The sequence below is a fragment of the Novosphingobium sp. BL-A-28-Hi1-0D genome, assembly GCF_055521755.1.
This window is the reverse complement of record NZ_CM145502.1, coordinates 2882295-3343667: the sequence shown is the minus strand read 5'-3', so window position 1 is coordinate 3343667 and position 461373 is coordinate 2882295. Positions and strand designations below refer to the sequence as shown.

Sequence of the window (461373 nt, the reverse complement as noted above, 5' to 3'; positions counted from 1 at the left end):
GGATGGTGAAGGCGGGCGAACAGGACTTCGGCGAGCGGCCGCAGAGCCTTGAGGCGATCGGCGAGGCGATCCTTGCCTGCCGCCGCTGCGAGATCGGTTGCAACGGCACGCGCGCCGTCATGGGCGAGGGGCCGTCCACCGCTCCGCTGATGATCGTGGGCGAGCAACCGGGCGATACCGAGGAAGAGCAGAGCCGCCCCTTCGTTGGCCCTGCAGGCCGCCTGCTGCGTTCACATCTTGAGGAAGCGGGCATCCCGGACGAGCGCACTTACGTGACCAACGCGGTCAAGCACTTCAAGTTTACCCCCACCGGCAAGCGTCGCCTGCACCAGAACCCGACGGCCAAGGAAATCGATGTCTGTCGCTGGTGGCTCGATGGCGAGCGGGCGCTGGTCCGGCCCCGGCTCGTTCTGGCGCTGGGAGCAAGTGCGGCGCGCAGTCTGCTGGGCAAGACGGTCAGCGTGCAGAAGGTGCGCGGGGAGGCGCACGTCTTGGATGACGGCAGCGAACTGTGGATCACCACCCATCCGAGCTATCTTCTACGTCTGGATGACAATGGCCGAACCGAAGAAGAAGCCAAATTCGCCAATGACTTGTGCAAAGTCGCTGCGCGTCTTTCGGAACTTTCCGGTAAAGGCTGATGCCCGAACCCGCGCTGACGCCGCCACGGCGCCACGTCACCCCGACAGAAGGCGGTCCGCCGCCGCCTGCGCCTTTCGTGGAACTGGGCCTTGCGACCTGCTTCTCCTTCCTGCGCGGCGCGTCCGAAGCTTCTGCACTGGTCGAGACGGCACGGGTGCTGGGCTATGACGCGCTGGGCATTGCCGATGCCAACACCATGGCGGGCGTGGTCCGGCTTCATACCGAGGCCGAAGCGGCATCGCTGCGCCCGGTGATCGGTTGCCGCATCGAGACGGTCGAGGGCCTGGCCTTCCTTGCCTACCCGCAGGATCGCGCGGCCTATGGCCGGTTGTGTCGCCTGATTTCGGCGGGGCGGATGTCCACCCTTGATGGCGAATGGCAGGCCAAGGGCGTGTGCGACATCGATCTGGCGTTGTTGGTGGCTCATGCCGAGGGAGTGCACCTGATCCTCGTTCCGCCACCCGTTCTGGATCAGGTATTTACCGTTCAAACTGAAAGTAATGTCTACACTTTTCCGGCAGGAGAGTCCCCGGCTTCTCCACCCGCTGTCCACAACCAGTCCCTGCCTTTTCCCGAACTTCTCCCCCACCTTGTCCACAGGCTGCCGACCATGCGGCATCTGGCTGCCAGCTACCTCTATGCAGGGGACGACATTGCCCGGATCGAGGGCCTCGACGCTATGGCGCGCAGCAATGGCCTTGGCCTGCTCGCCACCAACGAGGTTCTCTATGCCACGCCCGAGCGACGCCCGCTGCAGGACGTGATGACGGCAATCCGCCACAGGACCACGGTGGCGGCCGCCGGACACCTGCTAGAACCCAATGCCGAACGGCACCTGAAATCGCCCGAGGAAATGGTCCGCCTGTTCCGACGCTGGCCCCATGCCATTGCCGCATCGCGCGAAGTTGCCGATGCCTGTCGGTTCAGTCTCAAGGAGCTAAGCTACGAATACCCGGAGGAAATCTGCCCCGAAGGCCACGATCCGCAGTCATGGCTCGAAGTGCAGACCTGGCAGGGCGCGCAAGGACGCTATCCCGAGGGCGTGCCCGACAGCGTGGCCGACACGCTACGCCGGGAACTTGACCTCATAGGCAAGCTGAACCTCGCAACCTACTTCCTGACTATCAAGGATATCATTGATTTTGCACGTAATTGCGATCCGCCTATCCTGTGTCAGGGGCGCGGATCGGCGGCCAATTCGGCGGTCTGCTTCTGCCTTGGCATAACCGCCGTCGATCCCGCCAGGCACGCCCTGCTGTTCGACCGCTTCATTTCCGAAGAGCGCAAGGAGCCGCCCGACATCGACGTCGATTTCGAGCACGAGCGGCGCGAGGAGGTCATCCAGTACATCTACCGCCGCTATGGCCGGGCGAGGGCGGGTCTCTGCGCCACGGTGATCCACTATCGCCCGCGCATGGCGATCCGCGAGGTGGGCAAGGCGATGGGCCTGTCCGAGGACGTGACCGGCGCGCTCGCCCGCACCGTCTGGGGCAGCTGGGGCACCGAAGTGGGCGAGAGAAACGTCAACGAAAGCGACCTTGACGGCACCGATCCTTACCTCAGGCGTGTGATCAGCATTGCCCAACAAATGATTGGTATGCCACGCCATCTTTCCCAGCATGTCGGTGGTTTCATCCTCACTCAGGGCCCACTCACCGAAACCGTGCCGATCGGCAACGGCGCCATGGCCGATCGCAGTTTCATCGAATGGGACAAGGACGACATCGACGCGCTGGGCATCCTCAAGGTCGATGTGCTGGCGCTCGGCATGCTCACCTGCATCCGCAAGTGCCTCGACCTGCTGGGTGCCCACCATGGTCGCGACCTGACGCTGGCCACAGTCCCGCGCGAGGATCCGGCGGTCTACGACATGCTGTGCAAGGGCGATTCCCTCGGCGTGTTTCAGGTGGAAAGCCGCGCGCAGATGAACATGCTGCCGCGCCTGAGGCCGCGCTGCTTCTACGATCTCGTCATCGAAGTCGCCATCGTCCGCCCAGGTCCGATCCAGGGCGACATGGTCCACCCCTACCTCAAGCGACGGCGAGGCGAGGAGAAGGTGGAGATCCCCGCGCCCGGCCCGGAACACGGGCCGCCGGACGAGCTATCCTCGATCCTTGCTCGCACATTGGGCGTGCCGATCTTTCAGGAGCAGGCGATGAAGATCGCGCTCGATGCGGCAAAGTTCAGCAGCCTCGAAGCCAATCGCCTGCGCAAGGCCATGGCCACGTTCCGTTCGCGCGGGATGGTTCACGAGCTTGAGGACATGATGGTCGGCCGCATGGTCCAGCGCGGCTACGATCCCGATTTCGCCGCGCGCTGCTTCAACCAGATCAAGGGTTTCGGCGAATACGGCTTTCCCGAAAGTCACGCCGCCAGCTTCGCGCACCTCGTCTATGTCTCTTCATGGCTCAAGTGCCATTACCCGGCGGCCTTCGCCTGCGCCCTGCTCAATTCGCAACCGATGGGCTTCTATGCTCCAGCGCAGATCGTCGGCGATGCGGCGCGTCATGGCGTGGTCGTGCTTCCGGTGGATGTGAACCATTCCGAGTGGGACTGCACGCTGGAGCAGGAGGGACGCGCGCTCCGCCTCGGCCTCAGGCAGATTGACGGCTTCCCCGAACACGCCGCCGCCATGCTCGTCGCGGCGCGGGAGCAGAGCGGGGGCTTCACCGATGCCGCCAGCCTCAAGGAGCGGGCAGGGCTGTCACCTTCGCTGGTCGAGCGGCTTGCCGCAGCCGATGCGCTCGGCTCGCTCGGCCTTACGCGCAGGCAGGCGCTGTGGGATGCGCGCAGCCTTGTTGCGCCGAAGGAACTGCCGCTCTTTGCCGCCATGACGTCACGCTCCGAAGGAGAGGAGCGCAATCGTGCCGTTCTGCCCATGATGCCGCTGTCCGAGGAAGTCGTCGCCGATTACCAGACGCACCGCCTCTCGTTGAAAGCCCACCCGCTGGCGTTCCTGCGGCCCCTTCTGGGCGAGCGCGGCTTCGTGCGGGCAGTGGACCTCAGGAACCACAAGTATCGTGCCACGGTGCAGGTGGCGGGCGTGGTGCTGGTGCGTCAGCGCCCGGGCAGCGCCAAGGGTGTGTGCTTCATCACGCTCGAGGACGAGACCGGCGTGGTCAATCTGGTGATCTGGCCCGATCTGATGGAGAAGCAGCGCAAGGTCATCATGGGGTCGCGGCTGATGGAAGTGCGCGGGCGGGTGGAGTACGACGACGAGGTCATCCACGTCATCGCCACACACCTGACAGATGCCAGCGCGAGCCTCGATGCTCTGTCTGATGCGGACCGTCTGAACCCGCCCATCGCGCGGGCTGACGAATGCAATCGGCCCATTCCTGAGCGTGCAGGGCCGGGTGCCCGCACCCACCCGCGTGACGTGCGGATCATCCCCAAGTCACGCGATTTTCATTAGCTCCGGAGCCGTTCGATCCCCTGCGCCAGCGCGACGTAGAGCTTGCCCATGTCCGACGACAGTAACGTAACGCCCAGGGCGTTACCGTCACGTGTCGAAAGCAGCTGGCGCAGCATCGATTCGAAGTCGTGGATGTAGCGGTTCACGTGCTCGCGGAACTCGCTCTCCGCCTCGTAATGAGCCTGCACCGCCTTGGCCTCGGCGCTTTCCAGCAGCGACACGGCACGGCGCGTGAAGATGCCGCGATCCCCGCGCAGGTACGAGGCCCAGGCGGTTTCCGAGACATCGGTCGACAGTGCCTTGGCAATGTCGATGGCCGAGGAGTTCAGCGATTCGGTGATCAGCGCGGCGCGACGGGCAAAATCGTTGTCGACCTGCTCCTCGGCCTTCTCGCGCACCCGGTTGACGCGGGCCTCAAGATTGCCGGCCAGTTCATCGACCTTGGTCAACTGGTCGCGCATCTGGATCGCTGTGTCGCGGCTTGCGGCAGCGGCGGCATCGATCGCTTCCTCAAGCCGACCGACGAGTTCGGCAGCGCGGCCCTGCAGGACGCGGGCAATCGCCGCGCTGCTCTGTTCGCCAAGCTGCTCGGAAAGCGCTTCGATTTCGCCCGCAGTACTGGCGCGCAAGTCTTCGCCCGCCTTGCCGGCAGCCTGCGTCAGACGTTCGACCGCGCCCGAAAGTCGCGTTTCGATGTCTTGCGACAGCGCCTCGCTTTGCGCGCGCACCCCGGCCAGGACCTCGCGCAGGGCGACAAGCTGCTTCTCGCGCTCCGCCGCCTGCTCAAGCAGCGTCTTCTGGGCCTTCTGCAAGTCCTTGATCGTAGATGAAACTTCGCCCCGCGCTGTGCCAACCGTCTCCGACAACGCACGACCACCGTCGCCCGCCTCGCGCAAGGTGTCACGCAAGGTGAACACTCGGTCCTCGAGGCCTTTGAGCCCCGCTTCGGTGCTGCGCAGGGCTTCGGGGATCTGGGTGCGGGTGTGATCGCCGCCGGCCTGGATCAGTTCGAGCAGGCGCACGGCGGAATCGGTCAATTCCCCGATCTGCAGGTCGGTCCCGGCTAGCGCGTGACGCATCTCGGCAAGGCGGCCGGTGAGATCGCCCATCGCCTTGTCGACTTGCGCGGCGGTCTGCGCACCCTGTTCGCCTGAGTTGCGAAGAACCTCGGAAAAGGCACTGACCTTATTGCCGATTTCCTCAAATCGGGCAGCGAGCTTCTCAGCCTCCGCAGCCTGCATCCTGCGCTGGGCCTCGATCGCCTGATCCAGATCGGCAAGCTTGCTGGCAAGCGTTTCCGCCGCCGAGGCTGCCGCCCGCTCCATCGCCGCGCGACGTTCGCCCACGGCCTCGTCGATTTCGGCGAGACGCTGTTCGAGCGCGGACCGCTGTTCGGATGCACTGGCTTCAGCGGAGGCGCGGCGGCGGGCGAGTTGCTCGTCGAGATCTCGTGCCTGTGCCTCGAGCATCGCGGTGAGGGAGCGCGCTGCCTCCTCGAAACGTGCCAGACGTCCCGCAGAGTCTGCCAGGAGTCCCTCGTGTGCCTCGCCGAGTTGGAAAAGCGTTGCGCGCAAGGCTTCGGCCTGTGCCTCGCTGCGATCGTGCCAGGCGGCAAGGGCGGCTTCCTCAGCTTGTGCCGTAGCAGCGGACTGGTCAGCCGTACGCGCGGCAAGAGCGTCGAAACGGCTTTCAGCGAGACCGGCCAGGTCATCGGACGCCTTGGCGAAGCCCGCCAATGCGGCATCGACCCGTTCGCGGAACGAGGTGACCTGCCGTTCGCTGGCGAGGCCGAATTCGTTGAGCCGCTGGAAGCCTGAAACCAGTTCCTCAAGCTGTAGGTGTGCAGTCCGCCCCGCATTGCCGATGTTGTTGGTCACGTCCTTGGCAGCGTTGGCGATTACCGGCAACTGCCCGCGCAGCTTGTCCATGTTGTCGAGCGCGGCGGACGAGACTTCGGCAATCCGGTCGATCTGCGCGCCATTCGTGCCGACAAGCGAATCGAGTTGCGATGCGCTGCCGGAAAGCCGTTCCACCGCCATCCGGCCGAGTGCTTCGAGATCGCGGCTCTGGGCGGCAATGAAATCGCGCGCCAGGGCGAGTTCGGTGTTCATCGAGACGAGGCGCTGTTCCAGCAACGCGGATTCCTGCCCCAGAACGCGGGAGACATCGGTGAAGCGACCCGCTTCCCGGCGGCTCGTGCGCATCGTCAGAAGCCAGAGGACCAGCACCAGCAGCACAGGCACCGACCACTGCGTCACCCACCAGGCCCACTGATCGGGGGCGATCGGTTGCGTCTGCCTCAGGATCACCGCCCAGACGAAGAAACCCGTCCAGCTGGCGATGGCGACAAGTGAGGCCGATGCACCGATCCAGCTACGGTCTGGCGCGGCCTGCGCAACGTCATCAACATCAAGCATGTCATGGGCGGCAAGAGTTCGCGGAGCCAAGGACTCGGGATCGTGGGGCGCATGCGCCATGGTGGTCTCAGTGGTGTCCTGTTCGGCACCGTCGATCGGAATGATCCGTCTTCCCCCGTTCATACTCTGGCACATACCACGATTTGCGCAGAGGCATAAACCCCGCCTTAACGATTTGACCCGTAGCCCGGTCGCATGGCCTACGAAGGTGCCTCCCTCGACGCAAACCTCGCCGCTGCCGCCGGGCACGATCCCGATCTGGTGCGCGAATTGCGGGCCGCATTCATCGAAAGTGCCGAGCGGCAGGTCGATCTGCTGGGCCGTTCGCGCTGCGATGGCAACTGGCACGTGGCGGCGATGCGGCTGAAGGGCCTCGCCGCAAGCTTCCATGCCGATGGACTGCTCGGTCTTGCCGAGGAAGCGCTCGATACCGTTCCCGGTGATCCTGCCGTCCTGCGCCGCCTTCGTCAGATGCTGGACGACCTCGCCGTCGAACCCTGATCGCAGTCAGATTCGGTTAACGCCTGACAAGTCGCTTGCCCGCCTTGGCAGCGCGGCCTCCAATCCCTACCATGGCGCGTTAGGAGGCCAATTCTTGCGGGTCGCAGTTCTATCGTTGATTGAAGCCGCCGGTGCCGAACCGGGAGGTTTGCGCGGATATCTGCCGATCGGCGGACGCTCACTGCTGCGCCACCAGATCGGCCTTGCCCTTTCGCTCGGCGCCAGGCGCATCGTGGTCATGGCCGAAGGCATCAGCGGTGAACTCGTCGCGCTCCAGCACGTCGCTGAAGCGGGCGGCGCGCAGTTCCATGTCGTGGCCACGGCACGGGCGCTGGTTCCGCTTCTGCCGCCGGAGGACGATGTGATCGTGCTCGGCGACGGCCTGCTGGCGATGCCCGAGGCCTTGCGTGAACTGATCGAGGCAGGTCCTGTCGTTCTGACACTCCCGGTCGAAACCGGCCTGCCGCTGGGGTTCGAGCGGATCGACATCAACAGCGCCTTTGCCGCTGCGATGCGCTTCCCGGGCCGGATTGCTGCGGGCCTTGCCGATCTCCCGCCCGAGTGGAACGCCCAGTCCGCCCTGCTGCGTCTGGCAGTGCAGGGGCGTGTGGCCCAACGCGGCATACCCTCGGCCCTGCTTGACGATGGTCGCTGGAACATCGTGCGCTCCGAAGAGGAAGCCCACGTTGCCGAGCGGCAATGGCTGCGGCTCCACACGAGTCTTTCTGCGGATGGCGCAGGCGCAGGCTCGCCGGGTGAACTGCTCGCCATGGCCGTGGTGCGGCGTTTCGGACCGGCTCTGCTGCACGCGGGCACCCGTCCGGCTCTGGTGGGCCTTGCCGCGGGCATCGTCGGCCTGCTTGGTGGAGGCCTTGGCTGGCTTGGAAACTTTGCCATCGGCTTCGTGCTTCTTGGCCTTGCCTGGCTGATCGAGCGTGTCGCCAGCCTGCTTGGGCAGGTCGAGCGTGATTCGCTGCTGGCTTCGGGCCTTGCCCGGCGCAGCGTGGGCATCTTTCACCTGCTGATCGATCTGGGACTGGTGACGCTGGCGGGCTGGCGCAGCGAATTGCCAGCTTCTGTCGCCGTGCCCTTCGGACTCAATTTCTTCGCGCCGTTGCTGCTTGTCGGCGGCGCGCGGCTTGTCAGGCTGGCGCTGCCTGCCAGAAGTGCAAAAGGCTGGCTTTCCGACCGCCTCGTGCTCGGTTTCCTGCTTGCCCTGTACAGCGCCTTCCTGCCGTTCGACGTTGCGATCGGCCTGTCGGTTCTGGCGCTTCTCGGCTCGTGCCTGCTGGCCTTGCAATTTGCCGCAGACGTTCGTCCGGCCGGTTCACCTAACCCGCAGTTAACCAGTCGGCCTTAAGAGCGTCGCATGGAATTGACCGCATCCATCGGCAACGATCCCGCTGAGATCGAGGCACTCCTTCGCGACGATCTGACCCACGCGGATCAGGCGCTCGTTCACATGGGCCCGATCCTCAGGCATCTGCTCCAGAACGACGACAGTTCGATCTTCAGCGACGAAGTGATCGCGCGCGTACGCGGCATGCTTGCGGACATCGCCCGCCAACTGGTGCAGGCGCTGGGCGAGGCTGCCGGGCACGATGACGCCGCAAGCTGGGCACGCGAAGCAGGGCCGGGCCTTGCTGCGATGCTCTCGGGCAATCAGGCCCTGCTCAACCACCTGCACATGCTGGCGGTCGAATGGCAGTTGTCCGAGAAGCTGCAGGGCAGGCTCGGGCTCGATCCCGTGCTGACGCCACTGGTGCAGGACCTCATCGCCTCGCCCGATCCTGACGTGGCCGCGCGCGGGATGAACCTCCTTGCGGCACAGGCCCGCTTTGGCCAGTCCTTGCGGCGGATGCAGATTCCGCTGGCAGAACTCCCGGGCGATCTGCACCATCTCTCGCTGATGACCATGCAGGCCTACATTGCGGAGGATCCTTCAGGGATGTCGGCGGCGGGCACAGCCGAGGTGGCCTTGCGCAAGGCTCGTTCACAGTCGGTGTCACGGCTTGAACTGCTCGAACACCTGACCGCCCTGCTGTCGGCTGATCTTCCCCGTGTTCTGCAGATCGAGAATGCTGGCGTTGCCCTGTTCCTTTCGGCCCTGAGCTTCGGCGCGGGCCTGTCGCGCGAGACGGCGATCATGTGCACGACCGAGAGCCAGCTTGCGCGGCTCGCGCTGGCGCTCGCGGCATCGGGTGCCGGTCGCGACGCCATCGTTGCCGCTTTCGTTGCGCTCCACCCCGAAGTCGCCCTGCCCGACGGGATCGAGCGCCTTGAGCCCGATCGCGCCGCTGCGCTTCTCGCGCGTTCGTTGGCGGGGCAGGAACACTGAGATGACGGCTGCCGGGCCGATCCTTGCTCGCTGCGATGGCTCGGACCGCCTTGTCGAGGCGGACGAAACGCTTGCCGCGCTGCAGGTTCGGCTTGGCGGTGCCTTTCCGGGCGCCTTGGCGATCCCCGGCCTGTTGGCACTTGTGCGTCGGTCGCGCACTGCCCGTTTGCCGCTTTCACGCCAGCTGACGGTTGCCGACACCGAACAGCCCCTGTCCTTCCGTGCCTGTGCGACGCCCGATGATGAAGGCACGCGGATCGAGATCACCGACTGGCGCCTGTCCGCCGACGCCTGGGCCGGGCAGGATGGCGCAGGCACCGATCAGGCGCTGCTGCGCCAGCTGGCCGAGGCCCACGTCGTGCTTGATGCCGAACAGCGAGTTGTGTCCGGCATGGTCGAGGGTGCGGATCTCGGCGAGTTTGCCAGCGCATTGCGCCAAGGCTTCGGTTGCTACTGGACCGATCTTGTCGAGATCGAAGGCAGTGCCCATCGCCAGCCGCTGCACTGGCGCCTTCTCGATGGGGCACGGCTCCGGGTGCAGGGTTCGGTGCGGGACTGGAAGGCCTGCGTCCTGCCGCTGCGCAGCGGAGGTTTCGAGCTGCTGCTCGTCGCCGAGACCGTTCTTCCGTCCTCTGTGACCGCGCAAACCGACACGGCTGCTGTTGCCGATGACGCAGTACCTGACTGGAAGGGGCTGCTTGGTCGCAAGCTGGCTCCGGCGCTACGCCAGCCGATCAACCGGATCATCGCCAATGCCGAGACGATCCGAACCCGGCTCGCGGGGCCGCTTTCGGAACAATACGTCGCCTATGCCGGCGACATCGCCGAAGCCGGACGCCATCTTGCCTCGCTGGTGGAAGACCTCGCCGATCTCGAGACGGTCGAGGCTGATGGCTTCTCCCCCGAACCCGACCATATCGACCTTGCCGATTGCGCGAGGCGCGCGGCCGGCATCCTCGGCGTGCGAGCGCGCGAGCGTGGAATCACGCTGGCATTGCCCTTGGCCGAGGAGCACGTGCCTGCCATTGGCGAGTTCCGCCGTGTGTTGCAGGTTCTGCTAAACCTGATCGGCAATGCGGTCCGCTATACCCGCAGCGATACGACGGTCAGCATCGACTGCGGCATCGATGGCGCGCTGGCCTGGGTTTCGGTGAGCGACGAAGGCGAGGGGATTGCGCCCGAGCAGTCGGAAAAAGTGTTCGAGAAGTTCGAACGCCTTGGCCGCAGCGGCGATGGCGGAAGCGGCCTCGGCCTCTACATTTCGCGCAGGCTGGCGAGGGCAATGGGTGGCGAACTTGTCGTCGGCAACGGACTAGCAGGCGGTGCCCGCTTCGTGCTGTCATTGCCTGCCGATCTTGCCACGCAGGCGAGCGCTACGGGTTAGCGCCCGCGCTTTCCGGCGCGCCACAGCGCCACAACGCCGATCAGCGTCAACCCTGCGCCGATATAGGCCCACTGCTTCTGCGCGAGCATGAAGCTCGAGGACGGCCACATGATCAGCCCGAGCCCCTGGCCGACCCACAGTCCGCCAATGAGAAGGGCGGTGATGCCGAAAATCCTGAGAATTGTCGTCATCGCCGCCCGTCCAGTACCTGCGGTTCGATCAGCGGTCGCTCAGCGGCACGTAGTCGCGCTGCGTCGGGCCGGTGTAGATCTGGCGCGGCCATGCGGTTTCTCTTGAGAAACCGGCACAAAGCAAAGCGGCCGCGCCTTCCGACCTATCAGCGGTCGCTCAGCGGCACGTAGTCGCGCTGCGTCGGGCCAGTGTAGAGCTGGCGCGGACGCCCGATCTTCTGGCCTGGATCGCTGATCATTTCGTTCCACTGCGCAACCCAGCCCACGGTGCGGGCAAGCGCGAAGAGAACGGTGAACATCGTGGTCGGGAAGCCGATCGCGGAGAGGATGATGCCCGAGTAGAAGTCGACGTTCGGGAACAGCTTCTTTTCCGCGAAGTAGGGATCGCTCAGGGCGATCTCTTCAAGGCGAAGCGCAGTTTCGAACAGCGGGTCCTGTACGTTGAGCGCGGCGAACACTTCGCGCACGGTCGACTGCATCACCGTCGCGCGCGGATCGTAGTTCTTGTAGACGCGGTGACCGAAGCCCATCAGGCGGAACGGATCGTTCTTGTCCTTCGCGCGGTCGATGTAGTGCTGGATGCGATCGGGCGTGCCGATTTCCTTGAGCATGTTGAGCGCGGCTTCGTTCGCGCCGCCATGCGCGGGGCCCCACAGACAGGCGATACCGGCCGCGATGCAGGCAAACGGGTTGGCGCCCGAGGACCCTGCCAGACGGACGGTCGAGGTCGAGGCGTTCTGCTCGTGGTCGGCATGGAGGATGAAGATGCGGTCCATCGCCTTTTCGACGGCGGGGATCACTTCGTATTCCTCAGCCGGCACGCCGAAGGTCATCTTCAGGAAGTTGCCGGTGTAGGACAGCTTGTTGTCAGGATAGACGAAGGGCTGGCCGACCGAATACTTGTAGGCCATCGCAGCGATCGTCGGCATCTTGGCGATCAGGCGGTGCGAGCTGATCTTGCGGTGCGTCGGGTCGGCAATGTCGGTGCTGTCATGGTAGAATGCCGAAAGCGCGCCGACGACGCCGCACATGATCGCCATCGGGTGCGCATCGCGACGGAAGCCGCGATAGAACGTGGCGAGCTGCTCGTGCAGCATGGTGTGGCGGGTGATCGTGCGGCTGAAGTCGGCCAGTTCCTGGCTGCTCGGCAGTTCGCCGTTGAGCAGCAGGTAGCTCACTTCCATGAACGAGGAGTGTTCGGCAAGCTGACCGATCGGATAACCGCGGTGCAGCAGCACGCCTTCGTCACCATCGATGTAGGTGATCGCGCTGTCGCAGCTCGCCGTCGAGGTGAAGCCCGGGTCATAGGTAAACATGCCCGTCTGGCCATAGAGCTTGCGGATGTCGATGACGTCCGGACCAATGGTGCCGCTCTTGATCGGCATGTCCACGCTGTTGCCGCCTGCGGTCAAAGAAGCCTGGTTTTCGCTCACGCCTAAGCCCTCCTGTTCTTGTCTGTTTACAGATGCCTGCCCCGGATCAGGCCGCCTGGTCGCGGATGCGCGCCAGCGACTCGTCCTTGCCGAGCAGTGCCAATACGTCGAAAATTCCCGGCGAGGTAGTCTGTCCCGTCAGGCTTGCGCGCAACGGTTGGGCAATTTTGCCCAAGCCTATCCCAAGCTCCTCGGCCATTTGTTTCACCGTGGCCTCCAGATTCTCGGTTGTCCAGCCGTTTTCAGCCTCAAGCAGGCTCGCCACGCGGGTCAGGATTGCCCGTGCATCGTCGGTCAGAAGCGCGGCGGCTTTCTCGGCCATCGGCAGAGGTCGCTGCGCAAACAGGAACACCGCGCCGGCCGCCAGCTCGTTCAAGTCGGCGGCGCGCACCTTCAGCACCGGCATGGCGCGCGTCAGCAGGTCAAGACCCGCATTGCCTGAGAATCCGGGCTCCAGCCCAGTCAGCTTGGGCGCGACAAGCCCCGCAAGCCGCGCATCGTCAGCTTCGCGGATATAGTGCCCGTTGAGGTTCAGCAGCTTCTTGATGTCGAAGCGCGAGGCGCCCTTGTTGACATCGCCGATGTCGAACCACTCGACCGCCTGTTCGCGGCTGATGATTTCCTCGTCGCCATGGCCCCAGCCGAGCCGCAGGAGGTAGTTGAACACTGCTTCCGGCAGCAGGCCCATCTCGTCGCGATAGGCATCCACACCCAGCGCCCCGTGACGCTTCGAAAGCTTCGCCCCGTCAGCGCCGTGGATCAGCGGGATATGGGCATAGACCGGGTCGGGCCAACCGCCCTCGATGGCATCCATGGCCCGCACGATGACGAGCTGGCGGAAGGCGTTGTTGATGTGGTCATCGCCACGGATGACATGGGTCACGCCCATGTCGTGATCGTCGACCACCACGGCCAGCATGTAGGTCGGCGTGCCGTCAGAGCGCAGGACGATGAAATCGTCGAGCTCGCTGTTCTGGACGGTAATCGAACCCTGCACGCGATCCGGAATCGTCGTCTCGCCTTCGCGGGGAGACTTCATCCGCACGACATAGGACTGGTCCGCAGGCCACTGGTCGGGCGTCGCATCGCGCCATTCGCTGTCGATGCGGAACGGCCGACGCTCGGCCTGTGCCTTCTCGCGCCGCGCTGCCAGCTCTTCCTGCGTCAGGTAGCAGCGATAGGCATGGCCGGAATCGAGCAGCCTGTGTGCAACTTCGGCATGGCGTTCGGACCGGGCGAACTGGAACACCGGTTCCTCGTCCCCCCCCAGGCCCAGCCAGTTGAGCCCGTCGAAGATCGCTTCGATCGCTGCGTCGGTTGACCGCGCTCGGTCGGTATCCTCGATGCGCAGCAGGTACTTGCCGCCGTTGTGGCGAGCATAGAGCCAGTTGAACAGCGCGGTGCGCGCGCCGCCGATGTGCAGGAAGCCGGTGGGCGAGGGGGCAAAGCGGGTGACGACGCCCTTGGCGGTGGTCGATCCTGCAGAAACGGTGTCAGTGGCGCTTGCCATTGGCCGCGCTATCCTTCCTTTGAAATCCATGGCGTCTCCGGCGACACTTGGGCCAGCGGCGAACGATCCCGCCGCCGATCCGGTCGATGTACCGGGCCGACGCGCGCGGCATTGGGACATCCGCGCGCGATTGTCCAGCATGCTTGAGAGGGGGGCTGACGGGGCCGATGCATTCCTCGATGCCCGTCCGTTCGAACGCGGGCTCTGGCTGGTCGTTGCCTTCGCCGCAGGCATTGTCCTGTGGGTCAATCTGCCCGTGCCTGAGCAATGGATCGCGGCCTTGCTGGCCTGCGCCGCGCTCGGTATCCTCGCATTCCTCGCCATCGACGAAGTCCGCCATCCCCACCTGCGCCTTGCAGTCATCGGGGTCGCGATCATGGTTGCCGCCGGGGTGGCGACGATCTGGACGCGCTCTGCACTGGTCGGACAGCCGGGGATCGCAGCCCCGCGCGTTGTGACGCTTCAGGGCGAAGTGGTCGAGCGTCGCGAAGAACCCGCCAAGGCCCGGGCGCGCCTCGTCCTCAAGACACGACTGGCGGATTTTCCCGGCCCCGTCCGGGTCCGCGTCAATCTGCCTTATGACAAGGACGCACAAGGTCTTGTCGAGGGCGCGCAGGCGCGGGTGCGGGCACGCCTTATGCCCCCTGCCGCGCCGATGCTGCCTGGAGCCTACGATTTCGCCCGCGCCGCCTGGTTCGATGGATTGGCGGCCACGGGCAGCGTGATCGGCGAGGTTCGCGTCCTTGCCCCCTCGCACCGTGGCGCCACGCTGCGTGGCCTGCAGAAGAGTCTTGCCGACCATGTACGGTCCCGCCTTGGCGGATCGGCCGGGACCATTGCCGCCGCCTTCGCCAGCGGCGATCGCGGCGCCATCGCCGAGAGTGACGAGGACGCCATGCGCGACGCAGGCCTGACGCACCTGCTGTCTATCAGCGGCCTTCACGTCAGCGCGCTGGTCGGCGCGGTCTACTGGATCGTCGCGCGCCTGCTCGCGCTCGTACCATGGATAGCCCTGCGCATCCGCGTGCCGCTAGCAGCCGCCTTGGCCGGGGCGCTTGCGGGCCTCGCCTACACCTTGCTCACGGGAGCCGAAGTTCCGACGATCCGCTCCTGCATCGGGGCGCTGCTGGTCCTCGCTGCACTGGCGCTCGGACGTGACCCCCTTTCTCTGCGCATGGTCGCGGTTGGTGGACTTGTCGTGATGCTGTTCTGGCCCGAAGCCGTGCTCGGCCCCAGTTTCCAGATGAGCTTTGCCGCGGTGATCGCGATCATCGCCTTCCACTCAAGCGCGCCCGTGAAGGCCTTCCTGACCGGCGAACACCACGGCCCGCTCGTGCGCATGGCGCGCAGCCTGATTCTCCTGCTGGTCACCGGTTTGGTCATCGAACTCGCCCTGATGCCGATCGGCCTGTTCCACTTCCACCGCGCAGGTGTCTACGGTTCGCTGGCCAACGTCATCGCCATCCCGCTGACCACCTTTGTCACCATGCCGCTGATCGGTACCGCCCTGATGCTGGATCTTGGGGATGCGGGCGCCCCGGTCTGGTGGCTTGTCGGCAAGTCGCTCGACCTGCTGCTGGCGCTGGCGCACTTTGTCGCGGGACAGCCCGGCGCCGTCACGATGCTGCCGCCAGTTGCACCTTGGACCTTCATCCTCTTCCTGTCCGGGATGCTCTGGCTGGCACTTTGGACTGGGCGGGTCCGGCTGTGGGGCCTCGCTCCAACAGGCCTTGCGCTCGTTGCCATGGCCCTCACGCCGACGCCCGACATTCTTGTCACCGGCGATGGTCACCACGTCGGGATCACCGGTGCGGGGAACGACCTGATCGTACTGCGCATGGGGCGCGGCGAATACATGCGCGACAACCTGCTCGAACTGGCAGGAATGGAAGGCGAGTTGCGCCCGCTGGACGCGTGGCGCGAGGCTAGATGCAACGACGACTTTTGCGTCGCCCGATTGCTGCGCGGCGGGAGGCGCTTCACTCTCCTGATTACACGCAGCCGCAACTATATCGACGATCTTGCACTCGCCGCTGCATGCGAGCGCGCCGACATCGTTGTCGCCGACCGCCGCCTGCCGTTCTCCTGCCGACCAAGGATGCTTAAGGCCGACCGGACCTACCTCGCCACGACCGGCGGCCTGTCGATCAACCTGTCCAGCGGCCACATCCGCACTGTGGCTGAGACGCAAGGCCTGCAAGGCTGGTACCGTTGGCCCGAACCCCGCCCTGACCGAGGTAAGGGACCGGGGCCTGTCGTGGAGAAGTCAACAGGCCCCGGCTCATCAGGTCACGGCAGGACCCAGCGCACCGAGCCGCTGTAGCTCCCGCTCGTCGGCATGCCATCGCCACCGAGTGCCGGGACGAAACGGGCGCGAGCGCTTACCTTGGCGCAAGTTGCCGCATCGAGATCCGCCGAACCGCTCGATCCGGTGATCTCGCAACCCGTCACCTTGCCATCGGCTCCGATGGTCAGGCGGAACCGCGTGAGCCCCTCGCGCTCCTCGCGAATTGCGGCGCTGGGATAGTCGCGATCCGAAACCCACGATCCGGGCGAGCCCTTCGGGGCCGCTGAACGCAACGCAAAGCTTGCCGAGGGCGAGGGCTTTACGTCAGGCGGCGTAAGAGGTCCGATGTCGACAGGTGCGATCGGGGTAATGTCCACCGGACGGATGCCGATGCCGGGATCGACCGGGCCTAGCGAGATATCCGGCTTGGGCGCGACCAGCGGGCGGGTCTCCGGCTTGATCGCTGGCTTGATGTCAGGTGGCGGCGCGATCGGTGTCACCGTTACCTCGTCGTCCTTCCACTGCTGCGCGACCAGCCGGTCCTTGATGATATGAACCATGCCGCTCGCGAAGCCCGAAGCGATGGCCCAGATCGCTACCCCGTGGAGCAGGCCCACCGCGATGAAGGTCTGCGTCTGCCGGCGTCTCGTATTTTCAACTGCATAAGCCATTGGCAACACCTCTTCCGTTGCCGACGCCCCATCTGATGGCAGGCCGTCCCGGAAGGGGCGCCCCGTGCGGGGCATTCGGTAACAACGGAAACTACACCTGCGAAGCCGTGCGTGCCAGAAAAATCTCAACCAAATTGATTGATATTAGGCATAGCGGATTGGCAGAGTAAGAAAAGCCGCTCGCGAGTTACCCCGCGAACGGCCCTTTTCATTTCGAGAACGCTCGATCGCCGCGAACCGGCGGCGGACTGCGTCGTCAGTGATACCGCCGCAGCAACCCGGCCAGCTTGCCCTGCACGGCCACTTCGTCCGGCCGGTAGAACTGCGGATCATAGGCCGAGTTGGCCGGATCGAGCCGGATCATGCCCTTCTCGCGATGCAGATACTTCAGCGTCGCTTCCTCGCCCCGCACCAGCGCCACGACGATTTCGCCGTCGCGCGCGATGTCGGTCTTGCGGACAAGCGCATAGTCGCCGTCGAAAATCCCCGCCTCGACCATCGAGTCCCCTGAAACCTCGAGTGCGTAATGCTCACCTGCACCGAGCAGTGCAGCGGGAACGGGGAGAGTGGCGGTGGTTTCCAAGGCCTCGATCGGCACACCTGCCGCGATCTTGCCGTGGAGCGGCAGTTCGATCACGTCGTTCGCCGGAGCAGGTGCAACCTTTGCCGCCGGGCGCAGCGGTGTCACGACAGCGCTGGCTGCAACAGGTTCGCGCGCCAGAGCAGGCTTGCTCACCGCACTGTCAGGCTGGCGCAGCACTTCGAGCGCGCGGGCGCGATTGGGCAGACGGCGGATGAAGCCGCGTTCCTCAAGCGCCGAGATCAGGCGGTGGACGCCGGACTTTGACTTGAGATCGAGCGCCTCCTTCATTTCCTCGAACGAGGGGGAAATGCCGGATTCCTCCAAACGGACCTGAATGAAAGAGAGCAGTTCATGCTGCTTGCGCGTCAACATTGGCGGTTCTCCGCAGGTGAACGAATGCGGAACGGATAAGCAACCAATTACGACTCGTCAAGCAATTCCACCATTCTCGAGCAGGTAAACCGGAACATCCGTTCCTGCGGCTTTCGCCGCCGCTCCTGCTTCGCGCATGACCAGCGCGTTGGCGCGCGACAGCGGCGAGAGAGCGCCTGAATCCTGCAGCGAATCGAGGCTCACGCTTGCGCCGTCCCACCGCGCGCGCAGGAACTCCATCCGGCTTCCGCCCGCTGCCATCGGCGTCGCGAGGCGCGAGGGGATCGCGCGCGGCAGCGCATCGCGCGCGCCCAACCCTGCACGCAGCAGCGGCAACATGAACAGGAACGCGGTGACAAAGGCTGAAGCGGGATTTCCGGGCAGGCCGAGTATGATCTGGGATCCCCGCGTCGCCACCAGCAGGGGCTTGCCCGGCTTGATACCCACGCGCCAGAAATCGATCGACGCGCCCACCGACTCCAGCGCCGGACGGACCAGATCATGATCGCCGACCGATGCCCCGCCGCTGGTAACGATCACGTCGGCCTCCCGCTCGGCATCGAAAGCGCGGGCCAAGGCATTGAGATCATCGGCGACCGGGCCGCGATGGCGGACGTCGACCGGAAGCCCGCCGACCATTGCGCAGAGCATCGGGCCGTTGCTGGCGGGCAATTGGTGCAGTGCGGGCAGATGCCCCGGCGCGACGAGCTCGTCACCGCTGTCGATCACCGTGAGGCGCAGTCTGCGGCGGACCGGCAGGTGCGCGTGGCCTCCCGCGATGGCGAGCGCGATCTGAGCGGGGCCAATGCGCAGGCCCGCCTCGATCAGTACGGCGTCTTCAGCGAAGTCCATGCCGGCCGGGCGAACGTGGCGGATGGGCGGAACCGGTGGCTCGCCGGTGAGTCTCAGGAAATCGCCATCGCGCGCAGCATCTTCCTGCAACAGCACCATATCCGCGCCATAGGGCACGACAGCGCCAGTGCTGATCCGCACGGCTTCGCCTGTGCCCACCACGCCGCCAAACGGATGCCCCGCCGCGCTCTCCCCGATAACGCGCCACGGTCCCGGAAGTTCGGCGCTGCGCAAGGCATAGCCATCCATCGCCGAGACTGGCGCGGCAGGTTGGGTGCGTCGGGCGTGAAGGTCTGCCGCAAGATAGTGGCCAAGGCACTCGGTGACCGCCCGGTGCTCCACCCCCAGCGACGGCGCCAGCGCCAGCAGGCGCGCTTGCGCCTCGGCGAGGGGGAGGGGCGGTGTTCTCATGCGCCGGTGCTCATTCACCTGCGCGCCAGGTGCCGGATTTGCCGCCGCGCTTCTCGATCAACCGCACCGTTTCGATGACCATGCCCTTGTCCAGAGCCTTGGCCATGTCGTAGATCGTCAACAGGGCAAGGCTGACGGCCGTCAGAGCCTCCATCTCCACCCCGGTGCGCCCTGTGAGCGAGGCAGTGGCCGTGCATTCGATGCCGCCGTCGACCAGCGCGAAGTCCACGTTCACCGCATCGAGCGCCAGCGGATGGCACAGCGGAATGAGATCGCCAGTCCTCTTGGCTGCCAAGATTCCGGCGATGCGGGCGGGGCCGAGCACGTCTCCCTTCGGAGCATTGCCCGTCCGGATCGCTTCGAGCGTGGCATCGGACATCCGAATGAAGCCGCGGGCGATTGCGACGCGATGCGTTTCAGCCTTGCCGCCAACGTCGACCATCCGTGCAGTTCCGGCCGAATCGATATGCGTCAGGTCGTTCATCAAGGTCCTCGGCAGTCTTTGCACCTGGGCGAGGTCTACACCGTCCCGCGCGAAAACCGCAAATCCCTCTCAGGGGATGGCAATCAGCCGACGAGCAACGCTCGTGTCGCAGCTTCCACGTCCATCTGCCGCATCAGCGCTTCCCCCACGAGGAAGGTGCGCGCGCCGCACTGTTCCAGTCGCAGCAGGTCGGCGTGGGTGTTGATGCCGCTTTCGGCGACCAGCAGCGTGCCTTCCGGGGCGAGCGGGGCGAGGCGTTCGGTGGTGGAAAGGTCGGTGACGAAGCGCTTCAGGTCGCGGTTGTTCACCCCGATCAGGCGCGACTTCAGGCGGCTTGCGCGCTCCATTTCCTCTTCGTTGTGCACTTCGACCAGCGCGTCCATGCCCTGTTCGCGCGCGGCGGCTTCGATCTCGGCCATCTGGCTGTCCGAAAGGCAGGCGGCGATGATCAGGATCGCATCGGCCCCGATGGCGCGCGCCTCAAGGCACTGCCACGGATCGACCATGAAATCCTTGCGGATCACCGGCAGGGTGCAGGCGGCGCGGGCTTCGACCAGATAGTCCTCATGCCCTTGGAAATAGGGCGCGTCGGTGAGGACCGAGAGGCAGGCAGCGCCCCCGGCCTGATAGGCGCGAGCATGGTCAGCAGGCGCGAAATCGGCGCGGATCAGGCCCTTGGAGGGGCTGGCCTTCTTGATCTCGGCAATCAGGGCATAGCCGGTCTGCGCCCTGGCCCGCAGCGCCGCTTCGAACCCGCGCGGCGCGCTCTGCTCCGCAGCGTGCGCGGCAAGCTCGCTGGTGGTGACAGCGGCCTTGCGGGCAGCGACTTCAATGCGCTTGGTGTCGCAGATTTCGGTGAGCTTGTCGGTCATGGCGGGCGTGCCTTAGCGAGGTTGGGCGCGTTGGGGCAAGTGTGTCCTTCGGGCCTTCAATCGTGAGCCTGTCAAAAGACGCACCGTCGCAGCCCACCCCGTTCAACACGTTCAGTAAGTCTCGCGGCCCTCCCGATTGCGGGAGGGCTAGACGCAACGCTTGTTCTCCCCTCCCGCAGGCGGGAGGGGGCGGGGGTGGGCAAGAGCGCTACCTCAGCGCGGCGATCCAGCAATTGAGCAGCGCATTGGCGAGGCCCTTGTCGAGCGCTTCGGCGGCTTCTTCGATGCCCTCGTACCAGTCGCTCGCCTCGCCTGCGACGATCAGCGCGGCGGCGGCATTGAACAGCACGGCATCGCGGTATGGCCCTTCCTCACCCTGCAGCAGGGCGCGCAGGGCGGCGGCGTTATAGGTCGCATCGCCGCCGCGAATGGCGTCGACCGGAGCTTGCGGCAGACCGACATCGGCAGGCGAGACACGGCGCATCAGGACTTCCCCGCCGCGCACTTCGGCCAGTTCGTTGCCGCCCGCAAGGCTCAGCTCGTCAAGCCCCTCATCGCCCGAGATGACCATGCTGTGATCTGTGCCGAGGCGGCGGATCGCTTCGGCATAGATCGGCACGTAAGCGGGCCGCGCGATACCGACCAATTGCCGGCGCACGCCTGCCGGATTGGCCAGCGGCCCCATCAGGTTGAAGATGGTGCGGCGGCCCAGTGCCTTGCGGATCGGCATGATCCGACCCATCGACGGGTGATGACGCGCGGCAAAGAGGAAGCAGATGCCAAGGTCGGCCAGTGTCGCCTCAGCTGTCTCGCCCGCGCGGTCGAGGTTCAGCCCGAGCGCCTCCAGCGTATCGGCCGCTCCTGCCTTTGAACTTGCCGCGCGGTTGCCATGCTTGGCCACCGGCACACCGCAGGCTGCGACGACGAGGCTGACCGCCGTCGAGACATTGAGCGTGTGGTGCCCGTCGCCGCCGGTCCCGCAGACGTCGATTGCATTGGCAGGCGCGCTGACCGGGATCATCCGTGCCCGCATCGCCCGCGCCGCGCCCGCGATTTCGCTCGCTGTCTCACCCCGGTCCGACAGGGCGACGAGGAATTGCGCGATGCCTTCGTCGGTCACGGTGCCATCGAGGATCGCCGCGAACGCAGCTTCTGCTTCGGCTTCCTCCAGCGGATGGGTGACGTCAGGCAGGTTCATGCCGGGACCGGGTTGGTCTTCATGCCGCAGATCTTGAGGAAGTTCGCGACCATGGCGTGGCCGTGTTCCGTGGCAATGCTTTCCGGGTGGAACTGCACGCCGTGGATCGGCAGCGAGGTGTGGCGGAAGCCCATGATGTGCGTGTCATCCGACTGCGCGTTGACCGCGAGGCAATCGGGAATGTCGGTCACGATCAGCGAGTGATAGCGCGTGGCGATGAAGGGCGAGGGCAGGCCCTCGAACACGCCGGTGCCATCATGCGTGACCGGCGAGGTCTTCCCATGCATCAACCCGCCGCGCACGACCTTCCCGCCGAAATACTGCCCGATCGACTGGTGGCCAAGGCACACGCCCAGCAAAGGCAAGTTCGCATCCGCCGCCGCACCGACGAGATCGAGGCTAACCCCCGCCTCGTTCGGCGTACAGGGGCCGGGCGAAAGCAGGAACCCCTGCGCGCCGGTCTTGATGGCCTGATCGGCAGTGAGCGCATCATTGCGCACCACTTCAACCTCCGCGCCCATCTCCATCAGGTAATGAACGAGGTTCCAGGTGAAGCTGTCGTAGTTGTCGATGACGAGGATCATTCTAGTTTCCGCGCCTCTCTATGCGGCGGCGAACGCTTTCAGCAATTCGGCCAGGCTCAGTAAATACCGATTCCAAAACTGCTACTGTAAAGTCTTGTAGGTCCAAACAAGCGTCTCGATCCAAATTTTCAGACGCGTGAGCAGCGTCATTGCCGTCCTCGCGGATGCAATCAATCAAAGGAGCAAGACGACGATCCAGCATGGACTTGTCTAGAAGCCAATCGATTCGTAGCCGCAGATCCTTAAATGTCTTCCACGAAATATAGCCATTTTCTCCGATACGATGTTCATCATCCTGTGGCACGAGTGTTCGTGTTGTCAGGTCTACAGTCTTTCGGAACAAAGCCCCTGAACCATTCCAGGCACCTACGGACAAGCATAAAGTTGCTTCGTTAAATGCTCGTTCAATATGGTCAGGTGTGTATTCCGGGCAGCGACATGTATTTGCAAATGTAGGTTTCTGGATAACAACGCTGTTGAATAAAGCGTTTAAAAAAAATCCGCTTCCTTGCAAGGCAGATAGAGTGTCTTTGCGGTTGTAATTTACCTCGAAATTTACCGACGAAAAGCAAGATCGGCAACGACAGAAAAGTATGCTGCTCCAATCGTCACCTGGAACAAAACTGTCTTGCAGAACATCAAACGTTATTCTCTGAGTGCCACAACGTGGACAATCAGCCTGTAGCTCAAATTTTTTTCCTGCAACCGACATAGCTCGCTATTGCCCAAACTTCGCTTCACTTGCCACCCGCACCGCCTCGCGCGCAGCCGCAAACAGTGCGCCTGACTTCAGTTCGCACTCGCGCTGTTCGTATTCGGGGTTGCTGTCGGCGACGATCCCCGCGCCTGCCTGCGCGTGGAGGACGCCGTCCTTGACCACGCCTGTGCGCAGGACGATGCAGCTGTCGACCGAGCCGTCGGGCGCGAAGTAGCCTACGCCGCCTGCGTAGGCACCGCGGGTTTCGGGTTCGAGTTCGGCGATGATCTCGCAGGCGCGGACTTTGGGAGCGCCGCTGACGGTGCCTGCGGGGAAGCCTGCGAAAAGCGCGTCTACGCTGTCAGCCCGCGAGGTGTCGAGTTGGCCGACCACGTTCGAGACGATGTGCATCACGTGGCTGTAGCGCTCGACCGTGTAGCTTTCGGTGACCTTGACCGTACCCGCCTTGGCCACGCGGCCCACGTCGTTGCGGCCGAGATCTAGCAGCATCAGGTGCTCGGCGCGTTCCTTGGGATCGTCGAGCAGGCTGAGTTCGTTGGCACGGTCTTCTTCCGGAGTCTTGCCGCGTGGGCGGGTTCCGGCGATGGGGCGGATCGTCACTTCGCCATCGCGGATGCGGACGAGGATTTCCGGGCTCGATCCGGTCAGCGCGAAGCCCGGCATGTCGAGGAAATAGAGGAACGGCGAGGGGTTGATGCGGCGCAGAGCGCGGTAGAGCGCGATCGGCGGCAGCGGGAAGGGCGCGGTGAAGCGCTGGGCCAGCACGACCTGGAAGATGTCGCCTGCTTCGATGTAGTCCTTCGCCCGCGTCACCATCCGCGCATAGTTGGCGGCGGGCATGACCGGCTGCGGCGTCACGTCGACAGATTCGGCAAGACGCTCGTCGGCAGGCACCGGGTCGGCCAGTTTGCGCAAGGCGCTGTCGATGCGTTCGGCGGCAACCTCGATCAGGCGCGCAGGCTCGCCACCCTCGGCCCAGACCGGGGCGATGGCGAACAGTTCGTCGGACAGGCGGTCAAACACCAGCACCACGGTTGGCCGGGTGAACAGCATGTCGGGCAGGACGAGATCGCTCTGCGGTGCGCGCGGCAGCTTTTCGACAAGGCCGATGGTCTCGTACCCGAAGTAGCCGACCAGGCAGGCGAGTGCGGAGGGCAGCTCAGCAGGCACCTCGATCCGGCAAGCGCTGACAAGCGCACGCAGTTCCGTCAGGGCATTGCCCGGAAGCGGGGCGAAAGCTGCGGCATCATGCCGCCAGATGCGGTTGATCTCGGCCTTGTCACCGGTCGCGCGGAACACGAGATCGGGATCGAGGCCGAGCAGGCTGTAGCGCCCGCGCACTTCGCCGCCCTGCACGGATTCGAGCAGGAAATCGCCGCGCCCGCTCTCCATCAGCTTGAGCGCCGCGCCGACCGGGGTTTCGGTATCGACGATCAGCTTGCGCCAGATCAGCGCCGGCCGCCCGGCGGAGAGCTGGGCAAGCGCGGCCTGATGGTTCTCGGGCAGGGCGGTAGCGGGTACGGCCAAGGTCGTCATCGGCTTACTGGGCGTTCGCGCCGGTCAACTGGTTGCGGACCGCGCGGATGCCGGCTTCATTGCGCTCGACACCCACATCATTGCGGATGGCAATGCGCAGTTGGTCGGCAAATTCGCTACCTGCGTCCTGCGCGAACGAGCGGGCTGCCTGCTGGAAGATCGGATCGCCACGCTTGACCTGTCCAAGCACGATATCGCTCAGCGAAACCACGTACCAACCTGCATTGTTTTGAACCTGCAGACGCTTGTGGCTGCCCTTGGCCATGGCGAACATCAGGGCAAGCGGTTCGGGCACCTTGCCCTGCATCTGGGTCAGAGCCTGGCGAGGCAGGTCGACGGGCTGCGCCGGTGGCAGAGAGACCCCGGCAAGCTTCATCGCTTCGGCAACCGGTGTGCCCTTCTTTAATGCGGCGAGGATCTTGTCGGTAGCTGCCTTGGCCTTGGCAGAGCCTTGCTGCACAGCCCAGTCACGCGCGACAATGCCGCGGATCTGGTCGAGCGGAGCGGGCTTGGCGGGGGTGATCATGCCGACGTCATAGATCGCGAACTTTTCGCCCGGCTCGATTTCGGCAAGCTGCGCTTCGCCCTCGCGCTCCATCGCGAACGCCGCCTGGACCAGCGGAGCGATCTCGGGAGCGACCTTCTGACCAGCCTTCCCGAAAATGCCGCCATCGGCGGTGAGCGACTCCGTCGTCACCATTGTCAGGCCGAGCCTGTTGGCGATGTCGACAAGACCCGTCCCGTTGTCGATTTCCTGCTCGACTTGCGCGGCCATGTCGGAAAGTGCGGCACGGCGCTTCTCAAGCGTAAGGGCGGTAACGATTTCAGAGCGCGCCTGCTCGAGCGTCTTGCCCGCGTTGCGCTTGATCGCGTCAACCTTGACGACATGCCAGCCAAGGCCCGACTTTGCCGGAGCGGCAAGGGTGCCCGAAGCGGCCGCGAAGGCTGCATCGGCAACGGCGCGCGACGTCTGGTTGGCGAGAGCGTCGCGGGAAAGGTCGGCAAGCTTGCTCGCCACGAGGCCCTTGGTGCGGGCAGCGCTGTCGAGCGAGCCAGACTGCCCGACTTCTGCGGCAAGTGCCTTTGCGGCAGCTTCCGTCGGGACGATGACCTGCGTGACAGAGCGCTGTTCGGACGGGGCATACACCGCCGTGTTGAGCTTGTAGCGGGCCGCAATCTCCGCCTCGGCAGGGGCAGGGACGGACTTCAGGCTGGCTTGGTCGACAATGGCATACCGGATCTTGCGGTTTTCAGGCTGCAGGTATCGGCCCTCGTTTGCCTTGTAGAACGATGCAAGCGTTCCGGCGTCCGGCGGCGAGGCAGGCGCGAAGGCCAGCGAAGGTACCGAGACGATGGTGCCGATGCGCTTTTCGGTCAGCAATGCGGCGTAGCGCTGCACGGCCTCGTCCGCCATCTGCGCGCCGAAAGCGGCAGGAAGCAGCAACTGGCGGGCGACAAGGCCCTGGCCGATGTCTTGGCGGACCTGCTTGTCGGTAAGGCCCCGCTGCGCAAGCAGCTGTTCATAGGCGGACTGGCTGAACTTGCCATCGGGACCCTGGAACGCAGGAATCTTGATGATTTCGCTGTCGATCAGTCGGTCACCCGCGACGATGCCATGCTTGCGCGCCCATTCCGCCATGGCAAGGCGGTCAGTCATGCCGGTAAGCACAGTATCCATGCCGCCAGCAGCAAGAAAGTCCTTCATCGTCATGCCGGGCTGCTTCTGCCGTTCCTGCTCGAAAGCGTTGGTCAGCGCCTTGCCCAGTTCGGCAGTGCCGACGCGGGCCGAGCCGACCTTGGCAGCACGATCACCCCCGGCGATGCCGCCGAAGCCATTGCCGGTCACATCGGCGCTGGCGAAAGCCAGTGCGATCAGGCCGAGGAACACGAGCGCAAGGGCAACACCGATGCGCGATTTGAGGAACGAGCGGAAGAATCCGAGCATTTGCGGGTGTTCGTCTCTTGTCTGGGCGCAAATGCGCCCGCTGGGTCGATTTTGCTGTGCCTTAGGAGCCAAATGCGTTTCCCGCAATGGTCGCTTAGCCCTGTGTTCGTGTTACCTGGCAGGTTATCTGGGCGCCGACATAATGTGTGCGAACGCACCTCTGCCTTTCCCGGGTTATGCGATCAGGTGTTTTGCAGAATCGGCCCGGGTTTGATAGCGGCCGCTCGACTCAAGCGTGGCAAGACTGACGGGTCATGTCGCAAATATCGATTGCATCAGGAAATACTCAGGGGAACTGGCCGAACATGCCGCATCGTCCTTACATCGTGGGCAACTGGAAGATGAACGGGAGCCGCGCCATGCTGGCCGAGGCTCGCGCGATCGACCGCGCGGCCGGACGCTATCCCGACGTGCAGGTCGCGCTCGCGCCGCCGTTCACTCTGATCGGTGCGCTGCGTGAAGCCGTGAGCGCGATGGGCGTTGGCGGGCAGGATTGCCATGTCGCTGCCAAGGGCGCCCACACCGGTGACGTCTCGGCCCCGATGCTGGTCGATACCGGCGCGGACTTCGTGATCGTCGGCCACAGCGAACGCCGCAAGGACCATGGCGAGAGCGATGCGGTGGTCAAGGCCAAGGCCGAAGCGGCGCTGGCCGCGGGCCTCGGCATCATCGTCTGCGTCGGCGAGACTCTGGACGAGCGGGACGCCGGCAAGGCCGAGGTAGTCGTTTCGGGGCAGGTCGATGGCTCGATGCCCGAAGGCGATGCGGCGAACGATGCGATTGCGGCAGGCAAGGTCGCCGTGGCCTATGAGCCGGTCTGGGCAATCGGCACGGGCCGCGTGGCAGAAGTACCCGATGTCATCGCGATGCACGCAGCCATTCGCGCCCGTCTGCTGGCGCTTTATGGCGAGGCGGGAGAGAAGGTGCGCATTCTCTATGGCGGTTCGGTCAATGCCGGAAACGCTGCTGAGCTGCTCGCTGCCGAAGGCGTCAGCGGGGCGCTCGTCGGGGGCGCGAGCCTTACCGCCGATGCGTTCCTGCCGATCATCGCAGCAGCTGGTTCGGGCGAAGCCTGACCGCGTCAGGCCACCACACCGATCCTGCGGGTTGCGCCACGGCGCATGCGCGCCTACATGGCCGGAGTTCCTGCGCGGCTTCGCGCTGAAGGTAGAGATTCATGTCGCTGTTCATTTTCCTCACCGTGGTCCAGGCGATCGTCGCGGCCCTTCTTGTCGTGGTGATCCTTATCCAGAAGTCCGAAGGCGGCGGCCTCGGCGTCGGCGGCAGCCCGGCCGGCTTCATGTCGGCGCGCGGCGCGGCAGACTTCATGACCCGGCTTACGACGGTGCTGGCAACGGCATTCGTGGTGCTGAGCATCGCTCTCGCGGCTCTCGCCGTGGGCACGACATCGAGCCGTGAGATCGACACTTCGCTCGAGCGGACGGCTCCCGTGCAGAACGTCCCTGCAACTGATCCGCTTGCTCCGGCGCAGGGCGGCCAGCCTGCTCAAGCGCCCGCAGCTGCTCCCGCCGGGCAGCAGGCTCCTGCTCCGGCAACCGACCCGCTCAAGGGTGCCGCCGGGCAGTAAAGCTTTTATCGCAATGCGATCGGCCGACTCGCTTCCTTGAGGTCGCGGGGCGGTCTTCGTGTTGCGTTTGACCCATGGCTGTGGATTGCGGCAAAGATTACAGCCGCAACCGCTTGCCACCTTGCAACTTCTGACGCTAAGGCCCGACTCCCATGGCGCGGTACATTTTCATCACCGGCGGCGTGGTCTCCTCGCTCGGCAAAGGACTCATGGCGGCGAGCCTCGCGGCTCTCCTGCAGGCTCGTGGATTTCGCGTGCGAATCCGCAAGTTCGACCCTTATCTGAACGTCGATCCGGGCACGATGAGCCCCTATCAGCACGGCGAAGTCTACGTGACCGACGACGGCGCGGAGACCGACCTCGACCTTGGCCACTACGAGCGCTTCACCGGCGTTTCGGCGCGCCAGGCTGACAACATCACCTCGGGCCGCATCTATCGCGACATCATCGCCAAGGAGCGCCGCGGCGATTACCTCGGCGCTACTGTCCAGGTGATTCCGCACGTGACCGATGCGATCAAGGACTTCGCCCAGGCCGAGACCGAAGACCTCGATTTCGTGCTCTGCGAGATCGGTGGCACCGTCGGCGATATCGAAGGTCTGCCGTTCATCGAAGCCCTGCGCCAGATGCACAACGAACTGGACCGCGAGCAGACCTGCTTCGTCCACGTCACGCTGGTTCCCTACATCGCCGCTGCGGGCGAGCTGAAGACCAAGCCCACACAGCACTCGGTGCGCGAACTCACCGGCCTTGGCATCCAGCCCGACATCCTGCTGTGCCGCTGCGAAAAGCCGCTGCCCGAAGGCGAGCGCGCCAAGATCGCGCAATTCTGCAACGTGCGGAAGTCTGCCGTCATCCCGGCGCTCGATGCCTCCAGCATCTATGCTGTGCCGCTGCAGTACCATGCCGAAGGGCTCGACAACGAAGTCCTGCGGCACTTCGGCCTGACTGCGCCCGAGCCGGACCTCGCCCGCTGGGACGACATTGTCGACCGCCACCAGAACCCCGAAGGCGAAGTGACCATCGGTGTCGTCGGCAAGTACGTCGGCCTGCAGGATGCCTACAAGTCACTCAATGAAGCGCTGGTACACGGTGGCATGGCCAACCGCGTCAAGGTGCGCATCAAGTGGCTCGACGCAGAACTGTTCGAGAAGGACGACGCCGAAATCGCCGCCCACCTCGAACCGATGCACGGCATTCTCGTGCCGGGCGGCTTTGGCGAGCGCGGCACCGAAGGCAAGATCGCCTCGGTCCGCTTTGCCCGCGAACGCAAGGTACCGTTCTTCGGCATTTGCCTCGGCATGCAGATGGCCTGTATCGAAGGCGCGCGCAACACGGCCGGAATTGCCGATGCCTCGTCGACCGAATTCGGTCCGACCGATGAGCCCGTCGTCGGCATCATCACCGAATGGATGACCGCCGAGGGCCTCGAGAAGCGCTCCGAAGGCGGCGATCTGGGCGGGACCATGCGGCTTGGCGCCTATGAGGCCAAGCTTGCCGGCAACAGCCACGTCGCCAACATCTACGGCGCAACCGAGATCAGCGAACGCCACCGCCATCGCTACGAAGTAAACGTTGCCTACAAGGAGCGCCTCGAGAAGGGCGGACTGGTGTTCTCTGGCATGTCGCCCGATGGCCTCCTGCCCGAAATCGTCGAGCGTCCGGACCACCCGTGGTTCATCGGTGTGCAGTTCCACCCCGAGCTCAAGAGCCGCCCGTTCGAACCCCACCCCCTGTTCGCCGGCTTCATCGCCGCAGCAGTCAAGCAGGCGCGTCTGGTTTAAATCGCCTAAAAGGGGCTGGTCACGTAGGGGTTTCCCTGATTACTTGCGCGTCAGGTATCGAGGGGAGTTCCGATGGACGCGGCCAAGCTGGCTGAAGCACTGACGGCGCAGAGCCTGTTTGCCGATTGCGAGGAGGCCGAGCTTTCGGATATCATCGCGCGCGGGCAGGTCCGCTCGTGGAAGTCCGGCCAGGTGCTGATGAGCCAGGGCGAGGAAGGCAAGACGCTGTTCATCGTGCTCAAGGGCCTTGCCCGGGTCAGCATGGTTGCCGCCAATGGCCGCGAGATCATCCTTGATTATGCAGAGCCCGGCCACGTGCTAGGCGAGATCGCCTTTCTCGACGGCGGCGATCGTACCGCCACGGTCGAGGCAATCGATCCAGTCGAAGCGCTGGTGCTGTCGCGCGGCGCGTTTGCCGAGATCATCGACAAGCACAAGGGCCTCTCGCTACGCCTGCTCAAGGCGATGGCACGACGGCTCCGCCAGAACAACGCCGTGATCGAGGCCGACCGCGCCTATACCTCCGGCCCGAGGCTCGCGCGTTTCTTGCTGCGCCTGATGATGGGTGACAATTCGGACAAGGGCAACCAGCTCAAGATTGCGCTGAGCCAGGGCGAACTTGGCAACTTCGCCGGCATGTCACGCGAACAGATCAACCGCCAGCTCTCGGCCTGGGTCGATAACGGCATCGTTGCGCTCAAGGGCGGGCGCGTAACGATTCTCGACCGCGAAGCCCTGGTCGATGTGGCCGAGGCATGGTGATGCAGAAAGGGCGGGCCTTGCGACCCGCCCTTCCGATTTGAGAAGCCCGATCAGGCAGCGGCGGTGTTGTCGCCTTCGATGACCTTGAGCTGGTTCTGCGCGCCGATCAGTACCTTCTTGGGCTTCATCGCCTCGGGCACTTCACGAACGAGATCGATGGTCAGCAGGCCATCGGCAAGGTCGGCAGCTTCGACGCGGACGAAATCGGCCAGCTCGAAGCGACGCTCGAAGCCGCGGTTTGCGATGCCGACGTGGAGGTATTCGCGCTCCTGCGGTTCCGGGCGCTGGCCCTTCACGACCAGCAGGTTCTGCTGGGCGGTAATATCGATATCCTCGGCCTTGAACCCGGCAACCGCCAGCGTGATGCGATAGGCATCCTCGCCGCTGCGCTCGATGTTGAAGGGGGGATAGTTGTCACCGGCATTGGCGCGGGCCTGGCGTTCGAGCAGGTCGAACAGGCGGTCAAAGCCCACGGTGGTGCGGCGATAAGGGGTAAAGTCGAAACGGTTCATGGCAATATCCTCGTTCTGAGCAATCTGCACTTGCCTTCTGCGAAGCCCGGAACCCGGCGCCCGCATCGGCGGTTTTTGAGCCATGCCCGACTTGCGGCGCATGACACGAAAACCCATGTGTGTTAGCGAAAACCGCTTTTCAAGACCCTCATCGAGGAACCTCATGTCGAACACCCCCAAGGTCGAAGTCTACACCAAGTGGGGCTGCCCCTACTGCTCGCGTGCCAAGCAACTGCTCGATGGCAAGGGGGTCGCCTACGAGGAGTTCGACGTGACCATGGGCGGTCCGAAGAAGGCCGAAATGCTCGAGCGCGCGCCGGGCCACACCACTGTTCCCTCGATCTTCATCGACGGTATCCACGTCGGCGGTTCGGATGATCTTGCCGCGCTCAATGCGCAGGGCAAGCTGGACATGATGCTCGGCAAGTGAGCGCCACGGAGAGCAGGCCCGTAAAGGTCGCGTTGTTCCAGATGACCAGCGGGACCGACCCGCAGGCCAACGCAGACGCGATTGTCGAGGCAGCCAAGGCAGCCGCCTTCCAAGGCGCAGCCATGCTGTTCACGCCCGAGATGTGCGGGCTGCTCGACCGTGACCGGGCGAGGGCAACGCCCAACATCGTCCCCGAACAGGACAACCCCGTGCTCGCCGCTGCGGGCAAGGCCGCGCGCGAGCTTGGCCTGTGGATCGATCTCGGCTCGCTCGCCATACTGCGTGAGGACGGCAAGTGGGCCAACCGCGGCTTCGTGATCGACGCCGATGGCGCTATCGCTGCCCGCTACGACAAGATACACATGTTCGACGTCGACCTTGCCACGGGCGAGACCTGGCGGGAATCGGCGGCCTACACACCGGGAGAGCAAGTCGTGACGGTCGAGACGCCGGTCGGTCGCCTCGGCCTTGCGATCTGCTACGACGTGCGCTTCCCCGCGCTGTTCGAGGAACTCGGCCGCCAGCGCTGCGACGCGATCCGCATCCCCGCCGCCTTTACTGTACCCACCGGCAAGGCCCACTGGCACCTGATGCAGCGGGCCCGCGCGGTCGAGGCCAGCGCTTGGGTCATCTCTGCCGCGCAGGGTGGGCGTCATGAAGATGGCCGCGAGACTTACGGCCATTCGCTGGTCGTCGATCCGTGGGGCGAAGTGGCTTACGACGGCGGGGAAGGGGGCTCGCTTGGTTTCGCAACCATCGACCCTGCCCGAACGGGCGAGGTGCGCGCGCAGCTGCCATCCCTTGCCAACAAGCGCGAAATCCCTAGATCGGCGGCATGATTGTCTTTGATCTGCAGTGCGGGCCGAACGGGCACCGTTTCGAGGGCTGGTTCGGCTCCTCGCAGGACTATGAGAGTCAGCAGGCGCGTGGCCTGGTCTCGTGCCCGACCTGCGGTTCGCCCGAGGTGGTCAAAGCCGTGATGGCCCCCAATGTCGGCCGCAAGGGCAACCAGTTGTCAGTCCCGACGCGGACGACCAGCGAGCCGGTGCCCGCAGCACAGCCCATGGCCAACGCACCGCTTCCGCCAGAGGCGATCGCCATGCTCAAGGCCGTCGCCGCGATGCAGGCCGAGGCGATCAAGTCTTCCACCTGGGTGGGCGAGAAGTTCGCCGACGATGCCCGCGCCATGCACTACGGCGAAAAGGACCCGGCCGCGATCCATGGCCGCGCGACGCTCGACGAAGCGCGCGAACTGATGGAGGAAGGTATCCCGGTCGCCCCTTTGCTCGTCCCCGTGGTGCCGCCCGAAGAAGCCAACTGAATCTACCCCGCTGAATCGGCGTTGCCAGCCCGCGCGCCCCTGCCTAAAGGAAACGCGGGCGCCCGTAGCTCAGCAGGATAGAGCACCAGATTCCTAATCTGGGGGCCATGGGTTCGAATCCCGTCGGGCGCACCATTTTTCCTTCCCCACCCCTTCGTCATTCCCGCGCAGGCGGGAATTCAGCAGCAAACAACCCCGTCGCATCGCGACGACATTCCTCGCGCCATCTGGATTCCCGCCTTCGCGGGAATGACGAGAGAGGGGGGGGGCGACAACGTGTGTTGCGTACCACCTTGACAAAACGAACCATATAGGTTATACGCCCCGCCCACAGGTCAGGAGAGGGCAAAAGGCCATCCCGCTCCTCTCCCTTCGGAGGTCAGGCTTTTGCCGAAGCCTCCGGCGCGATCGGTGCGGCAGGTGCGCGTGGGTTCAATGCGGGGCGTTAAGCCCAGACCCACCGGGCAAAACCCTGTCGTTACCCAAGGACAGACAGGACAACCCAGGGCTGATAGCACGGCGCCGAACCCTGAGCGACGCTGCGGATGCGGAACCCGCCATGATTGTGCGACAGTGTCAGCACAAACGACAGGTTCTTTTCACGCAGCCGCTTGCCAAGAAGCCAAGGCAGCCCGCGAGCCGCTGCCAAAGCTTCGTCCTTTCACATATGTCCGCCCTCAGGCTGAGCCGACAAGGGGTCCGGAACCGCCCCCGGCCACTCGCAACCGGTCCCGCGCCCTTCCCGCGCGTGCCACGACGGCACCGCACCGGTCGCGCGATCTGTGCCTTCCCCCGGCGTTACCGTCCGCACTCGCCAGCGGATGAACTCACGCGCCACAAAACCGCATCATAACTGGTGCGTCCCCGCGAAGGCGGGGACCTCGGTGATGTTACAGACCCTCACAGCAAACCGCCCGAGGCTCCCGCCTGCGCGGGGGAGCAGGAAAGAAATTTGTTCGCGTCTCCGCGCGAAACCGATCGCCCTCTACTCGCTCTGCGTCTCTGCGAGAAACAAGCGGGCTGGTCACTCCTGCGCGACACCCACACCGCCGTAAGATGTCCCCGAGATGACACATCTTTGCCTTTGCGGCTTGAACTCGCTCAGGATTTATGATTCAGTCGCTTTATGCAATCGCGCCGCCCTCTTCTACCCAAGGACAGCCTCACCCAGGCGCTCGCGCTGGTTGCGCTGCTGGTGCTCGGGACCATCGGCATTGCAGGGCCCAGCGGGTTGCTGGCATGGGGCGAGAATGCGCGGGTGCTTGAGCAGCGACAGAAGGAAATCGCTGCGCTGACTGCAGATCGGGACCGGATGAAGAACCGGGTGGACCTGCTCGATCCGCGTCATGCCGATCCGGACCTGGTCGGTGAATTGCTGCACAGCAATCTCAACGTCACCCATCCCGATGATGTGGTAATCCAGCTCAAGAATTGATGGCTTCGCCCGCGCGCCTTCTCAGGGGCGCTTGCGAAACATCGCTTCGCAATACTCCCCTTCGATGCGGCGATTGTCCGGTCCATAGGTCAGGACCATCGGTTCGGCGCGGGTGAAGTGTAGCGAACGTGCCTCATAGTCCGATGCCGTCGGTGTATCGCAGAAGCGGAAGTGTGCGTTCCAGATCGTCAGCCAGCCGCCGGGATTTAGCCGTCGGTCGAGTTCGGCAATGGTGTTGGCAAAGCGGCTGAACGGCAGGATGTCCGCGCAACTGTCAGGCTCTGTGGCTTCCAGCTCGCCGTGGCGGAACACGGCCATGGCCAGGATCGCGTCGAACTTCATGTCGCCCAGGTCTGCCACGCCAGCGGCCTCGACATAGGAGATGCCGGGATCTGGATGGAGCGCAAGATGCGCGCGCGCGGTGCGGATCATCGCGGGGTTCGGATCAAGGCCGACGATGCGGGCGTTCGGGAACCAGCGCCGCAGACTGCGCACCTCGCTCCCGTCCGAGCAGCCGAACGAGAGGATGCGGGGATTGGCGATCGTCCACAGATGCGCGTCGAGTGCGGTAAAAATCTCCGGATAGCGATCTTCGAACGTCGTCGGCCAGGGTTGCAGCACGGCCTGCGCGTGGGTCCGCTTCATCCGGGCAATGGCGCGACGGTTTGGGTCAGCGAGTTCACGCATTCGCGACAATGCCAAGCGCACCGGCGGAACCGCAAGAAGACCGGTGCGTAGGGAAGACATCAAGGCTAAGCTGCGTGCCATCTCCCCGCTGAGTAATGCCGGGAAACACGTGGTAAAGCCAAAATGGGGTGGATGTAACTGCCGGTAATCAAATAGCAATCTATCGAGCGACCGGTTCAGAACTTTGGTTGGAAATGGGCTATGTGCGAAGTCAGTTTTCTTGTCTCAAAGCCATGATCACAAGACGCGGGGCGCCGTGACCGAAGAGGACATTTGCGAATCAGTCGAGGCGAATCCGGTCACGCCGGACTCTGCCGAAGCCGAGTCCAACTCCGTCTGGCGCTACGCGATGGCCACCCGGGCTCACGCCGTGATTGATGCGGCAGACTACTTTGCACTCATGCGCGAGGCGATGATGCGCGCCCGGCAACGCATCCTGCTGATCGGTTGGGACTTCGACACGCGCATCATCATCGGAGGTGGCCGACGCTGGTGGAACCTGCCGCGCAAGCGCATATCGCCAGCAAGACTCGGCGCTTTCGTGGTGTGGCTGTCCAATCGGCGCAAGCGGCTCGACGTTCGCGTGCTCAAGTGGAACTTCGGTGCGCTAAAGGCCTTTTTCCGAGGCTCGATGATGCTCGACCTGCTGCGCTGGTGGCGTCACCCGCGCATCGTGTTCAAGCTCGACAGCGCGCACCCGCTGGGTTGCAGCCATCACCAGAAGATCGCCGTAATCGATGACCGTTTCGCGGTCTGCGGCGGCATCGACATGGCGGGCGACCGCTGGGATACGCGCGAGCATCTTGACGACGATCCCCGGCGCAAAGGGCCAGGGGGCAAGGCCTACGGTCCCTGGCACGACTGCACGATGCTGATGGAAGGCGATGCAGCGGCCGTGCTCGGGGCGTTTGGTCGCAAGCGCTGGGAGCAGGCCGGCGGCAAGCCCTTTGCCGCTTGCAAGGCGCAGAGGTCTTCGCCCTGGCCGACCTCGATCGAAGCCGAGTTCCGCGACGTCGAGATCGGCATTTCACGCACCCGGTCGCACTACGCCGAGGCGCGCGAGGTTCGCGAAGTCGAGGCGCTGTTCATCGAGCACATCGAGCGGGCAAAGCGTTTCATTTATTTCGAGAACCAGTACTTCGCCTCGCGCAGCATTGCCGAGGCCATCGTCAGGCGGATGGAAGAGCCCGATCCTCCCGAGATCGTGCTGATCAATCCCGAAAGCTCGGATGGCTGGCTAGAGCAGACGGCGATGGACGGCGCGCGGGTCAGGCTGGTGCGGGCCATCGAGGAAGTCGACCATGCGGGCCGTTTCTCAGTGTGGCATCCTTACACGGCAGGCGGCACGCCGATCTATGTCCACTCGAAGCTGACCATCGTCGACGACGAGATCCTGCGCATCGGCTCGGCCAATCTCAACAATCGCTCGATGGGGCTCGACAGCGAGTGCGATGTGTTCATCGATTGCGCGCGTCCGGCCAACGGACATTGTGGAGAGGTGATCAATCGCCTGCGTGTTTCCTTGCTGGCAGAGCATTGCGGTATTGCGCCCGAGAGGGTAGCGGAACTGCTCGACCGGCACGGTTCGATGGCCGGGGCCATCGCTGCGGCTCCGCAGGGCGGCAAGAGGCTCGGGCGGTTCGTGCCGCGCGAACTCAGCGATGCGGAGAAGGCGCTGGCGGACAACGAGGTACTGGATCCCGAACGGCCGGAGGAAATGCTGTCCTTCTACCGCCGGGGTCTGTTCAGGAGCCGCTTCCTGCGGCGACCTGCTAGATGACGAGGATGACGTAATGAGCAGTGTGGTTGGGCCTGATGAGGACGATGATCTGGCCCGCGGCAAGCTGCCGGTGCCGGATGACGTGCAGGAAGCCATCCGCACGCTGATCCGCTGGTCAGGTGACGATCCGTCGCGCGAAGGGCTGCTCGATACGCCAAAGCGCGTCGCGCGGGCGTGGAAGGAATACTGCCTCGGCTATGGCGAGGACCCGGCGAGCCATCTGGCGCGCCAGTTCGAGGAAGTGGGCGGATACGACGAGATCGTGCTGCTGAAGGATATTCCGTTCCAGAGCCACTGCGAGCACCATATGGCGCCGATCATCGGCAAGGCCGCGATCGCCTACCTGCCGCGTCACAAGGTCGTCGGCATTTCGAAGCTTGCGCGCGTGCTCCACGCCTACGCCCGCCGCCTTCAGATCCAGGAGCGGCTAACCGCTGAAGTCGCGCAGTGCATCTGGGACAATCTGAAGCCGCACGGAGTGGCGGTAGTGATCGAGGCGAGCCACGCCTGCATGACCGCACGCGGCGTGCGCACGCCGGGCGTCGGGATGGTGACGAGCCGTCTGATGGGCACGTTCCTCGAGGACAACCGCAGCCGCAAGGAAGTGCTCAGCCTGATGGGCTACTGATCGCCCGCTTCAGCAAAGAAACATTACAAGTCAGCCGGTTGGTCGCACACAATTGCGACCTTATCTTGTAGGAGTCACCGGAGAAAAGCCGGGACGTTCGCAGGAGACAGGAACATGAAGACGCTCGCTTTTGCGGGGTTCGCGGCCGCGCTGGCCTTCAGCGCGCCAGCCGTGGCCATGGAGCATACCACCGTCATCGAGCATCCGGCCGGCCCGATCACCGCCGATTACGCCGGAGCAACGCGGGTCGAGATGAAGCAGATCGGAACCGTCGCCGGGGCAGGGCGCGCATCGTCCCTGCGCTGCCAGTGGTCCGTTTCGCTTTCGGTCGAACGACAGGCACAGGTGGGCGCAAACCTGCAAGCAAAGCGCTCGATGCTGCGCAATGACGTGATCACTGGGTCGTCGCCGGGTTGGTGCTCCGAACGGGGCAATGGCATCGACCGGGTGATCGAGGCACGGCGCGAAGACCTGCGCAGTGCAATGATGGCCATGGTCGCGCAGGATCGCGCAGTGATCCTCGTTGAAGCAGAAGGAGCCCACGCCAGTCAGCGCGAGGGCTGAGGAGAAATGATTACATGACCCGCATCCATTCGTCCCTCTGGCTGGCAGCACTCGGTGCCATCGCAACGGTGCAGGCGCCATTGGCCAATGCTCAATCGGTGGATGCGGGGGTAGAGGCGACGACGGACGAAGTCCGGCGCGGGCTGAGCTGGAGCGATGGGGAAATCTCCGCTTCGGCAGACGCCAGCGTCGGCTTTGCCGGGCTGGATGCCTCGGTGCGGATGGCCGCCCTGCGCAAGTCCGATCGCCACGCCAACGCCGACGTGGTTGCCGACCTCGCCATCGGCAAGGACTGGAGCGCCGGAGCGATTACTTTGCGGACCGAGGCCATCGGCCACGTCTTCGGCGGGGCGGATCAGGGCATGAACTACGGCGAGCTGGGCGTGGGCGCGCGCTATTCGATTGGCCCGCTGCAGGTCCGCGCCGATGCCTTCTATGCGCCCAAGCAGGATTCCATCGGCGGCGACAACCTCTACCTGCGCGGTTCGGCCAATGCCGGAATTCCGGGGATTCCGATCAGCGTGTCGGCCTCGCTCGGCTATACTACCGGCGACACGCGTGACTCGCGTTCGGCCCGTTTGCGCCCGGCGGGAGACTATGCCGACTGGAGGCTGGGGGTGGAGTACAACCAGTTCCCGTTCACGGTCGGTCTGGACTACGCCGGGACTGACATCGATACGACTGGGATCACGGTATCGCCCTATGCCGACCTCAAGCATGCCGGTGACCGGGTGCTGGGCAGGGTGCGACTGTCGTTCTGATGCGTACAAGGAAAAAGGCCCCCGTTTCCGGGGGCCTTTTGGTAGATCAGATGTTCTCGATCATGTGTTCGGCCGAGCTGACCTTGAAGTCACCGGGAGCTTCGACGAACAGTTGCTCGACGACGCCATCGTTGACGACCATCGAGAAACGCTGGCCGCGCTTGCCAAGTCCGAAGCCCGAACCGTCCATGGTCAGGCCGAGCGCTTCGGCGAGGTCGCCGTTGCCGTCAGCCAGCATGGTCACGTCAGGCGAGCCCGAAGCTGCGCCCCATGCCTTCATCACGAAGGGATCGTTGACGGCGGTGCAGGCGATTTCGTCGATGCCCTTGGCCTTGAGATCGGCGGCCTTTTCGACGTAGCCCGGCAGGTGCTTGGCCGAGCAGGTGGGCGTGAAGGCACCGGGGACGGAGAACAGCGCGACGCGCTTGCCCTTGAAGTATTCCGACGACTGCACGGCTTCGGGACCTTCGGCGGTCGCCTTGACGATCTTGACGTCAGGCAGCTTGTCACCAACAGCGATTGTCATCCCCATCTTCCTTTCGTTGCGCCGGGCGAGGGAGCCCGGACGAGTATGGCGCTCCGGATATAAGGGGCGCTTTGCGCTCTGCAACCGGGGGAACGCGATGCACCTCCGATTAGCGATATAAAGAAGTCTTTATATTAAGTTTGCAGGTTGCGGCGCAGCACGCTATGGGCGTGGCAGAGGCGCTGGCGGCCATGGGGTCGTCCTGCGTGTGATTTTTCAGGAGACTGCTTCGTGGCCAGCGTGCTTGACGCCAAGAACGATTACGTGATCGCCGATATCGGCCTTGCCGACTTTGGCCGCGCCGAGATCAAGATCGCCGAGACCGAAATGCCCGGCCTCATGGCGCTGCGCGAGGAATTCGGCGCTTCGCAGCCGCTCAAGGGTGCGCGCATCACCGGCTCGCTCCACATGACGATCCAGACCGCCGTGCTGATCGAGACGCTCGTTGCTCTCGGCGCTGAAGTGCGCTGGGCCACCTGCAACATCTTCTCGACGCAGGACCACGCTGCCGCTGCCATCGCCGCTGCCGGTATCCCGGTCTTCGCGATCAAGGGCGAGACGCTGGCCGAATACTGGGACTACGTCGGTTCGATCTTCGACTGGGGTGATGACATCACCGCCAACATGATCCTCGACGACGGTGGCGACGCCACGATGTTCGCGCTGTGGGGCGCTCGCGTCGAAGCGGGCGAGAAGCTGTTCGAGCCTTCGAACGCCGAAGAAATCGAATTCGTCCGCGCGCTCACCGCCTTCCTCAAGAAGAAGCCGGGCTACCTCACGCAGTCGGTCAAGAACATCAAGGGCGTTTCGGAAGAGACCACCACCGGCGTGCACCGCCTCTACCAAATCGCCAAGGACGGCAAGCTGCCTTTCCCGGCGATCAACGTGAACGATTCGGTCACCAAGTCGAAGTTCGACAACCTCTATGGCTGCAAGGAATCGCTGGTCGATGCGATCCGTCGCGCCACCGACGTCATGCTCGCCGGCAAGGTTGCCTGCGTTGCCGGCTTCGGCGACGTCGGCAAGGGTTCGGCTGCTTCGCTGCGCCAGGGCGGCGCCCGCGTCATGGTCACCGAAGTCGATCCGATCTGCGCGCTGCAGGCGGCGATGGAAGGCTATGAAGTCGTCACCATGGAAGAAGCGGTCAAGCGCTGCGACATCTTCGTGACGGCCACCGGCAACGAAGACGTGATCACCGCCGAGCACATGAAGGCGATGAAGCCGATGAGCATCGTCTGCAACATCGGCCACTTCGACAGCGAAATCCAGATCGCCGCTCTCGACAACTACAAGTGGACCGAAGTGAAGCCGGGCACCGACCTCGTCGAGTTCCCCGATGGCAAGCAGATCATCATCCTCGCCAAGGGCCGCTTGGTGAACCTCGGCTGCGCCACCGGCCACCCCAGCTTCGTGATGAGCGCCAGCTTCACCAACCAGACGCTCGCCCAGATCGAACTGTTCACCAAGGCCGAGAACTACAAGAACGACGTCTATGTGCTGCCCAAGCACCTCGACGAGAAGGTCGCTGCGCTCCACCTCGAAAAGCTCGGCGTGCAGCTGACCAAGCTGAGCAAGAAGCAGGCCGACTATATTGGCGTGCCGGAAGTGGGTCCGTTCAAGCCGGATCACTACCGCTACTGAGCATGTTGCTCAAAGCGTAGAGATTACGGGGCGGCGCGGGAAACCACGCCGCCCTTTCTCTTTGATGATCAGCGGGCAAAGCAAATCCCCGCATTGTAATTCAGCGGACCACGCCGTAGCGAAAGCAGGATGCCGCTGCTCAATCAGACAGTGCTGGTGCTGATCGGACTGCTGCTCGCCACGTGGACGGCGGGGGCGGGCTGGTTCGTGCTCGATGCGCGCCGACGCGCGCGCAAGGGCGAGGCGGTGCAGCGTCAGGCGCGCAGGCTGGCGCGGATGGTCGACGAATCTCCCGCGCTGCCTCTGCTGGTGAGGGCGGACGGCAAGATCGAAGGGCCGGTCAGGCTGGCGGGCTGGTTCGGTTTCGATGCGATGCCGGGGTATCTTTCAGAACTCGATGGCGACGGGTGCGGGCTCGACGAGATCCAGCTTTCGCAGTTGAGCGATGCGGTCCGGCGCGCGCAGAAGACCGGCGCCTCGTTCCGCATGGCATTGACGCCAAAGGGTGGGCAGCGCAGCCTTGCCGCGCACGGTCACTTGGCCGATCCGCAGGTTTCTCCCGGTGGCGCGGCATTGGTGTGGTTCTTCGATTTCTCGGAAAGTCAGGAAGAACTGGTTCGGCTGCGTGCCGATACCGCTGAGGCGCAGGCGGATTTCGCAGGCCTTTCGGGTCTGATAGAGGCCGCGCCGCTGCCGATGTGGTTCCGCGGGCCGGACTTGCGCCTGCGGCTCGTCAACAGCGCCTATGTCAAGGCCGTGGGCGCCGCCAGTGCCGAAGCGGTGATTGCGCAGGGCATTGAACTGATCGAACCGGTTGATGGCTTGAGCGCGGCGCAGGTTGCGCGGCAGGCGCAGTCGCGGCGGGTGCCGGTGGAGCGCTCTCTGCTTGCCACGATCCGCGGGCAACGCCGCGCGGTGCGGGTGACCGATCTCCCGCTGGGCGAGGACGGCATTGCCGGATACGCGGTCGATATAGAGGAAATGGAGGAGCTGATCCGCCAGTTCCGTCGCTTCCGCGAAGCCCAGCGCGAGATGCTTGATACGCTCTCGGCCGGCATCGCGCAGTTCGACGACAAGCGGAACCTCGTCTTCGCGAACCAGCCTTTCCTGCGCATCTTCGGCGTGCCCAAGGCGTGGGTCGTCGACACGCCGCCGTTCGACCGCGTGCTTGACCGGATGCGCGATGCAGGGCGGCTGCCCGAAGTGCGCGACTTTCCGGAATGGCGGCGCGAGCGGCAGGCATGGTTCCTGGCCCGCGAACCAATCGAGGAATCGTGGCACCTTTCGGGCGGCACGCATCTGCGCGTGGTCGGCCAGCCGATGCCCGATGGTGGGCTGCTGATGATCTTCGAGGATCGCACTGAACAGCTCCAGCTTTCTGCCACGCGCGATACGCTGCTGCGCACCCGCACAGCGACCTTCGACAACCTGTTCGAATCGCTCGCCGTCTTCGCGCCCGATGGCAAGCTGCAGCTGTGGAACCGCCGGTTCGCGGCGGACTGGGGGCTGGACGAGGCGTTCCTGACCACGCACCCGCGCGTCGATGTCCTGCTCAACAAGGTTGCGGCGCAGCTCAAGCGGCCTGCGCAAGTGGGCACAATCGCTCAGGTAATTCAGGCCGCCACGCTTGAGCGCAAGCAGCGCAGTGGCAGGCTGGCGCTGGCCGATGGACGGCACCTGGCGCTTGCCGGGGTGCCGCTGCCGGACGGCAACGGCATGCTGACCGTGCTCGATATCACCGACAGCCAGAAGGCCGAGGCCGCGCTGCGCGAACGCAATGCCGCGCTGGTCGAGGCAGACGCGGTCAAGACCCGCTTCATCGCCAATATGAGCTACGAATTCCGCACGCCGCTGACCTCGATCGGCGGTTTTGCCGAACTGCTGCAGAGCGGCATTGCGGGCGAACTGACCGAGCAGCAGGACGAGTATGTCGCGGCGATCCTTTCGTCGGTGGAGCGGCTTGGCCAGCAGATCGAGAACGTGCTCGACCTGTCACAGAGCGAGGCGGGGACTTTGCCGCTAGCGCACGAAACGGTCGAGATGTTCCCGCTGCTGACCGAAGTGGTCAGGGAGCGCGGCGAAAAGATTGCGGCGGCCGGATTGACGCTTGATCTGCGCGGGGATCGTTCGGCGGGCGTTGTGACCGGCGATGCGCGGCGGCTGCGGCGGGCTTTCGGACAGTTGATCGACAATGCCATTGCCGCCACGCCCGAAGGTGGTCGCATTCTCGTGGAGGCTTCGCGCAAGAAGGGTGGCGTGCTGCAGGTCGTCGTCTCCGACAACGGGCGCGGGATGGAACCTGCGGTTCTCGCGCGGGCGCTTGAAGGCCTGAGGGTCGGAGCCGATGGGAAGGCCGTGGAGCGGCGGCAGGGCTTGGGTCTTCCGCTGGTGCGCCAGCTGGTCGAGGCGCATGGCGGGACGCTGGAACTGATGTCCGAGCCGGGGCTTGGCACCAGCGCCATCGTGATGCTGCCATGATCGTCGATCTGCCAGACTTCGCAGCGTCGCAAGCGCTGGCCCGGCGCATCGCGGCGGACTTGCGCGCAGGCGACGTGGTGGCGCTGTCTGGCGGCTTGGGCGCAGGCAAGACGACGCTGGCGCGCGGCATCATCGCGGCATTGGGGCATGAGGGCGAAGTGCCAAGTCCCAGCTTTGCGATCATCGAGGTTTACGATCCGCCTGCCGTTCGCCTGCCACTGGTCCATGCGGATTTCTATCGGCTCGAGGACCCTTCAGAGGCGGACGAGATCGGTCTCGATGATTACCGCGAAGGTGCGGCGCTGCTCGCGGAATGGCCGGAACACGCAGGTGGCTTCGCGCATGAGCCGGGTTGTCTGTCGATCCAGCTGGAATCCACGGAAAATGGCAGGCGGGCCATTGTAACGCCCGGTCGCGATTGGCTAGAGCGGGGGGCATGGACCTGACCATTCCTCCGGGCGTCGACGCATTCCTGAACACAGCAGGCTGGGTTGGCGCGACGATCGAGCCCTTGCCGGGGGACGCATCGTTCCGCCGCTATTTCCGCATCCGCCGTTCGAGCGGGAACGCCATGCTGATGCATGCCCCGCCGCCGACCGAGGACCCGGAGCCGTTCCTGCGCACGGCCAAGTGGCTTGACGCCAATGGCATGCGCGCGCCGCACATCTATGCCGAGGATGCCGCGCAGGGGTTCGTCCTGCTTGAAGACTTCGGCGAAGTGCGCATGCGCGAATACCTCGACGCCTGGCCGCAGGACGAGGAAGAGGTCTATCGATATGCCATCGATGCCCTGCTGCAGCTGCGCAAGCTCCCGCCGGGGCCGTTCACCGGTTATACGCTGGCCGAGTACCAGCGCGAGGCCAAGCTGTTCATCGACTGGTACGTGCCAAGCCGCTCGCTCTATGTCGACGGGCGGAGCTGGAGCTCTGCTTGGGAGCAGGTGATGACCCAGCTCCTGCCGCGCCAGCGTCCGGGCGTGACGGTGCTGCGCGATTATCACGCCGAGAACGTGATGCTGCTGGGCGGCCTCGACAAGCAGGGTTTGCTTGACTTCCAGGATGCGCTCGCGGGCCATCCGGCGTACGATCTCGTCTCGCTGCTGCAGGACGCGCGGCGCGACGTTTCGCCCGAACTCGAGGCGCGGATGCTGGAATACTACCTGCAGCAATCGGGCGAGGGTGAGGAGTTTCTTGCCGATTACGCCCGCCTCGGTGCGCAGCGCAACGCCAAGATCGTCGGCATTTTCGTGCGCCTGTGGAAACGTGACGGCAAGCCGCGCTACCTCGATTACATTCCCCGCGTCTGGGCGCTGCTCGAGCGCGATCTGGCCCATCCGGCGCTGGCTCCGGTAGCCGAATGGTTCGATGCGAATATCCCGGCAGAGCTTCGCGCCGCTGGCGGAGGCACGTTCGAGGCATGAGCAAGCCCCTTGCAAGCGATGTCGCCATGGTGCTCTCGGCAGGGCTGGGCAAGCGGATGCGCCCGCTGACGGCCTCGCGCCCGAAGCCGCTGGTGCACGTGGCCGGAAAACCGCTGATCGATCACGCGCTCGACAAGCTTGAAGAGGCAGGCGTCGCAAGGGCGGTGGTCAACGTCCACTATCTCGCCGATGCGATGGAGGCCTACCTTGCGCGGCGTAGCTCGCCCGAAATCAGCATTTCTGATGAGCGGGATGTGCTGCTGGAAACCGGTGGCGGCATGGTCAAGGCCTTGCCCTTGCTCGGCACCGATCCGTTCTTCTGTCTGAACTCCGACAACATTTGGCTCGATGGCCCGCGCAACGTCTTTGCGCATCTTTCGGACCACTGGGATGCCGAGAAGATGGACGCGCTGCTGTTGCTGGTGCCGCACGCGCGCGCGTTCAACTATCGCGGCAAGGGCGATTTCCACATGGACGCGATGGGCCGCATCTCGCGCCGCCGCACCGGGCGCGTGGCGCCGTTCATCTACAGCGGCATCCAGATCGTCTCGCACCGTCTGCTTCGCGATGCACCCGAAGGGCCGTTCGGCACGATGACGCTGTGGCAGCGCGCGATGGATGAGGGGCGGCTCTATGGCCTTTCGCATCATGGCCTGTGGTACGAAGTGGGCGAGCCGCAGATGATTGCCCCGACCGAGGCCGCGCTCAAGCGCGATTGACATGGCAGACAGCTCCTCACGCCCGCGCGTATGGTCGATCGCGGCGCACCGGGGGTTTGCCGATGCGCTGGTTGCAGGGCTTATCCCGCGTTACCGCGAGGAACGCTTCGGCCTTGCGCGGCTGACGCTGCTGCTGCCGAGTCAGCGCGCGATACGCACCGTGACCGAGGCTTTCGTGCGGGCAAGCGGGCAGGGCCTGCTGCTGCCGCGCATGGCGGTGGTCGGCGATCTCGATCTGGACGAGACGCTGGGGCCATTGCTCGACCCGATCGGGGCGGGGGTGGATATTCCGGAGGCGGTCGATCCGATCTATCGGCTGCTAAAGCTTGGCGCGCTGCTGCGTGAAGCGCTTCCTGACGAAAGCCTTGGCGAAGCTGCGTTGCTGAGGCAGGCACGGGGGATTGCGCAAGGGATCGACCGGCTTCTGGTTGAAGGTGTGCAGCCTGAGAACATGCTAGCCGACGCCATACTCGGCATGTCGAGCGAGCTGTCGGAACACTGGCGTGAGAGCACCGCGCTGTTTGCCACAGCGTTCTTCAAGTGGAAGGATCATCTCGCCGACATAGGCAAACTTGACGCGCCGGAGCGCCGCAATCGCCTGCTCGCCCATGCGGCGCAAAGCTGGCGCGAGCGTCCGCCTGCGCATCCGGTGATTGCCGCTGGCGTGACCTCGGCGTCTCCCGCCGTAGTAAAGCTGCTCCGGGTGGTGGCGGACATGCCCGATGGCGGGGTGATCCTGCCCGACCTAGACCTCGCGCTGAGCCAGGACGTGTGGGACGCGCTTGGCGGTGCGGGCGGGCCTGATGGGGCTGTGTTCGAGCGTGGCGATGTGGTGACGCATCCGCAGTATCATCTGAAGCTCCTGCTCAATCGGATGGGCGTAGCGCGCGGCGAGGTGGAACCGTGGCACCGCTCCGGCCTTTCGCCCGCGCCGCCCGAGCGCAGCCGCGCGATTTCCAATCTGTTCCTCCCGCCCGAGGCAAGCGCGGCGTGGGTTTCGCTCGAAGCCAAGGACCGGCGTCTGTCCGGCGTGCGCGTGATGGAGAGCGCCAATCCCGAGGAGGAAGCGCAGGCGATTGCCGTGCTGGTGCGCGAGGCGCTGGCCGAACCCGAACGCCGCGTTGCGGTGATCACGCCCGACCGCAGCCTTGCCGCCCGCGTGGTTGCGCATCTCGGGCGGTGGAACATCGTGGCCGACGATACTGCGGGTCGGCCGCTGCCACAGACGGCGGCGGGGCGCGTGCTGTTGCAGATGGCCGAAGTTGTGGCCGAGCGCATGGCTCCGGTGCCGCTGCTGGCGCTGCTTGGCCATCCGCTGGTGCGGGCGGGCGAGGGGCGCGCGGCTTGGCTGGAGCGGGTGCGTCAGCTCGACCTTGCGCTGCGAGGGCCGCGCCCCGGCCCCGGTCTGGCAGCGGTTCGCGGCAAGGCGGAGGAGTTCGACAGGCGCCATCCCGGCCTTGCCGAGTGGTGGTCTGGCGTCGAGGATCTGCTGTTTCCGCTGATCGCGCTCGAAGGCAAGGTGCCGCTCGATGCCGCGCTGCTGGCGCTGGCCGAAGCGGGCGAGGCACTGTGCGGACAAGGTTTGTGGGCGCAGGCGGACGGGCGCTGCCTGTCGCAATTCGTCGAGCGTTGGCGCGAGGCGGCGACCGATGCCCCCGCGCTGGTCGCCTGCGACGAACTGCCCGCATTGCTGCGCGACGCGATGGAGGAAGTCTCGGTGCGTCCGCCCTATGGCGGTCATCCGCGACTTGCCATCTACGGCCTGCTCGAAGCGCGGATGAGCCGGGCGGATCTGGTGATCTGTGGCGGGCTGACCGAGGGGACGTGGCCGGGCAATCCCGCGCCCGATCCGCTGCTGGCCCCGCCAATCCTGCGCGCGCTGGGTGTTCCGGGAGCGGACTTCCGCATCGGCCTGTCCGCGCACGATCTTGCCGCCGCCTTGGGCGCGCCCGAAGTGGTCCTCAGCCATGCGCAGCGCGATGCGACCGGACCTGCCATCCCTTCGCGCTTCCTGCTGCGCATCCACGCGATGCTGGGCGACCAGTTGCGGCACGAGACACGCGCGGTTGAACTGGCGCGTGCGCTGGCCAATGCCGAACCGGCTCCACCGCATCCGCGCCCCCATCCGATGCCGAGCGCCGCGCAGCGCCGGGTGCCAATCGCGGTCACCGCGCTCGACCGGCTGCGCGGCGACCCCTACCAGTTCTACGCCTCGGCCATCCTCAACCTGCGCAGCCTTGATCCGGTCGATGCCGATCCGACGCCCGCGTGGAAGGGCACGGCGGTGCATGATGTGCTCAAGGCGTGGCACCTGGCCAGCGGTCAGCCCGGCGAACTCGTGCCGCTGGCTGAACGCATGTTCGATGAAATGAGCGCCCATCCGTTCATGCGCGCGATGTGGAAGCCGCGCCTGATCGACGCCCTGCACTGGATCGAGGAGGAAACCGACCGTCTGGCGGGCGAAGGCCGGACTGTTCTGGTGTTCGAGGAAAAGGGCGAGATCGAGGTCGATGGCATCAAAATCCATGGTCGTGCCGACAGGATCGACAGGCTGGCCGACGGCACGCTTGGTATCGTCGATTACAAGACCGGTATCCCGCCATCGGGACGGATGGTGCAGGAAGGCTATGCGCTGCAGCTGGGCCTGATCGGCATGATCGCGCGGGAAGGGGGTATTCCGGGCGTTTCCGGCGAACCTTCGCGCTTCGAATACTGGTCGCTCGGGCGCAACAAGCAGCGCACGTTCGGTTTCATCGATTCGCCCGTGCTTGAAGGTCGCAAGAAGGCGGGCATCCCGCTTGATGACTTCCTGCCCGAAACCGAGCGTTACCTGCGCGATGCGATTGCGCGCTGGCTGTTGGGCAGCGAACCATTCACTGCGCGTCTCAATCCCGATCTGCCGGGCTACACCGACTACGACCAGCTGATGCGCCTCGACGAGTGGCAGGGCCGCGAAGGGGAGGCGGACGGATGAGCAAGGTCTATCCGCTCAAGGACAATCAGGCTCACGCCGTCCACCCGCAGCGCACGGTATGGCTCTCGGCCTCGGCGGGGACGGGCAAGACGCAGGTGCTTTCCGCGCGCGTGCTGCGGTTGCTATTGCAGGACGGCGTGGAGCCGGAGCAGATCCTGTGCCTGACCTTCACCAAGGCGGGCGCGGCGGAAATGGCGACGCGCGTCAACGAAGTGCTCGCGGGATGGGTGCGCCTGCCCGAGATCGAACTGGCCGCGCAATTGAAGGCCATCGGCGCGCCGTTTGGCCCTCAAACCGTGGCCCGCGCCCGCAGCCGCTTTGCTGCCGTGCTCGATTGCCCCGGCGGTGGCCTGAGGATCGAGACGATCCATGCGTTCTGCCAGTGGCTGCTGGCCTCGTTCCCGGTCGAGGCGGGGCTGCGTCCCGGCACGCGTGCGATGGAAGACCGCGACCGTGCGCTGCTGGTGCGACAGGTGCTCGCCGACATGCTGGTCGAGGCGCAAGAGTGCGGCGACGAGGCGCTTATCGATAACCTCGCCACGCTCTCACGGCGGATGAGCGAGGATCAGGTGCAGAGCTTCCTGCTGCGCTGTGCCGGCGCGCTGGAGTTGTGGCAGGGACCGGGCGCTTGGCAGCCGCCCTTGCGCCCGCGCATCAATCGCGTGATCGGGTTGGGCGAGGACGAGGGGCCGGAGAGCCTCGCCGCGATGTGTGCGGATGAGGTGTTCGACCATCGGGCACTGCGGTCGTGTCTTGAAGTCCAGCTAGACTGGAACACCGCCAATGGTGCGAAGATGGCGGGTCCTGTGGCCGAGTGGCTGGCCGCTGCGGCTGACGTTCGTTCGCGCGAAATCGAGACGCTCGCCAAGGCATTGCTCAATGCCGAGGGTGAGCCGAAGTGGCTCAAGAACCTGCTCAAAGTCGATGGTTCCTATGGTGAGGCGGCGGCGCGCGTCATTGTCTGCATCGAGGCAGTCCGCGCACGCAAGGCGCAGCTCGATCTGGCCGAACTGCTCGACACCGCGCTCACCGTCGGCCGCCGCTTTGCGCTGGCATGGGACGAGGCCAAGGCGCGCGAAGGGTTCATTGATTTCGACGACCAGATCCGCACCGCCGCTGAACTTCTGACCAAGCGCACCAGCGCCGAATGGATCCGCTTCAAGCTCGACCGCAGGTTCGACCATATCCTTGTCGACGAGGCGCAGGATACCAACGCCTCGCAATGGGAGATCGTGCTCGAAGGGTTGGTATCGGACTTTTTCACCGGCGAAGGGCAGCGCGGTCCTGCGGTGCGCACGCTGTTTGTGGTGGGCGACTACAAGCAGGCGATCTTCGGCTTTCAGGGCACGAGCCCCGAAAACTTCGCGCAGGCGAGCCTTCGGGTGAAGGGCCAGCTGGCGCAAGTGGCCGAGGTTCTGGGTGATCCGGATCGCAAGTTGCTTGAGCTGGGTCTGGGCCAATCGTTCCGCACCGCACGGCCCGTCCTCGATTTCGTCGATGCCGCGATTGACCGCATCGGGTGGGACCGGCTCGGCCTTGATCGCAAGCCAGAACGCCATGTCGGGCTCGATATTCCCGGCACGGTGGGCCTGTGGAAGGTCGTCGGTGACGATGCGCCCGAAGAGGGCGATGAAGGCGAGGGCGACGAAGGCAGCGAGGGTTGGCTCTCGCGGCCCGACCGCAAGCTGGCCGACCAGATTGCGTTGCAGGTGAAGGGCTGGCTCGACAGCGGTTTCCCGCTCGGCAAGGGCAAGCCGCGAAATGCCGATGCGGGCGACGTGATGATCCTCGTGCGCAAGCGCAAGGAACTGGCGGGTCTGATCGTGGCGCGCCTTCATGCGCGGGGCGTGCCGGTGGCGGGTGTGGACCGGCTGCGGCTCGGCGCGCCGCTGGCGGTGAAGGATCTCGTCGCCGCACTGCGTTTTGCCGCGCAACCGCTGGATGATCTGAACCTGGCGTCACTGCTGGTCTCGCCGCTGATCGGATGGTCGCAGGAAGAGTTGCTCGAACACGGCTATCGCAAGCAGGGCGTGCGACTGTGGGACTGGCTGCGGCAGACCGAGGGACCTGCCACGTTCGCCACGATGGAGCGGCTGCGCAGCCTGCTTGCCCGCGCCGATTACGATCCGCCGCAAGTCCTGCTGCACTGGCTGCTGGTCGGGCCGTGGGACGGGCGGCGCAGGCTGGTGGCGCGATTGGGGCGCGAGGCGAACGATCCGATCGACGAACTGCTCAACGCCGCATTGGCCTTTTCCAGCGCCAACGTACCGAGCCTGATTGCTTTCCTGCAGTGGTTCGATGCGGGCGAGGGTGAGTTGAAGCGCGAGGCTGGCAAGGCCGAAGGGCTCGTACGGGTTATGACCGTGCATGGCTCGAAGGGTTTGCAGGCACCCATAGTGATCCTTGCTGACTCTGCCGATGATCCGGACCTTTCGCCGCCGCGTGGGCTGGAGCTGCTGGAGGACGTGCTGGGCGCGGTGCGCAAGGTGCCGCTGCCATCGCTGCGCAAGGAAGAGAAGGCTCCGGCCGTGCTGGAGGCCGAAGCAGAGGCCAAGCGGGCGGAGCGCGAGGAGCATTGGCGGCTGCTCTATGTCGCCATGACCCGCGCCGAGGAAGCCCTGTTCATCGCCGGGGCCAAGGGCAAGAAGCGCAAGAAGACGCCGGGCGAACTGCCCGAAGACAGCTGGTATGCGCAGCTTGAGCCGCTGTTTGGCGACGACTGGCGCGAGGATGCGCTGTGGGGCGGGATCAAGCAGATTGGCGGGCCGCCGGCGCTGAAGGACGTGGCGGCGGTGCAACCGGTGACGCAGCGGGTGGCGCTGCCCGAGTTGCTGTTGACCCCGGTCGGCCCCGAGCCGCGCCCGCCGCGTCCGCTGGCTCCTTCGTCATTGGGCGAAAACGATGCGCCCGATCCGCCTGCGCCTGCTGGACCGCACGCGATCCTTGCGGCGCGGCGCGGCACGCTGCTGCACCGGTTGATCGAGCGCCTGCCCGAGCTGCCGGTCGACCACCGCGAGGCGGCGGGGCTGGCCTGGCTTGCGCGCACTGCGCCTGACTTCGATGAGGACGAGCGTCGAGCGATGGTGCGTTCGGCATTGACGGTGCTCTCGCATCCCGATTGGGCCGAGGTGTTCGGGCCGGATTCGCTGGCCGAGGTGCCACTGGCGGCGGTTGTCGGCGGGCGTGTAGTGAGCGGGACAGTCGACAGGCTGGTGATCGGCGAGGCGCGCATCCGCATTGTCGATTTCAAAACGGCCCGTCGTCCTCCCGGCTCGCTGGCCGAGATTCCCGGCGCCTATATCCGGCAGATGGCGGCTTACGTTGCCGCGCTGGAGGCGATCCATCCCGGGCTGCCGGTAGAGGCGGCTTTGCTCTACACCCACACCCCCGAACTGTTCGTGCTGCCCGCCGATCTGGTCGAGGCGCAAAAGCTGCGCCTTGGCGGGGTTCAGGAATCCTTTTCCGGCTGATCTGTTGCGCTGCGGCTTGCAGTGCCTAGATTGCCTTCAATCAACAGGAGTTCATTGTCATGTCGACCAAGGCCGTTTCCGACGCCACTTTTGCCACCGAAGTGCTGGGCAGCTCCAAGCCCGTGCTTGTCGATTTCTGGGCGGACTGGTGCGGCCCGTGCAAGATGATCGCCCCTGCGCTCGAGGAAATCTCGGAAGAGCTGGCCGACAAGGTCGAGATCGCCAAGGTCGACATCATGGAAAACACCGACACCGCCAGCCAGTTCGGCGTGCAGTCGATCCCGCTGCTGATCCTGTTCAAGGACGGCAAGCCGGTCGCCCAGAAGCTGGGTGCTGCGCCGAAGAGCCAGCTCAAGGGCTGGCTGGAAAGCGTTCTCTGATCGCTTCGCGCTGACCATCACTCCTTGCGTCCCCGCGAAAGCGGGGACCTCGGTTATGTCACGGAAGGTCAATTTAAAGCGACTGAGGCCCCCGCCTTCGCGGGGGCGCAGTTTTTTGGGGCTCAGGCGGGCATTCTCGCCAGACGCTGGGCCATCTCTTCGAACAGCTTTGGGCTTGCCGCGCCGATCAATCCCGGCTCGAGATGCCGGTCAACGCGATAGGCTGAGCCATCGGGCCGCGCCGCCTTGCCGCCCGCTTCGTTGAGGAACAGCACGCCTGCGGCGTGGTCCCACGCCAGCGTCTTTTCGAACAGCGACACATCGTTCTGGCCAAGGCCGATGCGCGGGTACTGCTCGGCCGCGCAGCGCGGGATATCGACAAGCGTGTAGTGCGGGGCGATGTGTTCCAGCAGCGCTGCTCGCTTGGACTTGTCGACGAAGACCAGCGAGATCGCGGCAATCGGCCTGTCCTCACCACTGCCTTGCGCGGTCAGCCGCTCACCATTGACCCAAGCGCCCTGTCCGCGATGCGCGGTGCACAGGCGGCCTGACAGAGGATCATAGATCCAGCCCGCCACCGTCTCGCCGCCTTGGGCAAGTGCAAGCAGGATGCCGAAGGGCGGCTTGCCGACGGCATAGTTGTTGGTCCCGTCGAGCGGATCGATGATCCAGCACAGCTTGTCGGAAAGCCGCTCGAAAATCGCCGGATCAGCGTGTGCTGCCTCTTCGCCGACGATGGCCGCTTCGGGCAGGATCTTGGCCAATCCTTCGGCCAGCATGACCTCGCTTTCGGTATCGGCGATGGTAACGACATCGTCCGCGGCCTTGTTCGAGACTTCCTCGGTGCCGAGCCGTTGATAATGCTTGAGCAGCGTCTTCTCCGCCGTATCGCGCATCAGCGCGGCAACGGCCTCGTCAAGAGCGCGGCTCAAGACCGATAGTCCGCGTTGATCGAGATGTATCCGTGGGTCAGGTCGCAGGTCCAGACCGTGGCCGCGCCATCACCCAGGCCCAGATCGACCTCGATGGAAATCTCGCGGCCCTTGAGGTGCGCAGCGACCGGGGCTTCGTCGTAGTCGGCGAGCGGCTGCCCGTCGCGCGCTGCCCAGGTGCCGCCAAAGCCGATGGAGAGCCGATCACGGTCAGCCGGTTCGCCTGCCTTTCCAACGGCCATGACGACGCGGCCCCAATTGGCGTCCTCGCCTGCGATGGCGGTCTTGACCAGTGGCGAGTTGGCGATGGCTAGGCCGACCTTGCGCGCGCTTTCGTCCGAGACGGCACCGGTAACGCTGACGGCGATGAACTTCTGCGCACCTTCGCCATCCTTGACGACGAGGTGCGAGAGCTGGCGGCAGATGTCTTCCAGAGCCGCAGCGAATGCATCGGCGCCGGGGCTGTCGAAGCCGGTCAACTCGGCATTTCCGGCCTTGCCGGTGGCGAAGGCGAGGACGGTGTCGCTGGTCGAGGTATCGCTGTCGACGGTGATGCAGGAGAACGTCCGGCGGTTTGCGGCCGAGAGGCATTCCTGCAGGAACGCGGGGCTGACGGCTGCATCGGTGAAGACGTAGCCAAGCATCGTCGCCATGTCGGGCGCGATCATGCCGCTGCCCTTGATGATCGCGCTGAAGGTCACGCGCACGTCGCCGATCATTGCCGAGGCGGTCGCGCCCTTGGCGAAAGTGTCGGTCGTGCCGATGGTGCGGGCGGCAGCTTCCCAGGTGCAGACTTCCGCCTGCATTGCGGCTTCGATCCCCGCGCGCGCCTTGTCCTTTGGCAGCGGCACGCCGATCACGCCGGTAGAGGAGACGAACACTTCCTCCCGCGCGCAGCCGAGGTGACCGGCCACTTGCGCCATGATCTGCTCCACCGCCTCGCGCCCGCGATAGCCGGTGAAGGCGTTGGAATTGCCGGCATTGACCACGAGCGCGCGGGCGCTGCCTTGGGCGATGTTCTGCCGTCCGAGTTCGACCTCCGACGAGCAGCAGACATTGCGCGTGAACACGCCTGCGATTGCAGTGCCCTCGTCCATTTCGACGTAAGTAAGGTCGCAGCGGCCCCAGTCCTTGTACCCGGCACGCGCCACGCGCGGCGTTACGCCCGCGATGGCGGGAAGGGCGGGGAAGGGCGTGGCGAGCGGGGAAATGGCGTCTGACATGGCATGAGCGCCTAGCGCGCGGGTGCCTGCGGTTCAACACCGTGTTGGTCGGTCGGGGCAGTTCGAAGCAAAAGGGTTCGTTTTCAAGATGGACGAACCGCGACGGAATGCCTATCTGTTGCGGCAATGCGCATGTTGCTTGCTCTTCTTGCCCTGATCACGGGCCTTTCCCTGCCTGAGGTGGCGCTTGCCGTCTCGCGCACGGAAGTTGCCGAAGCAGGCATGTCGGCAGGTTCTGCCACGGCGGTCGAACAGCGCCAGCAGCGCTGTGTCGGCCGTGGTGGCGCTGTCCCGCAGAAGCGCACAAATGCCCGCCGCAAGACGGTGTGGCTTCCCGCCCCGGCACTTATTCGGCCCTGCGGCATTGAATTGACCGACCGCGCGCGCGAATAGCGCGACGCGTCGGTATATCCTTTCCGGCAAGTCCGTTGCCTGCAGAGGCGCATCCCGCATGCGCCCGAACCCCTACACTACAGTTTCGACAGGAAATTCCGCATGTTCGGCTCAATCGCCAAGGCACTCTTCGGCTCGTCCAACGACCGTTACGTCAAGTCGCTCGACAAGATCGTCCGCCAGATCGCGGCGTTCGAGCCGCACCTTCAGGGCCTGTCAGACGATGAACTGGCGGCGCAGACGCCCAAGTTCCGGCAGATGCTGGACGAGGGCAAGACGCTCGACGATATCCTGCCCGAAGCCTTTGCCACCGTGCGCGAGGCATCCGTCCGTACGCTGGGCCTGCGCCACTTTGATGTGCAGATGATCGGTGGCATCGTGCTCCATCGCGGCGAGATTGCCGAAATGCGCACCGGTGAAGGCAAGACGCTGGTGGCGACGCTCGCGGTCTATCTGAATGCGCTTGAGGGCAAGGGCGTCCATGTCGTCACCGTCAACGACTACCTCGCCCGCCGCGACGCCGAGACGATGGGCGTGCTCTACAAGTTCCTCGGGCTGACCGTGGGCGTGATCGTGCCGAACCTCAACGAGGAGCAGCGGCGCGAGGCGTACAATTCGGACATTACCTACGCGACCAACAACGAGCTTGGCTTCGACTACCTGCGCGACAACATGAAGCATACGCGCGATCAGATGGTCCACCGTCCGTTCAATTTCGCGATCGTCGACGAAGTGGACTCGATCCTGATCGACGAGGCGCGCACGCCGCTGATCATTTCCGGGCCGACTGACGACAAGAGCGATCTCTATCTCTCGGTGGACGCGGTGGTGAAGACCATCGATCCCTCGCTATACGAGGCCGACGAGAAGACCAAGAACATCACGCTGACCGAAGAAGGCGTTGAATGGGTCGAGCGCGCGCTGGAGACGGCAGGGCTGCTCGAAGGGTCGAACCTCTACGACGTCGAGAACACGATGGTCGTCCACCACCTCGACCAGGCACTCAAGGCTAATGTCATGTTCAAGCGTGACATCGACTACATCGTTAAGGACGACAAGATCGTCATCATCGACGAGTTCACCGGCCGCATGATGGACGGGCGTCGCTGGTCGAACGGTCTGCATCAGGCAGTGGAAGCCAAGGAAGGCGTGCGGATCGAGCCCGAGAACCAGACGATGGCCTCGATCACCTTCCAGAACTACTTCCGAATGTACCCGAAGATCTCGGGCATGACGGGTACTGCTGCAACCGAGGCTCCGGAATTCTTCGACATCTACAAGATGAACGTCGTCACCATCCCGACCAACGTGCCGGTGCTGCGGCGTGACGAGGAAGACGAGTTCTACAAGAACACGATGGACAAGTTCGGCGCCATCGCCAAGCTGATCCGCGAGAAGTACGAGAACGGGCAGCCGGTGCTGGTCGGCACGGTCTCTATCGAGAAGTCGGAACTGCTCTCCGAGTTCCTGACCAAGGAAGGCGTGAAGCACAACGTCCTCAATGCCCGCTTCCACGAGATGGAAGCGCACATCGTGGCGCAGGCCGGGCGGCTTGGCGCGGTGACGATCGCAACCAACATGGCAGGGCGCGGCACCGACATCCAGTTGGGCGGCAACGTAGAATTCCGCATCGAGGACGAACTGCGCGATCTCCCCGAGGGGCCGGAGCGCGACGCAGGCATTGCCCGCATCCGCGCCGAAGTCGCCGAGGAAAAGGCCAAGGTTCTTGCCGCCGGTGGCCTTTGCGTGATCGGCACCGAGCGTCACGAAAGCCGCCGCATCGACAACCAGCTGCGCGGCCGCTCTGGCCGTCAGGGCGACCCGGGCATGAGCAAGTTCTACCTCTGCCTCGAGGACGACCTGTTGCGCATCTTCGGCCCGGACACGCTGTTTGCCAAGATGATGAACAACAACCTGGCCGACGGCGAGGCGATCGGTTCGAAGTGGCTGTCGAAGGCGATCGAGACCGCGCAGAAGAAGGTCGAGGCGCGCAACTACGATATCCGCAAGCAGGTCGTCGAATACGACGACGTGATGAACGACCAGCGCAAGGTCATCTACGAGCAGCGGGCCGACATCATGGATGCCGAGGCGGTGGGCGACGTGGTGACCGACATGCGCCATGACACCGTGAACGCGATCGTCGGCGATGCCTGCCCTCCGGGTTCCTACCCCGAACAGTGGGATGTGGAGGCACTTTCAGCACGCGTACGCGACGTTCTGGGCATCGAGATTCCACTCGAAGCGTGGATGCAGGAAGAGGCGATCGAGCCTGACACGATCGAGGAGCGGGTGCAGACGCTTGCCGACGAGCACATGGACCGCAAGGTCACCGAGGTGGACGCCATGGCATGGCGCAGCCTCGAGAAGTCGATCCTGCTTGAACGGCTCGACCACCACTGGAAGGAGCACCTCGCCACGCTCGACGCGTTGCGCCAGGTCGTGTTCCTGCGCGCCTATGCGCAAAAGACGCCGATCAACGAATACAAGCAGGAAGCCTTCGGCCTGTTCGAGAAGATGCTCGATGCGATCCGCGAGGATGTCACGCGCATCCTGATGACCAGCGAAATCCGTTTGCGTCCTGCAGAGGATTTCCAGCTTCCGGAACTTCCCGACTTCCTCACCAGCCACATTGATCCGTTTACGGGCGAGAATGACGCGCTGCCAATGGCTCCGGCCCCTGCGATGTTCGGCGCGCTGCCCCCGCAGGCGGGCGGAACGCTTACCGCAGCGGCTGCCGGAACCGATCCCTTTGCAGGTCAGGGAATCAGCCGGAATGCGCCATGCCCTTGTGGCTCAGGCCAGAAGTACAAGCACTGCCATGGCATTGCTGCTTAACGCTTTCGGCCGCTGTAAACGAAATGGCGATCCTTCGGGGTCGCCATTTTTTATCCAAAACCAAGCATTTGCGTGTTTGCACCTTGTGCAAAATGTGGTTGATCGAGTTTGCAGCAGAAACATTTGCTGCTAACATGAACGCAACATAAACAGAAAAGTCTTCGGGCCGCGTCGTTGATTTTCCGACGGGGGCACTTGCAAATGAGGTTCATGAATTCGCGGAAGCGTGGCTTGCTGTCGGGGGCAGCGGGTCTGGCGACGCTTGCATTTGCACCGTTTCCGCAGGTGGCCTTGGCGCAAGTGGCTGGCCCGCCATCGCGCGATGAGCTTCGCGGCATTACCGGGCAGGCGCCTGCGGCTCCCTCACAATTGTCGATCAAGGGCGGCATCGAACGTTCGCCCTGTCCGCTCGACGATCCGCAATATGCGGACATCAAGGTTACCATCAGCGAGGTGACCTTCAACAACCTGAAGGAAGTCGCGCCCGAAGAACTGGGCGAGACGTGGAAGCCCCTGGTCGGCTCGGCTCAACCGATTTCGGTGCTGTGCGAGATACGCGATGCAGCAGGCACGATGCTGCGCAACAAGGGCTATCTTGCTGCGGTTCAGGTGCCGACCCAGAAGATCGAGAATGGCCAGATCCGCATGGAGGTGATCTATGCGCGGATCGCTGCTGTCCGCGCCCGCGGCGAAACGCGCGGGGCCGAGCGCAAGCTCGAGCAGTATCTTTCGGCTCTCACTGGCGACGAGGTGTTCAACCAGCGCCGCGCCGAACGCTATCTGCTGCTCGCCCGCGATTTGCCGGGGTACAACGTACAGCTCACGCTCAAGCCTGCCGGTACGGGCGCGGGTGATCTGGTGGCGGAAGTCAGCGTGCTGCGTGAGCCTTATGCGGTCGACCTCACCTTGCAGAACCTCTCCTCCGAAGCCACCGGCCGGTTCGGCGGCCAGATCCGTGCCCAGTTCTTCGGCCTCACCGGCATGGGCGATGCGACCACGCTTTCCTATTACGCCACGTCCGATTTCAGCGAGCAGCACATCCTGCAGGGCTCGCACGAATTCCGCCCGGGTTCTAAGGGCCTGATCGTCGGTGGCCAGCTCACTTACGCGTGGACCAAGCCGGATGTTGCAGGCCTGCCGGCCAATGTCTCGCTCGACGCACGCACGCTCTATGCCAGCCTTTATGCGCGCTATCCGCTGCAGCGCTCGCTTTCGCGCAACATCTGGCTGAGTGGTGGTTTCGACCTGGTCAATCAGGACGTCGACCTGATCGGCCCACTGACGCGGGACAAGATTCGCGTTGCGTGGAGCAGGCTCGATCTCGATGCGGTCGATACCAATCACGCCGTGCCGAAATGGCGCGTCTCGTCTTCGCTCGAGCTGCGACAGGGCCTGTCGATCCTTGACGCAACCAAGCCATGCACCGGGCCCGGTTGCGCCACGCAAACCCCGGCGAGCCGGGCCGATGGGGCGCCGAGTGCAACCGTCGTGCGCTGGCAGAGCGAATACGAGCGGGCTGTGGGCCGCATCTCGTTCCTGTTGGCTCCCCGCGCGCAGTATGCGTTCAAACCGCTCTACAGCTTCGAGGAATTCTCGGCGGGCAATTTTACCGTCGGGCGTGGCTTTGATCCGGGCGAACTGATCGGCGACAATGCCGTCGGCGCTACCGCCGAGCTTCGCGGGCCGCGTTTGCCCTTCGGCAGCAGCCGCAGCATCCGCATCCAGCCCTTCGTCTTTGCCGATGCAGCATGGGTCTGGAACAAGGGTGTGCCAGGTTCCGAACGGCTCACGTCGGCCGGTGGCGGCATCCGCTCCGATATCGGCTCGCGTTTCCGTCTTGAGGCCACACTGGCCGTACCGCTCGAGAAGGTCGGCCTGCAGGCCAAGCGTTCCGATCCCCGTTTTCTCGTGACCCTGACCACACGGCTCCTGCCGTGGAGGAGCTTCTGATGCGCGCCATGCTTCCCGTCACCCGCCAGAAGTTGCTTTCGGCATCCGGACTCGCGCTGGCGACCGCTCTGGTGGCGTCAGCGCCTGCACTGCGCGCCCAGTCGTTCCAGGCAACGCCGACATCCACGTTCGGTTCGGTCACCATCAACACGACGCCGACGACGACAGCGATCACGGTCTCCAGTCCGAGCGCTGTGATCAACTGGACTCCGACCGACACCACAGCGACCGGCGGGCCGATCATCTTCCAGACATCCGGCACAACGGCGACATTCACGAACAACCCGGCCGCAAACTCCGATTTTGCGGTTCTCAACCGTATCATTCCTTCGGGCTCGACCCGACCGATCCAGTTCGACGGTACCGTTGTGTCTCGCTTGCAGACGGCTGCGGGCGGTCAGGTCCCGGGCGGGACGGTGTTCTTCTACAGCCCTGGCGGCATCCTGATCGGCGCATCGTCGGTATTCGACGTGGGCAACCTTGTCCTGACCACGTCGGACCTGAACTTCGACAGCGCCGGCAATTTCGACAGCAGCGGCTCTTATGTGTTCCAGCCGGCAACGGTCGCAGGCTCGCAGATCATTGTGAATGCCGGTGCCCAGCTTGGCGCGACGGTGGATGGCTCGTACATCGCAATGGTCGCGCCTTCGGTGACGAACAACGGCACGATAACCGTCAATGGCTCTGCCGCGCTGGTAGCGGCCGATGCGGCCACGATCACCTTCTCACCCAGCGGGCTGTTCGACATCCAGGTCGATTCCGGCACCAGCGCTACGGGAACGGTCGCGGCAAACAATGGTACAATCACGGGGCCAGCAGCCTCGGGCGGCACTTTCCTGCATCGCATCTACATGGTCGCCGTTCCCAAGAACGATGCGATCACCATGGCGATCAATGCTGGCAGCACGCTGGGCTTCGATATCGCCGGGGCGGCGGATGTCAGCGGCAATACGATCATTCTCTCGGCCGGACACAACGTCAATGGTGGCAATCCTGCCTTTGCTCCGTCTGCAGGCGGGGGGACGGGCCTCGTCTCGATCACTGGAGGCGATGCAGACATCACCTCCAACTTCGTCGCCAGCGCAACCGGCGGAGTGGTCTTCGGGTCGACGTCGAGTGCGGGTCTTGATTTTGCATCGAACGTTTCGATCGAAGGAACTGGTGGCAACAACTCGATATTCTCGAACACTGGCGGCAGCGTTAACGTCGCCGGTGACCTGAGCATCTCCGGGGACGCTTTCGGCGCTATTACCTCACCGGATGTCACGGCGCGCAGTGCGGAAATCTATGCCACCGATGGCGGTGCAATCACCATCGGCGGGAACGTGCTGATCACCGCAAACGCCTTTGGTGGCGCGGCCGTTGCGCCCGGCGCAACGGGCGGGCAGGCAACCGGATCGTTTGCCAAGATCCAGTCCAACAACGGCGGACAGATCACGATCTCAGGTAACGCCACGCTTCAGGCCAATGCGCTTGGCGGACAGGCGCAGACGACTGGCGCAGGTGGTGGAGGTGCCACTGCTGGCACTGCTTGGGTGCTGAGCACGGGCACCGGAGGCTCAAGCGTCCAGATCGCCGGTACCGTCGATCTTTCTGCAGCGGCGACGGGGGCCAACGGCCTTGGCTGCGTTACCTGTACACTTGATGGAGGCAGCGCTCAGGGCGGCCTTACGGCAATCCGGGCGAACGGCGATTCAACGATCAGCATCGGTGCAGCAGCCCAACTGACCGCTAGCGCTCTGGCAGGAAGCTCCGCAACCGGGGCCGGTGGCAACGCTGCGGGTGGTCAGGTCAGCATCTTCACGCTTGGTACCTCGTCACTCTCGCTGCATTCCACCACCGGTTCCGCCAATGCCGTTGGCGGTGATGGCGCGACAGCGGGCGGCTCGGCACTCGGCGGCAACGTATCCCTGTCGACCAACGCCACGTCTGGGACGGGTATCACCATCAACGGACAAGCTCGGTTCGATGCCTTGGCATTTGCCAGCAACGGCATTGGTGCGAGTGGCGCATCTGGCAGCGCCAATGGCGGTTCGGTCAACATTTTTGCCAATACGACCGACATCAGCATTACCGGAAGTCTGGATGTATCGGCAGGGGCATTCGGGGCAACGGGCGCCGGATCGACCTTGGCGGTCACGGGCGGTTTTGTCACTGCTGAAGCCCGCAACGGCGCAACTCTCTCGGCCACGACAGGCATCTCGCTTACAGCAAATGCAAACGGCACGCCCGCGGGCGGGACTACGGCTGCCGGCGCGGCGACCGGGGGCACTGTCGATATCTTCGCCAACGGCGGCACGGTGCAGACGGCAGGTCTGTTCATGACCGCCAACGGCAGCGGGGGTGCTCAATTCGGTTCGGCAGCTTCAGGAGCCGGGAACGGTGGTCTGGCGCATGTGCGTGTGTCCGCTGGCGGGCAACTCCTTGCAAGCGGGGATATCGATGTCGCCGCAACCGGGCGGGGCGGTGATGGAACTGATGGGTCCGGTGCGGCCGGCAATGGCAACGGTGGCATCGCTCGCATCACGATGACCGGTGGCCAGCTTTCAGGCAACGCGGCACTCTCATTGGTGGCCGAAGGCTATGGCGGCAATGGCACCGTTGCAGGATCCGGGCAGGGTGGCAGTGTCAATATCGCAATCTCGGATGCCGCGTTCACGAGCAATGGCATTGCCTACATCGGAGCGATTGGATCGGGCGGGGATCAGACCAGTTTCACGCCGGGCAGTAGCGCCGGTAGCGCAACGGGTGGGTCAATCCTGTTTACTTCGAACCGCAGCACGGTTCACCTCAGCCAGACGGGCGATGCAACCTTCGAAGTGACCGGATTTGCCGGTTCGGGCGAGACCCCGGCCAGTGGCACCGGTGGTGGCATCCAGTTTTCAGCGAACAGCTCGACTGTCGATGCTTTCAACAGTCTGAACCTGTTTGCAGAAGGCGTGGGCAGCCTCGGCATCGCCGGCGGCAATGGCGGAGACGGTGTAGGCGGCGACGTTTCGCTGCTTGCAGGATCGGCGGTTTCAGCCGTCACGCAGATTTCGGCGCCGACGCTGCAGATAAGCGCAACGGGACGTGGCGGAGACGGCGCAATTGCGTTGACGCTTGGTCAAGTCAGCGGCAGCGGCGGCAATGCCCAAGGTGGTCACATCACGCTCTTGTCGGCCCCGGATGGCGGAGTTTTTTCTTCCGGACAGTTGCTGGCGTCTGCTGCTGCTGTCGCCGGTAGCGGGGCCGATGGCATTTCTGGCACGCCGACCGGCGGGCAGGGTGGTGTCGGCGGGACAGCGACGGGGGGGCGGATCAATATAGGTTCGGCTACTCCGGCAGGCGGAACTGGGGCAGGAGGCTACCAGTTCGATTTCGCTTCCATGAGCGTACTCGCGCAGGGCGGCAATGGCGGTAATGGCGGTTCAGGTCCTACCCAAGGTGCTGGCGGCAGCGGCGGTGCGGCCACCGGCGGTTCCGCGACAGTGTTCCTCGACCTGGCGGGCAGCACCTTCTCCGCCACCGGCGACGTCAACTTCCTGGCCGATGCCAATGGCGGCAATGGCGGGACGTGCGGCATAACCTGCACCGCTGCGGGTGGGAATGCGCAAGGCGGGGCGCTCAATCTTGGGACCGGCCTCGGTTCTACCGGACGCGACATAACCATTGGCGGCACGCTCACCATGAGCGCGCTGGGCTTTGGTGGCGGCTCCTATGGCGTGACGGGCGGTTCCGCGACTGGCGGAACCGTTCTCGTGCGGCTCGATTCCGGCATGAGCTTCAGCGCGAGCCAGGTCGAGCTCTACGCCAGCGCAAGGGGCGGCGACGAGTTCACCAACCAGACCGGGGGCAGTGCCCAGGGCGGTTCCGCATCGTTCATTGCCTCGGGCACCAGCACGGCAACCGTTTCCGGCACGATCAACATCTACAGCGACGGTAACGGAGGTAGCGGACGTGACATCGGTGCGAGCGGCGGCGAGGGCACCGGCGGCACCAGCAGGCTCTACAGCGGGGGCGGGGCAATCACCGTCACTGGCGGCACAGCTATCGAGGCCAGCGGTTTTGGCGGGGCCGGGAGCTTCGACAGCACCAGCGGGAGCGGGGGTGCTGGTACGGGTGGCACGGCGCTGCTCACGGTGGGAACGCCCACGGCGCTTGGCAACAATGGCAACATCAATGTCGGTGGGTTCACGTTTGTTACCTCCGAAGGCACCGGGGGCGATGGCTGGCAGGGTGGCATTGGTACTGGCGGCTTCGTAGGTATCTCGGCGCGTCAGGGCACGCTCACGCTCGATACCGTTTTCGCGACTGGTGACGGTTTCGGCGGATATGGTCTGCTGGGTGGAAGCGGCGGCTCGGCGACCGGTGGCACGCTGGAGGTATTTGCCAACAATGCTCTGGAAGGCGCTAGCCAGGTTACCATCACCAGTCTGACCGCCGATGCGTCAGCCTCTGGCGGATTCGGAGGTAATGCAGGTGTCCCGGGCGGGACCGGCGGCGTCGGCGGTGCGGCCGAGGGCGGCTCGGTGATCGTGGCCGGCTCGGCCGGGAGTGGCCGGATGCAAGTTGGCAGCGTGAATGCGCTCGCGAATGGGACAGGTGGTGGTGGCGGACTGGGTGGGATCGGCGGTGCCGGAGGCAATGGCACTGGAGGTGCCGTGCAGATTGGTACGGTCAGCGGGCTCGATACCGGCTCCTTGAACACCGGTTCCGGCACTTACGCAAATGTCCTTGCCTTTGCGGCAGGCATTGGTGGTGATGGCGGCAGCGGAGACGCCTCTACCGGAACAGGCGGCGCAGGCGGCAACGCTTTGGCCGGAGGCACCACGCTGCTCGTCCGGGGAAGCCAGACGACGATCACTGGTACCGGTAGTTTTGCCGCGCACGCAGTGGGTGGCAATGGCGGGGCGGGGGCCACGCTCGGCGCAGGCGGCAATGCCTCGGTCGGCAACGTTACCAGCGTCGATCAACTGGCAGGTGCGGCGCTTGTCATCACGAGCCGCTTCCAGCAGCCGACACAGCGTGGTTCACTCACGGCGGGGGATCTGAGCTTCAGCGCGACTGCCACGGGCGGCACCGGGTCAGTGGCCGGTACCTCGACGATGATCGGCGATGCGGTCGACGTCCAATTGATCAACGGCGACTTCACCGGCACGAACCTGTCGCTTCAGGCGACGGCTGACGCCGTTACGCCAGGCTCGCTCGCTGAGTTCATTGCGATGACCGGCTCTTCGGCCAACCTGACCGGCGGCTTGTTGTTCACGACACCTGGCGCGTTCTCGCTCACCCTCGACCAGTCTGCACTGAACGCCGACCACGTGTCGATCAGCGCGGGTAACTGGGTGTTCGCCGCAAGTGCACCCGCAACGGTGGGCACACTGAGCGGAGCGTCCTCGCTCAGCCTTTCGTCGGGCCAGGATCTGGTTGGCTACGCGAACCTCAGCACGCAAGGATCGCTCACGCTGCTGGCGGGCGGTCGGATCGATTTTGGTGCCCTGTTCGCGCTGGGCGCGATCGACGTCACCGCTGGCAATTCGCTGACACTTGGTGATGTGAACTCGGGCGACTCGATCGACCTGACGTCGCAGGCCGTTGCCGCGACCGGCAACCTGACCGCAGCAACGTCCATTTCCGTGACGTCGGCAAGCAATGTGACGACAGGCAATCTCGCCGCCGGATCGGGTACGCCATCGGGAGCCAACGGCGACCTCTACTCCATCGGCATTCGCTCTGGCGGAAATGTTGTGACCGGCGCTGTCTTCGCCGCTTCCGACCTCGGCATTGCTGCTGCGGGCAATTTGACTACGGGCTTCGTCAGGGCCTTCGATAACCTTCTGCTGGCTGAAGGCAGCGTCAGCGTCGATAGCCTTTCGATTGTGAACCGGACGCTGATCGCCAACAGTTCGATGGCAGTTCTCGGCCAGACGCCCGCCGGGTTCGATAAGGAGCTGGTCTTTGCGGCCGTACCTGTCGCAACAGCCGGGGCCGTAGCGATTGCCAATCAGTCGACGTTCGGCACCTTGCGGATTGCGGCGGGGACCACGGTTACTGCAGGCAATCTGTTCGCTGGTGGCAGCATTGGCGTGACCAGCACCGGCAACATGAACTTCGGCAATGTGCAGGCGCAGAGCAACCGGCTTGAGCTGATTTCGCGCAGCGGTTCGATCACGGCCAACAACCTGTTTTCCCAATCGGATGTCCTCGCCAGCGGCGCTGCAGGGCTTTCGCTCGCGCAGGTGCGTGGGCGGGACCTTGCGTTGCTGTCGAACGGCAATGTTTCGGTCCAGCTTGCGCTTGCCGGAATCGTGACCAACGCCACGACAAACCAGATCACCAATGCGACCGGACGCCTGCTGATCGCCAATTCCTCAATGCTGCCGGTAACTTCGGCCCTGCCCGGATCGATCAACTACAATGCGCTTTTCGCAGCAACGCCGGTTCGCACGGGCGGCACTGCAACAATCTCGCAAGCAGCGGTGGCTGGGCGCATCTCTGCTGCGACGGCGGGCAACTTTACCGGCGGCGGCATGGCAGGTTTCAGCGGAATCGAGGTCGAATCCGGCGGCCTTGTTACCGTAAGCCAGCGCTGGGGTGGGCCGCAGGTTACTATTGTCTCGGCAGACATCGCCATCATCGACAATGGACCCAATACAACCGGACCGACCGGACCGACCGGCCCGCAAATCTTGTCCGGCATCCGCACCACGGAGACCGGTTTTGTGGACCTGATCTCAAACTCGAGCAGCACCGCGCTGATCGGTGACGGGCTGACGGGGAGCGGTTATTCGCTGAGCAATTCCGAAATCGGTCTGATCTCGACGGGCGAACTGACAATCGCTGCCGTGGACCAGTCAGCCAACGCCACGGACATGCTGATCGGCAACGTCTCGCTGACAGCGGGCGGGACGATCGGATCGACCATTGCTGCCGGCACTGCAGGCAAGATCATCTTCGCATCGGGCAATCTGCAGACCCAGACGCCGGGTGGCGCGATCCGTGTTGTGGGGACGGTCAACGGGACAGGATTTGCGCAATCCAACATCCTCGAATTCACGACCGGCAGGTTCGAACTCGATGCGGCGACAGGGGCGATCAACCTCACTTCGGCCAGCCAGCAGACGACCGGTGCGCCGCTCGGCGGCGTGATCGAGATCAACGCGGCGAATATCCATGTCGCAGCAGGGAGCATCCTCGAAAAGCTGTCGGCCGATCCTCTCTATGCAGGGCGGATCGAGGAACTGAATGCCCCCGCTGCCGTGCAACGCCCCGAAGGTGTGTTGCGCGCGCTCGGGCTGGATCTATTGCCTACAGGGACCCTATACATCCAGAATACCGGGACGGCGCTCAATCCGGCAGGTTTCCTGGCGAACTTCGATCTGGTCGACGTGACGGCCCCGACCAACGCGACCCCCGGCACGATCTCGATCGTGGTCAACGGAGCCTTCCAGACGCCGACAGGCATCGTCTCCGGCTTTGCCGCACACGATCTGGTGGTCAACGATCCGGACGCGAACTTCGCACCCTACACGGCCGATAGCCAGATCAACGGATGTCTGCTCAGCGCGACAGTCTGTTCGGTCATGCCGGAAGGGCCGGACACGATCGGCCAGATTTCGGGTCAGATCGAGATCATCTCGAACCAGACGCTCGGCTCTACGCCGACCTTTGTCGAGGAACCGGCGGCTCCTGCCAGCGAAGAGGGCAGTGACGATGAGGCTCCACCGCCTCAGCAGGAAGAGGCAAGCGAGGGTGAACAGGCAGCGTCCAGTCCGATCGCGCCACCACCACAGCTTATCGACAGCAGACCGCTCGAACCGCAGACGCAGGTCGAGCAACCCGTGGCAGGCAGCGGCAACCCCGCTCTGATCGGCTCGGTGGTCAACGAGAACAGCGCGGAAGGAGACGACCAGTGAACGCGCGGAACAACGGATCGATGAACACGCTGCGGCGTGGACTCCTGCTTGGCCGTGTCTCGCTTCTGGCGGGCATGATCGCCACGGCCATACCCACATTCGCTGCCGAAGGGCAGCAACCCCTGTCCATTCGCAATTCCTTCCGTGTCGGCAGTTCGGGTGTGACCTGTACCGCCCAGAACGCGCCGCTCGACAAGCGGCTCGGCGGCATATTCGACCGGAGTTACCGGCTGAGCTGCCGCGATGCCTCGGGCGCAGTGGGCACGCTGATTGCGGTACGTCGCGATGTCGCGATGGGAAGCGAGCCGACTGGCTTGCCGGGGGTTACCCTAGCCTGTGGTGGCGACGGCGCAGTGATGATCGAGGCTCTGGGCCGGGTTGTGGCGGTCAATTGCCGCGATCAGGCAGCCAACGTCGACTACAAGCGCTACGCGGTAAAGCGGGGTGGAACGACCTACTTCGTAGAAGGGCTGGCCGGATACGATCCCGCGCTTCGTCTGGCGCTTGCCAGCGTCATTGCCGATGCTCCGGTTGCGGGCGAGATCCGCGTGGCTACGACCGAAGTCAGCGATCCGGCAGCTTTTGCCCGTGTCCAGGCGGGCCAGCTCGACCGGCTCGGCGCGCGGGACGAAGGCTATTTGCGCAACAATGGCGGGCGCTTTGCCGAATCGTCCGAGTTCTTCGAGGCGCTTGCCAACCGCGATCGCAACTCGGGTTCTGCGGGTTTGGCAGAAGCGCTGGCAAACCAGGCTCTTCAGCAATCGAACCTTGGCAACTTCACCACGGCAGACCGGCTGCTCGCGCAAGCCGGATCTGCCATGGCGCGTGGTGACGGGGTTACCCAGCGGTTGATCCGCAACTACCGGGCGATCAACCGCCTGAACCAGCGCAAGCCTGCGGCAGCGCTCAAGGAGCTCTCGACGCCGGTCAATGCCATCGGCGATGTCTTTGACCGAGGCAGCCTCGAAGCCGGTTTGATCAACATGCCACTGGCCGAACAGATCAACCGCGAAAGTTCGGCGCTCAAGCGGCTTGGCGCGGTCGACCCGGGGCTGAGTGATACAGAGCGGGCCGAGATACTCGATGCGCAGGCCGATGCGCTCAAGGCTACAGCGACGCGCCTGCAGGGGCGTTACGACGAAGCGATCAAGGGCTTCGAAGGCGCCGGACGGCGGCTTGAGGCCGTTCGTGGTGGCCGCGTTGCTTCTGCGGGGTGGCTGCGTTCGGAGATCCAGATCGAGCTGGCGCTTCTTGCCGAAGCACAGGGTCGCAAGGCAGACAGTGGCGCGGCATTTGACCGTGCCATTGCGCTGATCGGGGCCTCCTTCCCGCAATCGCCTGCGCTTCTGGCAGCGCAGGCGCGCAAGGCCGCATGGCTCGGTCGTTCCGGAGACGAGGCCGGAGCGCTAGCGCTCTATGGCAAGGTCGTTGAGGACAGTCTGGTAGTGCCCGATGCGGGTACGACGCTGCGTGATCTGCTGGGGCCGTACTTCGGACTGCTTGCGAAGAGCGGTGGGGTCGAAAGCGCGAAGGCGACCTTTGCCGCATCGCAGGTGCTGCAGCGACCCGGCGTCGCGCAGACGCAGGCGGTGCTGGCCCGTCAGATGTCTGAAGGCAATGACGAGGCAGCGGCCCTGTTCCGCCTCTCGCTTGCCCGCACACGCGATATTGCCCGCACCGAGGCGCTCGTCGAGCAGCTCTCGACCGTTGCAACTCCCGACGCCCAGCAGGCCGCAGCACTGCAATCGGCGCAGGATAACCTAGCGTCGCTGCGCCGCGATCAGACCGCGCTGGTGAGCAAGTTGGCAGCCTTCCCGCGCTACAACGTGCTGGCGCCGCGCAGCGTGGAATTGGTCGAGCTGCAATCGGCCCTGAAGGGTGGGGAGTCCTATTACAAGCTGATGGTCGTGGGCGAGCGGGTCTATGGTCTGTTTGTCACCAAGGGTGCTGCGCGCGTGGTGGACCTTAGCCTTTCGCCTGCCGACATGGCAAAGCAGGTCAAGGAGATCCGCGATACCATCGTCAAGGTCGAGAATGGTCAGCAGGTCAACTATCCGTTCGATCTCGATAAGTCGCGCGCGCTCTACAAGACGCTGTTCGGACAGGTGGAAGACATGCTTCCCACCACGCGGCACCTGATCTTCGAGCCCGATGGCGCAATGCTGCAACTGCCGCCGACGGTGCTGGTGACCGGCGATAAAGGCGTCGCCGAATACAAGAAGCGGATGGAGAGCCCCGACGGCGATCCGTTCGACTTTACCGGCGTGGAATGGCTCGGCCGAGGGCGCGAGGTAACGATCGCGGTGAGCCCGCGCGGGTTCCTGGACATCCGCAAGCTTGCTGCGTCCGGTGCACCTCGGAACTATCTGGGTCTGGGACACAACGCCAAGCCAGCCGCACGCCCGGTCACTGCGGTGGCCGATGAATGCGACTGGCCGCTGGCGACATGGCAGAACCCGATCTCGGCTGACGAACTGCTATTTGCGCAAAAGAAGCTGAGCCTCGGGGGCAGCGCCGTGAAGACCGATGCGGCCTTCAGCGACAGCGCGCTGCTTTCCGAAGCCGATCTCGACCAATACCGTGTGCTGCACTTTGCCACGCATGGTCTGGTGACTGCACCGCGTGCCGATTGTCCAGCGCGACCCGCGTTGGTGACCAGCTTCGGTGACATGGGCTCCGACGGGTTGCTGACCTTCCGCGAGATCTTCGACCTCAAGCTCAATGCTGATCTCGTGATCCTTTCGGCCTGCGACACGGCGGGCATGGCAACGGTCGCTGCAAGCCGCGAGGCTGGCGTGACGACAGGTGGCAACTATGCGCTCGACGGGTTGGTCCGAGCCTTTGTTGGCGCGGGGGCTCGCACGGTCATCGCCAGTCACTGGCCCGTGCCGGACGACTTCGATGCGACCAAGCGCCTGATCGGCGGCGTGATCGATTCCATGCCGGGTCAGGAACTCGCCAACGCGCTGGAGAGCGCGCAGGAAAAGCTGATGGATGACCCGAACACTTCGCATCCGTTCTACTGGGCGGCGTTCATCATCGTGGGCGATGGCGCGAAGCCGCTGGTCAGCGGGAAGGCACCGATGACGTCGGTCGAGGTGCCTCCTGCTTCAGCTGTGGCTGCAAGGCGGTAGGGGGCTGAAAAATCCGGTCAGGTTACCGTTCTCCATTTGCGTTAACGCAGCGCGACTGGAGAGCGGCGATGTGGCTTGATCGGAACATTCAGACTGAGACGGTTCTGCACTCCGGCGGGCTAGAGCCCGCGCTCCTGCAGGCAAGTTACCGGCGGGGCGTGTTTCGGGCCAAGGTTAATGTCCGCTCGATTTCATGCGACACCGCGCAGGTCGACTGCATGGAGAATCCGCGTCTCGGAACGATGGTATGGCTCACCTTTCCGGGCCTCGAATCACGCGCTGCGATTGTCGAGGAAAGTGGTGGGTTCCGTGTGACACTGCGACTGGCAGAGCCCCTGCATCCGGCCGTTCTTGATGCATTGCTGGGTGGTCGCCTGCGGACCTGGCACTGAAGGCGCACCCTTGTTGGAAGGCTTGCGTCTGTTCAGCGACCGGCAACTTGATCTGGCTGACAAGGACACGACCGTGAGCGGGCGTCTGCCATTGGCTTGATGCAAGCCGCAGCAGGTATCGCTAGCATGGTCGGCGCAACGAGGTGCAGACCATGAGCCAGCGGGATACTACCGACTCATTCAGCGTTAAACGCGGATTCAGCCTCGATCGCCGTCAGATGATTGGTGCCCTGCTCGCTGGGGTTGTCTTTCCCGGAACGCCGCTGATGGCGGGTCCCGGCGGCAAGGGAGGTGGCGGGCCTGCCAGCGCCTTTGCAGAAATGGAGCGACTGGCGACCCTGGAGGCACGCGGGGCGACGGTTTCCTTAACGCCCGGCGATAGCTGGAACGGCCTCGCCGGTTCAGGCTTTGCGCAAGTGCCACAGGACCCAGCGCGCACCACGGCGAAGCCAGCCATGCGACTGCTGGTGCCGCCAGGGCAAGTCTATGTGGATCGTATGGTCGTTGGCGTTGCCGCCGGGGCGAACGATCGCGGCGACTGCCTCACCAATCTAGGCCTTGCGGGCGTGGAAGTGTTTTTCGAGGGCCGCATGGCGCGTATCGAGCGTCCGACCATGTGGCACTATCGTGATGCTGGGGGCGTGATACGTTCGGCCTTCGGTTGGTGGGCTGAACTCGTTCATGATGGGCGCCACATTGTCGAGAGCGCCGACGGTGGCGCGGAAGTCTGGTTCAGGGCCATCCCGCGCGATCCGACGATGCAGGTCCGTGTCATTGGGCCCTACCGGTTCCACCCCCGGGCGAAGATGCATGATCTCGAACTGATCGTGGCACCATCGCGTCCGGCAATTGCGGGGAGACGGTTTCCGACCCTGCAGGCGGCGGCGGAGCACATCCGTCAGCGCGGCGCCAACTTTGCACGCATCACTATCGTCGAGCGTGGGCTACACGAATGGGATGGACTGGCTGCAGGTTACCATACCTGGGGTTATACGGTCGTCGACGCGACGGTCCCGGTCGTGATTGGCAAGGCTCAGCCGAAGACTGGAGTGAGAAACTACGACGCAGTCAACACGATGCGCCCTCGACTGGAGCCGATCTGCTTTCGCGGTGCAAACCTGACGCTCGATTTCCGCAACGTCTTTCAACTCTATCACGAGAGGCCGACCAACCGGCAGCACTGGCTGGATGGCTGCACAATGACCAACAGCGATCCGGCCGGGCGTGCGGCGCTGTGGCGCAAGGGGTCGCGACCTATTGCTCAGGTGGTGCGTGATTGGCCCTGGTTTACCGACGTGACGGCGACGAACCTCCACAACGCAATGGTCCAGTGCTCGCTCGCGCGCAATTGCACGCTTCAGCGCGGCGCTTTTGACATGTTCACCGAAAGTCTGTGTGTCTATGGCAACCGTGTCAGCGAATGGGACACGACCGAGGACTGGACCGTCTATCGCCCCGCGCTCGAAATCACCTACGCAGGCCAGGGCGCTGCGACGCTTGCTTGTTCCGGCACCAACCTTGCAGCATCACGGGTGTTCACCGCGATGGTCGATGGCGTGACGGTGGGGACTTTCGCCACCGGTAATGGCGATGCAGTTCACTTTGCAGGGACGAATTACGATTTCGCCGGCGTGGCTCGATGGCTCAACAGTCTGCCCGACTGGTCGGCTCGAGTTGTCGACAACACTCATCTTGCCGCGTCCAACCAAGCTTTGGGCACCATCGGACCTTGGGGCCCGTTGCCGGTCGGAGGCAAATCGCTGAAGCTCTTCAGCTACTTCGACTTGCATGCCGACTTCTACCAGAAGAACGCCACCGGAGTGGTCAAGGAAAACGTGGTGATCATGGACAACGTCGCCACGCAAATCGTGGCCCAGGACCTGTTCTTCACGGGCAGCGGAGGCTGTTCGGATTTCTTTGCGGTCAATAACGTCTTCGTGAACAAGAACCGTAGCGGGCCAACCGACAATCACGCCCACATCGCCAGCCAGTTGACCAACCCGCAGAGTCACGTGGTGATAGCGTTCAATTCCCTGACCCGACAGAATATCGTGATCCGCGGCGATCTCGGCAACACCACGCTCGATGCCTATTGCCTGATCGCGGATAATGCAGTGCGTGAAGTGAGTTGGAGAGGCAAGCCAAGAGGCGACGGCGCCATACGCGGAAACGCCCCACCGGACGATGGGGCGAAGTGAAGCGCAATGCGCTGTTCTAATGGAAAGAAATGGCTCCCTGAGTAGGATTCGAACCTACGACCAAGTGATTAACAGTCACCTACTCTACCGCTGAGCTATCAGGGAGCAGCCTCGGTCTCCCGGGGCAGGACCGCGCTAATAACAGGCGATTCCGGTTTGGCAAGCACCTGTTTTCAATTTTCTCTCAGACCATGAACTGTTCGGCGAAGATGCGGTCCTCGAGGCTCTGCCCACGGTCGAACATCAGGGTCAGGCGATGCTCGGGCCAGGCTTTGACGCGCACCTCGCGCACGTCGCGCACCTCCTTCTGATCGGCCACGACGAGGACCGGCCGCTTCACCGATTCGAGTGCCTTGAACACGATCTCGTAAGTGTCGGGCAGAATCGCGCCGCGCCAGCGACGAGGGCGGAAAGGACTGATCGGGGTGAGCGCCAGCATGTTGGAGGACAGCGGCAGGATCGGGCCGTTGGCAGAGAGGTTGTAGGCGGTGGAACCAGCAGGCGTAGCCACGAGCACGCCGTCACAGGCGAGTTCGGGCATGCGCACCTTGCCATTGACGCTGACCTCAAGCTTGGCGGTCTGGCGGGTTTCGCGAAGGATCGACACTTCGTTGATCGCGCAGACCGAGTGTTCCTCGCCGGTGTTGGTGATCGCGGTCATCCGCAGGGGCGAGACCGAGATTCGCGTGGCCTTGGCAAGGCGCTCCTCGATACTGCGGCTCGACCTGTACTTGTTCATCAGGAAGCCGACTGTACCGAGATTGAGGCCGAAGGCGGGAACGACATGGTCGATATCGAGCATGGTATGCAGCGTCTGCAGCATGAAGCCGTCACCGCCGATCACCACGGCCGCGTCTGCCTCTTCGAGCGGCACCCAGTCGCGACTCTTCAGCAGCGTCTCGTACGCGTCCTGAGCGCGCTCGCTGGGAGAGGCCAGCAGGGCGAGGCGGGCGAAATCCGGCATTTGTCTTCAAGCCCCCGTCGAACGCAGCAGAAAAAGTCCTGACGGGGAGATATGGGGCGGACCGGATTGGCGCAATGCACAAAAGCATGGCAAACGCAGCGCGGCGCACAGGCGGAACGCTTTGGCAAGGATAGCCCGCTAAAGATGCGACGATGCCAAGGCCCACGCGACTTTCCAGCGCCGACGATGTGCGCGACAGCCTTACCGGGCTTCCCGGCATCGCGGGAGCGGCATCGTGGTTCGAGGGGCATCAGCGCGGCTATGTCCACGCCATGCTGCTCGGCTTGCACCGGTTCCGCACTGTGAACCTTGCCTATGGTCATTCAGGTGGCGACAGCGTGTTAGCGGAAATCGCTCGCCGCATTGCCGACTTTGCTGCCGAGGAACTGGAAGCCAATGCGCTGGTCGCACGGGTCGGCGGGGGCGAATTCCTTGTGGCCAGCAGTGGGACGATCAGCCGCGATCGTTGGCAGTGGCTGGCTGAAGCGCTGACCCGCCGGATATCGCGCAGCCTGCCGATGAGCGGCGATGTGCTGCGTCTGGTACCGCGCACGGCGTTGCTGCGCGGGCTTCCTGGTGAGGGCGGGGCGGCGTTGATCGATCGTTTGGATCAGGCGCTGGGCTCGCTGCAGCAGCAGGCCGGGCGGCGTCTCCTTTGGGCGGACGGATCGCACCGTGCTCGGGGGCGCAGTGCTGCGCGGCTTGAGGCGGACTTGATCGGAGCGATGGCGCGGGATGAGATCGGTCTGGTGTTTCAACCGCAATATGCCGTCGCAGATGGATCGCTTGCAGGCGTTGAGGCCCTGGCGCGGTGGGATCATCCCCAGCTGGGCCGGATGGGCGCGGAGACGCTGTTCGCAATAGCCGAGCGTGGCGATCACGTCGCGCAGTTATCGCGCCATATTGCCAGAAAGGCGCTGGCCATTGCGGCGGCTTGGCCGGAAGGGCTTGCCGTTTCGCTGAATGTTACCGCGGAAGATCTGGCCGATGACAGTTTCTCTGCAGACTTCTCGGAACTGCTTAGGTCGATCGGTTTCGCGCCTGCGCGCTTGACGCTTGAGGTGACCGAGCACGCACTCGTGGCCGATTTCGCGCGCTCGTCCGAGGCTTTGGCTGAACTTGCCAGTCTTGGCGTGAGAATAGCACTCGATGATTTCGGTACGGGATATGCGAACTTCCGCACGCTGAAGGCCTTGCCGCTCGATACGATCAAGCTCGATGCCTCGCTGGTGCGTGATGTGGACAGCGATGCGCGGGACCGGGCGATCTTTACCGCCATTGTCGCCATGGCGCGTGCGCTCGGGCTCAAGCTGGTGTGCGAGGGTGTAGAACGCGAGAGCCAGCTTGCGGTGCTCGTCGAGGAAGGGTGCGATACCTTTCAGGGGTTTCTGCGATCCGGGCCGGTTGGCGCGGACGAGATCACTGCGCTGATCTGATCCGACTGAGCAGACGGCCTAAGCCACCTTCTTCGCCCGCCTCGCGATTGCCGAAAGACCCTTGGTCAGCTGGACCAGACCGTTGAGGCGACCTTCTGCCGTGCCCCACGCGCGGGTGATGACCAGCTTGTTGTCGGGACGCAGCTTGGCGACGCCGTTGAGGCGCTCGACGTAGCCGATCAGGCCCATGGGATCGGGGAACGTGTCCTTGTGGAAGCTCACCAGCGCGCCCTTGGGGCCGACGTCGATCTTGGCGATGTTGGCGGCTATGGCCTGCCGCTTGACCTCGATCAGGCGCAGCAGGTTCTGGGTCGGGCCGGGGAGCGGACCGAACCGGTCGATCATTTCGGCGGCCAGAGCCTCGACCGCGTCCGGACCTTCGGCATCGTTCATGCGGCGGTATAGCGCCATGCGCACGGCGAGATCGGGTACGTAGTCCTCGGGGATCATGATCGGCGCGTCGAGCGTGATCTGCGGGCTCAGCGCCTCGCGTTCACGCGCAAGGCCGATGTCGCCCGCCTTGGCGGCAAGGATCGCGTCTTCCAGCATGGACTGGTAGAGTTCGAAGCCGACTTCCTTGATATGGCCCGACTGTTCGTCGCCGAGCAGGTTGCCAGCCCCACGAATGTCGAGATCGTGGCTGGCAAGCTGGAAACCGGCGCCGAGGCTGTCGAGATCGCCGAGCACCTTGAGGCGCTTTTCGGCGACTTCGGACAGGGCCATTGTCTCAGGGTAGGTCAGGTATGCGTAGGCGCGGATCTTTGCGCGACCGACGCGACCGCGCAGCTGGTAGAGCTGGGCAAGGCCGAAGCGGTCGGCGCGGTGGATGACGATGGTGTTGGCCGAGGGAATGTCGATGCCGCTTTCGATGATCGTGGTCGACAGCAGGACTTCGTACTTCTTTTCGTAGAACGCACCCATGCGGTCCTCGACCTCGGTCGGACTCATCTGGCCGTGCGCGGTGACGAAGCGGACTTCGGGGACGTTGAGCCGCAGCCACTCTTCCAGTTCCGGCATGTCGGCGATTCGGGGCACGACGATGAAGCTCTGCCCGCCGCGCTGGTGTTCGCGCAGCAGCGCCTCGCGCATGACCATGTCATCCCACGGCATGACGTAGGTGCGGGTGGCGAGGCGGTCGACCGGCGGGGTTTGGATCGTGGACAGCTCGCGCAGGCCTGACATGGCCATCTGCAGCGTGCGGGGGATGGGCGTGGCGGTGAGAGTGAGGACGTGGACGTCCGCCTTCAGTTCCTTCAGCTTCTCCTTGTGGGTGACGCCGAAGCGCTGTTCCTCATCGACGATGACGAGGCCGAGGCGCTTGAATTCTACCGACTTGGCGAGCAGCGCGTGGGTGCCGACGACAATGTCGATCGTGCCAGCGGCAAGGCCGACCTTGGTCTCTGCCGCTTCCTTGGCTGGGACGAGGCGCGAGAGGCGGCCGATCTGGAGCGGGAAGCCGTTGAAGCGCTCGACGAAATTCGAGTAGTGCTGGCGCGCGAGTAGCGTGGTCGGCGCGATGACGGCCACCTGAACGCCCTGCATGGCCGCGACGAAGGCGGCACGAAGAGCGACCTCGGTCTTGCCGAAGCCGACATCGCCGCAGACGAGGCGGTCCATCGGCTTGCCTTCGACCATGTCGGACAGGACATCGCCGATGGCGCGTTCCTGATCCTCGGTTTCCTCCCACGGGAAGCGATCGACAAAGGGGCCGTAGCTGGCGGGATCGACAGGGAGGATTTCGCCCTGCCGCAGCGCGCGGTGGGCGGCGGTGGCCATGAGTTGGCCGGCCATCTCCAGAATACGCTCGCGCATCCGCGCCTTGCGGCGCTGCCACGCCTCGCCACCAAGCTTGTCGAGTGCGACGCCGTCGGCGTCAGAGCCATAGCGCGAGAGGACGTCTAGGTTCTCGACCGGGATGTAGAGCTTGTCGCCGCCTGCGTATTCAAGCTGGACGCAATCGTGCGGGGAATCGCCGACACCTATGGCTTCCAGGCCAAGATAGCGACCAATGCCGTGGTCCATGTGGACGACGAGATCGCCGGGGGTGAGGGCGGATAGCTCGGCCAGGAAGGCGTCCGCGTCCTTGCGCTTCTTCTTGCGGCGGACGAGGCGGTCACCAAGGATGTCCTGCTCGGTCAGCAGTTCCAGATCGTCGTTGGCGAAGCCCTGTTCGAGCGGCAGGACCACGGCGGCGGGCTTACCGCTGGCGGCGAGGCCTAGCGCTTCCTGCCAGGTTTCGGCCATCTGTGGGGTAAACTTGCCCGCCTCAGCCAGCAACGAGGCGAGGCGTGAGCGCGAACCGGTGGTATAAGCCGCGATGATCGGCTTCTTGCCGCGAACGCCGAGGGCCGAGATGTACTTGGCGGCCGCTTCGTAAATGTTGGTGCCGCCAGAGGTGGCGGCGGCGCGTTCGGGCGTGAAATCGTGGCTGGAGGCGAAGCCGAAATCGACGACCTGCCTGGACTCTGGCTCGGCAAACAGCGTGGTGCGGTGGACGGGCCAGCCTGCCAGCGCGCGGTCCAGTTCGTCGCGCGAGAGGTAGAGCGCGGTTTCTGACAGGGGGCGATAGCTGCCGGGGGCCTTGGACGAGCTGTCGAGACGCGACTGGTGGTAGTCGGAAATGTCGGCAACGCGCTGTTCGGCGGCCTTGATCGCGGTCGTGTCAATCAGGACGAGATCGCCTTCGCCCAGATGGTCGAACAGGGTGACGAGGCGGTCTTCGAACAGCGGGAGCCAGTGCTCCATGCCGGCAAGGCGGCGGCCGTCGGTGATCGCCTGATAGAGCGGGTCGCCGGTGGCGTTGGCGCCAAACAGTTCGCGGTAGCGGCTGCGGAAGCGCTTGATGCTGTCTTCATCGAGCAGGGCTTCGCTGGCGGGGAGCAGGAGGTGCGTTTCGACGGGCTGGACCGAGCGCTGCGTGTTCGGATCGAACAGGCGCAGGGTTTCGAGCTCATCGCCGAAGAAATCGAGCCTGAGGCCATGGTCAAGGCCAGACGGGAAGATGTCGAAGACCGAGCCGCGCACCGCGTATTCGCCTGCGTCGACCACGGTATCGGTGCGCGAATAGCCCTGCCGCTGGAGCAATCCGATCAGGCTCTCGCGGCCGATCTCGGCGCCGGGCGTCAGGAGCCGGGTGGATTCGCGGAGGCGGAACGGGGTGAGCACTCGCTGGAGCGCGGCGTTGATAGTGGTGACGAGCAGCTGCGGGCCGGATCGCTTGTGCTGCAGCTTTTGCAAGGCGGCGAGACGGCGGGCGCTGACGGAAAGCGCGGGCGAGGCGCGGTCGAACGGCAGGCAGTCCCACGCGGGGAAGTCGATGACCTCAAGGTCCGGCGCGAAGAACGCGGCGCTATCGGCAATCGCGCGCATCGCTGCTTCATCAGGCGCAATGAACACGGCACGGCCCTTGGCGGCGCGGGCGAGGTCAGCCAGCACGAGCGGCTGCGCGCCGCGCGCAACGGACGAAAGCGTGAGCGGCGTCTTTGCCGAGAGGATCCGGGCGAGGTCTGACATGGCGGGTCTAACGCGCGAGACGCGAAATCAGCGCGGGATCTCGACGTAGTCCAGCTTGCGCATGGCGTCCATCATCGGGCCCGCGTACTTCTCGGGCACGGGCTGGGTGCCGAGCGCCCAGGCCATGATCTCGACGTCGTCTTCCTCGATCAGATCTTCGAACCATGCGACCTGCTCGGGCGTCCACGAGGCGTGGTAGCGATCGAAATAGCAGCCGATCATGTAGTCCGCCTCGCGCGTACCACGGTGCCAGGCGCGGAAGTGGATGCGGCGAAGGCTTTCGGGCGGCGTGGCGGCAGGCTCGGTCATGGCTTGCCGTTAGGCCGAACGCGCGAGCGAAACAAGGGCCGTAGGGCCTAGGCCAAAGGGCATCCCGGCGCGGTTCTTCCCCCTGCGCCGGGATGCCCTTTGGATAGTTCAACCCCGCAGCGCGGCGAGAATATCGTCGGGTTGGCGGCCAATCAGGTCCTTCGCCAGTTCCTTGATCAGGGCGTGTTGCGTCGCCTTGCCAAACTGGTGACGCAAATCGCCCAAAGCCCGGGGCGGGGCGATCAGCACGAGATGTTCGATCTTGTGCCCCTGCACCTGCCGGTTCAGCCAGTCGGCCACGGCGGCGCAGTGCGCGGCTTCGTTCTGTTGGTGAGGTGAAGCGTGGCTTCCGCCGCTGCTGTGGTTCTGCTCGACCAGTTCGGGCGTTTCGAGGCTCACGAGTTCGGGCGCGGCCTCCGTTCCGGCATTGCGGTAAAGCTCCCATGCCTTGCCATCTACAATGGCAATCACGGCTGCGTGGGGGATCAGCATCGGTTGGGCTCCTGTTCTCGTTGTTGTCGCAGATGACCCAAGCACCTGAAGGGCCGCACAACCATGCGTTGGATCAAAAATGCCCGTGAATTTCGCCATGTGCGGCATTGGCGAATGTAACGGTTGCGGCCTATGTCCGTTCCACGATGCGTCCCGATCTGCTCAATCCCCTGTTTGCCGAAAGCTCCAGCCTGAAGGGCGTGGGCCCCGGTCTTGCGCGGCCGCTGGACAAGCTGGGTCTGACGCGGGTGCGCGATATTGCCTATCACCTGCCGGACCGCTGGGTTCTGCGAAGGGCAGTGGCGAACCTCGACGAAGCGGGGCTGGGGGAGCAAATCGTGCTGCCACTGACACCGCGCGATTATCGGCAGGCGGCGGGGCGCGGGCCATTTCGTGTCATGGCCGAGGATGCTGCGGGCAACTATGTGGCGCTGACCTTCTTCGGGCGCGCCGCATATACGGCCAAGAAGCAGCTGCCGCTCGGTGAGAAGCGATGGGTGGCAGGGCGTCTCGACCAGTTCGGGCAGACCTGGCAGATCGTTCATCCTGACCATGTCAGCGAAGACAGCGCCGGCATGCTCGGCCAGTTGAACGAGCCGGTCTATCCGCTTTCGGAAGGGTTGACGCAGGGTCGGGTGCAGGCGCTGGTGGGGCAGGCGTTGGCGCATCTGCCGATGCTGCCGGAATGGATCGAGCCGGGGCTGCTGGCGAAGATGGATTGGCCGGCCTGGCATGAGGCACTGCCCGCCGCACACAAGGTGGAGAACAAGGCGGCGAAGGATCGCCTCGCCTATGACGAACTGCTCGCCAACAGCCTCGCCCTGATGCTGGTGCGCGAAAGCAACCGTGCCAAGAAGGGCACCCCGCTGCATGGTGACGGGCGCCTGCGCGCCAAGCTCAAGCTGCCGTTTGAACTGACCGGCGCGCAGAAGCGCTCGATTGCAGAGATCGAAAGCGACGTGGCGCAAGGGGCTCCGATGCTGCGGCTGCTGCAGGGCGATGTCGGTTCGGGCAAGACGGCTGTGGCGCTGAACGCCATGCTGATCGCGGTCGAAGCGGGCGGACAGGCTGCCTTGTTGGCGCCGACCGAAATCCTTGCGAGGCAGCATGCCGAGACGCTTACTCGAATGGCTGCAGGGACTGGCGTGAACATCACGCTGCTGACCGGGCGTGACAAGGGCAAGGCGCGTGAATCGATCCTGATGGGGCTGCTCGATGGCAGCATCGACATCTGCGTCGGCACCCATGCCATCTTTCAGGATGCCGTCGCCTATCGCAATCTGGCGCTGGTGGTGATCGACGAGCAGCATCGCTTCGGCGTCGGCCAGCGGCTGATGCTGACCCAGAAAGCCAAGCGCACGCCGCATTGTCTGGCGATGACTGCAACGCCGATCCCGCGCACGCTGACTTTGGCGCAGTATGGCGAGATGGACGTCTCGCGGCTCGACGAGATGCCGCCGGGCAGGCAGGCCATCGACACGCGGGTGATTTCGACCGAGCGGATCGCGGATGTGGTCGAGGGCGTTGCCCGACACATCGCCAAGGGCGCGCAGGCATACTGGGTGTGCCCGATGGTGCGCGAGCTCGAGACCGAGGACATTGCGGCTGCCGAAGCGCGCTATGCTGCGCTGAAGGAGAGGTTCGGCGATACAGTCGTCATGGTCCACGGCCAGTTGCGTCCCGAGATCAAGGACGCAGCGATGGAACGCTTTGCGCGGGGCGAGGCGCAATTGCTGGTGGCGACTACGGTAATCGAAGTGGGCGTGGACGTGCCGAACGCCACGTTGATGGTGATCGAGCAGGCCGAACGCTTTGGCCTTGCTCAGTTGCACCAGTTGCGCGGACGCGTAGGGCGCGGAAGCCAGCAGTCGACCTGCCTATTGCTGCGCGGTGAGGCGCTGTCAGAGACGGGGCGCGAGCGTCTGGCGCTGATGCGCGAAACGCAGGACGGCTTCAGACTGGCGGAGGAGGACTTGCGGCTGCGCGGCGGCGGCGAGCTGCTCGGTACTCGGCAATCGGGTGATACGCCGTTCAAGGTTGCCGATTTCGAGCAGATCGCGCGGCTTTTGCCCCTGGCGCATGATGACGCACGATTGCTTATGGAGCGCGATGGCGGTTTGGCTTCGCCTCGCGGGGAAGCGGCGCGTGTGCTGCTCTATCTGTTTGAGCGCGACTGGGGCGTCCAGCTGTTGCGAGGGGGATAGCGTGACGGGTTTGGGCGACGCGAAAAAGGGGTAAACGCGCCGCCCGCTCCCTGAACTTTTGTTACTTGCCTGCAGGCTTGGTCGCTGCCGCGTCAGCGCTCTTGCCAGCGCTCTTGGTGGCATCGGCAAATGCCTGCGCGGTCATGCCGATCATCAGCCCCGAAGCGCCCTTGGCGACCGAGGTTTTGGGAAGCTTGACCCGCATGGTGCCGGCATCGAGCACGAAATCGGTGGCAGTCACTTCGGTGACCTTGCCAAGCTGGGTCGTGCCATCGGATGCATAGACCGGGGCATCGGCAACGATTGCGGCTTCAAGCTCAGCCTTGGCGTTGGCCTTTGCCTTTTCGGCTGCGGCATCAAGCTCTACCTTGGTCATGCCCAGAACCGGACCCTTGGGACCCGAACCCAACGCGGTCAGAGCGAGAGTGGCCGAGTTCTTGCCGGTATCGATGACGAAGTTGGGTGCATTGACGCTCTTGATCTTGCCGACTTCAGCGCCGTTCACGTCATAAACAGTAGCGCCGACAGTGGGCGTGGCTGCAGTTGCGGGTGACTCTGCGGTTGCAGTCGTTTCGGTTCCTGCGGCTGCTTCTTGTGCGCTTGCGGCAGTGGCTAGGGGAATGGATGCGACGAGAAGGGCTGCGGTGATATTGCGGATTCTCACTAGGGATTTCCTGTCCAGTTGTCGGAATAACATCGCCAATTTCGGCTCAGTTGTTCCGATCGGAAACCCGCTTTGCGATCCTGCGACGCGGAAATGAGGGCGAATTGAAGGACTTGTGCCGTAGCTGCGACGAGGCGATGAGGGCTGGTCAAACGAAAAGAGCGGCCCGAAGGCCGCCCTTTTAGTCATCTTGAAGGATGAAGTGGTCGGGGAAAGAGGATTCGAACCTCCGGCCCCTGCCTCCCGAAGACAGTGCTCTACCAGGCTGAGCTATTCCCCGACCGATCTGCAAACCGGTTACCCGGCTGCAAGGCAGGCGCGCCCTATACGGGGCACATCCGGGGCTGGCAAGCGGGTAGGAACAAGTTTTTTAAGCCGTGGGCTTTTGCTCCGGCGAGTGCGGGGCGATAGAAGCAGAACCATGTTGAAACGCGCCGATTCCGCCCGTCACTATGAGTGGCAGTACCTCGATCTCATGCGCGAGATCTGGGAGAGCGGAGACGAGCGCGTCGATCGCACGGGCGTCGGCACGCGCTCGGTGTTCGGCGCGCAGTTGCGCTTCGATCTGTCCGACGGGCGGATGCCATTGCTGACGACAAAACGCGTCTACTGGAAGACCGCGACCCGGGAGTTTCTGTGGTTTCTTACCGGCGATACCAACATCCGTGAACTCTGCGCGCAAGGGGTAGAGATCTGGACCGACTGGCCGCTAGACCGCTATCGCAAGGCGACTGGTGATAGCATTTCTCGGGCCGACTTCTCTGCTCGGATCGTCGCCGATGCAGCTTTTGCGCGCGAATGGGGCGACCTTGGGCCGGTCTATGGCAAGCAGTGGGTTGACTGGCCGGTTTACGAACCGGCGGGCGAGGGGCTGTTCCGGCAGCGTCCGCAGGGCGTGAACCAGGTTGCCGATCTCGTGCATTCGCTCCGCCACAATCCCGGAAGCCGACGCCATATCGTCGAAGGATGGAACGTGGCCGAGCTTGACGCGATGGCCTTGCCGCCGTGTCACAAGACCTATCAATTCCATGTCAGCAGCAACCGCCTCAACGGGTTGCTCTACCAGCGCAGCTGCGACGTGGCATTGGGTTTGCCGTTCAACCTGTGGGGAGCGGCGCTGTTCCTGCGCCTGCTAGCGCAGCAGTGCGATCTAGAGCCGGGCGAGCTGGTGTGGATGGGCGGTGATACACATCTCTATCTCAACCATGCAGAGCTCGTCGAAGCTCAGTTGGCGCGGGAACCGGAGGGCGATCCACGCCTTGCCATTGTGCGCCGACCCGATACGATCTTTGGATACCGGATCGAGGATTTCGAGGTGTCCGGATATGCGCCGCAGGGCCATCTTTCTGCCCCTGTAGCGGTCTGACCTTGCGATTGACTCGAAAAGACGTGTGAAATAAAATAACACACGTCTATAACTTTGCATCTATCGCGCTTTTGCAAGTGCAAAGCGCGATTCGATGCGGGAGAGTCGAAAATGCAGGCGTTCACAGGATGAGCGGCGGAACGAACGGTGGTGCGCGCGGCAACTTGCCGCCGCTCTCGCTCCACGTGCCGGAACCGAAGTTCCGCCCAGGAGACGAGGTGGATTACTCTCATCTGGTCATCCCTCCCGCTGGCGCTCAGCCCCGACCTGACGAGCAGTGCGCGGCTTCAGAAACACAGGCGTTGTGCTTCGATCTGGTGCGTGTGCTGGGTGAGGATCATCGTGCGGTCGGGCCGTGGGATCCGAAGCTGGATGCCGAGACACTGCGCCGCATGCTCCGCACGATGGCGCTGACCCGTGCGTTTGACGACCGGATGTATCGCGGGCAGCGGCAGGGCAAGACCAGCTTCTATATGAAGTGCACGGGTGAGGAAGCCACTTCGGTCGCACCGGCGATGGCGCTGGCGGACGACGATATGGTCTTCCCAAGCTACCGCCAGCAGGGCATCCTGATCTCGCGTGGCTATCCGATCGTCGAAATGATCAACCAGATCTATTCGAACCGCGCGGACAAGCTGAAGGGCCGCCAGTTGCCGATCATGTACTCCGCGCGCGAAGCATCGTTCTTCACGATCAGCGGAAACCTTGCGACGCAGTATCCGCAAGCCGTGGGCTGGGCCATGGCAAGCGCGATCAAGGGGGACACCCGGATCGCTGCCACGTGGATTGGTGAAGGATCCACGGCCGAGGGCGACTTCCACTCCGCGATGACCTTTGCGACCGTCTATAACGCACCGGTCATCTTCAACGTCGTCAACAACCAGTGGGCGATTTCGAGCTTTTCGGGTTTCGCGGGGGCCGAGCGCACGACCTTTGCCGCGCGAGCTATCGGGTATGGCATGGCGGGGCTGCGGGTGGACGGGAACGATCCGCTCGCGGTCTATGCCGCGACGAAATGGGCGGCTGACCGTGCCCGCTCGAACGCGGGGCCGACGCTGATCGAGCACTTCACCTATCGCGCCGAGGGTCATTCGACCTCGGACGATCCCGGCCAATATCGCTCGGCGCACGAGCGTGAGGAATGGCCGCTCGGGGATCCGATCAATCGCCTCAAGCATCATCTGATCGTGCTTGGCGAGTGGTCCGAAGAGCAGCACGCCGCGATGGACCGCGAACTGATGGAGCAGGTCAAGGCGGCGACCAAGGAGGCCGAGAAAAACGGCATCCTGGGCCACGGTCTGCACCACCCCTTCCACACCATGTTCGAGGACGTGTTCGAGGAACTGCCCTGGCATCTCAAGGAACAGAGCGAGCAGGCGATCCATGAGCGTCGCGTGAAATGGCCAGAGTGGTCGGAAGCGTGGAAGGAAGCATGACCTACGAAGAATCACCGGTCAGTCTCGCCGAGGCTCCGACCCGCCGCCTCAACATGATCGAGGCGATCAACGATGCGCTCGACATCATGATGGAGCGCGATCCCAATGTTGTCGTCATGGGCGAGGATGTCGGCTATTTCGGCGGGGTTTTCCGTGCCACTGCTGGCCTGCAAAAGAAGCATGGCAAGACCCGCGTGTTCGACACGCCGATCAGCGAGTGCGGGATCATCGGCGTGGCCGTGGGCATGGGCGCCTATGGCCTCAGGCCTGTCCCTGAAATCCAGTTCGCCGACTATATCTATCCGGGACTGGATCAACTGGTCTCGGAAGCGGCGCGCCTGCGCTATCGTTCTGCAGGTGAGTTCACTGCGCCGATGACGGTGCGTTCACCCTTCGGCGGCGGGATTTTTGGTGGGCAGACCCACAGCCAGAGCCCGGAAGCGCTGTTCACCCACGTCTCGGGCATCAAGACGGTGATCCCGTCCACCCCGCACGATGCCAAGGGCCTGCTGATCGCAGCCATCGAGGACAATGACCCGGTCATTTTCTTCGAACCCAAGCGCATCTACAACGGCCCTTTCAACGGCTATTATGACAAGCCGGTCGAGCCTTGGGCCAAGCATGCCGACAGCGTGGTGCCGGAAGGGTACTATTCAATTCCCTTGGGCAAGGCGCGCATCGTGCGGCCGGGCAATGCCTTCACCGTGCTGGCCTATGGCACGATGGTTCACGTCGCTGCTGCGGTCTGTGCCGAGAAGGGCGTGGACGCCGAGATTATCGACCTGCGCACGCTCGTTCCGCTGGATATCGAGACTGTGGAGAACTCGGTGGAAAAGACCGGCAAGTGTCTGATCGTCCATGAAGCGACACGCACCTGCGGCTTTGGTGCTGAGCTTTCCGCGCTGGTGCAGGAGCGTTGCTTCTACCACCTCGAAGCCCCGATTGAGCGCGTGACCGGGTTCGACACACCCTATCCGCACAGCCTCGAATGGGCATACTTCCCCGGCCCGGTCCGCATCGGCGAGGCCATCGACCGCCTGACGAAAGCCTGAGTCCCATGGGAACCTACACATTCCGCCTGCCCGATATCGGTGAAGGCATTGCCGAGGCCGAAATCGTTGCCTGGCACGTGGCTGTCGGCGACATGGTCGAGGAAGACGGCCGCCTTGCCGACATGATGACCGACAAGGCGACCGTCGAGATGGAAAGCCCGGTTTCGGGCAGGATCGTCTCGATCGCCGGAGAGGTCGGCGACGTGGTTGCGATCGGCTCGGCACTTGTCGTGATTGAGACGGACGGGGAAGGGGAGGCAGAGGCGCCTGCGCATTCACAGTCCACCTCTCCTGCTCCGACGGCTAAAGTCGTGGAAGAGCGGATCGAGGTAGAAACGCCCGACGCGGCAGATGTGGAGAGGGTAGAGGCTGCAGCGCCGTCTCCGCCGTCTCCGCCGTCTCCGCCGCCTCCACCCGCGCCGACGCCCAAGCAAGTCCCAGCCAAGCCGGTCGCACAGTCAGTTACGCGTGACGCCGGAGCCAAGGTCCTTGCCAGCCCAGCAGTGCGCCAGCGCGCGCGCGAGCTGGGCATCGACTTGTCCGAAGTGCGCCCGTCCGAGGAAGGCCGCGTGCGCCATGCCGATCTCGACCAGTTCCTCGCCTATAACGCGATGGGGGGATACCGCTCGGCAGGCGCAGAGCGGGGCGACGAAATCATCAAAGTCATCGGCATGCGCCGCCGCATTGCCGAGAACATGGCGGCATCCAAACGACACATTCCGCATTTCTCCTATGTCGAGGAATGCGATGTGACGGCGCTCGAAGCCATGCGCGAGCAGTTGAACGCCAATCGGGGGGACAAGCCGAAGCTTACCTTGTTGCCTCTGCTGATCACCGCGATCTGCCGCACACTGCCGCAATTCCCGATGATCAACGCGCGTTATGATGACGAGGCGGGCGTGGTCACCCGCTATGGTGCGGTGCATCTTGGCATGGCGGCGCAGACGCCCGCGGGGCTGATGGTTCCGGTGATCCGCAACGCACAGAGCCTCAACCTGTGGCAACTTGCGCGCGAAATTGTGCGCCTTGCTGAGGCGGCGCGCAGCGGCAGCGCAAAGTCGGAAGAGCTTTCTGGTTCGACGCTGACCATTACCTCGCTCGGCCCCCTGGGCGGCGTGGCGACGACGCCGGTGATCAATCGCCCCGAAGTTGCCATCATCGGCCCCAACCGTATTATCGAGCGCCCGATGTTCGTGCCGGACGGCATGGGTGGCGAGCGGATCGAGAAGCGCAAGCTGATGAACATCTCGATGAGCTGCGACCACCGGGTGGTTGATGGGCACGATGCGGCCAGCTGCGTCCAGGCTATCAGGAAGTTGATCGAAACGCCGGTGCTGCTGCTGACCGATTGATGTGGTAGATCTGCGGATCGGAGGTGGCCATGCCGACAACTGATCCGCGCATTGATGATCACATTGCGAAGGCGGGCGCATTTGCGCGGCCGATCCTCGAGCGATTTCGCGCGCTGGTGCACCGGGAGGTTCCCGAGTGCGTCGAAGCAATCAAGTGGGGCATGCCGCACTTTACGCTTGGTGGTAAGAACCTAGCAGGCATGGCTGCGTTCAAGGCGCATGTTTCGGTGTTTTTCCATCACGATGAGCAGCCGGGCGGCACCGGACCATTCCGCAAGATCGCGTCACTTGACGAGTTCCCCGACGAGGGAATCGTGGCCGAGAGGCTGAAGGCTGCGGTTGCGCGTCTTTCCGCGCCAAAGACTGCCAGGCCTCGGGCGGGGATAAAGCCCGTTCCTGAAATGCCGGACGCGTTTCGGGCTGCCCTTGAAGCTGCTGCCTTGGGTGAGCGCTTTGCAGCGATGCCACCCGGCCAGCGCCGCGAGTACATCGAATGGATCGGCGAGGCGAAGACCGAAGTTACACGCGGCAACCGCGTTGCGCAGGCGGTGGAATGGATCGGCGAGGGCAAGAGCCGCAACTGGAAGTACCAGAAATGCTGAGCGACATTTGGTCGGCAAAAGGAAAATGCAGGCAGGCAGAAAATGACGTTCAAAGAGCGTTGACAGCCTGCAAACTCTGCCATAGAGGCGGCGCTCCCAAGGGTGAGCGGGTGTAGCTCAGTTGGTTAGAGTATCGGCCTGTCACGCCGAGGGTCGCGGGTTCAAGTCCCGTCACTCGCGCCATTGGGAAGATGATAAAGGCGCCTTCGGGCGCCTTTTTCTTTGCCTATCTGCCGGGTGCCAAGCTGTGGAAAAATTCCCGCTTTCAAGCCCGTTGACACACCGCCAGACCTGCCATAGAGGCGCGGCTCCCAAGGGGTACGCGGGTGTAGCTCAGTTGGTTAGAGTATCGGCCTGTCACGCCGAGGGTCGCGGGTTCAAGTCCCGTCACTCGCGCCACCTTGGGAATTTCCAACAGCAGTAGCGGTTAGAATGCGGCGGGGCTTAAGCCCCCCGTTTCAGCCCCAGCGTCCGGTTTCCATCCAGATAAGAAACCGCCGCAGCGGTAACAGCCACACGGTGCCAAGCACGATGTAGGCGAGTGTCTGCAGCAGCACGTGCCACGTCCCGATCACGTCCGACAGTGCGGCTACGCCAAGGGCATATATCGTGAGCGCGGCGACGAGGCCGAGGATTCCTACGGGTTTGCGCCAGGTCGGCTTGTAATCCTGATTCACGCGTCACGCTCCCATGGGCCGTAGATTCGTGTTGGCGTTACCACGGCGTGGAGCGGAACGTCATGCGGCTCGCGGGGCAGGTCGTCGACCCGCTGGCAATCCCATGCGAGCCCAATGGGCAGCGTTGCCGGATTCGCTTCAAGCCAGCGATCATAGTGCCCGCCGCCTTGGCCCAACCGTCCGCCATCTGCGCTGAAGCCAACGAGTGGCACGAACAGCACCTCGGGGACGACTTCGGCAGCGTCGCTGGCAGGCTGTACGATCCCTTTCCACGGACCGGGTTCAAGCAATTCGTCAACCCACGGCGAGGCCCATTCGCGGAACATCATCGGTGATGTACGATCTGCAAACCATGGCAATGCAACCTTGTGCCCGGCTTCGTGGAGCACTTGCGCGTAGGCAGTAGCAGGGGCTTCGGCGGGACCGGCGAGATAGAGACCGATTGTTGCACCTGCCGGTACCATTGCCAGCACAGGCGAGGGCGGCCGGCGAAACATCAGGGCTTTCACGCGCGGATCAAGCGACGCCACATGGGCATTGCGCTGCGCCCTGAGTTGCTCGCGCAGCGCGGTCTTGGCTTCCACGGGGTGCTCCGGATCAGTATTAGAGGGGGTGACGGGCCCACCATGGGTCGTTAGCTCGGAAAATCCTCTGACGCCTCGACGTCAGGTGGGGACCGCTTACTCAGGACCAGGGTCCCATGCAGGGGCAGCCCCCTTGGATTGCTTATAGCCTCAGGGATGTTCATGCGGCTCGTACCGGGCAGATCCCGTCACTGCCTAGTTAAGCGCTCACAGGCCCTTGCTCAAGGGCACCGGCAAGTTTTTCAATACGCTCGGCCAGTTGGAGCACGCGATCGACGAGGCGCCTCTCGGTCTCAGGGTCTGCGATGACTTCGACGGGGGCAGCCGCAGGAGCGGGGGCAGGGGACGGAGCAGGTGCCTGCTTGTGCGCCTCGTGAAGCTCATCAGCCAGCATCAGCGCGGCAAAAAGCAGCATGCGCGGCTCATTCTGTCCGCCGCCAATCTTGCGGGCGCGCTCGTCGATCATGCGGCCGAGCATCTCGATGTGCTCTTCCTCGCCATCGGCGCATGATACGCCGAAAAGACGTCCACCGATCGGAAGGCTGACATTGCTCATTTGGGCAGGCCTGCCAGCAGAAGATCAAGCTGTCGCAATTCCTGCGCTACAGTATCCTTGAGTCTGCGATGGCGGACCTTGAGAAGCGCCAGCTCCTCTCCTCCCGCGTCGCCCCGCGTTCCCTGTTGTGCAACCGCGTTCTCGACTTGCACGAGCACCTGCTCAAGCCTGTCCAGCGCGGCGTCCAGTGCTTCCGTCGCCATGGTCGAGCACGCTACCACATTGCCGCTCGTGCGCAACAGTCTGGCAGGAAAGGTCGCGGAAACTGCTGGCCAAAACCGGGACTTGTGCGTCTGCAGCAAAGAAGCGCCCCCCGCAGCCTTGACCCTTGGCCCTATGGTGACCAAAGAGGCCCCGCTCCGAATCACCGGATTCATGCGGTCAATGCCGTTCGGCCGCACGCAGGGAAGGGCTTTTTTCAGCATGACACGCGATTCAACCGCGCTGGCTTCCATGGCCAACGCGATCCGTGCGCTTGCCATGGACGCGGTTCAGGCAGCCAATTCCGGTCACCCCGGCATGCCCATGGGCATGGCCGACGTGGCGACCGTGCTGTGGACCCAGTTCCTGAAGCACGATCCTGCGGCACCTAACTGGTCCGACCGTGACCGCTTCATCCTCTCGGCCGGTCACGGCTCGATGCTGATCTATGCGCTGCTCCACCTGACGGGGTACGAAAGCCCGACGATGGAGGACATCCGCAACTTCCGTCAGCTGAACAGTGTCTGCGCCGGGCACCCGGAGAACTTCCTCATCCCCGGCGTTGAGCTGACCACCGGTCCTCTCGGGCAAGGCCTTGCCATGGCCGTGGGCTTCGCGATGGCCGAACGCCACCTCAACGCGCAGTTCGGCAGCGAACTGGTCGATCACAACACCTGGGTAATCGCCGGTGACGGCTGCCTGATGGAAGGCATCAACCACGAAGCGGTGGGCCTTGCCGGCACGCTGAAGCTCGGCCGCTTGAACGTGCTGTGGGACGACAACAAGATCACCATCGATGGCGACACTTCGCTTTCGACCACTGAAGACATTCTCGGTCGCTACGCAGCCTCGGGTTGGCACGTCGCCTCCTGCGACGGGCACGACTTCGCCGACATCGCGCGCGCACTGTCGGAAGCGCAGGCCGATCCTCGCCCTTCGCTGGTCGCCTGCCGCACGATCATCGGCAAGGGCGCGCCCAACAAGCAGGGCGGGCACAACGTCCACGGCGCGCCGCTGGGTGCCGACGAAATCGCTGCCGCGCGCGAATACCTTGGCTGGACCTCGGCTCCGTTCGAGCTTCCGGCAGACATTCTCGCCAACTGGCGCTCGTCGGCTGAACTGGGCAAGGCCGCTCGCGCTGAGTGGGAAGCCCGCGCTGCCGCGAACCCGCAGGCCGCAGAACTTGCTCGCCGTATGGCGGGTGATCTCCCGGCTGAGACCGGCTTTGACGCCTACGTACAGTCGCTGATCGCCAATCCGCCCAAAGTCGCCACGCGCAAGTCGAGCGAAATGGCGCTCGAAGCCTTCACCGCGAATGTGCCGGAAATGGTTGGCGGTTCGGCTGACTTGACCGGCTCGAACAACACCAAGACCAAGTCGACCGCGCCGTTTACGCCGGAAAGCTACGACGGGCGCTACGTCTATTACGGCATCCGCGAATTCGGCATGGCCGCTGCGATGAATGGTATGGCGCTGCACGGCGGGATCATTCCCTACGGCGGCACGTTCCTGGTGTTCTCGGACTATTGCCGCAATGCCGTGCGCATGTCGGCGCTGCAGCACGTCCGGGCGATCTACGTGTTCACCCACGATTCCATTGGCCTTGGCGAAGACGGTCCGACCCACCAACCGGTCGAGCATGTCATGTCGCTGCGCATGATCCCGAACCTGCTGGTGTTCCGTCCGGCCGACGCCATCGAGACGGCCGAGGCCTGGTCGCTGGCCTTGGCGAACAAGCACCGTCCTTCGGTGCTCGCGCTGACTCGCCAGAACCTGCCGCCGGTCCGCTTCGATGCCGAGATGAAGAGCGCAAAGGGCGCCTATCGCCTCGTTTCCTCAACTGCTGCGCGCAAGGTCGTGCTGTTGGCTTCAGGTTCGGAAGTCGAGATCGCGATGAAGACGGCCGCTGCGCTTGAGGAAAAGGGCATCGGCACCGACGTCGTTTCCTTCCCCTGCTGGGAACTGTTCGACGAGCAGGATGCCGCTTACAAGGCCGACCTGCTCCCCGCCGATGCGCTCAAGGTCTCGATCGAGGCTGGCGTGACGCTTGGCTGGCAGAAGTACGTTGGCGATGGCCTGACCATCGGCATCGACAGCTTCGGCGCATCGGCTCCGGCCGAAGTGCTGTTCGACCACTTTGGCCTCACGGCTGAAAAGATTGTCCCGCAGGTTCTCGCGCGGGTTTCGTAAATTCAACAGGAGAAAGCTGACATGGCGATCAAGGTTGCGATCAACGGTTTCGGACGCATCGGGCGCAATGTGGCCCGCGCCATTCTTGAACGGCCCGATTGCGGGCTCGAACTGGTTTCGATCAACGATCTGGCTGATGCCAAGGCGAACGCCCTGCTGTTCAAGCGCGACAGCGTGCACGGTGCGTTCTCGGGCGAAGTCTCGGTCGATGGCAATGACCTGATCGTCAACGGCCAGCGCATCCAGGTAACGGCCGAGCGCGATCCCGCGAACCTGCCGCACGCCGCCAACGGCATCGACATCGCGCTGGAATGCACCGGCTTCTTCACCAACCGCGATGGCGGCCAGAAGCACATCGACGCAGGTGCCAAGCGCGTTCTGATCTCGGCTCCTGCCAAGAACGTTGACCTCACGGTCGTCTATGGCGTGAACCACGACAAGCTGACCGCCGATCACAAGATCGTGTCGAACGCCTCTTGCACCACCAACTGCCTCGCGCCGATGGCCAAGGTGCTGCACGAAGCCATCGGTATCGAGCGTGGCCTGATGACCACGATCCACTCGTACACCAACGACCAGAAGATCCTCGATCAGATCCACAGCGATCCGCGTCGTGCCCGCGCCGCTGCGATGAACATGATCCCGACAAGCACCGGCGCGGCCGTTGCCGTGGGTGAAGTTCTGCCCGACCTCAAGGGCAAGCTCGACGGCTCGTCGATCCGCGTGCCGACCCCGAACGTCTCGGTCGTCGACCTGACCTTCACGCCCAAGCGCGACACCACTCTCGAGGAAGTGAACGGCGTCCTCAAGGCTGCTGCCGAAGGCGCGCTCAAGGGCGTGCTCGGCTACACCGAAGAGCCGCTGGTCTCGATCGACTTCAACCATGATTCGCACTCGTCGACCATCGACAGCCTCGAAACCGCCGTTCTCGAAGGCAAGCTGGTCCGCGTGCTTTCGTGGTACGACAATGAGTGGGGCTTCTCGAACCGCATGCTCGACACTGCGGGCGCGATGGCGAAGTTCCTTTAAGGATAAGCTGACATGAGCGGGCGTCTCGGTGGCATTGCACGGCATGATAGGCCGCGCGGGGCCATTGAGACGCTCGATCACGTTTCGGTGACCCGCGAACTTGGCGTTCGCGGCGATCTGCGTGGGGCAATCCGTCCCGGTAAATCTGGACGCAGGCAGGTCTCGCTGATTGAGGCCGAAAGCTGGGAAGCGGCAATCGCCGAACTGTGGCCCACACCGGATCATGACTTGCCATGGCACGTGCGCCGGGCAAACCTGCTGGTGCAGGGCATCCGTCTCCCGCGCGAGCCGGGCAAGGTCATCGCCATCGGCAAAAGCCTGCGGATCGAGACTACCTGCGAATGCGACCCATGCCACCGCATGGATGAAATCCACCCCGGCCTCAAACGCGCGCTCATGCCAGACTGGCGTGGCGGTGTGCTCGGCCGTGTGATCAGCGATGGCGAGATTGCCATCGGCGACGAAGTGAGGATCGAGGAATGAGCTTCAAGACGCTTGACGATATCGGCGACCTGACCGGCAAGACCGTGCTGGTGCGCGAAGACCTCAACGTGCCGATGGCCGATGGCGTCGTCACTGACGACACCCGCCTGCGCGCCACGATCGCCACACTCAACGAGCTTTCGGACAAAGGTGCCAAGGTCCTCGTCCTTGCCCACTTCGGCCGTCCGAAGGGGCAACCTTCCGAAGAATTCTCTCTGAAGAAGCTCGCTGCTCCGCTCTCGCATGTGCTGGGCCGTCCGGTCAGCTACATCGACTGGGAAGGCGACAAGGCTGCGGTTGCGGCTCTTGCACCCGGCGCAATCGCCGTTCTCGAGAACACCCGCTTTTTCGGCGGCGAAGAGAAGAACGATCCGGCGGTGATCGAGCGCTTCGCCGGCCTTGGTGACATTTACGTCAATGATGCATTCTCCGCCGCTCACCGTGCCCACGCCTCGACAGAAGGACTTGCCCACGTGCTGCCGGCCTATGCAGGTCGCGCAATGGAGGCCGAACTCAAGGCGCTGCAAAAGGCGCTTGGTGAGCCTGAGCGTCCGGTGGCCGCAGTTGTCGGCGGAGCAAAGGTCTCGACCAAGCTCGAAGTCCTCAAGCACCTCGTCAGCAAGGTCGACCATCTGATCATCGGTGGCGGTATGGCCAACACCTTCCTCGCCGCCCGCGGTGTGAACGTCGGCAAGTCGCTGTGCGAGCATGACCTGACCGGCACCGCCGAGGAAATCCTCGACAACGCCGACAAGGCGGGCTGCACGGTCCACCTGCCGTATGACGTCGTCGTTTCAAAGGAATTTGCCGCCAATCCGCCGTCGCTTCGCACCTGCAATGTGCACGAAGTTGCGGCCGACGAGATGATCCTCGACGTCGGTCCGGCAGCAGTCGAAGCACTGGCCGATGCGCTCAAAACCTGCCGCACGCTGGTCTGGAATGGTCCAATGGGCGCATTCGAGACCGAGCCGTTCGATACTGCCACGGTCGCTTTGGCTCGGACCGCAGCTGCGCTGACCAAGGAAGGTTCGCTGGTTTCCGTGGCTGGTGGCGGCGATACCGTAGCTGCGCTCAACCACGCAGGTGTCGCAGCCGATTTCTCCTACGTCTCGACTGCAGGCGGTGCCTTCCTTGAATGGATGGAAGGCAAGGTGCTTCCCGGCGTGGCCGCACTCGAAGCGTAAAAAATTGAGGAGCGCGTGTTGCACTGCGGCACGCGCTCCTTTATGGCGCGTATCCGCATAGGAATGCGCCAGTCCCGACGCTCGCTTCAAACGCTGAGCGTCTTTTTAAGGCGCATTTGCGCATAGGTATGCGGAGCCGGAAATCGGGGCTTTCCGCCAGAACAGGACGGGCTGATGAACACGACCGAAATGACCGCCAAGATGGCCTCCGGAAATGGCTTCATTGCCGCTCTCGACCAGTCGGGCGGATCGACGCCAAAGGCGCTGGCGGGCTATGGCGTGACCGAAGATGCATGGACCACCGAAGAGGAAATGTTCGGCCTGATCCACGAGATGCGCGCCCGCATCATCCGTTCCGACGTTTTTCATGGCGACAAGGTGATCGGCGCGATCCTGTTCGAGCGCACCATGGACGGTACCGTCGATGGCAAACCGGTTCCGCAGGCACTGATCGAGAAGGGCGTCGTACCCTTCATCAAGATCGACAAGGGCCTGGAAGACGAAGTCAACGGTGTCCAGCTGATGAAGCCGATGCCAACGCTCGACGAACTGCTGACCCGTTCGAAGGCCATGGGCGTCTATGGCACCAAGGAACGCTCGGTGATCAACTCGGCCAACCGCGAAGGCATTGCCGCCGTGGTAGCTCAGCAGTTCGAAGTCGGCCGCCAAGTGCTCAGCCACGGCATGATGCCGATCATCGAGCCGGAAGTGAACATCAAGAGCGAGACACGCGCCGAGTGTGACGCGATCCTGCTCGAGGAAATTCTCAAGAACCTCGATGCGCTCCCTGAAGGCACGCAGGTCATGCTCAAGCTTTCGCTGCCGATCGTGCCCTGCACGTTCGATCCGCTGGTCGCGCACCCCAAGGTGCTGCGCGTGGTCGCGCTTTCGGGTGGTTACAAGCGCCCCGAGGCTTGCGTCGAACTCGCCAAGAACACCGGCATCATCGCCAGCTTCAGCCGCGCCCTGCTCGAAGACCTGCGTCATCAGATGACCGACGCGGAATTCGACGCAGCGCTGGGCGCCGCGATCGACGAAATTTACACCGGCTCGACGCAGAAGACCCTCGTCGCCGCGTAAGCATTACCGTTTGAGAGGACGGAAAGGCCGCCCCGTCACCGGCACAGCCGGGGCGGGGCGTTTTCATTGGGCCACGCTGAAGTGGAAGCGGTAGTCCGAAGGCTTCAGCTGCGTATCGGTCATCCGACCCGGTTCGACCGAATCGAGCATAAGCCCGTCTGAAGGCTCGCCCAAGGTGAACCTGCGGGTCTCGAAGGTTCCTCCGCGCATGACCGTTGCTTCGACGATCACGCGTCCGGCCCAGACGCAGCGAGCGTTCATCGGGCAGCGGCTGTCCTCGATCAGGGCGTCGGGGCGAACCTTGGCGCTGCCGACCAGCGTCGTTTCGCCGATCATGGCGAAGCCGTCGGTGCGTTCGGCCTTTGGGATCACGGCGCATGAAGCGAGCGAGATAGCGGGGATCAGGGCAAGAAGTGTTTTGGTCATTCGACGACAATGCGGTTGGCGCATGAACCGTTCCGGAACCGACGTTGCAGCTTGGCCTGTGAAGCGATAAGGCGCGCGCCATGGCCAAGCTATCCTCAGAACTCTACCTGATCTCCCCGCTCGACGTGGGCGGTACTTTTCCTGACAGACTTGCACGGGCGCTTGACGCCGGCCCGGTTGCCGCGTTCCAGTTCCGGGTGAAGGGCATCGACGAGCATGCCGCAGCAACACTTGCCGAGCCTCTGCAGCGCATCTGTGCTGATCGGGACGTTGCCTTCATCATCAACGATTCCACCAGTCTGGCCAAGCGCCTCGGAGCTGACGGGGTTCATCTGGGGCAGGACGATGGCGACGTTAAGGATGCGCGCGACCGCCTCGGGCGGAATGCCCAGATCGGTGTTACCTGCCACGACAGTCGCCACATGGCGATGGATGCGGGCGATGCGGGTGCCGATTACGTGGCCTTCGGCGCGTTCTTTCCATCGAGCACAAAGGAGACCAAGCACGTCGCCGGGCTGGACCTGCTTGAGTGGTGGCAGTCGATCTTCGAACTGCCCTGTGTCGCGATCGGCGGCATCACGCCTGCCAATTGCGGCCCATTGGTCCAGGCAGGCGCGGACTTCCTCGCTGTCAGCAATGCCGTGTGGAATGGTGACGAAGCGGCCAACGTCGCGGCCTTCTTCGATGCAATCCGTGCCAATCCCCGAGTGACCGTAGAGGATTGAGGGAACGAGCGGACGGGGCCGGGGTTCTCTCACGGAAACCATAATGGAATCCCAATGCCCCGTTTTTCCGCTGCCGCGCTTGCCGTCCTTGCGCTGACCGCCTGTAATTCCCGGAAGCCCGATCCCGCCCCGACCGAAACCGTTGCAGCGGCTCCCGCTTTCGTCGTGCCAATGGCTTCGACCGATCCGGCACCGGGGCAACCTGCTGCGCCTGAAGACGCCGCCCGTCCGGTGATGCAAGCGCAGGTCGTGCTCGAACGCCTCGGCTTTTCTCCCGGTGTGATCGACGGCAAGACGGGCCTGTCTACTACCAACGCCGTCAGCGGTTTCCAGAAGGCGAGCGATCTGCCTGTTTCAGGCAAGTTCGATGCGCCGACGATGCAGGCGCTTGGCCGATGGTCGAACATTACCGCAACGCGCATCGTCACCATCCCCGATGACTTCGCCAAGGGTCCATTCGTCCCGCTACCCAAGGATCCTGCGCAACAGGCCAAGCTTCCCGAAATGGCCTACACCTCGCTCGAGGAGAAGCTGGCGGAACGCTTCCATACCACGCCCGAAGTTCTGCACGGGCTCAATCCACAGATTGCAAACGGCGCCTTCGCGGCGGGTCAACAGATACGAGTGCCTAATACCGGTGGCGATCGCATCGATCCGTCAAAGGTTGACAACAAGGGCTGGCTTGCGACGCTAGCCACGCTCGGGGTGAGTGACGCCCAGCCCGAAGCGGCGCGGATCGCTGTAAGCAAGTCCAATGGCACGCTCATGGCCTATGACAAGGCCGACAAACTGGTTGCTGTGTTCACGGTTACGACCGGTTCGGAAAAGGACCCGCTTCCGCTCGGCGACTGGAAGATCAACGGAACCTCGTTCAATCCCGAGTTTTCGTACGATGCCAGCCTGTTCTGGGACGTTCCCGACAGCAAGGGCGAGCATCTCCTTCCTCCTGGTCCGAACGGTCCGGTTGGCGTGGTATGGATCGACCTGTCCAAGGAGCATTATGGCATCCACGGCACGCCCGAGCCGCAGACCATCGGCCGCGCCGAGAGCCATGGCTGCGTGCGCCTGACGAACTGGGATGCCGCACGGCTTGCGCAGATGGTCTCAGGTTCGACGAAGGTTTCGTTTGTAAGCTGATGCGGCTTCCCATGCGCGGCTGCCCGTGCAAGACAGAAGACCGGTCGCAGCGCATGGAGCACGAATGAGCGGGATTGCCCCAAGGGAACTGACACTTCGCGGCGTGGTGCTGGGCGCGATACTCACGGTCGTGTTCACTGCCGCAAACGTTTACCTAGGCCTGCGTATCGGCCTGACGTTTGCAACATCCATTCCCGCAGCCGTGATATCGATGGCCGTGCTGCGTGCCTTTTCCGGGACAACGATCCAGGAAAACAACATCGTCCAGACTATCGCCAGCTCTGCGGGCACGCTTTCGGCTATCGTCTTCGTCCTGCCCGGCCTTGTCATGGTGGGATGGTGGGCGGACTTCCCCTACTGGGAGTCTGTCGCGGTAATCGCAGTCGGCGGCATCCTCGGCGTCATGTACTCGGTCCCGCTGCGCCGCGCGCTGGTGACGGGCTCGGACCTGCCATACCCTGAAGGCGTTGCCGCAGCAGAAGTGCTCAAGGTTGGCGCGGGCGTTGGTGGAGCCGAAGAGAACCGCAAGGGGCTTGCCGCTGTCACCGCCGGTGGCCTGCTTGCCGCGCTCTACCCGCTGCTCGCCAAGATGAAGCTCGCAGTCGAGGAAGTAGGCGGCGCGTTCAAGGTCGGCTCGGGCGGATCGATGATGTTCGGCGGCCTCTCGCTGGCGCTGGTCGGCGTGGGGCACCTCGTAGGTCTTGCCGTTGGCATCGCCATGCTCGTGGGAATCGTCATCAGCTTCGGCGTCCTCCTCCCGCAACTCACGGCAGGGGGAATTCCAGCTGGGACCGAACTCGCCGACTTCATCGGTACCGTTTTCCGCCAGAAGATCCGCTTCATCGGCGCAGGCACCATCGGCATCGCCGCGATCTGGACTCTGCTGCGTGTGATCGGACCCATCGTGCGTGGCATCACCGCTGCCATCGCCGCCAACCGGGCCCGCAGCGGAGCCGGTATGTCTGGCCTTGAGTTGTCCGAGCGCGATATTCCCATCGGCATCGTCGGCGGCACGATCATCCTCGCGATGGTCCCGATTGCCCTGCTGCTTGCCGACTTCGCTGTCGGCGGCCCGGTCGCTGGAGCGCTAGGCCTGACCCTCACGGCCTCGGTGATTTACGTGCTGGTTGCAGGCATCGTCATCGCTTCGGTGTGCGGCTATATGGCCGGCCTGATCGGCGCATCGAACAGCCCGATCTCGGGCGTCGGCATTCTCGCCGCGCTCGGCATCTCGCTCCTGCTTCTCGCTCTGTTCGGTCAAGGCGGCAGCGAGGCGGACACCAAGGCGCTGGTTGCCTTCGCACTCTTTGTCACGGCCATCGTCTTCGGCGTGGCGACGATCTCGAACGACAACCTGCAAGACCTCAAGACCGGCCAACTCGTCGGGGCGACGCCATGGCGACAGCAGGTCGCCCTGATCCTCGGCGTGCTGTTCGGCGCACTGGTGATTCCGCCAATTCTCGACCTGCTCAACTCCACCTTCGGCTTCCAGGGCGCGCCGGGGGCAGGGGAGAACGCGCTGTCCGCCCCCCAAGCCTCGCTCATATCCGCCATCGCGCAAGGCGTGCTTGGCGGCAGTCTCGACTGGAACCTCGTTGGCCTTGGCGCTGCCATCGGCGCAGGCGTCGTCTTCGTCGACGAACTGCTCAAGCGCGCAGGCCGCGGCTCTCTTCCGCCGCTGGCTGTCGGCATGGGGATGTACCTGCCCACGCAGGTGACCATGATGGTCATTGTCGGCGCAGTCCTCGGCCACCTCTACAACAAGTGGGCCGCGCGCCAGTCAGCGCCGGAGTTTGCCGAACGGATGGGTGTGCTCACCGCAACCGGCCTGATCGTCGGCGACAGCCTGTTCAATATCGCCTACGCCGCCATCGTCGCCGCGACGGACAATCCCGATGCACTCGCCATTGCCGACGGCTTCCCTGCCGCGCTCCCGGTTGGCGTCATCGCCTTTGCCGGGATCATCGCCTACGCCTACTGGCGCATGCGGAGAGACAGTGTGACCGCGGTCTAGGTCGTAAGGGAGAGAGGACCCGCGTGGACGCAGCGCAGCCCCGTCGGCGCGTCGTCGGTCCCCAGTTCGCGCAGGATCTCCTCGCCATCCATCACGAACCGCCGCCCCGAAAAGACGCCACTGGTCAGCGTGAGCCGGTCTGCCAGGCGCAGATAGCTCCCCCGCGAACCATCGGGCGCGACATAGGACGAGTCGGCAATTGTCTCAAAGCCCAGTTCAGGCTTGGCGACTGGAGTTACCGTGGCGTCCCCCGGAATCTCGCACGTCCAGTCACCCTTGGGTAGGACCATGAGCTTGCCTCCAGGCACGGCCTGCGCCACGCTGGCCAAGCCAAGTACTCCGACGACAAGAATGATCACGCGCTTCATGGGCTTCGCGCTAGCACGCCGTGCCCGCATCAGGCAATCATGCTTGAAGCTTCACGCCCGAACCGCTAAGGGCCGCGCTTCCCTACTCACGGTAAGGCTCTTTCCATCATGAAGATCAGCGGCGTGGACATCCGTCCGGGCAATATCCTGGAATACGAAAAGGGCATCTGGAAGGTCGCCAAGACCCAGCATACCCAGCCCGGCAAGGGCGGCGCCTTCATGCAGGTCGAGATGAAGAACCTCATCGACGGCCGCAAGACCAACGTCCGCTTCCGCAGCGCCGACACTGTCGAGCGCGTCCGTCTCGACACCAAGGACTTCCAGTTCCTCTATGCCGAGGGCGACGATCTGGTGTTCATGGACGTCGAAACCTACGACCAGATCACGCTGCCGTCCGATCTTCTCGGCGATGCCGCCGCGTTCCTGCAGGATGGCATGACCGTCCTCCTCGAAATGTACGACGAGCGCCCGATTTCGGTGCAGCTGCCCGACCAGGTCGAAGCGACCATCGTCGAGGCCGACGCCGTGGTTAAGGGCCAGACCGCTTCGTCCAGCTACAAGCCCGCCATTCTCGACAACGGCGTGCGCGTGATGGTTCCGCCGCACATCGGCAGCGGCACCCGCATCATCGTCGACGTCTACGAGCGTACGTACGTCGGCAAGGTGGGCTGATCGATGGCAGCCATTTCCGGCCTGATGCGCGTGATGGAGCGTGCGGCGCGCAAGGCGGGTGGCCGCCTGCGCCGCGACTTCGGGGAGATCGAGCATCTTCAGGTCAGCAAGAAGGGCCCGGCAGACTTCGTCTCGAAGGCAGACCAGCACGCCGAACGCACCTTGTGGGACGAACTGCGTGCGGCACGTCCGGGCTGGGGCTTCCTTATGGAAGAAGGCGGCGAGATCGCTGGCGAACCGGGCAAGCCCCGCTTCATTATCGACCCGCTCGACGGTACGACCAACTTCCTCCACGGCATCCCGCACTTCGCGATCTCGATCGCCGTGCAGGAACCGACGCTGGACGGAAAGGGCTGGGGTGAAGTCACCGCAGCGCTGGTCTATCAGCCGATCACCGACGAAAGCTTCTGGGCCGAAAAATCGCAGGGCGCCTGGTTGCAGGACCGTCGCCTGCGCGTCTCGGCGCGTCGCCACATGGACGAAGCGCTGATCGCCACCGGCATTCCGTTTGCCGGCCGCGGTGACATCAACGAGTGGGCCAGGATCTACGCCGAACTGGGCCCGCGTATCGCCGGGATACGGCGCTTTGGTGTCGCCTCGCTCGATCTCGCATGGGTCGCTGCCGGTCGCTTCGATGGCTTCTGGGAATCAGGACTCTATCCCTGGGATACGGCTGCCGGTTGCCTGCTGGTCCGTGAGGCGGGCGGCTTCGTGTCCGACTACAAGGGCCGCTCGCAGCCGATCTGTGACGAGACGATCCTTGCCGGTAACGATGCGCTGCACTCGAAGCTGCACAAGCTTCTTGCCGGAGCGCTTCGCGGCGCTTGACCTTTTGACAGGGCACTGGCTAAGGCCGGTGCCCTGAAGTGCCCCTGTGGCGGAATGGTAGACGCGAACGACTCAAAATCGTTTGTAGCAATACGTGCCCGTTCGAGTCGGGCCAGGGGCACCATTCTCTTTTGATCTCAGTCGATGCTTTCGGACCCGGACCGGGCAGCCGACTGCTCGGCCAGTGCGCTGATCTGCTGCTGCGTTGGCAGGATCGGCTCTTGCGCCATCCGTTTCAGCCGCTCTTCTTCCAGCTTGCGCAGATAGGCGGCGCGCTGCTCGGGCGTCATGCGGGCAAGCGCTCTCTGATCAACTTCGATGATGATTGGCGCTGGTTGCACCATCATTCCGGCCGGAATGTAGCTGCTGTCACCGCCACCGCCGCCATCCATCGGTGCGCCGAAAGGTCCATTGAAGCCCCCACCGCCGCCTGATTTGCGCTTGTCTGATCTCTTGTCAGTCAGTTTGGCCTTGGCAGCCCGCGTCTCGGCTGCGTTGTGTCTGGCAACTTTCTGGCTCTTTGCCATGGCCTGCTGCGCATCGCCATCGGCAAACACGGCCACGACCGTGGACAAGGCCACGGTGACGACCGCGAAGTGGCGGTACATCTTGGGATCTATGCCAAGGAAATGATTGGTCGGCGCAGCCATGGATAAGGGACATACCTGATCCTCCGTTAAGGATGATCCCAGACACCATGGTTAGCAAACCGCTACCGGCAACCGCTGCCATTTCGGCGGGACATGGCTTGCGTTCCATCTATGTTCTGGTAGTTGGCGGACATGGCCAAACCCAAACGTCGCTTCGTCTGCCAGGCCTGTGGCAGCGTCACCAATCGCTGGCAGGGTCAGTGCGCCGATTGCAGTGAGTGGAACACGCTCGCCGAAGAAGCGCCCGAAACGATCTTCTCGTCCAAGCACGATCTGTCGAGCGGTGGCCGCCGCGTTGCCTTCGTGCCCCTCGATGCGCCCATCGCCCTGCCGGTTCGCCGGTCGACCGGAATCGCCGAATTTGACCGTGCGTTGGGCGGTGGTCTGGTGCCGGGCTGCGCGATCCTGATGGGTGGCGATCCGGGTATCGGCAAGTCCACGCTCCTGCTGCAGGCATCGGCCAAGGTCGCGATGGCAGGCGGCGATGCGATCTACATCAGCGGCGAAGAAGCGTCGGATCAGGTGCGCCTGCGGGCTGACCGGTTGGGCCTTGGCAAGGCGCCGATCCAGCTCGCGGCTGCTACTTCGGTGCGCGACATCCTGACGACCCTCGGCTCGATGAACCCGCCGTCGCTGCTGGTGATCGATTCGATCCAGACCATGCATTCCGACCAGATCGAAGGCGCACCGGGCACGGTCAGTCAGGTGCGTGGCTGCGCGTTCGAACTGATCCGCTACGCCAAGGAGAACGGCGTCGCTCTGGTTCTGGTCGGCCACGTTACAAAGGACGGTTCCATCGCCGGCCCCCGTGTGCTCGAACACATGGTTGATGTGGTGATGAGCTTCGAGGGGGAACGCAGCCACCAGTACCGCATCCTGCGTGCCTTGAAGAACCGCTTCGGTGCTGTGGATGAAATCGGCGTCTTCGCCATGGCAGGGGCGGGGCTGGAGGAAGTCGGCAACCCTTCGATGCTGTTCCTTTCGGGGCGTGAGGACCAGGTAGCGGGCAGCGCAGTGTTCCCCGCGCTTGAAGGCACACGTCCCGTTCTGGTCGAGATCCAGGCCCTCACTGTCCGCCTGGCGAGCGGTGCAACGCCTCGCCGTGCGGTCGTCGGTTGGGACAGTGGTCGCCTCGCGATGCTTCTTGCCGTACTAGAAGCCCGATGCGGGCTCAGTTTCTCGACTGCTGAAGTCTATCTCAATGTCGCGGGCGGATACCGGCTGACCGATCCGGCGGCCGATCTTGCGGTCGCTGCGGCCTTGATCTCGGCCTTGTCCGATCGCCCGCTGCCACAATCATCGATCTGGTTCGGTGAAGTTTCTCTCGCTGGTGAAGTTCGCCCGGTTGCCCACACGCCTGTGCGCCTGCGTGAGGCTGCAAAACTTGGCTTTACGCTCGGTTGCGGGCCGGAGGCGGGGGCTGAAAAGGTGGATGGCTTGCGCTATTCCCCGCTCAAGCTCCTGCCAAATCTGATTGACCGGGTGATGGGCGGCTCATAGGTTTTCAGGGATATGACCGGCCTTGATTATGTAGTCCTCATCCTCGTCGGCATCGGTGCCGTCGGCGGTTTCATGCGCGGCTTCGTCGAGGAGGTCCTGTCGCTGGCCGCGTGGTGCCTTGCCTTGCTGGCGGTTCACTACTTTCACGAACCGCTCACGCTGTGGCTGGCCGATCACTTGCCGACGGAGACGGGCGCAGGCGTTCTTGCGTTCTTCCTGCTGCTGCTCTTGCCTTATCTCGGCACCCGGATGATCGCGCGCCGCATGGGAAGCACAAGCCGCGAATCCGTGATCGGCCCGATAGACCGCTTGCTCGGCTTCGGCTTCGGTGCGGTGAAGGGCTTCATCATCGTCGTGCTGGGCTATTCCATAGTGGTCTTCGGATACGATCTGGTCTGGGGTGAGGATGGGCGGCCCGATTGGATCGTGGAATCCCGCACCTATCCGTTCCTGAACGCCGCCAGCGAGGAATTGCTGACCCTTATCTCGGAACGGCGCGAGGCTGCGGCAGAGCAGGCGAAGGAAGTGGCCAAGCGCAAGGCTCGCCAGCAAGTTCTGGGTGAGTGAGATGAACACGCGCGGGCTCTACACGCCCGAAATCCTGGCTGGCGCCATGGGGCTTTCCGAGTTTCCGTGGGATGAAACCTTGCCGCTGCGAGGTTCAGCGCGATCCCGCAGTTGCGGCAGCGCAATCGAGCTAGGGTTGTCCATTGATGCTGCCGGATCGATCGATCGCCTTGCCTTGCGCCCTCACGCCTGCGCGGTGGGGCAGGCAGCCGCCAACATCTTCGCCCGGAGCGCTCGAGGTCGGACCCGCGCCGATATCGCACTAGCCCGTGACTCTCTCGCGCGATGGCTGGCGGGTGAGGGGAGCGAGCCTGACTGGCCGGGAGTTGGTCTGCTGGCACCGGCTCTTGGCTATCCCGCCCGTCACGCCGCAATCCTGCTGGCTTGGGACGCTGCGCTCGAAGCGCTTCCAGCTCAGGTGTCTGCCTGAAGCAATGCAGGGCTTGCCGCAGGCGCGGCCCCTTCGCTACAGCACCAGCCAACAAATACGTGTCGGGGGAATTCTGCGTGTCGTCCACCATTGCCAACGGGCAGCTTCCTGAGCCGAGCGCTTCGGAAATCCGCCTCGTCATTGCCGCAAGCTCTGCCGGTACCGTGTTCGAATGGTACGATTTTTTCATATACGGCACGCTCGCCGCAATCATCGGCAAAACCTTCTTCCCGTCCGACAATGCAACGCTGCAACTCCTGCTCGTCTGGGCCGGCTTCGCAGTCGGCTTCGGCTTCCGCCCTCTCGGTGCCGTCCTGTTCGGCTATCTGGGTGACAAACTGGGCCGCAAGTACACCTTCCTCGTCACAGTCACCCTCATGGGGATTGCCACGGCAGGCGTCGGCCTGATCCCATCGGCGGACAGCATCGGCCTGGCGGCCCCCGCCATCGTCATCTTTCTGCGCGTTCTTCAAGGACTTGCGCTTGGTGGTGAGTATGGCGGAGCGGCGGTCTATGTCGCCGAACATGCCCCCGGCGGCAGGCGCGGCTATTACACCAGCTATATCCAGGCGAGCGTGGTCGGCGGCTTCGTCCTCAGCCTGATCGTGGTGCTTTCAAGCAAGGGGTTGATGAGCGAAGCGGTGTGGAATGCTTGGGGATGGCGCGTGCCGTTCCTCGTCAGTCTCGCCCTGCTCGGCGTGTCGCTGTGGATGCGGCTCAAGCTGTCGGAAAGCCCTGTTTTCAAGGCGATGAAGGAGCAGGGCGAGCTTGCTGGCAATCCCTTTGTCGAGAGCTTTACCTATCCCGGCAACAAGCGCCGGATATTCATCGCTTTGTTCGGAATCGCCGCTGGACTGACCGTGATCTGGTACACGGCGATGTTCTCCAGCCTCGGATTCCTCAAGTCCGCCATGCGGATGGATGATACGACGGCTGAGGTCATCGTCGGTATTGGTGGTGCCATCGGCATGGTGTTCTATCTGATCGCTGGCGCTCTCTCGGACCGCATCGGACGCAAGAAGCCGATTGTCATCGGGTATGCTCTGACTCTCCTGCTGCTGTTCCCGACGTTCTGGCTGCTGGGCTCGGCGGCGAATCCGGAGCTTGCAGGTGCTGCGCAGAGGAACCCGGTGGTCGTTTCCGGTTCTGACTGTGATTACAGTCCCTTCGCTGCCGAACAGACCAGCAGATGCGGCAAACTGCTCGCCGATCTCTCGGCGTCGGGAATTTCCTACTCTCTGAGGCAGACGGGCAACTTCACCGCAACTGTCGGAGGCAGAGCGCTAACTCTCGAGAGCTATCCATGGACTGGCAAGGCCGCTGAACGCGCCAAGGCCCTGCAGGCGGAACTCTCCACTTACGGCTACGATTTTGCCAAGGTGAAGCCTTCGACCGGACGCCTCGCCCTGGTCCTCGTCGCCCTTGTCCTCCTGATGGCAATGTCGGGCGCGACGTATGGGCCGGTGGCGGCGCTCCTTTCGGAAATGTTCCCTCCGCGTATCCGCTATAGCTCGATGTCGATCCCCTATCATCTTGGGACAGGGTACTTCGGGGGTTTCCTGCCGCTGATTTCGAGCTACATCGTGGCGCGGACCGGCGATCCCTATGCCGGGCTATGGTACACCTGGGTCATTGTTCTGGTTGCATTTCTCGTCTCGCTATGGGGATTGAAGCCGGGGCTTCCGACCGATTTCACGGACGACTGACATCACCCCGCTACCCCCTGCCTCCCTGCGCCTCGGCTTCGACGCTGACGCACTTGCCGCGAACTGGCGCACGCTTGATGACCTGTCCTGCAAGGCTGCAGCGGGGGCTGCGGTCAAGGCCGATGCCTATGGCGTAGGTGCCGCGCGGGTCATGCCGGTACTCTCGGCAGCGGGATGTCGCGACTTCTTTGTGGCGCACTGGTCCGAAGTCCCTGAAATTCTTGAGCTTGTTCCTCCTGAACAGATCGCGGTCCTCCATGGCCCGGCCAGTGCTGCCGAAGCGGACTTCGCCCGGGCGACGGGGGTGCGCCCCGTGCTCAACAGTCTGCATCAGGTTCGCGTCTGGCAGGAGAGCGGCGGCGGTGCCTGCCACCTGATGGTGGACACCGGGATGAACCGACTCGGGCTGTCACTCGCTGACCTGTCCGACCCCGCTCTGGCCTCCCTCGATGTAGACATCTGCATGAGCCACCTTGCCAGCGCTGACGAGGACGTTGCCCAGAACGAAGACCAACGCAGGCGGTTCGAGGCGGTGAGGGCGCAGGTTCCCGCGCGTCGCTATAGCCTTGCAAACAGCGCGGGGATTGCGCTGGGCGAGTCTTTCCATGCCGACCTGACGCGGCCCGGCATTGCTCTGTACGGCGGCGTGGCGCGCTCCGAACTTGCGGGCAAGATCGCTCAGGTCGTCAGGCCCGAGGCAGCGGTGCTTCAGGTCCGCGAACTGCAACCGGGCGACAAGGTTGGCTATAACGCGTTGTTTACGGCCAGTTCGCCGATCCGCGTCGGGGTATTGGCGATCGGTTATGCCGATGGGTACTTGCGCTGCTGGTCGTGCATCGGGAGTTTCCACTGGCAGGGCCGCAAGGCGCGCGTGCTTGGGCGCGTGTCGATGGACCTGACGATCGTCGACCTTTCGGACATGCCGGACTGCAAGGAGGGTGACTGGCTGGTCGCAGATTACGACCTGCCGTCTGCTGCCAATCAGAGCGGTCTTTCGCAGTACGAACTGCTCACGCTGATGGGAAAACGCTTTTCGCGCCAAAGCGGTAATTGATTGGACTGGTCAAGATTTGTTGCGCCGCACATGCTGCACATGCTAAAAGCTTTTTAACGTCGCAGCGGGGGGTCCACCATGGCCAGTGATTCCAAGAATGGCGGCACGGTTATAATCAAGAAATACGCCAACCGTCGCCTCTACAATACCAGCACTTCCAGCTATATCACGCTCGACCATCTTGCCCAGATGGTGAAGGATAACGTGGACTTTCAGGTGATTGACGCCAAGACCGGCGCGGATCTGACCCATGCGATCCTGACGCAGATCATCATGGAAGAAGAGTCGGCGGGTGAGCAGATGCTGCCGACCAATTTCCTGCGCCAGCTGATCTCGATGTACGGCAATTCGATGCAGGCTTTCCTGCCGGGCTACCTCGAAGCATCGATGGAGCACTTCCGCGAGAACCAGGCCAAGATGCGCAAGGCGATTGAGGAAAGCATTGGGGCCAACCCGCTTGCCCAGATTGCCCAGCGCAATATGGAAATGTTCAAGGCTGCCGCTGCGGCTTTCGTTCCGGGTGCTGCGGCAAAGGATGAAGCGGCCCCTGCCGCCGAGGCCGATGACCTCGATGGTCTGCGCAAGCAGATGGCCGAGATGCAGAAGAAGCTCGACCAGCTTTCCAAGTAACCCCCTTTTCCTTCTCGCAAGGCCGCGCCGGGCATTGCGAGAAGGCGTTTTGCGCTTTAACGCGCAAGCCCATGAACCAGCCCGCAATAAAGCACGCGCTCAATGTGAAGCGCGCCGACGACTTCGCCCAGTGGTATCAGGCCGTGATCGCCGAGGCCGAGCTTGCCGAGGAATCCGGCGTGCGCGGCTGTATGGTGATCCGCCCATGGGGCTACGGCATCTGGGAACGCATCCAGAAGCTGATGGATGCCGAGATCAAGGAAGCTGGCGTCGAGAACTGCTACTTCCCGCTGTTCATCCCGCTGTCTTACTTCGCCAAGGAAGCTGAGCACGTTGAAGGCTTCGCCAAGGAAATGGCAGTCGTCACGCATCACCGCCTGATTGCTGACGGCAAGGGCGGGTTGACGCCGGATCCCGAAGCAAAGCTGGAGGAACCGTTGGTCGTCCGCCCGACGTCCGAGACGGTGATCGGCGCGGCGATGGCACGCTGGGTCCAGTCCTGGCGCGATCTGCCGCTGATGGTGAACCAGTGGGCCAACGTCGTGCGCTGGGAAATGCGCACGCGGATGTTCCTGCGCACCAGCGAGTTCCTCTGGCAGGAAGGCCACACAGCCCACGCCGATGAGGCGGACGCGATGAAGGAAACGCTTCGCGCGCTTGAAATGTATCGCGCGTTTGCCGAAGGGCCACTGGCCATGCCAGTCATCGCCGGACCCAAGCCTGAGAACGAGCGTTTCCCCGGCGCGGTCGAGACGTTCTCGATCGAGGCGATGATGCAGGACGGCAAGGCGCTGCAGGCTGGTACCTCGCACTACCTCGGAACCACCTTCGCGCAGGCAGCCGGCATCCGCTATCAGGACAAGGAAGGCCAGCAGGCGCTGGCGCACACCACGTCGTGGGGCGTTTCGACGCGTCTGATCGGTGGCGTGATCATGACGCACGGCGATGACGATGGTTTGCGCGTGCCGCCGCAGGTTGCGCCGCAGCAGATCGTTATCCTGCCGATGCTGCGCGACAACGATGGCGACGAGGCGCTGCTCGCCTATTGCGAAGAGATCCGCAAGACTCTAGCCAAGCAGTCTGCGTTCGGCGAACGCGTGCGCGTGCTGCTCGACAAGCGCCCCGGCAAGGCCACGCAGAAGCGCTGGGCCTGGGTGAAGCGCGGCGTGCCGCTGATCCTTGAAATCGGCGGGCGTGATGCAGAGGGCGGCATGGTTTCGGCGCTGCGCCGCGACAAGCTTTGGCGCGAGGATGCGAAGCCCAACTTTGTCGGGCAAGCCAAGGATGACTTCATCGCTTCGGCGTCGGCGGAACTGGAAGCGATCCAGACCTCGCTTTACGAGGAAGCTCGTGCGCGCCGTGATGCGCAGATCGTGCGCGATGTGACCGATCTTGAGGGGCTGAAGGCCTACTTTGCTGAGGGCAACAAGTATCCGGGCTGGGTCGAGATGGGCTGGAGCAAGCCCACCGGCGAGGCACTGGACAAGGTTGTCGAGCAGTTGAAGGCGCTGAAGCTGACGATCCGCAACACGCCGCTCGATGCGGCGAAGCCCGATGGGGTCTGTCCGTTTACGGGTGAGCCTGCGGTCGAGAAGATCCTGATCGCACGGTCTTACTGATTCTAGATATTGTTCGCGCGGAGACGCGGAGAAGGGGAGAAAGAGCGAGAGACGATGAAGCCTGCGGCGCAGCCGTCTTCAGTTTCTCCATCTTTCTCCGCGCGTCTCCGCGCGCAATGTATTCCGCGCGAATAGCACCTTGGGAGATCCACCCTTTTTGACGGGTGGGCTTGGCGTGGTGCTTTGGGCCGGTAAGGTCTGCGTCCATGAGAAACGCTCTGGTCCTGATCCCGCTGCTTGTCTCCACCGCTGCTGTCGCGGCACCCGAGGAAGCGATTTCCGAGGCGCGGTTGCGGGCCGATGTCGAGAAACTGGTCCGCTTTGGCACGCGGCATACGCTGTCTTCGCAGACCGACCCAAAGCGTGGGATCGGCGCTGCGCGCAAGTGGGCGGAAGGGGAGTTTCGCAAGACGGCTGCAGCTTGCGGGGGCTGCCTCGAGATCGTGCTTCCTGAAACGGTGGTGAGTGGTGACCGGGTGCCGGTGCCGACGCGGCTCGTCAACGTGGTGGCGATCCAGCGCGGGAGCGAGCGGCCGAATGAAGTCGTGATTGTGCAGGGCCACATAGACAGCCGCGTTTCGGACCCTCTCGATGCGGTCAAGGATGCACCCGGCGCGAACGATGACGGTTCCGGTACGGCGTTGGTGCTGGAAGCAGCGCGGGTACTGTCGAAGGAAAAGTTTCCGACGACCATCATCTATGCTGCTCTGTCAGGCGAGGAGCAAGGCCTGTTCGGTGGCAAGTTGCTGGCCGACTACGCCGCGCAGCAGGGCTGGACGGTGAAGGCCGTGCTCAACAACGATATCGTTGGCGGTTCAACCGGGGCGGATGGATACAAGGACGATGCGCACGTGCGCTTATTGTCCGAAGGGCCGCGCGCCGATGCGACCGATGCCTTGCGGGCACAGATGCGCAGGTATGGTGGGGAAAACGACAGTCCTTCGCGCAATATCTCGCGTTGGGTGGCCAAGCTTGCCGAGAAGGATGGCAAGGGGCTGGCGGTACGGCAGATCTGGCGGGCCGACAGACTGGGCCGGGGCGGAGACCAGTTGCCATTCTCGGACAAGGGCTATCCGGCGGTGCGCTTTACCGTGGCGGTCGAGGACTATGAACACCAGCATCAGGATTTGCGGATCGAAGGCGGGGTGAAGTTTGGTGATACCGTAGACGAGATGGATTTTCCCTATCTTGCCAAGGTGACCCGCCTGAATGTTCAGGCGCTTTCGAAGCTGGCGCGGACGCCGATGCCGCCAGCGCCGGTGGTGAAGGGGGCGGTGCAGCCGAGTACGGATGTGGAATGGCAGGCGGTGCCGGGCGCGGTTCGCTATGTGCTGTGGCAGCGGCGGACGGATGCGCCAATGTGGGAAACGCGGCTGCTCGAGACGGCAGAGGTCAAGGCCAGCCTACCGGGCGTTCGCGCCGATGACTGGCTCTTCGGGGTGAGCGCGGTGGCGGTGGACGGAAGCGAGAGTCCCGTTGCTTCGGCGGTTCCAGGTGGCCAGTTCGGTCCGCTGGCCAAGCCATGAGCGCTTGCCATCCCGTGGCTTAGCGACCACATGCCCGGGATGGCTAAATTCAAGTTTCCGCAAGGTCTCCCGACGCGCCAGCAGGTGCTCGATTTCATCGCCCAGTCCGACGAGCCTGCGGGCAAGCGCGAGATTTCCAAGGCTTTCGGGCTTAAGGGGGCGGAGAAGATCGCGCTCAAGGCGCTGCTCAAGGACATGGCCGAGGAAGGCCTGATCGACGGCAACCGTAGCGCATTCCACGCGATGGGCGGCGTGCCCAAGGTGACCGTGTTGCGCATCGTCGAGATCGACGAGGGCGAGCCGGTGGCCATTCCTGACAGCTGGAGCCCGGAAGATGCCAGCCCTCCGCCGCGGCTGCGAGTGGTGGAACCGCGCGGGAAGCAGCGCGATCGCAATGCTGCGCTGCGCGTGGGTGATCGCGTGCTGGCGCGGACCGAGGAGGCGGGCAAGGGCTGGATCGCCCATCCGATGAAGAAGCTGCAGGGCGGCGAAGAGCAGATGATGGGTGTCGTCGAACTTGACGGCACCGGCAAGGGCTGGCTCGCTCCGGTGGACAAGCGGGTTCGCAATGCCGTTCCGATTTCCCACCTTGGTGGGGCCGAAGAAGGGCAACTGGTTCTCGCCGAACCTGCCGGTCGGTCACCGCGTTCGGGAATGCGTGTCGTGGCGGTGCTGGGCGATCCGCTGGCGCCGCGTGCGTTCAGCCTGATCGCGATCCACAAGCATGGCATTCCCTTCGTATTCCCTGAAGGCGCGATTGCCGAGGCGGAACTGGCGGCTAAGTTGCCGGTCAGCGAGGAGAAGCGCGAGGATCTGCGTCATTTGCCGATCGTTGCCATCGATCCTGCCGACGCACGCGACCATGACGATGCGATCTGGGCAGAGCAGGACGGGGAAGGGGGCTTCCGTGCGGTCGTGGCGATTGCGGACGTCAGCTATTATGTGCGGCCGGGCGGGCAGACGGATCGCGAGGCGAGGAAGCGCGGCAATTCGGTCTATTTCCCCGACCGCGTCGTGCCGATGCTACCCGAAGTGCTTTCGGCGGAGGTCTGCTCGCTGAAGATGGGGGCGGACCGGGCGGCGATGGCTTGCCACCTGTCGATCGACAGTTCGGGTCATATCCGCGAATGGCGGTTTACCCGCGCCGTGGTGCGGATCGCTGAAGTGATTGCCTATGAGGAAGCGCAGCGGCGGATCGATGCCGGCGAGACCGAGGCGCATCTGCAGAACTTGTGGGCTGCGTGGCGACTGCTGGAGAAGGCGCGCAATGCGCGGGATCCGCTGAACCTCGAACTGCCAGAGCGGCGCGTGGTGCTCGATGCTCAGGGCAAGATTGCCGAGATCGCGATTCGCGAGCGGCTCGATGCGCACCGCGTGGTCGAAGACTTCATGATTGCGGCAAACGTGGCGGCGGCCAAGGCGCTGGAGGCCAAAGTTGCCCCGGTGGTCTATCGTATCCACGAGCCGCCGAGCCGGGAGAAGCTGGTAGCGTTGAAGGACTACCTCGCCACGTTCGAGCGCAAGTTCACGCTGGGTCAAGTGGTTACGCCATCGCTGTTCAACCGGATGCTCAAGGACATTTCGGACGAGGCGGAGAAGGCGCTGATCATGGAGGCGGTTCTGCGCAGCCAGACGCAGGCCTATTACGGGCCGCGCAATGCGGGGCACTTCGGGTTGGCTCTAGGGTCCTACGCGCATTTCACCTCGCCGATCCGGCGCTATTCCGACTTGCTGGTGCATCGCGCGCTGGTTGATGCCTATGGGTTGGAGCAGCCGCGCCCGAAGGCGGACCTGCCGCCTACCTCCGGGCTTTCGGACCGGGATCGCGGTGATCTGGCGCGCGTGTCGGAAGCGATCAGCAACGCCGAGCGGCGAGCGATGGAGGCCGAGCGCGATACGATCGACCGTTATGTGGCGGCCTGGCTCTCGGGCAAGGTGGGCGAGGTGTTCGATACGCGCATTACCGGCGTGCAGAAGTTCGGCCTGTTCGCCACGATCATCGGGCTGGGCGGGGACGGGTTGGTGCCGGTCTCGACGCTGGGGGCCGAGCGGTTCAACTATGACGAGAAGGCGCAGCGGCTGATCGGGGAGCTGAGCGGTGAGGAGTTTGCCATGGGGCAGATCCTCAAGCTGCGGCTCGCCGAAGCGAATCCGCTGACCGGGGCGCTCAAGTTCGAGCCGGTGGATGTGGCCGAAGGTGTGCAGCGGATCGAGCGGCGTGGCGAAAAGCTGGGGCACAAGCCAAAGCGGCAGGGCAACTACGTGCCGGGCAAGCGCGGGCGGCCGTCCAACATCCGCCACCAGGGGCGCAGGAAGAAGTGATCAGCTGAAGCGGTCGACTTCCTCGTCCGGCAGGGCGCCGGGGACAATCATCAGCGGGCAGGGGAGCTGGCCTGCAATCCCTGCGAAGTGAGTGACCAGCGGGCCGGGGTTGTTGCCGCCCGAAGCGCCGAGGACCAGTGCCGAGATCTCCGGATGTTCGGCGAGGTATTCGCGCACGACCTTCGGGCCATCGCCCTCGCGGACGGCGATGACCGGGGTCAGCCCGGATTCGCTGGCGAGACTCCCGGCGGCTGTCATTGCGAGAACCTCGGCCCGGTCGCGCGCTTCTTCCTCGATCGTGGCCTGCACGCCGCCGAACGCGACGAACTCCTGTTGCGGCACGAGCGCGAGGATATGGACGGCGCCGCCTGTGCGGACGGCACGGCGCGCGGCGAAGCGCAAGGCTGCCTTGGCCTCGTCGGTCTCGTCCATGATCACCAGATAGATGCGTTGCGACATGACCTTTGTCCTCTCGAAACCCTCGTATCGGCAAATTCGTATGCGGTGCAAGCGGCAAGCCACTTGACCCGACGCGCCATGCTGGTGAAATGGGCCTGACAAAAGATGCAGGAGAGGTTTCCGCTACGGCACCTCTGCTTCGCGCCATCAGGACACGGAAAAACGCCCATGCCCATCGCCATCAAGATGCCCGCACTCTCGCCCACGATGGAAGAGGGAACTCTGTCAAAGTGGCTGGTGAAAGTGGGCGACAAGGTTTCCTCCGGCGACATCATGGCCGAGATCGAGACCGATAAGGCGACGATGGAGTTCGAGGCGGTTGACGAGGGCACTATCGTTTCGATCGACGTGGCCGAAGGCTCGGAAGGCGTGAAGGTCGGCACCGTGATCGCGATGATTGCGGGCGAGGACGACGATGCGAGCGCGCCTGCCCCGAAGGCGGCGGCCCCGGCACCCGCGCCAACTCCGGCTCCCGCACCAGAACCTGCGCCTTCAGCCGCCCCTGCGCCGGTGGTTGCTGCTCCTCCGGCTGCCAAGGGTGATCGCATCGTCGCCAGTCCGCTCGCCAAGCGCATTGCAGCAGACAAGGGCATCGACCTTTCGGGCGTTGCAGGCTCCGGCCCGAACGGCCGAATCGTCAAGGCCGACGTCGAGGATGCAAAGCCCGGCGCTGCTCCTGCGGCTGCCATTGCTGCCCCTGCAGCCGCACCTGCCGCTGCGCCAGTCGCCGCATCGGCACCGGCTGCAGTTCCAGACTTCGGCATCCCCTATGAAGCGGCCAAGCTCAACAATGTTCGCAAGACAATCGCGCGCCGCCTGACCGAGGCGAAGCAGACGATCCCGCACATCTATCTGACGGTCGACATCCAGCTCGATGCGCTGCTCAAGCTGCGCGGGCAACTGAACAAGGCGCTCGAGGCGCAGGGCGTGAAGCTTTCGGTGAACGACCTGATCATCAAGGCGCTGGCCAAGGCGCTGGTGCAGGTGCCCAAGTGCAATGTCAGCTTTGCCGGCGATGAGTTGCGCAGCTTCAAGCGTGCCGACATTTCGGTGGCCGTTGCTGCGCCTTCGGGCCTGATCACGCCGATCATCGTCGATGCGGGAGCCAAGTCGGTCTCGGCCATCGCCACCGAGATGAAGGCGCTGGCGAACAAGGCGCGCGAGGGCAAGCTGCAGCCGCACGAGTATCAGGGCGGCACGGCTTCGCTTTCAAACCTCGGCATGTTCGGGATCAAGAGCTTCGATGCCGTGATCAACCCGCCCCAGGCGATGATCATGGCGGTCGGCGCGGGCGAGCAGCGTCCCTATGTGATTGATGGGGCACTCGGCATCGCCACCGTGATGTCGGCGACCGGCAGCTTCGACCATCGCGCCATCGACGGCGCGGACGGTGCCGAACTGATGCAAGCGTTCAAGAACCTGATCGAGAACCCGCTGGGCCTGGTGGCCTGATATCGCTGGCCTGATCCTAGTTGCAGGGGTGAAGAGATGGCCGATCCGCTACCATCAGGCGAACCGGCCATCCGCATCACGGCAATGCCAGCTGATGCCAATCCTGCCGGCGATATCTTTGGCGGGTGGCTGATGGCGCAGATGGACATGGCAGCAGGCATCGTTGCGGCGCGCAGGGCCAAGGGCCGTGCCGCCACGATTGCCGTCGAAGGCATGACATTTCATCACCCGGTGCACGTGGGCGACGAAGTTTCCGTCTATGCGCACCTGAGCAAAGCCGGGCGCACGTCGATGACGATCGACGTGGAAACCTGGCGGCGGGCACGGACTGGCGAGGATCGCCAGAAAGTGACTCAGGCACGATTTTTCTTCGTCGCCATCGACGACGATCGCAAACCGCGGCCTTTGCCGCAGACAGACTGACAGGAGCATTTGCGTGGCTGACCAATATGACGTCATCGTCCTCGGATCGGGCCCCGGCGGCTATGTCGCGGCGATCCGCTGCGCGCAGCTCGGGCTCAAGACGGCCATTGTCGAGCGTGAGAACCTGGGTGGCATCTGCCTCAACTGGGGCTGCATCCCGACCAAGGCGCTGCTGCGCTCTGCCGAAGTGCTCAACCACATGAAGCACGCAGCGGCCTATGGTCTTGCGGCTGACAACATCCGCGCTGATCTCGACGCGGTGGTCAAGCGTTCGCGCGGCGTTGCCAAGCAGCTCAATCAGGGCGTCACGCACCTGATGAAGAAGAACAAGATCACCGTGCACATGGGCAACGGTGTCCTGAAGTCTGCGACCTCGGTCGAGGTTGCGGGCGACAAGGGCAAGGAAGTCATTTCCGCCAAGCACGTGATCGTCGCCACGGGCGCCCGCGCACGTGATCTTCCTTTCGCCAAGGCCGATGGCGAGCGGGTGTGGACCTATCGTCATGCGATGACGCCCAAGGAAATGCCGAGCAAGCTGCTGGTCATCGGATCGGGCGCCATCGGCATCGAATTTGCCAGCTTCTACAACGATATGGGCGCCGAAGTTACGGTAGTTGAAATGATGGACCGCGTGGTGCCCGTCGAAGACGCCGACGTTTCGGCCTTCCTCGAGAAGGCGCTGACCAAGCAGGGCATGAAGATCATGACCGGCGCAGGCGTTGAAAGCCTTGCCGTGTCTGGCTCTGGGGTGAAGGCGAAGATCAAGGGCAAGGATGGCAAGGTTGTCGAGGCCGACTACAGCCATGTGATCGTGGCCGTGGGCATCGTGCCGAACACCGAGAACATCGGCATCGAGGCACTGGGTGTGAAGGCAGAACGCGGAATCATCGCGATCGACGGTTATGGCCGCACCAACGTAAAGGGCCTGTGGGCCATCGGCGACGTGACGCCGGGGCCCTGGCTCGCGCACAAGGCAAGCCATGAAGGCGTGATTGCAGCCGAAGCCATCGCGGCAGAACTCGGCAACAAGGACGTCCACCCGCACCCGATGGATCGTGGCAATATCCCCGGCTGCACCTACTGCCATCCGCAGATCGCCAGCGTGGGCCTGACCGAGGCCAAGGCGAAGGAAGCGGGCTATGAACTGAAGGTCGGCACCTTCCCGTTCATCGGCAACGGCAAGGCCATCGCGCTTGGCGAGCCCGAAGGCTTCGTGAAGACCGTGTTCGACGCCAAGACCGGCGAACTGCTCGGCGCGCACATGATCGGCGCGGAAGTGACCGAAATGATCCAGGGCTATGTTGTGGGCAAGACGCTCGAGACGACCGAGGCCGAACTCATGCACACGGTCTTCCCGCACCCGACGATCAGCGAATCGATGCACGAAAGCGTGCTTGCGGCTTACGGGCGGGCGATCCACATCTGAGGGCTCCCGACGGGCTTGAAGGCAAAAAGAAAGGCGCGGACAGGAGAACCTGCCCGCGCCTTTTTGCATTCAAGGTTCAACGCCCGGTCAGTTCGCCGCAGGCGTGGCTACCGGTCCAGCCTGAGCAGGGGCTGCGACCGGCGTCGATACCAGCATACCGGACATTACTCGCGCAGCCGATTCAGGAATCATGAAATTCAACGGTTCCGCAGTCCGGGCGCGCAATTGCTGACCGTTCACAATCGTTGCAGATCGGCCGGTGACAAAGGCTGAGAATACGCCGACGGCAACCGCTGTACCAACCGTCGCGCCAGTATTGCCCTCACCTTCCTGACGATGGTTGCCGGTGAGTGAGACGCGCTTTCCGCCCATCTCAAGCCAATCAAAAGATACTTCCATCTTGCCCGATTTGCCGAAGGCGCCCTTGTTGGTCATCCAGGTGACAGTACCTTCGCCCATGGTTCCCTTGGGGATCATCACGTAGCCGTCCTGCATCACATCAAACACGGTGGAGATCCGGAACTTGTAGCCTTCCTTTAGCTTTTTGCCCTTGGTCGTCAGCGTATCGTTCGGAGTTACAACAACCTCCGAATTCGGGGGCAGGACGATTTGACGCATAGCCGGTGCTGCCGGTGCAACAGGAGCTGATACTGCAGCCGTTGTCGTAGCGACAGGTGCGGAAGTCGCATCTTGCGCAGATGCGATCGATGGTGCGGCCGCAGTTACTGCGGCCACCACAAATGTAGTTCGAAGCATTATTGAAATTTCCCTTCCTGTTGCCCCGGACGGAGTTCCACACGACTTGTCGAAAAACAAGCACAGAATTCGACAAGTTGCGTCGAGCAAGGAACAACTTCCACCTCCCGCGCTTTCTGTCGGCAAGGAGAGGTTCATTGGAATTCGAAATTGAAGAGCCCTTCAATCCGAACCCGTGGCAAGCAGCATGGCACCGCCAAGTAGCGTCACCGAGGAAACAGATTTATCGAGACGAGATGTGCGTCAAGGCCATCGAGATTCCGGAGTCCGAGGAGCCGTGATCCAAGGGATGTGCTGGCGGACAGGGTGGGATTCGAACCCACGGTGAGCTTGCACCCACGGCGGTTTTCAAGACCGCTGCCTTAAACCACTCGGCCACCTGTCCGCGTATCACCAGAGTGCGGTGATCGGCTCGCCGTTAGCGAGTTCTGCATCGGTCGCAAAGGGGATTCCCATCGTTGCCCATCCATGCAACATCGTTTCCATGCAATTTCTTGAACGAATGAGAGGGTTTCGGGCTGCGAGCGTAGCCGCTTTTGCCTTGCTGGTGGCGGGACCTGCGGTGGGTCAGGTCGATGCCGAGGAGGCCGGATTCCAGGGGTACCTGCAATTGCTGGCGGCGCGGGCGCGGGCCGAGGGTGTCCGCGAATCGACCATTGCGCAGATGACGCAGGGCCTGACGCTTAACCAGCGGGTGATCCAGCTGGATCGGGCGCAGCCTGGTTCTTCATCCGGCACAATCCCCTCGTTCGAGCCTTATCGCCGCCAACACGTGGATGCGGCGCGGATTGCACGGGGACGGCGGACTTATGCGTCCGTAGCCGGGCAGATCGGGGCGATCGAGCAGCGCTATGGGGTGCCGGGGCCGATCATGCTGGCGATATGGGGGCACGAGACCGACTACGGCGGATATACCGGGAGTTTCGATCTGCCGCGCGCTCTGGCCACGCTTGCCTACGAAGGGCGCCGCCGGGAGCTGTTTGCGGACGAATTCGTGGCGGCCATGAAGATGGTCGACCGGGGCGTACCCCGCTCGAAGCTCGTTGGCAGCTGGGCGGGTGCATTCGGCAATCCGCAGTTCCTGCCGTCGGTCTACCTCCGCGTGGCGCAGGACGGCGATGGCGACGGATTTGCCGATATCTGGTCAAGCCGGACCGACACGCTGGCCTCTATCGCCAACTATTTCCGCGATGCGGGCTGGCGACCGGGGCAACCGTGGGGCGTAGCAGTGAGCGTACCTGCTGACCTCGATCGCGCAAGCCTTGGCACGACATTGAAAAGTCCGCGGTGTCCACGCGTGTTTGACAGGCATACCGGATGGAAGACCATGGCCGAGTGGCGCGCACTGGGTATCGTGCCGCAATCGGGATCCTGGCTTGCAGACAATGTCATGGCGAGTTTGCTCGAGCCCGATGGGCGCGGACGAACTGCCTATCTGCTAACCGGAAATTATAGGGTTATCCTCGATTACAACTGCTCGAACTTTTACGCTCTGTCCGTAGGACTTCTTGCAGATGAGATCAGCCGTTAGTCGATCAGTGAGCCGCATCGCGATTGCTGCGACATTGCTCCTTGCGATTCAAGGCCCGGGGGTTGCCCGTGAAGCCCCGCCTGCGCAGGCAACTTCGCGCGGACCAGCGGGAGATTACCCGATGGTGCTGGGCGCGCCGTTCACGGTCGATGGCGTGACCTACACTCCTGTCGATGTGATGAACTATGATTCGGTCGGCTATGCGCAGGTTGGTGAAGGCGACGGGGTGAGTGGCGCGCATCGCACCTTGCCTTTGCCGAGCTATGTCGAAGTGACATCGCTGGAAACGGGCCGGACGATCCTCGTTCGGTTGACGCAGCGTGGGCCGATGACGGGGAGCGATCTTGTGTCGCTTTCGACCGGGGCTTGGGCCCAACTGGGAGCAACGCCGGGCGCACGGGTGCCCGTGCGTGTGCGCCGGGTCAATCCGCCCGAAGCCGAGCGCACGCTGTTGCGCAGTGGCGGCCAGGCTCCGGCGCGGATGGATACGCCGCCGGGATTGCTGGTTGCGCTCAAGCGCAAGCTGGGGATTGCGGTGGTGCCGCCTGCCGTATCGGAAGTTGCGACTCCTGCGCCGGCAAAGGTCGAGCCGAAGCCGCTTGCCAAGGATGAAGCCAAACCTGTTGCCAAACCGGCCGCACCGCCCAAGCCTGCAGAGCCGGTCAAGGCACCCGCTACAGCTTCCAGCAAGGCGCTCTACGTTCAGGTCGGCGCATACTCGACGCGTGCCCGCGCAGAGGCGTCGGCTAAGGCGGTGGGCGGATCGGTTACAGCGTCGGGCAAATTGTGGCGCGTGCGGGTTGGCCCCCATAAGGACCGTGGACAAGCTGATGCGGCGCTGGCGAAGGTTCGCGCTGGCGGCTATGCCGACGCAAGGGTCGTGACCGCGCCTTGACCTGATGGCGCTGGGCGGCCTGATTTGTCCGGGGACTGTTCTTGCGCCTGAAGTTCGTGACGATTGCAATGGTTGTGGCGCTGGCGGGAATGCCGGTTCAGGCCGCTGCGCCCGAGGCACCTGCACACCAGACGGGGGTGGTCGATCCGCTCGCCAGCATGCCTCGTATCGATGCGCCGATAGCGTTGATGGTCGATGTCGGTTCTGGACGGGTGCTGTTCTCACGCGATCCGCACCGGCGCTTCGTACCTGCTTCGATCACCAAGATCATGACGAGCTATGTGGCATTCGACCTGATCGCCAAGGGCAAGCTGCGGCTCGACCAGCGCATCCCGATCCGGCGCGAAACTTTCCGCAAGTGGCGCAATGTCGGCAGCACAATGTTTCTGCCCGCCGAAGCGCAGCCGACGGTGGCTGAGTTGATCGAGGGGATCGTCACCGTATCCGCCAACGACGCCTGCGTGGTGCTGGCAGAGGGGGCAACCGGATCGGTCTCGGCGTTTACCGCGCTGATGAATGGAGCGGCTGCGGATCTCGGCATGCGCGACAGCCACTTCAACACGCCAAACGGGTGGATGGACGAGGGGCAGACATATGTGACCGCTGCTGATCTCGCCACGTTGAGCGGGGCGTTGATGACGCGCTTCCCCGATCTCTATCGTCGCTTTTATGGCCATTCCCAGATGACCTGGGGCGGGATCACCCAGCCCAACCACAATCCACTCTATGGTCACGTCGAAGGGGCTGACGGAGTGAAGACCGGGTTCACCAACGAGGCCGGATACGGATTTGTCGGTTCGGCCGAGCGCAGGGGACGGCGTATGGTCATGGTGCTCGGTGGATACGACCGGCCGATAGACCGGACCAACCAGTCGCGCGCCTTCATCGAATGGGGCTTCGCGGCCTGGGACGCCAAGCGACTTTTCGCGAAAGGAACGAGCGTTGGCACTGCGGCGGTGCAGGGCGGGAACGAGCGCACGGTGCCGCTGGTTGCTCCGCGCGAATTGACGGTGACCATGCCGCGTGGCGCGGCTACGAAGTACACGCTTTCCGTGCGCTACAAGGGGCCGCTCAAGGCCCCGATTGCCAAGGGCGAGACGGTGGCGAGCCTGCTGGTCCGCGTGCCGGGCGAGCCTGTGCATGTGCTGCCGCTGGTGGCTGGCGTCGATGTCGGACGCGGTGGCGCCTTCTCTCGCCTTCGCGACGGGGCGCTGGGGCTGGTGGGCCTGTGACCGGGCGGTTCATCGCGCTGGAGGGTGGCGAAGGCGTCGGGAAATCGACGCAAGGCAGGCTTCTGGCCGAAGCACTTCGCTCTCGCGGACTCGATGTCGTGACCACGCGCGAACCTGGCGGAACAGCAGGCGCCGAGGCGATCCGGTCTATGCTGCTCAGCACCGAAGGCGATGGCTGGGGGGCGCGAGCCGAGGTTTTACTGTTTGCAGCGGCGCGAGCAGATCACGTCGAGAAGCTGATCCGTCCTTCCGTGGCGCGCGGTGCCTGGGTGGTCTGTGACAGGTTCGTTGACAGCAGCCGAGCCTATCAAGGTGGCGGTGGAGGGCTTTCGGACGCGGATGTAATGGACTTGCATCGGATCGGCAGCGAGGGACTGTTGCCCGATCTCACGGTGCTACTTGCGGTGCGTCCGGAAGTTTCGGCGGAGCGGCTTGCCCTGCGCGATGGCGGACAGGCTGACCGGATCGGCGGGCGCGGTGCAGACTATCACGCGAGAGTGGCGGCTGCGTTCAGGGAATTTGCTCAGGCTGAGCCCCATCGTTTTGCCCTGATCGATGCCGAAGGTTCGCCTTCGGAAGTTCATGCGCGCGTGATGTCAGCTCTGGTGGAGCGTTTCCTGTGAGCGATCCGCATCTGATCGGACACGATGCGGCATGGCGCATCTGGCGCTCGGCCATCGCGGGCGCGCGCATGCATCATGGCTGGATTCTTGCCGGACGCGAGGGTTTGGGCAAGGCGGGCTTTGCCCGAAGCGCGGCGGCAGAGCTTGTGGCCGAGCCGGGCGTGCCGCAGCCACCGGTGGAATCGCATCCCGATATCCTCACCCTGTCACCGCTGCCCGCCAATGATGACGAGGCCAAGAAGCGCGACGACGGGAAGCCTTATCTTCTCAAGCGCAACATCTCGGTCGATCAGGTGCGAGAGATCCAGCGCAGGCTTACCACGCGCCCGACTCTTGGGCGGCGCCGCGCTGTGATCATCGATTCAGCTGACTTGCTTGAGAAAGGTGCGGTCAACGCTCTGCTAAAGAGCCTTGAGGAACCGCCGGTCGGTACGTTCTTTCTGCTTGTCGTACACGCTTTGGGACGATTGCTGCCGACGGTTCGATCACGGTGCACGGTCGTGCGGTTCCATCCATTGGCCGATGCGGATGTTGCGCGCGCGCTCGATGTGGCAGCACCGGGGTTGGATAGCGAGACGCGTCGGGCGGCGCTGGCAGTCGCAGGTGGATCGCCCGGGGCCGCGCTGGCCTTTGCCGAGCAGGATCTAGGCAAAGCGCAGGCGCTTTATGCGCGTATCATCGAGCATGGCGACCATGACCTGTCGTTGCGCGGTGCGCTGTCGAGCGCGATCGGTGCACGGCCTGACCGTGAACGCCTTGCTGCCGCGATCGAGGCAGCGCGGATGACCGTGGTCGGGGCTTTGCCGAGAGTGGATGATGCTGGCAGGCTGCGTCTGGCCGAAGCCCATGCCCGATTGGTCAGGCTTGCGGGCGAGGCACCGATCTACAACTTCGATCCTGGTATGCTGATGATGGAAATCGGCTCCTTGCTGGCATCGGCTGCGCCGACTAGGGAAGGGGCGCGATAGGCGTCCGGATTCCCAGGACACCAGACAGTTCGAGAAAGCGACCGGCCCGATGGGCGAACCCTTCTATATTACCACCGCCATTTCCTATCCCAACGGCAAGCCACACATCGGCCATGCTTATGAAGCGATTGCCGCCGACGTTATCGCCCGGTTTCAGCGGGCGATGGGCCGTGACGTGCGGTTTCAGACCGGCACGGATGAGCACGGGCTGAAGATGGCGCAGAAGGCGCGCGAGATGGGCGTGTCGCCGCGCGAGCTTTCGGATGAAATGTCATCGTATTTCATCAAGATGTGCGATGAACTTAACGTGTCGTACGATGTGTTTATCCGCACCACCGAAGAGCGCCATCACGCTTCGACACAGGAGCTTTGGCGGCGGATGGAAGCGAGTGGTGATCTCTATCTCGATCGCTACGAAGGCTGGTACTCGATCCGAGATGAGGCCTTCTACGACGAGAGCGAACTGGTTGTCGGGGAAGGGGGCGAGAAGCTCTCGCCTCAGGGAACGCCGGTTGAATGGACCGTCGAGGAAAGCTGGTTCTTCCGCCTTTCCAGGTACGCCGAGCCGCTGCTGAAGCTCTATAACGAGAACCCCGAGTTCATTCAGCCTGACAGCCGCCGCAACGAGGTGATGCGCTTTGTCGAAGGTGGCCTGCGCGACCTGTCGGTTTCCCGGACCAGCTTCGACTGGGGCGTGAAGGTGCCGGGCAGCGACGGGCACGTGATGTACGTGTGGGTCGATGCCCTGACCAACTACATCACCGGCCTTGGATTTCCCGATGAAAGCGGAGACTTTGCAAGGTATTGGCCTGCGAACCTCCACTTGATCGGCAAGGATATCGTACGGTTCCACACGGTGTATTGGCCAGCATTCCTGATGAGCGCGAAGATCGAACTTCCGCGCCAGGTTTTCGGCCATGGCTTCCTGCTCAACCGCGGACTGAAGGAGTCGAAGTCGCTTGGCAATGTGACCGACCCTCTCGATCTGGCCGAACGCTTCGGTGTGGATCCACTGCGCTACTTCCTGATGCGCGAGGTGGCATTCGGGCAGGATGGTTCCTATTCGCCCGAAGCCATCGTCACGCGCTGCAATGCCGAACTGGCGAACAGCTATGGGAATCTGGTCCAACGTACGCTCTCCATGATTTTCAAGAACATGGATGGCGAACTTCAGAAGTTCGAGACTGTCGAGGCCGATGACACCCTGCTGGCGACCGTGTTCGATGCCTGCCGTGAGGAATTGCCGCGCGAGTTTGGTGCGTTGAACTTCTCGGCCGGGATTGACGCGTGGATGCGCGCTGTCTTTGCCTGCAATGCCTATGTCGACGAGCAGGCGCCCTGGTCGCTTCGGAAGACCGATCCCGATCGGATGAAGGCAGTGCTGCTGACGCTGTTCATGGCCATCCGCGATCTGACTATCGCGATCGCGCCGGTCGTGCCGTCTTCGGCGGCCCGAGTGCTGGACCAGATCGGCATTCCGGCGGACGCGCGCGGGTTTGCAGCCTTGACCGATGCCGACTGGTATCTGGCTCGGGTGGCAACCGGTGAGCGGCTGACGCAGCCAGTGCCAGCATTCCCCAGGCTTGAACTGCCTGCGGAGGATGCCTCGGCATGATGCTGATCGATTCCCATTGCCATCTCAATTACAAGGGTCTGGTCGAGGATCAGGCGAAGGTTCTTGATCGCGCAAGGGAAAGCGGCGTTCGCGGTTTCCTCAATATCTCGACCCGAGAGCGTGAGTGGGCAGACATTGTCGCCACTGCCGAGCGCGAGACCGATGTCTGGGCGAGCATCGGCATCCATCCGCATGAGGCTGATGCCCACGCCGATCTGGGTGAGAGCGCGCTGCTCGCAGCGGCCGCGCATTCCCGCGTGATCGGCATCGGCGAGACCGGACTGGACTACTATTACGATCACTCCGACCGGCAAGTGCAGCAGGACCTGTTCCGCGTCCACATCCGCGTGGCGCGCGATACTGGCCTGCCGCTGATCGTCCACACCCGCGATGCCGAAGAGGACACAATCCGGATAATCGAAGAGGAAATGGGGAAGGGGTGCTTCCCCGCCTTGATCCACTGCTTCACCGCCTCGGCTCCGTTTGCGACAAGAATGTTGGAACTTGGACTCTCGATTTCACTCTCTGGCATTGTTACATTCAAGAATGCCAAGGATTTGCAGGCGATAGCTGCCAAACTTCCTGAAGATCGCCTGCTGGTAGAGACTGATGCGCCGTTCCTTGCGCCGGTGCCGCATCGCGGCAAGACGTGTGAACCGGCATATGTGGCCGATACTTGCGCGTTCGTGGCGGGTTTGCGCGGTACGAGCGTTGAATCGCTGGCAGACACGACTGGCGCCAACTTCTTCCGCCTGTTCAGCAAGGCGCGCCTGTGAAGCTGACGATTCTCGGCTCCGGCACGTCGACCGGTGTCCCGCGCATCGGCAACGACTGGGGCGATTGCGACCCCAGCGAGCCCAAGAACCGACGAACAAGGGTGGCGATTGTCGTCGAAGGCGAAGACCGCAGCCGTCTGCTGGTCGATACGCCGACGGATCTGCGCCATCAGTTTCTTGCGTGCAATATCGATCGCGTCGACGGTGTGCTGTGGACGCATGACCATGCCGACCACTGCCACGGCATCGATGACCTGCGTCCGTTGCGCTACGGTCGTGGCGGACCGATCCCGGGATATGCAGCTTCGGAAACAGTGCGGCGGCTGCGCCAGCGCTTCGGCTATGTCTTTGCCGGGCAGCATGGTTATCACACGATCTGCGAACTCGACAATCTGGACCGCGTTCGCATGATCTGCGGCATCGGGATCGCCCATTGCCAGATGCCGCACGGTCCTGCGCAGTCGACAGCATATCGCTTTGATCAAGGCGGAAAAACAATCGGTTATGCGACGGACTTCAGTGAGATCACAGCCGAGATGATCGATCTGTTCTACAAGGTCGATGTCCTGGTGGTGGACTGCCTGCGCCGCCAGCCACATCCGACGCACTCGCACCTGGGAATGGCGCTGGAACTGATCGAAGCTACGCGTTCGGGGCGCGGCATCCTGACGCATCTCGACAAATCGATGGACTACCGGACTCTCTGCGGTGAAACGCCCGATCACGTTGAGCCTGCTTATGACGGGATGGAAATCGTGCTTTAGGAGTGCGGCATGACCAACGACGACGTTGTCCGGCTTATTGGCATCGCCATGGCGCTCGTGCTGGTCGTGGCCAACTTGCGTGGGCAGCGCATTGGACTGTCTGATGGTCTGAGAATGGCAGCCTTGTGGGGCTTCTTGATCCTGACGGTGACGCTCGTGTTCTCGGTGCTTGGATGGTGAAGGACCGCAAGCGCGCAGCACGTAATTTACATAATACTTATTATCAAATCTATGTGGGCAGTGACTCCAGCATCGACCAAATCCCCCTCACGCTCTCATGGACAAGATGACGAAGGAACACGAAATGTCACCGAATCTCTCTCGCTTGCTCGGCATCATGGCGCGGTTGCGCGATCCTGAGCGCGGCTGCGAATGGGATTGCGCACAGACGTTCGCGACGATTGCGCCTTACACGATCGAGGAAGCCTACGAGGTCGACGATGCCATCGCACGCAACGATATGGCGGCACTGAAGGAAGAACTCGGCGATCTGCTCTTCCAAGTCGTGTTCCACGCGCGCATGGCCGAGGAACTTGGCCTCTTCAGTTTCGACGATGTGGCAGCGGCAATTGCGGACAAGATGGAAGCGCGCCACCCCCACGTGTTTGGCGATGAAGCGGACGAAGGCCAATCGCGCGAGGAGCGATGGGAGACGGCAAAAGCCACAGAGCGCGCGTCCAAGGGTGCACAGAGCACCATGGACGGTGTCGCTCTGGCGCTGCCAGCCTTGATGCGCGCCGAGAAGATCCAGAAGCGTGCTGTGCGACAGGGCTTCGACTGGCCCGACGTGCGAGGCGCGACCGAGAAGCTCATTGAAGAAATTCGTGAACTTGAAGCTGCTACATCAGAGGCTGAGCGCATCGACGAGGCCGGCGATCTGTTGTTCGCAGCGGTGAACGTCGTGCGCAAGTATGGCGTTGCACCCGAGGACGCACTGCGGAATGCCAACGCCAAATTCGAGCGGCGTTTTCGTGGCATGGAAAAACTTGCCGCCGGACGCTTCGCTGCTCTGTCACTAGACGAGCAGGAAGCGCTTTGGCAGGCGGTCAAGCGGTCAGAGAGGTAAACCGCCCAAGCTCTCGCGGGGTCAGTCGAACCTTGATGCGCATTGCTGGCGTGTCATCGGCGTTGATCTGCGCTTCCTCAATAATGTCGCCATGGGCATGAAGCCATGCGAGGCGTTGGCCATCCGACAGGGGAATTGTAAGTTCAAGCGTCTGAGCGCCGCCCGTCAGAATTTCGCCAAGCTTGTCCAGCAGCGCATCCACGCCCGTTCCGGTAAGCGCAGATAGTGGAACGACCGGGACCTCGGATACCTTGGCCGCGATGAGATCGCGCCGCATGGCCTTCTCTTCGTCCGAGAGCAGGTCCCACTTGTTCCAGGCCTCGATGACAGGAATGAGGGGCCCCCCTTCCCCGTTCACACCGAGGTCCGCAAGGATCTGCTCGACTTCGGCCTTCTGATCAGCCGTCGCCGGATTGGCGACATCGCGAACGTGGACGATCACGTCGGCGGCCGTCACTTCCTCGAGCGTAGCGCGGAAAGCGGCTACGAGTTGGGTCGGCAGTTCGGAGATGAACCCGACCGTGTCGGACAGGATGGCCTTTTCGACGCCCGGAAGACGGATTGCGCGCATCGTCGGGTCGAGCGTGGCGAAGAGCAAGTCTTCGGCCATGACGTCGGCCCCAGTCAGGCGATTGAACAGGGTGGACTTGCCCGCGTTGGTATATCCGACCAGCGCAATCACCGGCCACGGCGCCCGCTGTCGCCGCTCGCGATGAAGGCCTCGTGTGCGGCGAACCTGTTCGAGTTCCTTGCGCAGACGCGCCATGCGCCCGCGGATCTGGCGTCGGTCGGCCTCGATCTGGGTTTCACCGGGGCCACCGAGAAAGCCAAAGCCACCGCGCTGGCGCTCGAGGTGTGTCCATGAGCGGACCAGGCGGCCGGCCTGGTAATCGAGGTGCGCGAGTTCTACCTGCAAGCGGCCTTCAGCCGTTGCGGCACGCTCGCCGAAGATTTCGAGGATCAACCCGGTCCGGTCGATGACCTTGCGCTTGAGCTTGTCCTCAAGGTTGCGTTGCTGGATTGCCGAGAGCGCGCCGTCAACAATGACCAGTTCCGCGTCCGATTGGTTGCAGGCAACGCCGATGCGCTCGACCTGCCCTTCGCCGAACAGCGTCGCAGGCTTGACCGCACGGATTGGAAGAATGAAGGCATCGACCACTTCGATGCCGATTGCGCGCGCCAGCCCCTGCCCTTCTTCGAGCCGGGCTTCGGCGTCGATGCCCAGCCCCCCTCCCCGCTGCTTTATGTCGGGGAGGACGACTACGGCGCGCGCGCCACGGGTGACTTCACCGGCAACTTCGCCGGTGTTGTTGCCAAATTCAAAGGTGCTCAGGAATCCTCGCCATCCCAGTCGCCGGTAAGATCAACGTGACCGGCAGGCTGAATTGTAGAAACGGCATGCTTGTAAGCGAGCTGGACGTAGCCTTCGCGCTCGAGCAGCATGCAGAAGAGATCGTAGGACGCGACCTTGCCCTGAAGCATGACGCCGTTCACGAGGAACATCGTGACCTGGACGCCGGAATCGCGGACGCTGGACAGGAAAACTTCCTGAAGAAGGCGGGCCTTCTTGCCGTTTTCTTCACCACCCGACTGGAAGTGCGCAACCGAAAGCTGCTGTCCGGGCATGATCGTGGAGATCGCGTGCTTGTAGACCAGCTGCGACTGGCCATCGCGGCGCAGCAGGATCGAGAAGTTGTCGAACCACGTGACGATGCCCTGCAGCTTGACGCCCTTCACAAGAAACATCGTGACGGGAATCTTGTTCTTGCGCAGGTGGTTCAGGAAAAGGTCCTGGAGATTCTGCCCTTTTCCGCCCGTGGGGCCGGATACCGGCGCCGGAGTGTCTGCAACTGGGGCAGGTTCGGCCTTGGGCCGAGGGCGGGCGGAAAGCGTCTTGCCGGTCATTTCACGTGACTCCGTTTTATATTGGCTCGACCCGGTAACGGGTCTTCGCGATCTGGCCTTCGTGCAGCAACACTCGGGCCGGGTTCATTGACTAGTTTATGTCCCCGCGCCCCATCCGTAAACATGGGAAAATGCACAGGGTTCCGATTTAATGCGTATTCACAATCCTGAAGTCGGCATCACTCCTCTTCTTCGTCATCCCGTCGCTCTGCCATTCCGAGGAGCTTGAGCTTGCGATGAAGGGCCGAGCGCTCCATCCCGATGAAGCTGGCCGTCTTTGAAATATTGCCCGAAAAGCGCCGTATCTGAACCTTCAGATACTCGCGCTCGAAGTTCTCGCGGGCTTCCCGCAGTGGCACGCCCATCAGCGCTGACCCACCCGTTTCTCCGCCGATCGGTGTGCTCACGATTTCGGAGGGCAGCATGTCGGAGTCGATCCGTGCCAGCCTGTCACGCGGGGCAAGAATCACCGTGCGCTCCACCACGTTGCGCAGCTGGCGCACGTTGCCCGGCCAGTCGTAGCTCTGCAGCGCGGCCATGGCTTCTGGCGAAATCGCGGGTGGCGCTACGCCCTGTTCGTTGGCGTAACGGGTGAAGAAGTGGTCGACCAGAGCCGGAATGTCGTCGCGACGATCGGTCAGAGAGGGGATCGCAACTGGGACGACATTGAGCCGATAATAGAGGTCTTCACGGAAGCGGCGCTCGGCGATTTCCTTCTCTAGCGGGCGGGACGACGACGATACGACGCGTACATCGACCCGCAACTGACGATGACCGCCCACGCGGGCGAAGGATTGCTCGGTCAGCACCCGCAGGATGCGGGCCTGACTGGATGCGGGCATGTCCGAGACTTCGTCCAGGAACAACGTGCCGCCATCTGCCATCTCGAGAAGGCCCGCACGCACGAGCTTGCCGTCCACTTCTTCGCCAAACAGTTCCTGTTCGAAACGCTCTGGCGTGATGCGAGCCGAATTGACCGTGATGAACGGGCTTTGCGCACGCGGGCTCCACGAGTGGAGCAGGCGCGCCGCGACTTCCTTGCCTGATCCTGCGGGCCCGGTGATCAACAGACGACTGCCGGTATTGGCAACGCGCTTGAGCGTGGCGCGGACCTGGTTGATCGCCGAGCTGTTGCCGGTGAACTCCTCCGCCATGGCAAAGCCCTGGCGCAACTGCGCGTTCTCGCGGCGCAGCCGTTCCGTTTCGGTTGCCCGCTCGACCAGCAGCAGCAGGCGTTCTGCCTCGAAAGGCTTCTCGAGGAAGTCCATTGCGCCACGGCTGATCGCCGAGACAGCCGTGTCGATGTTGCCGTGACCGGAGAAGATGATCACGGGCAGTTCCGGCTCGCGCTTCTTGATCTCGTCGAGAACTTCGAGGCCGTCCATCGGGCTGCCGTGTAGCCACACGTCGAGTAGCACGAGGCTTGGGCGCCGCTCGTCGATGGCCGCGAGTGCCGACGTGCTGTCTGCGGCGAGGCGGCAGCCGTAGCCTTCGTCGGAGAGCACGCCTGCGACCAGTTCGCGGATATCGCGTTCGTCGTCTACGATGAGGATGTCGAGTGCCATGGCGGGGGTCCTGTCAGTCCTGTTCGGCGTGAGCGTCTGAAGTTGAAAGCGGATCGCGGGCGAAGCGCATGGTCACGCGGGTGCCGCCGCCCGGTTCGGGCGTGAAGGCCATTTCGCCGCCGTGTTCCTCCACGATCTTGTGGACGATGGCGAGGCCGAGGCCAGTGCCCTTCTCGCGCGTGGTCATGTAAGGCTCGAGGATGCGGTCTCTCTCGGCCGGCAGGCCGATTCCGTTGTCGGTCACACTTACCGTCACCGTCTCGTGATCGCCTGCGAGCGTGACCGCCACCCGGCCGCGATAGTCGACGTCCTCGCTCTTGGCACGGGTTTCGATCGCTTCGACCGCGTTCTTGAGAACGTTCGTCATGACCTGGCCGAACTGGTGCCGATCGCACTGGATCGGCATCGAGGTTGCATCGCACGCGAAGCTGAAATCGATGGAGGTATGAGCCACTTCCTGAAGGAACAGCGACTGGCGGACCAGGTCGCTGGCATCCTCTGCACGAAACACGGGCTTGGGCAGGCGTGCGAACGAGGAGAACTCGTCGACCATCTTTCGCAGATCACCCACTTGCCGGATGATCGTGCTGGTGAGTTCCTCGAACAATTCGGGATCGTTCTCGATCTGGCGGCCATAACGGCGACGCAGTCGTTCCGTCGCGAGCTGGATCGGGGTGAGCGGATTCTTGATCTCGTGGGCGATGCGGCGGGCAACGTCCGACCAGGCCGCGCGTCGCTGGTCGAGCAATTGGCGGGTAATGTCCTCGAACGTGATCACATGGCCGTTGCTGTCCTGCACCACACGGACGGCCAGCGTCCGCAAGTCACCACGGACCGGGTACTGGATGACATTGGTGGGCTGCCCTGATGCAACGAGTTGCGCAAGCACAGGGGAGACCTCGCCCAGGGGGCGGCCGATCGGGCTTGAGGGCCCATCGGCGAGCAGCACACGCTGGGCCGAGGAGTTGATGAGTTGTACGGCGCCATCACGCCCGATGGAGACGATGCCGGCAGTAATCGATTCGAGTACCGCCTCGATGAATGCGCGACGCACTTCGAGCTGCGCATTCGCGGTGACGAGTGCTTGAGTCTGCCCTTCGAGCTGCCGGGTCATACGATTGAACGCGCGGGCAAGGAGGCCGACTTCATCGGTGCCGCTACTTTGCGCCACCCGCATCGCGAAATTGCCACTGCCGATGGTGCGCGCCGCGGACACAAGTTCGGCCAGCGGCGCAACCTGCCGGTCCGCAAAGCGCAACGCGGCCCACACCGCCACACCGACGAGCGCAAGACTGACGCCGAACAAGGCAAGATTGAAGCGCAACTGTAGCGCCCTCGCCCGGGTCGTCAGCATGTCGTAGGCCTTGAGCACGGTTTGCGCGCGTTCCCACTGCTCGAGGGCGAGCGCATTGGATGTCCGCGCGGCGAAGAGGTAGATTCCCCTGTTCTTGTCGATGGGGGTCACCGCCTCGATACGTTCAGCCGATGCGCGCACAACGACAGCCTCGCCTGCATCAAGCCGCTTGAGGTCGGCGAGCGTCACGCGCTGCTGGCGATCGGTCTTTTCCGGATCGACGATCGCAGCGGTGCGCAAAGTTCCGTCAGGCGTGCGTTCCAGAATGGCGGATTCGTTGAGTTGTCGGCTCAGGACCTGGAATGAATAGCCTTCCGCAAACTCGGTGGATGTGATCGGGGCCTGATCCAGGTAGTCGCGGATGTCACCCGCCATGGTGACAGTCTCGTTTCCGACGTCGCGCAGCTTGTCCTCATAATAACCACGCGCGAGCTTGTTGGCGTTTTCCAGCATGCCGCGGGAGTTATCCGAGAACCAGAATTCGACGCCGGACTGAAACAGCAGAGATGCGAAGACCACGACAAGCAGGGTCGGGATCGCGGCAATCAGGGAAAACAGCCAGACCAGACGTACGTGAAGCCGCCCGCTGGAGCCCAGGACGCTCTTGGCAGCGCGCCGGATGGCGAGGCGACGACCGGCCAGAACGAGAAGTGCCATTGCCGGAACCAGCGTGCCGATCAGCAAGCTGGACGTAAGCCGCGACGGAAGGATCTGTCCTTCGGTGCTCGATGCGGTCACCGTCAGCCAACTGACGGCCAGCATTAGAGCGAGAATGGTGGAGGCTGCGACCTCAAGCAGGAAAAACACGTTGGCGCGGCGCAGGCTTACAAGAACGCGCCTGTACCAGCGCGGCATTCGGCGGACCGTGACTCTCTCTTCCTGCGGCATCGTTGCATGGTCACAACACTACTGTTGCAAAAATGCAAGAGGAAACCGACGGGCTACATCAGCCCTGCGGCAAGGCATCAATCGCGGGCGGCGTACTCCTCTGGCGCTATGCCGAGATCGGAAAGCCGCTTGCGCAAGGTATTGCGGTTGATGCCGAGTATTTGCGCTGCACGCAGCTGGTTTCCGCCTGTCTGCGCAAGGACCGAAACGAACAGCGGGTGTTCGAACGCTGCCAGCGCAGCGTCATAGACCTCGCCTTGTGGTGGTGCGTTGGTGGAGAGCCAGTGGCTGACGGCGGTGGCCATGTCGCTCGGGCTTGCAGGGCTCGCGGATTCGGGTGCAAGGCGCGATTGCGCGCCACTTTCCGTATGCACAAGAAGCGGTTCGATGGAGGCGGCATCGATAACTTCTTCGCGCGCGAGCAGCGCCAGACGATATATGAAGTTCCGCAATTCACGGACATTGCCACGCCAGGGCTGCTGCGCAAGCAAGTCCGCACCGGCCTGCGTCAACTGCCTGCGGGGTAAGCCCTCGGCAGCGGCGCTGGCGAGGAAGTGGCGTGAAAGCGCTTCGATATCGTCCGCACGCTCCCGCAACGGCGGAAGCTCGATCGGGACCACCGCGAGGCGATAGTAGAGGTCTTCACGGAAGGTGCCATTGGCGATCATCGGCAGGAGATCGCGGTTCGTCGCTGCCACGATGCGGCAGTCGAGCGTGATCTCGTCGCGCCCGCCGACGCGGCGGATGCGGCCAGATTGCAACGCTCGCAGCAGCCGCGTCTGCGCCTGCATCGGCATGTCGCCGATTTCATCGAGGAACAGCGTGCCGCCGCTCGCCTGTTCGAACTTGCCGATCGAGCGGACGACTGCACCGGTAAACGCGCCACGCTCGTGGCCGAACAGTTCGCTCTCGATAAGCTCGGCGGGAATAGCGGCGGTGTTGACTGCGACGAAGGGGCCAGCGCGGCGATTGCCCAACTGGTGGATCGCTTCGGCAACGAGTTCCTTGCCAGTCCCGGATTCGCCGAGGATCAGCACGGTCAGATCATTGCGCAGTACGCGGGTGATCATGCGATAGACCGCCTGCATCGCCGCGCTTCGACCGACCAGTGGCAGGCCTTGCGTCACGTCCTGCGGTACGTCGATTTCCGCTGCTTCCGCCTTCCCGATGGCTTGCGTCACCGTGCGGACAAGTTCTTCGAGATCGAACGGCTTGGGGAAGTACTCGAACGCGCCAGTCTCGCTGGCCCGCACGGCAGTGTCGAGCGTGTTTTGTGCCGAAAGGATGATGATCGGCATCGAAGGATGGGCATCGCGCACAGGACCGAGCGATTCGATCCCGTCACCGTCGGTCAGCATCACATCGGTCAGCAGCAGGCGATAGTCGTTCTGCGCAAGGAAACGGTCTCGGCCAGCCACGGAGTCGCAGCGGTCGATGGCAAAGCCCTCCGCTTCGAGAGCAGCGGTGATCACCAAGGCGATCGAGGCGTCATCCTCGACAAGCAGTACGCGTTTCGTCATCTGGGCACCGTCCCGGCAACGGGGAGATGAATGCGGAAGTGGGTCAGGCCCTTGGCTTCATCGCGGTCATGGGTGATGCGGCCATTCATCTCGCGGACGAGCTTCTGCACGAGCGCAAGACCAAGCCCCTGGCCGCTCTTCTTGCCCGTCACGAACGGCTCGAAGATGTGGTCGCGCAAGGTCGGATCGATGCCGGGACCGTTGTCGGAAACACGCAGTTCGATCGGCAGACGCAGCGGCTTGCCGCCAGGTCCAGCGTGAAGCTGGATGCCGCTGGCAAAGCGGGTGCGTACCGCGATCCCCGGATTGAGCTGGTTCTGGCACGCCTCGCGTGCGTTGCTGAGCAGGTTCAGCAGAACCTGCACGAGCGAATCCGGATTGGCCATGACCGGCGGGAGCGAGGGATCGAACTCTTCCTCGATGGCGACATCGGACGGATGTCCCGCAGCAAGCACGGCCTGTGCCCGCCTGACGGCTTCATGCAGATTGCAGGGCTGGACTGGCTCGGCACTGCGGCGCGAGAGCGACTGCATCTGGTCGATCAGCTTGGCTATGCGGTCGACCTCTGCAGTGATCAGGCCGGTCATCGCCCGGTCGTGCTCATTGAGCTTGCGGTCGAGCAACTGGGCAGCACCGCGGATCCCGGCAAGCGGATTCTTGATTTCATGGGCCAGGACCTCAGGCGCGCGCAGGGCAACGCCCTCCCCGCCCCCTGCTCCATGCCCGTCGCCCGAAAGCGCCTCGACCCCGACACCCTCGTGAAGCATCAGCAATTGCCAGCCCGGACAGTGGGTCACTGGGCTAGTCATCACGTCAAAGCGGCGAGAGGGTTGCCCCATGATGCGCACGCCAACTCCGCGTGCAAACAGGTGGGCCTCCCCATCGGCAAGACGGCCCAAGATCAGCGGTTCCTCGAACTCGAAAAGCTCCGCGACCGACTTGCCGACAAGCCGCCGGTAGCTCTGCCCCATGAGTTGCTCCGCAGCCGGGTTGACCGAAGCAACGATGAGATCAGGGTCAAGCTGCAACAAGGCGAGCGGCAGGCTGGCGACAACGCGCTTGGGATCGGGCTTCTGCCCGGGCTCCGTCCGCCGCCAGTCCGGAAGAGCAATCATGCCGCCTCGCGCTGACCCGTCGATCCGGAGGCGAGCTGGTGCTCGATGGCCCGGCCGTAGAATTCGGCAAGGTTGGATAGGACGACCTTGGGGTCGTCGATAAAGTTTACCTTGTTGCGGAAGTCGGCCGATCCGTGGAGACCCTTGGTGTACCAACCGATGTGCTTGCGGGCCATGTTGACCCCCGTGACGGTTCCGTAGTGTTCCTGCATTGCCTCGTAGTGTTCCACGATCAGCGCGTACTGTTCGGGTAGAGTTGGATCTTCCATGCGCTCGCCCGTAGCCAGCCAGTGCATGATCTGGCCGAGCAGCCACGGCCGCCCGTATGACCCACGCCCGATCATCACCCCGTCGGCACCACTTTGCTCGACCGCCGTGGCAACGTCCTCGATGCCGCATATGTCGCCGTTGACGATCACCGGGATCGTGACCGCGTCCTTGACCCGGCGCACGAAGCCCCAGTCGGCATTGCCCTTGTACATCTGGTTGCGGGTTCGGCCGTGGACGGTAATCATCTTCGCACCGATATCTTCGGCGATGCGCGCAAGTTCCGGGGCATTGAGACTGTCGTGACACCAGCCCATGCGCATCTTGACCGTGACGGGCACCTTGACCGCGTTGACCGTCGCCTCGATCAGCCGGGTCGCCAGTGGAATGTCACGCATCAGGGCCGAACCCGCGTCGCCGTTCACCACCTTGCGCACCGGACAGCCCATGTTGATGTCGATGATCGCGGCGCCTTGCTGTTCGACCAGCTTGGCCGCTTCCGCCATCTGCGCCGGATCGCAGCCGACGAGCTGCATCGAGACAGGCTCCTCCATCGGATGCCACGCAGCCTTCTGGATCGACTGTCTTGTTTCGCGAATAGCCGCTGGGCTGGCGATCATCTCGGTGACGTTGAGCCCCGAACCGAACCGGCGGACGATCGTGCGGAAAGGCAGGTCCGATACGCCCGTCATAGGCGCGAGCACGACGGGACAATCGACCTCGACGGAGCCGACGTGAATGGGCTTCAGCACGGGAGGAGCGGGCACTTCGGACATCGGGATCAATCTGCCTAAAAAACAGGCAGCGCTTAGTCGATTGAAGGTGAAACGGCAAGTCGCTTGGTCTGCGCTGTTGCTCCTGCCCCCACGTCGCTGGTAGAGGCCCGGCGGATGACCGAACCCCTCCCTCTTTCCATCAGATCGACCGCTGCCGTTGTCGTCGCTGCAGGCAAAGGTCTGCGAACAGGCGGAACGGTGCCGAAGCAGTTCGTTCAATGGCGAGGAAAGCCGTTGGTGCGCCACTCTGTCGAAGCATTGGTGGAAGCAGGTGTCCGCCCCATCATGGTTGCGATTCCCGAAGGTTGGGAAGAAATTGCGGCGAATTCACTGAATGGTCTGGCGGGTGTTCGCTTTGTCCTCGGTGGCGAGACCCGGCAGGCTTCGGTCCGACTTGCGCTCGAAGCACTGGAGGCTGACGCTCCCGCGCAAGTCTTGATCCATGACGCTGCCCGGCCCTTGCTGTCACAAGCGGTGATCGGCGGACTGATGGAAGCCTTGCTGCGCGGCGTTGCCGCCATTCCCGTTCTTCCAGTCGTCGACAGCATGATCCGTGGCGCCGGCGATGCCATGTCCGGAAAGGTCGAACGCGAAGAGCTTTATCGCGTCCAGACTCCGCAGGCCTTTAACTTCAGCGCAATCCTCGATGCTCACCGCCGCTGGCAAGGCGAGTTGGATGCAGGCGATGATGCCCAAGTGGCGGTCGCAGCTGGGCACGAAGTCCTGCTTGCACCCGGTGATGAAGCCCTGCGCAAGGTTACGTTTGCCGCCGATCTCGAGGAGCAGGACATGATACGCGCGCCCCGCACTGGCATGGGTTTTGATGTTCACCGGCTTGTCGAGGGTGAGGAACTTTGGCTCTGCGGGGTTAAAGTGCCGTACGCAAAAGGCCTTTCCGGGCATTCAGACGCCGACGTAGCAATTCACGCGTTGGTCGATGCACTGCTTGGCGCAGTCGCTTTGGGCGATATTGGCGATCATTTCCCGCCATCCGATCCTCAGTGGAAGGGTGCTTCGTCTGACCGTTTTCTGGCGCATGCCGCTCATCTTGCGCGCGAAGCAGGTTACGAGATCGCCAATGTGGATGTGACGATCATCTGCGAGGCACCGAAGATCGGACCGCATAAATCCGCCATGCGTGAAGCGCTTGCCCGGATTCTCGGGATTGACTTGGCCGCCGTCTCGGTGAAGGCGACCACCACGGAACGCTTGGGCCTGACCGGCCGAGGCGAAGGTATCGCGGCACAGGCCGTGGCAACAGTCGTTGCCCGCTGAACGCAGCAGGAGCAGACGAATCATGATGTCATATCGTAGAGCCGCTGCAGCACTGGCATTCATGGCCATGGCCCAGGGACAGGTCGCCCATGCAGCGACGGACGTTGCACCATGCCTGAGCGAGAGCGAGGTGACGGCCCTCGTCGGATACGCACTGCCCTCGGTAATTGACGGCACCATAAAGAGCTGCAAGCCACATCTGTCCTCAAACGGATACTTCGCGACGCGCGGCAGCGAGTTCCTGGGCCGCTATGCTGCGCGGAAGAACGATAACTGGCCGATGGCCAAGACGGCGTTCCTCAAGCTCGGCTCGAGCAAGGACCCGAAAATGGCCGAGATGATGAAGAACCTGCCCGACAATGCGGTGCAGCCTTTCGTCGAGGCAATGGTCAGCGAACTGGTGAGCGGCGAAATCAAGCCCGATCAGTGCACGGCAATCGAGCGTGGCGTCCGCCTGCTTTCGCCGCTGCCCCCGGAAAACACGGCTGAACTCGTCACTTTCGTTCTCGTGCTGGCTGACAAGCCGAAGCCCGGTAAGGCATCGTCCTTCCCGATCTGCAAGCCGGCAGCCTGAGATCATGCCCATGGACAGTCTGCTTCCCGCCGAAATCGGTGATCTCGCGCGCCGGGTCATTGAAGAAAATGCCGCAATCGGCCGCAAGGTAGCTGTTGCGGAAAGCTGTACCGGCGGCCTTGTCGCTGCGGCGTTGACCGAAGTGCCGGGCAGTTCGGCCGTCCTCGATCGCGGCTTCGTCACATATTCGAACGAGGCAAAGAATCAGCTGCTCGGGGTGTCGGAAGACCTTATCGACACGTTCGGTGCCGTGTCGATCGCGGTAGCGTGGTCTATGGCGCAAGGTGCGCTGAAGAAGTCCGGCGCCGATGTGGCGGTGGCCATTACCGGCGTTGCCGGACCCGATGGCGGAACAGAGCAGAAGCCCGTCGGCACCGTCGTGTTTGCTTGCGCCAAGCGGGGCGAGGACCCCGAGGCGACAAATGCCGAACTCAAGTTGTTCGATACGGCCAGCACCCGGGCCGAAGTGCGCTTTCAGGCGACGCTGACCGCGCTGGAGCTGTTGCTGCCGTAGAGCTGTTCCGCACGCTTCTCGAACGCGGCGACCATCCTGCGGAACGCTGCGTCGAGATACTGGCCTGCAAGCCTCTCGAAGATGGCGCTGCGGAAGGTGAAATCGACACAGAACTCTATCGTGCAGCCCCCATCCGGATTGCTGCGAAAGGTCCAGTCGTTCTCGAGCCGCTTGAGCGGGCCTTCGATATACTCGACCTTGATCGAACGGGGCCGTTCCTTGAGCACGCGCGACGTGAATTTTTCACGCAAGGCGCTGAAGCCGACCAGCATGTCAGCGATCATCTCGTGTTCGCTGTCGGACTTGATACGCGTTGCCACGACCCAGGGCAGGAACTCGCCATAACGGCGCACGTCAGCAACGAGGTCGAACATCTGTTCGGCCGACCATTGCAGCGTGCGGGTTTCGGTTATGCGGGGCAAGCTCAGGCCTGTACTTCGGCTTTCTGGGCGAGCTTGGCCAGTTGCGTATCGCGTGCTGCGCGCATCTGCCGGAAATCGTCGCCAGCGTGATAGCTCGACCGGGTCAGCGGGCTGGCCGCGACCTGCAGGAAGCCCTTGGCGCGAGCGATGGAGCCATACGCCTCAAAAGCCTTGGGCGTGACGAAGTCGATCACCTTGGCATGCTTGGGAGTAGGTTGGAGATACTGCCCCATGGTCAGGAAGTCGATCTGCGCCGAGCGCATGTCGTCCATGACCTGATGAACCTCGAGCCGCTCTTCGCCCAGGCCGAGCATGATGCCGGACTTGGTAAAGATGCGCGGATCGTGGCGCTTGACCTGCTCCAGCAGGCGCAGCGAGGCGTAGTAACGCGCGCCGGGGCGAATGGTCGGATAGAGCCGCGGTACGGTCTCCAGGTTGTGATTATAGACGTCCGGCCCGGCTTCGACGATCGACTCGACCGCAGCTTCCATCTTGTTGCGGAAGTCCGGCGTGAGAATCTCGATGGTGGTGTTGGGCGTAAGTTCGCGCAGGGCCTTGATCACCTTTACGAAATGACCTGCCCCGCCATCCGGCAGGTCGTCCCGATCGACCGATGTGATGACGATGTGCTCAAGCCCCATCTTCGCGGCTGCGGTAGCCACGTTGAGCGGTTCCATCGGGTCAACCATGCGGGGCATGCCGGTTTTAACGTTGCAGAACGCACAGGCGCGCGTGCAGACGTCGCCCAGAATCATCACCGTTGCGTGCTTCTTGGTCCAGCATTCACCGATGTTGGGACAGGCAGCTTCTTCGCATACCGTGTTGAGGCCAAGCTCGCGCATAAGGGCGCGAGTCTCGCCGTAGCCCTTGCTGGTTGGCGCTTTTACGCGGATCCAGTCAGGCTTGCGTTGGCGTTCGGGGCGGAGGTTCTGGGCCGGCTCGTTCATGGCGACCAGATAAGCCGTTACGCCAGCACTTGAAAGACCCAATCTATGCGGCCATTAGCCCCAGTCATGACCCAGCCCTCACCTGAACTCGACCGCCTGCTCGCCGGCTACCGCCGCTTCCGCGAACATGGCTGGACCCCAAAGCTGGAACGCTGGCGCGAACTGCGCGAGGGGCAGGAGCCGCAGGTGATGATCATTGCCTGTTCGGACAGCCGCGTGGACCCTGCACAGATATTCGACGTCGATCCGGGCGAGATCTTCGTCGTCCGCAACGTGGCGGCGATGGTGCCTCCGTTCGAGACCAATCCCGGGCACCATGGCGTTTCGGCCGCACTCGAATTTGCGGTGCAGGTGCTCGAGGTCAAGGAAGTCGTGGTCATGGGCCATGGCATGTGTGGTGGCTGCAAGGCTGCGCTGACGCAGAGCCTCAAGGGGACTGAGCCTGGCGAAGGTGGATTCGTTGCCGACTGGATCGCGCTTCTGGATGACGTTCGCGAGGAAGTCGTCGCGAACCACGGCACCGAAGGCCGTGAGGCAGAGCGCGCGATGGAGCAGGCGGGCGTTCGTGCCAGCCTCACTAACCTGCGCACGTTCCCCTGCATCCGCCGCAAGGAAGCCAGCGGCGAACTGCGGCTTAGAGGTGCGTTCTTCGCAATTTCCGACGGGATCCTGCACGTGCTAGACGAAGCAAGCGGAGAGTTCTCGCCGGCTGCCTGAACCCGGCAAAGGCCCGAAGGCAAATGAAAAGGGCGACCCTCGCGGGCCGCCCTTTTCTTTTTCAGGTCGTTGACGGTCAGCGATCACTGGGCCTGCGTATTTGCAAAGGCGAGCCACAGACGACCAAGGGCTGCGCGGGTCCCGCCGACCTGCGCGAAAGTCGCCTTGGCATCAGCGAACTTGTCCTGGTCGAGCTGGGCGATCCCGAGGCGGGTCAGCGCACGATCCTTGTCAATGCCGCCCTTCTCGAGCGCCATCTTGTAGAACTCCTCAGCCTTCGCTGCATCGTCATACGACAGATAGGCGTCGGCCATGGCCATCGGGCTCTTGCCGTCCTTGGCAGCGCGGGCTTCCTTGTCGAGCGCCGGGAGCGAGGCCTTGTCGGGCGCGATACGGCCCTTTGCCTGGCTCGTAGCGTCAGCCACGAACGGATCGTTCGCCTTCAGGATTCCAGCCTGAACGCCCATGTTCGCAACCTTGAGCACTTCGCCGGGAAGACGACGCGGGTCAGCCGCTTCGATGTATTCGACGTATTCACGTTCGACATACTTCGCATCGTTCTGGAACCCGCCCGAACGCAGCAGCAGTCGGCCAAGATCAAGCGATTCCTGGTTGGTGAACTGGCTGAACTCGCGCACCAGCTGTCCGGCACCGAGCCAGTTGAGCGGGGTCGGATCGTTTTCGACCATCAGGGTCGACCATTCGATCGCCTGCGGCCCAAGCTTGTTCTTGTAAGCGATCAAGTTCGCGCGCTTGAACCAGCCTTCAGGCACCGGCTGCGCAGCAGCCTTGCGCGCGCTTACAGCCATCTTCAACGCATCGAGTGCCTGAACGTTCTGGCCCTGCTGCGCATAGGAATCGGCCAGCAGTTCGGCAGCAGTGTCATCCTTGTAGTTCGCCTGAACGACCGGCGTCAGCGCCTTCACGGCGGTGGCGTAGTCCTTGTTCGAATATGCGAAGTTGCCGAGGTAGAACTGGTACTCGGTAACGTTGGCGGCCGGAACCTGTCCGCTGTCGAGCATGTTCTGGATGCCGCGCTGGCGCATCGCAACATCGTTCAGCACGCCGCCGACGCTGACCGCCCAGCCACCGGCTGCCATGCGGTCGAGCGGAGTCTTGATGGCAGCTTCCGCCGCTGCAAGCTCAGCCGGGGCATTGGCCAGAACCGCCTTTTGCGCAGCGGCGTCGGCACCCTTCTTTTTGGCTTCGTCCAGCGCCGTCATCGTCTTCTGCATCGGCCCGGCGGCGGCCACGAATTCCTTGGAGTAGCTGACCTTCTCAGCCTTGGGTTCCTTGTCCTTGGCGAAAGCCGCGGTCGACGTGACCGACAGTGCGCCGGCCGAAAGCGCGAGGGCCATCGCCGTCTTGCCAATCAGTCCGAAAGTAGCACGCATAGAAATCGTCTCCTGTTCGACCGGATGCGTCCGCGGGAGCGACCCTGCCCCGACACCTTCGCACCCCGGTGTCCTCTCACCTCTGGTCGATCCCGCTAGTGGCGCGGAATTGGGCCCTTGGCAACGGTTTGTGCGCTATCCTTTTCACGGTGAACCACGATTGAATGGCACCTTGTCCCAATATTCATGCACTTGGTCGCAGGTGTGGAAAACCATAGAGGTTTCCGGGCGATTGGCCCCCTCTTGCTGGCTATCGAACGGCAATTGTCCTAGGGCCGGACTCCACCCTTTGTCTCTATAACGAAAAGCTGTTCCCGTGAGCGACGACACCACGATCATCGACCCCCCTGCCCCCTCGCCCGAAGGTGAGTTCCAGCGGATCGACATCGTCGACGAGATGAAGACAAGCTATCTCGATTACGCGATGAGCGTGATCGTCAGCCGCGCGCTCCCCGACGTGCGCGATGGCTTGAAGCCGGTCCATCGTCGCATCCTGTGGACCAGCCACGAGAACGGGTTCGTCTCCACCAAGGCCTATCGCAAGTCCGCGCGTATCGTCGGCGATTGCATGGGCAAGTATCACCCGCACGGCGACAGCGCGATCTACGACGCACTGGCGCGAATGACGCAGGATTGGTCGATGCGGCTTCCGCTGATCGACGGTCAGGGCAACTTCGGATCGATGGACCCCGATCCGCCGGCGTCCATGCGCTACACCGAAGCGCGCCTTGCCAAGGTCGCGGATTCGCTGCTGGCCGATATCGAGAAGGACACGGTCGACTTCATCCCGAACTACGACGGTTCGGAGCATGAACCCCAGGTCCTGCCTGCCCGTTTCCCCAACCTGCTGGTCAATGGTGCGGGCGGCATCGCTGTCGGCATGGCCACGAACATTCCGCCGCACAACCTTGGCGAAGTGATCGATGCGTGCCTCGCCTACATCGAAAACCCGCTGATCACGATCGACGAACTGATCCAGATCATTCCGGGGCCGGACTTCCCGACAGCGCCGCTGATCCTGGGTCTTTCCGGCGCACGCAAGGCCTATCACGAAGGCCGCGGCTCGATCATCATGCGGGCACGCCACCAGATCGAGGAAACGCGCGGTGACCGCCGCTCGATCGTGCTGACCAGCATTCCCTATCAGGTCGGCAAGTCCGGTCTGGTGGAAAAGATCGCTGAAGCCGCCAAGGACAAGCGGATCGAGGGCATCTCGGATATCCGCGATGAGTCCAACCGCGAAGGCGTGCGCGTCGTTATCGATCTCAAGCGCGATGCGACGCCTGAAGTCGTATTGAACCAGATCTGGCGCAATACGCCTGCGCAATCGAGCTTCCCCGCCAACATGCTGGCGATCCGTGGTGGTCGGCCGGAAGTGCTCAACCTCAAGGACATCATCGAGGCCTTCGTCCGCTTCCGCGAGGAAGTGATCACCCGCCGCACCAAGTTCGAGCTCAACAAGGCGCGCGACCGGGCCCATATCCTGCTCGGCCTTGTCATCGCAGTCACCAACCTCGACGAAGTCGTGCGCATCATTCGCGGCTCTTCTAACCCGTCGATTGCCCGCGAAGCGTTACTTTCGCGCGAATGGCCGATGGGTGAGATCGCGCCATACATCAGGCTGGTCGAGGCCATTGAGGACATGGGTTCGGTCGACTCCGCAACCTATCGTCTGTCCGAAGTGCAGGTGCGCGCAATCCTCGACCTGCGCCTGCATCGCCTCACAGCGCTCGGCCGTGACGAGATTGGCGAGGAACTCGAAGGCCTGGCTCGCACGATTGCAGAGCTGCTCGAGATCCTGTCCGACCGCGTGAAGCTCTATGGCGTGATGCGCGACGAACTGGCTGCGGTGCGACAGGCCTTTGCCACGCCGCGCCTCTCGGAAATTGCGCCAGCCGCCGATGGTATCGAGGACGAGGATCTGATCGAGCGCGAGGACATGGTCGTGACCATTACCCTCGATGGCTACATCAAGCGTACCCCGCTCTCCACATTCCGCGCGCAGAACCGTGGTGGCAAGGGCCGCTCGGGCATGGCGACGAAGGACGAAGATGCCGTGGCGACAATGTTCGTCACCAGCACTCATACGCCCGTGCTGTTCTTCTCGACGGCGGGCAAGGTCTATCGTCTGAAGGTGTGGCGCCTGCCCGAAGGTGGACCGACCACGCGCGGCCGGCCGGTCATCAACTTGTTGCCGGCGCTCGATCAGGGCGAGACCATCGCCACCGTACTGCCGCTGCCCGAGGACGAAGCAGAGTGGGGCAAGCTCTCGGTGGTATTCGCTACGGCAAAGGGCAATGTCCGTCGCAACTCGATGGACGCCTTCGCCAACATCCCGTCGAACGGCAAGTTCGCGATGAAGTTCGAAGAGGACAGCGAAGATCGCCTGATCGGCGTCGCGCTGCTCGAAGCCAGCGACGACGTTCTGCTGGCGACCCGCTCGGGCAAGGCCATCCGCTTCGCAGGCGACGAAGTGCGCGAGTTTACCAGCCGCACCTCGACTGGTGTGCGCGGCATGACGCTCAAGGGCGACGACGAGGTGATTTCGCTCTCGATCCTGCACCGCGTTGGAGCGAGTCCGGAAGAACGTGAAGATTACCTGCGCTTCGCGCCTTGGAAGGGCGAAAAGGAAGGCGAGCCTTCGACTCCTGCCGAGCGGATGGCAGAACTCGCCTCGCGCGAGCAGTTCATCCTCACGGTTTGTGCAAACGGCTATGGCAAGCTCTCCTCTGCCTATGAATACCGGCGGACCGGCCGCGGCGGTCAGGGCATCACCAATATCGACAACATCGCCCGCAACGGCCCTGTGGTAGCGAGCTTCCCGGCAACGCAGGCAGATCAGCTCATGCTGGTGACCGATCAGGCCAAGCTCATCCGTCTGCCGCTGACGACACTGCGCGTGATCGGTCGTGGCTCGGCAGGCGTCCGCTTGTTCAACGTTTCCGGCGACGAACACGTGGTCAGCGCCGTGCGCCTTGCGGAAGAAGAGGGTTCCGAGGACGAGACGGTCGATACGGCTGAAGGCGAAGGCACCGTCAGCGAATGAGCGATGTTCTGTTCATTGCCTACAAGGTGCTGACGGCGCCGCAGATGGCGCAGTTGGAAACCGATGGCGTGTTCAGCGGCGCGCCGATCGATCTTGCGGATGGCTACATTCACCTTTCGACCGAAGCGCAACTGACCGAGACTGTCGACAAGCACTTTGCCGGGCAGACTGATCTGCACGTCGTGGCAGTCGATCTCGCCGTGCTTGGTGATGCGGTGAAATGGGAGCCATCGCGAGGCGGTCAGCTGTTCCCGCACATTTACGCAGACTTGCCGCTGAACGCCGCCATTGCCTATGGTCCGCTTGAACGGGATCTGAACGGCCGCATCAGGTTGCCTGTGGCGAGTTGAACTCACCTCTCGCACGGAGAGTAGAGATCACGCCGATGCAGATTAGGAACTGGCCGAAATAGTACAGTGGCCAGATCAGCAGTTCCGGAACCGGGCTACCTGCCAGTGGCCCCATGCGTGCAAAGATCAGCAGGTCTGAAACGACGAACATCATCGCGCCGAGGCCGACGCGGTAGCGGGGAAAGCTGCTGAACCATGCTGCTGCCGCCATACCGGACAGGCTCAGCGCATAGATCGCAACTTGGGTCTGACCTGTTAGCTGCAACGATATCAGCGGAACAGCCAGCAGCGTTACGATCGCCGCGGCCTTCTGGCTTGGACTTGGGCGCTCCCGACGGAAGCGGAGGTAGAGCGAGATTGCCGCCAAATGACCGAGCAGGAACGCCACGGCTCCCAAAGCAAAATTCAATTCCAGAACCACGTCGCCAATCGCGCCGAGTGCCATGACCAGCGCGATCAAGTGCGCATTGCGAGAAGGGTGGTGCGCCCAGGCATAGGCGGCGAGCAAAGCCACGCCAGCGCTCTTCCACGCGATCAGCCACAGGCCGGGAACATGACTCTTCGATGCGAGCCAGTAGCTTGTGCCTGCGACAAGGCTGGCCAAGAGCCATGGGCGCTTTTCTATCAATCCACGTTCTGCCACGCGTCCCCTTCCCTCCTGCACTGCGGACGGTCTTGCCGCAGCGGCGCGGCAATGCCAAGGGCTGCGACATGACCCATCAGGTACACATCATCGGCGGCGGCATGGCCGGCAGCGAAGCGGCCTGGCAACTGGCCCGACGCGGCATTCAAGTACGTCTCTCCGAAATGCGCGGCAGTGGCGACACGACGCCGGCACACAACAGCGACGGCCTGGCCGAGCTCGTCTGCTCAAATTCTTTCCGCTCGGACGATGATGAGAAGAACGCTGTCGGTCTGCTGCACTACGAGATGCGGCAGTGCGACAGCCTGCTGATGGCCGCCGCTGCCAAGGCGCGTGTCCCCGCCGGATCTGCTCTCGCAGTGGATCGGGATGTCTTTTCCGCTGAAGTCGAAGCAGCCCTGCGTGCCCAACCAACGCTCGAGATCGTGCGGGAGCGCGTGGACGCTCTTCCGACCGAGGGGCTGACCATCGTCGCCACCGGACCGCTGACCGCGCCCTCGTTGGCCAACAGCATCGGCTCGGCGACCGGGGCCGACAGTCTCGCCTTCTTCGATGCGATTGCGCCGATCGTCTATCGGGACTCGATCAACATGGACGTTGCCTGGATGGCCTCGCGCTGGGACAAGGGGGCGGAAGCCTCGCTGGCCATGGGTGGCGACGGGCGGGACTACATCAACTGCCCCATGAACAAGGAGCAGTACCTTGCATTTCGCGAGGAACTGCTGGCGGGCGACAAGACAGAGTTCAAGGAGTGGGAAGCGAACACGCCCTACTTCGACGGCTGCATGCCCGTGGAAGTGATGGCCGCACGGGGTGTCGAAACACTGCGGTTCGGACCGATGAAGCCGGTCGGCCTCGACAACCCGCACTGGGCAACGCCAGAGCATCCCAACGGTCGCTGGCCCTATGCGGTCGTCCAACTGCGTCAGGACAACAAGCTCGGCACCTTGTGGAACATGGTCGGCTTCCAGACCAAACTCAAGCATGCCGAGCAGGTCCGCGTGTTCCGGACGATTCCGGGGCTAGAGAACGCGGAGTTCGCGCGCCTGGGCGGCCTGCACCGCAACACCTTCCTCAATTCGCCAACGCTGCTCGATCGCCAGCTGCGACTGAAGTCCGCGCCCCACATCCGCTTCGCCGGGCAGATCACCGGTTGCGAGGGCTATGTCGAGAGCGGTTCAGTGGGTATGCTGGCAGGGCTCATGGCCGCAGCACAGATCGCGGGCCGGCAATGGTCGCCCCCGCCGCGCACCACTGCCCTCGGCGCATTGCTCGCCCACATCACAGGCGATGCCGAAGCTGAGAGCTATCAGCCGATGAACGTGAACTTCGGCCTTTTCCCGCCACTGCACGATGTGAAGAAGAAGGCACGCAAGGAAGCCTATACCGAGCGAGCAAAGGCAGACATGGCCGCCTGGATCACGTCCCTGCCCTGACGCGGCTTAATTGCACGAGCACTTCTGCTTCGGCTTGGGCTTGTCCTTCGGGCGGGTCGTCGCAAACTCCTGACGCGTCAGGAAGAGATCGCTGTTGCCATCGGCTGCCTTGAACTTGTCGACCGTGGCGAATGCCCACTCCTCGAAGGTCAGCAGGTTGTTGCCGTCCTTGTCGAGCTTGCGAAAGGCCTTCGCGCGCTGGCTCAGCATTTCGGTGCGGCTGATCCGGTTGTCACGATCCTTGTCGACCAGATTGAACCGCCGCGTTTCCTTGCCAACCACCGTTGCCGCCGGCGGCTCGGCCCCCATCAGGCCATCGACATCGGCACTGGGCAGATCCTCCGGTTCGCCAGCTGAAGCGTCCTCGATATCAAGCGCAGGCAACGCCTCGCCCGATACGGATTGTGCCCTTCCCTGCCACCAGAATATCCCCGCAGCGACAAGCATCAGCGCCGCCAGACCGCCAAGCAAACCACGCACCATCGCCACCGCCTCCGCGCACTTGGTCTAGCCGTGCCTTCGAGCGTGAGCAGCCTGAGATGGTGCCAGTTTGGCGTGAAGTCAGCGACCGAGGAGCCCGGCCCACATGACCCGTCCCAGATCGCGCAACGGCGTTGGCGTGCCACCGTGCGCTTCACGGCGAGCCATTGCGCGCAACACCGCTAGCGGCCGCATCGCGCGGGGCAGCGCTGAGGAAAACCCTGATGCAGTCGACGGATCGACGAACTGGCGAGCCGCTTCCCTTACGGAATCAGCATCATCGACCCCGAGCAGACGTGCGAGCGCGACAAGCGACTCCACGCGGGCCTTCGCGAGTTCGGTCCCGCCGTCCTCCGCAACCACAAGCGCTTCCCATCCATCAACAAGACAGACGAGCTCGCGATGCATCTCGTTCCAGGCTTTCAGGTTACCCAGAACCGGCTCACTGACCGGCCAGGCGGAAGAGGGCTCGCCAAGCCGATCACGCCACCATGAAAGCCTGAGCTGAATCATTAAAGGTTCACGACCCGGTCGCGCGGTTTCAGCCAGTCGCCTTTCAAACAGGAAGAGTGCCAGCCACGCTGGCCGCGCAGTGCTGGGCGCGTAGACCAGCGCCAGACGCTGTGCCGGATCAAGCATTTCGGGGGCTTCCGATGGTTTATCCTGCATTACCGCGACACCTGTATCATTCCCCTAATCTTTAACGGCCCGTCAACCAGATGGCTTCAAGATGAACTTACCACGACGAACTAATGAACGAGTCGCGCCGATCAGGCTTCGGACGCCACTGGCAAGGTGAAAAGACGCTAGCAGGATGCTTAAAGCATTTCGATCTTTGGTCAGGTTGCGTGACTTCTTCAAGCGCCTTGCCCGCCACACCAGCGGCAATGCAACGCTGCTTGTAGCGATTGGCATGCCGGCTTTCATCGGTGGTGCCGGTCTCGCTGTCGATACCGCGCAATGGTATATGTGGAAGCGTGAATTGCAGTTTGCAGTGGACCAGGCAGCCCTTGCAGGTGCCTGGGCGAGAACGCAAAGCGCCACCCGGCCCAATTACAGCGCCCGCGCGCTTCAAGAGTTCAATGCGAACCTCTCTATCACAAAGGACCTGACCGTCGCCCCGCCCACGGTGACGTTGTCGAACTACGCTGGTGGCAGCAACAACAGCGTCACGGTTAGCGCATCTGTCAGAGACACCCTTCCCTTCTCGAGTTTCCTGACCGGCAAGGGCACGACTGTGACCGCCTATGCGCAGGCTGCTTACACCGCAGGCAGTTCGTTCACCTCGTGCCTGATCGCACTTGACGAAGATGACAGCGGCGCCGTGACGATCGGTGGTACTTCGGTACTGAAGGCCAAGTGCGGCATTGCAGCGCTGTCCACGTCGGACTCCTCGGTCCTTGTCGACGGCAACCCCGACATCGATGCAGGCTGGGTACTTTCGCGCGGTGGCATCGACGACTGGTTCAATCTTCATACCGACGACGAGGTTCATGATTACCTCGAAGGGCTCTTCGATCCCTTTGCCAGTGTTTCGGCGCCAAATCCCACGGAAAGCCAGGTTGCGAGGTCCTATTACTGCGTCAAGGGAACAACGACCACACGCGCAGACCGCAACAAGAAAACCTCGGTGACCTATACCTACTGGAGAGGCGCCACATGGCAGACCGCGACCACGCAGGTCAACGATAACAAGAACGCCAAAAAGGCCTACAGCACGGAGTCGAATGACAGCTACGTCATCGTTGAAGAGACGGTGATTGCGGGCACCACCTATCAGACGACGGTTGCGTGGACCCAGACAAACAATGGCTCGGGTAACAACATAGTCTGGGAAAAGATGGAGACAGTCGTCGCCACAACCTACTCGAACATTAGCAAGACGACGACCGCCGACCTCGCTTCGGTCCAGCCCGGAACCTACACCGGCGGGATCAAGGTTTCCTGCGCGACCTCGTTTGCTCCGGGTGTCTACATCATTGACGGCGGCGGGGTCGAAATCAGCGGCCAGTATTCGGTCGTTGGCAGTGGCGTCATGTTCGTGCTCAAGAACGGTGCCTACATCAAGATCAACGGCGGTTCGAATATCAACCTGACCGCAATTCAAGCTTCGGATCTGGTCAACCGCGGGGTTCCGACGGATCAGGCCAACGCGCTGGCGGGCATGCTGGTCTTCGAAGATCGCGCTTCTACAGGTACTGACCGCAGCAAGATTAACGGCGATGCCGCAACGGTACTGAACGGTACGATCTATCTTCCGAATAGCGGCATTGATTTCACCGGTACGGCAAAGGTTACAAGCCAGTGCCTGATGATCGCTGCAAATACAATCACGATTACCGGCACCGCGAACATGACCTCGTTCTGCCCGCCAGGAATGTCTGAGGATACGATCGTTGCGCGTGAAGTGAGCAAGGTGAAACTGGTGGTATGAGCTTTCTCGTGCCCTCTCTGCGTTTGATCCTGGCGGATATCCGGGGGGCAATGGCGGTCGAAACCGCCATTATCACGCCGCTGATGGTGTTGATGAGTCTCGGGGCCTATCAGGTCAGCAGCCTGGTTGCGCGGCAAAGCGAACTGCAAAGTGCAATGACCGTGGCCGAGTCGATCGCGCTTGCGACCGATCCCGACACGACAGATGAACTGACGACGCTCAAGAACGTCGTAGCAACCACGACAGGGCTGACTGCAGACCAAATTACCGTGGCTGCAGCCTATCGTTGCAACTCATCGGCGGAATATGTCGTTCTTGAAAGCACTTGTGCAACTGGCGACAACGTCTCGCGTTACGTGCAGGTGACGGTGAGAGACGATTATGTCCCGATCTGGACCGAATTCGGCGTCGGATCGACAATCGCGCTGCGGGTGAACCGCTATATCCTCTATGGGCAGAAGACCAAGGCATGAAGACCTTCAGAACTGCCCATTTCCTGCGGCATATCCTGCGCCAGACAGAAGGCTCGGTTATCACCGAGTTTGCACTGCTCGCACCTACGATCATGGCGCTAATGCTCGGCGTTTTCCAGATCGGTATCGGCATGCAGAACTATAATGCGATGCGTTCAATCGGATCGGACGTGATGCGCTACGCGGTCGTGAATTACCAGACCGGCAACGAACTGTCGAACGATCAGATTCGCTACCATATGCGCTCGATTGCCATCAAAAACCCGTACAACCTCGTTAGCTCCAGACTGGCACTGAGTGTGACGAGCGTTGCGACGCCGCGCATTACAGGCACAATCGAGAAGTCGGTTACGATGACCTATAGCGTCCCGACTGTGCTTTCCTTCATCGGTGTAGATGAATTTCCGATCACTTACAGACAGCCGCTGATATTGGTCCAAGCGACATAGATATTGCCCCGCTATATCTACGTTGCTTGGGCGATCGTTAGAATATTAACCATAATTGGCGTTCAAAACGTGCCTGTCTCACTGAATTTATCTCCATTTTTACGATAAGTGTTTTCCTCATTCTTAGGGGTTTTCACTTAAGGGTTGGCCTATGTCGTCAGACCTGCGCCTTGCTGCTGCCAGAAACTCGCGTTGGTCGCGCGCGCGCGCAGTTGCGGCCTGCCTGCGCGCACTGGCAAGGGAATCGTCCGGCAATGCCCTGATGATTCTGGCTTTCTCGATCGTGCCACTGCTGGCCCTTGTGGGCTCGAGCATCGACATGGGCCGGGCCTATCTGGTTGAATCACGCCTCCAGCAGGCCTGCGACGCAGGCGTTCTGGGTGCCCGAAAGGAGCTTGGCGCAATCACCAACTTCGATCCGGATGTCGACGGAGCGGCTGTCCTCACCAAGGGTAACCGCTTCTTCAACGCAAACTTTGCAGATGGCATCTACAATTCGGTCGATCGCAACTTCGAAATGACACTCGAAGAGGACCAGTCCGTCGGCGGAACGGCGTCGGTGATCCTGCCCACCGAAATCATGCAGTTCTTCGGAAAGGAACAGATCGATATCTCGGTGAACTGCCGGGCCGAGCTGAGCATTCCCAACACCGACATCATGATGGCGCTCGACGTCACCGGTTCGATGGCGGAGAGCAATCCCGACGATACCTCGCCGAAGATTTCAGTGCTGAAGTCCGTCGTGAAGGACTTCTACGCCACCATGGAAGCGACCCGACAACCGCAGAGCCGTATCCGCTACGGCTTCGTGCCCTACTCCACCAACGTCAATGTCGGTGCCCTGCTCAAGGACGAATGGGTCGTTTCCCAGTGGAGCTATCCCTCCAGGACGCTCGTCGGCACCAGCTCTTCCGGCGGACTCTACGGGTATTACAGCGCTGTTTCCCCGGTATCTGGCACGTACTACACTACCAAATCTACTTTCGCTGCCACGCCAGACGGCACGGGCGGTTACACCTGCAGCCGACCGTCCAACACATTGACGTCATCGACGGCGCTTGTGTCCACCGTCACCGAGACAGTCACGAATCCCGATGGAACCAAGACGACGTACACCTACAATCGCACACGCAATGGCGACACGTACTCGGTCAGCCGTTCGGGTACGACCTGCACGCTCTCGACCACGACGTTTGCCAACTACGTTGACACGTACAAGTACATCACCGAGCCGACACTCGCGAGCGGGAGTTCATGGCTCTACAAGGACGTCGTGCGCGATACGAGCGATTGGCGCACGGCATCGAACGGCTGCATCGAAGAGCGTTCTACCTACGAGATCGGCGACTACGACAATGTCGACCTCGACCGCGCACTGGACCTCGACATAGACCGCGTTCCCACTCTTGGCGACACGGACACCCAATGGCGTCCGATGTACCCCAACATGATCTACGAGCGTTCGCGACTCTGGAATGGCACGGGCAGCTTTACCACCGCTGAAGTAACGACCAACAGCGAGTTCATTTCGCCGGGCCCCGCAGGCTTCGCAGCCTGCCCTGCCGCCGCTCGCAAGCTGCAGGTTTGGGCGAAGGCCGACTATGATGCCTATATCGACAGCCTGGTCGCTGCTGGAAGCACCTATCACGATATCGGGATGATCTGGGCCGCCCGCCTGCTTTCGCCGACCGGTCTGTTCGCCAGCGAGAATGCCGATGTCTCGTCCAGACAAAGGACCAGCCGACACCTGATCTTCCTCACCGATGGGCAGACCTCCTCGCTGGATATCAGCTACAGCTCCTACGGCGTGGAGCCGATTTCGCAGCGGCGCTGGTCCCCCTCGTCGCCGCTGTCACTGACAGAAACGATCGAGAAGCGCTTCTCGTTTGTCTGTGAAGAAGCGAAAAAGAAGAACGTCACCGTCTGGTTTGTCGCTTTCGGGACCGACCTCAATCCGATCATGACCCAGTGTGCCGGAGCCGGCCACTACTTCAAGGCAAGCAATTCGGCAGAACTGCAATCCTCCTTTCGCAAGATTGCCAAGTCCATCGGTGACCTGAGGCTCGCGATATGACCTTGAGGACCGCTATCTCTATCCTGCTGGCTGATCGGAAAGGCGCAACTGCAGTCGAGTTTGCGCTCATCTCCCCGCTGCTCGTGTTGCTCCTCATGGGGCTCTTCGACATGGGTTTCTCGGTTTATGCCAACACGATGCTGCAAGGCGCGCTCCAGCGCGCCGCGCGCAGTTCCACGGTGGAAGGTGCTGCAGGGACGCTTGCTTCCATCGACAACGCGGTAGCAACCGAAATCCATCCCGTGGTTCCCGATGCCAATCTCGTGTTCTCCCGGAAGGCCTATGCCAACTTCACGGACGTGGGCCTTCCCGAAGACTTCACGGACAGCAATGGCAACGGCGCTTGTGATGCCGGGGAGCCTTACGAAGACGCAAATGGAAGTGGAACGTGGGACCGCGACCGAGGGGCTGCCGGTCTCGGCGGTGCACGCGATGCCGTCCTCTACACCGTCACCATGACGTACACGCGCAAGTTCCCGATGGCATCGTTGATCGGCATGTCTGAAACGGTGACGAACAGTGCCAGTACCGTGCTGCGGAACCAGCCCTACGACATGCAGAAGAGCCTTGCCAAACTGGGGAACTGCGCATGATGTCCTGGCGGAAAGTGCTCGCGCATCTGAAGCGGAGCCAGTCTGGCGTAGCAGCCGTCGAGATGGCGTTGGGTGCGCCACTTGTCTTGACGCTTGGCCTTTGGGGCGCCGAACTTGGCAATCTGGCCATCACGCACATGCGCATAAGCCAGCTTGCGATGCAGCTCGCCGACAACGGATCGCGCATCGGCGACGTCTCGATGCTGGAAGATCTCAAGATCTATGAGAGTGACATCAACGATCTTCTGGTTGGTGCAAAGATCCAGTCCGGCAAACTTGACCTGTTCGAGCACGGACGTGTGGTCATCAGCAGCCTCGAAGTCGTGCCAGGAACCGAAGACACCCAGTACATCCATTGGCAGCGCTGCAAGGGCAAACGCAACTTCCAGTCGTCATACGGTGGCGAAGGCGCGGGCCTTGATGGTTCCCTTGAGGGCATGGGACCTGCGGGCGAGGAAGTCAGCGCAGCTCCTGGAGATGCCGTGATCTTCGTCGAGATCGAGTACGCCTACCAGCCCCTGGTGAGCGCCCGGTTTGTTCCCGATGCTGTCATCCGCACGACTGCGACCTTCAATGTCCGTGATGACCGCGATCTCACGCAAATCTATCAGCGCAATTCAGCCACACCAGATACCATCGCAAGCTGCAACGTCTTCACCGGCTACGCCACCTGACAAAAAAGGGCGCCGGATCCCTCCGACGCCCTCTTTGCCCAGATAACCCTTCGCGATCAGCGATAGCATACCTTGCGGATTGTCGCGGCGATCTTGCTGGCGTCAATCAGCGCCAGCTTCTCAAGGTTGGCGGCGTAGGGCAGCGGCACGTCCTCGTCACATACACGAAGTACAGGCGCGTCGAGGTGGTCGAAGCCTTCTTCCATGCAGATGGCGATGATTTCGGAGGCGATGGAGCAGACCGGGAAGCCCTCTTCTGCGACGACCAGGCGGTTGGTCTTGGCGAGCGAGGCCAGGACGGTTTCCTTGTCGAGCGGCCGCAGCGTGCGCAGGTCGATCACTTCGGCGTCGATGCCTTCGGCGGCGAGCTGTTCTGCCGCTTCGAGCGCGAAGCCGACGCCGATCGAGTAGGACACGATGGTCACGTCCTTGCCCGGACGGACGATGCGCGCCTTGCCGATGGGCAGGACAAAATCGTCAATCGCGGGAACGTCGAAGGTGCGGCCGTAGACCAGTTCGTTCTCGAGGAACACGACCGGGTCCTCGCTGCGGATCGCGGCACGGAGCAGGCCCTTGGCATCGGCGCTGTCATAAGGCGCGATGACGACGAGGCCGGGCACGCTGGCATACCACGGACCGTAGTTCTGCGAGTGCTGCGCGCCGACACGGCTGGCGGCACCGTTGGGACCACGGAACACGATGGGGCAGCGCATCTGGCCGCCGGACATGTAGTTGGTCTTGGCGGCCGAGTTGATGATGTGGTCGATCGCCTGCATGGCGAAGTTGAACGTCATGAACTCGATCACAGGACGCAGGCCGCCCATGGCTGCGCCCGCGCCGATGCCGGCAAAGCCATACTCGGTGATCGGCGTATCGATCACGCGCTGCGGGCCGAACTCTTCGAGCAGGCCTTGCGTGACCTTGTAGGCGCCCTGATACTCGGCAACTTCCTCGCCCATGACGAAGACGCGGTCGTCGGCACGCATTTCCTCGGCCATGGCGTCGCGCAGCGCTTCGCGAACCGTGGTCGGGACCATGGTGGTGCCAGCTGGCAGTTCCGGATCGGCGGCAGGCTTGGCGTCAGACTTGGGAGCGATCGACGCAGCGGCCTTGGCCTTGGCGTCGAGCCCGGCAGGAGAAGCTTCGGCAACAGGCGCGGCCGCCGGTGCCGGTGCGGGTGCCGGGGTTGCAGCGTCGTCATCGCCCTTGATCGTGGCGATCACGGTGCCGACCTTCACGCCTTCGGTCCCTTCGGCGACGAGGATCTCGCCAATGGTGCCTTCGTCGATGGCTTCGAATTCCATCGTTGCCTTATCGGTCTCGATTTCGGCGAGGATATCGCCGGACTTCACTTCGTCGCCGGCCTTGACCAGCCACTTGGCGAGCGTGCCCTCCTCCATCGTCGGGGAGAGCGCGGGCATCTTCAGTTCGATGGCCATCTCAATAGGTCTCCACCAGCACATCGGTATAAAGTTCGGCCACCTCGGGCTCGGGCGAAGTTTCGGCGAAGTCCGCTGCCTCGGCAACGACCTGGCGAATGCGCTTGTCGATGTCCTTGATCTTGTCCTCGGTCACGCCGCGCTTGAGCAGTTCAGCCTTCGCGCCCTCGATCGGATCGTGATTGTCGCGCATCTCCTGCACTTCCTCGCGGCTGCGATACTTGGCAGGGTCGGACATCGAGTGGCCGCGATAGCGATAGGTCTTGAGCTCCATCAGCACCGGGCCGTTGCCAGCACGGACATATTCGAGCGCAACTTCGGCAGCCTGACGGACTTCGAGCACGTCCATGCCGTTGACGTCCATGCCGGGAATGCGGAACGCCGTGCCGCGACGGTAGAAGTGCGTCTCGGCCGAGCCGCGCTTTACCGCGGTGCCCATGGCATAGCCGTTGTTCTCGACCACGAAGATGATCGGCAGCTTCCAGAGCGCGGCCATGTTGAAGGTTTCGTAGACCTGGCCCTGGTTCGAGGCGCCATCGCCAAAGTAGGCCATGCAGACGCCGCCGTCGTTCCGGTACTTGTGAGCAAAGGCAAGCCCTGCCCCCAACGGTACCTGCGCGCCAACGATGCCGTGGCCGCCGTAAAACTTGTGCTCGGTGCTGAACATGTGCATCGAGCCGCCCTTGCCGCGACTGATGCCCGCACCGCGCCCGGTCAGTTCGGCCATGATCACCTTGGGATCGATGCCATAGGCCAGCATGTGGCCGTGGTCACGATAGCCGGTGATCACGCTGTCGTGGCCTTCCTGTAGGGCCGACTGCAACCCGACCGCGACCGCTTCCTGACCAATGTAGAGATGGCAGAAGCCGCCGATCAGACCGAGGCCGTAGAGCTGACCCGCCTTCTCCTCGAAGCGGCGAATCAGCACCATCTGCTCGTAGAACTTCAGGAGTTCTTCATCGCTCGCGTCATAGCGCTTGTTGTTGGCGTGCGCCTGCTGAAGGCTTCGCAATGCGAATGCGGCTTCCTCGGCAACGTCGGAAGCGATGATCGGCTCGGCTGCGGGAGCGGGTCTTGCGGCGCGCTTCGCAGCAGGCTTTACGGCAGATGCTGTGGCTCTGGGCCTCGGGGACTTTGCCAAGTCTGGGTTTCCTTTTCTGGCAGCCTCGGGTTCCGTAGGGTCGGAACGCTGTGAGAGCCTATACCTGACCGCGCTCCGTTCGCAACGCCGTTCGCTCAAGACGAACCTTTTGCGGATACCTATGCAAATTGCGCGAACCAATCTGGTTTCCAGTTCGCGGTCGCAACCAAGTTCCATCGCGCACCAACGAAAAAGGCCCGCACAATGGCGGGCCTTTTCGGCATTTTATGATGGCGCACCCGGAACGATTCGAACGTCCGACCCTCAGATTCGTAGTCTGATGCTCTATCCAGCTGAGCTACGGGTGCTCACCATCATGTGCGAAACGCACCTCGGTGCATTTCCTTCCCGAATCACTCCCGAAAGGGAATGGCGCACCCGGAACGATTCGAACGTCCGACCCTCAGATTCGTAGTCTGATGCTCTATCCAGCTGAGCTACGGGTGCTTGGGAGACGCGCCTTTAGGGGGCTGTTTCAGCTTTGGCAAGCCCTTCAAGCATAGGAATGATGGCATGCGCCAAAGGCACGTCGAGGGGAGGCATCGGCAGCTGCAGGAGTTCGTCGCGCCCCACCCACCGGATCTCCGAACCTGCCTCGAGAGCTTGGGCAGCACCTGACCATTTCAGTGTGCCGTAAAGCAGCAGGAGAATTGGCCGCTTGTCATGCACAAGTGCCTCACTTGCAAAGGAAACCGGAAAGAGATCAGCGGGTTCAACGACGATCCCAAGCTCCTCGTCGATTTCCCTTACAGTTGCCGATTCACACGTCTCGCCAAGTTCGACCTTGCCACCGGGAAACTCCCACAGCCCGCCGTGCGCCTTGTTTTGGGGGCGTTGCTGCATGAGGACCCTGCCCGACGAATCCAGCAATGCCAACGCCACCACGATCCGCACTGTCGATGAATTTTCCATGTCCGCGCGAACCATCAACTCTTTCTTAGGGAACCCACCGTAAAACCATAGATGCCGCAGTCTTTGGGAACGAACATGAAGACCTTTCTTCGAAAATTCTTCCGCAACGATCGCGGTGCCACAGCCATTGAATACGGCTTGCTGATCTCGTTGATCGGTCTTGCCGCAACCTTTGGCATGAAGTCGTTCGGAGACGCGATGTACAACATGTACCTCAACGTCGACAACAGCACCTCCGACAAGGTGCAGAGCAATTAACGGCTTCTTAGGTTTTGATGCGTACCACTACGAATGCTCGCTCCGGGGACAAAATGGAGTGAGACGGGAAGAAGAAGACCAACACTCTAGGAGACCGACCATGAAGCTTTTCCGTGACCTGTTCGCCAACGAAGACGGCGCCACCGCAATCGAATACGGCCTGATCGCCGCTCTCGTCGCCGTTGCCGCGATCGGCGCGATGACCTCGCTCGGTGGCTCGCTCGGCAACACCTTCAACGGCGTTGCAGGCAAGATGCAGAACAGCCCGGCCAACGCCTAAGGCTAAGTTCTGAACGAACGCGAAGGCGGGTGCGAAAGCACCCGCCTTTTTGCTGTCTGCACCAGTGATGCAATGATGCACGGGCGCCAGTGGCGCGCAGGGCATCAGTAAACGACGAGCTTGACCTTCTGACCGGGCGACAGGCGGCTCGTTGAAGACAGGCCATTGAGAACCAGGAAGCGTTCCAGAGACTTGTCGGTGAATGCCATGCGCTGCGACAGCGTCGACACAGTGTCGCCTGACTTTACAGTGACGACCGACAGCTTGCGCGGTTTCACGGCAGAAGCCTCTGTTGAATTGATCCGGCGAATCGACCTGAACATCGAATCAAACTGCGAAGCCAGACCAGCCTGGCTGATTGTTGCGAAGTGATAGGCCTGTTGCGGTCCGAACTCATAGGCATACACCACGATATCGACCTGGCCGTTTCCGCTGTTGGCGCGCGCTGTGCCGTAAACGGCAGGAAGCCCGTTGACCGTGGTACGCTCGATCATAGTGGGAGCGAGTTGCTGCTCACTGGAAAGTCCGGCAAACACAGACCGGACATAGCTTTCCAGATTGCCACTGTAGCTTGCGCTGGCGAACTCGCCCTTCCCGCTCTGCCCCGAGATGGAAACCGCCCGTGTTCCATTGACGAGATAGAAGCCGTTTGGTGCCTGAAATGCGAGGCGAAGAACCGGATGGGTGAATTTCGAACCGTCAACAATGCCCTGTGCGGGATCATCGCCATAAGTCAGGCCGTTGATCCCCGACAGAAATGCATCACGATTCGTTCTGCCTGTCGTCGATCCTGCACGAGCAAGAGCTGCGCGAACGCGTGACGCGGGATCGGGATGCGTGCTGGCCCATTCGGGAACCTGATTCGACGTTCCTTTCACGCTGGCATCCAGAGCGTTCTGATTCGCCAGACTCTGCAATACGGTCGACATTGCTCTTGGATCGTAACCTGCCCTCTGGAGGTAGGTGATGCCAAGGTTGTCTGCTTCGGTTTCCTGCCCGCGCGAATACTTGAGAGTGAGCAACTGGCTGCCAGTGGAGAAGATCTGCTGACCAATCTGGCCCAGCGCACCGTTGCCCAGCAGCGCTCCCGACAGGATGGTCCCAAGCGCGCCCAGCAGGGAATTGCGGGTGGCGGCACTCTGGCGCTTGGCTGCGTGTCGAGCGGCGACGTGGCCCACTTCATGCCCGAGAACACCGGCAAGTTCTGCCTCGTTGTTCATGAGGGCCGCCAGCTGCCGCGTGACGTAGACATATCCTCCGGGAATGGCGAAAGCGTTGTTCACAGGCGAATTGAGCAGAGTGACGGTGAAGTCTCCCCGCGCGTTGCTCAGGCCCGATTGCGTGGCAATCGTCTTGCCGACCGATTCGACATAGGTCGCCTGCGGTCCGGTCAGCGCTCCGCCGAACTCCTGCAGCAGTTGCGGATGAGCTTCGGAACCCTGCTTCTTGTCAGCCGCGCTGATCGCCTGCACCGAACCTTGCGCATTTGCCGGACTGCCGGTCTGGCTGACGCAAGCAGGCAGAGCGGAAAGCGCGAGGACCGAGACGGTCAGGAATGTGGCACGTGAACGACGGGCAAAAGGCATCTGCGTCTCCCGGTAACTGCGATGATTGGCGCGATCTGCCGATCACGCTCCAGAATGGCTGGTGGGATATTCCACCAGCGAAACTGTCTTGTCGCAAATCCGGTTCCCGAGCGCCAGACGGCGCGCGGTCTCAGGCACCGATACGGAGGAAACGTTCTGCCCGGAGATTTCGCAGTTCGTCGGCAGGCTTACCGGTCAAGGCGTCGAGTTCCTCGGCGATTGCCTTGCCCAGCGCTGCGCATGCGGCTGCAGGGTCGCGATGGGCACCGCCTACCGGTTCGCGCACGATGCGGTCGATAACGCCGAGAGACAGCAAGTCCTGCGCCGTGACCTTCATGGCCTCGGCAGCGTCGGCAGCCTTTTCCGCCGTGCGCCAAAGGATTGAAGCGCAACCCTCGGGCGAAATCACCGAATAGACGGCATGCTCGAACATCAGGACGCGTTCGGCACTTGCAAGCGCCACTGCGCCACCCGAACCACCTTCACCGACGATGCTGGCGACCATCGGCACGCCCAGTGCAAGACAGGCCTCTGTCGAACGTGCAATTGCCTCGGCCTGCCCGCGCTCCTCGGCTTCGACGCCGGGAAACGCGCCCGAGGTATCGACCAGGGTCACGACCGGAAGTCCGAATCGGCTGGCCATCTCCATCAGACGGATCGCCTTGCGATACCCTTCAGGCTTGCCCATGCCGAAGTTGTGGCGGATGCGGCTCTGGGTGTCGTTGCCCTTCTCATGCCCTATCAGCATCACGCGGCGACCGTTCAGCCTGGCGAAGCCACCGACGATGGCCTGATCCTCGCCATAAAGGCGATCGCCCCCCAAAGGCATGAAATCCGTGAAGATCTTCTCCACGTAGTCCTTGAAGTGGGGGCGCGCGGGATGGCGGGCGACCTGCGTCTTCTGCCATGGCGTCAGGGCCCGATAGGTGCTGGCAAGCAGTTCGGCCGACTTGTTTTCCAGCCGACGGATTTCGGACGAAATGTCGATGTCGCCACCTTGCGCGGTCTCGCGCAGTTCGGCGATGCGGGCTTCCAGCGCGGCGACCGGCTTTTCGAACTCAAGATAGGAGATCATGGCTTTTCCGCTAGGCGCGAGAACCGTTCCGGTCAACTCCGAGCGAGCGGATGACGCTCGTTGACGAGCGTCACGAGGCGCGCTGCATCGACGTGCGTGTAGATCTGGGTCGTGGCAATGTCCGCGTGACCCAGCAGAGTCTGCAGCACGCGCAGATCGGCGCCGCCTTCGAGCAGGTGCGTGGCAAAGGCGTGCCTGAGCACGTGGGGACTGACCTTTTCCGGATCGAGCCCGGCACGAAGCGCCAGGTCACGCAAGAGCTGGAACAGCCTCACTCGCGACAGATGTCCGCCTCGCGGCGAAGGGAATACGAACCGCCCGCCCTTCCCCCTTGCCGCGAGCCAGTCGGCAAGAGCGCGCGTTGCGCGGGCGGAGACCGGCACCATGCGCTGTGTCCCTCCCTTGCCGGTGATGGTGAGGAAGGGAGCATCGCGCGGGACCGCGCTGAGCGGCAGCGACACCAGTTCGGTGGCGCGAAGGCCCGAGCCGTAGAGCAGTTCCAGTAGCGCCAGCATGCGCAGGCCCTCCGGCGTGCCCGAGCTGGCGTCCTGCTCTGCGATGGCGAAGAGATCGGCGATTTCCTGATGCCCGAGCAGGCGCGGCAAGGGACGGCGCGCCCTTGGTCTTGGCAGGGCCGGCGAAGGGTCGTCGCTTCGCGCACCTTCGTCGACGAGAAAGCCGTAGAACTGGCGCAGGGCCGACGCCTTGCGCGCCAAGGATGAGGGGGCGAGTTCGGCCCATGCTGTCGCAAGACGCCCGATATCGTCGCGCGTGGCTGAGGCCAGAGGCCCGATGGCCTCCGCGGCGCCTGCGAGGTCACGCCGGTAGGCGGCAAGTGTGTTGGCAGCAGCACCCCTTTGCGCTGCGAGCATCGCCAGGAAGCTCTCAACCGCAGGTTCCGCCTTTGCCTTCACGACATCAGACGCGCGCTACGGCCTCGGCCGCGATCATCCGGGCTTCGGCATCGAGCCCGACCCGATGCAGAGCAGATACGATATGGAAGAGGTGGACCGGGGTCATCCGGTCCCAGCCATTTCCCTGCATGCCAAAAGCGGCGAGCAGAGCGACAAGGCCCTGATTGTTCGAAGCGGCAGCAGCGTCGATCGCCCGGGTCCACCGCGTCTGCCGGTTGAAGTCCACTTCGAGCTTGCCGGCAAAATCGCGGGCCGCAGCGGGATCGACACGTTCCAGGCCCATCATGCCGGCCAGCAGGAACCGTGACCGAATTGCCCCATCCGAATCGTCATCATCGGCAAAGGCATTCAGGCCTTCGTTGCCGACCCTGGTGGCACGGCCCGGATTGGCCAGCACCAGCAGGCCCCAGGCCTCGCTGCCGACGGGACAGTATGGTGCCCATTTCAGCGCATTGCGATCGAGCCCTGCCGTGAGCATCGATGAAATCAGCGAAGCCGCGCTGTCGGATAGCCCCTCGTTCGGCAGGATACGCGCTGCGGCATGCGAGGTGAGGACCAGGCCGGAATAGGCCTTGTCGGGGTCGCTGCCGTCGCCCCACAAGGCGCGAATTGCGTCCAGCCTGTCATCCTCTGCAGCGGCAACATAGGCCGTACGCAGCTTTTCTGCCCGCAGGGTCCAATCATCCGCCGCAGTCTCCCCGCCGTCGACGTCCCGCTGCGCGTAAAGCTGACTGTAGAGATCTATCATCGCCTCGCTCGACAGCACGCCACGCGCACCGGCAACATCTGCCGATGCGGCGCGCGAAGCCAGTGGCAGCATGGGCGCGCGCGAGGCCAGCAAGGCGTACTGTGCGCCAGCCTTTGCACGAAGGCTTTCCGGCGGCTCAAGCCCGGTGGCAAAGGACATGCCGATGCTCCACGGTGTCAGCGCATCGACCTCGTCCCATTCGATCTTCACCGCGCGGCGCGCATTCGTTGCCGCCCCCGCGAACTTCTGCGCGAGCAGGATGTCGATCTTCGTCCCGTTCCCCCGGCGCAAAGCCTTGTCGAGCTGGGCCATCGAGGTGGATCCTTCATCGCTGAACGATGAGCAAATCGCACGGACAAGGTCCCAGTCCCACCCGGCGCGTCCGGCCGCGGTCAGCGCCGTGATCGGGCAAAGACCAACCGGATCGGCGGTGGCAATGAAGCTCGCCATGGCTGCGTCTTCGAGGCTGCGCGTGAAGTTGCCACTATCCACCGACTGGACCATTGCACGCGCCGCATCAGCCTCGCCCATGCGCAGCAGCAACTGCGCGCGCATTGCTGCCCAGTCTGCCCCGTTCATGCCAACCGGTGTGGCAAGGCGGCTGGCCAGAGCACGCCGCGCCAGGATGTGACCCCAGCGAGAGACGAAGCGCCCGCGCATCCTGGTGACGATGCCTTCAACGAACTGCCCGTTGAGATAGTGCGTCGACACGGCCGGGAAGCCACCGTCGCGCTCGTCGATCACGCCCACCACATCGAGGCTGCGTCGGCCTGCAGGCGGAATATCCGACTTGGGCCGCGCGGAATCTATCAGCTTGGCCAGCAGTGCCGGATCGAGCGAATCAAGCAGGGCCTGGTCGCTGATGCCGCCACTCGACACCGGTACGGCCTCGCCCACGGGCAAAGGCTGGACGACCGGCGATGCTGTCGCGCTCGGCGCAGCAGGTTGCGATGCCGCGGGACGAGCCGCTGCCGTTGGTGTCGAACTGCGTGCAGGTGCTGGCGTTGCCGGGCGGGGTTGCGCAGGCCTCGATTGGGCTGGCGGATTATCGAAACCCGGCGGCAGCAGCGATTCCTGCGCCAGCAGCGTACCCGACAGCGAAGCGAGCGCGGCAACGCCGGCAAACAGCAGCGCTCGACTCTTCGTCGTGCCCTTCACTGCCCGCTACCTCCGCCCGAGATCGGACCTTGCGGACTGGATACCGGCTGTTCGATCCACTGCATCGGCTGCGTTCCACCCCTGATCCATGCCACTGCAAGAACTGCGGCCACCACGATTCCCGCAGCCACGACGATCTTCTTCATTCAGACACCCGGTTAGCAACCATGCAGGCGATACTTGCAACGGGCACTAGCGCAAGTATAGGCGGCGCGGCAATGGAACATGACGCGCACCCGCTCAGCTCGTCCGAAATCAGCCGTATTGCGCGGCGGATAGAGCGTCCACTGGTGCTTGTCGGCATGATGGGGGTTGGCAAGACGACGGTGGGACGCAGGCTCGCCGCAATGCTCCACCTCCCCTTCCTCGATGCCGACGAAGAGATCGAGCGCGCGGCGCACATGCCGATTCCGGAAATCTTCTCGACTTATGGCGAGCCCTATTTCCGCGATGGCGAACGCAGGGTCATCGTCCGGCTCATCGGCACGGGCAAGCACACCGATCGCAAGGTCCTGTCCACCGGAGGGGGAGCGTTCTGCGATCCTGCCACCCGCGCACTGATCCTCGAAAAGGGCATCGCCATCTGGCTCGACAGTGACGTCGACACCCTGGTCGAGCGAGTTGGCCGCAAGGACAACCGCCCGCTGCTCAAGACTGGCGACCCGCGCGAAATCCTCTCCCGCCTGAAATCCGAACGCGAACCGTTCTACTCGCAGGCCCCCATCCACATCACCAGCGGGGCCCAGCCCCATCATGTGACGGCGGACAAGATCCTCAAGGCAATTGACAAATGGCTGTGATACCCGTCGCCATCGCTGGCGCCCCTTATGAAGTGCGGATCGAAGCCGGCCTTCTCGCCCGCGCAGGAGAGCATTGCCGCCCCCTTATCCGAAAGGACCGCGTCGCCATCGTCACCGACGAGAACGTGGCAACCAGTTGGCGGGATACGGTAGCCGCATCGTTCGACAAAGTCGGCCTGCGCAGCGAATGGCTCGTGCTACCCGCTGGCGAAACGACCAAGAGCTGGGAACAGCTTTCCCGCGTGGTCGACTGGCTGCTCGCGCAGGAGATCGAACGCAAGGACAACGTCGTGGCTCTGGGCGGTGGAGTCATCGGCGATCTTACCGGCTTTGCCGCCTCCATGGTCAAGCGTGGTTGCGGCTTCATCCAGATCCCGACCACGCTCCTCGCGCAGGTCGATTCCAGCGTCGGCGGCAAGACCGCGATCAACACACCGGCAGGCAAGAATCTCGTCGGGGCATTCCATCAGCCTTCACTCGTACTTGCCGACCCGCTCGCTCTCGACACGCTCCCGTTGCGTGACACCCGCGCGGGCTATGCCGAAGTCGTAAAATACGGCCTGATCGACGATGCGCCGTTCTTCGAATGGTGCGAAGCCAATGGCGCAAAGCTTCTTGGGGGCGACAGCGAAGCCCGTGAATACGCCATTGCCCGAAGTGTCGCGGCCAAGGCGCGCATCGTCGCTGCTGACGAAAAGGAGACCGCTGGCATCAGGGCTCTGCTCAATCTCGGCCACACCTTCGGCCACGCGCTCGAGGCTGAAACGGGCTTTTCCGACCGGCTCCTGCATGGCGAAGGCGTTGCGTTGGGAATGGCTCTGGCAGCGCGCTTCTCGGCGCGGCAAGCGTTGATGACGGGACAGGATGCGCAACGCATAGTTGCCCACCTTTCTGCCGTTGGCCTGCCTGCAAAGCTGACAGACCTCGGACTCGCCTGCACCGGTCGCCGCCTTGCCGACCACATGCTTCACGACAAGAAGATGGACGCAGGCACCCTGCCCTTCCTGCTGATGCGCGGGATCGGCGAGACATTTCTGGCCAAGGATGTCCACCTTGATGACATAGCCCTGTTCCTCGACGAGGAACTTGCTCGCTAAGCTGGCACAAGGTCGACCACGGCAAAGCCCGGAAGCATAGCCTGGCGCAACAGCGTCCGATGGCAACCGTGGGCTTCCCGCTCGTAACACAGCAGGGCGACGCGCTTCTCGCCTGCCAGTTCCGCCAGTTTCGCTCCGGCAACTATGGCCTCGGGCAATTCAAGCTGGCCTTCATAGATCCGCTCAAGCGTGACGTGATCGTTGCGCCGGGCGGCCGCGCGTCCTTCAGCGGGCGTCCCGAGCGCCTTGAAATGCACATACTCGATCCCCGCCTCGCGTGCATTTGTCGCCAGGGACGTTTTCGAGAAGCCCGGACGGCGTGAAAGGGGCAAGGCCCGAACATCGGCAAGAACTTCGACGCCCGCATCACGCAAGGCATCCATCACTGACGCGACAGTCGCCTGTTCATAGCCGATGGTCCAGATGGTGCGGGCAGTCATCACACACCCTAGGTGGGACCACTGCCCGCAATAACAAGGGGTTACCTGCCCTTGAACGCCGGCTTGCGCTTTTCGAGGAAGGCAAGCCCGCCCTCGGCCGCATCGTCACTGTCGCCAGCCTTCCACTGTCCTTCGGCTTCTACCTGCAGTGCCGTTGCGAGATCGACTTCAAGCGCGCGGGCGATGGTCTGGCGCATCGTTCCCAGCGAGATTGATGGGCCTGCCGCAAGGCGTGTTGCCAATGCCAGCGCTTCGTCCTGAAGTGCCGCATCGTCGACAACCTTGTAAATCATGCCCCAGCTTTCGGCCTTCTCCGCACCGATCTTCTCGCCCAGCATCATCATTTCGGTCGCGCGCGCCTTGCCGACTAGACGCGTCAGCATCCACGAAGAACCACCGTCCGGCACCAGCCCGATGTTGACGAAGGCCTGAAGGAAATAGGCGCTCCGCCCGGCGATCACGAAGTCACCTGCCAGCGCGATCGAGCAGCCGATGCCTGCCGCTGGCCCGTTCACCGCCGTGACGACAGGTACCGAAAGACGCGACAAGGTCAGCATAAGTGGATTGTAGGATGTCGTAAGCGACGAATAGGCCGCACGTCCGCCCGAGATCGAGCGCTCCCCGCGCGTCGCAAGATCGGCGCCCGAGCAGAAGGCACGGCCTTCGCCGGTGATCAGGACCGCCCGCGCACCGTCGAGATCATTCAACGCCTCGCCGATCTCGTTTGCCATGTTCGGGGGACAGGCGTTGAGCCTTTCCGGCCGGTTGAGCACGATCTTGAGGACATCGCCGATACGTTCGACGCGAATGGTTTCGTAATCCATGTGGGCACCTTCTCCTTCGGCATCCGCGAATCCAGCTTTGTCCCGGAGCATTAACGCTTCGGCGGAACGAATCCACCAAATTAATTGCCCGGTTAAAGCATGGGATCCGGCATAGCAGGCACGGGAGTTACGTTGCGGTTGCCCAACAGCCTATCCGCATATTGATCAGGTCGGATAGGCCTGCGCGAAGGCAGCTGCTGCTCCGAAAAGACCCGGCTGCGGGTGGGTAATCAGCTTGACCGGGATGGCAGCCATCAGCGCCTCGAAGCGTCCCTTTGCGCGGAACCGATCGGAAAAGCCCGATCGAACCAGCGTGTCCTTGATCCGCAGACCCAGCCCGCCAGCCATGACGACGCCGGTCGAGCCATGCGCCAGAGCAAGGTCTCCGGCCACGCTGCCGAGCGAGAGGCAGAAGCGGTCGACGGCGGCGGCGGCGAGGCTGTCAGCGCCCGACGTGCCCAGTTCCCACAGCTCGCGATCGGTGCGCGGGGTGTAGGGCCTGCCTTCAAGCAGGGCGAGAGCCTCGTAGATGTCCACGATACCGGGGCCCGCCACGACACGCTCGACCGAGACGCGGCGGTGCCGCTTGCGCAGGCCCGCAAGGATTGCGTCCTCGATCGTGTCGAGTGGTGCGAAGTCGATATGCCCGCCTTCGGTCGGCTGCACCCGGTAGCTTGCACCATCGCGCCAGAGCTGGGCCACGCCAAGTCCCGTGCCCGGCCCGACGACACTGATCACCCCACTTTCGGGCAGATCGGTTTCCGGACCTGACAGATGGAGGAAGTGGCTGTCATCGGCTTGCGCCACAGCGTGGGCCACGGCGGCGAAGTCATTGACCACGACATAGCGTTCAGCCCCCAGCTTTTCGGGAATCAGGGCTGGCCGGATGATCCACGGGTTGTTGGTGAACTTGATGATCTCGCCACCAACGGGACCTGCGACAGCTATGGCTGCAGCCGTGGGCAAGGCAGTGCCGATCGAACGCCCGAAGTCCTCCCACGCAAGCTGGAAGGAGCCGTGCTCGGCGGTCTTCAGCGTCACCGCCTCGCCAAGAGACAGCACCCGCCCACCTGCGACTTCGGCAATCGCGAAGCGCGCGTGGGTTCCGCCAATATCGACGGCAACTACCTGCATCCTCTTCCCCCTCGGTCCGTACTTCGCGCCTGTCAGAGTCCGGCCGCTGCAAGCATGGCCGATCCGCCCCGCTCTGCCTCGTCCGAATGCAGCCGCATCAGCGCGAACAGTTCCCGTCCTACGCCAAGACCTGCGGGCGGTGCTACTGCCTCTTCGCGAGCGTTCCATTCCTCGGCAGGCACCAGCGCGGTCAGCTCGCCGGTATTGGCACAGACCCGCACGACGTCGCCATCGCGCAGCCTGGCCAGTGGTCCGCCGGTCTTGGCCTCGGGCGATACGTGGATTGCGGCGGGGACCTTGCCCGACGCGCCGGACATGCGGCCATCGGTGACCAGCGCGACCTTGAAGCCGCGATCCTGCAGCACGCCCAGCGGCGGGGTCAGCTTGTGGAGTTCGGGCATGCCGTTGGAGGCCGGTCCCTGGAAGCGGACCACGACGACGACGTCCCTTTCAAGCTCGCCCGCCTTGAACGCGGCGAGCACGTCATTCTGTTCGCTGAAAACCCGGCACGGAGCCTCGATCGTCCAGCGCGAGGGATCGACGGCGCTGACCTTGATCGTGCCGCGGCCGAGGTTGCCCTTGAGCAGACGGAAGCCGCCCTCCGGCTGGAACGGCGCGGAAACCGGCTTGAGCAGGCTTTCATCAAGCGAAGCTTGCGGCGCCGGGGTCCACTTGAGCGCATCGCCGTCCATGACCGGCTCCTGCGCACCTTCTTCGAGCGACTTGCCGTAGACGGTCATGATGTCGGCATGGGCAAGGCCTGCGCCGATCAGCTCGCGGATGACATAGGGCATGCCGCCAGCAGCCGCGAAGGCGTTCACGTCGCCCGCGCCGTTGGGATAGACGCTGGCGATCAGCGGGACGGCGCGGCTGAGTTCGTCCATGTCGTCCCAGTCGATCTGGATGCCGGCAGCGCGGGCGATGGCAGGCAGATGGATGACGTGGTTGGTGGAACCACCCGTCGCCAAAAGGCCTGCGATGGCGTTGACGATGGCCTTTTCATCGACGCAGAGGCCGAGCGGGCGGTAGTCATCGCCATTCCAGCCGATCTGGGTGATGCGATGGACGGCGGCGCGGGTCAGTTCCTGGCGAAGCTTGAGGCCGGGCTGTACGAAGCTGGAACCCGGCATGTGAAGGCCCATCATCTCCATCATCATCTGGTTGGAGTTGGCTGTGCCATAGAACGTGCAGGTGCCCGGTGAATGGTAGCTGGCGCTCTCGCTTTCAAGCAGTTCGTCGCGCCCGACCTTGCCCTCGGCGTAGAGCTGGCGGATGCGGACCTTTTCCTTGTTGGGGAGGCCGCTCGGCATCGGGCCGGCGGGGACGAGGATCGTCGGCAGGTGGCCGAAGCGAAGCGAGCCGATCAGCAGGCCCGGCACGATCTTGTCGCAGATGCCGAGCAGCAGCGCGCCTTCGAACATGGCGTGGCTGAGGCCGACCACCGCCGCCATGGCAATGTTGTCGCGGCTGAACAGCGACAGTTCCATCGAGTCCTGTCCCTGCGTGACGCCATCGCACATCGCGGGCACGCCACCCGCAACCTGCGCCGTCGCGCCGACCTCGCGGGCGAAAATCTTGATCTGCTCGGGGTAGCGGCCATAGGGCTGATGCGCCGAGAGCATGTCGTTGTAGGCGGTGACGATACCGATGTTCATCGCCTTGCCGCTCTTGATCAGCGGCTTGTCCTCACCCGAGGCGGCAAAGCCGTGGGCAAGATTGCCACAGGAAAGCTGCGGGCGATTGAGGCCCTGCTCGCGCGAGCGTTCGATCAGATCGAGATAGGCCGATCGCGTCGGGCGCGAGCGTTCGATGATGCGTTGGGTGACGCGCTCGACGATAGGGTTCAAGGGCATCATTCGCTCCAGTAGATGGTAACGGCCGGGCCAAAGCCACGCAGGAATTGTGTCACGGGATAACGGTCATCGCCTGCGAGAGCGCTTTGGAGCAGCGCCTTCTTCGAGGAACCGGTCACGACGAGGATAATCTCCTTCGTCGCCTTCAAGGCTTTCTCGTTCAGCGTGAGGCGGTCGAACGGCGCCTCGGGCGGCAAGGGGATCGGCGTGGTTGCGATCACGGCGGGGCCAGGCCGCACATGCGCCTGCATTTCGGGGAAAAGCGAGGCGACGTGGCCATCCTCGCCCATGCCGAGCCAGACAAGGTCGAACGGTGCAACTGCTGCGCCTTCCTCGAGCCGTTCGAACCGCGCGCCGGAAGTGCCGAGCGCTGCGTGGATCTTGCCGAAGTTGCTGGCGGGATGATCGTCGGGCACGCGGCGGTCGTCGGTAAGGGCAATCGTAACGCTGGACCAGTCGAGCGGGCGGTCCTTCAGCAGCGCCAGCACCTTGATCGGCGTGGAGCCGCCGGTGAAGGCGATGCGCTTGTGCCCCGGAGCCGAAACCACGCGCGCGATGTGATCGGCAACGGCCGCAGCGTCGCCGGGTTCGGCCCAATTCACAGATGCAGGCACCAGATCAGTCATTCCAGCTGCGTCCATCCCGTTCGGTCAGGGCGATACCGGCATTCGGTCCCCACGAGCCGGCGGCATAGGGCTTGGCTTCCATGCCGGTGTCAGCCCAGACCTTGCGGATAGCGTCGACCCATTTCCACTGCGCTTCTACTTCGTCACGGCGCACGAACAGCGTCTGCTCGCCCTCGATCAGGTCGAGGAGCAGGCGTTCATAGGCGATGCGGCGGCGAGCCTTGGCAAAGGCCATGGTCAGCGACAGGTCGAGATTCACTTCGCGCAGCACGATCCCGCCGCGATCCAGCCCCGGCTCCTTGGCCATTACCTGAAGCCGGACGTATTCCTCTGGCTGAAGGCGGATGACGAGGCGATTGGCGCGCAGGCGTCCACCACGCTCGGCGAAGACATTGTGCGGCACCTGCTTGAACTCGACGACGATCTCGCTGCGACGCTCGCCCAGGCGCTTGCCGGTGCGCAGGTAGAACGGCACACCGGTCCAGCGCCAGTTGTCGACATGGGCCTTGATCGCGACGAAAGTCTCGGTGTCCGAAGCCTCGCCAAGGTCCTCCAGATAGCCGGTAACCGAAGTGCCCTTCACCGCGCCGGTGCGATACTGCCCGCGCACCATTTCCTCGGCCTTGACCGGGCGAAGCGCACGCAGGACCTTGACCTTCTCGTCGCGGATCGAGGTCGCGTCGAGATTGGCGGGCGGCTCCATCGCGGTCAGCGCCAGCAACTGCAACATGTGGTTCTGCACCATGTCGCGCAGCGCACCGGTATCGTCGTAGAAGCCCTTGCGTCCTTCGAGGCCGACTGTCTCGCTCACCGTGATCTGGACATGGTCGATGCCGCCTGCGTTCCACAACGGTTCGAACATCATGTTGGCAAAGCGCAGCGCCATCAGATTCTGGACCGTTTCCTTGCCGAGGTAATGGTCGATCCGGAAGATCTGTTCCTCGGCGAAAGCCGCTGCCACCGCATCGTTGATCCGTGTGGATGAGGCGAGATCGTTGCCCAGCGGCTTTTCCAGGCCGATGCGCACGTTGGCATGGGCCAGCCCTGCCCGCTTCAGGCCTTCGATAGTCGGCTCGAACAGGAACGGCGCGGTCGAGAGGAAGATCGACAGCCCACACGAAGTGTCGCCCAGCTTTTCCGCAAGTGCCCCGAACCCATCGACATTCGAGGCATCGAGCGTCTGATATTCGAGCCGATCGAGGAAGCTTGCCAGCTTCTCCTCGTCGCGGCGATCCTCCGGCAGGAATTCAGCCAGAGCCGCGCGGGCAAACTCGCGAAACTCGGCATCGTCATGCTCGGAGCGCGCCGTGCCGACAATCCGCAGGTCGGGACGGATCAGCCCGTCCTCATGCAGTGCGTAGAGCGAAGGCAGCAGCATGCGCCGCGAAAGGTCCCCGGTCGCGCCAAACAGCAGCAGGGCCGAGCAACTGGTTTCGATCATCGACGCTAATCTCCCTTGGCAATGCGGCCCGCCGAAATCGGCGTTCGGCCCGTGCCTCGCACACGGCCCTAGACCCTTAGTCAGTCCGGTTCAGCACGCATATGTATGCAGGATAGCTATGCGCTGGCACCTCATCACTGACATTGCACCGCAGCACCCGCTTGGGCAACCATCAGGGCCGGAACAACCAGTCCAGCGCCTCGGGAAGGCGCTGAGCCCAGGCATTCTCATCATGCGGCGCCCCCGGGTAAAACCGGCTTGCGAAATCCGTGCCCTCTACCCACCCAGAGGCAGCAAAGGCCGCGTCAACGTCGCGCTGGTACGGCGCATAGAACTGGTCAAGCGTCGCATCGCCGTGGTCCATCCAAACCTTGCGTCCCGCCGGGGGACCAAGCATGGCGGTATACCAGTCTCGCCAGACTTTCGCCGCTTGCGGATCGAATCCCGCGACCTTGTCCGGTATCGCCGCTGGCCAGTGCGAACTCATGCAAGCCGCCCGACCGAATGTCTCCGGCCGCGCCAAGATGGCGTAGCAGCTCATCAAGCCGCCCATGCTGGAGCCGACGATGGCTGTATCAACGGGCCCGGTCCGGGTCCGGAACGAACGATCCACCCAGGGCTTTAGAACGTCTGCCAGCCAAGCCAGATAAGCGTGCGAGATCACCGGCCCGCTTGCCATCAGGTCCATCTTCGCACGCAGTTCTGGAGGAGCGGCATCATACGCGGGCCTGGGAAGATATTCCCGAAACCGGTCTGTGCCCGGCGCCCAGATTCCTACGATGATGCGTGGCTCGATGCCCTTGCCAATCAGGCCGAGCATCGCCTTGTCGGCTGCCCAGATCTTGCCGAAGTTCGAATTGCGCAGGTCGAAGAGGTTGTGCCCGTCGTGCATGTAGAGGACCGGATAGCGCCGGTCCGAATTGTCGTACCCCGGAGGCAGCCAGAGGGTCAGTCGCTGCGCCGGAATTCCCGCTGCTGCAACATCTCGATACTCCAGAAAACGCCCCTGTTCCTGCGCGGCTGCCGGAATAGCCAGCACCGCGCAGAGCAGCACGACGATTCCGGACAGCAGGCGCAGCATCAGGTCACTTGCCCGGATGCAGCCGGACGGCAAGCCCACCGCCCGGCGCCAGCCATGCCGGGAAGACGTCACCCTTCTTCACCTTGAGCGTGGCGTAGGCAATGCGGTGACGGGCCTCGGTCTCGTATGTCGCACCCTCGCCGTCCTTCCAGACTGTCGCGGTGTAGGTCTTGCCCGGATCGAGGAAATCGAGGGTCAGTGAAACGTCCCGCGCCGTCGCATCATTGACGCCGCCGACATACCAGTCCTCGCTATTGCGGTCCTTGCGCGCAAAGATCGCGTAGTCGCCCACTTCGCCGGCGATCAGGTGGCTTTCCGACCAGTCGGCGGGCACCTGCTTGATGAAGGCCAGTTCCTTGGGATGCGCCTCGAGGCTCTCGACGAAGTCCGCCGCCATCTGGATCGGGGAATAGATCGCGAGGTAAAGCCCGAGTTGCTTGGCCAGCGTCGATGCCAGCGGCACGTGGTTGGCGCCTTCAAGGCTGAGGATGCCGGGCGTGTAGTCCATGGGGCCGGAGAGCATCCGGGTATAGACGAGCGTGGGTTCGTGATCCGGTCCGTTGGCGAACTGGCCCCAGGCATTGTATTCCATGCCACGCGCGCCTTCGCGGTCTATCCAGTTGGGATAGGTACGGCGCAGGCCGGTGTCCTTTACCGGTTCGTGGGCGTTGACGACGATGTGGTACTTGGCGGCCGTTTCGACGACCTTGAGGTGATGCTGCACCTGACGCTGGCCGTCATGGTATTCCATCCGGTAGGTGTCCGGCGTGTCACCCGGCGCAAGAATGCCACCTGCGTCGGCGACGTACCCAGTCTTTACCGCGCGCACGCCGAGCTTGTCATAGAGCTTCATCGCGTCTTCGAGCTGTGCTTCGTAGTTCGCGATGTTGCCGCCGGTTTCATGATGGCCGATCAGCATGACGCCCTTCTTCGCGCCGTACTTGGTCACCGCCTCGATATCGAAATCGGGCGTTGCCTGCGTGTAGCTGAAGTCCTTGCCGTTGCCGAACCAGGTGCCGTTCCAGCCCTTGTCCCAACCCTCGACCAGCACCCCGCCGAAACCGTGCTTGGCAGCAAAGTCGATGTACTGCCTGGTCCGCTCCGTCGTCGCGCCGTGCTTGGGACCCTCGGCCCAGCTCCAGTCGCCACGGATCATGCCCCACCAGATGCCGATGTACTTCATCGGCTTGAAGTACGAGACATCGCCGATCTTGTTCGGCTCGTTGAGGTTCAGTTCGAGGTCGTTCTCGACGATACCCTTCGCACTGTCGGCAACGCGCATCGTGCGCCACGGCGTGTTGAATGGAAGGGTCCGCGTAACCTTGGGCCCATTCGGTGAAGGCGAGAGCGTGGCGCGGAACGAGGTGCCGGTCTGACGCTTGAACCACATGGCCGAATAATCGACCAGCGCGGCTTCATGAAACGAGAGATGCGTTCCATCATCCAGCTTCATGGTGATCGGCGTATGCGCGGTCGAAACCCCGTCGATCGGGGTCTTCTGATAGACCTGCTCGTAGCGGTTCCACTCACCGCCCGGAATCCACCAGGCCGTACCGTTCTGCGCGACGTTGAACTCGGTCAGTTCGTCGGCGATCTTCATCACCTTCATCGCGGGCTGCTGAGGGATTTCGTAGCGGAAGCCAAAGCCGTCGTTGAACAGGCGGAAGCGGACGTTCATGCGGCGGCCGCCCCAGTCGGGCACCTGCTCGAACTTCACCAGCAGTTCGTTGTGGTTGTCACTGACATAGCGACGCTCGCCCCAAGGCTGTTCCCATGTCTCCTTGCCCGAACCGGTCTCGCTGCCGATGATCTTCTGCCCGCGCTGCATCGTCGGGCCATCACTGGTAATGAAGCCGAGCATCGAGGAGCCGAGCAGCAGTTTGCCCTTGCGGGTCAGGCTATAGAGCGGGTGGCCATCGTTGTCGGTGGTCACCGAGAGCACGAGGCTGCCGTCGGGCGAGGATGCGGTTACGGTCTCGGCCAGAGCGGGCGAAGCCAGGGCGCACGAAAGGGTCAGCGCCAGCGGCGCTGCAACGTTCAGAAGGTTACGCATCAGATCCTCTCTTCGATCAGCAGCGCGCCGAATGGCGGTAGCTGCCCCGCGCTGGCGCCGTTTACCGACGCGATTTCCTTGCCATCCCGCACCAGCCCTTGCGGCCAGACCACCGGGACGGAGGACAGGTTGAATAGTCCTGCAATCGATTGCTCACCCGAAACGCGCCGAATGGCAAGTAGGCATTCGTCTGCATGGAGCACTTCGAACGAGCCGAGCCGCAGGGCTTCGTTGTCTCGCCGCAAATTCAGCAGTTTCGTGGTCAGGTTGAGCAGGGACGAAGGATCGGCTTCCTGACGGTCGACCGCGCGCGCAAGGTTTTCCTCGCCTACCGGAAGCCAAGGGGCGCCCGAGGTGAAACCGCCCTCGCCCGACTGGACCATCCACGGCATCGGCGTGCGTGCGCCGTCGCGTGACAGCGTCAGCGGCCAGTTGGCGATGGCTTCGGGGTCCTGCAGCTGCTCGAACGGAATATCGACCTGCGTCAGGCCCAGTTCCTCGCCCTGATAGACGATGATGTTGCCGCGTAGCGAGGCGAAGAGCATGGCCTTGAGCCGCGCGAATGCATCGCGCTGGTCGGGCTGGCACCAGCGGGACAATGCGCGCGGCGCGTCATGGTTCTCGAAGGCCCAGCTTGGCCAGCCGATGCCCGGCGTATCCGGCCACTTCGCCACGGCCTGTTCGACGAACCTGGGCGTCAGCTTGTCGGCGTAGAGGAAGTCGAAGCCATAGGCGCTGTTGAGGTGGTCCTCGCCTGCGGTGAAGGCCTTCATCTCCGTCTCGGCAAGATCGCCGCCGACTTCGGCGACGGTGAACACCGCGCCATATTCGTCGCAGAGCTTCCGCGAGCGCTGGATGAACTTCAGGATATCCGGGTGCGACTGGTTGTAGATCTTGAGCTGGTAATCGAACGGGCGCGTCTTGCGGCGGCCATCATCGGGCGCGGGCGGATTGTCGCGCAGAGTCGGGTCATGCATCAGGAAGTTGAGTGCATCGAGGCGGAAGCCGTCCACCCCGCGGTCCAGCCAGAAGCGCATCACGCCAAGCAGCGCCTCCTGCACGTCGGGATTGTGCGCATTGACCTGCGGCTGGGTGGAGAGGAAGTTGTGCAGATAATACTGCCGGCGCCGCGCGTCCCACGTCCACGCCGGGCCACCGAACACCGACTGCCAGTTCGATGGCGGCGAACCGTCGGGCTTGGGGTCTGCCCAGACATACCAGTCGGCCTTGTCGTTCAGCTGGTCCTGCCGGCTCTCCGCGAACCACGGATGCAGGTCCGAGGTGTGGGCATAGACCTGATCGATCGTGACCTTGAGACCGAGTTCATGCGCCCGCTTCACCATGGCATCGAAATCCGCGAGCGTCCCGAAGATCGGGTCGACATCGCAGTAGTCGGCCACGTCGTAGCCGAAGTCGCGCATGGGCGACTTGAAGAAGGGCGAAACCCAGATCGCATCGACGCCGAGCCGAGCGACGTGTTCAAGGCGCGCTGTGATGCCCGGCAGGTCGCCGATGCCGTCGCCATTGGAATCGCAGAAGCTGCGGGGATAGATCTGGTAGATTGCAGCACCCCGCCACCACGGCGCTGCGGCCTCTGGCTTGGGGCTGGCAAGGACGGCTTCTGAAGTCTTCATCGAACGGTGTTTTCCGGGGAGGGAGCAACGCGGCAGACCATGCTGCCAAATGCGGGAAGTTCAACGGTAACGCTGCCGGGTGCAGAAACCTGCGCGGGGCAGCGGCCGTAAAGGCTTTCAAGGCTTGTTGCAGACGCCCCGATCACGCTTTGTGCGACGATCGGCTTGTCCGATGTGTTGAAGGCAATGAAGTACTCGGTACCGCCAACGGGATCGAAGCGGGAGACCGAAAACAGTCCGGGAACTTCCGAATACGTCCGCGTAACCTGCCGTCCGCGGGCAAGTGCCGGATGTTCCTGGCGAAGTTTTGCGAGGGCCGAAATCAGGCGATAGAACGGATGGGCAGGATCGAAGTTGGCGACCGCAGTCGTCGACTTCGATCCAAGCAGCGCGTTATCGTTGTAGCTCGGGACCTTGCTTGCGAGCATGTCCTCGCGGGCGTCCTGATCGTTGCCGTCACCGACAAAGCCCTGCTCGTCGCCGTAGTAGATCACCGGCGATCCGCGCATGGTCAGCAGCATGACGTGGGCCAGTTCGACGCGCTTGGACAGTTCCTCGTCAGAAATGCCCGGCATGTCCTTGCGGATCAGCGTGGAGAACCGCCCCATGTCGTGATTGCCGAGGAAGGTCGGCATGGCCAACGCCGCTTCCTCGCCACCCTGATAGAGCACGTCTCCATCAAAGGTGTCGGCCAGTACCTCGGTGCCCTTCCCCTGTCCCAGCACCGCGCGAACGGCCCCCTGGAATGCGAAGTCGAGCACCGCCGGGTAGCCATCGCGGCGGGTGTAGCGGGCGATGGTGCCGGGGTCCGGTCCTTCGTGCGCAACTTCGCCGAAGATGGTGAAGTTGGGTATGCCAGCCTGTTTCGCCGTGTCGAGCATGGCCGGGATGAAGGCCTGCCAGAAGCCGGGATCGACATGCTTGGCCGTGTCGATGCGGTAACCGTCGATGCCGAACTGCCTGATCCAGTCAGCGTAGATATCGATCATTCCGGCGCGAACGCGCGGATGCTCGGTGAACAGGTCATCAAGCCCGGCAAAATCGCCGAAGCGGCTGTTCTCGCCGCGAAACGTGCTGTCGCCGCGGTTGTGGTAGTAAATCGGATCGTTGAGCCAGTCGGGCACCTTCACGTGGGCCTCGGCTGGCGGCACAAAGGGTTCGTAGGCGGCGCCGGGATCGGTCAGCCTGGCGAAGTTCGCTTCGCGCGCATCCTCGTCTCCGGCAAAGCCCGGATTGATCGCCTGCCCGTTCAGGCCGCCCTTGCGCGAGTACGGCCAGTTGGCGCGGTCGCGGTAGGTGTACTGGCCACCCTTATACTGGATCACGTCCGCCGTGTGGTTGGCGATGATGTCCATGTAGACTTTCAGCCCACGCGCGTGGGCCGCATCGACCAGCGCCTTGAATTCGGCGTTGGTCCCGAAATGCGGATCGACACGCGTGAAGTCGGTAACCCAATAGCCATGGTATCCGGCGCTCTCGCGCCCCGGTCCGCCCTGCACCGGCTTGTTCTTGAACACGGGCCCCACCCAGATCGCGGTAGCGCCGAGACCCTGCAGGTAATCGAGCCGCGCGGTCAGACCCTTGAGATCGCCTCCGTGGTAGAAGCCCTTGGCGGAAGCGTCGAAGCCGGTCTTGTAGCGATCGCCCTTCAGGCCACCGCGATCGTTGGCCTTGTCGCCGTTCTCGAACCGGTCGGGCAGCAGGAAGTAGATAGTCTCCCCTGCAGCCGGGCGAGCGCGCACTTCGGACAGGGGCGTATCCGACAACGCGGGCTGAGCCACGAGCAGCGAAAGCAGGGAAAGACCGATGACCTTACGCATGCGCCGGGACCTGTCCGCAAACATGGGCCACGTATTCGGCGTGTGAGGGCATTCGGGCAACGTCCTTTTGGTAAGCGCCGCGCACGGTATCGAGGAAGGCTTTCAGGCTTTCGGGTGCAACCTGATCGGCAAGCGGATGCCAGCGCTCGGGGCTCACACCCTGCCCGATCATGACCTGAACCCAACCGGGCACATCGAAGAGTTCGTCGTGTTCGCGCACGATGCGTCCCGACGCGCGGAACATGGCAAGACGTTCGCCCAACGCCTCGGGCAGTTGTCCGTCTGCTTCCATCTTCCGCAGAGAGTCCCAGAAGGGTTCGCCGTATCTGCCATTGGCAACGTAGTGCAGGATCACGAAATCGCGGATACGCTCGATTTCGAAAGTCGCCAGACGATTGTAGGCATCGCGATCTGCATCCTGCACCGGACCGTTCGGCAGGAAATCGACGAGGCGGCTGATCGCGGTCTGGATCAGGTGGATCGAGGTGGACTCGAGCGGTTCGATGAACCCTGAAGAGAGGCCAACCGCCACCACATTGCGTTCCCAGAACTTCGCTCGGCGCCCGGCCTTGAAGCGGATCGTGCGCGGATCGGCCAGTTGCTCGCCATCGAGGCGACCAATGAGCCGCGTCGTGGCTTCGTCTTCGCTCATTACGTCGGAGCAGAAGACGTGGCCGTTTCCGGTGCGATGCTGGAGCGGGATGCGCCAGCACCAGCCTGCCGGCTGCGCGATGGAGCGGGTATAGGGGACAAGTGGCTCGGCTCTGGCGCAGGGCACCGCCACTGCGCGATCGCACTTCAGCCAATGGCTCCAATCGACGTATTCAACGCCCATCTCGTGACCGAGGAGAAGGCTGCGAAAGCCGGAGCAATCGACGAAGAGATCGCCCTCGACCACGTCGCCACGGTCGAGCCGGAGGGCCGCAAGATCACCATTTCCAGCATCGCGATCGAAGCTGACGATGCGCCCCTCGATCCGGCAGACACCATGTCCTTCAGCATAACGTCTCAGAAAGGCGGCATAAAGCGAGGCATCGAAGTGGTAGGCATAGGGCATAGGCGGCATGGCGCTGCCCTGTGGCCGATCAATGTGTGCAAACTTGTTGGCATCACCTGCAACGGCGTTGAGCACGTATTCGCCCAAGGGGCCAGCAAGCCCTTCGGCCCGACCGCGCAGCCAGTAATGATGGAATGGCAAAACGCCCAGGCTGCGGCCGGTGAGGCCGAAGCCATGGACATAGCGATCGTCAAAGCCGCCCCAGCCTTCAAAGGCTATGCCCAGCTTCCAGGTGCCCTGTGTCTCGCGGAGAAACTCGCTTTCATCCAAGCCGAGCATCTGATTGAAAAGGCGAACCATGGGAATGGTTGCCTCCCCGACCCCGACCGTTCCGATCTCTTCGGATTCGACAAGGGTAATGTCCCAATGGGGTGAGGCAAGCCGGGCAAGTGCCGCCGCAGTCATCCAGCCGGCAGTGCCGCCTCCAGCGATAACGATCCTGCGCCGTTGTTGTCCCGACATGCCTAAACTCCCGCAGCCATTCTTCACCAGAGTGCCTTCTGCGGGCACGTTATTGCAACGCTTCTGATCACAAGGGGTGGAGGGGGCGGATGAGGCCGCCCCCTCCGGAGGGATCAGAACTTGTAGTTGAACCCGGCCATGAAGCGGCGGCCATAGGTCTGGTAGTTGCGGATCTGGAGCGGAGCCCCGTTGTCCACCGAGACGAACGGCTCGTCGGTCAGGTTCTGGCCCTGGACGAACAGCGACAAGCCGTGCAGCGGGCTCGTGTCCTTGAAGTCATAGCCGACCTGAGCGTCGACAATGGTTTCCTTCAGAGCACGGCGCAGTTCACGCTCGCCACCGAAGCCGACGAAGATGCCCTGGAACGATGAGCGGTGACGAGCCGAGACGCGAGCGTTGAAGCCTGCCTTCTCGAAGAACAGCGTGCCCGAAGCAACCCAGCGCGAATAGTCCGGCAGATCCATCGCGTTTGCATTCGGACCCGGCTTGATCGAGGTCTTGGTGTAGCCCACGCCACCGGTAAAGCCAAAGCCTTCGAGTGCCGGGGTGATGACCTCGAATGGAAGGGTGCCGGCGAGTTCGACGCCATAGAGCTTGCCACCGGTACCGTTGACTGCGGTGTTGATGGTGCCGACGTAGTTGGTGATCGGAACCGGCGCGACAATCGGCAGGCCGGTGTAGTCGTAGGGGACAACGTCCTTGTAGATGTAGTTGTCGAGCTTCTTGTAGAACATCTGCAGGCCGATGTAGCCCTTGCGGCCGAAATACTTCTCGAAGTTCAGGTCGGCAGCCCAGGCCCGATATGGACGCAGTTGCGGGTTGCCGCCGTTACCGGTGATCACGCCGCTGTTGATGTTGTAGCTGTAATCGAGGCTGACCTTCATGTCCTCGAAGCGTGGACGCTGGATTTCGCGGGCGGCGGCAAAGCGGACCACCCAGTCACCCGGAATGCGGAAGTTCAGGTTGAGGCTCGGCAGGAAGTCCCAGTAGCGCGCGCCACGGACCGTCGGTACCAGCGAGGCAGCGGCAAGGTTCACGAAGCCACGCGACTTCTGCTCGGTGTTCTGCGCAAGCAGACCCACGTTGCCGTCCATCTCGACGTCGCCGAGCGAGGCCTTGAGATCGCCCTTGATGTAGATCGACATCACGCGCTCGGTGACCGAGTAGGCCTTGGCGGGCACGTCCTTCGATGCGTTGAGCGTCTTAACGTAGACGCCGTCCTCGAGCATCTTGAACGGATCGTAGCCGATGATCGGGCCTGCGCCGATGAAGCTGAGATCCGTCGCGCCCGTGCGGTACTTCTCGGGAACGACCAGCGACTTCACGCCGCCTGCAAGGTTGAGGAAGTACTCCTCGGGTGTCTTGCCCTTGGTGCGGTCGACGTAGGCCGTACCGACGGTGACCTTCGACAGGAAGCTGTCCTCGAGCTCCTTGCCGACTTCGACCTGGAAGCTCTTGATCTCGTCGTTGATGATACGGTCGTTGTAGTAGCCTTCCTGCGAGCCCTTGGGCGCTCCGCCGCCCCAGCCAAGCGGGTCGGTCAGCAGGATGGTGTTGTAGTTTCCGTAATCGAGCGTGTGGCTGGTAAAGCTGGTGCCAGTCGGTCCGCTGACGAAGGTGAGCGTGTCGGTCGCGCCATTACCACCGCCCGGGCCAGTGCCTGCGTTGGTTTCAAGGCTCAGCTCGCTGCGGTCGGTCTTCGAATAGCCGAAGTCGAACGAGGCAGACCAACCGTCCTCACCGGCCCAAGCTGCGTTGAAGCCACCCGAGAAGATGTCGGAATTACGCTGGTAGCCGTGGTTGTTGACCACCGCCTCGACGCCCGAGAACGTGCCATTGGTGATGAGGTTGCCGTTGGTCTCGATGCCTGTGGGCGAAAGCTGCGCGCCGCTCCATGCAAGCGGGAATTCGATCCCGCGCTTGATCTGCTTGTCCTTGAAGTTGCCGTAGAAGGCATCGACCGTAAGGGTCAGTTCGTCGACCGGCTTGAACTGCACGGTGCCCTGGACGCCGAGGCGCTTGAGCTGGGTCGAAACGCCGAACGGCTTCATGCCGCCGATGATCTTGGTGCTGTTCGGGCCGTCGGCATAACCCCAGGCTTCGAATTCCTGTGCCTGGTAGGGCTCGTCGGTGTAGGCCGCCGAAAGGGCGACGCCGAGGCGGTCTTCCATGAACTGGCCGACGTAGGTCGCCGTGGCGCGGTAACCGAACTCGTTGCTGTCCTTGTTGACCTTGCCGAGATCGGCGTAGGTGCCACGGCCACCGAACGAGAGCAGGCCCTTGCCGAATTCCAGCGGACGGATCGTCTTGATGTCGACAGTGCCAACGAGGCCCTGATGGACGAGATTGGCCTGCGGCGTCTTGTAGACGTCCACCCGGCTGACGATTTCCGAAGGGAACTGGTCGAACTCGACGTTGCGCTGCTCGCCCGTCGAAGTTTGCGGACGGCCGTTGAGGGTGGTCGAGGACAGGTCTGCGCTCGAACCGCGAATGGCGATCGAGTTGGCGCGACCGAACAGGCGCTGGGTGGTCAGGCCCGGCAGGCGGGCGATTGATTCACCGATCGAAGCATCCGGCAGGCGGCCGATGTCTTCGGCCGAAACCGATTCCACGATGACAGGCGAGGTCTTCTTGACGTTGACCGCAGTGGCGAGCGCGGCGCGGAAGCCGGTCACGACGATGGCCTGTTCCTGACCTTCGGGAGCGGCGTCGGTGGCCTGGGCCTGATCCTGCGCGGCGTCCTGCGCCATCGCCGGGTTCGCCGCGAGTGCGACAGTGATGGCGGCGAGCGATACGCCCGCGACAGCGGTTAGATTGCGAAATGCCATGTTGAAATTCACTCCCCCAAGCCGGACCCAGAATAGGGCTGCCCGGCCCTGAACCTTGATCGATTGAAACCTGATCTGATCGGACGGTGCCGCTGATCCCGGCCTTCCGCTCCGTTTCGGTTTAATGGCGTGATGAAGAATGACGAATATGGCATACGTATACTATGCGTTGATTGGTTTCAGATGATGGTTTTCCGTCACTACCCAATGCTCCATCAAAACCATGGAATTTCCAGCATTTCCCGCACTTCTGGAGCACGTTGGACCGGTGCCATTGCATGAGCCGCAGTTCACGCATACAGTCCTCGACGACCGACCACGGGACCACACCGGGCGGTGGGAGAGACGGGGATATGGGGCGAAAGCCATCCAACAAACCAACCAGTTTCGACATTGCTTATCTGGCAGGCGTATCGCAGCCGACGGTCAGTCGTGCGCTGCGCGGAAGCAAGTCTGTCAGTCTGGCAACCCGTCAGAAGATCGAGGCGATTGCGCGGCAACTCAACTATACCGTCGACAAGAACGCCTCGTCGCTCCGCTCGCAGCGGTCAAACACCCTGGCGCTGTTGTTCTTCGAGGACCCGACGCCCGACGAATCCAACATCAACCCGTTCTTCCTGGCCATGCTGGGATCGATCACCCGCCATTGCGCCAACCGCGGACTGGACCTGCTGATTTCGTTCCAGAAGCTCGATGATGACTGGCACAAGCGCTATCAGGACAGCCATCGCGCCGACGGGCTGATCCTGCTGGGTTACGGCGACTACACCGCCTACGAGCCGCGCCTGCGGCAGCTGATCAAGTCCGGCACGCATTTCGTGCGCTGGGGTTCGGTCGATCAGGGAACCATCGGCGCCACGGTCGGATCGGACAACTTTGGTGCGGGAAGACTGGCCGGTGAGCACCTTCTGGCGCGCGGGCGCAAGCGGATCGCGTTTCTGGGCCAGGCAGATTCGCATTATCCCGAATTCGAGCAGCGCTATGCGGGGCTTGCCAAGGCGATCTCGACCGCAGGTCTCGCAGCGGATCGCTCGCTCGTGGTTGATGCGGTTTCGTCGGAGGAAGTGGGCTACCGGGCGGCGCGGGAATTGCTGGCGAAGGGCGCGCCATTCGATGCCATCTTTGCGGCGAGCGACCTGATCGCGATCGGCGCGATGCGTGCCCTGGCCGAAGCCGGACTTTCCGTACCGGGCGATGTTGCGGTCGTTGGCTTCGACGACATTCCAGCGGCGGCCTTCACGTCTCCGCCGCTGACGACGCTCATGCAGGACATCCGCCTGGCCGGTGAAGCCTTGGTCGAAAGCGTACTCGCGCAGGTCGAGGGACGCCCGCCCAATCCGCGTGTTCTTCCGGCAAGACTGGTGGTCCGGGCCAGCAGCGGCGGCTGATTCTCATCGCGCATTTGTTTGGTATTCGTATGCGCATCGATTGCAGCAAGCCCGGTATTCTGCGACTTCGGCGCACCTGAACCAGTCCCAAGGCCGCGTCAGACGGCCCTGCCCCGCAGCCTCGACTGCGATCACGGAGAGCCGATGACTGCACAACTAGCGCAAGCGGCAAGACAGAAGCCTCGGCAGGGATTCTGGGGTCTGTGGAATGTGAGCTTCGGCTACTTCGGCATCCAGATCGCATTCGCCCTGCAGAACGCCAACGTCAGCCGCATCTTCCAGTCACTGGGCAGCGACGTCGACGATCTGGCTTTCCTGTGGATCGCAGGACCAGTCACCGGGCTGATCGTGCAGCCGTTGATCGGGTATCATTCCGACCGCACCTGGGGATGGCTCGGTCGGAGACGTCCCTATTTTCTGGCAGGTGCGGTGCTGGCCGCACTCGCACTGATCGGGTTGCCGAATACCGGACTGCTGCTACTGGCCGCCGCGTTCCTGTGGATGCTCGACGCATCGCTCAACGTGGCGATGGAGCCGTTCCGCGCTTTTGCGGGAGACATGACGCCCGACGACCAGCGCGCGCAGGCCTTTGCCTTCCAGACATGTTTCATCGGTGCAGGCGCGGTTCTGGGGAGCCTTGCACCTGCCCTGTTCAATTGGCTCGGCATTGCCAATGTCGCGCCTGAAGGGGTGATTCCGCCGTCGGTGCGATACAGCTTCTATCTCGGTGCTGCGGCAATGGTGCTGAGCGTTGGCTGGACGGTATTGCGCGTGCGAGAATACTCGCCCGACGAAATGGCGGCGTTCGAAGGGGCAACCTTCGAGGCAGGTACTGCGCAGCATGAGCCGCTGGTCTATCCTCGCAGTGGCCCCTTGTGGGTCATCGCGGGCATCGTGCTGCTGGCACTGGTGGCCTCGCTGGGACTCGACAAGCAGCTTTACGTTCTTGGTTCCGGGCTGACAGCTTTCGGCCTGATGCAGATCGGTGTGCGGGCGACTTCGGCCAAGGGCGCGCTGGCGCATATCGTTAGCGATCTGGCACAGATGCCGGTCCAGATGCGTCAACTGGCGTTCGCGCAGTTCTTTACCTGGATCGGCTTCTTCATCGTGTGGATATACACGACGCCGGTCGTTACCGCTCAAGCCTTCGGGACGACCGATACTGCCAGCGCCGCCTTCAACGAAGGGGCAGACTGGGTTGGCGTCATGTTCGCATTCTACAACGGGGTTGCTGCACTTGCTGCATTTTTGCTGCCGGTGCTGGCGCGACGCATTGGCAATGCAGCGACGCACGCCGTCGGACTCTTGTGCGGAGCAGCGGGCTTTGTCGGCTTGCTGCTGATCCGAGATCCGGCCCTGCTGCTGCTGCCGATGGTCGGCATGGGCATTGCCTGGGCTTCGGTCCTGTCGATGCCTTATGTGATCCTCACGCGCGTGCTGCCGCCGCGAAAGTTTGGGATCTATATCGGCATCTTCAATTTCTTCATCGTGATTCCGCAACTGGTGGTAGCAACACTGATGGGTGGCGTGATGCGCAGCTTCTTCCCCGGCGAGCCTCGCTGGACGATGCTTGTGGCAAGTCTGATGATGGCGGCTGCGGCTGCCGCCATGTTCCTGGTCAAGGAAAACGCGAGGGTTTCGGGCGAATGAGCGACACAGGTCTGATCGGTGCGGTAGAGGCAGGTGGCACCAAGTTCGTGCTGGCACTCGCCACGCAAGAGGGTGAGATACTTGCCCGCACGCGCATGCCGACAAACACGCCGGTCGAAACCTGGCCTGCCATGCGGGCGTTCTTCGAAGCGGCGAGCGCAGAGCACGGCCCGATCGCGGCCTTCGGCGTAGCCAGCTTCGGTCCGATCGACATCGATCCCACGTCGGGTGCCTATGGCACATTCACGACCACGCCCAAGGCCGGATGGGCAGGCGCAAGGTTCCACGATGCGCTCTCCGGCTTCGGTGCTCCGATCAAGGTCGATACCGACGTGAACGGCGCCGCAATCGGCGAATGGATGGCAGGCGCTGGTCAAGGCTGCCGCACCCTGGCCTACACGACGATCGGGACAGGCGTTGGCACGGGCGTCGTGCGTGAAGGGCGCTCGTTGATGGGTATCTCGCATTTCGAGAGTGGCCACATCGTGCCGCCCCGCGATCTTGCGCGCGATCCCTTCCCCGGCATCTGCCCCTATCACGGCGACTGCATCGAAGGCCTTGCCTGCGGCCCGGCCATCGAACGTCGCTGGGGGCGCAGCCTTGACCAGCTCGGGCCTGACGAGGTGACCATCGTGGCGGACTACATCGCCCATCTGGCCAGCACGCTGGTCCTGCTGCACATGCCTGACCGCCTGATCTTCGGTGGCGGCGTGATGAAGGCGCCCGGTCTGGTCGAAGCCGTGCGCGGGGCGACTGCTGCAAAGCTCAACGGGTATGTGCAGCACCCGCGGCTCGACGCAGGACTTGAAAGCTACATCGTCACGCCGGGTCTTGGCGACGACGCCGGGATCACCGGCGCCATCGAACTCGGACGTCAGGCGCTGGCGTCGAAGTAGCGCACGGACAACACGCCTTCGCCGCGCAGGGCCCAAGCCTCGCCGGCGAGGCGATGTTGCAAGGTAAGGCTGTCTGCCCCGCTCGAGGCAAGCACCTCGATACTGCCGCTGTCGAGCCAAACACGGATCGGGGCATCTGCGGCGACAGACATGTCACTCGTGCGGTTCAGTTGCGAGGTCATGGGATCGGTGCGGACGACGGACAAGCGGCCATGATCAAGCGTGACTGCGAGGCTCCGACCAAAGTCGTCAGTCAGGGTGAGCTGCAGGTTTCCAACCCCCGGCAGCTCCAGCAGCGAAGCAGCCGGAACGGGACGGCACCCCTCCCCCATTGCAAAGCGCTCGGGCGGGGAGAACCTCGCTGCGCAGGCAGGCTCGATTTCCTGCACAAGACGCAAGCCGCTTTCCTGCTGACGCAAGGACAAGCGGCGGGGAAGGCTCATTGCGCCACGCCAGCCTTGCAACGGCAGGTGCTTCTGCACCGCGTGATTGCCCATCCATCCGATCCACGTCGGACGCCCCTTGGCATCGCGCGGTTCGGTCCACCCGATGGCGGCGTAGAACTCGTCGCCGTAGTCGGCCACCAGCCATCCGCTTTCCGGCGTGAAGCGCTGGCCGTCGAACCTGCCGATGCGATAGAGCGCGCCAGATCCCGGTGCGCCTGAGAGCACGTCGACCTTGAACAACCAGCGCGTTTCGCTGCTGCCCTCGATCGGCAGCTCGACGAGGAACGGGCATTCCCACAAGTGGCCCGGAGCACCGTCGCGCGGGATTTCCGAAAGTTCGGTCCAGCGTTTCAGGTCGGGTGAGCCGTAGAGCAGAGCGCGGTTCTCGTCCGAGAGGACCACGGCCATGATCCATTGACCGCTCGCTTCGTGCCAGAAGACGCTCGGATCACGGAAGTCGGCCATCTGTCGGTCGAGCACGGGATTGCCGACGAACTTATCGAAGGTACGCCCGCGATCAGTGCTCGATGCAAGGCACTGGAACTGATGCAGGCGGTCGGTGCGCGCACCGGTATAGACAGCGACCATGGCATTCCTGCCGAAACCCGCCGTGTCATCGCGATCGATGACGGCCGAACCGGAGAAAATCATCGTCTGGTCGGTTTCGGCCAGCGCGACCGGGAGTTCCTGCCAGCTCGCCAGATCTGTGCTGACCGCATGGCCCCACGACATATGCCCCCATTCCTCACCGAACGGGTTGTACTGGTAGAACATGTGCCATTCGCCGTCCTGCCAGACGAGGCCATTGGGATCGCTCAGCCAATTGGCGGCAGGGGCATAGTGGTAGCGGGGGCGCATGTCAGGCTTTCATCAGGATCGCGGAGCTGCGGGGATGACGTCGAAGGCGATGGTCATGCGCTCGCCGTCGGCAAATGGCGCGGTGCCGTGCCACATTGTTGACGGGAACAGCGCCAATCGCCCCGGCCTGGGCTCGATCGCGCCATAGGGATCAAGCGGCAGGTTCAATTCCGGAGGAGGTGCGCCGAACTGGAGATGGCCCGAAGGTGGTGGACCAAGATCGGCAGCATTGGGGACCGTCACATAAAGTGCAGAACTGATCCAGCCCATGGGATGGGTGTGCATCGCGTGGAAGCCGCCCGGACGCAGCTTCACTGACCAGCTTCCTGCAAACAGAAACCGACCGCGCGGTGCGGCAAGCAGGGGGTGCGCGGGATCGGCTGCGGGAAGTTCTGCTATGTAGCGCTGCACCGCGTTCTCGATGCGTAGCCGCGCCGCTGCAATTACAGGGTTGATCCGCAGCAATAGCGGCCGCTCTGTCTGCGTTCCGCCACGAACGGACTGCTCGTGCCATGGCTGTTGCATGGTGTGAAGCCGACGCAGGGTTACCGCCAGTTCGCCCAATTCAGCGGGCGTGAAGTCGAGGTCAAAGCTGCGCACGTCGCGCATTGCGCCATCAAGCCAGTCGACCCGCTTGTCTCCCAGCAGCCGCCAGGCGAGCGAGAGATACGACCAGAATGCGCGCATCGCTGGTTTGCCGAAATGCTTCAGACAGACATCGCGCGCGCGCTCAATCTGGCCGCCGCGCAGGAAATGGCGAACCTTCGCGATATCCAGCCCGACGTCCGTGACATGCTCGACGGAATCGAACAGTGTTGGGTCATCCGCTGCCTCACCGCTTTCGCTGGCGATGAACAGTTTGCCGAGCAAGGACGCCTGTCGTTCACCGAGACGCTCTTCGGCATCAGCAATCACTGCCCTCGCCGCGTCCCACAGCTTTGCCGTGGACAGCACGTGGAACCATGCCATCCGCAGGCCGAAGTTTTCGGGATCGCGGGCAATTGCTGCGGGAAGGCTGCGAGCAAAATCGGGATCACCGGCCGTGGCCCGCATTCCGCTCAGGCAGCGATGGCCGTCGATCCAACCCGGATTGGCGGCAAGTACCGCTTCGAGCAGGGCTTCGCCCTCGCCTTGTCGGCCTTCAGCCGCAAGCGCGGTTGCACGGCTGCGCTGAAGGTCGATCCGCTGTGGTTGCAGCTGGGCCGCGCGGGCATAGAGATCGGCGGCATCGAGCCCGGCCTCGAACGATATCTGCGCGAGACCGAGGGCAACGTTGGGGTCATTGGGCGCAGCTTTGGCGGCCATGAGGATCGCGTTCAGAGCGCCGCTCATGTCCTGCGCCTCTCGCGCGGCAATAGCGCTTTGGAACAGGCTCTGCGCGTCACTCATGCGGCGCAATTGGCCGCTATGAACTGCTCGTGTGTCGGTTGCTGCAAGGCCGCGTGGTGCATCGCCGCGCGCAACTTGCCAAGCCATTCGCGACCGTCGATGCCGCGGTAATCCGCCAGCGGATCGGTGCGCTCGGGGATGTTGCCCTGCCCGATGTGCACGGCGAGCCACGAAGGCGCGCCGAACAGGTCGGCGTCACGCTGCACAAGTCGTCCGTATCGCCGGAAATGCTCGATCTTGGTGTGGAGCGTGTCAGGAATGTCCATGGCCGCACAGTACCGCCACAGTTCGGAATCGTCGCGATCAGTCAGCTTGTAGTGGAGGATGAGGAAGTCGCGGATGCGCTCGTACTCGCCCACCGCGATGCGGTTGTATTCCTCGATCACCAGCGGATCGAAAGTGCGATCCGGGAAGAGCGCCAGCAGTTTGGAGATGCCGGCCTGGATCAGGTGGATCGAGGTCGACTCCAGCGGCTCCATGAACCCGCTGGAAAGCCCGACGGCAATGACGTTCTTCTCCCAGAACGTCTTGCGCCGCCCCGTGACGAAGCGCAGCGGACGCGGATCGGCCAAGGCCTTGCCATCGAGGCGCGAGAGCAGCTTCTCGGCGGCTTCGTCCTCGGACAGGAACTGGCTGCAGAAGACATAGCCGTTGCCGGTGCGATGCTGCAGCGGAATGCGCCACTGCCAGCCCGCCTCGCGCGCGGTCGAGCGGGTGTAGGGCGTAAGCGGCCCTGCATTCTCGCACGGGACTGCCATGGCGCGGTCACAGGGGAGCCAGTGCGTCCAGTCCTCGTACCCGGCCTTGAGCGCGCCCTCGATGAGAAGGCCGCGAAAGCCCGAGCAATCGACGAAGAGCTCACCTTCGACCTTGCGACCGTCGTCAAGCGTCACGCCGGTGACGAAGCCGGTCTCGGCGTTCTGCTCGACGCTGGCGACCTTGCCCTCGATCCGTGTCACTCCCTTGGCTTCGGAGTACTCGCGAAGGAACCGTGCGTAGAGCCCGGCGTCGAAGTGATAGGCGTAGTCGAAGGTCGACAGCACGTTGCGCTGATCCGGCATCGGCGGCGCAAAGCGGTTTTCCTTTGCCAGCGCCCAGGCCATCGAATGCTCGTCCAGCGGCGCCGTCTCGCCTGCTTCGCGCGCGCGCAGCCAGTAGTGGTGCAGGTTGACGATATCGAAGGCGCGGCCATGCGGACCGAAGGGGTGGAAGTAGCTGTTGCCCAGGCTTCCCCAGTCGACGAATTCGATGCCGAGCTTGAACGAGCCCTTGGTCTTGCGGACGAACTCGCGCTCGTCGATCTGCAGGGTTTCGTTGAAGGTGCGGATCGGCGGGATTGTCGCCTCGCCCACTCCGACCGTACCGATCTCGTCGGACTCAACCAGCGTTATGCTGCAGTTGTGCCGCAAGGCCTGTGCCAGCGCGGCGGCGCTCATCCAGCCTGCGGTGCCTCCGCCGATCACGGCGACGGAGCGGATCATGAGGTCTGGGTTGCTCATTCGGTCTTGCCTCTCCTTGGCGTCCCTTCGCCTCTTATCACCAATCGCTCTCGCGGCGATATTGGAACGGAAGGGCGGAAACGCACAAGCGCCCCGCCCCTCCCTCATGCGACCCGAAGTGGACGGGAGGAGGCGTCTGGTCCTCCTCCCGCCAACATCAGAAGTTGTAGCGAACCGAGGCCGAAACGGTGCGTCCCAGTGCCGGGGCGCCGCCGATCACGGTGGGGTTCACCGAGGCATCGGCGATGCCGCCGTTGCCGCGCAGGTCGAAGGTGTCGAACACGTTGTACACCTGAAGGCCGAGTTCGAGGTTCTTCACCGGATAGACGCGGAGCGACGGGTTGAAGATCGCCTTGCCCGGGTACTCGAAACCGCCATCGTCGATCGCGCTGGTCTGACCGGTCATCGCCAGGCCGACCGTGACGAGATCGCCGAAGTCGTAGTTGGCCGAAGCGGTGTAGATCAGGTCTGGCAGGTTCGGCGAACGCGAGTAGGAGGTTGCCCCCGCCGACTGGCGCTTTGCCTTCGAGTAGGTGGCGTTGCCGACGAAGCTGAAGCCACCGTTGCGGTAGGTCGCGAAGAACTCCGCGCCGGTCGACTTGAACTTGGCGTCGATTACGCAACCGCCGGCACCGCCGGGGCAACGCGTTGCCGAGAGTTCGTAGGTCGACTGCTTGAAGTTGCCCTTGAGCAGCGTCATTTCCATGGTGAACTGGCCGCCAAGCAGATCGCCACGGCTCTTGATGCCGAGTTCGTGCTGGGTGACGAAGTCCACCGAAGGCGTCACGCCATCGGCCGAACAACCGTTGCTGCCGATGTCGCTGGCGCGGCACAGGGCACCGTCGTTGCGAATCTTGCCACCGAGGGTCTGGCGGTCGCTGTTGAAGCGGCCACCACGCGACGTGCGGGCGAAGATCGTCAGGTTCGAGGTCGCCTTGAACAGGGCACCGACAGTCCAGGAGGTGTAGCTGCGGGTGTAGTTCAGGTTCTCGCGGACCCCATCGGCCGTGATCGCCGGGATGGTGACGCCGCCGCTGTTGATCGGGAACTCGCTGCCGCCGCCGATGGCATAGCCGGTCGACTTGATGCGCTCGAAGCGGACCGAACCGTCCAGACCGAACTGGTCATGGTCGAAATCGAGCGAGAGGTACGGCGCGGTGTTGGCATACGACAAGTCGTAGTCACGAGCGCAGCAGTTGCCCCAGTTGTTGTTGTAGCCCGAGGTGCCAGCCTGCGTCAGCTTGTTGCCCGCGCTGTCGAACAGGTCGAGCTGCGAAGGGTTGTCGCCGTTGAGTTCGCGCAGCGACTTGTTGACGTGCCAGTCCATCGCGATCTTCTGGTTCATGTAGAACAGACCGGCGCGCGTGGTCAGCTTGCCCGATGCGACATCGAACTTGCCGGCCACCGTGAGGTCATTGGCGAAGCTGCCGATGTCACGGATGTTGGTGCGGACGTTGACGTTGTTGTCCAGGTAGCGGTCGGTGAACAGCTGCCCGGCCTTGGGACCGCTGGCATAGCGGATCGCAGCAACCGTGCTGCCGTTTACGTTCGAGCCGAGCACCGACGAAGTCAGCGCGGTATTCAGGAACGGCGAGGCGAACGCGCCGCTCATGTTGGTGTAGCGCATGTTGTTGTCGACGGTGAAGCCACCATCGAATTCGTAGTGGAACTGGCTGCCGAAGGACTGCGCCTTGGTGGTGATGCCGTCCATCTTCACGCGCTCGAGGTTGCCCTCGCGGTTGTAGATCAGGAAGTCCTGATTGTAGATCGAGTAGTTCGACGCGTCACGACCGTCGAAGCCCGGATAGGGACGGATGTTCGTGACCTTCTTGCCGGTGATGGTGGCGAGCGCAGGAGCACCGGTGTAGTTCGGTTCCTGCGTGTCGGCGACCTTGAACAGCAGGCGGAAGTAGCCGCGACCTTCGTTGAATTCCTTGGTCAGGTTGCCCTTGACCTGGAAGGATTCCGACACGGTGTAGTCAGCCTTGAGCGGACCGCGGCCGGTCTTCACGAAACCGCCGACGTGGAAGTACATCGTGTCGTTGATCGGGCCGCCATAGCGGAAATCGGCGCGGGTCTCGTCGTAGCCGAGACCACGGTTGATCGAGACGAAGCCGCCTTCCTGCTTGCCGGTGTGGCTGATGTAGTTGATCACAGCGCCCGGAGCCTGCGAGGCGAACGTACCGGCCGAACCGCCACGAACGCCTTCGATGTTCTGCACCGAACCGTCGAAGCGGGTCCAGTAGTCGTTGTTGCCGAACTGGATGTCGCCGAACAGGACGGTGGGCAGGCCGTCTTCCTGGATCTGCACGAACGGCGAGCCACCGGTGGCGACCGGAAGGCCGCGAACGGCGATGTTGGAGTTACCGCCAGGACCAGCAGTACCGGCAACCTGGATACCCGGGATGGCGCGGAAGACTTCTGCTTCAGAGGTCGGACGGATCGCCTGAATCGTTTCCGAGGAGATCGAGCTGACCGAGACAGCGCTGTTGAGCTGGGTCTTGTCGCGGCCCGAGGCGGTCACGACGATGGCGTCAAGGCCAACCGCTTCCGGAGCGGTTTCGGCTGCATCAGCCTGCGCGGCATCCTGCGCAAATGCCGGCGAGGCCAGCATCGCGCTGGAAAGCGCGACAACAGATGCGCACGCAAAAAGGGGTGTAAACTTCATATTTCCTCCCACCAAGAAGCTCCTGCAGCGTCTGCAGGAATCAGTCATCGTCTCGATAAACACGGTAACAATCGTTTGCAACGACAATCGCAATCGATTGCAGCAATTCGTTTGATCGTGTCGTTCGTGCAACACAAAGCCGGTCGCACCAGAGTCGACGCGCACCTAGACGATTGACAGTGATGTCGGTAGCGTCGCATCAAAAGCATCAGGGGCGTTGCGCATGTTCGCGCACAGGAGCGCTTGCGCAGGACATCCAGATTCCATGGACGACGTAAAAAAACCGGCCAAAATCAAGAATATTGCTGAACTTGCCAGGATCGCTGGCGTTTCAGCCGGGACAGTTTCCCGCGCGCTGGCAGACAAGTCACTCGTCAACAAGGAAACCCGCGAACGCATTCAGGCGCTCGCGCGGGAACATGGCTTCAGGCCAAACCAGATGGCACGCCGGTTGCGCACGCAGCAAACCGGGGTCATCGGAGTGGTGATTCCACTCGGCCACGAACGCCGCCAGCATATCTCCGACCCTTTCTTCATGACGCTTTTCGGCTACCTGGCAGACGAACTGACCGAGAGCGGGCACGACCTTATGCTCTCTCGCGTCATTCCCGGCGACGACGAGTGGCTGGACCGCATTGTCGATTCGGGAATGCTCGATGGCGCTCTGGTCATCGGCCAGTCCAACCAGTTCGACGTGATCGAACGTGTTGCGCAGCATTATCGTCCCTTGGTGGTATGGGGCAGCCATCGCGAAGGTCAGGCACAGTGCACTGTCGGGGTGGACAATGCTGCGGGCGGAACACTCGCGGCACGTCGGCTGCTGGCACGCGGAGCAAAGCGGCTCGCCTTTTTCGGCGATACGAACGGTCCGGAAATCGCAGAGCGGCTGCTGGGAGCGCAGCAGGCCTTGTCCAGCGCTCCTGACGCAAGCTTGCGTGCCTTCCCGACGCATCTCGCCAGCGACGAGATGGCCAACCAGATCGCCAGCCATCTCGACGAACTGGATGGTCGGATCGATGGTATCGTCTGTGCATCGGACATCATCGCGATGACCACGATCCGGCTGCTGCACGAGCGGGGTGTTTCCGTGCCGGAGCAGGTTGCCGTAACCGGGTTCGACGACTTGCCACTGGCCACGCGAATGGTGCCGCAGTTGACGACTGTCCGTCAGGACATCTCGGCGGGTGCACGCGCAATGGTCGATACGCTGCGCCGTCGCATCGCCGGCGAGTACGCGCCCTCCACGATCATGCAACCTGAACTGATCCAGCGCGAAAGCGCCTGATCCGCTGCCGTCCGATCAGGCAACTGTCACCCTGTCGCCCTCGAAGTTCAGCTTGAACCGGGGTGCGGGCGTTCCCCCGAAGTTGCTGCGCAGCAATTCCGGATTATCGGCCGTGTTCCGACCTTCCATCCCCCAGTAGTCAACAAAGCTCCACACTTCGGCCTCGCCCGTCACCCACCAGCTGTAGGACTGCTTGGGCTCGGAATCCGGATTGGCCGCAACGAGCCCGCTGCCGTTGATCGGACGCCACGGCCCTTCGATACGATCCGCAACCATGCCGTAGAGGCCATTGGGTCCTGCAACGGCGCCGGGAGCAAAGGTGTGCGTCTGCGTCGACCAGAACAGGTAATAGCGACCGTCGCGGACGAGGACGTGCGGACGTTCCAGTTCGTTGTTGACCCCAATGGCCTCGATGAGCGGATCGCCCAGTTGCCACTCGCCCTCGTGCAACGTTGCAATTCCAATGTTGCCGTTGAAAGGGTCGTCCGACCATGCGGCGCTGCCGGTGAACAGCAGGTGTGCCCTGCCCGTCGCCGGATCGCGCAGCCATGCCGGGTCGCGGAAGCCCTTGATCAAGCCCGGCGCACCGGTGTTCTGTCGGTCCAGCACATAGCGGACGCCATCAGCCACCACGATTTCGCGCGGAGCCTGCCACTGGCCGGGGCCCTCATTGTCGAGGCGACCTTCGCTCAAGAAAAGTCGCTGCTCGAAACTCTGCGTCCCCTCACCTCTCCGCCCTGCGGCGGTGAAGAAATGCTGCACGGTTAAGCCGTCGTCCATCAGCACGGCGCAGCCCGCCCATTCGCGGCTGCCGGGCGTGAGCCCATCGGGAAAGGCATCGCCATGATCGCGCCATCCATCGGAGCCGAAGGAGATCAAGCGGATGCGAGCATGGCCGTGCCGCTCGATCGGATCGGCAAAGACCGGCGAGGAGAGGAAGAACCACCAGTTGCGGCCCAGGTGCTCGACAGTACGGCCATCTTCGTGCGCGAGAGGCCAGCAGTCCCACAAGTCGAGATGGTCGAACAGGCGGATTACGTCATTCTTGCCGATAAGGGGAATACGCGGACAATCGCCATAGCCGCTTGGCTCCCACCGGCTCGCACCGAATGAAGCAATCGATTGAATCGACGAAGAAATATCGGACATCAGGAGCTTTCCGGAATTCGTGGTCAGGCGCGCTTGCGCAGATGGAAGATGGTGACGGTCTCGGCCTTGCCCGGTGGAAGCGGCAGCCCTGAGGCGGCGAGCCAATCGGCCGGGAATGGTTGAGGCGCTGCCTTCATGGCTTCGAACAGTGGCGTGGTGTGCGCGGCATGGCCGCCCTCGCCGCCTGCAATGCGCAGAAGGCTGACATCCCAAGTACCTGAACGTGCGCAGAAAGGCAGCGGTAGCGGCTGCGGGCGGCGATCGGACGGCGGCTCTGCTCGGATCACTAAAAGGAGCAGTTCGTCCTCGCGCCCCTGCGCCTGCCAGCGCAGCCCGTCGCTCCCCTCACCCAGCCAGACCCTGCCTTCATGAAGCAGTCCGCGCCATTGCTTGTGAAAAGCAATCCAGTCCGCGAGTTCGGTCCGTTCAGTTTCTGCCAGCGTGCGCGGGTCCATTTCGACGCCGAGGTGACCGGTCATTGCCATGGCCGCGCGGAACGCGAGCGAATGGCGGCGGCCGGTGGCATGTGCGGGACTGGCCGCGATGTGCGAGCCCATCACTTCGGGTGGCAAAAACGAGAGAAATCCGCGTTGTACGCCGATGCGGCTTACGGCATCAATGTTGTCGCTGGTCCAGTAGCGGTGGCAATAGTCGGCCATGCCAGCATCGTTTCGCCCGCCGCCACCGGCACAGGACTCTATCTCAACTCCCGGGTGCGAACGGCGAACTCTCGCGAGCAGATCGTAGACTCCCCGCACCTGAGAGGCACCTCCGGCAGGCGCAAGATCGCGATTGTGGTCCCACTTGAGATAGGTGATCGGAAGCTCTGTCAGGAGCGCATCGAGGCATCCGAACAGGTAGTCGCGCACGTCTTCCCGGCGCATGTCGAGCACCAACTGATTCCGCGCCGTCGGGCGGTCCTGTCCCGGCAAAGACAGAGCCCAATCGGGATGGGAGCGGTAGAGGTCGCTGTCAGGATTGATCATCTCCGGCTCGACCCAGAGTCCGAATTCCATGCCGAGGGCATTGACCCGTTCAGCCAGAGGCTTGAGGCCCCCCGGATACTTGCGCGGATCGGTCGTCCAGTCGCCAAGCCCTGCGGTGTCGTCATCGCGGTTGCGGAACCAGCCATCGTCGAGGATGAAGCGTTCGACGCCGACCGATGCTGCGGCCTCGGCAAGCGCTATGATGCGTTCCTCGTCATGATCGAAGTAGCACGCTTCCCACGAATTCAGATGCACCGGACGTGGGCGCATTTCACCACCGGGCCAGCGCAAGCGAACGCGGACGGCTTTGTGGAATGCTGATGCAGCGCCGTTGCGACCGGTGTTTGAAACAGCGACGATCGCGTCTGGCGCAGTCCAGCCTTCGCCTGGATCCAGCACCACCTCTCCCGGCTGCAGCAACGCGCCCGCAGAAAGCGTCCAGAAGCCTTCGTCGTCGCGTTCCACCGCGATGCGATTGTCGCCGGTCCATGCGAGTTGCAGGGCACGGACTTGACCCGCGTGGAAGGTTGCGCCTTCGTCGAGAATGAACAGGCCACCCGGTCCACCATGACCGGAAATGCCGCGACGCACTTCCCGGACCCAGGCCTGCTGCGGCATAGGTTCGCGGCATTCGACCAGTTCGGCGTTGTGACGGCCTCGCCACGAGATGATTTCCCGTGCGGAGCCGCAGATCGGCAGGAGTGCGCTCGCGAGCCAATCGACGGCGAACGGAACCGCGCCGATGTTGCGAACGGTGCTGTGGCATACGTATGCTGCGCCGACGACTTCGAAGACCTGCTCGAGTTCCACGCCAGCATTGGCGTCGATCGAGCGGACCGTCAGCTTACCGTCGGCTTCCGAGACAGCCACCGAAGAGAAGGCGACGGGCAATGCTGCCCCGTTGCGACTTAGGCGCAAGACCTCCGGGCCGAACCATCCCAGACCCGAGACCGGCGCTACGCAAAGCGGCTCGTCATGATCAAGCGAATATGATGCAGGGCCGCGCGTGTCGGCAAGGGCTGGCAGACCCTCTGTGGATACTGCAGTACCGAAATGCCGCCAAACCGGCGGGGCACCTTCACACAGTTCCCAGACGACCGAGCCTGCGCCCGCATTCAAGGCGATCATGGAGCCCATTACGCCGCCAGTGCCGCCTGCGGCATGGCACTGACCCTGCCCTCACGCACCCAGAGTACGGAAAACCCGGCGAGCACGAGCGAGGCACCGCAGAACATCAGCATGTTGCGCGGATCGCCTCCAAGCGCGAGCTTGTACGCGTCGAAGCCGATCGAAACGAACCCGAGGTCAAGCCTGCTCATGACCACGGCGAAGAGCAGCATCGGGATGACGATCATCATGTTGAATATCCCCATGTAGACGCCGGTACGCTGCGGGGGGATCGAGTTGGTCAGGATCGCGTAGGGGTTGCCCATTATGCTGCCCCAGGCAAGGCCGATCCCGATGGCCGGCAGGAACAGCAATGCCTTGTCGGTGACATTGGGAAGGATGAACATGCCAACGCCGCCTGCGAACAGACACAGGGCGTGAAGTGGCCCCGGACCGATACGCTTGACCAGCGGGACCATGGCGAAGGCCGTCACGAATGAGATGGCGTTGTAGAAAGCAGCAACTTCGCCGTTGGTCAGTACAGCGGAATGGAAGGCGCTGCTGTGGACGTCTGTAGAAGCATAGACCGTGCGGCTGATCGAATAGACCGCGTAGGTCCAGTAGCCCGACATGCCGACCCACTGGAACAGGCTCATCAGGCCGAGCTTGCGCATGGCGACGGGCATGTCCGCAATGGCCTCGCCGATCTCGCGCAGCGTGGCCCATGCGCCCTTGGGCTGAGCGTCGATATGGGCGCGTTCCTCTTGGCTGAGCGGCAATTCCGGCACGCGCAGGACGGACCACAGGATGGTGCTGAGCGAGAGAACCGCTCCGACCATGAAGACGATGCGAACCGTATAGGGGATGCCGTGACTATCGACCCAGTCCTGGTTCATTCCGAGGCCGACCAGCAGCGACGGCGTGAGAAATGCCAGCATTTGCGCGAGGCCCGTGAATGCGCTCTGCGACAGGAAGCCCGCTTGCCGCTGATCCGGGTTCAAGCGGTCAGAGACGTAGGCGCGGTATGGTTCCATGGTGATGTTGTTGCCAGCATCGAGAATCCACAGCAGCGACATCGCCATGAGGATCGAGCTGGACAGGGGCATGAAGAACAGGCCGAATGCGCAGAGCACCGCGCCGATAAGGAAGTAGGGCGTGCGACGCCCCCACTTGCTGTTCGTGCGATCGCTCATCGCACCGATGATCGGTTGCACCAGCAGGCCGGTGATCGGGCCAGCGAGCTGGAGCATCGGCAGCTGGGATTCGTCGGCGCCGAGGTAGCTGTAGATTGGCCCCATGTTCCCCTGCTGCAGACCGAAGCTGAACTGAAGACCGAGGAAGCCGAGGTTCATCTCCAGTATCCGCGCCAATGGCAGATGCGGCCTCATGTTCTTAGCAGTTTCCACGTCCGGCTCTCCCCCGGGCCTTATTGAGCCCTTGATCGCTCATGCCATAGGTTGACCCCCAAGACAACAATCGATTGCATATAGTTGGACTGAGCGCTTTTGACGACGCATGGCACTCGACCGATGAAACCTTGATGCGCCGATCACTGAAGAAATATCCTAATAATGACAATGCACTTGCACCTGAAGAACGCAAATTGCGCTTGCGCCCTGAAGGATCGCGAAAAACTCGCCGTTTAATCAGCGGCGAGGAACCGCCAAGAAACAAGGGAACGCTCGGAAATGCACAACCATTTGCAAAACCAAGACGTGGCAGATCTCGATCACGATGGCGAAGGCCTTGCCTCCGATCTCCGGCGTTTCGAGCGCTTGCAGGTAGGACGACGCAGGGCGCTCGCACTGTTCGGTTCAGCTGGCGGCAGCGCCTTGCTGTTCGGCTGTGGCGGAAGCGATGGAACCGGAACAACAGCGAGCACCACAGTATCAACTTCAACCGCGACAGCCACAGCTACAGCCACCGCAACTCCGACCCCCACCGCAACAGCGACATCCGGAACCTGCACAGCACCCTCAAGCGAGACTAACGGTCCGTATCCCGCAGATGGGACCAATACCTCCTCTGGCCTTACCTCGAACGCCCTGACAGCATCCGGCGTTGTTCGTAGCGACATCCGCTCGAGCTTTGTCGGTTCTTCCACGGCGACGGCGGCAGGCGTAACGATGACGTTCGCGATCACCGTCGTCGATGTGAACAATGGTTGCGCACCACTCTCAGGCTACGCGATCTACATCTGGCACTGCGACAAGGACGGCAATTATTCGCTCTACAACTTGCCAAACGAAAGCTACTTGCGCGGTGTGCAAGTCACCGACGCAAACGGACAAATCACGTTTACGACCATCGTGCCGGGTTGCTACAACGGCCGATACCCTCATATCCATTTCGAGGTTTTCTCTAGCCTCGCGACGGCGACCAGCGGCAGCTATGCGCGGCTCATTTCCCAGTTTGCCATTCCTGCTGCCGTCTGCGCTTCGGTCTATGCAACATCAGCATACGCCACGAGCCAGACCAATTATAACAATGGCAACAACTCAACCTCGACGGACAATATCTTCAGCGATGCAACGAGTGCACAACTCGCCGTCATGACGCCAACGATGACCGGGTCCGTCTCGGGAGGTTACACCGCAACAACGACGATCGGAATAGCGACCTGAAGGATCAGAACTGCATCTCGCTGACTGGCGTGGCCGCAAGCAGAGCCTCCGCACGCTCACGCATGCGGCCAGAAAACTGGCCATGGGTCACGATGTAGAGGCGGTCGGCCAGGATTGCATCCGCAACCATCTCGCCAACGTCATCTGGGTCCATCCAGTCATTGCCGACGACGCGTTGTGCCAATGCCTGTTCGGATGCGCCGAAACCGCTACCTTCCCGCAAATGCGCGGGGCGGTTGCGGGCGGCCTCATGGATGTTCGAGCGAACGAAGCCGGGGCACAGGACGCTACTGCCGATGCCTTTCGCTGCAAGATCCGCGCGCATGTTCTCGGACAGATTGAGCACCGCGGCTTTGCTGGCGGCATATATGGCGAGATGACCGGGCATCGTGACAGTTGCCGCAAGCGAGGCGGTATTGACGACGTGACCGCCGCGACCATGGGCGATCATCTGCGGCAAGATCGCCTGCAAGCCGTTGACCACACCGCCAAGGTTTACCCCAAGCCCGAAATCCCAATCGGCGTAAGTTGCAGAAAGTACAGGACCCTCGACGCCGACGCCGGCATTGTTGACAAGAATGTCAACGCCGCCGAGTTCAAGGTCCATGCGCCGTGCGGCTTCGGCATATGCATCTCGATCGGTGACATCCAGTTCGATGGCGATCACGCTTTCGCCAAACCCCTCGTCTGCCATGGTCTTGAGCGCGCTGGAGATATGATCGGCGCGCATGTCGGCCATGATCACGAAGGCGTCTCGCCGCGCGAGAGCCTTGACGATGCCGAGACCGATACCCGAGGCGCCACCGGTGACGAAGGCATTGCGCCCTGCGAAGGAATCAATCGCCATGGTCCTGCTCCCGCTGACCGGTGCCTTCACTCGCCCGGATTTATCAGCACCTTGCACTGATGGGTGCGCCTGCGCAGGCTCTCGAATACGTCCGGCGTTGCATCGAGCGAAATCGTGTCGGTTACGAGCAGGCGAGGCTCGACCGCGCCGCGGTCTAGCGCATCAAGGGCGGCTTCGTATTCCTGCCGGGTGAAGAAGGCCGACGTGACAAGTTTTACCTGCTTTGAAAGCATGGCGAAGCTGTTGAAGGTATCGGGGCGCGTACACAGACCGAGCAGGACGATAGTCCCATCATTGCGCACCTGATCGACGCCTTGCGCGATGAGACCAGGCACGCCGACGCATTCGAACACGACATCGGCCTTGCCGCCCAGCGCGCGTTCTGCGCTACCAACGGGATCAGCAGGCTCGACCACGAAATCGTGGGCACCCATCTGGAGAGCGCGGTCACGCTGCCATTCGGCGAGGTCCTGCAAGACCACTCGACCTGCCCCGAGACGGCGCGCCCAGAAGGCGACGGCGAGGCCGATCGGGCCAGCGCCGAGAACGAGCACCCTGTCGCCGATGCGCATGCGGCTGAGCGCAACGCCATGGAGAGCGACGGCCAGAGGCTCGACGATCGCGCCGTCGGCAAGGCTGGCGCTTGAGGGCAAGCGGACGCACTGGTTCGGACGGGTCAGCGCGTATTCCGCATAGCCGCCGCCCTGCAGACCGAACCTTTCGCACCACTGGACTTCGCCGATCCGGCAGGCATGGCACTGGCCGCAGCTCTGGAGGGGGATGACCGAGACGAGGTCACCGGTCCTCAGCCCTTCCACGCCCTTGCCCAACGCCACGACTTCACCCGCAAACTCGTGGCCGAGGATCGAGCCCTCCCCCTGCCCGTAAGCCGGGTCTTCGGTCATGTGCAGGTCCGAGCCGCAGATACCGCAGCGACCGACCTTGACGACGACGTCGCCTTCCCCCGGCGTGGGGTCGGGGATCGTCTCGACGGCCAGCGGCTTGTGCAAGCCCTGCATCACGGCGGCGCGCATGGATTTCGTCCTTAGTTGTACTTGCCGAGCATCATGCCACCATCGATTACGACATGGCTGCCGGTCATGTAGTCCGATGCGTCGGAAGCGAGCAGGAGGGCGAGCGGCTTCAACTGCTCGGTTTCCGCGACGGAACCCAGCGGCACGATGGCATCCCATGCAGCGCGGGCAACGGGGTCCTTCTTGAGCCAGCCACCGCCGATGTTGGTGACGAAAGGCCCCGGCGCGATGGCGTTGATGCGAATCTTGAACTCGGCCAGTTCGAGGCCGAGCGCGCGAACCATGTGCAGGACGCCTGCCTTGGCAGGCATGTAGGGCAGGCCGACGATCGGCTCGGTCACGAGTCCGGCGTTTGAGGCGGTGGTGATGATCGAACCGCCGGTCCGACCGTTGGCGCGACCATCCTTCTTCATGATGCGGACAGCATTGCTGACGGTATAGAACACGCCGTTGAGGTTGACCTGGATCGAGCGGTCCCAGCGGTTGTGATCGTAAGTATCGACCTGACCATCGGGGTTGCGGTGACCGGCGGGGTTCCAGAATCCTGCGCCGGTATCGATCCCGGCATTGGCGAAGCAGATGTCGAGGCCGCCATAAGCTGCATCGTGGGCATCGAAGGCGGCGGCGACGTCATCCCAGTTCGACACGTCGAGGCGGGCCGCTCGTACTTCATAGCCCATCTCACGCAGGCGGGAGGCTTCTCGTTCGGCACCTTCAGCGTCGACATCGGTGAGCGAGACCGCAGCTCCTGCCTCTGCCATCGCTTCGGCATAGGCAAGGCCGATGCCTGAAGCGGCTCCGGTTACCAGTGCGCTGCGTCCCTTGATGTCAAACCTGTCGAGCGTTGCCATGGGTATCCTCTTGTTCTGATTGTTGTTCGCGGTCGATCAGGCGCTGCAGCATGCGCCTTGCGCGGACACCGCCGCCATCGCCGCCGAGGATCAACGGTCGCAGCGACCAGAAGTCCTCGCCCCGCATCAGGCGGTGGCTGTCGCGGATGATCGGCATGTCTTCCTGCTCGAACGCGAATTCGAGCGCGCCACGCATGGCGGCGGTGAATTCGGCATCACCAAGCTTGTAGTCGCGCGCCGTGGCCCAGAAGTAGTGGGTGGTGTCGGGCGTCTCGGGTGTGAAGGCATGTAGCGAGGGCAGCAGCGTGCAAGCCTCGCGCGGGGTGCCGGGATCGCCCGCGCGGAAATCGAAATAGAGTACTGCAGGCGCGTGCCATCGCACGAGGCCGTAGAAATCCTGCTTGCGGCCTTCGGTGCCCATGACCGCAGAGATGCCGACCGAGAGGTAATCGTTCAGTTGGACGTATTCGGCGAACACGTTCTCGCCATCCTGCCAGAACTTGCGGTCGCCTTCTGTAAAAGCTCCGGCGACGAGCGCGGGGTGGACGAAGTTGGCGTGGCTGAGGTCGAGGATATTGTCGCTGTAGAGTTCGTAATCGCCTTCGGCGACGGTGCTGCCGCGCACGGCTTCCCATTTCGGGTCCGAAAGCCACGAAAAGTCTGGGATCAGGGTCGGATCGGCCTGTGCCGGATCACCCATCCAGATCCACAGCAAGGCATGCCGCTCGACCAGCGGATAGACCCTCAACTGGGCATCGGGAAGCTGGCCGCCGGGATGTGGATTGTGGACGCAACGGCCGCCACCATCGAAGCGCAGGCCGTGGTATGGGCACATCAAGGCCCCCTCCACTACCGTGCCATGCCCCAGCGGAGCGAAGCGGTGCGGACAGCGGCCGCTTATTGCGTTGGCAACGCCATCTGCATCGCGAAACAGGGCGACGGGCTCTTCAAGAAACGTGCGTTGCTGCGGCTCTGCGCCGAGCTGGTCCGCCCAGCTTGCGACGTACCACGCGTTGCGCAGGTATTTGCCAACCGGCTCCGCGGGGAGCCTCGGGACCGCTGCCTTCTCCCCGCTCATGTCCGCGCCGTCAGAGATAGAGAGCGGGGTTGATCGCGATGCCGTGTTCGCGGCAATACGTCTCGTAGTGGTTCATGAACCACCACACGTCGAGCGTTTCGACATGATTGCCGTGCTCGTCGAAGAACTCGTTGGCGCCCTGCATGTGGAACAGCGCCTTCATGCCGTTGGGATCGTCGGTGACGAGGGTATGGGCCGTGCCGGGGGTTTCGGTAATGAAATCGCCCGGACGGCAGACCCAGTCGTATTCAAGGTAACGGAACGAGCCTTCGAGGCCGATGGCCCAGACCTTGCCGCGATGCTTGTGCGTGCCGATGACGCCCGGCCCTTTGATCCACAGCACGTTGACATAGACGTTCTCGCGCACGTCGAATGCAAGGTGGCGGATTGCGGCGTTGTCGCCGAAAGGAACCCAGGGGCTCTCGGCTTCCGAAGATCCGACATAGGTGCCTTCGACACCTTTGGCACGGATCAGGTCGCCGTAGAGCTCTGGGACGTTGACGATCTTGTAGGCGCCCGAAGGCGGCGCGGTCATGGTGCCCATGGTGGCCTCAGAGATAGAGCTTGGGATTGATGGCGATGCCGTTCTCGCGGCAGTAGGTCTCGTAGTGGTTGATGAACCACCAGACATCGGTGGTATCCACCAGCACCGCGTTCTCGTCGTAGAATTCGATCGGACCCTGCATCCACCCGAACAGCTTGCAACCCTCGGGATGATCGGTGACGAGCGTGTGGCTCTCTCCCGGCGTTTCGAGGATCAGTCCGCCGGGCGTGGCAACCCAATCGTACTCCAGATAGCGCACGCTGCCTTCGAGACAGACCATCGTGATCGTGCCGCGATGGAAGTGGGTGCCGATGACGCCCGGCCCCTTCACCCACAGGATGTTCGAGAACAGGTTCTGGCGCACGTCGAAAGCCAGATGCTTGATCGCGGCGTTGTCGCCGAAGGGAACCCAGGGGCTGTCGACATCGGTCTGGGCGTCGATGTAGCGGCCGCCGGGGCTGAGGCGCTTGACCAGGTCTCTGTGCGCGAAGGGAACGTCGACGATCTCGGCCTTGTCGGAGGGCGGCGCCGTCATCACGGTGGCGGTGCTCATATGCGGGTTCCTCTCAGCGGATCAGGGTGTCGACGTAGTCCGCGCCGATGCCGACAGCATCGTAATGCTCACGCGCGGCCTTGATGTAGTCGAACACGTCGTAGTGGCCGACGGTGTTGCCCTCTTCATCGAGCCACATCAGCGGGCCGGAGACGACGAAGAAGACCTTCATCGGATCCTCGTGTTCATAGCAGACGAGCGTGTGGCTCTCGCCCGGCGTTTCATAGACGAAATCGCCTGCCGTTGCGGTCCATTCATGCTCGAGATAGGCCCACTTGCCGCTGATAGTGTAGGCCCAGATCGGGTGCGGGTGATAATGGCGGTTCACAAGACCCGCCGCCTTGCTCATCAGGACATCGGCCCACATGTTCTTCGAAGGGCTGATCCAGACAGGCTTGGAAAAGACGGTTTCGGAGATCGGAACCCAATAGCGCTCGTCACCCTCGGCAATCTTGGGCAGATAGACTTCAGGCAGGCTTCCTTCCCGGAAGACCTTCTCGACAGGCTTGATGCCTTTCCAGAATTCTGCATGCGGCGCTTCAGGCATTTTCACTCTCCGTGATGATAAACGCGGGCGAAGCCAAAGGGGCTCTGGCCCCGCCCGCGCAATCTTTCAGCTTATCAGAACTCGACGCCGAGACGCGCGAACCATTCACGCGGACGGCTGTAGGTACCGTAGAACTGACCACCGGCGATCTGGGCCTGGCCGGTGACCAGGTAGCGCTCGTCGGTGATGTTGGTCATGCCCACGGTCAGGTCCCAATGGTTGCCCGACTTGTAGGTGATGTTGCCGTTGACAATGTCGGTCGGGCCACGCTGCAGCAGGAAGGCGCGTTCGGTATCGTTCCAAAGCGACGTGGTGTGGGTCCAGTCGGCAATGACGACCAGCTTTGCGTCTCCGCCCATCGACAGTTCGTAGCGCGGGCTGATGTTGAACTTCCACCGTGGCGTCTTGGGAAGATCGGCACCCGGGAACACGCCAGCCTGGAACGGATTGGCAGCAACCTGGGCTCCTGCCAGAACTGCAGTGTAGTACGAGTCCGTGTAACCCACCGAAGCGTTGATCAGGAAGCCGTCCGTCGGAGCCGCGACGACCTCGACTTCGAAGCCCTTGATGCGCGCATCACCGGCGTTCTGAATGGTCGGCGAGACGCCCTGCTGGAAGTTCAGCTGGATGCCCTTGTAGTCGGTCAGGAACGCGGCTGCGTTGACCTGCAGACGACGGTCGAGGAACATCGACTTCACGCCCACTTCCCAGGTCGTTGCCTTTTCCTCGTTGAAGTCAGGCGCGGTGGGCAGCGGGTTGGACAGCCGCGTCGTCCAGCCACCGGTCTTGTAGCCCTTCGACCAGCTCGCATAAAGCATGGCGTCTTCGGTCGGGTGATACTGAAGACCGATCTTGGGCGAGAAGTCGTTGAACGACTTCCGCTGGGTTCCGGCGACGTAATAGCGCAGCGGCTGTCCCTGGTTGGGGAAACCGGCAGCGATACGGCAAGCGTCGGTGATCGGATTGATCGATGCGCACGGTGGCACGCCGATCTGGTTTAGGATCTTGTAGGTCAGGCCGTTGGCATCCGACTGGAAGCCTTCGAAGCTCTTGTTTTCCTTGGTGTAACGGCCACCGATGGTGATGCCGAACTGTTCGGTCGGACGGTAGTCGATCTGGCCGAAGAAGGCGTAGTTCTTCGTCGAGAGATCGTTGGGACCGTCAACCTGCAGCAGACCTTCAGCAAAGGTCACATAGTCATGAAGGTCGCCCGCTTCCTTGAAGAAGTATGCGCCCAGCACGTAGTTGAGCTTCTTGTCCATGGCCGAACCGTTGAGCTGCAGTTCTTGGCTGAACTGCCACTGGTTCATCGTGAAGCTGGTGTGCAGGAAGTTGAGCGGCGAACCATCGAGGTCCATACCCGCATTCCAGTGCAGTTCGCGATAGGCGGTGATCGACTTGATCATCATCGTGTCCGAAAGATCGAACTCGATCGTGCCGGAACCGCCGTAGGTCTTCAGCTTGGAGTAGTTGTTGCCGTTGGCATAGGACACGTCGATGTCGTTCGACACGAAGCGGTTGTCGTAGGGCAGGCGGTTGTTGTTGGGATTGTTGTCAGCATTGACGCCAAACACGGTCGGGTTGTCGAAGATGCCGTTCAGACCACCGATGCCGCCGAGGTAGGCAAACGAAGGCGGACCACCGCCGCAATCGCCAACTACAACGCCCTGGATTGCGCAGTTGTAGGTACCGGCAAACACGGCCGGCGTCGTGCTGATCAGGGTGTTGGCCAGCTGCGACTGGTCGATGTTGCTGTAGTCACCCGAAACGGTGATGCGCATGTTCGACTTGTTGTCGTAACGAAGCTTGCCGCGCAGGTTCCAGCTGTTGTCGCCACCTTCGCTGCCGTAGCCGATGTTGTGATAGCCAGCCGCCTTGTAATTGGTGATCGGCGTGGAATCGAAGTTGTTCGCTCCCGGGAAGGCAACGCGCTTGACGTAACCGTCACGGTTCTTGGTCGCAAAGCTGACCGATGCGGCAAGACCGTCGGTCAGCGGCAGATCGACCGTTCCACGGGTCTGGACTAGGCCGAAGCGGCCGGTGGTGACATCGCCCTTGAAGCGGAACTCGTCGCCCGGATCGTGCGTGACGATAGAGATCGCGCCACCGATCGTGTTACGACCGAACAGCGTGCCCTGAGGCCCCTTGAGCACTTCGATGCGCTCGACGTCCGGAAGGTCCTGGTTCGCGCCGACCGAACGGGCGAGATAGACGCCGTCGAGGTAGACGCCGACGCCCGGATCGATGTTGAACGCAAAGTCGTTTGCGCCGATGCCGCGAATGTAGGCCGACAGCACCGCCGACGAACCCGAAAACGGCGTGCCGGCGTCAAGCGTGACGTTCGGCGAGATGTTGGAAAGCGATGCGACGCTTCCGACTGCGCGCTCCTGCAGGGCATCTGCACTGAACGCGGAAATGGCGATTGGCACGTCCTGAACGTTTTCCGCACGCTTCTGCGCGGTAACGACGATCTGGGCAATGCCGCCGCCGGTGTCCTCGGCCTGAGCCTGGGCCTGATCTTGAGCAAACGCTGGCGAGGCCAGAACCGTCGCCATTGCTGCTATGGAAACCGATGCAATTCTCATGGTTTTCCTCTCCCTGTTGTTGGTGTGGGCATTCCCGCACCCGGCTGACCGGGTACGGCATCACGCCAGCTTGGTACGCGCTGGCGACATTTCACGCTTGCACTGTGGCGCAAGGCGATCAGGACTGTTGCGCAAGAACCTCATGTGCGCCCCAGCCAGTGATTTCATGGCAATGGGGCCCGCCCGAGCCTCCAGTCGCGCGGTGCAGCACCGAACTGCTGGCGGAAACAGCGGGTGAAGTAAGCGCTGTCGTTGAAGCCCAGTTCGAATGCGACTTCCGTTATGCTTGCGTCAGGGCGAGCAACGAGACGGTCGGCAGCCCGGCGGAGGCGTTGCTCCAGAATATAGGCTGTCGGTGTTGTCCCCATGGCGGCGAAGACGTTCTGCACCGTGCGGACGGAAACATTGCAGGCATCCGCAATCGAGGCGGTCCGAAGTGCCGGATCGCCAAGATTTGCCGCAACCGTAGCAAGGACACGGCGGCGCATCTCGGCATCACCATTCGCTGATGCTGGACGCTGCGATCCGCGCATGGCCATGGCGGCAAGATCATAGAACACCGCATTGACGCCGACTTCCCACTCAGGATCTTCGGCCGCGCTTTCCCCTTGCTGCCACAGCGACAGCAGGAAATCGTGGAACACGCGGCCACCGGGCGTTGCGCCACACATGCGCTGCAGCAATGCGTCATCCACCCCGGGAAAGCGCTCCGCCAGAGGAGCGCGGGGAAACTCGACCACGAGCATTTCGTGACCAGTCAGCTTGATCGAATAGGGCGTATGCGGGCTGGCCAGAACGAAGTCGCCAGGCTCCAACGCGCATTCAGCCTGCTTTTGCGTGTGCTGGCTGGTGCCCCGGCATTGCAGGTGCAAAATCAAGCGCTCTTCGTTCTGCGGCAGTGGCGTGCGGCCGACGCCCGAATGGGTGGAGTCGGTGCGAATCATCGCAAGTTCTCCGACCCGCCACGCAAGCATCTTTCCGGCAAAATCCTCGCCGGGCACATTGACGAACGTGCCGGTGAAGACCCGGTCGGCGATCTCGTTCCAGTAACGGGCACGCTCCTGCGGTGCCACGTCCCTGGTATGAAACCTGAGAAGTTCGCCCATGGTGCTTCCCTCCCTCGTCAGGCCCCGAAGGCCATTGCCGGAGCCGCGCGTCTTGCAACGACGCGCGGTGCGGATTCGATCAAGCCAAGTGTTAACAGCCCGGCCAGAATGGTGCAGCCGAACATCAGCCAAAGTGGTGCGGCCAGACCGTAAACGTCAGCGAGACTGCCAGCGATGAACGGCGAGAGCACGCCGCCGAGGACTTCGCCTGTTCCCATGACGACGCCCGTCAGCGTTGCGGTAAGCCGGGGATCGACGGATTCCGAAGGGATCGTCGCCATGAACATCGGAAACAGGCCATTGAGCCCCCAACCGAAGAAGAAGATCGCGGCCAGAACCCAAGTCGATCCCTCGTAGTACAGTCCGCCAAGCGGCAGGATCACGCCGAGGAACGAGAAGAAGATCATGACCGGACGCCGCCCGATGGCGTCGGAAATGGCGGGAACGACGAAGCTGCCGAGACCGGCCGAGATGCCGAGAGTCGCCATGAGCCACCCCATCGTTTCAGGAGTAAACCCGCGCGCCTTGGTCAGATAGAGCGGCATGAACGCCCAGCAGACGACGAGGTAGGAGACCAAGAGGATCGAGATCAGCGCGCAAAGGATCACATTGCGGTGGGCAAACGCTTTACGGAGGGTCACGCGGGGTGAGGCGTCGTCATGAGCCTCCACGGGCGGTTCGCGCAGGGTGAACCAGATCAGTGCTGCAGTGACGAGGCCGGGCACGGCCGCCAGATAGAAGCCCGTTCGCCAACCCGCTGCCACGGCGACCGGCACCAGCAGGATCGGCGCCAGACCGGACCCAAGAAGGTTCGACCCGAGGTTCTGTGCGACACCCATCGCAAGGCCGCGCCGTTCGGGGGCCACTTCGGAAACGATCATCGAATGGCTGACCGGCATCACGCCACCCTCGGCAGCGCCCATCAGCAGTCGTGCGCCCAGCAACATGAGGAATGACGATGCCGCACCCGAAATGAACGAACACAGGCAAAACGCGATGGTTGCGACCACGACGACCGGCTTGCGTGAGCCGAGCTTGTCTGAGATGCGCCCGACGAGCAGCCCGGACAGCGCCCAGGTAAGCGACAGCGCCGAGCTGAACATGCCGACCTGCGTGTTGCTCAATTGAAGGTCAGGCTGGACGAACGGCATGAGAAAATTGAGCGCGTTGCGGTCAAAGAACAGGATGCCGAAGTTCAGGCTCAGCAGCGCCGTCACCCACACCTGGTATCCGCCGCTTCTGGTTGTGCCTGTAGTCATCCCGTGTGTCCCCTCGCTCTTGTTCTGTTTGCCTGGCTTCAGATGAAAGGCCGGATCGGATCAGCGCCATCCCAATTCTGCGATGCGCGCCACATTGCCGTGAAGTGTGCATCCATCCCGCGCGTTGCCGGAATCAGCTCCAGAAAGCCGGGCGCCGCGGCATCGCCACCTTCGAGGTAGGCCACGCTTCCTCCGGTCGGGACTGCGGCCTTGAATGCAAGGTCGTATCCGCGCGCTGTGTAGGCAACGAGGTCAGCCTCGACGTCGGCACAAGCGATGCCGAAGTGGTGGAAGCCGTATCCGCGCTGCTCGACGGTCTCGCGGTAGACCGAAGGGTTGTCGTCAAGCGGCTGGATCAGTTCAATCTGCATGTGCCCGGCAAAGCCCATGGCGATGGTGACGTCGGCGGTCGATGGCGCGCCCCGGTAGAACTGGTCCGAGCTGAGGAAGTTATCGAGCAGAAAGAACGGCCCCGCCCCGCAATCGCGCTGGAAGTGCGCGATGGAGGCGCGGATGTCCTCGACCACGAAGGCCGTCTGCATCACGCCACCAAACGGCTGGCCGAAGCCGAGCAACTGCGTCATCGATTTCCTCTCCTGCGCCCCGCCTCTTGCGGGCAGCGGCGCGTGTGACGGCTCAAAGCGTTATTGCGACTTTCCCGAACAATCCTGCCGAGGACTGATAGGCGTAGGCATCCAGCGCGTTCTCCATGGCGAACGCGCGGTCGACGACAGGCTTTATTCCGTGCGCATCTATGAAGGCGTTGAGCCGCTGCGCCATGCCCTTCGAGCCCACGAAGATTCCGCGGATCGAGGCACCCTTGAACATCAGCCCGTGCGGGTTCGTATCCCCCTCACGCGTCAGCACGCCGATCAGCGCGATCTCTCCGGCAAAGCCGACCGCGGCAATGGATTGCTTGAGCGTACCTGCCCCGCCGACTTCCACGACCTTGTCGACGCCGCCACCGGCAAGGCGTGCAGCTTCTGCACCCCACTCCGGCGTGGTGCGATAGTTGATGACGTAATCCGCTCCCATCGTCTTGACGCGCTCAAGTTTCTCGTCAGACGAGGACGTGGCGATCACCGTGGCGCCAGCGGCCTTGGCAATCTGCAGGGCGAGCAACGAGACGCCGCCCGTTCCAAGCACCAGCACCGTATCCCCAGCCTTGACCGGGCGGGGACCTTCCATCAGCGCGTTCCATGCGGTCACGCCAGCGCATGGCAGGCAAGCGGCTTCGACGTAATCCAGCGTTTCGGCAAGCCGAACGACCCCGTGTGCCGGAAGGACCAAGTATTCCTGCAACATTCCCGGAGCAGGAGGAGCGCCCAACGCCACGCCCATACCGGGGTTGGGTGGGCCATCCATCCAGTCCTGAAAGAAGATACCGGCAACGCAATCGCCAACGGCAAGCGAGGTTACACCCGTACCAACGGCTGCAATTTCACCTGCGCCGTCCGAAAGAGGCACGGTGTCGTTCTGCACGACACCACCCATGTAAAACCCGAGCGGAATGATCTGGTCGCGGAAGTTAAGCGAGCAGGCTCGTACGCGTACGAGCACTTCGCCCGGTCCGGGTTGTGGCGTCTCGGTCTCGACCAGCTTGAGATCACTGAGCGAGGTCGAGCCTGCGGAAATGATCCACTGGCGCATCGGCATTTTCTCCCTGTGGGTTGATCATCACCGATTCAGCGTCAACAATTAATCAGTTGGGCAAACAGATTTCATTTGGTGAAACTTAATTGGGGTTCGCTTCAAGTGCCCCACCGATTGCCCGCGCCGTGGCCTTGAGTGCATCAAGATGGCGTTGGACCACGGCCTCGTCCGCTCCCCGCCGGCCGGGCCAGGTCACGTTGATCGTCGCGATGGGAGCGCCCCCGACAAGGATCGGCACGGCCATGGAGCGTCTCCCATCCCGCAGGATCAACTGTTTCGACCTGTCCGGCCAAGGCAGCAGGGGGTCACGTGTTGCATACCCCCGCTGCCGGACTTGCTGCAGCATAAGCCGCAGTTCGGCCTCGCTTCCTTCTGGAGGGTTGGCGGGCCGCAGTCGATCGATGATCGAATCCCGCTCTGCGTCGCCGCACGCGGCCAGATAGGCGCGGCCCGTCGCGGTATGAATATAGGACAGCTTGACGCCCACCGGCCCGAGGATCGCCGAATCAAGCCGGAAGAGCGGGCTGTTCGTTTCCAGAATCTCCATGTGATCGAGTCGTGGCGCAGCAAGTACCGATGGCCATGCGACCTTGGTCGACAGAGCCTTCATATGGGGCGACGCAACTTCGGCAATGTGCGCTGGCGAGGTCACGGAGGCGCGCTCGATGCGGTCGACGTGCGGCAGGTAGGCGCCGTCCGCCAAGCGCTGCCAGACCAGGCCTTTCTGCCCCAATGTCACCAGCATGCGCAGCAAGGTTGCCTTGGGCAACCCTGTGGCCTGATGCAGCTCATGGAGACTAGCCGCCTTCCTCGTCTGCACCTCGATCAGTACGTCGAGCCCGCGCTCCAACGCACGCACGGTCTTCACCTTGCGTTCCAGCATCCATCCTGCTCCGGCAAATTCTACGTTTCACCTTATGCAACGCAAAATCACGAAACCCCCGTGCAAAGTCAACCGCGCTGACGCAGCAATAGGCGACGGAGAGGAAAACCACACGATGACCAAGCCAAGCGTCATGTTCATCTGCACTCAGGACACGAAGGAAGAGGAAGCCCGGTTTACCCGCGCCGCACTTGAGGCGGCGGGCGTCGACGTGGTGCACCTCGACCCGAGCGTGCGCCGCACTGTTGGCAGCGCCGAGATTTCACCCGAGATGGTCGCACAAGGTGCAGGCATGACCATCGAGCAGGTCCGTGCGCTCGGTCACGAAGGCAAGTGCCAGGATGCGATGATCCGTGGCGCAATCGCCGCCGCGCACGAATGGGATGCGAAGAACCCGGTTTCAGGCATACTTGCGGTCGGCGGCTCGATGGGCTCGGCGCTGGCCGGTGCCCTGATGCAGAGCTTTCCCTATGGCCTGCCCAAACTGATCGTCTCGACCATGGCTTCTGGCTTCACCAAGCCGTACATGGGCGTCAAGGACATCGCGATGATGAACGCGGTGACGGACATTTCCGGCATCAACACCATCAGCCGCGACGTTTTCCGCAACGCCGCCAACGCGGTAGCCGGAATGGCGAAGGGCTATGAGCGCGACAAGGGTCCTGACAAGCCGCTGGTCCTGATCACCACCCTCGGCACCACCGAAATGAGCGTGAAGCGCATTCGTCAGGCACTGGAAAGTGATGGCTGCGAAGTCATGGTATTCCATTCCTCGGGCGCGGGTGGTCCCACCCTGGACGGTCTTGCCACCGACAAGGACGTGTCCCTCGTACTGGACCTTTCGCAGACCGAAATCCTCGACCACATCTTCGGTGGGCTTGCCGATTCCGGGCCTGACCGTGGAAAGGCAGCGCTTCGCAAGGGCATCCCGACGATCATCGCCCCGGGCAATGCCGACTTCATCATCGGCGGCCCGATCGACATCTCGCAGGTGCAGTTCCCCGGCCGCCGCTATCACGAGCACAACCCGCAGCTGACCGCCGTGCGCACCGGTGTCGAGGACCTGAAGAAGCTCGCCGACCACCTCGCCGCCAACGTGCGCGAAGCCAAGGGCCCGGTCCGTGTGTTCACGCCGCTCGGTGGTTTCTCCAGCCATGACAGCAGCGCAGGCCATTTGCAGGACCTTTCGGTTCCCGGTCCCTTCGCAGAGTATCTCGCACAGGTCATGCCCGAGAACGTGCCGGTCACAGCCATCGATTCCCACTTCAACGACGAGGCCTTTTCGAGCGCGGTGATTGCCGCCGCGCGTGAGATGCTGGCTGCAAAGAACTGATCTGCAAATGACCGACGATCTTCCCCTCACCCACGAAGACATTGCCGAGATCGCCGCGATCCTCGAGAATTCGGGCTATCGCGAACTCGACCTCGCCACCCGCCGGTTCCGATTGCGCGTGGCGAAAGGTGATGGCGCGCAAGGCGGCACGACGCAGGAGTGGCAGTGGTCGGGGACGGCTGCGGACGTTGCGCCAGCTGCCGTAGCGGCCATCGCAGATCCGGACGCGATCTGCTCCCCCTTGCCCGGCACGTTCTATCACGCACCCCAACCCGGTGCGCCTCCCTTCATCCAGCCCGGTGACGAGGTGGGGCCGGAGACCGTGATCGGTATCGTCGAGACGATGAAGCTGATGAACCCGGTCCACGCGGGTCGCAGCGGAACCGTGGGCGTGGTGCTGGTTCCCGATGGCACGCTCATCGCCAAGGGCGAAGCGCTGGTGCGGCTGACCTGACATGATCCGCAAACTGTTCATCGCCAACCGCGGGGAGATCGCCCTGCGCGTGATCCGCACTGCGCGAAGCATGGGAATCGAGACCGTGCTCGGCGCTTCGGAAGCCGATGCGACCTCGCTGCCGGCGAAGCTGGCCGACCATGTCGAGATTGTCGGCCCCGGTCCTTCCTCACAAGGCTACCTCGCCATTGACCGTGTGGTTGCTGCGGCGGCGCGGACAGGTTGCGATGCGGTTCATCCGGGATACGGCTTCCTTTCAGAGAACGCTGAGTTTGCGCGCGCCGTACTCGCAGCAGGAATGCGTTTCGTGGGGCCCGAGATCGCCACGCTCGAAGGCATGGGTGACAAGCTTGCTGCGCGCGCTCTCGCGGTCGAGGCTGGCCTTCCGGTCCTGCCGGGAGGTGAAGCGGCAACAAGGGCAGACGTTCACGCTCGTGCAGCGCAGACCGGCTATCCACTCCTCCTCAAGGCCGTCGCTGGCGGCGGTGGCAAGGGTATGCGCCGGGTCGACCGACAAGAGGACCTCGACACCGCACTCGACATGGCACAGGCCGAAGCACAGGCCGCATTCGGCAATGCCGCCGTCTATGTCGAACGGTTCGTTGCCATGGGCCGTCACGTGGAGGTCCAGCTGCTCGGTGATGGCACCAGCGCGATCCATCTCGGCACGCGAGATTGTTCGATTCAGCGCCGCTTCCAGAAACTTGTCGAAGAAGCCCCTGCCCCTGCGATGCCTCTGGAAGCGCGCGAAGCGATTGAACAAGCTGCGGTTCGCCTTGCCCGGCACCTCAACTATCGCGGGGCAGGCACGGCAGAGTTCCTCGTCGACGCGACCGACTTCTCGTTCTACTTCCTAGAACTCAACGCCCGCATTCAGGTCGAGCACCCGGTCACTGAGGCCATCACCGGTGTCGATCTGGTCGAACAGCAACTGCTTGTTGCGATGGGCAAGCCGCTTACCCTGACGCAAGCCATGGTGCGTCCAACCGGCCATGCCATCGAAGTGCGCATCAACGCGGAAGACCCGGATGCCGATTTCCGTCCTTCCCCCGGTCGCGCCGCGCGTGCTGCCTGGCCAGCAGGCGACGGCGTGCGGATCGACACCCACATCGGCGTCGGTGGCGAGGTGCCACCCTTCTACGATTCCCTGATCGGCAAGCTCATCGTCCATGGTGACACGCGCGAGCAGGCTGTCGAGCGCCTCGGCAAGGCGCTGCAAGCGCTGCACATCGAAGGCATGCCGACCACGGCCTCACTCCATCGCCGCATCGTTGCCGATCCGCGCTTTATCGCAGGTGGCGTCGACACCGGCTTCCTCACGGGACTTGCCCAATGACCGAGATCCGTCTCGTCGACGTCACCATGCGCGACGGCAACCAGAGCCTGTGGGGTGCAACCGGCCTCAACACCGCGCACATGCTGCAGGCGGCCGCTTTGACCGAGGCTTGCGGCTTCCGCGCCATAGATTTCACCTCATCGAGCCACATGGCGGTGGCTGTGCGCTATTTCCGGAACAACCCGTGGGAGCGCCTGCGACGGATGGCGGCGGCGATGCCGACGACGCCCTTGCAGTTCATCACCACTGGCCTGCGTTTCATTGCGTGGCAGCAAGCCGATCCCCAGTTCATGCGCCTCGTCTATCGCGCCTTGCAGGTGAACGGCGTTGGCCGCTTCGTCCTGCTCGATCCGATGCACGAAGTACCGGCCGTGATCGAGGCTGCAAAGCTGGTGAAGGAGGAGGGCAACGCCGAAGTCATGGCCGCGCTCACCTTCACGCTTTCGGAAATCCATACCGACCAGTTCTACGCCGATTTTGCCAAGGCCGTCGGGCAAAGCCCGAACATCGATCTGTTCTACATCAAGGACCCGGCCGGCCTGCTCTCGGTCGACCGCGCCCGGACGCTCGTGCCTGCGGTAAAGGCGGTGATCGGCAATCGGCCGCTGGAAATCCACGCGCACACCACTGTCGGCCTTGGCATGATGGCCAGCCTCGAGGCGGCAAAGCTCGGCATTTCGGCGATCCACGTTGGCGTCGGCCCAGGCGGCGATGGCTCATCCCTGCCCGAAGCCAACCGCATGGTCGCCAATCTCGAGGAAGCCGGGTTCGATGTCGGGATCGACAAGGCCGCACTCAAGCGGCTGACAACCTACTGGCAGCGTGTCGCTCTGGCCGAAGGCTTGCCTCCCGGCCGCCCGCAGAACTTCGACGCCAGCTTCCTGCGCCACCAGATCGCAGGCGGCGTGATGACCACCATCGCCCGCCAGCTTGAAGAACTCGGCCTGTCGGACCGGATGGACGCGGTGATCGAGGAAACCGGGCAGGTCCGCGCAGACCTCGGTTATCCGATCATGGTCACGCCATTCCCGCAGATGGTCATGACCCAGGCCCTGTTCAACGTGATCGGCGACCGCCGCTATGCTCAGGTCTCCGATCAGGTGATCCGCTATTGCATGGGCAAGTTCGGCAAGCCCACCTCGCCGGTCGATCCGAATGTGCTGGCAACGATCATGGATCGTCCGCGCTCGCGCGAACTGGAAAACGAGCCGACTTTCCCGGCGCTGGGCGATCTGCGTCGCCAGTTCGGTACCAACCTGCCCGACGAGGAGTTCCTCCTCCGCGCCGTCATGCCCGCCGAGCAGGTCGATGCCATGCTCGCGGCAGGCCGTTCCCGCGCGACATACTCGCCCGAAGCCGCACCGATCCTTTCGCTTTTGCGCAAGCTCGCCGCCGATCCCAAGGCGCGCGACATCGTGATCGAGCGCGAAGGCTTCCGCCTTGCCCTCCATGCCGGAGCATCGCTTTGACTTTCAGTTCAGATTTTCAAGCCCGTCTGCGCGACGCTGCGGGCTATATCTTCGACATGGACGGCACGATCGCCCTGGGCGATTCAAAGAGCGGCGGTCATCGCGCCCTGCCCCATGCGATTGCCGTGCTCGAAGCGCTCAAGGCGAGCGGCAAGCCCTTCGTGGTCTTCACCAACGGCACTGCCAAGCCGCCTGCAGCTTATGCCAATTCGTTGCGCAATGCGGGCTTTCCGGTCGAGAATGGGCAGATGCTGACACCATCGTCCTCTGCGGCAGTGTGGCTGGGCAAGGTGGGCCTTGGCAAAGTCCGCGTGCTGGGCAATCCGGGCTGCGCCGCGCCGCTGATCGATGCCGGGCTCGATGTCGTCGGCCCGTCGGAAGAGGCCGAGGGCGTTCAGGCCGTCTACACCGGCTGGTTCCGCGAGTTCGATTTCAACGCGCTGGAAGCCGCCTGCCACTCGCTGTGGAACGGCGCGCGACTCGTTACGGCGAGCAATGTGCCGTTCTTCGCCACGGAAAACGGCCGCGCCATCGGTGCCAGCTTCCCGATCAATGCGATGCTCACCGCGATGACGCGCAAGCGCCCGCGCATTCTTGGAAAGCCTTCGAAGGTCGCCTTCAATACGGCCATGAAGATCATGGGCCTGCCACAGTCGGCAGCAAAGGACGTCGTTGTCGTGGGCGACGATCCGGCGCTGGAAATGCGCATGGCCAATGCGGTTGGTGCACATTCCATAGGGCTTGCCACCGGCATCATGGGCAAGGACGCGAACCTGCCCGAGAAGGATCGCCCGTCCGTTCTGCTCAAGGACCTGCAGCCCCTGCTCGACGTGCTTTGAGGCTAATGACCTAGCGACGCTTGCGCGCCGTGGGCGCGTGAAAATCCGGATGCTTGTCTGCGATCCATTGCAGGAAACGGGCGATCTGCGGCGCGCTCTTCACTTGCGCGATGTCTTCGCCGAACCTGCCCAGTTCCGCATTGCTGAACACCGCATGCAGCGTGCGGTGACAGATCGGATGCACGGCCTCCGTAACCCGCCCTCCCCGGCTTTTCGGCACCGGGTGGTGAAACTCCACGCGCCGGCCGAGCGAACGTCCGCAAAGCCAGCAGCCTCGTCCGATCTCTTCCATCAGTCCGTCATGGCAGGCTCTGACGGCGGCTTGCCGGAGCGCCAGAGGTAAAGTCCTGCGCCGACAATCACCAAGGCCCCCGCCGCCGAGACGATGTCGGGACGCTCGCCAAAGAGCAGCCAGCCAAAGCTGCCCGCCATCAGCAACTGAACATAGGTCATCGGCGCGATGGCCGCGGGTCCGGCCTTGGTTGTCGCGATATAGATGAAAGCATGTGCAAGGCTGGCGGTCACCGCGATGATCGCGCATTTGCCAAGGACCGAGAGCGGCAGCGCGGGAACCTCGAAGAAATGCACACCGCTGAAGTGACCGGCGGTTGTCCCGAGACACAGGAACACCGCGCCGATCACGGCCACGTTGAACTGCATGGAAAGTGCCGTGCCCGTTCCTGCAACCTTGCGATTAGCCACCATGAGCAGCGCCATGCCGGTCGCCGCGATCACCGGAAGCATGGCCACCGGACCCAGCAACGCGAGATTGGGACGAAGGATCACTAGAACGCCCGAAAACGCGACGATCGTCGCAATCCAGGTTTCGCGGCGCATCGGCTCTGACAGGAGGACCGCTGCCAGGATCGCGGTGATCATCGGGCTCGTGAACGAAATCGCGGTCGCTTCGCCGATCGGCATCAGGTGGACCGCGCTGAAGAACGCCATGGCCGACATTGCGACGCTGAAACCGCGAAGGACCTGCCAGCGCAATCGCGGAAACTTGAAGCCATCCGTCCCTTCGCGAACGAGCAGAATGATGCCGAGGCCGATGGCTCCGAACACATAGCGAAGGGCACCGATTGCCGTTCCCGGCCACGCGCCCGCCATGCTCTTCACCAGCACGTCGCCTACGGAAAGCAGGGCAAATCCGCAGAGGGCATATATCAGCCCAGATCTCTGACTGTTCTGCAAAAGCTTGCTTCCCGGGACCCGACGGCACTGATTCCTGCCGCACACCAATGCTCTAGCCGTCAAGCGCCCCGCCCTCCACACAGAAGTGCATCACTTTACCGGGAGTTAACCATGTGCCCCTACGAATACGGACTTGCGGGGCACCGGGGGCCCTTTTGCGCAAGGACGGAAACGGGGCCACATGACCAAGCTGATCATCCAGATTCCCTGCCTCAATGAGGCTGACAGTCTGCCGGATACTCTTGTCGCCTTGCCCCGACGCATTCCCGGGATCGACCAGATCGAAATCCTGATCATCGACGACGGCAGTACAGATGGCACCGCAGACGTCGCCCGCCGCTTCGGCGCGCACCACGTCGTGCGCCATCGCCGCAATCGTGGCCTTGCCGCAGCCTACCAGAGCGGCCTTGATGCCGCGCTGGCCGCCGGTGCCGACATCATCGTCAACACCGATGCCGACGGGCAATACGCAGGCGAGGACATCGCCAAGCTGGTCGCGCCTATCGTCGCCAACGAGGCAGACCTCGTCATCGGCGACCGGGGCGTTGGCCGGAACGAGCATTTCGGCCCACTCAAGCGCCTGCTGCAGCGGCTTGGCAGTGCGGTCGTGCGCAACCTTTCCGGTACCGAAGTGACCGACGCGGTCAGCGGATTCCGTGCAATAAGCCGGTCCGCCGCACAGCGCATCACCATCACCACCGAGTTCAGCTATACCACCGACATGCTGATCCAGGCAGGCCGCAAGCGGTTCAAGATCGTCAGCGTACCAATCCGCACCAACGCGACCGAGCGCCCTTCACGCCTGTTCAAGTCGATCCCGCAGTTCATCGCGCGTCAGCTCATGACGATGGGCCGCGCTTATGCGACCTACAACCCGCTGCGCACTTTTGCGTTGATCGGCGGGGGGATAGCTCTGATCGGCATGCTCCCGGTGCTGCGCTTTCTGGTCCTCTGGGCCATCGGTGACGGGGCCGGACACGTGCAATCGCTGGTCCTCGGCGGCGCACTGATCGTACTCGGAACTCTCACCGGACTCTTGGGCGTGCTGGCCGAACTCATCGGGGCAAACCGCAAACTCCTCGAGGCAGCATTGGGGCATATCCGCAGGCTTGAACAGGATATAGCCACGCTCAAGGACCGCACCCCACCGAGCGCCGGCTGGAACGAAAAGGACATCTCCAGCAAGGAAGCGGCATGACCTCCGTTGCCTCAACTGGCGTCGAGTCCAGGGCATTCCGGCAGCCCGGCGACCGCTCGCAACTCATCGCGTTTGGTGCCTTGCTTGTGGTCCTGGCCCTGCAGTTCCCGCTGGTGCTGTACCGCGCGGTGAACTGGGATGAGTTCTGGCACTACAGCCTGACCGTTCTGGCGGCGCAGGGCCAACTCGATCAACCATTGCAGACATTCTTTACCCGCGCCTTCATGTGGGTGCCTGGCCTGTCGGGCAACGCTGTCGACCATGTCATCCTGATCCGCCTGTTCATGCTCGGCTGCGAACTGGCGACGCTGGCGTGTATCAGCGCCATAGCGACCCGGTTCAGTGATCGGACCACCGGGCTGCTTTGCGCCCTGACCTATCTGGCAGCCGGATACGTGCTGCAGCATGGCACGTCGTTCCGGTTCGATCCTCAGGCGACGGCACTGCTGATGGCCAGCCTCTGGGTGCTGACCTGTTCTCCGCCGAACCCGCGCTGGCTCGTGCTCGCGGGCGTGATGGGGGGATTTGCCGGCCTGATCACGATCAAGGCCGTGCTCTATGCCCCGGCCTTTGCGGGCATTTTCTGGCTGCGCTGGGCCGAAGGCGGTCGTGACCGTGCCTACCTCAAGGCGGTTGCTGCCATGGTCGTTGCGGCCGGACTGACTTTCGCGATCGCCTATTCGATCCATGCCCAGGGGATTGTCGAAGCGAGTGGCCGCGGGGCGAAGGACATAGTCGGTGCCTCGGCGGAGAAAATGTTCAGCCTGACCAGCCACCCTTATTGGCGGCACAATCTCAAGGGCGCGGTCCTGGCGCCGGCAACGACGTTGCTGGTGCTGGCCGTTCCTTTCGCATTGCTGCGCCGGGACCGTCCAGCAGCTGAAAGGATCGCGCTTGCCGGGCTCTGGTTCCCCCTCACCACGCTCGGATTTTATCATAACACCGCACCTTACTATCACGTGTTCATGCTTGCCCCTGTGGCTGCATCGGCCAGCGCGATCATTCCGCTGGTGACGCGTCGCTACGGCACACTGTTTCTGGCCATTTGCCTCGTTGCAGGTGCGGCAATGACTATGGCTCGCGAAGAATTCGGCACGCTCGACAAGCAGCGCCAGCTCGTTGCGGCCGCGAACCAGATCTTCGGCAAGCCCGTCAGCTACTTCGACAGCTGCGCCATGCTGGGGCAATTCTCCAAGGCGAACGGCTTCATGACCCCGTGGGGCACGGAGCGCTACCTGCGTGGCGAACTGCCAAGCCTCGAACAGATCCAGCGCGAGCGCGTCGTGCCGCTGGTGGTGAACGACGACAAGATGTTCGCCGATGCATTCGAAACTGACGGCCCGGTTGCGGATTTCCTGCCCGCCGATCTTGCGATGCTGCGGCAGACCTATCGCCACTTCTGGGGGCCGTACTGGATCGCGGGGTTTGACATCGCGAAGTCGGAGCAGCCCGGCACCATCACGGTTCGGGTTCCGGGCCCCTATACCGTAAGCGCCGGTGGCAGCGTGGTGGTGGATGGCACCGAGTACCGCAGCGGACAGATTCTCGACCTCGCGCGCGGGAAGCACACGGTCCATGCAACCGCTGCCTCGACAACGCTGACCTGGGGCCGTGCGTTGCACCAGCCTGCACAGCCTGCACCCACCGAACCCTACTTTACGTCATTCTGATCCGATGAACACGGCCATCACATCAGGCAATGCGGTTGACCGCATCACGCGCCTGCGGGCTCGCGCCCAGGCGGGAATGCGTGCCTTCTACGGCCCGTTGCTCGTGGCTGCCGCGCTGCTCTTCGTGTTTGGTGGATGGTATTCGTTCCGGCAACTCGATGTCACGCCGGACAACTTGCGACTGATCCCACTGGCGTTGCTCATGGCCACCGGCCCGATCACGCTCCTCTACAGTGGCGTCGGTCTCTTCCTGATGTCCCGTTCGGTCGGGACAGCAATGACGCTTCCGCGCGCGGTGACCCTGTCGACATACGCCAACCTTGCCGAGGCACTGCCACTGCCCGGCGGCGCGATCGTACGCACCGGCGCGCTTGTTGCATCGGGTGCAGGGCTGAAGACGAGTTCGATCCTCGTTGTGCTCTCGGCAGTCCTGTGGATCGCGATCGCCTGCCTGGGCTGCGGGCTTGCGCTGTACGGTCACGGGCATCCGGCCGCCCTTCCGCTTTCGGTCATCGGATTTTGTGGAAGCGGTCTTGCGACTGGCTGGCTGGTTGCCCGCGCCGGATGGAGAAACGCACTGCTGACGCTCGGCCACCGCGTCGCCGGCATGTTCTTCGTCGGCGCCAGACTGCATCTTGCGTTTCTGGTCCTCGGACAGGCGCTGCCGATGGCCGATGCCCTGCCCTTTGCCCTTGCGAACGTTGCGGGGTCGGCTGCTTCGATTGCCCCTGCGGGTCTCGGCATCAGCGAGCTGCTGGCTGCAGGCGTTGCCAGCACCGTAGCCGTGGCACCAGCGGCCGCATTTCTGGCAGTAGGCATTGACCGGCTCGTCGCCCTCGCTTCGAGCGGGCTCTATGCCCTTGCCAACATGGCAATTTCTGGCAGGCATGGCGCAAGGCCGTGAGCGAACAAACAGAGCGCTTTCTCGTCTGGGGAACCTTCGACACCGGCAAGCCGCGGGTGCGCATGCTGCTCGCCGTTCTGGCCGAGCTGCAACCTGGGCTTACCGTCGGTCATCGCAAGGTGTGGGAAGGCATCGAGGACAAGAGCCAGATTGGCGGAGCTTCGCGCTGGCTCTCGATCCTGCTGACACTTCTGGTTGCCTATCCGGCCCTGATCGCAAGCTATCTGCGTGCGCCCAAGCATGAAGTGGTGCTGGTGCCCTACCCCGGCCTGCTGGATGTCCTGATCCTCTGGCCTTTCGCCAAGCTGCGCGGAAGCCGCATCTGCTGGGACATGTTCATCTCTGCTTATGACACGATCGTCGTGGATCGGGCCATGGTGTCCCGGCGCGGTCCCATCGCCAGAATGATCCATGCGGTCGAATGGCTTGCCACGCGCGCTGCCGACCTTGTCCTGCTCGATACGTCGGAGCACGCAAGGCATGTCGCGGAAATCTTCGGCCTTGCACGGCACAAGGTCCGCTCCGTCTGGGTCGGGGTGGAAGACGAAACGTTTCAGAGGGCCGGGCCACCCCGGACTGCCGGGCCGGTACACGTCCTGTTCTATGGCCAGTTCATTCCACTGCACGGATTGGACACGATCATCGCCGCCATCGCGAAACTGGAAAGCTCCAGCAAGACGCGTGATCTGCACTTCACCATCGTAGGGACGGGGCAGGAGGCGGCTCGCATCGACGCGAAGCTGAGCGCGCTGAACCTGGCCAATGTCGAACGCATCCAGTGGGTCGATTACGCGAGGCTCCCCGCCCTGATCGCCTCGTCAGACATCTGCCTTGGCGTCTTTGCCAGCGGCGGCAAGGCTGCGCGGGTCATACCCAACAAGGTCTTTCAGATCCTCGCGGTCGGTCGGCCGCTCGTCACCATGGACAGTCCGGCGATCCGTGAGATCGTGGAACCGGGCGACGCCGTCCGGCTCGTCCGTCCCGGCGATGCGGATGACCTTGCCGAAGGAATAGAAGCGCTGGCCGAAGCCCTGCGTTCTGATGATGGTCATCGACGCATTTCTGCGGCACTTGAAGACTTGCCGCTTGCCGATGTCGCCCTCGTCCGTCAGCAACTTATCAGCGCAACGGAGACGCTATGACCGTTCAAGCCACCCTGACCGCTTCGCCAGTCACGGCAGACTTCGACAGGCAATATGGAGCGTACCTGCCGGGGCGTTGGGTGCCTGCGCCGCGCTTTGTCCTGCGACGCGACCGCATTCTTGCGCTGGCGGCGCGGCTGCGCCCCGGCAAGCTGGTGGAAGTCGGCTGTGGCGCAGGTTCGCTGCTTTGCGACATGGTACGACGAGGCCACGATTGCACCGGGATTGAAACTTCCGTCCAGGCGCTGGCCATCGCGTCCGAAATGACGGCAGGAAACGACAGTGTTTCCGTGCGCGCCAACGCGGCGAGCACCTGGGACAGGCAGTTCGACCTGCTGATGTCGTTCGACGTGCTCGAACACATCGAAGACGATGCCTCGGCGCTTTCCCATTGGGTGAGCTGGCTCAAGCCAGGCGCCGCTGCGATCCTGTCGGTTCCCGGGCATCGCAAGATGTGGAGCCCGCGCGACGCCTGGGCGGGACATTTCCGCCGGTATGATCGCAAGGATTTCACCGATCTGGTCGAGCAGGCCGGACTGCGGATCGAACGGGTCGAATGCTACGGCTTCCCGCTGTCCAATCTGACCCACTGGCTCGGCAATCTGAGCGTGAAAGGGCAGGATTTTGCCGGTGGCGCAAATGACACCGCCGGGGCGACTGCGGCAAGCGGAACAGACCGCTCGACACATGTCAGGCTATTCGGGATCCAGCGATCGCTGATTGGCCGTGCGGCCATGTCGCTGGCATGCCTGGTGCAGAAGCTGTTTCTGCGTACCGATCTCGGCGACGGGTACATCATTGTTGCCCGAAAGCCCTGAAGTCTTTCGGCATTAGGAAATCCTCAAAGTTTCAGGGCTATTCACCATCTCTGAAGACGGATTGCTGACCAGACCGGTTGCATCGTGATCCGGAAGCTGACGGGATACGGCGAATGAGCGCTTTCGGGCGAAAGAACGGTATTGCAGGCAGCAGCGGCGGGGGGCGTCCCTCGTTCGGTGTGGCCCGGCCCATGCGCAGCGGCGAGGCGGCCGCGCCCGTGCCGACGGCGCCCGCTGCCGTGCCCATGCCGATGCCGATGGGCGGGGACCAGTTCCCGCCGCTTCCGCCGCTCGATCCGGTCGATGCTCCGGTTAATGCCGCGTCCCTGAAGGCTGACGCCCTCACCCGTCTGGCCGACCGCGCCAACGGCGTGAACGAAGGCAACTATCAGGCAGAGGGCTTCGAAGCTTCGGTCCACAAGATCAAGGAACAGGTGCTGCCGCGTCTGCTCGAACGCGTCGATCCCGAGGCAGCGGCAACGCTGACCAAGGACGAGCTTTCGGAAGAATTCCGTCCGATCATCCTTGAAGTGCTGGCCGAACTGAAGGTCACGCTGAACCGGCGCGAGCAGTTTGCGCTGGAAAAGGTGCTGATCGACGAACTGCTCGGCTTCGGGCCGCTGGAAGAGTTGCTCAACGACCCGGATGTGTCGGACATCATGGTCAACGGCCCGGAGCAGACCTACATCGAAAAGAAGGGCAAGCTCCAGCTCGCCCCGATCCGCTTCCGCGACGAAAGCCACCTGTTCCAGATTGCCCAGCGCATCGTCAACCAGGTCGGCCGCCGTGTTGACCAGACCACGCCGCTGGCCGACGCCCGCCTCAAGGACGGCAGCCGCGTCAACGTGATCGTGCCGCCGCTTTCGTTGCGCGGCACCGCGATCTCGATTCGTAAGTTCTCCGAAAAGCCGATCACGCTCGACATGCTGCGCGATTTCGGTTCGATGTCGGACAAGATGTGCACCGCGCTCAAGATCGCCGGCGCCTGCCGTATGAACATCGTCATCTCGGGCGGTACCGGTTCGGGCAAGACGACCATGCTAAACGCCCTGTCGAAGATGATCGATCCGGGCGAGCGCGTGCTGACGATCGAAGACGCTGCCGAACTTCGCCTGCAACAGCCGCACTGGCTGCCGCTGGAAACGCGTCCGCCGAACCTTGAAGGTCAGGGTGCGATCACCATCGGCGACCTTGTGAAGAACGCTCTGCGTATGCGTCCTGACCGCATCATCCTTGGCGAAATTCGTGGCGCGGAGTGCTTCGACCTTCTCGCGGCGATGAACACCGGCCACGACGGCTCGATGTGCACGCTTCACGCCAACAGCCCGCGTGAATGCCTTGGCCGTATGGAAAACATGATCCTGATGGGCGACATCAAGATACCGAAGGAAGCAATCAGCCGCCAGATCGCGGAATCGGTCGACATCATCGTGCAGGTCAAGCGCCTGCGCGACGGTTCGCGCCGCACGACCAACATCACCGAGGTGATCGGGATGGAAGGCGACGTGATCGTGACACAGGAACTGTTCAAGTTCGAGTATCTGGACGAGACCGAAGAAGGCAAGATCATCGGCGAGTTCCGCCCCTCGGGCCTGCGTCCCTATACGCTCGAAAAAGCGCGCCAGTTCGGCTTCGACCAGGCCTACCTGGAAGCCTGCCTCTGATGCTGGATCAGGCCGCGAACCACTCTCTCGCGGCCAGACCCAGAAAGACGCAGGCAGCAACGAACGCGACGAGGTAGATCCCCGTCCAGGGCATGAAGCCGACCGCGTCCAGATTGATCCGCCTCATCCGGCGACGCTCTGCCCAGACGGACGAGAGCGCAATAGCCAGCGCAATGCCCCCGGCGCTCGCGTGAAATTGCCAGATATGATCAAACCAGTCTTCCATCACGGGCGAGATGGCGAACGAAGGGGTTGATCGCAAGGCCCTTTGGCCTATGGCCCCTGCCATGTCGTCACCCAACGCCCTGCGCCAGCCATCCCGCGATCGCCCGATGTTCGCGCTTGCGCTGCGACTGCTGGCGACAGTCCTGTTCTCGGTCATGCTGCTACTGGTGAAGCTGACGGGAGAACGCGGCATACCGCTCCCCGAGACGCTGTTCTGGCGGCAGGCCTTGCCGGCCATCGCCATCTTCGGGTGGCTCGTCTCACGAGGCCAGTTGCATCGTCTGGCAACGAGAAGGCCCTGGGTTCACGCTCGCCGTGCGCTCATTGGCGGGACGGGCATGTTCCTGACACTTGGCGTTGTTCGCTTGCTGCCTCTTGCGGAGGCGACCGTGCTCGGGTTCACCACGCCAATGTTCGCGGTGATCCTTTCTGCCTTGATGTTGAAGGAGAAGGTTGGGCCGTGGCGCTGGGGCGCGGTGCTGATGGGGCTGCTGGGCGTGCTGATAATCGCAGGGCCGGACACGTCGAACCTCCCGCCGTTCGGTGTCGCGGTCGGCATTGGCGCGGCGATGATGGTGGCGCTGGTGACGGTCCAGGTGCGGGACCTTGGCCGGACCGAGGAACCGCTGACGGTGGTCTTCTACTTCTCTGCGCTGAGTGCACCGGTTCTCGCCCTTGGCCTGATCGGCAACGACTTCGATCACGATGCGACAGGATGGCTGATGCTGGCCGGCATCGGCCTGACCGGCCTTTTCGCGCAAATCGCAATGACGGCATCTCTGCGCTATGGCTCCGTGGCGAGCGTGATGGTCGTCGATTATATCCAGCTGGCCTGGGCCACGTTCTGGGGATGGCTGATATTCAACCACCTGCCGCCAACCTCCACATGGCTCGGCGCGCCGATCATTATCGGGGCCAGTCTGCTGATCGCCTGGCGCGAGCATGTCCGCTCACGCACGCCAATACCTGCCCCTACGAACGCGTGATGGAACCGCCTCGGGCGACCGGCGTTTAGCTCTCGTCCAGTCCATGACGCGCAAGGCCGCGTCAAAGGCCAGTTCGAAAGGTGAAAGCCATGCTTCGCAAGATCGTATTCGCCACCATGATGGGTGGCCTTCTGATGGGTGCAACTGCCTGCAACACCGTGCGCGGTGCGGGCGATGACCTCAAGTCGGCAGCGAACACCACGGAAGAAGCGATCAACTGATCGCTTGTGCCGTTAAAGTTCAAAGGGCCGCTCCGGGAGACCGGGGCGGCCCTTTTCACATCAATCTTCCTTCCAGACCAGCTTTGGCTTGCGCGCGGCCAGCGTCTCGTCGAGGCGACGGCGCGGAGCGAGGTGCGGGGCGGATTTGAGCATCTCGTCCCCTGCCCTTGCCCGTTCTGCCAATGAGCGCATCGCGCCGACGAACTGGTCAATCCCGGCCTTGCTCTCAGTCTCGGTCGGCTCGACCAGCATCGCGCCGTGGACAACCAGTGGGAAATAGACCGTCATCGGGTGATAGCCCTCGTCGATCAGCCCCTTGGCGAGGTCATTGGTGGAGAAGCCCTCGGCAAAGCCATCATCCGAGAACAGCGCCTCGTGCATGCAGGGCCCCGAAGCCCCGAACGGTGCATCGAGCACGTCGTCTAGGCTGCGCAGGATGTAGTTGGCGTTGAGCACGGCATCGCCCGAAACCTGGCGCAAGCCATCCGCGCCGTGGCTCAGGATATAGGCGAGTGCGCGGGTGTACATGCCCATCTGGCCGTGGAAAGCACACATCCGGCCGAAGGCCTGCGGGTGCTCTTCGTGCGCCTGCTCTTCCTCGATCAGCTTGATCGAACCATCGGCCTGTCGCGCCGTGAAAGGCAGCGGGCCGAACGGCGAAAGCGCTTCGGACAGCACCACCGGCCCCGAACCCGGACCACCACCGCCGTGCGGTGTCGAGAAGGTCTTGTGCAGATTGATGTGCATCGCATCGACGCCAAGATCGCCCGGGCGCACCCGGCCGACAATCGCGTTGAAGTTCGCGCCATCGCAATAGACATAACCGCCCACGCCATGGACTGCATCGGCGATGATCTTCAGGTCGCGCTCGAATAGGCCGCAGGTGTTGGGGTTGGTGATCATCACGCCCGCTACATCGGGTCCGAGCCGCGCGATCAACGCAGCGGTATCGACACGGCCTTCAGGCGTGGCGGGGATGTTCTCGACCTTGAACCCGGCGAATGCTGCCGTAGCCGGATTGGTGCCGTGGGCGCTTTCGGGGACAAGGATCACGTTGCGGGGATCACCCTTGGCTTCCAGCGCAGCGCGAATGCAGAGCAGGCCGCAGAGCTCGCCGTGGGCACCCGCCTTGGGGGTCATCGCCACGCCGTGCATGCCGGTGAGTTCGATCAGCCAGTGCGCGAGTTCGTTGATCACGCCCAGCGCACCCTGAACTGTCTGGACCGGCTGAAGCGGATGGACATCGGCGAAACCGGGCATCCGCGCGACCTTCTCGTCGAGCCGCGGGTTGTGCTTCATCGTGCAGGAACCCAGCGGAAACAGGCCGAGGTCGATCGCGTAGTTCTGGCGTGAAAGGCGGGTGTAATGGCGCACCGTTTCCGGTTCGGACAGGCCCGGCAGGTTCGGCCGTTCTGCGCGAGCCAAGGGGCCAAGCGCCGAAAGGTCGATGCCGTCGGTCTCCGGGAAATCGACGCCCGAACGATCGGCATCGCCCAGCTCGAACAGCAGCGCTTCCTCGAGCTGCAGCGCGCGGTTGCCGGTGAACGTGCGGATGCCGCTTTCAGGAGCATTCTCGCCCATCGAAGGACGCCATCCAGTGGGATTGATCGCGTTCATGCCAGCACCTCCTTGAGCGCCGAGACCAGCGCTGCGATGTCCTCATCCGTCGTGCATTCGGTGGCGGCGACGACCATGCCCTTCGCAAGGGTCGCTTCCTGCGGATAGAGCCGCCCGAGCGAGACGCCGCCCAGCACCTGACGGTCAGCCAGATCGCGCACGACCTGCCGCGCGTCCTTGGGCACGGTGATCGCGAACTCGTTGAAGTAGTGGGTGTTCACCACTTCGACGCCGGGAACCTGCGCCAGAGCTGCAGAGGCCTTTCGCGCAGCCAGATGGCTGAACTTTGCCATGTCCGACAGTCCCGATCCGCCAAGCAGCGTCATATGGATCGAGAACGCCAGAGCGCAGAGGCCCGAGTTGGTGCAGATGTTGCTCGTCGCCTTCTCGCGGCGGATGTGCTGTTCGCGGGTGGAGAGCGTCAGCACGAAGCCGCGCTTGCCATCGGCGTCCACCGTTTCGCCGCACAGACGGCCGGGGATCTGGCGCAGATACTTCTCGCGGCAACCGAACAGGCCAAGGTAGGGTCCGCCGAACTGGAGACCGACGCCGAGCGACTGGCCCTCGCCCACGACGATGTCAGCGCCAAGGCTGCCGGGGCTTTGCAACACGCCGAGCGCGACCGGCTCGGTCACCACCGCAATCAGAAGCGCGCCCGCGCCTTGAGCAGCGGCGGCAATCTTCGCCAGATCGGGAATGCGTCCGAGGATGTCGGGGTACTGCACGACGACGCACGACGTATCAGCATCGATCTTCGTGATCAGCGCATCGTCATCTGGCGTGGCTTCCAGAACCGGAGCGCTGGTGTCGAGCACATCACCGGTGAACTTCGCCATCGTCCGCGCGGTTTCGACATAGTGCGGATGCACGCCGCCCGAGAGCACGGCCTTGCCCCGCTTGGTGATGCGGCCCGCCATGGCAATGGCTTCCCAGCACGCGGTCGAGCCGTCGTAGAGCGAGGCGTTGGCCACGTCGGTGCCGAACAGGCGGGCGACCTGCGTCTGGAATTCGAACAGGACCTGCAGCGTGCCTTGTGCGATTTCCGGCTGATAGGGCGTGTAAGCCGTCAGGAACTCGCCGCGCTGGATCATGTGATCGACCGTGGCCGGCACATGATGGCGATATGCGCCCGCGCCGAGGAAGAACGGCACCGATCCGGCGGTCGTGTTGTTCGCCGAAAGCCGCGCCATGTGGCGCTCTACAGCCATCTCGCTGGCGTGGTTCGGCAGCCCCGCAATGGGGGCGGACAGGCGGGCTTCGGCGGGCACGTCGGCGAACAGTTCGTCGATCGAGCCTGCGCCGATGACCGAGAGCATCGCGCTCCGGTCAGCGTCGGTCAGGGGAAGATAGCGCATGGGATCAGAGCTCCGCGACGTAGGCCTGGTACGAGGCCTCATCCATCAGGCCATCGAGTTCGGCGGCGTCGGAAAGGGTCATCTTCCACAGCCAGCCCTCACCCTCGGGGTCGGAATTCACCAGCTCCGGCTGATCTTCCAGCGCGCCATTGGCGACCGTGACTTTGCCCGAAACCGGCGCATAGACGTCCGACGCAGCCTTGACGCTGTCGACCACCGAGGCGCTGTCGCCCTTGCCGACTTCGCTGCCTTCGCCCGGCAACTCGACGAAGGTGATGTCGCCCAACTGGCTCTGGGCATAGTCGGTGATCCCGACCGTCGCCTCATCGCCCTCGACCGCGATCCATTCGTGGTCCTTGGTGAAATAGCGGGTCATCAGGCGGCTCCTTTGCGATGGTAGCGATGGGGGACGAAAGGCATGGGCACGACGCTGGCTGCGAGCTTGCGTCCGCGAACGTCGATGGAAAGCGGGGTTCCGGGAGTAGCGAGATCGACCGGCACATAGGCCATGGCGATGGGCCGCTCGAGGCTGGGCGAGAAACCGCCCGAAGTGACGAAGCCGACTTCGGCATCGCCCGACAGTACCTTGGCCCCTTCGCGCGCAGCCATGCGGCCTTCGATGGCGAGGCCGACGCGGCGCGTGGGCGCGCCACTGGCGATCAGCGGCAGGACCTTGTCCGCGCCGATAAAGCCGCCTTCGTTGCGGCGCCGCCTGTTGATGCCGAAAAGCAGGTCGGCGCTGACCGGATCGACCGTCTCGGTCATGTCGTGACCGTAAAGCGGCAGCCCGGCCTCAAGCCGCAGGCTGTCGCGCGCGCCAAGGCCGATGGGCTTCACTTGCGCCTGTCCGCAAATCAAGTCGGCCAGTTCGGCCGCGTTTTCCGCCGGAACCGCGATCTCGAAGCCATCTTCGCCAGTATAGCCCGAGCGGCTGATCCAGGCATCGACGCCGCCCAACTTGAATTGACCGCCGCGCATGAAGGTCAGTGCCGCAAGCGAATATTCACCGGTCACCAGCGGCTCAAGTGCTTCGAACGCCTTCGGACCCTGCAGGGCAAACAGGGCGCTGTCATCAAGGTGGTTGAGCGTTACGGCGTCAGGGAGATGCTCGCGCAAGTGGGCGATATCGTCCCACTTGGTCGCGCCATTGACGACGAGGTAGAAGCCTGTGCCCCAGCGCGTGACCATCAGGTCATCGAGTATGCCGCCCTCTGCGTTCAGCAGCAGCGAGTAGCGCACGCCGCCCACGGGCAGGGTCGAAAGGTCGATAGGCAGCACGGCTTCAAGCGCCGCCTCGGCGCCATCGCCCGAAACGTAAAGCTGGCCCATGTGCGAAACGTCGAAGAAACCGGCGCTTTCGCGGGTCCAGAGGTGTTCGGCGATGATCCCTTCGAACTGGACCGGCATCCAGTAACCCGCGAAATCGACCATTCGGCCACCGCGCGCACGGTGCCACTGGTCGAGCGGCAGGGTCAGCGGGCCAGCAGGTTCGCTGTCCGCTTCTTCACTTCCGTGAATTTCGCCTGAGTTATTGTATGTGTCGCTCACAAATATCATTCCCGTGCAGTTCAGACGCCATGCGGCGCCCCCTCTGTCACGGAAACCTGAGAGCTTTCCCCCGCCCGCCTCTCCAGACGGGTTTGGTTGGGGTTACCCCTTCGGCGGCCCTTCCCTTTCCGGGAAGTGACTCTTTCCAGAGTGTCGCTGTCGACCAACGCGGTCCATTTGCCTGAGAGATTCCGGGGCGGTTGCTCCTTCGGCGTCTCTCGATCCTGAACGAATCGAGAGAACTCTCCCGCGCGATCAGCGACGCTTCCTCATCGCTGCAGTGCAGCGTGAAGTCAACCGGACTGAGACAAGCTTATCCCCGGCGCAGGATGCGCCGCATCTCGTCGTGTTGGTACACCAACCGCCCATGCTGCTTCGTACCGGCCAGCTTCAGGATCACTTTCGCCACGTCACTGGCCTTGGCGGAGCGATATTTGCGCAACGCGCCCTGCATCAAAAGATCGATCAGCGGGCTGAGCATCATCCCAATCTTTTCCGCTAGTCTTGGCGTACCATCACGCTTGCCGCGCAGCAGCCCCGGCCGGATGATGTCGAGCCGCTCGAAATGCAGCTTGGCCAGCTTGTCCTCGACCTCGCCCTTGACCGAAAGATAGAAGTTCTTCGACGAGAACTGTGCGCCAATCGAAGACACGACGATCAATTGTCGTGCGCCTGCCGCCTTGGCCGCCGCCGCGCATTCGAGCACGAGGTCATGGTCCACGGCACGAAAGGCCTGGCGGTCGCCTCCCACGGCCTTGATCGTGGTGCCAAGCGCAATGACCACGGCATGTGGGCGTCCGGCGGCTATGGCATCAGGCCAATGGTCGGTATCGGACAGCAGCATCTCCATGCGCGCGCCCGGCGGCAAAGGGACTTCGCGACGCGCAACAGCGACGAGATGGATGTCGGAGTGCCCGACAGCCTCGGCCATCACCGCACGACCGATCAATCCCGTCGCTCCCACGAGCACTACGCGGGTCTGCTCAGACATTGCGCAATCCCTCCGGTGCCTGGCCGAACAGCCTGGCATAACTGTCGATCGCATAACGGTCGGTCATGCCCGAGATGAAATCGGCGATGTGCCGCGTCCGCGAAGGTTCCGTTTCAGGCAGCGAAGCCCGCCAGCTGTCAGGCATTTGTGCGGGGTCCTCGGCATAGGCCTTGAACAGCGCCGCAATCACCCCGCGCGCGCGATCTGCGGTCTGGCACTGCTCCTCGTGCAGGTAGAGCCGGTCATACATGAATTGCTTCAGCGCCCGCTCTTCCTCACTCATCGCAGGTGAGAAGGTCGCCAGCGGACGCCCCGCCGCGCGCACGTCCTCGACACTTACGACGCCCGTTTCCGCAATGTTGGCCTGTGCCGTGGCAATCACATCGTTGACCATGCGCCCGATCTGCCCGCGCACCAGTTCGCGCAACAGGCGGTCCTGCGGTGCATCGGGAAACCGACGCTCGATCACGCGCCATTGCTCTGCCAGCGAGGGCAGTTCGAGCAACTGGTCGAGGCAGAGAAACCCAGCCCTCAACCCATCGTCGATATCATGATTGTCGTAGGCTATATCGTCCGAGATCGCCGCAACCTGTGCCTCGAGCGAGGCAAAGGACTTCAGATCAAGCGGAAACGCGGCGTCCAGCTCTTCGAGCGCCCAGGTCGGCTTGAGGATCGGACCGTTGTGCTTGGCCAGACCCTCCAGCGTCTCCCACGAGAGGTTCAGGCCCTCGTGCCCGCAATAGGGGCTTTCGAGCCGCATCAGCACGCGCAAGGTATTGGCGTTGTGGTCAAAGCCACCGGCACCGGCCATCGCCTCTTCCAGAGCATCCTCTCCGGCATGACCGAAAGGCGGATGACCGATATCGTGCGCAAGGCACAGCGCCTCGGTCAGGTCCTCGTCCAGCCCCAGCGCGCGGGCGATCACCCGGCCGATCTGGGCCACTTCAAGGCTATGCGTCAGCCGCACCCGGTAATGGTCACCATCAGGCGCGATGAACACCTGCGTCTTGTGGCGCAGGCGGCGGAACGCGATCGAGTGGATGATGCGGTCGCGGTCCCGCTGGAACGCGCTGCGCGGCCCGCGAGAGGCCTTGTCGTCCAGCCCGAACTCGCGCCCACGCGTGCGCGCAGGATCGCTGGCGTAAGATGCGCGGCCCTCGATCACGCTGCGTTCAACCGAGGATCCAGTCGACCGCCGCCTGCGCGTGGATGCGGGTGCCATCGAAGATCGGCAGCACGTTGGCATTCACGTCGATCACCATGTCGAGCTCGGTGCAGGCCAGCACCGCGGCCTGCGCGCCCCGCTGGCCCATGTTGGTCAGCATCGTCTTGAACGTCCGCTCTGCCGCGCGCGATGCCTTGCCTTGCATCAGCTCGTCATAGATGATCGCGTCCATCGCCTCGACTTCCTCGACCACCGGGGGAAGCAGGCTGACGCCGTGGGCGATCAGGCGCTTGCGATAGAAGCTCTCCATCACGACGTTGCGTGTGCCCAGCAGCGTGGCGTTGGTGACGCCAGCATCCTTCATCTTTGCGCCCACAGCGTCAGCGATGTGGATCACCGGCACCGAAACCGCCTCGGCCACCTTGTCATAGACCTTGTGCATCGAATTGGCGCCGATCAGCAGCGCCGTGGCCCCCGCCTGCTCGAGCCTGCGGGCACTGTCGGCAAGCACGTCTGCCGCGTGGGCCCACTGCTCGGGCGTGGAAAGGCGGATAAGGTCGGTAAAGTCGAGGCTTTCGATCAGCAGCGGCGCGCTTGCCACCTTGGTGGTGCGCGCCTGCACCAGCTGGTTGATGTCTTCGTAGTAGGTGCGGGTCGAAACCCAGCTCATGCCACCGATAAGGCCGATCTTGCGCAAAACGATAACTCCCCGGGCTTGGATGACAGGCCCCTGCTTGCACCGGCCTTACGAAAGGCCGCGCGGGAGGTCCAGACCGCTAACGCTTCTTCTCTGGCGCCAGACCGCTTGCACAGAGCGCTGCAGCGCTTGTTGTTACGCCGAGCAGTTCGGCATCACCGAGACGTTTCACTGTCGCAACATAGTCGGCAAGCCCGCGCTTCGGCCCCTGCAGCGACTGCAGCCGCCTCAACTGACCAATGCTCAACCGGTCGGTCATCCGCTCCGCCATGCACGAAGCGTTGGAATCGGAAAGGCCCGCATCGACCAGAGCCGAGCGGACCTTTCCATAAGCCAGTTTCGAAGGTGCGCAGGCCGCCACCGTCAAGGCAATCGCTATGACGGTGATGGCGTTGCGCATCAGTGTGCCAGCGCCTTGACGATGTCCTCGACCATCTTCTTGGCATCGGCCAGAAGCATCATTGTCTGGTCCATGTAGAACACGTCGTTGTCGACGCCTGCATAGCCCACGCCGCCCATCGAGCGCTTGACGAAGAAGATCGTCTTGGCCTTGTCGACGTCGAAAACTGGCATGCCGTAGATCGGCGAGGATTTATCGGTCTTCGCCGCAGGGTTTACCACGTCGTTCGCGCCGATGATGAAGGCCACGTCAGCCTGCGCGAACTCGCTGTTGATGTCTTCCAGCTCGAACACTTCGTCATAGGGCACGTTGGCTTCGGCCAGCAGCACGTTCATGTGCCCGGGCATGCGGCCTGCGACCGGATGGATGGCGTACTTGACGTTGACGCCTGCCTTCTTGAGCACGTCGCCCATCTCGCGCAGCGCGTGCTGCGCCTGCGACACGGCCATGCCGTAGCCCGGGATGATGATGACGTTCTCGGCTTCCTTCATCATGTAGGCCGCGTCTTCGGCAGAGCCGCGCTTCCACGGACGCTGTTCCTTGGCAGCACCGCCACCGGCAGAGGCTTCTGCACCGAAGCCGCCCGCGATCACGGCAAGGAACCCGCGGTTCATCGCCTTGCACATGATGTACGAGAGGATCGCACCCGAGGAACCGACCAGCGCGCCGGTCACGATCATGGCGGTGTTGTGCAGCGTGAAGCCCATCGCCGCCGCGGCCCAGCCCGAATACGAGTTGAGCATCGAGACGACCACCGGCATGTCCGCGCCGCCGATCGGAATGATCAGCAGGAAGCCGATGATGAACGAGAGCACCGTGATCGTGGCGATCACCCAGGCCGACTGGTCCTGCGTGAAATATGCCACCAGCCCGATGATTGCGATCAGCGTGCCGAGATTCATAACATGGCGCCCCGGCAGCAGGATCGGCGATCCGCTCATCTTGCCCGCAAGCTTGAGGAACGCGATGACCGAGCCAGAGAACGTGATCGCACCGATGGCGATGCCGAGGCCAAGCTCGATGCGGCTGACCGGGTTGATCTGACCATCAGGCAGCATGATCCCGAAGGCGTCCGGGTTCAGGTAGGCCGCAAGGCCCACCAACACTGCGGCAAGGCCGACCAGCGAGTGGAACGCGGCGACCAGCTGCGGCATGTCGGTCATCGCGATCTTGCGCGCGATGACGAAGCCGATGCCGCCGCCAATGGCCAGCGCCACGATGATCTCGGGAAGGCTGGCGATCGAGTGGGTGAGCAGCGTGGTGGCGACCGCGATGGTCATGCCGATCATGCCATAGCGATTGCCCGCACGGCTCGTCGCGGGGCTGGAAAGCCCGCGCAGCGCGAGGATGAACAGGACGCCCGAGACCAGATAGGCCAGCGCGACCCAAGGAGAGACAGCGACGTGTTCCATCACTTCTTCTCCTTCTTCTTGTACATCGCCAGCATGCGCGCGGTAACGGCGAACCCGCCGAAGATGTTGACCGAAGCCAGCACCACCGCGCCCAGCCCCAGCCACTTGGCAGACGGGCTACCCGCAGCAGCCGATGCGACCAGCGCGCCAACCACGATGACCGACGAAATCGCATTGGTCACCGCCATAAGCGGCGTATGCAGGGCCGGCGTGACCGACCAGACGACGTAGTACCCGACAAAGCAGGCGAGCACGAAAATGCTCAGGATCGATATGAAGTCCATGTAAGGCCCCCTCAGCCGAGCAGACGTTCGTTGACCACCTTGCCGCCCTGCGTCAGGCGGATGGCGTTGCCGATTTCCTCGTCAAGAACAGGCTTGCCCTGCTCCTTGTCCCAGAAGGCCGAGAGGAAATTGTACAGGTTGCGGCTGAACAGGGCCGAGGCATCGGCCGGCAGGTGCGCGGGCGTGTTCGAATAGCCGACGATCTTGACGCCGTGCTTCTCGACCACCTGATCGGGCACCGAACCTTCGACGTTGCCGCCCTGCGCCACGGCAAGGTCGAAAATGACCGAACCGGGCTTCATAGTGGCGATCTGCGCATCGGAGATCAGGCGCGGCGCGGCGCGGCCCGGAATCAGCGCGGTGGTGATGACGATGTCCTGCTTGGCGATGTGCGCGCTGACCAGTTCGGCCTGGGCCTTCTGGTATTCCTCGCTCATTTCCGTGGCATAGCCACCGGCGCCTTCACCTTCGATGCCAGCCACGTTCTCCACGAAGATCGGCTTGGCGCCGAGCGACTGGATCTGCTCCTTGGTGGCCGAACGCACGTCGGTCGCCGAAACCTGCGCGCCGAGACGGCGTGCGGTGGCGATGGCCTGAAGCCCGGCAACGCCCACGCCCATGACGAAGGCCTTGGCAGCAGAGACAGTGCCTGCCGCCGTCATCATCATCGGGAAGGCGCGGCCATAGAGGTTCGCGGCCACCAGCACAGCCTTGTAGCCGGCAAGGTTGGACTGCGAGGACAGAATATCCATGGACTGCGCACGCGTGATGCGCGGCATGAATTCCATGGCGAGGGCTTCATAACCCGCGGCTGCATAGGCATCGACGCGCGCGCGCTTCCCGAACGGGTCGAGGCCCGCAACGATCCACGCACCAGCGTTAGCGCCCGCCAGCAATTCCGGTTCCGGCCCCTGCACGCCGAGCACGATGTCCGCGCCCTGCACCACATTGTCCGCAACTTCGGCACCTGCCGCGCGATACTCGTCGTCGGAGATCGAGGCCGTAATGCCCGCCCCGCTCTCCACGGCGACCTTCGCGCCCAGAGCAATGAACTTCTTCACGGTCTCCGGCGATGCCGAAACCCTGGTCTCCCCTGTCGCCCGTTCCCGAAGGACGGCGATCTTCATTGCCCCCGCCACGGCGCTTTTACTGGATCACCAGGATGATCACGAAGACCAGCGCGCAGATTGCAGGCGTGGCCCACTTCACCAGATTCACGAAACCGCTGTAGGTCGCCTTGGCGGCCTTGATGTCATTTGCAGGAGCCATTTTCTTCCCCAAATCCATGCGCCACGGTGGCGCGACGCGCATGCTCTAGCGATGGGCAGCCCGCTGCTCAAGTGCGGAGCGTACCATCGCGCTTAATCGCCTCTTTACCCAATCGGGCTACTGCTTTGCTCCTGACGCAAATGCGGGGGAGTCAAAGTACTAGGTCATGCACGAGCCCGAACAGCGCCTTCTCATGCTGATCGACGACGAACCTGCCCAGTGCCGCCTTATTTCGGCCCTGGCATCGCGGGAGGGTTGGCGCACGATCATCGCCCGCGACTCGGAAAGCGCGATCGCCACGCTCGGCACGCGCCAGGGGATGCAACTCGGCGCGATCATTCTCGACCAGTGGGTTCCGGGTGACGACGCCTGCGCCCTCATCGCCGAACTCAAGGCCCGCCGCCCTGCGCTTCCGATCCTGATGCTCACCACCAGCGCCTCGCCGCTGCTGGCGGTTGAAGCCATGCGTGCAGGCGCAACCGACTATCTGATCAAGCCCGTTGCGCCAGAACGCCTGTTGCAGGCCCTGCGCAGCGCCACCTCGCGTGAAACAGACGCGAGCGAGTTGCAGCCGCTGACCGAGAAGTTCGGCGCTCCGCTCGACTTCGATTCGATGATCGGCGCCGCGCCCGCCTTCCGTGCCGCGCTGGCCGTGGCGGCGAAGGCCGCGCGCACCCATGGGCACGTGCTGATCGAAGGCGAGAGCGGCACTGGCAAGGAAATGCTCGTTCGCGCCATGCACGCGGCGAGCCCGCGCAGCCGTACGGCGCTGCGCACGATCAATATCGGCGGCATGCCTGCCAACCAACTCGAGTCTGCCCTGTTCGGCCATGAAAAGGGCGCGTTCGCCGGAGCCTTCGAGCGCCACGTCGGCCTTCTGCAGCACGCCGATGGCGGCACGCTCGTCATCGACGAGGTCGACCGGCTGCCCGACAACGTGCAGGACCGGCTCGTCCGTTTCCTCGAACGCAGCGACGTCCAGCCCATCGGCGCGCGTCATTCCTTCCGTGTCGACGTTCGAATAATTGCCTGCGCCAACAGCGGCCTGCGCGATCTGGTGGAGACTGGAGATTTCCGCGCCGAACTTCACACGCTGCTGTCACAGACCCAGGTTACGCTCCCGTCGCTACGCGAACGTTCGGCAGACATACCGGCGCTGGCCCGCCATTTCCTCACGCGCATCGGCGAACAGCCCGGCCTCAGGCCGCTTGGCATCACGGATGGCGCCCTCGCGCTCCTCTCGGCCTACGACTGGCCGGGCAACGTTCGCCAGCTGCAGGCCACGCTATTCCGCGCAGCGGTGTTTTGCGATGGCGAGGCCCTGACCGCACAGGACTTCCCCAGCCTTTCGAACATGATCGGCGAAAGCAGCAGGCGCGCTCCTGCCGTGACGGACGGCGCAGGCATCACGCTCTTCGCGCCCGACGGCAACCTTCGCCCGTTGGAAGATATCGAGGCCGACGTGATCCGCCTCGCCATCGGCCACTATCGCGGCCGAATGACAGAAGTAGCCCGCCGTCTGGGCATCGGTCGCTCCACCCTTTACCGCAAGCTTTCGGAACTGGGCATCGACAACGCCGCCTGATTGGCGCTAGCCTTGCTCCATGCAACCCAATTCCGAATTTGCAGGACGCACCGCACTTGTCACCGGCGCTGCCTCGGGCATCGGCGCTGCAACGGCGCGCTGGCTCGATGTGCGCGGTATCCAGGAACTGGTGCTGGTCGATCTTGACCGTCCGGCGCTCGACCAGCTTGGCCTGTCCTGCAAGATCCGCCCGCTTGGCGGCGACGTCTCGGACCCCGCTTTGTGGAAACTGCTGGAGCGCGAGCTTACCCACCTCGATTATGCCGTCCTGAATGCAGGGATCGCCACTAACGGCGACATCACCGATCTCGACATCGCCAGCTGGCGCAAGACCATGGCGGTCAACCTTGACGGCATGTTCCTGTCGTTGCGCACGGCCCTGCGAGCCATGAAGAAGGCGTCAAGCGGCTCGGTCGTGATGACCGCCTCGGTCTCAGGCATCAAGGCGGCTGCATGTACGGCAGCCTATTCGGCGTCGAAGGCGGCAACCATCCAGCTTGCCAAGGTCGCCGCAGCGGAGGCCGCGAAGTACGGCGTACGCGTCAACGCGATTGCTCCGGGCGGCGTCGACACGGGAATATGGGACCGCGCCGAGTGGTTTGCGCCGCTGGTAGAGCAACACGGCGGTCGCGCCGAAGCACTCGCGGCCATGGCCAAGGACGCAACGCCGCTAGGACGGTTTGCCAGCGCCGATGAGGTCGCGGCTCAGATCGGATTTCTCCTTTCCGACGCTGCCGCCACGATCACTGGCACATGCCTCGTAACCGACGGTGGCGTCTCGCTCTAGGCCAACTGGCTGAAGTCGGTCAGCGCCGCGTCACGTAGGCCACGCCAGACATGGAAGGCTTGCACGGTCTCGGCCACATCGTGAACGCGCACCATCTGGCACCCGGCATCCATCGCCTTGAGCGCGAGCATGACCGATCCCGGCATCCGCTGATGTGCGAGCGCTTCGTTGGAAAGCGCCCCGATCATCCGCTTGCGGCTAGCCCCGAACAGGATCGGTTGGCCCAGCGCATGGAACAGCGGCAGCGCATTGATCAGCGCGAGGTTCTCGGCCAGCGACTTGCCAAAGCCGATGCCCGGATCGAGCAGGATCCTGTCACGCGCAATCCCCGCCGCCATCGCCGCATCGCGCCGTTCACGCAGGGCGTCGAATACGTCGAGCACGACATCGCCATAGTCCCCATCCGCATGGAGATCGCCATCGGCGCCCGGCGCATGCATCAGAACCACCGGCGCGCCCGACCGGGCAACGATCTCCGCCGTTCTCGGATCGTGCCTCATGGCCGAAACGTCGTTGACGATATGCGCTCCCGCCGCGAGCGCAGCTTCGATCACGCTCGATCTACGGCTGTCGATCGAAATCGCCGCGCCTGCCGCAGCCAATTGCTCGATCACCGGGGCGACGCGCTTGACCTCGTCCCCTTCCCACACTGCCGCCGCGCCTGGACGGGTGGATTCCCCGCCGACGTCGATCAGGCCAGCCCCTGCCGAGAGCATGGCATGGGCATGCTCAAGCGCCGCATCGGGCTTGTCGAGAAACTTGCCGCCATCGGAAAAGCTGTCGGGCGTGACATTGAGGATGCCCATGATCTGCGGCTGATCGAGCCGCAACATCCGCTGGCCACATGCGATGGGCGCATGTGTGCGCTTCAGGTTTTCCCATTGGTCTGTTGCTTCTGTCGACAGAGCATCGGGCAAACCTGCAATGCTCGTCTGAACATCAGCCGTCCCGAAGCGGCGCCGTGAAACCACCTTCCCGCCATCGCGCACGATCAGCGCAAAGCGGCTGGCGTAGACCAGCCCTCCGCCGAGCCGGATCACCTCACCCTCCTCCGACTGCGGACTGTCAGCGAGGGCAATAGGCCGAATGTAAACCTTCATAGCTGCGTCCCCGCGAAGGCGGGGACCTCGTGCGGTCTTGCACGACAGGCTCCGCCAGAACACCAAGGCCCCCGCCTACGCGGGGGCACGCAGGTTATTCAAGCTGTCAGTCTTCCACCGCCAGCAGATACAATTGGCGCAGCGCATCGATGGGCTTGACCTCGCCTTCATGCTCCACATGCCAGAACGTCCAGCCGTTGCACGAAGGCGCGCCCTGCAGCTTGGCGCCAAGGCCGTGGATCGAGCCAATCTCGGCATCCGCCTGCAGCGAACCATCGGCGCGGACGGTCGCGGTGAAGCGCCCCTTCTTTGCTGTCAGGCGCGTACCCGGCGTAAGATAGCCACTTTCCACCAGCGCGCCGAACGCAACCTTGGGCGCGGAGCGCTTAGACTGCATTGTGACAAGCGAGGACTCATCCAGCGGCAGTGCCAGCTCGATGCGCTCCAGAGCGACCTCGATGTAGTCGTCCTCGCGCTCGCAGCCGATCCAGTCACGGCCTAGGCGCTTGGCCACAGCACCTGTCGTGCCGGTGCCGAAGAATGGATCGAGCACCACGTCGCCCTTGTTCGTCGTCGCCAGCATCACGCGATAGAGCAGCGCCTCGGGCTTCTGCGTGGGGTGCGCCTTGGTGCCGTTGCGGCGGAGGCGTTCGGGGCCGGAGCAGATCGGCAGCACCCAGTCCGAACGCATCTGCAGCTCGTCGTTCAGCGTCTTCATCGCGCGATAGTTGAAGGTGTACTTCGACTTCTCGCTCTTCGACGCCCAGATCAGCGTCTCGTGCGCATTGGTAAAGCGCGTGCCCTTGAAGTTGGGCATCGGGTTGGCCTTGCGCCAGATGATGTCGTTGAGGATCCAGAAGCCCAGGTCCTGCAGGATCGTGCCGACGCGGAAGATGTTGTGGTAGCTGCCGATCACCCAGATCGAGCCATCGGGCTTGAGCAACCGGCGGGCCTCGGTCAGCCACTCGCGGGTGAACTGGTCATAGACGGCGAAGCTGGAGAACTTGTCCCAGTCGTTGGTCACTGCATCGACATGGCTGCCATCGGGCCGCGCGAGATCGCCACCCAGCTGCAGGTTGTAGGGCGGATCGGCAAAGATCATGTCGATCGAGGCATCGGGCAGCTTGCGCATTTCCGAAATGCAGTCACCACGCAGGATCTGGTTCACCGGCAACGCAACATCCGCCTTCAGCACCTTCGCCGGTGCCGCGCGCAGAGCCTTCGCCCGTTCCTTGACTGCAACTGCCATATCTAGTCCCTGACCCCTTGTGGATAAGGGCACCGTTTGAGTCATCACGGACTCGCCGTCAAGCCGCGACTCGCCAGATTCCGGCGAGTCGCGCGGGGTTCGGGATGAGAACGAAACGAGTCTATTTCGACATGTTGAGTCTCGTGATGCCACCCGGACTCAACATCTAGTGGTGTGCCTGTACGGACTCACCGGCAAATTTTTTCGTCAAAGCAGCTGCAATTGCGCCACCGGAGCGAAACTGCGCCGGTGCAGCGGGGTCGGCCCATGCTCGCGCAGTGCCGCCAGATGCTCGGGCGTACCGTAACCCGCATTGCGCTCCCATCCGTAATGCGGATGCGCCAGCGCAGCTTCGCGCATGATCCGGTCGCGATGCTCCTTGGCGATGATCGAGGCCGCCGAGATGCACGGCTCCAGCGCATCCCCTCCAACGATCGGTCGCGCGGGCCAGCACCACTCCGGTCGTCGGCCGTGCGGTGTCAGGTTTCCATCCACCAGCACCTCGCCCACACCCTCGTCTTTCGCGAACTGTTCGCACAGCGCCTGCACGGCAAGCGTCATTGCCAGCATCGTCGCGCCGAAGATGTTGAGCCGGTCGATCTCCTCGGGCTCGACCACGCCCACCGCCCAGCGGCAGCGCCGCTTGATCTTCTCTTCCAGCTCCGCCCGGCGCGCCGCGCTCAGTTTCTTGGAGTCATCCAGCCCCGAAGGTCGCGGCTTGCACAGCACCACCGCCGCCGCCACCACCGGCCCGGCCAAAGGCCCGCGCCCCGCCTCGTCCACGCCGATGGTGACCATGGACGAAAAGGAGGTGGCACAACTGGCGTTCACAGGCATTGTGGGCTGCATGACGAATCCGATCCTGCGCTCGCTATCGCCTCTCGCCCTGCTCCTCGCAAGCTGTTCCGCCCAAGGAGCCGATCCGGACGAGGCGGGGCTAGCGGTGACCGACGTCGCCACTTTCGACGAGCCCTGGGCGATGACCTTCCTGCCCGGCACCAATCAGGCGCTGATCACCGAAAAGAAGGGCAAGCTCAAGCTCTGGACCGAAGGCACCGAAAAGACCATCGACGTCTCGGGCACACCCACGGTCGACTATGGCGGACAGGGTGGCTTCGGCGATGTCGTCGCCGCGCCCGATTTTGCGCAGAGCGGCATGGTCTATCTCAGCTGGGCCGAAGCGGGCCAGAACGACACGCGCGGCGCGGTCGTTGCACGGGCCAGACTGGTCATGGGCGATGCCCCCCGCCTCGAAGGCCTAAGCGTGATCTGGCGGCAGTTTCCCAAGGTCACCGGGCGCGGCCACTATTCGCACCGCATCGCTTTCTCGCCCGACGGCAAATACCTGTTCATCTCCTCGGGCGAGCGGCAGAAATTCACCCCTGCCCAAGACCTGAACGCAAACCTCGGCAAGGTCATCCGCCTGCTGCCTGACGGCACCCCTGCCCCCGGCAACCCGTTCGAAAGCAAGGGCGGCGTTTCGGCGCAGGTCTGGTCCTACGGCCACCGCAACCTGCTCGGCCTCACCTTCTCGCCCGATGGCCGTTTGTGGGACATCGAGCACGGTCCTGCTGGCGGTGACGAGATCAACCACGTCGAACCGGCCAAGAACTACGGCTGGCCGCTGGTGTCGGACGGCGATCACTACGACGGCAAGCCGATCCCCCGCAACAAGACCCGCCCCGACCTCGCCCAGCCCGCCATCAGCTGGAACCCTGTCATCGCGCCGGGCGACATGATCTTCTACACCGGCAAGGCCTTCCCCAAGTGGCAAGGCCAGGCCCTGATCGCTGCATTAGGTGCAGGCGGCATCGTCCGCGTGAAGATCGACGGCGAGAAAGCCACCGAACTCGAACGCATAGACCTCGGCAACCGCATCCGCGAGATCGAGCAAGCGCCGGACGGGACTGTGTACGTGTTGGAGGATGGTGAGGGAGCGAAGTTGCGGCATGTGGTGCCGAAGTCCTAGAACCCCCGCGACCACCGCACCGCAAACCCGCCATCATCTGCCGCACCGGCAAAATGCCCCGGCTCCTTGCGGAAGAACACGCTGGCCGAGGCATCGCCGCCCCACAACGCTGTCGCCCACATCAGTTCGGCATCAAGCTCGCGGCCTCTTGGCGCCAACGACAGGGGCGTCCGGGAGAACTCTGCGCGTTGCGTGGCATAGTCCCACACCACTGGCAGGTTCAGTTGCAGCCCGCCCCTCTCGATCCGCATCGGCTGGGCGAGCCGGAACGCCAACCTGTCGCCATCGCGAAACACATCGCGGTGGGAGACATCGAAAGACCACGACGAAGAGACCAGTCTTGACCCCGAAAGCACCACGGCCCCGGTGTCCAGACGCGAAAGACCGAGGTTGCCCGACGCTCCGATCGTGATGTTTCGTGCCGGTCTCCAATCGATGGCGGTTGACACTGTCGCGGTTGTTGCACCGCCTCCTCCCAGCGCATCGGCAAACCGCGCACCAAGCACCGTGTTGTCTTCCCGCATCAGGTCGAGGCCGAAGCGCCAGCCAAAGGCGCGCTGCGCTCCACCGTCGATCATCAAACCGACCCGGCGCAGCCAGTCCGTCCGACGCTCGCGCAAGGGATCGTTGCGCAACAGGACGCTGCGCTCACCGGAAATCGTCAGACCCACACTGCCAAGGCCCAGGCCATCCAGTCGATACCGCGTGGCCAGTGCGGTCTCGGGACGTGCAAGAACGCCATCGTTCATGCCCGCCACGACGAACGGCAGGTTATCGCGCCCTTGCAGCTGCGAAACCAGATTGTCCGCAGCTATCCTCCATCCGACCGCAAGATCGAGCGACCGGCCAAGACGCGCGACGGCGGACGTCGCCAGAACCCGCGCGCGTTCCCCCTCGACCGCTGCCAATCGCAATGGCACCACACCGAAACGACGGTCCACGGAGAATGCCATCGACACTCCCGGTGCCCCGATGGTGACTGGACGTTGCTCCCCTGCAAGCGCCTCATAAAGCGGCAGGCGCTGGCGTGAAACCCGAAGGCCCATAGCAAGATCAAGACTGTAGGCCCGGCCGTAGCTATCCAGCATCACCGTGCCGAGCGATGCCCCGGTCAGTGCATCGCCCATCGCCCCGCTGCTCGTGCCAGAAAGGCTGTCGAGCGACACCGCCACCTGCGTGCCCGCAAGCCCTGTCGATCCCTGCGGCGAAAAGGTCCGCGCAATGTCGAGAATGCCGCGCCCATATGTCGCATCCGTCCCCGCCGGCCCTGCATCGCGCGCGGTGCGCAGCAGCAGGTCCACGATCTGCGTTCCGGTCAGGTTCGGAAAGGCCTGAGCCAGCAAAGCCACCGCGCCCGAAACCTGCGGCGCGGCAAAGCTCGTCCCGTTGACGACGGTCACGAACGTCCCTTGCGCATTGGTCGTCGTCTTGATCGTGCTGCCCTCATAGACGCAGCAGATTTCCTCGCCCTGTGCCATCAGCACCGATGCCGCAGACGCGCCCGCCTTGTTGCTGAAGTCCGAGGCAAGACCGCTCGAATTAACCGAGCCAACCACGATCACATTGCTGCTGCCCGCCTGCAGCACCGACACGGCAAAAGGATCGGGATTGTTGGGATCGACCGCCGGGTCCGTACTCTTGCCCTCGTTCCCTGCCGAAACGATCACGACCACGCCCGCCGATGCTGCCCTGCCCACGGCAGCCCGCAAGGTCGCGTTGCCTGGATCGCCGCCCAGCGAAAGATTGATCACCCGCGCTCCCGCGCCCACCGCCGCGTCGATGCCTGCAGCGATGTTCTCGTCCGAGAATGTGCAGCCATCGCTCCCGGTGCAGCTGCCCGGCGTATCGGCCCGCAACATCTGCACCGTCGCGTTCCACGCGATGCCCATCATCCCCGAATTGTTGCGCGCAGCGGCAGCCGTCAGGGCAACCTGCGTGCCATGGTCGTCATCCGCATTAAACAGCCCCCGCGTGCCTGCCACGTCGCGCGAGGCCGACGAGATGCGCCCGGCGAACTCGGTATTGGCGGTATTGATGCCGGAATCGACGATTGCAATGGTCGTCCCCGCGCCGTTCGCCCCGGCCTGCCAGGCCGTTACCGCTCCGTGAAGCGAAGGTCCGTCTGACCGCCGGAACTCGGCCGTATCGAAACTGGTCGCACTGGGCGTTGGCGTCGGCACCGGTGCGGGGGTCGGAGTTGGAGTTGGAGTTGGAGTGGGCGCAGGCACTGGTGTCGGCGTACTCGAAACACCTCCACCGCCCCCACACCCTGTCAGCACAACGGAAAGCGACACTATCGCGGCATGACCAACCCAGCGAATTCTCGACATCACCGCACCTTGGCTTCGGTAGCTTTGCTCAAGTCTTGCTGATAACCCCGCCATCGTAAATGCCGAATGACACAAGTCCGGACTGGAATACGCAAATGCCCTTCGACCCCCAAATCGTCGATTGCTGGATCTTCGATCTCGACAACACGCTTTACCCGCCCTCCACCCGCCTGTTCGATCAGATCGACCTGCGCATGGGCCTGTTCATCCAGCAACTGCTCGGCTGTGACGAGATCGAGGCGCGGCGCGTCCAGAAGCTCTACTTCCACGATCACGGCACCACGCTGTCGGGCCTGATGCACTACCACTCGACCGACCCGCACGAGTTCCTCGGCTTCGTCCACGATATCGACATGGCACCCCTGGCTGCCGCCCCGCGCCTTTCCGAAAGGCTCGCCGCCCTGCCCGGCCGCAAGATACTCTTCACCAACGGCGACGATGCCTATGCTGCCAAGGTGCTGGCCGCGCTGGATCTTTCAGACAGCTTCGATGGCATGTGGGACATCCATGCAATGGCCTACAAACCCAAGCCCGAGCCTTCGGCCTACACCAGCATGGTCGAAGCCTTCGGCATCACGCCCGAAGCCTCCGTGTTCGTCGAAGACATGGCCCGCAACCTCGCCCCCGCCAAGGCGCTCGGCATGCAGACGGTCTGGCTCGACCTTGCGACGGACTGGGGCGATCGCGCCAAGGACGACGCCGCGATTGACGTGGTCACCGACGACGTGGTCGCGTGGCTCGATCATACGATTGCAAGCCTTGCCGATCAGGCATCGCTGGGCTAGTCGCCACGCAATTTTGTTCCATACCGATCCCGCACGGAGAAACGCCATGACTGAACAGCTGCAGGCTGCCATCGAAGCCGCCTGGGAAGACCGCGCCAATGTCACCCCGGCCAGCGATGTCGTGCGCGAGGTGGTCGAGGCCGCGCTCGAACTGCTCGACAGCGGCAAGGCCCGCGCCGCAGAGAAGGTGGACGGAGAATGGCGCGTCAACCAGTGGCTCAAGAAGGCCGTGCTGCTCTCGTTCCGTCTGAACGACAATGCCGTGATCGAGGCCGGTTCGGGCGGCGCTCCTGCCTTCGACAAGGTGCCTTCGAAATTCGCCGGCTGGGACGATGCCCGGTTCCGCGATGCAGGTTTCCGGGTCGTCCCCGGTGCCGTCGCACGCAAGGGCGCGCACATCGCCAAGGGCGTCGTCCTGATGCCGAGCTTCGTCAACATCGGCGCCTTCGTCGATGAAGGTACGATGGTCGATACCTGGGCCACCGTCGGCTCCTGCGCCCAAATCGGCAAGAACGTCCACATCTCGGGCGGTGCCGGCATTGGCGGCGTGCTCGAACCGCTGCAGGCAGGCCCGGTCATCATTGAGGACGGCGCTTTCATCGGCGCGCGTTCGGAAGTGGCCGAGGGCGTGATCGTCGGCGAAGGCGCAGTGCTGTCGATGGGCGTGTACCTCGGCGCTTCGACCAAGATCGTCGACCGCGCGACCGGCGAGGTCCACATCGGTCGCGTGCCGCCCTACGCCGTAGTCGTCCCGGGTGCGATGCCCGGCAAGCCGCTGCCAGACGGCACCCCCGGCCCCTCGCTTTACTGCGCTGTGATCGTCAAGACGGTCGACGCGCAGACCCGCAGCAAGACCGGAATCAACGAACTGCTGCGCGACTGATCGAGACCTGAGAACATCTGATCCGGTCCTGTCCATCTGGGCAGGACCGGAACGAGGCGCGTCCCTGCGCGTAGAGTCGGCAAGCACGGTTCTACCGAAGGAGAAACGCCATGGAACGTCACGGCGAAGAGACGCATATCACCACCGAGGAAGCTCGTGGTGGCACCGGCCTCAACGTGATGCGCTGGGTCCTGCTGATCAGCCTGCTCTTGGCGATCGGCGCATTGACGATGATCTGGGTGACAGGGGCACTTACCACGCCCCAATAGAAGTCTGCCCACTGAAGCCTTGTGGATGGATATGACGGTCGGCTGGAAACTCGATGCCCAATGCCGCGAGGATCTGCTGGCCGTCTATCCGCCGCGCTATGCCCGTACCGTCGCCGATCACGTCACCCTGTCGGTATCCGGCACGGAAGCTCCGCAGCCTGTCGAGGAAGCATTCATCATCGGCCATGCAGACGATGGATCGGGCGTGGAAGCCTTCATTGTCGCCATTGCAGGATCGACTGCGCGCCCGGACGGCGGAACCTGGCACGTCACCTGGTCGCTCGCCGAAGGGCGTGCCGCGCGGGAAAGCAATGACGTGATCGCCCAGGGAGATTGGACCTCTGTCCCGGCCACCGCCCTTTCCCTTCATCCTGCGCTCTGGTGATTGACACGCCCCGGCCCGGCGGCAATCGTCCGGCAATGTCCGCCGCTCAAGACCTCATCGCCCAGCTAGACCTGTCGCCCCATCCCGAGGGTGGCTGGTATCGCGAAACATGGCGCGCTCCTGCCGCTGCGGGTGCACGCCCTTCCAGCACGGCCATCCTCTTTCTGCTCGGCACTGGCGATCGCTCCCACTGGCATACGGTTGACGCGGACGAAATCTGGATCTGGCAAGGCGGAGATCCCGTTGCCCTGCAAATCTCGCCAGACGCCGGCACAGCTTCCCGGACCATCATTCTGGGCCCTGAGAGCAGCCACAGCTTGCAGGCAGTCGTCCCGACAGGCCAATGGCAGGCAGCATCCCCTGTCGAGGGGCCGCACGGCTACGCTCTCGTGTCCTGCGTTGTCGCCCCCGGCTTTGATTTCTCGGGCTTCGTTCTGGCCCCACCGGGGTGGGAGCCTGGCGCATGACCCGCTCGGTCCTGCGCTGGGTGCTTGCCCTGTTCTACTTTGCGGCGGGCGTAATCCATATCGTCGCACCTGCCCCCTTCCTCACAATCATGCCCGCGTGGGTGCCTGCTCCCGAAGCCACCGTGCTGTGGACCGGCATCGCCGAACTTCTCGGGGCCATCGGTCTCGCCCAGCCCTTTTCCGCCCCGTTGCGCCGCGCCGCCGCTGTCGGGCTCGCCGCCTATGCGGTCTGCGTCTTCCCCGCAAATATCCACCATTTCGCGCTCGATATGGCCAAGGTCGATCACGGTGCGGGTCTTGCCTATCACGTGCCTCGCATGTTCGCGCAGCCGCTGCTGGTGTGGCTGGCATTGTGGACAGGCGGCGTCACCGATTGGCCATGGAAAAAGCGAGCCAGCTGACCCCATGCTCCTGTCCGATCCTGCAACGCTTGCCGCCTGCGTCGCGGCCGTCATCCTCGTCGGCATGGCCAAAGGCGGCTTCTCGGGCCTCGGCGCGCTCGGCACGCCGGTTGCCGCACTGGTCCTACCTCCGTCGACAGCCGCAGCAATCCTCCTGCCCATCCTGATCGTGCAGGACGTTGTCAGCGTGTGGTCGTTCCGCCATGCCTGGGACCGCTGGATCGTCGCCTGGATGCTGCCCGGCGCGTTCCTTGGTGTCGCGGCAGGATGGGCCATCGCGGCGAGCATTGACGAAAAGGCGCTGATGGGCGTGCTCGGCGGCATCACCCTGCTGTTCGGCGCCTACCGCCTCTGGGTCGAACGCGGCAACCGTGTCGTAGCAGCGTCCACTTCACCCGGTTGGGTCGGAGCGCTTTTCGGTGTGGCGACGGGATTCACCAGCCAGGTCGCCCACGCTGGTGGCCCTCCGTTCCAGATGTGGGTCACGCCGCGCAAGCTGCCGCACCTCACATATGCCGGAACCAACGCGATCCTCTTTGCCGCGATTAACTGTCTCAAGGTGCCGAGCTACATTCTGCTGGGTGCATTCACCCACGAAGTCGTGATAACGGCCGCACTGCTTGTCCCGCTGGCGATCGCCACCACGCTGGTCTCGGTTCGCGTGGTCAAGGTCCTGCGCCCGGAACGTTTCTACACGATAATCTATCTGCTCATGGTCCTGCTCGGCGGAAAGCTGATCCTCGATTCCCTGTAGGACTGGTCAATCCCTGCGCGACCTGCCACGGCAATCAGCAAAGGAGATGATCATGAGCGACGACGATTACGTCTATGACGAAGACAGCGGCGAATGGATGCCCGCATCCGAACTGGCCGCCAAGCGCACTGCCGAGAGCACTGTCGAAGTCCGCGATGCGGTTGGCAACATCCTCGCCGATGGCGATCAGGTGACGCTGATCAAGGATCTCGAGGTCAAGGGCGCTGGCCAGACGCTCAAGCAGGGCACGCTTATCAAGTCGATCCGCCTGACCGGCGATCCACAGGAGATCGACTGCAAGTACCCCGGCATCAAAGGCCTTGTCCTGCGCGCAGAGTTTGTCCGCAAGCGCTGATTCCCGCACATCGATTGTGCACTGCCAGACGCCAATCCGACTCAAACATCAGCGCATGACTACGTATGTTTGGGCAGGCCGGAATCCGGCACAGCAAATCATCATATTGAATCTAAACCGAAAGAGTGACGATTGCAAAACATGCAACCAGGGCTCCGGCAAATACAATTGCGGCGCTGCACACGATTTGTATGCTGCAACGCAACAAGATAAGGGTGCTGCTGAAGGCAATCTTTCCTTATCTTCCAGGAGACATTGCCATGTTCAAGACTATCCTAGCCGCCGCCGCTGCCGTGCTCGTCGCCACCCCCGTGTTCGCTGCCGAACCTGAAACCGGCTCGTTCACCTATCAGGGCGTGAAGTACGACTACACCGCCGAACAGCAGGGCGACGTCAAGGTTCTCAAGGGTGCTGCCTATGCCGGCAAGGTGCCTTTCGAACTGAAGGTCACCAAGCGCTCGGTCACCGGCCGCTTCAACGGTCGCCCGGTCGCCTTCGACGTCAAGGACGTCAAGAAGATCACGAGCAAGGCCGCTGCCAGCAACGATTGACTGCCCCGCAACACGGGACTGCCCACCAATCTGGCTCGTAAGGGCCAGTTGGCGAGCAGCGCCTCACCCGTGAACCGCGCCAGCTTCGCGCTGAACCGGTAGTCTCGAAAAGGGCGCTTCCCTCGCGGAGGCGCCCTTTTTCGCGTCGCTAACGCTGCAATAAGGATTTCCACTTAAACTCCTTGGCGGACATTGAGGGAGGACAGGATGTTTGCCATTGCACGCGCCGTTGCGCGCCGCCCGTTGCCAGCGCTCTGCGTGGTCGGGGTAATCGGATTTCTTGCATTCGGGCAGACGCCCGAGAAAAAGCCCACTGACCCGTGGGGTTCTGCCCCTGCGGCGGCCGAAGCTGACGCCACGGCGAAGGACTCTGTGCTGGCCAAGGCCGTCGACAGCGCTGCCGACTACGTCGAAAAGGCCGACAGCACCGGGACGGTAGCCAAAGTCCGCGGCACGGTGGAAACTACCGCCAGCGGCCTGGACAACTCCGCAAACGAAGTGGCCAAAGCCACCGGGAACTGATCCGCGAGCTCCGGCTTTCCTCTGCATGACGGGGGAACGTCGGAGACTACGCGATGGAGCCGAACAGGATTGCAGCGCTGTTGCTCGTCGCAGGCGGCGCGATTGGTCTGGCCTGCGCCAACCTTGTGCCAACCCGTGCGGTATCGGCTCCTGCATCGTATCCTTCGGCCTCGGCCGACGACTATCCCGAGATTACCGCTGTCTCGTACGAGAACATCCCCGTCCCGGTCGCGCCAATCATCCGCCGCGGGCCCATGCAGCTTGCATCGTGGGAGAAGCCCTGGCTCGAACCGCCACCGCTCCCGCCTGAAACAGCTTACCCTCGTGCCGAAGACGACGATGCGAACACAGACCTGTCGCCTGCGGACGACCTCGATCAGTATGAAGACGCTGAACTGGTCGACGAGCCTGTGGAAATGGCGATCACCCTCGCGGGCCACCCATGACGCGCACATCGAGCCCGCTTCCGACAGCCTTGGCATCATGCGTCGCGATGACTTCCTCAAGTCTGGTCGCAATCGCGTCATCATCAGCGCTACCATCCACAGGGTAACGCGCGATCACCATGCCATCGGCAACGCTGGTCACGCAGATGTAGCGAATGGTCGAGCGGGCAGCCAGCTCGTCAAGATCCACGCCGTCGGCAAGCCGCCACGATTTGCCCCCATGCGACCGGATCGGACGCAGGCAATGCCGACAGATCGAATGCAGGGCACCATCTTCCTCGCGCGACCTTTGCGCGACCGGCAAATGAATGCGCGTGTACCAGCATTGCGTCAGCGTATTCGATGTGGCGGGGCGGATGAGCATGCCACCACCATGACCGTTCATGGTTGGTAACCCGTCAAATGCGCCTTACGCAAAAGAACGAGGGGCCTAGGTCAGGCCAGCGTAACGAAAATCTCCGCCACCAGCACCCACAGCCCACCCGACTGCCGCCATTTGGCCGCAAATGTTCCGGACGCAAGTTCGGTTTCCGTTCCCTCGATAATGCCACGCCAGCGCCCATGCTCCATGGCAATCGGCTCGACGGGAGAGGCAACGACCGTTTCGGTGCTGCGGGTGTAGATGGTTCGTGGCCGAGCGCTAAATTCGCGCTTCCAGGCCTGAAGCTGGGCCTTGCGCCCGGCAATCACCGCACTGTCCGTACCGGTGACAAGGACCGCATGGGGGCTGAGGATCTGCCCGATAACGGGAAGGTCCGCCTCTGCCAGCGCGCGGTTGAAAGCGGCGCGGCGGAGGCGGACCTGAAGTTCGGCGTCAGTGACTTTTGTCATTCCAGTGCAATGGCAGATGCCATGCGATCTGGAAACCGTTCAGCCGACTGAAGCCTTGCAATCCGTACCGATCAATCAGGCCGAAGCGAGATTGACAGCCGAAGCCTTGCCATTGCGGCCGGTTTCGACTTCGTAGCTAAGGCGCTGGTCCTTATCGAGGCTCGACATGCCGGCAGCCTGAACGGCCGAGATGTGAACGAAGCTGTCCGCGCCGCCGTTGTCAGGCTGGATGAAGCCATAGCCCTTTTCGGTGTTGAAAAACTTTACGGTGCCTACTGGCATGGGATGTCCTTTCAGGAACGATTGTTGCCCGGCAGCGAAAGTGCAGCCGGGCCGTGCGTCAAAATCGTCAATTGAAAGGAAATCGTCGTCGAAGGCCTCGCCTTGGCCGAAGCGCCAGCGTGGTAGTCAATACCGAAGTCCGTCGCAAAATTCGACGTCAGCGGTGCTCTTGTAGCACCCCGGTCCTGCTTTGGCGAACGTAATCGGATGGTGGCCCTCGTGGCGTCCCGAAGCTATGGCACCTGCATGAGCGAAGAGCCCCCCGAAACGCCGCACATTCTGGTTGATGGCGATGCCTGCCCGGTGAAGGAAGAAATCTACAAGGTCGCCTACCGCCGCAACGTTGCGGTGACGGTCGTCAGCAATTCCCCGTTCCGCGTCCCCGTCCATCCGCTCGTCCGCCGCGTCGTCGTCAGCGACGGGTTTGACGCAGCCGATGACTGGATTGCCGAGGCAGCCGGTCCAAAGACCGTCGTCATCACCGCCGACATCCTGCTCGCAGACCGCAGCCTCAAGGCAGGAGCAACGGTCCTTTCTCCTGCAGGCAAGCCCTTCACCACCAGTTCCATCGGCAGCCAGATTGCAACCCGGGCGATCATGGCCGACCTGCGCGCCGGAGGAGACATCATCGGCGGCCCCGCCCCTTTTTCGAAGACAGACCGCTCCCGCTTCCTCTCTGCTCTGGACGAAGCGCTGGCCCGCCTCGCACGTTAAAGTTCGCTATTGCTCTCCAATGCGCCTAGCCCGGACGCCGGGCTACCGCCCGAATGGAGAACGATAATGGCGAAGAGCCAGAAAAAGTCGAACCGCGAGGCTCGCAAACCCAAGGCCGAAAAGCCCAAGAAACTCAACGCCTCCAACCCGTCGCAAAAGCCCGGCGTGGTCGCAGGCCTCGACAACATCAGGAACACCTGACGGACAGGTGGGCTCCATAGGGAGCCCACCGTTCCCTCTACTCAGCGGCAGCGCACGTTGCTGCGGTTGTCGCGGTTGTTGCGATTGCCACTGTCAATGGCAGCACCGATCGCCGCCCCGCCTATTGCACCGATGATCGCGCCGAGCGGCTTGCTGTCGCCCTCTGCGATGAGCGCACCAGCGGCCGCGCCACCCAGACCGCCGATGATCAACCCGGTCGAACCGTCCGAGCGACGGCAATAGTACCGTCCGTCGCGCCCTCGATAGACCCGGTCATCGTAGGAAAGCTGGCGCTCGCGATAGCGCCCGTTCTCGCGGTAGTACCGATCCGCCTCATACCGGCCATAGCGCGGGTCAGGGTTGTTGTAGTCGTACCGCCCATAGCGGTCGGAATACCCGCGATCGTAATAGCCCCACTCGTCCGAACCGTCGGCATATCCCGGCCGGTCATAATAGCCATTGCTCGTGCAAGCCCCGGTCAGCGTCGCCGCTGCCAGAGCCGAAATCATGAGGGCCTTTTTCATTGCGCGTTCCCATGTGCTGAAAGGCACGATGAGCCGCGCCATGTCATGATGGCAATCGTCTCGCGCGGGGGATGTTCCCGCCTGCTCTGCGAGCGCAGCGACCTTGCTCGTCCGCAGGGTGTGCAATAACATTGCGCCCGATGGCATTCTTGTCTTTCCGCACCCGCCTCCGCGCGTTCCAGACCATGCGCTGCGATCCCCCAGACCCGGGCTTCATCGCCGATCTCGAATTCCTGGAGAATCGCGATCTTGATCTCTCGGTGCGGCTGGGTGCGATGCTCGGATTCAACGCCTTGCTTATCACCATCGGCACTCATCCGATTTCGGCCAGCCCTGGCGCACCCCTCTCGCTTGATGCGCCCAGCCAGCCCGGCTTCGTTCTGGCGAACCTTGCCGCGCTGATGCCGCTCGTGATCTCATGCGCGCTGGCCCTGCGCGCGATGCTTCTAGGCGAAGAGTTCGACGCCGATGGGCTGGAAGGAGATACGGCGCTCCGCCAGCGCCTCTTTGCCACCTTCGTGCGTTCGATCGATGCCCAGGCGCGGCTGCTCTATCACGCCGTACGCTGGACACTTGCAGGCGGCGTGCTCAACCTGGTGCTGTGGGCGGCGATCCTCTACGCCAAGATGCACTGAAGCCGGATCGCACGAGGCGATCCGGCTTCAGGGGGGTGATGACCGGCGCAGACAACCGCGCCGGCATAATCAATCGTGCTCACGCCCGCCTGCGCCGATGTAGAGCTCGCGGCCCATCTCGTCGTACTTCGCGCTCATGGCCTTCATGCCAGCTTCGGCCTCGGCCTCGTCGGCAGCAACGAACGTCTCGATCGGCTGGTTCTGTTTGGCGGCGAATTCGCGCACTTCCTGGCTGATCTTCATCGAGCAGAACTTCGGCCCGCACATCGAGCAGAAATGCGCGGACTTGGCGCCTTCGGCCGGAAGTGTCTGATCGTGGTACTGCTCGGCGGTATCGGGATCGAGCGAGAGGTTGAACTGATCGCGCCAGCGGAACTCGAAGCGCGCCTTGCTCAGCGCATCATCGCGCACCTGCGCTGCCGGGTGCCCCTTGGCAAGGTCGGCCGCATGGGCCGCCAGCTTGTAGGTCACCACGCCGACCTTCACGTCATCGCGATCGGGCAAGCCAAGGTGCTCCTTGGGCGTGACGTAGCAAAGCATCGCCGTGCCGTACCAGCCGATCTGCGCCGCACCGATGCCGCTGGTGATGTGGTCGTAGCCCGGCGCGATGTCGGTCACGAGCGGCCCGAGCGTGTAGAACGGTGCTTCGCCGCAGGCCTCGAGCTGCTTGGTCATGTTCTCCTTGATCTTGTGCATCGGCACGTGGCCGGGGCCTTCGATCATCACCTGGACGTCCTGTGCCCACGCCCGCTTGGTCAGCTCGCCCAGCGTGTAGAGTTCGGCGAATTGCGCTTCGTCGTTGGCGTCGTAGATCGAGCCGGGACGCAGGCCATCGCCCAGCGAATAGGCCACGTCATAGGCCTTCATGATCTCGGTGATCTCGTCGAACCGTTCATAGAGGAACGATTCCTTGTGATGCGCCAGGCACCACTTGGCCATGATCGACCCGCCACGGCTGACGATCCCGGTCATGCGCTTGGCGGCAAGCGGAATGTAGGGCAGCCGCACGCCCGCATGGATCGTGAAGTAGTCCACGCCCTGCTCGGCCTGTTCGATCAGCGTATCGCGGAACACTTCCCAGGTCAGGTCTTCGGCCACGCCGCCAACCTTTTCCAGCGCCTGATAGATCGGCACCGTGCCGATCGGCACCGGCGAGTTGCGCAGGATCCATTCGCGCGTGTCGTGGATGTTGCGACCCGTCGATAGGTCCATCACGGTGTCAGCGCCCCAGCGGATCGACCAGACCATCTTGTCGACTTCGCTGGCAACGTCCGATGCCACCGCCGAGTTGCCGATATTGGCGTTGATCTTCACCAGGAAATTGCGCCCGATCGCCATCGGCTCGCTCTCGGGGTGGTTGATGTTCGAAGGAATGATCGCGCGGCCGCGCGCCACTTCGTCGCGCACGAACTCGGGCGTCACGTAATCGGGGATCGAGGCGCCCCAGTCCTGTCCGTCACGGATCAGCGCTTCCTTGGCCTGCTTGCGACCAAGGTTCTCGCGGATCGCAACGTATTCCATCTCGGGCGTGATGATACCCTTGCGCGCATAATGCATCTGGCTGACGTTCTGTCCGGACTTGGCGCGCAGCGGACGCTTCACCACGTTGGGGAACGCAGGCACCCCGGCAGAGCGATCCGGACCCTTCAAGCCATTGTCTTCGGGCTTCGTTTCGCGCCCGTCGTATTCCTCCACGTCACCGCGCGCCAGGATCCAGTCACGGCGCAGCTTGGGCAGACCCGCGGCAATGTCGATTGCCACGCGCGTATCGGTGTAGGGACCCGACGTGTCATAGACCCGCACCGGCGGCTCGCCGCTCGAAGGCTCGAGCGAAATCTCGCGCATCGCCACGCGCACGTCCGGGAAGCGCAGGCTTTCGACATGGATCTTGCGGCTGCCACGGATCGGCCCGGTGGTAACGCCGATTTCCAGCTTGGAGTTGATGTCGGCCATTGAAGCGCTCCTCTGGTGGACGGTCCGGGAGCGCGTGTGCCGTAGCCGAGGCCTGCGGCACTGCCCTTCCCTCCGCCCGTGCTAACGGGTTCAGGTTCGACGGGTCGGGCTGCGTGACCAGCCCCTCTCAGCCACACTGGCTCCCCGGGGTATGACGTTCTTTTAGAGCGGTATTCGGCAATGGGCAACCGGCTACGACATCCGCTTCCCGTTCTTCGACAATCCCGCGCTCACCGCTGATGCCGACAACCGCCCTCCGCCGCTGTTCAAGCGCATCATGAAGCCTGAAGTGCCCGACCTCTTCTACGTCGGCCTCGCCCAACCGCTGCCGACGTTGGTCAACTTCGCCGAACAACAGTCCAAGCTCGTCGCCGCCTACCTCGCAGGGACATATGCTCCATCGCCGTCCACCGAAATGCACCGCGTGATCGCAAAGGAGGAAGCCTACTATACCGGCCAATACTACGCCGCCCGCAGCCACACGATCCAGCTCGATTTCGATCACTACAAGCGTGCTCTGGCAAAGGAACTCGCCAAGGGAGCCAAGCGCGCCAGGGCAAAGGCAGGCGCTGCCCGGTCCCAGCCACGCTGATCACCTCGCAACCGCACCTGGCACATCGAGGTCCGCTCTTCTGCGCCCCTTTGCATCCCACGCGAGGCAAGGTCGGCTAAGCGACGACAGCAGAGCGCCAGCTGGTGTGAAGTCTCCAGCCGCTTCCCTCGGCCAGATCTCATCTTCCGTCCCACCCATCGTGGTTCCGCTTGCACCCGCTGGCGGTGAAGTCATCGCAAAGAGATGATTGTTCGCAATTCTGATGTGCTCATTCGGCGCCCCTCTCCAGGTCACACTTGGTGCGACGTTATTGGCAAACAGGCAGTAATCGTCGATCTCCATCCCGTCTTCTGTCCTGAAGGCCCAGGCCTGCGTCATCGAGTTGTGGGCGAATACGAGATGGGACTTCCGCCCGGATCGCGCGATCTGGCTCGCGATGTAGTCCTTGCGACTATACTGACCGAAGACCTTCTTGGCTGCGAAGCTGTTGTTGACGAACACGAAATCCCGGGCCTGTGCGGGTGATGAAACAAAGAAGCATTGCCCCACAAACTCACGCACGACGTTGTCGGTGACGATGACATTTTCCTCGATGCCCTCGAAGAGATGCTGCCAGAAGTCCGCATGCAGATCGAGCATGGTAACAACTTGCAGAGTGACGCCTTTCACGTTCGTCGGCCCGAATGCGGTCCCTTTCATACCGTTCAACGAACACATCGTCGCCCTGCGGGTGTTGTTCTGAAGCGAGGCGGCAAAGCCGGGAATCCCGTTGAGCCAGTCCACCACCGCCGAACAAGGTGTGATGCGACCAGCAGCCTTGGTGACCTCAAACGTGCTCACCACCGCATCGTTGACGCGGGCCGTAAAAGTCCGCGTGGCCGCATCCGAGTAATCGGAAAGTTCGATCGTCGCGGATGCCGCTTCGCCGCTGTAGGAAACGGTGAAAGCAGGTACGTCCTTTGCCCAAACCGCGCATTGATCGAAATTCTCGACCAGATTGCCGATCACACACCGCGCATCGGTGAAGGCATCGCCAAGTCCGTCGGATAGCCTACACCCACGCGCCAGGCTCGCGCCAACTGCCATGTTCGGCAGACTGCTGATGTCACACTCGGTAAACCAGGGATTGTTGCGGGCGACGCCATAAGGCTTGGGTCCAAGCGTTTCCGGATTGCAGTATGCCGACCCGCCGCTCACCATGATCGTCATGCCATCGAACCAGTGCTGGTTACCCCGGCCCTCCTGGTGGATGATCTCCATATCGCGATGGTCGATGGTGATGTTGCGTCCGCGGAAGTGCAATCCGTCGTAACCCGTTCGCGGCGCGCCGGGAACGTACGATGTAGCCTTGATCGTGACAGGAACGCTCGCCTCGATCGTCGCATAGCCCCTGGCGCTGGTGTAGCGTGTTCCTATGGCCTCCAGCGTGTAATCGTCACGCTGTTCTACCAGCAGGATGCGTGGCCGGTGAGCCCCCTTGCTGGCGGCGTAAGCAAGCGCGTTCCGGATGGAACTGTACCGCGATCCCGCGATCTCCGGTTGCGACGGAGCAATCGTCACCTCAAGATCATGCAAATTCTGCGATGGCATGAACAGGTAGGGGCCCATGACCCGGTTCTGCATTGTCGCGTCGCGTGGAATGGCCTCGAAGAACAGATTGGCATCACCATGCCTGCCATCGTGCTTCAACCGTACCCACCACCCCAGATACTTGACCGGTCGGCCATTCGCATCGTCGAACGTTTGGTACGAAGGCTGACCGATCTCGACCTTGTTGCCTTCATAATGAACGATGACCGACCGGATTCCGAGATTCTCCAGCATCGAGCCGCCATCATTGGCAAATGCGGATACGCCGACCAGCACGCTGTCCGTATAAGCCTGGTTCGGCGGAACAATCAGGCGCATGGCTGGCTTGGCAGTCAGCCGTACCGGATCTGTCGGCGCGGACGCAAAACCCGATCCGGCAGTGCCGGTCCAGCCCTGTGCAGGCCAGAGCCCGTCGATGCTCGCTGCAGACTGCGTTGCAATCGCCTGCGGTTGCTGCGTCGGTGTCGGAGTAGGCAGCAGGACCGGAGTGTTGCCGCTCGTACCGCCGCCGCCACATGCGGACAGCATCACGGTCATCGAAACCCCGGTCAGAAACGACCTCCGACTGAAATTCTTGTCAACCGTGGGAAGTGAACGACTATGAACAAGGCGATCAAACACAAATTGCAATCCCGCAACACCCTGAAAACACAAGGCGAATGCAGTGATTTGCTGACGGTTTGATAGATCGTTTTTGCTCTAAGTATATGTCTTATAAAGTAATATTTGGGATCACAGCGGGATGCGGAGAAATTTCTTTCAGATCGCTTAATACCGCGAGACGTTCGCAGTTATTTTTACAAGGAAAGTTTCAGTGCCGTAAGCATACGGAGATTTCTGCAGTGACCCGCGCCTGAACGCCCCTTGTGCTCACCGCAGCGCTTCCGTCATAAAAATGACAGGCAGTAGAAATCCCCCACGCCGCCGCATCGGTACGAAGCGAATCATTCGCTGCCGCGACCACGGAATCCTCTAGGAAACGCCTGCAGCCCCAATGCCGCCGCACTGAAACGCGTCCAGGGTCAGGAGCCACGACGCCGTCTCGCGCAAGAGACATCCGATGAACCAAAGGCTCACCAACATTACCCCCGATAACGCCGCCTTTGCCAGAGCGGTACGTTGCTCCTACTCCGCCGCCTCCGCCAGCGGCGCATCCCGCCGTACCCCATCATAGACGAACTCCTGCCCGTCCAGATCGATCGCCGGAAACGCCTCGCGCTCCAGCCAGTAGTTCTGGTTGTGCCGCCAGACGTCGTTGGACCCGCGCCGTGGCAGCTTGTCCATGTCGCGCATCAAGTAGCCGGGATTGAAGTTGTCCTCCTCGATCCACGGCAGCACCTCCATGCCGGCGTCCTCGTCGCGGAAAGCCACTTCCACCTTCTTCGCACCGCGCGCATCCATGTGGTTGAGCAGGTGACAGACGAAATCGGCCATCATGTCCACGCGCAGGGTCCAGCTTGCCCGGAAGTAGCCGAAGACCCAGGCCATGTTGGGAACGCCGGTGAACATCATGCCGCGATAGGTCACCGTCTCGCCCCAGTTGACCGCCTGGCCGTCCACTTCGAACGGAATGTCGCCCAGAACCTTCAGCCGGAATCCGGTGCAGGCCATGATGATGTCCGCCTCGATCAGTTCGCCCGAACTCGTCAGCACGCCCTTGTCGGTGAACCGGTCGATCGTGTCGGTCACCACCGAGGCGTTCCCCGCCACGACATGCTTGAACAAATCGCCGTCCGGCAGTTGCGCAAGCCGCTGCTGCCACACGCGATAGCGCGGGGTGAAGTGCGGTTCGAACTGGAAATCCTCGCCAACATAGCCGCGGATCAGCGCGCGCAGGTCCTCGGCCATGGCCTCGGGCTCTTCCCGGCTGCGGCGGTCCATTTCGTAGAAGTTGTGGATGTAGTCCTGCCGAACCACCCGGTGGATGGTGGGCTCGTCGATCCCGATCGTGCGCAGCCGCTCGGCCAGTTCGCTGACGTTGGGTGCGCAGTAGAACCATGTGGGCGAGCGTTGCAGCATCGTCACCTTGGCGCCCTGATCGCACAGCGCCGGGACCACCGTCGCCGCCGTCGCCCCCGATCCGATCACCAGAACGCGCTTGCCCGCAACGTCGGTCGCCGGGTCCCATAGCTGGGCGTGGACGAACAGGCCCTTGAAGTCCTGCGTACCCTGCCACTCCTTGGGAATGTAGGGCACCTGATGGTCGTAGTAGCCCTGGCACATCCACAGGAACCCGGCGGTGAAGGTGACTGTCGCGCCGTCCTTCGTCCGCGCCTCGAGCGTCCAGCGTTTCGTCCTGCTGTCAAACTTTGCGCTCGTGATCGTGTGGCCATAGCGGATGTGCCGGTCGATCCCGCCTTCCTCGATCACCTCGCCCATGTAGTCGAGGATCGCCTGCCCGCTGGCGATCGGCGTGCCGACCCAGGGCTTGAAGCGATAGCCAAAGGTATAGAGGTCGGAGTCCGAACGCACGCCGGGATACTTGTGCGTTTCCCACGTGCCGCCAAAGGTGTCCTTGGCCTCGATGATCGCATAAGTCTTGCCCGGACACTGCTCCTGCAGGTGCCATGCCGAGCCTATCCCGGATATGCCTGCGCCGACGATCAAAACGTCAAAGTCGCCGCCCGATGCTGCCTGTTCGCTCATCATGCCTCTCCATGGTCTGACGCCATATGCGGCCGTTTTCGGCTCGTCCTGGAAAGTGACATTGATCGGTATCAACTTGCAACCGGGTGCGCCCTTTCATGAGGCGTTCGGTCAAGAAAATGAAACGCTTGGGGCATGCGTGCTCAACTGCCAGCCTGCCACTCCCGCACCGCATCCAGCGGCCATGCCAGCATCAGCACGTTGAGCGCCAGATTGTCGCGGATCATCGCCAGCGTGAACAACTCAAAGGCAATCGCCACTGCCACCGTCACCATCGCCGGCGCCCTGCTCGCAAATACGAAGCCCAGCGCCATGAAGGCCATGTCGCAGAACGAGTTCAGCACGCTGTCGCCCGAATAGCCCCACGAGATCGTCACCGCGCGGTAGCGGTCGATGATGATTGGCGAGTTCTCGAGAATCTCCCACGATCCTTCGACCAGCACCGCCAGCGCCAGCGCCCATGTCGGCGAGATCGCCTTGAACCCCGCCCGCTGCCACAACAGATGCGCCGCGCCATAGAACAGGAAGCCGTGGATCACGTGGCTGAAGCTGTACCAGTCGGAGATCTGCTGGCTGTTCTCGGCCGATTCGACCACGCCCTGCCACAGCCGGATCGTCCCGCACGGGCAGATCGGCGGACGGTGCATCCCCAGCAGGATCACCACGATCCCCAGCGCCACGCCCAGCGCCGCAATCGCGCCTGCCCTGCCCGGTCGTAGTGAGACCCCAGCCGCCATCCTGAAACTCCCCCTCAAGTCCATGCCCTTTCTGACGGGTGAACCTGACAGTCACAAGCCCATGGTTGCACCGGCAACTGCATGGCCCTAAGCGCTTGTCCCATGAAAGTGCGGCACTGTGACATCGCGATCCTTGGTGGCGGCCTTGCAGGCGGCCTCGTCGCACTGGCGCTGCGCCGCGCTCATCCCGAACTCTCGCTGCTGCTGGTCGAACAGGGCGAGGAGATCGGCGGCAACCATGTCTGGTCGTTCTTCGGCACCGATGTCGGCAAGGCCGGGCGCGAATTGCTCGACGGCATGGTCATCGCCGCCTGGCCGGAATACACCGTCCACTTCCCCCGCTTCGAACGTCGGCTGAAGACCAGCTACTACTCGATCAATTCCGCCCGGTTCGACAGGATCGTGCGCGAACGCCTCGGCGATGATGCGATTCTCACGGGCGTACGCGCGCTCGCCTGCAGTTCCACCAACGTTACCCTTTCCAACGGCACCCGGATCGAGGCTGGCGCGGTGATCGACGCGCGCGGCTTGCGCAGCGTCTCGGACCTCACCGGCGGCTGGCAGAAGTTCGTCGGCCGCCGCTTCCGCCTCTCCGCCCCGCACGGTCTCGACGCCCCCATCGTCAAGGACGCCACGGTCGAGCAGATCGACGGCTATCGCTTCGTCTATTCGCTCCCCTTCGCAGCCGACGAGATCTTCGTCGAGGACACCTACTATTCCGATGGCCCCGCCCTTGATGCCGACGCTATCCGCGCCCGCATCGATGCCTATGTCGCCGCCAAGGGCTGGCTGGTCGCCGAAGTGCTCGAGGAAGAACAAGGCGTCCTTCCGGTCGTCGCGGGCGGCGATTTTGCCGCGTTCTGGCGCGCCAGCGGCGGCCCTGTCGCCCGCGCAGGCGTGCGCGCCGGGCTGTTCCAGGCCGTCACCAGCTATTCGCTGCCCGAGGCCGTGAAGTACGCGCTCGCCCTCGCCCGCCAGCAGGATCTTTCCGGCGAAGCCCTCGCCCGGTTCAGCGAAGACTGGTCGCGCAAGCACTGGGCCCACTCTGCCTACCTTCGCCAGCTTTCCGCCCTGCTGTTTGCAGGCGCTGAGCCGGACAAGCGCTACCGCGTGCTCGAACGCTTCTACAGCCTCAGTCACGGGCTGATCGAGCGGTTCTACGCCGGCAAGAGCACTGTTTTCGACAAGGCCCGCATCCTTGCTGGCAAGCCACCGCTGCCAATTACCCGCGCGCTGGGCGTATTGACCGGGCTGGGCGCCCGCCCCCAACCCCTCTCGCATTCAGGAAACTCACGATGAAGCGCGCTTGCGTAATCGGCTCCGGCTTCGGCGGTCTTGCCCTCGCCATCCGCCTCCAATCGGGCGGCATCCAAACCACCGTGATCGAAGCGCGCGACAAGCCCGGCGGCCGCGCGTATCACTGGGTCAAGGACGGCTTCACCTTCGACGCGGGCCCCACCGTTGTCACCGATCCCGCCTGCTTCGAAGAACTCTGGGCGCTCTCAGGCCACCACATGGCCGAAGACGTCGAACTCATGCCGGTAACGCCGTTCTACCGCCTCAACTGGCCCGACGGCACCAACTTCGACTATTCGAACGACGAAGCCCAGCTCCGCGCCGAGATCGCCAAGCTCAATCCGGCCGACGTCGCCGGGTATGACGAGTTTCTGCGATATTCCGCCGGCGTCTATGAGGAAGGCTACGTCAAGCTCGGCTCGGTGCCGTTCCTCGATTTCGCCAGCATGATCAAGGCCGCCCCAGCCCTTGCCCGCTATCAGGCATGGCGCTCGGTCTATTCGATGGTCTCAAGCTACGTGAAGGACGAGCGCCTGCGCCAGGCGTTCAGCTTCCATACCCTGCTCGTCGGCGGCAATCCGATGAACACCAGCGCGATCTACGCCCTGATCCACAAGCTGGAAAAGGACGGCGGCGTCTGGTGGACCAAGGGCGGCACCAACAAGCTGATCGAAGGCATGCTGACCCACTTCCAGCGCCTCGGCGGTGAAGTGCGGATCGGCGATCCGGTCACCCACATCGAAACGCTCGGCACGCGGGTAACCGGCGTCACCACCAAAAGCGGCTGGTCGGCCAAGTTCGATGCGGTCGCCTCGAACGGTGACATCATCCATTCCTACCGCGATCTGATGCCTGACAATCCACATGCACAACGCCGTGCAAAGTCTCTTGCTAAAAAGAAATTTTCGCCCGGCCTGTTCGTCGTGCATTTCGGCGTGGAGGGCACCTGGCCCGGCATCCCGCACCACATGATCCTGTTCGGCCCGCGCTACAAGGGCCTGCTGGATGACATCTACAAGCACGGCGTCCTGCCGGAAGACTTCTCGATCTATCTCCACCACCCGACCGTGACCGACCCGTCCGTGGCGCCTGAAGGCATGAGCACGTTCTACGCGCTCGTCCCCGTCGCCAACATGGGCAAGCTCCCGGTCGATTGGGACGAGATCGGCCCGATCCTCGAAAAGCGGGTGCTGGACGAAGTCGGCCGTCGCCTGATCCCGGACATCCATTCGCGTATCGTAACGAAGTTCCACTACGCCCCGGATGACTTCAAGGCCGATCTCTCGGCCCACCTCGGCAGCGCCTTCAGCCTCGAACCGCTGCTCACGCAGAGCGCTTGGTTCCGCGCACACAACCGTGACGATACGATTTCGAACATGTATCTGGTCGGCGCCGGCACCCATCCCGGCGCTGGCCTGCCCGGCGTGGTCGGTTCGGCCAAGGCCACCGCGAAGCTGATGCTGGAGGATCTTGCTTGACCGGCCGCTCCCCGTTGAAGCGCCTCGCCGTCTATTGCGGCTCCGCCTCGCCTGCCGATACCCGTTACGTAACCCTCGCCCGTGAGATCGGCGCCGAACTCGCCCGGCGCGGCATCGGCGTCGTCTATGGCGGCGGCAAGCTCGGCCTCATGGGCGCGGTCGCCTATGGTGCGCTCGATGCCGGTGGCGAAGTCATCGGGGTAATCCCCGAGGCGCTGGTCAACAGCGAAGTCGCCAACCCGGACTGCACCGAACTCCACGTCGTCCCCGGCATGCACGAACGCAAGAAGGCCTTCACCGACCTCTCCGACGGCTTCCTCACCATCCCCGGCGGCGTCGGCACGATGGACGAGCTGTGGGAAGCGGTCAGCTGGGCACAGCTGGGCTATCACGCCAAGCCGGTGGGCCTGCTCAACGCCTTCGGCTTCTACGATCACCTGCTGGCCTTCAACCGCCACATGATCGACGTCGGCTTCATCCGTGAGGCCCATGCCGGGATCATCATTGCCGAGCCCGACCTCGATCTGCTGCTGGCCCGGATGGAAGCCCACGTCCCGCACAAGCCGATCTTCGCGATGAAGGCGGACGATCTGTAACGGCATGCTCGATCGCAAGGCTCTCGTTAGTAACGCCCGCACATCGATCCTGAAGGGCTCGAAGAGCTTCGCCCTCGCCAGCCACCTGTTCGACCGCAAAACGCGCGAACGCGTCTGGCTGCTCTACGCCTGGTGCCGCCGCTGTGACGACATCGTCGACGCGCAAGACCACGGCGGCGCGCTCGGCGATCAGGCTGGAGCACACGAACGGCTTGCTCTGGTGCGCGAGAAGACCGCACTCGCCTTCGCAGGCAAAGCCAGCGGAGACCCGGCATTCGACGCCTTGGGCCTCGTCGCCCGCGAAACCGGCCTTACGCTCGACATGGCCCGCGCCGTGATTGACGGCTTCGCCCTCGACGCCGCCGAATGGCAGCCGCACAGCGAAGCCGATCTGATGCGCTACTGCTGGCACGTCGCAGGGGCCGTCGGCGTGATGATGGCCGTGGTCATGGGCGTCTCGCCCGATGACGAGGACACGCTCGACCGCGCCTGCGACCTCGGCCTCGCCTTCCAGCTCGCCAACATCGCCCGCGATATCGAGGAGGATGACGCCGCCGACCGTTGCTACATCCCGCTTGACTGGCTCTCCGAGGAAGACATCCCGCCCGGCGAGCAAATGAAACCGCACTACCGCCCCGCGCTCACTCGCCTGATCGCACGCATGTGCGAAACCGCCGAGATCCATGAGTGCTCCGCCCGCATCGGCGCGTCCCGGCTCAAGGGCCGCCAGCGCTGGGCCATCCTCGCTGCCGCTGGCATCTACGGCGAAATCGCCCGCGAAGTCGCCCGCCTTGGCGAGCACGCCTGGGACCACCGCACCGTCGTTAGTAACGCCCGCAAACTCGGCTTCGTCAGCAAGGCCGCATGGGCCGCGATGCGCCCGGTCCCGCGTTCCTGCATAGCCAAGGCGAGCATGCGCCGCTTCAACCGCGCAGACCTGATCGCGCTCGCCGCGCGCCAGCCTGCGGGTCATCCCTCCAACGCATAAGTCATATCGCTCTGCAGGTCCCTTGCTTCCCGCGCTGACTGTGGCACTCTCGCGCCAGGACAGGAGCAAAACCCGCCGTGGAAGCTGCAAGCTCTATCGTTACGTCACAGGATGACGCCCCCCCGGAAACCAGCCCGCTCGTCTACCGAACCCGCCTGCCGGTGCGCATCTGGCATTGGGTCAACGCCATCACGATCTTCGTCATGCTGATGAGCGGGGCGACGATCTTCAACGCCCATCCGCGGCTCTATTGGGGCAAGTACGGTGCCACCTTCGAAACCCCATGGTTCGAAATCGGGCGCCAAGGCCAGCAGGGTTTCCTTCGCCTCGGGAGCTTGCAGATCGACACCACCGGCTTCCTCGGCCTGACCGAGCATTCGACAAAGGCGTTTCCTCCGCTGGTCACGATTCCCAATTATTACAGCTTGGCCGAAGGTCGCCAATGGCACTTCTTCTTCGCGTGGGTGCTCGTTCTCTCAATCATCGCTTTTGTCATTTATGGAATTATTTCCAAACATTTGACACGTGATCTTGCGCTTTCACGTGAAGAACGCCAGCTGTCGCATCTGTGGCATGACATCAAGGAGCACGCCCGCCTGCGTTTTCCGACCGGCGAAGCGGCAAAGGCCTACAACCCCTTGCAGAAGATCGCCTACATCGGCGTAATCTTCTTGCTGATCCCGCTGGTCGTGCTCACGGGCATGACGATGTCGCCCACGCTCAACGCGGCGTTCCCGTGGTTGCTCGACATTTTCGGCGGCAGGCAATCGGCGCGTTCGATACATTATCTATGTGCATCAGGCTTTTTGGCCTTCATCTTCATCCATCTTCTGATGGTATTGCTGGCAGGCCCGTTCAACGAACTACGCTCGATCATCACCGGCTGGTATCGCCTGCCCGCAGCCCGAAAGGACCAGGCATGACCATCATCACCCGCCGCACCGCGCTTGTCGGGGCAAGCGGCCTGCTGCTGGCCGGTTGCGAGAAGATCACGACTTCGCCCACCGTACGCAAGGTGCTGACACTGGGCGAAAAGGCCACCCTTTCAGGGCAACGCCTGGTGACAGACCGCAACGCCCTCGCGCCTGAGTTCACCCGCTCAGATATCTCGCCAAAGTTCCGCATGAACGGCAACCGCATGCCTGCCTCGGCGGAATATCAGGCGCTCATGGCCAATGGCTTCGCCGACTGGAAGCTCGAGATCGGGGGCAAGGTTGCCCGCCCGTTCAGCCTCACCCTCGCGCAACTCAAGGCTGCCCCGCTGCGCACGCAGATCACGCGCCACGATTGCGTCGAAGGGTGGAGCGCCATCGGTGAATGGACCGGCGTCCCCCTCGCCCTGCTCCTGCGGCAGGCACAGGTTTCCTCATCAGCTCAATACATTGTCTTCCATTGTGCAGACGACTTCTCAGGTAATCCCTATTACGAAAGCATCGACCTGATCGATGCTCTCCACCCGCAAACGATCCTCGCCCACACCATGAATGGCCAGCCCCTGCCCGTAGGCCACGGCGCCCCGATCCGCCTGCGAGTCGAACGCGCACTCGGCTACAAGCAGGCCAAGTACGTGATGAAGATTGAGGCGGTCGAAACTTTGGCCGGCATCTACGGCGGCGGTGGCGGTTACTGGGAGGACCACTCCGGCTACCAGTGGTTCGCCGGCATCTAGACCTTCACCACGCCCCGCTCGATCAGGCTCCGCGCGCAATCGAGGATCGAATCCTCCACCGGACGCATCGTCCACCCAAGCCGCGCCTGCGCATGGGCGGAACTGGCCCCGCGCACATTCCCGAGTTCTCCGGTCACCTGCCGGATCACAGGATTGAACAGCGCCACAGTTCTGACCAGCCAGTCGGGCAACCGCCGTGTCGGCACCTTGCGAGCCTGTAGCCCCATGTTTGCCTTAAGCACTTGCGCCACATCGATAATCTTGAGGAACGGCCCCGACGCAATGAAGCGTTCGCCCGCCAGGCCCGGTGTCGTCAGCGCACGGAAATGAAGGTCCGCAACGTCACGCACGTCAACCAGCCCAAAGCCAATGTCCGGACACCCCGGCAACGCACCCGACAGAAGCTGGTTAACCACTTCAATCGACGGCGAAAAATCGCTCGACCAGACCGGCCCTAGCACCGCCGCCGGATTGACCGAGACGAATTCCATCGCCCCGCCCTCAGCCGCCACCCACTCCCGCGCTGCGCGTTCGGCAATGGTCTTGGACTTCACGTAAGCGTAAACGTCTGATCCGTTTAGATTTGTCCAGTCCTTCTCGGTGAACTCGAACGTCCCCTTACCATGGCCATAGGCAATCGCGGCGACCGAGGAAGTCTGGACGAAGCGCGTCACCCCGGCGTCGCGAGCGTAACGTAACGCGCGCAGCACACCTTCTCGTGCCGGAACAATGAGTTCGTCCTCATGCTTGGGTGCAGTCGTGGTGAAAGGCGAGGCCACGTGAGCGACATGGCTGCACCCTGCCATCGCCTCGGCCCACCCGGCATCGGTGGTCAGGTCGGCGGCGAAAAAGCGCAGGGTTTCAGCGGTTCCACCGAGCAGAGGCCGCAGTTCGGCTTCGCGCTTAGCCGAGCGGACGGTGGCGTGGACGGTCCAGCCCTCAGCCAGAAGCTGCCGGATCAGGTACCCGGCGATGTAACCGCTGCCACCAGTAACGAGGACCTTGCCTGCCATTATTCACGCCTCCCACCCGTTCATTATCGGAGAAGGATAGCGTGAGTAACGAGCGGCACCAAACGCCTTCGTCAGTATGGCTCCGGCAGGGCGTTTGCCTGCGGGAGTTGGGGGGGAGTCAGGGGGAAGTTGCCGGTTTGCCTCGGAGAGTTGGAAACCGGCAATTTTTCCCGATTATCGCATCAGAACAAGCTCTTCGGCCATCGACGGGTGCAATGCGACCGTCGCATCGAAGTCTGCCTTGGTCAGCCCCGCCTTCACCGCAATCGCCGCCGCCTGCAGGATCTCAGGGCTGTCAGGGCCGATCATATGGATGCCCAACACCTTCTCGGTCGAAGCATCGACGATCATCTTGTAAAGCCCGCGCTCGGGCCGGTGGCCGAAGATGTTCTTCATCGGGCGGAAGTCGGACGAGTAGACCTTGATGTTGCTGCCAAATGCCTGACGCGCTTGGCTTTCCGTCAGGCCAACGCCCGCGAGAGGCGGCTGCGAGAACACCGCGCTCGGGATGCAATCGTAGCTGACCGAGGTGTCCTTGCCGCCGAAAACGCGGTCGGCAAAAGCCTGTCCCTCGCGGATGGCGATGGGCGTAAGTTGTACGCGGTTCGTTACGTCACCGACGGCGTAGATGCTGTCGCACGCGGTCTTGCCGTGATCGTCGACCGGGATCTCGCCCGCAGAACCTAATGAAATCCCTGCATTTTCAAGCCCCAGGCCTTCCGTCTTGGGCCGCCGCCCCGTCGCCACCAGCACCACATCGGCATGGAGCGGATCCGGCTGCTTGCCAAGGAAGACGTCCAACGAACCATCGTCCCGCTTCTCGACGCGGTCGAACGGGCAGTTGAACTTGTATTCGATCCCGCGCGCCATCGTGATTTGCAGCAGGCGATCGCGCAGGGATTCATCGTAGCCCCGCAGGATCGTCTCGCTGCGGTTGACCACCGTTACGTGACAGCCCAGCGCGTTGAAAATCCCTGCAAATTCCATCGCGATATAGCCCGCACCGGAGATGACCACGCGCTTGGGCAGGCTTTCGAGATGGAACACCTCGTTCGACGTGATGCAATGCTCGCTGCCCGGAAATTCGGGCATGACCGGCCAGGCGCCAGTGGCGATGAGGATATACTTCGCGCTGATCTCACGCCCCGAGGCAAGGCGTACAAGGTTCGGCCCGGCAACGGTGGCGCGCTCGAGGAAGCGCTCTACCTTGTTGTTTTCCAACGTGTTCGTGTAGGCGCTATTGAGCCTGTCGACATCCTTGAGGACCGCGTCACGTAACGTCGGCCAGTCGAAGGTCATCTTCTCGACCGTCCAGCCATAGTTGGCCGCGTCCTGCAGTTCTTCGGCAAAGTGCGAACCATAGACCAGCAGCTTCTTGGGAACGCAGCCCCGGATCACGCAGGTCCCGCCGACCCGGTACTCCTCGGCCACGGCTACCCGCGCCCCATGGCTCGCCGCAATGCGGCTGGCCCGCACGCCGCCTGACCCTGCGCCAATCACGAAGAGATCGTAGTCGAAGTCCTGCCCGGAAACCTGCCCAGATACCTGCTCAGCCATATGCGCTCCTTGTCTCAGGCGAGCATATGGCCTCTGGTCCGCGCCAAGACCAGAGGCATTCCCTGCAATAGTCCGTTACGCGAAAGGTTCAGCCACCGATGCCCGCCGCCGCGAGCAGTGCCTCGGTCGAAGGGTCGAAGCCCTCGCCGCCGCCAGCCTCGATCTGCTTGGCGATGGCCTTGCCGAGTTCCACGCCGAACTGGTCGAACGGGTTGATACCGAGCATCGCCGCCGAGACGAACGTGCGGTGTTCGTGAAAGGCGATCAAAGCGCCGAGCGTGGCGGGATTCAGATCCTCGCACAGGATCGTCGCCGATGGACGGTCGCCCGGATAGGCCCGCGCGCCATCGTCGGACGCCTTGCCCGCCATCAGCGCTGCCCCTTGCGCAAAGCAGTTCGACAACAGGATTTCGTGATGAGCCGGGTCAAGATCGTGCCCCTGCGTCTTCACCGCAAGGAAATCGACCGGGATCAGGTGCGTGCCCTGGTGCAACAGCTGGAATACCGCGTGCTGGGCATCGGTGCCGACCCCGCCCCAGGTCACCGGAGCGCTGGCACGGGTCAGCGGCGAGCCATCGGCCAGCACGCGCTTGCCGTTGGATTCCATCTCGAGCTGCTGGAGATAGTCGGGCAGCAGCTTCAAACGCTCGTCATAGGCGAAGACCGCGCGCGACTGGCAACCGCGCACTTGTGTGTAATAGAGATCGGCAAAGGCGGCGCGGACGATGACGTTCTCGGCAAAGTCCACGTCGATGAAGTGACGGTCGATCGCGGCGGCACCATCGAGAAACTCGGCAAAGCCCTGCCAGCCCAGCGCCATGGCGACGGGAAAGCCGATCGACGACCACAGCGAATAGCGCCCGCCAACGGTTTCCGAAAACGGCAGAATGCGGGTTTCATCGACGCCCCATTCCACCGCCTTGTCTGGCGCGGCAGTGAGCGCGATGACCTGGCCGTAGGGATCGGTCACCCCGCCTTCACGCAGCCATTCGAGTGCGGAATGGGCGTTGGTCAGGGTTTCAGTCGTAGTGAAAGTCTTGGAGGCGAGCGCGATCAGCGTGGTCTTCGGATCGCAGGCTTTCATCGCCGCTTCAAGCGCGCAGCCGTCGATGTTCGAGACGACATGGACGGCGACTTTCGCTCCGTCGCGGGTCAGTGCGTCGATGGCGAGCGCGGGGCCGAGCGCCGAGCCGCCGATGCCGATGTGGATCAGGCTCTTCACCTCACCCAGCGCGCCTTCGTGGATTGCCTCGACCAGCATCTGCATGCGGGCGTGGAGCGCTTCGGCTTCCTCAACGCTGGTGTCCTTGCCAATGCCTCGCTCGGCGGTGTGCTCGGCCGCGCGGCCTTCGGTGTTGTTGATCTTTTCGCCCGAGATCAGCGCATCACGGCGCCCTTCCAAGTCCATCGCTGCCGCCACAGCGCCCAGCAAGGCGTCGACTTCAGGTGAAAGGTGCGTCTTGGACCAGTCGAAGATCACCGGGCCGCCGGGCAACTCTAGCGTGGTGGAATAGCGCGAAAGACGCGAACTGTCGGCGAACAGCTCTTTCAGGGTCGGCTTGGGCAGGCCTTCGAGTGCGGTCCAATACTGCTTTGCCTCGCTTGCGGACATGTCCAACCTCTTCCTTTCGCAACTGCGTAATCGCTCTAATGCCCGCCCGAGCGCGTCTCGCCAAGCGCGCTGTTCATCGACCGGCAAGCTGCGCAGACGTATTTCAGCCACTGTATTAGACAAACAACACACTTGACGAAGGGGCCTGCTGGCAACATGACCGCGACGATGAACGACACGCCCGACGCCAGCAGCCCGACGCCAGCGGATCAAGCCGCCCCCGCTTCTTCCGCAAGGAAGGAAAAGAAGGAAGACAGCTTCCCGGTCTTCCTGATCAAGCTGGTGCTGATCGTGGCAATCTTTCGCAGCTTCATCTTCTCGCCGTTCAACATCCCGTCGGAATCGATGCTGCCGCGGCTTGAGAACGGCGACTACCTGCTCGCCGCAAAATGGCCGTTCGGCTACAGCAGCTACTCGCTGCCGTTCAGCGCACCGCTGTTGCCAAAGCGCATTTTCGCCAGCCAGCCCGAGCGCGGCGACGTGGTGATCTTCAAGGCACCGCCGGGCAACGATATCGACTATATCAAGCGCGTGATCGGCCTGCCGGGTGACACGGTGCAGATGATCGGCGGCGTGCTCCACCTGAATGGCAAGGCCGTACCCAAGGTTAAGGTCGAGGATTTCGTCATCCCCGTCAGCCCGAACACCGATTGCCTTTCGATCGAGTTCGCGGTGACCGAGGCCGATGGCAGCCAGACCTGCCATTACCCGCAGTACCGCGAAACGCTGCCCTCGGGCAAAAGCTACAATGTCCTTGATATGGGCCAGCGGGCGGTTGACGATACCGCGCCGGTGATCGTGCCCGAAGGCCATCTCTTCCTGATGGGCGACAACCGCGACAACTCTATGGACAGCCGCTTCCCGGCGATGGAAGGCGGCGGCATCGGCCTCGTGCCCCAGGACAACCTCGTCGGCCGTGCCACGATCATGATGTGGTCGACCGATGGCAGCGCCAACTGGTTCCTGCCGTGGACCTGGTTCACCGCCGCACGCTGGAACCGGATCGGGGGCACGTTCTGAGCGCGCTTTCGGCAGAAGCCATCGCGTTCCTGACGCAGATTACGGGCAGCGCCCCATCACGGCCCGATCTTTGGGCCGAGGCACTGACTCACGGTTCGATGGGCGAATCGCGCGATTACCAGCGGCTCGAGTTTCTGGGTGACCGGGTGCTCGGCCTCGTCATCGCCGACTGGCTGCACGAAAAGAGCGACGCGGCCGAGGGCAAGCTCTCGCAGCGGCTCAACGCGCTTGTCAGTCGCGAGACCTGTGCCGACGTCGCCCGCGCCATCGCCATCCCGGCGCACATTCGCCTCGGCAAGCAGGCGCGTGACGATGGCGGAGCGCAGAGCGACAACATCCTCGGCGACGTGATGGAAGCGCTGATCGGCGCCCTGTTCGTCGAGCGCGGCTTTGAGGCGGCGCGCGATTTCGTGCGCAAGGTGTGGGAGCGGCCGATGGCTTCGGGCACCGGCCAGCGCAAGCATCCCAAGGCCGCACTGCAGGAATGGGCGGCGGGCAACCGGCGCAAGCCCCCGATCTATACCCTCGTCGCGCGCGAGGGTCCCGACCATGCGGCCAAGTTCACCGTCTCGGTCGAGGTCAAGGGCGTGGGCGATGCCAGGGCGACCGGATCGAGCAAGCAGGAAGCCGAAACCGCAGCGGCGCGCGCGTTCATGCAGGCCTATGGCTGACGCAAATCTGGCGGCCGGGGCATATTTCGCTTAAAGCTGGCCGCAACTCTTCAGAAGAATTGGAATAATGACCGAAAAATGTGGCCTCGTGGCCGTCCTTGGCGCACCGAACGCCGGCAAGTCGACCCTCGTCAACGCGCTCGTCGGGCAGAAGGTGGCAATCGTCTCGCCCAAGGCGCAGACAACGCGTGCGCGCCTGATGGGCATCGCGCTGGAAGACGTGGGCGAGGACAAGGCGCAGATAATCCTCGCCGACACTCCCGGCCTGTTCGAGCCCAAGCGTCGGCTGGACCGCGCCATGGTCAGTGCCGCTTGGGACGGTGCGCACGAAGCGGACGCGATCCTGCTGGTGGTCGATGCCCGCAAGAAGAAGCGCGACTATCTCGAGCCGATCCTCGAAACGCTGAAGGAGCGGCCCGAGCGCAAGCTGCTGGTGCTCAACAAGGTCGACTCGACGCCCAAGGAACCGCTGCTGGTCATGGCTGAGGCCCTGACGCAGGAGGCCGCATTCGACGAAGTGTTCTTCGTCTCGGCCCTCACCGGCGATGGCGTGCCCGAACTCAAGCAGCGCCTTGCCGCTCTCATGCCGGAAAGCGCATGGCACTATCCCGAGGATCAGGTGTCCGATGCCAGCGAGCGGCTGATGGCGGCGGAAATCACCCGCGAACAGCTCTATCGCCAGCTTCATGACGAACTGCCCTATGACAGCACGGTGCGCCCGGAAAAATACATCCAGCGCAAGGACGGCTCGGTCGAGATCCACCAACAGATCGTGATCACCCGCGAAACGCAGCGGGCCATCGTGCTCGGCAAGGGCGGTGCGCGGATCAAGGCTATCGGCGAGGCGGCCCGCAAGGAACTGGCGCAATTGCTCGAAACCAAGGTGCACCTGTTCCTCCACGTGAAGGTGGACGAGCGCTGGGCCGATGCCAAGGAAATCTACGAGGAAATCGGGCTGGAATGGGTGAAGTGAGGTTGCGCGCGGCACTGCTCGTTCTGGCCACACTGCTGGCCACGCCTGCACTGGCCAAGCCTGCGCCCGTACCCGAAGGCGCGCGTTACGTGGCGCTCGGCAGTTCCTTTGCCGCTGGGCCTGGCGTCGGTCCGAATACGCCGGGCACGCCGCCGCGCTGCGGGCGCGGAACGTTGAACTATCCGAACCTGCTCGCGGCAAAGCTCAAGCTTGCGCTGGTCGACGCGACCTGTAGCGGCGCGACAACCGAGCACGTGCTAGGCCCTTGGAACGAGGTCCCACCGCAGATCGAAAGCGTGACTGCAGACGCGCGGCTGGTGACGATCACCATCGGCGGGAACGATGTGAACTTCGTCGGCAATATCTTCGCCGCCGCCTGCGAGAAGATGGCGACGCCCGACCCGCGTTGCCAGAAGTGGCGCGAGATCAGCGAGGCTGAATGGAAGGGCGACGAGGAGCGCATGCGCAAGATCGTGCGTGAGGTTCGCCTGCGCGCACCCGATGCGCGGATCGTGTTCGTCGATTACATCACCGTCCTGCCGCTCAAGGGCGCTTGCGCCGCTGTTCCGATCTCTGAAGAGCGGATGGCCTACAGCCGGGGGGTGGCAAAGCGGCTGGCAAAACTGACTGCCAAGATCGCGCGGACGGAGAAGGCCGAGGTATTCCGCTTCTCCGCACTTTCGAAGACCCACGCTCCATGCTCGGACGAACCGTGGAGCAATGGCCTGACAGCGCCGCAGGGCGACGGCATCCCGGTTCACCCCAATCGGGCAGGTCACGAGGCTGCGGCGACCGCCCTCGCCAAGTATCTATCGTAATCTCAGAAACATAAACTTCTGACGGGCGCTTGCGCGCCACGCTCCGTCGCAAGGGCGGCCCAGTTCGCGCGCGCGCGCGGAACCCGACATCAAAGGTTCAAGTTGCGCCCCTAGTCGGGTCGCGAAGGGTCCGGGCGGTTCGCCCGTTAACATCCCGGGTGCCATGATGGACGGAGCGCGGGAATGAGCGATAGCGGCGGCGTGTTGACAGTGGGCGCCGTGCGCCCGGCCACCGACCAGACTCTCCGGCCATTTCAACCCCTCCCCGTTCCGGCTTCGATTAGCCGGACGCTGATGGAGGCGCTGGCCTTTCTGTTCCTGTTCCTCGCCACCCGCAGCTTCCTGTTCGGGAACCCTGTCGTCCACATCGACGAACAGTTCTACCTGTTCGTGGCCGAGAGGATGCGCGAGGGGGCCGTGCCCTATGCCGACATCTGGGATCGCAAGCCGATCGGCCTGTTCCTGATCTATGAAGCGCTGGCCGCCCTGCCTTTCGACCCGGTCATCGCCTACCAGATGGGATCGGCACTTTCAGCCACGCTGACGGCGCTGGTGATCAGCCGCCTCGCCCGCGAGATCGCCTCGCCCACAGCCGCATCGCAGGCGGGCGCGGCCTATCTCCTGTTCATGCCGATCTTCAATGCCGGGATGGGACAGGCTCCGGTGTTCTACAACCTGCCGGTCGCGCTGGCGGCGCTGGTCGTGGTCGAAGCGTTCAAGCGACAAGAGGCGCCGGGGCTGGTCTGGCGCGGCTGCGTGGCCATGCTGCTGCTCGGCCTTGCCATCCAGATCAAGTACACCGTGATCTTCGAGGGCGCTGCCTTTGGCCTGATGCTGCTATCGCGCGGATTTGCCGACGTCTGGACCTATCGCAAGCTCGGTGCGGCCGCAGCCTTGTGGATCGGCGTGGCCCTCCTGCCGACGGTCGCGGCGCTCCTCTGGTACGTGGGGATCGGGCAGGCCGATGCCTTCGTCTATGCCAACTTCGTCTCGGTGTTCGAGCGCGGGTCGGACGGCTGGAAATCGTACTGGCGGCTGACCAAGGAAGTCGCCGTGATGATCCCGTTCTGGCTGGCGATCTTCCGTGCGCCGCGCAAGTTCGATACCTCGGGCGGAACCCACCCCGCATCGCTGCGCGTGATCCGGCTGTGGGCCATTGCCGCCTGCATCGGCTTCCTGATCTTCGGCACCTGGTACGACCACTACGTTTCGCCGCTGCTGGTGCCGCTGTCAGTCCTTGCCGCACCGGCGCTGGCACGGGTCCGCGATGGCGAGCGCTGGTACGGCAGGCTCTTGCTGGGGTTCGGCGCCATCGCCGGTCTCGCAGTGATGATCTACCAATACAACCAGCACGGTTCGACGCGCCAGTACGAGGCGATGAACGCCGCCATCGCGCAGGAAATGCGCGGCGGCTGCCTGTTCATCTACGAAGGCGAGATGGCATTCTACCGCACGACCCACAGTTGCCTGCCGACGACGCGCATCTTCCCCAACCACCTCAACACGTATGTCGAAGCTCCGGCAATCGGCGTGGATGCAACGGCGGAAACGGCACGAGTGCTTGCCTCGCGGCCGACGGTGATCGTGATGCGGGGCAAGAAGTTCAACCTCTACCTGCCCAACATGGACACGCGCCGCATGATCAAGGCCGCCCTGGCCCGCGACTACGAGCGTTACGCGGCGGTCCCGCTCGGCAACAAGGAATACTGGCTCTACCGGCTGCGCAAGCCCGCAACCGGTAGAGCCCCGCTCCTTAATCCTCGGCCTTAGTCGCCTTCTTGGCCGGAGCCTTCTTTGCGGCAGGCTTCTTGGCTGCGGCCTTCTTTGGCGCGGCTTTCTTTGCCGGAGCCTTCTTCTTGCCCTTCGCGGGCGCCTTTGCGGCACGCTCATCGATCAGGACGATGGCTTCTTCGAGCGTCAGCGCCTCGGGCTGCTTGTCCTTGGGCAGGGTGGCGTTGGTGGTGCCATCGGTGACGTAGGGACCATAACGGCCAGCCATGAGCTTGATCTCGCCGCCCGATGTGGGATGCGCGCCGAAAACCTTGAGCGGTTCTGCTGCGGTGCGACTGCCGCGCGCGCCTGCCCCCGCCGCTGCAGCAGCAAGGTGCATGACGGCGGCGTTCATGCCGGTTTCGAACACTTCCGCAGTCGAGCGCAGTCGCGCGTATTTGCCGTCATGGGCAAGGTAAGGACCGTAGCGGCCAATGCTGGCGGTGATCGGCTTGCCGCTTTCAGGGTGCGTTCCAACCTCGCGTGGAAGCGAAAGCAGTTTGAGCGCCCATTCGAGATCGAGTTCGGCAATGTCCTTGGGGATCGAGGCGCGCTTGGCTTCCTTGCCTTCGCCCAGCTGGATGTAGGGGCCGAACCGCCCCGCTTTGCGCACGACCTCGAGGCCCGTCACCGGGTCCTTGCCGAGGACGCCATCTTCCGCGCCATCGCGCTCTGCCCCACCGGGCTGGGCGAACTTGCGGGTGTACTTGCACTCGGGATAGTTCGAGCAGGCGACGAACGCGCCGTAACGGCCACCGCGCAGCGACAGGCGGCCAGCCTCGCACTTGGGGCACAGGCGCGGATCGCTGCCATCCTCGCGCGGCGGGAACAGGTAGTCGGAGAGGAACTCGTCAAGTTCGGCAGTGACTTCGCTTGGCTTCTTCTCCATCACCTCGTCGGACTTGGGCTTGAAGTCGCGCCAGAACGCGGCGAGCACCTTCTTCCATTCGGCGCGCCCGCCCGAAACGTCGTCGAGCTCCTCCTCCATCCCGGCGGTGAACTGATAGGCGACGTAACGCGAGAAGAAGCGTTCGAGAAACGATGTGAGAAGTCGGCCCGATTCTTCTGCAAAGAAACGGTTTTTCTCGGTTCGAACGTAACTCCGATCCTTGAGCACCTGCAAGGTCGAGGCATACGTCGAAGGACGGCCAATGCCGAGTTCCTCAAGCCGCTTGACCAGGCTCGCTTCCGAATAGCGCGGCGGCGGCTGGGTGAAGTGCTGCGTCGCATCGACGCCGCGCTTGGCCGGCGTATCGCCGGTCTTCATGTCCGGCAGCAGGCTTGCATCCTCGTCGTCGCCATCGGCCTTCTGGTCACGTCCTTCCTCATAGACGGCAAGAAAGCCGGGGAACTTCACGACTTGCCCTGTGGCGCGTAGCTCGTGCTTGCCAGTGCCATCACGCAGGGTCACGCTGGTGCGCTCGATGTTCGCAGACGCCATCTGGCTTGCCATCGCGCGCTTGTAGATCAGGTCATAGAGCCGCGCTTCGTCCGCCGAACCATAACGGTCCTTGCTGAAATCCGTAGGCCGGATAGCTTCATGCGCTTCCTGAGCATTCTTCGCCTTCGTCTCGTAATGACGCGGTTTTTCCGGAAGATAGTGCCCGTCATAGCGGTCCGAAATCGCTTTGCGCGCGGCCGAAATGGCGCTCGGATCCATCTGCACGCCATCGGTACGCATGTAGGTGATCGCGCCTGCCTCATAGAGCGTCTGCGCCACGCGCATGGTATGGCTGGCCGAGAAGCCGAGCTTGCGCGCCGCTTCCTGCTGCAGCGTCGAAGTGGTGAACGGCGGATAGGGATTGCGGCGGGTCGGCTTGGTCTCGACCTCCTCGACACGGAAGGTGCCCGCTTCGACCACGGCCTTGGCCTTCATCGCCGCGCCTTCATCACCCAGCGTCAGCTTGTCGAGCTTCTGGCCATCGAACTTTACCAGGCGCGCGGCAAACTCAGTGCCGCCCTGTTCAAGCCGGGCAATGACCGACCAGTATTCCTGGGCCCGGAACGCCTCGATCTCGCGCTCACGCTCGACGATCAGGCGCAGCGCGACCGACTGCACGCGCCCTGCCGACTTGGCTCCCGGAAGCTTGCGCCAGAGGACCGGCGAGAGGGTGAAGCCGAACAGGTAATCGAGCGCGCGGCGGGCGAGATAGGCATCGATCAGGTCCTGATCCAGCTCGCGCGGACGCTTCATCGCGTCGGTCACCGTCTGCTTGGTGATCGCGTTGAAGGTGACGCGCTCAACTTCCTTAGGAAGTGCCTTACGTTTCTTGAGCAACTCCCTGACATGCCAGGAAATTGCCTCACCTTCGCGATCAGGGTCAGTCGCGAGAATCAGACGATCGGCGTCCTTGGCCGCATCGGTGATCGCCTTCACGCGGGACTGCTTGTCGCCGTACAGTTCCCAGTCCATCGCGAAGTCCTCGTCCGGGCGGACAGAGCCGTCCTTCACGGGCAGGTCGCGGATGTGACCATAGGAGGCGAGCACCTTGTAGCCGGGGCCAAGATACTTCTCGATGGTCTTGGCCTTGGCCGGAGATTCTACGATGACAAGCTGCATGATCTGAAAAAGCAGTCCTTACGTGTACGTGTGCGCGAGGGTGGGGACTACCGGACAGGTTCGTCAAGCGGCAGCGTGGGCAGTCATTCAGGATTGGAGGCTGACGCGCCCTCCTGCATGACGCTGCAAGTGCCCTGCAAGTTCCATCTCCAGCAAGGCCATCTGCACCGCACCCGCGCTCGCACCGCTTTGCCGGATCAGTTCGTCGACGCCGATCGGCGCAAGCGTGAGCAATCCGGCAATGTCCGCCGGGTTTTCCTCGATCTCCGGTGCCCAGGAATGCTGGCCCTCGCGGAAGCTGGACCGGGACTGGCCTTCGAAGCCGAGCAGCAGTTCGATCACGTCCTCAGGCGACTGCACGAGGATCGCCCCGTCGCGGATCAGCTGGTTGCAGCCGTGCGAGCGACTGTCGAGCGGGGAGCCGGGAATGGCCATAACCTCGCGCCCTGCCTCAGCGGCAAGCCGCGCAGTGATCAGCGAGCCTGACTTGGGCGCGGCCTCTACCACCAGAGTCCCGGTCGCCAGACCTGCAATGATGCGGTTGCGATGCGGGAAGTGGCGGGCGAGCGGTTCTGTGCCCGGTGGCATTTCGGCGATGAGCAGGCCTTCGCAAGCCACCTGCTCCTGCAGCTCGGCATTCTCGGGCGGGTAGCTGATGTCGATGCCGCTGGCGATCACGCCTACTGTGCCTCCGCCCTCAGCCATGCCCGCCAATGCACCGCGATGGGCGGCTGCATCGATCCCACGCGCCAGACCGGAAATGACCGCATAGCCCCTGGCGCTCAGCGCCGTCGCGAAATCGCGCGAGAGCTTCACCGCCGCTGCCGAAGCATTGCGGGCACCCACCACCGCTACCGAAGGCCGCGACAGCAGGCTGACGTCGCCCCGCACGGTCAGGATCGGCGGCGGGCTTTCCAGCGCGGCAAGGAGCGCCGGATAGTCCGGTCCGTCATGAAACAGATAGCGCGCGCCAGCCTTGCGGACTGCGGCAATCTCGCTCTCGATCCGCTCGACCGTCGCAGGGCGATAGGGCGCACCGCCTCGGGCGGCGAGATCAGGCAGTGCTTCGAGCGCTGCCTCCGCCGTGCCGAAGCGTCGCAGCAACTGATTGTAGCTGACCGGGCCGATGTTGGGCGAGCGCAGCAGCCGGATACGGGCGAAAGCCTCCCCCCGCGAAAGCGTGGCCTGCGCCGCCTCGCTCACTTCTTGCTGCCGACCCTGGGTTCGGTCCCGGCGCGCAGACGGCCGATGTTCTCGCGATGGAGGAAAACGACCAAGAGGGCGAGGAGAGCGAGAACCGGCACGTAGGCGGTGTAACCCAGCAGAAGCGCGGCAATCGGAGCCGCGACGGCGGCACTCATGCCGCCCAGCGACGAGATACGGCTGGCGAACAGCACACCCAGCCAGACGACCGCGTAGGCAAGGCCGATGGGCCAGGCGAGGCCGAGCGAGATTCCCATCATCGTGGCAACGCCCTTCCCGCCCTTGAACCTGAGCCAGACCGGGAAGCAGTGGCCGAGCACCGCGGCGAGCGCAGCAAGCGGCTCAGCCGAGGGCCAGAAGTGCCGGGCGATCAGCACGGCCGCGATTCCCTTGCCCATGTCCAACAGCAGCGTGGCCGCAGCGACGCCCTTCTTGCCGGTGCGCAGGACATTGGTTGCGCCGATGTTGCCCGAACCGATCGCACGCAGATCGCCTCCTCCGGTCAACCGGGTTAGGATCAGGCCAAAGGGCACGGAGCCGAGCAGATAGCCGACGAGCAGGGGCAATAGCGTTTCCACAGAACGCTCATATCCTCACACGGCACAAAAGCGAAAGAGGCCACTTCCCATTTTGCTGCCATTCCCGATACAAGCACCGGCAATGACCGACAGCCACCCGTCCGATCCTGCCGCCCCGCTTCTGCTGTTCGATTCGGGCGTGGGCGGACTTTCGGTCCTGTGCAAGGTGCGCGCAGTGCTGCCGCAGGCGCCGGTGATCTATGTCGCCGACAATGCCGGGCTTCCCTATGGCGACAAGACCGAGGCCCAGATCGCGGCGCGTGTTTCCGGGCTACTGGGACGACTGACCGAACGGCTGCGCCCGCGCCTCGTCTGCATCGCCTGCAACACCGCCTCGACCATTGCGCTGGCATCCGTGCGCGAAGTCCTCGAAGTGCCAATCGTCGGCACGGTTCCGGCAATCAAGCCTGCCGCTGCAATGACCAGGACCGGTGTGATCGGCCTCCTCGGCACGGCTGCGACGATCCGGCAGAGCTACGTCGACCGGCTCGAGGCCGAGTTCGCCTCAGGCAAGACCCTGCTCCGCCACGGCGCGCCCGAACTCGTCGCCGCCGCCGAGGCCAAGCTGCGCGGTGAAGCGATGGACCCTGCCGTCTATGCCCGCGCGGCACGGGCCCTGCGCGACATGCCGGGCGGTGAGCGCATCGATACCGTGGTCCTTGCCTGCACCCACTTTCCGCTGATCCAGGATGAACTGGCCGAGGCGTTTGGTCCTGGCGTCGCCTTCATCGACGGGTCGGACGGGATCGCCCGGCGCATCGCCCACCTCACGCAAGGCCAGCCCTGGCGGCGCGAGCAGCCCGACCTTGCACTTTTCACCCGTGGGGGCGCGGAGATCGACCAGTTGCGACCGGCACTGGCCGAGCACGGGCTGGACCGGGTAGAGGTATTCTGACGATGAAGATGCTAACGGTGGAGATGGTAACGGGGGCCTTCGCGTGAGTCGCTTTTCCAAGGTCTTGATCGTCCTGCTGCTGGTGCTGGGTCTTGCCTACTACTGGCTGCTGGTGAATGCCGGTCCCTCGAACGTTCCGGCGCGAAAGTTCGATCTGGCCGTGCTGAGGCAGGCAGCGGAAGCGATTCCGGGCGACAAGCCGACCGGGATCACCTTCGCGCCCGTCGCCACGCGCTATGTTCCCGGTGCGGCGCTTGCGGCGGGGACCGGTTTGCGGACCGTGACATCCGGGGTCTTCGCGTGGAAGCTGACAACGCCGGGCGGCGGGATCGTGATCGATCCGGGCCTGTCGCGCACAGATGCGCTGGCGATGGGCTTCCGGCACTATGACGACAATGCCCGCAAGCTGGTCGATCGCTGGATGGACCAGGCGGAACTGATCCTGCTGACACACGCCCACATCGACCACGTCGGGTCTTTCCTCGATCATCCGCGTTTCGAGGAGATCGTCGACAAGGCCGTGATCACGCCGGGAATGCTCGGCAATATCAACTCGCTTTGGCGCGAGAATGCCCGGCTGATCAGCGAACCGCGCGAGCTCAAGCCGATCGAGGCCGTGGCGCCCGGCGTCGTGCTGATCCAGACACCGGGGCACACGCCGGCTTCGGAGATGATCTACGTGCGGCTGGCATCGGGCCGCGAGTACATCTTTGCAGGCGACACCGCTTCGCTCTCGGCCAATGCCGAGATCCCGACTCCGCGCTCCCGCCTGCTGGCGGACTGGATGGCACCTGAAGACCGGCCTGCCGTGATCGGCTGGCTGAAGGGCCTGAAGGCCTTGAAAGAGCAGCACAAGAACCTCGTGATCCTGCCATCGCACGATGTCGACTGGACCATCTTCAACGCGCCGAAGAACGGCCTGACCCCCGCCCCCGAACTCATTCCTGCCCGAAAGGCCGAATAGCTCCGACTTTCGGGCAGTTACCCCAAATCCTGCTGGCAAAGCGAAAACAACAGGCGTAGAAGCCGCCCATTCGCCGGAGGGCCCAACGGGATCGGGCTCCCAAGGACGGAAACGTCCTTGTTGCAGGAAGGAGCGGCGGGGTGAATTACGATCAGGTTTTCGATTCTGCCATCGAGCGCTTGCACTCCGAAGGCCGCTACCGCGTTTTCATCGACATCCTGCGCAACAAGGGGGCCTACCCCAACGCGCGCTGTTTTGCAGGGCATAACGGGCCCAAGCCGATCACGGTGTGGTGCTCGAACGATTACCTTGCGATGGGCCAGCACCCCAAGGTCATCGCCGCCATGGAAGAGGCACTGCACAACGTCGGCGCAGGCTCGGGCGGCACGCGCAACATCGGCGGCAACACGCACTACCATATCCAGCTTGAGGAAGAGCTGGCCGACCTGCACGGCAAGGAAGGCGCGCTCCTGTTCACCAGCGGTTACGTCTCCAACGACGCCACGCTGTCCACGCTCGCCAAGATCCTGCCCGGCTGCGTGATCTTTTCGGACGAGCTGAACCACGCCTCGATGATTGCGGGCATCCGCAATTCGGGCGCGGAAAAGAAGGTGTTCCGCCACAACGACGTCGAGCATCTTGAAGAACTGCTCGCCGAGACCGATCCGAACGTGCCGAAGCTGATCGCGTTCGAAAGCGTCTATTCGATGGACGGCGACGTCGCCCCGATCCACGCGTTCTGCGACCTCGCCGAGAAGTACAACGCGCTGACCTACATCGACGAGGTTCACGCAGTGGGCATGTACGGCCCGCGCGGCGGTGGCATCACCGATCGTGATGAGGCGGCTCACCGCATCGACATCATTGAAGGCACGCTGGGCAAGGCGTTCGGCGTGATGGGCGGCTACATCGCGGCAGATCGCAAGATCATCGACGTGATCCGCTCCTACGCCCCCGGCTTCATCTTCACCACCTCGCTCTCGCCGGTGCTGGTCGCAGGCGTTCTTGCCTCGGTCCGCCACCTCAAGGCATCGAGCGAGGAGCGTGAGGGCCAGCAGGCGGCGGCCGCCTACCTCAAGAAGGCCTTTGCCGACGCAGGGCTGCCAGTCATGCCCTCGACCACGCACATCGTGCCGCTGATGGTCGGCGACCCGGTCCGCGCCAAGAAGATCGCCGACATCCTGCTCGCCGAATACGGCGTCTATGTGCAGCCGATCAACTTCCCGACCGTCCCGCGCGGCACAGAGCGTCTGCGCTTCACTCCCGGCCCCTCGCACACCCAACCGATGATGGACGAGTTGACCGAGGCGCTGGTGGAAATCTGGCAGCGCATGGAGCTGGAATTGCAGAAGGCGGCGTAATCCCGCTGACAGCAGCGAATAGGCCCTCCCCTCACCGGGAGGGCTTTTTCGTTGGCCTTGCCTTTCGCTGCACAAGCGCTAGCCTTAACCGGACAGTTAAATCGGGAGAGTTCATGCCTGTGCAGTCCTACGACGAGGTTGTCCTTGGCCGCCGTTCCATCCGTGGCTATCTCGACAAGCCGGTCCCTCAGGCACTGATCGAGGACATCCTTGCTCTGGCCATGCGTTCTCCTTCATCGATGAACACGCAGCCCTGGCACTTCCACGTCATCACCGGCGAGCCACTCGACCGCATCCGCAAGGGTAACACCGAGCGCATCCTTGCGGGCGAACCCGACAGCCGCGAGTTCCGGCGAGGCGAGCCGTTTGGCGGGGTCCACCGGGAGCGGCAGGTTGAAGTCGCCAAGCAGCTGTTCGGCGCCATGGGCATCGCCCGCGACGACGCGCCTGCCCGTCAGGACTGGGTCCTGCGCGGCTTCCGCCAGTTCGACGCCCCGGTCTGCGTAATCGTGACCTATGACCGCGAGCTCGCTGGCAGCGACGACACGGCATTCGACTGCGGCGCCGTAACAACTGCACTCGTCAACGCGGCATGGTCGCGCGGGCTTGGCTGCGTGATCAACTCGCAAGGAATCATGCAATCTCCGGTCGTGCGCGAACACGCCGGCATCCCTGACGATCAGGTAATCATGAAGGCCGTAGCTCTCGGATGGCCCGACCCGGACTTCCCCGCCAACGCCGTCATCAGCACCCGCAAGAGTGTGAACGAGGCGGCACGGTTCGTGGGATTCTAAAAGCCCTACGAGAAAGGCCCCACCTTCCGCCAGGGCCTTCTCCAATTCAGTCAGCCGCAGCAAAAATCAGCGCAGCGAAACCACGTTGTCCGAAACGCGCGGATCGCGGCGGTCGCCACGGTACTGGCTTGCCATCGGCTCGTCCGAGACTTCGAACACTTCGGTAGCGCCAAAGCCGTTGAAAGCGGTCTTCATCGCCGCGCCATAGGCGCCGAGCATGCCGATCTCGATGTAGTCGCCCACCTTCACGTCCACCGGCAGTTCGAACGGACCTTCCATGTGGTCCATGTCATCGCAGGTCGGGCCGTAGAAGCTGAACGGCTCCAGTTCGATCTCGGTCTCGACGTCATTGGCAACCTCGTCGCGCAGCACGCGCACCGGGAAGCGCCAGCCGACGTGGGCCGCATCGAACAGCGCGCCATAGGCACCGTCGTTGATGTACAGTTCAGTGCCGCGGCGGCGTTCGACGCGCACGATCATCGAGTTGTATTCGGCGCACAGGGCACGGCCCGGCTCGCACCACAGTTCGGCCGAGTACGAAACCGGCAGCGATTCATAGGTGCGATCGATCACGCCGAAGTAGTCTTCGAGCGGCGGCGGTTCCATGCCTGGGTAAATCGACGGGAAGCCGCCACCCACATCGATGATGTCGACGAGGACCGAAGCATCGACGATGGCGGCACGCACGCGCTCGAGCGCCTGGACATAGGCGTGCGGGCTCATCGACTGGCTGCCAACGTGGAAGCATACGCCAAGCGAGTCCGCCACCTGACGGGTCGCCTGCAGCAGTTCTGCCGCATTGGCCAGATCGCATCCGAACTTCGACGCGAGGCTCAGCTCCGAATACTCCGAAGAGACGCGCAGGCGCACACACAGCGTCAGGTCTTCGGGCACGTTACCATCGGCGTCGGCTGTTGCCGCCTTGATCTTCTCCAGCTCCTCGATCGAATCGAGGCTGAACACGCGCACGCCATAGGTGTGATAGGCTTCGCGGATCGCTGACGGTGCCTTCACCGGGTGCATGAAGCACAGCACCGCCTCAGGCAGCGTTTCACGCACCAGACGCACTTCGGCAATCGAAGCGACGTCGTAATGCGTAACGCCCGAATCCCACAGGATGCGGATCAGGTCTGCCGACGGATTCGCCTTCACCGCATAGAGCGACTTGCCCGGAAACTTCTCGACGAAGAATCGGGCAGCGCGCGCTGCGGCGTGCGGACGGTTCAAAATGGCGGGTTGTTCAGGCGCGGAGGCGCGAACTACAGCCAGTGCGTCAGGATGATGGTGCAACTCAAGGGACCCCCAAACGGAACGTTGAACGAAGCTGCCTTGCGGTTTGGAAGTCCCCATGGGGCAGCGAGAGGGGGGTAATAAGGCCCTGTGTCTGAATCTCAAGTGAAAATAACGCCGGTCAAAACAACTGTCAGGAAAATGAAACAATTCCAAAGGGTCTCAAAGATTTCAGCACTTTAGTGCATCGGCAAGTGCAGCCCACGCGGGCAAGGAAAGCGGGTCGTTTGCGCCGTTAGCCGCCGTGGGATGCGATGCGAATCGTGCAACGGTCATTTCAGCCGCCGGATCGACCCAAACGGTCTGCCCGTGGATGCCCCTGCCGGAGAAGCAACCGCGGTTGTTGTTGCTGATCCACCACTGGCTGCCATAGCTCCAGCCGGGCAGTTGCGGATAGCGATTGCGGTCGAAATGCGCGGGGTCCCCGCCGTGGGTTGCGCGCTGCGCCACGCTCTCGGGAATGACGCCAAGCCCGCCCAGCCGCATCGCCTCGCCAAAGCGCGCCAAGTCCTCAAGCCGCAGGTTCAGGCCGCCACCAGCAAAGGCGGTGCCTGCCTGATCGACAATGAGATCGGCATCGCCCAGCATGCCCAGCGGCTGCCACAGCCGTTCGCTCAGCACATCGGCGAAATGCTTGCCCTCGATCCGCGAGATCATCCACGCCAGAACCTCTGTGTTCGGCGTACGGTAGGTGAAGCCCACACCATGCTTCCCAGCCTTGCCGATGGTCGGCAGGTACGAGCACAAGTCGATCGGCCCTGCATAGTCATCCGGCCTCGGCGTCAGGCCCAGAGCGGCACTGTAAGCACCGATACCCGAGTTGGGATCGGCATAGTCCTCCGAGAAATCGAGCGCCGTGGTCATGTCGAGCACCTGCCGCACGGTCGCGTCGCCAAAGCCGCTGCCGATCAGCTCCGGCAGGTAGTCCGACGCCAGCGCAGCCGGGTCCAGCCTGCCCTCCTCGACAAGCATTTCGGCAATCGTGCCGACGAAGCTCTTGGTGACCGAGAACGCAATGTGCCGCGTCTCCGGCCGGGTCACGCCGAACCAGCGCTCGAACACCACCTTGCCGCGATGGAGGACGAGGATGCCGTCGGTAAAGGCCTGCGTCAGCGATTGCTCGAGCGTGACGGGCGCATCCGCATTCAGCGGCACGAACGAAACCTGCCCAAGATCATCGCGCAGATCCCGCTCGAACGGCACGCCCTGCCCCGATGCCGCAACCCGGCGCGAGGGCACGAACTGGCGCATGTTGGAGTAGGACCAGCGGATCATCGGAAAACGCATGTGATCCGCGCGCGAGGCGAGCAGCAGGCGGTCGGCAGGCGGCGGGTTGCCTTCCATCCAGCCCATGCGCACCGGATCGCTGGTCATCCCATCGAGCACTTCCCCCGCCATTGCACTCTCCCGCCTACATCGTTGTCAGCAGGTAGCATGCATCAGGAAAGACGGTCGCGGAAGTCCTCGTAAGTGAAACCCTTCACCTTCTCGAGGCGGTCGCTCTCGCTATCCCACAGCCAGATCGAAGGCAGCGGCACGCCGTTGAAGGTCGTCGTCTTGACCATCGAATAATGCGCCTGATCGAGGAAGGCAAAGCGCGTGCCCGGCTCGGCCAGACCCGGCTTGCGATAATCGCCGATGACGTCCCCTGCCAGGCACGAAGGCCCGCCCAGACGGACCGGAGCCTCGCCCTCCCCGCCATCCTCGTACTCGTCAATCGGCTGTTCGCCCAGCATGGCCGGGCGATAGGGCGCTTCGATCACGTCGGGCATGTGACATGTCGCGGAGATATCGGTGATGCCAAGTTGCATCCCGTTCCAGTGCGTATCGAGCACGGTGCCCACAAGAATGCCGGCATCCAGCGCCACGGCCTCGCCCGGCTCCAGATAGATCTCGCAGCCGGTGCGCGCCTTCACGTCGCGCAGGAACGCCACCAGATCATCGCGCTGGTAATCGGCTCGGGTGATGTGATGTCCGCCGCCGAAATTCAGCCACTTGAGCTGCCCGAAGTACGGAGCGATGCGGGCTTCGAGTGCTTGCCAGGTGCGCTGGAGCGGCTCGAAGTCCTGTTCGCACAGCGTATGGAAGTGCAAGCCTGAAACACCTTCAAGATGCTCCGCCGTAAGTTGGTCCACCGGAAACCCGAGACGCGAATGCGGCGCGCAAGGGTCATAGCGCGGCACCTCGCCCTCGGCATGGAGCGGATTGATACGGAGGCCGATGTCGAACGCCTCGCCCGCAGCCCGCGCCGCCGCAATCTCACCGGCAAACCGCGAATGCTGTCCCGGAGAATTGAAGATCACATGGTCGGAAAGCCGCAGGATTTCAGGCAGATCCTGCGCCTTGTAAGCCGCACAATAGGTCGCGATCTCGCCCGAATAGTGCCCGGCTGCCAGCTTGGCTTCCCACAAGCCGGACGTGCAAACCCCGTCGAGATACTCCCCGACAATCGGCGCGACCTTCCACATCGAAAACGCCTTGAGGGCCGCCAGCACCTTGATCCCGGCCCGGTCCCGCACGTCGGCCAGCACCGCCAGATTGGCTCGCAGCTTTGCAGAATCGACGACAAAGGCAGGGCTATCCACCCGCCCAAGATCAAACTGCGCAAAAGCGCCCGGATCGCCCGCTCTGGTTTCCATATTGATACCTCGTTTGGTTCACGCAGAGACGCGGAGAAAGAAGAAGAGGCGCAGAGAGTTAGTCAGGTTTGTAATCGTTGACCACTCTTCGGATGCCGTCCTTCAGGGTAGCCTCGGAGAAATTGAGAAGCAGCCCGACGGGCTGCTTCAGCAATCTCAGATAAGTCAGCAACTGCTTCGCGTGAGCCTTGCTCAATTGCTCCACAGCCTTGATCTCAAGCACCAATCTTTCGTCTATCAGCATGTCGATCTTGAACGCGGGATCGTATGTAACTCCATCGAAGATGGCTTTCACCTGCACCTGCCGCTCGACCTTGATCCCCTGCTGCCGCAACCGCCCCGTCAACACGGATTCATAGACGGCTTCATACAATCCGGGGCCAAGCTCCCTGTGAATGGCAATAGCCTCCGCAAGGACGATCGAGCACAACTCGTCAATCGAAAGCACGGCCCCCTCCGCGTCTCTATTCTCTTCTCCGCGTCTCTGCGTGAAACAGAAAGATCAAAACGCCAGCGGCCCCGCCAGTTCCTTCACCTGCCACGGCAGGCCGTGCTTGTTCAGCATGTCCATGTAGGGATCGGGATCGAACTGTTCCATGTTGAACACGCCCTCACCGCTCCACACGCCCTGCACCATCATGGCAGCGCCGATCATGGCCGGGACGCCGGTGGTGTAGCTCACCGCCTGGTTGCCGGTCTCACGATAGGCGTCCTCGTGGTCGCAGATGTTGTAGATGTAGAAGGTCTTCTCCTCGCCATCCTTCAGGCCGGTGGCAATGTCGCCGATGTTGGTCTTGCCCTTGGTCGTCGGACCAAGCGAGGCAGGTTCCGGCAGCACGGCTTTCAGGAACTGCAGGGGGATGATTTCCTGTCCGTTGTAGATCACCGGGTCGATCCGGGTCATGCCCACGTTCTGCAGCACGGTGAGGTGCGTGATATAGGCGTCGCCGAAGGTCATCCAGAAACGAATGCGCTCGATCTCGGGCAGGTGATGCGCGAGGCTTTCGAGTTCCTCGTGGTACATCAGGTACATGTTCTTCGGGCCGACTTCCTCGAAGTCGAACTGCTGGCGGATGGTCAGCGCGGGCGTCTCCACCCACTCACCGTTCAGGTAATGGCGCGCAGGCGCAGTCACTTCGCGGATGTTGATTTCCGGGTTGAAGTTGGTGGCAAAGTGCTGCCCATGATCGCCGCCGTTGCAATCGAGGATGTCGAGCGTGCGGATCGTGTCGAGCTTGTGCTTGCGCAGCCAGGTGGCGAAAACGCTGGTCACGCCCGGATCGAAGCCCGAACCCAGCAGTGCCATCAGGCCCGCTTGCTTGAACTTGTCCTGATAGGCCCACTGCCACGAATATTCGAACTTGGCCTCGTCGATCGGCTCGTAGTTCGCAGTGTCCATGTAGTTGACGCCCGCGGCAAGGCAGGCATCCATGATGTTGAGGTCCTGATAGGGCAGCGCGAGGTTGACCACGAGGACCGGCTTGACCTCATTGATCAGAGCGGTGGTCGCAGCCACATCGTCGGCGTCGATCTGGAAGGTGTCGATAGTTACGCCGGTGCGCTCCTTCACCGAAGCGGCAATCGCGTCGCACTTGGACTTGGTCCGGCTTGCGAGCGCAATGCCGGTGAAGATGTCGGAATTCATCGCCATCTTGTGGACTGCGACCGAGCCGACGCCGCCTGCGCCGATGACGAGAACTTTTGCCATGATAACTCCAAGTGTCTTTTTGCGCCCCGCTGCGATGCTGCGCAGGACATTCATGGGCAGCGCCTTTAGAGTAGTGGCATGACAAACCCAAGTCCTTCTGTCGCCAAGCGCCTGCCCACACGGGAAGGCGTGCTGCGCGCGGCAGACAAGATCGCACAGTTGCTGCCGCAAACACCCGTTCTCCCGCTGGAACTGCCCAATGGCGCGATGGTCTGGTGCAAGGCCGAAAGCCTGCAGCCCGTTGGCGCCTTCAAGATTCGCGGCGCTTGGCACCGCCTGACCGAGCTAGACGAAGACGAGCGGGCCCGAGGCGTCGTCGCGGTATCGAGCGGCAATCATGCGCAAGGAGTCGCCTGGGCGGCGCGCAGGCTGGGCATAGCCGCGAAGATCGTCATGCCGAACGACGCGCCTGCGGTGAAGCTTGCCGCGACCCGTGCGCTGGGTGCCGAAGTGGTACTCTACGATCGCCCCGGGGGAGAAGACCGCGACGAAGTGGCTCTTCGCCTGACGTCCGCAAGCGGCGCAACGCTCGTCCACGCCTATGGCGATCCGTGGGTGATCGAAGGACAGGGCAGCACCGGCATCGAACTGGCAGCGCAAATGGAATGCCTTGCCGGTGGCCCGCCCACCCGCGTCGTCACCCCATGCGGCGGCGGCGGACTCGCGTCGGGCCTCGCACTGGCGCTGCCCGACGCGCGGATCGTGCCGATAGAACCCGAAGGCTGGGACGATGTGGCTCGCAGCCTTGCATCGGGCGCAATCCAGCGGGTGGCCGCCGATGCGCCCAAGACTGCCTGCGATGCCCTGCAGACGCCTGCGACCTTTCCCATCAACTTTGCCGTCATGGCATCGCGCGGTTTGCAGGGCCTCAGCGTTTCCGAGGCCGAAGTTCGTGCTGCGCAACGCTATGCTTTTGCCAAATTGCGGCTGGTAGTGGAACCGGGCGGCGCGGCAGGACTGGCCGCAATTCTTGCCGGAAAGGTTGCCACTGACGGCGACACTGCAGTGATCCTGTCGGGCGGCAATGTCGATCCTGCAGCCTTTGCTGCGGTGATTTCAGAGGGTTGAGCGCGCGTCTTACAGCTTGCGGACAATCCGCGGTCAACTGCCACACAGACGCAATGGTCACGTTCTAGCCGCACTCCCGAACAGTCTTCTTCGGGGATCTTGCCAATGCTGGAACGTGCCCGTTCCCATCCGATCACACGCTCCGTTGTCCGCCGGGGCTCCGGCATGGCCAACCGCGTGCTCGACCATGCCTTTGCGCTCGCGTTCCGTGGTCTTGTCTATGCGCAGATTTGGGAAGACCCCGACGTCGATATGACGGCGCTGCAGATCCGGCCCGACAGCCGCATCATCGCCATCGCCAGCGGCGGCTGCAACGTCCTGTCCTATCTCACGGCAAATCCCGAAGCGATCACGGCGGTCGATCTCAACACCGCCCACATAGCGCTCAACAAGCTCAAGCTCGCCTCGGCACAGCACCTGCCCGATCACGCGCACTTCCGCCGCTTCTTTGCCGAAGCCGACAGCGCCGCCAACATCGCCGCCTATCGCACCTACGTTCTGCCACACCTCGACGAAACGACGCGCCGCTATTGGGAAGGTCGTGACCTGTCCGGCCGCCGTCGTATCAGTGGCTTCACCAGCAACATCTACAAGCGCGGGCTGCTCGGCAACTTCATCGGCGTCGCACACCTCCTCGCCCGCCTCTACAAGATCGATCTTTCAGCGATCCTCGCCGCGCGCGACATTGCCGAGCAGCGCCGAGTGTTCGAGCGCGAAATGGCTCCGGTATTCGACAAGCGCTTCGTGCGCTGGCTGACCGACCAGCCCGCCTCGCTGTTCGGCCTCGGCATCCCGCCTGCCCAGTTCGAAGCCCTTGCCGGGAACGAGCCGATGGCCGAAGTCCTGCGCCGCCGTCTGGAAAAGCTCGCCTGCGATTTTCCGGTAGAGGACAACTACTTTGCCTGGCAGGCCTTCGGACGTGGTTATGGCCGAGGCGACCGCTCCCCGCTGCCGCCCTATCTGCAAGCCGCTAACTGGCAAACCGTGCGCGAGCGGGCAAACCGCATTGACGTGCGCCACGCCAACCTGACCGAGCACCTCACCGCCCAGCCCGCTGCCTCGCTCGATCGTTATGTCCTGCTCGATGCACAGGACTGGATGACCGACGACCAGTTGAATGCGCTGTGGACGCAGATCACCCGAACCGCCCGTCCCGGCGCACGCGTCCTGTTCCGCACTGCCGCCGAACCGAGCCTCTTGCCCGGTCGCGTGAACGAGGCACTGCTCTCCCGTTGGCGTTATGACGAGGCCCTGTCTGCGGATTGCACTGCGCAGGATCGCTCGTCGATCTACGGCGGCGTCCACCTTTACGAACTGGCCTGAAAATGGCTTCTGCCGCCTCACACTCTGCACATGGTGCGCTGATGGATGCCGTCTATCGCCACCAGAAGCACATCTACGACGCAACCCGGAAGTATTACCTGTTCGGACGCGATGGCCTGATTGCAGGCTTGGACGCGGCCCCGGGCAAGGCTGTGCTGGAAGTGGGCTGCGGAACGGGACGCAACCTCGCCTGCATTGCCCGCCAATGGCCGGGTGCGCACCTGTATGGCCTGGACATTTCCGATGAGATGCTCACTGTCGCGCATAAGCGGCTCGCAGGCAGCTGCGCCCTTGCGCACGGCGATGCGACGGATTTCGATGCCGCGGCCCTGTTCGGAAGGGCCACGTTCGATCGCGTGGTCATTTCCTATGCTCTGTCGATGATCCCGCAGTGGCAGCAGACCCTGGATCATGCCGCCAACCTGCTTGCCCCCGGCGGCTCGCTCCACATCGTGGATTTCGGCGACTTCGACGGCCTCCCGCGTCCGCTTGGCCAGCTGATGCGCGGTTGGCTCGCGCGGTTCCATGTCACGCCCCGTGCCGATCTTGCCGCCTTCGCGGCACGGATCGCAGCCGAGCGCCAGCTTGGCCAGCGCACCTTGCGGGGACGCTACGGCTACTTCCGCCGGATCACGCTGCGACGATAAGTTGCAATTGACAATCCAAGAGACACCTTTCACTCTCCCGCAAATCTCGGGGGAGATCTGAAATGATGGCGCAAATCCTGACGCCCGCAGCCGTACTCGTGCTGTGGTCCATCGTCATGCTGTTCTGGATGGCAGGAACGCGGCTGCCGGCACTCAAGCAACTCGGCGGACTTGGCAGGGCCAAGCCTGGCGGGCGCGGACAGGATCTTGACGGTGTCCTGCCTGACGAAGTCAACTGGAAGGCACACAATTACGCGCACCTGATGGAGCAGCCGACGCTGTTCTACGCCACGGTGACAATCCTTGCGATCATGGGGGCTGGCCGTCTCGATGTGGCGCTGGCGTGGTCCTATGTCGGCCTGCGCATCGTGCATTCGATCTGGCAGTCGACGGTGAACCGTGTGCCCGTGCGCTTCACGTTGTTCCTGCTGTCGACAGTGTGCCTCACGATGCTGGCGCTACGGGCACTGGGAGCCACGCTCGGCCAGGTCTGAGTTTCAAAAAAGAAGGGGGAGAATGCCATGACGATTGCCAAGATCCTGCAACCCGCCGTCGCCCTGATGGCGTGGACCATGGTCATGTGGCTGTGGATGTATGCCACGCGCATCCCGGCGATGAACGCTGCCAAGCTCGATCCTGACAGCCTGGCCCGCGATCCGTCGAAGACGCTTGACGATATCCTGCCGGCGAGCATCCAGTGGAAGGCGCACAACTACAACCACCTCCACGAAGCGCCGACGCTGTTCTACGCGGTCTGCCTCGTGCTGGCCGTCGCGGGCATGGGGAACGGGACGAGCGCAACGGTGGCCTGGGCCTATGTCGGCCTGCGCGTCATCCACTCGCTGGTACAGGCGACCGTGAACAAGGTCATGGTTCGCTTCATCCTGTTCTCGCTGTCGAGCGTCGCGCTTATGGCGCTGATCTACCACGCCGCTCGCGTGGTCTTCGCCGCCTGATCGCTGCATACAGACACCTTGCGCCCCCGCGAAGGCGGGGGCCTCGGTGTTGTTACCAAACGCTGACTCAATCCCGCGTAAACAGGCTCGCCAGTTCGACATGCGTCGACCAGCGAAACTGCCCGACCGGCCTCAGCTCGGCCAGCCTGTAGCCGCCGGCGATCAGCTTCACTGCATCGCGAGCCCAGCTCGCCGGGTTGCAGCTAATGTAAACCACGCGCGCAACCTTGCTCAGCCCGATCTGTTCCACCTGCTCCTGTGCCCCGGCGCGCGGAGGATCGAGCAGGACGCCTGCGAAACGATCCAGTTCCTCCACTCGCAGCGGATTGCGGAACAGATCGCGGTGCAACGCATGGACCGGCCGCCCGTTCATCCGCGCCGCAGCCTGACAAGCCATGAAGGAATCGCGCGCAGCCTCGACTGCCAGTACCTTGGTCTGCGGCCCTGCCAGTGCGAAAGCGAACGTGCCAAGGCCCGAAAACAGGTCCGCGACCGTCGCGGCTCCAGCCAGCCACTCCCGCGACGCGCCGACCAGTTCAGCCTCACCATCAAGAGTCGCTTGCAGGAAAGCCCCCGGCGGCAACGAAACCGGCGTCTGCCCGCGCGTCACGGTTACCGGCTCAGGCTCCCACAAACCTTCAGGCCCATAGCCTGAATCGAGCGTCAGCCGAGCCAGGCCGTTTTCGCGAGCAAAATCGAGCAGGGCTTCGGTTTTGGCGAGCCCTTCGGCCGCTATGCCCTTCAGGCTCACCGAAACGCCCTGATCTGCCAGCGCCATCTCGATGTCGACGTTGAGCTTGCGCTCCCCCCAGCCTTCCAGCAGCCGACGCAGCGGCTGGACCAGCGCAAACAGCGGCGGCGCGAGCACGTGACACTCGCGCATGTCGACGATCTTGTGCGAGCCCTGCTCGCGAAAGCCGATGACAATCCGCTTGCCGATGGCCTGCGCATGAAGCGTGGCGCGGCGCCGCGAATGGGGCGGGGAAACGTGCGCAGGCTTGGCGGGAACCTCGGCAATGTCCTGCCCCTTGGCCGCACCGACCACGCGGTCGAACACGTAATCGGTCAGCGCACTTTCTGACAGGTGCTGCAACTGGCACCCGCCGCAGGCCGGGAAGTGGCGGCAGGGCGGATCGACATGGTTCGGCCCATGCACCAGCGTGCCATCGGCCTGCAGCATGTCGCCCGGAGCGGCCAGCGTGGCGTACCTGCCATCGGCGGTCGCGCCTTCTCCCTTGGCGGCAACGCGCACGATCAGACCGGCATCACTCATTCAAGACATTCCTTCAACGCCGCTTGCACGGCATGGGCCAGCTCACCGGCCGTAAACGCAGCCCCGCACAGGCGGGCCGCTTCGGCGTGGAGCCATAGGCCTTCTTCCGCCGCGCGCAAGGCTTGCCCCAAGTCTTGGCCCAAGGTTTGGCCCAAGGTTTGGCCCAAGGTTTGGCCCAAGGTTTGGCCCAAGGTTTGGCAATGCGTGGCAAGCCGACTGGCAATGGTCCCGGCCAGCACGTCCCCGGTCCCCGCAACCGAAAGCCACGAAGACGCGCGGGGGGCGACGACCGCGCTTCCATCGGGCGCGGCAATCACCGTATCCGGCCCCTTCAGCACGACCACTGCGCCTGAAACCCGGGCCAGAGCCAACGCCCGCTCCCACCGCAATCCTTCGCCAGAAAGCCCGAAGGCCCGCTCCAGCGCCGCCATCTCGCCCTCGTGAGGCGTCAGAACGGTCGGCGAAGATCCCAGCATTGCCGGGCGCAGCAGTACCAGCGCATCGGCGTCGATCACGCTCGGCAGCCCTGCGTGAAGCACCCTCGTCAGCAACCGAGCCGCCTGATCGGACCGCCCAAGCCCCGGTCCCACCAGCAGCGCAGCAACGCGCGGATCGCCGAGCATTGCCGCAACGTCGCCGGTCACCACCAACTCCGGCGGAACGTTCGAGGGCGCTTCTGGCGCGACGAGCTTCACGTACCCCGCCCCCGCCCTCAACGCCGCGGTCGCCGCCAGCAGGCTCGCACCGGGCATCTCTCCTGCCACGATCCCCAGCATCCCCCGCCGATACTTGTGCGCATCGGCCGCAGGTGCCGCCACCCTTGGTCTGGCCAAAACCCACGCCGCCCCCGGCACCGCAGCCACACCGATATCGACCAACCTCAACGCACCCATCGACACACAAGCGGGCATGGCAAAGTGCGCATACTTCCACGCCCCCAGCGCCACGGTCATTGTGCACTCCGGAAGACCGGCAATGAGTGCGGCACCGCTGTCGCTCTCGATGCCGCTCGGCAGGTCTATCGCAATGCAATGCCGGTGCCGCCCGGCCAACGCGCAGAGCATGCCGAACAGATCGTCCGGCAGAGCCCGCGTCAGCCCGCTGCCGAACAGACAATCGACGAAGACATCACCCGACGGCACGCCATCCGCCCCGACAATCGCGCCGCGATACAACGCCTTGGCATTGCATGCCGCATCGGTCGCAGGCGCCCGCGCCTCGACCACCTGCACCGTATTGCCATGTTCGCGAAGGTATTCGGCGATGACCCAGCCATCGCCACCATTGTTGCCCGGCCCGCACAGAACCGTGACCGAGCCGCCGCCAGCGATCCGCCGCACCCACTCGGCAGCGCCGCGCCCTGCCACCTGCATCAGCGCGTCGACGCTCGTGCCCGCCGCAATCAGCGCCTCCTCCGCCTCGCGCATCTGCGCCACGGTAAGGACTTGCGAAAGCACGGCGTCACGGCTGCGGGGCATCGTCCTTCATCCTTGCCGGAAAGCGATAGCGATCCCCCGCCACCGAAACTTCGAGCACGCCTTGCGACGACCACTGCGCGGTCGCCTCATCGGCACCATCAGCCGATACCACGCCGCGCCCGTCGTCGACCATCTCGAACCGGCGGAAGCCCCCGGCCTTGTGCCGCACGGTCAGGAAACGCTTGTCGCCCACGCGCGAGTCCTCGACGAAGCATTCGGGCAGGAACTTTGCCGAACCACCCACCGCACAATCGATCACGCGGCCCTTCGGCGCGTCCTCGGCCTTCGAACAGGCCGCCAGCGCCACACACAACAGCAACGCTGGCAGGCCCGCTCGCATCAGTCGATGCCAAGCTGCTTGAGATCGCGCACCGCGCCACGCGCCGCGCTGGTGGTCATCGCGGCGTATGCCTTGAGCGCGGTCGAAACCACGCGCGGACGCTCCTGCGCAGGCTTCCAGCCCTTGGCGTCCTGCGCCGCACGACGGTGTGAAAGTTCCTCGTCGCTCACCGCGAGGTGGATGGTGCGATTGGGAATGTCGATCTCGATCACGTCGCCGTTCTCGACCAGCCCGATCTCGCCGCCTTCTGCCGCTTCGGGCGAGGCATGGCCAATCGACAGGCCCGAGGTGCCGCCCGAGAAGCGCCCGTCCGTCAACAGAGCGCAAGCCGCGCCCAGCCCCTTCGACTTGAGGTAGCTCGTTGGATAGAGCATTTCCTGCATGCCCGGACCGCCCTTGGGCCCTTCATAGCGGATCACCACCACGTCACCGGCTACGACCTGCCCGGTGAGGATCGCGGTCACCGCCGCATCCTGGCTTTCATAGACCTTGGCTGGGCCGGTGAACTTGAGGATCTTGTCGTCCACGCCTGCCGTCTTCACGATGCAGCCATCGCGCGCGATGTTGCCGTAAAGCACGGCAAGCCCGCCGTCCTTGCTGAAGGCGTGCTCTGCCGAACGGATCACGCCGGTCTCGCGGTCGAGGTCCAGTTCCTTCCAGCGTCGGTCCTGCGAGAACGCGACCTGCGTAGGCACGCCGCCCGGTGCCGCCTTGAAGAATTCCTGCACGCTTGGCGAAGTCGTCCGCTTGATGTCCCAGCGATCCAGCGCCTCGGCCAGCGTGCGGCTGTGCACGGTCGGCAGGTGCGTGTGGATCAAACCTGCACGATCCAGCTCGCCAAGGATCGCATAGATCCCGCCCGCGCGGTGGACATCTTCCATGTGCACGTCCGACTTAGCCGGAGCGACCTTGGACAGGCACGGCACGCGGCGGCTCAGTCGGTCGATGTCGGACATCGTGAAGTTCACGCCCGCTTCGTGCGCAGCGGCCAGCAGGTGCAGCACGGTGTTGGTCGACCCGCCCATTGCAATATCGAGGCACACCGCGTTCTCGAAGGCATCGAAGCTGGCGATCGAGCGCGGCAGGACGCTGGCATCGTCCTCCTCGTAATAGCGCTTGCACAGATCCACCGCGAGGCGCCCCGCTTCGAGGAACAGGCGCTTGCGATCGGCATGGGTTGCCAGAGTCGAGCCATTGCCCGGAAGCGACAGGCCCAGTGCCTCGGTCAGGCAGTTCATCGAGTTTGCGGTGAACATTCCCGAGCAAGAACCGCAGGTCGGACAGGCCGAACGCTCGATCGCGGTCACTTCCTCGTCGGTGTACTTCTCATCCGCAGCGGCAACCATCGCGTCTACCAGATCGAGCGCGTGCTCCTTGCCATTGAGAATCACCTTGCCGGCTTCCATCGGCCCGCCTGAGACGAACACCACCGGAATGTTGATCCGCATTGCCGCCATCAGCATGCCCGGCGTGATCTTGTCGCAGTTGGAGATGCAGACCATCGCGTCGGCGCAGTGCGCGTTGACCATGTACTCGACGCTGTCGGCGATCAGGTCGCGGCTCGGCAGCGAATAGAGCATGCCGTCGTGGCCCATGGCGATGCCGTCATCGACGGCGATGGTGTTGAATTCCTTGGCAACCCCGCCTGCCGCCTCGATCTCGCGCGCGACCATCTGGCCGAGGTCCTTGAGGTGGACATGGCCCGGCACGAACTGCGTGAACGAGTTCACCACGGCAATGATCGGCTTGCCGAAATCCTCGTCCTTCATCCCCGTTGCGCGCCACAATCCGCGCGCGCCGGCCATGTTGCGGCCGTGGGTGGTGGTGCGTGAACGATACGGGGGCATGGTGTGAACTCCGGTCAGGGAATCAGTTTTTGTGGGCGACTTGGGATCGTTCCCTAGCCCACGGAATCGGCCGCTGTCGAAAGTATTAATTACAACTATGCCAGTAATCCCGACGCCCGAAACGCCCGGAAAACCTAGCTGATTGCAACGGCAACCTGATTGGCGATCCGCGCCAGCCGCTCGGCCCACTCGGCCTGCCCGTCCGGGTGCCCGATCAAGTCCTGACGCACCTCGATGCCGAGGTAGGGCCGACCATCGGCTTCGGCATGGCGGTTCATCGTCGCATTCAGCAGCCTGCCCGAATAAGGCAACTGGTCCCCTACGCACAGGCCCTCTGCCTCAAGCAGCGCAATGGCAATCCGCGCCGCCCGGTCATCCTCGTTGTACAGCACGCCCACGTGCCACGGCCGGGGCTCGTCGCTCGAAGCCAATTGCGGCGTAAAGCTGTGCAATGAAACGATAAGTGACTGCGGGACGTCCGCCAGCAATTCCGCCAGCGCATCGTGATAGGGTCGGAAGAAGCGCGCCAGTCGCGCCTCATGGCCTGCATGGTCGAGCGCATTGCCGGGAATTGCGTGCCCGTCGCTCGCAATCGGCACCACGGTCGGCAGATGCTCGTCACGGTTGAAGTCACAGACCAGACGGCTGACCCCGCCCTGAAACGCCGCAATGCCCGGCCGCTGCGCCATCAGCGCGCCCACTTCAGCCACGCCAATGTCCACCGCAATGTGCTGGCTCAACAATTTCGGCGCGATGCCCAGATCAATGTCATCGGGAACGAGGTTCGAGGCATGATCGGAAACGACCAGAATGCCCCCGAACCGCGGGACACCAATGATCCGATAGGCCTCGCTCACCGCAACGGTCCAGCCAAAGTCCACCACCCGGCAGGCATGGCCGCCTGCGCTGCATCACGCTCCTCCACGCTGTCATAGAGGGCAAAACAGGTTGCCCCCGAACCTGACATACGCGTCAGCCAAGCACCCGTTTGCGCCAGAGCTTCCAGCACTTCACCTATTTCTGACACAAGCGTCAGCGCCGGAGCTTCAAGGTCGTTGCGCCCGAAAAGCGCTATTTCCCTGAGGTTGGCGCCCTCCATCGGCCCGCGATCGACCCCGTCCCAGGCCTTGAACACCGGCCCTGTCGCCAGTGGAATGCACGGATTGACCAGCAGCACCGGGGTTCCCGCCAGATCGTTGGCAATCGGCTCAAGTTCGGTCCCGGTCCCCCGCCCGATGCAGGCCACGCTCTCGACGCAAGCCGGAACATCGGCACCAAGCTCTGCTGCACGTGCATGCCAATCCTCCGGCAAACCATGGCTGTCCCGAACCATCCGGAAGATCGCCCCGGCATCCGCCGACCCACCGCCAAGCCCCGCCGCCACCGGCAGGTTCTTCTCCAGCGTCACCGCCCAGCCCGGCCCATGCGGCAAGGATTGCAAGGCCTTGGCCACGATGTTCCCAAACGGATCGTCCAACGCCCCACCGAACTCGCCGACAACGCGCAGCGAGTCCGCCGACGCTGGCGAAACGCTCAGCTCATCCCCCGCATCCACGAAGGCAAACAGCGTCTCCAGCTCATGATACCCGTCATCACGTCGCCGCCGCACATGCAGCGCAAGGTTGATCTTGGCGTAGGCTGTCTCTCGCAAGGTCATACCCTTCCCTGAAACGGAAGAAGCGCCGGAGCAAGCCCCGGCGCCTCCTGATATCGTTGCCCGTTCAAGTTACATATTCGGATAGTTCGGCCCGCCGCCACCTTCGGGAGTCACCCATTCGATGTTCTGGGTCATGTCCTTGATATCGCAGGTCTTGCAGTGGACACAGTTCTGCGCGTTGATCTGGAGGCGCGGGTTGCCTTCTTCCACGCCCACGTACTCATAGACCCCCGCCGGGCAATAGCGCTGCTCAGGCCCTGCGTAGAGCGGCAGGTTGATCCGCGTCGGCACCGTCGGGTCCTTCAGCACGAGATGGCTCGGCTGGTCTTCCTCGTGGTTGGTGTAGGAGAACGAGACGCTGGTCAGACGGTCGAAGGTGATCACGCCATCGGGCTTGGGGTACGCGATCGGCTTGAACAGGTCGGCGCGCTGCGTGGCCTCGGCGTCCTTGTGGTGCTTCATCGGCTTCCAGATGCCGAAGCCGCCGATTGTGCGCAGCCACATGTCCGCGCCCGCCAGCACCGTGCCCAGCTCGCCGCCGAACTTGGCGACCAGCGGCTGCGCGTTCTGGACCTTCTTGAGCTCCTTGGCGATCCAGCTTTCACGGACGGCCGTGTCATACTCGACCATGTCGTCCTTCTCGCGGCCCGCAGCGATGGCCGCCGCGATCGACTCCGCCGCCAGCATCCCGCTCTTCATCGCGGTGTGGCTGCCCTTGATGCGCGGCACGTTGACGAAGCCCGCCGAGCAGCCGATCAGCGCGCCACCGGGGAACGACAGGCGCGGCACCGACTGCCAGCCACCCTCGTTGATCGCACGCGCGCCGTAGGACACGCGGCGGCCGCCTTCCAGAATCGCGCGGATTTCCGGATGCTGCTTCCAGCGCTGGAATTCCTCGAACGGATAGACATAGGGGTTGGCGTAATCGAGCGCGGTGACGAAGCCCAGTGCCACCTGGTTGTTGGCCTGGTGGTAGAGGAACCCGCCGCCCCACGAATTCGATTCCGAAAGCGGCCAGCCTTGCGTGTGGATCACGCGGCCCGGAACGTGCTTTTCGGGATCGATGTCCCACAGTTCCTTGATGCCGATGCCATAGACCTGCGGCTGGCAATCGCGCTCGAGATCGAAGTGCGCCTTAAGCCGCTTGGTCAGGTGCCCGCGCGCGCCTTCGGCAAACAGCGTGTACTTGGCGTGGAGTTCCATGCCGGGCTGGTAGTCGGGCTTCTTGGAGCCGTCCTTGGCAATGCCCATGTCGCCGGTGGCAACGCCCATCACCGCGCCGTTCTCATCGAACAGCACTTCCGCTGCCGGGAAGCCGGGGAAGATCTCGACGCCCAGTTCCATCGCCTGCTCGGAAAGCCAGCGGCACAAGTTGCCAAGGCTGCCGGTGTAGTTGCCCTCGTTCGACATGAACGGAGGCATCGGCCAGTGCGGGACGGACATCTTGCCCTTCTTCGACAGGACCCAGTGCCAGTTGTCCGTCACCGGCACTTCGGCCATCGGGCAGCCCTGCGTGCGCCATTCGGGCAGCAGCTCGTCCAGCGCCTTGGGATCGACGACCGCGCCCGAGAGAATGTGCGCGCCGATCTCCGAGCCCTTTTCGAGCACGCAGACCGAGATTTCCGGGTTGACCTGCTTCAACCGGATCGAGGCCGCCAGCCCCGCAGGTCCGCCGCCGACGATAACGACGTCATACGGCATCGATTCCCGTTCGCTCATGCCCCGATAACTCCCGACTTTATGCCAATTGCGCGTTTGAATTCGCATTGTGCCTTGAAAGAGCCTACCGGCAAGGTCAAGACCACAAATCGGACTGCGAGGAAGCACAGGTTGCCTGATAGCGCCAACATGCATGACACTGGCCTCGGCACTGACATGGGCCCTGCCCTTACGGCAGCGCTGGCGTGGTGGCGCGATGCCGGCGTCGATCACGCATTCATAGATGATCCGCAGGATTGGCTGGCACAGGCCCGGCAGGAGTCCCCTCCCCCCGCCCCTGCACCGATGAAACCCTTGCGCGAACTCGCCGCAGAACGCAGCGATTCGCCGGTCATCGTGAAAGTCGCGGATCGCAGCGGATGGCCGCAGGACCTTGCCGCATTTGCCGACTGGTGGCTCACCGAACCCGCCCTCGCGCCTGCAGGCCTCAAGCGTCTGGTGCCCACAGGGCCTGCCAATGCTTCGCTGATGATCCTCGTACCGATGCCCTCGGCTGACGATGGCGATGCTCTGCTGACGGGACGCGCAGGCAAGTTGCTTGATGCGATGCTCGGCGCGATGGGCATAGACCGGGCGCAGACTTACCTCGCCTCCGCCCTTCCAGCCCACCTGCCGATGCCCGATTGGGAGACCCTGCGCGCCGCCGGGCTGGGCGAGGTGCTGCTGCATCACATCGCTCTCGCGCGGCCTAGGCGGCTGCTGATCCTGGGCGGATCCGGCATTTCAGCGCTTCTCGGCCACGACCCGCCGAATTTGGCTCAAAGTTTACGGGCAATTAATCAAGAAGGGCCACCACTCCCTGCGCTGCCGGCGTGGGATCTCGAAGCCATGCTGCAACGCCCTGCCCTCAAGGCAGGTTTGTGGAGCCGCTGGCTCGAATGGACGGGGACCGAAACGATTTGAAGCTGGCTCACGCCACCAAGTACACGCTGCTGGCTTTTGCGACTTCGGTTGCAGCGCTCTCGGCTGTGCCCGCGCAGGCGAACAGCGCAGCGGTCGACTATTTTCGCGGCCGCGCCGATCGCACCGCCGTACCCTCGCTGCTCAGCCAGGATGACCGGAGCTACTACAAGAGCCTGTTTTCCGCGATCGAGCGTGAGGACTGGACGCAAGTGCAGGCCCTCTTCGCCCAGCGCACAGACGGACCGCTGCACACGGTTGCCCGCGCGCAATACATTCTCGCGGCCACTTCGCCCAAGGCCGAACTCGCGCCGATCACCGACGTCCTGAACAAGGCGCCAGACCTGCCATGGGCTGAACAGCTTGGCCGTCTCGCCCTCAAGCGCGGCGCAACCGAGCTACCCAGCCTGCCGCAAGCGCAGCGCCTCATGGCTCTGCCCAACGTCTCGAAGCGTATCCGTCCCCGCTCGATCGATGACGGCACGATGCCCGCCAGCGTCGCCGCTGCAATTCAGGACCGCATCAAGTTCGACGATCCCGTCGGCGCCCGCGTGCTGCTGGATGGCGTCGACGCCACGCTCTCGTCCGACGCCCGGGCCGAATGGCGCCAGAAGATCGGCTGGGCCTTCTATATCGAGAACGACGACGCCACCGCACGCGCCATCGCGCTGACCGCCGCCGAAGGAACGGGGCCTTGGGTCTCCGAAGCCTACTGGACTGCGGGCCTTGCCAGCTGGCGCCTGGGCGATTGCGTCGCGGCGGCCGACGCGTTCGAGAAGACCGCAGGCTTGGCGCAGAACGACGAACTGGCCTCTGCCGCGCATTACTGGGCAAGCCGCGCGTGGCTGCGCTGCCGCAAGCCCGAGAAGGTATCCGCGTCGCTGCGCAATGCCGCCCGCTTCCGCGAGACGCTCTACGGCATGATGGCCTCCGAAGCGCTCGGCCTGCGCGAAAGCGCGCCGCCGGTCGCCCCCGATTTCTCGCTGGCTGACTGGCAGCAGCTGCGCGACGTGCCCAACATCCGCACCGCCGTGCAGCTTGCCGAGATTGGCGAGGACGGCCTTGCCGACGAAGTACTGCGCCATCAGGCCCGCATCGGCGCGCCCGGCCAATACGCCCCGCTCTCGCGCCTCGCCCGCGATCTCGGCCTGCCCTCCACCCAACTGTGGATGGCCTACAACGCCCCGTCGGGCGCCCGTCCGGATGAGGCCGCGCGCTTCCCGGCGCCGAAGTGGACCCCGGCCACCGGCTGGAAGGTCGACCCTGCGCTGCTCTTCGCGCACTCGCTGCAGGAGTCGAACTTCCGCACCGCCGTGACCAGCCCGGCAGGTGCGAAGGGACTCATGCAGGTCCGACCCGGCACTGCCAAGGACATGGCCCGCGTAGAGCCACTGATGGCAGGGCGCGATCGGCAGCTCGACCTGCCCGACGTCAACCTCGCTTTCGGCCAGCAATACCTTCAGCAATTGCGCGATTCCGATGCGACGCAGGGCCTCCTGCCCAAGGTCATGGCGGCGTACAATGCCGGACCTCTGCCCATCGCGCGCTGGAACACCGAAATCCGCGGCGGCAGCGACCCGCTGCTGTGGATGGAATCCATCCCTTACTGGGAAACGCGCGGCTACGTTTCCATCGTGATGCGCAACTACTGGATGTATGAGAAGCAGGCTGGTGGCCCGTCCGAAAGTCGCCTCGGTCTCGTCCAGGGCATGTGGCCGAAGTTCCCCGGCCTGACTGGTGCAGAAAACATAAGGCCGGAAAACATAAGGATCGCATCGCGTGGCAATTGATACTTCGCGCGAATTCAAGCCGATCAACATCGCCCTGCTCACCGTTTCCGATACGCGCGGCCCGGCCGAGGACACCTCGGGCGATATCCTCGCCGAACGCATCAAGGCCAAGGGCCACAAGCTCGCCGCCCGCGCCATCGAAAAGGACGACGCTGACCGCATCGTCAGCCGCCTCAACAACTGGATCGATGACCGCACGGTCGATGCCGTGGTCATCACCGGCGGCACCGGTCTGACGGGGCGCGACGTCACCCCCGAAGCGCTCGACCGGGTGAAGACCCGCGACATTCCCGGCTTCGGCGAACTGTTCCGCTGGCTCTCCTTCAAGACCATCGGCACCAGCACGATCCAGTCCCGCGCCTGCGCCGTCGTCGCGCGCGGCACCTACATCTTCGCCCTGCCTGGATCGAACGGCGCGGTGAAGGACGGCTGGGACGGAATTCTCGACGAACAACTCGACAGCCGCAACCGCCCCTGCAACTTCGTCGAACTCATGCCGAGGCTGCTGGAAAAGTAGGCTTTTCCCAAGCACTACTTGCATTTTTGTTCCACTTATGTTCCAAACTCGCCATGGCAGTCCATGGCAGAGGCGCGCAATCCGCACATGTCCCCACCCGCTTCGGCCTCGCCACGCGCGAGGCTGACGGCGACTGGCTCGACGCGCGCGAGGAGATTGACGGCCCCGGCCCCAAGCTGCGCACCACGGTAACCGAGGAACACCCCCGCTCGATCCTGACCTTCAACCGCTCGCCCGACATTCCGTTCGACCGTTCGGTAAATGCCTATCGCGGCTGCGAGCATGGCTGCGTCTATTGCTACGCCCGCCCCACCCACGCTTACCACGACCTGTCACCCGGCCTCGATTTCGAAACGAAGCTCTTCGCCAAACCCGATGCGGCGAGGCTCCTGCGCGAAACCCTCGCCAAGCCCGGATACAAACCCGCGCCCATCGCTATGGGCACCAACACAGATCCCTACCAGCCCATCGAAGGCCGCTACCGCATCACGCGAGAGGTGCTGGAACTCTGCCTCGAACTGCGCCACCCGGTCACGATCACCACCAAATCGGCCCGCGTGCTCGACGACCTCGATCTTCTGACAGATCTTGCCCGCCACCGCCTCACCGCCGTCGGAATCTCGGTCACCAGTCTCGACCCGCGCCTGTCCGGCCTGCTCGAACCGCGCGCTTCCTCACCTGTCAAGCGACTGGAGGCATTGGAGAAACTGGTCGCGGCAGGCGTGCCTACGCACGTCTCGGTTGCCCCGGTCATCCCTGCGATCACCGACGAATTCATGGAAGGCATCCTCGAAGAAGCGGCCAGACGCGGCGTGCGCTCGGCCAGCTGGATCATGCTGCGTCTGCCCCACGAAGTCGCCCCGCTGTTCCGCGAATGGCTCGACACCCACTTCCCCGACCGCGCGTCGAAAGTCATGGCCATCGTCCAGGCAGTGCGCGGCGGGAAGGACAATGACGCGCAATTCTGCACCCGCATGAAGCCGAACGGCATCTGGGCCGACCTCATCCGCACCCGCTTCCGCGTAGCATGCCGCAAACACGCCATCGGCAAGGCCCACGTCGATCTCGACTGCTCGCAGTTTCGCAAGCCCAGCCCGAACGGACAGTTGGACCTGTTCTGATCTCCCCTCCTGTCAAACCTCACCTTGAAACATCGTCGTCGCCCCGGGCTTGACCCGGGGCTAGGCTTTGCTTCTGCGCTTCCTGTGAACCAAGGAAGCGGGATCCCGGGTCAAGCCCGGGATGACGATGAAGGGTGGTGCGAGAATACCTTGACAAAAAGAACCATATAGGTTATACGCCCCACCCACAGGTCAGGAGAGGGCAAAAGGCCAACCCGCTCCTCTCCCTTCGGAGGTTAGGCGTTGCCGAAGCCTCCGGCGCGATCGGTGCGGCAGGTACGTGCGGGTTCAATGTGGGGCGTTAAGCCCAGACCCACCGGGCAAACCCTGTCGTTACCCAAGGACAGACAGGACAACCCAGGGCTGATAGCACGGCGCCGAACCCTGAGCGACGCTGCGGATGCGGAACCCGCCATGATTGTGCGACAGTGTCAGCACAAACGACAGGTTCTTTTCACGCAGCCGCTTGCCAAGAAGCCAAGGCAGCCCGCGAGCCGCTGCCAAAGCTTCGTCCTTTCACATATGTCCGCCCTCAGGCTGAGCCGACAAGGGGTCCGGAACCGCCCCCCGGCCACTCGCAACCGGTCCCGCGCCCTTCCCGCGCGTGCCACAACGGCACCGCACCGGTCGCGCGATCTGTGCTTTCCCACCGGCGTTACCGTCCGCACTCGCCAGCGGATGCTTTGCTTTATCGCGTATCCGCGATGCCCACCCCCAGCCCCTCCCGCTTGCGGGAGGGGCGAGACACGCAGCGCTTACATCCAGCCCTCCCGCAGGCGGGAGGGCCGCGAGACTTGACGAACGCAGTGAAGTTAGTCGCAGCGGGGTGGGCATCCGACGCCACCCCCCGCGAAACGCTATGCCCCCCGAAACCGGATCAACCGACTATCCGCCACCGCCGCCGTCCGATGCGGCAGGGCATCGCGCGCATAGGCCTCGTCCTTCACCATCGCGAAGAACGCTCCTGCATCGGGGTAGCCCATGACAAACGCCTCGTCCCACTCCCCTTGCGGACCGGTGACGACGCATTCCATCGGCGCGTGCCAGACCATCGCCGCGCCGGAATCCTTCACCAGCGCCTGAAACGCATCCTTGTAGATCGCGTAAGCTTCGCGCCCGGTCAGGCCCTTGCCATGGTTGGGATGACCTTCGGGGTACTCGGCCAGTTCGCGGAACCTGATCAGGTTGAGCATGTGCAGCGGCGTATCGCGTGGCAGCGACTTGAACACATCGAAGTTCTCGCGGCTCGGATCGATATAAACCTCGGACATGCTCAAGCCACCTTGTCCCATGCGAAAGTGCGGAACTGATCGCGCAGGTCCTTCTTGCTGATCTTGCCGGTGCCGGTGTGCGGGATCTGGTCCACGAACACGACCGCGTCAGGCACCCACCACTTGGCGACATGACTGGCCAGGAACCCACGGATATCGTCCTGCGACACCTCTACGCCCGGTTTCTTTACCACGACCAGCAAGGGCCGCTCGTCCCACTTGGGATGATACACGCCGATCGCGGCCGCCTCTGCCACCGCCGGATGCCCGATCGCCGCGTTCTCCAGCTCGACCGAGCTGATCCATTCCCCGCCCGACTTGATCACGTCCTTGGTCCGGTCGGTCAGTTGCAAGGTGCCATCGCCATGGATCACGCCAACGTCACCCGTATCGAACCACTGGCCCGCCACCACTGCATCGGCCTCGGCCTTGAAATAGCGCTTGATCACCCAGGGCCCGCGCACCTGCAATGCCCCCGCCGTCACGCCATCGCGCGGCAGGACCTTGTCCGGATCATCGAGATCGACGCAGCGGATCTCCACCCCGAACGGCGGACGCCCCTGCATCGCCTTGACCGTCACCTGCTCGTCGAAGTCCAACTCGTCCCAGTTCCACGTCTCGGCCCCGGTGGTGCCGATGGGCGAGGTTTCGGTCATGCCCCAGGCATGGGCGACGCGGCAGCCTGCGCGCATGAAACGCTCGATCATTGCGCGCGGCATGGCAGAGCCGCCGGTGACGATGGTCTGCAGGCTCGCCGGAATCTCACCGCCGTTGTGCGCGTCGACATGCTGGAGCAAAGCCAGCCAGACCGTCGGCACGCCGGCCGAGCAGGTCACCTTCTCGCGGTTCATCAGCTCGCACAGCACCGCGCCATCGTTCACCGCCGAATAGACGAACTTCGCCCCCGCCGCCGCGCCCGCCCATGGCAGGCCCCAGCTTGCAGCGTGGAACATCGGCACGATCGGCAACATGACCGAGCGACAATCCATGCCAAACACCGGCGGGCTGATCGCGCTCAGCGCATGCAACATGGTCGAGCGGTGCTCGTAGAGCACGCCCTTGGGATTGCCGGTGGTGCCGCTGGTGTAGCAGAGCATGCACGGATCGCGCTCGTCCCCGTCATGCCATTCGGCCTGCCCGTCTTCGGACCCGATCCACTCCTCGAAGTGCAGCGCAGGCTCGCTGCTGTCGAAGCAGATATAATGCTCGACCGTCGGCCAACGCGGCTTCATCCGCTCCACGATCGGCGCCCACTGCTTGTCGAACAGCATCACCCGATCTTCGGCGTGATTGACGATGTAATCGAGCTGATCGTCGAACAGCCGCGGGTTGAGAGTGTGAAGAATACCGCCGACGCCTACTGCGCCGTACCACGAGACGAGATGCCGGTGATGGTTCATCGCCAGCGTGGCGATCCGGTCGCCCGGCTGCACGCCCAGTTTGCGCAAGGCCTGCGTCATCCGCAGCGCGTCGTGGCGGATGCCCGCCCAGTTTGTCCGGGTCTCGCTGCCATCGGCCCAGCGGCTGACGATTTCGCGCTCCGAATGCTCGCGCGCGGCGTGGTCTATCAGATGTGTGACCCGCAGCTTCCAGTCCTGCATCGCGCCCAGTTGCTGCATCGCTCTCTCCGTTCGTTTTCTTATTCGACGAGCCGCAGATGCCTTTCCGGTCTTGCGGTCAGCGCCACATTGGCAAGTCCATCTATGGGAATCAATCGTTCGATTAAGTCGCTGTCCAGTTTAAAATCATTGCCGAGCCTGACGAGTGGCTCCTTCGGCCCGCCGGTGCGCAGCCGCGCCAGGACTTCGCCCTTGCCGCCGGGTTCGCGCGGCAGCAGCATCGCAAGTTCGGAAATCGCCTCAGGCTTGCTGACGTCGAGCTTCAACTGCATCCGCGAGGCACTCGTCACCGATGCCAGCGGACGCGCCCCGCGCACCGTCACGCGCGGCGCTTCGTCGGGATTGGGCCGGTCCAGCTCGACGTTGAGCAGTACGCAAGTGCCATCGCGCGCCCACTGCTGGAACGGCTCGACCAGGCTCTCCTCGAAGCACGAAGCCGAAAACAGGCCCGAACTGTCGGAGAAATCGGCCATGACAAAGTCCTTGCCCTTCTTCGTCTTGCGCTTCTGCACGTTCTCCACCAACGCCGCCATGACCGCGCCCGAGCGCCCGCCCGGCTCGCCGGTCCCGGTCATCAGGCTGCCATAGGACCGCGCGCCGTTTGCTGACGCGACCGCGCGATATTCCTCCACCGGATGCGCAGCGAAGTAGAAACCGAAGTTCTCGCGCTCCGCCGCCATCTGGTCGGCTCGGCTCCATGGCTTGGTCTCGGCAAGACGCGTTGCAGGTGCGGCATGATCATCGCCGCCGAACAACCCGCCCTGCCCGGACGTGCGCGAACGCGCCGCCTCGTCAGCCACTGCCATCAGCAGTTCGGCATTGGCAATCACCTTGGCACGGTTAGGCTCAAGGCAATCGAGCGCGCCCCCCGCCGCCAGCGCTTCCAGCTGACGCCGGTTCATCGATCCTGCCGGAATGCGCTTGAACAGGTCGTCGAGCGAAGCAAAAGGCCCGTTCGCTTCGCGCTCCTCGACGATCTGCTCCATCGCCTTCTCGCCCACATTGCGCAGGCCCGCCAGCGCATAGCGCACGGCAAAGCCGTCCTGCGTCCGTTCGACGGTAAACTCGGCCTCGGAATGGTTGATGTCCGGCCCGGCTAGCGCCACACCGTTGCGCCGCATGTCGTCGACGAAGACCGAGAGCTTTTCCGACTGGTGCATGTCGAAGCACATCGATGCGGCATAGAACTCGTGCGGATAGTGCGTCTTCAGCCACGCCGTCTGGTAGGCCAGAAGCGCATAAGCGGCAGCGTGGCTCTTGTTGAAGCCGTAGCCTGCGAACTTGTCGATCAAGTCGAACAGCTCGTTGGCCTTGGCCGCCGGAATGTCGGACACGGTCTTGCAGCCATCGACGAAGCGCTGGCGCTGCGCGTCCATCTCCGCCTGCACCTTCTTGCCCATCGCGCGGCGCAGAAGGTCGGCATCGCCCAGCGAATAACCCGCGAGGATCTGCGCGGCCTGCATGACCTGTTCCTGATAGACGAAGATCCCGTACGTCTCCGACAGGATGCCCGCGAGCTTCTCGTGCGGGTACTCGATGCTTTCGAGCCCGTTCTTGCGCCGTCCGAACAGCGGAATGTTGTCCATCGGACCCGGACGATAGAGCGAGACGAGCGCGATGATGTCGCCGAAGTTGGTCGGCTTCACCGCCGCCAGCGTGCGCCGCATCCCTTCGGATTCCAGCTGGAACACGCCAACCGTGTCGCCCGATTGCAGCAGCTTGTAGGTCTGCTCGTCATCCCAGGCGAGCGCGGACAGATCGATCTCGATCCCGCGCTTGGCCATCAGGTCCACCGCCTTGCGCAGGACCGAGAGCGTCTTCAGGCCGAGGAAGTCGAACTTGACCAGCCCCGCATCCTCGACATGCTTCATGTCGAACTGCGTGACCGGCATGTCCGAACGCGGATCGCGGTAGAGCGGCACGAGTTGCGCCAGCGGCCGGTCGCCGATCACCACGCCCGCTGCGTGGGTGGAACTGTTGCGCGGCAGGCCTTCAAGCTGCATCGCAAGGTCGATCAGGCGCTTGACCTCGGGATCGCGGTCATACTCGCGCTTGAGTTCGAGCACGCCATTCAGTGCGCGCGGCAGCGGCCAGGGGTCGGTCGGATGGTTGGGCACCATCTTGCACAGGCGGTCGGTCTGCCCATAGCTCATCTGCAGGATGCGCCCGGTATCGCGCAGCACGGCGCGGGCCTTCAGCTTGCCGAAGGTGATGATCTGCGCGACGTGGTCCAGCCCGTACTTGCGCTGGACATAGCGGATAACCTCGCCACGCCGGGTTTCGCAGAAGTCGATATCGAAGTCCGGCATCGAAACGCGTTCCGGATTGAGGAAGCGTTCGAACAGCAGGCCCAGCTTGATCGGATCGAGGTCGGTGATGGTCAGCGCCCAGGCCACCAGCGAACCTGCACCCGATCCACGGCCCGGCCCGACCGGAATGCCCTGCTCTTTGGCCCACTTGATAAAGTCGGCCACGATCAGGAAGTAGCCGCCAAAACCCATGCGGTTGATGATGCCGACTTCGAACTCAAGCCGGTCACGATAGCCGAGCACTTCCTCCCACACGCCCGCGACATTGAGCTGCGGGTAATCGGCGGCGTCCGGTTCGGCATCGGGGCCGAGGCACAGCACGCGCTCCAGTTCGGCGTGGGCCGCTTCTGGATAATAGGGCTTCAACCGCAGGACGAGGCCCTTGCGGCTGTCTTCGGCACACATCCGCGCCTCGCCTTCCTGATCGCCGGCAAGGCTGGGCAGGATCGGCTTGCGCTTGGGCGGCATCACCGCGCAGCGCTGCGCCACGACGAGCGTGTTGGCGAGCGCTTCAGGCAAGTCCTTGAACAGCTCCTCCATCACCTCGGCAGGCTTGATCCACCATTCCTTGCTGGAACGCGGGCGGTCGGTGCTGTCGACATGGGTGGAGCTGGCGATGCACAACATCGCATCGTGCGCATCATAGAACCCGCGCTCGGCAAAGCAGGCGGGATTGGTCGCCACCAGTGGCAGGTTGCGGGCATAGGCAAGGTCGATCAACGCCTCTTCCGATGCTTCCTCCACCGGCTCTTTCCGTCGCGCGATCTCGATGTAGAGCCGCTCGGGGAACAGCTCCTGCAACCGGTCGAGATAGGCTTCCGCGGCACTTTGCTGCTGCCCGCCCAGCAGTCGCGCCAGCGCGCCCTCGCCCGCAGCCGTCAGGCAGATCAGCCCATCGGTATGACCGACAAGGTCTGCGAGCACGACATGCGCCTCGAACTCCAGCGGCCGATCAAGGTGCGCCCGGCTGACGAGATGGCACAGGTTGTCATAGCCCCGCGCATCCTGCGCATAGAGCGCAAGCCAGTCCACGGTGGGCGCTGCAGGCCCGAAACCCGTCGCCGCCCCGTCGCGATCCGGCCGTGCCACGGCGAGCATCGTGCCGATAACCGGCTGCACGCCCATGTCCTTGCACGCCTTGGCATAGGCGACGCTGCCATAGAGCCCGTTACGATCGGTAATCGCCGCCGCCGGAAACCCCCGCTCCGCCGCTGTCTTGGCAATAGCCTTTGGATCGATCGCCCCATCGAGCATCGTGTAGGACGAGAAGATGCGAAGCGGAACGAAAGGGGCGTGGGGCATCCCTTCAAGGTAGGAAAAAGGCCGCGCTCTTGCGAGAGGCGCGGCCTGTTTTTCCCCCGAACCGTCAGCGTGCTCAGAGCAGCTTTTCAATATCCTTCGCAATGCTCTCCGGCTTGTCGGTCGGCGCATAGCGGCGCACCACCTTGCCGTCGCGGCCGATCAGGAACTTGGTGAAGTTCCACTTGATCGCCTTGGTGCCGAGCAACCCCGGTGCTTCCTTCTTGAGCCAGTCGTAGAGCGGGTCGGCGTTGTCGCCGTTGACCTCGATCTTGGCCATGAGCGGGAAGCTGAGGCCGAAGTTTACCTTGCAGAAGCTTTCGATCTCGTCCGCCGTGCCCGGTTCCTGCCCGCCGAACTGGTTGCAGGGGAAGGCCAGCACCTCGAAACCCTTGTCGCCATAGTCCTTCCACAGCTTCTCGAGCCCGTCGTACTGCGGGGTGAAGCCGCACTTGGAAGCGGTGTTTACCACCAGCAGGACCTTGCCCTTCTTTTCGGCAAGGTCGATCACTTCACCGTTGGGCTTCTTCGCCTTGAAATCGGCAATGGTCGCAGGTCCGCTCACGCGATCCCTCCCTTGGCTGCGAGTTCGAGTATTTCGACCACGTTGAGCGATTTTCCGCCCGCCACGTCGATGACCAGACGCGCACGCTGTGCGGCATCCATCGCAGCAACCTCGGCGACAAGTTCGCGCAAGGTCCCTTTCTTGAGCGCATTGAAATTGTACTGAAGTTCCGAGCCGCCATCGTCGCGCTCATGCAGTGTTCCCTGCGCATCCCAATCAAGACCGGACATGAATTCTCCCCTTGTCGCGCAAATGGTTCGCACGACAAGGGGACCGGATCAACGGCTAATCATCAGGGGCAAATCAGGCAGGAAAGTCGATGCGGTGCGACAGCGAAAGGATTTCGGCCGGGCCGTACTGCCGGTCGCCCGACTTCTCGATCACCAGCGTAGCGCGTTCGGCTTCAGGCATCCGGGCGACCATGCGAACCATGTCGGCAAAAGTCCCGGCGTGGAGCGAGGCGAAGCCGTGAAAGACGCCGTCTGCCGCTTCCCGGCGCAGCACGACGGCATGGTCGTTCCAGAACGATGCAGCATCGGCCGCCTCGGCGCGGATCGTTGTATTCATGATACGATCTCCTTCTGCCCGTGAAAACGCGTGCAGGAGACGATGTATCCCTACTGCAAAACGCCTTCGTGCAGCCGAACCACGCGGTCCATGCGCAAGGCGAGACGCTCGTTGTGGGTCGCGATCAGCGCCGAACTGCCTTCGCCGCGCACCAGCTTGAGGAACTCCTCCAGCACGCGGTCGGCAGTCGCCTCGTCGAGGTTGCCGGTCGGCTCGTCGGCCAGCACCATCTCGGGCCGGTTCGCCAGAGCGCGCGCCACGGCAACGCGCTGCTGCTCGCCGCCGGAGAGCTGGCTTGGCCGGTGGTCGAGCCGCTGCGCAAGGCCCAGCGCCGAAAGCAGCTCCCGCGCCCTGCCCTCGGCCTGCGCCCGATTCTTGCCCGCCACCAACTGCGGCAGCACGACGTTCTCCATCGCGTTGAAATCGGGCAGCAGATGGTGGAACTGGTACACGAACCCGAGGTGATCCCGCCGCAGCGCAGTGCGATCATCGCCCGAAAGCTTCGAAGCATCGGTGCCCGCAATCTCGATCAGCCCGGAAAAGCCGCCTTCGAGCAGGCCGATTGCCTGAAGCATGGTCGACTTGCCCGAGCCGGAAGGCCCCAGCAGCGCAACGATCTCGCCCGGACGTATCTCGAGATTCACGCCCCGCAGGACGTCAATTGTCACCCCGCCTTGGCTGAACGAACGGCGCAGATCGCGCAATCTGACGACGGGACTAATCATTTGGGATCACCGGATTAACGTGAATGATGTATCGGGCAAGTTTGTGTTTTCTTGGCAGACCCATCGCAAAGAAGGCCACTTCAGCAACAGATTCCCAGACCTCGGCGGTTCCAGGCCCGGACATGTCATCATCACCGACAAAGCCTACTAGGGCCAGATAGGCATCCACTCCCGCGTTTCTCAGAAACCACAGGTGGGCAACCCGATTGGCTAGTTGGTAGAAGACTTTGCTCCAGGAAACAGAGCCAACGACACCAAGGTCTATGGCCACCTCGCGCAATCTCGCCTCAATAACTGCGAGCGACGTTTCACCTGCGGCTGATGGAGGAGTGCAAAACTCCCGAACGTGAGCTTTGGCCTCGACCAGGACGACCGCGCCGTTGTCAACTCTCGCCAGTGCATCCCATTGTGGGCCGCGACGCGGCCAGAATTCAGCAAGCGGACTGGCTAGATGTGCCAGTCCCAAGCGCTCCACGAACGCAGCATCGCGATACTCGGCGAAATCATCTTCGGCCAAAGGCGAGAGCCATGCCAACTTTTGCCCGCCAACAGCCTTGAGAATTGGATCTTCTAGAGACGACCACTGCTGATTCACAGCTTGCTGAATCCACTTCAGGCTGCCGCGAGCACCGACCTTCTGCTCAACTCTCACGCTTTGTCACTCATAACGCAGCACCTGAACCGGGTCCGTACTCGCGGCCTTGAGCGCCGGGTAGAGCGTGGCGAGGAAGGAGAACAGCAGGGCCATCAGGCTGATCGTGGTGATCTCCACAGGGTCGGACCGGCTCGGCAGTTCGGTAAGGAAGCGGATCGAGGGGTCCCACAGGTTCTGCCCCGTCAGCCACTGGATCGCGTTGACGATGGGCTGGCGGAAGAACAGGAACACGAAGCCCAGCGCAAGGCCCGACAGCGTGCCCAGCGCACCGATCACGAAGCCGATCGTCACGAAGATCTTGAGCAGGCTCTTCCGCGTCGCCCCCATCGTGCGCAGGATCGCGATGTCGCGGGTCTTGGCGCGGACCAGCATGATCAGCGACGACAGGATGTTGAACACCGCCACCAGCACGATGATCGAGAGCACGATGAACATCGCCACGCGCTCCACCGCCAGCGCCTCAAACAGGCTGGCGTTGATCGTCTTCCAGTCGGTGACGACTGCAGTGCCTTCTAGCTGCTTCGTGATCGGAGCCAGCGTCTCCGAGACGGTATCGGCGTTGGTCGTAGTCACTTCGATCATGCCGATGGAGTCGCCGGTCAGCAGCAGTGTCTGCGCATCGGCAATGGGCATGACAACATAGGCATTGTCGTAGTCGTAGATGCCGACTTCGAAGATGGCCGAGACGGTGTAGGCAATCTCGCGCGGGACAGTGCCGAACGGCGTTGCACGACCTTGCGGGTTGATGATGGTGATGCTGTCTCCCACACGCGCGCCGAGGTTCTGTGCGAGGCGCGAGCCAAGGGCGACATTGCCTGAACCCGGTCGCAACGAGGCGATCACGCCATCGACACGCTTGTCGTCGAGCCGCTTGATGTCGTCGGCGGTGTTGCCCCGCACGAGGATCGCCTCGACCCGGCCGTTGAAGCTTGCCAGCAGCGGCTGCTCGATAAGCGGAGAGGCATGGGTGACGCCAGGCGTCGCCTCGACCTTCTTGAGGATGTCCTGCCAGTCATCAAGCCGCCCGCCGTAGGCCTGGATGATCGCATGGCCGTTGAGCCCGACGATCTTGTCGAGCAGTTCGGCGCGAAAACCGTTCATCACGCTCATCACGATGACGAGCGCGGCCACGCCGAGCATGACCGCGACCAGACTGATGCCCGCAACAAGGGCGATGAACGCTTCCCCTCGCCCCGGCAGCATGTAGCGCTTGGCGATGGTCCATTCGAATGGAGACAGGATCAAGCAGGGGTCCTTTGGCAGGAAGACGGCCTAGAGATGGATCGAGCGCCAAGCGCCGCAACCCCGGCCGATGTAGGCCGGAGCGGGGCAAACGGCAATGCTTGCGCTGAGATGCGTTGCTCTAGCCAAACGTGGGCAGGGAGCGCTCGAGTTCGGCAATGCGCGATTCCATCGCGCGCTTCTCGACGATCCTGCGATGGCGCTCGCACGACAAGGGTAACGCCGCCAGCACGGTCACGCCGACGTAAAGCTGGAAGAACTGGATGCGATCGCCGAACCCGATGTCCATTCCGGCAATGGGGCCATGGCCCATGACGGTCATCGTGCCCCCGATCACGATCAGCAGCAGCGGCATCAGCGTCGTGATCGCTGCGGGCGCAAGGGCAGAGGCGATCACCAGAAACACCAACGGGAAGACCAGCAAGGCGCGCATGTCCAGCGCGAAGACGAGCACGGTCAACAGCATGAATGAACCGAACACCAGAGTCGCCAGAGGCCACTGGCTGGCAGGGGGCAGGAAGCTGCGCCCTCGGGAAAGCCGGTGATAGACGAAATGAAACACCGGCAGGCAGGCGACGAGCCCGAGCGCGTGGCCGATGATCCACCGCGTGAAGTTCTCGACCGGTGGCTGATCCAGAACAAGCCACGCAACCAGCGAAGCGGCCGCGCCTGTCAGCGAGGGCACGGTCAGGCCGATGCCAATATAGAAAGACCCCACCCATTCGAGGATGTCGTGCGGCCAGAACGCCCTTGTGATCGATCGCCACAGCAGCGCCACGAGCACGGCTTCTGCCATGTTGATGAGGGCAAAGGGAAAGGCACAGGCCCAGCCGAGGCCAAAGAAGCCGGTGACTGCCATGCTTGCGATTCCGCAGAGCACCAGCCATCGCCACCACTCGCGCGACGGTTCGTGGACCAATCGTGCCGACAGCACCGCGCTGGCCAGCCAGACCATCGCGACGCCGCCGGTGAAGCGCCCGAAATGCACCGCACCATAGGCCAGCACCGCGTAGGCGATGGCTGTGCTGACGGGTCCTGCCAGGATCTGTGCGAGGCGCATGCCCCTGGATATCGCGCATGGTAGTTAAGAATTCCCGTCCGTCGGATGCATGTCTTTGCTAGGCTGGCATAATCCGCAAGGAGAGCGGCTGACCGGAATGCCGTGTCGCGGCTGCAACTACGCACGAGATGTGTCGCGGTTCCACGCCTCGGTTGCCTGCTTCGGCGGGACTCGCGAACCTTGCCCTTGCCATTGGCGGCAAACGTCGCCATTTGGGCGCCAGCAATCGGCCGGCGCGCACGCGCCCACGCGAGTCCACGGGACCCATGACCACAGATCAAGAATTTCGCGACGCAGCACCGTGGGATATCGGTGCCGATGACGACAAGCTGCGCGAGGAGTGCGGCATCTTCGGCGTACTCGGCGTTCGTGACGCCGCTGCGACAGTCGCGCTCGGCCTCCACGCCCTGCAGCATCGCGGGCAGGAGGCTGTCGGCATCACCAGCTTCGACGGGCAGGAGTTCTACCAGCGCAAGGGCATCGGCCACGTCGCGGCGAACTTCTCCACCGGCTCGGCTATTGCCGAACTGCCCGGAACGATGGCCTCGGGCCACGTCCGCTATTCGACCACCGGCGGTGCTGGCTTGCGCAACGTGCAGCCGCTCTTTGCCGATCTCGCCTCGGGCGGATTCTCGATCGCCCACAACGGCAACATCTCCAACGCCACTTTCCTCAAGCGCGACCTCGTCCGCAAGGGCGCGATCTTTCAGTCGACGTCGGACACCGAGGTGATCATCCACCTCGTCGCGACGAGCCGCTACCCCACCCTGCTCGACCGTTTCGTCGATGCGCTGCGCCTTGTCGAAGGCGCCTACTCGCTGATCTGCATGACGCCGCAAGGCATGATCGCCTGCCGCGATCCGCTCGGCATCCGCCCGCTTGTAATGGGCAAGCTGAACGACGCCATTGTCTTCGCCAGCGAGACGGTTGCGCTCGACGTGGTCGGCGCTGACTTCGTTCGCGAGGTGGAGCCGGGCGAACTGATTCAGGTCGATCTGGATGGCAACCTGAGCACGCACCGCCCGTTCGGCACGCCCAACGCACGCCCCTGCATCTTCGAACACGTCTATTTCAGCCGCCCGGACTCGGTCATGGGCGGCAGCTCGGTCTATCAGGTGCGCAAGGCCATCGGAGCGCAGCTGGCGATGGAGAGCCCGGCAGACGCCGATCTCGTCATCCCCGTGCCCGACAGCGGCGTTCCTGCCGCGCTCGGCTATGCCCAGCAGTCGGGCATTCCGTTCGAGCTTGGCATCATCCGCTCGCACTATGTCGGCCGTACCTTCATCCAGCCCTCGGACGGCGCGCGCAACGCCGACGTGAAGCGCAAGCACAACGCCAACCGCGCGCTCGTTGCCGGCAAGCGCATCGTGCTGATCGACGATTCGATCGTGCGCGGCACCACCAGCCTCAAGATCGTGCAGATGATGCGCGATGCGGGCGCGGCCGAAGTGCACATGCGCATCGCCAGCCCGCCGACCGAGCATTCGTGCTTCTATGGCGTTGATACGCCCGAACGCTCGAAGCTGCTCGCCGCGCGGATGGACGTTGCCGCCATGGCCGAGTTCATCCACGCCGACAGCCTCGCCTTCGTCTCGATCGATGGCCTCTACCGCGCCGTCGGCGAGGCCGAGCGCAACAACGCCTGCCCGCAATACTGCGACGCCTGCTTCTCGGGCGAATACCCGACCAAGCTGACCGACCTTGCCGAGCGCGACAATCCCGACCAGCTCTCGCTGCCGGTCGGCAAGGTCGCCTGACATGAGCCTGCAGGGGCAACTGGCGCTGGTAACCGGCGCAAGCCGGGGCATCGGCGCGGCCACAGCCAAGGCACTGGCCGCACAGGGCGCGCACGTCATCCTCGTCGCCCGCAACGCCAAGGACCTTGAAAAGGTCGAGGAAGAGATCTTCGAGGCTGGCGGCAGCGCAACCATTGCCCCGGTCGATCTTGGCGAGCCTGAAGGCATCGCCCGCCTTGCCACGGCCATCGGCGGGCGCTGGAGCGCGCTCGACGTTCTGGTGATCAATGCTGCCGTCCTGCCCACGCTGACTCCAGTCTGGCAGATCGACGCTGGCGAATTCAACAAGGCCCTCACGCTCAACGTGCTGGCGACGCAAGCGCTCCTCGCCGGGTTCGATGTCATGCTGCGCAAGAGCAAGGACGCCCGTGTGATCGGCGTGACCAGCAGTGTCGGCGCCACACCGCGCGCCTATTGGGGCGCCTATGGCGCCTCCAAGGCCGCGTTCGACAACCTGCTCAATTGCTACGGGCAGGAAGTGCGCAATACTGCGTCTATCCGTGTCGCCGTTGTCGATCCCGGAGCCACCCGCACCAAGATGCGCGCGCGCGCCTATCCCGGTGAAAACCCCGAGAGCGTCAAGCCGCCCGAGGTCGTTGCCGACCGGATCGTTGCGCTTCTTGGTGAACAGTTCACCAGCCCGCACCGCATCCGCGTTAACCAGGACTGATAGGCCTGAATTAACGAAATACCGCGATTCTCTGCAATGGTTTGTCACGCTTCGTGACGGGCCCCACGCAGCAGAGGGTCGAGGTGTCCGGCATGACGACGACGGACTGGAACACGAACATCTACGGGCAGGCCGCGCTCGAAGATCGCAGCGCACCGCGCCAGCGCGTGAACATCCCGGCGACCCTGCGGCCTTCCGGCGGCAAGGGCTTCCAAACCGTGGTGCTCGACCTCTCGCTCGGCGGCTTTTGCGCCAATGCCCTGCAACGCCTGCACCCGGGCAACCGCTGCTGGCTGACGCTTCCCGGCATGGAAGCGCTGCAAGCCGAAGTCGTCTGGTGGGACTCAGGCCGCGTCGGCTGCGCCTTCGCCAATCTGCTCAGCCCCATCGTCCACGACAACATCCTCGCCCGCTATCGCGGCGATGGCGTGTTCAGGCGGCCATGAGCCTCAACGCTTCACCAGCGTCACTTGGCTGACGTTGATCCCGCCGCCCCGGAACCCGCCCTCGCAATACATCAGGTAGTAGCGCCACAGATCGACAAAGCGCTGATCGAAGCCTGCGGGCAGACGCCCTTCCGCCACCGCCCGGTCCAGCGCATCGCGCCACAGCTTGAGCGTACGTGCGTAATCGAGGCCGAAGTCCTCGCGGTCCTGCCAGGTCAGCCCACGCTCGCCCGCCAGCCTTGCAAACTCGCGCTCGCTGATCAGAAGGCCGCCCGGGAAGACATAGGCCTGGATGAAGTCCGCGCTGGCGGCATAGGCATCGAACAGGTCGTCGCGGATCGTGATGTATTGCAGCGCTGCCCGCCCGCCCGGCTTGAGGCACCGCGCGAGGCAATCGAAGTAGGACGGCCAGTATTCGCGGCCCACCGCCTCGACCATTTCGACGCTGGCGATGGCATCGAACTGGCCTGCGACATCGCGGTAGTCCTGATGGCGGTACTCGATCCCCGACAGGCCGGACGTCGCCAGCTCTCGCCGCGCCCATTCGAGCTGCTCGTCCGAAAGGCTGATCCCGGTCACCCGAGCGCCATAGCTCTGCGCGAGTCTGCGGGCCAGGAAACCCCAGCCACAGCCGATTTCCAGCACCTCGCTGCCCGGCTTGAGATCAAGCCGTCCACCCAGCCTGTCGACCTTGTTCGCCTGCGCTTCGGCCAACGGAGCATCTGGCGCGATGCCGTCCCACAGCGCGCTCGAATAACTCATCGTCTCGTCGAGCCACTGGCGGTAGAAATCGTTGCCGAGGTCATAGTGCGCGACGATGTTGCGCCGCGCCTGCGCCTTGGAGTTCTTGCGCAGGAAATTGAGCGCCTTGCCCGCAAGGCGCCAAGGCCCCTTGGCCCGCCCGACATCGCCAAGCGTCGCCGCATTGCGCATGAACAGGTCGAATATCGGCACCGGATCGGGACTTTCCCATTCCCCGGCAGCCCAGGCCTCGTACCACCCGATCGAACCCGCCGTCGCCAGTCGCATGATCGCGTTCCAGCTGCGCAGGTGGATGCGAGCGACAGGCCCCTCGCCCCGCCCGCCCACGGTGCGCTGGCTGCCATCGGGCAGGATCGCGTGAATCGTCCCATGGACAAGTCCACGGTCGATCCGCTCGACCACTGCGTCGAACCGACCGGCAAAAATGCGTGCGATCCAGCGTCCGGCGGCGGAGATGTTCCAGCCCCCGGCGACCAGATGCCTCCCCCTCGTTGGCGTCTGCGCGTTCATTGCGTGGATATGCGGTGGAGAAGCGGTGCGCGCAAGGTCAGGCTTGCGCCTTCATGGCATCATGCGCGGCAAGCGCCCGTGCGCGGGCCTCGGCGTGGGGCGCGATCTTGCGCACATAGCCCTGCGGCGGAAAGGTGGGATCATGAATCTCGGCGTCCGATAGCCGGCGAAGCTCGGGCACCCACTTGCGGATATAAGCCGCCGCGTCAAACTTCGGCGATTGCGTCAGCGGCGCCATGATCCGCACGAACATGTTGGAATCGACGCCCGTCCCTGCCGTCCACTGCCAGTTCACCGCGTTCGAGCCGTAGTCGGCATCGACCAGCGTGTCCCAGAACCAGCGCTCGCCTTCGCGCCAGTCGATCAGCAGGTGCTTCACGAGGAAGCTCGCCGCGATCATCCGCACGCGGTTGTGCATCCACCCGGTGTGCCACAGCTCGCGCATCCCGGCATCGACGATGGGATAGCCGGTGCGGCCCTGCTGCCAAGCCGCAAGCCCTTCCGGATCATCGCGCCATTGCAGCCGGTCATAGGCCTCGCGCGCGTTCTTCGAGCCGTAGTCGGGGAACTGCACGATCACGTTCTGCGCATAGTCGCGCCAGCCAAGTTCGCTGAGGAACACATCGACCGAACCACCCACGTCGGCGACGCGGTGCCAGATGGTGGCCGGCGAAATCTCGCCGAAATGCAGGTGCGGCGAGAGACGCGAAGTGCCTTCGATCGAAGGCAGGTTGCGACACTGCTCGTAGCGTGCGGCGCGGGCGACAAAGTCATCAAGCCGTTCAAGCGCGCCCGGCTCCCCAGGCGTCCATTCCTCGCGGAAGCCGCCGGCCCAATCGGGCGCAGTGGGCAGGAGCTTCCAGTCGTCCAGCTTGTCGCTCGCCGGCCAATGTTCGGGAGCATCCAGTGTGATCGGCGCCGCAGCCGGATGCGCGGGCGGCATCCGCTCCTTGAGCGCATGCCAGAACGGCGTGAATATCTTGTAGGGCGCGCCGCCGCCGGTCTTCACGGCCCCGGCAGGCGCAAGGTAGTTTCCGTCATGCAGGACTAGCCGCATGGCCTTGTCGACGGCCTTTTCGGCGTTGCGCCACCACGGTTCGTAGTGGTGCAGGGCATGGACCGTGCGCGCGCCGGTCTCGCGGCGGATTGCCGCCAGTTCCTCGTGCACCTTGCCTCGGCGCAGGATCAGCTTCGATCCGACCTTGCGCAGGTCCCTGTCGAGGCTGGCGAGGCTGTGGTGCAGCCACCAGCGCGAAGCTGCGCCCATGCGGCGATGCTTCGGTGTGTCGTCATCGAGGATGTAAACCGGAATGACCGGCCCCTCGGCCGCAGCAGCGAGCAGCGCGGCCTGATCGGCCAGACGCAAGTCGCGGCGGAACCAGACGATGGACGGCTCACCTCCGCTCTCAAGCGACACGCATACCCTTTCTTCACATCGGTGACGCGATAAACTATTGATGAGGAACAAGCATTGCGCTTGCCTCGTTCCATGGAACCGATGATCCAAGCCGCCCCCGAAAGACACCTGCCCCAAAGGGCACGCAGCTGGCGCATTTCGCCGCAGCACGCCCTGATTGCCGCGGCAATCTGCTGGCTGGGGTTCATTGTGGTGACCGTTCTGGTGCTCGGCGGACGCAGCAGCCGCGTGGACAATGCCGGCCTGATGTTCTGGCGACGCGGAGCGGAACTTGCGCCCGCAGGCCCACAATGGCTGCTTGAAGCGGTGCGCGACCTCACCTCGCTCGGCGGCGTACTCCTGCGCAATCTGATCCTCGCAGGCGTGCTCGCCGCCCTGCTGTTCCTGCGCCTGCGCCGCGAGGCCGTGCTGCTGGCGGCAACCGTCGTCGGCGGATGGGTGGTCAATTCGCTGGTGAAGTTTGCGGTCGGACGCCCGCGCCCGCTGATCGTCCCGCACCTTACCGAGGCTGGCGGACAGAGCTTCCCGAGCGGCCACAGCTTCAACTCGGCCGTCGTCTATATCGCCATCGCACTCGCCTTTGCCGCGATGAGCCCAAGACGGGACGTGCGCTGGACGCTGGTGGCGACGGCCATCTTCCTGAGCCTGGCCATCGCGGTCAGCCGGGTCTGGCTCGGCGTGCATTTCCCCACCGATGTCGCGGCGGGCTGGCTTGGCGGCGCAGGCTGGGCCTTCCTCGCCTCGGCCCTGCTCCACCGCCCGGCCAAGGCCGTGGCCGAACAGGCAGGCGACATGCTCGATACGCTGACGCCGCGCGCCTAGCAGGTCTTGAGATCGACCACCGTATTGAAATTCCGGGCCATGGCGGGACCGGTAAAGCGCGCGTCGGCGAAGGTCACCGTGGCCCGGCAACCGGAATGCTCCACTTTCGCGATCGGCATCTGTGACCACGCGAGGAACTTCACTGCCTCAGGCGTTGCGACGGCAGCCTTGCGAACAAGCGGATCGCTCATGTTGTCAGGCACCGGATCGTCGAAGGCCGCAAGACCGCCAAGTCGCAAAAGCGGATCGTAGCGACCGAAGGCGATCATGCCCCTCTCCCGCCAGACCACATCGCGCCGCCAGAACCGCAGTGGTTCGGGCGCAGCGAACACGCGGTCGGGATTGGCATAAGGCGCATCTGCGCGCGGTGCCTCCCACGCCAGCATCGATATGCCGACATTGAGCAGGATAAAGGCTCCGCTGATCACCAGCGAAATGATCGCGATTGCCCCGGCGGCAAAGCGCCGCGCCGCCCATATACCTGCGCCGAGTATGGCCAGCAGCCATGGCGAGACGATGAACAGGCCATCGGCGTGGAACCACTGCTCGCTCCATGGCGACATCAGTTGAACGGCATAGACGGTCTGGAGATCGAGCAGGGGATGCGTGATCGCGCCAAGGTAACTCAGCAGCACCAGCCAGCCCAGGCGTAGCGGTGGTGCACCCTCCACGATCTTCCCGCGAGAGGCCTGCCAGCGATCGAGCAGCCACAGCAACCCCGCCAGCAGCGGCGGCATCACCATCACACCACCGACCAGCCCATGGGTAAACCCGCGATGCATGGCGAGCGGCGCCCACGGCGCCCAACCAAAGAACACGTCGATATCCGGCATATTCGCCGCCAGCACCAGCGCCGCCAGCCCCTTGCGCGTCCTGTGCTTCAGCCCGCTCTCCGCCAGCGCCCACCCGGCAAGGCTATGCGTCAGATTGTCCAAGCGATGACCTCAAACAGAAAGGCCGCAAGGGCACGACCCAAGTCGCATCCTTGCGGCCTTTGAAGGCTTTGGAAAACCCGGCAATCAGACCGGATCGGCAGCCGTTCCGCTGACAGTCCAGGTCTGGCCCTTGCCGAGGAGCTTGGCGAGGTTGGCGTCCTTGCCCTTGCGGGCCTGTTCATCCTGGCCGAGCAGCACGTCTTCGTAGGAAGGACGCGCGTCGTCGTAGATCACGCCCAGCGCCATCGGGAACGGGCCGAACGGCATTTCCACCAGCATGTGCGCCAGCGCGCGGTTCTTGACGTTGTGGACGATCACGCCCGCCGCCTGCCAGTCGCCATCGATCACGTCGACGACCTTGAGGCTCAGCGTCTCCATATCGAGCGCGATGCCCTTCACCCCGCCCGACTTTTCCGAACCGAACAGCATCGGCTCGCCATCGGTCAGCCACAGCTGGTTCTGGTCGGCCACGCCCTTGGCGACGAAATCGTCGAAGCGGTCCTTGTTGTAGACGATGCAGTTCTGGAAGATTTCGACGAAGGCCGCGCCCTTGTGGGCATGGGCCGCCTTGAGCACACCGGGCAGGTTCTTCGACACGTCATAGGCCCGCGCGATGAAGCGCGCGCCCGAACCCAGCGCAAAGGCGCAAGGGAGGGCGGGACGGTCGACCGAACCGAGCGGCGATGTCGGCGAGTTGGTGCCTTCGCGGCTGGTCGGCGAGAACTGGCCCTTGGTCAGGCCGTAGATCTCGTTGTTGAACAGCAGGATCTGCACGTTCACGTTGCGACGCAGGATGTGCATCGTGTGGTTGCCGCCGATCGACATGCCATCGCCATCGCCCGTCACCAGCCAGACATCGAGGTCGGGATTGGCGAGCTTGATGCCGGTGGCAAAGGCAGGCGCGCGGCCGTGGATCGTGTGGAAGCCGTAGCTTTCCACGTAGTACGGGAAGCGGCTCGAGCAGCCGATACCCGATACAAACACGGTGTTCGAAGGATCGGCGCCGATCTCCGGCAGGGTGCGCTGCACCGCCTTGAGGATCGCGTAGTCGCCGCAACCCGGGCACCAGCGCACTTCCTGGTCGGTTTCCCAGTCCTTGAGCGTGGTCTGGACCGCGATCTTGGTCATCTCGTTCATGTTCGTAACCTTTATGCGAGCGCAGCTTCGATCGCGGCTTCGATTTCCGCGATGGTGAAGGGCTGGCCGCTGGTCTTGTTGAGCGGCTGGGCATCGATCAGGAACTGGTCGCGCAGCACCGTCTTGAACTGGCCGGTGTTCATCTCGGGCACCAGCACCTTGTCGTAGGACTTGAGCAGGTCACCCAGGTTCGACGGCATCGGCCAGATGTGGCGGACGTGGACGTGGCTGACGTCGAGGCCCTTGCGGCGGGCGCGGCGGACGGCCTGATAGATCGGGCCATAAGTGCTGCCCCAGCCGACGACCACGAGCTTGCCCGAAGCCTCGCCATGGTTGACTTCCTGCAACGGGATCGAGTTCGCCACGCCTTCGACCTTGGCCTTGCGGGCATCGGTCATGATCTGGTGGCTGGCGGGCGAGTAATCAATGTTGCCGGTGCCGGGGTTCTTCTCGATGCCGCCGATGCGGTGCATCAGGCCGGGGGTGCCGGGCTTGATCCACGGACGCGCGCCCTTTTCGTCGCGCGCGAAGGGCAGCAGTTCGCCGTTGGGGCCGTTCTTCGCTTCGAGGAACGTGACCGGGAACGGCTTGAAGCTTTCAGGGTCCGGCACCTTCCACGGCTCGGCCGCGTTGGCGATGTAGCCGTCGGTCAGGAGCATGACCGGGGTCATGTATTCCACAGCGATGCGGCAGGCCTCGATGGCGACCTCGAAACAGTCCGAAGGGCTGCGCGAGGCGATCACCGGCATCGGCGCGTCACCATTGCGGCCATAGACGGCCTGATAGAGGTCCGACTGCTCGGTCTTGGTCGGAAGGCCCGTCGAGGGGCCGCCGCGCTGCGAGTTGACGATGACCAGCGGCAGCTCGGTCATGATCGCAAGGCCCATCGCCTCGCCCTTGAGCGCAATGCCCGGGCCTGACGACGAGGTCACACCCAGCTGGCCCGCATAGCTTGCGCCGATGGCCGAGGCGATTGCCGCGATCTCGTCTTCCGCCTGGAAGGTGGTGACGCCGTATTCCTTGAGCCGGGCAAGGTTGTGCAGGATCGCCGAGGCGGGCGTGATCGGATAGCCACCGAAGAACATGTGCAGGTCGGCCAGCTGCGCGCCCGCAACCAGACCAAGGCTGATCGCTTCGGCGCCGGTGACGGTGCGGTAAAGCCCTGCTTCGCTCTCCACCGGTGCGATGTGGTACTGCTTGAGCGGGCCCGACAGTTCGGCAGTTTCGCCGTAGGCGTGGCCTGCGTTCAATGCGGCGACGTTGGCTTCGGCCAGAACCGGGTTCTTGGCGAACTTGGCGTTGAGCCAGTCGATCAGCGGCTGCCGGTCACGGTCGAACATCCACAGGGCAAGGCCCAGCGTCCACATGTTCTTGCAGCGCAGCGCTTCCTTGTTGCCAAGGCCGAAGGGCTTCACCGCCTCGAGTGTCAACGCCGAGATATCGAACGCGAGGAGCTGCCACTTTTCGAGGCTGCCGTCCTCAAGCGGATTGACCTCGTACTTGGCCTTCTCGAGGTTGCGCTTGTTGAACTCGCCAGTGTCGGCAATGATCAGGCCGCCGGCCTTCAGCGCGCCGACGTTGGTCTTGAGCGCAGCCGGGTTCATCGCCACGAGCACGTCGGGCTGGTCGCCCGCAGTGTCGATCTCGGTCGAGCCGAAGTTGATCTGGAAGGCAGAGACGCCGAACAGCGTGCCTTGCGGCGCGCGGATTTCCGCCGGAAAGTCCGGGAAAGTGGCAAGATCGTTGCCCGCGAGCGCGGTCGAAAGCGTGAACTGACCGCCGGTCAGCTGCATACCGTCGCCCGAGTCACCGGCAAAGCGCACGACAACCGCTTCGGGAGCCTGCGTTTCCTTGCCGCCCGTCAGCGCGTCCGGTCCATCAACTAGTGTAGCCATATCGTCCTCTGCTGCGCCAGGGATTCTCACCCAGTGCTGACACGCGCCTATGCCCCTCCCGTTCCGTTCGCAAAGAAGAAAATCTGCGCGAGCGGAAAAATCCTTCTGCGCTCTTGATTCCCGATGCGCTTGCCAGTCAAGTTGCAAAAGCCAACTTACCACGGTGTTTATAACGAATCCTGTCAACAGGGCGAGGAACAGTCATGACCGAGCAGAAGACCCATTACGTACGCCCCGATGTCCAGGGCTTCCTGGCGTTCCTCAACGGCACCGATGCCCCGCCGATGAGCCAGCTCGGGCTTGAAGCCGCGCGCGCCAGCTACATTGCCATGGGCCAGCTCGCCGAAGCCGATCCCCGCGAACTGGCCGTGATCCGGGACCTGACCTGCCCCGGACCTGCAGGTGACATTCCGCTGCGGCTCTACGATCTGCGCGAAACCCGCGAGCCCGGCCCTGCCGTCATGTTCTATCACGGGGGCGGATTCGTGATCGGCGATCTCGACAGCCACCACAGCCTCTGCACCGAAATCGCGGCCGAGCTCGACATGCCGGTGATCGCTGTGGACTACCGCCTCGCCCCTGAGCACCCCTTCCCCGCCGCGCCCGACGATTGCGAAGCCGCCTCGCGCTGGGTCGCGGCAAACTCCGCTGCGCTGGGGCGCGAGATCACCGGCCTGATCCCGATGGGCGACAGCGCGGGCGGCAACCTCGCCATCGTCGTCACGCAGGCGCTGGTCGAGGAACCCGCCGCCGTGCCGGTGATCATGCAGGTGCCGATCTATCCCCTCTCGGATGACAAGCCCGACCACCAGTCCTTCCTCGATTTCGCCGAAGGATACCTGCTGACGGCAGACACGATGCAGTGGTTCGGCAATGCCTATCAGGCGGTCACCGGCCACAAGCGCGCCTACCCGATCTACGGCGAGCACTCGACCACGCCGCCAACGGTGCTAGTGACGGCAGGACTCGACCCGATTCGCGATAGCGGACGGGTCTATGGTGCGGAATTGATCCGTGCCGGGGCCGAGGTCGTGTTCCTGGAAATGAAGGGCACGATCCATGGCTTCACCCAGGTGCGCAAGGCTATCCCGAGCGCGCAGGCAGACATGCAGTCCATCTTCAAGGCCGTGAGATTGCTGCTGGAAAGGTTGAAATGACAGACGAATTTGCTGGGCTTCCCTACCGTCCCTGTGTCGGTGTCATGCTTGTGAACAGCGCCGGGCGCGTGTTCGTGGGCAAGCGGATCGACAACAAGGAAGTGAATGGGGACGCCTGGCAGATGCCGCAGGGCGGGATCGACGACGGGGAAGAGCTCCACCCCGCCGCCCTGCGCGAGCTGGCCGAGGAAACCGGCGTCTCGCCCGATCTCGTGACGATCATCGCCGAAAGCCGGGAGGAGCACTTCTACGACCTGCCCGATTTCCTGATGGGCAAGCTGTGGGGCGGCAAGTACCGGGGTCAGCGCCAGAAGTGGCTGCTGATGCGCTTTGGCGGCGAGGATACGGACATCAACCTCGAAGCGCACGAGCATGCCGAGTTCGAGGCGTGGAAGTGGGTCGAGCCCGAATTGCTGCCCGAGCTGATCGTGCCGTTCAAGAAGCGGGTCTATCGCCAGGTGGTCGAGGAATTCCGAGAGTTGATTTGAAGACTAGCGAGGCGCACCCGCGTAGGCGGGGGCCTCAGTCGGTTTCAAAAGAGGTTCCATTACAACACCAAGATCCCCGCCTGCGCGGGGATTCAGTTCGTCTCGACCTTTTCGGTCGGCATGACGGCCTGAGCCGAAACCACTTTCGGCGCAGGGCCGCGCGCGATGGCGGCGGAGAGTTCGGCGGTTTCGGCGCAAGTCTTGCCGCACAGGCCTTCGAGCCGGACGAGGTTGCGGCGGGCCTTTTCCAGCGCGCCCTTCTCCACCATTGCCCCGCCTTCGCCGGAAATGGCGACGACGTTGTTCGGCTCACGCGAAAGGACTTCGCGGTAATAGTGGATCGCCTTGCCCTGCAGGCCCTCGCGGCGGGCCGCGTCAGCCAGAGCCAGCAGCGTGGCGTTGCTGGCCGGATCGATCGCCAGCGCTGCCTCGAAACTGTCTGTCGCCGCAGCGACATCACCCTTGGCCAGCGCGGCGCGGCCGTCCTTGAGCAAGGCTTCGACGCGCGGATCGGAGGATACCGGGTTCTTCGCCACGCCCATGCTTCCGGTCACGCCGACAACCAGCGACAAGGCAAGAGCAAAGGGGGCGTAACGCATCAGCAACTCCTTGGGGTGTCTGGCTTGGCGCAGACCATTACTGAATGAACCATCGTCCATGACGCTTCAGTTAACACGGCGTACGAGCGTTGCGAAGAAAAACCCGTCCGTGCCATCCCCAAAGGGCGTAAGACGGATGCCCTCGCCGCGCGGACGCCCTGCAGGCAGCGGCGGCATCTGCACTTGCCAATACGGGTTGGCGGCAAGGAAGGCGTCGACCCGGTCCGCCCCTTCGGCATCGAGCAGCGAGCATACCACGTAAGTCAGCCGCCCGCCGGGCCGCACCAGCGACGCTCCGATGTTCAGCACATTGGCCTGCATCGCGCAGTATTTGTCGATGGCCTTGGCATCGAGACGCCAGCGCGCTTCGGGATTGCGCCGCCAAGTGCCGGTGCCCGAGCACGGCGCGTCGATCATCACCGCGTCGGCCTTGCCCTGCCAGTCGGCGAGCATCTCGATCTCACGCCCCGGATTGAGCAGGCGCGTTTCGACCAGCACCCCGGCGCGCGCCGCGCGCTCGGGCAGGCGCGACAGGCGGGGACGGTCGATGTCGCAGGCGAGCAGCTTGCCGCGATTGTCCATCGCCGCGCCGAGCGAGAGCGTCTTGCCCCCCGCCCCGGCGCACAGGTCAACCGCCGCCTCGCCCGGCTGCACGCCAAGGGCCATGCAGGCAATCTGGCTGCCCGCATCCTGAACCTCGAACAGCCCTTCGGCAAACTCCGGCCAGCTTTCCGCTGCCGTCCCCGATGGCAGGCGCAACGAGTGCGGGGCGATGGCGAGCTCAGCCTCCACCGGCAGGCGGGCGCGAAGATCATCGCGCGAGGTCTTGAGCGTATTGGCCCTGATATCGAGCGGCGCCCGGCCAAGCAGCGCCGCCTGTTCCTGACCATCAAGGCCTGACGCTGTCAGGCGCTCGACCAGCCAGTCCGGTGCAACGCCCTCTGCAGCAACCGCCTCGCCCGCCTCTATCGGCGCGGGTCCATAGCTGGAACCGTCGAACAGCGCGGAAAGGGCCGCATCGCCCTCCGCCACGCGGAGCATGGCCGCGCGCCCGGAAACCGGCACCTCGCCACAAGCGCGGATTGCGGACCACACCAGTTCGCGAATGGCGCGACGGTCCTTCGAGCCGACATAGCGCCGCGCCCGGAACCAGTCCGCCGCAATCCGGTCCGCCGAAGCCCCCTGCCCCTTCGCCGCCGCAATCACCGCATCAAGCAGGTCGATCGCAGCTTGTACGCGCGCCGAAGGGGTCATTTCAGCCCCTCCCGCAGGCGGGAGGGGTTTGGGGTGGGCAGAGGCCGGAAACGGCGGTCGTCGTCCAGCCCACCCCCGACCCCTCCCGCCTGCGGGAGGGGGGAAATGCGCAAATCAGCCAACCTTGTAGTTCGGCGCCTCGCGGGTGATCGTCACGTCGTGGACGTGACTTTCGCGAAGCCCGGCGTTGGTGATGCGGACGAACTGCGCGCGCTTGCGCAGGTCTTCGATGGTCTTGCTGCCGGTGTAGCCCATCGCGGCCTTTACGCCGCCGACGAGCTGGTGGACCACGTCCTTGGCCGGTCCCTTGTAGGGCACCTGGCCTTCGATGCCTTCGGGCACCAGCTTCATCTGGTCCTTGATGTCCTGCTGGAAGTAGCGGTCGGCCGAGCCGCGCGCCATCGCGCCGACCGAGCCCATGCCGCGATAGGACTTGTAGGCGCGGCCCTGGTAGAGGAACGTTTCGCCCGGAGCCTCTTCGGTGCCTGCCAGCATAGAGCCGATCATCACCGAGCTTGCGCCGGCGGCAAGCGCCTTGGCCGCATCGCCCGAGGTGCGCAGGCCGCCATCGGCGATCACGGGAACGCCCGACTTCTCGGCTTCCTCGGCGCATTCCATCACGGCGGTCAACTGTGGCACGCCAACGCCTGCGACAATGCGCGTGGTGCAGATCGAGCCGGGGCCGATGCCGACCTTCACGCCATCGGCACCTGCGTCGATCAGCGAGCGCGTGGCCTCGGCAGTGGCGACGTTGCCCGCGATCACCTGCACCGAGTTGGACAGCTTCTTGGCCGCTTCGACAGCGCGGGCGACGTCCCGGTTATGGCCGTGCGCCGTGTCGATGATGACCACGTCGCACTCGGCCTCGACCAGCGCCTGCGTGCGAAGCAGTCCCTTTTCGCCAACGGTGGTTGCAGCAGCAACGCGCAGGCGACCGGCGGCGTCCTTGGTTGCATCGGGGAAGGTCACCGCCTTCTCGATGTCCTTGACGGTGATCAGGCCGATGCAATGGAACGCATCATCCACCACCAGCAGTTTCTCGATCCGGCGCTGGTGCAGCAGGCGGCGGGCGTCGTCACCGCTGGCACCGAGCTTCACCGTGGCGAGGTTCTCGTGCGTCATCAGTTCGCGCACGGGCTGCTTGGGGTTGTCGGCGAAGCGCACGTCGCGGTTGGTGAGGATGCCGACGAGCTTGCCCGAGGCCTCGACCACTGGAATGCCGCTGATCTTGTGCTGGCGCATGAGCGCATTCGCCTCACCCAACGGCGCATCGGGCGAAATCGTGATCGGGTTGACGACCATGCCGCTTTCGAAGCGCTTGACCGCGCGGACCGCGGCGCACTGCTCTTCGATCGAAAGGTTGCGGTGAAGGACGCCAATGCCGCCAAGCTGGGCCATGACGATGGCCATGTCGGCTTCGGTCACGGTATCCATCGCCGAGGACAGGACCGGGATGTTGAGGCCGATGCCCTTGGTCAGTCGCGTGCGCGTATCGGCCATCGAAGGCACGATGTCCGACTCGGCAGGACGCAGCAGCACGTCATCGAAGGTAAGGCCGAGAGGGATGTCCATGATGCGCGCCACTTCTGTGAGGTCCGGTAGATTCGTGGCGGCCCATGTAAACAGGAAGGTGCGGATGCGCTAGGGGGTATTCGGACGCTTTGGTGGCGCGGTTCCCGACCTGCCCGGATAGCGTTTCGGATCGGCAAAGGCGCGGACCAGTTCCACCTGCAGGTTCACGTCATCTGCCATACCGGCATAGTCAATCGGCTCTCCCGGCTGGTCGCTCGGCCGGTGGTAGGTGTCCTCCATGAAACGCTCGATGCGGTCCATGTCGCCATAGGAATTGCTGACCATGACCGTGGGCACATCGTGCTGCATCAGGATCCAGCTGTCCTGCCGCCGAATGTAGGCGTTGGGTCCGTCCCCCGTCGCCAGCTTGCGCTTCATGCGTTTCACAACATCGGCGATCAGCGGGTCGAGCGGAGTCAGCCCCTTGCCGACGACGCCAATCGGACCACCCGGCGCGACAAGTCCGGTGCTGTCGACATTGAAGGCGGCAACGAAACGGTCGAGCGGGATCGGCGGATTTTCGGCAAAGGCCATGGCGCCCAGCAGGCCCAGCTCTTCCCCGGTCGTGGCGAGGAAATAGACGTCGCGCTCCATCGGCCGCCCGCGCGAGAGGATGCGCGCTGTCTCGGTCAGCACGGCAAGGCCCGAGGCATTGTCGATCGCGCCGTTGCAGATGATATCTTCGGCAGGCGCCGCACCGCATTCACCAAAGTGGTCCCAATGCGCCATCATCAGCACCGCGCCTGCCGCCGGATTGCGCCCTTCGAGCTTGCCGATGAGGTTGTGCGTCTTGATGCGCGTCTCGCGGCTGGTCGCCTCGAACGTGCCTGTCAGGCCAAGCGGATAGGGGGCAAAGCCGGGCGCTGCGGCATCATCGCGCAACCGGGCAACGGTGGGGCGGGTCGTTCCGGCAAGCATCAGGTCAGCCGTTGCAGGGGAGACGAAGGCCTCGATCTCGCTGCCGATCGTCTCGCCTGACACGGCATAGCCAGCGCGGCGGCGGCGGGCGATAACGTCCTCCAGCCCGCGCTGGTCATCAAGCACCGTCAGCACGGCGAGTGCGCCTGCGTCGAGCAGCTTGCCTGCCCGGTCGCCCACCGTGGCAGGGTCGGCACCCACGGGGAGACTGTCGAGCATGACGGCAACGCGCCCGGCCAGTTCGGCGCGAGGCAGTGCCGGAGTCGCCGCGTGGCCCACGAACAGCAGCGGCGCGTCCTGCACGAGACTGCGCAAGCCCGAGGTTACCACAAACACGCTATCGGCAGGCAGGTTCACCCGCTTGCGCCCGCGCATGAAGCTCGCACGCGAAAGAACCGGCTCGCGTTCGACCAGTTCGACCGGCGCGAACCAACCACTACCGGGGATGTTGGTGCCCGCCTCCATGCCGATGTCGAACCACTGGCGCGCAAGATAGCGCAGCGTCTTGGTCTCGCCCTCGGTGCCGGGTTCGCGCCCGTCAAAGTCGTCGCTCGCCAGCGTTTCGACGTGGGTGCGCAGGGTTTGTTCCAGCGGACTGGGCTTGCGAGGAGCAGGCCTGGCGGCGACGAGCATGAGCGCGCCGAGGACCAGGGCCCCCGTCATCGCAGTCCGCAAGCCCCCCAAACGCTTCATCGCCGTCCTCAAACGCTTCGTCGCAGACCCTTGCTCTCAAAAGCGCGAGCGCAGCGCAAGTTCCCATTTGAGCGGGCGCGCATGAACAGAAGTTTACGCAGCAGCTTGGGGGCCAACCTTATTGCGCCACCCAGCCTCCATCGACGTTGTAGTTCGCGCCGGTAATGTTGCGTGCCGCATCCCGGCACAGGAACACCGCAAGCGCCGCCAGCTCGTCAGGCTGAACGAACTGCTTGCTCGGCTGGCGCTCCAGCATCACGTCGTTGATCACCTGCTCGCGCGTCATGTTCCGCGCCTTCATCGTGTCGGGGATCTGGTTCTCGACCAGCGGCGTCCAGACATAGCCGGGGCTGATGCAGTTGGCGGTAACGCCATGGGTTGCGAGTTCCAGCGCCAGCGTCTTGGTAAGGCCGGCAATGCCGTGCTTGGCCGACACGTATGCCGCCTTGAATGGCGAGGCAGTGAGCGAGTGGGCCGAAGCGGTGAACAGGATGCGTCCCCAGCCCTTGGCCTTCATCCCCGGAATGCAAAGGCGGCAGGCATCAAATGCAGAGGTGAGATTGAGCGCGATGATCGCGTCCCACTTGTCGACCGGGAAGTCCTCGACCGGGGCGACGTGCTGCATCCCGGCATTGTTGATCAGGATGTCCACCGCGCCAAACTCTGCAAGGGCGGTTGCCACCATCGCTTCAGTGCCCTCGCGCCTGGTCAGGTCGCCTGCCGCAAAGATCGCTCGGCCTCCGCTGATTGCAGCCAGTTCAGCGCAGATTGCGTCGATCTGGTCGGCATCGCCGAAGCCGTTGAGCACCACGTTCGCGCCCTCTGCTGCCAGCGCCCGTGCATAGGCGAGGCCGATGCCCGAGGTGGAGCCGGTCACGAGCGCGCACTTGCCCTTCAGGAACATTCGATTACTCCGGGGTTTCTGGATGGATTGTTCGCTCTGGCATTGCGGGCGCTGCCCCGCTTGTCCAGTCGCAATTTCAAAAAGGGTGAAGCTATGCGGCTCGACGATTTCGACAATTCCATCAACGTCGAAGACCAGCGCGGTGGGGGCGGTTTCCCGCTCGGCGGCGGGGGCAAGGTCGGCTGCGGCTCGATCGTGATCGCGCTGATCGCGGCGGTTGTCTTCGGGGTGGACCCGATGCAGATGCTCGGCTCGATGCAGCAGGGACAAGTCTCGGCACCGGTCGAACAGCAGGGAGGCGCGTCGGTGGCCGAAAGCTGCACGGTCAACGAATTCAGCAAGGAAAGCTGCAACGCGCTGTCATCGCTCAACAAGACCTGGGGGCCGCTGTTCAAGCAGGCCAACATTCCCTTCGAGGCACCCAAGCTGGTGTTCTATGCGCAGAACGGCAATTCCGGCTGCGGCGCGGCGCAGAGTGCGATGGGGCCGTTCTATTGCCCTAGCGACGGCGGCATCTACATCGACACCGACTTCTACAGCGAAATGGACCGCCAGATGGGCGCAGGCGGTGATTTCGCACGCGTCTATGTGATGGCGCACGAATACGGCCACCATATCCAGAACCTGCTCGGCACGTCAGACAAGGTGCGCCAGTTGCAGCAGCGCAGCCCGAGCCAGGCCAACCGCTACTCGGTTGCGCTGGAACTGCAGGCGGATTGCTACGCAGGCGTCTGGGCGGGCCGCAACCGTGACCGCATCGAGGCGGGCGACATCGAGGAAGGCATGCGCGCCGCGCACCAGATCGGCGACGATACGCTGATGAAGGCTGCGGGCCGCCGTCCGGTGGAAGATGCCTTCACGCATGGCAGCGCGGCGCAGCGGATGCAGTGGCTGCGCAAGGGTCTGGAGACAGCCGACGAGGACCAGTGCGACACTTTTGCCGCGCTCTGACCGCAGTCGTTAACAATAATTCACGGAACCGAAAGGTCCCCTGTGGCTTCATCCGCTAAACAGGGGAAGAAATATGAAGTTCACCAAGGCCCTTCGGTTCGCAACGATACTGCCTTGCACGCTCGCTGTCGCCTTTCCTCTTTCCGCACAGACTGCGGTGTCTGAGGAAAAGGTGACGGCGGGCGATGTGGTTACAAAGCCTTTGTCGGACTTCAACATCAAGAAGGACGAAGTGCCCGAGGTCCTCGTCGCTGCGCGGCAGAAGCCCTATGCACTGACCGGCCTGAAGAAGTGTCCGGCTATTGCGGCGGAAGTCGCGAAGCTCGATGCGGTCCTGGGGGACGACATCGACGTTGCCCGAGACGATGGCAATTCGACGATCAGCATGGGCAATATCGCCAAGTCGCTAGTTGGCTCTCTTATTCCCTTCGGTGGCGTGATCCGCGAGATCAGCGGGGCCAATGCCCAGCAGCGCAAATGGAACGAAGCGATCTACGCAGGGTCCGTCCGCCGCGCTTTCCTGAAGGGCGTGGGCGAGCAGCGCGGCTGCAAGTACCCCGCCCGCTCGGCCACGCCGAAGGACGTCTCCGCCCTGTGGGCCGCGCGCGACGCGGCAGAGAGCAAGGGCAACGCCGCGAAGAAGGGCGAAGACAAGAAGGACGAGGACAAGAAGGACGGCAAGGGCAAGAAGGACAGCAAGTCCGAGCCGACCCGCTTCGAAAGCAGGCCGGTCGTCCAGCGCACACCCTAAGGGCTGAGATCAGCCCTTCGCCTTCAGCTTGGCCATCTCGGCATCAAGCTCTTCAAGGACCTGCTTGCGGATCGAATCGGAGAGCGACTTGTCCCGGGCGATTTCCTCGCGCGCCTCGCGGATCCCCTTGAGGGCTTCGGCCATGGCGTGCTTTTCGATCTCGGCTTCCGTGCCGCAAGTGCGGATGCGCACGCGGGTGACCTTGCCGTCGCGCTCTTCGGAGGTATCGACATCCGAAAGCATGGCCTTGCCCTTGCAGCGATCTCCGGTTTCCGTGACGATGTCGGTGACGCCGTTGTTCTCGCCATCGATCACGATCACGCGCTGCTGCATCCTGCGCTCACCCTTACCCGCCATGGGCGGCACCGGAGGTACGGGAGGAATACCGGACTCGGCGCGTGCGATCTTCGCCTCGACATCGGCATCGGACATCGCCTTGTCGCTCTTGAACACGAAGGTCTTGCCATCGCGGGTGACGGTGCGCACGTATTCCTGACCATCCGATCCGCCATGCTTTTCGACGATGACGATCTGGTGCGCCATGCCCGGTTCGGGGGGCGCAGGAGGGACAGGCGGTGCCGGAGGAGCGGGTGGCGCTGGTGGTGCTGGCGGCGGTGGCGGCATGTCCGTCATGCCTTGCGCCATGGCTCCGGCCGCCGTGACGACCAGCGCAGCACCGGCAATCAGCGCCACCTTCGAATGCTTCCAACCGTTCTTCATCGAACTGCCTCCCCAGGCGGCCCATTTCGAAGGGCCCAAAATGACTGATGCCGAGGTATCACACCCCGGCATCACATCATTTCATCATCGACGAACCGCCAGTCCCGATGGACCAGCGTCAGGTCAGTACACGCGCTTTTTGGGCTTGATGTACTCGACGTCGTCGGTGAGCGTGTATTCGTGGACCGGACGGTAGTCGAGCTTGACCTCGCCGCCCTTGCCGCCCCAACCGTTGAACCAGGCTGCGGTGTGCTTCATCCACTCGGCATCGTTGCGATCGGGGAAATCCTCGTGCGCGTGAGCGCCGCGGCTTTCCTTGCGGTTGTGGGCCGAATGCATCGTCACCGAGGCCTGGCTGATCAGGTTGTCCAGTTCGAGCGTCTCGACCAGGTCCGAGTTCCAGATCAGCGAACGGTCGGACACGTGGATGTCCTCCATGCGCTTGTAGGTGTTGGCGAGCTTGACCTTGCCTTCGGCCATCAGCTCATCGGTGCGGAACACTGCGGCGTGGGCCGACATCGTGCGCTGCATTTCGATGCGCACTTCTGCCGTGGGCGAGCCGCCCTTGGCGTGGCGGAAGTGATCGAGGCGGGTCAGCGCGAGATCGGCGCTGTCCTTGGGCAGCGAGTTGTGCGAGGTGCCCGGCTTGATCAGTTCCTTGAGGCGCAGACCGGTTGCGCGGCCGAACACGACAAGGTCGATCAACGAGTTCGAGCCGAGGCGGTTGGCGCCATGGACCGAAACGCAGGCCGCTTCACCCACCGCGAACAGGCCGGGGACGACCGTTTCGGGGTTGCCGTCGGCACCGATGGTGACGACTTCGCCATGGTAGTTACAGGGGATGCCGCCCATGTTGTAGTGGACGGTCGGAACCACCGGTAGCGGCTGACGCGTGAGGTCGACGCCAGCGAAGATCTTGCCGCTCTCGGTAATGCCCGGAAGACGCTCGGCCAGTACGCCTGCATCGATGTGATCGAGGTGCAGGTAGATATGGTCCTTGTGCGGGCCGACGCCGCGACCTTCGCGGATTTCCATGGCCATCGAACGCGACACGACGTCACGCGAGGCGAGGTCCTTCGCCGACGGGGCATAGCGCTCCATGAAGCGCTCACCCTCGGAGTTGGTGAGGTAACCGCCCTCGCCGCGCGCGCCTTCGGTGATCAGCACGCCAGCACCGTAGATGCCGGTCGGGTGGAACTGGACGAACTCCATGTCCTGCAGCGGAAGACCTGCGCGCAGGACCATGCCGCCGCCGTCACCGGTGCAGGTGTGGGCCGATGTCGCAGTGAAGTACGAACGGCCATAACCGCCGGTTGCCAGCACGACGGCGTGGCTGCGGAAGCGGTGGATCGAACCATCGTCCATGCACAGCGCGATCACGCCACGGCACTCACCGTTTTCCATGATCAGGTCGATCGCGAAATATTCGATGAAGAAGTCCGCGTCGTACTTCAGGCTCTGCTGGTAGAGCGCGTGGAGCATGGCGTGACCAGTACGGTCGGCTGCGGCGCAAGTGCGCTGGACCGGCGGGCCTTCGCCCATGTTCTGCATGTGGCCGCCGAACGGGCGCTGGTAGATCGTGCCTTCGGGGTTTCGGCTGAACGGCACGCCGGCATGCTCGAGTTCATAGACCGCAGCCGGGGCTTCACGCACCATATATTCGATGGCGTCCTGGTCACCCAGCCAGTCCGACCCCTTGACGGTGTCGTACATGTGCCAGGTCCAGTGATCGGGCGAGTTGTTGCCGAGCGAAGCGGCGATGCCGCCCTGCGCCGCCACAGTGTGCGAACGCGTCGGGAAGACCTTGGTGATGCAGGCAGTGCGCAGGCCAGCCTGGGCAGAACCCATGGTGGCGCGCAGGCCCGAACCGCCGGCACCGACGACGACAGTATCGTAGGTGTGGTCGATGATCTTGTAGGCAGGCTGAGTCGTCATGTCTTATGCGCCCCCGAGCGCAATGCGCAGAACCGAAAGAATGCCGAAGGCGGCAGCCGCGAAGGGCACGATGTTGACCAGCAGCCAGGCTGCGATCTTGCCACCTTCCTCGTGAACATAATCCTCGAGCATGACCTGCACGCCCATACGGGCATGAGTGAAGGTGTTGATCATGATCAGGATCATCGCGATCGACGGCAGCGGCCGGGCGACCCAGCCACGCACGGTGGCGTAGGCATAGTCGGGCAGCAGCGCGAGGCTGACGAGGAGGAACGAGATCAGGACGAGGTTGCCGACGGCGGTGAGCCGCGCGGTGAGCCAGTGATGCGTTCCCTGATGGCTGGAGCCCAGCCCGCGAACGCGGCCAATGGAGGTGCCGTTACCCATGGGTTTTAGCCTTCCTTGCTATGCAATCGTGCCGGCGCTCAGCGCAGCAGCACGAAAGCCCAGAATGCGATGGTGAGAAGGATCGAGATGACGATCGTCAGGCTCGACCAGCGGGCGTTCGTCTCAAGCTCGTAGCCTGCGCCGATGTCGAGAATCAGGTGACGGATGCCCGATGCGGCGTGCTGGAAGAAGGCCCAGGTCAGGCCGACGAGCACGACCTTGCCGAGAATCGACGTCACGGCCTGAAGGCCACCGCCTGTGCCAAGCCAGACGTAGTCCAGGAAGGTCTGATAGGCTTCCGCCCCGCTTGCCAGAGCACCGATCCACCACAGCAGCAGCCCGAGTCCTGCGAATGCAAGGCCGTTGCCGGTGACGCGGTGCAGGATCGAAACCAGCATGGCCGGGCCCCAGCGCCAGATCTGGAGATGCGGAGAAATCGGCCGTGCCTTGCGCGCCTGCGCCATGAACATACCCCCTCGACTAGGTATAGGAACGCAAGGGTACCCCTGCGATGAATGCCGAGTCCTATTAGTCGAAAAGACCGCCCACGCAAGCGTATGCGGGATGTAAAAAAGGACAGCCGGTTGCGCTTGCGCAGGACGGTGCCTAGACGCACTTGCATGAGCATCACCCTTGCCGTCCTCGCCGCCGCAACCGCAGCGGCACTCACCCCGGCAGACCCAGCCGCCGCGCGCGCAATCGTCCACCAGTGCGAGGGTAAGGAAAGCTTCTCCGACCCTGCCTCGCCTGCCCGCATCTTCGGAAACGTCTGGTACGTCGGCACCTGCAACGTCACTGTGCTTCTGGTCACCGGACCGCAGGGGCACATCCTTGTCGATGCCGGCATGGCAGACTCGGTGCCCCAAGTCCTCGCCAACATCCGCAAGCTGGGCTTCAATCCGAAGGATATAGGCCTGATCGTTTCAAGCCACGAACACTTCGACCACATTGGCGGGCTCGCGTCTTTGCAGAAGGCGACAGGCGCTCGCTTCGTCGCGACGTCCGATGCGGCGAAGGTCATCCGCAGCGGCAAGGTCAGCCCTGCCGATCCGCAGGCGCAGGAGATTCATGGCAGCCGCCCTGCCCGCGTCGACTTCATCCTGAAGACTGGTGACGTGTTCAGCGTCGGCCCCCTCAAGATCACTGCCTTCGCAACACCCGGCCACACCGAAGGATCGACCAGCTGGCACTGGAAATCGTGCCAGGGGCAGGACTGCCGTACCATCACTTACGTGGACAGCCTGACCGCTTTGCCACTGGGCACTTATCGCTTCGCCGATCATCCCGAGCGCGTGGCGATGTTCCGCAGCACCTTTGCGCAAGTCGAAGCGCTGGAATGTGGCATCCTCCTTACGCCGCACCCTTCCGCCAGCGAGATGTTCGCGCGAATGAGCGGGAAGCAGCCGCTGGACGACCCAAAGGCTTGCAAGACGCTGGTGGCCGGAGCGCGCGACCGTCTCGAAAAGGCCATGGCAAAGTGAGTGCGGCGAAATGAGCTGGAAAGTCACCGTTTTCGCCCCGCGCGACATCATTCAGGCCGCGCTGATCGCGCATGAAGACGCTTGGGACTGGGACCACGACATCGTCATTGCCGGCAGCGAGATTGCCGAGGACAAGCCCGAGGACTGGCAGCTGGAGGCCTGGCTTGATCGCAAGCCGACCAAGGCCGACCAGAACGCCATCGCCGACCTGTTCGAGGGAACACCGCCAAAGCTACATGTCGAAAAGCTGCCCGAGACCGACTGGGTGACGCTGAGCCAGCAGGGCGTCGAGCCGATCCGCGAGGGCGTGTTCCATGTCCACACGCCGGAGTATCCTCAGCTGAATCAGCCGGGCGTGCGCGACTTCGTGATTCCCGCCAGTCAGGCCTTCGGCACCGGCCAGCATGCGACGACCGCCGGGTGCCTCGCGATGCTCACCCACATGAAGCGGCAGGGTGTGACCGTGCGCAATCTTGCCGACATCGGCACCGGCACCGGCCTTCTGGCTTTCGCAGGCCTGCACCTGTGGCCCACCGCCCGCGCCATCGCGAGCGACATCGATGCGGTGTGCGGGCCGGTGGTGGCGGAGAACGCTGCAAACAACGGCGTGCCAATCGGCGATGGCAGCGGTCGCATGGCCATGGTCATCGCGGCAGGGATGGATCATCCGCTGCTGGAGGCGGCAGGGCCTTATGACCTCCTGATCGCCAACATCCTTGCCGGGCCGCTGGTCGAACTGGCTCCGGAGTTTGCCCGTGCAGTAGTGCCCGGCGGCAGCGTGCTGCTGGCCGGTCTGCTCGAGACTCAGGAGGCGACGGTGCGCGCCGCCTATCGCAAGGCAGGCTTGCGGCTTGCGGCGCGGATGGTGCGAGGCGACTGGTCGATCCTGTGGCTGCGGCGGCGGGCTGGTGGGCGCGTGCGCTCGAGCCGGGTCGGTGTCCTGCCGGAGTGGTCGAAGCGCTGGTAAGGCGCGAAGGCACTTGTGCATCGCGCGCTCTCGCTTAAGCATTCGGTTAAAGCGGGAGATCAGAGATGGGCTACGAGACCTTCACTGTCGAAAAGCGTGGGGCTGCGGAGTGGGTGACGCTCAACCGGCCCGAAGTGCTCAACGCCATTTCGCTGCAGATGGTGCACGAACTCAGCGAATATTTCGGCAAGCTGTTCCATGATCGCGAGACCCGCGTGGTGGTCCTGCGCGGGGCTGGCAAAGCGTTCTGTGCTGGCCTCGACATCAAGGAGCGTGCGGAGAACCGCGAGCAGATTCCATTTGCGGGCGGGTACAGCTTCCAGGGCTATCTCGCGGACGTCTATATCAGGATGCGCCGATGCCCGCAGCCGATCGTGAGCCTGGTTCATGGGGCAGCCTGCGGCGGCGGCTTCTCGTTCGTGCTGGCATCCGACATCCGCATCGCGGGCGAAAGCGCGAAGATGAATGCGGCCTACATCAAGCTGGGGCTCTCGGCCTGCGACATGGGCTGCAGCTATTTCCTGCCGCGCCTTGTCGGCACTTCGGTGGCGAGCGAACTGATGCTGACCGGGCGCTTCATCCATGCGCCGCGCGCGCTGGCGACCGGACTCGTCTCTGAGGTAGTGCCGGACGACCAGCTCGAAGCGGTGGGGCAGACTTATGTCGACGACCTGTTGGCGGCCTCGCCAATGGGGCTGCGGATGACCAAGGAAGGGCTGAACCTTGCCATCGATGCACCCAGCCTCGAAGCGGCCATGGCAATCGAGAACCGCAACCAGCTGATGGCCTCGGCGAGCCCGAACTTCCGCGAGGGAATGCAGGCTTTCCTCGAGAAGCGCAGGCCGAACTACGTGGTGGAGTGAGCCGCCAGCGTATCGCGCAACAGGATCAGCGCGGCGCGGGTGAAGACCACCATGTTGGCGAGGCGGTCGTCGCTTTCGTTGACGACGACGGTCGAAGCCTCGATCCCACCGGGCCCGACGAGGCCGATCGCACTTGTCCCCGAGGCTACACCGAGCGGATGTGCGCTGCCGCCTGACGCGCCGGTTTCGGCAATGCCCCAGTCGCCCCCGAGCCGCTCGCGGATCAGGCGGGCCTGCGCGAGCGCATAGGGTTCGGTCGCCGAGGTGAAGCCGCGCAGCGAACCAGGCTCGTGGCCCAACGCGATGCGGCGGCCTTTCAGCGAGTAGATCACCGAGCCGCCGAGGAAGAAGGCCGATGCACCCGGCATGGCGAGGAGGCTCGCCGAGATCAGGCCTCCAGTCGAACCGTCGACGACCGCTATCGTCTGCTCGCGCGCCTTGAGCAGTGCGCCAGCCTCAGCGCCGATTCCAGCCAGTTGTTCGAGCATGTCGTTATCCTGCTTGTCTGACGATCTCGGCCCATGCCGCTTCGTCGATCACATCTATTCCGAGTGCTGCCGCTTGCTTGAGCTTCGATCCCGCGCCGGGTCCGGCAACGACAAGGTCGGTCTTGGCCGAGACCGAACCAGCGGCGCGGGCGCCGAGAGCTTCGGCCTGGGCCTTTGCTTCGTCGCGGCTCATTGTCTCAAGCTTGCCGGTGAACACGATCGTCTTGCCGGCAACCGCGCTGTCCTTGGTCTCGACCACGTAGGGTGGCGGCGTGACTTCCGAGAGCAGATCCTCCCAGACGGCGACGTTGTGGGGTTCGTGGAAGAAGTCGCCTAGTGCCTCGACAACGACGGGGCCGACACCCTCGATCGAGAGCAAGTCCGCAGTCGCATCGCCGCCTTCGCGCGCCGCGACTGCAGCGTCGCGCAGAGCAGGCAGCGTGACGAACCGCTTGAGCAAATCCCGCGCCGTGACCGCGCCGACGTGCCGGATGCCGAGTCCGAACAGGAGGCGCGCAGCGTCGGGTTCGCGCTTGGCTTCTATGGCGGCGAGCAGATTGTCGACCGACTTGTCCTTCCAACCCTCGCGCCCGACGATATCGCTGCGGCGTTTGCGCAGGCGGAAGATATCGGCGGGACTCTCGAGCCAGCCCAACTGGAAGAACTCTATGATGGTCTTCTCGCCCAGACCTTCTATGTCGAGCGCGGCGCGGCTGACGAAGTGCTTGAGGCGCTCGACGCGCTGGGCGGGGCAGATCAGGCCGCCGGTGCAACGGACGTCGACTTCGCCTTCCTCGGCCACGGCTTCGGACTGGCATTCGGGGCAATGGTCGGGGAAGTGGTACGGCTCGCGCAGGGTGTCGCGCGTCAGGTTCTCGACGACTTGCGGGATCACGTCGCCTGCGCGCTGCAAGACAATGCGGTCGCCGACGCGAAGACCGAGGCGGCCGATCTCGTCGCGGTTGTGCAAGGTGACGTTGGTGACGGTTACGCCGCCAACCAGCACCGGCTTGAGTCGACCAACAGGCGTCAGCTTGCCGGTACGGCCGACCTGAATGTCGATAGCTTCGAGCGTGGTTTCTGCCTGTTCGGCGGGGAACTTGTGGGCGATACCCCAGCGCGGAGCCTTGGCGACGAAGCCAAGGCGTTCCTGCCAGTCGAGCCGGTCAACCTTGTAGACCACGCCGTCGATGTCATAGGGCAAATCGGCGCGCTGCTCCCCGATGGAGCGATAGTGCGCTACCATCTCTGCCGCCGACGAGCAGCGCACGAGAAGAGGCGAAACCGGCACGCCCCAGTCCGCGATCTTGCGCATCATCTCGAACTGGGTGACAGCCGGAACCTCGCTCGCCGCGCCCCAGCCATGGGCGAGGAAGCGCAACGGGCGGGCGGCGGTGACGGTCGCGTCCTTCTGGCGAAGCGATCCGGCTGCAGCGTTGCGCGGGTTGGCGAAGACTTTGTCGCCCGCCTCGGCCTGACGCGCGTTGAGGGCGAGAAAGTCGGCCTTGGCCATGTATACCTCACCGCGAATCTCGAAGACGGCGGGTATGTCGAACAGCCCTGCCCCCTTCAGTTCCTGCGGAATGTCGGCAATGTGTGCGACGTTGGCGGTGACATCCTCGCCAACCTGCCCGTCGCCTCGCGTTGCAGCGCGGACCAGCCTGCCGTTCTCGTAACGCAGCGAGCAGGACAGACCGTCGATCTTGTCCTCGGCGGTCATCACCACTTCGGCACCTTCCGGCAACGCCAGGAAGCGGCGAACGCGGGCGACGAAGTCCTCGACCTCCTCGTCGGTAAAGGCGTTGTCGAGGCTCATCATGCGAACCTCGTGCGTCACCTTGCCGAGCGGAGAGGATGCAACTTCGTGGCCCACTTGCGCGCTCGGGCTGTCGGGCCGGATCAGGTGCGGAAATGCGGCCTCAAGCTCGGCATTGCGGCGAACAAGCGCGTCGTATTCGGCGTCGGAAATCTCCGGCGCGTCCTCGGCATGATAGAGCCGGTTGTGCTTGGCGATCTGCCTCGCGAGCCGCATCAACTCATTGGCGGCTTCGGCTTCGGAGATATCGGTCATTGCACAGGTCCAAGGAGGTTAGCGACCATTTCGCGGCGGGGGCGGAAGCCGAGGCTTTCATAGAGGCGAATGGCCGACGCATTGGTCGCGTAGCTGTGGAGATAGGGCACTTCCCCGCGTGCAGCCATACCCGCCATGACCTTGCGGATCAGGCGGGCGGCGAGGCCCCTGCCCCGGAATTCGGGCCAGGTGCAGACGCCGCTCACTTCGGCAAGGTTGGCAGCAGGGCGCATGCGCTCCCCGGCCATCGCGGCAAGCCTTCCTTCGATGCGAATTCCATAAAACTGGCCGTATCGCCATGTTTCTGACGCCCAAGGGCCTGGCTCGGTCGCAAGCGCCAACTCTGCCATCTCTGCCGCATCATCGGACCCGAGGGGGACGATCTCGGGATCGTCGAAAGGGACAATCGGCCCGTCAGCGATCATCTGGATAAGCGGCGCTTCGCGCAGCACTTGCAGGCCCGTGGGTGCCGGCATCGCTACTGTTTCGACCAGCCAGATTTCTCCAGCGACAAGGTGCTTGGCAAGTTCGGCTTCATACTCCGGTTCGGCAGCAGCAAAAGGGCCGTAGGCCGGGTCGAGACGGCGCACAGCGCCTTGCCCGACATCGAGAGACTTCTGCGGGCCTCCCAGCGAGTTCCAGACAGGGCGATCAAGAACGTCGAAGGCGGTACTCTGCATCACGTTGACGTCAGTGCTTGCCACCAGCAGGCTCCACTTCAGCCCGGGCGCCAAAGCCCGCGATGATCGGGCGGGCCCTGCGGATGGCTTCCTGCACCTGGGGCAGCGCGAGGCTGGCCTTGTGCGAGGCTTCGTCCTTCCACACCTCGGTGATCCAGATGCTGCTCTCGTCCCGCTTGTCGCGCCAGATCTGGTAGGCAAGATTGCCGGGCATGGTGGCGCTGCCTTCGGCCAGGTAGCCGATCAGCTCTTCGCGCTTGCCCGGAGCGGCAAGCATCTGGCCGATAATGGCATAGACGCTTTCAGTCTCGATCTCTTCCAAGGCCATGACCTTCGTGGGCAGGAGCAATGCCGCAGCGGCACTGCCGAGAAACATGCGGCGTTCGAGCATCATGCGCGCTCAAGCAGCCGGTCCGCCTGCGCGCGCGCTTCAGCGGTGACTTCCGCGCCGGACAGCATGCGGGCGATTTCCTCCTTGCGGGCGGCGGCATCGAGCAGGCCGACCGAGGTACGGGTGACGGTGCCTTCGGAGGACTTTGCGATCATGTAATGCCGGTCTCCGCGCGCGGCGACTTGCGGGCTGTGGGTGACGGCCAGCAGTTGACCACCGCTGGCAAGGCGCGAGAGACGCTCGCCAATGGCGCTGGCGACGGCACCGCCCACGCCACGGTCGATCTCGTCAAAGATGATCGTGGCGGCACCGCCCTCTTCGGCCAGCGCGACCTTGAGCGCGAGGATGAAGCGGGAGAGTTCGCCGCCTGAGGCGATCTTGCCGAGCGGTGCAAAATCCGCGCCGGGGTTGGTCGAGATGAGAAACTCCACCGCATCCATGCCGCCAGCACCCCAACGGTCTTCGGGCAGACGCAGGACTGCGGTGTGGAACTTCGCGGCGTCGAGCTTCAAGGGCGCGAGTTCGGCGGCTACCGCCTTGTCCAGGCGGCGGGCTGCTTCGGCGCGCTGCACCGACAGCGTTTCAGCCTTGGCCTGATAATCGAGGGCAGCCTCGCGCGCGGAGCGTTCCAGCCCGGCGATCTGCGCCTCGCCCCCTTCGATGGCATCGAGTGCGGTGCGCATCTCGGCCATCTTGTGGGGGAGTTCGTCGACCGTGCAGCCATGCTTGCGGGCGGCAGCGCGCAAGTCGAACAGGCGGGTTTCTATACGGTCGAGCAGCGCAGGATCGTGCGCAAGGGCCTCTGCCGCGCGGGCAAGCTTGTCCTCTGCCTCGCCCGCTTCGATGACGGCACGGTCAAGCGCTTCGAGCGCGTCGGTGAGCAAGGGGTGTTCGGCAGCAATGCGATCGAGGCGCCGCGCAGCGCTGCGCAAGGTGGCGAGCGCGGAATCCGAGCCTTCCCATAGCCGCTGCAACTCGACGAGATCGCCCGATAGCCGCTCGCCCTTCTGCATGTCGGCGCGCTGGCCCGCAAGTTCCTCTTCCTCGCCGATCACCGGCGCAAGCGCCGTCAGTTCGGCGAGGTGAGCGAGAAGCAGATCCTGTTCTTCGGCAGCGCGGGTAACTGCAGCGCGAGCGCTTTCGAGAGCGTCTTCGGCGCGGCGCCACTTGATCCAAGCCGCTTCGATGCTGCCCGAATCCGCCCCGGCGTAGCGGTCAAGCAAAGCACGGTGTCCGCGGGCATTCACAAGGCCGCGATCATCATGCTGGCCGTGGAGTTCGACAAGGCTGCGGGCAAGCTCGCGCAGGAGGGCGACGCCGACTGGCTGGTCGTTGACGAAGGCCTTGGAACCGCCATCGGCACGGACGCGGCGCTTGACGATCAAGGGTTCGCCCGGCTCGACGTCCACTTCGGCTTCGGCAAGCGCGGAGCGGATCGCGGGCGGGAGTCGGTCAAATTCGAAAGTGGCGGTGACGCTGGCCTGATCCTCGCCCGCACGGACCAGGCCGCTGTCGGCGCGATCGCCGAGCACGAGGCCAAGGGCATCGAGCAGGATCGACTTGCCCGCGCCGGTTTCGCCCGTCAGCACGCCCAGCCCGCCGGCAAAGCTGAGATCGAGCGCCTCGATGAGTACGACGTTGCGGATCGACAGGCTGGTGAGCATCGCGCGATTCTCTAGCCGGTTGTGTGGCGCTCGTCCACGCAAGGCTGACGTCTTCGTTCACCACTTGTTTCATTGCAGTGACACAGTGCCACACGCGCGCAACGCGAATCCGGCAGGGCCTTATCCGACATGGAGAAAGGTTCGCTGATGGCATCCCGTGCGAAGCTAGACGGCAAGTCGCCGTTCAAATCCGCCGCCGATCTGGTTTCCTCGGCTCCCGCGTGGCTCGACTTGCCCGAACCACGCGGCTTCCGGCCCAAGCGCAAGTACCGCACGGTGTGGATTTCCGACGTCCACCTTGGCACGCGTGGCTGTAACGCCGCGCTGCTGCTGGATTTCCTAACCGCCATCGAATGCGAGACGCTGTATCTTGTCGGTGACATCGTCGACGGATGGCGGCTGAGCAAGGGGTGGTACTGGCCCGACGCGCATAACGAAGTCATCCGCAGAATCCTCAAGATGGCGCATCGCGGCACTCGGGTGATCCTCATCGCCGGCAATCACGACGAAATGCTGCGCCCCTATGCCGGCATGAGCTTTGGCGGGGTGGAACTGGCTCTGGAGACGATCCACGTGACCGCGGACGGACGCCGCCTGCTGGTGACCCATGGCGACGGTTTCGACGGTGTGGTGCTCTACGCCCGCTGGCTCGCCTTCCTCGGCGACAAAGCCTATTCGCTGCTGCTGCGGGCGAACGTGCTGTTCAATGCGGTGCGCCGCCGGATGAAGATGCCGTACTGGTCGCTTTCGGCCTATCTCAAGAAGAAGGTAAAGAACGCGGTCCAGTTCGTCTGCGACTTCGAGGAAGCCGTGGCGCACGCGGCGCGCGACATGGGCGTTGACGGGGTGGTCTGCGGCCACATCCACTGCGCCGAGATCCGCCAAATCGGCGACATCACCTATTACAACGACGGCGACTGGGTCGAAAGCTGCACGGCTTTGGCTGAAGATTTCGATGGTGCGATGTCGATCATCGACTGGGCCGAGGAAACGCGCCGGACCGTGGCGCTGAAGGCTGTACTCAAGCCCATCCCGCAACTTGAGGAGGAACCCGCATGAGGATCGCCATCTGCACCGACGCCTGGCACCCGCAAATCAACGGTGTTGTCCGCACGCTGGCAGCGACGGTCGACCGGCTCATCGCGCGTGGTCACGAGGTTGAGCTGGTCACTCCAAGCCAGTTTCGCACGATGCCGTTGCCTGGATACAGCGAGATCCGTCTGGCGATGCTGCCGCGTTTCGGCACCCGTCGCACGCTGTCAGACTTCGCGCCCGAGGTGGTCCACATCGCCACCGAAGGCCCGATCGGCTGGAGCGCTCGGAGCTGGTGCAAGGCCAACGGCGTGCCGTTCACCAGTGCCTTCCACACGCGATTCCCGGAATATGCAGCTGTGCGCACAGGCCTGAGCGTAAACCGCTTCTGGCCGTTGATGCGCCGATTTCATGGGCCGAGCCGGGCGGTGCTGGTCTCCACGCCAAGCCTTGCTGACGAACTGGCTCAACAGGGAATCACGCAGACGCGGCTGTGGACTCGCGGCATCGACCGGGATCTATTCGTGCCGGGGCATGAGCCGCTGCCCGAGCTGGCGGACTTGCCGCGACCGATCATGCTGAACGTCGGCCGGGTGGCGATCGAGAAGAACCTTGTGGCGTTTCTCGAGGCCGACGTGCCGGGCACGAAAGTAGTCGTTGGCAGCGGGCCGGATCTGGCGCGGCTACAAGCGCGCTTTCCCGAAGCGGTGTTCCTTGGCGCACGGCATGGAGAAGAACTGGCACGTGCCTATTGCTCGGCGGATGTCTTCGTCTTCCCGAGCAGGACCGACACGTTTGGTCTGGTGATGATCGAGGCCCTGGCTTGCGGCCTGCCCGTCGCGGCATATCCCGTGCCGGGTCCGCTGGATGTTGTCGGTGCCAGGGGGCGTGGCCCCGCCGACGACCTGCCAATGCAGATCGGTGCGGTCGACGAAGACCTTGCGCTCGCCATCCACAAAGCGCTGCGCTGCGACCGGATCGCTGCAGCGGTTCAAGGCGCGCGCTACAATTGGGACCGTGCGACCGACCAGTTTCTCGCAGCGGTGAGCCAAGCCGTCGAACCGGTCAAGGAGATGGAACACGCCTGACCATCATCACGATTACCTCATGATAACAGAGCATTGCCGACAAAGCGGTAGAAAGGCCGAGCACGCGCGTGTTAAGGGCGCGCGATGGAACGGTCTCACACATGATTGGCATTGCAGGACTTTCGGCAACCCTCGTCGCAGCTGCGGCAACACCAGTTGCCGGTGATGCTGCATTGCCAGCGGGCGTAGCCGAAATGATCGACGCAGCGCTGTCTTCGGGCGATCAGGCCGAAGTCGACGCGGTGCTGCGCGCTGCACGCCGCGCCTACCCCGCGGCGGGAGAAGCGATAGACCAGCGCGTCGCCACGTGGAAGGCGACGCGATTGGTTTCGGCTCCCGCTCTTGTCACATCTGAGCCGTTCAAGACCGCAGATTCCGCCGCAAAGACGCCCGCGCAGACACGTGCGGTCAAATGGACCGGCGAAGGCGAGGCCGGGGCCTTTGCCAACACCGGCAACGCACCGGGGATCGGACTGGTCGGCGGGTTCAAGTTGCTAGTCGAAGGGGCGAACTGGCGGGTCGGCACGACGGCACGGGCCGACTATCAGGAAACTGACAGCGTGGTGACGCGCGAGCAGTACCGCTTCTCTGCCGAACCCAACTACAAGTTCGATGACCGCGGCTATCTCTACGGGCTCGGCCAGTATGAGCAGGACCGCTTTCAGGGCTTTGCTTCGCGCTACAGCATCTCGGGAGGCCTCGGCTACAGCGTGCTGAAGGACGAAGGCGCGAAGCTGAGCATCAAGGCAGGGCCGGCATGGCGCGTCACCAATGCTGTCGGTGGCGAGCGAGAATCGGTCGTGGCAGGTCTTGCCTCGCTGGAAGCCAAGGTGAAGCTCGGGTCTGGCCTCGAGTACAGCCAGGATGCCAGTGCATATGTAGATGCGCAGGGCAGCACGTTCTACACGCTCGCCGCGCTCGATTCGCGTCTGATCGGCAAGCTCAAGGCACGGCTATCGTACATGGTGCAGCACGAAACCGCCCCGGAACTAGGGCGGCTGGGAACGGACACGACCAGCAGGCTAACGCTGGTTTACGGCTTCTGAGAGACCGGCTTCAGACCGCCTTGGTGCCCGGAGCGTACTTGTTCATCAGCTCGTAGGAGCGCTCGTACCACTTGCTGCCGGGATAGTTGGTGCCGAGGACTGCAGCAGCCTTTTGCGCTTCCTCAGGCAGGCCCAAGGTCAGGTAGCTTTCCACCAGACGATAGAGAGCTTCGGGCGCGTGGCTGGTGGTCTGGTACTTCTCCGCGACCGTGCGGAAGCGCAAGGTGCCCGCGAGCCACTTGCCGCTGCGCTGGTACATGCGCCCGATTTCCATCTCCTTGCCCGCAAGGTGATCGTTTATCAGGTCGATCTTGAGGCGCGCGTCGGCGGCATAGTCGGTGTTGGGATAGCGGCGGACCAGCTCGTTCATCGCGGTCAGCGCCTGCTGGGTGATCTTCTGGTCACGCGTAACGTCCGAGATCTGCTCGTAATAGCACAGCGCGACGAGGTAGTAGGCGTAAGGGGCGTCCTTGTTGCCGGGGTGGATCGACAGGAAGCGCTGCGCCGACTGGACCGACTTCGAATAGTCGCGCGCTGCGTAATAGCTGAACGCGCTCATCAACTGGGCGCGGCGGGCCCAGGGCGAATAGGGATGCTGGCGTTCGACTTCATCGAAGAGCGCGGCGGCCTGCTTGGCATCGCCGCGATCGAGGCGGTCCTTGGCAGCGGTGTAGAGCGTATCAACGTCACGCGCGACGTAGGCCACGTCCTTCTTCTTGTTTCCGCCGCCTGCACAACCGGCAGTGACGCCCATGGCGACGGTGGCTGCAGCAAGGACGGCGAAGCGCATGGAGCGGCGCATGTCGAGGACGTTCATGCCGACCCTATAGCCAGCCGGTTCCTGAACGCCAAGTGAAGTTACTGCGATTTACGCCTCGGCGAAGGGCGCTTCGACCGCGATCGGATCGGCAAGGGTAATCCTGTCGAGAATCGCGGCCGTTTCGTCACGAAGTTGCAGCATGAGACCGCGCAGGCGGCACTCGGCCTCGGGCAGGCAATTTGTGCAGTGCTCATGGGCGTTGCGTGCGGCGCAAGGGACCAACGCGAGGCTCCCGCGAGTGAGTCGGATAATGTCGCCATAGCGAATGTCGACCGGCGGAAGCGCGAGTTCGTACCCACCATCCCTGCCGCGATGCGAAATGACGATGCCTTCGCGCGCCATTTCCGAAAGGATCACGGTCAGAAATTTGCGCGGAATATTCTGTGCTTCGGCAATCGCATCCAGGCGCACCGGCCCCTGGCCGAAGGTGTCGGCAAGGTGTTGCAGAGCCCGGATCGAGTATCGCGTCTTTTGCGAAAGCATGGGAAAGACATGAACACTCGCGCGCGAATGTCAACGTGGGCGGTAGAATTACCTGTTCAGGCGCCTCCGTATGCACGGACACGCGCTGCCACGGCGCAATGCGGCACAGGGAAGCTGGCTTAAAGGAGTTGCCGTCAGTGGACGATTGCTGCGACGAACGTGACGCGTCCGGCCAACCCGGAATTTCCAGATTGGGCGCCACACGCCCGTCTCCTCAGCAGGACCGGGCGTGTGGCGAAATTGCCTGTGTGCGACCCGTCAGGCTCTAATTGCTGAGCCGACGCATTCCCATGAAATCCAGGTGGGCGCGATATGTATCTTCGACATGGTATGCTTCGATTTTGGCTACGCCAATAACCGTGAGGGCACCCACCTTTCGGGCGTGGCACTATCTGCCTCGGTTCACCTCTGCCCTTCGAGCGTCACCGGACCAATCAAGCCGGACGGGCGCAGCGGGGCATCAGCGGAGTACGTCGGGATCGCGGTCCACGTTACTTTCGTCGCGCCAGCTTGCGCATCGCCGATCAGGCGGTTGACCCAGAGGTTGGCAACCTTGACCTCGATGGCGTTTTCCCCCTTCTTCACGAAGGCCGAGACATCGACGCGATAGGGCTTGTGCCAGGCATATCCGGCGTGGCGACCGTTGACGGAAACCTCGGCGATCTCGCCGACCTCGCCGAGGTTGATCCACAGCGGCTGACCGGGCTTCGCGCCTTTGGGCAAGGTGAATGTCGACGAATAGGTGGCAAGGCCGGAGAAGTACTTCACCCCCGGATCGGCCTGATCCGTCAGCGATGCGAGCTTGGGCAGCGTAAGCGACGGGGGCGCGCCGCGACCGGGTTGCAGGGCGACTTTCCACGCACCCCCAAGGGTCGACAAGGTTACGGGAGCGAGCTTCTTGATCGCCAACGCATCGGCCACAGCAGGCTTACGGAACACGACAAAGACCGAACCTTCCGGCTCGAGGTCAAGCGGCACGATCGTCTGGCCGTTCTCGATGCGGTAGGAGACGGCTTCGGTGCGGCCGGTGTCTGCGTGCCACAACTCGGGCTGCTTGCCTGTGACGCGGAAGCGGGCTTCTACGGTTTCCGCCGCCGCCTTGCGGTTGTTGAGAAACCAGACTTCGCCATCGCTGACCGCCCGGTGTACGAACAGAATCTCGGCATCATCGGACTTGCCGGCAAGCACGAGGTCAGGCGCCACCCCCGCGCCTGCCAGTGCCTCATCGATCGACGAAGATGCTATGACCTGACCCGTGCCGACCCTTGTCGTCGGAGCACCGCTCCAGAGCTTGCCGACGAGCGCCGCGAACTCGGCCGGATCATCGCCCAATGCTGGCGATGCAACCGGTGCCTTGCCGACAAGCGTGGCCCCGGCCTCGACCAGTGCCGCAAGACGACGCAGCGTGGGCAGGGTCATCTTCTGCGACGACCCGCCAAGCTGGATCGCCTTGTAGCGCGCTCCCCCCTTGCTGACGACTTCGCCCCCCTGCACTTCGACCGCATCGAACAGCGCATCGCGGTTGATGAAGTCCCATGCGTGGACCTTGGGCGCGTCTGCGATGGGCTTCTTGCCGTAGAGCGCGGTTATCGGGCCCTCTTCGCCATAGAAGTAGGCAACATCGGCAACGTTGCGACCTGCCTGCAGCAGCAGCGAGGAACGCGCCATGTAGTCGACCCATGGCCGGGCCAGTTCCGCCCAAGCTTCATGCCGGTTGAAGAACTGGCCAAAGATCATCAGCGACATGCCCGGCACCTTGTCGTCGACCGGTTGGTGCACCGAAGTGTGGACGACAGGCCGGTTGATACCGCTGGCAAATTCGAGGTCGATGATCCGCCGCAATTCGTTGGGCGCGTAAGTCCATGGGGCGAGCGCGGAGGTCATTGATTCTGCCGCTACGAGGTTCTGGCCGTAGATATGCGCGACCGAGGCCGCGCCCTTCATGTCCGCGATATAGCTGGGGTTCGGGCCGGTCTTGCGGCTGAATGTCCACAGCGCCGCCATAGGCACGTCCGCGTGCGACCGCATCGCGATGTCGTCCCCAAGCGAGGGGCGGTTGTCTTCCAGCGCTTCGCCATAGACCTTCAGCCCGTTCTCATGCGCGACCTTGGCGACTGTGCCGTAGTGCTCCGACGCCATAAGATCGGCCAGCGTCTGGCGGTAATCACGAAGGAAGCGATCCGACTGTTCGCGAGTGCCGATGAGCACGCCTGCCAGGGTCGGAAGGTACGGCGTCGGATCGTAACCTCGCAGGCGTTTGAACTGCTCAACCATCTTCGGCGTCCAGTTCGCTGCGCCGACCTCGATTGAATCGGTCAGGATCGCCCTCACCCCGCGCTTGCCGATCAGGTCGGGCCCGGCGGCGTCGCGATACATGCCGATGTAGTGTTCAAGATAGCGGCGCACGGCAGCGCCGTCGAACTTGTCGACTTCGAGTCCCGTGGCTTCGGGCGGCGCAGGGTGGTTGGTAGTCCCTAGCAGGCTCGCGCCGAGGCGGATGATGCGCCAGTTGCCCTTGGGCGGCGTCCAATCGAGCGAGCCGTCGCTCTTGAGCTTCGACGTCAGGTCGATGACCTTGGCTGGATCGATGCCGATCGTGCCGCTCTCTGGAACTGAAAGGGCGTCATAGTCCTGCACGACTGCGAATCCGGCCTTGCTTTCGAACTGGTCGATCTGCGGTTCGGACGAGAGGCGGAACTGGCGGATGTCGAAGGGCGCGCTGGCGGCGGCGGCCATCATCTCGACAAAGCCACCGGCGGGTGCAAGGCCGGGCGCGGGATCGCCCATGTTGGAGCCGCTGAACGGCAACGGGGCCAATACAAGACGGAAATCTTTCGCGATTACCGGTGCGAAGCCGACCGTCGAAGGCGCGGCGGTGATCGGGAAATCCGCAATCTTGCGCCAGGTCTGCCCGTCATCGCTCGCTTCGAGACTGGCTGCGACGGTGGGGCCGGAGAAAATGCCCTTGGCACCGGGAATGGCGATGGTTGCAGAGTGAATGGTTTGTGGCTTTGCGTAGGTCGCGGTCAGAGTAGTCGGCGCTTCTGGCGTTCCGCGCGGGACAGTCACACCGCTGAGGAGAGAACTGTCGGACAAGACCGCGCCATCGAGCGCTTTGCCGGCCGAAGCATACGTCGGCACCGCTTCGAAGGTGCCAATATCTGGTAACGCGAACACAGCGATGTCGCGGTAATGCTCCGGTGCCTTGAAGCCATGCTCGCCCGTCAGCGCTGCAAGCGGATCGGAGATCGGCATGTCGAGAAACGGGCCGGTTGCAGTAGGCGGCGGCACGAGCTTGCCAGTGAAGCGCTTCCCCGCCTTTAGCCGCGTCTCACTCCAGACGACCTTCTTCAACCCATCCTCGGCCTTGACCCAAGGCCCGCCGGTTTCCGACCAACCCGGCGAGGCGGCAATCGCAAGTTCGAGGCCGAGCCGGTCGGCTTCGGTGGCGGCAAAGTGGAAGGCGTCCTTCCATTCGGGCGTCATGTAGACGAGGCGCTTGTCGACCACCTGGGGGGTATCGAGTCCGGCATCGAAGTTCTGCAGACCACCGATGCCGACGCGCTTCATCCACGCGAGGTCCTTGGCGATGCCGTCCTTGGTGACGTTGCCGTTCATCCAGTGCCACCAGACGCGGGGGCGCGCTTCCATCGGCGGATCCTGGAACTGCTGTTCGAGGGTGTCAGCAGGGCTAGCCGCCTGCGCAGGCGCGGCGCTTTGGGCATATGCTGCCGGAGTGAGCAACGTGGTCGTGGCGAGGATCGTGGCGACCGTCAGGCCCCGGCGAATGGTCATGCTGCTCTCTCCGATTTTCTTTTGATTTTCAAACGTCAGACGATGCCGGCACCGAGGCCGACCGCTTTGCGCTCCTGCGCCTTGCGGCTGCGGTACTGGCTGAGACGATAGGCTTCGAGCACGTCGATCGCCCCGCCCGCTTCCAGCCTTGCCTTGGCAAGGATAGGGGCGACATCGATGTTGTAGGCGCGGCGCAGGGCCTGGAAGGCCATCATCGTGTCGTTCGATGCCTGCGCTGCATGAAGGGCCTCGCGGTCGACCAGTTGCGCTTTTGCGAAGCACTGAGTGATCGTTTCCGCCGACGACAGCATGGATTCGATCGGGTCGGTCACGTTGTGCGACTGGTCGATCATGTAGCTGGGATTGAAGCCATCCCGAGGGTTGAGTTCCGCCTCAACCAGTTCGTTGAATACGAGGAACAGCTGGTGCGGGTTGATCGAGCCGCTGTCGAGATCGTCGTCGCCATACTTGCTGTCGTTGAAGTGGAAGCCGCCGAGCTTTCCGAAGCGGTGGAGGCGCGCCACGATCTGCTCGATGTTCACGTTGGGCGCGTGGTGGCCAAGGTCGACCAGGCACTTGGCCTTGGGGCCGAGTTCCTGCGCGGTGAGGATGGAAGAGCCCCAGTCGCTGATGACAGTCGAATAGAAAGCCGGTTCGAACATCTTGTGTTCGAGCAACATGCGCCAGTCATCCGGCAGCGCGGCGTAGATCTTCGAGGCGGCCTCCAGATAACGGTCGAGGCTGCGGCCTAGATCCTGCTGGCCGGGGAAGTTGGTCCCATCGCCGACCCACACGGTAAGGTCGGTGGAGCCAAGCTGGACGCCGATTTCGATGCACTCGATGTTGTGATCTACAGCCTGCTGGCGCGTGGCGGAATCCTGCGCGGCGAGTGATCCGTTGGCGTAAGTGTGAGCCTGGCCCTGCTGGTCCTGAAAGGTGTTGGAATTGACCGCATCGAAGCCGAGACCGAGGCTCGCGGCCTCTTCGCGCAATGCCTTGTAATCGCTAACCTTGTCCCACGGGAAGTGCGGGCTGACGCGCGGGGTCACGCGGCCAAGCTGCTGGATGACGGCACAGTCCTCCAGCTTCTCGTGGATGTTGGTCGGCTCGCCCGGGATCGGGAACTTGGCAAAGCGCGTGCCGCCCCGCCCTGCACCCCATGACGGTACCGCAACTGAAAAGCCCGCCACGCGCTCCTTGATTGCATCGATGTCGATTCCGGAGCGCGAGAGCTTGCGTCCGAGCGCGGCGTAGTCGTCTTCCAGGGCCACGGTATGGGCAGCATTGCGCTCGGCAATCAGGTCGGCGGAGATAGGAAGGGTCATTTGCTTTCCTTTGGCGTGAGGAAGCCCTGCATGCGCAGCCACGCGGTAAATTCGTCGATCATCAAAGTGGTGGTCGTACCCGGGACCCCGAGACCGAAGCCGTGGTCGCCGGTCTGGTAGCCATGGATCTCCACCGGGCGCTTGGCTTCGAGGTAGCTCTGCGCGATTGCGAAACCCTTGCTGGGAAACAGGCTGTCGTTGAGCGCGATCGCATCGAACATCGGTGGTGCATCGGCGGGTACGGGCTCGGCGTCCTGCGGACCGTAGATGTAGCCGAGGAACGCAGGCCTCGATTGTGTATCGGCATCAAGGCCAACCCGGCGCGTGGCCATCGCGCCGGCTGAAAAACCCATCATGCCGGCGCGCGCGGGATCAATGCCGTACTTCGCCGCATTGGCGCGCACCCAGGCAATGGCGGCCTTGCCATCGGCAGGCGCCATCGACTTGCCGAGAAGGTCACCCGCCATCGGACGGCCGACTTCCTTCATCAGCGCCTCGCTCATGTACCTTCCGGCCTCGGCCTCGTCCTTCGGGGTCGGGTTGAGGCGGTACTTCAGCACAAATGCGGCAATGCCGCGATCCGCCAACGCCCGGGCGACGTTCCAGCCTTCGTGATCCATCGCGAGGATCATGAATGCACCGCCCGGCGCGACCACGACAGCGGCACCGGTGGCCTTGGCCGGATCCGGCAGAACCGGCGTTATGGTAGGCCGCGTCACGTTGCGAGCAGCAAGATCGCGGCCCATGAACTTGACCCATTGCTCCGTGGCCGCCGAGCCGGGAGTCTTGTCACCGTAAAGCGGAATAGCATCCGGCTCAGCCGGAGCAGCAACCGGGACCGACGGTGGCGGGCCATTCTGCGCGAAGCCCGGGACTGCAATGCCAAGCGCCAATGCTGCCACAAACGATTTCTTTTTCATTGCCTTGTCCTCTGACGAAGGCGTCAGCGCGTGAAAGCCTGCGCATTCCCGGCGTCGACGTTGATCATGTTGCCGGTCGACTTTGCGCTCATGTCCGAAGCGAGGAAATAGACGGCTTCGGCAATGTCCTCGGGCAGCACATCGCGCTTGAGCATCGAGCGCTGGCGATAGTGCTCTTCCAGTTCCTTGCCGCTGTCGATGCCGTGGGCCCCTGCGCGTTCCTTGCGCCAGTCGCCGTCCCAGATGCGGCTGCCCTTGATCACCGCGTCGGGGTTGACGACGTTGACGCGGATACCGTGGGGCGCACCTTCAAGGGCGAGGCAACGCGCAAGATGGTTCGCAGCGGCCTTGGCCGAGGCGTAGGCGCTGGCATTGGTGGCGGCGGCGACGCCGTTCTTCGAGCCGATGAACACGACAGATGCGCCGCCCTGCCCCTTCATCCGTTTGAGCAGCGGCCAGGCCGCGCGGCTGGTAAGGAAGTAGCCCTGCGCCAGTACGTCATAGTTGCGGTTCCACAGCTCGAGCGTGGTGTCCTCAAGCGCGGCGGAGCTGGCGATTCCGGCATTGGCGACGAGGATATCGAGGCCGCCGAACTCGCGCGCGGCGAGATCGAACGCGGCCTGGACCTGCGCTTCGTCGGTCACATCGCAGACGGCAGCGCGCACGACATCCTTGCCAAACTGCCCTGCGAACCCGGCGCGTACGTCCTCGACCGCCGCAGCATCACGGTCAGCCAGAACGACGCAGGCTCCATCGCGCAGCAGGCGTGCGGCGGAGGCGGCGCCGATGCCCCCTGCCCCGCCAGTCACGAGCGCGATCTTGCCCACCAGCGGCTTGGGCGCGGGCATGCGCTGTAGCTTGGCTTCTTCGAGCAGCCAGTACTCGATATCGAAGGCTTCCTGCTCGTCGAGCGCGATGTATTCGCCAATGGCTTCAGCCCCGCGCATCACGTTGATGGCGTTGCCGTAGAACTCACCAGCAAGGCGCGCGGTGGTCTTGTCGGTGGCGAAAGTGATGCGACCGACGCCGGGCACCAACACGACGACCGGGTTGGAATCCCGCATTGCAGGCGAGTTGGGCCGCTTGCAGCGCTGGTAATAGGCGGCATAGAGTTCGCGATAGTCCGCGATCTTCTGCTCGAGATAGGCATCATCCTGCAGCCTTGCCGGATCGAGCGTCAGCGGGGCGATCTTGGTGCGCAGAAAGTGATCGGGGCATGAGGTTCCGAGTGCGGCAAGGCGCTCGAAATCGACACTGCCGACGAACTCCAGTGCTTCTGCATCGTCCGAGAAATGGCTCAGCTTCTGTCGTGCGCCGGTCATGAAACCACGCAGGCGAGGCATGAGGTCGGCAGCGATGACGGCGCGATCTGGGTTGGCCGCAACAGCCTGACCTCCGAAGGCAGGCTTGCCTGCCACCTTGCCATTCAGATAGTTCGCGGCATCGGCGATCAGCTGGACGGTGTGTTCGTAGCAGGCCTTGGCGCTATCAGCCCAGCAGATGATCCCGTGGCCCGCCAGCATCACGCCTTCCACGTGCGGATTGGCTTTCACGTAATCGCGCAGCATCACGCCGAGGGTGTAACCGGGACGCTTCCATGGCAGCCAGCCGATCTTCCCGCCCCAGATTTCGTGCGTCGCCGCTTCGCCGCCCGAGGAAGCTGCCAGCGCGATGATCGCATCGGGGTGGACGTGATCGACATGCGCGAACGGCAGGAGCGAATGCAGCGGCGTGTCGATCGACGCGGCACGACCATTCAGGTTGAACGTGCAGTGCGACAGAAAGCCGACCATCTTGTCGTCGTCGTCAGGGCCCGAATAGTGCGCTTCGAGTCCCAAAAGCTTGGACTGATAGAGCGTGGCAAAGCCATCGAGCTTCATCGAGCCGATGTCGCCGCCAGATCCCTTGACCCACAGGACCTCGACCTTCTCGCCGGTCAGCGGGTCAATTTCCTCAAGCTTGGCGGACGTGTTGCCGCCGCCGAAGTTGGTGACCGTGAGATCTGAACCGAGCAGGTTCGAGCGGTAGAGCAGCAGTTCTGCGGGCGATAGCGAAACCGCAACGGTATCGTCCCACCGGCTGGACGGAACGGCAAAAGGCAGTGCGGCGGCAATCGGAGTGTGGGCGTTCATGGCATCCCTGCAGACAAATCGGCGCACTCTCGCGCCGTCGCAGTGTCGATAGCATCATGCGCATAAACGATCAAGAATGATCATATATGATTGCTTCATTTCTCCCGGCACAAAAATGCCCTCGTATCCCGAAGGATCCGAGGGCTTGCAGTGATTGGTAACGGACTTGGGACTCAACGAGCCGATTGCTGCAGGAAGGCGATCAGATCTGCCCGATCCTGAGGGTTGGCAAGCGGCGGAAAGGCCATGCGATTGCCGGGCACATACTTCGAAGGACCTGAGAGAAATGCGTCGAGCGACGTAGCGTCCCAAACGACGGCCTTGTCTTTCAAGGCTTGCGAGTAATTGAAGTTCGGCATCGTGCCGGAGGTGCGCCCGACAACACCCTTCAGCGAAGGACCCAATCGCGTCGCACCGGTATTGAGATCATGGCAGGCCGCGCAGCGCGCATAGACCGACTTGCCCCGCACAGGATCACCCGCCGCGCTGCCTGCAGACTGCGCCATCGCGCCACCCGCAGCAGCAAGGGCAACGGCCGCAACAACGCCGGGCAAGAACTGCTTCATCGAAGGGAATCCTTTGAACATCGCTGCGGGATAGCGACGATGTGATGTCCCGAGCCTGAACGTCAATCCTTGGCCGGAGCCGAGAGATAGAGCTTCATCAGTATGCGGAAGAGTTCGGACTTTTCACGTGACGTCAACGCGGTGGTCAACTGCTCTTCGTGTTCGGCAATGGCCTGACGTGATTTGGCGAGAACCTCGCGCCCTTCATCGGTCAGCCACAGGCCACCGGCACGACGATCGAGCTTGGATGGTTCGTTGAGCAAAAAGCCGTTCTTGATCAGTTGGCGCACGAACTGGTGAACGGTGGGTCGTTCGATCTGGAAGAAGCGCGAAAGGTCTGTCTGCTTGACGCCGGGATTGGCATTGACCAGCCAGAGGATCGCGACCTGCTTGGGCGTGACGCTCAGCGGATCGAGCCGCTTTTCAAGCCGGCTCACGAACAGCGTGTTGACCGTGCCGATGTGCAGCCCGAGAACGGAGTCGAGGTCGTCGAGATCAAGCTCGGGGACGACGGACTGACGGGTAATCTCTGCCGTGGCCACGGATGGTCCTTCCAACGCAAAATGCGCGCAGCTTTCGGCAAAATTCTCAAATCCGGGAGGAAAGCGCGCGGCGAACGGAATTTCCATTAGTAAAGCATACAAAGAGTGCAAAGCCTTTTGTAATCCGACAAGCTTGTGGGCCGTGAATCTGCGGACTGTCACTCTGCGATATCGACGTGCCAACGCCGTTTGCGACGGGAGAAAAATATTGAATTTCAATGCCTTGTTTTTCGCAACAGCGCTGCTGACACTGGGATCGCCACTTCACGCTGACGAAGGCCCGAACGCGCCCGCACCGACGCTCACTTACGCCTTTTCAGTGCGTGCAACGCTGGCGCCCGCTATCGAGCAAGGTGAAGTGGACCAAGGACGCAAGCGCTTCATCGCGATTACCGGAGGTACCGTCAGCGGACCGAAGCTGGTCGGCGAAGTGCTTCCCGGCGGCGGCGACTGGCAGGTCATTCTGCCCGGCGGCCTGACCAGCATCGAGGCACGCTATTTCCTCAAGACCACCGACGGCACTGTCATCGAAGTGACGAACCCAGGTGTGCGCACGGCAACACCTGAGGTCATCGAGAAGCTGGCCAAGGGCGAGAACGTCGATCCGGCGGCCTACTATTTCCGCACGACGCCACGATTCTCGGTCAAGGCTGGCGCTTACGAGTGGCTTCGGCGCAAAGTGTTCGTTGCCCGCGGCATCCGCAAGCCCGACAGTGTCGTGATCGACTTCTACAGCGTGGAGTAAGGCTTCAGGCCTCGACCGGCGCTGTGGTCAGGCCCAGCGCCGGAATGCCGACCGAGCGCCTGCCACCGTAATCGGTACGCACGACGATCAGGTTGCTCTTCTCCAGGTGCTCGAGCAGTCGGCGGATGCGGCCAGAAGAGCGCGTGCCGTAGATCTCGGCAAGGCGCTCATCATCGGGGCACGGTGCGCCATCGACAGCGGCGCGCGCGAGCGTGAGGAACGGAGCGAGCAGGTCGTCGGGCACGTCCTTGCCGATGCGCAGGAGGTCCTGCCATTCAGCAGCCTTGTCGTCCGCGATGCCAGCCACGGCCATGGCAAAGCGACGCCGGAAGGCCCCGAGGTCCATGCCCGGTAATATCCGCAGCATCCGGCAGCGCACCGTGAAGTCCTGATAGAGCTGCGCGGCGGGCTGGAAGGTACAGTCCGGCTCGGCGGCCATTTCCGTCAGGATCGAGGCAATGCTGGCGGCAGTTTCCTCGGCCTCGAACAGGCTTGGTGCAACCGGAGGCTCGACCTGTTCGGCGGCAGGCACGAAACCCTCGATCTGCTCAAGCAGTTCGCCGCTCTCAGGCACGACCAGTTCTGGCTCGGGCGGGCGCGGCACAGGTTCCATAGCCAAAGGTTCGGACAGGAGGATCGATTCCATCTCCGCCCCGCCCGCATTAGGAAGCGGCATCAAGCCCTGGATGACATTGCGCGCACGGGTCTGGACATCGGCGATGCGCACGCCGACCGGACGACGGGCAATGGCCGGACCAAGTCCGAGGAAGTGACCGCGTTCGAGATCGCGGATCGTCTCGGCCTGCCGCCGCTCCATGCCGAGCAGGTCGGCGGCGCGTGCCATGTCGATGTCGAGAAAGGTGCGGCCCATCAGGAAGTTGGACGCTTCTGCCGCCACGTTCTTGGCCAATTTTGCAAGGCGCTGCGTGGCGATTACGCCTGCCAGTCCGCGCTTTCGGCCACGACACATAAGATTTGTCATGGCCGAAAGGCTGAGGCGGCGCACTTCGTCGGACACGTCGCCGGCTGCAGCGGGTGCGAACATCTGCGCTTCGTCGACCACCACCAGCGCGGGATACCATTCGTCGCGCGGGGCATCGAACAGAGTGTTGAGGAACACGCCGGCGCAGCGCATCTGTGCTTCGAGTTCCAGCCCATCGAGCGTCAGGATCACCGAGGCGCGATGCTTGCGGATACGGGCGGCAAGCTTGGCGATTTCCGCGCCGTCATATGCCGAACCATCGACGACGACATGACCAAATGCATCGGCCAGCGTGACGAAATCGCCTTCGGGATCGATTACCACCTGCTGGACGATGCTGGCGCTTTCCTCCAGCAACCGGCGCAGCAGGTGCGACTTGCCCGACCCGCTGTTGCCCTGCACCAGCAGGCGGGTGGCAAGCAGTTCCTCGACGTCGATCCTGACGGGGGCGCCGGACCGGTCGGCGCCGATGACGATATTTGCGCTCACGCATGTGGCTCTGGCGAAGCCCACGAGAGTCGGCAAGGCCGGGGCATAGCGATTTCCCCGGCCTTGATCGGAATTCAGGGCAGAACGATGCCGTCACCACGCTTGTAGAGCGGCGCGGCGCTATCATCGGGTCGACCGGGGTGCTGGTCTTCCACCGCCTTGGCCGACGACGGCAGTTCGAACGGCAAGCGTCCGCGCGACTTTGCCTTGCCGGAGACGAGATCGACCAGCACGGCGTCGCTGGCACCGAAGAGACCGTAAAGCGCGCTCGCCTTGTCCTTGAGCAGGGTAAGCACCGCCGGACGATCAAGATCGACAGCGACGATGGTCGGCACCTTGGCAGCCGCCATCGCCACGGTCTTCGTACGCTCGTCATCCGCGCGGAAGTCGAGACGGCCTTCGTGCTGGCGCGAGCCGAAGAAGTGGTTTGGATGCAGATCCTCGAACGGCGTGGCTACGCGGACCAGTGCGACGTCTGCCTGATCGAGATTGTCGACCACCGTCAGCCCCCTCGCCCGCGCAACATCAGCCGAGACGCCCGAGAGCCAGACTTTCTGCCCCTGCGAAAGAGGCAGAAGGTTGTGCTTGTTCTCCAGCAGGACCTGAGCCGCGCGCTGGGCTTTGTCAGCCTCGTCCTGGGTTGCCGGATCGCCGATCACCTGCGCAGCCCGTGCGACATCGACATAAGGATTGTCGAACAGGCCAAGCTCAAATTTCAGCGCGAGCACGCGGCGCGCAGCCTGATCGATGCGGGCGCGCGACAGCTTCCCGGCCTTGTATGCGGCAATCAGCGGGGCGGGATCGTCGACACCCCCGAACTGGTCGATGCCAGCGTTTGCCCCGAGAGTATAGCGATCGATTTCCGAAAGGTTCTCGACGCCCCATGGCATCGCGATGTTATAGCCTTGCGGCTTTTCGGCGGTTGGCCGCATGCACTGCTCAAGGCAGGTATTGGTGATCGCCCAGTCAGAAATAACGATTCCGCCGAACTTGCGGGTCTTGCGCAGGAGACCATCGATCAGCGGTTTGCTGAAGCCGGCACCCACCTGCGGCAGCGATTTGCCATTGATAGTGACGCCCTCGGCAATGACATAGGTCGGCATGACACCAGCCGACTTGGCAGCCAGCGCCCCGTCAAACGCGGCGACGTGCTGCGCGAAGCTTGCGTTATCGAGCTTGGCGATGCGGCCATAGTAGTTATGCCCGTCGAAGCCTTCGGGCTGGGCTCCGTAACCAACCCAGTGCTTGACGACGGTGGCGACGCCTGAGCGCACCAGCCCGCTCGGACTCCCCTGGAACCCACGCACATAGGCACCGGCAAGGCGCGAAACCATTGCGGCATCAGCACCGAACGTCGCCACGCCACGCGGCCAGCGCGGCTCGGTGTAGAGGTCAGCCTGAGGACTCAGTGCTATGTGGATGCCGACCGCGCGATACTCTGCTGCCACCAGCCTGCCGAAGCGCTCGACCAGCTTCTCGTCCCCGATTGCCGCCATGCCGAGCGTCTCGGGCCACTGCGAGAAGCCTCCGCTGGCCGAGCTGACGCCGACAGTGGTTTGGAAGTGGTTGCGCGGGTCCGTACTGATCGTGGCGGGAATGCCGAGGCGCGTGGCCTCAGCCATCTTCTGGATCGTGTTGTTCTCTTCGGCAAAAGCCTTGGGGTCAGGCGACAGGCGGGTGATGAAGCTGTTGACACCGCGGGCCAGCAACGCCTGAGCGGCAGGCTTGTCATAGGCTGTGCCCACACCGATCCGCGCCCCGTTCTCGGCCGCGAGCGTGCCGTGCAGCATCAGCGCAATCTTTTCCTCGATCGTCATCTGCCCGAGAAGGTCGTCGACCCTCTTTGACGTGGCGAGCACCGGGTTCTCGTAAGGATCGAGCCGACCATTGTGGTTCAGATCGCGATGGGGCGTATCGGCAACGGCCGGCCCGTTCAGCCCGACCAGCGCCGCGACCGTTGCCAGCAGACCGGATGCGATTCTCCGCGTGAGCCTTGGAAACGCCATTTCTCTCTCCCGACATATTTTGACAGCGCAAGACATAGCGATGCCTAAGCGAGCTTCCCACTGAACGCAATGTTCAAAGCAAGAGCGGCGACGCAATTGTCTTGCGCCGCCGCCTTTGCGACCCGTCGGGCTTAAAATGAGGGTAACCCTAAGGTTTTGGTTGTGAAACTTATCCCTGTCGGATGAGGTAGTCGAAGGCAGAAAGCGCAGCTTTGGAACCTTCGCCCATGGCGATGATGATCTGCTTGTAGGGCACCGTGGTGGCATCGCCCGCCGCAAAGATCCCCGGAACGCTGGTCGCGCCGCGCGCGTCGACCTCGATCTCGCCGAGCGGGCTTAGATCGATGGCACCCTTGATCCACTCGGTATTCGGGACAAGGCCGATCTGCACGAAGATGCCTTCGAGCTCGACCGTGTGCAGTTCGTCGCTTTCGCGATCCTTGTAGACCAGCCCCGTAACCTTCGCGCCATCCCCGAGCACTTCGGTGGTGAGCGCCGACGTCACGATCGTAACGTTGGGCAGCGAACGCAGCTTGGTCTGCAGCACGGCGTCGGCACGAAGCTGATTGTCGAACTCGATCAGCGTGACGTGGGCGACGATCCCGGCAAGGTCGATAGCTGCCTCGACGCCCGAGTTGCCGCCGCCAATCACAGCCGTGCGCTTGCCCTTGAACAGCGGGCCATCGCAGTGCGGGCAGTAGGCGACGCCCTTGTTGCGATATTCGTCCTCGCCGGGCACACCCATCTGCCGCCAGCGGGCACCGGTGGAAAGGATCAGCGTCTTTGCCTTCAGGCTCGCGCCGTTCTCGAGCGTGATCTCGTGCAGGTTGCCGTCACTACCGGGGAGCAGCGTGGTCGCCTTCTGCAGGTTCATCACGTCGACTTCGTATTCCTTGACGTGGTTTTCCAGCTGCGCGGCCAACTTGGGGCCTTCGGTGTGCTGGACCGAGATAAAGTTTTCGATGCCCATGGTGTCGAGCACCTGTCCACCAAAGCGCTCGGACACAACGCCGGTGCGGATGCCCTTGCGCGCCGCATAGATCGCAGCAGCAGCGCCAGCGGGCCCACCGCCGACGACGAGCACGTCGAACGGCTCCTTCGCAGCAATCTTCTCGGCAGCGCGTGCCGAAGCATTGGTATCGAGCTTGGCGACGATCTGCGCGAGGTCCATGCGGCCCGAACCGAAAGGCTGGCCGTTGAGGAACACGGTAGGCACGGCCATGATCTGGCGCCGCTCCACCTCATCCTTGAACAGCGCGCCGTCAATGGCGACGTGCGTCACGTTCGGGTTCAGCGCTGCCATGATGTTGAGCGCCTGGACCACGTCGGGGCAGTTCTGGCAGGTCAGCGAGAAGAACGTCTCGAAGTGCAACGGGCCTTCGAGACCGCGCACCTGCTCAAGCAGTTCAGCGTCTTCCTTGGGCGGGTGTCCTCCGACATGCAGCAGCGCGAGAATCAGCGAGGTGAACTCGTGGCCCATCGGAAGCCCTGCGAAGACCGCCTCCGCCCTTCCCTCGTCCGCGCGAATAGCAAAGCTCGGCGCGCGCTCGTCGGTGCCGTCGAAGCGCGTGGTGACCTTGTCGGACTGCGCGGCAACCTCCTCGACAAGGCTGCGCATCTCTGCAGACTTGGGGCTGTCGTCGAGGGTTGCAATCAGCTCGATCGGCCGGCGCAGGTTGCCGAGGTAGGCCTTGAGCTGGGCGGTGGTGGCGGCGTCGAGAACGGGCATGGTCACTTCCTTTGGACAACAGGGCCCGCGCGTCACCGAAAGGTCGGCGCACGGGGGATCATCTCAGTTGCATGATCGAGGGCGTGGAACCGGCGGGCCGCCCGTAAGCGGCACGGCCCGTCCGGCGGTTCTTGGCAGGACGTTCAACCCCACGCGGTGAACGTCCTGCCGGATTGGATCAGATCTTGCCGACGAGGTCGATCGACGGAGCCAGCGTGGCCGCGCCTTCTTCCCACTTGGCCGGGCAGACCTGGCCGGGGTTTTCGCGCCAGTACTTGGCAGCCTTGATCTTGCGCAGCAGTTCCGCAGCGTTGCGACCCACGCCCTCGGGGGTGATTTCGACCAGCTGAATGGTGCCGTCCGGATCGGTCACGAAGGTACCACGGTCAGCAAGTCCGACGCCTTCGCGCAGAATGCCGAAGTTGTTCGAGATCGTGTGGTTCTGGTCGCCCAGCATGTAGTAGTTGATCTTGCCAACGGCCGGCGAGGTTTCGTGCCATGCCTTGTGGCTGAAGTGGGTGTCGGTCGATACCGAGTACACTTCGACGCCGAGGCCCTGCAGCTCGCCATAGATGTCGGCGAGGTCTTCGAGCTCGGTCGGGCAGACGAAGGTGAAGTCGGCCGGGTAGAAGAAGAACACGCCCCACTTGCCGACGACGTCGGCGTCGCTGACATCGACGAACTTGCCCTGGTGGAAAGCGGTTGCCTGGAACGGCTTCAGCTTGGTTCCGACGATCGACATAGACTCAAATCCTTCTCGTTGTGGATGGGTGAACCGTGGTGTGATTGGCGAGGTAGTGCATGGGCAGCCCTTTTTCCAATGAGCAAATTCGCCCTGTTTGATTTACTGCCTCGATCAATAGCCCGACATTGATGGTCCATTCATAGAGGAAATCGGCGGCCTGACCTAATGGGCAGGCGATGATCGATTGCCGGAACATGGCCGTTTTCCGCACGTTGCGCCGACAACATGCAGATTTTGCACGATGCCTCGCAATTTCAGCACTTGAATTTCTCCCCGCTCTAAACCAAGTGGCAATCCGCAACGGAACGATTTCGTTCAATTCTTCCGAATGGACCTCAGATGGCTGCCTCGACCGACTCCACGCCCGCTCCGACGACAGATGCAACCGAAGGCCGTCGCAAGACGATTGGCCGGATCGCGGTTGGCGTACTGGCCGCTGGCGCTCTTTATGGCGCGTGGACGCTCTACGATTACGAGACGGTGGGCCGCTATATGCAGGAGACTGAAGACGCATACGTAAAAGCGGACGGCGTCACGATCAGTTCCAAGCTCGGAGGCTACGTGCGGCGCGTTTCCGTGGCCGACAACCAGTCAGTCGAGCAGGGAACCCTGCTCGTCCAGATCGACCCGACCGATTACAGCACCCGCCTCGCCCAGAGTACCGCGCAAGTCGATGTCGCCCGGGCAACCGAAGCGGCAGCGCTGGCAGCCATTCAGGAAGCGCAGTCGGCCACCGGTCAGGCCCGCGCAGCACTGCAGGCATCGCAGCGCGATCTTGCCTACCTCAACGGCGAAGTCGCCCGCATGCGACCGCTGGTGGCCAGCGGCGCAGAGCCGCGGCAGGCCTTCGACCAGCTTGTTGCCAACCGCGACAAAGCTGCAGCTGACGTGGCCGCCAAGCAGGCCGCGCTGGCCGCTGCCAATGACCGCGTTACCAGTGCTCGCGCACAAGCAGGACAGTCCACCGCCCAGATCAAGGCCGCGCAGGCCCAGCGCGAAGCGGCCAGCACCGACCTTGCGACGACCCGTATCATTGCGCCCATCGGCGGCAAGGTGGGCAACTCCACCGTCCGCCTTGGTCAATTCGTCCAGCCCGGCCAGCGCCTGATGACGATCGTGCCGACGCAAGCGATCTATGTCGAAGCGAACTTCAAGGAAACGCAGATCGGCCTGATGCGTCCCGGGCAGCCGGTTACCGTCCACGTCGACGCCCTGCCCGATGTCGAATTCCATGGCACGGTCGAGAGCATCACTCCGGGCACCGGCGCGAACTTCTCGTTGATCCCGCCGCAGAACGCGACCGGCAACTTCACCAAAATCGTGCAGCGCGTGCCCGTACGCATCCGCATCAACGCCGGTCCTGAATCGCGCAAGGTTCTGGTCCCCGGCCTTTCTTTGTCGGTGGAAGTGGACACGCGCTCGGCCAAGTCCGCAATAGACGCGATCCGCGACGAGCAGGAACGGGCACAGGCCAAGTGAGCACAGTGGCGACCATGGATGAAGATTTGCCAAGCGCGCCTGCGCGGCCTTCGGACAAGGCAGATGTAGGTGCCTGGCTCGGCGTTGCAGCGGGCGCGATCGGCTCGCTCATGGCAACGCTCGACATCTCGATCGTCAACGCATCGCTGCCCACGATCCAGGGAGAGATCGGCGCATCCTCGAGCGAGGGCACGTGGATTGCCACCGCCTATCTCGTCGCCGAAATCATCATCATCCCGCTCACAGGTTGGCTCGAACGCGTGTTCGGCCTGCGCCGTTTCCTGCTGATCGCGGCTATCCTGTTCACGGGCTTTTCGGTCATGTGCGGACTGTCCACATCGCTGACCATGATGATCTTCGGCCGCGTCGGCCAAGGGTTCACGGCAGGCGCGATGATCCCGACTGCGCTGACCATCATCGCGACGCGCCTTCCACCAAACCAGCAGCCTATCGGCACTGCCCTGTTCGGCTTGACCGTGATCATGGGGCCGGTGATGGGCCCGCTCGTCGGGGGATGGCTGACCGAGAATTTCAGCTGGCACTATGCCTTTTTCGTCAACGTGCCGATCAGCGCGATCCTCATCACGCTGCTGCTCGTCGGCCTGCCCAAGAGCAAGATGCAACTAGGCGAACTGGTGAATGCCGACTGGCTCGGAGTCATCGGACTGGTTCTTGGCCTCGGCGGGATAACCGTGGTGCTTGAAGAAGGTCACCGCGAACAGTGGTTCGAATCCGCGCTGATCTGGAAGCTCTCGGCCGTGACCCTGCTCGGCTTTGTGCTTATCGCCGTCGGTCAGTTCACGGCAAAGCGTCCAGTGATCAAGCTTGCCCTTCTGCGCAACCGGGCCTTTGCCGCCGTGTTCACGCTGGCGCTGGTGCTGGGCGCGGTGATGTTCGGCACCGCATACGTCATCCCGCAATTCCTTGCCGCAATTGCAGACTACAACGCGATGCAGGCGGGCAAGATCGTCTTCATTTCAGGCATCCCGGCCATGCTGATGATGCCCATGTTTCCGATCCTCGTCGCCCGGGTCGACCTACGCCTGATCGTCGGCACCGGCGTCGTTCTTCTCGCTCTGTCCTGCTATCTCGATGTCAACCTGACGGCGCAATCGCGCGGGGGCGACTTCGTTGTCACGCAACTCCTGCGCGGACTAGGCACCGTATTCTGCATGCTGTTCCTGAATCAGGCGGCAATCAGTTCGGTCCCCGTCCATGATGCCGGCGATGCCGCCGGATTGTTCAATGCCGGGCGCAATCTCGGCGGCTCCATCGGCCTTGCCATGCTCGCCACGCTTCAGGACGAGCGCTGGGAGTTCCACCGCTGGTCCCTGCACAGTGCGCTCGAAGCCAATGATCTGAACATCCAGGACTGGGTGAGCCAACAAGCCATGACATATGGCGGCGGCCCCGATGGCATGGCGGCGGCATTGCGTTCGCTCGATGGCATGGTCCTGCGCGACGCGCTCGTCATGGCCTTCAACGATGATTTCATGGCGCTGACTGTCGGCATCCTGCTGGTGGCTCCGCTTGTCTTTCTCTTGCGCCCGCTTCCCAAGGGCTACCACGCAAAGGCCGCACACTGATGACTGGCACCTCTTCACTCCGTCCCATGGCCGGCATCACGGTACTGGCCGCGCTACTTGCTGGCTGCGCCACGGTGGGCCCTGACTACAAGGGTGCGCCGCAGGCCGCCCCACAGGCGGAAACACGCGGCGCATTCGTGCGTGCCGGCGACAAGGTGCAGGCGACTGCACCGACGGGCCGCTGGTGGGAGAGCCTTGGCGATCCAGTGCTCAACCAGTTGGTCGAGACAGCGCTTTCGGACTCTCCCGGCATCGCTGCCGCAAACGCCCGCGTGGCCCAATCGCGCGCCTCGCTCGCTGCCAGCCGCACAGCCGTGCTGCCGACCGTGAGCACTTCGTTCGCCGCGCCCTACATCAACGTGCCGGGCAATCTGGTCGGCAACGGTGGCGGACGTGACGAGATCAACGCCTACAACCTTGGTTTCGACGCGTCGTGGGAGATCGACCTGTTCGGCGGCACCCGGCGCAAGGTCGAAGCGGCCACTGCGCGAGCCGAGGCTGCCAAAGCTGGCGCGGCAGACGCACGCGTCACGCTCTCGGCAGAGATCGCCCGCGCCTATGTCGGATTGCGGGCGCGACAGGCCATGCTCGGACTGCAGGACAGGCAGGTGGAAATTGATCGCGAGCTGGTCGCGCTGGCAAAGCAGCGTTTCGCTGCTGGCACCATTCCGCAGCAGCCAGTAAACGCAGCCGAAGCGCAGGCATTCGCCAGCGAAGCCGACGCCGCGAAGTCACGCGCCGAGATCGCCGTGCTCATGGACCAGATCGCAGTGCTGACCGGCAAGGAGCCGGGTGCGCTTGACGCCCTGCTCGGAACGCCCGCTGCGGTCCCTTTGCCTCCAGCTGTGGTTGCCGTTGGGGACCCGGCGCTGCTGTTGCGCAGCCGTCCCGACGTTCGCATGGCCGAGCGCCAACTGGCCGCAGCAAATGCCGATATCGGGGCACGCATCGCCGACAAGTTTCCGAAGATCTCGTTCCTTGGCCTGCTTGGCCTTGGCGGGCAGAACATCGGCGACGTGTTCGATCCGGGCAACATCATCGGCATTGCGCTTCCGCAGATAAAGTGGAGCCTGTTCGACGGCGGACGTGCCGAACGTCAGGTCGAAGCGGCCAAAGGCGTATATGCCGAAAATGAGGCCAACTACCGCCGCACGGTCCTGTCAGCCCTTCAGGACGCAGAAGGTGCACTGGCACGCTTTGGTGCGCAGCGAATCGCGTTGGGGAAGGTGCTCGATGCCGAGGCGCGCGCGCACAAGAACGTCGATTTGCAGACGCAAAGGCTTGCCGCGGGGACTATCGGACGGCCAGACAAGCTCGATACCGAACGCCAGGCGCTTCAACTCGCCATGGCCTCTGCATCGGCCAGAGCAGAGCTTACGACCCAGTTTATCTCGGTGGAAAAGGCACTTGGGCTTGGCTGGACTACCGACCAAAGTGCGTCTGGACAGGCTAAATGAAACGAAATCGCCCAATTTATAGTATATTGACTATCCAAACAGCTAGGGCACTCTGCTCCCACGATACGCCGCAAAGGCGAGAAAGTGGGAAAGATGCGCTGGATTACCGATGCGGGCCTCCGCTTCTGGCAGGCCTATCGCGAAGGACTGGAGATGTCCTGCCCGGTTCACAACCGGATTGCCGAAGCGCTGGCAGAACGCCTGTGCGAACGGGATCGTCCGCATGACAGTTCAGCACACGTCGCAGGAGCGGAGCAGCCCACCGTCCACTGAGCTGCCCTCAAAGGACGCTGACAAAAGCGATCAGTCGTCCACGTGCAAAGGTGTCGGCCGCAGGGGCCGTCCTTCGATAGAAGAAGCGCAACGCCTTCCAGCCCGCATTCTTGAGGCCGGATGGGAAGTACTGCGCGAACATGGCTTTGAAGCCTTCACATTCGACCGCGTCGCCCGCCATGCCCATATCGGCAAGGCCACCATCTACACCCGCTTCGCAGGCAAGCGCGAGTTTCTTGAAGCCCTGCTCGCACAGAAAACAGTCGAACGCCGGCTTCAGATCATGAAGCTCGGTGAAGGCCTGCCCCTGATCGAGTCCTTCTGCATTCGCGCGGCCGCCGTGATGCATGTGCTGCATTCGCCCGAAGGCCGCATGATGGAGAGACTGGTCGACTGGTGCGACCAGGAATTCGGCAACGGCGAAATGAATTATCGTCAGGCGATGTATGTCGATGCCCTGACCAACATCACCGACGAACTAGGGCAGGCCGCCAAGGCACAGGACATCGAGATCGCCGATCCCGAACTCGCGGCGAGATTCTGGCTTGAAGGCTTGCTCGGCCATGCACGGTTGGAGACTTCGGCCCAGACCGTCGATCCGCTAGCGACGGAGACTTGGGCACGGGCCTACTCGGAGTTCTTCTTCGCAGGCCTGCGCCACAGCGGCGCGATCACGGTGCCTTCCTCACCGCCTTCAGATTGAAATCGACACCCACGGCATCCTTAAGCTGATCGGTGGCTGACCATTCCGCTTCACCAACGCCAAACGAAAGGCGCTGGAGCGTTGCGTTCCCCGAAGCCGTCGCGCGATTGCCGTCAATTTTCAGACTGAAGCGCAGAGCCACAGGCTTGCGCTGTCCATGGAGCGAAAGCGTTCCACTGGCCACGTAGCGCCCCTCACCCGCAGCGCGGATGCTGGATGAAACGAACTGGGCGGTGGGATGCGCACCGACGCCAAAGAAGCTTTCACTGCGCAGCATGTCATCGCGCTGGCTGTCGCCGCTGTCCACCGAGGCAAGATCGATTGAGGCGCGGATCGACGAGCCTTGCAGATCCTCGGGATCGAACAGGATGGTGGCATCCCACCGGGAGAATGACCCCTTGATCGTTTCTCCACTATATTCCGCCGTAAAACCGAGACGACTACCCTTTTCCAGCTTCCACGGCGTCGCCTTTGCCGAAGTTGCCGCTGCGTCAGAGGCCAAAGCGGACGGTTCCGCCGCGATGTCTGACGCCACTTCGGATGGCATCGCCTCCATCGCGTCTGCCGAAGCGGTTTCCACTGGCGCGGGGGTGGCCTTGGTTGCCGGGAAGGAAAGGAAAAGGCCGCAGATCAGCGCGCCAGTGCCCAGCGCAATCGCCACGAAAGCAGCAATGCCGATCGAGCCATGCGAACGCACGGCTGTCGGCAGCATCCGCCCGATCACGTCCTCGCGTTTGAAATGATGGTAGAGCGCGCCTGCGACGTGCAGCCCGATCAGTATGATCCCGACCGTTCCCAGCGCACCGTGCAGAACCTCCGCAGGTTCATGCAAGCCCTGCCCGACCGGAAGGTCAGGCCATGGAACCTTGCCGAACAACATCGTCTGCAGTCGCACCTTCGCGGTCGAGACGATGATCCATCCAGTCAGGGGACCGACGATCATTACAGCGTAAAGCAACACATGTACTGCCGAAGCCAGCAGCATCTGCGCCTTGCCGTCCTGCACTGGAGCCGGGCGTGGACGGACGAGGCGAACTGCCAGTCGCGCGAGACTCAGCAGCAGGATCGTGATGCCGATCGACTTGTGGAACTGATAGCCCGCGAACTGCACCGCGCCCTTTGGCAAGTCCTCAAGCGCCCAACCAAGTCCGATCTGGAACAACAGCAGCAGGGCAATGGCCCAGTGCAGCGCAATGGCAATTCCCGAATACCGTACCGGACGCAGTGTCGTCATACTTGTTTTCCCCTCGATCCGACGAGCGTCATAACAGCGCCGACGAAGACATGATATGCCCTCTCGCATCGGCGCGGTGGATTGCTACATCTGCGCTATTGCTTCTTTTCGGGAGACTTGAATGACCAATAGTCCATGGGCCCATCACCGAAGCGCTTCCATTGCCGACGACATCGATTTCGAGATCAAGGGCCAGGAACTGCAGTTCCTCGAGATCGAACTGGACCCCGGTGAAAGCGCCGTGGCCGAAGCCGGTGCCCTCGTTTGGAAGGACGGATCGGTCGGCATGACCACCGTGTTCGGCGATGGCTCGGGCGACCAGCAGGGTGGCTTCATGGGCAAGTTGCTGGGCGCGGGCAAGCGCCTCGTCACCGGCGAGAGCCTGTTCACCACGGTGTTCACCCACAATGGCTCGGGCAAGGCGCGCGTAGCATTCGCCTCTCCCACGCCCGGCGCGATCCTGCCGATCAAGCTGTCCGACGTCGGCGGCACCCTGATCTGCCAGAAGGACAGCTTCCTCGCTGCCGCACGCGGCGTGTCCATCGGCATCGCATTCCAGCGCCGGGTGATGACCGGCCTGTTCGGCGGCGAAGGTTTCATCATGCAGAAGCTCGATGGCGATGGCTGGGTCTTCGTGCAGATGGGCGGCACGCTCGTCGAAAAGGAACTGCGCCCCGGCGAGGAACTCCATGTCGATACCGGCTGCCTTGCCGCATACACGCCCGGCATCGACTTCGATCTCGTCACCGCAGGCGGCGTGAAATCGGTGCTGTTCGGCGGCGAAGGCCTGTTCTTTGCCCGTCTGCGCGGTCCGGGCAAGGTATGGATCCAGTCCCTGCCCTTCTCGCGCCTTGCCGGCCGGATGCTCGCAGCGGCCGGATCGCGCGGAGGACAGAACCGGGGCGAAGGCTCTATCCTCGGCGGCCTGGGCGATTTCATCGGCGGCAACAACTGACAAAGAAAGAGGCCGGTGGATCGCTCCACCGGCCTTTGAGTTCCGCATGCGCTGCGGGGTGGGAGAGTTCGTTCAGAACGTGGCTTTGATCGTCCCGCCAAAAGTGCGCGGATCGCCGATCTGTCCCGCGATCAGGCCGGTGTTGCCACCTGTGCCAGCCAACAGAAGTTCGACGTAGTTCTGGTTGAACGCGTTACGCACCCAGCCAAAGATGTCGAAGCGATCGGTACGGATGCCGGCGCGGAAGTTGTGCAGCGAATAACCCGCAACGTTAGTGTAGATCGAGGGCGACGGATTGGATGACCAGCTCGAACGATAGCTGGCATCATAGCCGAAGTAGGCCTGGCCCTCCTCGCCGAAAATCGGCGTCGGAAGGTTGAACTCGGCGCCCCAGGCCGCAGCCCACTTGGATACGCCCGGCAATGGCGAACCCGAGATGTCGACGAAGGGCGGGCTCACCGCACCCGGAGTACCTGCCGCACCGATCGTGCCGGTGTAGGTGCACTTGCCGGTCACGACGATTCCGGTGCTGGGACCACCGGAAAGCTCAGGCGGCGGCGGCGCGTCGCAGAACTTATCGAAGGTGGCGTCTGTATATGCTACGTTCGCATAAGTGCTGAACCGGTCGCTGGGACGAAGCGAGAGATCAGCCTCGACGCCGCGCGAGCGGACCTTTTCGGCATTGGCAAGATAGCCGCGGACGGTGCCCAGCTGGCCGTTGCTGACGCTGGCCTGGAAGTCCTTGATCTCGGTCCAGAACCCGGTGACGTTGAAAGTCGCCTTGCGATCCCAGAACTGCGTCTTGAAGCCCGCTTCGAAGTGATCGACCTTCTCCGGCTTGATCGTAAAGGCCGAAGCGATGGGCACGCCATTCGCATCAGCGGGAACGCCATTGAGGTTGATGCCACCCGTCTTGAACGAGCGGGCGTAAGTCGCATAGACGTTGATGTCCGGCGTGATCTTGTAACGCACGTTCACGTCGTACGACAGGTTCCAGGCGCTGAACGTCGGCTCAAAGAACTGCGAGGCCTGAATGCCGCGCAGCTGCGCGATCCATGCATCGGTGTAGTAAGGCGAGCCCGGAACTGGAGAGACGACCTGACGCGTGCCGTCCGAGGCGTTCCCGGTCACGACCGAATCGTAAAGCCCCTTCTTCTTGTCGTAGTTCACGCGAATACCAGGCGAGATAACCAACTGATCGGTCACATCCCAGTTCAACTTGCCGAACAGAGCCAGACTGGTGTTGTCGAGCCTGATATCGTTGATCGCAACGAGGTTGTTGGCAACGTTGGGGTTGTTCGAAAGGGCATTGGTCGGGTTGAGCAGCCACTTGCTCGCAGCCGTCCCTGTCTGCTGAATACCGCTGGTGCGGATCGACTGGTGGAAGCCGAACAGGCCGATCACGAAGTCATAGCCTGAACCCTTGTGGTTCCAGCGGAACTCCTGCGTGTACTGGTTCTGCTTCGTCGGGTTGTTGACCTTGGTGTAGACGGGCAGGCCGACATAGTCGCGGTCGTTCGCCGGGCCCCAGTCCCAATAACGCCACGCCGTGATCGAGGTGATCGTGTTGCCTTCATCAATATCCCACACAGCCTTGGCCGAAAGGCCGCCGTGCTCGTTGCGGGCTGTCAGCTGCGCATCAACATCGGTCAGACGATCAAAAGGATCGACGTTCGGCAGCGGGTAATCGGCGCGCGGGTAACCGGGGAAATAGGTCAGCAACGCGGGCAGCTGGCGATTGGCGGCACGCTGGGTTTTGCCATAGCTGTAGTACGGCAGGGCACAGCAGATCGGATCCTGCAGATTCCAGTCACCGGACAGCGTCACGCTAAGATCGGACCTGGGCTTCCACAGCAGCGCGCCACGCACGCCGATGTTGTCGATCGACTGGATGTAGGTGTTGGTCGAGACATTGAAGATCGTGCCGCGGCGGCTGGTGGTCGAAGCGCTGATGCGCGCAGCCAGCGTGTCCGAGATCGGGCCCGTAATGGTCGCCTTGCCCTGCTTGAAGTTGAGGTTGCCCAGCGTCACTTCGGCCTTGCCGCCGAAGTCGAAGCTCGGCGGAGTGGTTGTGATATTGATCGCGCCGGCCGTCGTGTTCTTGCCGTAGAGCGTCCCTTGGGGCCCGCGGAGTGTTTCGATCTGCTGGACGTCGACAAAGTCTAGCGTCGCCGATGCGATGCGGTTGTAATAGACGTCGTCGATATAGATGCCGACACCCTGCTCGAACCCGTCGTTGGTCAGCCCGAACGGCGCACCGATGCCGCGAATATTGATGAAGGTGTTGCGCGGGTTCTGCGAATAGAACTGCAGCGTCGGCTGGATCTGGGTCAGGCGCGCGATGTTGAACGTGCCTTGCGCTTCAAGGCGGCCGGCGTCGACCACTGAAACCGCAATCGGAACAGTCTGGACGTTCTCCGTACGGCGACGCGCTGTCACCACGATGTCGCCGGGCGATCCTTCGGCTTCAGCCGGGACAGCCGTCACGTCAGCAGGGGCGGCCGCGTTCTGTTCGTCGGCAACCGGAGCAGGCTCGGCCGCCAGGGCGGCATGCGAGAGAAGAGCGAGCGGCGCAACGCCACCCGCGAGAAGGACGCGGAAATTCATCGTAGGACCTCATGTGTTCCCGAACGATGCTTCCGGTGGTCCGGTCAGCGGTTGCGGTTGTTCTGTTCTTGAAACCTGGTGCGTGGATCGATCAGTTCGGCTTGAGCCGTCGCTTCTCGGTCACGTCGATCTGGACGACACGTCCTTCATGGACGGTCAGTTGGATGGAGCCATAGCGCAGCCCGGTGAGGGCTTCTCGCACGCTGGCCAGGCTTTCCTCGAGTAGGCGTTCTGCCTCACCCGTGGTGCCGGCCCCAGTCCTCGCAGCTGTATTGGTGGGTTCGGTCATCGCCGGTTCGATCCTGTTGCCGCGCCGGGAGCCAGTCGATGATGCTTCCATTTTCGCACTGCCCCCTGCGCAATTTCCGGCGATTCGCGTCGCCGTTGAACGCTCTCTATACTCAACCAATTCACTAGACATTAAACTTCGTCTGTTCCGCCTCCAAGCTTTCCTATCAGGCTCGAAATGGGAGGCGCGGACGGACGACGCATCGCCCGCCGGACAATCGCGACCTAAAGTCTATTCAATTGATAGACAATTCGGCTGCGCCAGAACGCACGAAACTCCCGACGAGTCGTGCAACGCCAGCTACGGGTCGTCGCCAATCAGGAAGATGAAACCACCAGTCGCAGTTTCGGGGCGCGGCCTACGTCCTTGCTCTCGTCTGAAGTCGGCTCGACAATGCACTGCTTCAGGCAATCGACAGCCATCGCCAGATGCAGCGCCGCCATGGCCTCGCCGTGCTGGTCAAGATCGACAAGCGCATCGGAAAGGGTCTCGAACACTTCTGCGAGTGGCTTTGCTGCAACCGGCATTTGGCGACGCCTTATTCTGGGAGCGGGCGTTGTGCACCGTTCCGACATCCGTGGGCGTAGGTAACGCAGAAAGTGCGTGTTCAAAGGGAAGATTACACCGCTTATGAGCAAGCTGCAGACGAACCTGCCTGGCAGGTTGTGTGGGTCTGCGGATAATTACTTACCAAACTGTACGTTAGCAGATGCTCTTTCGAGCGTTTCAAAAATCCTGCAGGGATGTGATCTGTATCACAAACTGACTCCGCAATGGCCAGAGGTTGCAAAACGAGGTCCTGCGCCACTTCAGCACCCTTCGAGACCTCCGAATACGGCAATCGATTCGTCAGGCGGCGCGGGTCCGGACCGGGTGAGCGACTTGCCCCAATCAGACTTGGAAGAAGCAAGCCGACCACCGCCCCGATTGACGTGTGTTAACCTTCAGATCGAACCAATCCTTCGCGCGCGATCGTCAGATGCAGCGCTCCATCGCTTCGCGCGCCAGCCTCGCCAGTACCGGAAATGCCTCCGCGCGATCCTTCGCGTGTGCCGAAGCAGCGGTCCCGCGCAGATAGCGCCCCTTGATTCCGTGAAAGATCGCGGCCAACCGGAAGAAGTTGAACGCCATGTAGAAATCCCAGGACGGAATCGTCTCGCGCCCGGTGCGGCGGCAATAGGCGGCAACATACTCCGCCTCGCTCGGGATGTTCAGCGCCTGCAGATCAGCCCCGACCAGCCCCGCCACGATATGCGGCGGCATGTGGTACATCATCGCGTGATAGGCAAAGTCGGCCAGCGGATGGCCGAGTGTTGAAAGCTCCCAATCAAGCACGGCGATCACGCGCGGCTCAGTCGGGTGAAAGATCATGTTGTCGCAACGGAAGTCACCATGGACCACGCTGGTCTCGTCCCCCTCGGGGATCGCCGTCGGCAGCCATTCCACCAGCGCATCCATGTTCGGATCGCGCCCGGCCAGTTCGTCCTCGAGATACTGCTTCGACCAGCGCCCGACCTGACGCGCGAAATAGTTACCGGGCTTGCCATAGTCGCCAAGGCCGACGGCTTCGTGATCGATCGAATGCAACTGCGCAATCGTCGCGTTCATTGCGTCGAAGTAGGCTGGGCGTTCTGCAGCAGGCACATCCGGGAAGGTCGCCTCCCAGAAGATGCGACCCTCGACCATTTCCATCACGTAGAACCAGCTGCCGATCACGCTCTCGTCGGTGCACAGCCCATAGACGTGCGCAACCGGAAAGCCGACCGAGCCGAGCGCCGAAAGGACTTTCGCCTCGCGCTCCACCGCATGGGCACCTTTCAGCACCGGCCCGGGTGGCTTGCGACGCAGGACATAGTTCCGCCCGGGGGTAAGCAGTTTGTAGGTCGGGTTGGATTGCCCGCCCTTGAACTGCTCTACCGCCAGCGGACCTGCAAAACCCTCGACGTTCGCCTCCATCCAGCGGTAGAGCGCAGCTTCGTCGAAGCTGTACCCCTCGCGGACCGGAGTCGTCCCGGCGTTGGCTTCCTGCGTCGCGGCCGACATTACTGCGCGCTCCCGGCCTGGGCGTGACGCCAGTCGCGGCGGATCTTCTTGGCAAGGCTCCACTTATGGACCTCGGTGGGGCCGTCATAGATGCGGAAAGCGCGCACTTCGCGGAACATCTGCTCCACGATGGTGTCTGTGGTGACACCTGATCCGCCCATGACCTGCACGCACTTGTCCGCCACGCGCATCAGCGCTTCGGAAACGGCAACCTTGGCCATCGAGCTTTCAACGGTGCCGAGCGAGCCTGTATCGAGGACGCCCGCGCACCAGTCGATCATCAGTTCGGCCTGCTTCAGGTCGATCATGTTCTCGGCGAGCATGAAGCCCACGCCTTCATGGTCGATCAACTGCTTGCCGAACGCCATGCGGCGGTTGGCATAGTCGGACGCGATCTCCTGCGCACGGATGCAGCCACCCAGCCAGCGCATGCAGTGCGACAAGCGCGCGGGGCTGAGGCGCACCTGCGCGTACTTGAAGCCCTCGCCCGGCTCGCCAAGCATCTGGTCTGCCGAGACGCGCAAGTCCTTGATGTCGATCACCGCGTGGCCGCCAGGCATCGAGTTATCGATGGTATTGGGCACGCGTACGATCTCGATAGCAGGGTCTGGCAGGTCGACTAGGAACATGCATGCGCCGCCCTCCTCGTCCTTGGCCATGATGATGCCGACCTTCGCGCCCTTGGCCCCGGTGATGAAGGCCTTGCGCCCGTTGATCACCCAGTGATTGCCATCGCGGCGGCAGGTAGTCTGCATCATCGACGGGTCGGAGCCCGCGCCGCCTTCGCTCGCCGGCTCGGTCATGAAGAACGCCGAGCGCGATTCCCCTGAGACGAGTTGCTTGAGGAAGCGCTCCTTCAGTTCCGGGCTGCCGACTTTGCCGAGAAGGTACATGTTGCCCTCGTCCGGCGCCTGCGTGTTGCAGGCCAGCATCCCCAGCGGCGAAAGCCCCGAGCGGATAAGCACGACTGCCGTCTCGCGCTGGTTGAGATGACGGCCATCGGACAGGATATGCGGCGTCAGCACGCCTGCCTCGCGCGCCAGGCCACGCAGTTCCTGCACCAGTTCATCCGTCGGCGCGCCGTGATCGTCGCGGCGCGGGTCGCTCTCATAGGGAACAACGACCTCGCGGACGAACCGCTCAACCCGATCCGCGATCTCCAATGCGGCGTCCATGCCGATGCCATTTGCCATTATGTGTCTCCTGTATCGCGGGATCGGTTGGTAAACGTGTCAGCGCGGGGCCATGCGGATCGCGCCGTCGAGGCGGATCACTTCGGCATTGAGCATCGGGTTGACGACAATGCTCTCGACCATGCGCGCGTATTCCTCGGGCTTGCCGAGGCGGCTGGGGAACGGCACCTGCGCCCCGAGCGAGTCCTGCGCGTCCTGCGGCAGCGACTGCAGCAGTGGCGTCAGGAACAGACCGGGCGCGATGGTGTTCACGCGGATCCCGTAGCGGGCAAACTCACGGGCGATCGGCAGAGCCATGCCGACGACCCCGCCCTTGGATGCCGAATAGGCCGCCTGCCCGATCTGTCCTTCGAACGCCGCCACGCTGGCGGTGTTGATGATCACGCCACGCTCTTCGCCTACCTGCTCGGCATCGAAAATGCGGGCAGCGAACTTGGAGAGCACGTTGAAGGTGCCGATCAGGTTGATCTGGATGATCTTGCTGAAATCCTTGAGCGGGATCGCCTTGCCATCGCGGCCGATGACCTTGGCCGGCGGGCCGATCCCGGCGCAGTTCACCAGAATGCGCGCCTTGCCGTTCATCGCCTCGGCTTCAAGGATGGCGTTGTCGACCGCGTCCTCGTCGGTCACGTCGACCTTGAACAACGTACCACCGATGGCTGCTGCATGGGCCTGCCCCAACTGCTCGTTAAGATCGAAGATGGCGACCTTGGCGCCAAGCTCGGCGAGTCGCGCAGCGGTAGCTCCGCCCAGACCCGAAGCGCCACCCGTAACGATTGCGGCAAGACCATTGATTTCCATGACAAAATCATCCTTCCGGTCACTGGCAAACCACCTTTCGGAAACCAGTGAGAACAATATCTACTTATGAGTAAGTATTGTCCGAATGGGTATGGTGTCAATCGCAAGATTGCCCTACCCTGCCCGGATCAAAGACCCGGCACGTCCGGCTTTCCAACTGGCACATCACGCAGGTATCCGCATTTGGCCGAACGATCGCCCTTCAAGACCCCCGCCGAACGCACCGAGGAACGCGAGGCCAAGCGCATGGCCGTGCTCAGCGCAGCCGTGCGGATGTTCAACGCGCGCGGCTACCACCAGACCTCGCTTGACGACGTGGCCGCCAGCCTCGGAATCTCGAAGCCGACCATCTACCATTACCTTGGCAACAAGGAGCAGGTGCTGGTCGAATGCCTGACCATCGGCATGAACCAGTTGCTTGCCGCATCGGACGATGCCCGCGAAGTCCACGGTCGCGGCATCGATCGCCTCCGTGCCTTTCTGCAGGGTTATGCCGAAGTGAACATGGAAGACTTCGGCCGGTGCAACATCCTGACCGCAAACGAAGCTCTGTCACCCGACGCGCGCGAAACGATCCGGCTGCTCAAGCGCCGCATCGATGGGGTTCTGCGCGAACTCGTGGAACAGGCGATAGCGGACGGCTCGGTCGCGCCGTGCGATCCGAAGCTCGCTGCGCTAACTCTAGCGAGCGCGCTCAACGGCCCCGCCCGCTGGCATCGGGCGGATGGCCCGCAATCGCCGCGGGAGATCGCGAAGACGCTCGTCGATTTCCTGGTAGCGGGCCTCGCCCCACGCTGATCAGGGATTGCGGTAGAAGTCCTTGAACGAAGCCGGCGCGCCGCACTTTGCAATCGCGGTGGCCACATGGCGCTTGCGCTCGCTCACCAGCGAGGCCGACGTCAGCGCGAACTGCCGCTCGTACCCCACTTCCCTGGCTGTGAATGGCTGCGTCCCCGGCAACACGCTTTCCCCACCAAGGCCAAACACCATGAAGTTGAGCATGTCGGCCAGCTGCTGATTGTCGGATATCCGGCTCTTTGCGATGTTGGGCAGGCGCAGCAGATAGGCGCGCGTTGCAGGCGTGCACATCATGTAGCCCACCCGTCCGCGCAATTCCGGCAACCTGGCGGGCGCTGACAGCCCCTGCACGCCATGGCAACCGGCACAGTGCTCTACATAGTCTGCCTTCGCCAATTCCTGATCGCCAATAGCGGCCAGCCCATGCGCCACGGTTTCAGCACGCGGATCGCCCTTGGCCGCAAGCCCAGGCGCCACAATGGCCAGCGCCGTAACGAGTCCTGCCAGAGCCAGCGAGCGCACCGCCGCCTCCGTCAGGCCGCGCCGATCATCATCGCGGTCGAGCAATGATACTCCATGCTGCTCGTGCCGAAGCACCAGATGACGTTGTTGTTGAGCTGCGGCAAATAGAGCTGCGTCTCGCGATCGGTATTGTCGCAGCCGCACTGGCCGCAGGCAGGCTTTCCGCAGCAATCGCGATAGGCGATCATGTAGGCCTTGCCGTCATCGGGATTGATGCACGATCCCACCCAGGAGACCGGCGAAGGCTCAGCCCCTGCCGGGCAGGTATGAATGCCGCCGCCGCAGCAGGTGCACAGCGCACCGTCGATGGCGCAATAGCGCCAGTAGTTGCACTTGGTATCGTCCTTGGTCTGGGCAGTGCGGGCAAACGCGGTCTTGGCCTCGGGCGAGCGATCCGGCTTTGCCGCTTCGGCACGGCTCACCGGCAGCAACGGGAATACCGGCGCCGCCACCAGCGCAAGGCCAAGGCGCGACAGGATGCCGCGGCGCGAGGTGCCACCGGCAAGGCGGCGCAACAGCTTCTCGCCCATCGCATCGGGATTGAAACGCTTCATCGAATGCCCCCTTCTAACGCTTTCCCGTCGCGACCGATCAGGCCGCCTCGACCTTCTTCAACTTGCCGATGTAGTCCTGAACCGTGGCGATCCCCATCTCATGCGCCACCACCAGGCTCTCGAGATGCTCGCGGCTGTTCACCAGTCCCTTTGACAGGATGGTACCCTCGGCGTCGAGCAGCACCGCATAAGGCAGCTTGCCCACTTCGAACGCCTGCCCCACTTCCGGCCCATTGATGAAGCGGTAGCCTTCCAGCCCCTGCACCGCGATCAGCCCGCGCTGGACCTGCACGTCGTCGTCGCCGACGAAGGTCAGTTCCACGCGCTCATCCTTGGCGAAGGATCGCGCTGCCGGGATCAGGCCCTTGCACAGCGGACACGTCGCCGAGACGAACATCAGCAAGCGCAGCGGCACGGTCTTGGAAGGACCGCCCACAATCACGTCCTTGCCGTCAAGCGTATGGGCCGGAACTGCCGGAGCCTTGCCGCCCACCGCCGGACCACCGCTCGTCTGCAGCGCGCCTGCCGGTGCAACCCGCATGTGCAGCACACCAACCTGGCGTGCCAGCGCCAGCAGCGTCACGACCAGTGCGAGAATGACCACCCAGGAAAGCACCTGGGCCACGATCAGCGCCGTCATCATCGCATATTCCTTTCCATGGCAAGCGGGCCCTTCGCCAATGCCGCAAGGGCATTGACCAGCAGGGTCATGAGATAGAGCGCAGCACCGCTTGCAAGTCCGATCAGCCAGCCCGCAGACCCCGGCGCTGGCAGTTGCCCCAACGCAGGCAACAACAGCGCCGCCAGCACGAAGTTGCGGATTACGAGCGTTGCACTCAATGTCTGGCGCAACTCGGAGCGACCGCATCCGCAGTCTATATGCGAACGCCCACGACGAATATTGACGGCCATCGCCGCTGCGAACAGCAGCAACAAAGCGGCAGCCGGAATTGCCGCGAGGCTGATCCCGGCGATCAGGAAAAGTCCGATTGCCACCTCTGCGGGCGGGAGCAGACTGGCGACCGTCCCCACCAGCGCTGGCGGCAGCAGGCGGTAGTTCGCGACAACACCCGGGAACACCCGCCGATTGCGCAGCTTGGCGATTCCGGCCGTGAGGAACACTGCCCCGACACCGAACGCGGCTGCATACCCGGCTATCCCCAGCGCTGCGCCGAGATTTAAGCCGAGAGTCGGGGCCATCTCGATGATCACATCGGCTCCACGACCGTGATCAGGCCGCTTCCGCCATTCTCGATCTTGTGCTTCACCTCGCCGGTCTTGGAATCGATGATCACGGCATCCTTGCCGCCGCCGTTGACCATGATCATCGCCGCATCATCCTGCGTGATCTGGATGTTGCTGGGCTCATCCTCGACCGGGTAGCGCTTGACCACCTTTTTTGCTGCAAGATCAATGCCCCAGATTTCCTCGGCACCTTCCTTGTGGCTCCAGTATTCGCCCTTGTGCATGAGCACCCAAAGTACGCCTGTGGGCCGGTGCAGCGCCATCGGCTGCATACCGCCGGGATACCACGCGATGTCCAGCGGCTTCACATCCGCCGCCCTCATCCCTCCTGCTTCCTGAATGGAAAACGGCGCCCCCACTTCCACCTTGGCCCCGACCGTCGCGGTGCGGACCATGCCGGTGTAGCTGAGCATCACGACCTGCTTCTTCTTGCGGTCGTACACGGTGTTCGACCAGATCGGGTCCGCCGCTGCATCGAAAAAGGGTTCGGTGCGGGTGATATCCTGCGTCGCCCCCTTGATCGCCACCGTGGCAATCGTCCCGTCGGCACAGAGCGATGAAAAGCCGACACCCGGATTGGGGATCATTCCTGCACAGCCCGGAAGCTCGATCGCCCGCACGAATTTGCGCTTCGCCAGATCGATGATGTTGACCGAAGAGGCCGGGTCGAAGTTGTAGTCGTAGGCAGTCTTCCCGTCGTCGGTCAGCACGAAGTTGGTGGAGAACCCGCCAACGATCAGGCGTCCCGGCGTCGGGATCTCGCCCAGAAGCTTCAACGTCTTGCTGTCATAGACCGAGACGAGGTCCTGCCGCGTGCCCCGGTTGACCTTGGACCACATCGTTTCGGCCACGTAATAGAACTTGCCCGCCGGATCGATGCCAAGGTCCGAGTCCCGGCTGGTGGCGATCATGCCGACCATCTTGCCGGTGCCTGCATCGAAGATGCTCGTCCCGGCAGAGCCCCAGCCACCGCGCACGAAGAACCATGTCGGCTTGGGCGGCTCCATCGTCATCACGCCCGGCTCTTCGGCCTCGGGCACGACGGCTTCGGCCGATGCCACCGCGGCGTTCATGGTGGCGAGCGAACCTGCCATCGCCGTTCCGATCAGAACCCGCGCCAACTTGCGTCCAAGCGTCATTCCGGCCCCCTTTGCCTAACCGACGGCAAGAGACTTGACGACTGTCCAGATTCGGTCAACGCCTTTTTTGCGCCTGCGAAGAGAACGGCTATTTGCGGTCGGCCAGACCAGCAATCTCTGCCGACGTCACCGTCTTGGCAAGCGAAACAAGCGCATGGGTAGCAATCGCGGTAAACGCGCCCATTCGCGAAGCCCAGGGCTTCTCGTAGCCAAGGAACGGAGTCGCCCCCTCCATCGAAGCGCTGATGTAGAGCGCAACGTCGCGCACTTCCTGCGCGCTCAGCGCCGGGTTCAGTTCGGCGGTGTATTCGGCGATGAAATCGTGGACGCGCTGATAGAACAGCCGCACACGATCGGCGACAAACTCGTTGTGGTTGGCCAGCGCCCACAGCTCGGTGAACAGCCGCGTGGTTCGCTTGCCCGCGATATCGTCAAGGCACATCACCACGATCAGACGCAGCCGCTCCTCGGCATCGAGGCCCGGCTGGCGCACCGTGCGCTCGAGCAGCTTGTCGTAATTGCCGATGATATCGTCCAGCAGCGTCTGGATCAGCAGTTCCTTCTTGGGGAAGTGATAGCTGACATTGCCGACCTTCATCCCGCACTCGGCGGCGATGCGGCGGATGGTGAAGGCACCTGCCCCTTCATCGATCAGGACACGCAAGGCCGCTTTGATGATTGCGTCCACCGTTTCCGTGCCACGCGCATAAGTGCCCGGACGCGGGGCGGACGGAAGGTCCGTGTCGAGAGTATCCGGTCGGGCAGCCATTGTCAGACGCGCATAACACCACCTGTCGCCAAGACCAAGGACGCGCATCACCGGGCGATCAAAGCGTTCGATTGCCCAACAAGGCGCTTGACCGGCCCTTGATGGCTGTCCAGATTCATTCGTGCGCGACATGGCTGTCCACGTCCGCGATCCCGGCATTCGGAAGACCCAAGGATTTGAGACGATGAGCATTTCCCTCACCGTGAACGGCCGCAAACGCATCGTTGAAACCGATGCCGACAAGCCCCTGCTCTGGGTCCTGCGTGAGGATCTCGACATGCCGGGCACCAAGTTCGGCTGCGGTGCCGGGCTGTGCGGTGCTTGCACCGTCCACCTTGATGATGACGCCGTACGCTCCTGCCAGACGCCCATCGCCGATGCCGCAGGCAAGTCGGTCACCACGATCGAAGGCGTCGGCCTCAACGATCTCGGCAAGCGCGTGCAGGAAGCGTGGATCGCGCTCGACGTGCCGCAGTGCGGCTATTGTCAGGCCGGCCAGATCATGTCCGCTACCGCCCTGCTCAAGCAGAACCCCATGCCCACGCCCGAGGACATCGACGGCTGGATGAGCGGCAACATCTGCCGCTGCGCCACCTACATGCGCATCCGCGCCGCGATACGCACCGCCGCAGGCCTGCCCACCGAGGAGTCCGTGGCATGAGCGACGCAATTTCGCTTTCGCGCCGCTCCTTCATCGCCACCTCGCTTGCCGGCGGTGCAGTTCTGACGCTCGATGCCTCGGTCGTCCTCGCCGCAGCAACAACCGCGGCTCCTGCCGACGTGCTGAACGCCTTCGTCCGCATCAACGCCGACAACACCGTCACCATCGGCGCCAAGAACCCCGAAATCGGCCAGGGCGTCAAAGTCATGCTGCCGATGCTCATCGCAGAGGAAATGGATCTCGACTGGGAGCAGGTTCGCATCGAGCAGACCGATGCCGACGAGAAGCGCTACGGCCCCCAAGTCGCCGGTGGCAGCACCGCCACTCCGCGCAACTGGCTGCCGATGCGCCAGGTCGGAGCGGCTGCCCGTGCCATGCTCGTCTCCGCCGCGGCAAAGAAGTGGTCGGTTGAACCCGCCGCACTGACCACGGCAAAGGGCGCTGTGATCCACGGAGCCTCCGGCAAGAGCGCGACTTATGCCTCGCTCGCCAAGCTGGCCGCCACCGAAACTGCGCCGGATCTCGCCAAGGTCCCGCTCAAGGACGAGAAAACCTTCACGATCATCGGCAAGTCCAAGCCCGGCGTCGACGTGCCCAAGATCGTCAAGGGTCAGCCCCTTTACGGGATCGACACCCGCCTGCCCGGCATGGTCCACGCCGCCGTGGTCAAGTGCCCCGCCCACGGCGGCACCGTGGCCTCGATCGATGATGCAGCCGTCAAGGCAATCCCCGGCGTCCTCGCCGTTACCGCTGTCAACAGCGGCTTCGTGCCCGAAGGCAAGTCCGACACTGTCGTGATCATCGCCGACAGCTGGTGGAAGGCCAGCAAGGCGCGCGAAAAGCTTGGCGTGAAATGGGACGATGCCGCCGTCACCGGCTTCACCACGGCAAAGTACGAAGCCGACGCTGCCAAGCTGGTCACCAGCGCCCCGCAGGCCAGCCTGCTCAAGACCGGCGATGCCGATGGCGTGCTGGCCAAAGCGGCCAAAGTGATCAAGGCGGACTACGACTATCCCTTCCTCGCCCACGCCCCGCTCGAACCGCAAAACTGCACCGCGCTGTTCAAGGACGGCAAGCTCGAGATCTGGGCGCCCAGCCAGAATCCCGGACAGGGGCGCGCCGAAACCGCCAAGCTCTGCGGCCTGTCGCCCGATGACCTTACCATCCACCTGACCCGCATGGGTGGTGGCTTCGGCCGCCGCCTGATGAACGATTACATGGTCATCGCGGGACAGGCGGCAAAGGCCCTCCCCGGCAAGCCGGTCAAGGTCCTCTATGACCGCACCGACGACTTCCGCCACGACTTCTACCGCCCCGCTGGCTGGCACCGCTTTACCGCAGGCCTCGATGCCAGCGGCGCACTGGTTGCCCTCAAGGACCACTTCGTCACTTTCGGCAAGGACGGCAAGCCGATCCGCGCCGCGCAGATGGCGCCGACAGAGTTTCCCGCACCGGTCGTGCCCAATGTCGATCTCGGCATCAGCTACATGGCGACCAACCTCGCCACCGGCTGGCTCCGCGCGCCCACGTCGAACGCGATGTCCTTCGTATGGCAGTCGTTCATGGACGAGGTCGCCGAAGCAGCCGGGCTTGATCTTCCCGAATTCATGCGCCGCACACTGGGCCCCCCGCGCGAGATTCCCGGCGAGCGGGTCAGCTTCCACACCGGTCGTGCCCGCGGCGTGATAGACGCCGTATGCAAGTCTGCCAGCTGGAAAGGGCGCGAAAAGGGACGTGGCTTCGGATTCTACTTCAGTCACCTTGGATACTTCGCTGAAATCGTTGACCTTTCCATGAAGAACGGTGCTATCAGCATCGACAAGGTCTGGGTCGCCGGAGACATCGGTGCGCACGTGATCAACCCGATCAACGCGATGAACCAGGCGCAGGGCTGCGTCATCGACGGGATCAGCCAAGCGCTCATAGGCCAGAAGATCGTGCAGGAAGCCGGGGCCATCACCGCCGAGAACTTCGGCGATTTCGCGCTCATGCGCATCGATGCCGCTCCGCGCGCCATCGCCGTCGAGTTCGTGAAGACCGATTTCCCGCCAACCGGACTTGGCGAACCCGCCTTGCCACCGGTCATTCCGGCGCTGGCAAACGCGGTCTATTCGCTCACCGGCAAGCGGCATCGCCGACTGCCGCTGGAGATGGTATAGCCCGCGATCTATGGTCGCCACGACTCCGCTGGACATCCTGAACTTCCTCGCCGCCCGCGCGGAAGAAGGCATTGATTGTACGCTGGTCACGCTCGTTGCCGTGACCGGCGGCTCTTCGCGTGCGGTCGGCGCACAGATGGCCGTGGCCGCTGACGGACGACGGATCGGCTCCTTTTCGGGCGGATGCGTCGAGGACGCCGTCGCCGCCGAAGCCATCGACGCTTTGCGCGAAGGCTGGGGCCATGTCGTGCGCTATGGTGTGGGCTCGCCCTATATCGACATCCGTCTGCCCTGTGGCGGCGGGATCGATCTGCTGTTCACCCCGCGCCCCGATCCTGCGGCAATCAGCCAGGCCATTGCGCAGCTCGCAGCGCGCCATCAGGCAGCTTTGCGCATCGAATGCGACAAGGTCATTCTCGCCGATCCCGCCGATCAGTCAGCTTGGGACGGCATTGCACTCACGCATTGCTACCAGCCACCACTCACGGTCCATGCCTTCGGCCAAGGTGAGGATCTCACGGCTTTTTGCCGTCTGGCCAAGGCTTTCGGCACCACAGTTCATGCGCTATCTCCCGAAACCGAAACTTGCGCGAGCCTTGAGGCCGAAGGCGTAGCCGCAACGCTTCTCCACACCCGGAACACCATGCCTTTGACGGATGTTGACCCGTGGTCTGCCATCGTCTTCCTGTTCCACGGGCGTGACTGGGAGGAAGGCCTGCTTCCCCAGACACTGGCTTTCCCGGCGTTCTATCACGGTGCCATCGGCAGCCGCCGGACCCATGCCGCGCGCCTTGATGCCATGCGCGCTGCAGGCATCTCCGAGGAACGGATCGCAACGCTTCGCGGCCATATCGGCCTGATCCCCGCTACGCGAGATCCTGCAACGCTGGCGCTTTCGGTCCTTGGCGAGATCGTCGCCGAATACAATGCCCTCGCCAGATGGACTTACTGGACCGGAGCCCCACTGGAAGCCCAAGCCGCCCAATGAGCGTGAAGGCATGAGCGCCGAAGGCATTGCGCTCGTCCTGCTCGCAGCCGGGCGCGGATCGCGTTTCGGCAGCGCAAAGCTGGCCGCGTTGCTCGGTGGTAGGCCGCTGGCCCATCACGTGGCAGAAAGCCTTTCCGCCCTGCCCTTTGCCCGCCGCCTTGCGGTCTGCTCGCCAATGACGCCCGACCTGCCGGGGTTCGAGAGGGTCCTGATCGACCCACCCGACGCACCGCTATCCCGTTCGATCGCTACCGGAATTGCCAGCGTGCGGGATGCACAAGCTGTGCTGTTCGCGCTGGCAGATATGCCACTGGTGCCAGCAAGTCACTTCGCCCGCCTTATCGCCGAGTTCGATGGCAACCGCATCGCCACACAGGTCGGGTTGCTGACAATGGTCCCCGCCATCTTCGGCGCAAGCCACTTCCCGGCGTTGCAGTCGCTTCAGGGGGATCGCGGCGCAGGCGCGCTCCTCCGCGATGTTCCGTCCGTTGACCTCGCCGAAGATCTTGCCCTCGATATCGACAGGCCCGAAGACCTGCAGCGCGCCGAAGACATGCTTCAAGGGCGGTAACTGCGCTCCACATGGCCTGCGAGATCTTCAGGGTAGAAGTACACTGGTCGCATCCCGCCCGAGGCATAGAGCCCAGCCTGATCGTTGAAGTGCAGTGATCCCTCTCGCCCGCTCGCTCCGCCGGACGACACTGCCATGGCCCGCACCTTCGCCCCGAACTCCACCACCGCGACAAAGCTGTTGCCGCTTGTGCCATACCAGCGCCGCGTGCCCGGATACTGCTTGGCCCCGAACGAGGCGAGCGAGCCCCAGCGCGCCGAGGCGAAGGCCACAGGAAGGCTCGGTTTGTCGTCCGCGAATTGCCGGACGATGGCCGAGGTCGTCCGCTGATAGCGATTGACCTCGCCCCAGGGCACCTGCCACCCGCCGAAATCTGCCGTCAGCTTTGCAACGGCGCGCGCCAGTGCATCCCGGCGCTGTGCCGGTGACGTCCGCCGCATCTCGTCGAACACGTTGCCGTGCCGGGGCAACGCGGTCTGAACGCTCGCGCTCAACTCCTCGCCCCAATAGTTGGCAAGGCTCATGGCCTGCGAATCCATCGACCAGCGCCGGTCCCACCCTTTTAGCAGCGCCACCGGCCCTGCCAGCGGATCGCCTGCGACAACCTCGGGCAGACCGGGGATCAGGTCCTCGAACAATGGCATGTGCGGATCGTAAGCCAGCGTGCGCAGCGTATCGAGATCGAGCGACTTGGCCTTGCCCAGAAGTTCCAACGCGTGGTCCCCGCGCGGATTGGCGCCGACCTGATCGAACGTCGCCGCCCAACGTGCCGGATCAACCGTCCCTTCGCCAGCGGCACGCCATGGCGCATCGTTGGAATTGTACAGCCAGCCCGCTGCCGGATTGAGCACATCGGGTCGTTCACTTGCCTGATAAACCCCGCGCCAGTCCGCTGCCGGATTGCTGCCGTCCACCGGATCGCGATAGTCGAACCGTGCATCCCGTCGCGGCGCGAACTGCGGCAGCAACAGCGCGATATTGCCCGCCCGATCGGCAAAGAGCGTGTTGTTCGAGGAATTGGCCTTCAGCTCCGCCGTCTTCAGAAACTCCGCTTGCGTCCGCGCCTTGGTCCGCAGCCATGACTGGCTGAGCGCTGCCACCGGCCGGTGCATCAGTGACAGGGCGATCCAGTTGCCCTTGCTGTCACTTCGCACGACCGGCCCATGCACGCTTGCAAAAGTGGTGAAGGTCTTTTCACCCAGACTTCCATCCAGTTTCCTGTAGCGCAGGGTCACCGGCTTCTCAGCAAATGGCTTCAGGACATTTCCACGCCTGTAGAACCACTTGCCAGACTTTCTTGATACCGTCTCGACAAACTCGTCGACATTGTCGGCGCCGCTGGTCGTATGCATCCAGCCAAGGTTCTCGTTGAACCCCTGGTAAATGAAGAATTGCCCCCAGGTCGACGCGCCATAGGCATGAAGCCCCTCGTCGCTGCGCATCTCCCGCTCCGAGCGGAAAAACAGGGAGGTGTGGGGGTTTATCAGCAGGAGTGCATGTTCATTGGCAGACATCTTCGGCGCGATTGCAATGCCGTTCGATCCACGCGGCTCGTTGTCGCGCACGGTCTCCATCGCCAGCGCCAGCGGGCTTGCCTCGCCTCCATAGAATGCGGCGAGCGGCTTGAGCGGGGCCTTCTCGATGTCGCCACCGATCGAGCCTTCGGTGAACGACAGCGCCATCCACGGCTCGAACCGTGTCAGCACTTTGGGCCGATCTTCCGGATGCGTGGCAATGTAGTGGTTGAGCCCCGCCGCCCATGCGTCCATCAGCCTGCGCAACCACGCGGGTGAGCTTGCATAATCGCGCTTGAGCGCTTCCGGATCGATCCACAATCGCTGGCGCAGGTCCTGCCAGAGGAAGTCCTCGCCCTCTGCCTCTGCACGCCGCCCCAGCGCGGTCAGCAGGTTTGCCTCCACGCGCGGAAAATCGTCCTCGGCTTGGGCATAGATCGCACCGAACACCGCGTCCGCATCCGTCTTGCCGCGCACATGGGCAATGCCCCAGTCGTCGCGGGTAATGCTGACGTCATGCCGTCGAGCTTCCGCAGCCGATGCAGGCACGCTGGTCAGCAGGAGCGCCGCCAAGGCGCTGCGGGAAAGGGGCTGGATCCTCATCCGAAGATCATAGCGCCTTTCCCGCAGCTTGGCGAAGGAAGAGGGAGAGAGCGGCCCCCTTCGCCAAACCGGTTCATGCAATCGTCCGCACTGCAAACGCCGCCGCCGCCGCGCGCGTTTCCACGCCCAGCTTCTCGAACACCTGCTCCAGATGCTTGTTAACCGTGCGCGGGCTGATCCCGAGAATCTCGCTGATCACGCGGTTCGGCTTGCCATAGCTGATCCACAGCAGCACTTCGGCCTCGCGCTGGGTCAGGCCATAGCGCTCGCGCAAGCGCTCCACCTCCGCCCCCTCACGGATCAGGTTGAGCCGGATCAGCAACTCCCGCCCGCCCGCGTCATCACCGCGCATCGGGCCGACCATGACCAGTTCGATGGTCTGCCCGGCCGCATCGAAGCGCAGTGAAGCTTCCGGATTGTCCCGCTGAGCCAGCAATCGGGCGACGGGCGCCGCGAAGTCCGCCGGCAGCCCTTCCCCTTCGCCCATCCCGCTCATCAGCCGCTCGACCTGCGGCGTGGCCCAGAGCAGTTGCCCGGCCCGGTCGACCGCAAACAGATGCCGCCCCGTGGCATCCAGCGCCGAGCGCCCCGCCTGCGAAACCCGCGCCGCCGCCAGATGCACCCGCATCCGCGCCAGCAATTCCTCAATGGCGATAGGCTTGCGCACGTAGTCGACCCCGCCCGCATCGAGCGCGCGCACCGCATGCTCGGTCTCGGTCAGGCCGGTCATGAATATTACCGGAATGTCTGCCAGTCGCGGCTGCTTCTTGATCGCCCGCGTGGTGTCGAACCCGTCCAGCCCCGGCATGATCGCATCGATCAGGATCAGGTCGGGCGCGACGTGCTCCAGCAGTTCCAGTGCGTTGCTGCCATTGGTAGCGATCAGCACGGTCATCCCTGCGCGTTCGATCGTGTCGATCAGGAAGTGTAGCGATTCCGGGTTGTCGTCGACGACAAGCACCGTATCGCGGCCCGCCTCCCCGCTCAGACCTTCACTGAACATGGACGACACCTCGTCGGAGGGCCTCGCGCAGGCCCTTGAAATCGAAGCATTCGAGACTGGTACGCAAGTGTGCGACGAAACGGGCTGCATCGGGAACGGCATCCTCAAGTTCGGAAAGACGGTTCTGGATCGCGCGGACGTTGCCGATCCGGGCGAGGCTTTCGATTTCGGGTACGAAGGGCAAGGCGGCGGCAGGCAGGTGCAGTTCGACCGCCGAGGTGGCAGGCATCGCCTTGCGCGGGCTGCCGTCCTCGACGGTCCAGGTCACGTCCAGCTGCCACGACAGCGCATCGAGCAAACTGTCGAGTTCGATCGGCTTGGTCAGGAACATGTCGTGCGGATCGTGCCCGTCCCCACCGCGCCGGAACTGGTGCGCATCGGCCGAGACCATGACGATGCGCAAGCCGCTGCCATGCGCCGCCCGTAGCAGCCCTGCCGTCTCCCAGCCGGTCTTGCCCGGCATCGAGATGTCCATGAACACGATGTCCGGCCGCGTCGCCGCCGCCAGCGCAATCGCCGTATCGCCATCGCGCGCGCCAACAACCGTGAAGCCCAGCGGCCGCAGCAGGTTCTCGATCACAGCTGCCTGCGCTGCATCGTCGTCCACCACAAGAACCCTGCGCCGCTCGCCTTCATAGCCGGTGATCACGTCCGCGCGGTGGCTCTGCACCGGCTGCGTCACCGGGCGCGAGAGCATCAGGCGCAGCGCAAACCGCGTCCCTTCACCCAGCGTGCTGTCCACCGTCAGGTCCCCGCCCATAACGTGAACCAGCGTCGAGGTGATTGCCAGCCCCAGCCCGATCCCCGGCTGCCCCGCCACCGAATTGCTGTTGCCCCGCTCGAACGCGCCGAAGATCCGGTCCATGTCCTCGGGCGCGATGCCGATGCCGGTGTCGATCACCTCGAACGTCGCGATCTCCCCGCGCCAGCCGATCCGGAACGTCACTGAACCTGCGGGCGTGAACTTGATCGCGTTCGAGATCAGGTTGATCAGCACCTGCCGCAAACGCTTCTGGTCCCCACGAACGAACTCGGGCAACTGCCTGGGCGTTTCCAGCTGGAACTTCAGCCCCTTGGCCTGGGCCTGCGGGCGAAACATGTTGGCGATCTGCTCGACGAAGGCCGGCAGGCGGATCGTGTCGCGCGACAGGCGAAGCACGCCCGCTTCCACCTGCGCGATGTCCAGCAACCCGTCGACCAGATTGGACAGATGCTCGCTAGACCGGCAGATCACCCGCCCCGCATCCTCGGGCTTCAGATCGCTCCCCCGCTCAAGCAACTGGGCATAGCCGTAGATCGAATTGAGCGGCGAGCGGATCTCGTGGCTCACCGATACGAGATACCGGCTCTTCGCCGCATTCGCCGCCTCGGCCACCTCGCGCGCCTTCTGCAAGGCCGCATCGGTCGCCTCATGCGCCGCGATTTCCTGCTCCAGCTCGCCAAGGTGCCGCCGTGTCTCGTCCTGCGCCGCGCGGCGGCTCTCGTGCGCCAGCACGATGAACCAGCTCCCCACGCCCGACATGAAGAAGAACACCAGAAACACCGCGAACAGGATAGACCAGACATGCGTCGCCAGTGCCGGATAGACCCGCGCATACTCGCGCCCGATCAACCCGAGCACCAGCATGTTGGCCAGCGTGAACGCGCCAGCGACACCAACGAAATGCCCGGTCGTTGTGTGCACGTATCGTGCCAGACGCTGCGGCAGCATTCGCTCGGCAAGGTTGGTGAACTGCTCGGTCGCCCGGCTGCCCTCCTTGCAGATGTCGTGGCAGCGCGTCTCGAGCGTGCAGCACATCGAGCAGATCGGCCCCGAATAGACTGGGCAATGCGCGGTATCGCCGCGCTCGAAGCGGTTCTCGCAGATCACGCAAGTCTGGATCGCCGCTTCGCAGGGCGTACGCTTGCGGGCAATGTAGTACTGCCCCTTGGTCAAGATCGCGAGCATCGGCGCTGCTACAAATGCCACAAACAAACCGATCACCGGCGCGAACGCCTGTGCCACTTCTCCGGCAAACCCGAGCTGGCACAGGGCTGAAGCGACCAGCGACAGCAGCATCGCGCCCATACCGACCGGATTCACGTCATAGAGGTAGGCGCGCTGGAACTCCGTGTCTTGCAGCCTCAAGCCCAACGGCCCCGACACCAGAAGGTCCGCGCTCAAGGCACCGATCCAGCCTGCCGCAAGGCTGGAATAGAGCATCAACACGATCTCCATCGAGCGGAAGATGCCGAAGAACAGCAGGGTTGTCGCCAGCCCGACATTGAACGCCAGCCATACCGCACGTCCGGCATAGCCATGGGTCAGGCGCGAAAAGACATTCGACCAGGCAATGGCCCCGGCATGGGCATTGGTCACGTTCACCTTGAGCTGGCAAACGATCACCAGCACTGCGGTCATCACCAGCCCACCGCGCGCAGACCCGGTCAGCGGGCCGAACACCTGCCCGAACATCGCATCGGGCGTACCGGCGATGTCAGGCGCAATGCCCGAAGACACCGCCCATGCCGCAAGCACGGACCCGAGCAGCAGCTTGCCCCCCCCGATCAGCAACCAGCCCGGTCCGCCCAGCACCACCGCTGTCCACCACCGCCTTGCGCCAATCACTTCGCGCGGCGGCATGAAACGCAGATATTCAACCTGCTCACCAATGCGGGGCAAGAGCGATAGCAGCACCGAAAGCGCAAGGCCGAACGAAACCAGCTGCGTTCTCGGAGCGTAGATCCCGGTAAAGTCCACCCAGGCCGTGATCACCTCGTCACCGCGCCACAGCACATAAGCCAGCGGGATCAGCTGCAGCACGATCCACAGTGGCTGGGTCCATGTCTGAAAGCGCGCAATCGTCCGCATTCCATGAAGCGCGATGGGAAGCACCACGAGCGCACAGACGATATAGGCAAGCTCGATCCTGATCCCGGTCAGCGCCTGCAAGGCCACCGCCATGATGCTCGCCTCGAGCGCAAACAGCAGGAACGTGAACGAGGCATAGATCAGCGAAGTGATCGTCGAACCAAGATAACCGAAACCCGCGCCGCGGGTGATCAGGTCAATGTCGAGCCCCTTGCGGGCCGCGTGCACGGCAATGGGCAGGCTGACGATGAACATCAGCAGACACCCTGCCAGGATCGCCGCGACGCTGACCCCCATGCCGTAGAACAAGGTGATCGTCGCGCCGATGACTTCGCAAACCAGTGAAGCGCTTGCGCCGAGCGCGGTCTGCAACACCACGCCGGTCGACCAGTGACGGGCAACTACGGCGGTCTGGCGATGGGCATGGTCGTCAAGCGTCTGTCCGGTGACCCACTGGTTGTAGGATCGCCTCTCGGAAACGATGGTGACAGCGCGCGGCACCGCCTCAGGTGGCCCCGGCCGACTTGATGACCCGCTCCGCGATGACAGTTGCAAGCCGCCTCAAACCCCCGATGGGCGAGAATTCTGTCGGCATATCAATGTCCGTCGGCGGCACTGTGTCCATGCCTTGATAGTGCCGGTCTGCGACGCTCCCGAGGATGGGCCGATTTACGTACGCCCCTTGGTGCGAACGCTCTCACTCTACGTCAAATGACCCATAGGCTCCCTTCAGCAAGCGTTTAGCCTTGTAATCACTCTGGATGAAAGTGCCGGGCCAGAGACATGTCGGGTCAAGAAGGCTCCAGAAAAAGAGAGCCACCGGCGGGGATGACTGAAGCCACGAGACAAGAACAACACAGTGAGGGTTTCATGCAATTTTCCCTGAAGCGCGCAGCGCTCCTCTCGGCCAGCGCGCTCGCCGGTCTCGCCGCCCTTCCCGCGTTTGCGCAGGAAGCACCTCAGGCTGACGCCACCGCTGCCGAAGCCGGTGAAGATCCCGGTTCCACGATCGTCGTAACCGCCACCCGCCGCGCCGTCTCGCTTCAGGACGTTCCCATCAATATCACTGCGGTCTCGGGCTCCGACCTAACCGAAAAGCGCATCGACGACGTACGCGGTCTTGCCGCGTTCACGCCGGGCCTGACCATTCTGGACACAGGTCCGCGCTCTACCGGTGCCATTGTCATGCGCGGTCTCTCGGCGGCGGACGTCGGGGTAACCGGCGCCAACTCCGACAGTGCCGTCGCAATCTACCTCGGCGAAGTGCCGCTCTATCAGGACTTCAAGCTTCTCGACATCGCCCGCGTCGAAACCCTGCTCGGGCCGCAGGGCACGCTTTACGGCGTCGGCACTCTCGCCGGTGCCATCCGCTACATTCCCAACCGACCGGACCCGACGCGCTGGACGGCGGATTTCCACGGTCGCGTCTACGATGTCGCCCACGCCGACGATCCGGGCTTCCAGGTCGATGCCACCTTCAACATCCCGATCGTGACCGACAAGGTCGCGCTGCGCTCGACCGTCGGCTACTACAACGATCCGGGCTTCATCGATTATGTCGCGCTGCTGAAGGAGCCTGGCGTTTCGCTGCCACAGCCCGGCGGCCCCGCCACCTCGCGCACCGCGCCGCTCGGCACGCCCGAACAGATCGCGGCTAACCTCTACACCTACAAGGATGCCAACTTCGAGCATACCTTCACCACGCGCAACACGCTGGCTCTGTTCCCGACCGAGACGATCGGCGTCTACATAAACTATGCCTACCAGAACACCTCGACCAACGGCCGCCAGGTCAATGGTGCCGGCGTGTTCGGCACCGGCAAGTATGAAGCGGTCGGTCGCTATCTCGAGCCGTCCAAGCGTCAGGTCCACCTCGTCAGCGGCGAAGTCCAGATCGAGCTGGGTGACATTGCCCAGATGGTTTCGGCTACGGCCTGGTCACACCAGAAGATCCGCTCGTCGAATGACGTGACCGACCTGCTGCTCGACCTCGACTACGGCTACGAACTGTTCCCGCAGTTCTCGGGCTTCACCCGCTCGGCTACCGATATCAAGCAATTCAACCAGGAAGTCCGCTTCGTTTCCACGCACGGCGGCCCGTTCAGCTGGGTGTTGGGCGGTTTCTACAACGAGCGCAAGACCAAGGGCACTTACCGCGAAGTCACGCCCGGCCTGCCGGAATTCTACTTCGGCCCGGTCACCTACTCGCCCGCCTATCCTGAGCCGATCGAGTACGCCAGCTTCAACGACAGCAAGGTCATCGAAAAGGCGGTCTTCGGCGAAGGCACGTTCGAGATCACGCCGAAGTGGCAGGTCACCGCAGGCGGCCGCTATTTCAGCTACGACGCCAAGACCAACGGAGGCATCACCTTGCCCCTACTCGAACCGGTGCCGGTGCTGCGCTTTGATACGGGCGGCGGTGACTCCGGGAAGAATGGCGTCGTCTGGAAGTTCAATACCTCCTACAAGATCACGCCCGATCTTATGCTTTATGGCACCTACAGCGAAGGCTACCGCATCGGCGGCCCGAACAGCGTGCCACCGTGCCCCGAGAATCTTGACGATGTGCAGAATGCCTGCGCCCTGCCCAACGAACAGTTCTACGGCCCGGACAAGACCCAGAACAAGGAAATCGGCGTCCGCGCCACCCTGTTTGGCGGCAAGCTCCAGACGACGATCTCGGGCTATCATATCAAATGGCAGGGCATCCAGCTGGCCTCGCAGACCCAGTACGGCATCGCCGGCATCACCGCCAACGGCGGCTCGGCAGTGTCCAAGGGCCTCGAAGCGACGTTCAATGCCAAGCCGATCGACGGCCTGACCATTACCGGCAGCTACTCGTACAATGACGCGAAGCTGACGCAGGACGTGATCGGCCTCCTGACCATCCGCAACCAGAATCTCCGGGCACGTCCAAAGAACATCCGCGTCAACGTGCTGGCAGGGGATCGCCTCCCCGGTACCGCACGTCACACCGGCAGCCTCGGCGTGACCTACGATGCCAACGTCGGCTCGGATGCGGTTGTCTCGACCAACTTCACTGCCACCTACCAGGGCGAAGTGCTCTCGCGCATCGGTGCACGGGCCGGCGGCGAAGTGATCCCGGATTACATCCTGGCTCGTGCCTCCATCGGCTACCGCCGCGACAAGTACGAAGTGCGCATCTACGCCGACAACCTGTTCAACAAGTTCGCGGTATCCTCGGTCGGCGAAGACCTTTCGCGCCGTATCATCAACGACGGCATCGTTTCGCGCTACTACAGCAACGCGGTGATCGCCCCGCGCAAGGTCGGCATCGAGTACTTCCTGCACTTCTGAGACTTCGCCGGTCCGCGTTTGCGGACCGGCACCCGACTTCCTGCGAAGACTGGGCCGCCGATCGCAAGACCGGCGGCCCTCTTTTCCTTAGCGGATCAACCCCACGCTACTTGCATATCCTTCGTCATTGCGAGGAGACGCAGTCGACGAAGCAATCCATAGCCCTCGCAGAGCCGCCCCGGATTGCTTCGCTCCGCTCGCAATGATGAACCTGAAGAGCCGCCCGAAAGCGGCGGAAAAATCAGTCCAGCGGAATACCGTTGGCGGTGAAGAAATCCATGACTTCGCCAAGGTGCTGCTCGTACTGCCTCCAGCGCCCGACCGAGCGGGCATTGATCGGCACACGCACCTGCTGCGCGCTGGGTGTCGTGACAGCAGCGGCATTCTCGTGGAACGCAAGGCACGCTGGGTCCCATTCGAGCCCGCAGCTGGCGAGCATGCGCCGCGTCTCCACTTCCTGGTCGGCGACCAGCCACTCGTAGGTAACTTCGTGGATTCGCCCGGGAAACCGTTGGCGCCAGAAGGCCATCAAGCGCTGGAACGACAGCACGTAACGCGCCGTGTCCATCAGGTCGTAGGACCAGCGATAGTAGGGCGATCCCGTGGCAAAGAGGTGCTTGTAGTTGCTCCACACGCTGTCCATCGCGCCCCGCCGCAGGCAGACAACACTGGCGTGCGGGAAGGCCTGAAGTATCCAGCCTATGTAGAGGAAATTCAGCGGAAACTTGTCGGTAAACCGCCCTTCCCTCGCCCCGGCATTCTGCCGCGCCCGGGCAAGGTAAAGTTCTCCCAGCTTCTGCGCCGAAATCCCGCCCAGTGCTTCGACCGTCGGCACATCGAGCACCAGCCGCGACGAGGTTCCGGCAAGCTGCTTGACCGCCAGCGGCATCGCCTGCAATTCCCCCGCAGATGTGATCTGCGCATGGGACGAGAGGATGCGGTCGACCAGGGTCGTGCCGGTGCGCGGCAGACCGACGACGAAGATCGGGGCGTCCTCGAGCTGGCTGTCGGCGACCAGCGGAAGGTCGCGGGCGAAGGTCCGGCGGATACCTTCGAACACCGCTTCGTCACTCTCGAACTGGTAGCCGAAGTTGGCCCTGAGTTTCGCGCTGGCGAGCGAGAGTTGCCCGAATGCCTCCGAGAGTTGCCCCTCTGCCTCGGAGAGTTGGACAATTGCAAATCGCAGCCTGACCTCTTCAATCGGGTCGGCAATACTGCCCAGAACCTCTTGAATTCGCTCAACTTCTCCACCGGTTGGCTTGCGCCGCAGTCCCGCCAGGCCGAGGTGCGCGCGGCCATGGCCCGGTTCGATGGCAAGAATCGCCTCAAAGGTCTCAGCCGCCTCGTCCACGCGCCCGAAGAAGCTCAGGGTGCTTGCCAGATTGAACAGGAATTCAACACTTTGCGGCGCCCCCGCCACCGCTCTTTCGAATAACGGCAAAGCTTCGTCATGCGCCCCCAGTCGCGCAAAGACGCACCCGATCGTATCCAGCACCAACGGGTCCTCACTACCCGCCAAAACCGCCATCCGCGCGGCTTCCAACGCCTCTGCTTCGCGCCTTGCGAGCAGCAGAATGCGCGCTTGCTGGGCGAGATACTCGGTGTTTTTTGGCGCAACTTTTACAACGGCGCCAATGGCTTGCATAGCATCGGCCACGCGCCCGCTCTCAGCCAAGGCAACCGCCGCGACGAACCCCGCCTCGACATCTCGTGGATCACGCGCCAGCGCTTTACCCGCTTCGGCGAGAGCGTCGGACATCCTGCCAGAGGCAAGGAGTTCGCGAAGGGTGCTGCCGGACGCCATGACGCAAGCCTAGCCGCGCGAAGCACGACTAGCGCTACGCAAATTGACGCAATCGCAGATGCTCGGTCCGGAACGGGGCACCTGCCCGAACGTTCAGACGGGGAACCATTCCGGGAGAACCGCAATGCCCGCAAAATCCGCTGCCCAACAGAAAGCCGCAGGTGCCGCCCTGTCGGCCAAGCGCGGCGAGACGCCGAAAAAGGATCTCAAAGGCGCCTCGCGCTCCATGGAAAAATCGATGAGCGATAAGGAGTTGGAGGATCTTGCCGCAACAAAGCGCAAGGGCAAGCCCGAACACGTGCGCAAGGATTGAGTGGTGGAGCAGACCTTCACCACCATCGCCAACAAGGTCTCCGGGCTCGCCGGCCGACCCGCAACGTTCATCGTCGCGCTCGCCATCATCATCGGCTGGGGGCTGAGCGGACCTCTGTTCCAGTGGAGCGATACCTGGCAACTGGTGGTCAACACCGGCACCACGATAATCACCTTCCTGATGGTCTTCCTGATCCAGAACAGCCAGAACCGCGACGCTGCGGCGATGCAGGCCAAGCTGGACGAACTGATCCGCGCGGTAGACAAGGCCCGCGAAGGATTCGTCGGGATCGAGCATCTGACCGACGACGAAATCTGCCGCCTGCGCGCCGCGCTCGAACGCGAAGTGGGTGCAACAGGCGACAAGCAAGCTACAGCAGGGGAAACGGTGGAGCGCTTGCTCGACCGAACCTGACCGGAGAGCACAAATGCAGCGGATCGAAAGCGACAGCCTCGGCGAAGTGCGCGTGGACGCGCAAGCCTATTGGGGGGCGCAGACGCAGCGCAGCATAGAGAACTTCCCATTCGGTGCGATGGAACGGATGCCGGTCGGGATCATCCATGCGCTGGGCGTGGTCAAGCAGGCCGCCGCCCAGGTCAATCGTCGGCATGGACTGGACACCGGACTTTCGGATGTGATCGACCAAGCCGCAGCGGAAGTCGCGAGCGGCAAGCTCGACGATCAGTTCCCGCTGGTGATCTGGCAGACGGGAAGCGGCACGCAGACGAACATGAACGCGAACGAGGTGATCGCCGGCCGCGCCAACGAGATGCTTACGGGGAAGCGAGGCGGCAAGAGCCCGGTGCACCCCAATGACCATGTAAACATGGGGCAATCCTCGAACGACACCTTCCCCACGGCTCTTCACGTTGCCGCGGTCGAAGCGCTGAACAGTGAGCTGATTCCTGCACTCGACAAGCTGTCAGGCGCATTATCCGGCTGCGCGATTGCGTGGAAGGACGTGGTCAAGATCGGGCGCACACACCTGCAGGATGCGACGCCGCTGACCCTGGGGCAGGAGTTCTCAGGCTACGCACAGCAATTGCGCAACGTTTACGACCACTTGCGGCACGTGGAGCTGCATCTGCTGCGTCTGGCGCAAGGCGGCACTGCGGTCGGCACCGGTCTCAATGCACCCGAGGGCTTCGCCAAGGATATGGCGGCGCAGATTGCCGAGCTGACCGGCAGGCCCTTCTCTACCGCTCCGAACAAGTTCGAGGCGCTGGCATCGAACGATGCATTGGTGCAGCTTTCGGGGACGCTTTCGACGCTGGCCGTGGCACTGACGAAGATAGCCAACGACATCCGCCTGCTCGGCTCCGGTCCCCGCTCGGGTCTTGGCGAGCTGGAGCTTCCGGCCAACGAGCCGGGCAGCTCGATCATGCCGGGCAAGGTCAACCCGACGCAGGCGGAAATGCTGACGATGGTCGCCGCGCAAGTGATCGGAAATCATCAGGCGGTGACCGTCGGCGGACTGCAGGGTCATCTCGAACTCAACGTGTTCAAGCCGATGATCGGCGCGGCCGTGCTGCGTTCGATGCACCTGTTGAGCGTGGGCATGGAAAGCTTTGCCAAGCGCTGCGTCGAGGGCATCGAACCGGACCGGCGCCGGATTGCCGAACTGGTGGAACGATCTTTGATGCTAGTGACGGCGCTGGCCCCTGAGATCGGATACGACAACGCGGCGAAGATCGCCAAGCATGCCCATGAGCATGATCTGAGCCTGCGGCAGGCCGCGCTTGCGCTCGGGCTGGTGGACGAGCCAACGTTCGACCGGCTGATCCGGCCGAGGGATATGGTCTGAAACTGCGGACTCAAACATCCGGCAGAGATTGCTCCGCCATGCCCCAACCACGCAACAATTTGCTTTCGCTGCGTTTCAGCAGTTCTTCTGCATCGCTGATGGTAAAGGCATGCGCGCTCTCGAAGTCCTCCAGCTCACCCCAGTCGATCGGTGTGGCGACGGGGGCATTGGCGCGGGCGCGGGCGGAATAGGGCATGACAGCCGTGCTGCCGCGCTGGTTGCGCAGCCAGTCGATGAAGATACGCCCCTTGCGCTTGGCCTTGCTCATCGTGGCGACATAGCGATCGGGGTCGGCCATGCCCAGTGCTTTGGCGAAGCGTTCAGCAAAGTTGGCGTGCGCTTCCCAAGAGTGGTCGCAGCGGAGCGGCAGGACCACGTGGATGCCCTTGCCTCCCGACAGCATTGCGAAACTGACAAGGCCAAGGTCCGAGAGACGGTCGCGGATGTCTTTTGCCGCGCGCTTCACGTCGGCAAAATCGAGTCCTTCGTCGGGATCGAGATCGATCACCATCCGATCGGGCGTTTCGACATCGTCGGCCTTTGCGCACCAGCCATGGAATTCGATCGTGCCCATCTGCACGCAGGTGAGAATGCCGGCGGCGTCCGCAACGAAAAGGTAGTCTTCTGAATTGCCATCCTTTTCCTTGATCGACACATGGTGGACATGCTCACCGAACGAGCCGCTGTCATGCTTCTGGAAGAAGCACTGCTTGGCCCGCCCTTGCGGACAACGGACGAGACTTACCGGGCGATTGGCAAGGAATGGCAGCATCGCGGGCGCCAGCATAGCATAGTAATCGGCAAGGTCGCCCTTGGTCTGCCCGCTTTCAGGGAAGATCACGCGACTGCGATTGCTGATCGCAACGGTTTGCATCTGCGGTTCGATATGGACAGCGCGTTCGGGTATCACGTCCTCAGCCTTCTTGTCCTCGCGCAAGGCGACGAAGCTGGCATGGCGCACTCTGCCATCGCCGGTGAATTCGGCAAAGGCCACTTCGGCGACAAGTCTGGGCTCCAGCCATAGTGCGCCACGCGCTTCGGTTTTCGGCACCTCGAGCACGCGCTCCTCGCGACGGAGCGGCTGTAAGCGGGTGGCGAGATCATCGAGCAGATCCGCATCGAAACCGGTGCCCACCTTGCCCTTGTAGACGAGTTGATTGCCCTTGCGCTGGGCGAGGAGGAGCGAGGCAAAGGGGCGACGTCGCGCAGTCGATTTCGTCATGCCGACGATGACGAATTCCTGACGCAGGATGCATTTGACCTTGAGCCAGTTCTGCGTGCGCCTGGGTACGTAGGGCGCATCGGCGCGCTTGGATATAATGCCTTCCTGCGCGGCGCTGCACATAGACTGAAACAGCTTTTCGCCACCGCCCACGATATGATCGGCAATGTGAATCGGCGCTGATGCTGCGGTGAGCAGCGCCGCGAGACGTTGCTTGCGCTCGATATTCGGGAGCGGTTTGAGGTCCTCGCCGTCGATCTCGAGCACGTCGAAGGCATGGAACGAGAGCGCGTCGCGCTCGCCCTGCTCGCCATGGCCGCGCTTCAGCACATTCTGGAGGCGCGAAAAGTCGGGATTGCCTTCTTCGTCTGCGGCCGTGATCTCGCCGTCGATCAGGCAGGACGGCAGATCGAGCGCGGCCAGGTGCCGGACCAGAGGCGCGAACTTCTCGGACCAGTCCAGCCCGCTGCGGGTAAAGACCCGCACGTCCTTGCCCTTGGCGGCAACAAGAGCGCGGTACCCATCGAATTTGATCTCGTGGAGCCACTGGCTGCCTTCGGGAACGCCATCGACCAGCGTGGCGAGTTGAACCGGCTGGAAGGCGGGCAGCGGCGCGTTGCGCGGCTTGCGCTTGGGTGGCGCCTTCGAGACTTTTGCGTTGTGGCTGCTCGCGGCCTCCATTTCCGCCGCAAAGTCCTTGCCCTTCTTGCCCTTCAGCGAATGGCTGGCACGCTTGTCGGCGGCGATCGCGGCCATTGTCCGGCCAGTGAGCACGCTGGTAAGCGCACGCTCCACCAGCAGGTCGCCCTCGGCAGCAAAGGTATCCTCGATCTTGCGCAACAGCCAATTGTCGCGCTTTTCGTTGCCGCGTCTTTTCAGACGGATGAGCAGCCATTCGCCTTTCATCCGCTCTCCATCCAGGCGGAAATGAAGGTGGCCCTTTTCAAGGTCCTTGGCGCTCTTGCCCTCGACCGGCTCCCATGTGCCGCGATCCCAGAGCATGACCGTGCCGCCGCCATATTCGCCTTCCGGGATGGTTCCTTCGAACTCGGCATAGCTCAGCGGGTGGTCTTCCGTCTGCACGGCAAGGCGCTTGTCCTCGGGATCCGGGCTGGGGCCTCGGGTTACGGCCCAGCTCTTCATCACGCCATTGACTTCGATGCGGAAATCCCAGTGGAGCCGGGTGGCATCGTGCTTCTGGACGATGAACAGGTTGCCGCTCTTGCTCGACTGCAGCTTGCCCGAAGGCTCGGCCGTGCGGGCGAAGTCACGCTTGGCGTTGTAGGCCTCGAGGGGATCGCGCCTCGCCATGGGTCAGGCCCGCTTCCGGCGCGCGGGAGCCGAACGCTTTCGCGGCGGGCCTTCACCTTCGTCCTTGTCGCTGCCCAATGACTTCTTGAGCGCGGCCATGAGGTCGATGACATTGCCACCCTTGGGCACTTCGTCGGCATCGGGATCTTCGATGATCCGCTTGCCCTTGGCCTTGACCTTCTTGTCGATCAGCGCGTGGAGCGCGTCGACGTAGCGATCATGGAACTTGTCGGGAGCAAACTTCGCGGTCTTCTTCTCGATCAGGCTGGCGGCAAGGTCGAGGAGCTCAGGATCGGCGTCGCGTGCGGGGATGTCGCGGAACCAGTTCTGGGCGCGCTGGACCTCGTCGGCATAGCGCAGCACTTCCATGATCAGGCCGCGCCCGCAGGGTTTTAGCGAGACAAGTTGCTCGCGCCCGCGCACCGACAACTGGCCAAGGCCAACAGTGCGCGTCTTGCGCAAGGCTTCTCGCAGGATGATGTAGGCGTCTTCGGCCAGCTCGTCCGCCGGTACGACGAAGTAGGGTTTCTCATAGTAGAGGACGTCGATCTCGTCGGCGCCGACGAACTGGACGAGTTCGAGCGTCTTGCGGCTTTCGATGCGGACGGATTCGATTTCCTCGTCATCGAGCAGGACGTAGTTGCCGCGCGAGACTTCGTAGCCTTTGACGATGTCCTCGCGGTCCACCGCACCAACGCCAGCGGCGACCTTTTCGTAGCGGATGCGCTTGCCGCTGGGCTCGTGGATCTGGTGGAAGCTGATCGCCGCGCCGCTGCGCGTTGCCGGATAGACCTCCACCGGGATCGAGACGAGGGCGAGGCGCAATTGTCCCTGCCAGAATGCACGGGCGGCCATGAATGGCTTCCTTCCGAAAGGACTGGCACGCGCGGAAGGGCGCACCGGCTTCACTTCCTCTATGCATCATCAGCAGCGAGGTTCCCGGCGCCGCCAAATGATGCGAGCCAAATCGCTGATGGTTCTGCAGCCGAGAGCCCCGTCCGACCCTCGCGCTATCAGGAGCAAGTCACCGTGCCTGAAAGAAAAGCACTCCGGCCCTAAGTGTTATGACCGACTTAACCTCGTTTCTTGGATCGCTGCTAAGCGGTGGATGATCATATGTCGCCATGACGATCAGAGCAGCACCAATCCTCGTCCTTGCTGGCATGGCCTTTGTCATACCGGGAAGCATCACGGCGGCGCCATCCGGCGTTGCCCGACACGACGAGACAAAGGTTGTCCGGTTCGGTGCGTTCGCGCTGGTTTCTGCAGATAGGGCGCGGCTGGTAGGGGTGACCGACGGGAATTCGCCGTCCGATTTCATAGCCATGATGGAAGCGCATCCGGGCATTCGCGCGCTGGAGCTGGTGAACTGCCCCGGCACGAGAGACGACATCGCCAACCTGCGGCTCGGCCGCATCATCCGGCAGCACGGGATTGTCACGATCGCGCCCGCAGGCGCCTCGGTGCGCTCGGGCGCGGTGGAGATCTTTCTTGCCGGGACGACCCGCAAAGCTGCATCGGATGCACGCTTTGCCGTGCATTCCTGGCTTTCCGCCGATGGAAGGCAGGCGTCCGGCTCTCGCGGTGACGATCCCGCTCGCGCTGCATATGAACGCTACTACCGCGACATGGGGCTGACCGAGGCAAGAGCGCGAGCGTTTTACGACCTCACGGTTTCGGTACCCAACAACCACACGCTACAGTTGGCTCCACAGGACCTTGCGCGCTACGCCAAGGTGTCCGTCACGACCTGACGCGCTGCGAAGCGCCGCATGCCTGTGCGAGCGCAAGGATGCTGGAGGGACCGTCCCTGCCTCCGAACTCGATCGTCGTCCGGTCTGCCGCAACAACGATCTGATCGAACTGCATCAGCGCCTGCAATTCCTTTGCCGTGAGTGGGTGGCCGCGACCGTCCTTGCCCGGTTCAACCGGGAAGCGTGCCAGCATACGGCCGCCACCATATACCTCGGCAACGTTTGACGGGCCATTGACGGCATTCATGAACGCGCTGGTGCTTTGAGCGGCCGCACCTTTGACGCTGGAATGGACCGAGCCGTTGCGGAAAAGTGCGTGGAGCTGTCCCGCTCGGCAGGTCACTTCAAAATTGAAGCTCGCCAGTTCGTTGCCGGGAAAGCCGGAGACTGAAGAGAATGCCTGATAGGTGCCGCGGGCCGGATCGGGCGTCAGCAAGCCTGGCGCAAAGACCCAGCGGGATTTGACCGGCGGACGCGGACGGCCTGTATCCTCAAGCGCCATGCGGCTTGCGCGGATTGGCGATGTACTGCCGCAGACGAGCGCATTCGTGGCAGTCAATGAACCATTGCCGGTGAACCAGAATGCCTTTTCGCCGACCTTTACCGTCACGGAGCGCGCCGACCGGATTAGGCCGTACTGTTCGGCTGAAAGATAGCCGGCGACGTAGTCGGCCACACCGGTCAGACCGAGTTGCCCCCTGCCCTCGAGCGCGACGGCGAACTCGGCCCAGGCGGACTGGGATTCGACCGAAACCTTGATGAGACGCGGACGGCTGGTGCTGATGGCCTTGAGCAAGCCGCCGACGTCTTCGTTGCGGTACGCCCCAAAAATCAGCCGCCGGCCGCGGAAGTCGTTCGGGTCGCATTGCACGCCGAGCATGGCACCCGACTGGGGGCGCCCAGCCGACACGAGCGCCGTGCTGCCGGCCTCGGCCAGACGCCAGTCCGACTGGGAGGAAACGACACCTTCGGCCAGGGCCTGGCCCGAAGCCAAGGCCGTTGCGGCCAGTGCTGCGCAAGTAGCTGCAAAACGTCGCATTGTGATCAACCCCCAACTCAATCTCGATTGAGGCTGTGTTAACCACTTCCAGCAAGCAACTGCTTACCAGATAAATGCGTAGTCACCCTTATCCTGCCAGCTCCGCTTCCATTATCTTGCGCATCTCGAACTTCTGCGCCTTGCCGGTGACGGTCATGGCAAACGCTTCGACGATGCGGATGTGGCGTGGGACCTTGTAGTGGGCGATACGGCCCTTGCAGTGGCTCAGGACGTCGTCAGGCCCCAGGGACTCCCCTGCCCGCGCGATGATCCAGGCGCAGACTTCCTCGCCGAACTTCTCGTCTGAAACGCCGAACACCTGTGCGTCCTGGATGGCGGGATGCGTGAGGAGGAATTCCTCGATCTCGCGCGGGTAGATGTTCTCGCCGCCGCGGATGATCATGTCCTTGATCCTGCCGGTGATACGGACATAGCCATTCGCATCCATCGTCGCGAGATCGCCCGAGTGCATCCAGCCTTCGGCGTCGATCGCTTCGCCAGTCTTTGCCGGATCGTCCCAGTAACCGAGCATGACCGCGTAGCCGCGTGAGCAGTATTCGCCCTGCTGGCCAATCGGCAGCGTCTCGCCATCGGGACCGACGATTTTTGCTTCAGCGTGGGGATGCACGCGGCCGACCGTACCGACGCGCTCTTCGATGGGATCATCGGTCGCGGTCTGCGTGGTCAGCGGACTTGTCTCGGTCATGCCGTAGCCGATGGTGACCTGCGTCATGTTCAGGCGGTCCATCACCTGCCGCATCGTGGTGACCGGGCATGGCGAGCCGGCCATGATCCCAGTGCGCAAGGTGGTGACGTCGTAGTCGTCAAGGTCCGGCTGGGCGAGGATGGTGATGAACATCGTCGGCACGCCATAGAGTGCGGTGCAGCCTTCTGCCCGCACCGCTTCGAGTGCCAGCTTGGGGTCATAGGCCTCGCCCGGATAGACCATGGCAGCGCCGCTCGTCAGCGATGCGAGATTGCCCAGCACCATGCCAAAGCAGTGATAGAGCGGCACCGGGATGCAGATGCGGTCTTTGTGGCCGATCTTGATGGTGCGGGCCGTGAAGTGGCCGTTGTTGAGAATGTTGCGGTGAGTGAGCGTCGCGCCCTTGGGGAAACCGGTGGTGCCGCTGGTGAACTGGATGTTGATCGGATCGTTCTGGTGAAGCGTTCTGGCGACCGCATCGAGCCGCTCCATGTCCTGCTGGGCGCGCAAGGCTTCCCATGGCTCGAAGCCGTCATGCTGCTGTGAGCCTAGCGCGACCATGCCACGCAGCATCGGCAGCTTTACGGGTCCCAGTTCACGCAGCATAGCCACGTAGTTGCTGGACTTGAAACTGGCTGCGCTGACAAGAAAGGTGCAGCCAACCTTGTTCAGCGCATACTCGACCTCGCTGGTGCGATAGGCCGGATTGATCGTGACGAGGATCGCGCCGATCCGTGCGGTCGCAAACTGCAGCACGGTCCATTCGGCGCAATTGGGTGCCCAGATGCCGACGCGGTCACCCTTGGCCACACCGCGATCGAGCAAGCCTGTGGCGATGCGATCGACTTCATCGTCAAGCTGACCCCAAGTCCAGCGAATGCCCTGATGGCGGGAGACCAGTGCAAGGTCCCCGCCCCATTGCCGGGCGGCGTCGCGCAGCGCCTGCCCGATGGTCTTTTCCAGAAGCGGCTCGTCAGTCGCGCCCTTGGCGTAGGAAAGCTGCGTCATCGCTTGATGTTCACCACCTGGGTCTGGGTGTATTCGGCAAGGCCTTCGACCGACTGTTCTACGCCGAGGCCGCTGGACTTGAAACCGGCCATGGGAATGTGCGGGCCAATGGCGATATGCTGGTTGACCCAGACCTGACCACTCTCGATGCGCGAGGCAATGTCTGCCGCGCGGCCGACGTCCTTCGACCAGACCGAACCGCCAAGACCGTAGTCGCTGGCATTGGCGCGCGCGATCACATCCTCGACATCATCGAACTTGATGATCGGCAGGATAGGGCCGAACTGCTCTTCGTCGACGATCTTGTCGCCATCGGTCACGTCGCGCACGATGGTCGGACGGATGAAATACCCGGCGCGCTCCATCACTTCGCCGCCTGCCACGATGGTGCCGTCCTGACGCGCGGCTTCAAGGAAGCCTTTCACCTTCTCGAACTGCATCGCGTTTTGGATCGGGCCGATCTGGGTGCCCTGCTGGAGACCGTCATCGACGACGGCGGCTTCGGCAAGGCGGGCCAGTTCCCCGCACATCGCGTCATAGATGTCGGCGTGGACATAGGCGCGCTTCACCGCGAGGCAGACCTGACCGTTGTTGAAGAAGGCATTGCCGAAGATGGCCTGCGCGGTCTCGCGCACATCAACGTCCTCAAGCACGATTGCCGGGTCGTTGCCGCCAAGTTCTAGCGTGACGCGCTTGAGCGTGTCGGCACCGCTTGCAGCGATGCGTTTGCCGGTGGCGGTGGAACCGGTGAATCCGACTTTGGCGACATCGGGATGGGCAGTGAGGTGCGGGCCGAGGTCGTTTGCGTCCGTGATGATGTTGACCACGCCTGCCGGAAACACGTCGCGACAGATTTCGCCGAGGATCAGCGCGCAGACCGGCGTGGTCGGCGCAGGTTTCAGCACGATGGCGTTTCCGGCGAGCACGGCCGGGCCGATCTTCCAGCAGGCGACGAGCAGCGGGAAGTTCCATGCGATGATGCCGACGACAACGCCCAGCGGACGGTGCTTGACGGCGATATAGCCGGTATCGTCATCCTGAATGACGCGGTCGGGCAATTCGAGCGTCGCGTAGTGACGAAGATAGGCGTCCGTCATGCCGAGTTCGCCCATGGCTTCTGCGAGAGGCTTGCCCTGTTCCAGGGTAAGCGCGCGGGCGAGTTCGTCCTTGCGGGCGGCAATGGCCTCGGCAAGCTTGATCAACTTTGCCTGCCGCCCGGCCCAGGGAACGGCGGACCACCCCGGCACTGCAGCCTTTGCCGCAGCGATGGCAGCATCCGCCTGAGCCGCAGAGGCGCGGGGAACCGTGCAGAACGGCTCCCCGGTTGCCGGGTTGATCACATCCATCGTCATGTCGCCATTGACGAGGTTGCCGCCGATGAGCAGCTTGTAGTCAGCCATTGTCCTCTCCCGGCTGCTGTTGCGCAGCCTTGTTCAGGTTATCTCAGAACTTCGCGCCAACCGTCACGCCATACATGCGCGGGTTGCCGATGTGGTTGTAATCGAAGCCGAATCCGGCAAGCAGATCGACGCGGGAGGTGAAGTAGAACTTGTCGGTGAGGTTCTTGCCCCAGATCGATGCGTTGAACTTGCCGTCGGCGCTCTCCCAATCGATGTGACCGCCGACCAGCGCGTAGGACGACTGGCGCAGGCGGGGCACGTTGAGCACTTCGAAGAACTGGCTAGACTGGTAGGCGATGTCCGGGTGGAGCGAGAGCTTGCCCATGTCGCCATCGAACACCGTCAAATCGACCGTCGCGTTGAAGGTGAAGGTCGGAGCGTTCGAGAGCCGGTTACCTGCCACGTTCACGCCGCTGACGCTGCCTCGCTGGATCTTGGTCGCGAGCACGCCCATGCCGCTGTGGATCGTCAGGCGGTCACCAGCGCGGATGGTGAGTTCCGCTTCACCGCCATAGATGCGCGACTTGGGGATGTTGAGCAGGGTCTGCGCGGCTGACGACGGGTCGACGTTGATGAACTGCTGGTTGCGGTAGTCGTAATAGAAGCCGGCAACGTTGAGCGTGACCTTGCGGTCAGCGAACTGGGTCTTGGCGCCGACTTCGTAGGACGTGACCTGCTCCGGCTTGGCGATCGAAAGCTCTGACGGATCGAAGAAGGCCTGGGCATTGAAGCTCGGCGCGCGATAGCCGCGGCTGACGCTGGCGTAGAGCAGGTTGCCATCGGCCAGTTTGTAATCGAAGCCGATCTTGCCCGAGACGTTGTCCTGCGAATAGCGCAGGGTAGAAGGCGGAATGAGGTTGACGATCAGCGAGTTGTCCACGCCCAGTGCATCGGACCGGAAGCCGCTCTGTACGCCGGTGTCGTGGGTGTAGCGCAAGCCGCCGCGCATCGTGACCGCATCGGACAGCTCGTACTTCACGTCCGAATAGATCGCGTAGCTCTTCTTGAGCTGGTCGAAGCGGTTGCGAAACAGGCAGGCGAAGGGCAGGCCGACGGCGCAGTCATTGGCAGTGATGCCGGGAACGCCATCGGAATCGATGTCCTTGCCGATTTCGAATGCCGTCTCGTTGAACACCTTCTCGCGATGGAAAAAACCACCAAGAATGAAATCGAACGGTCCACCAAAGTCGCTGGTCAGGCGCAGGTCCTGCGCGAACTGGGTTGCCCGGTCGTTGTAGGGGATTTCGAGCAACTGGCTCGCGGTGCCGTCAGTATCTTCGTAGAAGAACAGGCTTCCCTTGTCCCAGGCGGTGATGCTGGTGACGGTGAGTGCGTCGGAAATGTCGAACGTGCTGGTCAGCGCGACAGAGTATGTGCGGGCGCGGCGCTTGGTATCAATGTTTGACGCGATCTCGCGCTCGCCAAGGCCGGGGCGATTGGCCGCTTCCGGCTGCGCATAGATGCCGTAGTTCTGCGGGTTCTGGAAGCTTGTCGAAGCGCGCAGGACGAAGCGGACGGTCTCGCTCGCCTCGACGTTCAACGTGGCGCGGATCGCATATTCGTCGGTCGAGGCAAGGTCGGGCTTGCCGGGGACGACGTTCTTGAACCAGCCATCGGCCTTGGCATACGTGCCAGCCACGCGCAGCGCTGCCTTGTCGCCCAAAGGCACGTTGACCGCACCATTCAGATCGACGCGATTGTAGTTGCCATAGCCCGCATTGAAGTAGCCGCTGGTCTCGCCGAGCTTGGCGCTGTTGGCGATGATGTTTACCGCACCACCGGTGGTGTTCTTGCCATAGAGTGTGCCCTGCGGCCCGCGCAGCACTTCGACGCGCTCAAGGTCGTACATCGCCACGCCAAGGAAGGCGAAGTTGCCCTTGTAGACTTCGTCATAATAAGTCGCGACGGGGCTCGCCTGATTGAGGCTGTAGTCCGACATCGACACGCCGCGCAGCGAGAAGATCGGCGTATTGTCACCCACGATCGAGGTCAGCTGCAGGTTGGCGACCTTGGTGACGAGGCTGTCGACGTTGACGATGCGTGATTTCGAAAGCGTTTCGCCACCGATGGCCGAGACCGAGATCGGGATGGATTGCAGGCTTTCCGCGCGCTTCGTGGCGGTAACGACAATCTCGCCGTCCGGCACGGCATTCTCGGCCTGCGCATCCTGCGCCAGAGCGGGCATTGCTGCGAAAATGGATGTTGCGGCTACCCCAGCCAGCGCGATCCCGCGAAAAAGACGTTCCCTCATTGTCTTGCCTCCCATTCAGGGCATGTTTTTACGGATTGCTCGGTCTTGTTTTTTCCTGCGCAAAACCTGCGACCAGTTGCGCCCTCATCGGAGCCCTTTCCAGCCGCAGGGGGTGGCGCCGCAGCTGACCGATTTCCTTGGCCGTGTAGGGCCGGAAATCGGCCGGCATGTGCGCCGGGTCGAAAGTGTAGAGAGTCCAGTTCAGCAGATTTGCAAGCCGTACGTCGTCGAGGTCCACGGTCGATACTCCAGGCACACGGCCGAGGAACTCACGACCGCCAGGGACACTGAGGAACCGCGCGACGATGTGCTTCATCGGTGGGTTGGAGCGGTCGTCGCCACTTCCATCGGGGCGGTGACAGCCCTGGCACTTGAGCATGTAGTCGATGCGAGCCTGCTGCGGGTTGCTCACCCCGCGCATGACCGGTTCGCTCGCGCGGACGCCGAAGCCCGCTGCAATGGCAGCGAGAAGGACGACCGATGCAAGCGCGATCCGCTTCATTTGCCGCCAGCCCCTTCGTGGAGCTTGGCCACGTCAGCCGCAGAAAGTGCAGCGCCGGACGCCCGGTGCGCGGCGACTTCCCTGTCGGTGAACGGCTTGAAGGCCGGGCCGGTCTTGGCGATCTGGGTGCCGACATGGTTCAGGACCGCGGCGGTTGAAGCATCGTCCAGCACCTGCCCGGGCATGACGCCACGATAGGGCTTGCCTTCGACGGTCAGCGGCCCGGAAAGGCCACGCAAGACAGCAAGGGCAATGTAGCGCCGCCCAGCGGGCTTGGCTGCAAGAGCGCGGAAATCCGCGCCGAGCGGAGGGTAGGCTCCCGGCACTCCGGCACCGGTCTTGGTATGGCATGCTGCGCATCGCGCGAATACCGCTGCACCATCGGGAGCGGCAACGGCAGGCAGTGCGGACGCTGCAACGGCCATCACCGGCACAAGGCCGAGCAGCATCTTCATTTCGGCGCGTCCAGCGCAACGCCGACAATCACTGCCGTCGAGCAATTGTAAATGCTGCTCTCGGTGCCGAGGCACCAGTTATAGTCGTTGTTGGATTGCGGGCGGACTTGCGGACGGTCGCCCTCGTTGCGGTTGCACAGGCACTGGCCGCACGAGGAGGTGCCGCAGCAGTCGTTGTAGCTGATCACGTAGGCGCGGTTGTCAGCCGGGTTGGTGCATGTGCCGATCCAGGTGATCGGCGACATTTCGGTGCCTGGAGGACACGTGCTGACCGAACCGCCGCAGCACGAGCACAGGAAGCCGTCGATCGCGCAATAGCGCCAGTAGTCGCACGCAGCCTGATCGCCGGGGTCCTGTGGATTGCCCGAGGAGATCGGGGCATGACCACCCCCTCCGCCGTGCGGACTTCCGCTGGCAGCGCGAGCCACCGGGAGAACCGGAAACACTGCCGCACCGGTAATCGTCGCACCGAGCCATGCCAGCGTGCTGCGGCGTGAGGTGCCGCGCGCGATGCCGCGGGTCAGACGTTCCGTCCATTTGTCAAAACCAGCCACAGCTCAGGCTCCCTTACGACGGGCGAGAAAATCCTGGATCGAAGCGACGCCCCGCTCCTTGGCTTCGAACAGGCTTTCAAGATGCTCCCGGCTGTTGACGAGGCCGAGCGATGCGACCTTCCCCTGCTCGTCGAGCAGGACAGCGTAGGGCAGTTTGGACACGCCGAACGCGCGGCCAAGAGCTTCCGAAAGGACCATCGGCACTCGCTCAAGCGCATGGAGCTCGCGCATGCGCTGATACTCCGCCTTCGAACCATCACCTGCCACTATGATGTCTAGCCAATCGGCTTCGGCCCCTGCAGCGGAACGCACCACGGGCAGCAGCGACTTGCAGACCGGGCAGTCTGGCGATGCAAAGAACAGCAGCTGGCTGCGTCCGTCCCGCTTGCCGCCGATCTCGACCGGTGCTCCCTCAATGGTGGTCAGGGTCATCGGGCTGGCCACTTCGCCGACCTCGACCTTCTGGTGCAGTGTCAGAGCACCTGCCGGAGCGATGCGTTCATGAAGAATGCCGACCTGCCGGGCGAGCGCTGCGATGAGCAGGCCCTCGACGATCACGGCGGTCCACAACAGGATCTGGGATGTCAGCATCACGACTTCCTCCAGCGAGGATGGGGAATGGCGAGCAGCTCTGAAGCCGCAAGATAAAGCGCAAAAAGTCCGGCAGCGGCGAAGGGCGCATCAATGCCGATCGGCGCCGCCGGCAGGGTGGAAACAAGAGCGGCCATGGCTGCAAGGACGGCAGGGCGTGCGATCAAGGGCCAATCAACCGGCTTCTCGCGCGATACGAGGTCGCACCCGCAATCGAGCGTTTCGCCACGGTGCCGCAGCAGCGCGACCGCATAGGCCGACCAAACTGCGGCGGCGAGAAGCGATCCGGCATTGCGCAGGTCCGGCAAGACCAGACAAGCTGCAGCCACCGCTTCAAGCGTGCCTGCCAGAATCAACATCGTGATCCCTTGGGCACGCAGGCCGGTCAAACGGCTGGCGACGCTTGCGAGCCGGTCCTGTGCGACAGCCTTGTGCACGGCCGAGCCAGCCAGAAGCAGGGCGAGGAAAAGGGCGACCGGGGCCATATCAAGGCGCCGTTATCAGGATCGGGTTGGCACCACCGGCAGCTCCGAGCGAGCGAAGGAAGGCGCCCGAAACCGGATCGTGCACGTCGACCTCACCATCGCCGCGCGCGACGATCAGGCGGGGCTGCGCCTCCTTGGTCAGCGAAATGGCCGTGGCTACTCCGCGCAACGCAATGCGTGCGGTGCGCGCCTTGGCGACGGGATCGACGACCCACACTTCCGTGCCGCCATCCTTGTGGCTGCCTTCGCGGCCCGCGGGGCTCATGAGCACGTAAAGTTTGCCAGCCGAATCTGCAGCAATGACTTGCCAGCCGCCAGGACGCCATTCCGGCGTGGCACCTTCGGCAGTACCCACGTTGAAGGTTCCCGGCAGCGCCTTGCCGACTTCTCCCGAGAAGTCGAACGCCTGTATCTGGCCATGATAGCTGACAAACCAGGCAGTCTTGCCGACCCAGGCAGGCGTGCTGAAGAGTGGCTGGTTGTCGATGTCCTGGACCTTCTCGACGGTCTTCGAAGACACGGCCTGTCCATCAGGCCCCAGCTTGACGCTGAAGAGCGAGCCATCGGCGCAAAAGCTTGAGAAGCCACGGTCGCCGGTCGGGTATATCTGGGCGCAGCCCGGGAGATCGATCTCTGCAATGACCTTGCGTGCATCTAGGTCCAGAACGCTAACCGACTGTGCAGGCGTAAAATTCGCAACCAGTGCCCATTTGTCTGCGTTGGTGAACTGGAACAGTTGGGGGTATGTGACAGACTGCTGGCGTTTTCCGCCCGGCAACACAATTTCACCCTTGGGCTGGAGTGTAGCCATGTCCCAGATCGTTACTGCGTCGGTGCGTTCGCCGCGCGTAAGGCGTGAATAGAAGGTTTCCGAGGTGAGCACCTCGCCTCGCGTGGGAGAGACGAGCATGTTTGCAAACTGCGCTGCGCGCACCATCCCCTTGACCGGGCGGTCGGCCTCTGTCGTATCGACCAGCATGACACGCCCGTCGACGATCGCGTTGAAATGGAAATCGTGGATCAGGACCCAGCTCGCCGGCCACTGCGACGGCAGCTTCGCCACCGCTGGAATGGGTTCTTCAGGCAGCGCCTTTGGGAATGGCGCTTTTGCTGGAGCGGGCGCGGCGAGCGCATCACCACCAAGGCATGTCCCGGTCGCCAACAGGGCCAGGGCCAAAGCAAAAAACCTCATGCGAGCACTCCCCTCGCTAACCGAAGTACCTCTCCGGCCGCACCGACATAGTCTCAAATAGGCAACAAACCTGTCAAGTGACCTATTTTTGTCGTATGACAGGTTTTCAGATTTTTGGTATCAAGCAGGCGAGTTCAAGGACTTTTCTCAATGAATCAGGTAGATGACACCCCAAAATTCGTAACCGACATGATCATGCCGGAACGCGAAGGTGGCTATCTGAAAGGGCAGGAAACGCGCGAACTGATCCTGCGCACCGCCCTCTCGATCCTGATCGAGGAAGGCTATCGCGCCATGTCGATGCGCCGAGTCGCGACTGCCTGTGGCATGAAATTCGGCAACCTCACCTATCACTATCGCAGCCGCGAGGACCTCGTGCGCGAACTGATGGAAGCGGTTATCAGGAGCTACGAAGTCGAGTTCGTCGAGATCGTGCACATGCCGGGCGTTCCCGCCGAAGAACGCCTGCGCCGCGTGTGCAACCTGATCCTCGACGACATCCGATCGAAGAAGACCACGAACTTCTTTCCAGAACTATGGGCGCTGTCCAACCATGACCCGTTCGTGCTCGAACGCATCCAGGAACTCTATGTGCGCGCTCGCGCTCCGCTCGTGGAAATCATAGCGGAAATGCGGCCGGACCTCGACGAGAAGTATCGCGAAATCGTGGCCCTGTTCATCTCGGGCTCGATGGAAGGCATGACCATCTTTGCCGGACACGAAAAGCCGTTCGAAGCGCGCATGCCGCAGATCGAACGGATCGCCGCGCACTCGTTCGTAACATTGGTCAAGACGATTACCGAGGACGAGATCAGGGGGCTCGCACGCTCCGAACAGGGTACCCCCGCATCTGCTTGATCCGCCGAAGCGAGAAGCTTGACCGCATCGAGGACACGCCCGGCAATCGGGCGAGGCATTCGCGATGAACCCAGTCGTACTGGTCAAGATCGCGCGCAGCCACCCGTAGCAGGTAGTCCGCTGTGCCGGACATCAGGTGGCATTCGAGGATCTCGTCAAAGTCGAGAACCGAACGTTCGAACCTGTCCATCGCTTCGCGGCTCTGGCTGGTCAGGGTGATTTCAACGAAGACCTCGACCGACAGCCCGAGCAGTCGTGGCTCAAGCCGGGCACCATAGCCCGCAATGACGCCTGACTGCTCGAGCGCCTTGATCCGGCGATGACAGGCTGAGGAGGACAGCGCGACCTTTTCTGCCAGTTCAGAAATTGACAGCGACGAGTCGCTCTGCAGCGCTTCAAGCAGGGCAATGTCAGCACGGTCCATGCAAAAACTTACCGATTACAAGCAATATTCTGGGAAATATCACCGTTCATGCCGCAGGCAAACGCCAAAATAGGCAAGAACTGCCGGAACCGCCGGGATAATCTTGCGTCATCTGGTAGAACTCGATCCTCAGGAGCGTTCCATGCGCGTCGGCACCGTAAAGGAAATCAAGAACCACGAATACCGCGTCGGTCTGACACCGGAAAGCGTGCGTGAACTCGTCGCACATGGCCACGAAGTTTGGGTCGAAACGGGCGCGGGCAATGGCATAGGTGCGAGCGACGCCGATTACGCAGCGGCCGGCGCAGCTATCAAGGCTGATGCGCGGGTCGTGTTTGATGGCTGCGAGATGATCGTGAAGGTCAAAGAGCCGCAAGCCGTCGAACGCGCGATGCTGCGCAAGGGCCAGATCCTATACACCTACCTGCACCTCGCACCCGATCCTGAACAGACTGCCGACCTAGTGAAATCCGGCGTGACGGCCATCGCCTATGAAACCGTGACCGGTGCAGGCAACGCCCTTCCCCTGCTCAAGCCGATGAGCCAGGTTGCTGGACGCATGGCGATTCAGGCCGGAGCCACTGCGCTCGAGAAGGCGCATGGCGGGCGCGGCGTCCTGCTTGGTGGCGTTCCCGGCGTGTTGCCTGGCAAGGTCGTGGTGATCGGTGGAGGTGTCGTCGGTTTCAACGCTGCGCAGATGGCCGTCGGCCTCGGCGCGGAAGTGACCATCCTCGACCGCGATCCGGACGTGCTTGAAAAGCTTGACAATCACTTCGAAGGCCGCGCCCGCACGCTTTATTCGGGCAAGGCCGCGCTGGCTTCGCTGGTGGCCGAAGCGGATCTGGTAATCGGTGCGGTGCTGATCCCCGGTGCCGCAGCACCGAAGCTGGTTACGCGGGACATGCTTTCAACGATGAAGCCGGGTTCGGTGCTCGTCGACGTGGCGATCGACCAGGGCGGTTGCTTCGAAACTTCAAAGGCGACAACCCATGCCGAGCCGACTTATGTCGTCGATGGCGTCGTTCACTATTGCGTCGCGAACATGCCGGGCGCGGTCGCCCGGACCAGCACTTACGCGCTGAACAACGTCACCCTGCCTCACGCCTTGCGCATTGCCGACAAGGGGTGGAAGGCTGCTCTGCGTGCTGATCCGAACCTTGCGGCCGGCCTTAACGTCCACGAAGGCAAGGTTACATACGAAGCTGTCGCCCGCGAACTGGGCTATGACTACGTGCCGGTCGCAGACGTCATCGTCTGATCAGATCGCATTGATGTCCACCACCGTGGGGATTGTGTCATTGAGAAGAATGATCTTCTTGCGCGCGATCCGCCACGAGTTGTCCAGTCGAACCAGTCGATACTCGTAGCGGCCGAAGAAGCAGTCCGAGCGGTTCATCCGCACATCGAAGCGATGGCAGGTGAACGCCGCCGACACTTCCCCCTCCCCCGTGACACGCACGTTCGTCACCTGATGGACAACGCGGGGTAGCGGGGCCGAAGCGGTCGACAGGCCCGAGGTAAGGCGCATGACCCGGTCCTCGAGATTGCGCCGCCCCTTGTAGTATATCAGCGACAGCTCGCGATCGGGGTCTTGCGTCGGCGTCACCTCATCGCGCCATGCGGGCATCCAGAATTCGGCGTCGGCCGTGAACAGTTCGAGCCACTCGGCGAAACGGCTTGCGTCGATCAACATGGCCTCGCGGTAGAGGAGGTCCTCGGCTTCGCTGCGGGTCAGCGCGCCACTCATGCTGCGAATTCCCCGGCCATCCGGCGTGCCCATGCGCGATAGTAGCTGTGATACAGAGTCTCATCACACAACTGTGAGTCCGCAAGCACGCTGCGTTCCGGGAACAGGTCGATGCGGTCGGCAAAGCGGTTTCCGCCCGCGACGCTTGCGGTCATGCCGCGGGCGTATCCTTGAAGCCATGGCTCGACGGCTGCAGCAAAGCCGATCTGGCAGTTCTCGTATGACACCGTGTCGTCAGGCGTGGCCATGCCGGTGGGGTTGAAGAAGTCCTCGTACTGACGAATGCGCTGGCGGCGAGCGGCGGCGCCCTCGCCCTTGGGGGCAATGCACCATGTTCGCATTTCGGTGAGACCCGGCGCCAACGGACGGATCACCCGCAATTGGCTCGATGCGTTCTCTGCAACCTGAAGGTTGGGGAAGATCGTGAGGTTGCGCATGTTGAACATCCAGTCGCGCTTGCCTTCCCCGTGTCGCTCGGCAAGCTGCGCGGCACGTTCGTAGAGCGGGATCGCCGGCGTCACGCCGAACACGCCCCAGTTCAGCACATGCCCGTTGGCAAAGCTGAAACTGCCGCCGCCAACGCCCTGCGTGTCCTCTTTCCAGTAGTCGCTGTTCTCCCAGACGGAAGCGACGACGTCTTCGCTAAGTTCCTTCTGCCGTCGCTCCAGCAAGCGGATGTACGAGGGATGCGCCGAGGTGAAGTGATAGGCGTCCGAGCAATTCTCGAGCTGAAGCTTCCAGTTTGCCTCATAACTAAAGGTCACCTGCCCTGGAACCAGTTCCATACCTTCGTCGCTCTGATCCGCCACGAGATCGAGCAGCTTGGCCGCCTCGCCGAGATAGTCAGTCAGGGTTGGAACGTCGGAGACCAGACTGCCGAAAAGGAACCCCCGATAATTCTCGAAGCGCGGAAGCACTGCGAGGCCGTGATCATCGCGATCGAATGCTTCGGAATAGCAGCCAGCCGACTTCCACTTCACCGCCTTGTTGCGTCCTGCGCTGTCGAAGCTCCAGCTGTGATAAGGGCAAACGTGCAAGCGTGCATTGCCCTGCCGCAACTGCGCCAGTCGAGCGCCCTTGTGCGGGCAGGAATTCACGAAGGCCCGCAGGATACCCTCGCCATCGCGCTGGACCATGACCGGTACGCGCCCGGCAAGGGTGGTGAAGAAATCGTGCGGCTCCGGTGCCTGACTCTCGAGGCCGAGGAATATCCAACCACCTTCGAACAGATGGCGCATCTCGGCCTCGAACACGCGCTGGTCGGTGAAGATTGCGCGACTGACGCGGAACACGCCCTCGTCAGGACGGTCATCAATGAGGTCTGCGAGGGACAAGGTCATAGCACAACTGCTTCCACGAGAGTTGGACCCGAGGCACCGAGCGACCATGCCAGCGCATCGTCCAGTGCCGCAGCGTCTGTTGCTCGTCGAGCGGCCACGCCGTGGCCCTCGGCCAGCTTGCAGAAATCGAGTTCAGGAAATTTGGTGCCGACAAGTTCCTGCATGCCGAAGTGGCGACCGAAGTGGTGGAGCGCTTCGTAACGGTTGTTCTTGATCACGATGAAGCTGACGGACAGGCCGTGCTGGACCGCTGCATGGAGGCCCTGGATCGCATACATTGCAGACCCGTCGCCCAACACCGCAATCACCTTGTCATGCGGCCTGGCCATGGCCATGCCTACCGCAGCGGGAAGACCGTGGCCCAGTCCTCCGCTTGCCGTAGTGTAGAACGTGTCCTTGCGCAGGATGGGCAGAAAATCGTGCATCGGCCCACGGCTCGATGGCGCCTCTTCGACGATCACGCTCTCGGGCGTGCGAAGGGCAGCTAGGCGCTGCAGGACGTAAGCGTCCGTCATCGCCCTGCCGTCGAGCAGCGGCGCGGGATTGCGGGGGGCTGGCTCGGGGCGAACAGGATTTCCGGCTTTCGCCAGCAGTGCCGCAACCGCATCCTTGCATCCTGCGACGATGGCAGTGCCTGCCGGTGCCCATGCGGCATGAACATGGTTGTCGCCGATCAGCCAGACTTCGCACGTTTCGGGAACATGCCGCCCCTGCCCCTCGACGTGGTAAAGGCTCATCGGCCCCCCCAGCGCCAGAACGAAATCGTATTGGGAGAGCGCTTCAACGATCGCCTCACGTCCTGCCGTGAGAAAGCCTGCAAACAGTGGGTGATCCTCGGGGAAACTGCAACGGGCCGACATCGGTGCGACCCAGACCGAAGCATTCTGCTGCTCGGCCAGTGCAATGACATCATCCCACGCGCCGTCCCGCGCCACACCGGCACCGACGACAATCGCAGGCCGTTTCGCGGCTGCCAGACCCTTGGCGCAGGACGCTATGGCTGCACCATCTGCCTGACGCGCAGCGAAGACCTTGCGCGGGGTAAACGGCTCGCATTCACGGTCCCAGTCATCGATGGGGATCGAGACGAACGTCGGCCCGCAGGGCGGCTCCATCGCAACCAGCCATGCGCGATGGATCGCGGCGGGCACATCCTCGGCCCGCGCGGGTTCGCAAGACCATTTGACGAACGGACGTGGAAACTCCGCGGCTCGCTCGGCAAACAGGAACGGCTCGTATGGCAGGATCGAGCGTGCCTGCTGACCGGCCGTCACTACGAGCGGGGTCTGGTTCTTGAACGCGGTAAACAGGTTGCCCAGAGCATGGCCCACGCCGGCAGAGCTATGCAGATTGACGATTGCCGCCCGCCCGGTGCCTTGCGCAAAACCATCGGCCATGCCGAGCACGACGCTTTCCTGAAGGCCCATGACGTAACGGAAGTCGGCTGGAAAGTCGCGGAACATGGGCAATTCCGTAGAGCCCGGATTGCCGAACACCGTCGTCATCCCGAGCTCTCGCAAGAGGTCAATGGTTACGGCGCGCACTGTCGGCATGACTCTCCCCGCTTTTTGATTGTGCCGGAGAGTGAACCTGCAGCCCTTGCGAAACAATTGCATTCTTTAGGCAAAGTCATACGTTTTGCGCATGGATTTTGACGAACGCCAACTTCGCGCCTTTCTCGCCATTGCGGAGACCGGAAGCCTCGGTCGCGCAGCCCGCGTTGTAAACCTCACGCAGCCCTCTCTCAGCCGTCAGGTCCAGGCGATGGAGCAGCGCCTTGGACACCGGTTGTTCGAGCGCGGTGGCAAGGGCATGGCGCTCACCGAAGCCGGACGGCTGATGCTTCCTCACGTTCGCCACCTGATCGGCGAGATGCAGAACACGCGCGACGAATTGGCCGCATTAGGCGGACTCAGGCGCGGCACCGTACGCATCGGGGCGGTTGCCGCCGTGCAGCGCACGCTGGTTGCCGAAACGGTCGGACGGGTACTCGCCGAGACACCGCTGCTCACATTCGAGATGATTGAGGCGGTGGACGGCGAATTGCTCGAAGCGTTGCTCACCCGGCGAATCGACCTCGCCATCACGTCCCGACCGCTATCGCACCGAGACGTGAGCACAGTTGGACAATGCGACTACACCGACTCCTTTGCGGTTTTCTGTGCCGCAAACCATCCATTGCCGACGACCGCAAGCTTGCGCGACGCCCTCGCCTGCGGCTGGGTTATGCCGGGTCCTGCCTTCACGCCACGCACCCTGTTTGAAGAACTTGTCGAGCGATCAGGCATGCCTGCTCCGCGGATCGTGGCGGAGAGCAGTTCGGTCGAAGCGATGATCGCGGTTGCCTCGCGCAGCGAACTCCTGTGTTGGTTGCCAGAGCCCCTGCTCTCGCCTCACATCGCCAATGGCACCGTTCGGAAACTCGCAATTCCGGAACTGGCCATGAACCGCCGCTTCAGCCTGCACCGTCGCCGCTCTGGCATTTTGCCGGAAGCCGCCACCCAGTTTGTCCGACATTTTCCGCTTTTGCGAGATGGACAGGGTTGACCTGACTTCTCCACGGTCGGGATACTCGCGCGCACATGCACGTGCGTGAGGGAATTTCCACGATGGAGAGAGTTGTTGTCGTCGGCGCTGGAGCGATGGGATGTCTCTTCGCTGCTCGCCTGGCACTGTCTGGCAGCGAAGTGACGGTGGTGGACGTTGATCGTGAACGGCTCAGCATCATTGCCGACCAAGGAATCCATTTGCACGACGAGACAGGCGAGCATGTCGTCAAGGTGAAGGCCTGTATGGCAGCGGACACCGACGGCGCAGATCTGGTACTGCTGTTCACCAAGGCGATGCACAGTCGCGCTGCCATCGCGTCGGTAGCTCACCTGGCCGATGGCGAATGCTGCGCTCTGACCCTGCAAAACGGTCTGGGCAACGCCGAAGCCATCGCAGAAGTATTCTCTCCTGCAAACGTGATTGCCGGGGTGACCGATTGGCCTGCCGATTTTGCGCCGCCGAACGGCGTCGCGGCACACGGCACGGGTCATGTGTGGCTTGGAGCCTTTGATCCGGCGGGTGAAGCGTCAGCCCGCACTGCCGTGGATTTACTCAATGCTGCACGCATGGGGGCGCAACATGATCCGCAAGTGCTTGCCGCCATTTGGGAAAAGGCGGCGTTCAATGCAGCGCTGAATGCGCTCTCCACGATCCTGAATCTGCCGGTTGGCGGGCTAGATACACCGGAGGGCCGCAGCATTGCGACTGCCGTCATCGACGAAACCATCGCCGTTGCCGCGACCAAGGGCGTTGCCATGGATCGCGCGCGGCTGCTGGCCAAGACGGACTTCGCGCTTGCCAATCACAAGGCGCACAAGCCCTCGATGCTGCAGGATCGTCTGGCAGGCCGACTGACCGAGATTGACGCGATCAACGGTGAAATCGTCAAAGCAGCGCAGGCTGGAGGCATCGCGGCACCGGTGACTTCAACCTTGGCTGCGCTGGTCAGGATGGGCGAGACCGGGCGGAACTGATCCGCACCGGGCTCAACCACATATCTTCATCGCATCAGAACTTCGCACCGGCACGCACGCCGAATGTGCGTGGCGTGTTGGGCACGATGTAGGGCCGCTGGGTGCAGGCACCGCACTGTACGAAGCGCGAAAGCTGCCCACGCTCATCCGCAAGGTTCCGGACGAACGCTTCGATGGAGTAGGTCGACCATTCCGCGCCGATTGCGAGGTTGACCTGCGCAAAGGCCGGAAGCCTGCCCTGAGCCGCAGCAAAGTCGACACGAAGGTCCGAGCTTGCCGAACCCTGGTAAGTGGCGTTGACCTGCCCGTAAACTTTCCCAGCCCCCATCGGAACGGTGTAGCGCGCCGTACCGCTCATCTTCCACTGCGGCGTGATCGGCAGGCGCGTGCCCGCGGGAGCGCTGATGCTGTTGTCGGGGTCCGAACAGGTAAAGGTCGGGTCTACCGCAGCGCAAAGATTGTTCCTGATCTTCGCATCGGCATAGGCGCCCGAGACGTTCAGGCTCAACCTGTCCAGCGACAGCGACGCATCGATATCAAAGCCACGAATGCGGGCATTCGGTCCGTTGGTGATGATCGTGAAGCTGTTGGGGCCAAGGTAGGCGAACTGGAAGTTCTTCCAGTCCTGCTGGTAGATAGCCCCGTTCAGGCGAAGCAAGCCATTGGCCAACGTCGTCTTGAAGCCGATCTCGTAGTTGGTGAGGTAATCGGGCTGATAGGCACCGAAATCGCCTCGACGGTTGATGCCGCCGGGACGGAACCCGCGCGAAACCGTCGCGTAAGCAAGGATATCGCTGTTCGGCTTCCACGTCGCGTTGAAGCGGTAGGTGCCACCAGTGCCCGATGCCTTGACCGGCTTGACGCCGTCGGTCGTGAACACGCCAAGGTTGGTGCACGGGCCGCCTGCCACTTCGGCCGGAAGCAGCGTCGTGTCCGTCTGCCCGGCAAGCTGGGCATCACGCAGGCGGAGACCCGACTGGGTGAAGCAAGCTGCCACGCCGGTGCGCGAAGAGCCCGCAGCGTTGGGCGGAGGATTGTCGTCCGCGCCCTGGATGAAGGCAGGATTACGTCCGAACCCGAAGAAGCCGACCAGCGTGTTGTCGTAGATGAACACGCGGCCGCCGGCGGTCAGCGTGACCGTGGGCGAAACATCGAGGCTGAACTCGCCGAAAGCGGCATAGTCCTGATCGACGCGCTTCTGCTGCGTGAGCCACAATGTGCCGGGCTGACCATTGACCGAGAGGAGCGGTCCAAGGTTGGCGATCTGGTAATCCTGATGGATCAGGTTCGACTGGTACTGATAGAACAGACCACCGACGAACCGGAACGGCTCGCTCTGCGGCGAGGATACGCGGAACTCCTGGCTCAGCTTCTTGAAGTGATCCGTGCCGATGACCTTCTGTCGCGGATCAATCGTGTTGCCGAGAGAATCCTGATAATAGAAGTAGTTGGCGAGGCCTCCGTACGATTGGTACAGCGAGTCATACGCTTCCGAGTAATCAGTATAGTCGCTCGACTGGAAGGTCTTGCGATCGAGGTAAGCACCGGCATAGGTCACGTCCCAGTTGCCGAACTTGCCTTCGATGGTCAGCGCCGCCTGCCAGAACTTGTCGTTGCGGAATTCCGGGAAGAAGTGCTGGACCTGGAGGTCACCGACCGAGGGATCGAAACCGTAGGAGCCGCGGCTTTTGGTTTCCTGGTACATGAACTGCGGGGTGACCGTCCAGTTCTCGTCCAAATCGACCTTGAGCGCCGCGCGACCGCCGTAGATATCGGTGTAGTTGTAGTCCTTCTTTACGAAGGCCGCATTGTTTACGCTGATGCCATCCTTGATGCAGCCGTCGATATTGTCATCTGCATCGCGGGTGGGCGTACCGCAGAACGTGCGCGTACCCGGAACGTTGTCAATGAAACCGGCGTCGCGCTGATACCAGCCGACAATGCGGAACGCCGCCGACGACGAGATCGGCGCGTTGATCATGCCTTCGAGCTTGTAGCCCTGCCCGCCCTTGTTGACGGTGTTCACCTCGCCATCAACGCTGCCGTAGAAACTGGAGGTGTCGGGCTTGTTGGTGATGATGCGGATCGTGCCGGCTTCGGACGATGCGCCGTAGAGCGTGCCCTGCGGCCCGGAGAGGCTTTCAATGCGGGCGATGTCGTAGACGTGGACGTCGAGGTTTCCGCCGATGGTGGTCACCGGCTGTTCGTCAAGATAGACGCCAACCGAAGGCAGCGAGCCGGAGTGGTTGCCATCGCCGCCCGAGGCAACGCCGCGCATGTAGACGACGTTGGTACCCGGCGTGCCGCCTAGGGCCTGGAACGTCACCGATGGAAGCTGCTGCGCGTAGTCCGTAAAGCTGGCAACGCCGAGTTGCTCGAGCTTCTGCGTGCCGAGCGCCTGAATGGAGATCGGCACGTTCTGCAGGTTTTCGCTGCGCTTCTGCGCCGTCACGATGATAACGTTGGGATCGGAGTCGGCTGCGTCCGACTGCGCTTCCTGCGCCATCGCCGGCATGCTGATCGCAGTGCCTGCAAGCAGTAGCAGCCGCGCAAATCGTCCATTGCGGTTGGTCTTGGAATTCCGGCGCATGGCAGAATGTACCCTCATGTTTCTGTTTTGCGACTCGATGCTGCTCCGCAGCAGGCCGGATCGTCAAGCCGCATGGCGCGGGAAACGATTGTTAAGTCAGGGGCGTGGCCAATTTACAACGATGTTGGTTCAGAAGTTACAATGCGCTTCCGGATAGCAATCAAGCACTTCGCCCAGCGCAGTCTTGAGTGGCTCGAGCCAAGGTTCGAACAGCTTCCACGCCTCTGTGCCTTCGCGGAAGATCGGACGGCGCACCTGCTCCGAGCTTGCCGTACGTACAGCCCGTTCGGTCTGATGGAACGCGAGGCAGGCCTCTTCGAACGGGAGACCGCAATGCTGCAGCAATGCACGCACTTCCGCTTCCGTGTCATCCACCATTCGCTCATAGATCACGCGATGCACAACGCCCGGCAGCACACGATCGTAATGCGCCATGGCTCGCACATAATCACGGTAGTAGCGCCCCATGTCGTCGAGCGAATAGCTGAAGCCCTGCCCTCGCGCGAAGTGCTGCTTGAAGTTCGAAAAGCAGCAGGCGAGAGGGTGCCTTCGCGCGTCCACGATCTTCGCATTCGGCAGGATCAGGTGGATGAATGGCACATGCAGCCAGTTGTTGGGCATCTTGTCGATGAACAACGGGCGCGAGGTGTGGCGCTGCACGCGCGTGCGCGACAGGTAGGCTTCACCCAGCTTTAGCAACTCACCCGACGGCAGACTGGCCAGTGCAGCGGGATAGCCATCAATGTTGCGCGCAAGAAAGCCGATGTCGGAAAGCTCGCTGGTGCCTTCGACTTGCGAATGGCTGGCAAGGATCTGCTCTACGAGAGTTGATCCGGCGCGAGGCATGCCGAGCACGAAGATCGGATCAGGCGCGGGGCAGCCTTGTCCTGCAAGCCCTGTAAGCAACGCGGGCGTGAATGCTGCGATCGCAGCATCGACGCTTTCGGTCGTATCCTCAGCCTTGTAAGGCATCCTGCGACGTCGCAGTTCGTTGCCCGCAGCATAGTGACGAAACGCAGCTTCCGCCTCGCGCCGGTCCTCGAACGCCTTGCCAAGCGAGAAATCGAGATGCCAGCGATCCTCGGGCGTCAGGTCATCGCGCTGCAGCGCAGCCTGCATCGCGGCGATGTCATCATCCGAGAACTTCACCGTCTTGAGATTGGCAAGGCTCCACCAGGCCTCGCCGAGCACCGGCAACAGCTCGATCGCCTTGCGATAGGCGGCGATACCATCAGCCTGCCGCCCTACGGTCTTGAGCATGTGGCCATAGCTCATCCACACGCGCGGCTGGTTCGGCGCCTGCTGCAAGACCTGCTCATAGAGCGCCAACGCCTCATCGAACTCGCCGAGACGGCCATAGGCGGCTGCCTGCAGATTGGCATGGCCGACGTTGTCCGGATCGTCAGCCGTGACCTTGGCCAGTTCCTCCAGCGCTTCGGGCGCGCGATTGGTGCGATAGAGAACCAGCGCGAGATTGGCGCGTGCAGGCGTGAATTGCGGGGCAAGTTCAATGGCGCGCCGCAAAAGGTTTTCCGCATCTGCATAACGCCCGATACGTCCCGCCAACTCGGCAAAAAGACGGATCGCGCGAACATCGAATGGATCGTCCTTCAGAAGCGAACGCAGCAAGGGCTCTGCCGTCGGCAGATCGTTCTCGTTCATCGCGACGGCCGCACGAACCAGACGCGGATCATAGGCAGGTGCGGCAGCGCGGCGGGGGGATGTGGTGACGTTGGCCATTGTGCGCATCACAAACATGGTGACGGCTCGTGATCAAGCGTTACTCTTCACATGTGTCGTTTCCGGAGAACTGCAAATGCCCTCGCACCAACGCGGCTTAGGTTTCTGGATGACGCTCGCGCTTGTCGTCGGCAACATGATCGGCTCGGGGATTTACATCCTGCCGGCCACGCTCGCGCCGCTCGGATACAACCAATTGATCGGCTGGGCGGTAACGCTTGGCGGAGCACTTTGTCTCGCTTTCAGCTTCGCCCGGATGGGCGCGCGGCTGCCGCTTGCGGGCGGGCCGTATGCTTATGCGCAGTCGGCGTTCGGTCCGATCCTCGGCTTCGTGACGGCCTGGTCCTACTGGACCATGCTCTGGGCGGGCAACGGTGCCGTTGCCGTGGCAGTGGTGAGCAATCTCAGCCTGCTCTTCCCATGGATCGGCAAGACGCCCGCGGTGCCTGCCCTGCTCTCGGTGGGCTGCGTCTGGCTGCTGACGCTAGTGAACATCCGCGGCGTTCGCGCTGCGGGCGATGTTTCGGTGGTGACCACAGCGCTCAAACTAGTGCCCCTCGCGGGCCTCATCGGCCTTGCCGTCTGGCTGCTGGCGAGTGGCGCGCCTCCAGTTGACCAGCCTGCCGTCGCCCTCTCCGGCGGCGTGGTGGCAACAGCAGCAGGCCTCACCTTCTGGGGTTTCCTCGGCCTTGAATCCGCCACTGTTCCGGCTGACAAGGTGGAAAACGCCAGTACGGTCGTCCCCCGCGCAACGCTGATCGGTGTCGCGCTTACGGGGCTCGTGTACATGGGTATCTCTGGCGCCTTCGCTCTCTACATGCCCATGGCCGAAGCCGCCGCCTCCCCAGCGCCTGTCGCCGATTTCCTCGCCAAGTTCTTCGGATCGGGCATGGGCCAGATCGTTGCCGTGTTCGCCGCAATCAGTGCATTCGGCACGCTCAACGGTTTCATCCTTCTGCAGGGCGAAGTTCCATGGGCGATGGCGCGAGGCGGCGTGTTTCCAAGCTGGTTCGCAGTCGAAGGCGCACGCGGCACGCCTGTCCGCTCGCACGTGGTGTCGAGCGTGCTGCTGAGCGTGGTGACCCTGCTGAACTACGGGCGCGGAATGGGCGATCTATTCGCCTTCATCGCCTCGGTCAGCCTTGCTGCGGGCATGCTGTCGTACTTCATTGCCATGCTCGCCGCCGTGCGCCTCCTCCCCGACGAGCGCGTGCTGGTCGGCGCAGCGCTGGTCGGGGCGGCGTTCATTGGGTGGGCGGCGTGGGGACTAGGCCTCGAAGCCTTGACTTACGGTGCAGGCTTCATTGCTCTCGGCCTGCCGGTGTACCTGCTGATCAAGCGCGATGCAGCAGCTTCCAAAGCATTGACCGATCCCGGATGATCTCGGCAGCTGCATTGTGGCCGGGAGCGCCGGTCACACCGCCACCGGGATGCGTGCCCGAACCGCACATGTAGAGCCCCTTGATCGGCGAGCGATAGTCGCCATGGCCGAGCACCGGGCGAGCCGCCCACAGTTGGTCGAGTCCCATCGTGCCGTGGAAGATGTCGCCTCCGATCAGTCCGAACTTGCGCTCAAGATCGAGCGGCGAATGGATCTGCCGCGCGATGATGCTGCCCTTGAAGTTTGGCGCATGTTCGGTGACTGTATCGATGATCAGATCGGCCACCTTCTCGCGGTGCTTGTCCCAATCAACGTTCGGATCGAACTGCTGGCAGAACAGGCTGGCCACATGCTGTCCCGGAGGTGCGAGGCTGTCGTCCACTGTGCTCGGAATCTTGATCTCGACGATTGGCTTCTTCGACCAGCCGTGCTGCTGCGCATCGATGAAGGCCTGATCCATGTAGTCCATGCCCGGCGCGATGATGATCCCGGCGGTGTGGTGCTCGGCCTGCGCCTTGCCCGGCAGCACGGTGAAATCGGGCAGCTCGGATAGCGCCACGTTCATGCGGAACGTGCCTGATCCGGTCTTGTAGCTCTTCATCCGACGGTTGAAATCCTCGTCGAGATCCGAGGAATCGACCAGTTGGCGGTAAAGCAGCGCTGGGCCGACATTCGCAGCGATGATCGGCGCATAGAGTTCCTCGCCACCTTCAAGCTTCACGCCAGCGGCCTTGCCATTGTTCACCAGCACCTTGGAGACCGGCGCCTCAAGGCTGATTTCCACGCCCACGTCGGCACAGGCCTTGGCCATCGCCTGGGTGATCGCACCCATGCCGCCAACCGAGTGGCCCCATGCGCCCAGCTTGCCGTTCACTTCGCCGAACACATGGTGCAGCAGCACATAGGCGCTGCCCGGCGTGGAAACGCCCGCATAGTTGCCGACCACCGCGTCGAAGGCAAAAGCGGACTTGACGTGATCATCTTCGAACCAGCCATCGAGGAAATCGCGGGCGGACTTGGTGAAGATGTCGAGCAGATCACGCTGCGTGGCGATATCAAGCTTGGCAATCGGCCAGCCCTGCATCGCGGCAGACTTCAGCGCAGCCATCCCGCCACCGACATTCGGTGGCGTCTGCAGCGAAATGTCGCGCAGCACGTTGGCGACCTTTTCCAGCGCCGCGTCATACTTGGGATAAGCCTCGGCGTCCTTCTTCGAAAAGCGCGCGAACTCCGCCTCGGTTCGCCCGGGACCGCCGCCAAGCTTGAGGTAGGTATCAGGGAACGGGAAGAAGTTGCTGATCGTCCGCTCGATCACGCGATAGCCATAATCGTGCAGCTTCATGTCCGCGATCACTTTGGGCCGCAGCAGGCTGACGGTGTAGCTCGCGGTTGAATTGCGGAAGCCAGGATGGAACTCCTCGGTCACCGCTGCGCCGCCGACGATGTCGCGCCGCTCCAGCACCCGCACTTTCATCCCGGCCTTGGCAAGGTAGAAGGCGCAGACAAGGCCATTATGGCCACCACCGATGATGAGAGCGTCGTAACGGTTGGACATGCGGTAACTCCCCGAAAATTCTCGTGATTACTTCTTCGACCAACCGGCCGGAGGTGCCCTGTGTAGGCGTGCCTCGGGCGTGATTGCACGGATCTTGCGGGCAAAGCTGCGCAGGCAGACCTCGCTCCGTCCGATTGGCCCAGCGCCATAAGTCTGCGAGGCCATGCCCTGCTGGATACGCTCGATCAGCCAGGTGTCTTCCTTGTTGACCACCCGATTGATCCGCCAGTTGGCATAGCGGACCAGCTTCATCTCCCGGCGTTTGTTTTCAGGAGTGTAGGCATCCGGTAGCGCAAAGCACATCTCGCGCAGCAGCGTTGTCGTCGGCGTCAGCGGCAGCCACTGCATGAAGTCGATCTGGTCGGCGTATATGTCGAACGCGATGTTCGGCCAGAGCTTGTAATAGAGCCAGCGGCGCTGCGCCCCCTTCGAGAGGTGCGGCACTTCGGGCAGATGCGCCTGATAGAACCGCTCCCAGAAGTTTGCGGAGGGCTTGTCGACCAGATCGCCCTTCATCCGGTCAGCCCAGCCATGGTCCGAAATCTCGTAGGACTTGCCGAAGATGCGCGTCAGCCCATCATGCGCCACCGGAATGTGCAGATTGTCCGAGTAGTTGTCGCCGACATTCTTCCAGTTCACCTGCCGCTCGCGCAGGCGCACATCGCCGATCCGGCGCATGTCCTCGAAGCGATAGGGGGCCACTTCCTCTTCGAACGGAGCCATCATCTCGGCCACGCTCGGAAAGCCACCATCGACCAGCCGGACGAAGACGAAGCCGCGCCAGATCTCGACCGAGACAGCCACGAGCCCGTTCTCTTCAAGCTTCAGCGCCGGATAGTCCGACTTCATCGGCACGCCTGAAAGCCGCCCATCCGGCTCGAATGTCCAGGCGTGATAAGGGCAGACCAGCTTTTTTGCGCAACCGGAAGGTCCCTCGACCAGACGCATGGCGCGGTGGCGGCAGACGTTGGCAAAAGCGCGGATCACGCCATCATCGCCCCGGATCGCAATCACGCTTTCGCCAAGATAATCCAGCGTGCGGTATTCACCCGGCTGGGCGATGTCGCTTTCGTGGCAGACGATCTGCCACGAAGGGCGGATCACCCTTTCCATCTCCACGCCGAAATACTCGGGATCGGTATAGAGCCAGCCCGGCAGGCTCCAGTCCGCATCCGGATCGACTTCGTCCGATGAGATGTGCCGGAATGCCCAGGAGAGATCGCCCATATGCCCGAATCCAGATTTGCTTGTTGAACAATCGTACAACAACGGGCAGAATGTTCAAGAGATGAGCGAAGCAGAATCCTCCCCCGCCTTTCGCCGTACGGAACCCGATGCCCGGCGGCTCAGCCTGATAGAGGCCTGCGTGCGCGTCCTCGCGCACAGTGGAGCCGCCGGGGCCAGCGTTCGCGCGATCGCGCAGGAAGCGGGAGCATCCGTCGGTCTCGTCGGTCACTACTTCGGTGGTGTGGATGCGTTGGTGGCGGCAACTTACGATCATGTAGATCGGCGCGTTGCCGAGGCGCTTGATGGTGCCGTGAACGCTGCCGGTCCTGCTCCGAAGGACCGGCTCGAAGCCTTCGTCACTGCTTCCTTCGCACCGCCCATCGCGGACCCTGCGCTCCTCGCCACCTGGATCGCATTCTGGAGCCTTGTCACCGCACGCAAGGACATCGCCCGTCAGCACGACGAACAATATGCAGGCTACCGTGCCCGGCTTGAAGCCTTGCTGGACGATTGCAGCGTGCCGCAGCACAACCAGCGACGTCACGCGATCGCCATCACCGCCTTGGTCGACGGACTCTGGCTTGAACTCTGCCTCTCACCCGGATGCTTCACGGCCGAGGAAGCGCGAGACATTGCCCGCGACTTCCTCGCCACGATCATTTCGTGAGATCGGTGATCAGGCTGAGGTAATAGGTGATGCCGGGGCGGATATTGGACAGCCGCGTCCGCTCGTTCAACCCGTGCGAGAAGTCTTCCGAGTCCTTGGAGAACGACGGGCTCAGGCCATAGCTTGGCACGCCCAGCGCGCGGAACCACATCGAGTCCGAAGCGCCCGAAGCCTGTGACGGGATGAGCGGCACGCCGGGATAGGCCTTGCTCATGGCTTTCGAAACCGCAGCCACGACGTCGGCCCGCACCGGCGATGCTGGCGTGGCGACCGAACCAGCCGTCACGTCGGTGATCTTGACTGCAGGATCACCGATCACGCCAGCCAGTTCCGCCATGATGGCTTCCTTGGAATGGCCGGGGAAGATGCGGCAGTTGATATTGGCAAAGGCACGTTGCGGCAGCGCATTCTCGGCATGGCCACCGCCCAGCATGGTCGGCACGCACGTCGTCCCGACCTTGCCCACCATCGAAGGGTCGGCGCGCAAGGTTGCCAAGGCGTTTTCATCCGCAGGATTGGCCGCGAAGGCGCGCATGGCCGCAGCGATCTCCGGCCGATCGGTAAATGCAGCCGCCTTCTCGAAATAGCCCTTGGTAATTTCGTTCTGCTCGGCCTTGAACTTGTACGCCCCGACCTTCACCAAGGCCTGCGAGAGCTGGACGATGGCGTTGTCCGGCCGTGGTGCCGAGCTGTGGCCGCCCGGGTTGGTCACCTCAAGCCGGTAATCCGCGTAAGTCTTTTCGGCACCCTGCCAGGTCCAGTAAAGCGGCTTGCCGGTTACCTCGTCTAGCGCTCCACCACCACCGTCGACATTGATCACCAGTTCAGCGTTCTTGAGCTTCTCGGCGATGATCGCGCTGGTCTTCATCGTCGTTTCTTCGTCACCGGAAAACTCGATGACGATCGTACGCTTCGGCTTGTAACCCTGCCGGCGCAGCTCAATCAGGGTCGACAGCGCCAGTGCGCCGTCGAACTTCATGTCGCTTGCACCGCGGCCGTAGAGGATGCCGTTCTCGACCACAGGTACGAAGGGATCGCGCTCCCAGTCCTCGCGCTTGGCCTCCACCACATCCATGTGGCCCGAGATGACCAGAGGCTTGAGCGCCGGGTTCGTGCCTTTCCACGTTGCAATGAAATAGGCTGTGTCGTCGATCGGCGTGATTTCGATGTCAGATGCGCTCCAGCCGCCTGCCACGAGCGCATCGCCGAACAACTTCGCCACATCGATTGTCTTGTTGCCCTCACCCCGCACCGAACGGATGGCGATGGCCTTCTGCGCCAGATCGAGGACCTGCGTTTCAGCTTTGGGATATGCCGCTTCCTTGGCAACAGCAGGCATCGAAAGCGCTACCGATGCAGCGAGGGCAATTCTCAACTTCACAGCCATGAGTGCGACTCCTTTGTCGCATAGCTGGCCGCAACACCCTGCGCTGGCAACAGCTTTCACATGACATTTCAAAACGCAAAGGCCCCGGACGCTTCAGCGACCGGGGTCTTCCGTGATTACCATCAGGCTTGAAAGATCACGCCTTGACCTTGCTCGTATCGAACGTGCCGAGACCAGGCTTGAAGCTCTTCTCGTCGAGGAACTGGCGCGTCGCTTCCTTGCGAGCCGCTGCACCGCCAAAGCTGTGCAGCGCTTCCTGCGCGCGGATCTGGTATTCGAGGCCATTGTCGTAGGTCATGTCGACCATGCGGCGGACAGTCCACTTGGTGGCACGAAGGGCGTGGCCGTCCTTCTTCTTGAGCGCCTCACAGATTTCCAGCACACGGGCCTTCAGACGGTCCGCCGGGACGGCTTCCGTCACCAGTCCCTGCTCCTCGGCCTGCTTGCCGGTGAGGTTTTCGCCCATCATGGCGTGGTACATGGCCTTGCGGAAAGGCATCAGTTCCTGCGCCACCTTCGAAGCACCACCGCCCGGCAGGATGCCCCAGTTGATTTCGGAAAGCCCGAACTGCGCGTCTTCCGAAGCGATCGCGATGTCGCAACCGAACAGCGGGCCGTAGCCACCGCCAAAGCACCAGCCGTTGATCATGGCAACGGTCGGCTTCTCGTACCAGCGCAGGCGCTCGAACCAACCATAGCTTTCACGCTGCGACTGGCGCACCGCGCTAAGACCCTTGGCTTCGTTCTCGCGGAAGTATTCCTGAAGGTCCATGCCGGCGGTCCAAGCATCGCCCTCGCCGGTCAGCACTAGCACCTTCACGTCTTCGCGGAACTCCAGTTCCTCAAGCACCGCCTTCATCCGGCGATTGAGCTTGGGGCTCATGCAATTGCGCTTCTCTGGGCGGTTGAACTTCACCCAGGCAATGCCGTCTTCGACGGTGAAAGCGACGGTGTCTTCTTCCGCGCGCTCGATCTTCTGCTTTTCGGTCATGGTCGTTCCTCTATGGTAATCGTGTCAGTTCAGATCGGGAAATGGCGTCAGATCGGGAAGTGTCCGGGCTCGGTTTCCATCGTGATCCAGCGCAGTTCGGTGAAGCTGTCGATCCCGGCCTTGCCCCCGAAGCGGCCGTAACCGGATGCGCCCACGCCGCCGAAGGGCATCTGCGCCTCGTCGTGCACAGTCGGGCCATTCACGTGGCAGATGCCGGACTTGATCTGGCGGGCAACGCGAAGTCCGCGTGCGGTGTCACGCGTGAACACAGCGGCCGACAGGCCATATTCGGTGTCGTTGGCCAGTTCGACCGCATGCGCCTCGTCACGCGCCCGGATCACGCCAACGACCGGACCGAAGCTTTCATCGCGGAACAGCTTCATGTCCTGCGTCACGCCATCAACGACATGCGCGGGCATCAGCACGTTGTGCGTAGTTTCGCCGCCTGTCAGAACTTTGGCACCCTTGGCTACGGCATCGTCGATCAGGCTCTGGCAATGCGCCACGGTCTTCGCATCGACAACAGCGCCGAGCGGCGTCGTACCTTCACGGGGGTCGCCCACCGCAAGCGTGGCAACCTTGGCCTTGAACTTCTCGGCAAAGGCATCGGCCACAGCATCGACGACGATGATCCGCTCGGTCGACATGCAGATCTGGCCCTGGTTCATGAAGGCACCAAACGCGGCGGCCTTCACGGCCTCATCAAGGTCAGCATCTTCCAGCACGATCAGCGGAGCCTTGCCGCCCAGTTCGAGCAGGCAGGGCTTGAGGTGCTCGGCAGCGCGCTTGGCGATGATCCGGCCGACTGCGGTCGAGCCGGTGAAGTTGATCCGCTTCACGTCCTTGGCGTCGATCAGCGCGCCGACGACATCAGCCGCGTCCTTCGGCGCATTGGTCACGACGTTGACCACACCTTCCGGGAAGCCCGCCTCGGCAAAGGCCTCGATGATCAGCGCGTGGGTGCGCGGGCATTGTTCAGATGCCTTGAGGATCACGGCATTGCCGCAGGCCAGAGGTACGGCGATCGCACGCACGCCAAGGATGATTGGCGCATTCCACGGCGCGATGCCGAGAATCACGCCAACCGGTTCGCGCAGAGCCATCGCCAAGCAACCGGGCTTGTCGGAGGGAATGACTTCGCCCGAAATCTGGGTGGTAAGCGCGGCCGCTTCACGGACCATAGATGCTGCGAGGCCAAGATTGAACAGCGCCCAGCCCTTGGTTGCGCCGATCTCGCCCATCATAGCCTCGACAAAGGCATCGGCCTTCGCCTCGAGCGCACTTGCGGCCTTCATCAGCACGGCACGGCGCGCGTTCGGCCCCATTGCGGCCCAGGCCGAAAAGGCAGCGCCAGCCTTGGCCGCAATCGCCGGAATGTCAGATGCCTGCATCGCCTCGGCGGTTGAAGCGACAGCACCGGTCATGGGGTTGATGCGTTCGAATTGCATGTCAGCTCTCCCTATCTGTTATGATCTATAGCAATTTCAGATTTGCCTCGCAACTGGCGAAATCAGGGCGGATGCCCCCTGTTCTTTTGTGCAGGAAATGCATTCGAAAGGGCACGTCAAAGCTTGCCTCGAAACGAAGCCCAACAAGCTGTATTATCCTAATTTCTTGGCAAATATCCTCTGCCCATCCTGGGCATGAGCGGTTAGTGTCAGAACAGCTAGTTGCATTTATTACAACTGCGTACGTATCTTTCGCACTTGCACAAAACCCGGCCCGAGCCCATTTCGGTCAGGCCTTTCAGGCATCCTCTCCCAAACTTTTCAGGGCCGCCCGGCAACGGTGCGGCCCATTTTTTTGCTCTGAACGCCTGAAGATAGCGGGCAATCAGCCTTGGGGAACAATCACGCTTCGCCCGATCACACTGCGTGATTCCATGGCGCGATAGGCCTTTGCCCAGTCCGCCAAGGCGAAGCAGGCATGCACATGCGGCATGATGACACCATCCGACGCCAGTTTGCGGATGCTCTCCAGATTCTCGGCGCCTCTCTCCGGGAAGCGCCTGCCATATTCGCCTGCGCGAACCCCCACAACGGAAAATCCCTTTATCAGCGGTATGTTGGCGCCAACTTGGGGAATGCGCCCCGCCGCAAAGCCGATTACCAGAAGACGCCCGTCGAAGGCGATGCATCTGGTCGACTCGTCAAAGACATCCCCGCCGACAGGATCGAAGATGAGATCTGCGCCGCGGCCGTCGGTCAGCGCCAGAACCTGTTCGCGAAAGCCTGCGCTCCCGTCGATTACATGCGCGGGTCCATAAAGCCGGGCGATCGCCTCACGCTTCGACTCGGACGACGCGACCGCGATGACCCGCAAACCCAATGCCTTGCCCAGGTCCACAGCGGCGAGTCCGACGCCCCCTGCCGCCCCATGCACCAGCAACCATTCACCCGCCTGGGCCTGCCCACGACGAACAAGGGCGACCCATGCCGTCAGATACGCCGCCCGCAACGATGCGCCCTGTGCCATCGACAGGCATTCCGGCAGCTGAATCAAAGCGTCGTCAGCGAACACGCCGTATTGCGCGACGCCGCCAGTCAGCCCGCCCGCGATCACGCGATCTCCCACTCGCCACCGACTTCCCGCTGCCGCCTCGACTACAATTCCGGCCGCCTCCATGCCGGGGACGAACGGAAGTGGTGGCTTGGCCTGATAACCACCACGCGTCATCAGCAGGTCCGGAAAGCCCAGAGCGGCAGCCTCGATCCTGACGAGGACTTCTCCCGGACCAACTTGCGGAACCGGCAGTTCCACAAGACCCATCCCGCGAAGGTCTTCGGCGAGTTCGTGCACCAGAAGGGCCAGCATCTTTTCCATGCAAATTCTCCCGGAACGACACTGAACGATTCTGCTTGGCGCACCAAGCTGCCCCTTCTTGACCGATCACTGCAAAAAAGTTCGTCCAGGATGCTGCAGTGCACCGGGAGCAATCGGCAAGGAGTACCCGAGCAGCGTCTGTCAGGCAGCAGCGTCGCAGGCCCGCCTGCAACTCGCTGACATCGGCCATAAATTTGAACACCTGTCCTAAGTCGGTCAGGCGACGGGCTCTTTCATTGCAGAACAGAGCTGGTTTCAATGGCATTCAAATTGCTGCACGGCACAAGCCAAAACCCCTGAAAACCAACGCTTTCCGCACCAAATGTGCTTGTTCAAAGCCTGACTGAGGTCTATTTTATGCATGGATCGAACAAGCGGGGCAAACCCGGCGGTCCAAAATAAAAGGGGAGGTCAGCAAACGGCCTTCACCAAAAAAGACAGTACGCAGGAGAATACCCCATGAAGATCCATTTCGCCGCCACCGCGGCGGTCGGCTTGCTGTCTGCGCCGCAGATTGCATTCGCCGCTCCCGCTCCCCAGACCGTGAACATCTCCGTTTCGGCCGACGGCCTCGACCTGACCCGGCCTTCCGACATGCGTCGCCTGCGCAATCGCATCGCCGACGCCGCTGCCGAAGCCTGCGATCCATCGGACCGCATGATCACCACGCCGATGCCTGATTACCAGTGCCGCCGTGTTGCCATCGCCAGCGTCGAACCGATGGTGCAGGAACTGGCTCAGGCCGCTCGTAGCGGAACCATGGCACGCCGCTGATGCGCCAAGGTTGATGCCCCGCCGATCAGCGCGCGCCGTTCCCTGGACGCGCGACGATCCAAGGGATGCACGCCCAGCGCCGGACGTGGAGGCATGCCCCTCCCGGCCGGCGTTGTCGCATCAGGTGCCCAGCACCTTGATCGCCACGGCGGCAGCTGCAGCGCGCGTTTCAACGCCGAGCTTTTCGTAGATCCGCTCGAGGTGCTTTTGCACTGTGCGCGGGCTGATCGCGAGGACCTCGGAAATCATGCCGTTGGACTTGCCATAGCTGATCCACAGCAGGACTTCGGCCTCGCGGTCCGTCAGCGCAAGGCGCTGCTGCAGCTTGCCCACGTCAGCCCTCGGGTTGAGCTCGTTGAGGCGGATAAGGACTTCAGTCTCACGGTACTGGGCAATAACCACCAGCTCGAGGGCACCTTCTTCCTGCTCGATCCGCGCCGTCGCCCCCAAGGCATTGCGCCCGATCAGACGCGTCAACGGTCCACGCAGGATATCGGGCAGAGGCCCCTGCTCCTTGTTCCAACCCGGGCTGACGCGACTGATCGCCTGCTCAGCCAGCGGCGTGCACCACAGCAGCGAGCCCTGCGTGTCGGTCGCCATCATCAACCGTCCCGTCGCATCAAGGCCCGCAGCGCCAGCTTGCATCGCTCGCGCATGGCCCAGATGGACGCGAACGCGGGCGAGCAGTTCGTGCACGTTGACAGGCTTGCGCAGGTAATCGACCCCACCGACCTCGAACCCCTCGATGACATGCTCGCTCTCGGTGAGCCCGGTCATGAACATTACCGGCACGTGCACAAGTTCCGGCCGTGCCTTGATCCGCGCAGTTGTTTCGAAGCCGTCGATCCCAGGCATGACCGCATCCATCAGGATGAGGTCGGGCGTGATGTGTTCAAGCAGGTCGAGCGCGGCCGTGCCCGAAATCGCCACGAGCACGGTGATGCCCGCCCCCTCCAACGTATCGGTCAGGAAGCGCAGCGAATCCGGCTCGTCGTCCACGACGAGAACGGTATCGCGCCGTGCGCTAACGCCACTCATCGGGCAACTCCTCAAGCATGCGCCCCATCGCGGCAAGATCGAACCGGTCGAGGCATTCGTAAAGTTTGGCAGCCAGGGGGGCCGCTGCAGGATCGGCCTGCTCCAGATTCCTGATCTCGCCTTCAAGTGCGCGCACATGACCGATGCGCACAAGCGATTTGAGTCGCTCGGCATGCTCGCGCGCTGCTGCGGTGATGCCCTCGCCACTGCGCAAGAGCGTGGCGCGCCGCCGGCAATCTCCACTGTCCGCGTTGATCCACTCCAGGCTCAAGTGCCGGCCAAGGGAATCGATCAATGCCCCCAGTTCAACCGGTTTGAGCAGGAACGCATCATGGTCAGCTTCGCGTCCTGACTGGCCGTGCCGCTCGAACGCATTGGCCGACAGCATCAGTATGGCAAGCGAGCGACCATGGAGAGCACGAAGATGTGCAGCAACCTGCCACCCGCTCATGCCCGGCATGCTCACGTCGCAGATCACGGCATCGAACCGCCCTTGTTCGGCAAGAGCGATTGCGGTCTGCCCGTCGCTGGCCTGCGAAACCTCGAAGCCCACTTCCGTCAAGGTCGTCCGCAGGACGCTCAGGTGGTCGAGATCGTCGTCAATCAGCAGAATCGAACGACGTGCGCCATGGTAGCCCACCGGTCGCGTGCGTTCGTTGGCGCGCTCGACCATGCCAGACACCTGCGGGGCCATCAGACGGATGCTGAAGCAGCTACCCTCGCCTACCCGGCTTTCAAGCGTTAGCTCGCCGCCAAGCATGCGCACCACCGCACTTGTGATCGCCAGGCCAAGGCCTGCGCCGGCACGCTCCGCTTCGCCATCGACATCGGCCCGCTCATAGGGTGCAAATATCCGCTCCTGGCGTTCGGGTGCAATGCCTGGCCCGGTATCGTGCACCTCGAAAGTCGCGATCTGGCCAGACCACTTGAGCACAAGCCGTATCGCGCCCGTCGGTGTGAACTTCACCGCATTGGAGACCAGATTGATCAAGGCCTGCCGCACCCGCCGCTCGTCCATGCGCACGAACTCGGGCAGCCGGTCTGGCAACTCGCATGAGAACGCCAGCCCCTTCTGCGTTGCCAGTGGCGCAAACATCTCGGCCACCTGCTCCACCAGCGCGCCGATACGGATCACGCCATTGTCGATACGCACCACGCCCTGCTCGACCGATGCGATATCGAGCAGTCCTTCGACAAGGTTCGTCAGGTGCTCTGCGCTCCGGCGGATCACCCTCGCCGCGTCTTGCGGATCGACGCCCGCCCCTCGCTCCACCAGTTGAGCGTAGCCATAAATGGCGTTGAGGGGCGAGCGGATTTCGTGGCTAACGTTGGCGAGAAAGCGGCTCTTTGCGCTATTGGCGGCCTCGGCCGCAGCAAGTCTTGCTCGCAGATCCTCGACATCGCAACCGGTCTGCGAGGAGCGCAGGCGCAACAAAGCGCCCGCTTTCTTGATCAGTCTGTTTCCGCCCTCACGGAAAGTGACCATTGCAACGACCTCGCGTGCCCGTGTTGTTGTATGGGGCACTTACGGTTTGTGCACTGCAACGGAAACAAACTCAAGCCCTGCCCTCGGTTTGCGCAGCAGGTATGTGAGCGTTCAAATAAGCTGGTCGCGCTGCAGGCGCTGCAACAGCCGTTCTGCCACAGAGTGACGGATCGCCTTCCCCTCGCGCAGCTTGACCCATGTGTTGAGGCCGATTCCGAAGTGATTCTGGATCACTTCGGGCTTCTGGCTCTTGAGCATCGAAGCCATCTTGTGGACGACTGCAGGCTCGACTTGTGTGAGACGCGGCGTTGTCATGTTCCCTCACGAACTATGGTTTCTGCCGACACCATATTTTTTGCAGTGCACGAGAGGACATACGTCAAATGCCGCACGGCATTCCTTGACACCTGTCATAAATTGAAACGCTACCGTTGGCTTGGTAGCGCACCCCACTCTGCGCGCGTGACGAATCCATTCCGCAGCCCTAAAGTCCTCACAGAAGCAGGAACCGGGGATTCACGATGGCGACACTGGCGGCAAACGATCAATTGGTACGCTACAACGCGGTAGCCCGCGCCTTTCATCTCGTGATCGCCGCGATGGTCATCTTCAACCTCGTCACCGGGATTGCCGGAGATGCGATTGAAGACATCTGGCAGCCGTTCCCCGCGCACAAGGCAACCGGCATACTGATCCTGCTGCTTTCGCTGGGTCGTCTCGGCTGGCGCTTCACCTGGACCATGCCTGACTGGCCAAGCAAGATGGGTAGCCTGCAACGCAAGATCGCGAGGGTCACGCACGTTGCGCTCTACTCTCTCATGCTGATCGTCCCGCTGACCGGTTGGATCTTTTCGTCGGCTGGCAAATACCCCCTATCGATCTACGGCCTGTTCGACTGGCCCAAGCTTGCCGTCGCCAAGGGCTCTGCCCTCGCCGATGCCGCGCATGAGGGCCACGAAGTGCTCGGTTTCCTCATGGCGGGCCTGGTTGTGCTGCACATTGCGGCGGCCCTGCATCACCATTTCATCATCAAGGACAATGTCTTGCGCCGCATGCTCTGATGCGCAGACGTATTCTGGCCGACAGCGAACGACATACCGCCTAGAAGCCGCTCGACAAGAATGGTCGGTGGGGCATGCGATCAGGCAAATCTGCTGCAAGAGTTGGCGCACGCAATCGCCGCTTGCCCATCATGGGCAGGCTGGCCTACCCATTGCTGCGGGAGTTCGATGCAAGGTCATGCAGCCTGGAGCCGACCGGTAGCAAGCCGCGCGGTGCAACAACTCGGCGCTTGGCATGGAAAGGCCGGTGCAACGGGCACGGGCATGCGGCGATGAATTCTCGTCGGAACCTCGCGCCAAACAGGGTGGAACTTGGCGCATGAGCCTCGATACGAATTCCAGAGCCAGCGAGATCGACGCGAAGATCATCGACGTGCTGCGTCATCGCGTCGGCAAGGACGAGCGGGCTGCAAAGCCACACGACTGGTACACGGCCACGGTTCTCACCCTGCGCGATGCGATCATCGATCAGTGGATGGAATCCACCCGCGAGACTTACGAGAAGGGCGGCAAGCGGGTCTATTACCTCAGCCTCGAGTTCCTGATCGGTCGCCTGCTGCGCGATGCCCTTTCTAACATGGGCCTGACCCGCGACATGGAAAAGGCCCTGCGCGAGCACGGGTTTGACCTTGCCGCACTCGAAAACCTCGAACCTGACGCAGCGCTGGGCAACGGCGGTTTGGGCCGCCTCGCCGCCTGCTTCATGGAAAGCCTCGCCAGCCTCGGCATCCCCGCCTACGGCTATGGCATCCGCTACGTTAATGGCATGTTCCGCCAGCGGATCGATGATGGCTGGCAGGTGGAACTGCCCGAAACCTGGCTCTCCCACGGCAACCCCTGGGAATTCGACCGCCGCGAAAGCGCCTACATCATCGGCTTCGGCGGCGAAGTGGTCGAGACCGGCGACGGCGTCGAATGGCGTCCCGCCGAAAAGGTCGAGGCAAGCGCGGTCGACACGCCTGTCGTCGGCTGGCGCGGCAAGCGCGTCAACACGCTGCGCCTGTGGACCGCCCACGCCTTCGATCCGCTGCGCCTCGATGCCTTCAACGCCGGTGACCACATGGGCGCCATGGCCGAGCAGGTCCGCGCCGACAGTCTCGTCCGCGTGCTCTACCCGGCTGACTCAACCCCCGCCGGACAGGAGTTGCGCCTGCGGCAGGAGTACTTCTTCACCTCTGCCTCGATCCAGGACATCGTTCGCCGCCACGTCCAGTTCCATGGCGACATCCGCACCCTGCCCGACAAGGCCGCGATCCAGCTCAACGACACGCACCCTGCCGTTGCCGTTGCCGAACTGATGCGCCTGATGGTCGATGTCCACGGCCTCGAATTCAACGAAGCGTGGGAAGTCACCAAGGCCACCGTTGCCTACACCAACCACACGCTACTGCCCGAAGCGCTCGAATCCTGGCCGCTGCCGCTGTTCGAGCGTCTGCTGCCGCGCCACATGCAGATCGTCTACGCGATCAACAGCCGCGTCCTGCGCGAGGCGCGCAAAGCCGGGATGGACGATGCCGCAATCGCCGCAATCAGCCTGATCGACGAAGGTGGCGAACGCCGCGTGCGCATGGCCAATCTTGCGTTCTCGGGCGCCCACAGCGTCAACGGCGTGGCAGCGCTCCACACCGATCTGATGAAGACCACCGTCTTCTCTGACCTGCACAAGCTTTACCCCAACCGCATCAACAACAAGACCAACGGCGTCACCCCGCGCCGCTGGCTGCAGCAGTGCAATCCCGGCCTGACCTCGGTCCTCAAGGACGCCATCGGCCCCGCCTTCCTCGACGATGCCGCAAAGCTGTCTGACCTCAACGCGCTCGCGGATGACGCGCCGCTGGGTGAGCGCATTGCCGAGGTCAAGCGCTCCAACAAGATCGCTCTCGCCAAGCACATCAAGGAACTGATGGGCGTCCGCCTCGATCCCGACGCCCTGTTCGACGTCCAGATCAAGCGCATCCACGAATACAAGCGCCAGTTGCTCAACCTGGTCGAAACCGTCGCGCTCTACGACCAGATCCGCAGCCACCCCGAACGCGATTGGGTGCCGCGCGTGAAGATCTTCGGCGGCAAGGCCGCGTCCAGCTATCACAACGCCAAGCTGATCATCAAACTGGCCAACGACATTGCCCGGCGCGTCAATTCCGATCCTTCGGTCGGCGGACTGCTCAAGGTCGTGTTCGTGCCGAACTACAACGTCAGCCTTGCCGAGAAGATCATCCCGGCCGCAGACCTGTCCGAACAGATCTCCACGGCAGGCATGGAAGCCTCGGGCACCGGCAACATGAAGTTCGCCCTCAACGGCGCACTCACCATCGGCACGCTCGATGGCGCGAATATCGAGATCAAGGACCATGTCGGCGATGCCAATATCGAGATCTTCGGCCTCACCGCCGATGAAGTCGAAGACAAGCGCGCCAACGGCTATAATCCCCGCGAAGTGATCGAAAGCTCGCGCGAATTGCAGCAGGCCCTTGCCGCCATCGCCACCGGCGTGTTCTCGCCTGACGATCCGGACCGCTACAAGGGCCTGATGGGCGGCATCTACGACCACGACTGGTTCATGGTCGCCGCCGATTTTGACAGCTACCACGCCGCTCAGCGCAACATTGATCGCCGCTGGGAACAGCAGGCGGCATGGCGCGCTTCGGCTATCCGTAACATCGCCAACGTAGGCTGGTTCTCGTCCGATCGCACGATCGGCGAATATGCCCGCGATATCTGGGGGGTCTGACGACCGCAATGAAACCACCGGCGAGCGCCATCGAAGCCCTTCTGGACGGGACGCACGCCGATCCTTTCTCGCTTCTCGGCATCCACGAGGGGCCGGACGGCGCATTCGCCCGTGCCGTCCTGCCCGGCGCGCAAGAGGCCGTGGCCTGGTCGCTCTCGGGCAAGAAGCTGGGCAAACTGGTGCGCGTTGATGGGCGCGGGCTGTTCGAAGGCAAAGTCACCGGCCCCCGCCAGCCCGTTCGCTATGCCTGCAAGGCGGGCGCGCACGAATGGCTGGTGACAGACCCTTACTCGTTCGGCCCCGTCCTTGGCCCGCTGGACGATCTCCTGATCGCTGAGGGCACCCACCTGCGCCTGTTCGACAAGATGGGCGCCCATCTGATCGAGCATGAAGGCGCAAGCGGCGTCCACTTCGCCGTCTGGGCACCCAACGCGCAGCTTGTCAGCGTCGTCGGCGATTTCAACGATTGGGACGCCCGCCGCCACCCGATGCGCCGCCGGGTCGATATCGGCGTCTGGGAAGTGTTTATCCCGGACATCGGCGAACATCGCACTTACAAATATCGCGTCGTCAGCGCGGACGGCACCGTCCTGCCCCTAAAGGCCGACCCCTTCGCGCAAGCCGCCGAGTTCCGCCCTAGCACGGCCTCGATCACCGCCCATCCGGTCAAGATGGACTGGGGCGATGCCGACCACCGCGCCCACTGGGCGAGCATCGACGCCCGCCGTCAGCCCATGTCGATCTACGAGGTCCACCCCGGATCGTGGCAGAAGCCGCACGACGAGGGCTTCTACACCTGGGACGAACTGGCCGATCGCCTGATCCCCTATGTCACCGAGATGGGCTTCACCCATATAGAGTTCCTGCCCGTCTCCGAACACCCTTACGACCCGTCATGGGGCTACCAGACCACCGGCCTCTATGCCCCGTCGGCACGCTTCGGCCCGCCAGAAGGCTTTGCCCGCTTCGTCGATGGTGCGCATCGCGCAGGCGTCTCGGTCCTGATCGACTGGGTGCCCGCACACTTCCCGACCGACGAACACGGCCTTGTCCGATTCGACGGCACCGCCCTTTACGAACACGAAGATCCGCGCCTCGGCTTCCACCCCGATTGGAACACGCTGATCTACAACTTCGGCCGCCGCGAGGTCGTCAGCTTCCTCGTCAACAACGCCCTGTTCTGGGCCGAACGCTACCACGTCGACGGGTTGCGCGTGGATGCCGTCGCCTCGATGCTCTACCGCGATTACTCGCGCAAGGCGGGCGAATGGATCCCCAACGAGGAAGGCGGTCGCGAGAACTGGGAAGCGGTCGAGTTTCTGAAGGCGATGAACCGCGCGGTCTACGCCAGCCATCCCGGCTTCCTGACCATCGCCGAGGAATCGACCTCATGGCCCGGCGTCAGCAAGCCCGCCTTCGCCGAAGCCCCGCGTGAGCATCTGGGCTTCGGCTTCAAGTGGAACATGGGCTTCATGCACGACACGCTCCAGTACATGGCGCGTGATCCGATCCACCGCCGTTACCACCACAACGAAATCACCTTCGGCCTGACTTATGCCTTCAGCGAGAACTTCGTCCTGCCGCTGAGCCATGATGAAGTGGTCCACGGCAAGGGCTCGCTCCTCGCCAAGATGAGCGGCGATGACTGGCAGAAGTTCGCCAACCTGCGCGCCTACTACGGCATGATGTGGGGCTATCCCGGCAAGAAGCTGCTGTTCATGGGACAAGAGTTCGCCCAGCGCCGCGAATGGAGCGAAGCCCGCTCGCTCGACTGGGATCTGCTCAACGCCCCCGCACACGAAGGCGTGCGCCGCTGGGTGCGCGATCTCAACCGCATCTACACCACCCGCCCTGCTCTCCACGCCCGCGATTGCGAGGGCGAAGGCTTCGAGTGGCTGGTAGTCGACGATGCGCAAGGGTCGGTCTTCGCCTGGGTGCGGAAGGCGCCGGGAGCAAAGCCGGTGGCGGTGATCTGCAACATGACGCCGCAAGTCCACGACAGCTACCGCCTGCCCCTGCCCCACGATGGCGCATGGCGCGAAGTGCTCAACAGCGATGCGCAGGACTATGGCGGCAGCGGCATCGGCAATCTCGGGCAGGTCACGGCAGAAGGCGGCGCGGCATTCGTCGTGCTCCCGCCATTGGCCACGCTCATGCTGGAATTCGAAGGTTAGAAAAGAGGACGGAGAAAAGGGGATGCGCGAAACTTACTCTCAGCCGCTGGCGCGCGATGCGATGGCGTATGTCCTTGCCGGTGGCCGTGGCAGCCGGTTGAAGGAACTGACCGATAACCGCGCGAAGCCTGCGGTCTATTTCGGCGGCAAATCGCGCATCATCGACTTTGCGCTGTCCAATGCGATCAACTCGGGCATTCGCCGCATCGGCGTCGCCACGCAGTACAAGGCGCACTCGCTGATCCGCCACATGCAGCGCGCGTGGAACTTCATGCGCCCCGAACGCAACGAAAGCTTCGACATCCTCCCCGCATCACAGCGCGTTTCGGAGGATCACTGGTACGAAGGCACCGCCGATGCCGTGTTCCAGAACATCGACATCATCGCCTCCTACGCGCCCAAGTACATGGTCATCCTTGCGGGCGACCACATCTACAAGATGGACTACGAATTGATGCTCCGCCAGCACGTGGAAAGCGGCGCAGACGTGACGATCGGCTGCCTCGTCGTGCCCCGGATGGAAGCCACCGGCTTCGGCGTCATGGCGGTCGACAAGACCGATTCAATCACCGATTTCATTGAAAAGCCTGCCAATCCTCCAGGTATCCCCGGCAACGAGGAGATGGCTCTGGCCTCGATGGGCATCTACGTGTTCGAAACGAAGTTCCTGTTCCAGATGCTCCAGGAAGATGCCGACGATCCCAATTCGAGCCGCGATTTCGGCAACGACATCATCCCCAAGATCGTCAAGAACGGCAAGGCGGTCGCCCACCGCTTCACCAATTCCTGCATCCGCGCAGCCGAGGAAATCGAGGAATACTGGCGCGATGTCGGCACGCTGGATGCCTACTTCGAAGCCAATCTCGACCTGACCGACGTTGTGCCCAAGCTCAACATGTACGACCGCGACTGGCCGATCTGGACCGACCAGATCATCGCCGCCCCCGCCAAGTTCGTGCATGACGAGGATGGTCGCCGCGGCATGGCGATCTCCTCGCTGATCAGCCAGGATTGCATCGTCTCGGGAGCCGTCGCCAAGCGCAGCCTGTTGTTTACCGGCGTAAAGATGGGCTCGTTCTCCTCGTGCGAGGAAGCCGTCATCCTGCCCTATTGCAACATCGGCCGTGGCGCGCGGCTCAGCCGCGTGATCCTCGATT

410 protein-coding genes, 9 tRNA genes, 2 pseudogenes and 3 riboswitches (2 of these 424 running past the window's edge) are annotated in these 461373 nt (G+C 63.3%); of the genes and pseudogenes, 199 read left to right on the top strand and 222 right to left on the bottom strand.

Translation table 11 applies throughout. The annotated features are described in order from the left end of the window. Both ACZ1JW_RS16110 and ACZ1JW_RS16105 read left to right on the top strand, forming a co-directional pair. Positions 1-641: the 3' end of a UdgX family uracil-DNA binding protein gene (locus ACZ1JW_RS16110; RefSeq protein WP_465141309.1), read on the top strand. The gene continues 799 nt to the left of window position 1, outside the view; 641 of the gene's 1440 nt are visible here — the last part of the coding sequence; its start codon lies off the left edge, out of view; the stop codon is at positions 639-641. After that, on the top strand, positions 641-4057 hold the full coding sequence (locus ACZ1JW_RS16105) for an error-prone DNA polymerase (RefSeq protein ID WP_465141308.1): 3417 nt from the start codon (positions 641-643) through the stop codon (positions 4055-4057). Before ACZ1JW_RS16110 ends, ACZ1JW_RS16105 begins: the two co-directional genes overlap by 1 nt. On the opposite strand, the gene ACZ1JW_RS16100 is transcribed toward ACZ1JW_RS16105, so the two are convergent. Then, a complete protein-coding gene (locus ACZ1JW_RS16100) occupies positions 4054-6597 on the bottom strand; it encodes a coiled-coil domain-containing protein (RefSeq protein WP_465141307.1) in 2544 nt (847 codons plus the stop codon). The two genes, ACZ1JW_RS16105 and ACZ1JW_RS16100, sit on opposite strands and share 4 nt — an antisense overlap. 72 nt (positions 6598-6669) lie before the next feature. Between ACZ1JW_RS16100 and ACZ1JW_RS16095 the strand changes: the two genes are divergently transcribed. The 4 genes from ACZ1JW_RS16095 (at position 6670) to ACZ1JW_RS16080 (ending at position 10697) form a co-directional block, all read left to right on the top strand. Then, the gene (locus ACZ1JW_RS16095; RefSeq protein ID WP_144907219.1) at positions 6670-6975 is read left to right on the top strand and encodes an Hpt domain-containing protein; all 306 of its coding nucleotides are present in this window, start codon (positions 6670-6672) and stop codon (positions 6973-6975) included. A gap of 94 nt (positions 6976-7069) precedes the next feature. Further along, positions 7070-8335 carry a hypothetical protein gene (locus ACZ1JW_RS16090; RefSeq protein ID WP_465125741.1) on the top strand — a complete coding sequence of 422 codons (1266 nt, stop codon included), beginning with the start codon at positions 7070-7072 and terminating at the stop codon, positions 8333-8335. 9 nt (positions 8336-8344) lie between these two features. After that, positions 8345-9313 (top strand): hypothetical protein, encoded by a 969-nt coding sequence (locus ACZ1JW_RS16085; protein ID WP_465141306.1) that lies wholly within the window; start codon positions 8345-8347, stop codon positions 9311-9313. A 1-nt stretch (position 9314) separates the two neighbouring features. Beyond that, positions 9315-10697, top strand: a complete 1383-nt coding sequence (locus ACZ1JW_RS16080; protein ID WP_465141305.1) for a sensor histidine kinase — start codon at positions 9315-9317, stop codon at positions 10695-10697. Here ACZ1JW_RS16080 and ACZ1JW_RS16075 read toward each other — a convergent pair. From ACZ1JW_RS16075 to gltX, 3 genes are all read right to left on the bottom strand, one after another. Further along, complete coding sequence (locus ACZ1JW_RS16075; protein WP_465141304.1) at positions 10694-10888, bottom strand: hypothetical protein; 195 nt, start codon at positions 10886-10888, stop codon at positions 10694-10696. The two genes, ACZ1JW_RS16080 and ACZ1JW_RS16075, sit on opposite strands and share 4 nt — an antisense overlap. 146 nt (positions 10889-11034) lie before the next feature. Continuing rightward, entirely contained in the window at positions 11035-12273 is a 1239-nt protein-coding gene (locus ACZ1JW_RS16070) for a citrate synthase (RefSeq protein ID WP_465142797.1), read from the bottom strand. A gap of 94 nt (positions 12274-12367) precedes the next feature. Continuing rightward, entirely contained in the window at positions 12368-13831 is a 1464-nt protein-coding gene (gene gltX / locus ACZ1JW_RS16065; RefSeq protein WP_465141303.1) for a glutamate--tRNA ligase, read from the bottom strand. A gap of 28 nt (positions 13832-13859) precedes the next feature. On the opposite strand from gltX, the gene ACZ1JW_RS16060 reads away from it, so the two are divergent. After that, positions 13860-16154 (top strand): ComEC/Rec2 family competence protein, encoded by a 2295-nt coding sequence (locus ACZ1JW_RS16060; protein WP_465141302.1) that lies wholly within the window; start codon positions 13860-13862, stop codon positions 16152-16154. Here the strand turns inward: ACZ1JW_RS16060 and ACZ1JW_RS16055 are convergent. The 10 genes from ACZ1JW_RS16055 to ACZ1JW_RS16010 form a co-directional block, all read right to left on the bottom strand. Next, positions 16121-16789 carry an energy transducer TonB gene (locus ACZ1JW_RS16055; RefSeq protein ID WP_465141301.1) on the bottom strand — a complete coding sequence of 223 codons (669 nt, stop codon included), beginning with the start codon at positions 16787-16789 and terminating at the stop codon, positions 16121-16123. The genes ACZ1JW_RS16060 and ACZ1JW_RS16055 overlap by 34 nt on opposite strands. A gap of 256 nt (positions 16790-17045) precedes the next feature. Continuing rightward, positions 17046-17744: a transcriptional repressor LexA gene (gene lexA / locus ACZ1JW_RS16050; RefSeq protein ID WP_465141300.1), complete on the bottom strand. Its 699-nt coding sequence runs from the start codon at positions 17742-17744 to the stop codon at positions 17046-17048. A gap of 57 nt (positions 17745-17801) precedes the next feature. Further along, positions 17802-19007, bottom strand: a complete 1206-nt coding sequence (locus ACZ1JW_RS16045; RefSeq protein WP_465141299.1) for a molybdopterin molybdotransferase MoeA — start codon at positions 19005-19007, stop codon at positions 17802-17804. 10 nt (positions 19008-19017) lie between these two features. Continuing rightward, positions 19018-19491 (bottom strand): cyclic pyranopterin monophosphate synthase MoaC, encoded by a 474-nt coding sequence (moaC, locus tag ACZ1JW_RS16040; RefSeq protein WP_465141298.1) that lies wholly within the window; start codon positions 19489-19491, stop codon positions 19018-19020. A gap of 83 nt (positions 19492-19574) precedes the next feature. Beyond that, positions 19575-20363, bottom strand: coding sequence for an indole-3-glycerol phosphate synthase TrpC (gene trpC / locus ACZ1JW_RS16035; RefSeq protein WP_465141297.1), 789 nt, complete (start codon positions 20361-20363; stop codon positions 19575-19577). Between the two features lie 208 nt (positions 20364-20571). Next, positions 20572-21561 carry an anthranilate phosphoribosyltransferase gene (gene trpD / locus ACZ1JW_RS16030; protein ID WP_465141296.1) on the bottom strand — a complete coding sequence of 330 codons (990 nt, stop codon included), beginning with the start codon at positions 21559-21561 and terminating at the stop codon, positions 20572-20574. Next, positions 21558-22145, bottom strand: coding sequence for an anthranilate synthase component II (locus ACZ1JW_RS16025; RefSeq protein WP_465141295.1), 588 nt, complete (start codon positions 22143-22145; stop codon positions 21558-21560). Before ACZ1JW_RS16025 ends, trpD begins: the two co-directional genes overlap by 4 nt. 1 nt (position 22146) lies before the next feature. Next, positions 22147-22857, bottom strand: coding sequence for a DUF4145 domain-containing protein (locus tag ACZ1JW_RS16020; protein WP_465141294.1), 711 nt, complete (start codon positions 22855-22857; stop codon positions 22147-22149). A 6-nt stretch (positions 22858-22863) separates the two neighbouring features. Further along, a complete protein-coding gene (locus tag ACZ1JW_RS16015; RefSeq protein WP_465141293.1) occupies positions 22864-24399 on the bottom strand; it encodes an anthranilate synthase component I family protein in 1536 nt (511 codons plus the stop codon). Between the two features lie 4 nt (positions 24400-24403). Continuing rightward, a complete protein-coding gene (locus tag ACZ1JW_RS16010) occupies positions 24404-26344 on the bottom strand; it encodes a peptidylprolyl isomerase (protein ID WP_465141292.1) in 1941 nt (646 codons plus the stop codon). Between the two features lie 305 nt (positions 26345-26649). On the opposite strand from ACZ1JW_RS16010, the gene tpiA reads away from it, so the two are divergent. From tpiA to ACZ1JW_RS15990, 4 genes are all read left to right on the top strand, one after another. Further along, positions 26650-27420: a triose-phosphate isomerase gene (tpiA, locus tag ACZ1JW_RS16005; protein WP_465141291.1), complete on the top strand. Its 771-nt coding sequence runs from the start codon at positions 26650-26652 to the stop codon at positions 27418-27420. A 107-nt stretch (positions 27421-27527) separates the two neighbouring features. Beyond that, positions 27528-27932 (top strand): preprotein translocase subunit SecG, encoded by a 405-nt coding sequence (gene secG, locus ACZ1JW_RS16000; protein WP_465142796.1) that lies wholly within the window; start codon positions 27528-27530, stop codon positions 27930-27932. A gap of 152 nt (positions 27933-28084) precedes the next feature. Then, complete coding sequence (locus tag ACZ1JW_RS15995) at positions 28085-29716, top strand: CTP synthase (protein ID WP_465141290.1); 1632 nt, start codon at positions 28085-28087, stop codon at positions 29714-29716. A 72-nt stretch (positions 29717-29788) separates the two neighbouring features. Continuing rightward, positions 29789-30478 carry a Crp/Fnr family transcriptional regulator gene (locus ACZ1JW_RS15990; protein ID WP_465141289.1) on the top strand — a complete coding sequence of 230 codons (690 nt, stop codon included), beginning with the start codon at positions 29789-29791 and terminating at the stop codon, positions 30476-30478. 50 nt (positions 30479-30528) lie between these two features. On the opposite strand, the gene ACZ1JW_RS15985 is transcribed toward ACZ1JW_RS15990, so the two are convergent. Continuing rightward, positions 30529-30990, bottom strand: coding sequence for an Hsp20 family protein (locus tag ACZ1JW_RS15985; protein WP_465125761.1), 462 nt, complete (start codon positions 30988-30990; stop codon positions 30529-30531). Positions 30991-31153: 163 nt separating this feature from the next. Between ACZ1JW_RS15985 and grxC the strand changes: the two genes are divergently transcribed. From grxC to ACZ1JW_RS15960, 5 genes are all read left to right on the top strand, one after another. Then, the gene (gene grxC, locus ACZ1JW_RS15980; protein WP_465125762.1) at positions 31154-31420 is read left to right on the top strand and encodes a glutaredoxin 3; all 267 of its coding nucleotides are present in this window, start codon (positions 31154-31156) and stop codon (positions 31418-31420) included. 41 nt (positions 31421-31461) lie between these two features. After that, positions 31462-32259 carry a carbon-nitrogen hydrolase family protein gene (locus tag ACZ1JW_RS15975; protein WP_465141288.1) on the top strand — a complete coding sequence of 266 codons (798 nt, stop codon included), beginning with the start codon at positions 31462-31464 and terminating at the stop codon, positions 32257-32259. Then, positions 32256-32741, top strand: a complete 486-nt coding sequence (locus ACZ1JW_RS15970; protein ID WP_465141287.1) for a DUF1178 family protein — start codon at positions 32256-32258, stop codon at positions 32739-32741. Before ACZ1JW_RS15975 ends, ACZ1JW_RS15970 begins: the two co-directional genes overlap by 4 nt. A gap of 58 nt (positions 32742-32799) precedes the next feature. After that, positions 32800-32876: transfer RNA gene (locus ACZ1JW_RS15965), tRNA-Arg, on the top strand. Positions 32877-33867: 991 nt separating this feature from the next. Next, a complete protein-coding gene (locus ACZ1JW_RS15960; RefSeq protein ID WP_465141286.1) occupies positions 33868-34176 on the top strand; it encodes an FtsB family cell division protein in 309 nt (102 codons plus the stop codon). A gap of 21 nt (positions 34177-34197) precedes the next feature. Here the strand turns inward: ACZ1JW_RS15960 and ACZ1JW_RS15955 are convergent, their stop codons facing one another. Next, positions 34198-34863: a class I SAM-dependent methyltransferase gene (locus ACZ1JW_RS15955; RefSeq protein ID WP_465141285.1), complete on the bottom strand. Its 666-nt coding sequence runs from the start codon at positions 34861-34863 to the stop codon at positions 34198-34200. A 256-nt stretch (positions 34864-35119) separates the two neighbouring features. Between ACZ1JW_RS15955 and ACZ1JW_RS15950 the strand changes: the two genes are divergently transcribed. The 4 genes from ACZ1JW_RS15950 (at position 35120) to ACZ1JW_RS15935 (ending at position 38596) form a co-directional block, all read left to right on the top strand. Next, complete coding sequence (locus ACZ1JW_RS15950; RefSeq protein ID WP_465141284.1) at positions 35120-36643, top strand: phospholipase D-like domain-containing protein; 1524 nt, start codon at positions 35120-35122, stop codon at positions 36641-36643. A gap of 13 nt (positions 36644-36656) precedes the next feature. Next, positions 36657-37271, top strand: coding sequence for a GTP cyclohydrolase I FolE (gene folE / locus ACZ1JW_RS15945; protein ID WP_465141283.1), 615 nt, complete (start codon positions 36657-36659; stop codon positions 37269-37271). A 114-nt stretch (positions 37272-37385) separates the two neighbouring features. Further along, on the top strand, positions 37386-37835 hold the full coding sequence (locus tag ACZ1JW_RS15940) for a hypothetical protein (RefSeq protein WP_465141282.1): 450 nt from the start codon (positions 37386-37388) through the stop codon (positions 37833-37835). A 14-nt stretch (positions 37836-37849) separates the two neighbouring features. Next, positions 37850-38596, top strand: a complete 747-nt coding sequence (locus tag ACZ1JW_RS15935) for a TorF family putative porin (RefSeq protein ID WP_465125770.1) — start codon at positions 37850-37852, stop codon at positions 38594-38596. 46 nt (positions 38597-38642) lie between these two features. Here the strand turns inward: ACZ1JW_RS15935 and ACZ1JW_RS15930 are convergent, their stop codons facing one another. After that, positions 38643-39122, bottom strand: a complete 480-nt coding sequence (locus ACZ1JW_RS15930) for a redoxin family protein (protein WP_465125771.1) — start codon at positions 39120-39122, stop codon at positions 38643-38645. Between the two features lie 231 nt (positions 39123-39353). On the opposite strand from ACZ1JW_RS15930, the gene ahcY reads away from it, so the two are divergent. The 8 genes from ahcY (at position 39354) to trxA (ending at position 52204) form a co-directional block, all read left to right on the top strand. Next, a complete protein-coding gene (ahcY, locus tag ACZ1JW_RS15925) occupies positions 39354-40763 on the top strand; it encodes an adenosylhomocysteinase (RefSeq protein ID WP_465125772.1) in 1410 nt (469 codons plus the stop codon). A 129-nt stretch (positions 40764-40892) separates the two neighbouring features. Beyond that, on the top strand, positions 40893-43241 hold the full coding sequence (locus ACZ1JW_RS15920; protein WP_465141281.1) for a sensor histidine kinase: 2349 nt from the start codon (positions 40893-40895) through the stop codon (positions 43239-43241). Continuing rightward, positions 43238-43687, top strand: a complete 450-nt coding sequence (gene tsaE, locus ACZ1JW_RS15915; protein WP_465141280.1) for a tRNA (adenosine(37)-N6)-threonylcarbamoyltransferase complex ATPase subunit type 1 TsaE — start codon at positions 43238-43240, stop codon at positions 43685-43687. The genes ACZ1JW_RS15920 and tsaE overlap by 4 nt, the downstream gene beginning before the upstream one ends. Next, positions 43678-44661 (top strand): aminoglycoside phosphotransferase family protein, encoded by a 984-nt coding sequence (locus tag ACZ1JW_RS15910; RefSeq protein WP_465141279.1) that lies wholly within the window; start codon positions 43678-43680, stop codon positions 44659-44661. Before tsaE ends, ACZ1JW_RS15910 begins: the two co-directional genes overlap by 10 nt. Beyond that, positions 44658-45380: a nucleotidyltransferase family protein gene (locus ACZ1JW_RS15905; RefSeq protein ID WP_465141278.1), complete on the top strand. Its 723-nt coding sequence runs from the start codon at positions 44658-44660 to the stop codon at positions 45378-45380. The genes ACZ1JW_RS15910 and ACZ1JW_RS15905 overlap by 4 nt, the downstream gene beginning before the upstream one ends. A gap of 1 nt (position 45381) precedes the next feature. Then, positions 45382-48354, top strand: coding sequence for a PD-(D/E)XK nuclease family protein (locus ACZ1JW_RS15900; protein WP_465141277.1), 2973 nt, complete (start codon positions 45382-45384; stop codon positions 48352-48354). Beyond that, positions 48351-51824, top strand: coding sequence for a double-strand break repair helicase AddA (gene addA / locus ACZ1JW_RS15895; protein WP_465141276.1), 3474 nt, complete (start codon positions 48351-48353; stop codon positions 51822-51824). The genes ACZ1JW_RS15900 and addA overlap by 4 nt, the downstream gene beginning before the upstream one ends. Before the next feature lie 59 nt (positions 51825-51883). Continuing rightward, positions 51884-52204 (top strand): thioredoxin, encoded by a 321-nt coding sequence (gene trxA / locus ACZ1JW_RS15890; RefSeq protein ID WP_465141275.1) that lies wholly within the window; start codon positions 51884-51886, stop codon positions 52202-52204. 122 nt (positions 52205-52326) lie between these two features. Here trxA and ACZ1JW_RS15885 read toward each other — a convergent pair whose 3' ends face one another. Together ACZ1JW_RS15885 and argJ are read right to left on the bottom strand one after the other, a co-directional pair. Beyond that, a complete protein-coding gene (locus tag ACZ1JW_RS15885) occupies positions 52327-53100 on the bottom strand; it encodes an inositol monophosphatase family protein (RefSeq protein ID WP_465142795.1) in 774 nt (257 codons plus the stop codon). A gap of 32 nt (positions 53101-53132) precedes the next feature. Next, positions 53133-54359, bottom strand: coding sequence for a bifunctional glutamate N-acetyltransferase/amino-acid acetyltransferase ArgJ (gene argJ, locus ACZ1JW_RS15880; protein WP_465141274.1), 1227 nt, complete (start codon positions 54357-54359; stop codon positions 53133-53135). Between the two features lie 132 nt (positions 54360-54491). On the opposite strand from argJ, the gene ACZ1JW_RS15875 reads away from it, so the two are divergent. The 7 genes from ACZ1JW_RS15875 (at position 54492) to ACZ1JW_RS15845 (ending at position 73162) form a co-directional block, all read left to right on the top strand. Then, positions 54492-54752: a hypothetical protein gene (locus tag ACZ1JW_RS15875; protein ID WP_465141273.1), complete on the top strand. Its 261-nt coding sequence runs from the start codon at positions 54492-54494 to the stop codon at positions 54750-54752. Between the two features lie 102 nt (positions 54753-54854). Beyond that, positions 54855-57590: a preprotein translocase subunit SecA gene (gene secA / locus ACZ1JW_RS15870; protein WP_465141272.1), complete on the top strand. Its 2736-nt coding sequence runs from the start codon at positions 54855-54857 to the stop codon at positions 57588-57590. A gap of 210 nt (positions 57591-57800) precedes the next feature. Beyond that, positions 57801-59540, top strand: coding sequence for a ShlB/FhaC/HecB family hemolysin secretion/activation protein (locus ACZ1JW_RS15865; RefSeq protein WP_465141271.1), 1740 nt, complete (start codon positions 57801-57803; stop codon positions 59538-59540). Continuing rightward, a complete protein-coding gene (locus ACZ1JW_RS15860; RefSeq protein ID WP_465141270.1) occupies positions 59540-67438 on the top strand; it encodes a hypothetical protein in 7899 nt (2632 codons plus the stop codon). Before ACZ1JW_RS15865 ends, ACZ1JW_RS15860 begins: the two co-directional genes overlap by 1 nt. Continuing rightward, entirely contained in the window at positions 67435-70572 is a 3138-nt protein-coding gene (locus ACZ1JW_RS15855) for a CHAT domain-containing protein (RefSeq protein ID WP_465141269.1), read from the top strand. The genes ACZ1JW_RS15860 and ACZ1JW_RS15855 overlap by 4 nt, the downstream gene beginning before the upstream one ends. A gap of 68 nt (positions 70573-70640) precedes the next feature. Continuing rightward, positions 70641-70964: a hypothetical protein gene (locus tag ACZ1JW_RS15850; protein WP_465125786.1), complete on the top strand. Its 324-nt coding sequence runs from the start codon at positions 70641-70643 to the stop codon at positions 70962-70964. Between the two features lie 266 nt (positions 70965-71230). Then, positions 71231-73162, top strand: coding sequence for a hypothetical protein (locus tag ACZ1JW_RS15845; protein WP_465141268.1), 1932 nt, complete (start codon positions 71231-71233; stop codon positions 73160-73162). 30 nt (positions 73163-73192) lie between these two features. Here ACZ1JW_RS15845 and ACZ1JW_RS15840 read toward each other — a convergent pair. Then, positions 73193-73267 (bottom strand) — tRNA-Asn (locus ACZ1JW_RS15840). A 79-nt stretch (positions 73268-73346) separates the two neighbouring features. After that, positions 73347-74126 carry an NAD kinase gene (locus ACZ1JW_RS15835; RefSeq protein WP_465125789.1) on the bottom strand — a complete coding sequence of 260 codons (780 nt, stop codon included), beginning with the start codon at positions 74124-74126 and terminating at the stop codon, positions 73347-73349. A 152-nt stretch (positions 74127-74278) separates the two neighbouring features. Here ACZ1JW_RS15835 and ACZ1JW_RS15830 point away from each other — a divergent pair, with 152 nt between their 5' ends. Then, positions 74279-75562, top strand: a complete 1284-nt coding sequence (locus ACZ1JW_RS15830; RefSeq protein ID WP_465141267.1) for an EAL domain-containing protein — start codon at positions 74279-74281, stop codon at positions 75560-75562. 18 nt (positions 75563-75580) lie between these two features. On the opposite strand, the gene mfd is transcribed toward ACZ1JW_RS15830, so the two are convergent. The 3 genes from mfd to ACZ1JW_RS15815 all read right to left on the bottom strand — a co-directional run bounded on the left by mfd (position 75581) and on the right by ACZ1JW_RS15815 (position 79876). Further along, positions 75581-79075 carry a transcription-repair coupling factor gene (gene mfd, locus ACZ1JW_RS15825; RefSeq protein WP_465141266.1) on the bottom strand — a complete coding sequence of 1165 codons (3495 nt, stop codon included), beginning with the start codon at positions 79073-79075 and terminating at the stop codon, positions 75581-75583. Positions 79076-79102: 27 nt separating this feature from the next. Next, positions 79103-79384: an FAD assembly factor SdhE gene (locus ACZ1JW_RS15820; protein WP_465125792.1), complete on the bottom strand. Its 282-nt coding sequence runs from the start codon at positions 79382-79384 to the stop codon at positions 79103-79105. Between the two features lie 108 nt (positions 79385-79492). Further along, positions 79493-79876: a host attachment protein gene (locus ACZ1JW_RS15815; RefSeq protein ID WP_465125793.1), complete on the bottom strand. Its 384-nt coding sequence runs from the start codon at positions 79874-79876 to the stop codon at positions 79493-79495. A 146-nt stretch (positions 79877-80022) separates the two neighbouring features. On the opposite strand from ACZ1JW_RS15815, the gene recG reads away from it, so the two are divergent. Then, positions 80023-82080 carry an ATP-dependent DNA helicase RecG gene (gene recG / locus ACZ1JW_RS15810; protein WP_465126365.1) on the top strand — a complete coding sequence of 686 codons (2058 nt, stop codon included), beginning with the start codon at positions 80023-80025 and terminating at the stop codon, positions 82078-82080. A 61-nt stretch (positions 82081-82141) separates the two neighbouring features. Here the strand turns inward: recG and ACZ1JW_RS15805 are convergent, their stop codons facing one another. Continuing rightward, positions 82142-82744, bottom strand: a complete 603-nt coding sequence (locus ACZ1JW_RS15805; RefSeq protein WP_465141265.1) for a hypothetical protein — start codon at positions 82742-82744, stop codon at positions 82142-82144. 203 nt (positions 82745-82947) lie between these two features. Continuing rightward, positions 82948-83024 (bottom strand) — tRNA-Pro (locus ACZ1JW_RS15800). Positions 83025-83165: 141 nt separating this feature from the next. Here ACZ1JW_RS15800 and thyA point away from each other — a divergent pair. The 7 genes from thyA to ACZ1JW_RS15765 all read left to right on the top strand — a co-directional run bounded on the left by thyA (position 83166) and on the right by ACZ1JW_RS15765 (position 88951). Then, a complete protein-coding gene (gene thyA / locus ACZ1JW_RS15795) occupies positions 83166-84110 on the top strand; it encodes a thymidylate synthase (RefSeq protein WP_465141264.1) in 945 nt (314 codons plus the stop codon). Positions 84111-84238: 128 nt separating this feature from the next. Further along, positions 84239-85546, top strand: coding sequence for a thiamine pyrophosphate-dependent enzyme (locus ACZ1JW_RS15790; RefSeq protein WP_465141263.1), 1308 nt, complete (start codon positions 84239-84241; stop codon positions 85544-85546). Continuing rightward, on the top strand, positions 85543-86598 hold the full coding sequence (locus ACZ1JW_RS15785) for an alpha-ketoacid dehydrogenase subunit beta (RefSeq protein ID WP_465141262.1): 1056 nt from the start codon (positions 85543-85545) through the stop codon (positions 86596-86598). Before ACZ1JW_RS15790 ends, ACZ1JW_RS15785 begins: the two co-directional genes overlap by 4 nt. Before the next feature lie 5 nt (positions 86599-86603). Then, positions 86604-87950 carry a dihydrolipoamide acetyltransferase family protein gene (locus ACZ1JW_RS15780; protein WP_465141261.1) on the top strand — a complete coding sequence of 449 codons (1347 nt, stop codon included), beginning with the start codon at positions 86604-86606 and terminating at the stop codon, positions 87948-87950. A gap of 29 nt (positions 87951-87979) precedes the next feature. Beyond that, positions 87980-88552: a YdeI/OmpD-associated family protein gene (locus ACZ1JW_RS15775; RefSeq protein WP_465141260.1), complete on the top strand. Its 573-nt coding sequence runs from the start codon at positions 87980-87982 to the stop codon at positions 88550-88552. Between the two features lie 106 nt (positions 88553-88658). Then, positions 88659-88735, top strand: a tRNA-Asp gene (locus tag ACZ1JW_RS15770). A gap of 139 nt (positions 88736-88874) precedes the next feature. After that, positions 88875-88951, top strand: a tRNA-Asp gene (locus tag ACZ1JW_RS15765). Between the two features lie 59 nt (positions 88952-89010). On the opposite strand, the gene ACZ1JW_RS15760 is transcribed toward ACZ1JW_RS15765, so the two are convergent. The 4 genes from ACZ1JW_RS15760 to ACZ1JW_RS15745 form a co-directional block, all read right to left on the bottom strand. After that, the gene (locus ACZ1JW_RS15760; RefSeq protein ID WP_465125800.1) at positions 89011-89229 is read right to left on the bottom strand and encodes a DUF2842 domain-containing protein; all 219 of its coding nucleotides are present in this window, start codon (positions 89227-89229) and stop codon (positions 89011-89013) included. Then, a complete protein-coding gene (locus ACZ1JW_RS15755; RefSeq protein WP_465125801.1) occupies positions 89226-89813 on the bottom strand; it encodes a 5-formyltetrahydrofolate cyclo-ligase in 588 nt (195 codons plus the stop codon). The genes ACZ1JW_RS15760 and ACZ1JW_RS15755 overlap by 4 nt, the downstream gene beginning before the upstream one ends. A 199-nt stretch (positions 89814-90012) precedes the next feature. Next, positions 90013-90369, bottom strand: coding sequence for a cell division protein ZapA (locus ACZ1JW_RS15750; RefSeq protein ID WP_465125802.1), 357 nt, complete (start codon positions 90367-90369; stop codon positions 90013-90015). Next, positions 90366-90794 carry a hypothetical protein gene (locus ACZ1JW_RS15745; protein ID WP_465141259.1) on the bottom strand — a complete coding sequence of 143 codons (429 nt, stop codon included), beginning with the start codon at positions 90792-90794 and terminating at the stop codon, positions 90366-90368. The genes ACZ1JW_RS15750 and ACZ1JW_RS15745 overlap by 4 nt, the downstream gene beginning before the upstream one ends. Here ACZ1JW_RS15745 and tkt point away from each other — a divergent pair. From tkt to ACZ1JW_RS15720, 5 genes are all read left to right on the top strand, one after another. Next, the gene (gene tkt / locus ACZ1JW_RS15740; RefSeq protein WP_465141258.1) at positions 90793-92760 is read left to right on the top strand and encodes a transketolase; all 1968 of its coding nucleotides are present in this window, start codon (positions 90793-90795) and stop codon (positions 92758-92760) included. The two genes, ACZ1JW_RS15745 and tkt, sit on opposite strands and share 2 nt — an antisense overlap. Positions 92761-92781: 21 nt before the next feature. Further along, on the top strand, positions 92782-93789 hold the full coding sequence (gene gap / locus ACZ1JW_RS15735; RefSeq protein WP_144907090.1) for a type I glyceraldehyde-3-phosphate dehydrogenase: 1008 nt from the start codon (positions 92782-92784) through the stop codon (positions 93787-93789). 12 nt (positions 93790-93801) lie between these two features. After that, positions 93802-94272 carry an MOSC domain-containing protein gene (locus tag ACZ1JW_RS15730; protein WP_465141257.1) on the top strand — a complete coding sequence of 157 codons (471 nt, stop codon included), beginning with the start codon at positions 93802-93804 and terminating at the stop codon, positions 94270-94272. Continuing rightward, the gene (locus ACZ1JW_RS15725; protein ID WP_465141256.1) at positions 94269-95456 is read left to right on the top strand and encodes a phosphoglycerate kinase; all 1188 of its coding nucleotides are present in this window, start codon (positions 94269-94271) and stop codon (positions 95454-95456) included. Before ACZ1JW_RS15730 ends, ACZ1JW_RS15725 begins: the two co-directional genes overlap by 4 nt. Positions 95457-95630: 174 nt before the next feature. After that, on the top strand, positions 95631-96536 hold the full coding sequence (locus ACZ1JW_RS15720) for a fructose bisphosphate aldolase (protein ID WP_465125807.1): 906 nt from the start codon (positions 95631-95633) through the stop codon (positions 96534-96536). Between the two features lie 63 nt (positions 96537-96599). Here ACZ1JW_RS15720 and ACZ1JW_RS15715 read toward each other — a convergent pair whose 3' ends face one another. Beyond that, positions 96600-96962, bottom strand: a complete 363-nt coding sequence (locus ACZ1JW_RS15715) for a hypothetical protein (RefSeq protein WP_465125808.1) — start codon at positions 96960-96962, stop codon at positions 96600-96602. An 80-nt stretch (positions 96963-97042) separates the two neighbouring features. On the opposite strand from ACZ1JW_RS15715, the gene thiE reads away from it, so the two are divergent. From thiE to ACZ1JW_RS15700, 3 genes are all read left to right on the top strand, one after another. Continuing rightward, entirely contained in the window at positions 97043-97687 is a 645-nt protein-coding gene (thiE, locus tag ACZ1JW_RS15710; protein ID WP_465141255.1) for a thiamine phosphate synthase, read from the top strand. A 54-nt stretch (positions 97688-97741) separates the two neighbouring features. Next, a complete protein-coding gene (locus ACZ1JW_RS15705; RefSeq protein WP_465141254.1) occupies positions 97742-98824 on the top strand; it encodes a L,D-transpeptidase family protein in 1083 nt (360 codons plus the stop codon). A gap of 64 nt (positions 98825-98888) precedes the next feature. Further along, the gene (locus tag ACZ1JW_RS15700; protein WP_465141253.1) at positions 98889-100838 is read left to right on the top strand and encodes an OPT family oligopeptide transporter; all 1950 of its coding nucleotides are present in this window, start codon (positions 98889-98891) and stop codon (positions 100836-100838) included. On the opposite strand, the gene ACZ1JW_RS15695 is transcribed toward ACZ1JW_RS15700, so the two are convergent. Beyond that, entirely contained in the window at positions 100835-101206 is a 372-nt protein-coding gene (locus ACZ1JW_RS15695; protein ID WP_465141252.1) for a hypothetical protein, read from the bottom strand. The genes ACZ1JW_RS15700 and ACZ1JW_RS15695 overlap by 4 nt on opposite strands. A 108-nt stretch (positions 101207-101314) precedes the next feature. On the opposite strand from ACZ1JW_RS15695, the gene efp reads away from it, so the two are divergent. The 3 genes from efp (at position 101315) to ACZ1JW_RS15680 (ending at position 102830) form a co-directional block, all read left to right on the top strand. Further along, on the top strand, positions 101315-101878 hold the full coding sequence (efp, locus tag ACZ1JW_RS15690) for an elongation factor P (protein ID WP_144907081.1): 564 nt from the start codon (positions 101315-101317) through the stop codon (positions 101876-101878). 3 nt (positions 101879-101881) lie between these two features. Beyond that, positions 101882-102706 (top strand): inositol monophosphatase family protein, encoded by an 825-nt coding sequence (locus ACZ1JW_RS15685; protein ID WP_465125813.1) that lies wholly within the window; start codon positions 101882-101884, stop codon positions 102704-102706. A gap of 40 nt (positions 102707-102746) precedes the next feature. Further along, positions 102747-102830: transfer RNA gene (locus ACZ1JW_RS15680), tRNA-Leu, on the top strand. A gap of 13 nt (positions 102831-102843) precedes the next feature. Here ACZ1JW_RS15680 and ACZ1JW_RS15675 read toward each other — a convergent pair. Then, positions 102844-103356 carry a hypothetical protein gene (locus tag ACZ1JW_RS15675; protein WP_465141251.1) on the bottom strand — a complete coding sequence of 171 codons (513 nt, stop codon included), beginning with the start codon at positions 103354-103356 and terminating at the stop codon, positions 102844-102846. Positions 103357-103488: 132 nt separating this feature from the next. Here ACZ1JW_RS15675 and radA point away from each other — a divergent pair, with 132 nt between their 5' ends. The 9 genes from radA (at position 103489) to ACZ1JW_RS15630 (ending at position 114710) form a co-directional block, all read left to right on the top strand. Next, positions 103489-104856: a DNA repair protein RadA gene (radA, locus tag ACZ1JW_RS15670; RefSeq protein WP_465125815.1), complete on the top strand. Its 1368-nt coding sequence runs from the start codon at positions 103489-103491 to the stop codon at positions 104854-104856. 12 nt (positions 104857-104868) lie between these two features. Next, positions 104869-105423: a CvpA family protein gene (locus tag ACZ1JW_RS15665; protein WP_465141250.1), complete on the top strand. Its 555-nt coding sequence runs from the start codon at positions 104869-104871 to the stop codon at positions 105421-105423. A gap of 1 nt (position 105424) precedes the next feature. Beyond that, the gene (locus tag ACZ1JW_RS15660) at positions 105425-105853 is read left to right on the top strand and encodes an iron-sulfur cluster assembly scaffold protein (protein ID WP_465142794.1); all 429 of its coding nucleotides are present in this window, start codon (positions 105425-105427) and stop codon (positions 105851-105853) included. A gap of 77 nt (positions 105854-105930) precedes the next feature. Beyond that, on the top strand, positions 105931-107559 hold the full coding sequence (locus ACZ1JW_RS15655; protein ID WP_465141249.1) for an MFS transporter: 1629 nt from the start codon (positions 105931-105933) through the stop codon (positions 107557-107559). Between the two features lies 1 nt (position 107560). Beyond that, positions 107561-108613: an alanine racemase gene (gene alr / locus ACZ1JW_RS15650; RefSeq protein ID WP_465142793.1), complete on the top strand. Its 1053-nt coding sequence runs from the start codon at positions 107561-107563 to the stop codon at positions 108611-108613. 78 nt (positions 108614-108691) lie between these two features. After that, positions 108692-109243 carry a polyhydroxyalkanoate synthesis repressor PhaR gene (gene phaR / locus ACZ1JW_RS15645; RefSeq protein WP_465141248.1) on the top strand — a complete coding sequence of 184 codons (552 nt, stop codon included), beginning with the start codon at positions 108692-108694 and terminating at the stop codon, positions 109241-109243. A 71-nt stretch (positions 109244-109314) separates the two neighbouring features. After that, positions 109315-110862 (top strand): proline--tRNA ligase, encoded by a 1548-nt coding sequence (gene proS, locus ACZ1JW_RS15640; protein ID WP_465141247.1) that lies wholly within the window; start codon positions 109315-109317, stop codon positions 110860-110862. Positions 110863-111068: 206 nt separating this feature from the next. Beyond that, positions 111069-112388, top strand: coding sequence for a M28 family peptidase (locus ACZ1JW_RS15635; RefSeq protein ID WP_465141246.1), 1320 nt, complete (start codon positions 111069-111071; stop codon positions 112386-112388). A 39-nt stretch (positions 112389-112427) separates the two neighbouring features. Then, positions 112428-114710 carry a ribonuclease R family protein gene (locus tag ACZ1JW_RS15630; protein WP_465141245.1) on the top strand — a complete coding sequence of 761 codons (2283 nt, stop codon included), beginning with the start codon at positions 112428-112430 and terminating at the stop codon, positions 114708-114710. On the opposite strand, the gene ACZ1JW_RS15625 is transcribed toward ACZ1JW_RS15630, so the two are convergent. After that, positions 114711-115169: a universal stress protein gene (locus ACZ1JW_RS15625; RefSeq protein ID WP_465141244.1), complete on the bottom strand. Its 459-nt coding sequence runs from the start codon at positions 115167-115169 to the stop codon at positions 114711-114713. It abuts the gene before it with no gap. 168 nt (positions 115170-115337) lie between these two features. On the opposite strand from ACZ1JW_RS15625, the gene ACZ1JW_RS15620 reads away from it, so the two are divergent. The 3 genes from ACZ1JW_RS15620 to lpdA are packed head-to-tail and all read left to right on the top strand — an operon-like array spanning position 115338 to position 118470. After that, positions 115338-116621, top strand: a complete 1284-nt coding sequence (locus tag ACZ1JW_RS15620) for a pyruvate dehydrogenase complex dihydrolipoamide acetyltransferase (RefSeq protein WP_465141243.1) — start codon at positions 115338-115340, stop codon at positions 116619-116621. Between the two features lie 36 nt (positions 116622-116657). Further along, positions 116658-117044 carry an acyl-CoA thioesterase gene (locus ACZ1JW_RS15615; protein WP_465141242.1) on the top strand — a complete coding sequence of 129 codons (387 nt, stop codon included), beginning with the start codon at positions 116658-116660 and terminating at the stop codon, positions 117042-117044. Between the two features lie 13 nt (positions 117045-117057). Continuing rightward, a complete protein-coding gene (lpdA, locus tag ACZ1JW_RS15610) occupies positions 117058-118470 on the top strand; it encodes a dihydrolipoyl dehydrogenase (RefSeq protein ID WP_465141241.1) in 1413 nt (470 codons plus the stop codon). Between the two features lie 87 nt (positions 118471-118557). Here the strand turns inward: lpdA and ACZ1JW_RS15605 are convergent, their stop codons facing one another. Continuing rightward, positions 118558-119088 carry a hypothetical protein gene (locus tag ACZ1JW_RS15605; RefSeq protein ID WP_465141240.1) on the bottom strand — a complete coding sequence of 177 codons (531 nt, stop codon included), beginning with the start codon at positions 119086-119088 and terminating at the stop codon, positions 118558-118560. Between the two features lie 275 nt (positions 119089-119363). On the opposite strand from ACZ1JW_RS15605, the gene ACZ1JW_RS15600 reads away from it, so the two are divergent. After that, a complete protein-coding gene (locus ACZ1JW_RS15600; RefSeq protein ID WP_465141239.1) occupies positions 119364-119507 on the top strand; it encodes a hypothetical protein in 144 nt (47 codons plus the stop codon). Between the two features lie 14 nt (positions 119508-119521). Here ACZ1JW_RS15600 and ACZ1JW_RS15595 read toward each other — a convergent pair. Next, positions 119522-119611 (bottom strand) — tRNA-Ser (locus ACZ1JW_RS15595). A 117-nt stretch (positions 119612-119728) separates the two neighbouring features. Between ACZ1JW_RS15595 and ACZ1JW_RS15590 the strand changes: the two genes are divergently transcribed. From ACZ1JW_RS15590 to mazG, 10 genes are all read left to right on the top strand, one after another. Continuing rightward, on the top strand, positions 119729-120757 hold the full coding sequence (locus ACZ1JW_RS15590; RefSeq protein ID WP_465141238.1) for a lytic murein transglycosylase: 1029 nt from the start codon (positions 119729-119731) through the stop codon (positions 120755-120757). Between the two features lie 7 nt (positions 120758-120764). Next, the gene (locus ACZ1JW_RS15585; protein WP_465141237.1) at positions 120765-121652 is read left to right on the top strand and encodes an SPOR domain-containing protein; all 888 of its coding nucleotides are present in this window, start codon (positions 120765-120767) and stop codon (positions 121650-121652) included. Positions 121653-121708: 56 nt separating this feature from the next. Beyond that, positions 121709-122884, top strand: a complete 1176-nt coding sequence (locus ACZ1JW_RS15580; protein WP_465141236.1) for a D-alanyl-D-alanine carboxypeptidase family protein — start codon at positions 121709-121711, stop codon at positions 122882-122884. Then, entirely contained in the window at positions 122881-123507 is a 627-nt protein-coding gene (tmk, locus tag ACZ1JW_RS15575) for a dTMP kinase (protein WP_465141235.1), read from the top strand. Before ACZ1JW_RS15580 ends, tmk begins: the two co-directional genes overlap by 4 nt. A gap of 68 nt (positions 123508-123575) precedes the next feature. Next, on the top strand, positions 123576-124475 hold the full coding sequence (locus ACZ1JW_RS15570; protein ID WP_465142792.1) for a DNA polymerase III subunit delta': 900 nt from the start codon (positions 123576-123578) through the stop codon (positions 124473-124475). A gap of 49 nt (positions 124476-124524) precedes the next feature. Next, positions 124525-126090 carry a methionine--tRNA ligase gene (metG, locus tag ACZ1JW_RS15565; RefSeq protein WP_465141234.1) on the top strand — a complete coding sequence of 522 codons (1566 nt, stop codon included), beginning with the start codon at positions 124525-124527 and terminating at the stop codon, positions 126088-126090. Further along, positions 126090-126866, top strand: a complete 777-nt coding sequence (locus tag ACZ1JW_RS15560) for a TatD family hydrolase (RefSeq protein WP_465142791.1) — start codon at positions 126090-126092, stop codon at positions 126864-126866. Before metG ends, ACZ1JW_RS15560 begins: the two co-directional genes overlap by 1 nt. Then, positions 126863-127630, top strand: a complete 768-nt coding sequence (locus ACZ1JW_RS15555) for an MBL fold metallo-hydrolase (RefSeq protein ID WP_465141233.1) — start codon at positions 126863-126865, stop codon at positions 127628-127630. Before ACZ1JW_RS15560 ends, ACZ1JW_RS15555 begins: the two co-directional genes overlap by 4 nt. Positions 127631-127639: 9 nt before the next feature. Beyond that, entirely contained in the window at positions 127640-127810 is a 171-nt protein-coding gene (locus ACZ1JW_RS15550; protein ID WP_465125895.1) for a hypothetical protein, read from the top strand. 97 nt (positions 127811-127907) lie between these two features. Next, a complete protein-coding gene (gene mazG, locus ACZ1JW_RS15545) occupies positions 127908-128696 on the top strand; it encodes a nucleoside triphosphate pyrophosphohydrolase (RefSeq protein ID WP_465141232.1) in 789 nt (262 codons plus the stop codon). Here the strand turns inward: mazG and hflX are convergent. From hflX to dusB, 7 genes are all read right to left on the bottom strand, one after another. Continuing rightward, complete coding sequence (hflX, locus tag ACZ1JW_RS15540) at positions 128677-130029, bottom strand: GTPase HflX (RefSeq protein WP_465142790.1); 1353 nt, start codon at positions 130027-130029, stop codon at positions 128677-128679. The genes mazG and hflX overlap by 20 nt on opposite strands. Beyond that, positions 130026-130601 (bottom strand): RNA chaperone Hfq, encoded by a 576-nt coding sequence (hfq, locus tag ACZ1JW_RS15535; RefSeq protein WP_465125897.1) that lies wholly within the window; start codon positions 130599-130601, stop codon positions 130026-130028. The genes hflX and hfq overlap by 4 nt, the downstream gene beginning before the upstream one ends. A gap of 179 nt (positions 130602-130780) precedes the next feature. Beyond that, complete coding sequence (ntrX, locus tag ACZ1JW_RS15530) at positions 130781-132166, bottom strand: nitrogen assimilation response regulator NtrX (protein WP_465125898.1); 1386 nt, start codon at positions 132164-132166, stop codon at positions 130781-130783. Between the two features lie 13 nt (positions 132167-132179). After that, positions 132180-134408: a sensor histidine kinase gene (locus ACZ1JW_RS15525; RefSeq protein WP_465125899.1), complete on the bottom strand. Its 2229-nt coding sequence runs from the start codon at positions 134406-134408 to the stop codon at positions 132180-132182. A 77-nt stretch (positions 134409-134485) separates the two neighbouring features. Further along, the gene (locus tag ACZ1JW_RS15520; protein WP_465125900.1) at positions 134486-135928 is read right to left on the bottom strand and encodes a sigma-54-dependent transcriptional regulator; all 1443 of its coding nucleotides are present in this window, start codon (positions 135926-135928) and stop codon (positions 134486-134488) included. Continuing rightward, positions 135925-137043, bottom strand: a complete 1119-nt coding sequence (locus ACZ1JW_RS15515) for a two-component system sensor histidine kinase NtrB (RefSeq protein ID WP_465125901.1) — start codon at positions 137041-137043, stop codon at positions 135925-135927. The genes ACZ1JW_RS15520 and ACZ1JW_RS15515 overlap by 4 nt, the downstream gene beginning before the upstream one ends. Beyond that, complete coding sequence (dusB, locus tag ACZ1JW_RS15510; RefSeq protein ID WP_465141231.1) at positions 137040-138086, bottom strand: tRNA dihydrouridine synthase DusB; 1047 nt, start codon at positions 138084-138086, stop codon at positions 137040-137042. The genes ACZ1JW_RS15515 and dusB overlap by 4 nt, the downstream gene beginning before the upstream one ends. Before the next feature lie 114 nt (positions 138087-138200). Here dusB and ACZ1JW_RS15505 point away from each other — a divergent pair, with 114 nt between their 5' ends. The 3 genes from ACZ1JW_RS15505 to ACZ1JW_RS15495 are packed head-to-tail and all read left to right on the top strand — an operon-like array spanning position 138201 to position 140449. Next, the gene (locus ACZ1JW_RS15505; RefSeq protein WP_465125903.1) at positions 138201-139361 is read left to right on the top strand and encodes a bifunctional 2-C-methyl-D-erythritol 4-phosphate cytidylyltransferase/2-C-methyl-D-erythritol 2,4-cyclodiphosphate synthase; all 1161 of its coding nucleotides are present in this window, start codon (positions 138201-138203) and stop codon (positions 139359-139361) included. 22 nt (positions 139362-139383) lie between these two features. Beyond that, the gene (locus tag ACZ1JW_RS15500) at positions 139384-139935 is read left to right on the top strand and encodes a hypothetical protein (RefSeq protein ID WP_465125904.1); all 552 of its coding nucleotides are present in this window, start codon (positions 139384-139386) and stop codon (positions 139933-139935) included. A 10-nt stretch (positions 139936-139945) separates the two neighbouring features. Beyond that, complete coding sequence (locus ACZ1JW_RS15495; protein WP_465125905.1) at positions 139946-140449, top strand: CinA family protein; 504 nt, start codon at positions 139946-139948, stop codon at positions 140447-140449. Here ACZ1JW_RS15495 and ACZ1JW_RS15490 read toward each other — a convergent pair. Both ACZ1JW_RS15490 and lipA read right to left on the bottom strand, forming a co-directional pair. Continuing rightward, entirely contained in the window at positions 140410-140871 is a 462-nt protein-coding gene (locus tag ACZ1JW_RS15490) for a type II toxin-antitoxin system RatA family toxin (RefSeq protein ID WP_465141230.1), read from the bottom strand. The genes ACZ1JW_RS15495 and ACZ1JW_RS15490 overlap by 40 nt on opposite strands. 2 nt (positions 140872-140873) lie before the next feature. Beyond that, on the bottom strand, positions 140874-141818 hold the full coding sequence (gene lipA, locus ACZ1JW_RS15485) for a lipoyl synthase (protein ID WP_465125907.1): 945 nt from the start codon (positions 141816-141818) through the stop codon (positions 140874-140876). 66 nt (positions 141819-141884) lie between these two features. Between lipA and ACZ1JW_RS15480 the strand changes: the two genes are divergently transcribed. Continuing rightward, complete coding sequence (locus ACZ1JW_RS15480; protein WP_465141229.1) at positions 141885-142535, top strand: carbonic anhydrase; 651 nt, start codon at positions 141885-141887, stop codon at positions 142533-142535. A gap of 83 nt (positions 142536-142618) precedes the next feature. Here ACZ1JW_RS15480 and ACZ1JW_RS15475 read toward each other — a convergent pair whose 3' ends face one another. Then, positions 142619-143929 carry a hypothetical protein gene (locus ACZ1JW_RS15475; RefSeq protein WP_465125909.1) on the bottom strand — a complete coding sequence of 437 codons (1311 nt, stop codon included), beginning with the start codon at positions 143927-143929 and terminating at the stop codon, positions 142619-142621. 316 nt (positions 143930-144245) lie between these two features. Here ACZ1JW_RS15475 and gyrA point away from each other — a divergent pair, with 316 nt between their 5' ends. After that, entirely contained in the window at positions 144246-146975 is a 2730-nt protein-coding gene (gyrA, locus tag ACZ1JW_RS15470) for a DNA gyrase subunit A (protein WP_465141228.1), read from the top strand. Then, positions 146972-147325, top strand: coding sequence for a DUF952 domain-containing protein (locus ACZ1JW_RS15465; RefSeq protein WP_465141227.1), 354 nt, complete (start codon positions 146972-146974; stop codon positions 147323-147325). The genes gyrA and ACZ1JW_RS15465 overlap by 4 nt, the downstream gene beginning before the upstream one ends. Here ACZ1JW_RS15465 and ACZ1JW_RS15460 read toward each other — a convergent pair. Then, a complete protein-coding gene (locus ACZ1JW_RS15460; protein WP_465141226.1) occupies positions 147303-147929 on the bottom strand; it encodes a lysoplasmalogenase family protein in 627 nt (208 codons plus the stop codon). The two genes, ACZ1JW_RS15465 and ACZ1JW_RS15460, sit on opposite strands and share 23 nt — an antisense overlap. A 107-nt stretch (positions 147930-148036) precedes the next feature. Here ACZ1JW_RS15460 and trmFO point away from each other — a divergent pair, with 107 nt between their 5' ends. Then, complete coding sequence (trmFO, locus tag ACZ1JW_RS15455; RefSeq protein WP_465141225.1) at positions 148037-149404, top strand: methylenetetrahydrofolate--tRNA-(uracil(54)-C(5))-methyltransferase (FADH(2)-oxidizing) TrmFO; 1368 nt, start codon at positions 148037-148039, stop codon at positions 149402-149404. Positions 149405-149410: 6 nt separating this feature from the next. On the opposite strand, the gene ACZ1JW_RS15450 is transcribed toward trmFO, so the two are convergent. Then, positions 149411-149887, bottom strand: coding sequence for an EF-hand domain-containing protein (locus ACZ1JW_RS15450; RefSeq protein ID WP_465141224.1), 477 nt, complete (start codon positions 149885-149887; stop codon positions 149411-149413). A 78-nt stretch (positions 149888-149965) separates the two neighbouring features. Then, positions 149966-150553: a hypothetical protein gene (locus tag ACZ1JW_RS15445; protein ID WP_465141223.1), complete on the bottom strand. Its 588-nt coding sequence runs from the start codon at positions 150551-150553 to the stop codon at positions 149966-149968. Between the two features lie 145 nt (positions 150554-150698). Here ACZ1JW_RS15445 and ACZ1JW_RS15440 point away from each other — a divergent pair, with 145 nt between their 5' ends. The 6 genes from ACZ1JW_RS15440 (at position 150699) to ACZ1JW_RS15415 (ending at position 156581) form a co-directional block, all read left to right on the top strand. Further along, positions 150699-152318 (top strand): pilus assembly protein TadG-related protein, encoded by a 1620-nt coding sequence (locus ACZ1JW_RS15440; protein ID WP_465141222.1) that lies wholly within the window; start codon positions 150699-150701, stop codon positions 152316-152318. Then, positions 152315-152791 (top strand): TadE/TadG family type IV pilus assembly protein, encoded by a 477-nt coding sequence (locus tag ACZ1JW_RS15435; RefSeq protein ID WP_465141221.1) that lies wholly within the window; start codon positions 152315-152317, stop codon positions 152789-152791. Before ACZ1JW_RS15440 ends, ACZ1JW_RS15435 begins: the two co-directional genes overlap by 4 nt. Continuing rightward, a complete protein-coding gene (locus ACZ1JW_RS15430; RefSeq protein WP_465141220.1) occupies positions 152788-153240 on the top strand; it encodes a TadE/TadG family type IV pilus assembly protein in 453 nt (150 codons plus the stop codon). Before ACZ1JW_RS15435 ends, ACZ1JW_RS15430 begins: the two co-directional genes overlap by 4 nt. 151 nt (positions 153241-153391) lie before the next feature. Beyond that, positions 153392-155314 carry a pilus assembly protein TadG-related protein gene (locus ACZ1JW_RS15425; protein ID WP_465141219.1) on the top strand — a complete coding sequence of 641 codons (1923 nt, stop codon included), beginning with the start codon at positions 153392-153394 and terminating at the stop codon, positions 155312-155314. Next, positions 155311-155907 (top strand): TadE/TadG family type IV pilus assembly protein, encoded by a 597-nt coding sequence (locus ACZ1JW_RS15420; RefSeq protein WP_465125920.1) that lies wholly within the window; start codon positions 155311-155313, stop codon positions 155905-155907. Before ACZ1JW_RS15425 ends, ACZ1JW_RS15420 begins: the two co-directional genes overlap by 4 nt. Continuing rightward, the gene (locus ACZ1JW_RS15415) at positions 155904-156581 is read left to right on the top strand and encodes a TadE/TadG family type IV pilus assembly protein (protein WP_465141218.1); all 678 of its coding nucleotides are present in this window, start codon (positions 155904-155906) and stop codon (positions 156579-156581) included. The genes ACZ1JW_RS15420 and ACZ1JW_RS15415 overlap by 4 nt, the downstream gene beginning before the upstream one ends. A gap of 56 nt (positions 156582-156637) precedes the next feature. On the opposite strand, the gene ACZ1JW_RS15410 is transcribed toward ACZ1JW_RS15415, so the two are convergent. The 5 genes from ACZ1JW_RS15410 to ACZ1JW_RS15390 form a co-directional block, all read right to left on the bottom strand. Then, positions 156638-158020 (bottom strand): pyruvate dehydrogenase complex E1 component subunit beta, encoded by a 1383-nt coding sequence (locus ACZ1JW_RS15410; protein WP_465141217.1) that lies wholly within the window; start codon positions 158018-158020, stop codon positions 156638-156640. A gap of 1 nt (position 158021) precedes the next feature. Then, positions 158022-159161: a pyruvate dehydrogenase (acetyl-transferring) E1 component subunit alpha gene (gene pdhA, locus ACZ1JW_RS15405; RefSeq protein ID WP_465141216.1), complete on the bottom strand. Its 1140-nt coding sequence runs from the start codon at positions 159159-159161 to the stop codon at positions 158022-158024. A 231-nt stretch (positions 159162-159392) separates the two neighbouring features. Beyond that, positions 159393-159469: transfer RNA gene (locus tag ACZ1JW_RS15400), tRNA-Arg, on the bottom strand. Between the two features lie 62 nt (positions 159470-159531). Then, positions 159532-159608: transfer RNA gene (locus tag ACZ1JW_RS15395), tRNA-Arg, on the bottom strand. Between the two features lie 15 nt (positions 159609-159623). Beyond that, entirely contained in the window at positions 159624-160088 is a 465-nt protein-coding gene (locus ACZ1JW_RS15390) for a (deoxy)nucleoside triphosphate pyrophosphohydrolase (protein ID WP_465141215.1), read from the bottom strand. Positions 160089-160148: 60 nt separating this feature from the next. On the opposite strand from ACZ1JW_RS15390, the gene ACZ1JW_RS15385 reads away from it, so the two are divergent. Further along, positions 160149-160331 (top strand): Flp family type IVb pilin, encoded by a 183-nt coding sequence (locus ACZ1JW_RS15385; RefSeq protein WP_465141214.1) that lies wholly within the window; start codon positions 160149-160151, stop codon positions 160329-160331. 100 nt (positions 160332-160431) lie between these two features. Next, positions 160432-160611 carry a Flp family type IVb pilin gene (locus tag ACZ1JW_RS15380; protein ID WP_465141213.1) on the top strand — a complete coding sequence of 60 codons (180 nt, stop codon included), beginning with the start codon at positions 160432-160434 and terminating at the stop codon, positions 160609-160611. A 104-nt stretch (positions 160612-160715) separates the two neighbouring features. Here the strand turns inward: ACZ1JW_RS15380 and ACZ1JW_RS15375 are convergent, their stop codons facing one another. From ACZ1JW_RS15375 to ACZ1JW_RS15355, 5 genes are all read right to left on the bottom strand, one after another. After that, complete coding sequence (locus ACZ1JW_RS15375; protein ID WP_465141212.1) at positions 160716-162197, bottom strand: M48 family metalloprotease; 1482 nt, start codon at positions 162195-162197, stop codon at positions 160716-160718. Between the two features lie 130 nt (positions 162198-162327). After that, the gene (locus tag ACZ1JW_RS15370) at positions 162328-163272 is read right to left on the bottom strand and encodes an acetyl-CoA carboxylase carboxyltransferase subunit alpha (protein WP_465125926.1); all 945 of its coding nucleotides are present in this window, start codon (positions 163270-163272) and stop codon (positions 162328-162330) included. Positions 163273-163304: 32 nt separating this feature from the next. Then, a complete protein-coding gene (locus tag ACZ1JW_RS15365; protein WP_465142789.1) occupies positions 163305-164144 on the bottom strand; it encodes a tyrosine recombinase in 840 nt (279 codons plus the stop codon). Positions 164145-164190: 46 nt separating this feature from the next. After that, the gene (locus ACZ1JW_RS15360) at positions 164191-166092 is read right to left on the bottom strand and encodes a hypothetical protein (protein ID WP_465141211.1); all 1902 of its coding nucleotides are present in this window, start codon (positions 166090-166092) and stop codon (positions 164191-164193) included. After that, the gene (locus tag ACZ1JW_RS15355; protein ID WP_465125929.1) at positions 166089-166238 is read right to left on the bottom strand and encodes a hypothetical protein; all 150 of its coding nucleotides are present in this window, start codon (positions 166236-166238) and stop codon (positions 166089-166091) included. Before ACZ1JW_RS15355 ends, ACZ1JW_RS15360 begins: the two co-directional genes overlap by 4 nt. Positions 166239-166310: 72 nt before the next feature. Between ACZ1JW_RS15355 and ACZ1JW_RS15350 the strand changes: the two genes are divergently transcribed. Both ACZ1JW_RS15350 and aroB read left to right on the top strand, forming a co-directional pair. After that, complete coding sequence (locus ACZ1JW_RS15350; protein ID WP_465125930.1) at positions 166311-166892, top strand: shikimate kinase; 582 nt, start codon at positions 166311-166313, stop codon at positions 166890-166892. Next, the gene (aroB, locus tag ACZ1JW_RS15345) at positions 166883-167989 is read left to right on the top strand and encodes a 3-dehydroquinate synthase (RefSeq protein WP_465141210.1); all 1107 of its coding nucleotides are present in this window, start codon (positions 166883-166885) and stop codon (positions 167987-167989) included. The genes ACZ1JW_RS15350 and aroB overlap by 10 nt, the downstream gene beginning before the upstream one ends. Here aroB and ACZ1JW_RS15340 read toward each other — a convergent pair. The 12 genes from ACZ1JW_RS15340 to ACZ1JW_RS15285 all read right to left on the bottom strand — a co-directional run bounded on the left by ACZ1JW_RS15340 (position 167986) and on the right by ACZ1JW_RS15285 (position 185242). After that, on the bottom strand, positions 167986-168429 hold the full coding sequence (locus ACZ1JW_RS15340; RefSeq protein WP_465141209.1) for a DUF488 domain-containing protein: 444 nt from the start codon (positions 168427-168429) through the stop codon (positions 167986-167988). The genes aroB and ACZ1JW_RS15340 overlap by 4 nt on opposite strands. Positions 168430-168470: 41 nt before the next feature. Continuing rightward, entirely contained in the window at positions 168471-169253 is a 783-nt protein-coding gene (locus ACZ1JW_RS15335) for an enoyl-CoA hydratase-related protein (protein WP_465141208.1), read from the bottom strand. A gap of 165 nt (positions 169254-169418) precedes the next feature. Beyond that, positions 169419-170387 carry a glucokinase gene (locus tag ACZ1JW_RS15330; RefSeq protein ID WP_465125934.1) on the bottom strand — a complete coding sequence of 323 codons (969 nt, stop codon included), beginning with the start codon at positions 170385-170387 and terminating at the stop codon, positions 169419-169421. A 32-nt stretch (positions 170388-170419) separates the two neighbouring features. Then, positions 170420-172240 (bottom strand): phosphogluconate dehydratase, encoded by a 1821-nt coding sequence (gene edd / locus ACZ1JW_RS15325; protein WP_465142788.1) that lies wholly within the window; start codon positions 172238-172240, stop codon positions 170420-170422. Continuing rightward, the gene (locus tag ACZ1JW_RS15320) at positions 172240-172866 is read right to left on the bottom strand and encodes a 6-phosphogluconolactonase (protein WP_465141207.1); all 627 of its coding nucleotides are present in this window, start codon (positions 172864-172866) and stop codon (positions 172240-172242) included. Before ACZ1JW_RS15320 ends, edd begins: the two co-directional genes overlap by 1 nt. Next, the gene (gene zwf / locus ACZ1JW_RS15315; RefSeq protein ID WP_465125936.1) at positions 172859-174307 is read right to left on the bottom strand and encodes a glucose-6-phosphate dehydrogenase; all 1449 of its coding nucleotides are present in this window, start codon (positions 174305-174307) and stop codon (positions 172859-172861) included. The genes ACZ1JW_RS15320 and zwf overlap by 8 nt, the downstream gene beginning before the upstream one ends. A gap of 172 nt (positions 174308-174479) precedes the next feature. After that, positions 174480-175388: an alpha/beta hydrolase gene (locus ACZ1JW_RS15310; RefSeq protein ID WP_465141206.1), complete on the bottom strand. Its 909-nt coding sequence runs from the start codon at positions 175386-175388 to the stop codon at positions 174480-174482. Positions 175389-175392: 4 nt separating this feature from the next. Beyond that, a complete protein-coding gene (locus ACZ1JW_RS15305; protein ID WP_465141205.1) occupies positions 175393-177441 on the bottom strand; it encodes a glycoside hydrolase family 97 protein in 2049 nt (682 codons plus the stop codon). Then, complete coding sequence (locus tag ACZ1JW_RS15300) at positions 177441-179075, bottom strand: alpha-amylase family glycosyl hydrolase (protein WP_465125939.1); 1635 nt, start codon at positions 179073-179075, stop codon at positions 177441-177443. The genes ACZ1JW_RS15305 and ACZ1JW_RS15300 overlap by 1 nt, the downstream gene beginning before the upstream one ends. Further along, positions 179072-180895 carry an alpha-amylase family glycosyl hydrolase gene (locus ACZ1JW_RS15295; RefSeq protein WP_465141204.1) on the bottom strand — a complete coding sequence of 608 codons (1824 nt, stop codon included), beginning with the start codon at positions 180893-180895 and terminating at the stop codon, positions 179072-179074. Before ACZ1JW_RS15295 ends, ACZ1JW_RS15300 begins: the two co-directional genes overlap by 4 nt. Then, positions 180888-182414 (bottom strand): tryptophan halogenase family protein, encoded by a 1527-nt coding sequence (locus ACZ1JW_RS15290; protein WP_465141203.1) that lies wholly within the window; start codon positions 182412-182414, stop codon positions 180888-180890. Before ACZ1JW_RS15290 ends, ACZ1JW_RS15295 begins: the two co-directional genes overlap by 8 nt. A 113-nt stretch (positions 182415-182527) precedes the next feature. Then, entirely contained in the window at positions 182528-185242 is a 2715-nt protein-coding gene (locus ACZ1JW_RS15285) for a TonB-dependent receptor (protein WP_465125942.1), read from the bottom strand. 353 nt (positions 185243-185595) lie between these two features. On the opposite strand from ACZ1JW_RS15285, the gene ACZ1JW_RS15280 reads away from it, so the two are divergent. From ACZ1JW_RS15280 to ACZ1JW_RS15270, 3 genes are all read left to right on the top strand, one after another. Next, positions 185596-186630 (top strand): LacI family DNA-binding transcriptional regulator, encoded by a 1035-nt coding sequence (locus ACZ1JW_RS15280; RefSeq protein WP_465141202.1) that lies wholly within the window; start codon positions 185596-185598, stop codon positions 186628-186630. A 144-nt stretch (positions 186631-186774) separates the two neighbouring features. After that, the gene (locus ACZ1JW_RS15275) at positions 186775-188280 is read left to right on the top strand and encodes an MFS transporter (RefSeq protein WP_465141201.1); all 1506 of its coding nucleotides are present in this window, start codon (positions 186775-186777) and stop codon (positions 188278-188280) included. Beyond that, the gene (locus ACZ1JW_RS15270) at positions 188277-189176 is read left to right on the top strand and encodes an ROK family protein (RefSeq protein ID WP_465141200.1); all 900 of its coding nucleotides are present in this window, start codon (positions 188277-188279) and stop codon (positions 189174-189176) included. Before ACZ1JW_RS15275 ends, ACZ1JW_RS15270 begins: the two co-directional genes overlap by 4 nt. Here ACZ1JW_RS15270 and ACZ1JW_RS15265 read toward each other — a convergent pair. The 4 genes from ACZ1JW_RS15265 to ACZ1JW_RS15250 all read right to left on the bottom strand — a co-directional run bounded on the left by ACZ1JW_RS15265 (position 189155) and on the right by ACZ1JW_RS15250 (position 195982). Then, the gene (locus tag ACZ1JW_RS15265) at positions 189155-190480 is read right to left on the bottom strand and encodes a glycoside hydrolase family 32 protein (RefSeq protein WP_465141199.1); all 1326 of its coding nucleotides are present in this window, start codon (positions 190478-190480) and stop codon (positions 189155-189157) included. The two genes, ACZ1JW_RS15270 and ACZ1JW_RS15265, sit on opposite strands and share 22 nt — an antisense overlap. Positions 190481-190492: 12 nt before the next feature. Next, entirely contained in the window at positions 190493-191869 is a 1377-nt protein-coding gene (locus ACZ1JW_RS15260; RefSeq protein WP_465142787.1) for a putative 2OG-Fe(II) oxygenase, read from the bottom strand. Further along, positions 191866-193368, bottom strand: a complete 1503-nt coding sequence (locus ACZ1JW_RS15255) for a tryptophan halogenase family protein (protein ID WP_465141198.1) — start codon at positions 193366-193368, stop codon at positions 191866-191868. Before ACZ1JW_RS15255 ends, ACZ1JW_RS15260 begins: the two co-directional genes overlap by 4 nt. Before the next feature lie 157 nt (positions 193369-193525). Continuing rightward, positions 193526-195982 (bottom strand): TonB-dependent receptor domain-containing protein, encoded by a 2457-nt coding sequence (locus tag ACZ1JW_RS15250; protein WP_465141197.1) that lies wholly within the window; start codon positions 195980-195982, stop codon positions 193526-193528. A 319-nt stretch (positions 195983-196301) separates the two neighbouring features. Here ACZ1JW_RS15250 and ACZ1JW_RS15245 point away from each other — a divergent pair, with 319 nt between their 5' ends. Beyond that, positions 196302-197321 (top strand): LacI family DNA-binding transcriptional regulator, encoded by a 1020-nt coding sequence (locus ACZ1JW_RS15245; protein ID WP_465141196.1) that lies wholly within the window; start codon positions 196302-196304, stop codon positions 197319-197321. Positions 197322-197336: 15 nt separating this feature from the next. Here ACZ1JW_RS15245 and ACZ1JW_RS15240 read toward each other — a convergent pair whose 3' ends face one another. The 3 genes from ACZ1JW_RS15240 to ACZ1JW_RS15230 are packed head-to-tail and all read right to left on the bottom strand — an operon-like array spanning position 197337 to position 201915. Beyond that, positions 197337-198470 carry a glycoside hydrolase family 68 protein gene (locus ACZ1JW_RS15240; protein WP_465141195.1) on the bottom strand — a complete coding sequence of 378 codons (1134 nt, stop codon included), beginning with the start codon at positions 198468-198470 and terminating at the stop codon, positions 197337-197339. A gap of 23 nt (positions 198471-198493) precedes the next feature. Continuing rightward, positions 198494-200584 carry an alpha-galactosidase gene (locus ACZ1JW_RS15235; protein ID WP_465141194.1) on the bottom strand — a complete coding sequence of 697 codons (2091 nt, stop codon included), beginning with the start codon at positions 200582-200584 and terminating at the stop codon, positions 198494-198496. Positions 200585-200592: 8 nt separating this feature from the next. Beyond that, positions 200593-201915, bottom strand: a complete 1323-nt coding sequence (locus tag ACZ1JW_RS15230; protein WP_465126372.1) for an MFS transporter — start codon at positions 201913-201915, stop codon at positions 200593-200595. 336 nt (positions 201916-202251) lie between these two features. Here ACZ1JW_RS15230 and ACZ1JW_RS15225 point away from each other — a divergent pair, with 336 nt between their 5' ends. Beyond that, positions 202252-203187: an intradiol ring-cleavage dioxygenase gene (locus tag ACZ1JW_RS15225; protein ID WP_465141193.1), complete on the top strand. Its 936-nt coding sequence runs from the start codon at positions 202252-202254 to the stop codon at positions 203185-203187. Between the two features lie 4 nt (positions 203188-203191). Here the strand turns inward: ACZ1JW_RS15225 and ACZ1JW_RS15220 are convergent, their stop codons facing one another. From ACZ1JW_RS15220 to ACZ1JW_RS15160, 13 genes are all read right to left on the bottom strand, one after another. Next, positions 203192-204034 (bottom strand): SDR family NAD(P)-dependent oxidoreductase, encoded by an 843-nt coding sequence (locus tag ACZ1JW_RS15220; protein WP_465141192.1) that lies wholly within the window; start codon positions 204032-204034, stop codon positions 203192-203194. A gap of 26 nt (positions 204035-204060) precedes the next feature. Next, on the bottom strand, positions 204061-205068 hold the full coding sequence (locus ACZ1JW_RS15215) for a zinc-binding dehydrogenase (protein WP_465141191.1): 1008 nt from the start codon (positions 205066-205068) through the stop codon (positions 204061-204063). An 11-nt stretch (positions 205069-205079) separates the two neighbouring features. Further along, on the bottom strand, positions 205080-205919 hold the full coding sequence (locus ACZ1JW_RS15210; RefSeq protein WP_465125956.1) for an SDR family NAD(P)-dependent oxidoreductase: 840 nt from the start codon (positions 205917-205919) through the stop codon (positions 205080-205082). After that, complete coding sequence (locus ACZ1JW_RS15205; RefSeq protein WP_465141190.1) at positions 205897-206997, bottom strand: Rieske 2Fe-2S domain-containing protein; 1101 nt, start codon at positions 206995-206997, stop codon at positions 205897-205899. Before ACZ1JW_RS15205 ends, ACZ1JW_RS15210 begins: the two co-directional genes overlap by 23 nt. A 10-nt stretch (positions 206998-207007) precedes the next feature. Further along, positions 207008-207541: a 2,4'-dihydroxyacetophenone dioxygenase family protein gene (locus tag ACZ1JW_RS15200; RefSeq protein WP_465125958.1), complete on the bottom strand. Its 534-nt coding sequence runs from the start codon at positions 207539-207541 to the stop codon at positions 207008-207010. A 7-nt stretch (positions 207542-207548) separates the two neighbouring features. Continuing rightward, positions 207549-208094 (bottom strand): 2,4'-dihydroxyacetophenone dioxygenase family protein, encoded by a 546-nt coding sequence (locus ACZ1JW_RS15195; protein ID WP_465141189.1) that lies wholly within the window; start codon positions 208092-208094, stop codon positions 207549-207551. 13 nt (positions 208095-208107) lie between these two features. Further along, positions 208108-208641: a 2,4'-dihydroxyacetophenone dioxygenase family protein gene (locus tag ACZ1JW_RS15190; RefSeq protein WP_465141188.1), complete on the bottom strand. Its 534-nt coding sequence runs from the start codon at positions 208639-208641 to the stop codon at positions 208108-208110. 74 nt (positions 208642-208715) lie between these two features. After that, positions 208716-211226, bottom strand: coding sequence for a TonB-dependent receptor (locus tag ACZ1JW_RS15185; RefSeq protein ID WP_465125961.1), 2511 nt, complete (start codon positions 211224-211226; stop codon positions 208716-208718). A 164-nt stretch (positions 211227-211390) separates the two neighbouring features. Beyond that, positions 211391-212332 (bottom strand): helix-turn-helix domain-containing protein, encoded by a 942-nt coding sequence (locus ACZ1JW_RS15180; protein ID WP_465125962.1) that lies wholly within the window; start codon positions 212330-212332, stop codon positions 211391-211393. 17 nt (positions 212333-212349) lie between these two features. Further along, on the bottom strand, positions 212350-213591 hold the full coding sequence (locus ACZ1JW_RS15175) for an MFS transporter (protein ID WP_465141187.1): 1242 nt from the start codon (positions 213589-213591) through the stop codon (positions 212350-212352). Positions 213592-213629: 38 nt separating this feature from the next. Then, the gene (locus ACZ1JW_RS15170; RefSeq protein WP_465141186.1) at positions 213630-214175 is read right to left on the bottom strand and encodes a VOC family protein; all 546 of its coding nucleotides are present in this window, start codon (positions 214173-214175) and stop codon (positions 213630-213632) included. A 52-nt stretch (positions 214176-214227) separates the two neighbouring features. Beyond that, a complete protein-coding gene (locus tag ACZ1JW_RS15165; RefSeq protein WP_465141185.1) occupies positions 214228-215247 on the bottom strand; it encodes a zinc-dependent alcohol dehydrogenase family protein in 1020 nt (339 codons plus the stop codon). A gap of 79 nt (positions 215248-215326) precedes the next feature. Then, complete coding sequence (locus ACZ1JW_RS15160; protein WP_465141184.1) at positions 215327-216127, bottom strand: IclR family transcriptional regulator domain-containing protein; 801 nt, start codon at positions 216125-216127, stop codon at positions 215327-215329. Between the two features lie 115 nt (positions 216128-216242). Between ACZ1JW_RS15160 and ACZ1JW_RS15155 the strand changes: the two genes are divergently transcribed. Genes ACZ1JW_RS15155 through ACZ1JW_RS15135 form a run of 5 tightly spaced genes read left to right on the top strand, consistent with a single transcriptional unit; the run spans position 216243 to position 221558 of the window. Next, positions 216243-217460 (top strand): Tm-1-like ATP-binding domain-containing protein, encoded by a 1218-nt coding sequence (locus tag ACZ1JW_RS15155; RefSeq protein ID WP_465141183.1) that lies wholly within the window; start codon positions 216243-216245, stop codon positions 217458-217460. A 7-nt stretch (positions 217461-217467) separates the two neighbouring features. Further along, a complete protein-coding gene (locus ACZ1JW_RS15150; protein ID WP_465141182.1) occupies positions 217468-217914 on the top strand; it encodes an acetyl-CoA carboxylase biotin carboxyl carrier protein in 447 nt (148 codons plus the stop codon). A 1-nt stretch (position 217915) separates the two neighbouring features. After that, positions 217916-219250, top strand: a complete 1335-nt coding sequence (locus tag ACZ1JW_RS15145) for an acetyl-CoA carboxylase biotin carboxylase subunit (RefSeq protein WP_465141181.1) — start codon at positions 217916-217918, stop codon at positions 219248-219250. Next, a complete protein-coding gene (locus ACZ1JW_RS15140) occupies positions 219247-220719 on the top strand; it encodes a biotin carboxyl carrier protein (RefSeq protein ID WP_465141180.1) in 1473 nt (490 codons plus the stop codon). The genes ACZ1JW_RS15145 and ACZ1JW_RS15140 overlap by 4 nt, the downstream gene beginning before the upstream one ends. Beyond that, positions 220716-221558, top strand: coding sequence for an HAD-IIA family hydrolase (locus ACZ1JW_RS15135; RefSeq protein WP_465141179.1), 843 nt, complete (start codon positions 220716-220718; stop codon positions 221556-221558). Before ACZ1JW_RS15140 ends, ACZ1JW_RS15135 begins: the two co-directional genes overlap by 4 nt. Before the next feature lie 10 nt (positions 221559-221568). Here the strand turns inward: ACZ1JW_RS15135 and ACZ1JW_RS15130 are convergent, their stop codons facing one another. Both ACZ1JW_RS15130 and ACZ1JW_RS15125 read right to left on the bottom strand, forming a co-directional pair. Continuing rightward, positions 221569-221850 carry an HNH endonuclease gene (locus tag ACZ1JW_RS15130; protein WP_465141178.1) on the bottom strand — a complete coding sequence of 94 codons (282 nt, stop codon included), beginning with the start codon at positions 221848-221850 and terminating at the stop codon, positions 221569-221571. Next, entirely contained in the window at positions 221850-222683 is an 834-nt protein-coding gene (locus ACZ1JW_RS15125) for a DMT family transporter (protein WP_465141177.1), read from the bottom strand. Before ACZ1JW_RS15125 ends, ACZ1JW_RS15130 begins: the two co-directional genes overlap by 1 nt. Positions 222684-222933: 250 nt before the next feature. On the opposite strand from ACZ1JW_RS15125, the gene ACZ1JW_RS15120 reads away from it, so the two are divergent. The 6 genes from ACZ1JW_RS15120 to ACZ1JW_RS15095 all read left to right on the top strand — a co-directional run bounded on the left by ACZ1JW_RS15120 (position 222934) and on the right by ACZ1JW_RS15095 (position 230148). Continuing rightward, positions 222934-223950: a glycosyltransferase family 2 protein gene (locus ACZ1JW_RS15120; protein ID WP_465125975.1), complete on the top strand. Its 1017-nt coding sequence runs from the start codon at positions 222934-222936 to the stop codon at positions 223948-223950. Continuing rightward, positions 223947-225620 (top strand): ArnT family glycosyltransferase, encoded by a 1674-nt coding sequence (locus tag ACZ1JW_RS15115; RefSeq protein WP_465141176.1) that lies wholly within the window; start codon positions 223947-223949, stop codon positions 225618-225620. Before ACZ1JW_RS15120 ends, ACZ1JW_RS15115 begins: the two co-directional genes overlap by 4 nt. Positions 225621-225624: 4 nt before the next feature. After that, positions 225625-226524: a hypothetical protein gene (locus ACZ1JW_RS15110; RefSeq protein ID WP_465141175.1), complete on the top strand. Its 900-nt coding sequence runs from the start codon at positions 225625-225627 to the stop codon at positions 226522-226524. Further along, positions 226521-227666, top strand: coding sequence for a glycosyltransferase (locus ACZ1JW_RS15105; protein ID WP_465141174.1), 1146 nt, complete (start codon positions 226521-226523; stop codon positions 227664-227666). The genes ACZ1JW_RS15110 and ACZ1JW_RS15105 overlap by 4 nt, the downstream gene beginning before the upstream one ends. Continuing rightward, positions 227663-228484: a class I SAM-dependent methyltransferase gene (locus ACZ1JW_RS15100; RefSeq protein WP_465141173.1), complete on the top strand. Its 822-nt coding sequence runs from the start codon at positions 227663-227665 to the stop codon at positions 228482-228484. The genes ACZ1JW_RS15105 and ACZ1JW_RS15100 overlap by 4 nt, the downstream gene beginning before the upstream one ends. A gap of 113 nt (positions 228485-228597) precedes the next feature. Continuing rightward, complete coding sequence (locus ACZ1JW_RS15095; protein ID WP_465125980.1) at positions 228598-230148, top strand: CpaF family protein; 1551 nt, start codon at positions 228598-228600, stop codon at positions 230146-230148. 7 nt (positions 230149-230155) lie between these two features. Here ACZ1JW_RS15095 and ACZ1JW_RS15090 read toward each other — a convergent pair whose 3' ends face one another. Continuing rightward, entirely contained in the window at positions 230156-230374 is a 219-nt protein-coding gene (locus tag ACZ1JW_RS15090; protein ID WP_465141172.1) for a hypothetical protein, read from the bottom strand. 61 nt (positions 230375-230435) lie between these two features. Between ACZ1JW_RS15090 and ACZ1JW_RS15085 the strand changes: the two genes are divergently transcribed. Both ACZ1JW_RS15085 and ACZ1JW_RS15080 read left to right on the top strand, forming a co-directional pair. Further along, a complete protein-coding gene (locus ACZ1JW_RS15085; protein ID WP_465141171.1) occupies positions 230436-231359 on the top strand; it encodes a DMT family transporter in 924 nt (307 codons plus the stop codon). A gap of 89 nt (positions 231360-231448) precedes the next feature. Further along, complete coding sequence (locus ACZ1JW_RS15080; protein WP_465125983.1) at positions 231449-231580, top strand: hypothetical protein; 132 nt, start codon at positions 231449-231451, stop codon at positions 231578-231580. 60 nt (positions 231581-231640) lie between these two features. Here the strand turns inward: ACZ1JW_RS15080 and gcvPB are convergent, their stop codons facing one another. The 12 genes from gcvPB to ACZ1JW_RS15020 all read right to left on the bottom strand — a co-directional run bounded on the left by gcvPB (position 231641) and on the right by ACZ1JW_RS15020 (position 242318). Further along, positions 231641-233197, bottom strand: a complete 1557-nt coding sequence (gene gcvPB / locus ACZ1JW_RS15075) for an aminomethyl-transferring glycine dehydrogenase subunit GcvPB (RefSeq protein WP_465141170.1) — start codon at positions 233195-233197, stop codon at positions 231641-231643. Then, entirely contained in the window at positions 233194-234552 is a 1359-nt protein-coding gene (gene gcvPA, locus ACZ1JW_RS15070) for an aminomethyl-transferring glycine dehydrogenase subunit GcvPA (RefSeq protein WP_465141169.1), read from the bottom strand. The genes gcvPB and gcvPA overlap by 4 nt, the downstream gene beginning before the upstream one ends. A gap of 4 nt (positions 234553-234556) precedes the next feature. Continuing rightward, a complete protein-coding gene (gene gcvH / locus ACZ1JW_RS15065) occupies positions 234557-234928 on the bottom strand; it encodes a glycine cleavage system protein GcvH (protein WP_465125986.1) in 372 nt (123 codons plus the stop codon). Then, a complete protein-coding gene (gene gcvT, locus ACZ1JW_RS15060) occupies positions 234928-236109 on the bottom strand; it encodes a glycine cleavage system aminomethyltransferase GcvT (RefSeq protein WP_465141168.1) in 1182 nt (393 codons plus the stop codon). The genes gcvH and gcvT overlap by 1 nt, the downstream gene beginning before the upstream one ends. Positions 236110-236133: 24 nt before the next feature. Continuing rightward, positions 236134-236259: riboswitch (glycine riboswitch) on the bottom strand. Next, a riboswitch (glycine riboswitch) is annotated at positions 236260-236360 on the bottom strand. It lies immediately after the preceding riboswitch. A 53-nt stretch (positions 236361-236413) separates the two neighbouring features. Further along, positions 236414-237091 carry an NAD(P)H-binding protein gene (locus ACZ1JW_RS15055; RefSeq protein WP_465141167.1) on the bottom strand — a complete coding sequence of 226 codons (678 nt, stop codon included), beginning with the start codon at positions 237089-237091 and terminating at the stop codon, positions 236414-236416. Continuing rightward, complete coding sequence (locus ACZ1JW_RS15050) at positions 237084-238313, bottom strand: deoxyguanosinetriphosphate triphosphohydrolase (protein WP_465141166.1); 1230 nt, start codon at positions 238311-238313, stop codon at positions 237084-237086. Before ACZ1JW_RS15050 ends, ACZ1JW_RS15055 begins: the two co-directional genes overlap by 8 nt. Further along, complete coding sequence (locus ACZ1JW_RS15045) at positions 238264-238926, bottom strand: aspartate/glutamate racemase family protein (RefSeq protein ID WP_465141165.1); 663 nt, start codon at positions 238924-238926, stop codon at positions 238264-238266. Before ACZ1JW_RS15045 ends, ACZ1JW_RS15050 begins: the two co-directional genes overlap by 50 nt. 106 nt (positions 238927-239032) lie before the next feature. Further along, positions 239033-239353: a hypothetical protein gene (locus tag ACZ1JW_RS15040; protein ID WP_465141164.1), complete on the bottom strand. Its 321-nt coding sequence runs from the start codon at positions 239351-239353 to the stop codon at positions 239033-239035. Then, on the bottom strand, positions 239353-240765 hold the full coding sequence (locus ACZ1JW_RS15035) for an NAD(P)(+) transhydrogenase (Re/Si-specific) subunit beta (RefSeq protein ID WP_465141163.1): 1413 nt from the start codon (positions 240763-240765) through the stop codon (positions 239353-239355). Before ACZ1JW_RS15035 ends, ACZ1JW_RS15040 begins: the two co-directional genes overlap by 1 nt. Further along, positions 240765-241049, bottom strand: a complete 285-nt coding sequence (locus ACZ1JW_RS15030) for an NAD(P) transhydrogenase subunit alpha part 2 (RefSeq protein WP_011445494.1) — start codon at positions 241047-241049, stop codon at positions 240765-240767. Before ACZ1JW_RS15030 ends, ACZ1JW_RS15035 begins: the two co-directional genes overlap by 1 nt. 11 nt (positions 241050-241060) lie before the next feature. Next, positions 241061-242176 carry an NAD(P) transhydrogenase subunit alpha gene (locus tag ACZ1JW_RS15025; RefSeq protein WP_465125992.1) on the bottom strand — a complete coding sequence of 372 codons (1116 nt, stop codon included), beginning with the start codon at positions 242174-242176 and terminating at the stop codon, positions 241061-241063. Between the two features lie 19 nt (positions 242177-242195). Then, on the bottom strand, positions 242196-242318 hold the full coding sequence (locus ACZ1JW_RS15020) for an aa3-type cytochrome c oxidase subunit IV (protein WP_465125993.1): 123 nt from the start codon (positions 242316-242318) through the stop codon (positions 242196-242198). A gap of 166 nt (positions 242319-242484) precedes the next feature. Here ACZ1JW_RS15020 and ACZ1JW_RS15015 point away from each other — a divergent pair, with 166 nt between their 5' ends. Together ACZ1JW_RS15015 and ACZ1JW_RS15010 are read left to right on the top strand one after the other, a co-directional pair. Further along, a complete protein-coding gene (locus tag ACZ1JW_RS15015) occupies positions 242485-243903 on the top strand; it encodes a sigma-54-dependent transcriptional regulator (protein ID WP_465125994.1) in 1419 nt (472 codons plus the stop codon). A 19-nt stretch (positions 243904-243922) separates the two neighbouring features. Beyond that, positions 243923-244690, top strand: coding sequence for an SDR family NAD(P)-dependent oxidoreductase (locus ACZ1JW_RS15010; RefSeq protein WP_465141162.1), 768 nt, complete (start codon positions 243923-243925; stop codon positions 244688-244690). Here the strand turns inward: ACZ1JW_RS15010 and folP are convergent. From folP to ACZ1JW_RS14995, 3 genes are all read right to left on the bottom strand, one after another. After that, entirely contained in the window at positions 244687-245790 is a 1104-nt protein-coding gene (gene folP / locus ACZ1JW_RS15005; RefSeq protein ID WP_465141161.1) for a dihydropteroate synthase, read from the bottom strand. The genes ACZ1JW_RS15010 and folP overlap by 4 nt on opposite strands. Positions 245791-245896: 106 nt before the next feature. Continuing rightward, on the bottom strand, positions 245897-247039 hold the full coding sequence (locus ACZ1JW_RS15000) for a DNA methyltransferase (RefSeq protein ID WP_465141160.1): 1143 nt from the start codon (positions 247037-247039) through the stop codon (positions 245897-245899). Between the two features lie 207 nt (positions 247040-247246). After that, positions 247247-247837 (bottom strand): ribonuclease HII, encoded by a 591-nt coding sequence (locus tag ACZ1JW_RS14995; protein ID WP_465141159.1) that lies wholly within the window; start codon positions 247835-247837, stop codon positions 247247-247249. A 49-nt stretch (positions 247838-247886) separates the two neighbouring features. Between ACZ1JW_RS14995 and ACZ1JW_RS14990 the strand changes: the two genes are divergently transcribed. Beyond that, the gene (locus tag ACZ1JW_RS14990; RefSeq protein WP_465141158.1) at positions 247887-249008 is read left to right on the top strand and encodes a PQQ-dependent sugar dehydrogenase; all 1122 of its coding nucleotides are present in this window, start codon (positions 247887-247889) and stop codon (positions 249006-249008) included. Here ACZ1JW_RS14990 and ACZ1JW_RS14985 read toward each other — a convergent pair. Then, a complete protein-coding gene (locus tag ACZ1JW_RS14985) occupies positions 249005-251188 on the bottom strand; it encodes a S8 family serine peptidase (RefSeq protein ID WP_465141157.1) in 2184 nt (727 codons plus the stop codon). The genes ACZ1JW_RS14990 and ACZ1JW_RS14985 overlap by 4 nt on opposite strands. A gap of 245 nt (positions 251189-251433) precedes the next feature. Here ACZ1JW_RS14985 and ACZ1JW_RS14980 point away from each other — a divergent pair, with 245 nt between their 5' ends. From ACZ1JW_RS14980 to ACZ1JW_RS14930, 11 genes are all read left to right on the top strand, one after another. Further along, positions 251434-252123 (top strand): pyrimidine 5'-nucleotidase, encoded by a 690-nt coding sequence (locus tag ACZ1JW_RS14980; protein WP_465141156.1) that lies wholly within the window; start codon positions 251434-251436, stop codon positions 252121-252123. A 46-nt stretch (positions 252124-252169) separates the two neighbouring features. Next, the gene (gene dapD / locus ACZ1JW_RS14975; RefSeq protein ID WP_465141155.1) at positions 252170-253006 is read left to right on the top strand and encodes a 2,3,4,5-tetrahydropyridine-2,6-dicarboxylate N-succinyltransferase; all 837 of its coding nucleotides are present in this window, start codon (positions 252170-252172) and stop codon (positions 253004-253006) included. Between the two features lie 110 nt (positions 253007-253116). Then, on the top strand, positions 253117-253275 hold the full coding sequence (locus tag ACZ1JW_RS14970; protein WP_465126003.1) for a hypothetical protein: 159 nt from the start codon (positions 253117-253119) through the stop codon (positions 253273-253275). A 25-nt stretch (positions 253276-253300) separates the two neighbouring features. Further along, entirely contained in the window at positions 253301-253660 is a 360-nt protein-coding gene (locus ACZ1JW_RS14965; RefSeq protein ID WP_465141154.1) for a hypothetical protein, read from the top strand. Between the two features lie 35 nt (positions 253661-253695). Then, complete coding sequence (locus ACZ1JW_RS14960) at positions 253696-254127, top strand: cupin domain-containing protein (RefSeq protein WP_465141153.1); 432 nt, start codon at positions 253696-253698, stop codon at positions 254125-254127. Continuing rightward, the gene (locus ACZ1JW_RS14955) at positions 254124-254528 is read left to right on the top strand and encodes a DoxX family protein (RefSeq protein ID WP_465141152.1); all 405 of its coding nucleotides are present in this window, start codon (positions 254124-254126) and stop codon (positions 254526-254528) included. The genes ACZ1JW_RS14960 and ACZ1JW_RS14955 overlap by 4 nt, the downstream gene beginning before the upstream one ends. Before the next feature lie 4 nt (positions 254529-254532). Further along, a complete protein-coding gene (locus ACZ1JW_RS14950; RefSeq protein ID WP_465141151.1) occupies positions 254533-255282 on the top strand; it encodes a sulfite exporter TauE/SafE family protein in 750 nt (249 codons plus the stop codon). A gap of 52 nt (positions 255283-255334) precedes the next feature. Then, the gene (locus tag ACZ1JW_RS14945) at positions 255335-255637 is read left to right on the top strand and encodes an alkylphosphonate utilization protein (protein ID WP_465126008.1); all 303 of its coding nucleotides are present in this window, start codon (positions 255335-255337) and stop codon (positions 255635-255637) included. A gap of 260 nt (positions 255638-255897) precedes the next feature. Then, the gene (locus tag ACZ1JW_RS14940) at positions 255898-256188 is read left to right on the top strand and encodes a hypothetical protein (RefSeq protein WP_465126009.1); all 291 of its coding nucleotides are present in this window, start codon (positions 255898-255900) and stop codon (positions 256186-256188) included. A gap of 207 nt (positions 256189-256395) precedes the next feature. Then, entirely contained in the window at positions 256396-256710 is a 315-nt protein-coding gene (locus ACZ1JW_RS14935) for a hypothetical protein (RefSeq protein WP_465126010.1), read from the top strand. Positions 256711-256763: 53 nt separating this feature from the next. Beyond that, the gene (locus ACZ1JW_RS14930; RefSeq protein WP_465141150.1) at positions 256764-257156 is read left to right on the top strand and encodes a hypothetical protein; all 393 of its coding nucleotides are present in this window, start codon (positions 256764-256766) and stop codon (positions 257154-257156) included. On the opposite strand, the gene ACZ1JW_RS14925 is transcribed toward ACZ1JW_RS14930, so the two are convergent. From ACZ1JW_RS14925 to ACZ1JW_RS14915, 3 genes are all read right to left on the bottom strand, one after another. Continuing rightward, positions 257134-257541 (bottom strand): hypothetical protein, encoded by a 408-nt coding sequence (locus ACZ1JW_RS14925; protein WP_465141149.1) that lies wholly within the window; start codon positions 257539-257541, stop codon positions 257134-257136. The genes ACZ1JW_RS14930 and ACZ1JW_RS14925 overlap by 23 nt on opposite strands. A gap of 50 nt (positions 257542-257591) precedes the next feature. Continuing rightward, the gene (locus tag ACZ1JW_RS14920; protein WP_465141148.1) at positions 257592-257987 is read right to left on the bottom strand and encodes a YybH family protein; all 396 of its coding nucleotides are present in this window, start codon (positions 257985-257987) and stop codon (positions 257592-257594) included. A 75-nt stretch (positions 257988-258062) separates the two neighbouring features. Then, positions 258063-258269 (bottom strand): cold-shock protein, encoded by a 207-nt coding sequence (locus ACZ1JW_RS14915; protein WP_144906949.1) that lies wholly within the window; start codon positions 258267-258269, stop codon positions 258063-258065. A 246-nt stretch (positions 258270-258515) separates the two neighbouring features. Here ACZ1JW_RS14915 and ACZ1JW_RS14910 point away from each other — a divergent pair, with 246 nt between their 5' ends. Next, positions 258516-258983 carry a YaiI/YqxD family protein gene (locus ACZ1JW_RS14910; RefSeq protein ID WP_465141147.1) on the top strand — a complete coding sequence of 156 codons (468 nt, stop codon included), beginning with the start codon at positions 258516-258518 and terminating at the stop codon, positions 258981-258983. 66 nt (positions 258984-259049) lie between these two features. Further along, positions 259050-259184 (top strand): hypothetical protein, encoded by a 135-nt coding sequence (locus ACZ1JW_RS14905; protein WP_465126015.1) that lies wholly within the window; start codon positions 259050-259052, stop codon positions 259182-259184. A gap of 41 nt (positions 259185-259225) precedes the next feature. On the opposite strand, the gene ACZ1JW_RS14900 is transcribed toward ACZ1JW_RS14905, so the two are convergent. Continuing rightward, the gene (locus tag ACZ1JW_RS14900) at positions 259226-259708 is read right to left on the bottom strand and encodes a glycine zipper 2TM domain-containing protein (protein WP_465141146.1); all 483 of its coding nucleotides are present in this window, start codon (positions 259706-259708) and stop codon (positions 259226-259228) included. 140 nt (positions 259709-259848) lie between these two features. On the opposite strand from ACZ1JW_RS14900, the gene ACZ1JW_RS14895 reads away from it, so the two are divergent. Next, positions 259849-260343 (top strand): hypothetical protein, encoded by a 495-nt coding sequence (locus tag ACZ1JW_RS14895; protein WP_465126017.1) that lies wholly within the window; start codon positions 259849-259851, stop codon positions 260341-260343. Positions 260344-260412: 69 nt separating this feature from the next. Here ACZ1JW_RS14895 and thiC read toward each other — a convergent pair whose 3' ends face one another. Further along, on the bottom strand, positions 260413-262296 hold the full coding sequence (thiC, locus tag ACZ1JW_RS14890; protein WP_465141145.1) for a phosphomethylpyrimidine synthase ThiC: 1884 nt from the start codon (positions 262294-262296) through the stop codon (positions 260413-260415). 49 nt (positions 262297-262345) lie between these two features. Then, positions 262346-262453, bottom strand: a riboswitch (TPP riboswitch). A gap of 15 nt (positions 262454-262468) precedes the next feature. On the opposite strand from thiC, the gene ACZ1JW_RS14885 reads away from it, so the two are divergent. Beyond that, on the top strand, positions 262469-262888 hold the full coding sequence (locus ACZ1JW_RS14885; RefSeq protein ID WP_465126374.1) for a hypothetical protein: 420 nt from the start codon (positions 262469-262471) through the stop codon (positions 262886-262888). On the opposite strand, the gene ACZ1JW_RS14880 is transcribed toward ACZ1JW_RS14885, so the two are convergent. The 3 genes from ACZ1JW_RS14880 to ACZ1JW_RS14870 form a co-directional block, all read right to left on the bottom strand. Continuing rightward, positions 262889-264976: a hypothetical protein gene (locus tag ACZ1JW_RS14880; RefSeq protein WP_465141144.1), complete on the bottom strand. Its 2088-nt coding sequence runs from the start codon at positions 264974-264976 to the stop codon at positions 262889-262891. A 588-nt stretch (positions 264977-265564) separates the two neighbouring features. Next, on the bottom strand, positions 265565-267088 hold the full coding sequence (locus ACZ1JW_RS14875; protein ID WP_465141143.1) for a flavin-containing monooxygenase: 1524 nt from the start codon (positions 267086-267088) through the stop codon (positions 265565-265567). Positions 267089-267228: 140 nt separating this feature from the next. Next, entirely contained in the window at positions 267229-267822 is a 594-nt protein-coding gene (locus tag ACZ1JW_RS14870) for a DUF2585 domain-containing protein (protein WP_465141142.1), read from the bottom strand. Between the two features lie 102 nt (positions 267823-267924). Between ACZ1JW_RS14870 and crtY the strand changes: the two genes are divergently transcribed. The 6 genes from crtY (at position 267925) to ACZ1JW_RS14840 (ending at position 273849) form a co-directional block, all read left to right on the top strand. Further along, a complete protein-coding gene (crtY, locus tag ACZ1JW_RS14865) occupies positions 267925-269121 on the top strand; it encodes a lycopene beta-cyclase CrtY (RefSeq protein ID WP_465141141.1) in 1197 nt (398 codons plus the stop codon). Beyond that, complete coding sequence (locus tag ACZ1JW_RS14860) at positions 269118-270596, top strand: phytoene desaturase (RefSeq protein WP_465141140.1); 1479 nt, start codon at positions 269118-269120, stop codon at positions 270594-270596. Before crtY ends, ACZ1JW_RS14860 begins: the two co-directional genes overlap by 4 nt. 14 nt (positions 270597-270610) lie before the next feature. Next, a complete protein-coding gene (locus tag ACZ1JW_RS14855) occupies positions 270611-271192 on the top strand; it encodes an LOG family protein (protein WP_465142786.1) in 582 nt (193 codons plus the stop codon). Positions 271193-271196: 4 nt separating this feature from the next. Then, the gene (locus ACZ1JW_RS14850; RefSeq protein ID WP_465141139.1) at positions 271197-272180 is read left to right on the top strand and encodes a phytoene/squalene synthase family protein; all 984 of its coding nucleotides are present in this window, start codon (positions 271197-271199) and stop codon (positions 272178-272180) included. A 77-nt stretch (positions 272181-272257) separates the two neighbouring features. Beyond that, positions 272258-273103 carry a cytochrome b/b6 domain-containing protein gene (locus ACZ1JW_RS14845; RefSeq protein WP_465141138.1) on the top strand — a complete coding sequence of 282 codons (846 nt, stop codon included), beginning with the start codon at positions 272258-272260 and terminating at the stop codon, positions 273101-273103. After that, positions 273100-273849 (top strand): molybdopterin-binding protein, encoded by a 750-nt coding sequence (locus ACZ1JW_RS14840; protein WP_465141137.1) that lies wholly within the window; start codon positions 273100-273102, stop codon positions 273847-273849. Before ACZ1JW_RS14845 ends, ACZ1JW_RS14840 begins: the two co-directional genes overlap by 4 nt. On the opposite strand, the gene ACZ1JW_RS14835 is transcribed toward ACZ1JW_RS14840, so the two are convergent. The 3 genes from ACZ1JW_RS14835 to pgi form a co-directional block, all read right to left on the bottom strand. Further along, the gene (locus ACZ1JW_RS14835) at positions 273846-274862 is read right to left on the bottom strand and encodes an NAD-dependent epimerase/dehydratase family protein (RefSeq protein WP_465141136.1); all 1017 of its coding nucleotides are present in this window, start codon (positions 274860-274862) and stop codon (positions 273846-273848) included. The two genes, ACZ1JW_RS14840 and ACZ1JW_RS14835, sit on opposite strands and share 4 nt — an antisense overlap. A 174-nt stretch (positions 274863-275036) precedes the next feature. After that, entirely contained in the window at positions 275037-276419 is a 1383-nt protein-coding gene (gene gorA, locus ACZ1JW_RS14830) for a glutathione-disulfide reductase (protein ID WP_465141135.1), read from the bottom strand. An 88-nt stretch (positions 276420-276507) separates the two neighbouring features. Then, a complete protein-coding gene (gene pgi / locus ACZ1JW_RS14825; RefSeq protein WP_465126030.1) occupies positions 276508-278031 on the bottom strand; it encodes a glucose-6-phosphate isomerase in 1524 nt (507 codons plus the stop codon). 156 nt (positions 278032-278187) lie between these two features. On the opposite strand from pgi, the gene lepB reads away from it, so the two are divergent. The 5 genes from lepB to ACZ1JW_RS14800 all read left to right on the top strand — a co-directional run bounded on the left by lepB (position 278188) and on the right by ACZ1JW_RS14800 (position 283283). Then, positions 278188-279051: a signal peptidase I gene (gene lepB, locus ACZ1JW_RS14820; protein ID WP_465141134.1), complete on the top strand. Its 864-nt coding sequence runs from the start codon at positions 278188-278190 to the stop codon at positions 279049-279051. Then, positions 279024-279722 (top strand): ribonuclease III, encoded by a 699-nt coding sequence (rnc, locus tag ACZ1JW_RS14815; RefSeq protein ID WP_465142785.1) that lies wholly within the window; start codon positions 279024-279026, stop codon positions 279720-279722. Before lepB ends, rnc begins: the two co-directional genes overlap by 28 nt. Positions 279723-279789: 67 nt before the next feature. Then, positions 279790-280695, top strand: a complete 906-nt coding sequence (gene era / locus ACZ1JW_RS14810; RefSeq protein WP_465126031.1) for a GTPase Era — start codon at positions 279790-279792, stop codon at positions 280693-280695. After that, positions 280683-281513 (top strand): SGNH/GDSL hydrolase family protein, encoded by an 831-nt coding sequence (locus tag ACZ1JW_RS14805; protein WP_465141133.1) that lies wholly within the window; start codon positions 280683-280685, stop codon positions 281511-281513. The genes era and ACZ1JW_RS14805 overlap by 13 nt, the downstream gene beginning before the upstream one ends. Before the next feature lie 183 nt (positions 281514-281696). Then, the gene (locus ACZ1JW_RS14800; RefSeq protein ID WP_465141132.1) at positions 281697-283283 is read left to right on the top strand and encodes an ArnT family glycosyltransferase; all 1587 of its coding nucleotides are present in this window, start codon (positions 281697-281699) and stop codon (positions 283281-283283) included. Here the strand turns inward: ACZ1JW_RS14800 and topA are convergent. From topA to plsY, 3 genes are all read right to left on the bottom strand, one after another. Then, positions 283267-285843 carry a type I DNA topoisomerase gene (gene topA, locus ACZ1JW_RS14795; protein WP_465141131.1) on the bottom strand — a complete coding sequence of 859 codons (2577 nt, stop codon included), beginning with the start codon at positions 285841-285843 and terminating at the stop codon, positions 283267-283269. The two genes, ACZ1JW_RS14800 and topA, sit on opposite strands and share 17 nt — an antisense overlap. Before the next feature lie 87 nt (positions 285844-285930). After that, positions 285931-287046, bottom strand: coding sequence for a DNA-processing protein DprA (gene dprA, locus ACZ1JW_RS14790; protein ID WP_465141130.1), 1116 nt, complete (start codon positions 287044-287046; stop codon positions 285931-285933). After that, positions 287043-287624, bottom strand: a complete 582-nt coding sequence (gene plsY, locus ACZ1JW_RS14785; protein WP_465126036.1) for a glycerol-3-phosphate 1-O-acyltransferase PlsY — start codon at positions 287622-287624, stop codon at positions 287043-287045. Before plsY ends, dprA begins: the two co-directional genes overlap by 4 nt. A gap of 82 nt (positions 287625-287706) precedes the next feature. On the opposite strand from plsY, the gene murI reads away from it, so the two are divergent. The 4 genes from murI (at position 287707) to ACZ1JW_RS14765 (ending at position 291638) form a co-directional block, all read left to right on the top strand. Continuing rightward, complete coding sequence (murI, locus tag ACZ1JW_RS14780) at positions 287707-288519, top strand: glutamate racemase (protein WP_465141129.1); 813 nt, start codon at positions 287707-287709, stop codon at positions 288517-288519. A gap of 43 nt (positions 288520-288562) precedes the next feature. Beyond that, a complete protein-coding gene (locus tag ACZ1JW_RS14775) occupies positions 288563-289483 on the top strand; it encodes an MBL fold metallo-hydrolase (RefSeq protein WP_465141128.1) in 921 nt (306 codons plus the stop codon). Positions 289484-289623: 140 nt separating this feature from the next. Next, positions 289624-290844, top strand: a complete 1221-nt coding sequence (gene hemA / locus ACZ1JW_RS14770; protein WP_465141127.1) for a 5-aminolevulinate synthase — start codon at positions 289624-289626, stop codon at positions 290842-290844. Positions 290845-290957: 113 nt separating this feature from the next. After that, the gene (locus tag ACZ1JW_RS14765; RefSeq protein ID WP_465141126.1) at positions 290958-291638 is read left to right on the top strand and encodes a nitroreductase; all 681 of its coding nucleotides are present in this window, start codon (positions 290958-290960) and stop codon (positions 291636-291638) included. 66 nt (positions 291639-291704) lie between these two features. On the opposite strand, the gene ACZ1JW_RS14760 is transcribed toward ACZ1JW_RS14765, so the two are convergent. The 5 genes from ACZ1JW_RS14760 to ACZ1JW_RS14740 all read right to left on the bottom strand — a co-directional run bounded on the left by ACZ1JW_RS14760 (position 291705) and on the right by ACZ1JW_RS14740 (position 297275). After that, the gene (locus ACZ1JW_RS14760; protein WP_465126041.1) at positions 291705-292928 is read right to left on the bottom strand and encodes a type III PLP-dependent enzyme; all 1224 of its coding nucleotides are present in this window, start codon (positions 292926-292928) and stop codon (positions 291705-291707) included. A gap of 171 nt (positions 292929-293099) precedes the next feature. Continuing rightward, positions 293100-294326: a serine hydrolase domain-containing protein gene (locus tag ACZ1JW_RS14755; protein WP_465126042.1), complete on the bottom strand. Its 1227-nt coding sequence runs from the start codon at positions 294324-294326 to the stop codon at positions 293100-293102. A 41-nt stretch (positions 294327-294367) separates the two neighbouring features. After that, the gene (locus ACZ1JW_RS14750) at positions 294368-295567 is read right to left on the bottom strand and encodes a carboxynorspermidine decarboxylase (RefSeq protein ID WP_465141125.1); all 1200 of its coding nucleotides are present in this window, start codon (positions 295565-295567) and stop codon (positions 294368-294370) included. A gap of 58 nt (positions 295568-295625) precedes the next feature. Then, a complete protein-coding gene (locus ACZ1JW_RS14745; RefSeq protein WP_465126044.1) occupies positions 295626-296015 on the bottom strand; it encodes a GxxExxY protein in 390 nt (129 codons plus the stop codon). A gap of 54 nt (positions 296016-296069) precedes the next feature. Beyond that, positions 296070-297275 (bottom strand): saccharopine dehydrogenase family protein, encoded by a 1206-nt coding sequence (locus tag ACZ1JW_RS14740; protein ID WP_465141124.1) that lies wholly within the window; start codon positions 297273-297275, stop codon positions 296070-296072. 78 nt (positions 297276-297353) lie between these two features. Here ACZ1JW_RS14740 and ACZ1JW_RS14735 point away from each other — a divergent pair, with 78 nt between their 5' ends. The 5 genes from ACZ1JW_RS14735 to ACZ1JW_RS14715 all read left to right on the top strand — a co-directional run bounded on the left by ACZ1JW_RS14735 (position 297354) and on the right by ACZ1JW_RS14715 (position 301269). Continuing rightward, positions 297354-298343: a threonine ammonia-lyase gene (locus ACZ1JW_RS14735; protein ID WP_465141123.1), complete on the top strand. Its 990-nt coding sequence runs from the start codon at positions 297354-297356 to the stop codon at positions 298341-298343. A gap of 165 nt (positions 298344-298508) precedes the next feature. Next, positions 298509-299666, top strand: coding sequence for a BtaA family protein (locus tag ACZ1JW_RS14730; RefSeq protein WP_465141122.1), 1158 nt, complete (start codon positions 298509-298511; stop codon positions 299664-299666). A 2-nt stretch (positions 299667-299668) separates the two neighbouring features. Next, the gene (locus ACZ1JW_RS14725; protein WP_465141121.1) at positions 299669-300313 is read left to right on the top strand and encodes a class I SAM-dependent methyltransferase; all 645 of its coding nucleotides are present in this window, start codon (positions 299669-299671) and stop codon (positions 300311-300313) included. Positions 300314-300375: 62 nt separating this feature from the next. Beyond that, a complete protein-coding gene (locus tag ACZ1JW_RS14720) occupies positions 300376-300807 on the top strand; it encodes an MAPEG family protein (protein ID WP_465141120.1) in 432 nt (143 codons plus the stop codon). A 27-nt stretch (positions 300808-300834) separates the two neighbouring features. After that, entirely contained in the window at positions 300835-301269 is a 435-nt protein-coding gene (locus tag ACZ1JW_RS14715; RefSeq protein WP_465141119.1) for an MAPEG family protein, read from the top strand. Between the two features lie 67 nt (positions 301270-301336). Here the strand turns inward: ACZ1JW_RS14715 and ACZ1JW_RS14710 are convergent, their stop codons facing one another. The 7 genes from ACZ1JW_RS14710 to ACZ1JW_RS14680 form a co-directional block, all read right to left on the bottom strand. Continuing rightward, the gene (locus ACZ1JW_RS14710; protein ID WP_465141118.1) at positions 301337-302542 is read right to left on the bottom strand and encodes a class I SAM-dependent RNA methyltransferase; all 1206 of its coding nucleotides are present in this window, start codon (positions 302540-302542) and stop codon (positions 301337-301339) included. Next, the gene (locus tag ACZ1JW_RS14705) at positions 302539-304020 is read right to left on the bottom strand and encodes an NAD(P)H-hydrate epimerase (protein ID WP_465141117.1); all 1482 of its coding nucleotides are present in this window, start codon (positions 304018-304020) and stop codon (positions 302539-302541) included. The genes ACZ1JW_RS14710 and ACZ1JW_RS14705 overlap by 4 nt, the downstream gene beginning before the upstream one ends. Then, positions 304004-304360, bottom strand: coding sequence for a hypothetical protein (locus ACZ1JW_RS14700; RefSeq protein ID WP_465141116.1), 357 nt, complete (start codon positions 304358-304360; stop codon positions 304004-304006). The genes ACZ1JW_RS14705 and ACZ1JW_RS14700 overlap by 17 nt, the downstream gene beginning before the upstream one ends. Then, the gene (gene ilvD / locus ACZ1JW_RS14695) at positions 304360-306207 is read right to left on the bottom strand and encodes a dihydroxy-acid dehydratase (protein WP_465126054.1); all 1848 of its coding nucleotides are present in this window, start codon (positions 306205-306207) and stop codon (positions 304360-304362) included. The genes ACZ1JW_RS14700 and ilvD overlap by 1 nt, the downstream gene beginning before the upstream one ends. Positions 306208-306341: 134 nt before the next feature. After that, positions 306342-307064, bottom strand: coding sequence for an N-formylglutamate amidohydrolase (locus ACZ1JW_RS14690; protein ID WP_465141115.1), 723 nt, complete (start codon positions 307062-307064; stop codon positions 306342-306344). After that, complete coding sequence (locus ACZ1JW_RS14685) at positions 307061-307864, bottom strand: 4-(cytidine 5'-diphospho)-2-C-methyl-D-erythritol kinase (protein ID WP_465141114.1); 804 nt, start codon at positions 307862-307864, stop codon at positions 307061-307063. Before ACZ1JW_RS14685 ends, ACZ1JW_RS14690 begins: the two co-directional genes overlap by 4 nt. Positions 307865-307933: 69 nt before the next feature. After that, positions 307934-309583 (bottom strand): electron transfer flavoprotein-ubiquinone oxidoreductase, encoded by a 1650-nt coding sequence (locus ACZ1JW_RS14680; protein WP_465141113.1) that lies wholly within the window; start codon positions 309581-309583, stop codon positions 307934-307936. Between the two features lie 129 nt (positions 309584-309712). Here ACZ1JW_RS14680 and ACZ1JW_RS14675 point away from each other — a divergent pair, with 129 nt between their 5' ends. The 4 genes from ACZ1JW_RS14675 to ACZ1JW_RS14660 are packed head-to-tail and all read left to right on the top strand — an operon-like array spanning position 309713 to position 313911. After that, entirely contained in the window at positions 309713-310486 is a 774-nt protein-coding gene (locus ACZ1JW_RS14675; RefSeq protein ID WP_465126058.1) for a uracil-DNA glycosylase family protein, read from the top strand. Beyond that, the gene (locus ACZ1JW_RS14670) at positions 310462-312273 is read left to right on the top strand and encodes a lytic transglycosylase domain-containing protein (protein ID WP_465141112.1); all 1812 of its coding nucleotides are present in this window, start codon (positions 310462-310464) and stop codon (positions 312271-312273) included. Before ACZ1JW_RS14675 ends, ACZ1JW_RS14670 begins: the two co-directional genes overlap by 25 nt. Further along, positions 312263-312790 carry a molybdenum cofactor biosynthesis protein B gene (gene moaB / locus ACZ1JW_RS14665; protein WP_465141111.1) on the top strand — a complete coding sequence of 176 codons (528 nt, stop codon included), beginning with the start codon at positions 312263-312265 and terminating at the stop codon, positions 312788-312790. The genes ACZ1JW_RS14670 and moaB overlap by 11 nt, the downstream gene beginning before the upstream one ends. Positions 312791-312843: 53 nt before the next feature. Beyond that, on the top strand, positions 312844-313911 hold the full coding sequence (locus tag ACZ1JW_RS14660; protein ID WP_465141110.1) for a PA0069 family radical SAM protein: 1068 nt from the start codon (positions 312844-312846) through the stop codon (positions 313909-313911). An 857-nt stretch (positions 313912-314768) separates the two neighbouring features. On the opposite strand, the gene ACZ1JW_RS14655 is transcribed toward ACZ1JW_RS14660, so the two are convergent. From ACZ1JW_RS14655 to ACZ1JW_RS14610, 10 genes are all read right to left on the bottom strand, one after another. After that, complete coding sequence (locus ACZ1JW_RS14655; protein WP_465141109.1) at positions 314769-315182, bottom strand: DUF1330 domain-containing protein; 414 nt, start codon at positions 315180-315182, stop codon at positions 314769-314771. Between the two features lie 2 nt (positions 315183-315184). Next, positions 315185-316801: a long-chain fatty acid--CoA ligase gene (locus ACZ1JW_RS14650; RefSeq protein ID WP_465141108.1), complete on the bottom strand. Its 1617-nt coding sequence runs from the start codon at positions 316799-316801 to the stop codon at positions 315185-315187. A 20-nt stretch (positions 316802-316821) separates the two neighbouring features. Further along, entirely contained in the window at positions 316822-320412 is a 3591-nt protein-coding gene (dnaE, locus tag ACZ1JW_RS14645) for a DNA polymerase III subunit alpha (protein WP_465141107.1), read from the bottom strand. A 73-nt stretch (positions 320413-320485) separates the two neighbouring features. Continuing rightward, on the bottom strand, positions 320486-320974 hold the full coding sequence (locus tag ACZ1JW_RS14640) for a glutathione peroxidase (protein ID WP_465141106.1): 489 nt from the start codon (positions 320972-320974) through the stop codon (positions 320486-320488). Then, positions 320971-321204, bottom strand: coding sequence for a hypothetical protein (locus ACZ1JW_RS14635; protein ID WP_465126066.1), 234 nt, complete (start codon positions 321202-321204; stop codon positions 320971-320973). Before ACZ1JW_RS14635 ends, ACZ1JW_RS14640 begins: the two co-directional genes overlap by 4 nt. A gap of 73 nt (positions 321205-321277) precedes the next feature. Beyond that, a complete protein-coding gene (locus ACZ1JW_RS14630) occupies positions 321278-321541 on the bottom strand; it encodes a hypothetical protein (protein WP_465141105.1) in 264 nt (87 codons plus the stop codon). A 50-nt stretch (positions 321542-321591) separates the two neighbouring features. Next, positions 321592-322266 (bottom strand): ABC transporter ATP-binding protein, encoded by a 675-nt coding sequence (locus ACZ1JW_RS14625; RefSeq protein ID WP_465141104.1) that lies wholly within the window; start codon positions 322264-322266, stop codon positions 321592-321594. Beyond that, entirely contained in the window at positions 322259-322918 is a 660-nt protein-coding gene (locus tag ACZ1JW_RS14620) for a hypothetical protein (RefSeq protein ID WP_465141103.1), read from the bottom strand. Before ACZ1JW_RS14620 ends, ACZ1JW_RS14625 begins: the two co-directional genes overlap by 8 nt. A 6-nt stretch (positions 322919-322924) precedes the next feature. Further along, entirely contained in the window at positions 322925-324166 is a 1242-nt protein-coding gene (locus ACZ1JW_RS14615) for a lipoprotein-releasing ABC transporter permease subunit (protein WP_465126069.1), read from the bottom strand. A 118-nt stretch (positions 324167-324284) separates the two neighbouring features. Beyond that, on the bottom strand, positions 324285-325223 hold the full coding sequence (locus ACZ1JW_RS14610; protein WP_465126070.1) for an MASE1 domain-containing protein: 939 nt from the start codon (positions 325221-325223) through the stop codon (positions 324285-324287). Between the two features lie 266 nt (positions 325224-325489). Between ACZ1JW_RS14610 and purF the strand changes: the two genes are divergently transcribed. The 3 genes from purF to ACZ1JW_RS14595 all read left to right on the top strand — a co-directional run bounded on the left by purF (position 325490) and on the right by ACZ1JW_RS14595 (position 328135). Then, positions 325490-326980 carry an amidophosphoribosyltransferase gene (purF, locus tag ACZ1JW_RS14605; protein WP_465141102.1) on the top strand — a complete coding sequence of 497 codons (1491 nt, stop codon included), beginning with the start codon at positions 325490-325492 and terminating at the stop codon, positions 326978-326980. A gap of 1 nt (position 326981) precedes the next feature. Further along, entirely contained in the window at positions 326982-327689 is a 708-nt protein-coding gene (locus ACZ1JW_RS14600) for an SDR family NAD(P)-dependent oxidoreductase (protein WP_465141101.1), read from the top strand. Positions 327690-327781: 92 nt separating this feature from the next. Further along, positions 327782-328135, top strand: coding sequence for a PilZ domain-containing protein (locus ACZ1JW_RS14595; RefSeq protein WP_465141100.1), 354 nt, complete (start codon positions 327782-327784; stop codon positions 328133-328135). A 3-nt stretch (positions 328136-328138) separates the two neighbouring features. On the opposite strand, the gene ACZ1JW_RS14590 is transcribed toward ACZ1JW_RS14595, so the two are convergent. Both ACZ1JW_RS14590 and ACZ1JW_RS14585 read right to left on the bottom strand, forming a co-directional pair. Further along, positions 328139-329407 carry a class I SAM-dependent methyltransferase gene (locus tag ACZ1JW_RS14590; RefSeq protein WP_465141099.1) on the bottom strand — a complete coding sequence of 423 codons (1269 nt, stop codon included), beginning with the start codon at positions 329405-329407 and terminating at the stop codon, positions 328139-328141. Positions 329408-329444: 37 nt separating this feature from the next. Further along, complete coding sequence (locus ACZ1JW_RS14585) at positions 329445-330824, bottom strand: cryptochrome/photolyase family protein (RefSeq protein ID WP_465141098.1); 1380 nt, start codon at positions 330822-330824, stop codon at positions 329445-329447. Between the two features lie 72 nt (positions 330825-330896). Between ACZ1JW_RS14585 and ACZ1JW_RS14580 the strand changes: the two genes are divergently transcribed. Further along, on the top strand, positions 330897-331646 hold the full coding sequence (locus ACZ1JW_RS14580) for a phosphatase PAP2 family protein (RefSeq protein ID WP_465126076.1): 750 nt from the start codon (positions 330897-330899) through the stop codon (positions 331644-331646). On the opposite strand, the gene ACZ1JW_RS14575 is transcribed toward ACZ1JW_RS14580, so the two are convergent. The 3 genes from ACZ1JW_RS14575 to ACZ1JW_RS14565 form a co-directional block, all read right to left on the bottom strand. Next, positions 331643-332581, bottom strand: coding sequence for a metal-dependent hydrolase (locus tag ACZ1JW_RS14575; protein ID WP_465141097.1), 939 nt, complete (start codon positions 332579-332581; stop codon positions 331643-331645). The genes ACZ1JW_RS14580 and ACZ1JW_RS14575 overlap by 4 nt on opposite strands. 84 nt (positions 332582-332665) lie before the next feature. Next, positions 332666-333718: a 2-oxoacid:ferredoxin oxidoreductase subunit beta gene (locus ACZ1JW_RS14570; protein WP_465141096.1), complete on the bottom strand. Its 1053-nt coding sequence runs from the start codon at positions 333716-333718 to the stop codon at positions 332666-332668. A gap of 11 nt (positions 333719-333729) precedes the next feature. Further along, on the bottom strand, positions 333730-335613 hold the full coding sequence (locus ACZ1JW_RS14565; RefSeq protein WP_465126079.1) for a 2-oxoacid:acceptor oxidoreductase subunit alpha: 1884 nt from the start codon (positions 335611-335613) through the stop codon (positions 333730-333732). A 203-nt stretch (positions 335614-335816) separates the two neighbouring features. On the opposite strand from ACZ1JW_RS14565, the gene ACZ1JW_RS14560 reads away from it, so the two are divergent. Further along, complete coding sequence (locus ACZ1JW_RS14560; RefSeq protein ID WP_465141095.1) at positions 335817-336770, top strand: alpha/beta hydrolase; 954 nt, start codon at positions 335817-335819, stop codon at positions 336768-336770. Continuing rightward, the gene (locus ACZ1JW_RS14555; RefSeq protein WP_465141094.1) at positions 336767-337258 is read left to right on the top strand and encodes an RNA pyrophosphohydrolase; all 492 of its coding nucleotides are present in this window, start codon (positions 336767-336769) and stop codon (positions 337256-337258) included. The genes ACZ1JW_RS14560 and ACZ1JW_RS14555 overlap by 4 nt, the downstream gene beginning before the upstream one ends. 92 nt (positions 337259-337350) lie before the next feature. On the opposite strand, the gene ACZ1JW_RS14550 is transcribed toward ACZ1JW_RS14555, so the two are convergent. The 5 genes from ACZ1JW_RS14550 to ACZ1JW_RS14530 all read right to left on the bottom strand — a co-directional run bounded on the left by ACZ1JW_RS14550 (position 337351) and on the right by ACZ1JW_RS14530 (position 343198). Further along, the gene (locus tag ACZ1JW_RS14550; protein ID WP_465141093.1) at positions 337351-337857 is read right to left on the bottom strand and encodes a tetratricopeptide repeat protein; all 507 of its coding nucleotides are present in this window, start codon (positions 337855-337857) and stop codon (positions 337351-337353) included. 66 nt (positions 337858-337923) lie between these two features. Beyond that, a complete protein-coding gene (locus tag ACZ1JW_RS14545; RefSeq protein WP_465141092.1) occupies positions 337924-339111 on the bottom strand; it encodes an RsmB/NOP family class I SAM-dependent RNA methyltransferase in 1188 nt (395 codons plus the stop codon). A gap of 114 nt (positions 339112-339225) precedes the next feature. Then, positions 339226-340683 carry an IMP dehydrogenase gene (gene guaB / locus ACZ1JW_RS14540; RefSeq protein ID WP_465141091.1) on the bottom strand — a complete coding sequence of 486 codons (1458 nt, stop codon included), beginning with the start codon at positions 340681-340683 and terminating at the stop codon, positions 339226-339228. Positions 340684-340752: 69 nt separating this feature from the next. Further along, entirely contained in the window at positions 340753-342264 is a 1512-nt protein-coding gene (locus tag ACZ1JW_RS14535) for a M28 family metallopeptidase (protein WP_465141090.1), read from the bottom strand. Between the two features lie 148 nt (positions 342265-342412). Beyond that, complete coding sequence (locus tag ACZ1JW_RS14530; RefSeq protein ID WP_465141089.1) at positions 342413-343198, bottom strand: 3-hydroxybutyrate dehydrogenase; 786 nt, start codon at positions 343196-343198, stop codon at positions 342413-342415. Positions 343199-343291: 93 nt separating this feature from the next. Between ACZ1JW_RS14530 and ypfJ the strand changes: the two genes are divergently transcribed. Next, positions 343292-344149 (top strand): KPN_02809 family neutral zinc metallopeptidase, encoded by an 858-nt coding sequence (gene ypfJ / locus ACZ1JW_RS14525; protein WP_465141088.1) that lies wholly within the window; start codon positions 343292-343294, stop codon positions 344147-344149. A 157-nt stretch (positions 344150-344306) separates the two neighbouring features. Beyond that, positions 344307-344900, top strand: a complete 594-nt coding sequence (locus tag ACZ1JW_RS14520) for a hypothetical protein (RefSeq protein WP_465141087.1) — start codon at positions 344307-344309, stop codon at positions 344898-344900. A gap of 9 nt (positions 344901-344909) precedes the next feature. Here the strand turns inward: ACZ1JW_RS14520 and ACZ1JW_RS14515 are convergent, their stop codons facing one another. From ACZ1JW_RS14515 to sdhC, 4 genes are all read right to left on the bottom strand, one after another. Further along, on the bottom strand, positions 344910-345620 hold the full coding sequence (locus ACZ1JW_RS14515) for a hypothetical protein (RefSeq protein WP_465141086.1): 711 nt from the start codon (positions 345618-345620) through the stop codon (positions 344910-344912). Positions 345621-345743: 123 nt separating this feature from the next. After that, the gene (gene sdhA, locus ACZ1JW_RS14510; protein ID WP_465126090.1) at positions 345744-347555 is read right to left on the bottom strand and encodes a succinate dehydrogenase flavoprotein subunit; all 1812 of its coding nucleotides are present in this window, start codon (positions 347553-347555) and stop codon (positions 345744-345746) included. 3 nt (positions 347556-347558) lie between these two features. Continuing rightward, positions 347559-347942: a succinate dehydrogenase, hydrophobic membrane anchor protein gene (gene sdhD / locus ACZ1JW_RS14505; protein WP_465126091.1), complete on the bottom strand. Its 384-nt coding sequence runs from the start codon at positions 347940-347942 to the stop codon at positions 347559-347561. Positions 347943-347980: 38 nt separating this feature from the next. After that, positions 347981-348406 carry a succinate dehydrogenase, cytochrome b556 subunit gene (gene sdhC / locus ACZ1JW_RS14500; RefSeq protein WP_465126092.1) on the bottom strand — a complete coding sequence of 142 codons (426 nt, stop codon included), beginning with the start codon at positions 348404-348406 and terminating at the stop codon, positions 347981-347983. A gap of 156 nt (positions 348407-348562) precedes the next feature. On the opposite strand from sdhC, the gene bla reads away from it, so the two are divergent. The 3 genes from bla (at position 348563) to ACZ1JW_RS14485 (ending at position 351253) form a co-directional block, all read left to right on the top strand. Next, positions 348563-349423: a subclass B3 metallo-beta-lactamase gene (bla, locus tag ACZ1JW_RS14495; protein WP_465141085.1), complete on the top strand. Its 861-nt coding sequence runs from the start codon at positions 348563-348565 to the stop codon at positions 349421-349423. Between the two features lie 10 nt (positions 349424-349433). After that, positions 349434-350390 carry a 50S ribosomal protein L11 methyltransferase gene (locus tag ACZ1JW_RS14490; protein ID WP_465141084.1) on the top strand — a complete coding sequence of 319 codons (957 nt, stop codon included), beginning with the start codon at positions 349434-349436 and terminating at the stop codon, positions 350388-350390. A 65-nt stretch (positions 350391-350455) separates the two neighbouring features. Beyond that, the gene (locus ACZ1JW_RS14485) at positions 350456-351253 is read left to right on the top strand and encodes an enoyl-CoA hydratase/isomerase family protein (protein WP_465141083.1); all 798 of its coding nucleotides are present in this window, start codon (positions 350456-350458) and stop codon (positions 351251-351253) included. On the opposite strand, the gene ACZ1JW_RS14480 is transcribed toward ACZ1JW_RS14485, so the two are convergent. The 5 genes from ACZ1JW_RS14480 to recN are packed head-to-tail and all read right to left on the bottom strand — an operon-like array spanning position 351238 to position 356547. Further along, the gene (locus tag ACZ1JW_RS14480) at positions 351238-351741 is read right to left on the bottom strand and encodes a CinA family protein (RefSeq protein WP_465141082.1); all 504 of its coding nucleotides are present in this window, start codon (positions 351739-351741) and stop codon (positions 351238-351240) included. The two genes, ACZ1JW_RS14485 and ACZ1JW_RS14480, sit on opposite strands and share 16 nt — an antisense overlap. A 4-nt stretch (positions 351742-351745) precedes the next feature. Beyond that, a complete protein-coding gene (gene ligA, locus ACZ1JW_RS14475) occupies positions 351746-353812 on the bottom strand; it encodes an NAD-dependent DNA ligase LigA (protein ID WP_465141081.1) in 2067 nt (688 codons plus the stop codon). Then, on the bottom strand, positions 353809-354516 hold the full coding sequence (locus ACZ1JW_RS14470) for a GNAT family N-acetyltransferase (protein ID WP_465141080.1): 708 nt from the start codon (positions 354514-354516) through the stop codon (positions 353809-353811). Before ACZ1JW_RS14470 ends, ligA begins: the two co-directional genes overlap by 4 nt. Continuing rightward, positions 354503-354886 (bottom strand): putative quinol monooxygenase, encoded by a 384-nt coding sequence (locus tag ACZ1JW_RS14465; protein ID WP_465141079.1) that lies wholly within the window; start codon positions 354884-354886, stop codon positions 354503-354505. The genes ACZ1JW_RS14470 and ACZ1JW_RS14465 overlap by 14 nt, the downstream gene beginning before the upstream one ends. Beyond that, positions 354883-356547: a DNA repair protein RecN gene (recN, locus tag ACZ1JW_RS14460; RefSeq protein WP_465141078.1), complete on the bottom strand. Its 1665-nt coding sequence runs from the start codon at positions 356545-356547 to the stop codon at positions 354883-354885. Before recN ends, ACZ1JW_RS14465 begins: the two co-directional genes overlap by 4 nt. A gap of 147 nt (positions 356548-356694) precedes the next feature. Between recN and ACZ1JW_RS14455 the strand changes: the two genes are divergently transcribed. From ACZ1JW_RS14455 to ACZ1JW_RS14445, 3 genes are all read left to right on the top strand, one after another. Beyond that, a complete protein-coding gene (locus ACZ1JW_RS14455) occupies positions 356695-357606 on the top strand; it encodes a UDP-2,3-diacylglucosamine diphosphatase (RefSeq protein WP_465126101.1) in 912 nt (303 codons plus the stop codon). After that, positions 357603-358667 (top strand): glycosyltransferase family 4 protein, encoded by a 1065-nt coding sequence (locus ACZ1JW_RS14450; RefSeq protein ID WP_465141077.1) that lies wholly within the window; start codon positions 357603-357605, stop codon positions 358665-358667. The genes ACZ1JW_RS14455 and ACZ1JW_RS14450 overlap by 4 nt, the downstream gene beginning before the upstream one ends. Positions 358668-358768: 101 nt before the next feature. Then, entirely contained in the window at positions 358769-359713 is a 945-nt protein-coding gene (locus tag ACZ1JW_RS14445; RefSeq protein ID WP_465141076.1) for a DUF481 domain-containing protein, read from the top strand. Positions 359714-359723: 10 nt separating this feature from the next. Here the strand turns inward: ACZ1JW_RS14445 and ACZ1JW_RS14440 are convergent, their stop codons facing one another. The 8 genes from ACZ1JW_RS14440 to ACZ1JW_RS14405 form a co-directional block, all read right to left on the bottom strand. Then, positions 359724-360530, bottom strand: coding sequence for an outer membrane protein assembly factor BamD (locus ACZ1JW_RS14440; protein ID WP_465126104.1), 807 nt, complete (start codon positions 360528-360530; stop codon positions 359724-359726). A gap of 51 nt (positions 360531-360581) precedes the next feature. Beyond that, a complete protein-coding gene (locus ACZ1JW_RS14435) occupies positions 360582-361016 on the bottom strand; it encodes an RrF2 family transcriptional regulator (RefSeq protein WP_465126105.1) in 435 nt (144 codons plus the stop codon). 402 nt (positions 361017-361418) lie between these two features. Continuing rightward, on the bottom strand, positions 361419-364811 hold the full coding sequence (locus ACZ1JW_RS14430; protein ID WP_465141075.1) for a glycosyl hydrolase: 3393 nt from the start codon (positions 364809-364811) through the stop codon (positions 361419-361421). A 35-nt stretch (positions 364812-364846) separates the two neighbouring features. Beyond that, positions 364847-366136, bottom strand: coding sequence for a sugar isomerase (locus tag ACZ1JW_RS14425; RefSeq protein ID WP_465141074.1), 1290 nt, complete (start codon positions 366134-366136; stop codon positions 364847-364849). Then, on the bottom strand, positions 366133-367056 hold the full coding sequence (locus ACZ1JW_RS14420) for an alpha/beta hydrolase (protein ID WP_465141073.1): 924 nt from the start codon (positions 367054-367056) through the stop codon (positions 366133-366135). The genes ACZ1JW_RS14425 and ACZ1JW_RS14420 overlap by 4 nt, the downstream gene beginning before the upstream one ends. Before the next feature lie 23 nt (positions 367057-367079). Continuing rightward, a complete protein-coding gene (locus ACZ1JW_RS14415; protein WP_465141072.1) occupies positions 367080-369188 on the bottom strand; it encodes a bifunctional rhamnulose-1-phosphate aldolase/short-chain dehydrogenase in 2109 nt (702 codons plus the stop codon). 173 nt (positions 369189-369361) lie between these two features. Continuing rightward, complete coding sequence (locus tag ACZ1JW_RS14410; protein WP_465141071.1) at positions 369362-369754, bottom strand: c-type cytochrome; 393 nt, start codon at positions 369752-369754, stop codon at positions 369362-369364. Between the two features lie 62 nt (positions 369755-369816). Beyond that, positions 369817-370311, bottom strand: a complete 495-nt coding sequence (locus ACZ1JW_RS14405) for a MarR family winged helix-turn-helix transcriptional regulator (RefSeq protein ID WP_465141070.1) — start codon at positions 370309-370311, stop codon at positions 369817-369819. Positions 370312-370519: 208 nt separating this feature from the next. Here ACZ1JW_RS14405 and ACZ1JW_RS14400 point away from each other — a divergent pair, with 208 nt between their 5' ends. Next, complete coding sequence (locus tag ACZ1JW_RS14400; protein ID WP_465141069.1) at positions 370520-371041, top strand: DUF3237 domain-containing protein; 522 nt, start codon at positions 370520-370522, stop codon at positions 371039-371041. Positions 371042-371045: 4 nt separating this feature from the next. On the opposite strand, the gene ACZ1JW_RS14395 is transcribed toward ACZ1JW_RS14400, so the two are convergent. From ACZ1JW_RS14395 to ACZ1JW_RS14375, 5 genes are all read right to left on the bottom strand, one after another. Beyond that, positions 371046-372512, bottom strand: coding sequence for a helicase HerA domain-containing protein (locus ACZ1JW_RS14395; protein WP_465141068.1), 1467 nt, complete (start codon positions 372510-372512; stop codon positions 371046-371048). 74 nt (positions 372513-372586) lie between these two features. Further along, positions 372587-374518, bottom strand: a complete 1932-nt coding sequence (locus ACZ1JW_RS14390) for a glycoside hydrolase family 3 protein (protein ID WP_465141067.1) — start codon at positions 374516-374518, stop codon at positions 372587-372589. Positions 374519-374687: 169 nt separating this feature from the next. Continuing rightward, positions 374688-376247: an alkyl hydroperoxide reductase subunit F gene (gene ahpF, locus ACZ1JW_RS14385; RefSeq protein WP_465141066.1), complete on the bottom strand. Its 1560-nt coding sequence runs from the start codon at positions 376245-376247 to the stop codon at positions 374688-374690. Between the two features lie 178 nt (positions 376248-376425). After that, positions 376426-376989, bottom strand: coding sequence for an alkyl hydroperoxide reductase subunit C (ahpC, locus tag ACZ1JW_RS14380; protein WP_465126116.1), 564 nt, complete (start codon positions 376987-376989; stop codon positions 376426-376428). A gap of 4 nt (positions 376990-376993) precedes the next feature. Then, positions 376994-377311, bottom strand: coding sequence for a hypothetical protein (locus tag ACZ1JW_RS14375; protein ID WP_465126117.1), 318 nt, complete (start codon positions 377309-377311; stop codon positions 376994-376996). Between the two features lie 20 nt (positions 377312-377331). Here ACZ1JW_RS14375 and ACZ1JW_RS14370 point away from each other — a divergent pair, with 20 nt between their 5' ends. From ACZ1JW_RS14370 to ACZ1JW_RS14345, 6 genes and pseudogenes are all read left to right on the top strand, one after another. After that, positions 377332-378471 carry an HlyD family secretion protein gene (locus ACZ1JW_RS14370; RefSeq protein WP_465126118.1) on the top strand — a complete coding sequence of 380 codons (1140 nt, stop codon included), beginning with the start codon at positions 377332-377334 and terminating at the stop codon, positions 378469-378471. 14 nt (positions 378472-378485) lie between these two features. Beyond that, positions 378486-380057: a DHA2 family efflux MFS transporter permease subunit gene (locus ACZ1JW_RS14365; RefSeq protein ID WP_465126119.1), complete on the top strand. Its 1572-nt coding sequence runs from the start codon at positions 378486-378488 to the stop codon at positions 380055-380057. Then, a complete protein-coding gene (locus tag ACZ1JW_RS14360) occupies positions 380057-381514 on the top strand; it encodes an efflux transporter outer membrane subunit (protein WP_465141065.1) in 1458 nt (485 codons plus the stop codon). Before ACZ1JW_RS14365 ends, ACZ1JW_RS14360 begins: the two co-directional genes overlap by 1 nt. Positions 381515-381598: 84 nt before the next feature. Beyond that, positions 381599-381787 carry a hypothetical protein gene (locus tag ACZ1JW_RS14355; protein ID WP_465141064.1) on the top strand — a complete coding sequence of 63 codons (189 nt, stop codon included), beginning with the start codon at positions 381599-381601 and terminating at the stop codon, positions 381785-381787. Further along, positions 381738-381974: pseudogene (locus tag ACZ1JW_RS14350) on the top strand (TetR family transcriptional regulator); the annotation flags it as partial. The gene ACZ1JW_RS14355 and the pseudogene ACZ1JW_RS14350, both read left to right, overlap by 50 nt. Before the next feature lie 156 nt (positions 381975-382130). Then, positions 382131-382490 (top strand): hypothetical protein, encoded by a 360-nt coding sequence (locus tag ACZ1JW_RS14345; protein WP_465142826.1) that lies wholly within the window; start codon positions 382131-382133, stop codon positions 382488-382490. On the opposite strand, the gene ACZ1JW_RS14340 is transcribed toward ACZ1JW_RS14345, so the two are convergent. Then, a complete protein-coding gene (locus ACZ1JW_RS14340; protein WP_465141063.1) occupies positions 382459-383724 on the bottom strand; it encodes a YceI family protein in 1266 nt (421 codons plus the stop codon). The two genes, ACZ1JW_RS14345 and ACZ1JW_RS14340, sit on opposite strands and share 32 nt — an antisense overlap. A 121-nt stretch (positions 383725-383845) precedes the next feature. On the opposite strand from ACZ1JW_RS14340, the gene ACZ1JW_RS14335 reads away from it, so the two are divergent. Continuing rightward, on the top strand, positions 383846-384679 hold the full coding sequence (locus tag ACZ1JW_RS14335; RefSeq protein WP_465126123.1) for a TIGR00266 family protein: 834 nt from the start codon (positions 383846-383848) through the stop codon (positions 384677-384679). 72 nt (positions 384680-384751) lie between these two features. Here ACZ1JW_RS14335 and ACZ1JW_RS14330 read toward each other — a convergent pair whose 3' ends face one another. From ACZ1JW_RS14330 to ACZ1JW_RS14305, 6 genes are all read right to left on the bottom strand, one after another. Further along, complete coding sequence (locus ACZ1JW_RS14330) at positions 384752-387286, bottom strand: TonB-dependent receptor (protein WP_465141062.1); 2535 nt, start codon at positions 387284-387286, stop codon at positions 384752-384754. Positions 387287-387377: 91 nt separating this feature from the next. Beyond that, positions 387378-387575: a YezD family protein gene (locus tag ACZ1JW_RS14325; protein ID WP_465126377.1), complete on the bottom strand. Its 198-nt coding sequence runs from the start codon at positions 387573-387575 to the stop codon at positions 387378-387380. 317 nt (positions 387576-387892) lie between these two features. Further along, positions 387893-388102 carry a hypothetical protein gene (locus tag ACZ1JW_RS14320; RefSeq protein WP_465126125.1) on the bottom strand — a complete coding sequence of 70 codons (210 nt, stop codon included), beginning with the start codon at positions 388100-388102 and terminating at the stop codon, positions 387893-387895. Between the two features lie 448 nt (positions 388103-388550). Beyond that, positions 388551-389618 (bottom strand): phosphotransferase, encoded by a 1068-nt coding sequence (locus ACZ1JW_RS14315; protein WP_465126126.1) that lies wholly within the window; start codon positions 389616-389618, stop codon positions 388551-388553. After that, positions 389618-390811, bottom strand: coding sequence for an acyl-CoA dehydrogenase family protein (locus tag ACZ1JW_RS14310; protein WP_465141061.1), 1194 nt, complete (start codon positions 390809-390811; stop codon positions 389618-389620). Before ACZ1JW_RS14310 ends, ACZ1JW_RS14315 begins: the two co-directional genes overlap by 1 nt. Before the next feature lie 39 nt (positions 390812-390850). Further along, complete coding sequence (locus ACZ1JW_RS14305) at positions 390851-391612, bottom strand: SDR family NAD(P)-dependent oxidoreductase (RefSeq protein ID WP_465141060.1); 762 nt, start codon at positions 391610-391612, stop codon at positions 390851-390853. 183 nt (positions 391613-391795) lie between these two features. On the opposite strand from ACZ1JW_RS14305, the gene ACZ1JW_RS14300 reads away from it, so the two are divergent. Continuing rightward, the gene (locus ACZ1JW_RS14300) at positions 391796-392410 is read left to right on the top strand and encodes a TetR/AcrR family transcriptional regulator (RefSeq protein ID WP_465126129.1); all 615 of its coding nucleotides are present in this window, start codon (positions 391796-391798) and stop codon (positions 392408-392410) included. Here ACZ1JW_RS14300 and ACZ1JW_RS14295 read toward each other — a convergent pair whose 3' ends face one another. The 6 genes from ACZ1JW_RS14295 to ACZ1JW_RS14270 all read right to left on the bottom strand — a co-directional run bounded on the left by ACZ1JW_RS14295 (position 392411) and on the right by ACZ1JW_RS14270 (position 396639). After that, positions 392411-392977: a c-type cytochrome gene (locus tag ACZ1JW_RS14295; protein WP_465141059.1), complete on the bottom strand. Its 567-nt coding sequence runs from the start codon at positions 392975-392977 to the stop codon at positions 392411-392413. Continuing rightward, a complete protein-coding gene (locus ACZ1JW_RS14290) occupies positions 392944-393486 on the bottom strand; it encodes a methylamine dehydrogenase light chain (RefSeq protein WP_465141058.1) in 543 nt (180 codons plus the stop codon). Before ACZ1JW_RS14290 ends, ACZ1JW_RS14295 begins: the two co-directional genes overlap by 34 nt. 37 nt (positions 393487-393523) lie before the next feature. Next, positions 393524-394129 carry a thioredoxin domain-containing protein gene (locus ACZ1JW_RS14285; protein ID WP_465141057.1) on the bottom strand — a complete coding sequence of 202 codons (606 nt, stop codon included), beginning with the start codon at positions 394127-394129 and terminating at the stop codon, positions 393524-393526. After that, positions 394126-394686 carry a MauE/DoxX family redox-associated membrane protein gene (locus ACZ1JW_RS14280; RefSeq protein ID WP_465141056.1) on the bottom strand — a complete coding sequence of 187 codons (561 nt, stop codon included), beginning with the start codon at positions 394684-394686 and terminating at the stop codon, positions 394126-394128. Before ACZ1JW_RS14280 ends, ACZ1JW_RS14285 begins: the two co-directional genes overlap by 4 nt. An 8-nt stretch (positions 394687-394694) precedes the next feature. After that, positions 394695-395870 (bottom strand): amine dehydrogenase large subunit, encoded by a 1176-nt coding sequence (locus ACZ1JW_RS14275; protein WP_465141055.1) that lies wholly within the window; start codon positions 395868-395870, stop codon positions 394695-394697. 88 nt (positions 395871-395958) lie between these two features. Further along, positions 395959-396639: a TetR/AcrR family transcriptional regulator gene (locus ACZ1JW_RS14270; RefSeq protein WP_465141054.1), complete on the bottom strand. Its 681-nt coding sequence runs from the start codon at positions 396637-396639 to the stop codon at positions 395959-395961. A 184-nt stretch (positions 396640-396823) separates the two neighbouring features. On the opposite strand from ACZ1JW_RS14270, the gene ACZ1JW_RS14265 reads away from it, so the two are divergent. From ACZ1JW_RS14265 to ACZ1JW_RS14250, 4 genes are read left to right on the top strand one after another with little or no spacing between them, the layout of a single operon-like run. Beyond that, a complete protein-coding gene (locus tag ACZ1JW_RS14265) occupies positions 396824-397300 on the top strand; it encodes a (2Fe-2S)-binding protein (RefSeq protein WP_465141053.1) in 477 nt (158 codons plus the stop codon). After that, complete coding sequence (locus tag ACZ1JW_RS14260) at positions 397297-399459, top strand: xanthine dehydrogenase family protein molybdopterin-binding subunit (protein ID WP_465141052.1); 2163 nt, start codon at positions 397297-397299, stop codon at positions 399457-399459. The genes ACZ1JW_RS14265 and ACZ1JW_RS14260 overlap by 4 nt, the downstream gene beginning before the upstream one ends. A 10-nt stretch (positions 399460-399469) precedes the next feature. Further along, on the top strand, positions 399470-400447 hold the full coding sequence (locus tag ACZ1JW_RS14255) for an XdhC family protein (RefSeq protein ID WP_465141051.1): 978 nt from the start codon (positions 399470-399472) through the stop codon (positions 400445-400447). Positions 400448-400457: 10 nt separating this feature from the next. Continuing rightward, a complete protein-coding gene (locus ACZ1JW_RS14250; protein ID WP_465141050.1) occupies positions 400458-401018 on the top strand; it encodes a nucleotidyltransferase family protein in 561 nt (186 codons plus the stop codon). On the opposite strand, the gene ACZ1JW_RS14245 is transcribed toward ACZ1JW_RS14250, so the two are convergent. The 3 genes from ACZ1JW_RS14245 to ACZ1JW_RS14235 all read right to left on the bottom strand — a co-directional run bounded on the left by ACZ1JW_RS14245 (position 401006) and on the right by ACZ1JW_RS14235 (position 407490). Continuing rightward, positions 401006-403135: a penicillin acylase family protein gene (locus ACZ1JW_RS14245; RefSeq protein ID WP_465141049.1), complete on the bottom strand. Its 2130-nt coding sequence runs from the start codon at positions 403133-403135 to the stop codon at positions 401006-401008. The genes ACZ1JW_RS14250 and ACZ1JW_RS14245 overlap by 13 nt on opposite strands. 73 nt (positions 403136-403208) lie before the next feature. Beyond that, entirely contained in the window at positions 403209-404138 is a 930-nt protein-coding gene (locus ACZ1JW_RS14240; RefSeq protein ID WP_465126141.1) for a response regulator, read from the bottom strand. Further along, positions 404128-407490 carry a hybrid sensor histidine kinase/response regulator gene (locus tag ACZ1JW_RS14235; protein ID WP_465141048.1) on the bottom strand — a complete coding sequence of 1121 codons (3363 nt, stop codon included), beginning with the start codon at positions 407488-407490 and terminating at the stop codon, positions 404128-404130. The genes ACZ1JW_RS14240 and ACZ1JW_RS14235 overlap by 11 nt, the downstream gene beginning before the upstream one ends. A gap of 369 nt (positions 407491-407859) precedes the next feature. On the opposite strand from ACZ1JW_RS14235, the gene ACZ1JW_RS14230 reads away from it, so the two are divergent. After that, positions 407860-410307, top strand: coding sequence for a TonB-dependent receptor (locus ACZ1JW_RS14230; RefSeq protein ID WP_465126143.1), 2448 nt, complete (start codon positions 407860-407862; stop codon positions 410305-410307). 241 nt (positions 410308-410548) lie between these two features. On the opposite strand, the gene ACZ1JW_RS14225 is transcribed toward ACZ1JW_RS14230, so the two are convergent. After that, positions 410549-412066 (bottom strand): sulfotransferase family protein, encoded by a 1518-nt coding sequence (locus ACZ1JW_RS14225; protein WP_465141047.1) that lies wholly within the window; start codon positions 412064-412066, stop codon positions 410549-410551. A gap of 169 nt (positions 412067-412235) precedes the next feature. On the opposite strand from ACZ1JW_RS14225, the gene ACZ1JW_RS14220 reads away from it, so the two are divergent. From ACZ1JW_RS14220 to fumC, 3 genes are read left to right on the top strand one after another with little or no spacing between them, the layout of a single operon-like run. Further along, the gene (locus ACZ1JW_RS14220; protein ID WP_465126145.1) at positions 412236-412424 is read left to right on the top strand and encodes a DUF3008 family protein; all 189 of its coding nucleotides are present in this window, start codon (positions 412236-412238) and stop codon (positions 412422-412424) included. 3 nt (positions 412425-412427) lie between these two features. Next, positions 412428-412838: a low affinity iron permease family protein gene (locus ACZ1JW_RS14215; RefSeq protein ID WP_465126146.1), complete on the top strand. Its 411-nt coding sequence runs from the start codon at positions 412428-412430 to the stop codon at positions 412836-412838. A gap of 13 nt (positions 412839-412851) precedes the next feature. Next, positions 412852-414228: a class II fumarate hydratase gene (gene fumC / locus ACZ1JW_RS14210; protein ID WP_465141046.1), complete on the top strand. Its 1377-nt coding sequence runs from the start codon at positions 412852-412854 to the stop codon at positions 414226-414228. Positions 414229-414238: 10 nt separating this feature from the next. Here fumC and ligD read toward each other — a convergent pair whose 3' ends face one another. Together ligD and ku are read right to left on the bottom strand one after the other, a co-directional pair. After that, positions 414239-416761: a DNA ligase D gene (ligD, locus tag ACZ1JW_RS14205; RefSeq protein WP_465141045.1), complete on the bottom strand. Its 2523-nt coding sequence runs from the start codon at positions 416759-416761 to the stop codon at positions 414239-414241. Positions 416762-416764: 3 nt separating this feature from the next. Further along, the gene (gene ku, locus ACZ1JW_RS14200; RefSeq protein ID WP_465141044.1) at positions 416765-417616 is read right to left on the bottom strand and encodes a non-homologous end joining protein Ku; all 852 of its coding nucleotides are present in this window, start codon (positions 417614-417616) and stop codon (positions 416765-416767) included. A gap of 269 nt (positions 417617-417885) precedes the next feature. Between ku and ACZ1JW_RS14195 the strand changes: the two genes are divergently transcribed. Continuing rightward, positions 417886-418515, top strand: coding sequence for a hypothetical protein (locus ACZ1JW_RS14195; protein WP_465141043.1), 630 nt, complete (start codon positions 417886-417888; stop codon positions 418513-418515). Here ACZ1JW_RS14195 and ACZ1JW_RS14190 read toward each other — a convergent pair. From ACZ1JW_RS14190 to ACZ1JW_RS14145, 10 genes are all read right to left on the bottom strand, one after another. Continuing rightward, entirely contained in the window at positions 418505-419509 is a 1005-nt protein-coding gene (locus tag ACZ1JW_RS14190; protein ID WP_465141042.1) for a hypothetical protein, read from the bottom strand. The genes ACZ1JW_RS14195 and ACZ1JW_RS14190 overlap by 11 nt on opposite strands. Before the next feature lie 133 nt (positions 419510-419642). Further along, the gene (locus tag ACZ1JW_RS14185) at positions 419643-421268 is read right to left on the bottom strand and encodes an AMP-binding protein (RefSeq protein WP_465141041.1); all 1626 of its coding nucleotides are present in this window, start codon (positions 421266-421268) and stop codon (positions 419643-419645) included. Beyond that, a complete protein-coding gene (locus ACZ1JW_RS14180; protein WP_465141040.1) occupies positions 421265-422668 on the bottom strand; it encodes an aldehyde dehydrogenase family protein in 1404 nt (467 codons plus the stop codon). The genes ACZ1JW_RS14185 and ACZ1JW_RS14180 overlap by 4 nt, the downstream gene beginning before the upstream one ends. A gap of 43 nt (positions 422669-422711) precedes the next feature. Then, positions 422712-424919 carry a TonB-dependent receptor gene (locus ACZ1JW_RS14175; protein ID WP_465141039.1) on the bottom strand — a complete coding sequence of 736 codons (2208 nt, stop codon included), beginning with the start codon at positions 424917-424919 and terminating at the stop codon, positions 422712-422714. Between the two features lie 28 nt (positions 424920-424947). After that, positions 424948-425421, bottom strand: coding sequence for a cytochrome C (locus ACZ1JW_RS14170; protein WP_465141038.1), 474 nt, complete (start codon positions 425419-425421; stop codon positions 424948-424950). Continuing rightward, positions 425418-425876 (bottom strand): c-type cytochrome, encoded by a 459-nt coding sequence (locus ACZ1JW_RS14165; RefSeq protein ID WP_465141037.1) that lies wholly within the window; start codon positions 425874-425876, stop codon positions 425418-425420. The genes ACZ1JW_RS14170 and ACZ1JW_RS14165 overlap by 4 nt, the downstream gene beginning before the upstream one ends. Beyond that, complete coding sequence (locus tag ACZ1JW_RS14160) at positions 425873-426430, bottom strand: methylamine dehydrogenase light chain (protein WP_144907624.1); 558 nt, start codon at positions 426428-426430, stop codon at positions 425873-425875. Before ACZ1JW_RS14160 ends, ACZ1JW_RS14165 begins: the two co-directional genes overlap by 4 nt. A gap of 3 nt (positions 426431-426433) precedes the next feature. After that, the gene (locus tag ACZ1JW_RS14155) at positions 426434-427021 is read right to left on the bottom strand and encodes a thioredoxin fold domain-containing protein (RefSeq protein WP_465141036.1); all 588 of its coding nucleotides are present in this window, start codon (positions 427019-427021) and stop codon (positions 426434-426436) included. After that, a complete protein-coding gene (locus ACZ1JW_RS14150; protein WP_465141035.1) occupies positions 427021-427506 on the bottom strand; it encodes a MauE/DoxX family redox-associated membrane protein in 486 nt (161 codons plus the stop codon). Before ACZ1JW_RS14150 ends, ACZ1JW_RS14155 begins: the two co-directional genes overlap by 1 nt. A 1-nt stretch (position 427507) precedes the next feature. After that, positions 427508-428569: an amine dehydrogenase large subunit gene (locus ACZ1JW_RS14145; protein ID WP_465141034.1), complete on the bottom strand. Its 1062-nt coding sequence runs from the start codon at positions 428567-428569 to the stop codon at positions 427508-427510. A 279-nt stretch (positions 428570-428848) separates the two neighbouring features. Here ACZ1JW_RS14145 and ACZ1JW_RS14140 point away from each other — a divergent pair, with 279 nt between their 5' ends. Continuing rightward, entirely contained in the window at positions 428849-429556 is a 708-nt protein-coding gene (locus tag ACZ1JW_RS14140) for a TetR/AcrR family transcriptional regulator (protein WP_465126161.1), read from the top strand. Here ACZ1JW_RS14140 and ACZ1JW_RS14135 read toward each other — a convergent pair. After that, on the bottom strand, positions 429510-429980 hold the full coding sequence (locus ACZ1JW_RS14135; protein WP_465126162.1) for an Lrp/AsnC family transcriptional regulator: 471 nt from the start codon (positions 429978-429980) through the stop codon (positions 429510-429512). The two genes, ACZ1JW_RS14140 and ACZ1JW_RS14135, sit on opposite strands and share 47 nt — an antisense overlap. Before the next feature lie 142 nt (positions 429981-430122). On the opposite strand from ACZ1JW_RS14135, the gene ald reads away from it, so the two are divergent. After that, entirely contained in the window at positions 430123-431238 is a 1116-nt protein-coding gene (gene ald, locus ACZ1JW_RS14130; RefSeq protein WP_465141033.1) for an alanine dehydrogenase, read from the top strand. Here the strand turns inward: ald and ACZ1JW_RS14125 are convergent, their stop codons facing one another. Genes ACZ1JW_RS14125 through mdlC form a run of 3 tightly spaced genes read right to left on the bottom strand, consistent with a single transcriptional unit; the run spans position 431239 to position 434572 of the window. Continuing rightward, positions 431239-431727: an aromatic-ring-hydroxylating dioxygenase subunit beta gene (locus ACZ1JW_RS14125; protein ID WP_465126164.1), complete on the bottom strand. Its 489-nt coding sequence runs from the start codon at positions 431725-431727 to the stop codon at positions 431239-431241. Further along, the gene (locus ACZ1JW_RS14120) at positions 431724-433067 is read right to left on the bottom strand and encodes an aromatic ring-hydroxylating oxygenase subunit alpha (protein WP_465141032.1); all 1344 of its coding nucleotides are present in this window, start codon (positions 433065-433067) and stop codon (positions 431724-431726) included. The genes ACZ1JW_RS14125 and ACZ1JW_RS14120 overlap by 4 nt, the downstream gene beginning before the upstream one ends. Continuing rightward, entirely contained in the window at positions 433064-434572 is a 1509-nt protein-coding gene (gene mdlC / locus ACZ1JW_RS14115; RefSeq protein ID WP_465141031.1) for a benzoylformate decarboxylase, read from the bottom strand. The genes ACZ1JW_RS14120 and mdlC overlap by 4 nt, the downstream gene beginning before the upstream one ends. Positions 434573-434711: 139 nt before the next feature. Here mdlC and ACZ1JW_RS14110 point away from each other — a divergent pair. The 3 genes and pseudogenes from ACZ1JW_RS14110 to ACZ1JW_RS14100 form a co-directional block, all read left to right on the top strand. After that, a pseudogene (locus tag ACZ1JW_RS14110) lies at positions 434712-434843 on the top strand (helix-turn-helix domain-containing protein); the annotation flags it as partial. A 36-nt stretch (positions 434844-434879) separates the two neighbouring features. After that, complete coding sequence (locus tag ACZ1JW_RS14105; protein WP_465142784.1) at positions 434880-435614, top strand: LysR substrate-binding domain-containing protein; 735 nt, start codon at positions 434880-434882, stop codon at positions 435612-435614. A gap of 62 nt (positions 435615-435676) precedes the next feature. Further along, complete coding sequence (locus tag ACZ1JW_RS14100; protein WP_465141030.1) at positions 435677-436591, top strand: ketopantoate reductase family protein; 915 nt, start codon at positions 435677-435679, stop codon at positions 436589-436591. A 34-nt stretch (positions 436592-436625) separates the two neighbouring features. On the opposite strand, the gene ACZ1JW_RS14095 is transcribed toward ACZ1JW_RS14100, so the two are convergent. Both ACZ1JW_RS14095 and ACZ1JW_RS14090 read right to left on the bottom strand, forming a co-directional pair. Next, entirely contained in the window at positions 436626-439199 is a 2574-nt protein-coding gene (locus ACZ1JW_RS14095) for a TonB-dependent receptor (RefSeq protein WP_465141029.1), read from the bottom strand. Between the two features lie 111 nt (positions 439200-439310). After that, positions 439311-440921 carry a sulfotransferase family protein gene (locus ACZ1JW_RS14090; protein ID WP_465141028.1) on the bottom strand — a complete coding sequence of 537 codons (1611 nt, stop codon included), beginning with the start codon at positions 440919-440921 and terminating at the stop codon, positions 439311-439313. A 76-nt stretch (positions 440922-440997) separates the two neighbouring features. On the opposite strand from ACZ1JW_RS14090, the gene ACZ1JW_RS14085 reads away from it, so the two are divergent. Further along, positions 440998-442302 carry an amino acid permease gene (locus tag ACZ1JW_RS14085; protein WP_465141027.1) on the top strand — a complete coding sequence of 435 codons (1305 nt, stop codon included), beginning with the start codon at positions 440998-441000 and terminating at the stop codon, positions 442300-442302. Here the strand turns inward: ACZ1JW_RS14085 and ACZ1JW_RS14080 are convergent. Both ACZ1JW_RS14080 and ACZ1JW_RS14075 read right to left on the bottom strand, forming a co-directional pair. Next, positions 442256-443857: a phytoene desaturase family protein gene (locus tag ACZ1JW_RS14080; protein ID WP_465141026.1), complete on the bottom strand. Its 1602-nt coding sequence runs from the start codon at positions 443855-443857 to the stop codon at positions 442256-442258. The genes ACZ1JW_RS14085 and ACZ1JW_RS14080 overlap by 47 nt on opposite strands. 27 nt (positions 443858-443884) lie before the next feature. Next, a complete protein-coding gene (locus tag ACZ1JW_RS14075; RefSeq protein ID WP_465141025.1) occupies positions 443885-445084 on the bottom strand; it encodes an aromatic ring-hydroxylating oxygenase subunit alpha in 1200 nt (399 codons plus the stop codon). Between the two features lie 61 nt (positions 445085-445145). Here ACZ1JW_RS14075 and ACZ1JW_RS14070 point away from each other — a divergent pair, with 61 nt between their 5' ends. Next, a complete protein-coding gene (locus ACZ1JW_RS14070) occupies positions 445146-445751 on the top strand; it encodes a TetR family transcriptional regulator C-terminal domain-containing protein (RefSeq protein ID WP_465141024.1) in 606 nt (201 codons plus the stop codon). Here ACZ1JW_RS14070 and ACZ1JW_RS14065 read toward each other — a convergent pair. The 4 genes from ACZ1JW_RS14065 to ACZ1JW_RS14050 form a co-directional block, all read right to left on the bottom strand. Next, complete coding sequence (locus ACZ1JW_RS14065) at positions 445741-447138, bottom strand: M20/M25/M40 family metallo-hydrolase (RefSeq protein WP_465141023.1); 1398 nt, start codon at positions 447136-447138, stop codon at positions 445741-445743. The genes ACZ1JW_RS14070 and ACZ1JW_RS14065 overlap by 11 nt on opposite strands. A 136-nt stretch (positions 447139-447274) precedes the next feature. After that, positions 447275-448129, bottom strand: coding sequence for a p-hydroxycinnamoyl CoA hydratase/lyase (locus ACZ1JW_RS14060; RefSeq protein WP_465141022.1), 855 nt, complete (start codon positions 448127-448129; stop codon positions 447275-447277). Positions 448130-448176: 47 nt separating this feature from the next. Further along, the gene (locus tag ACZ1JW_RS14055) at positions 448177-449577 is read right to left on the bottom strand and encodes an aldehyde dehydrogenase (protein ID WP_465141021.1); all 1401 of its coding nucleotides are present in this window, start codon (positions 449575-449577) and stop codon (positions 448177-448179) included. 385 nt (positions 449578-449962) lie between these two features. Further along, complete coding sequence (locus ACZ1JW_RS14050; protein ID WP_465142783.1) at positions 449963-450943, bottom strand: NADPH:quinone oxidoreductase family protein; 981 nt, start codon at positions 450941-450943, stop codon at positions 449963-449965. A 468-nt stretch (positions 450944-451411) separates the two neighbouring features. Between ACZ1JW_RS14050 and ACZ1JW_RS14045 the strand changes: the two genes are divergently transcribed. Then, positions 451412-451726, top strand: coding sequence for a UrcA family protein (locus tag ACZ1JW_RS14045; RefSeq protein ID WP_465141020.1), 315 nt, complete (start codon positions 451412-451414; stop codon positions 451724-451726). Positions 451727-451846: 120 nt separating this feature from the next. Here ACZ1JW_RS14045 and ACZ1JW_RS14040 read toward each other — a convergent pair whose 3' ends face one another. From ACZ1JW_RS14040 to ACZ1JW_RS14030, 3 genes are all read right to left on the bottom strand, one after another. Next, positions 451847-452764: a response regulator gene (locus tag ACZ1JW_RS14040; RefSeq protein WP_465126179.1), complete on the bottom strand. Its 918-nt coding sequence runs from the start codon at positions 452762-452764 to the stop codon at positions 451847-451849. After that, positions 452751-454289, bottom strand: coding sequence for an ATP-binding response regulator (locus ACZ1JW_RS14035; protein ID WP_465141019.1), 1539 nt, complete (start codon positions 454287-454289; stop codon positions 452751-452753). Before ACZ1JW_RS14035 ends, ACZ1JW_RS14040 begins: the two co-directional genes overlap by 14 nt. Positions 454290-454361: 72 nt before the next feature. Further along, positions 454362-454565 (bottom strand): hypothetical protein, encoded by a 204-nt coding sequence (locus ACZ1JW_RS14030; protein ID WP_465126181.1) that lies wholly within the window; start codon positions 454563-454565, stop codon positions 454362-454364. Positions 454566-454771: 206 nt separating this feature from the next. On the opposite strand from ACZ1JW_RS14030, the gene ACZ1JW_RS14025 reads away from it, so the two are divergent. The 4 genes from ACZ1JW_RS14025 to glgC form a co-directional block, all read left to right on the top strand. Then, positions 454772-455311 (top strand): cytochrome b, encoded by a 540-nt coding sequence (locus tag ACZ1JW_RS14025; protein ID WP_465141018.1) that lies wholly within the window; start codon positions 454772-454774, stop codon positions 455309-455311. Positions 455312-455630: 319 nt separating this feature from the next. After that, positions 455631-458042 carry a glycogen/starch/alpha-glucan phosphorylase gene (locus ACZ1JW_RS14020; protein WP_465126183.1) on the top strand — a complete coding sequence of 804 codons (2412 nt, stop codon included), beginning with the start codon at positions 455631-455633 and terminating at the stop codon, positions 458040-458042. A gap of 8 nt (positions 458043-458050) precedes the next feature. Then, positions 458051-460216, top strand: a complete 2166-nt coding sequence (gene glgB / locus ACZ1JW_RS14015) for a 1,4-alpha-glucan branching protein GlgB (protein ID WP_465141017.1) — start codon at positions 458051-458053, stop codon at positions 460214-460216. A gap of 22 nt (positions 460217-460238) precedes the next feature. Next, positions 460239-461373, top strand: partial view of a glucose-1-phosphate adenylyltransferase gene (gene glgC, locus ACZ1JW_RS14010; RefSeq protein WP_465141016.1) — the 5' portion only. The gene runs 125 nt beyond the window's last position; only the first 1135 of its 1260 coding nucleotides appear in the window; the start codon lies at positions 460239-460241; its stop codon lies off the right edge, out of view.

Coding starts and splice junctions, on each gene's coding strand:
- ACZ1JW_RS15955 (WP_465141285.1), bottom strand. CDS start 34,863: ATGCGTGAACTCGCTGACCCAAACCGTCGCGCCATTGCCCGGATGAAG.
- hfq (WP_465125897.1), bottom strand. CDS start 130,601: ATGACCGGCAAGACGCTTTCCGCCCGCCCTCGGCCCAAGGCCGAACCT.
- ACZ1JW_RS16085 (WP_465141306.1), top strand. CDS start 8,345: ATGGAATTGACCGCATCCATCGGCAACGATCCCGCTGAGATCGAGGCA.
- ACZ1JW_RS16010 (WP_465141292.1), bottom strand. CDS start 26,344: ATGCTCGGATTCTTCCGCTCGTTCCTCAAATCGCGCATCGGTGTTGCC.
- ACZ1JW_RS15290 (WP_465141203.1), bottom strand. CDS start 182,414: ATGTCGGGACAACAACGGCGCAGGATCGTTATCGCTGGAGGCGGCACT.
- ACZ1JW_RS15310 (WP_465141206.1), bottom strand. CDS start 175,388: ATGCTGCGCCTGCTGTCCGGAATCGTCGTGCTGCTCTGCGCGGTGCTG.
- ACZ1JW_RS14135 (WP_465126162.1), bottom strand. CDS start 429,980: ATGGACCGTGCTGACATTGCCCTGCTTGAAGCGCTGCAGAGCGACTCG.
- ACZ1JW_RS14250 (WP_465141050.1), top strand. CDS start 400,458: ATGAGCGCCGAAGGCATTGCGCTCGTCCTGCTCGCAGCCGGGCGCGGA.
- ACZ1JW_RS15990 (WP_465141289.1), top strand. CDS start 29,789: ATGGACGCGGCCAAGCTGGCTGAAGCACTGACGGCGCAGAGCCTGTTT.
- mazG (WP_465141232.1), top strand. CDS start 127,908: ATGGACAAGATGACGAAGGAACACGAAATGTCACCGAATCTCTCTCGC.
- ACZ1JW_RS14230 (WP_465126143.1), top strand. CDS start 407,860: ATGCAATTTTCCCTGAAGCGCGCAGCGCTCCTCTCGGCCAGCGCGCTC.
- ACZ1JW_RS14560 (WP_465141095.1), top strand. CDS start 335,817: ATGACCGAGCAGAAGACCCATTACGTACGCCCCGATGTCCAGGGCTTC.
- ACZ1JW_RS14685 (WP_465141114.1), bottom strand. CDS start 307,864: ATGACCTTGCGAGAGACAGCCTACGCCAAGATCAACCTTGCGCTGCAT.
- ACZ1JW_RS14420 (WP_465141073.1), bottom strand. CDS start 367,056: ATGAAAAAGAAATCGTTTGTGGCAGCATTGGCGCTTGGCATTGCAGTC.
- ACZ1JW_RS15140 (WP_465141180.1), top strand. CDS start 219,247: ATGACCGAGATCCGTCTCGTCGACGTCACCATGCGCGACGGCAACCAG.
- ACZ1JW_RS14290 (WP_465141058.1), bottom strand. CDS start 393,486: ATGAAGCGTTTCAATCCCGATGCGATGGGCGAGAAGCTGTTGCGCCGC.
- ACZ1JW_RS15835 (WP_465125789.1), bottom strand. CDS start 74,126: ATGCCGGATTTCGCCCGCCTCGCCCTGCTGGCCTCTCCCAGCGAGCGC.
- proS (WP_465141247.1), top strand. CDS start 109,315: ATGAACCAGCCCGCAATAAAGCACGCGCTCAATGTGAAGCGCGCCGAC.
- ACZ1JW_RS15500 (WP_465125904.1), top strand. CDS start 139,384: ATGATGTCATATCGTAGAGCCGCTGCAGCACTGGCATTCATGGCCATG.
- ACZ1JW_RS14090 (WP_465141028.1), bottom strand. CDS start 440,921: ATGGCCAACGTCACCACATCCCCCCGCCGCGCTGCCGCACCTGCCTAT.
- ACZ1JW_RS15365 (WP_465142789.1), bottom strand. CDS start 164,144: ATGCTCGCAGCGCAAAGGGGTGCTGCTGCCAACACACTTGCCGCCTAC.
- ACZ1JW_RS14835 (WP_465141136.1), bottom strand. CDS start 274,862: ATGGCAGGCAAGGTCCTCGTTACTGGTGGCAGCGGTTACATCGCCGGG.
- ACZ1JW_RS15110 (WP_465141175.1), top strand. CDS start 225,625: ATGAACACGGCCATCACATCAGGCAATGCGGTTGACCGCATCACGCGC.
- ACZ1JW_RS15920 (WP_465141281.1), top strand. CDS start 40,893: ATGCCGCTGCTCAATCAGACAGTGCTGGTGCTGATCGGACTGCTGCTC.
- ACZ1JW_RS14895 (WP_465126017.1), top strand. CDS start 259,849: ATGGCATTCTTGTCTTTCCGCACCCGCCTCCGCGCGTTCCAGACCATG.
- ACZ1JW_RS15015 (WP_465125994.1), top strand. CDS start 242,485: ATGCACGAGCCCGAACAGCGCCTTCTCATGCTGATCGACGACGAACCT.
- ACZ1JW_RS14875 (WP_465141143.1), bottom strand. CDS start 267,088: ATGATGAGCGAACAGGCAGCATCGGGCGGCGACTTTGACGTTTTGATC.
- ACZ1JW_RS14565 (WP_465126079.1), bottom strand. CDS start 335,613: ATGGCTACACTAGTTGATGGACCGGACGCGCTGACGGGCGGCAAGGAA.
- gap (WP_144907090.1), top strand. CDS start 92,782: ATGGCGATCAAGGTTGCGATCAACGGTTTCGGACGCATCGGGCGCAAT.
- ahpF (WP_465141066.1), bottom strand. CDS start 376,247: ATGCCCGTTCTCGACGCCGCCACCACCGCCCAGCTCAAGGCCTACCTC.
- purF (WP_465141102.1), top strand. CDS start 325,490: ATGACCACAGATCAAGAATTTCGCGACGCAGCACCGTGGGATATCGGT.
- ACZ1JW_RS14125 (WP_465126164.1), bottom strand. CDS start 431,727: ATGAGTGGCGCGCTGACCCGCAGCGAAGCCGAGGACCTCCTCTACCGC.
- ACZ1JW_RS14195 (WP_465141043.1), top strand. CDS start 417,886: ATGACGATCAGAGCAGCACCAATCCTCGTCCTTGCTGGCATGGCCTTT.
- ACZ1JW_RS15300 (WP_465125939.1), bottom strand. CDS start 179,075: ATGAAGACTTCAGAAGCCGTCCTTGCCAGCCCCAAGCCAGAGGCCGCA.
- ACZ1JW_RS14940 (WP_465126009.1), top strand. CDS start 255,898: ATGTTCAAGACTATCCTAGCCGCCGCCGCTGCCGTGCTCGTCGCCACC.
- ACZ1JW_RS14225 (WP_465141047.1), bottom strand. CDS start 412,066: ATGTCCGACGCTCTCGCCGAAGCGGGTAAAGCGCTGGCGCGTGATCCA.
- mdlC (WP_465141031.1), bottom strand. CDS start 434,572: ATGACGACGGTGTTCGGCAATCCGGGCTCTACGGAATTGCCCATGTTC.
- ACZ1JW_RS15330 (WP_465125934.1), bottom strand. CDS start 170,387: ATGCAGGTAGTTGCCGTCGATATTGGCGGAACCCACGCGCGCTTCGCG.
- ACZ1JW_RS14330 (WP_465141062.1), bottom strand. CDS start 387,286: ATGAATTTCCGCGTCCTTCTCGCGGGTGGCGTTGCGCCGCTCGCTCTT.
- ACZ1JW_RS14925 (WP_465141149.1), bottom strand. CDS start 257,541: ATGAACGGTCATGGTGGTGGCATGCTCATCCGCCCCGCCACATCGAAT.
- ACZ1JW_RS15635 (WP_465141246.1), top strand. CDS start 111,069: ATGAGAAACGCTCTGGTCCTGATCCCGCTGCTTGTCTCCACCGCTGCT.
- ACZ1JW_RS15495 (WP_465125905.1), top strand. CDS start 139,946: ATGGACAGTCTGCTTCCCGCCGAAATCGGTGATCTCGCGCGCCGGGTC.
- ACZ1JW_RS16095 (WP_144907219.1), top strand. CDS start 6,670: ATGGCCTACGAAGGTGCCTCCCTCGACGCAAACCTCGCCGCTGCCGCC.
- ACZ1JW_RS14175 (WP_465141039.1), bottom strand. CDS start 424,919: ATGAGGGAACGTCTTTTTCGCGGGATCGCGCTGGCTGGGGTAGCCGCA.
- secA (WP_465141272.1), top strand. CDS start 54,855: ATGTTCGGCTCAATCGCCAAGGCACTCTTCGGCTCGTCCAACGACCGT.
- ACZ1JW_RS14755 (WP_465126042.1), bottom strand. CDS start 294,326: ATGGCGGGGGAAGTGCTCGATGGGATGACCAGCGATCCGGTGCGCATG.
- ACZ1JW_RS15420 (WP_465125920.1), top strand. CDS start 155,311: ATGACCTTGAGGACCGCTATCTCTATCCTGCTGGCTGATCGGAAAGGC.
- efp (WP_144907081.1), top strand. CDS start 101,315: ATGAAGATCAGCGGCGTGGACATCCGTCCGGGCAATATCCTGGAATAC.
- tsaE (WP_465141280.1), top strand. CDS start 43,238: ATGATCGTCGATCTGCCAGACTTCGCAGCGTCGCAAGCGCTGGCCCGG.
- ACZ1JW_RS14480 (WP_465141082.1), bottom strand. CDS start 351,741: ATGCTCGAACAACTGGCTGGAATCGGCGCTGAGGCTGGCGCACTGCTC.
- ACZ1JW_RS14360 (WP_465141065.1), top strand. CDS start 380,057: ATGACTGGCACCTCTTCACTCCGTCCCATGGCCGGCATCACGGTACTG.
- sdhD (WP_465126091.1), bottom strand. CDS start 347,942: ATGGGTAACGGCACCTCCATTGGCCGCGTTCGCGGGCTGGGCTCCAGC.
- ACZ1JW_RS14100 (WP_465141030.1), top strand. CDS start 435,677: ATGGAGAGAGTTGTTGTCGTCGGCGCTGGAGCGATGGGATGTCTCTTC.
- ACZ1JW_RS14720 (WP_465141120.1), top strand. CDS start 300,376: ATGATGGCGCAAATCCTGACGCCCGCAGCCGTACTCGTGCTGTGGTCC.
- ACZ1JW_RS14165 (WP_465141037.1), bottom strand. CDS start 425,876: ATGAAGATGCTGCTCGGCCTTGTGCCGGTGATGGCCGTTGCAGCGTCC.
- ACZ1JW_RS16015 (WP_465141293.1), bottom strand. CDS start 24,399: ATGACGACCTTGGCCGTACCCGCTACCGCCCTGCCCGAGAACCATCAG.
- ACZ1JW_RS15675 (WP_465141251.1), bottom strand. CDS start 103,356: ATGGCTGCGCCGACCAATCATTTCCTTGGCATAGATCCCAAGATGTAC.
- dusB (WP_465141231.1), bottom strand. CDS start 138,086: ATGTCCGAAGTGCCCGCTCCTCCCGTGCTGAAGCCCATTCACGTCGGC.
- ACZ1JW_RS15145 (WP_465141181.1), top strand. CDS start 217,916: ATGATCCGCAAACTGTTCATCGCCAACCGCGGGGAGATCGCCCTGCGC.
- ACZ1JW_RS15285 (WP_465125942.1), bottom strand. CDS start 185,242: ATGGCATTTCGCAATCTAACCGCTGTCGCGGGCGTATCGCTCGCCGCC.
- pgi (WP_465126030.1), bottom strand. CDS start 278,031: ATGTCCGCAAGCGAGGCAAAGCAGTATTGGACCGCACTCGAAGGCCTG.
- ACZ1JW_RS14555 (WP_465141094.1), top strand. CDS start 336,767: ATGACAGACGAATTTGCTGGGCTTCCCTACCGTCCCTGTGTCGGTGTC.
- ACZ1JW_RS15090 (WP_465141172.1), bottom strand. CDS start 230,374: ATGGAAGACTGGTTTGATCATATCTGGCAATTTCACGCGAGCGCCGGG.
- gcvPB (WP_465141170.1), bottom strand. CDS start 233,197: ATGAACGCGATCAATCCCACTGGATGGCGTCCTTCGATGGGCGAGAAT.
- ACZ1JW_RS15155 (WP_465141183.1), top strand. CDS start 216,243: ATGACCAAGCCAAGCGTCATGTTCATCTGCACTCAGGACACGAAGGAA.
- ACZ1JW_RS15165 (WP_465141185.1), bottom strand. CDS start 215,247: ATGCCGATGCGCCAGTGGATCATTTCCGCAGGCTCGACCTCGCTCAGT.
- ACZ1JW_RS14425 (WP_465141074.1), bottom strand. CDS start 366,136: ATGACCCTTCCTATCTCCGCCGACCTGATTGCCGAGCGCAATGCTGCC.
- ACZ1JW_RS14610 (WP_465126070.1), bottom strand. CDS start 325,223: ATGCGCCTCGCACAGATCCTGGCAGGACCCGTCAGCACAGCCATCGCC.
- ACZ1JW_RS15450 (WP_465141224.1), bottom strand. CDS start 149,887: ATGGTGCGTGGTTTGCTTGGCGGTCTGGCGGCGCTGATGCTTGTCGCT.
- folP (WP_465141161.1), bottom strand. CDS start 245,790: ATGAAGGTTTACATTCGGCCTATTGCCCTCGCTGACAGTCCGCAGTCG.
- ACZ1JW_RS14905 (WP_465126015.1), top strand. CDS start 259,050: ATGGCGAAGAGCCAGAAAAAGTCGAACCGCGAGGCTCGCAAACCCAAG.
- era (WP_465126031.1), top strand. CDS start 279,790: ATGACCGAAAAATGTGGCCTCGTGGCCGTCCTTGGCGCACCGAACGCC.
- recG (WP_465126365.1), top strand. CDS start 80,023: ATGCGTCCCGATCTGCTCAATCCCCTGTTTGCCGAAAGCTCCAGCCTG.
- ACZ1JW_RS15205 (WP_465141190.1), bottom strand. CDS start 206,997: ATGAGCGGGGAGAAGGCAGCGGTCCCGAGGCTCCCCGCGGAGCCGGTT.
- ACZ1JW_RS15245 (WP_465141196.1), top strand. CDS start 196,302: ATGGACGACGTAAAAAAACCGGCCAAAATCAAGAATATTGCTGAACTT.
- ACZ1JW_RS14545 (WP_465141092.1), bottom strand. CDS start 339,111: ATGACCCCTTCGGCGCGCGTACAAGCTGCGATCGACCTGCTTGATGCG.
- ACZ1JW_RS15270 (WP_465141200.1), top strand. CDS start 188,277: ATGAGCGACACAGGTCTGATCGGTGCGGTAGAGGCAGGTGGCACCAAG.
- ACZ1JW_RS16080 (WP_465141305.1), top strand. CDS start 9,315: ATGACGGCTGCCGGGCCGATCCTTGCTCGCTGCGATGGCTCGGACCGC.
- ACZ1JW_RS14245 (WP_465141049.1), bottom strand. CDS start 403,135: ATGAGGATCCAGCCCCTTTCCCGCAGCGCCTTGGCGGCGCTCCTGCTG.
- ACZ1JW_RS15215 (WP_465141191.1), bottom strand. CDS start 205,068: ATGCGCGCCGCCGTGATGCAGGGCTTGCACAAGCCGCTGGCCGTCGAG.
- ACZ1JW_RS14120 (WP_465141032.1), bottom strand. CDS start 433,067: ATGACCTTGTCCCTCGCAGACCTCATTGATGACCGTCCTGACGAGGGC.
- ACZ1JW_RS14095 (WP_465141029.1), bottom strand. CDS start 439,199: ATGAGGGTACATTCTGCCATGCGCCGGAATTCCAAGACCAACCGCAAT.
- ACZ1JW_RS15035 (WP_465141163.1), bottom strand. CDS start 240,765: ATGGAACACGTCGCTGTCTCTCCTTGGGTCGCGCTGGCCTATCTGGTC.
- ACZ1JW_RS14840 (WP_465141137.1), top strand. CDS start 273,100: ATGACCATCATCACCCGCCGCACCGCGCTTGTCGGGGCAAGCGGCCTG.
- glgB (WP_465141017.1), top strand. CDS start 458,051: ATGAAACCACCGGCGAGCGCCATCGAAGCCCTTCTGGACGGGACGCAC.
- ACZ1JW_RS14850 (WP_465141139.1), top strand. CDS start 271,197: ATGCTCGATCGCAAGGCTCTCGTTAGTAACGCCCGCACATCGATCCTG.
- ACZ1JW_RS16100 (WP_465141307.1), bottom strand. CDS start 6,597: ATGAACGGGGGAAGACGGATCATTCCGATCGACGGTGCCGAACAGGAC.
- ACZ1JW_RS14060 (WP_465141022.1), bottom strand. CDS start 448,129: ATGACCGAAAAGCAGAAGATCGAGCGCGCGGAAGAAGACACCGTCGCT.
- ACZ1JW_RS15425 (WP_465141219.1), top strand. CDS start 153,392: ATGTCGTCAGACCTGCGCCTTGCTGCTGCCAGAAACTCGCGTTGGTCG.
- ACZ1JW_RS15475 (WP_465125909.1), bottom strand. CDS start 143,929: ATGCGTGCTACTTTCGGACTGATTGGCAAGACGGCGATGGCCCTCGCG.
- ACZ1JW_RS15265 (WP_465141199.1), bottom strand. CDS start 190,480: ATGCGCCCCCGCTACCACTATGCCCCTGCCGCCAATTGGCTGAGCGAT.
- ACZ1JW_RS14600 (WP_465141101.1), top strand. CDS start 326,982: ATGAGCCTGCAGGGGCAACTGGCGCTGGTAACCGGCGCAAGCCGGGGC.
- sdhA (WP_465126090.1), bottom strand. CDS start 347,555: ATGACGACTCAGCCTGCCTACAAGATCATCGACCACACCTACGATACT.
- ACZ1JW_RS15860 (WP_465141270.1), top strand. CDS start 59,540: ATGCGCGCCATGCTTCCCGTCACCCGCCAGAAGTTGCTTTCGGCATCC.
- ACZ1JW_RS14515 (WP_465141086.1), bottom strand. CDS start 345,620: ATGAAGAACGGTTGGAAGCATTCGAAGGTGGCGCTGATTGCCGGTGCT.
- ACZ1JW_RS14055 (WP_465141021.1), bottom strand. CDS start 449,577: ATGCAATTCGAACGCATCAACCCCATGACCGGTGCTGTCGCTTCAACC.
- ACZ1JW_RS14025 (WP_465141018.1), top strand. CDS start 454,772: ATGGCGACACTGGCGGCAAACGATCAATTGGTACGCTACAACGCGGTA.
- ACZ1JW_RS14730 (WP_465141122.1), top strand. CDS start 298,509: ATGGCCAACCGCGTGCTCGACCATGCCTTTGCGCTCGCGTTCCGTGGT.
- crtY (WP_465141141.1), top strand. CDS start 267,925: ATGAAAGTGCGGCACTGTGACATCGCGATCCTTGGTGGCGGCCTTGCA.
- ACZ1JW_RS15605 (WP_465141240.1), bottom strand. CDS start 119,088: ATGCGTCAAATCGTCCTGCCCCCGAATTCGGAGGTTGTTGTAACTCCG.
- ACZ1JW_RS15715 (WP_465125808.1), bottom strand. CDS start 96,962: ATGACCAAAACACTTCTTGCCCTGATCCCCGCTATCTCGCTCGCTTCA.
- ACZ1JW_RS14390 (WP_465141067.1), bottom strand. CDS start 374,518: ATGGCGTTTCCAAGGCTCACGCGGAGAATCGCATCCGGTCTGCTGGCA.
- ACZ1JW_RS16060 (WP_465141302.1), top strand. CDS start 13,860: ATGGCGTCTCCGGCGACACTTGGGCCAGCGGCGAACGATCCCGCCGCC.
- ACZ1JW_RS14450 (WP_465141077.1), top strand. CDS start 357,603: ATGAGGATCGCCATCTGCACCGACGCCTGGCACCCGCAAATCAACGGT.
- ACZ1JW_RS14990 (WP_465141158.1), top strand. CDS start 247,887: ATGACGAATCCGATCCTGCGCTCGCTATCGCCTCTCGCCCTGCTCCTC.
- ACZ1JW_RS15080 (WP_465125983.1), top strand. CDS start 231,449: ATGCTTCGCAAGATCGTATTCGCCACCATGATGGGTGGCCTTCTGATG.
- ACZ1JW_RS14180 (WP_465141040.1), bottom strand. CDS start 422,668: ATGGCTGACTACAAGCTGCTCATCGGCGGCAACCTCGTCAATGGCGAC.
- ACZ1JW_RS14065 (WP_465141023.1), bottom strand. CDS start 447,138: ATGGCTGTGAAGTTGAGAATTGCCCTCGCTGCATCGGTAGCGCTTTCG.
- ACZ1JW_RS15505 (WP_465125903.1), top strand. CDS start 138,201: ATGACCGAACCCCTCCCTCTTTCCATCAGATCGACCGCTGCCGTTGTC.
- ACZ1JW_RS14660 (WP_465141110.1), top strand. CDS start 312,844: ATGGCAGTCCATGGCAGAGGCGCGCAATCCGCACATGTCCCCACCCGC.
- ACZ1JW_RS15045 (WP_465141165.1), bottom strand. CDS start 238,926: ATGAGCTGGGTTTCGACCCGCACCTACTACGAAGACATCAACCAGCTG.
- ACZ1JW_RS15000 (WP_465141160.1), bottom strand. CDS start 247,039: ATGGCAGTTGCAGTCAAGGAACGGGCGAAGGCTCTGCGCGCGGCACCG.
- ligD (WP_465141045.1), bottom strand. CDS start 416,761: ATGGCGAGGCGCGATCCCCTCGAGGCCTACAACGCCAAGCGTGACTTC.
- ACZ1JW_RS14275 (WP_465141055.1), bottom strand. CDS start 395,870: ATGACGCTTGGACGCAAGTTGGCGCGGGTTCTGATCGGAACGGCGATG.
- ACZ1JW_RS15275 (WP_465141201.1), top strand. CDS start 186,775: ATGACTGCACAACTAGCGCAAGCGGCAAGACAGAAGCCTCGGCAGGGA.
- ACZ1JW_RS14415 (WP_465141072.1), bottom strand. CDS start 369,188: ATGAACGCCCACACTCCGATTGCCGCCGCACTGCCTTTTGCCGTTCCG.
- ACZ1JW_RS15340 (WP_465141209.1), bottom strand. CDS start 168,429: ATGACTGCCCGCACCATCTGGACCATCGGCTATGAACAGGCGACTGTC.
- ACZ1JW_RS15040 (WP_465141164.1), bottom strand. CDS start 239,353: ATGCGCAACGCCATCACCGTCATAGCGATTGCCTTGACGGTGGCGGCC.
- ACZ1JW_RS14960 (WP_465141153.1), top strand. CDS start 253,696: ATGTCCGCCGCTCAAGACCTCATCGCCCAGCTAGACCTGTCGCCCCAT.
- ACZ1JW_RS14980 (WP_465141156.1), top strand. CDS start 251,434: ATGCCCTTCGACCCCCAAATCGTCGATTGCTGGATCTTCGATCTCGAC.
- ypfJ (WP_465141088.1), top strand. CDS start 343,292: ATGCGGCTCGACGATTTCGACAATTCCATCAACGTCGAAGACCAGCGC.
- argJ (WP_465141274.1), bottom strand. CDS start 54,359: ATGTCAGACGCCATTTCCCCGCTCGCCACGCCCTTCCCCGCCCTTCCC.
- ACZ1JW_RS14635 (WP_465126066.1), bottom strand. CDS start 321,204: ATGTCCGGTCTTGATTGGGATGCGCAGGGAACACTGCATGAGCGCGAC.
- ACZ1JW_RS14935 (WP_465126010.1), top strand. CDS start 256,396: ATGTTTGCCATTGCACGCGCCGTTGCGCGCCGCCCGTTGCCAGCGCTC.
- ACZ1JW_RS15375 (WP_465141212.1), bottom strand. CDS start 162,197: ATGCCTTTTGCCCGTCGTTCACGTGCCACATTCCTGACCGTCTCGGTC.
- grxC (WP_465125762.1), top strand. CDS start 31,154: ATGTCGAACACCCCCAAGGTCGAAGTCTACACCAAGTGGGGCTGCCCC.
- ACZ1JW_RS14080 (WP_465141026.1), bottom strand. CDS start 443,857: ATGTCCAACCGTTACGACGCTCTCATCATCGGTGGTGGCCATAATGGC.
- ACZ1JW_RS14590 (WP_465141099.1), bottom strand. CDS start 329,407: ATGAACGCGCAGACGCCAACGAGGGGGAGGCATCTGGTCGCCGGGGGC.
- ACZ1JW_RS14365 (WP_465126119.1), top strand. CDS start 378,486: ATGGATGAAGATTTGCCAAGCGCGCCTGCGCGGCCTTCGGACAAGGCA.
- ACZ1JW_RS14140 (WP_465126161.1), top strand. CDS start 428,849: ATGAATCAGGTAGATGACACCCCAAAATTCGTAACCGACATGATCATG.
- gcvH (WP_465125986.1), bottom strand. CDS start 234,928: ATGACCCGCTATTTCACCAAGGACCACGAATGGATCGCGGTCGAGGGC.
- ACZ1JW_RS14325 (WP_465126377.1), bottom strand. CDS start 387,575: ATGACCGAACCCACCAATACAGCTGCGAGGACTGGGGCCGGCACCACG.
- ACZ1JW_RS14535 (WP_465141090.1), bottom strand. CDS start 342,264: ATGACGGGGGCCCTGGTCCTCGGCGCGCTCATGCTCGTCGCCGCCAGG.
- ACZ1JW_RS14320 (WP_465126125.1), bottom strand. CDS start 388,102: ATGCCGGTTGCAGCAAAGCCACTCGCAGAAGTGTTCGAGACCCTTTCC.
- ACZ1JW_RS15020 (WP_465125993.1), bottom strand. CDS start 242,318: ATGGCTCCTGCAAATGACATCAAGGCCGCCAAGGCGACCTACAGCGGT.
- lexA (WP_465141300.1), bottom strand. CDS start 17,744: ATGTTGACGCGCAAGCAGCATGAACTGCTCTCTTTCATTCAGGTCCGT.
- ACZ1JW_RS15910 (WP_465141279.1), top strand. CDS start 43,678: ATGGACCTGACCATTCCTCCGGGCGTCGACGCATTCCTGAACACAGCA.
- ACZ1JW_RS15235 (WP_465141194.1), bottom strand. CDS start 200,584: ATGATCGCCTTGAATGCGGGCGCAGGCTCGGTCGTCTGGGAACTGTGT.
- ACZ1JW_RS15745 (WP_465141259.1), bottom strand. CDS start 90,794: ATGCTGAAAAAAGCCCTTCCCTGCGTGCGGCCGAACGGCATTGACCGC.
- ACZ1JW_RS14655 (WP_465141109.1), bottom strand. CDS start 315,182: ATGTCCGAGGTTTATATCGATCCGAGCCGCGAGAACTTCGATGTGTTC.
- ACZ1JW_RS16020 (WP_465141294.1), bottom strand. CDS start 22,857: ATGTCGGTTGCAGGAAAAAAATTTGAGCTACAGGCTGATTGTCCACGT.
- ACZ1JW_RS15190 (WP_465141188.1), bottom strand. CDS start 208,641: ATGCCTGAAGCGCCGCATGCAGAATTCTGGAAAGGCATCAAGCCTGTC.
- ACZ1JW_RS15010 (WP_465141162.1), top strand. CDS start 243,923: ATGCAACCCAATTCCGAATTTGCAGGACGCACCGCACTTGTCACCGGC.
- ACZ1JW_RS15985 (WP_465125761.1), bottom strand. CDS start 30,990: ATGAACCGTTTCGACTTTACCCCTTATCGCCGCACCACCGTGGGCTTT.
- ACZ1JW_RS15355 (WP_465125929.1), bottom strand. CDS start 166,238: ATGAAGAAGATCGTCGTGGCTGCGGGAATCGTGGTGGCCGCAGTTCTT.
- ACZ1JW_RS15935 (WP_465125770.1), top strand. CDS start 37,850: ATGACCCGCATCCATTCGTCCCTCTGGCTGGCAGCACTCGGTGCCATC.
- ACZ1JW_RS15465 (WP_465141227.1), top strand. CDS start 146,972: ATGAGCGATGTTCTGTTCATTGCCTACAAGGTGCTGACGGCGCCGCAG.
- ACZ1JW_RS15160 (WP_465141184.1), bottom strand. CDS start 216,127: ATGCTGGAACGCAAGGTGAAGACCGTGCGTGCGTTGGAGCGCGGGCTC.
- ACZ1JW_RS15445 (WP_465141223.1), bottom strand. CDS start 150,553: ATGCAGGATAAACCATCGGAAGCCCCCGAAATGCTTGATCCGGCACAG.
- ACZ1JW_RS15180 (WP_465125962.1), bottom strand. CDS start 212,332: ATGGGCGAACTTCTCAGGTTTCATACCAGGGACGTGGCACCGCAGGAG.
- ACZ1JW_RS14680 (WP_465141113.1), bottom strand. CDS start 309,583: ATGAGCGAACGGGAATCGATGCCGTATGACGTCGTTATCGTCGGCGGC.
- ACZ1JW_RS15185 (WP_465125961.1), bottom strand. CDS start 211,226: ATGAGAATTGCATCGGTTTCCATAGCAGCAATGGCGACGGTTCTGGCC.
- ACZ1JW_RS14595 (WP_465141100.1), top strand. CDS start 327,782: ATGACGACGACGGACTGGAACACGAACATCTACGGGCAGGCCGCGCTC.
- ACZ1JW_RS15905 (WP_465141278.1), top strand. CDS start 44,658: ATGAGCAAGCCCCTTGCAAGCGATGTCGCCATGGTGCTCTCGGCAGGG.
- ACZ1JW_RS14530 (WP_465141089.1), bottom strand. CDS start 343,198: ATGTTCCTGAAGGGCAAGTGCGCGCTCGTGACCGGCTCCACCTCGGGC.
- ACZ1JW_RS15170 (WP_465141186.1), bottom strand. CDS start 214,175: ATGACGCAGTTGCTCGGCTTCGGCCAGCCGTTTGGTGGCGTGATGCAG.
- trmFO (WP_465141225.1), top strand. CDS start 148,037: ATGACCCATCAGGTACACATCATCGGCGGCGGCATGGCCGGCAGCGAA.
- dapD (WP_465141155.1), top strand. CDS start 252,170: ATGACTGAACAGCTGCAGGCTGCCATCGAAGCCGCCTGGGAAGACCGC.
- ACZ1JW_RS15030 (WP_011445494.1), bottom strand. CDS start 241,049: ATGGACTTCATATCGATCCTGAGCATTTTCGTGCTCGCCTGCTTTGTC.
- ACZ1JW_RS16070 (WP_465142797.1), bottom strand. CDS start 12,273: ATGCCGATCAAGAGCGGCACCATTGGTCCGGACGTCATCGACATCCGC.
- gcvT (WP_465141168.1), bottom strand. CDS start 236,109: ATGATATTTGTGAGCGACACATACAATAACTCAGGCGAAATTCACGGA.
- ACZ1JW_RS14715 (WP_465141119.1), top strand. CDS start 300,835: ATGACGATTGCCAAGATCCTGCAACCCGCCGTCGCCCTGATGGCGTGG.
- ahpC (WP_465126116.1), bottom strand. CDS start 376,989: ATGTCGATCGTCGGAACCAAGCTGAAGCCGTTCCAGGCAACCGCTTTC.
- ACZ1JW_RS14900 (WP_465141146.1), bottom strand. CDS start 259,708: ATGAAAAAGGCCCTCATGATTTCGGCTCTGGCAGCGGCGACGCTGACC.
- ACZ1JW_RS15720 (WP_465125807.1), top strand. CDS start 95,631: ATGAACACGACCGAAATGACCGCCAAGATGGCCTCCGGAAATGGCTTC.
- aroB (WP_465141210.1), top strand. CDS start 166,883: ATGGCTGTGATACCCGTCGCCATCGCTGGCGCCCCTTATGAAGTGCGG.
- ACZ1JW_RS14915 (WP_144906949.1), bottom strand. CDS start 258,269: ATGCCAGTAGGCACCGTAAAGTTTTTCAACACCGAAAAGGGCTATGGC.
- thyA (WP_465141264.1), top strand. CDS start 83,166: ATGTTGAAACGCGCCGATTCCGCCCGTCACTATGAGTGGCAGTACCTC.
- ACZ1JW_RS15590 (WP_465141238.1), top strand. CDS start 119,729: ATGAGAGGGTTTCGGGCTGCGAGCGTAGCCGCTTTTGCCTTGCTGGTG.
- ACZ1JW_RS16105 (WP_465141308.1), top strand. CDS start 641: ATGCCCGAACCCGCGCTGACGCCGCCACGGCGCCACGTCACCCCGACA.
- ACZ1JW_RS14650 (WP_465141108.1), bottom strand. CDS start 316,801: ATGCAGCAACTGGGCGCGATGCAGGACTGGAAGCTGCGGGTCACACAT.
- ACZ1JW_RS14570 (WP_465141096.1), bottom strand. CDS start 333,718: ATGAACGAGATGACCAAGATCGCGGTCCAGACCACGCTCAAGGACTGG.
- ACZ1JW_RS15255 (WP_465141198.1), bottom strand. CDS start 193,368: ATGAGCAACCCAGACCTCATGATCCGCTCCGTCGCCGTGATCGGCGGA.
- ACZ1JW_RS15175 (WP_465141187.1), bottom strand. CDS start 213,591: ATGACTACAGGCACAACCAGAAGCGGCGGATACCAGGTGTGGGTGACG.
- ACZ1JW_RS14280 (WP_465141056.1), bottom strand. CDS start 394,686: ATGGCCCCGACTCTCGGCTTAAATCTCGGCGCAGCGCTGGGGATAGCC.
- moaC (WP_465141298.1), bottom strand. CDS start 19,491: ATGAACGACCTGACGCATATCGATTCGGCCGGAACTGCACGGATGGTC.
- ACZ1JW_RS15685 (WP_465125813.1), top strand. CDS start 101,882: ATGGCAGCCATTTCCGGCCTGATGCGCGTGATGGAGCGTGCGGCGCGC.
- ACZ1JW_RS14020 (WP_465126183.1), top strand. CDS start 455,631: ATGAGCCTCGATACGAATTCCAGAGCCAGCGAGATCGACGCGAAGATC.
- gltX (WP_465141303.1), bottom strand. CDS start 13,831: ATGGCAAGCGCCACTGACACCGTTTCTGCAGGATCGACCACCGCCAAG.
- ACZ1JW_RS14220 (WP_465126145.1), top strand. CDS start 412,236: ATGCCCGCAAAATCCGCTGCCCAACAGAAAGCCGCAGGTGCCGCCCTG.
- ACZ1JW_RS15100 (WP_465141173.1), top strand. CDS start 227,663: ATGACCGTTCAAGCCACCCTGACCGCTTCGCCAGTCACGGCAGACTTC.
- ACZ1JW_RS14550 (WP_465141093.1), bottom strand. CDS start 337,857: ATGCGTTACGCCCCCTTTGCTCTTGCCTTGTCGCTGGTTGTCGGCGTG.
- ACZ1JW_RS14430 (WP_465141075.1), bottom strand. CDS start 364,811: ATGACCATTCGCCGGGGCCTGACGGTCGCCACGATCCTCGCCACGACC.
- ACZ1JW_RS14170 (WP_465141038.1), bottom strand. CDS start 425,421: ATGAAGCGGATCGCGCTTGCATCGGTCGTCCTTCTCGCTGCCATTGCA.
- ACZ1JW_RS15240 (WP_465141195.1), bottom strand. CDS start 198,470: ATGTCCGATATTTCTTCGTCGATTCAATCGATTGCTTCATTCGGTGCG.
- lepB (WP_465141134.1), top strand. CDS start 278,188: ATGACCGCGACGATGAACGACACGCCCGACGCCAGCAGCCCGACGCCA.
- ligA (WP_465141081.1), bottom strand. CDS start 353,812: ATGACCGATATCTCCGAAGCCGAAGCCGCCAATGAGTTGATGCGGCTC.
- ACZ1JW_RS15785 (WP_465141262.1), top strand. CDS start 85,543: ATGACCTACGAAGAATCACCGGTCAGTCTCGCCGAGGCTCCGACCCGC.
- ACZ1JW_RS15130 (WP_465141178.1), bottom strand. CDS start 221,850: ATGGAAGAGATCGGACGAGGCTGCTGGCTTTGCGGACGTTCGCTCGGC.
- ACZ1JW_RS14105 (WP_465142784.1), top strand. CDS start 434,880: ATGGCGCTCACCGAAGCCGGACGGCTGATGCTTCCTCACGTTCGCCAC.
- ilvD (WP_465126054.1), bottom strand. CDS start 306,207: ATGCCCCCGTATCGTTCACGCACCACCACCCACGGCCGCAACATGGCC.
- ACZ1JW_RS15520 (WP_465125900.1), bottom strand. CDS start 135,928: ATGACGAAACGCGTACTGCTTGTCGAGGATGACGCCTCGATCGCCTTG.
- ACZ1JW_RS15550 (WP_465125895.1), top strand. CDS start 127,640: ATGACCAACGACGACGTTGTCCGGCTTATTGGCATCGCCATGGCGCTC.
- ACZ1JW_RS14675 (WP_465126058.1), top strand. CDS start 309,713: ATGCATGACACTGGCCTCGGCACTGACATGGGCCCTGCCCTTACGGCA.
- ACZ1JW_RS14970 (WP_465126003.1), top strand. CDS start 253,117: ATGGAACGTCACGGCGAAGAGACGCATATCACCACCGAGGAAGCTCGT.
- thiE (WP_465141255.1), top strand. CDS start 97,043: ATGGCCAAGCTATCCTCAGAACTCTACCTGATCTCCCCGCTCGACGTG.
- ACZ1JW_RS15885 (WP_465142795.1), bottom strand. CDS start 53,100: ATGCGCGATACGGCGGAGAAGACGCTGCTCAAGCATTATCAACGGCTC.
- radA (WP_465125815.1), top strand. CDS start 103,489: ATGGCCAAACCCAAACGTCGCTTCGTCTGCCAGGCCTGTGGCAGCGTC.
- ACZ1JW_RS14345 (WP_465142826.1), top strand. CDS start 382,131: ATGCATGTGCTGCATTCGCCCGAAGGCCGCATGATGGAGAGACTGGTC.
- ACZ1JW_RS15570 (WP_465142792.1), top strand. CDS start 123,576: ATGCATCATGGCTGGATTCTTGCCGGACGCGAGGGTTTGGGCAAGGCG.
- ACZ1JW_RS15440 (WP_465141222.1), top strand. CDS start 150,699: ATGCTTAAAGCATTTCGATCTTTGGTCAGGTTGCGTGACTTCTTCAAG.
- ACZ1JW_RS14155 (WP_465141036.1), bottom strand. CDS start 427,021: ATGCTGACATCCCAGATCCTGTTGTGGACCGCCGTGATCGTCGAGGGC.
- guaB (WP_465141091.1), bottom strand. CDS start 340,683: ATGGACATCCCTCTCGGCCTTACCTTCGATGACGTGCTGCTGCGTCCT.
- ACZ1JW_RS15055 (WP_465141167.1), bottom strand. CDS start 237,091: ATGTCTGAGCAGACCCGCGTAGTGCTCGTGGGAGCGACGGGATTGATC.
- ACZ1JW_RS14265 (WP_465141053.1), top strand. CDS start 396,824: ATGAGCATTTCCCTCACCGTGAACGGCCGCAAACGCATCGTTGAAACC.
- ACZ1JW_RS15820 (WP_465125792.1), bottom strand. CDS start 79,384: ATGACCGAGCCTGCCGCCACGCCGCCCGAAAGCCTTCGCCGCATCCAC.
- ACZ1JW_RS15200 (WP_465125958.1), bottom strand. CDS start 207,541: ATGGGCACCATGACCGCGCCGCCTTCGGGCGCCTACAAGATCGTCAAC.
- ACZ1JW_RS14255 (WP_465141051.1), top strand. CDS start 399,470: ATGGTCGCCACGACTCCGCTGGACATCCTGAACTTCCTCGCCGCCCGC.
- ACZ1JW_RS14050 (WP_465142783.1), bottom strand. CDS start 450,943: ATGCTGGCCCTTCTGGTGCACGAACTCGCCGAAGACCTTCGCGGGATG.
- ACZ1JW_RS15865 (WP_465141271.1), top strand. CDS start 57,801: ATGAATTCGCGGAAGCGTGGCTTGCTGTCGGGGGCAGCGGGTCTGGCG.
- ACZ1JW_RS14740 (WP_465141124.1), bottom strand. CDS start 297,275: ATGGCAAAAGTTCTCGTCATCGGCGCAGGCGGCGTCGGCTCGGTCGCA.
- trpD (WP_465141296.1), bottom strand. CDS start 21,561: ATGAACCTGCCTGACGTCACCCATCCGCTGGAGGAAGCCGAAGCAGAA.
- ACZ1JW_RS15280 (WP_465141202.1), top strand. CDS start 185,596: ATGGGGCGAAAGCCATCCAACAAACCAACCAGTTTCGACATTGCTTAT.
- ACZ1JW_RS14750 (WP_465141125.1), bottom strand. CDS start 295,567: ATGGAAACCAGAGCGGGCGATCCGGGCGCTTTTGCGCAGTTTGATCTT.
- ACZ1JW_RS14800 (WP_465141132.1), top strand. CDS start 281,697: ATGAGCGATAGCGGCGGCGTGTTGACAGTGGGCGCCGTGCGCCCGGCC.
- ACZ1JW_RS14965 (WP_465141154.1), top strand. CDS start 253,301: ATGGATATGACGGTCGGCTGGAAACTCGATGCCCAATGCCGCGAGGAT.
- lipA (WP_465125907.1), bottom strand. CDS start 141,818: ATGAACGAGCCGGCCCAGAACCTCCGCCCCGAACGCCAACGCAAGCCT.
- ACZ1JW_RS15250 (WP_465141197.1), bottom strand. CDS start 195,982: ATGCTGGCCTCGCCGGCATTTGCGCAGGATGCCGCGCAGGCTGATGCA.
- ACZ1JW_RS15515 (WP_465125901.1), bottom strand. CDS start 137,043: ATGATTGCTCTTCCGGACTGGCGGCGGACGGAGCCCGGGCAGAAGCCC.
- ACZ1JW_RS15295 (WP_465141204.1), bottom strand. CDS start 180,895: ATGCGTAAGGTCATCGGTCTTTCCCTGCTTTCGCTGCTCGTGGCTCAG.
- addA (WP_465141276.1), top strand. CDS start 48,351: ATGAGCAAGGTCTATCCGCTCAAGGACAATCAGGCTCACGCCGTCCAC.
- ACZ1JW_RS14930 (WP_465141150.1), top strand. CDS start 256,764: ATGGAGCCGAACAGGATTGCAGCGCTGTTGCTCGTCGCAGGCGGCGCG.
- ACZ1JW_RS15335 (WP_465141208.1), bottom strand. CDS start 169,253: ATGGATTACGAAACCATTCGCGTCGAACGTATCGGCGATGTCCTCAAG.
- ACZ1JW_RS14955 (WP_465141152.1), top strand. CDS start 254,124: ATGACCCGCTCGGTCCTGCGCTGGGTGCTTGCCCTGTTCTACTTTGCG.
- ACZ1JW_RS14705 (WP_465141117.1), bottom strand. CDS start 304,020: ATGCCCCGCAGCCGTGACGCCGTGCTTTCGCAAGTCCTTACCGTGGCG.
- trpC (WP_465141297.1), bottom strand. CDS start 20,363: ATGACCGACAAGCTCACCGAAATCTGCGACACCAAGCGCATTGAAGTC.
- ACZ1JW_RS15725 (WP_465141256.1), top strand. CDS start 94,269: ATGAGCTTCAAGACGCTTGACGATATCGGCGACCTGACCGGCAAGACC.
- ACZ1JW_RS15775 (WP_465141260.1), top strand. CDS start 87,980: ATGCCGACAACTGATCCGCGCATTGATGATCACATTGCGAAGGCGGGC.
- ACZ1JW_RS15370 (WP_465125926.1), bottom strand. CDS start 163,272: ATGATCTCCTATCTTGAGTTCGAAAAGCCGGTCGCCGCGCTGGAAGCC.
- ACZ1JW_RS15960 (WP_465141286.1), top strand. CDS start 33,868: ATGCAATCGCGCCGCCCTCTTCTACCCAAGGACAGCCTCACCCAGGCG.
- ACZ1JW_RS15225 (WP_465141193.1), top strand. CDS start 202,252: ATGCACAACCATTTGCAAAACCAAGACGTGGCAGATCTCGATCACGAT.
- ACZ1JW_RS16045 (WP_465141299.1), bottom strand. CDS start 19,007: ATGAGAACACCGCCCCTCCCCCTCGCCGAGGCGCAAGCGCGCCTGCTG.
- ACZ1JW_RS15700 (WP_465141253.1), top strand. CDS start 98,889: ATGAGCGGGATTGCCCCAAGGGAACTGACACTTCGCGGCGTGGTGCTG.
- ACZ1JW_RS14070 (WP_465141024.1), top strand. CDS start 445,146: ATGAGCGAAGCAGAATCCTCCCCCGCCTTTCGCCGTACGGAACCCGAT.
- ACZ1JW_RS15995 (WP_465141290.1), top strand. CDS start 28,085: ATGGCGCGGTACATTTTCATCACCGGCGGCGTGGTCTCCTCGCTCGGC.
- ACZ1JW_RS15630 (WP_465141245.1), top strand. CDS start 112,428: ATGGCTAAATTCAAGTTTCCGCAAGGTCTCCCGACGCGCCAGCAGGTG.
- ACZ1JW_RS15875 (WP_465141273.1), top strand. CDS start 54,492: ATGTTGCTTGCTCTTCTTGCCCTGATCACGGGCCTTTCCCTGCCTGAG.
- ACZ1JW_RS15380 (WP_465141213.1), top strand. CDS start 160,432: ATGAAGCTTTTCCGTGACCTGTTCGCCAACGAAGACGGCGCCACCGCA.
- ACZ1JW_RS14465 (WP_465141079.1), bottom strand. CDS start 354,886: ATGATGCTCGAACGCCGCATGTTTCTCGGCAGTGCCGCTGCGGCATTG.
- ACZ1JW_RS15970 (WP_465141287.1), top strand. CDS start 32,256: ATGATTGTCTTTGATCTGCAGTGCGGGCCGAACGGGCACCGTTTCGAG.
- ACZ1JW_RS15780 (WP_465141261.1), top strand. CDS start 86,604: ATGGGAACCTACACATTCCGCCTGCCCGATATCGGTGAAGGCATTGCC.
- ACZ1JW_RS15845 (WP_465141268.1), top strand. CDS start 71,231: ATGGCGGGTCCCGGCGGCAAGGGAGGTGGCGGGCCTGCCAGCGCCTTT.
- ACZ1JW_RS14285 (WP_465141057.1), bottom strand. CDS start 394,129: ATGATGACGGCGCTGATCGTGGCCCAGGTGCTTTCCTGGGTGGTCATT.
- ACZ1JW_RS15120 (WP_465125975.1), top strand. CDS start 222,934: ATGACCAAGCTGATCATCCAGATTCCCTGCCTCAATGAGGCTGACAGT.
- ACZ1JW_RS14920 (WP_465141148.1), bottom strand. CDS start 257,987: ATGACAAAAGTCACTGACGCCGAACTTCAGGTCCGCCTCCGCCGCGCC.
- ACZ1JW_RS15085 (WP_465141171.1), top strand. CDS start 230,436: ATGTCGTCACCCAACGCCCTGCGCCAGCCATCCCGCGATCGCCCGATG.
- ACZ1JW_RS15940 (WP_465141282.1), top strand. CDS start 37,386: ATGAAGACGCTCGCTTTTGCGGGGTTCGCGGCCGCGCTGGCCTTCAGC.
- ACZ1JW_RS14630 (WP_465141105.1), bottom strand. CDS start 321,541: ATGAATACAACGATCCGCGCCGAGGCGGCCGATGCTGCATCGTTCTGG.
- ACZ1JW_RS14435 (WP_465126105.1), bottom strand. CDS start 361,016: ATGCTTTCGCAAAAGACGCGATACTCGATCCGGGCTCTGCAACACCTT.
- ald (WP_465141033.1), top strand. CDS start 430,123: ATGCGCGTCGGCACCGTAAAGGAAATCAAGAACCACGAATACCGCGTC.
- zwf (WP_465125936.1), bottom strand. CDS start 174,307: ATGATCGAAACCAGTTGCTCGGCCCTGCTGCTGTTTGGCGCGACCGGG.
- ACZ1JW_RS15560 (WP_465142791.1), top strand. CDS start 126,090: ATGCTGATCGATTCCCATTGCCATCTCAATTACAAGGGTCTGGTCGAG.
- ACZ1JW_RS15625 (WP_465141244.1), bottom strand. CDS start 115,169: ATGTCGCAACGCATCTATCTGGTGATCATGGACGAGACCGACGAGGCC.
- ACZ1JW_RS14490 (WP_465141084.1), top strand. CDS start 349,434: ATGAGCTGGAAAGTCACCGTTTTCGCCCCGCGCGACATCATTCAGGCC.
- ACZ1JW_RS15705 (WP_465141254.1), top strand. CDS start 97,742: ATGCCCCGTTTTTCCGCTGCCGCGCTTGCCGTCCTTGCGCTGACCGCC.
- ACZ1JW_RS14950 (WP_465141151.1), top strand. CDS start 254,533: ATGCTCCTGTCCGATCCTGCAACGCTTGCCGCCTGCGTCGCGGCCGTC.
- bla (WP_465141085.1), top strand. CDS start 348,563: ATGAGCATCACCCTTGCCGTCCTCGCCGCCGCAACCGCAGCGGCACTC.
- ACZ1JW_RS15115 (WP_465141176.1), top strand. CDS start 223,947: ATGACCTCCGTTGCCTCAACTGGCGTCGAGTCCAGGGCATTCCGGCAG.
- ACZ1JW_RS15260 (WP_465142787.1), bottom strand. CDS start 191,869: ATGAGTGACGCGCAGAGCCTGTTCCAAAGCGCTATTGCCGCGCGAGAG.
- ACZ1JW_RS15850 (WP_465125786.1), top strand. CDS start 70,641: ATGTGGCTTGATCGGAACATTCAGACTGAGACGGTTCTGCACTCCGGC.
- ACZ1JW_RS15210 (WP_465125956.1), bottom strand. CDS start 205,919: ATGGCAACGCTCGACAGGTTTGACATCAAGGGACGCAGCGCACTGGTA.
- recN (WP_465141078.1), bottom strand. CDS start 356,547: ATGCTCACCAGCCTGTCGATCCGCAACGTCGTACTCATCGAGGCGCTC.
- ACZ1JW_RS15525 (WP_465125899.1), bottom strand. CDS start 134,408: ATGCCGCAGGAAGAGAGAGTCACGGTCCGCCGAATGCCGCGCTGGTAC.
- ntrX (WP_465125898.1), bottom strand. CDS start 132,166: ATGGCACTCGACATCCTCATCGTAGACGACGAACGCGATATCCGCGAA.
- ACZ1JW_RS14765 (WP_465141126.1), top strand. CDS start 290,958: ATGCCTGTGCAGTCCTACGACGAGGTTGTCCTTGGCCGCCGTTCCATC.
- ACZ1JW_RS14240 (WP_465126141.1), bottom strand. CDS start 404,138: ATGTTCAGTGAAGGTCTGAGCGGGGAGGCGGGCCGCGATACGGTGCTT.
- ACZ1JW_RS15730 (WP_465141257.1), top strand. CDS start 93,802: ATGAGCGGGCGTCTCGGTGGCATTGCACGGCATGATAGGCCGCGCGGG.
- ACZ1JW_RS14310 (WP_465141061.1), bottom strand. CDS start 390,811: ATGGCAAATGGCATCGGCATGGACGCCGCATTGGAGATCGCGGATCGG.
- ACZ1JW_RS14440 (WP_465126104.1), bottom strand. CDS start 360,530: ATGAACGTCCTCGACATGCGCCGCTCCATGCGCTTCGCCGTCCTTGCT.
- ACZ1JW_RS15410 (WP_465141217.1), bottom strand. CDS start 158,020: ATGGCCATCGAACTGAAGATGCCCGCGCTCTCCCCGACGATGGAGGAG.
- ACZ1JW_RS14305 (WP_465141060.1), bottom strand. CDS start 391,612: ATGGAAATCAATGGTCTTGCCGCAATCGTTACGGGTGGCGCTTCGGGT.
- murI (WP_465141129.1), top strand. CDS start 287,707: ATGACCGACAGCCACCCGTCCGATCCTGCCGCCCCGCTTCTGCTGTTC.
- tkt (WP_465141258.1), top strand. CDS start 90,793: ATGACACGCGATTCAACCGCGCTGGCTTCCATGGCCAACGCGATCCGT.
- ACZ1JW_RS15415 (WP_465141218.1), top strand. CDS start 155,904: ATGATGTCCTGGCGGAAAGTGCTCGCGCATCTGAAGCGGAGCCAGTCT.
- ACZ1JW_RS14075 (WP_465141025.1), bottom strand. CDS start 445,084: ATGGGCGATCTCTCCTGGGCATTCCGGCACATCTCATCGGACGAAGTC.
- ACZ1JW_RS14315 (WP_465126126.1), bottom strand. CDS start 389,618: ATGTCGGCCGCGACGCAGGAAGCCAACGCCGGGACGACTCCGGTCCGC.
- ACZ1JW_RS15660 (WP_465142794.1), top strand. CDS start 105,425: ATGAACACGCGCGGGCTCTACACGCCCGAAATCCTGGCTGGCGCCATG.
- ACZ1JW_RS14735 (WP_465141123.1), top strand. CDS start 297,354: ATGACAAACCCAAGTCCTTCTGTCGCCAAGCGCCTGCCCACACGGGAA.
- tpiA (WP_465141291.1), top strand. CDS start 26,650: ATGCCGCATCGTCCTTACATCGTGGGCAACTGGAAGATGAACGGGAGC.
- folE (WP_465141283.1), top strand. CDS start 36,657: ATGAGCAGTGTGGTTGGGCCTGATGAGGACGATGATCTGGCCCGCGGC.
- ACZ1JW_RS14725 (WP_465141121.1), top strand. CDS start 299,669: ATGGCTTCTGCCGCCTCACACTCTGCACATGGTGCGCTGATGGATGCC.
- ACZ1JW_RS14670 (WP_465141112.1), top strand. CDS start 310,462: ATGGACGGGGACCGAAACGATTTGAAGCTGGCTCACGCCACCAAGTAC.
- ACZ1JW_RS14085 (WP_465141027.1), top strand. CDS start 440,998: ATGCCCTCGCACCAACGCGGCTTAGGTTTCTGGATGACGCTCGCGCTT.
- ACZ1JW_RS15665 (WP_465141250.1), top strand. CDS start 104,869: ATGACCGGCCTTGATTATGTAGTCCTCATCCTCGTCGGCATCGGTGCC.
- ACZ1JW_RS15620 (WP_465141243.1), top strand. CDS start 115,338: ATGCCCATCGCCATCAAGATGCCCGCACTCTCGCCCACGATGGAAGAG.
- ACZ1JW_RS14945 (WP_465126008.1), top strand. CDS start 255,335: ATGAGCGACGACGATTACGTCTATGACGAAGACAGCGGCGAATGGATG.
- ACZ1JW_RS15195 (WP_465141189.1), bottom strand. CDS start 208,094: ATGAGCACCGCCACCGTGATGACGGCGCCGCCCTCCGACAAGGCCGAG.
- ACZ1JW_RS14710 (WP_465141118.1), bottom strand. CDS start 302,542: ATGAGTGATGCCGGTCTGATCGTGCGCGTTGCCGCCAAGGGAGAAGGC.
- ACZ1JW_RS15900 (WP_465141277.1), top strand. CDS start 45,382: ATGGCAGACAGCTCCTCACGCCCGCGCGTATGGTCGATCGCGGCGCAC.
- topA (WP_465141131.1), bottom strand. CDS start 285,843: ATGCAGCTTGTCATCGTAGAATCTCCGGCCAAGGCCAAGACCATCGAG.
- ACZ1JW_RS14445 (WP_465141076.1), top strand. CDS start 358,769: ATGATTGGCATTGCAGGACTTTCGGCAACCCTCGTCGCAGCTGCGGCA.
- ACZ1JW_RS16055 (WP_465141301.1), bottom strand. CDS start 16,789: ATGGCTTATGCAGTTGAAAATACGAGACGCCGGCAGACGCAGACCTTC.
- ACZ1JW_RS14995 (WP_465141159.1), bottom strand. CDS start 247,837: ATGGTCACCATCGGCGTGGACGAGGCGGGGCGCGGGCCTTTGGCCGGG.
- ACZ1JW_RS14045 (WP_465141020.1), top strand. CDS start 451,412: ATGAAGATCCATTTCGCCGCCACCGCGGCGGTCGGCTTGCTGTCTGCG.
- ACZ1JW_RS15320 (WP_465141207.1), bottom strand. CDS start 172,866: ATGACTGATCTGGTGCCTGCATCTGTGAATTGGGCCGAACCCGGCGAC.
- ACZ1JW_RS15230 (WP_465126372.1), bottom strand. CDS start 201,915: ATGAACCTCGGCTTCCTCGGTCTTCAGTTCAGCTTCGGTCTGCAGCAG.
- ACZ1JW_RS14030 (WP_465126181.1), bottom strand. CDS start 454,565: ATGACAACGCCGCGTCTCACACAAGTCGAGCCTGCAGTCGTCCACAAG.
- ACZ1JW_RS14340 (WP_465141063.1), bottom strand. CDS start 383,724: ATGACGACACTGCGTCCGGTACGGTATTCGGGAATTGCCATTGCGCTG.
- ACZ1JW_RS16075 (WP_465141304.1), bottom strand. CDS start 10,888: ATGACGACAATTCTCAGGATTTTCGGCATCACCGCCCTTCTCATTGGC.
- ACZ1JW_RS14260 (WP_465141052.1), top strand. CDS start 397,297: ATGAGCGACGCAATTTCGCTTTCGCGCCGCTCCTTCATCGCCACCTCG.
- ACZ1JW_RS15050 (WP_465141166.1), bottom strand. CDS start 238,313: ATGGCACCCGCATCCACGCGCAGGCGGCGGTCGACTGGATCCTCGGTT.
- ACZ1JW_RS14150 (WP_465141035.1), bottom strand. CDS start 427,506: ATGGCCCCGGTCGCCCTTTTCCTCGCCCTGCTTCTGGCTGGCTCGGCC.
- ACZ1JW_RS14040 (WP_465126179.1), bottom strand. CDS start 452,764: ATGAGTGGCGTTAGCGCACGGCGCGATACCGTTCTCGTCGTGGACGAC.
- ACZ1JW_RS15615 (WP_465141242.1), top strand. CDS start 116,658: ATGGCCGATCCGCTACCATCAGGCGAACCGGCCATCCGCATCACGGCA.
- ACZ1JW_RS15815 (WP_465125793.1), bottom strand. CDS start 79,876: ATGCTGATCCCCCACGCAGCCGTGATTGCCATTGTAGATGGCAAGGCA.
- metG (WP_465141234.1), top strand. CDS start 124,525: ATGGGCGAACCCTTCTATATTACCACCGCCATTTCCTATCCCAACGGC.
- ACZ1JW_RS14860 (WP_465141140.1), top strand. CDS start 269,118: ATGAAGCGCGCTTGCGTAATCGGCTCCGGCTTCGGCGGTCTTGCCCTC.
- ACZ1JW_RS14880 (WP_465141144.1), bottom strand. CDS start 264,976: ATGACCGTGATGCTGTCCGCATGTGGCGGCGGCGGTACGAGCGGCAAC.
- ACZ1JW_RS14335 (WP_465126123.1), top strand. CDS start 383,846: ATGACCAATAGTCCATGGGCCCATCACCGAAGCGCTTCCATTGCCGAC.
- ACZ1JW_RS15830 (WP_465141267.1), top strand. CDS start 74,279: ATGCCAAGGCCCACGCGACTTTCCAGCGCCGACGATGTGCGCGACAGC.
- ACZ1JW_RS15480 (WP_465141229.1), top strand. CDS start 141,885: ATGACCCAGCCCTCACCTGAACTCGACCGCCTGCTCGCCGGCTACCGC.
- trxA (WP_465141275.1), top strand. CDS start 51,884: ATGTCGACCAAGGCCGTTTCCGACGCCACTTTTGCCACCGAAGTGCTG.
- gcvPA (WP_465141169.1), bottom strand. CDS start 234,552: ATGCGCTATCTTCCCCTGACCGACGCTGACCGGAGCGCGATGCTCTCG.
- ACZ1JW_RS15750 (WP_465125802.1), bottom strand. CDS start 90,369: ATGAGCAATGTCAGCCTTCCGATCGGTGGACGTCTTTTCGGCGTATCA.
- ACZ1JW_RS15220 (WP_465141192.1), bottom strand. CDS start 204,034: ATGGCGATTGATTCCTTCGCAGGGCGCAATGCCTTCGTCACCGGTGGC.
- ACZ1JW_RS15975 (WP_465141288.1), top strand. CDS start 31,462: ATGACCAGCGGGACCGACCCGCAGGCCAACGCAGACGCGATTGTCGAG.
- ACZ1JW_RS15350 (WP_465125930.1), top strand. CDS start 166,311: ATGGAACATGACGCGCACCCGCTCAGCTCGTCCGAAATCAGCCGTATT.
- dnaE (WP_465141107.1), bottom strand. CDS start 320,412: ATGCCCCACGCCCCTTTCGTTCCGCTTCGCATCTTCTCGTCCTACACG.
- fumC (WP_465141046.1), top strand. CDS start 412,852: ATGCAGCGGATCGAAAGCGACAGCCTCGGCGAAGTGCGCGTGGACGCG.
- ACZ1JW_RS15790 (WP_465141263.1), top strand. CDS start 84,239: ATGAGCGGCGGAACGAACGGTGGTGCGCGCGGCAACTTGCCGCCGCTC.
- ACZ1JW_RS15150 (WP_465141182.1), top strand. CDS start 217,468: ATGACCGACGATCTTCCCCTCACCCACGAAGACATTGCCGAGATCGCC.
- ACZ1JW_RS14410 (WP_465141071.1), bottom strand. CDS start 369,754: ATGAAGCAGTTCTTGCCCGGCGTTGTTGCGGCCGTTGCCCTTGCTGCT.
- ACZ1JW_RS15095 (WP_465125980.1), top strand. CDS start 228,598: ATGAGCGCTTTCGGGCGAAAGAACGGTATTGCAGGCAGCAGCGGCGGG.
- ACZ1JW_RS14270 (WP_465141054.1), bottom strand. CDS start 396,639: ATGGCTGCCCGACCGGATACTCTCGACACGGACCTTCCGTCCGCCCCG.
- ACZ1JW_RS14455 (WP_465126101.1), top strand. CDS start 356,695: ATGGCATCCCGTGCGAAGCTAGACGGCAAGTCGCCGTTCAAATCCGCC.
- ACZ1JW_RS14870 (WP_465141142.1), bottom strand. CDS start 267,822: ATGGCGGCTGGGGTCTCACTACGACCGGGCAGGGCAGGCGCGATTGCG.
- ku (WP_465141044.1), bottom strand. CDS start 417,616: ATGGCCGCCCGTGCATTCTGGCAGGGACAATTGCGCCTCGCCCTCGTC.
- ACZ1JW_RS15430 (WP_465141220.1), top strand. CDS start 152,788: ATGAAGACCTTCAGAACTGCCCATTTCCTGCGGCATATCCTGCGCCAG.
- ACZ1JW_RS15390 (WP_465141215.1), bottom strand. CDS start 160,088: ATGGTTCGCGCGGACATGGAAAATTCATCGACAGTGCGGATCGTGGTG.
- ACZ1JW_RS14700 (WP_465141116.1), bottom strand. CDS start 304,360: ATGCGAGCGGGCCTGCCAGCGTTGCTGTTGTGTGTGGCGCTGGCGGCC.
- edd (WP_465142788.1), bottom strand. CDS start 172,240: ATGCCCTTGAACCCTATCGTCGAGCGCGTCACCCAACGCATCATCGAA.
- ACZ1JW_RS16025 (WP_465141295.1), bottom strand. CDS start 22,145: ATGATCCTCGTCATCGACAACTACGACAGCTTCACCTGGAACCTCGTT.
- ACZ1JW_RS15930 (WP_465125771.1), bottom strand. CDS start 39,122: ATGACAATCGCTGTTGGTGACAAGCTGCCTGACGTCAAGATCGTCAAG.
- ACZ1JW_RS15385 (WP_465141214.1), top strand. CDS start 160,149: ATGAAGACCTTTCTTCGAAAATTCTTCCGCAACGATCGCGGTGCCACA.
- ACZ1JW_RS14625 (WP_465141104.1), bottom strand. CDS start 322,266: ATGATTAGTCCCGTCGTCAGATTGCGCGATCTGCGCCGTTCGTTCAGC.
- ACZ1JW_RS15025 (WP_465125992.1), bottom strand. CDS start 242,176: ATGAAGATCGCCGTCCTTCGGGAACGGGCGACAGGGGAGACCAGGGTT.
- ACZ1JW_RS14910 (WP_465141147.1), top strand. CDS start 258,516: ATGAGCGAAGAGCCCCCCGAAACGCCGCACATTCTGGTTGATGGCGAT.
- ACZ1JW_RS14580 (WP_465126076.1), top strand. CDS start 330,897: ATGGAACCGATGATCCAAGCCGCCCCCGAAAGACACCTGCCCCAAAGG.
- phaR (WP_465141248.1), top strand. CDS start 108,692: ATGGCCAGTGATTCCAAGAATGGCGGCACGGTTATAATCAAGAAATAC.
- sdhC (WP_465126092.1), bottom strand. CDS start 348,406: ATGGCGCAGGCGCGCAAGGCACGGCCGATTTCTCCGCATCTCCAGATC.
- ACZ1JW_RS15305 (WP_465141205.1), bottom strand. CDS start 177,441: ATGCGTAACCTTCTGAACGTTGCAGCGCCGCTGGCGCTGACCCTTTCG.
- ACZ1JW_RS15695 (WP_465141252.1), bottom strand. CDS start 101,206: ATGAAGCGCGTGATCATTCTTGTCGTCGGAGTACTTGGCTTGGCCAGC.
- ACZ1JW_RS14370 (WP_465126118.1), top strand. CDS start 377,332: ATGGCTGCCTCGACCGACTCCACGCCCGCTCCGACGACAGATGCAACC.
- gorA (WP_465141135.1), bottom strand. CDS start 276,419: ATGGCTGAGCAGGTATCTGGGCAGGTTTCCGGGCAGGACTTCGACTAC.
- ACZ1JW_RS14805 (WP_465141133.1), top strand. CDS start 280,683: ATGGGTGAAGTGAGGTTGCGCGCGGCACTGCTCGTTCTGGCCACACTG.
- ACZ1JW_RS14185 (WP_465141041.1), bottom strand. CDS start 421,268: ATGACGCAGCTTTCCTACGCCAAGGGCGCGACTGACGAGCCGCTTCTG.
- ACZ1JW_RS15435 (WP_465141221.1), top strand. CDS start 152,315: ATGAGCTTTCTCGTGCCCTCTCTGCGTTTGATCCTGGCGGATATCCGG.
- thiC (WP_465141145.1), bottom strand. CDS start 262,296: ATGGCCGACATCAACTCCAAGCTGGAAATCGGCGTTACCACCGGGCCG.
- mfd (WP_465141266.1), bottom strand. CDS start 79,075: ATGTCAGACCTCGCCCGGATCCTCTCGGCAAAGACGCCGCTCACGCTT.
- ACZ1JW_RS14485 (WP_465141083.1), top strand. CDS start 350,456: ATGGGCTACGAGACCTTCACTGTCGAAAAGCGTGGGGCTGCGGAGTGG.